This window comes from Achromobacter sp. (assembly GCF_050285565.1).
Taxonomy (GTDB): Bacteria; Pseudomonadota; Gammaproteobacteria; order Burkholderiales; family Burkholderiaceae_B; genus Achromobacter.
The window spans coordinates 115344-570136 of sequence record NZ_JBLZXG010000003.1 but is presented as its reverse complement, the minus strand read 5'-3'; the positions used below and the strand labels follow the sequence as shown (position 1 = coordinate 570136).

Below are 454793 nucleotides of genomic sequence, written 5' to 3'. Positions count from 1 at the left end.
CGTGGTCCAGGCGCTGCGCCAGGGCCTTGATGGTGGCGGCATCCATGGGGTTTCCTTGGGGTGTCATGGGATTTTCCGGCAGGGTTTCGGGCGTGTCATTGGGGCTTGTCATTCCGGCGGCAGATGGCGCCGGCTGCGCTTTTCCGCCAGCAGCCACTGCTGGCCGCTGGCGACCAGCCGGTCCTGGCAGTCGCGGATGGCGACCAGGCGCGGCGCCCCGCCCTGCGTCTGGGGATCGCTGTCGTAGGCGGTCAGGAAGTAGCCCACCGTGGCCTGATCCGCGCGGTGTTCGAGCAGCCGCAGGTTGGTGATGACGTGGCAGGTGGTGCGCTGCGGCGGCCGCGCCTCCAGCGCCGCCAGCACGTCGCGCGGGCCGGTCAGCAAGCGGCCCTGACGCAGCCAGGTGCCATCCGGCGCCATGAGCGCGGCGGCAGCTGCGTGGCGCCGGGTATCCAGCGCGTGAAAGAAGGCCAGGACGACCGCCTCGCAGGCGGCCTTGACGGTTTCGGTCTGCATTGGGTGCTCCATCGTGGGTTCAGCCGATCCGGGCGCTGGACAGCGGCGCGTCGGCACGCGCCAGCCGGCCGGGGTCCACCCGGGCGCCCTGGGCGATCCATTGGCGCAACGGGCGCAGTTCGCGCGCCGCGTTCACCGCCACGGCGCCGACGACGCGGTCGCCCTCGTCCAGCGCCACCGACAGCAGCGCCCGTGCGTCCGCCTGCGGCCGCAGCACTTCGCGCCTGGCCCGCGCCGGAAATCCGGCGATCTGCACCATGGCATCGTATTGCTCCGACCAGACCGCGCCGCTGGGCACATAGGGCTGGCCCGCATCGAGCGCCGCACAGGCCGCGGCCGCGCCCTGATCCTGCGCGTTCTGCCAGGATTCCAGGCGCAGGGGGCCGGCAGCGGATGCGGCCACCGCCACGTCGCCGGCCGCCAGCACGTCGGGCGCCGAGGTGCGGCAGTATTCATCGACCAGCACGCCGCGGTCGCAGGCGATGCCGGCCGCGCGCGCCAGCGTGTCGTTGGCTTGCATGCCGACCCCGAGCACCACGGCGTCGGCCTCCAGATGGCCGCCGTCCGCCAGCTCGGCCACGCAGCTTCCATCCGGCCGCGCTTGCACCGCCCGCAGACCGGTGTCGAAACGCAGCGTCACGCCCTGGGCGCTGTGCAGCGCCGCCAGGTGGGCCGAGACGCCAGGCGGCACGCTGCGGGCGCACAGGCGCGGTGCCTGCTCCAGCACCGTAGTGGCACAGCCCGCCTGGCGCGCGGTGGCGGCCACTTCCAGGCCGATCCAGCCGCCGCCGGCGATCACGACGCGGCGCCCGGGGCCCAGGCGGGTCCGCAGGCGCAAGGCATCGTCGCGGGTGCGCAGCACATGCACGGCCGGGCCGTCGACGCCAGGCAAGGCCGGCACGATGGGACGGCCGCCAGTGCACAGGATCAGCTTGTCGTAGTCGAGTACGGCGCCCTCGGAGGTCTCGACCTGGTGGCGCTCGGGCCACAGCCGCGTCGCCGCCACGCCGGGCCGGAAAGTGATGTCCAGTTCGGCCAGGCGTTCGCGGGAAAACAGTTCGGTGCTGTCGGGCGCGGCCTGGCCGCCCAGCACCGCCTTGCTCAAGGGCGGCCGCTCGTACGGCGCATGCGGCTCGTCACCCAGCAGCACGATGCGGCCGCGGTAGCCACGCCCGCGCAGCGTGGCCGCGGCCCAGCCGCCCGCCTGCCCCGCGCCGACGATGACGATGGCGCCGGCGCTCACGCGGCCTCCGGGCTCAGGTAGATCGTGCCGCCCTCGACCCGCACCGCGTAGCGCCGCAGGTCGGTGGTGACGGGCGGACATTGCGGCTTGCCGCTGCGGATGTCGAACACGCCCTGGTGCAAGGGGCATTCGATGGTGCCGTTTTCCAGATAGCCATCGGCCAGGCTGGCGTTGCCGTGCGGGCAGCGGTCCTGGGTGGCGCAGATCTCGCCCTGCAGGTCGTACAGGCACACGGCCTCGCCGTCGAGCGCGACGCGCAGCGTGCCGGTGTCGGGGGAAATGTCGCCCACCTGGGCGACCGGAGTCCAGGTCGTCATGGTCACAGCCCCATCGCTTTGCGGTAGTAGTCGTAGAACGAGCGGATCAGCACTTCGGTCACCATGTAGTCGGCCGGCTCGGTGTCGCGCCCGCCCATCTCGACGATGCCGCGCGCCTCGGGATAGCCGGTGACGCCGATCTGCACCTGGTTCAGCATTTCGCTGTCGTCCATCGAGACGAAGCCGGCCGGGCCGAGCAGGTTGGCGTGCTTCAGGCGCAGGCGGGTCATTTCCTCGTCGTCGTCCTCGTAGCCGTAGTAGGTGAACACCAGTTCGTGCTCGGTCGGGCTGCGCGGAATCACGTGGCGGGTCTTGAGCGAATTGGCCTGGATGCCGAACTGCGCGGCGGGAAAGACCCAGGCGCCGCCGACCCGGCCGCGGTTGAATTCGGCGCGCGGGGTCACGGTTTCCAGATCGAGCAGCTCCAGGTCGTCGCGAAAGCGGCTCATTTCGCTGGTGGCCTCGGTCTTCTTCTTGCCTTCGTTGTGCGACACCATCACGCTGTGCGCGCCGCCGCCAGTGGGAATGCACTCGGACTTGGAGTCCGCGCGCCACAGGCCGAAGGTGATGTAGAAGGTGTGCAGCAGCGTCGCGTGGTACGGGTCCTTCAGGTTTTCCAGGTACATCTTCCAGTTGCTGGGGATCAGTTGGCGGCTGTAGCCCAGCAGCTTGAGCTTCTTGCCCGGCAGCATGTGGTCGATCTCGGCCAGCACCTCGGGGCCGCAGTATTCCTCGAAACTGGGCGCATCGTCGGCGAACGTGGCCCAGATCGAGCCGCCGCGGTTGACGCTGCGCAGTTTGCGGATGCCGTTCTGCTTCGGATCGAAGTCGCGCGGCATGCCGCCCTTGCCCATCGCGCCACGGCGAAACGGCACGCCCTGCAGGTTGCCGTCCAGGTCGTAGTTCCACTGGTGGTATGGGCAGGTGAAGTCGGCCACCTTGCCGGTGTTCTGCCAGCAGATCTGGGCGCCGCGGTGGGCGCAGCGGTTCTCCAGCACGTTGATCTCGCCGCTTTCGGTGCGCACCATGATGACCGGGCGGTTGCCGATCCAGTTGCGCTTGTAGCAGCCGGTCTCGGGCACTTCGCACTCCAGGCCCACGTAGTTCCAGGTGCGGCCGCCGAAGAACACGTCCATTTCCTTCTGGAAGATGGCCGGATCGGTGTAGACCCAGTTGGGAATGCGCGTGTAGCCCTCCTTGGGCCAGCGGCGCTCGAGATGGATGGGGGCCGCGGCGGGAGCGTCCAGCACGGCGGAATCGGAACAGGTCATGGCGGGTTTCCTGGCAGCGGGATCAGAGGGGAACGATGAGCGAGGTGCGCACGCGGTAGTTGTCGTAGACGCAGTCGCGGCGGGTCAGCAGCGGACCCTGCGGCGTCAGGCGCAGTTCGTCCAGGTAGCGGCCCACCATGTTCAGCGTGGGCTCGCGGTCGGACAGCGACTCCATCACGGCGAAATTGGCCTGGGCCACGATGCGTTCGCCCTGCGCCTCGATGACGCGCACGCCGCTGATGAAGTGGCGCAGCGAACGCGGCTCGAACATGGTGGTTTCGCGCAGCGCGGTGACGCGGTCGCGCAGCATGTTCTTGTTCATGCAATAGATCAGGCCGAGCGGCAGGCCGGCGTCATGGTTCTCGCGCGACAGCACGCGGTAGTGGCAGTCCTCGGTGAAGAAGTCGGGCCATTCCTCCAGCCGGTCTTCGTCCAGGCAGTAGGCGTAGTCGTCGTAGAAGTCGCGCAGCCGCGCGCGCAGCGAGGTGTCGTCGGGCAATGGGATCTGGGTCATGGGAATTTCCGGGATGCGAGGGGCGCGCTCAGGACGCGGCGGCCAGTTGCGCCAAGTTGCTTTCGAAGCCGCTCTGGCTGCCGAGCGCCAGGATCGGTTCCTGCATGCGCTCCTGCCAGATCAGCGATTCCATGGCGATCTGCAAGGGATGGTCCTGCACCGTCAGGGCCGAGGTGGTTTCGGTGCCCGAATGGTGCGAGTGCATCGCCCAGCCGGGCGCCGACAGGATCAGGTCGCCGGCCTTCCAGTCCAGCCGCACGCCGTTGACCTTGCTGTAGCCGTTGCCGCGCAGGTAGTAGTTGATGGCCGACGAACTGTGGCGGTGCGGCACGTGGTGGTTGTCCGGCGGCGACGACGAGATGGTGGCGAAGAAGCTGTGGGTGGTGCCGATGCGGCGTTCGGTGGCCGGGTTGTACAGCACGAACAGGCGGCGGCCGTTGTAGCCGCGCGCCATCTCCTCGACGCTGGGCAGGTGCCGCGAGACGGCCGCCCAGGGCCAGTGCAGCGCCTTCGATTCCACCACGTCGATGTCGATCAGCCATTCGTAGCCCATCAGCCAGGCGCCTTCCGGGGTGATCTGTTCGCGCAGCGCCAGGTCGCGGGCGCGCGCCGCCTCGGGCGAGCGGGCGGGCGCCGGGCGGGTGTTGGCGTCGGCCGGCGGCACGTCGCCCTCGAATTCCTCGACGTAGTGGATCTCCAGCTTTTCCAGCAGCGGCGCATTGGAGTACGACAGCCGCACCCAAGGCGTCTTGCCGTCATTGCGGTACGAATGCACCTGCATCGCCGGCGTGTTCCACACGTCCCAGCGGCCCACCGCGATGTCGCGGCCGGCCACCGTGGCCACGCCCTCTCCGCTGATACAGATCTCCAGCATGTTGGAGTTCTTGCGCAGGTTGAAAGTGCGCTCGCCAGGGTTGACGACGTTGATGGTGACGTCCGTGCCGGGCGCCAGGCCCAGTCCCGGCGCGGTGGCCTGCGGATGCACGATGAGCGCGGCGCGGCGGCCGTTGGCGGGGCGCGGCGCGTCGATCAGGCGGGCGATTTCCTGGTCGATCTCCTCCTTGGGGATCACGATCGATGGCCATTTGTTCTGTTCGCGGGGCGCGGCCCCGCTGACGTCGACGAACATGTCTGTCTCCTGTGGCCGGCGGCGGTGGGCGCCGCCAGCGTGGTGATTGAAAGTGGGAAAAACGGGGGTGCGAAGGGATGGATCGGACTCAGGCTTGCGCCAGCAGCAGGTTTTCGCGGGTCTGGGGCGGCAAGGCGACACCCAGCCCGTGCTCACGGGCGTGTTCATACGCCACCTGCGCCATCGCCAGATCCGACAGGCCCATGCCCATGCCCTTGAACAGCGTCAGGCGCGCGTCGGGCGCGCGGGTCTCGCCGCGCGCCAGCAGCTCGCCCAGCACCGCCACGCCGTCCCACGCCGCGCCGTCCGCGCCGTAGCGTTCGCGCAGTTCGCGCGAGCCGCGCCGGGCGTTCTCCAGGTCGTCCACCACCACGCGGTCGGCGCGCTCGAACACGTCCTGGGCGAACTCGGCCTTGGCCGGCAGGATGGCGCCCACGGCATTCAGGTGGCGGCAATCGGCCAGCAGCGCCGCGTCGACAAAGGGCTCGACCGCCCGGGTGATCAGCGTGACGATCTCGGCGCCGGCCAGCGCGTGCTCCAGCGTCGGCGCCGCTTCGACCGCGAAGGCGTACTTGCCGGCCACCGCGTCGACGAAGGCGCGGCGCTTTTCCGGCGTCGGGCTGTAGATCCGTACCCGTTGCAGCGGGCGCACCGCCGCCAGCGCCGCCAGTTGCGTCACCGCCTGCGGCCCGGTGCCGATCAGCGCGGCCTGCGTGGCGGCCGCGGGCGCCAGGGCGCGGGTGGCCACGCCGCTGATGGCGGCCGTGCGCAGCATGCCCAGCGCGCGCGCCTCGATCACGGCCCGCAGCAGGCCGGTATCGGCATCGAACAGGCTGTACAGCGAACCGCCGCCCGCCTTGGTGTGAACCCAGGTCTTGAAGCCGGCATAGCCGCCGGGACCGGGCCGCACGGAACCCAAGGCATGCATCGAGCTGCCGTCGCCCCAGGTGGTCAGCGCCTTGGGCACGTTGCGCGCGCCGCCGCGCGCCTGCGCCACCAGCATCTGTTGCAACGCGTCGATGGCGCGCGGGATGGTCAATGCCGCCACCACGTCTTTTTCGGTGAGATACCGCAATGCCTCAGTCATGCTTGTGTCCTTGGTTGACCTGGCCGTGGACCGGTTCGTCCACCACCGTATTGCGCAGCGTCCCGACGCCCGGGACTTCGACCTCCAGCGTGTCGCCAGCCGCCAGGAAGCGCGGCGGCTGGCGGCTGGAACCGACCCCCTCGGGGGTGCCGGTGGCGATCACGTCGCCGGGAGCCAGCGGAGTGAAGCTGCTGATGTAGGCGATCAGTTCGGGAATCGGGAAGATCAGGTCGGCCAGTGCGCCCTGCTGCACGGTCTCGCCGTTCAGGCGCGTTTCGATCCGCAGCCGCGCCGGATCGCCGATCTCGTCGGCGGTCACCAGCCAGGGGCCGATCGCGCCGCTGCGCTCGAAGTTCTTGCCCGGGGTCACCTGGGCGTTGTGCTTCTGGAAGTCGCGCACCGAGTTCTCGGCCAGGCAGGTGTAGCCGGCGACGTGGTCCAGAGCATCGCGCGCCGCGATGTGGCGTCCCGCCCGGCCGATCACCACCGCCAGTTCGCCCTCGTAGTCGAAACGGTCGGAGGCGCGCGGCTTCCAGACCGGTGCGTCGTGACCGACGAAACTATCGGGATAGCGGGCGAACAGCGAAGGATGGCGCGGTAGTTCGCGGCCGGCCTCGGCCACGTGGCGGCCATAGTTCAGGCCGACGCAAAGGATCTTGCGCGGCGCGGGCACCGGCGCCAGCCATTGCAGGCCGGCCAGGGCAATGCCGGGGCCGTCCAGGCCCGCGGCCGCCCGCGCAATCGCCTCGACCCCGGCGGCCAGGGCCGTGGCCAGGTCGGGCCAGTGCCGCGTCAACGGCATCACTTCGGCGCCGCGCAGCACGCCCCAGGCCGGCTGGCCCGCATGTTCGAAGCTGATCAGCTTCATTTTGTCTCCTGTCCTGTGAACGGTCTGCCTGGCATGCAATTGAGTGACGGATTGCATGCATTCGGTGGCTTTTATTGGCCTTGACCGCTGTTTTTCCGAATTATTGCATGCAATTTTGATTAATCGCAAGGCTCAATCGATTTTTTCTTGAGCGATTGCATGCAATTTTGTAGGTACACTGGAGACCCTTTCAGATACGTTCCCGCCGACGCTCCGCTATGGCCGCTCAGATCGACAAAGTGATTTCCGAACTCCGGGACATGGTGCTTTCGGGCGCCCTGCAACCCGGCGAACGCGTGGTGGAGTTGCAGTTCTCGGCGCGCCTGGGCGTGTCGCGCACGCCGCTGCGCATTGCGTTGACCGAGCTGGAAAAAGAAGGCCTGCTGGAGCGGCTGCCGTCGCGCGGCTTTCGCGTGCGCGCCTTCACCGTCGACGAGATCGGCGACGCGGTGGAAGTGCGCGGCGTGCTGGAAGGCATGGCGGCGCGGCTGCTGGCCGAGCGCGGCGCCAGCGCCGAGGTGCTGGAACAGTTGTCGCAGGCCGTCGAGGAAGGCCGCGCCCTGCTGGCGCCGGCGCGGCGCGATCCCAAGGTCACGGTGGATGCGCGCGCCTGGGGGCAGATCAACCGCCGCTTTCACGAGATCCTGTGCGAAGCGGCCGGCAATCGTGCGCTGCTGTCAGCGCTGGAACACAACAACAAGACGCCGCTGGCCGGCCCGGCCGCGCTGACGCTGCCGTCCACCCCTTCCCTGCTGGAGACGCCCTTCGTATTGCGGGCGCAGGCGGATCATGAAGACCTGCTGCGCGCCATCACGCGGCGCGAGGCGGTCCGGGCCGAGAACCTGATGCGCGAACACGCCTATCGCAGCCGCGAGAACAAGCGAGTGCTGCTGGAGTCGCTGCGCGGGGGCGTGGCGGGGCCGGCGGATGGCGCGTGACCGCCTGATGGGCGCTGCCCCCAGGCATGGCGGCTGTCAGAACAACCGGCGCACGCGTTCGCGGATGGCGCCGGCATAGGCCCAGCACCACACCGCCAGCGCCAGCATCGCCACCGTGAAATAGGCGCGCGCTTGCAGCGGCACGGGATTCAGGCGCGACAGCGTGGGGAACGGCTCGTAGCCGATGAAGTCGCTGGCGGCCAGCGCGCTGAACAGCAGCGCCAGCACCGGGCCGGTGAAACGCGGCCGCTCGCCGCGGGTGCGCGGGTCGGCCCGGAAATACCAATGGAACAGGCGCAGCAACTGGATCACGACGGCGGCCAGCGGAACGACCAGGGCAAGCTGCAGCACGAGCAGCGCAACGATGACTTGAGTGGGAAGCATGGCCGCGATTTTACGCGGCTCCGGGACAACCCCTATTACCCGCCCCATTCCAAACAACTATCGTATTCGAGAATTATCAAATAAGAGAATTCTCGCTTCCGACAAGACATGGCCGCAGACCCGATTTACGATTACGCCGTCATCGGCGCCGGCATCGCCGGTGCCTCCGTGGCCTACCGCCTGAGCGCGACCGCCTCCGTGGTGGTGCTGGAGCGCGAAGCGCAGCCCGGCTACCACTCCACCGGCCGTTCGGCCGCCATGTTCATGGAGACCTACGGCACCGAACAGATCAAGGCGCTGACGCGCGCCAGCCGCGATTTCTACGAACATCCGCCGCAAGGGTTCTGCGAGCATCCCCTGCTCAGCCCGCGCGGCGTGCTGTATATCGCCGCGCCGGACCAGCAGGACCTGCTGCGCGAGGTCTACGACGAATTCCGCAGCCAGTCGCCCAACGTCACGCTGATCGACGCCGCGCAAGCCTTGGCGCGGGTGCCGTGCCTGCGGCCGGAGCAGTTGTGCGGCGCGATCGAGGAACCGGACGCCCGTGACATCGACGTGCATGCGCTGCACCAGGGCTTCCTGCGCGGCATGACGCGCCAGGGCGCGGTGCTGCGCAATCGCGCCGAACTGGTGGCGGCCTCTTACGCGGACGGCGCCTGGACGCTGACGCTGGCCGATGGCGCCAGCTTGCGGGCGCGGGTGCTGGTGAACGCGGCCGGCGCCTGGGCCGATCACGCCGCAGAACGCTGCGGCGTGCGGCCGGTGGGCCTGCAACCGTGCCGCCGCACGGCGTTCACCTTCAGCGGGCCCGAGGATGTCGATTTCTCGCATTGGCCAGCCGTGGTCGGGGTCGACGAGAGTTTCTACTTCAAGCCCGACGCCGGCCAATTGCTGGGCTCGCCCGCCAATGCCGATCCGGTGCCGGCGCACGACGTGGTGCCCGAGGAGCTGGACGTGGCCACCGGCATCTACCGCATCGAAGCGGCCACCTGTCTGACCATCCGCCGCCCGCGTCACACCTGGGCCGGGCTGCGTTCGTTCGTGCCCGACGGCGACTTCGTCATCGGCTGGGACAGCGCCAGCCCCGCTTTCTTCTGGCTGGCAGCGCAGGGCGGCTACGGCATCCAGTCCGCCGCCGGCGTCTCGCGCCTGGCGGCCGACCTGTTGCAGGGCCTGCCGCTGGACGCCAGCCTGGCGGCCCAGGGCGTCGACCCCGCGCGCCTGGCGCCGTCCCGTTTCACCCGATCCTGAAAGGAGCATTGCCATGAGCCACGCCATCGAACGCCTGCCGAGCAGCCTGCCATTCCCGTTTTCGCGGGCGGTGCGAGCCGGCGGCTTCCTGTTCCTGTCGGGCCAGGTGCCGATGAGCGCCACCGGCGAGGTGGTGCGCGGCGACATCCAGACCCAGACGCGCGCGGCCTGCGAGCGCATCGCCGAAAGCCTGGCGGCCGGCGGCGCGCGGCTGGACCAGGTGGTCAAGGCCACCGTGTGGCTGTCCGACATGGGCCATTTCGCCGGCTTCAACGAGGTCTACAAGGAATTCTTCGGCGCGGCGCTGCCGGTGCGTTCGACGGTGGCGTCGGCGCTGGCGTTGAACGTCGACGTGGAGATCGAAGTGCAGGCGTACATCGGGCAGGACTGAGCTGCGCCGCGCGCGGACATCCACACAGAACGGAGCGATCGCATGAAGATTTTTTCCGGGTCCCTGGCGACCGAGACCAACACCTTCTCACCCATCCCGACCGGCCTGTCGGCCTATCGGTCGCGCGGCTACTATCCGGCCGGCCAGCACCCGGACCGCATGCAGATGTTCTCCGGCCCGCTGTGGGCCGCGCGCCAGCGCGCCCAGGGCAAGGACTGGACGCTGATCGAGGGCATGACGGCGGGCGCGACCCCGGCCGGCCCGACCACCCGCCACGCCTACGAAACCCTGCGCGATGAATTGCTGGACGACCTGCGCCGCGCCGGCAAGGTCGATATCGCGCTGTTCGGCCTGCATGGCGCCATGGTGGCCGATGGCTACGACGATTGCGAGGGCGACCTGCTGCGGCGGGCCCGCGAGATCGTCGGCCCGGACACCGTGATCGGCGCCGAGCTGGATCCGCACTGCCACCTGACCGACGCCATGGTCAATAGCGCCGATTTCCTGGTGTGCTTCAAAGAATACCCGCACACCGACATCCTGGAGCGCGCCTACGACCTGGTCGACCTGTGCGTGGCGCGCGCCGAGGGCCGCATCCAGCCGGCGCGCGCGGTCTTCGACTGCGAAATGATCTCCATCATGCACACCAGCCGCGAGCCGATGCGCGGCTTCGTCGACCGCCTGCTGGCGCTGGAAGGCAAGCAAGGCGTGCTGTCGGTGTCGATCGCGCACGGCTTTCCGTGGGGCGACACGCCCGACATGGGCTCCAAGGTGCTGGTCTACACCGACGGCGACGCCGCCCAGGCCGAACGGCTGGCGCGCGCGCTGGGCGAAGAGATCATTGGTTTCCGCGACCAGTTGGCGCCGCCCTACCCCGGCGCCGACGCGGCGCTGGACCAGGCGCTGGCGCTGGCCGACTTCCCGGTGGTGCTGGCCGACTCGGCCGACAATGCCGGCGGCGGCGCACCCAGCGACGCCACCTTCATCCTGGCGCGGGTGCTGGCGCGCGGCATCCAGGACGTGGCGACCGGCCCGTTCTGGGATCCGGTGGCGGTGCAGCTGTGTTTCGAGGCCGGCGCGGGCGCGCGGATCAAGCTGCGCATCGGCGGCAAGGTGGCGCCGGTGTCGGGCCAGCCGCTGGACCTGGACTGTGAGATCGTCGCGCTCAAGCGCGACGCCATCATGACCGGCCTGGCCGGCACGCCCGCGTTGCTGGGCGACGCGGCCGTGGTGCGCAGCCAGGGCGTGACCATCGTCATGACCACCCACCGCACCCAGGCCATGGACACCGACCTGTTCACGCAATTCGGCGTGGACCTGGGCGCGATGAAGCTGGTCATCCCGAAGTCGTCGCAGCACTTCTACGCCTCGTACGCGAAGATCGGCCGCCACGTCATCTACGTCGAGACGCCCGGCGCGATCACGCAAGACTACAACGCGCTGCCGTTCACCAAGCGCAAGTTGCCGAAATGGCCCTTCAAGGGCTGATATCCAACCCATTGCCCACGCCGGCAATGGGAAAAAACAAGGGGATGACCATGATGAAACGATTCAGCCTGCTGGGCGCCGCGGCCCTGCTGGCCTGTGGCCTGGCCGTGGGCCAGCCGGCCCAGGCCCAGGGCAAGACCTTGCGGATGGTGCCGCACGCCGACCTGAAGACCCTGGACCCGCTGTTCAACACCGCCTATATCACCCGCAATCACGGCTACATGGTGTTCGATACGCTGTTCGCGCAGGACAGCCACGGCCAGCCCAAGCCGCAGATGGTGGAAAGCTGGACCACGTCGGCCGATGGCAAGGCCTGGACCTTCAAGCTGCGCCCGGGGCTGAAGTTCAACGACGGCACGCCCGTCACCGCCGAGGACTGCATCGCCTCGCTGCAACGCTGGGCCAAGAAGGACACCATGGGCCAGGCGCTGATGGCGGCCGGCGCCGAACTGGCCGCCACCGGGCCCGACAGCTTCTCGCTGACGCTCAAGCAGCCCTTCGGCCTGGTGCTGGACGCGCTCGCCAAGCCGTCCGGCATGCCGCCCTTCATCATGCCCAAGCGCCTGGCGCAGACCGACGCCAACACGCCCGTGACGGAAATGGTCGGCTCCGGCCCGTTCCTGTTCAAGCGCGACGAGTGGGTGCCGGGCAACAAGGTCGTGTACGTCAAGAACCCGGCCTACGTGCCGCGCGGCGAACCGGCCGACGGCCTGGCGGGCGGCAAGGTCGCCAAGGTCGACCGGGTCGAATGGATCTACATCCCCGACGGCAACACCGCCACCGCCGCGCTGATGAACGGCGAAGTCGACATGATCGAGCAGACCACCCCGGACTTCCTGCCGGTGCTGGAAAGCAATCCGGACATCACCCTGAACCCCTCGGTCGCCACCCAGGGCATGGCCATCGTCAACGCGCTGCATCCGCCGTTCGACAAGCCGCAAGCACGCCAGGCCCTGTATTACCTGATCAGCCAGAAGGAAATGCTGGCGGCTATCGGCTACCCCGAGAAGTACCGCGTCGATTATTGCGCCACCCTGTACATCTGCGGTTCGCCGCTGGCCACCGATGCCGGCGCCGCGCCCTACGCCAAGCCCGACCTGGCGCGCGCCAAGCAGTTGCTGCAGGAGGCCGGCTACCAGGGCGAGAAAGTCGTGATGCTCTACCCCACCGACCACATCAGCGCACCGGCCGTCATGGTGCTGGCGCAGAACATGAAGAAGGCCGGCATCAAGGTCGACCTGCAGACCATGGACTGGGCTTCGCTGGCGGCGCGCCGCCTGAAGAAGGATCCGCCCGAACAAGGCGGCTGGAACCTGTTCCTGACCTGGGGCGGCTATTACGACGCCAGCACGCCGCTGACCAACCCGTGGCTGTCGGCCGCCTGCGGCAACAGCCTGCCGGGCTGGCCCTGCGACAAGGAACTGGACGCGCTGCGCACGCAGTGGATCCAGGAGCCTGACGCCGCCAAGCGCAAGGAAATCGCGGCGCAATTGCAGGCGCGGGCGTACCAGACGGTGCCTTACGTGATGTGGGGCGAATTCAAGCCGGTGTCGGCCATTCGCGGGCTGACGCACACCGAACTGATGAAGACCGGCATCCCGGTGATGTGGAACGTCGAAAAACCATGATGCGGCGCGGGGCCGCGAGTGATCGGCACGCGCGCCCCGGCCCCGGACAATCAGGCCGCCGCCAAGCGCCCCGCGCGCGCCGCGTCAGGCCGGGGGGAAACCCAGCGTGAAATTCATCCTGCGCCGCATCGCGGCCGTCATACCCGTCATGGCCGTGGTCGCGGTCGTGGTGTTCCTCTTGATCCACCTGTCGCCGGGCGATCCGGCGGCGGTGATCGCGGGCGACAACGCCACCACCGAAGACGTCGAGAAGATCCGCCAGAACCTGGGCCTGGACAAGCCGCTGCTGACGCAGTTCGGCATCTGGGTCGGGCACCTGGCCACCGGCGACCTGGGCACCTCGATCGCCACCCAGATGCCGGTGGCGCAACTGATCGGCCAGCGCATGGGGCCGACCCTGTCGATCGCCGCCTTCACCATGCTGTTCGCGGTGCTGGCGGCCGTGCCGCTGGGCGTGCTGGCGGCCTGGAACGCCGGGCGGCTGCTGGACCGGCTGGTGATGATCGGCGCGGTCTGCGCGTTCTCGGTGCCGGTGTTCCTGATCGGCTACAGCCTGGTGTACGGCTTTTCCATCAAGCTCGGCTGGCTGCCGGTGCAGGGCTACAAGCCGCTGGCCGACGGCCTGGTGCCGTACCTGCGGCATCTGGTGCTGCCCTGTCTGTCGCTGGGGCTGGTGTACATGGCTCTGCTGACCCGCATGACCCGCGCCACCATGCTGGAGGCGCTGTCGGAAGACTACATCCGCACCGCCCGCGCCAAGGGCCTGGCGGCCGGCCCGATCGTCTGGCACGCGCTCAAGAACGCCGCCAACCCCATCGTCACCACCATTGGCGTGGGCGTGGCGCTGTTGATCGGCGGCGTGGTGGTCACGGAAACCGTGTTCGCCATCCCCGGGCTGGGCCGCCTGACCATCGACGCCGTGCTGCGCCACGACTACCCCGTGATCCAGGGCGTGCTGCTGGTGGCCTCGGGCATCTACGTGCTGATCAACCTGCTGGTCGACCTGAGCTACCGCCTGTTCGACCCGCGCATCCGCTATTGAAGAGGGGCTCACCATGACCACCACCACCCTGCCCCTGGCCGTGCCGCGCCCGCGCTGGCGCCGCGCGGCCCGCTCGCTGCGGCGCCATCCGATGCTGTATGTGGGCGGCGCGATTCTGCTGGCGCTGGCCGTGATCGCGCTGGCCGCGCCCTGGCTGACCGCGATCGACCCGCAGGACATCAATCCGATGGCGCGCATGAAGCCTCCCTCGGCCGAACACTTCTTCGGCACCGACGCGCTGGGCCGCGACGTGTACGCGCGCACCCTGTGGGGCGCGCGGGTGTCGCTGCTGGTCGGCGTGGTGGTTGCATTGGTGTCGACCGCGGGCGGCGTCCTGCTGGGCATGCTGGCAGGCTACTTCCGCCGCCTGGATGCCGTGATCATGCGCATCATGGACGGCCTGATGGCGATTCCCGGCGTGCTGCTGGCCATTGCGTTGATGGCCACGCTCAAGGGCGGCCTGGGCACCGTGATCGTGGCCATCGTGGTGCCCGAGGTGCCGCGCGTGGTGCGGCTGGTGCGCGCGCTGGTGCTGACCATCCGCGAGCAGCCGTACATCGAGGCGGCGGTGGCCGCCGGCACCCGCGTGCCGGCCATCCTGCTGCGCCACATCCTGCCCAACCTGTTCGCGCCGCTGATGGTGCAGGCCACCTTCATCGCCGCCTCGGCGATCCTGACCGAGGCCGTGCTGAGCTTCCTGGGCGTGGGCATCCCGCCACAGACCCCGAGCTGGGGCAACATCATGGCCGAGGGCCGCAACTTCGTCGCGGTGGCATTCCACATCATCCTGTATCCGGGCCTGTGCCTGGGCGTGGCCGTGCTGGCCGTCAATCTGGTGGGCGACGGGCTGCGCGACATGCTCGATCCGCGCCTGGCGAAAAAGCTGTAGGAGCGCGCATGCCATCCCAACCTGTCCTGCGAGTGCATGACCTGACCACTTGTTTCGACGGCGACGAGACCACGGTGCTGGCCGTGGACGGCCTGTCGTTCGACCTGATGCCGGGCGAGACCCTCGGCCTGGTGGGTGAATCCGGCTGCGGCAAGAGCGTCACGTCGCTGTCCATCATGCGGCTGCTGCGCTCGCCCGGGCGCGTGGCGCGCGGCAGCATCGAATTCGACGGCCGCGACCTGCTGGCCCTGCCCGAGAAAGCCATGCGGGCGGTGCGCGGCAACCAGTTGTCGATGATCTTCCAGGAACCGATGACCTCGCTCAATCCGGTGTTCACGATCGGCCGCCAGATCCGCGAACCGCTGATGCTGCACCAGGGCCTGTCGCGGCGACAGGCCATGAAGCAGGCCGAGGCGCTGCTGGAGCTGGTGCAGATCTCCGACCCGGCGCGGCGCGTGCATGAATACCCCTATCAGTTGTCCGGCGGCATGCGCCAGCGCGCCATGATCGCCATGGCGCTGGCCTGTCAGCCCAAGGTGCTGATCGCCGACGAGCCGACCACCGCGCTGGACGTCACCATCCAGGCGCAGATCCTGCACCTGCTGCGCGACATCCAGGCGCGGCTGGGCACGGCGATCGTGCTGATCACCCATGACCTGGGCGTGGTGGCGCAGATGTGCCAGCGCGTCATCGTCATGTACGCGGGCCGCAAGGTCGAGGAAGGCAGCGTCGATGACGTGCTGGATCGCGCCGCCCACCCGTACACCCAGGCGCTGATCCGCTCACTGCCCGATTTCGTTGACGGCCAGGACCATGGCGCCCGCCTGGCCGAGCTGCCCGGCATCGTGCCGGTGGTGACGCCCGAATCACGCGGCTGCGCCTTCGCGGCGCGCTGTCCGCAGGCCCTGCCGCGCTGCGCCGACCAGGCGCCGCCCGAAGTCGCCGCCGGCGACCGCCACCGCGTCTGGTGCTGGGCGCGCCAGGCCGCGCCGGCCGCCATGATGGAGCAAGACTCGCGATGAACCCGCACGATGCCCCCCTCCCTGCCACCGTCGCCGCTCCCATGCTGCAGGTGATCGACCTGAAAAAGCACTTTCCACTGGAGGGCGGCAGGATGCTGCGCGCGGTGGACGGCGTGTCGCTGTCGGTGGCGCGCGGCCAGACCCTGAGCCTGGTGGGCGAGTCCGGCTGCGGCAAATCGACCACCGGCAAGTGCCTGATCCGCCTGGCCGATCCCACCGCGGGCCGCATCCTGCTCGAAGGCGCCGACCTGGCGGCCATGAACAGCGGCCAGTTGCGCGCCATGCGGCGGCGCATGCAGTTCATCTTCCAGGACCCGTTTTCGTCGATGAACCCGCGCATGCGGGTGCGCGACATCATCGGCGAGCCGCTGCGCAACTTCGGCTACGGCCGCGAGGCCATCCGCGAGCGCGTGGCGCAACTGCTGGCCCGCGTCAGCCTGCGGCCGGACGCCGCCGACCGTTATCCGCATGAATTCTCCGGCGGCCAGCGCCAGCGCATCGTCATCGCCCGCGCCCTGGCGCCGGAACCGGGCCTGATCGTCTGCGACGAGCCGGTGTCGGCGCTGGACGTGTCGGTGCAGGCCCAGGTCATCAACCTGCTGATGGACCTGCAACGCGACCTGGGGCTGACCTACGTGTTCATTTCGCACGACCTGAGCGTGGTGCGGCACATCAGTCATCAGGTGGCGGTGATGTACCTGGGCAAGATCGTCGAGAGCGGCAGCCGCGAGGCGGTCTTCGACCGCCCGGCGCACCCCTACACCCGCGCCCTGCTGGCGGCGGTGCCCTCGGCCCGCCGCGGCGAACGCGCGCCCGTGGCAGTGCTCAAGGGCGAGATCCCCAGCCCCCTGGCGCCGCCGTCCGGCTGCGCCTTCCGTACCCGTTGTCCGCTGGCCCAGGCGCGCTGCGCCCAGGAAACCCCCATCGCGCGTCCCGTCGGCGGCGGCCAGACGGTCGCCTGTCATTTCGCCGCTTGATCGCCTAGCCGGAGATTGCCATGTCCCAATCCGATTCCCAGCCTTTCGACCTGCTGCTTACTGGCGGCACCGTCATCGACGGCAGCAACGCCCCCGGCCGGCGCGCCGACGTCGGCGTGCGCGGCGACCGCATCGCCGCCATCGGCGACCTGGCCGGCGCCGCCGCCCTTACACGCATCGACGTGTCCGGCCTGGTGGTGGCGCCCGGGTTCATCGATTCGCATACCCACGACGACAACTACCTGCTGCGGCGCCGCGACATGACGCCCAAGATCTCGCAGGGCGTGACCACCGTGGTCACGGGCAACTGCGGCATCAGCCTGGCGCCGCTGGCGCATCCGAACCCGCCCGCCCCGCTGGATCTGCTGGACGAAGGCGGCTCGTACCATTTCACGCGCTTTGCCGACTACCTGGACGCGCTGCGCGCCACCCCGGCGGCGGTCAATGCCGCCTGCATGGTGGGCCATTCGACGCTGCGCGCCGCCGTCATGCCCGACCTGCAACGCGAAGCCACCGGCGACGAAATCGCCGCCATGCGCGCGCTGGCCGAGGAGGCCATGGCCAGCGGCGCCATCGGCATCTCCACCGGCGCCTTCTACCCGCCGGCGGCGCGCGCCACCACCGAAGAGATCATCGAAGTGTGCCGGCCGCTGAGCACGCATGGCGGCATCTACGCCACCCATATGCGCGACGAGGGCGAGCACATCGTGGCGGCGCTGGAGGAAACCTTCCGCATCGGCCGCGAACTGGACGTGCCGGTGGTGATCTCGCACCACAAGGTCATGGGCCAGCCCAATTTCGGCCGCTCGCGCGAGACGCTGGCGCTGATCGAGGCCGCCATGGCGCGCCAGGCTGTGTCACTGGATGCCTACCCCTACGTGGCCGGCTCCACCATGCTCAAGCAGGACCGCGTGCTGCTGGCCGGGCGCACCATCATCACCTGGTGCAAGCCGTTCCCCGAGCTGAGCGGGCGGGAGCTGGACGAGGTCGCGGCCGAACGTGGCAAGTCCAAGTACGACGTGGTGCCCGAGCTGCAACCGGCCGGCGCCATCTACTTCATGATGGACGAGCCCGACGTGCAGCGCATCCTGGCGTTCGGCCCCACCATGATCGGTTCCGACGGCCTGCCGCATGACGAGCGCCCGCATCCGCGCCTGTGGGGCACCTTTGCGCGGGTGCTGGGCCACTATGCGCGCGACCTGGGCCTGTTCCCGCTGGAGACGGCGGTCTGGAAGATGACCGGGCTGACCGCCGCGCGCTTCGGCCTGGCCGGGCGCGGCCAGGTGCAGACCGGCTACTTCGCCGACCTGGTGGTGTTCGACCCGGCCACCGTGGCCGACACCGCCACCTTCGACCTCCCCACCGAGCGCGCCGCCGGCATCCATTCGGTATACGTCAACGGCGCGCCGGTCTGGCGTGAGCAGGCCTTCACCGGCCGCCATGCCGGCCGGGTGCTGGCGCGCACGTCCGCCTGAGTCGCGCCACCCCTTACAATCCGGCGTGAACGGGGCGGTTTGCCGCCCTTCTCCGCCAACCCTGGACGCAGACCGGTACATGGCCCCTCCCTCCGCGCGCAAGACGGCCCCACCCGACATCGTGGGCAAGGAAGTCATGGGCGCGCGCCTGCGCGCCGAGCGCAAGGCCCGGAAAATGACGCTGCAAGCCCTATCGCAGGCCAGCGGCATCGCGGTCTCGACCCTGTCCAAGGCCGAGCTGGGCCAGATCGCCCTGAGCTACGAGAAGTTCGCCGCGCTGGCACGAGCCCTGGGCATCGACATGACGCGCATGTTCATGCTGGGCGACGCGGCCCAGGCCGAGGTCGCGCCCACCTACGTCAAGAACAAGCTCAGCGACGCGCGCGACTACGCCACCGACAACTACCACTACCGCCTGCTGATGGGCGAGTATCCGGGCAAGAAGATGATGCCGATGCTGGCATTGATCGATTCGCGCAAGGTGGTGGAGTTCGAGGACTACATCCGCCATCCTGGTCAGGAATTCGCCCTGGTGCTGTCCGGCAAGGTGCGCATCCAGTTCGAGAATGGCGACAGCGTGGTGCTGAACCGGCTGGAATCGGCCTATTTCGACAGCGGCATCGGCCACGTCTACCTGTCGCTGAGCAAGAAACCGGCCGAAGTGCTGGCGGTCTGCAGCGACCTGGACGAGGTGCCGTCGCGCCTCAAGCCCGCCTCCCGCAAGCCCTGAGGGGCAAGCGCCCCGCCGCCACGGGCAGTCTGGTTGGTGCGAGCGCCGTCTGTGCCGGCGCCGCGGCAGCGCGCGCCGGGCCGCCGTCAGCGCGCCGCGTCGCGGATCACCCGGTGCACGAATTGCAGCTTGGCGACCACCGCGCCCGGCAGCACAAACGGGTAGAAATCGGGCTGGCCCATGCTGCGCGACAGTTCGTTGAGCACGCCGGTCAGCGCGACCCAGGCGTTGACCAGATAGAGAAAGCCCTGCCCTTCGGGATCGTCCGGGTCATACAGCGACGCCCGGGTGAAGGGCGTATAGGCCGGCTCCACCGCCAGACGGGTGAGCCCGAAGCTGATGGCGGTGTCGAGGGTGTCCATCATGTGCAGGTAGTGGGCCCAGGTCTCGGCCCAGTCCTCCCACGGATGGCAGGCGGCATAGGTGCTGATGAAGCGCTGCGCCCAGCCGGCCGGCGGGCCTGCCTCGTAGTTGCGCCGCAGCGCTTGCGCGTAGTCGGCGCGTTCGTCGCCGAACACGGCGCGGAACGGCGCCAGCCAGGGGCCGCCGGCCACCCGTTGATCCCAGTAGAAATGGCCGATCTCGTGGCGGAAGTGCCCGAGCAAGGTGCGGTACGGCTCGCGCATCGCCTCGCGCACCTGCACTCGGTAGGCATCATCGGCCTCGCGGATGTTCAGGGTGATCAGTCCACGATTGTGTCCGGTCAGTAGCGGCGTGCCATCGGCCGCGGGGGCCAGCAGGTCGAACGCCAGGCCTGCATCGCCCGGCGCCTGTGATCGCCGGAGCGGCAGGCCCAGGGTCAGCAATTGCGCGATCAACTGGCGCTTGGCGGCCTCGACCTTGCCCCACAACCTGCCGTTCTCCGGTTGCGACAGGTCGGGAATGGTGCGGTTCAGGCCGCAGGCCAGGCACAGCAGCGAGCCGGCGGCGGCCGGCAGCAGCCAATTGCAGGCCGCCGCGCTGGCGAAGTTGGCGCAACGCTTGAAGGTGCGGCCGCGCGCGCGCCCGGCTTCGATCCAGGCGCCTTCGGCCGGGCCCGGCTCCAGCGCCAGGACGTGGCCGCGCTTGGGGTCAAAGCCCAGTTGCCGGTGGCAATTCAGGCATTCGCTGTTGTTGAAGAAGATCCGCTGGCCGCAGACACACTGGAACGCCTTGGCGCGCGCATGGCGCTGGCCGGCGCGCAAGCGCTGCGGCGACTTCAATTGGCGGCCCAGGGCCTGGAAGAAACTGTTCATGGGGCGAGCTCCCGGCATGGCGGCGGCGCGCGCCTACACCGCCACCGCCTGTTCCAGCCGCAGGCCGCGGCGCTGGGTGTCCAGCGTCACCTTCGCGCCCAGCGGCAGCGTCAGGTTGGGATCGCCGTGGCCGCTGGGCCAGGCCGCCAGTACCGGAATGCCGCGGGTGCCGAACTGTTCCTGCAACAGCACAAACAGTTGGCTCTGCCCGAGCGCATCGCCCGCCGGCAGGCCCAAGCGGGTGAAGTTGCCCGCCAGCACACCCTTGATGTGGTCGAACTTGCCCGCCGCGCGCAACTGCCACAGCAGCCGGTCGATGCGCGGCAGCGCCTCGTTGACGTCTTCGATGAACAGGATCGCGTCGCGCGTGGCGATCTCATGGCGCGACCCGATCATGGCGGCGATCAGCGCCAGGTTGCCGCCCACCAGCCGGCCGCTGGCCGTGCCGGGCGCCAGCACCACCGGGTTGGACCCGGGCGGCGCGTCGATCCACGCGCCCGGGCCGAGCTGCCCGCCGACCATGGCCAGCACGTGGCTGGCGGTGGGTTCCTGTTTGCCGGCCAGCAGGTCCTGCGCCAGCATCGGCCCGTGGAAGGTGACAAAGCCCGCGTGGCGCTGGATCGCCAGGTGCAGTGCGGTGATGTCGCTGTAGCCGATGAAGGGCTTGGGGTGCTGGCGCAGCAGGTTGAAATCGAGCCGGTCGGCCAGCCGCCATGAGCCGAAGCCGCCCTGCAGGCACCAGATGGCGTCAATGGCGGGATCGGCGAACGCCGTGTGCAGGTCGTTCAGGCGCGCGCTGTCGTCGCCGGCCAGGTAATCGTAGGGAGCATCGCTGCGCATCAGCGCGGCCGGCATGATGCGCGGGTCGTAGCCGCGTGCCTGGAGCCATTCGGCCGCGTCGAAGGCGGCGCCGTCGGCGGCCGAGGCCGGTGCGACGATGGCGATGCGACCGCCCGGGCGCAAGGCCGCAACGGCCGTGTCGCGGCCCGGCGCGGCACCCGCCGCCGCGCCACTAGCGGCCGGCGCTTCGCCCGCCCCGCCGGGCGCCGCGCCCCGGCTGGCGCAGCCCGCCAAGGCCAGGCCAGACAGGCCCAACGCGCCCGCCGACCGCAACAGGCCGCGCCGGGTGGAGTCGATCGATGCAGGCCGTTCGCGCGGCGCTCTTGCCATATTTCATCCTGGGTTGGATTCTTTATTGCTCTTATTTATCAGTGGCTTACAAGGACATTCAAAGAATTGGCTTGAACGGCGCCGCCGCCTCCCCGTCTTGCATGCATGGCGCGCGGCCATCCTCGAAATCACTTCAAGTCCTGCCGCGGCGCCGAGCATTCACTGCACGTTATTCCAGAAATCACTTTAAATCTTCAGAAGCGCTCGTAGTCCAGCCGGTAGCGCCACTGTCCGGCCGCCAGGCCGGCCAGCGGCAGCCGGCCGATGCGGATGCGGCGCAAGGCCTGCAGTTGCAGGCCGGCCGTGTCGCAGGCGTATTCGATGAAGCCCAGCGCCGGGGTCTTGAGCGCAAACCGCAGGTGGGTCTCGTTCTGCCAACTGACCTTCATCGGCGTGGCCGGCCGGCCCTCGTAGGCCAGGCCGTGTTGCAGCCGCGCCAGACCGGCCGCGTCCAACGTGCCGCGCACCTGGGCGATGTATTCCTGTTCGACGTGGCGGCCCTCTTGCACCAGCTTGCGCCTTACCGCGTACTCCTGGGTGTACACCACCAGCCCGCTGGCCGCGCGTTCCAGCGGCGTGGCCAGCTCCAGGCCATTGAACATGCGTTTCAGATAGCGCCGGCCCGAGCGGTCGCCCGGCATCAGGTTGTCGGGCACGATCAGGGACAGCGCCGAATGCGCCGGGTCCGAGGCCGACAGGCCGGCCGGCTTGTGCACCAGCACGGTCACGGGCCGGATCTCCTCCAGGCGCGCGCCCGGTAGCAAGGACACCGTCTGGCCCGGGCCGACGCGGCAGCCCGGTTCCTCCACGACCTTGCCGTCCACGGCGACCCAGCCGCCCTCGATATAGCGTTCGGCGTCGCCACGGGAACAGGATTGCTCGGCGGCCAACCGCTTGGCCAGGCGGACGCTGTCGCTCATGGCCGCCCCGCCGGCAAGGGGAAGGCGGAAGATCGGGCGGGCGGGGCAATCGGCGGCAACATCGTCATCTCGGGTACGGCGTGAAAGGCGGAAAAAAGTCCGGCCCCGCGCGGCGCCTCGGGCGCGGGCATGGGGCCTGGGCGGGATGTTACGCCGATTCCGGCGGCCTTGCGGGCGGCCGCCGCGCCGGATCGCGCGCCACATTCAGAGATCGGTGGGTTGCCTGACGGCGACCGGCGCCTCGGCCGCGGGCGCCGGCACCTCGTCGACCCAGGCCTTGAGCAGCGTGGACGTCACCGCCAGGATCACCGGCCCGATGAACAGACCGACGATGCCGAACGCGAACATGCCGCCCAACACCCCGGCCAGGATCAGCAGCATCGACAGGTTCACGCCGCGCTTGATCAGCAGCGGCCGCAGCAGATTGTCGAGCATGGTGACCAGCACCGCCCACACCAGCAGCAGGATCGCCGCCACCTTCATGTCGTTCTGGAACAGCCACACCACCCCGCCCAGCAAGGGCAGGAACGGCCCCAACTGGGCCAGGCACAGCATCAGCATCAAGGCGGTGATGATGCCGGCCGCCGGCACCCCGGCGATCCACAGGCCCAGCCCGCCCAGTGCCGACTGCACCACGGCCGTGACCACGATGCCCAGCGCCACCGCGCGGATCGACAGCCCCGCCAGGCGGATGGCCGCCACGCCGCGATGCCCGGCCAGCCGGTTGGCGAAGCGCTGCACGAAATCGGCCGCGGTATCGCCCTGGCTGTACAGAATGCCGGCGATCACGATCGTGATCAGCATGTGCATCACAAAGCCGCCGACGATGGCGGCATTGCTCAGCAGCCACTTGGCCGCCATGGTGATGTACGGTTCGAGCCGCGCCAGCAGGCCGCCGGCCCCGGCATCGGCCAGCGCCTGCCATTCCCGCGCGATGCGCTCGCCGCCCAGCGGAATGCCGCGCACCCAGCCCGGCGGCGCCATCAGGGCGTAATCCGGCAAGCCCTTGATCGCGGTCATGATGGTGCCGCCATGCAGCGCCAGCGTCGAGATCGCCTGATACAGCGGCAGCACAATCACCACCAGCAACACAATCAGCATGGCCACGGTGGCAAGCCAGCGGCGCCCGCCGCAACGCCGCTGCACCGCCAGCATCACGGGCCAGGTCGCCACCACGATGGTGGTGGCCCAGATCAATCCGAACAGGAACGGCTTGAGCACATAGAGGCTGCCGATCGTCAGCGCCGACAGGATGACGACGACGAGCAGATTGCGGGCGAGATCCGCGGGCGGGTGTGGGTTCGGGTTCAAGCAAGGCTCCAGGCGACGGCGGTTTGGCCGTGTACGAATTTATCCGAACTTCGGCGGCCGTGCCGCGCCAACCGCCTCAGGCGCCCGCGGCGGGCGTGTCGCCGCCCGGCGCCGCGATCAGGTGGCGGGTCAGCTCCAGCAATTGCGCGTCGCGGGTTCTCTGTTGCGCCAGCAATTCAGCCTGCTGCGCCTCGGCGGCGGCCAGGCGCCGCGCCAGATCCTGTTCGCGGCCGTGCGCAGCCTGCAGCGCGGCCTGCGCCGTGGCCAGGTCGGCCAGGCGCCTGCCCTGCTCCGCCTGGGCTTCGGCCTGCACTGCCCGCAACTGCGCGGCGGCCTCGGTCTCGGCGGCGCGCAGCCGCTCGGCGGCTTGCGCCAGCGCCTGGCGTGAGGCGTCGGCCTGCTGCTGCAAGGCGGCCTGGATATCGTCCAGGCGCGCCTGCAGGCGCTTGGTGGTGCCGCGTTCGGCGTCCAGTTCATTGAGCCAGCGGCGTTCATGGGCGGCATGGCGCGCGTGCGCGGCGGCCAGGGCCTCGGCCTGTTCCTGGCGCGCGCGTTCGGCGTCGGCCACCTGCGCCAGCAGGGCGGCGCGGGCATCGGCCAGTTGCTGCTGGCCGAACGCCAGCGCCTCGTCACGCTGGCGCAACTGGCTTTCGGCCGCGCGCAGACGCGCCTCGGTGGCGGCCAATTGGCTGGTCATGACCTTGAGGCTTTGCTCCAGGTCGCGTTCGCGGCTGGCCAGCAGCGCCTCGCGCTGGCGCGCGTGGTCGGCCTGGGCGGCCAGGCGTTCGGCCTCCTGCCGCAGTTCGTCCGCACGCGCGCGGTGGGCCTCGGCCTGCTCGGCCCGGGCCGCGGCCAGCGCGGTTTCCCAGAAATGCGCGGCGGCCTGGGCGATGGGCTCGGGCACGGCCGCGGGCGCGGCAAAGGCGCCGGGATCCTGGATGCGGGCGCCGAGGGCGCGGAACCAGGTTTCCAGATGCGGGCTGACGGTATTGGGCGAACCGCGCCCGATCTTCTGGCGCACCCGTTCGATGGTGGGCCGCGCGCCTTCCAGCAGCAGCGCGTCGGCGGCGCGCCAGACATCGTCTTCGGTGATTCCCGTGGCCATGGCTCGATTTCCTGGTTCGATATCCCGGAATTACTCACGATAATGGAATCTTATCGTGAGTAATTCAGAATTAATGTTTTATATCATACAGCATATGTATGTTTTAATATTAAGCGAGTCCATCAGGCCATCCCGCAACCCATATGAGGCGTGGCTACCGGTTTAGCCGAGGGCGCCGCGCAGGCTGCGCCAATTGCCGAATACCTGAGCCCACAGTGGTTGGGCGGCCGAGTGCGGCGTCCCAGAGGCAGGTCGCGCCCTCGGCCCGCCAGGCTGGCGCGGGGCGCGGATACGCCAATCCGCCCAAGGGGAGTCAGCGATTATGATTGGCGCGATTGCGCCCTTCGATCCACGCCGCTGGACAGGCCTGCCGGGGGACGCATCGCACCGCCTCCCGTGCCAGACGCCCATGCCCCTTCCTTCCCCGCTCCGAGCCATCCTGGACGCCGTGCCGCGTCGCTATCGCCTGACAGGCGCCAGCGCCACCAGCGCCGCTGGCAGCCAGGCGGCGGCGCTGGCGTGGGCGATCGAGCGCCTGCAGGTCACGCTGGCCGGCGGCGATAGGCCTGGCTTACCGTTGCGCGATGCCTTCGTCGCCGCGCTTGACGGGCTCATCCGCGAGGCCCTGCGCCCGCGGGACGGCGACCCGGCGTTCCAGGCGGCCGTACTGGCCTACCGCCTGCCCGTGGTGCGCGAGTACCTGGCGCTCGATGGCGGCGCGACGGCCGACCGGCGCAAGGTGCAGGCCGTGGTCGACGCGCTGGCGCATCCCGCCAAGCCCGCGCGCCTGGCGCCCGGCCCGGCGCGGACCCGGCTGGCGCGACTGCATGCCGCGACGATGGCGGGAGACTGGCTGCAAGTGGCGCATCTGGCGCAGGCGTTGCCGGTGCAGCCGGAGGTGGCCGGGGTCGACAAGCTGGCCTCGGCCTTGCGCGCCCTGGTCGACGATCCCGCCCTGACCCGCCTGTGCCGGATCGAAGTATTGACGCGCGATCCGGCGGTATGCCGCTATCGGGCGATGCGGGCCCGACTCGGGCCGCGCGCGGGCAGTGCCGAGGCCTGCGCCCAGGCCCGGCTCGCCCGGCAACGCGGTATCGCGGTCGAAACGCAGGCGGCGCACGCGCTGCGGGCCGTCGCACACTACCTGGACCGCGTTGACGCGGCCGCGACGGCGGGCTCCTGCCCGCGCTATCAGGTCGTGACCTCACTACGGGTGCCGGCCAGCCTGGCGGCCGCTGCGGATCGGGCCAAGACCGAATGGGATGCGGTACTGCTCAGGCGCGCCGATCCCACGCCCGCCGATGCGATGCCGCTCTGGGATATCTGCCTGGTGATCGAGGCCAAGGCCTCGGTGGAGGCCGCTACCACCGACCTGCCACGGCTGTTGCGCGGGCTGCGCCTGCTGGCCGGCGCGCAGCCGGACCAGGCGTACGCATTCTCCACCCAGCAAGGCATGATCCAGGTGCGCGGGACATCGTTGGCGGCATTGCCGGTAACGGAAGCGGCACTGGCGCACCAGGTGCTGTACTGCTGCGACGCGCCAGCCGACATCCCCCAGGCGGGACTGCACGCGGCCAGCCGGATGCAGTTGCTGTCCGCGCCCACCTGCCTGGCCTATGCCGCCGCCCTGAGCGAGGGCCAGGCCGTGGATCAGGGGGCGCTGGCGCCGCTCTGGCAGGCGTTGCAGCGCGAGGCCCGCTGGCAGCCGGTGCTGAACCTGGCCGCCATGCGCCAGTTGGCGCGGTCCCTGATGGTGCATCCGCACGATCTGCAGGCGACCGTGGCGCAACTGTCGACGCCGGCGGGCGCGTCAGCGTGAACGTGGCCGGAACGACCCGTTGGCGGGATCGGGCACAATGCTGCTTTTGCCCCGCCGTCGCATGCGCCCGCCCGTCCCGCCCTCCTCCATCGCGCCGTCTGCCTTGCCGGCAAGACCGGTAGCGCCGCTGGACCCTTCCGCCCTGGACGCGGCGACCGAGGCCGCCGTGCGCGCCCTGCTGCGCGAAGGCAGCTCGGCCAACACCGAGGCCGCCTACCGCGCCGCCATGCGCTATTGGGCGGCCTGGTATGCCCTGCGTTTCGGCCAGCCGCTGGCGCTGCCGCTGGCGGTGCCCGCCGTGGTGCAATTCGTGGTCGACCACCTGCAGGTCCAGGGCCCCGACGGCCTGTGCCACGGCCTGCCGGCGCAGATCGACCAGCGGCTGGTGGCGCAAGGCGTCAAGGCCCGTGCCGGCCCGCTGTCCCTGAATACGGTGCTGCACCGGGTCGCGGTGCTGTCCAAGGCGCACGCCTTGCAGGAACTGATCAACCCCTGTCGCCACGAACAGGTGGCGACGCTGCTGTCGCGGGCCCGGCGCGCCTATGCCCGGCGCGGCGAGCTGCCCGCGCGCAAGCCGGCGCTGACCAAGGCGCCGTTGCAGGCGCTGCTGGACACCTGCGACGCGTCCCTCGAAGGCTTGCGCGACCGCGCCTTGCTGCTGTTCGCCTGGGCCAGCGGCGGGCGGCGGCGCTCGGAGGTGGTGCGCGCCACCACGGCCAATACGCTGCGCACGCCGCAGGGCTACCTGTATGCGCTGGCGCATTCCAAGACCAACCAGGACGGCGCCGCCCGCGCCGACAACATCAAACCGATTGTCGGCCCCGCCGCCGAGGCCCTGGATGCCTGGCTGGCCGCCGCGCGGATCACCGAGGGCCCCCTGTTCCGCCGGGTGCGGCGCGGCGGCGTGATCGGCGAACCGCTGGCCGCCGCCGCGGTGCGCGATATCGTCGTCAAGCGCAGCCGGCTGGCCGGGCTGGAGCAGCCGTTCTCGGCGCACAGCCTGCGTTCCGGCTTCGTCACGGAGGCCGGACGCCAGAATGTGCCGCTGGCCGAGACCATGGCCATGACCGGGCACGCCAGCGTGGCCACGGTGATGGGCTATCACCGCGCCGGAGCGGCAACGCAGTCGCGCGCGGCGCGGTTGCTCGACGACGTGGATCCTCCGCCCCGGCCCGCCTGAGCCGGTTGTCGTTTCGGCGCGCCGCGCAGTTGAATACAATGGCGCCTGCCGGCGCCGGGGCGCGCCGCGTGCCCGAGGTCCAAGCCTGCTGTGTTTTCCCTGCGAATCAATCTGCGCGGCCTGGTGCTCGCGCTCACGGTGCTCAGCGCTGTCGCTGCCACCGCCAACGCCTTGTATGCCAGTTACCGCCTGCAACGCGAACAACTCATTGCCAACACCCTGGAGGCCAATCGCGTCTATGCGGCCAAGCTGGCCGAAAGCGCCGGCAACTTCCTCAAGGCGGCGCAGCGCCAGTTGACCTACAGCGCGCGCCAGCTCGCCGGCCACATGGGCGAGCCCGCGCTGCTGGCGGCCGAAGTGCTGCGGGTGCAGGGACAAAGCGAGAGCTTCAATTCGGTCGGCGTGGTCGGGGCCGACGGGCTGCTGCTGGCCACCACGGAGAGTTTCCGCGGCTTCATCGGCACGCGGGTCGACAGCCCGGGCAGCCGCGTCGCGTTGCAGTCGCGCCATGCGGAGATCAGCAAGCCCTACGTGTCGATCGCGGGCAACCTGCTGATCAACCTGTCCCAACCGATCTTCGCGGCCGATGGCCGCTTCCTCGGGTACGTGAGCGGCACGCTGCATCTGCGCAAGGAAAGCGCGCTGGAGGATCTGCTGGGCCGCCATCCCTACACTGACGGTTCGTACCTGTACGTGGTGGACGGCGATGGCCGGCTGATCTATCACGTCGACCCCGATCGGATCGGCGAGCTGGTGACGGGCAATCCGGTGATCGACGCGGTGGTCGAGGGCCAGGCGGGCGCCCGGCGGCTGGTCAATTCGCGCGGCGTGGACATGCTGACCGGCTACGCGCCGGTGCCCAGCAGCGGCTGGGGCGTGGTGGCGCAGCGCCCCACCACCGCCACGCTGACCCCGCTCGACGGCCTGCTGTGGGCGCTGCTCGGCTATGCCGCGCCGCTGGCGGTGGTGTTCCTGCTGGCGATCTGGTGGTGCGCGCGGCAAATCTCGCTGCCGCTGTCGCAGTTGGCCACCAATGTCGAGCACCACGACGTGGCGGTGGCGATGCAGCGCGTCAAGTCCGTCAAGGCATGGTATTTCGAGGCCGAGCGTCTCAAGCGCGCGGTGATCTGGAGCTTCACCAGCCTGCAGGAGAAGATCGGCAAGCTGAACCAGGCCAGCATCACGGATCCGCTGACCGGCCTGCGCAATCGCCGCGGCACGCAGGACGCGGTGGATCATCTGCAGGACAGCGGCACCGCGTTTTCGGTGGTGGCGCTGGACATCGATCACTTCAAGCGCGTCAACGACACCTACGGCCACACCGTGGGCGACAAGGTGATCCAGGACGTGGCCCAATTGATGCGCGACGGATCGCGCCCCGGCGATATCCTGTGCCGCAATGGCGGCGAGGAATTCCTGATCCTGCTGCCCGGCGTCACGCCGAGCGACGCCATGATCGTGGCCGAGCGGCTGCGCCAGCGCATCGCCGAGCGCGATATCCACCTGGTGGGCGGCGTGACCGTGTCGGCCGGGGTGGCGCAGTGGCCCACCTCCGGACCGGAGGTGACGCAGGCATTCCATGCCGCCGACGCCGCGCTTTACAGCGCCAAGCAGCAAGGGCGCAACCGGGTGGTGCTGCACGCCGCGCCGTAGCGGATCACCGGCCGCGCGCTTTTCCCCATGCTGTGTCGGGCGGCGCGGACAAGGTTGCCAAATTCGGCCCGCCGGACTATAAGACCTCAGCTTAACTTGAGGTCAATGCCATGGCGGCCGACAAGCCGATCGACATCACGCGCGTCATGACCGTGGGCGAAGTCGCCCGCCGCAGCGGCGTGCCCGTCTCCACGATTCACTTCTATGAATCCAAGGGGCTGATCCAGAGCTCGCGCAGCGACGGCAACCAGCGCCGCTTTCCCGGCATCGTGCTGCGCTACATCGCCATCATCAAGGTGGCGCAGCGCACCGGCATTCCGTTGGACGAGATCCGCGCAGCCATGGCGCGCTTTCCGCAGGACGGCAACAAACTCACCCCGGCGCAATGGAAGGAACTGTCGTCGCAGTGGCGCGCCAACCTGGACGAACGCATCCGCAAGCTGACGCGGCTGCGCGACGAACTGGACAGTTGCATCGGCTGCGGCTGTCTGTCGCTGCGGGATTGTCCGCTGCGCAACCCCGACGATGTGCTGGGGCGCGACGGTCCCGGGCCGCGCATCCTGGAGCGTCCGTAAACCGGCGCTGCCGTGGCCGCGGCGCATCCGTCCGCCGCATCATCATCGGCAATAAATCGCATCAATTTCAGCAAGTTACGCAATCGCTTGTGTTCGATTGCAAGAGTGTTGCGAGGCTGGCGCGGATAATCGCAATGCGGCGGTCCGGCCGGGCCCGGCGCCCTGCATTTACAGTATCCTGCGCGCACAGAGACATCGCATCAGGCCGGCTTATCCGTATGTTGCGCAGTAGATTTTCGATCAAGTCGCTTGAACGCTATTTCCTGATACTGGCGGCGGGGGTGTTGTTGCCCATGTCGGTCTTGACGGCGATCCTGCTGATCCAGAGCCGCGCGGCCTTCCTCGCCACCGCCGATGCGTTGCGCGCGTTCAATGTGGTGCGGGCCACGGTCACGGCCATGGAGATGGTCTCGGCCGAGCGGGGGCCCATGAATGCCGCGCTGGGTGCGAGCCGCCCGGTCGCCCCACGCCTGCTCGACACGCTGCAGGCGGCGCGCGAGCGCAGCGACCGCTGCATCGCCGAACTGCTGGCGTTGTACCGTGCCCCGCTCAGTCCGGACAGCGCCAAGGAATTCACCAATATCCAGCGCATCCGCTACGCCCTGCTCCACGCGCGCGCGCAAGCCGACGCGCTGATCGCCGCGCCGCGCGCCGAGGTCTCGGGCGAGCGCGTGCTGGCCGTGCTCGACGGCATGGTGGCGCTGATCCCCGAGTTGCGCATGGCCATGGCCGACAGTGTCGGCGTGGTGATGCGCACCGAGCTCGACGCGCCCCCACTGCTGACGCCGGCACTGCTGGCCACCGAGCTGCGTGAACAGGCCGGCCTGCTCGGTTCCACCTTCACCCCGGCCCTGGCCGGGCAGCGCCGCCTGACCGAGGCGGAGCAGTTCCGCATGGAGCGGGTGCTGGGGCGCATCGCCCAACTGCGCGACCTGCTCGAAGCCCAGTTGGCCACCCGCCCGGATCTGCGCGCCTCGCTGGTCTACGCCGACATGCGCACGCGGTATTTCGGCGCGGCGCTGCGCTACCTGGAACAGGTGCGCCACAGCGCCGCGCTGCGGCCGCAGGGCGCCGCTGTGACCACGGCCGAACTGGCCGCCGAGTATGTGCCGCTGATGCAGTCCATCACCCAGTTCCGGGACCTGATGCTCGACGAGATGCAGCAGAGCATGCGCCAACACCGCGCCGAATCGATCCGCCTGCTGGCCATCACCCTGGTCGCGGCCGCGGCGCTGGCGGCCGCCCTGATGCTGGCGCTGCGCCAGTTCCGGCGGCGCGTGATCCGTCCTTTCGTGCAGGCCACCCGCATCATCGGCGCCATCGCCGAGGGTGCGCCGGCCGCGGACATTCCCGTGGGCAAATACCGGGGCGAGGTCGACAGCATGTTCGCGGCATTGAGCGTGCTCAAGGACAACGCCGCGGCGCGCCGGCGGGTGGAACGGGAACGCGACCGGCTGATCGTCGACCTGGCGGTCATGGCCGAAACCGATTTCCTGACCGGGCTGCTCAACCGCCGCGCGTTCGAGAGCCGCTTCGAACGGACGCTGGCGCAATGGGACGGCGCGCAGGACATGCTGGCGTTCATCCTGTTCGACATCGATGATTTCAAGGCCATCAACGATACCTACGGCCATGCCAGCGGCGACCAGGCGCTCAAGGCCGTGGCCGATCTGTGCCGCCAGACCTGGCGCCATAGCGACGTGGTGGCCCGCGTCGGCGGCGAAGAGTTCGCGGTGCTCTGCCACACCGCCAACGCCGCCCAGGCGGTCGAGATGGCCGAACGCATGCGCCTGCGCATTGCCCAGGCCAGCGTGCGCGCCGAGGGCGGCGCGGTGTTCGCCTTGACGGCCAGTTTCGGCGTCGCCTGTGTGGCCTGGCGCCATGCCGCGGCGGCCAGCACCCTGTTCCGGCGCGCCGATGAGTTGCTGTATCGCGCCAAAACCGGTGGCAAGAACCGCGTGGTGGCCGGCGACATTGGCGCCGACGGGCACTGACGCGGACAAAAAAAACGCCGCATCGATCATCGATGCGGCGCTTGGGTAGCGGGCGTGTCAGGCGGGAACGCGCGCGGCGCTGCGTTCCTGTGCCGGCTCGGCGGGCGCCGGGCGGGATGTGGTTTCAGGATCCGGACGGGTGTCGGGTGCCTTCCAGTTCAGCGGCGGAATCTCGAAGCGCGTCTTCTTGCTGATCGGTTGGGACATGTGCGTACTCCTGTGTGCGGTGTCGGCCTGCCCCGCGCAGGGCACGACTCGGGTATCCAGCGCGCCCGGGATGCTGGTGGAAATGCGGGAAGGCATCAGGAACGGGCGCCAGGGCGTGGCCCTGGGGGAGGACGTCGGCGCCTTGGCATGGGGTTGGCCACAAACGGCATGGCGAACGGCAATGCAAAACCTTTGCGCGACAATAAAGCTATTTTAGCATTAATTGCCTACTGATGCAAGCAAATTGACGCCGGATGACGCCAACAGCGCCACGCCGGCATCATTCGCCTGCCGCGCCGGGAACGCGAACGCTGGCGCCGCTGGCCGCTGCGACGCCGGCTGGCAACCCTCCCGGCCTGTCCGGGTTGGGCCCGCAGGGCGCCGTCCTCCTTAGGGATTTCCCGCGCTTTGGCTCGGTGCGCCGCAGGGCGCGCTTTTTTTTCCCGTTTCATGAAAGGTGATCGGAAGTTTGGATTTTTAGACTCCCGCATTCATTGGAATGTCAGGTTTTATTCAGACCGAAGTCAGGTCGAAGACGAGCCACAACAAAGGGAGGAAGAAATCCAATGCAATCCAAACGCAGCGTCATCAAGCGCGAGGCGTGGGCCGCGGGCACGATGATCGTGCTCGGCCTGGGCGCCATCGCGCAGGCATCCACCTACACACTGGGCAGCCTGGCCCGCATGGGGCCGGGCCTGTTTCCGGCCATTCTCGGCGTGCTGCTGGTTCTCCTGGGCCTGATCATCGCCCGCATGGCGTATTCGCCGCTGGCGGCCGAAGAAGACGCCGAAGACATCCCCCCGCCCGAATGGCGCGGCTGGGGCTGCATCCTCGGCGGCCTGCTGGCCTTCATCCTGATCGGCCAGTTCGGCGGCCTGGTGCCCGCCACTTTCGCGCTGGTCTTCATCTCGGCCATGGGCGATCGCCAGCACACCGTGCGCAGCGCCGCGCTGCTGGCCGCGGGCGTGACCATCCTGGGCGTCGCCGTTTTCTCCTGGGGGCTGCAGCTGCAGTTTCCGCTGTTCCGCTGGGGCTGATCGATGGACATTCTCAATAACCTGATGCATGGCTTCTCGGTCGCCTTCGCGCTCGACAACCTGCTGTGGGCCGTGTTCGGCGTGTTCATGGGCAACCTGATCGGCGTGCTGCCGGGCATGGGCGTGCTGGCCGCCATCTCGATCCTGCTGCCGCTGACCTACACCATGACCCCGACCGCGGCGCTGGTGATGCTGTCCGGCATCTACTACGGCTCGCAATACGGCGGCGGCATCACGTCGATCATGCTGAACCTGCCCGGCACCGCCTCGCACGCGGTGGCCTGCCTGGACGGCAACCCGCTGGCGCGCAACGGCAAGGCCGGCTCGGCCCTGTTCATGCTGATGTTCTCGTCGTTTTGCGGCGCGTCCGTCGGCATCCTGGCGATGATCCTGTTCTCGCCGCTGTTGGTGGACGTGGCCTTCAAGTTCGGGCCGGCCGAGTACTTCTCGATGATGATGCTGGGCCTGCTGGCGGGCGCCACGCTGGCCAAGGGCTCGGCAATCAAGGGCGTGGCGATGGTGGTGGTCGGCCTGCTGCTGGGCGTGGTCGGCACCGACGTCAACACCGGCACCATGCGCTTTCACTTCGGCATCCTCGAACTGAGCGACGGCCTGCAGATCGTGGCGCTGGCGATGGGCCTGTTCGGCGTGGCCGACTTTCTCAAGAACATCAACCAGATCGGCGGCGACACCAAGGTCACCAGCACCAAGGTCAGCATGAAGTCGATGCGGCCCGAAGCGGGCGACATCAAGCAGTCGCGCGGCGCGCTGGTGCGCGGTACCGCCATCGGCGCGGCCTTCGGCATCCTGCCGGGCACCGGCCCGACCATCGCCTCGTTCATCTCGTACGCGGTGGAAAAGAAGGTGGCGCGCGAGCCGCGCCGTTTCGGCCGCGGCGCCATCGAAGGCATCGCCGGCCCCGAGGCCGCCACCAGCGCCTCGACCCAGACCAGCTTCATCCCCACCATGAGCCTGGGCATCCCGGGCGACCCGGTGATGGCGCTGATGCTGGGCGCGCTCATCATCCATGGCATTCAGCCGGGGCCGCAGATGATGGTCGAGCACGCCGACATGTTCTGGGGGCTGATCGCCAGCTTCTGGGTCGGCAACGTGCTGCTGCTGTTGCTGAACCTGCCGCTGATCGGCATGTGGGTGCGCCTGTTGACGGTGCCATTTCGCTACCTGTTCCCGGCGGCGCTGTTCTTCGTCTGCGTCGGGGTCTACAGCACCAACAACAACCTGTTCGACGTCGGCATGGTGACGCTGTTCGGCGCGGCGGGCTATGCGCTGATCCGGTTGCGCTTCGAGCCGGCGCCGCTGCTGCTGGGCTTCGTGCTCGGGCCGATGGTGGAAGAGAACTTCCGCCGCGCCCTGCTGCTGTCGCGCGGCGACCTGTCGATCTTCGTGACGCGGCCGATCAGCCTGGGCTTCGTGCTGGCCTGCGTGATGCTGATCGCGCTGCTGCTGGTGTCGGCCTTGCGTCACAAGCACAAGGCGCAAGCGGCCTTGCAGCAATCCCGTTCGGCGGCTTGATCGGCGCCGCGCGCGATCCCCGGCCGCCCTCGGGCGGCTGTCACTTCGTGGGACGCGCGGCCCCGCTTAGGGGCCGGCGCGATCGCCGGGCGCCGCGCGATGGCCGTCGATGTGGCCCAGCGGCCGCCCCGGATCGAGCCGGTCGCGCACGCGCTGCTTGAGCACCTTGGCCTCGGGAAAGCCGCCGTCGCGCTTGCGGTCCCAGATCAACTCGCCCTCGTAGGTGATCTGGAACACGCCGCCGGTGCCGGGCCGCAGCGCCACCTCGCCCAGGTCGGTGGCGAACGTCGACAGCAGTTCCTGCGCCATCCAGCCGGCGCGCAGCAGCCACTGGCATTGCGTGCAGTAAAGGATGACGATGCGCGGGCGGAGCGTGGCGGAGGTCATGGCGCGGAGCATTCCTGGGCCGCCGGGGCGCAGCGGCGGCGGCCGAGAGTGGTGGATAATGTCAGGTTTTTCCGGGCGCGCACGCGCCCTGGACCTGCCAATGAAGTCTGCATTATCGCTCCAAGGCCAGCGCTGGCTGATCGGCCTTTTGATGGGCCTGGTCACGTTGACGCCGATGGCCATCGACATCTACCTGCCTTCCCTGCCCGCCATGGCCAGCGGTTTTGGGCGGCCGATCAGCGCGCTGCAGGCCAGCATCACCCTCTTCATCTTCACGGTCGGCATTGGCCAGATCCTGATCGGCCCGCTGGCCGACCGCTACGGCCGCCGGCCGGTGGCGCTGGGCGGCGCGCTGGCCTATCTGGCCGGCTCGGCGCTGGGCGCGGCGGCCGGTTCGCTGGAGGTGTTCTATGTGGCGCGCGTGATCCAGGGCCTGGGCGCGTGCTCGGCGTCGCTGGTGGCCTTCGCGGCGGTGCGCGACCGCTTCAGCCCCGCCGTCGGCGCGCGCGTGTATAGCTATCTGAACGGCGCGCTGTGCACGGTGCCGGCGCTGGCGCCGATGCTGGGCGGCGCGCTGGCGCTGCACGCGGGCTGGCGCAGCACGTTCGTCTTCATGGTGTTGTTCGCCCTGGCGCTGACCGCCCTGCTCGCCGGGCGCTTCGCCGAGACCCGCATGGCGGCGCCCGTCGCGGGCACGCCCCTGTACAGCCCGCGCCGCTACGCGCCCATCGTCGCCAGCGGCCGCTTTCTGTATTTCGCCGTGTTCGGCCTGGCCGGCATGGCCATGATCCTGGTGTTCGTGTCCGCCGCGCCGGTGGTGCTGGTGCAGCAGCTCGGCTATGGCGAGCTGGGCTTTTCCGCCTGGTTCGGCGGCAACGCCGCCATCAACATCGCGGCGTTCTTCCTGGCCCCGGTGTTCATCGCCCGCTTCGGCCGCCACGCCATGCTGCGGGTCGGCATGGCGGCCCTGCTGCTGGCCGCCCTGATGCACCTGGCCGCCTGGCGCTGGGCCCCGCTGGCCGCCTGGATCTTCATGCTGCCGGTGGCGGTGCTGACGGTCGGCTTCTCGCTGGCGCTGGGTTCGGCGTTGAGCCTGGCGCTGGAGCCCTTTGCCGAGCGCGCCGGCACCGCCGCCGCGGTCTACGGCCTGTTCCAGATGAGCGGCTCGGCCGTCGTCGCCACCGCGCTGCTGGACCAGGGGATGGCGCCGCAGGTGGCGATGGGCCTGATCGGCGTGCTGATCGTGGCGCCCCTGCTATGCCTGTCGGGCACGATGGCGCGGCGGGCGGCCGCGGCCGGGCGCTGAGGCCGGGGCGGCTTGCCGAGCCAGGGGCAGGCGTGACCGATGCCGCCCGTGCCGGCCGCAGCCGGCCCGCGCGCGGCCGCGCCTTTGGCCTACTATCGAGGCATCGCCCCCTTTTCCGGAGATGTCATGGCCCTCGATTCCTCGGCGCACGACCCCCTGCTGGCGCGTACCCTGAGCGACGGTGTCGCCACGCTGCGGCTGAACCGTCCGGCCCAATTCAATGCCCTGTCCGAAGGCCTGCTGGACGCGTTGCGCGCCGAGATCGACGCGCTGGCGCGCGAGCCGTCCCTGCGTTGCGTGGTGCTGGAGGCCGCCGGCCGCGCCTTCTGCGCCGGCCACGACCTGCGCGAAATGCGCGGCCAGCCGTCCTTCGACTATTACCTGGCGCTGTTCCGCAAGTGCAGTGGCGTGATGCAGGGGTTGCAGGCGCTGCCGGTGCCGGTCATCGCCAAGGTGCGCGGCATCGCCACCGCGGCGGGCTGCCAATTGGTGGCCAGTTGCGATCTGGCGGTGGCCGCCGACGATGCGCGCTTTGCCGTGTCGGGCATCAACGCCGGCCTGTTCTGCTCGACGCCGGCCGTGGCGCTCAGCCGCAACATCTCGACCAAGCGCGCCTTCGAAATGCTGGTGACCGCCCGTTTCATCGACGCGCCGCGGGCACTGGACTGGGGGCTGCTGAACGACGTTGCGCCCGCCGACGAACTGGACACGCGCGTGCGGGCCCTGGTCGATGTCATCGTGGCCAAGAGCCCGGCCGCGATCCGCTACGGCAAACGCATGTTCTACGCTCAGCGCCAGATGCCGCAGGCCGAGGCCTACGACTACGCCGCCGAGGTCATGGCGCGCAACATGATGGAAGACGACGCCGCCGAAGGCATCGACGCCTTCCTGCAAAAGCGCGCGCCGCGTTGGCGCCAGTGACGCGGCGCGACCCGCGCCAGGCGCTGGGCCGGCTCAGGTCAGCCAGCCCAGCGCCCAGCCGCCGCCGGCGGCGGCCAGCACCACCCACAGCGGCGACCAACGCGCATAGACCAGCAGGCCGAACAGCGCCAGCGCCAGCGCGAAGTCCGCCTTGCCCAGGATCGCCTGGGTCCAGACCGGGTCGTACAACGCCGCCAGCAGGATGCCGACCACGGCGGCGTTCACGCCCGCCACCATGTTGCGCACGCCGGGGCGCCGTCGCAGGCTTTCCCAGAACGGCAGGGCCCCCGCCACCAGCAGCGCGCCCGGCAGGAAGATGGCCAGCAGCATGAGCAGGCCGCCAGCCCAGCCCGACAGCGGGCCCGACGAGGCCGCGCCAAGGAACGCGGCAAAGGTGAACAGGGGCCCGGGCATCGCCTGGGCGACGCCGTAGCCGGCCAGGAAATCCGCCCCGGACAGCATGCCGCCGCCGACCGCGGCCGTTTCCAGCAGCGGCAGCACCACGTGGCCGCCGCCGAACACCAGCGCGCCGGCCCGGTAAAAGCCCGCCAGTTGCGCCGCCAGCGGCATGCCCGACAGGTGGGCCCAAAGCGGCAGCGCCGCCAGCAGCAGTCCGAACAGCGCCAGGCAGGCATAGCCGGCGTCGCGTGACATGCCCGGCGTCCGATTCGCCAGCAGGGGCCGCGGCGGCACCTGCAGCAGTGCCGCGCCGGCCACCGCGCCCAGCAGGATGGCGGCCACCTGCCCCACGCTGGTGGGCAGCGCCACCGTGATCAAGGCCGCGACGATCGCCAGCCCGGCGCGCGGCCGGTCCGGACAGAGCGAGCGGCCCATGCCCCACACCGCCTGGGCGATGACCGCCACGGCCGCTACCTTCAGGCCATGTACCGCCGGCGCGGCCGCCAGCCCGCCAAACCGCGCCAGCCCCAGGCCCAGCAGGATCATCGCCAGCGCCGAAGGCAGCGTGAACGCCAGCCAGGCGGCCAGCATGCCGGGCCACCCCGCCCGTCTCAGCCCCAGGGCCATGCCGACCTGGCTGCTGGCCGGCCCGGGCAGGAATTGGCATAGCGCGACCAGGTCGGAAAAGGCGTAGTCGTCGAGCCAGCGGCGGCGGTCGACGAACTCCACGCGGAAATAGGCCAGGTGGGCCACCGGCCCGCCAAAGGCGGTCAACCCCAGGCGCAGGAAGGCCAGGAATACCTCCAGACACGTGCCGCGCGCGGCCGGCGCGGCCTCGCTGGCGGCGGCAGTACTGGCGACGCGTTCATCATGGAAAGGCGGTTGCTGCGGCATGGGGAAGAGACATTGGAATCGGCTGGCGTCCGGCGAATCGCGGCACGCCATCAGTCAAGCTTATAGCCGGGCGACGCCGCCGTTTCAATCGTCCGGCGGCATGGGCGCGGACCCGCCAGTGCATGAATTTTCACAATTTCCATACAAATCCCGTCGGATCGCTGCCACCGGGCTCTGTAGCCTACCGCAGCCGGCCGCGATGGAGCGGCGCGCCCGGACGGCAGCTGTGCGGCCCCCGCGCCCACAGGAATGCCCGCATGCTCAAGTTCACGATCCGAATTTTCGTGGTCGCCGCCATTGCCTATATTGCCGCCTCGCAGCTGGTCAACCGCAGCCTGGGCTATCTGCTCGACTCCGTCAGCGCCGACCTGTCCTATCAAGCCGTGCGCGGCCAGATGTACGCCCTGCACAAGGAGCTGGATCCGATCGCGCCGGAATCCCGCGCGGCCTTCATCCGCGACGCCCTGCGGCCCCATTACGGCTTGGAGCTGAAGCTGGTGACGCCCGAGCGCATCGAGGCCACCGAGCAGGAAAAAGAGGATCTGGCCGCGCGCGGCTTCATTATGCGCGACGAGTACAACACCTATCTGGCGCCCTTGCCCGGCGAGCCGCGGCAATGGCTGGAAATGCGCCTGCCCGGCGAGCCGATGCTGGAAAAATGGATTACCTGGGGCGCCTGGCTGGCGCTCAGCATGGTGCTGGCGGTGGTGCTGCTGCTGTTGTGGGCGCTGCCCGTCTGGCGCGACCTGGATGCCCTGCGCAACGCCACGCTGCGGATGGGCCAGGGAGACCTCGGCGTGCGCGCGCGGCTGTCGCATTTCTCCGGTATCCGCCATGTCGGCGAGAGCTTCAACCAGATGGCCGAGCGCATCTCGGCGCTGGTCGAAAACCAGCGCAGCCTGACCAACGCCGTCTCGCACGAACTGCGCACGCCCCTGGCGCGGCTGTCATTCGAGGTCGACCTGCTGGGCCAGGAGAAATTCCAGGCCAGGCGCGACCAGATCCTGCACGACATGCGCGCCGACATCGGCGAGCTGGAGGCCATGGTCGACGAGCTGCTGGTCTATGCGCGGCTGGAACGGCCGACCGACGACATCGTCAAACAGGAAACGGTCGATGTGCGCGACTGGCTGGGCGAGGCGCTGGCGCAGGTGGCCCACCAGGCCGATGCGCGCGGCGTGCTTTGCCAGGTGCGCGACGGCCTGCCGGCCCACGTGCAACTGCATCCGCGCTACATGAGCCGCGCCCTGCTCAACCTGGTGCAGAATGCGGTGCGTTATGCCGCCGGACGCATCGAGATCTCGCTGCGCGGCTGCCCAGCCGGCTACGAGCTGATCGTCGACGACGACGGCCCCGGTGTCGCGCCGGCCGATCGCGAGCGCATCTTTGAACCGTTCATCCGCCTGGACGAAAGCCGCGATCGCGGCACCGGCGGCGCCGGCCTCGGCCTGGCCATCGTCAAGCGCGTCGCCGCCGGCCACCAAGGCACGATCGAAGTGTGCGATAGCCCGTTGGGCGGCGCCCGCTTCATACTGCGCTGGCGGTCGGCGCCGGTCGCGGTGGATTGATTGCCGGCGCCGCCCTGTCATTGCGCGGCCGTTTCGCCCATGACCTCGGCTGTCCTGCGCGCGTGGATCTGGTCGATGCGCCGGCCGTCGCGACGGGTGATTTCGAAGCGCCAGTCACGCCACGCAATCACATCGCCGGTGTCGGGAATGCGGCCTTCGGCGCGCAGCAGCCGGCCGGCCAGCGTAGCGTCGTCGGCGCCATCGGCCAGCTCCGCCGCGTCCAGCACGCGCGCCGCCTCGGCCAGCGCCAGGCGGCCGTCCAGCAGCCACGAGCCATCCGACAACTGCAATGCCTCGGGCGGCGCGCCGCTGTGCTCGGGCAGCTCACCGGCCACCGCGGTCAGCACGTCCAGCGGCGTCACCAGCCCTTCGCAGACACCGTGCTCGTCCACCACGATCAGCATGTGGTCGCGCGAGGCGCGCAGTTCCTCCAGTACCTTGAGCACCGGCGTGGTTTCCATCACATAGCGCGGCTGGCGCGCCCGTTCCACCAGGTCGATCGGGCCGGGATTGCGCAGCAACGGCAGCACGTCCTTGAAGTGCAGCACGCCCAGCACGTTGGCCGGATCGCCGGCGCACAACGGCAGGCGCGAGTGGCCCGAGGCGAACTTGCGCACGATCTGCTCGGGCGTGTCGGTCACGTCCAGCCAGACCATGTCGCCGCGCGCCACCATGATGGCGCGCACGTCGTGCGCGCCGATCGCCAGCACGCGCTCGATCATCGAGCTTTCCTCGGGCGCGAACGCCGGCTCGTCACCGGCGCTGTCCACCAGCGCCACCACGTCGTCGGCCTGCGGCGACGCCGGGCCGCCACGGCCGGCGCGCAACAGCCGCAGCACCGCCTGCGCGGTCCGCTGGCGGCGGCCCAGGGCATGCGTGCCCTTGGCCCGATTGCGGCGCGCGAGCTGGTTGCACAGCTCGATCAGGATCGAGAAGCCGATCGCGGCATACAGGTAGCCCTTGGGCACGTGAAAACCCAGGCCCTCGGCCACCAGGCTGAAGCCGATCATCAGCAGCAGGCCCAGGCACAGGATCACCACGGTCGGATGGCGCGCCACGAAGCCCATCAGCGGGCGGCTGGCCAGCATCATCACGGCCATCGCCACGACCACCGCGATCATCATAATGCTCAGGTCCTGCACCATGCCGACCGCCGTGATCACCGAGTCCAGCGAGAACACCGCGTCCAGCACCACGATCTGCAGGATCACCTGCCAGAACACCGCGTGCTGCACCTTCTGGCCAGCCTCGTGGCCACTGCTGCCCTCGACCCGCTCGTGCAGTTCCATGGTGCCCTTGAACAACAGGAACAGACCGCCCAGGATCAGGATCAGGTCGCGCCCCGAGATTTCGGCGCCCAGCACCGTGAACAGCGGCGCGGTCAGCGTCACTACCCAGGCGATACTGGCCAGCAGCCCCAGGCGCATCACCATGGCCAGCGTCAGGCCGATCATGCGGGCGCGGTTGCGCTGCGTCGGCGGCAGCTTGTCGGCCAGGATGGCGATGAACACCAGGTTGTCGATACCCAGCACGATTTCAAGAATGACCAGCGTCGCCAGGCCTAGCCAGGCGGTCGGGTCGGACATCCACTCGAAGATCATCAACGTTCCACTAGAAGGTTCGGACGCGGACGCGCGCACGCGTGCGGCAGCCCGGGGGCTGTCGCGGGGGACAGACAGGAAAAGAACGGTTCAGCGCCGCCGTCCCGAAGAACCGGGGCGCGGGCCAGGCAACGTGCCGGCGGCGCGCGTCCGCCGATGGGGGGGTGGGCGCGGCGGTGAGATCGTGGGGAACCGGCCAGGAAAGGCCGCACGCCGGAAGCCGGCTGGGAGGGGGGATCGGGCGCCGCTGCGGCAGCGGCGCCCGACTAGGAGGCGGGTCGTCGGTCATAGATGGCGAAACCGTCGGCGCTTGCCGGGCAAGCGCTGGCGGCGAGTTCCGCCGTGCTCTCATTCTTTCAGGAAGCTGAATATTAGCTGAAAGGAAAAAAAGAGAAAACACCGGCCGCCGATCCTGCCGCATCGGCCAATTTGTTCTTGGTGTTTTCCCTGATGCCTTTCTATAATTGCGGCACTTTCAACCACCCCGAGATCATTGTGGACAACGACGGATGTAGTCGATACACGACTGCTTGCGCCGCTTGACGCAGGATCCGCAGAGTTTTCTGCCGAGTCCTGCGTAAAGCCAGGACACGGCCATCCGGCTCCGGCAGCCCCGCTGCCCCGGCCCGGGCCCTTCCCGAAACCGCTTTGCCGACGCGAACCGCGCGCTTTGTTGCGCCCGTACCGTGCCGGATCGGCGGCGCATGCATGTGGACTTTTCCACCGTACTCCCCCTGGAGACGATCATGCGCATCAAGAAATTCCTGCCCTTCCTGGATGGCGCGGCCCCCCTGCGCGGCGCCGCCACCCGCCCTGCCCGCCCGACCTACCAGATCACCATCGTCGGCATGGCCGACACCCTCAACGCGCTGCGCAAACAGCTCTATCAGGAGCTGCAGGCCCTCGATCTGCCCGTGCTGAATGTGCGCGTCTCGCGCCCGGACGCCGCCCGGCTGGCCAGCGCCACGGTCACGCTGCAATGCCCGCCGCAGGCGCGCGCCCTGCTCAGCGCCATCGCGCTGCGGCTGGGCCAGCGCCCCGACGTGCGCCGGGTGCACTGGGAAACCGAAGACGGCGCCCGCATCGCGGTACTGCCGGCCTGAGCGGCGGCAAGGAGACTGTCATGAAAGACCCGTACAAATGCCTGCTCGTCGCGCGGGTGGCGGCCTTGCTGCTGCTCTGGGTGCTGGCGTTCATCCTGACCGCCGCTTCCGTCTGGCAACTGCCCTGACCCCTGCGCTCGGGCGCGCATGCCGGCCGCCGCGGCGGCGCGCCGCCGCCTCCCACACAACACGCTGACCCCGGGAATAACAAGATGAAGAACTTCGAGAACATCCAACTGCTGACGCTGGCCAACACCCTGATCAGCCTGGCCACCGCCTTCGTGCTCGGCTCGGTCGTGGGCTTCGAGCGCCAGTACCGCCAGCGCACCGCGGGCCTGCGCACCAATGCGCTGGTGGCGGTGGGCGCGGCCATCTTCGTGGACATGGCGTTCCGCGTCGGCGGCCCCGATGGCGGCGCGCGCGTGATCTCCTACGTCGTGTCGGGCGTCGGCTTCCTGGGGGCCGGCGCCATCATGCGCGAAGGCGGTAGCATTCGCGGCCTGAACACCGCCGCCACGCTGTGGGGCTCGGCCGCCATCGGCGCCTGCGCTGGCGCCTCGCTGATCCTCGAAGCCCTGGCGGCGACGGCCTTCGTGCTGGCGGCCAACACGCTGCTGCGGCCGGTGGTCAGCTACATCAACCGCCAGCCGGTCGACGCGCAGACCACCGAAGTCACCACCGTGATCCACGTCATTGCCCGGCTCGACCAGCGCCAGGCCGCCATGACCGTGCTCGAAGACGTGCTGGAAGCGGAGCAGTTGCCGCTGTCTGAGCTGAAGATCGACCAGTTCGGCGAAAACGAGGTCGAGATCGAGGCGGCCCTGAGCGAGGCCTCGGTGGACGAACTCGACCTGGACCGCGTAACCGCGCGCATTGCCGCCGCGCCCGGCGTGCGCACCGCATTCTGGGCAGCGCGCACGGTGTAGCCCGGCGCGCGCCCGCCGGCCTGATGGCAGGTGTGAGTTTTCTTTCAGGGCGGCAGGCCCTAGAATGGGCGCCGATCATGCGCCGCCGCCCGCTCCTTGTCCGCAACGCCGCCAGCCTCTGGCTGGTGCTGGCGTTGTTCGCGCTCAAGGCGCTGGTGCCGCCGGGCTTCATGCCCGCGACTCAGCAGCGCGGCACGCTGATCCAGTTGTGTTCGGCCGCCGGCCCTGTCTGGGTGGCCGGCCCCGCCCGGCATGACGAGGCCCCGGACGAGCGCCATGCGGCCCAGGCCGCGACCTGCCCCATGGGGGCCCTGCTGGCCGTGGTGGCGTTGCCGCCGTCGCTCGCACTGCTACTGGCCGTGGGCGCGGTCATGGCCCATCCGCTGGCCGCGCGCGCCCCGCCGGCTGTCGCCGACGGCTTCCCGCCCGGCCCGCCGCTGGGTGCGCGCGCCCCGCCCGCCCTCCCGGTATCCCGCTGATCGCTGTGCCGCGCCCGCGCGCGGCTCCCTTGGCTTACCGAGAATTTCCATGTTTCTTTCCTACCCCAGGACGCGCCGCGTCCTGCCCCGGCGCGCGGCCGTCTGGACCGCGCTCGCGTTCGCGCCCGCCCTGCACGCCCAGTCCTCTCTCGCCGCCGTGGCGCCGGATGGCGTCGCCACCCTGCCGGCCATCGCCGTCGCCGGTGAAACCACCCCGGCCACCCTGCTGGAGCAAGCCAGCACCGGCACGCTGTTGGGACTCACGCCGCTGGAGACGCCGGCCAGCCTCGACATCCTGAGCAACGAACAACTGCGCGAGCGCGGCGCTGTCACCGTCACCGACGCCATCACGCAGGCGGCCGGCATCAGTACGCTGCGCCATCCCGGCAACGGCGGTTCGTCGCTGTCCTCGCGCGGCTTCACCGATTCGAATTCGGTGGCGATGCTGTATGACGGCGTGCGCCAGTTCGGTGGCGTCGGCCAGACCTTCATCTACGATCCCTGGGCCGTCGACCGCATCGAAGTCCTGCGCGGCCCGGCCTCGGTGCTGTACGGCGAGGGCGCCATCGGCGGCGTGGTCAACGTGATTCCCAAGAAGCCCACCCGCGGCCCGGTCGAGAACGAGCTGCAGGCCACCGTCGGCAGCCACGACACCCAGCGGCTGGGCTTGGGCAGCGGCGGCGCGCTGGACGAAAAATGGTCGTACCGGCTCGACCTCAGCGGCAACCACAGCGACTCGGGCATCAGCCTGGGCGACTCGCGCGACCTGGCCGTCACGGCGGCGCTGCGCCTGGACGTGTCGCCCGAGCTGAACTTCACGCTGACCCAGGCCTATGCCTGGCAGGCGCCGACGCGCTACTTCGGCACGCCGCTGGTCGATGGCGACATCGACTACCGCCTGCGCGGCAAGAACTACAACGTGGCCGACAGCAAGATCATCTACCGCGACAGCCGCACCGAGCTGAAGGCGGAATGGACGCCCAATCCCGCCACGCGCGTGCGCAGCCGCGTCTACTACATCGGCAGCGACCGCGACTACCGCGATGCCGAGAACTACACCTGGCAAGCCGCCACCGGCCTGATCCAGCGCAGTGCCTACACCGACATCCGCCACGACCAGCAACAGGTCGGCGCCATCACCGACGCCAGCTTCGACGGCCACCTGTTCGGCCTGGCCAACAAGGTGGCCGTGGGCGTCGAACTGAACCGCGCCTCGCTCAAGCACACCAATAACTCGCCCTACGCGGGCACCTCGCTGGTCGATCCCTACGATGTCGACCATGGCCGCTTCATCAACGTGGCGGGCACCACGCCGCGCTACCGCAACACTGCCGGACAGTACGCGCTGTTCGCCGAAAACCGGCTGATGCTGACTCGCCGCTGGTCGGTGCTGGGCGGGGTGCGCTACGACCACATCGACCTGAAGCGGCGCGACCTGGTGGCCGGCCGGACCGCGTTCGACACCACCTTCAACAATGTCGGCTGGCGCATCGGCACGGTCTACGAACTGCTGCCGACCCTGTCCGTCTACGGCCAGTACGCCGAGGCCGCCGACCCCATCGGCAGCCTGTTGCTGCTGTCGCCCGCCAACAAGGACTTCGAGCTGTCCAAGGGGCGCCAGATCGAGGTCGGCGTCAAGCAGGCGTTCTGGGACAACAAGGGCCAATGGACGCTGGCGGCCTATCACATCCGCAAGAACAACCTGGTGACGCGCGACCCGAACGATCCGGCGCTGCGCATCCAGGTGGGCGAGCAATCGTCGCGCGGCCTGGAGGCGACGCTGGCGGTGGCGCTGACGCCGGCCTGGCGCGTGGATCTGAACGCCGCCGTGCTGCGAGCGCGCTATGACGACTTCAGCGAATCGGTCAACGGCGCGGCCGTGTCGCGCGCCGGCAATGTGCCAACCGACGTGCCGCAACGCGTCGCCAACGCCTGGGTCAGCTGGAAGTTCGCGCCGCAATGGACGGCCAGCGCCGGGCTGCGCTATGTCGGCAAACGCTACGCGGACGCGGCCAACCGGCTGGAAATGGCGGGCTACACCACCACCAACCTGGCCCTGCAATGGGAACCGCGCCGCGATCTGACGCTGGCGTTGCGGGCATTCAATCTGTTCGACCGCAAGTACGCCGAAACCGCCTACTACAACCAGACCCAATGGTTGCTGGGTGAAGGCCGGCGGGTGGAACTGGGCGCCAACTACCGCTTCTGACTCATGGGTTGAACAGATCGGAAATCGCGTCGCCCAGGTCTTTCACCGCGCCGGCCACCCCGCCGGCCGCGCCTTCGGCCCCCACGCCGATGGCGTGGCCGAAACCGCGCGCGATCTGGGCGGCGAATCCGCGCGAGGCCGAGAACTTGGGGTTGTCGAGGCTGCCGGCCAACGTGAAGTCCATGCGCAGCGTGCCATGGCGGTCTTGCAGCGCGGCCAGCACGGCCTTGCGCGGCAGCGAGAACAACGAGCCGTCGCCGCTGAACTTCAGATCGCGCAGGGCCACCGTGCCCGAGGCGTGCAACTGCCGCTTGGCGATGGTGGTGCGCATGTCCAGATCCATGGCGCCGCCCGTGAGCGAGCCGGCGCCGTTCTCGGCCAGGTAGGGCGCGGCGTAGCGGATGTCCATATTGCGCACCGCCACCGTCATGTCGGCGTCGCTGCCGCCGACCTCGACCGCGCCGCTGGCCCGCACCGTGGCCGCGCCGACCCGGTTCTCGCGCACCGAGCCCTGGAATTCCATGTCGCTGCGCTGGCCGTTGGCCGGCAGCGCCAGCGGCCGCAGGCTTGCCGTGACCTTGTCGAAGGGAATCCGGTGCGGCGGCCTGGCGATGGCGGCATCGATGAATTCGAGCCGGCCGCCGTCCAGGATGATTTCGTCGGCGCGAATAGGAGAACGCGGCTGCGTGGCCGCGTCACCGCCATGAGCCTCGCGCAAGGCCGCCCGCAACGCGGGCGCGATCTGCATATCGCCCTCATCGCCGCGCACCACCGCGAAATCGAAGTCCTGCACCGTGATCCGGCGGAACACGGTTTCCCGGCCGAACAACGAGCCCCATTCGGGTTCGGCCACCACGCGCCCGGCGCGGGCCGGCTGCGCGCCGTCGGCGCCGGCGATCCTCACATCGGTCAAGACCACATCGCGCCATCCCAGGCTGACCTGGCCCACCAGGGCGCGCGGGCCCAACAGGGCGGCGATGCGCTGTTCGGCCGCCTGCTTGCCCGCGACCCCCAGCACCGCCAACAGCACGGCGGCCAGCGCGAGGATCGCCGGCAGCCGGCCCGCGAATGACCGGCGGCGCGGTGGGGGGGAAGGGTCGAGCATGGCGTATCCCGTTTGACGATGGCCGGCGCGCGGTCACGCACCGGGAGCCGGCCGCCGGGGCGATGGCGGCCGGCCCAGCCCTGCACCTTAGCGAGCGTCCCGCGCCGGCGCAAGCCGGACGGCCTGACCGGTGCGCAGCCACCCCGGCGGGATCCGCCCCGCCGGCCGGCGTGCGAACACGGCGCGTGCGGATGCGACAGTGCCCGCGCGGAGCGATCCACGCGGGCACTGTCGCCCCTCACCCTGCCCCGAACGCTGGCAAAGCCGCCACGTGGGCCGGGCGCCGGGCCGTCAGCGCCTCAGCGCTGCGGTTGCGAGCGTTGGCCCTGACCGGGCTGCTGGCCCGGATTGCGGTTCTTGTCCACCTGTTGGCCACCCTGGCCGGGTTGCTGCTGCTCCGGCGGGTTGCGATCCGGCGGGGGCTCCTGGGATTGCTGTTTCTGCGGCTGCTTGTGCTGGTCGGGCTGATTCGGGTTTGCCATGGCAAGTCTCCTATTCGGCGGAACCATTCCGCCAACGATGGCTCAGCAATCGCCGTGCCTGCAGCGGCTGCGCTGGACGCGCGGGCCGCGGGCCGTCCCGTCACCGGTAAATTCAGGATCTGCCGGCCAGAAAGGCGCCGCCATGCCGTGACGCCTGACCCGCCCTCACTGCGTGGTGACGTGCGCCGGCAGGCCGGTCTCGGCGTCCTGCGGGTCAAACGCATCCAGCCAGGCCGAGGCGTAACTGGCGGGCGCCGCCAGCGGTTCGCCACGGTCGCGCTGAACCCGCAGGCGCATCAGCAGGTCGTCCAGCAGCATCGGCCGGCCCAAGGCGTAGCCCTGACCGTAGCGGCAGCCGGCGGCACGCAGGGCGGGAACGTCCGCCACGTTCTCGACCCCTTCGGCCACCACCCGCCACCCCATCCGCGTGGCCAGTTCGGCCGCGGTGCGCAGGATCTCGAAGGCCACCGCGCTGCGGCGCATGCGGGTGACGAAATACTGGTCGATCTTGACCTCGGACAAGGGAATCGCCGACAGCAATTTCAGCGACGCATGGCCGGTGCCGAAATCGTCCAGGCTGACCTCGCAGCCCGCCTCTTCCAGTTTCGCCAACCTGGCGCGCAACACGTCCAGTTCGCGGATCGGCTGGTCTTCGGTCAGTTCGACCCGCAGCAGCGAGGCCGGCAGTTCGGCGGCATGGATGCGCGCCAGCAGGAAATCGACCGCGCGCTCGTCCGACAGCGTCGAGGCCGGCGCATTGATCGCCACCGGAATCGCCATGCCGGCGCGCCGCATGGTCTGCAGCATGTCGATGACGCGTTGCGCGACGCGTTCGAACAGGGTGCGATCCAGCCCGAGCCGGTTGACGGCGGGAATGAATTCGGCCGGCATGACGATGCCCAGCCGCGGATGTTGCCAGCGCGCGAGCGCCTCGGCCGACACGATGCGGCCGGTCAGCAGATCCACCTGGGGTTGCAGCAGCACCCGCAGGCCGTCTTTGCCGGTAATCATGGCGGCGACTTCATCGTCGCTCACCACCGAGCTCGTGGAAGCCTCGTGGGTTGGCGTCATGTGTTCGCTCCTGGCGTGCCTCGATCTACGGCCTGCGCTGTCCGGGCGCAGTGCGAGGCACAATGGACATGAGTATTCACATACGGCGGCGTCTAGGCTTGCCGCGCCGGTGCACTCCCCAGCTTTTGATCGCCTCTGTTTTTTTAGGCGATTTTGGCCATTTACTCCAGGCAATTGTGCGCGCTTGCGGCGTCAAAGTCACACATATGTAACCAGTGGTATTCATCGACGTGAATTCATTAAAACCGCAATATTCGGACGTTCCAACGAATCGCCGGAGTGTTGCCTTGTCGACATGGTAGCGTTGCGACTTTTCCGTCCCTCGCCTGACCCACATTCGCGTGACTACCCTGCTATCGCGCTGGCGCCTTGCGCTGCGCCACGTCCTCTGGCTGGACGCCCTGCAAGCCGCCGCCATCAGCGCCGCGCCCGTTATTCTGGCTGTGCTGGCGCACGAACCCCGGCTGGGCTGGACCGCCATCGCCGCCTTCTGGGCCTGTTTCGGCGACCCCGGCGGGCCCTTGCGCCAGCGCGCCGGCTCGATGCTCGCGCTGGGGCTGATCGGCGCGCTGTTCTGCCTGCTGGCCAGCGCCAGCGCCAACCACCTGTGGCTGCTGTTGCCGCTGACCTTTGTGTGCTGCACGTTCGGCGGCCTGTTGCGCGTGCTCGGCCCGGCCGCCGCCATCGTCGGCACCCTGCTGTCGGCCGGCTTCGTGGTGGCGGCGGAGCTGCCGGCGCCGACGCTGGCGGCCAGCCTGTCGTACACGCTGTTCTTCGTGGCCGGCGCGCTGTGGGCCATCCTGATGACCGCGCTGGTCTGGCGCCGCCGCCCCTGGAAGGACGCGACGCATGCGGTGGCCCATTGCTATCGCGGCCTGGCCGATTTCGCCGATGCGCTGGCGCGCATGTATTCCGGCCTGGCCCCGGCCGCCGGGCCGCAGGCCTGGAGCGCCGTCACCCGGCCCCAGCGCAGCGGCGTGCGCGCCGCGCTGGAAGCGGCCCGGATCCGCATCGGCGAGGTCCAGGATGCGCGGCCATCGCGGCGCGCGCGCGCCCAGCAATTGTTCTATCTGCTCGACAGCGCCGAAGACAGCTTCATCGCCCTGGTGGCGGCGGCCGATCTGCTGGAGTCGAATGCGCCACGCTGGCTCGGCCGCGCCGCCGGCGCCAACCTGTCGCACGCCTTCCACCGCTACGCCAGCGTCGCCAACGCCATCGCCAGCACGTCGGACGTCAGCGATCCGCGCCAGGCCGAATGCCTGCGCGAACGCCTGGCGCATTTCGCCGCCGGCCTGCACGAACTGCGTGGCGCCGCCATGGCCCATGCGCCCGACCTGGCCACCATGGTGCCGGTGCTGGACAGGCTGCAGCAGACCGCCCAGGCGGTCAGGCACGCGCTGTTCGACGACGCCGGCGCACCGGCCGCGCCGGCCCTGGCCCGGCGCGTGGATTCGCCCGCGCGGATGGCCTGGCGCAGCCTGCGGCAGAATCTGCGGTTCGAGTCCGATGCCTTTCGCCACGCCCTGCGCGTGGGCATTGGCGCCACCATCGCCGTGGCCCTGTCAAAGACCTTCGCGGTCAACCACGGCTACTGGATGTCGCTGACCCTGGTGTTCATCCTGCAGCCGTATTTCTCGACCACCTGGCAACGCACCATCGAGCGCGTGGTCGGCAGCGTGGCCGGCGCCATTGGCGCCTCGCTGCTCGGGCTGCTGCTGAGCACACCGCTATCGGTGGCCCTGGCCGTGCTGCCGATCGCCCTGGGCACCTTTGCCGCCCGCACCATCCACTACGCGCTGTTCACCTTTTTCCTGACCTCGCAGTTCGTGCTGGTCAGTCACATCCAGCAGCCGGACATCTACGAGCCCATGCTGGCGGCATTGCGCGCCTTCAATAGCGTACTGGGCGGCGTGCTGGCCTTGCTGGTGGGGTTCCTGGTCTGGCCCGAGAAGGAGCCGCGCCAACTGGCCGGCGCGCTCAGCCGCGCCCTTGAGCGGCACGCCGCCTACGTCCGGGCGCTGGCGGGCGCCAAGAGCGGCGCCGGCGCCGCGCAGGACATCGTCGGCCTGCGCCGCCAGGCCTGCCTGTCGGCCGACAATGCCGAAGCCTCGCTGCAACGCCTGCAGCAGAATCCCGTGCATCGGGACCGCAAGGTCGACACCGCGGTCAACCTGCTGAACGCGATGCGGCGTGTCACGGCGGCCGGCACGGTGCTGGAAATCCAGCCCGCCCTGCCGCCGGACAGCACGGCGGCATCGGCCCTGCGCGACTATGGCCAGACGCTGGCGCACGCGCTGCATCCGCAGGAACCCACGCCCGCGGCCGACATCCGCCACCTGGGAATGCCGGCGGCGCTCGCCGCCGCCGCGCCCGCGCTGGCCGGGCCGCTGGAGCGCATCGCGCAACAGGCGCGCCAGGTGCGGCAGTTGCGCGACCGAGTGCAACAGTCCTGACCCGGCCCCGCGCTTGCGGCGACCCCGCCTAACTGCGGGGCGCTTGACGCGCATCAAGGGGCCACGGCCGGGAACGCGCAACGATGGAGGCCTGTCGCGCACAAAAGGAGGCCGCCATGTATCGCCGCATTTCCGTCCACCTGGATCACGGATTCGATTGCCCCCGCCGCACCCGCGTGGCGCTGGCCCTGGCCAAGCGCCATCAGGCCGAACTGGTCGGCATCTACGCCAGCTCGGCGCCGCCGCAGTATTACTATGGCGAATCGGTGTTGCTCTCGCGCACGCTCAGTGTCATCCGCGACCTGCAGACGCAGAATCGCAGCTCGGTGCAGAACGCCTTCCTGGAGGCGGCCGCCGCGCTCGACGTGCCGGCCACGGTGCGCGCCGCCGACGGAACGCCCAGCGCCTGCGTGGCGCTGATCGGCCGTACCAGCGATCTGGTGGTCGTGAGCCAGGAAAACCGCGACGACGTCGAAGCCGCGCACGAGGTCGAGTTCGTCGAACAGACGTTGCTGAGCGCTGGCCGGCCGGTGCTGGTGGTGCCCTCCAGCGGCGAATTCCCGGTCATCGGCGAACGCGTGCTGTATTGCTGGGACGGCAGCCGCGAAGCCGCCCGCGCGCTGGCCGACGCGGCCCCGCTGCTACGCACGGCCTCGCACCTGGTGGTGCTGACCATGGACGAAGGCGCCGCCTCCCGCAAGGAGGCCTCGGTGCCGTTCGAAGACCTGTCCACCTATTGCATCGCCCAGGGCATGCCGGCGCCCGACCACGTGCGGCGCGACATCAAGGGCGTGGGCGTGGGCAGCACCATCTTGAACGCCGCGGCCGACCACAGCGCCGACCTGATCGTCATGGGCGCCTATGGCCACAGCAAGCTGCGCGAATGGGCGATGGGCGGCGCCACCGCCTCGATCCTCCAGAGCATGACCGTGCCGATCATGTTCTCGCACTGAGGCCGGCCTTTCCCGGGCTTCAGCCTGGCGGCACTGGCGTCAACAGCGGCCTGCCGGCGAAATGCGCGCTGGCGTTGTCCAGGAACAACGCCACCGTCGCCGCAACGGCCTCCGGCGAGCGGCCCGCGCTGTGCGGCGTCAGCACCACGTTGTCCAGGCCGAACAGCGCCGGCGGCAACTCCGGCTCGCCCTCGACCACGTCCAGGCCGGCGCCGGCGATGCGGCGGCCGGCCAGGGCGGCGATCAGCGCCTCGGTATCGACCACGCTGCCTCGGGCGATGTTCACCAGATAGCCTTGCGGCCCGAGCGCATCGAGCACCGCCGCGTCCACCAGATGGCGCGTGCCGGCGCCGCCCGGTGTCGCCACCACCAGGAAGTCGCTGGCCTCGGCCAGGGCGCGCGGACTGTCGTGATACGCGTAGCCACAGTCGGGACGCACCCGCCGGTTGTAGTAGCCGACCGTCATGCCAAAGCCCAGAGCGCCGCGCCGCGCGATCTCCCGCCCGATGGTGCCCAAGCCCAGGATGCCCAGGCGCTTGCCCGAGACCTGCGGCCCCATGAAACCGCTCCAGTGTCCCTGCCGCACCCAGGCATCGGCCTGCGGCAGGCGGCGCGCCGCGCCCAGCAGCAGCGCCATGGCGTGATCCGCCACCGATGTGGCGTTGGCGCCGGGCCCGTGCGTCACGTGCACGCCGCGCGCGCGGGCGGCGGCCACGTCGATATTCTCGTAGCCCACGCCCAGTGAACAGATCAGCTCCAGCTTCGGCAACGCGGCCATCTCGTGCGCGTGAAAACCGGTGGCGCCGCGCGTGAGCACCACGCGGATCTCGTCGGCGTGGTCGCGGATCGCCTGGGCGCGGGCGGCGGCGGTGGCGGCAAGAATGCAGCGAAAACCGCGCGCTTCGATCGCGGGCACGAAATCGTGCACGCTGTCTATCAGTATCAGGAGGGGGATGGACATGTTGCTGCGGATTGGAAGCGGAAAGTGACGCATGGCGCCAAAAAAGATGCCGCCAGATCTTACGCCTCGCTACCACCGCGCGCCACCCGCCGCTACAAGCGTCCGGTCAACAGCAGCACGATCAACACGATCAGCACGATTCCCAGCAGACCGCTGGGGTAATAGCCCCACCCCCGGCTGTAGGGCCAGGCGGGCACCGCGCCGACAAGCAGCAGGATGAGGACGATCAACAGGATGGTAGACATGATGGCTCCGGTTTTTCTTGATGCGGGGACTGGCGCGGCCCCAGTCAATGGGCCGGGGACAGCGTTTCCTTGGTGGACGGGTCGAGCGGCGGCAGATCCACTTCCGGCTCATCGGTATCCGGATCGACCGGCAGGTCGCCCGGTGGCGAACCCGGCGGTATCGGCTCCGGCTTGGGCGGGACATGCAAATACAGAGGTTCAGACATGGCGTTCTCCTGTAAAACTACCTATTGCGCGGCCGGCACATTCCGGCTTCGCGCTCCGCTACACCATGGCGGCGTCCTGGGGGCTGGCAAGCAGACCCTAGGGACGCGCCGGCGCCAACCCACGCTACAGCTCGCGGTCGAAGGCGGGAATGTCGTCCCGCTTGCGGCGGCTGATCCCGCGGCCGTCCAGCACCACTTCCTCGTCCACCCATTCCGCGCCGGCATTGCGCAGATCGTCCTGCAGCGAGGGCCAGCTTGTCAGTCAGTACCACCTGCTCGAAGCCATCCACCACCAGGAGGCGACAGTCAAGTCCCGTAGTGTCTTGGTCATGCGCAACTCCCGGGTTGCGTCGAAATCCCTCTCAGCAAGCGGCGTGCCCGGGCGCGTTTGCGGTGTGCGGGCGCGGCGCTTGCCGGGGGCCGGCCAACCCGCAAGCAATGAACATGGCGCCCCAAATTGCAAGCGGATGTGCCAAGGCGCGCAGGGATGCGGGTTCCTGGGTAAAACGAACATTCACAACGCGATGCAATGCAAGACCCTGGCCCAGGCCGATACGTGCCAGCCTTTTCCCATGTGCCGCGCCCCAAGCGGAGCGCGGCCATGTTTTCGCCAACGCAGACTCCAGGAGGTACCCACATGGCCAACAACCAGACTCCCCTGCCCTCGGACTTCCCCGAAAACGGCGCCGATGAGCGCGGCGCGCGCCGCCGCCGGCGCCATCCGGAAATCTGGATCGACGAGTTGGAAGCAACCCTGAGCGACACCGCCGCCACCGACCTGGAAACCCTCAAGGCGCGCCTGGCCGAGCAGTTGCGCGACACCCGCCACAGCCTGCGCGAAGCCTCCGACAGCGCGCAGGACATGGTGCGCGAGACCATCGACTGCACCGAGCAGTACATCCATGCCCGTCCGTGGCAGGCCATCGGCCTGGTCGCCGGCGCCGCCTTCCTGTTCGGCGTGGTGGTCGGCCGCCAGTAGGCCCGGCGCGCGAGCCGGCCCCGCGCCGGGCCGCGCCCGCGGCCGGGGCACGCGGCTTGCTGAGGGGCTCCCCGTCTCGGCTCACGGGCAGGAAAAACATGCACACCTACGACAAAGAAGACATCGCCGTCGCGAACGCCAGCGCCACGCGCGCGCGCGACGGCCTGGAGCAACATCCTGGCCTGCGGCCGCTGGACTGGATGGCGCTGATCGTGCTGGTGACCGGCGGCCTGAATTGCGGCCTCATCGCCGCCGTGAACCTCGACGTGTTCAGCCGGATGCTGCCCTGGCCGGCGGCGGCACGCGTTGCCTACGGGCTCGTGGGCCTGGCGGCGCTGCATTGCGTCGTGCTGCTGTGCCGGCTGGCGGCCGACGACGCCTGAACCGTCAGGCCTGGCCTGAATTCCCGGGCGCGCGGGTGCCGGGATACTGGCCGCCCTCTTCATATTCCGGGCCTTGCGGATGCGCACGCTTATCGGCGCCGCGCCGCGGCGTGGGCGCCTGCTCCTGGCCCGGCTGGTCCGCGCCGAACTTGCCGCTCCGGTGGGCGGCGTCGCTATCGCTGCGGGGCGTATCGGCCTTGCCCGCCGGCGGCGCAGCGGCGGGACGTCGCCCGGCGTCGGCGGCGGATGCGGGGGTGTCGGATTTACTCATGTCGTCGGATCTCCAGATATGCGCTGCCCTCGGCAACGTCGTGACGGCCTGGCACGCCGCAATTGCCGTGCCTGGCGCGACGGGCACGGCAATTGCTCAGCGCCGGTGCGTGGCCACTCTCGGGCCATGCCTATCCAAGGAGCCATCCATGAATCTGTCCAAGATCCGCCTGTCCACCACGCTCGTGCCTGCCGCCGCCCTGTGCCTGGCGACGCTCGCCCTGCCCGCTGCCGCGCAAACGTCCGCGGGCGCCGCGCCGGTGCGCAGCAACGAGCAGATCGATAACCAGTACAAAATGGACAAGCAGCAGTGCGACGCCATGAAAGGCAACCAGAAGGACGTCTGTCTGAAGCAGGCCGAAGCCACGCGCGACAAGGCGAAGGCCGACGCCAAGGCCGGCAAGGAAAAGGCCGAGGCCAATCATGACGCGGCCAAGGCGCGCAACGATGCCGACTACAAGGTCGGCAAGGAGAAATGCGATGCCCTGTCGGGCAACGCCAAGGATGCGTGCATGGCCGACCTGAAGACGCGCCACGGCAAGTAAACCCGCGGGCGGCGGCCGCCCGTCAGGGCGCGCCGTCCGGCCGTGCCTCGCCAGGCAGCGCATAGCCCGCCGCCGCGTATTCCTCCAGGCGGTTGTATAGCGTCTTGGGGCTGATGCCGAGGATGGCGGCGGCCTGCTTCTTGACGCCCTTGCAACGCTGCAGCGTTGCAAGGATCAGGCGGCGATCGGCCTGCGCCAGGGTTTCGCCGACGGGCAGGCTGACCTGTCCGCCCGCGAGGTCGCCGCTGGGCGAGACCTGCGGCGCCAACAGGTCGGCGTCCAGCTCGTCGCCCTCGGCCATGATGAAGGCGCGGCGCACGAAATTCTTCAGTTCGCGCACGTTGCCGGGCCATTCGTATTGCGCCAGCGTCGCCGCCGCGTTGGCCGAAAACACCTTCGCGCGGCCGGCTTCCTCGTTCTGCGCCTGCAGAAAACGGTCGGCCAGGAACAGGATATCCTCGCCCCGTTCGCGCAGGGGCGGCAATTGCAGCGGAAACACATTGAGGCGGTAGTACAGGTCTTCGCGCAGCTTGCCTTCCTGCACCGCCTGCTCGGGGTTGCGGTTGGTGGCGGCAATGATGCGGATGTCGCAACCGATCTCGCGATTGGTGCCGACCCGCATGAAGTGGCCCGTTTCCAGCACCCGCAGCAGTTTCACTTGCAGATCCAGCGGCATCTCGGTGACTTCGTCCAGAAACAGCGTGCCGCCATCGGCACGCTCGAAGTAGCCCTTGTGCTGGCGGTCGGCGCCGGTGAAACTGCCACGCTCGTGCCCGAACATCTCGCTTTCGATCAGGTGCGGCGAAATCGCGCCGCAGTTGACGGCGATGAACGGCCGCTGGCGCCGCGCGCTCAGCTCATGCACGGCATGCGCCGCCAGCTCCTTGCCGGTGCCGCTTTCACCGATCAGCAGCACGGTGACGTCGGTGGGCGCGACGCGCCCGATCTGGCGGTACAACTCGCGCATCGGCGCCGACGAGCCGTACATCTTGCCAAAGCGCCCGGGTCCCTCGAACGGCATGCCCGCCGGCTCCGCGCCGGAATTGGACAGGATGCGCGCCATGATCTCGTTCAGGCGCTCCATGCAGATCGGCTTGACCAGGTAGTCGGTGGCCCCGAGCCGCAACGCCTGCACCGCATTGTCCACGGTGCCGTGGCCGGTCATCACCACGACCTCGGCGCTGGCCACGGCAACGTTCTTGAAAATGTCCATGCCGCTGCCCTCGGGCAGGCGCACATCCGTCAAGACCAGGTCGGGCGCCTGACGCTCGGCCTGGATCATGGCATCCTTCACACTGGCGGCCAGCGCCACCGAGAAGCCGCTGTCGCGTCCGATCTCGGCCAGTGTCTCGCGGATGGCATCGTCGTCATCGACGATCAACAGATGAGGCATGGAATCTCCTGGGGCCGTGAGCCGGGCAAGGGGCCCCGCTACCTGTGCGGCCACGCTTGAGCATAGCGAAGCTGGCGCGATTTGGCGTAAACATTCGATACGATGCACTAAAGTTTGCGATTACTTGCAACTCGTCGCATTCCCGGCCTGCCCAGCCCTCTACGATGGCAGCACTATGAATGTCTCCGGCCTGTCTCCCGTGATGCAAAAGCTGGCCACCCAGGTGCGCCTGGCCGCCGACACCGATGCCAGCGTGTTCATCGTCGGCGAAAGCGGCGCGGGCAAGGAAGTGGTGGCGCGCGCCATCCACGAGGCCAGCGACCGCGCCGCCAAGCCGTTCATTGCCGTCAACTGCGGCGCCATCAGCGGCTCATTGGCCCACGCCGAACTGTTCGGTCACGAGAAAGGCAGTTTCACCGGCGCGGTGGCGCAGAATGCGGGCTACTTCGAATCGGCCAGCGGCGGCACCCTGTTCCTGGACGAAGTCACCGAAATGTCGCCCGACATGCAGGTGCATTTCCTGCGGGTGCTCGAAACCGGGACTTACCAGCGCGTGGGCGGCACCGACCTGCTGCGCGCCAACGTCCGCATCGTATGCGCCAGCAACCGCGATCCGGCCGCGTCGGTGGCCGATGGCCGGCTGCGCCAGGACTTCCTGCACCGGCTGCTGGTGATTCCCCTGCGCGTGCCGCCCTTGCGCGAACGCGAGGGCGACGCCGTCATTCTGGCGCGGCACTTCCTGGAGGCGTTGAACCAACGCCACGGCACCCGCAAGACCTTTGCGGCGCGCATGCTGCAGGCCATCGCCCGGCATGACTGGCCGGGCAATGTGCGCGAACTGCGCAACGCGGTGCAGCGCGCCTACATCCTCTGCGACGACGCGCTCGATGTGGAGCTGCCGCGCGCCCGCGCCACGGCACGCGCCGAGTTCAAGGACGGCGCGCTGAATTTTCCGGTGGGAACCGCGCTGGGCAACGCGCAGCGCGACTTCATCCTGGCGACGCTGGCCCACCATGGCGGCGACAAGCGCCTGGCGGCGCAAACCCTGGGCGTCAGCCTGAAAACGCTTTACAACCGATTGGACGTCTACGAGAAGGACGCGGGCGGCTCAGCCGCCGCCTGACCCCCCGCGCGGCCGCCAGACCAGCCGCCGGCCGCTGTCTGCGCCACCCTGCCGGCCGGGCAATATTTACCGTTCCCTTGTAATCCCGCCCGCTCTGGCGCGCGGGCCCGCCGCGCCGGCGCCCCGCATGGCGGGCAGGCATGGATTTTGCGTCGTACAAGAAATATGCCGCCATTCCGGCGGCTCCCATTGCGGGAGAGTTTCTTGGGACACCCGATGCAGGAATTGCGCTTGCGCCAGCAGATGACGCTGGCGCCCCGGCTGCAGCAATCGGTCAAGCTGCTGCAGATGTCGGCGCTGGAATTCACCACGGCGGTGGAGCTGGCGCTGGCCAGCAACCCCTTCCTGGAAGAAGTCCAGGAGCAAGCAGCGGACCCGGCCGATCGCCCCGATAGCGGCCCCCACCCGGCCGCCGGCCCCGCTGCGGCGCAGGCGCCGGCCACGACCTCCAGCGCCGCGGCCGAAGATGCCCCGCCCGCCACGCCGGAATACGCCGGCGACTACCCGGCGCCCGCCCGTCACGACGGTGATGACCGCGACCTGAGCCAATGGGTCAGCGCCCCGGTCTCGATGCGCGAAAAGCTGTCATTGGACTTGGGCAACTATCGCCTCGGCCCGCGCGACCGGCTGCTGGCGGAGTTCATCATCGACGCGCTCGACGAGGACGGCTATTTGCGCACGCCGCTGGCCAGCCTGTGCGACACCCTTAGCCCGGACTTCGTGCCGCCGCCCGCCGACAGCGAATGGCTGGCGGCGCTGCGCCTGGTACAGCAACTGGATGCGCCCGGACTGGGCGCGCGCGACTTGCAGGAATGCCTGGCCTTGCAATTGGAGGCGGCGCCTGGCCTGAGCAGTTCCTTGCGGACGCTGGCCTTGCGCATCGTGCGCGAGCAGCTCGACCGGCTCGCCAAGAACGACAGCGCCGGCCTGCGGCGCGTGCTCGATTGCGCCGAGGATGCGCTGCGCGACGCCTGCGCGCTGATCCGGGGTCTCGATCCCAAGCCGGGCCGGCGCTACGACGCCCAGGCGCCGGCCTATGTGGTGCCCGACGTGTTCGTCGACAAATGGCGCTCGCGCTGGCGCGTGCTGCCGAACCGCGGCGCCATGCCGCAGGCGCGCCTGCACCAGCTCTACGCCGACCTGTTCCGGCGCGCGCGGCTGGACGACCGCAGCCCCATGGCGCAAGAGCTGCAGGAGGCGCGCTGGCTGGTGCGCAATGTGGAGCAGCGCTACAGCACCATCCAGCGCGTGGCCGAAGCCATCGTCAAGCGCCAGCAGACGTTTTTCGAATACGGCGAGGTGGCGCTGCGGCCGCTCATGCTCAAGGAAGTCGCCGACGATCTGGATATGCACGAATCGACCGTGTCCCGCGCCACCGTCGGCAAGTACATGGTGACCCCGCGCGGCGTGTTCGAATTCCGCCATTTCTTCTCGCGCGAACTGCCGACCGATTCCGGCGGCACCTGTTCGGCGGCCGCGGTGCGCGCCTTGATCAAGGAATTGATCGAGGCCGAGGATCCCGCCATGCCGTTGTCCGACGTGGCGCTGGCGCAGCAACTCGCCGCCAATGGCATCGTGCTGGCGCGCCGCACGGTGTCGAAGTACCGCGGCCAGTTGCGCCTGCCGCCTGCCGAACTGCGGCGCGAACACTGATACGGCCCAATAAGACACTGCCGGCGGACCTGGCATGTGCGCCGGCAGTGCTAGGGCGGGCCTCAGGCCGTCAGGCTCACTTGCTGCCGCCGCTATTCGGATAGCCCGGAGGCGGCGTGGCGCCGGCCGCCGGGGTGCGCGGCACGTTGTCATTGGCTTCCTTATGCCGGTTGGGCATCTCGCCGCCACGCTTGTCGGATGACGGCGGGTTGTGCTTGTCCAGGCTCGGCGGCGTGCTCGGCGTATTGGGCGCGGCGTTCGGCGCCGGCGCGGCCTGGCCCGGCGGCACCGGCCGGTTGGGCTGCACCGCGGTGCCGTCGTTCGGCGTGGTGGATGGCGCCGTGGGGCTGGCGGATTGGGCCCAGGCGGCACTTCCGCCCAGGCTGGCGGCGATGGCGATGGCATAGGTCAAGGCACGGATTTTCATGGGTCACTCTCCTTGTTGGGGTTGCCCTGTTCCCACAGCAACCCCCGTGCCTGCAGGCCTCTGCCGCGCGCGCCGCGCCGCGGTCGGCAATTTTTACAGCCTCTGGCAACGGCGCCACGCGGCATTCAGCGCCGCCCTGCGCCGAGCCGCGCCGCGTCCACGTCCAGCCCTTCCGGCTCCAGCATCCGCTGCACGCGTTCGGCCAAGGCGTCGAGCGCAAATGGCTTGACGATCAGTTCCATGCCGCTGCCCAGAAAGCCCGAGCCGCGCGCCGCGCTTTCGGCGTAGCCGGTCATCAGCAGCACGTTCAGGCCGGGGTGGATGGCGCGCGCGGCATCGGCCAGTTGGCGGCCATTCAGGCCCGGCAGGCCGACGTCGGTGACCAGCAGGTCGAGGCTGGCGATGGCTCGCAACCGTTCCAGGCCGGCATCGCCATCGCCGGCCGTGACGACCTGCATACCCAGTTCGGCCAGGCATTCGCACACCATCTCGCGCACATTGGCGTCGTCCTCCACCACCAGCACCACCGCCTGGCGCGCCGGCTCCGCCCGTGACCCGGACGGCGGCGCGGGCATGGCCACGCGGGCGGGCACGCCGTCATAACGCGGCAGGAAGATCCTGACCGATGTGCCCTTGCCCACCTTGCTGTCCAGCGTCACGATGCCGCCGGCCTGCTTGGCAAAGCCATAGATCATCGACAGGCCCAGTCCGGTGCCTTCGCCCAGCGGCTTGGTGGTGAAGAATGGATCGAAGGCGTGGATGAGCACGTCGGGAGTCATGCCGCAGCCCTCGTCCGTCACGCGCACTTCCACGAAGCCGCCCGGCTGCACGCCGGGATAGGGCCGCAGGAATGCCGGATCCAGGCGCGTGTTCAGCGCCGCCACCGTCAGGCGGCCGCCATCGGGCATGGCATCGCAGGCATTGATCACCAGGTTCAACAGGGCGTTCTCGAACTGATTGCGGTCGCAGCGCACCGGCCACAAGTCCGGGTCCAGGTCGAACACCAAGGACACGCCTTCACCGGTGTAGCGATGGAACAGATCGACCATGGATTGCAGCGTGGTCGCGACGGAAAACGGCTGCGGGTCGATCGGCTGGCGGCGCGAGAACGTCAGCAGGCGCTGGGTCAGATGCGCCGCGCGATTGGCCGAGTCCATGGCCACGCTGACAAAGCGCACGGCCTGCTCCGGCACGCCCGCGGCCAGCTTGCGCTGGATCAGATAGAGCGCCCCGGTGATGCCCTGCAGCATGTTGTTGAAGTCGTGCGCGATGCCGCCCGTCAGGCGTCCGACCGCCTCCATCTTCTGCGCTTGCCGCAAGGCGTGCTCGGTTTCCAGCAACGTCTCGGCCTGCGACTTCAGATCGGTGTCATCGCGCCCGGCCAGGTACAGGCTGTCTTGCGCCCACGACATGCTCCAGGTGATCCACGCGTAGCTGCCGTCGCGCTTGAGCACGCGGTTTTCCAGATGCCGCACGCTCTGCGGCGTATCGGCGCGCCGTGCTTGCGCCAAGGCCTCGCGGGTGACCTCGTAGTCGTCCGGATGGATCTGTTGGCGCAGCCCCATCGCCAGGAATTGCTCCTGTGTCCAGCCCAGGATCGAGCGCACCGCCGGATTGACGCTGGCATAGCGGCCCTGCGCATCGACCACCGCCAGCAACTCGGGCGACAGGCGCCAGATGCGGTCGCGCTCGGCGATGGCGTGTTCCACCCGCTGCTCCAGCATGCGGGCATACTGCGAACGCTCGACCGCGCCGCACAGGCGCTCGGCCACTTCCTCGATGCAGGCCACGTCACCGCGCTTGAGCCGCGTGCCGGGCGCCGGCCGCACCACCAGCGCGCCGCCCTGGCGGCCCCAACGGGCCATCGGCACCATGATCGCCGAGGGCAGAATGTCGCCGTTGGCCTGCCCCAGCAGCGGCTCCAGGAAGGCCGTGCGCGCCTCGCCCAGCGCATCGTGGATGCGCGCCAGCAGGTCGCCGCCCAGGCCCTCGCTGGCGCCCTCGCCCGGCGGTTGCCACAGGCAGGAGACCACCGGCCCGGCCTGCTCGTCCGGCCAGTCCACCACCGCCACCTGGCCCAGCGCCAGGTGCTGACCCAGGCTCTCGCACGCCAGTTGTTCGATCGCCGCCTGCTGCTGCAATTCGCGCATGCGGTCGCCCAGCCCCAGCACGAAGTTCTTGCGGTACTGCCCTTCCCACAGTTCCGCCTCCGCGGCCTTGCGCGCCGTGACATCCAGGAACAACGCCATCATCTGGTTATCGCCTTCGCGGCGCGCGCGCGCTTCGTACCAGGCCGCCCGCGGCGCCGGCACCGCGAACTCGAACTGCGCCGGTTCGCCGGTCTCGACCACCTGCGCGAACGTATCCAGGATCTGGTCGGGCACGCCGGGGATCATCTCGCGCAAGGTGTGGCCCAGCGTATCGCCTTCCTTTCTGCCGCTCTGGCGCTCGAACGCCGGGTTGACCTCGATGAAGCGAAAATCGACGATGCGGCCCTGCGCGTCGCGCAAGGCGTCGCTCAGGAAGAAGGCTTCCTGCATGCCGTCGAACATGGTGCGCCAGCGCTCGCCGCTGCGCCGCAGCGCAGTCTCGGTCAGGTGGCGTTCGATCGCCAGCGCGGCGCTGCGCGTGACCACCGCGATGGCGTTGATATCATCGGCCGAGGGCGTGCGCGGCGTCGCGTAGTAGTTGGAGAACACGCCCAGCAGGCGCCCATCGGGCGCCTTGATCGGTGTCGACCAGCAGGCCCGCAGGCGGTGCGACAACGCCTGGTCGCGCCATGCGGCCCAGGCGGGATGGGTGGCGATGTCTTCGACGTAGACAGGACAGCCCGACGCCGCCGCCATGCCAAACGAAGCCATGTCAGGGCGGATCGGCGCATGATCGACGGCGGCGTTGAATTCACGCGGCAGGCTGGGCGCTGCGCCATGCCGCAGGAATTTGCCGCTGTCATCGACCAGCGCGATCGAGGCGCGCAGGTCGACGCTGGATTGGGCCTCGATGGCGTGCAGCATGTGGCCCAGGACTTCGGCCAGCGGCACGCCGGCGGCGATGCGCTGCAGCATCACGCGCTCGTCCTCGAGCCGCGCGAGCGTATCGGTCCAGGGGTGGGGTACGCGGTCTCGCTGGGTCAGCATGGAATCTCCGGGAGGGTTTCCAGACTGTATTGCGAGCGCGGCGCGACAGCCGCAACCCTACGTAACGCGGCATTACGCCTTGCCGCCGGCCGTCACTCGATCTATATCCGCGCTGGCGGCCGATATGCTGGCACCACGCGCGGGCGGCGCCATTGCGCGTCTGCTCCTGGAAAGCCGCGCCCCGGGCATGCTGGCGCGGGGCCTGCCAAGCCTGGACGCCGAGGCCGCCACCATCGGTGATACCCGCCTGCATCCGCAAGACCGCCGCCACATGTTGCAGGCGCGCGACCGCCTGAGCGCGGATCCGTCATTCACGTTGACATGGTCTGATTGGCCGCCCTGCCGCGTCAGCGTTGCAATTCGACGCTTTCGCGCGCCAGCCCCAGCGCCGTCAACGCCTCGGGCTTGTCGACCAGCACGCACTGCTTGCCGGTGCGGGTGCAGTGATCCTTGACGCGCCAATAGGCGCCATGGCTGACGCAGCCGGTCTGGCAGATGACCAGGTCGGCTGCCACCAGGCTGGCTTCGAGCGTGTCGCCGTCGCTGCTTTCGCCGCCGCAATGGCCGAGATAGCGGCCGCCGGCCATTTCCACCACCTTGCGCGTGAGCATCAGGGCGATGGCGTCTTCGCCGACGCACAGCACCGATTTTTCGCGCAGCGTGGCGGCGGCAATGACCGCCGGCGGCACGGGCGGTTCGGCTGCGGAATCGAGCGGCCGGGTGCGCGCCTGGGCGGCGCGATCCTGCCACGCGAGGCGCTCGCGCATCAGGTTTTGCACCCGCTCCACCAGTTGGCTCACGCGCCGCGCCAGCGCCACCCGCTTGGGCAGGCCGGGGAGCGCGCCTTCGAACGCAGCGCGGTCTTCGCGCGCCCAGGCCAATGCCGTGTCGCGCTGAACCACCGCCGCGCGCAGCATGAAGACCTCCGCTTCCAGGCATTGGATACGCTGCGCCTGCGCGCTCAGCAGGCGGCTGCAACGCGCCTGGGCCTGGCCGTAGGCGGCAAGCAAGGCCGCGTGTTCGCGGTGCAGCGAATTGGGCGCCTGGAAAGCTAGGGTCATCGTGGGCCTCTCGGGGGATTGACGGGCAACACGGCATCCGCGTGGGCGGGTACCGTTCGGCATGCAGGGCATTATAAATGAGAATGCGTCTGTTTAATGATACGAGAGGGCCTGACCAGGGCCGCGGGAAATCCATTACTGGCGGTCCCACCAGGTTGAGACCGCCCCCTTGTTCAGACCGATCTGCACGCGGCGGCGCGGCGCTCTGCATCCAGTCGAGTGCGAGCCGCGTGCGCGCGATGCGCCCCAGCTCGCGCCGGGCCGCTAGACCCAAGCCGTTCTGGCTTGGATAGCCACTTCCATGAAGGTGTTAGGTAGACTTCCCGGAGGGCGGCGTCCAATTTATTTCACGTTCGCAATCTTTGGGGGTGAACTCGAACTTCTCGTCGCCCGTGCTGTATGGTATTGCAGCGCATTCTGAAGTCTTGTCATCAACATAATGGGTACACAAGTATCTCGAGCCGGAAGGCCGTAAAGGCTGCATCACGATTGTCTGGCGCTTCCATATTGGATGAACATTTCCCCAAGTATCCGTTGCCCCAGAAAAATAATCAAACGTGAGGCCCAAAACGTTATCCGCATCATCGCGCATTAGCAAAACAGCAGGGTCTCCCAATTCTGCCGGATAAGCGTCCTTGACCCATACCTGAACACCTTTATGTAAAGCAGCTTTATCATTGCGCGAAAAGAACAGGTAGACTCCCTTGTTCGCATCCGTTGCCTCTACTTGGTCTCGCCCGCGCAGGAACCACCATGGCTTCTTGACACTCGCTGGAACCCATCTTTCGGCACAGACATATTGAGGCTGGCTAGCATTGTTGCGATGAAAGTTACCCATCAGCGTAGCCGACCAAGGGGGGAGCCCGTAGGGTAGATCTTCATCGAGTTGCATGTCGGAGGCGAGACGGGGCGAATTTGAAAGCCGCGCCGACCAATCGCCTTGCATTGGCTTCCATGCATTGAATTCGGCATATTTTGAGGGCATGCCCTCTGTGGAAACATGGAAATCCCCCGAATTGCCGTACTGATCATATAGCGTTATGTTTACCCTAGTACTCCGCCGGCGATTCTTGTCGTACCAGTATCCAAAATAGCCATATATGGTTAGCGCGATACCTTGAAAATCCTTATCGAAGCGCGCCATGCCGGGCACATAAGAGTAGACTTCGTATTCGCCCATAGGGAATTGGCGTGCGCCTGAGCCATCGATCGGATTACCATCAAGATCCTTCAAATTCATCGGCCAGAAGTAGGCCGCGTGGGTATACAGGTGCTCGCCGTTGTAGCCCGCACAATACCCATCGAGCGCGGAATATTGATTTTTGTCCACTCGCACTTCGTATATTTTTGCGCCATACTTAGCTACCGTCGCCCCGGTCAAGCGGCAGGTGTAATCAATCTGGCGCGAGCAGTTCCCTTCCGGCGCGGGCGCACTCGGATCCGTAATGCCCTCATCGTTCGTGTCTGCATTGGCCAGCAGCGTCGCCTGCCAATCCAAATCCTGGGGCGTATAGGTTATTGCGGATAATAGAGTGAGCGTGGCCCTCTCCGATAGTCCACCCTGCTCATCGGCTCCATCCGCGTTGTAAATGTCGTGGTTGTCGGGGGGGGCGACATTGACGCCACAGCCTGCGGTCGGCCGAAACCGTTGGCCAATATCCACCGCGGAAGCTGGCCGCTCCGCGCAAGAGACGTAGTAGGTCAGTCTTACTACACCATTTTCGATGCCATGCGAACCAGGCGGCGGCGGATCGATAGCCGCCCCAGCCGCACGGCCGCTATTCAATTGCGCGGAAAACTGGTTTTTCACCGCAGAGAACGTGAGCCAGCTCAGCTCTTCACGGCTATAGTAATCGGTAAACCAGACATTATTCAGAAATTGGGAGAATTCCGGCGAGTTGTCGTCGGTCAATTGTCGGCTGGTAGCATCGATCAGTGTAATGATTAATACCAAGGCGGCTTGATGCCGTCCGTTTTTGAAAATTGTAGCGGATCCGACCCCTCCAAACGTCGCGGTAATCTTCGATATACCCGCCCAGGCGTTGTTAAAGGTGTAGTGGGCCTCGCGCGCGTATGTCTGCGGATCGCCTCCGGTGACCACCACCGAAACCTTTGAAGCGTCGTCGGCCGCCGTATTCTTTTTCAGGCTCACGAACGGGGCGCGCGCCTCGCCTTTTGCGTCCGTCACTACCGGCTTGTTCTCGGTGTCCAAAAACTTCGCAGCCCCTGTCAGGGCAAACTGCACTTCGACACCCGCCATCGGTTCGCCGGTCTGCGAATCTTTAGCGACAAACACCGCAACGATCTGCGAATTGCCATCGGCGGGCGCGCCATCTTGCTCCAGCACCAGCGACACGGTGGGCTTGGCGAGAAAGCGATACGACACACGTTCACGTACTCGCGGGTCCTCTTCGAGCGAAACCACCAGATAGTCGAATTCGGGTTTCGCGGACTGCAACACCGCTTGCGCAACCCCGTTGACCGCCTGCCGCACCACCTCGTTCTGGCCTGGCTCGCCGGAAAACGTTGCGGCATGGCCGTCGTTGCGAAACTTGACTTCGGCCTCATCGATGAGTTCGCCGTCCTCCTCTACGATAGCTCGCACCTTCACGCGTGGCGTGTCGTCAGCGAAGGCGTTCACAGCGCTCACCTCTACGCTGCGGAACTTCGGGTTAGGCCCGACAAACTCAAAGGACTCCTCGTCCGACGCCTGCTTATCCAAAGGACTGAACGTCAGCACGGCCTGCATATACCCCGTTTCCGGCGTCTCACAGATCAAGGCCGCCGTCGCCGTGCCGCTAACGTCGGTCGTTTCAGTGCAGTTCTGCTCTGTTTGTCCCGGCGCCACCCCTTCAGCGTAGAAAAAGGCGTCGCCCTCTGTCACCTCAAATGCCACCGTCAAGCCGTCCACTTTCAGGCCCGGCGTCTTAGGTGTGATGGTCGCCTTCGCGTAGATTATCTCCGCGGGCGTCGGGTGCAAACCAGACGGGTCATCTTCATTCTTACGATGCACCTTGGCCTTTGCCGGCTCAAATCGTAGCGTCACGCTGTAATTGTCCGACTCGTAGAATCCCGCTTCTCGCACGGCCACCATGCTCCCTCCGCATAAGTCTTCTCGCACCGACATCTATCCGCCACAATGGTGTACGTCCTGGGTGTGCTGAACTTCTGATTTCGATTCCGCCATTTTTGAATTGGGAGCATTCAGAGGCATTTCTCAAACGGCAGGGCCAGCGCATGGCAACGGTTCACGGTGGCGCGAACCGCGGTCAGGAACGCCGTCATCGAAAGTGCCAACGCCAAGGCAAACATGCGAAAGCATTAGCGACCTCCGCGGTGCATGGCGGGCGCGATTATGACGCGCCCCGCTCCACCGCGGGCGCCCGCAGCGGACGCGCCGTGCGCCAATAGAGCGCCGCGCTGATCGCCAGCGCCAATGCCAGCAGGCTGCCGGCCATCGCCGCCACGCCGGGCCAACCGCCGTCAGTCCAGAAGCGGCCGCCCAGCGAGCCCAGCACGCTGGAGCCGACGTAGTACACCAGCAGATAGAGCGAGGCCGCCAAGGCCTTGTAGCCGCGCGACATCTGCCCGACCCAGCCGCTGGCCACCGCGTGCGCGGCGAAAAAGCCGAAGGTGAACACCACGATGCCGCCGATCAGCACGGGCAAGGCGGCCGACAGCGTCAGCAGCAGCCCCGCCAGCGCCAGGCCGGTGGCCGCCGCCAGCATTGCGCCGCGCCCGTGCCGGTCGGCCAGGCGTCCGAAATAGGTGGAGGCAAAGATGCCCACCAGGTAAACCACGAAGATGAAGCCGATGAAGGTCTGGCTCAGCGAAAACGGCGGCGCCAGCAGGCGGAAGCCGACGTAGTTGTAGACCGTGACGAAGGCGCCCATCAGCAGGCCGCCCATGGCGAACAGGCCGCACAGCGGGCCGTTGCGCAGGTGCGCGCCGATGCCGGCGCGCACATCGCCAGCCACTCCGGCCCAGCCACGCGAACGTTGCGGCGTGAAGCGGCGCGAGGCGGGCAGCAGCCACACGAACAGCAGCGCCGCGATAATGCCCATCAGGCCCAGCGTGCCAAGCGCCGCGCGCCAACCGAAATGATCGGACACCAGGCCGGTGATCACCCGTCCCGACAGGCCGCCGAAGGCGCTGCCGCTGATGTAGAGCCCCATGGCCAGGCCGAGCGTGTCGGGTTCGACCTCTTCGGCCAGATAGGCCATGGCCACCGCCGGCACCCCGCCCATCGCCACGCCCTGCAGGGCCCGCAGCACCAACAGGCTGTGCCAGTCGGGAGCCACCGCCGCCGCCGTCCCCAGCACGGCCGAGGCGAACAAGGACAACGCCATGATGCGCTTGCGCGGCAGCGCCTGCGAGAACAGGCCCACCAGGAAGATCGCCACCGCCAGCAGGCCGGTGCAGAGCGACAGCACCAGGCTGCTCTGGGCCGGCGACACCCCGAAGCCATGGGTGAACAGCGGCATCAGCGGTTGCACGCAATACAGCAGCGAAAAGGTGGAAAAGCCTGCCGCGAACAAGGCCCATTGGGCGCGCCGCAACGCCGGCGTGCCGCGCGCCAGGTAATCGGCCGGCGGCGCGACGGTGGTGGGGGAAATGGCTGAGGGGGAAGACATCGGGATTCTCGAAAAACGCCGGGCAATGGCCCGTGCGATCAAGGTAGACTTTTGTCCTGCATATGTCCAATATATGAAACCGGCACTCGCTATATTTAATAACGATGGAACTGAGACACCTGCGCTACTTCACCGTGGTCGCCGACGAGCTGCATTTCACCCGCGCCGCCGCGCGTCTGGGCATCGGCCAGCCGCCGCTGAGCCAGCAGATCCAGCAGTTGGAGCGCGAGATCGGCACGCCGCTGTTTCTGCGCCTGCCGCGCGGCGTCGAATTGACGGAAGCCGGCGCCCAGTTCCTGGAAGACGCCCGCGCCATCCTGGCCAGCGCCGACCGCGCCATCGACACCGCGCGCCGCCTCGGGCGCGGTGAACATGGCGCCATCACCGTGGGATTCACTGCCTCGGCCGTGTTTCACCCCTATCTGCCGCGCGCCATCCGCGCCTTCCGCGATCGCTATCCCGACGTGCGCATCAGTCTGACCGAAAGCAACACCGTCAGCCTGCTGCGCGGCCTGCGCGAGAACGCCGTGGACGTGGCGTTCGTGCGGCCCCCCTACGTACTGGACCCGGAGTTCGCGGCCGAAAGCGTGCTGGACGAACCGATGCTGATCGCCCTGCCCCCCGACCACCCGCTCAGCCGCAAGCGCAGCGTGGCCATCGCGTCGCTGGCCGACCAGGATTTCGTGCTGTATCCCCGCCCCATCGGCGCCGGCCTGTATGACGCGATCCAGAACGCCTGCCTGCGCGCCGGTTTCGCGCCCCGCGTAATCCAGGAAGCGCCGCAAATGGCGTCCATCGTCAGCCTGGTGGCGGCGGGCGTCGGCATCTCGATCGTGCCGGCGGCCATGCGCCACATGGGCGCCCAAGGCATCGAGTACCGCCCGATCAAGGGCGACGCGCCGCATGCCTTGCTGGACATGGCCTACCGGCGCCACGACCGTTCGGTCGCCGCGCGCAACGCCGTTCAGATGCTGCGCGCGCTGGCGCATCCCGGGCAGGCGGCATGACGGGCGGCCGCGCCCGATCCGGAAGATGAAAACGGGGCGGTATCGGCCTGTCGCGTTTGTCACCTTCTGTAAACCCGCCGGCGGCGGCCGCCTGTAAATTGTCGCGCTATCGCCTCCCCGGCCCCCGGCAAAAGGGGCCGCCGGCGCAACCCGCCCAAAGGTGCACACGTGCAACGTACTCTCCTGGCTGTGGCCATCGCCACGCTTCCCGGTCTGGCCGCGGCGGCCGGACTGGCCTCCTCCATCAACGCCGTCACGGTCTACCAGGATCGCGCCGTGGTCACCCGCGCCGCCAGCAGCGAACTGGCGGCCGGCGAACACGAGCTGGTGCTGGAAAAGCTGCCCGCCAGCCTGCAGGAAAACTCGCTGCAGGTGGCGGCCAAGAGCACCGGCCAGGCCACCCTGCTGGACGTACGCGTGCGCGACGCCTTCCAGGCCGATACCGCCAACGAGCGCGTCAAGCAGTTGGAAGAACGAATCCGCAAGATCGAGAGCCAGCAAGCCGCGCTCGATGACGAGGCGGCGGTGCTGGACAACCAGCGCGACCTGGTGACGCTGATGCAGCGCGGCGCCACCGAACCGGCCAAGGACGGCCCGCGCCCGACGCTGGAGGAATTGAAGGCGATCCAGTCGCTCAGCGCCGACACGCTCAGCCGCGTGCTGGCCGGGCTGCGCCGGGTCGCCGAGCAACGCGAGGACCTGGAACGGCAGTTGTCCGCCGCGCAAGGCGAACTGGGCCAATTGCAGGGCCAGCTCAATCGCCGCACCAAGACCGTCACGCTGCGCGTCAACCTGGCGCGCGCCGGCAAGCTGGATCTGAACGTTTCCTACGCGGTGGCCGGCGCGCGCTGGACGCCGTCGTATGACGCGCGCCTGCGTCCCGCGGACCGCAGCGTCGAGCTGGGCTATTTCGGCGTCATCCGCCAGAACAGCGGCGAGGACTGGAACAACGTCAAGCTCACCCTGTCGACCGCGCGGCCGGCGCTGGGCGGCGGCGCGCCCAAGCTGAGTCCGTGGATCATCGACGTGGCCGCCCCGCCGCAGCCCCTCGCGCCGCTGCCGGCCGCGGCCCCGGCGCCGACCGTGCGCAACGACTCGCGCACGCGCATGAGCCCCAAGGCCAACGCCGAGAAGGTGGCAGGCGAAATGGCGTATGCGCTGGAAGACGCCGCGGTCGCGACCGCCGAGGTGCAGGCCGAGGCCACCAGCGCCTCGTTCCAGATCCGCGCGCCGGCCACGCTGGCGTCGGACAACAGTACCCAGCGCGTGGCCATCACCTCCGCCAAGCTGCCGGCCACGCTGCAATACCAGTCCACGCCGGCGCTGCGCGAGGCCGCGTTCCTGACGGCCCTGGCCAGCAACAGCACCGAATACCCGTTCCTGGCGGGCACGCTCAACACCTTCCTCGATGACGCCTTCGTCGCCGCGTCCGCGATGAAGACGGTGATGCCGGGCGAAAAACTCGAACTGGCGCTGGGCGCGGACGACGGCATCTCGATCAAGCGCCAACTGGTGAATCGCTTTACCGAAAGCACCGGCTTTTCCGGCAACGGCAAGCGCGTGACTTACGAATACAAGATCACCGTCAAGAACAACAAGACCACCAAGGAACAGGTCACGTTCAAGGACCGCCTGCCGGTCTCGCGCAACGAGAAGATCGAGGTCAAGCTGCTGTCGCCCGCCGAACGCGACATCAAGCGCGAGGACAACGGCGTGCTGGTCTGGAACTGGGACCTGGAGCCGGGCAAATCGCGTGACGCGGTGCTGAAGTTCTCGATCGACTATCCGGGCGATATCGACGTGGCCGGGATCTGAAACACCGCCTGGCGGCCGCCGGCGCGGGTCAATGCTGGCGGCAGAAGGCGATGAATTCGTCCGGCGGTAATGGCATCGAAATGCCATAGCCTTGCGCCACGGTGCAGCCCAGCTCGCGCAGCAACTGGATATCGCGCGCCTGTTCGACCCCTTCGGCCACCACCCGCCGGCCCAGCGCGCGGCCCATTTCGATGGCCGCCGCCACGACCGCGCGCGAAGCCGGCTCGCGGTGCATGTGGACGATGAAGTCGCGGTCGATCTTCAGCTCGGTGAACGGCATCGCCGAGAACAGGCGCATCGACGCGATGCCCGCGCCGAAGTCGTCCATGGCCAGCTCGAAGCCGCGCACCCGCAACAGGTTCAGCGCCGATGACAGGGCCAGCCAGTCCGTCACTGGCTCGTCTTCGGTCAGTTCCACCTTGACCAGCCGCGCCGGCAGGCCGGCCTGGGCCACCCGCTGTTCCAGTTCGCCGGGCAGGCCCGGCGCGCAAAGCGTCGAGGCCGACGCGTTGATCGCGATCGGCACCGCGATGCCCTCGGCATGCATGCGCACCAGGACTGCCACCACGCAGGCCGCGACGCGGTCGAACAGCATCTGGTCCAGGCCCAGCCGGTGCGCCGCCGGCACGAAGTCGATGGCGGGGATGGCGCCCAGCGTCGCATGCTGCCAGCGCGACAGCGCCTCGGCCGCGACCGCGCGCCCCGAATTCAGGTCCACTTGCGGTTGCAGGACCACGCTCAGGCCCTCCCCCGAGGTCAGGGCGCGGCCCAGCTCCGCCTCGATCACCTCGCGCCGCACCGCCGTCGGACGCGGTGAAACCGTGTCGTCGTCCAGGCTATGCAGGGCCGTCTTGATGGCATTCTGCATGGCGGTGCGCGACACCGGCTTGGCCAGGGCCTGGGCCGACGGGCACCCGCCTTGCAAGGCCAGCCGCACATGCGATTGCAGCAGCTCGTCGGAAAGACTGCTGATCCAGATGATGGGGGGCATGCGCTTGAGTCCGCCGGCATCCACCATCTGGCGCAGTTCGTTGGGCAGCCGGGTGCCGTCGCCCTCGCCCATGACGATGTCGCTGATCACCACGTCATAGAACTGCCGGGCCAGCGCGCCCATCGCCTCGGTGCTGCTGCCCACGCCCGCCACCCGGCGATAGCCCAGCGCCAGCAACTGGTTCTGCAGATAGGCCCGCTCCACGGGGTGGTCTTCCACGAGAAGGATCCGTCGATTGGCACCAGTATCGGTTTTGGGCATCGCGCACGTCCTCGGGATGTCGGCATGTCCGTCAATGCTACGGCATGTTCCCCGACTGTACGCCACCCAGGACGGGTTAGGCCCGATTCCGGCGGGGCTGGCGCCGATCGACCTAGGCCGTGGGGGACATCGCCCGGACGGACGAGCCCGCCGGTGCGATAATGACGCCCTTTCCCGCATCTATGGCACGGAGCTTCCCTTGACCCGCATTGACGATCCCCTGCACGACCGCGAGGTCGGCGCGGCCGACGCCACCCAGGACAACACCCGCACCGACGACACCCGCATCAGCGCCGTGCGCCCGTTGATTTCGCCCGCGCTGCTGCAGGACGAACTACCGGTTTCGGCCGGGATCCAGACGCTGGTCGAAGACAGCCGCGCCCGCATCGCCGACGTGCTGCACGGCCGCGACGACCGCCTGGTGCTGGTGGTGGGGCCCTGCTCCATCCACGACCACGGCCAGGCCATGGAATACGCGCGCCTGCTGCGCGCCGCCGCCGACCAATACCGCGACGACCTGCTGGTCGTCATGCGCGTGTACTTCGAAAAGCCGCGCACCACGGTCGGCTGGAAGGGCTACATCAACGATCCGCGCCTGGATGGTAGCTTCCGCATCAACGAAGGCCTGCGCCGCGCCCGCGAATTGCTACTGGACATCAGCGCCCTGGGCCTGCCGATCGCCACCGAATTCCTCGACCTGCTCAGCCCGCAGTACATCGCCGACCTGATCGCCTGGGGCGCCATCGGCGCGCGCACCACCGAGAGCCCCAGCCACCGGCAGTTGAGCTCGGGCCTGAGCTGCCCGCTGGGCTTCAAGAACGGCACCGACGGCGGTGTGCAGATCGCGGCCGACGCCATCGTCGCGGCCAGCGCCAAGCACGCCTTCATGGGCATGACCAAGATGGGCATGGCCGCCATCTTCGAAACCCGCGGCAATATGGACACCCATGTGATCCTGCGCGGCGGCAAACAGGGGCCGAACTACGACGCGGCCAGCGTCGACGCCTGTTGCGCCGTGCTGCGCGCGGCCGGGCAGCGCGAACAGGTCATGATCGACTGCTCGCACGCCAACTCCAACAAGTCGCACCTGCGCCAGGTCGACGTGGCCCGCGACATCGCCGCCCAGCTGTCGCAGGGCGACCACCGCATCACCGGCGTGATGATCGAAAGTCATCTCGAGGAAGGCCGCCAGGATCTCAAGCCGGGCCAGCCGCTGCGCCACGGCGTGTCCATCACCGACGCCTGCCTCGGCTGGACACAGACGCTGCCGGTGCTCGACATGCTGGCCCAGGCGGTGCGCGCGCGCCGCGCCAAGGCCGGCGCCTGACGCCGCCGCCCGCGCCAGCCGTTACCCGGCTGGCGCGGCGTCCTAGCGGTTCAACGCATACGGCGCCGGATCCATCGGCGGCGCCTCTCCCGTCATCAGACAGGCCAGCAGCCGGCCCGTCACCGGCCCCAGCGTGAAGCCGTGATGCGCATGGCCGAAGGCCAGCCACAGCCCGGGATGACGCGGCGCCGGCCCGATCACCGGACGCATATCCGGCAGGCATGGCCGGCAACCCATCCACGGCGTGGCCTCGACCGCCGCGCCCAGCGGCAGCAATTGCGCGGCCAGGGCGCGGGTGCGCGCGATCTGCACTGGCGATGGCGGCGCGTCGCGCGGCGCGAACTCGGCGCCGGTGGTCAGGCGCAGGCCCAGCGTCATCGGCGACACCACGAACCCGCTGTCGACATCGGCCACCGGCCGCGTCAACGCGGCGCCGTCGCGCAGCGCGAAATGCTGGTGATAGCCGCGCTTGACGGCCATCGGCACGCGATAGCCGAGCGGCCGCAACACGTCGGGCGACCACGGCCCCAGCGCCACCACCACCTCGCGCGCCTGCACCGGCCCCGTCACGCCACGCACGCGCCAGCCCCCGGCCACCGCCTCCAGGCTGCGCGCATCGCCACGCGCCAGCGTGCCGCCGCGCCGCTGGAACAGCGCCGCGTAGCCGCGCGCTACCGCGCCCGGATCCGACACATTGACCGGATCGCGCCAATGGATCGCGCCCGCCAGCCGCGGCGACAGCGACGGCTCCAGCGCCGCCAGGCCCTGGCGATCGAGCACCTGATAGTCCAACCCGTACGCCGCCAGCGCGGCGGCCTCGGCGGCGGCGGCATCCAGGCTGGCCTGGGTGCGCAGGCCATCGATCCAGCCAGTGCGCCGGAACAGGTGGCCGATGCCGGCGGCGTCCTTGAGCGCGTCATGCTCGGCGACACTGCGCTCGATCAGCGGCAACATGGCGGCCGCCGCGCGCGCCAGCCGGGCAGGCGCCGAATGCCACCAATAGCGCACCAGCCATGGCGCGATGCGCGGCAGAAAGCGCGGGTGGTAGCGCACGTCGGGCCTGCGGTTGCCGGCATAGCGCAGCAGGCTGCGCCAGTCGCGCGGGAAAGCATAGGGAATGACGCTGGCGCGTTCGATCAGCCCGGCGTTGCCATAGCTGGTTTCCTCGCCCGGGCCGCGCCGGTCCAGCAGTGTCACCGAGCGCCCGCGCGCCTGCAGGTGCAGCGCCGCGCTGACGCCGATGATGCCCGCGCCCAGGACGATCACGTCTGTTTTCATGCGCCGCATTCTGCGCCCGCGCACCGGCTTCGGCAAGCGTCCGCGGCGGGCGTAGAATCTGCCGGCGCCCCGGGGCCGAGCCATGACGGTCCGCGCCTGGCGGCGGCGCTTTTCGGAGCCCTGCGCCATGCCTGCCCTCGCCGCCCTGCAACCCGTCACCCTGGAAGGCGAGATCGTGCGCCTGGAGCCCCTGACCGCGGCGCATGCCGGCCCGCTGGCGCAGGTCGGGCTGCACCCCGAATTGTGGCGGCTGCAACCCGAGCCGGTCGACAGCGCCGACGACATGCGCCGCTACGTCGACCGCGCGCTGGCCGGCCAGGCCGCGGGCACCTGCCTGCCCTTCGCCATCGTGCGCCGCGACAGCGGCCAGGTCATCGGCACCACGCGTTACATGGATATCGCCCTGGCGCACAAGCGCCTGGAGATCGGCGCCACCTGGCTCACGCCCGCCAGCCAGCGCAGCGGCGCCAACACCGAGGCCAAATATCTTTTATTGCAGCACGCCTTTGAAACAATTGGTATCATGCGGGTCGTGTTCAAGACGGAGGCGGCCAACGTGCAATCGCGCCAGGCCATTCTCCGCATCGGCGGCGTCGAGGAAGGGGTGTTCCGCAAGCACCTGATCGCGCAGTCCGGACGCACCCGCGACATGGTCTATTTCGCCATCCTCGACGAGGATTGGCCGGCCGCCAAGGCACGCCTGCTGGCGCGGCTGCGACGCACGGCCTGACCCTGGCGCGGGCCTGCTCTTTGTTTTTCATGATGGCCGGCGCTCAAGTTCCCGCGACTGGAGGCCGTTAAGGCGGTACCCGGGGCAAGTCGCCATCCACCCGCCCCGCTCATTTCAAGTCAGGTATGGATCGTTCTCCGCTCGCCCCCCCCGCCCCGGCCGGGCACAATCGCCCCACCATCTTCATCTACACCGAAGAGCAACGGGGCAACCAGTTGGTCGAATCGCCGGTCATCGGCATGCTCTCGGACGTCTCGGGTTCGGACAAGCTCATCGTGGCGCAGGATCCGTTCAGCGGCATCAAGTTCATCTATCGCGTCGACCACGAAAGCAGCAACCTCGATGCCGCGGCGATCACCGAGCAGGATGAGTCCGCTTTCAACGGCAAGAACTCGGTGCAGATCAACGCCATCTCCTACAAACTGGGAACCGCCGACAACGCCATGAAGTTGCTGCGCGGCAAAAACCAATGGATCCAGGACAAAGGCGCGGTGCTTTCGGTGCTGCTGCAGAACGCGGCTGCCCGCAAGACGCGCTTCGCCCCGCCCCGCATCGAGCGCGACCGCGTGCGCAAGGTGCCGCCGGGCGTGCCGGTGGAGTACCTGGAGGCGGCGTCCGCGCCCTGACACCGGCCAAGCGGTGTACAACTTTCGCAGGGCTTTCTTATCCACAGAAACTGTGGATAAGAAAGCGGCGCGCGTAAGACTGCCGGCCTTCTCGGCGGCCCCACAGGGGATGCTCAATTTTTGAGCAAAAACGAACCCATCACACCGCGCCGCGCGCGCCGCTTTCGCTGCGCCGCAATATACCGCGCCGCCGCAACGGCGATAATGATATTCTCCGCGAAAGCGCCGCGCGGGGAGCCGATCGCGGGCGCGCCACCCGGCGCCGCGCCCGCGCCGGGCGGACTCAACCACACCAATAAGAAGCCGTCGCATGAAAGGAGCGGAAAGCGTGTTTGCCCCAGGATCGTCTCGCGCACAACCGCTAGTTCGTCCGGCGCCGTGACCATCATCATCGTCGACGATCACGGCGACTGGCGCGACACCATTGCCGAATTCATCCATGACCTCGGCCTGGGCGAAGCCATCCTCACCGCGGGCTCGCTGTCCGAGCTGGATCAACTGTTGCTGAACGTCACGCCCGGCATCCTGGTGCTGGACGCGATGCTGCCCGACGGCGACGGCCTGGCACGGGTCGCGCACCTGCGCACCACCTATCCCTCGATGGGCATCATCATGCTCACCGGCCGGCTGTTGAGCGAGGACAAGGTATCGGGCCTGAGCCTGGGGGCCGACCACTACCTGACCAAGCCGGTCAACCTGGCCGAACTGGGCGCGACCCTGGTGGCGTTGTCGCGGCGCCTGCGCGTGGTGCCCGCGGCCGATCCCGAGGCGACCACCGCTGAAATCTGGCGTTTCGATCCCGCGCGCCGCCTGCTGGTGTCGCCCAAACGCATCCACGTCGACATCACCGACACCGAAAGCCGCCTGATCGGCGCGCTGATCCAGGCCGCGCCGCTGCCGCTGTCGCGCGGCCGGCTGGTCGAGGCGCTGGGCGCCAGCGCCGAGGCCTACGATACCCATCGCCTGGATGCCCACATGCACCGGCTGCGCCGCAAGCTGCGCGCGCAGGCCGGCGGCGACATGGGCATCCGCACCGTCTACGGGGTCGGCTATGTCTGCACCATGCCCGTGCAGATCGTCGGCAACCCCAAGCATTGAACCGATTGCCATGACGCCCACCGTTGCCCGTCCGCGCCGTTCCGTCCTCTACATGCCCGGCGCCAACGCGCGCGCGCTCGAGAAGGCCCGCGGCCTCGATGCCGACACACTGATCCTCGACCTGGAAGACGCCGTCGCGCCCGACGCCAAGACGCTGGCGCGCGACCAGGTGGCCGCGGCCCTGCGCGCCGGCGGCTATGGCCGGCGCGAATGCGTGGTGCGCATCAATGCGCTGAACACGCCCTGGGGCCTGGACGATGTGCGCGCCATCGCGCGGGCCGGCGCCGACGCCGTGCTCCTGCCCAAAGTGCAGTCGGCCGCCGAGCTGGAGGCGCTGGCACGGGCATTGGACGCGGCCGGCGCGCCCGCCGCGCTGCCGCTGTGGGCCATGGCGGAAACACCGTTGGGCATTCTGCGGCTGGACGCGATCGCTGGCGGCCACGCGCGGCTCGCGGCCATCGTCGTGGGAACCTCCGACCTGGTCAAGGATCTGCATGCGCGTCATACCCCCGAGCGCCACGAGACGCTGCTGGCGCGCTCGCTGGCGGTGCTGGCGGCGCGCGCCCACGGCCTGGCGGTACTGGACGGCGTGCACCTGGACCTGGACGATGATGCCGGTCTCGCGGCCGCCTGCCGCCAGGGACGCGACCAGGGTTTTGACGGCAAGACGCTGATCCACCCGCGGCAGATCGCCGCGGCCAACGCCGCCTTCGCGCCCACCGCGAGCGAGCTGGCCAGCGCCCGCCAGCGCCTGGACGCCTGGCGCGCGGCGCAGGCCGCGGGCCAGGGGGTGGCCGTGGTGGACGGCGCGCTGGTCGAGAACCTGCATGCGCGCGAAGCCGAACGCCTGTTGGCGCTGGCGGCCGCCATCGCGGCGCGGACGGCCCCCGGCTGAACGGCGCCCGGCCGCGCGGGGCGCGCGGCCAGCTACAATGTCGTCCGCGACCGGATGGCCCCCGACCCATCCGCCCGCCGCGCCCGGCGCGGCCCGCACTATGCGCGCCAACGGCGCGATGTTTCTCCGGTTCCCTTTTTTGCGCCGCAGCCTGTGGCGGGAGCCTTGCCGCGCGCACGCCGCGCCACCCCAGCCACACGATTCATGATCCGTTTCCAACAAGTTTCACTCATGCGCGGCGTCAAGCCCTTGTTCGACAAGGTCGACCTGCTGCTGAACCCCGGTGACAAGATTGGCCTGATCGGCGCCAACGGCGCCGGCAAGTCGAGCCTGTTCGGCCTGCTGCGCGGCACGCTGCACGCCGACCAGGGCGACCTGGACTACCCCGCCAGCTGGCGCATGGCCTACGTGGCGCAGGAAACGCCCGCGCTCGACCGCCCCGCCATCGAGTACGCCATTGACGGCGACGTCACGCTGCGCAAACTGGAAGCCGAGCTGGCCGCGCTCGAAGCCGAGCCGGAAAGCGCCGAGAACGGCCTGCGCATGGCCGACATCTACGCCGCGCTGGCCGATGCCGACGCCTACACCGTGCATTCGCGCGCCGAGCAACTGCTGACGGGCCTGGGCTTCACGCAAGCGCAGATGCAACTGCCGCTGACCAGCTTCTCCGGCGGCTGGCGCATGCGCCTGAACCTGGCGCAGGCGCTGATGTGCCCGTCCGACCTGCTGCTGCTGGACGAGCCCACCAATCACCTGGATCTGGACGCCATCATCTGGCTGGAAGACTGGCTCAAGCGCTATCCGGGCACGCTCATCGTCATCTCGCACGATCGCGACTTCCTGGACGGCGTGGTCAACGTCATCGTCCACATCGACGAGCGCAAGCTCAAGCGCTACTCGGGCAACTACTCGTCGTTCGAGCGCCAGCGCGCCGCCCAGTTGGAACTGGCGCAAGGCATGATGGAAAAGCAGATGCGCCAGCGCGCGCACCTGCAATCCTTCATCGACCGCTTCAAGGCCCAGGCCAGCAAGGCGCGCCAGGCGCAGAGCCGCATCAAGGCGCTGGCACGGATGGAAGAAGTGGCGCCGCTGCGCGCCGCCGCCGAATTCTCGTTCGAGTTCCGCGAGCCGCTGCGCGCGCCCAATCCGCTGCTGACGATGGACAAGGTCAGCGCCGGCTACCGCAACACCGACGCGGACAGCGGCGTCACATCGGACAAGATCATCGTCTCGGGCATCGACTTCTCGCTGCAGGCGGGCCAGCGCCTGGGCCTGCTGGGCATCAACGGCGCCGGCAAGTCGACCTTCATCAAGACCATCGCCGGCGAGCTGCAATCGCTGGCGGGCGAGACCCAGTTCAACAAGGGCCTGTCGATCGGCTACTTCGCCCAGCACCAGGTCGAAATGCTGCGCCACGATGAATCGCCGCTGTGGCACATGACCAAGATCGCCCCGACCGTGCGCGAGCAGGAGCTGCGCAACTTCCTGGGCAGCTTCAATTTCAACGGCGCCATGGCCACCAGCTCGATCGCGCCGTTCTCCGGCGGTGAGAAGGCGCGCCTGGCGCTGGCGCTGATCGTCTGGCAGCGCCCCAACCTGCTGCTGCTGGACGAACCCACCAACCACCTGGATCTGGAAACGCGCGAGGCCCTGACCACCGCGCTGGCGCAATTCGAGGGTACGCTGGTGCTGGTATCGCACGACCGCCACCTGCTGCGCGCCACCACCGATCAGTTCATCATCGTCGCCGACGGCCGCTTCAGTCCCTTTGACGGCGACCTGGACGACTACAAGGACTGGCTCTACAAGACCAAGCTGTCGGCCAAGGCCGCCGCCTGATCGCGCCCCGAACCGGCTTAGAATCGCAGCATGCCCCGCCGCGCCCGCGCCGGGTCCTTCCGCCTTCTCATGCCTTGAACCCATGGACAGCCTCAGCCAGCTCCTGTCGACGGTCGAGCCCGCGGGCACGGTGGATCTGCTGTGCCGCTACGGCGGCCGCTGGCGCGCCGACCATCCCCAGGCGCCGGCCGGCCACGTGCCGTACCACGTCATCCTGCAGGGCGAAGGCGTGGCCCGCGTCGGGCACGACGAACTGGCGCTGCGCGCCGGCGACATCCTGTTGCTGCCGCACGGCGCCTCGCATCTGCTGCGCGGCGTCGACGCGCGCGCGCCGGCCGCCACGGCGCCGCCCGACATCCGCCACAACGGCGTTCTGACCGAGCTGACGCAGGACGGCGCCGGGCCGCGCCTGGAAATGCTGTGCGGCGTGTTCACGCTGGGCCGCGCCGGCGGCCTGCTGCTGATGGCGCTGCCGCAGGCCATGGTGGTGCGCGCCGCGACCATCACCGACAACAGCGCGCTGGCCACGCTGCTCGGACTGATGCGTACCGAGGCCAGCCGGCCCCGGCTGGGCGCCGCGGCCATCGTCAACCAACTGTCCACCGCCCTTTTCACGCTGGTGTTGCGCGCCTTGATCCACGATGGCCAGCAGACCCGGGGCCTGCTGGCGTTGATGGCCGATCCGCGCCTGGCGCCCGCCGTGCAATCGATGCTGCAAACCCCGACCGAACCGTGGACCCTGGTGACGCTGGCGCAGCGCTGCCACCTGTCGCGGGCGACTTTCGCGCGCCAGTTCGTCCGTGCCAGCGGCCTGACGCCGCTGCGCCTGCTGACCGCGATCCGCATGGAACACGCGGCGCGCCAGCTCGAGCGGCCGAAGGATTCGGTGGCGCGCGTCGCCGCCGGCATCGGCTATCAATCGGAAGCCGCGTTCGCGCGCGCTTTCAAGCTGCACTTCGGGATCGGGCCGGGAACGTATCGGCGCCAGGCCGCGACGCCGGAGGGCGTGATGGCCGGCGGCAGACCGCCGCGCCAGGCACAGGGCTAGCCCGCGCGGCAGGCCGTGCGCCCCATGGCCCATGGGCGCGCGCGGACGCGTTACAATCCCGCGCATTGCACGCCCTGGCTCGCGCTCGCATGCAGACTGCGGCCCCACCTCGCGCGCGACCGCCTCCAACCACGTCCCGCTGTACGCGGGACGCGTTTTTTAACGCTCCTAGATGACGATCAAAGACCAACTCTTCCTCGCCAGCCAGTACCTTGCGCCGCATCACCTGGTATCGCGTTTCTTCGGATACGCCTCGGATTGCCGGGAACCCGCGGTCAAGAACTGGATGATCTCGCGCTTCGTGCGCAAGTACGGCGTGGACATGCGCGAAGCCGTGCAGGAAGACGCGCTGGCCTACGATTGCTTCAACGACTTCTTCACCCGCGCCCTCAAGCCGGACGCCCGTCCGCTGGACGACGAACCGGGCGGCGTGCTGTGCCCGGCGGACGGCGCCATCAGCCAGATGGGCGCCATCGAGCACGGCCGCATCTTTCAGGCCAAGGGCCACAGCTATGGCCTGACCGACCTGCTGGGCGGCGACGCCGAGCGCGCCGCGCCGTTCCAGGGCGGCGAATTCGCCACCATCTACCTGTCGCCCAAGGACTATCACCGCGTCCACATGCCGGTGGCCGGCACGCTGCGCGAGATGGTTCACGTCCCCGGCCGGCTGTTCTCGGTCAATCCGCTGACCGCGCGCAACGTGCCGCGCCTGTTCGCGCGCAACGAACGGGTGGTCTGTCTGTTCGACACCGAGCATGGGCCCATGGCCGTAGTGCTGGTCGGCGCCATGATTGTCGCCTCGATCGAAACCGTCTGGGCCGGCCTGGTGACGCCGCACAAGCGCCGCGTCAAGGCAGTGCGCTACGACGACGCCGCGCGCGCGCCGATCCAACTGGCCAAGGGCGCCGAAATGGGCCGCTTCAAGCTGGGCTCGACCGCCATCGTGCTGTTCGGGCCGGGCAAGGTGCGCTGGGCCGACACGCCGTCGGTGCGCGGCCCGGTGCGCATGGGCGAATTGCTGGCGCTGCCGCGAGGCTAACGCGGCAACGCCGCTCCGACCCGCCGCACTGGCGACAGCCGCGGGCCGCGCAAGACGCGTCCAATTTTCAATAAAGCGAACATAATTCTAGGAATTTATTCGCTTTATACGATGAATTGCCGTCGGTAAATTGGCGCTTTTTCGCGCCCGTCATGACCCCGACCGCCCTGCCCGCCACCCGCCCCGCCGCCCATCCCGCCAGCCGCCCGTCCCGCGCCCTGGCGCGCATGCTGTCGCTGGACGACTTCGAAGCCGCCGCCCGCCGGCGCCTGCCGCGTCCGATCTTCGGCTATGTGGCCGGCGCCGCCGAGGACAACCAGTCGTTGCGCGCCAATCGCGACGCCTTCGGCCGCTACGCCTTCCAGCCACGCGTGCTGGTCGACGTGTCGCGCCGCAGCCAGCATGTGGAGCTGTTCGGCCGCCGTTACGAATCGCCCTTCGGCATCGCCCCCATGGGCATCAGCGCCCTGTCCGCCTACCGTGGCGACATCGTGCTGGCGCGGGCCGCGCGTGAACAGGGCATTCCCGCGATCCTCAGCGGCACGGCGCTGATCGCGCTCGAAGACGTCATCAAGGAAGCGCCGGGCACCTGGTTCCAGGCCTACCTGCCCGGCGACCCGGCACGCATCGACGCGCTGGTGGCGCGCGCCGCGCGCGCCGGCTACGACACCCTGGTGCTGACGGTGGACATTCCGGTGTCCGCCAACCGCGAAAACAACGTGCGCACCGGCTTCTCGACGCCGCTCAAGCCCAGCCTGCGGCTGGCATGGGACGGCCTGACGCGGCCGCGCTGGCTGGCCGGCACCTTCCTGCGCACGCTGCTGGCCCATGGCATGCCGCATTTCGAAAACTCGTTCGCCACCCGCGGCGCGCCGATCGTGTCGGCCTCGGTGCTGCGCGACTTCAGCGCGCGCGATCACCTGAATTGGGAACACGTGGCGCGCATCCGCCGCCAGTGGCCGGGCACGCTCATCATCAAGGGCATCCTGCATCCGCAGGACGCGCGGCTGGCGCGCGAACACGGCGCCGACGGCGTCATCGTGTCGAACCATGGCGGCCGCCAGTTGGACGGCGCCATTTCGCCGCTGCGGGCCCTGCCCGGCGTGGTGGCCGAGGCCGGCGCCATGCCCGTCATGATGGACAGCGGCGTGCGCCGTGGCGGCGACGTATTGAAGGCGCTGGCGCTGGGCGCGCGCTTCGTGTTCGTGGGCCGGCCCTTCAACTATGCCGCCGCCGTCGGTGGCCAGGCGGGCGTGACGCACGCCATCAGTCTGTTGCGGGCCGAGGTCGACCGCAACATGGCCATGCTGGGCATCAACGGCCTCGACCAATTGGACGCGAGCCTGCTGGCGCCGGTCTGAGATCGCCGACGTTGTCCCTGGCCGGCCAGGACGGCCGGACGCCGCCCCGCAGGGCATAGAATGGCGGTTCCACCGCTCTCGCCGGTCCGGCCTCGCGCCGGCCCCCGCCCCTACCGCCCGTGTCCCTGCGCCAATCCTCGTTTTTCCTGCGTTTCCTGACCCTGGGCGCGCTCGCCCATGTCTACGTCGGCGCCCGCCTGATCGCCGACGCCGGACTCTCCGGTCCGGGCAGCGCCACCGCCATTTTGCTGCTGATCCTGTCGTGCGTCCTGATCCCGCTGGGCATGCTGGCGCGCTCGTCGGTGCATCCGCCGTGGGGCGACCGCATCGCCTGGATCGGCCTGATCGCGATGGGCCTGTTCTCGTCGCTGTTCGTGCTGACGGTATTGCGCGACGCGCTGCTGTTGATCCTCTGGCTGGTCGACCTGGCCACGGGTCTGGCGCCGCCCTGGATCGCGCTGCGCCGCGCCACCGCGCTGGGGGTGGCGGGGCTGGCGCTGGCGGCCACGCTGGTGGGGTTTCATAACGCCCGCCGCCGCGCCCGCGTGGTCACGGTGGACGTGCCCGTGCGCGGCCTGCCGGCGGAACTGGACGGTTTCACCATCGCGCAGATCAGCGACATCCATGTCGGCCCCACCATCAAGCGCCGCTACGTGCAGGCCATCGTCGACGCGGTCAACGGGCTGTCGCCGGACGTGATCGCCATCACCGGCGACGTGGTCGACGGCAGCGTCGAGCAACTGGCGGCGCAGGCCAGTCCGCTGGGCGCCCTGCGCGCGCCCTTCGGCGTGTACCTGGTGACGGGCAACCATGAATATTATTCGGGCGCCGCGCCCTGGGTGGAGGAGTTCCGCCGCCTGGGCCTGCGAGTGCTGATGAACGAGCACGCGGTGGTGCATCCGGCCGGCCTGCCGCTGGTGGTGGCTGGTGTCACCGACTACAGCGCCGGCGCCTTCGATCCGCGCCAGCGCAGCAACCCGGCGGCGGCGCTGGCGGGCGCCCCGCCCGACGCGGTGGCGCGGATCCTGCTGGCGCACCAGCCACGCAGCGCGGCCGCCGCCGCCCCGCTGGGCTACACGTTGCAGTTGTCCGGCCATACCCACGGTGGGCAGTTTTTCCCGTGGGGGTTTTTCGTGCGTTTCCAGCAGCCCTATACGGCGGGCCTGCACCGGCTCGGCCAGATGTGGATCTACGTCAGCCGCGGCACCGGTTACTGGGGACCGCCCAAGCGTCTGGGCGCGCCTTCGGAAATCACCCGCCTGCGGCTGCGGCCGGCGCGCTGAGGCGGCCGCCCGCCGGGGCGCGCGGGGCCGCTTAGTCGGCCTGCGGCAGCGGGCCGCGCTCCAGGTAGCTGGTCAAGGCGATGTCGCTGGTGGTGTTGGTGATGCCCTCGATCTGGTGGATGCGCGCCAGCAGCGCCTCCAGCGCCTGGGTATCGCGCACCCGCACCTTGAGCAGCATCGCGCTCTTGCCGGTGATGGTGTGGATTTCCTCGACCTCGGTCAGCTCGGCCAGTCCCAACACCTGCTGGGTGATGCTCCAATTGTTGGTGTCCACGTGCACGAACGCCAGCAGCGGCCGGCCGATGCGGGCCCCATCGAGCCTGGCGGCGATGCCTTTGATCAGCCCATCGCGCTTGAGGCGCTTGACCCGCTCGTGCACGGCGGGGGCCGACAGGTTGAGCAATTTGCCCAGCTCGGCGTAGCTAGGCGTGGCGTCGTCCGCCAGCAGCGTTAACAGTTTTCGGTCGCGGTCGTCGAGGTCTGGCATTGGAATGAGGTTCTGCCTAACGGCATTCGAACTTTTACGGGATAAGGGAATATCGGTGTTAACCCTTATTTTATTCCAATAAAATTGCGCGAATGCAGAACCGCAACACCCCGCAGGACCCGCCGCGCAGCCAGCGCCTGCCGGCCGCCGTTCCCGCCCTCATGTTCGCCGTCAGCGTGGTCGGCTCCAACGGCCTGGCGCTCAGTCCCATCCTGGCCGACGTGGCGCGCACCTTCGCCAGCACGCCCCTTACCGTCAGCACCGCGATTTCCGCCTACGGCGCCGCCACGGCGGCCAGCGCCTTCCTGCTGGCCGCCCGCATCGACCGCTGGGGCATCCGCCGCGCGCTGCTCACGGCGATGACCGTGCTGATCGCCGCGCTGTTGCTGTCGGCGGTCGCGCCGCACTGGAGCGTGCTGACCGTGGCCCAGGCGCTGGCCGGTGGCGCCGCCGGCGTGATCCTGCCGGCCGCCTATGGCTCGGCCTCGCTGGTGGCCGCCGCGGGCCAGGAAACGCGGGCGCTGGGCCGGGTGATCTCGGGCTGGTCGGTGTCGTTGGTGGCCGGCGTGCCGCTGTCGGCGCTGATTTCCGACGCCGTCGGGTGGCGCGCCACCTATGGCGTGCTGGCGTTGTGCGCGGCGCTGGCCCTGGCCGCCCTGCGGGCACTGCCGGAACGCCGCAACACCGATGCCGCGCCGCCACGGCTGTCGCGCCTGCTGGCGCCGCTGTCTTACCGCGACGTGCCGGCGCTGCTGCTGGGCTGCCTGGCGTTCTCGGCGGCGTTCTATGGCGTCTACGCCTTCCTGGCCGACCACGTGCGCACCCTGCTGGCGCTGACGGCGGGTCAGGTGGGCTTCATTGCCTTCGCCTATGGCGCCGGCTTCCTGCTGGCCGGCCTGGCGGGCGCGCCGCTGATCGAGCGGCTGGGGCCGCGGCGGGCCTTGCCGCTGGCGCTGGCCGCTATCGCCCTGGTCTACCTGGCGTTGCTGCCTGCCGCGCATGCGCTGGCGGCGGTGCTGGCGCTCGCCGTGCTATGGGGGGCCGCCTCGCAACTGAGCCTGAACCTGCTGGTGCTGCTGCTGTCGCGCGCCCGGCCGGACGCACGGGGCGCCGTGCTGGGCCTGAACACCTGCACCACTTACCTGGGCGCCAGTGTCGGCACGGCGGTGGCCGGCACCCTCTACACCCATGCCGGCTTCGCGCGCCTTGCGCTGGCCGCGGCCGCCGTGGTGGCGTTGGCGGCGTTGATGCTGCATTGGCGCCTGAATGGCCGCCACGCCGGCGAGCGCCGCGCCGCCGCCTGAGCCGTTTCAGGCCGGCAGCACCACGGCGCAGTCGCGCCCCGCGCGCTTGGCCCGGTACAACGCCTGGTCGGCGCGCCGCAGCACGTCCGACATGCTGGCATCGGTCTCCAGAAAGCGCGTGATGCCGCCACTGGCCGAGAGCACCAGCGCGTGGCCGTCGATGTTCGCCGGATGCTGCCGCAGACAGGCGCGTAAGCGGTCGCACACCGCCAGCGCCACCTCCGCGTCGGCGTCGGCCAGCAGCACCACGAACTCCTCGCCGCCGAGTCGCCCGACCGAATCGTCGTCGCGCAGGCAGCCGCGCAACTGGTCGCAGAAGTGACGCAGCGCCGCATCGCCGCCCAGGTGTCCGTAGCGGTCGTTGACTTGCTTGAAATAGTCCAGATCAAGCATCAGCGCGGTATGGCAGGCGCCGCGCTTGGCCGCTTCCAGCAGGCCCTTCATGCGTTGCAGGATCTCGGCGCGGGTCCAACAGCCGGTCAGGCCATCGACCTTGGCCATGCGGGCCAGCGCGGCCTCATTGCGGCGGTTCTCGGTCATGTCCATGCCGATGTTGACGACGCTGCCGTCCGGCAGGCGCACGTTCGACCACATCACCGACAGGCGCTCGCCGTTGCGGGCCAGCGGCTGCCATTCGCGGAACGAAGGGTGCGGCGCCGGCCCGACGCTGTCGAGCACGCGCGCGCGGATCTCCGGGTCGGGATAGAACAATGCCAGCGGTTCGGCGTGGCGGTTGATTTCGTCCCGGGTCCAGCCGAAACGGCGCACACAGGCGTCGTTCCAGAGCCGGCACTTGCCCTGCCCGTCGAAGGCGTTGATCAGCACGGGCGCGTTCTGGAACAGCGCCTCGTACTGCGCCACGACCTCGCGCAGGCGCGCCAGTTCTTCGTCGCGCGGATCAGCGGCGGCGGCACGGCCGCAGGCAGCTTCCCGCGGCGGCGCGGCAATCAGGGCGTCATTCGGGGAGACGAGTCGCATGGTTGACAGGCGGCAAAGGCGGCGCGGCCCGGCCAAGTCCGGGCCCAGGGCGTGAAAAGCGGGGCCAGTATACGTTCAACCCCGCCCGGCGAATGCCAAGAATCGTCAATTCGCGCCGGCCGTCGCCGGCGCGCGGGCGCTACCAGGGAAAGGTGATCAGATCGCCATACAGGCTGCGCAGCTTGGCCTTGACCTCGGGCGACTGCTGGTAGATGGAAATGAACTTCAACAGCCGCGGATCCTGCGCGCGATCGGGCCGCGTGACCCAGCGGATGGCGTAGCGGCGCACGTTGGCCGGATCGGTGTTGTCGAACGCCAGGCCATCCTTTTCGTCCAGCCCGGCCTGCTTGGCGAAGGTGGTGTAGGTGACCGAGGCGGTCACGTCATCGAACGCGCGCGCCGACTGCGAGCCTTCGATCTGCACGAATTTCAGGCGCTTGGGATTGTCGGTCACGTCTTCGATCGTGGCCTGGTGCGCCACGCCGGGCTTGAGCTTGATCAGGCCGATGGATTCCAGCAGCAGCAAGGCGCGGCCGGTGTTGACGGGGTCGTTGGGCACGGCCACGGTGGCGCCGTCCGGCAGCGGCTGGCCGCGCTTGAGCTTCTTGGAGAACAGGCCGATGGTGGTCGAATAGCCGTAGGCGATGGGCGTGAGGTTGGCGCCGCGCCGGGCATTGAACAGTTGCAGGAACGGTTCGTGCTGGAAGAAGTTGGCGTCGACCGAGCCGTCGGCCACGGCGATGTTGGGCAGAACCCAGTCGTTGAATTCGACCAGCTCGACTTCGAGGCCGGCTTTGCGCGCCTCGGCCACGGCCACCTCGGTGGCCGCGTTGGCGAGCGCGGGAATCAGCCCGATGCGCAGCGGCTTGTCGGCCGCCTGGGCGGACGCCGCGCCAACCAGCCCAAGGGCGGCCACGGCGGCGGCACGCGCCAGCTTCAGAAACAGGGAGTGCAAAGACATGGAATCATCCGGTGGAAAACGCGCGATACGCGTATTGTGCCGCAGCCGCGCGCCGGGGCGGCCAAAGGCCTTGGCCGCGTAATGGCGATCCTGCCATGCCGGGGCGCTACACTCGACCCGGACTGAAACCCTGCATCACGGAGGCCGACCTTGCAAAACCCCGCCACCCTGCCCCGGCACGTCACGTTGATCGGCGCCCCCACGGATATCGGCGCGGGCGCGCGCGGCGCCTCCATGGGCCCGGAAGCCCTGCGCGTGGCCGGCATCGGCCCGGTCATCGAAGCCCAGGGCTTCACCGTCACCGACCGGGGCAATCTGTATGGGCCGGCCAATCCCTGGCAACCGCCGGTGGACGGCTACCGTCACCTGGACGAGGTGGCCGCCTGGAACCAGGCCGTGCACGACGCGATGTACGAGGCCCTGTCGCAAGGATCGCTGCCGATCCTGCTGGGCGGCGACCACTGCCTGGGCATCGGCTCGATCAGCGCGGTGGCGCGCCATTGCCGCGCCAGCGGCAGGAAACTGCGGGTGCTGTGGCTGGACGCGCACACCGATTTCAACACCAACACGCTCACCCCCACCGGCAACATCCACGGCATGCCGGTGGCCTGCCTGTGCGGGCATGGCCCCGCGCAGATCACCGGCATGTCGGGCCGGACGCCCGACATCGATCCGTCCTGGGTGCGCCAGATCGGCATCCGCAGTGTCGACGAGGGCGAGAAACGCCTGGTGCACCAGGCCGGCCTGGAAGTCTTCGACATGCGCTACCTGGACGAAATGGGCATGCGCGCGACCATGCAAGCCGCGTTGGCCGGGCTGGACGCCGACACGCACCTGCACGTCAGCTTCGATGTCGATTTTCTCGACCCCGAGATCGCGCCCGGGGTCGGCACCACCGTGATGGGCGGGCCGACCTACCGCGAGGCGCAACTGTGCATGGAAATGATTGCCGATACCGGGCTGATGCGCTCGCTGGACGTGGTCGAACTGAATCCGGCCTTCGACGTGCGCAACAAGACCGCCGACCTGGCGGTGGACCTGATCGAGAGCCTGTTCGGCAAGTCGACGCTGGTGCGGCGCGGCGCCTGAGCGCTCAGTCCCGGGCCGCCTGCCGCGGCAGCGCGGCGCGCGTGGGGCGGGTCTGGCCGGTGTAGCGGCGCAAGCCGGCCGCCGGCACCTTCGAGGGCGCGCTGGTCAACCAGAAGGTGCGCGTGTTGCCCATCGCCACTAAACTGATCAAGCGAGAAGCTGTCCGTCTCGCAGGCCGACAGCGAATGCCCCCTTGGTCAAGAAATAAATCCATCCCGCAGGAGACATCCCATGAAGTGCTATTGCGTCGTCAATTTCCGCGAACCGTTGCAGGAAATGGAGCAGGCCACCCCCGCGCCGCAAGGGTCGCAGGTGCTGTTGAAGGTGCGCGCGGCGGGAGTCTGTCACAGCGACATCCACTTGTGGGAAGGCGGCTACGACCTGGGCCAGGGCCGCACCCTGTCGCTCAAGGAGCGCGGCGTCTCGCTGCCGCTGACGATGGGCCATGAAACGGTCGGCAGCGTGGTCGCGGCGGGCCCGGACGCGCAGGGAGTGCAGGCCGGCCGCAACTACCTGGTCTACCCGTGGATCGGCTGCGGCGCCTGCCCGACCTGCCTGTCGGGCCAGGAGAACCACTGCACCGCGCCCGCCTGCCTGGGCGTGCACCGGGCCGGCGGCTATGCCGACCACATCCTGGTGCCGCACCCGCGCTACCTGATCGACATCGGCGACCTCGATCCGGCCCGCATCGCGCCCTACGCGTGTTCGGGGCTGACCACCTATTCGGCGCTGCGCAAGATCGGCGAGGCCGTCTACCGTGAGCATCCAGTGGTTATCTTCGGCGCTGGCGGCCTGGGCCTGATGAGCCTGACCCTGATCAAGGCGCTCGGCGGCAAGGGCGCCATCGTGGTCGACATCGATCCTGCCAAGCGCCAGGCCGCGCTGGAGGCCGGCGCCCTGGCCGCCATCGACGGCGCCGCGCCCGATGCCGCGCAGCAAATCATCCAGGCCGCCGGCGGCAAGCCGCTGCAGGCCGCCATCGACCTGGTGGGCGCGCCGTCGACGACCTCGCTGGCGTTCGACTTTCTGACCAAGGGCGGCAAGCTCATCATCGTCGGCCTGTTCGGCGGCGCCGCGTCGTGGCCGATCGCGCTGATACCGATGAAGGCCATGTCCATCATGGGCAGCTACGTCGGCAACCTGGCCGAACTACGCGAACTGATGGAACTGGTGCGCGCCGGCAAGGTGCCGCCGATGCCGGTGCACCGCTATCCGCTGGACGCGGCCGACAGCGTGCTGGCGTCGCTGCGCGCCGGCAAGGTGCTGGGCCGCGCGGTGCTGACCGTGGACTGACCCGGGAGCAGGCGGCGCGGGCCGCGGTGTCCGGCGGCGCGATTCGATTGGGCCTATCATAGACCCCGACGCTTCTTCCCACGCCTGCACAAAGGACCTCGCATGACCGACCGCCAGCTCACCCTCCTCGCGGCCATCAACCTGCTGATCGCCGTCGGCGCCGGCGCCTTCGGCGCGCATGGACTCAAGCGCCTGGTCTCGCCCGAGCTGCTGTCGGTCTGGCAGACCGGCGTCATGTACCATCTGGTTCATGGGCTGGGCCTGTTCATCATCGCGCTGCTCGGCGCGCGCTACGGCTCGCCGCTGCTGTCGGCCGCCGGGCTGGTGATGTTCATCGGCATCGTCCTGTTCTCGGGCAGCCTGTACGTCCTGACCCTGACCGGCACCCATTGGCTGGGCGCGATCACGCCGGTGGGCGGCGCGGCTTTCCTGGCCGCCTGGGCGATGGTGGCGCTGGCCGCCTACCGCGCCCAGGGCTGAACCCTGGCCGGGCCTGCCCCGGCGACCCCGCTTTACCCTCCAGGCGGCCGCGGCCGCCTTTCCTGCTGAACCCCGATGTCTTCCTCTCCTGTTTTTCCCGCCGCGCGTGACCGCTCGGCCTTCGCCGGCATCGCCTGTGTCGCCGGCGGCATCTTCTTCCTGACGCTCAGCGACGCCAACGCCAAGTGGCTGGGCAGCACCTACAACCCGCTGCAGATCCTGTTCCTGCGCGCGCTGATCGCGCTGCCGTTCGTGACCGCGCTGGCCGTCTGGCTGGGCGGACGCCGCGTGTTGCGCACGGCCCATCCCGGGCTGCACCTGACCCGCGGCGCCATCAACGTGGTCTCGGCCTGTTGTTTCTACCTGGGATTGCGCGCGCTGCCGCTGGCCGAAGCCACCGCCATCGCCTTCGCCGCGCCGCTATTCGTGACGGCGCTGTCGGTGCTGATCCTGAAAGAGCGCGTCGATGGCCGGCGCTGGCTGGCGGTGCTGGCCGGGTTCGCGGGCGTGCTGATCATCGTGCGGCCCGGCACCGACGCCTTCCAGGCCGCCACCCTGCTGCCGCTGACCACCGCCTTCCTCTACGCGGTGATGATGATCACGGCGCGCGGCATCAGCCGTGGCGAAGGCATGCTGACCACCACGTTCTACATCGTCGCCGGCCAACTGGTGTGCAGCGCGCTGGCCCTGCCGTGGATCTGGCACGCGCCGGCCATGGCCGACCTGCCCTATTTCGCCGCGGTGGCGCTGTTCAGCACGCTGGGGTTGGCGCTGATCACCCAGGGCTTTCGCATCGCGCCGGCTTCGGTGGTGGCGCCGTTCGACTACACCGGCCTGATCTGGGCCACGCTGCTGGGCTGGATCTTCTGGCGCGAGGCGCCCGACGCCTATGCCTACCTGGGCGCCTTGTTCATCGCCGGCAGCGGCGTCTACATCGCGCTGCGCGAGGCGCGCGGCGCACACAAGCGGCGCGCCAAAGCCTAGCCGCGCGGCCTACTCGGTCGGCGGCGGGAAGTTGCGCTGCAGCACCCGCGCCACGGTCGGCTCGCGCGCCGCCTGGCGCGCCACCGCGGTCAGCGCCGGGCAGTTGGCCTCGAACCAGGCCTGGCCCGGGCGCCAGCGCGTCATCACGGTCACGTACAGATCCAGCGCCGAGAAGCGGCGGCCCAGCATGTGCGGGGCGCCCGCCTGGCGTTCCAGTTCCAGCCACAGCTCGGCGCGGCGCATGTGCACCCGCTCGCGCAACAGCTCGGCCGGCGCGCCCGGCGTGGTCCATTGCGGCGGATCGTCGCCGTAGGTGAAGGTGGGATAGATCGCCGCCACCAGGCGCAGCAGCAGGTTCAGGAACCGAGCCCGCTCGGGCCGCGCGGGCTCGGGCGCCAGCCCCGCCTGCGGCGCGACATCGTGCAGGTGCAGCACCATGGCCGCGCTTTCGGTCATCACCTCGCCGTCCGGCGTGATCAGCGTCGGGACCTGCCCCAGCGGGTTCAGGCGCAGCAGTCGGTCGCGCTCGGGGCCGGGCTTGAGGTATGGCACGTCGGTCAGCGTGTGCGGCACATTGGCCAGCGCCAGCGCCATTTCGACGATGGCCGAGCCGCAGCCCGGCGAACCGATCAACTCATAGGTCTTCATCACGGTCACCCTCCCGATTGCATCGGCGCCAGCCGCAGCAGCTCGCCCGGCGAGGCGTCGGTCAACACGTACACATAGCCATCCAACCCCTGCCGCACGTCGCGGATGCGGGCCTTGCGCTCGCCCAGCAGCCGCTCCTCGGCCACCACCTTGTCGCCATCCAGCGTCAGCCGGATCAGGTTCTGGTCGGCCAGCGCGCCGATGAACAGCGAATGGCGCCAGGCCGGAAAGCGATCGGCGTCATAGAACGCCATGCCGCTGACGGCCGGCGACCTGCCCCACCAGTACAACGGCGGCTCCATGCCGGGCAGGGTCGCGCCCTGGGCCTCCGGTATCGGCTGGCCCGAATAGTTGATGCCGTGGGTCGCCAGCGGCCAACCGTAGTTCCTGCCGGCCTGCACCAGGTTGATTTCGTCGCCGCCGCGCGGGCCATGCTCGTTCTCCCACAACGCGCCGGTCCAGGGATTGCGCGCCATGCCCTGCGGATTGCGATGCCCGTACGACCAGATCTCGGGCCGCGCGCCGGCCTTGCCGACGAAGGGATTGTCGGCCGGCACCGAGCCGTCGGCCTGCAGGCGCACCACCTTGCCCTGCAGCTTGTCCAGGTCCTGCGCGGTCGGGCGCTGGTTGTTCTCGCCCAGGGAGATGAACAGGTGGCCCTTGCCGTCGAACACCAGACGCGAGCCGAAGTGCAGCCCCTGCGACAGCTTGGGCGCCTGGCGGAACAGCACCTGGAAATCCTCCAACGCGCTGGCGTCGGCCGACAGGCGCCCGCGACCGACCGCGGTGCCGCTGCGCGAACCGTCGGATTCGGCATACGAAAGATAGACGTAGCGATCCTGCGCGAAACCCGGCGACAGCGCCACGTCGAGCAGGCCGCCCTGCCCCTGCGCCGCCACCTTGGGCACGCCGGCCAGCGGTTCGGACAGGCCGCCGGGCGTGCGCAGCAGGCGCAGGTTGCCCGGCCGCTCGGTAATCAGCACGCCGCCTTCGGGCAGGAAGGCCATCGACCAGGGATGATCCAGGCCGCCGACCACCACCGTCACCTGGGCGGGCGCGGCGGGCGGCTGGTCGGGGCTTTTCTGCGGCGCGGCCCAGGCCGCGGCCGCGCACAGGGCGGCGCCGGCGAAGACGATCAGGGAGGAGGCGCGACGGCTCGCGGACGGGCGTGACGGCATGGACATCTCCGGCGGCGGGTGAGGCGGCAGCGCACGCTCGGCGGCGCCTCGCGGGTGGCGTACCATAGGAGTCAGCGACGGGTGGCTTCCCGTCCATTCCTCTCAGGAGACTCTCTTACATGAAACTGTACTACATGCCCGGCGCGTGCTCGCTCGCTTCCCACATTGTGCTGGAGTGGATCGGCAAGCCGTACGAAACGCACAAGCTCAGCCGCGACGAACTCAAAGGGCCGGCGTTCCTCAAGGTCAACCCGCTGGGCGCCGTGCCCGCCCTGGACGACGACGGTTTCACGCTGACCCAGAACGTCGCGATTCTCGAATACCTGGCCGAGCAGGCGCCGCAGGCCAAGCTGCTGGGCGACGGCTCGGCCCGCTCGCGCGCCGACGTACGCCGCTGGCTCGGCTTCATCAACTCCGACATCCACAAGACCTTTTCGATGATCTTCGGCGCCGGCCGCTTCCTGGCCGAGCAAGCCCCGCAGCAGGAGCTGGCGGCCTCCGCGTCCAAGCTGCTGACGCGCCTGTTCGCGCTGCTGGACGCCCAGTTGATCAACCAGCCTTACCTGGGCGGCGAGCAACCGTCGATCGCCGACGCGTACCTGTACGTGGTGCTGCGCTGGGCCCATGCCAAGCAGATCGACCTGTCGGGCCAGGAGCACCTGGCCGCGTTCTTCAAGCGCATGCAGGACAATGCCGGCGTCAAGGCCGCGCTCAAGGCCGAAGGCCTGGAATAAGGGCCGCCGGGCCGGCGGCACGCCGGCCCCGAACGCCCTGCCGCCCTTGGCCGTCGGGGCGTTTTTTCTTGTGCGCGGGCGCGTTTCCCTTCAGCCGCCCGCCGGCGCCGCGCTGTCCAGGGTCTTCTTGACCGCCGCCAGGAAACGCCGCGCCAGCAGCGGCGGCGCGCTCAGGTTCGAATGCGTGGCCCAGATCTCCACACTCGCGCCTGGCGCGATCGGCCGCAGCACCATGCTTTCGGTCTGGTCGGGCGACACGCACCAGGCATCCACCAGCGCCGGCCCCAGGCCGTGCTGCACGAACGAACAGGCCGTCACCGGCGAATGCACCTCCACCGCCGCCGGACACGCGGGCGCGCCGCCGAAGAACGATTGCAGCGCGCGTCCCAGCGGCGTATCGCGCGGGTAACCGATCCAGGCGGCGGACGCGAAGTCCTCCGGATGCACCACCGCGTGCGCGGCCAGCGGATGGCCCTTGGGCAGCACACACACTACCGGTACGGTCGCCAGCTTGATCGAAGTCAGATTGGGATGATCGGGCGGCCGCATCGAGATGCCGATATCGGCCTGGCCCGACAGGAAATACGCCGCCAGCTCATCGAAGGTGACGCTGCGGTAATCGACCCGCGCCGCGCCGTTGCGGTCGCGAAAGCGCGCCAGCGCCATCGGCACCAGCCGCTGGCCATAGCTGGCGCTGGCCACGATCCTGAGCATGCCGGCGCCGGACTGCCCCAGGCTGGCGGCCAGGTCGTTGACGCGCTGGATGCCGCCGTAGACCTGCTCGACCTCGGCGTACAGGCGCCGCGCCTCGGCGGTGGGCGACAGCCGGCTCCTGACCCGCTCGAACAGGTGGTAGCCGAGCCGGTCCTCGGTCAGCGCCAGCACCCGGCTCACCGCCGGCTGCGACACATGCAGCATGCGGCCGGCGCCGCTGATCGAACCGGCCATCATGATGGCGCGGAACACCTCGATCTGGCGCAGGTTCAACGGCCGGCCGGCGCTGGGCGCGAGCGCGTCGGCATCGTCGTGCGCATCCATTCTCTTCCCCTTGATCAATAACGGCGGATTATAGGTTTTCGACATTTTTCGATGACGCGGTGCCGCAACCCCGGTGCTAATCTGCCCGCCTCCACACAACAAAACAAGGGGAATCCAGCATGCAACGCACCTTTTTCCGCCGCCTCGCCGCCCTGGCGCTGGCCGCCACCTTCAGCGCCGGCGCCCAAGCGGCCGGCGCCTATCCCGACAAGCCGATCACCTTCATCGTGCCCTCGGCCGCCGGCGGTTCGCCCGACGTGCTGTCGCGCCTGATCACCACGCAACTGGCCAAGGACACCGGCGCCACCCTGGTGGTGGAAAACCGCCCCGGCGCGGCCGGCAACATCGGCATTGCCCTGGTCAAGCGCGCCGCGCCGGACGGCTACACCGTCGGCTACGGCAACATCAACACGCTGGCGGTCAACCGCTCGCTGTTCAAGCGCCTGCCCTACGACGTGGACCAGGACCTGACGCCCGTGGCGCACCTGTTCGACCTGTACAACGCGCTGATCGTGCCGGCCGACTCGCCCGTCAAGAGCGTGCAGGACCTGATCGACCGCGCCCGCAAGGAGCCGGGCCGCCTGTCGTACGGCGCCTCCGGCGTCGGCACCACCGGCCACATGGGCGGCGAACTGTTCAAGAGCATGGCCAAGGTCGAGGTCATGTTCATTCCCTACAACGGCGGCCCCGCCGCCATCCAGGACCTGCTGGGCGGACGCCTGGACTACCTGTTCGTCAACACCTCCGAGGCCGTGCCCCTGGTCAAGAGCGGCAAGGTGCGCGCCATCGGCGTCAGCAGCCTCAAGCGCCTGGCGCTGATGCCCGACGTGCCCACCCTGGACGAGTCCGGCCTGAAGGGCTACGAAACCGTGGCCTGGGGCGGCGTCGTCGCCCCCAAGGGCACGCCGCCGGAAATCGTGAACCAGCTCAATGCCGCCATCCAGAAGGCATTGCAGGCGCCGCAGGTGCGCACCGGCCTGGCCACGCTGGGCGCCGAACCGGCCAGCGGCAGCCCCGCCGAGTTCAAGCAACTGATCGATCGCGAAACCGCCAAGTGGAAGCAGATCATCGACAACGCCGGCATCGAGAAACTGGACTGAGCCGCGCCATGACGGACCGCAGCACCGCGCCCGCCGTCGCCCCCGATGCGGACTTCATCGTGGCCGGCGCCACCCTCATCGACGGCAGCGGCGGGCCGTCGCGCCAGGGCGACCTGGCGGTGCGCGCCGGGCGCATCGTGGCGCTGGGGGACTTGCCCCATGCGCCCGGCGCGACGGTCATCGACGCCCGCGGCCTGGCCCTGGCGCCCGGCTTCATCGACTCGCACACCCACGACGACGGCTACCTGTTGGCGCATCCCGAGATGCTGCCCAAGGTCTCGCAAGGCATCACCACCGTGGTCACCGGCAACTGCGGCATCAGCCTGGCGCCGCTGTCGCGCCGCGAGATCCCGCAGCCGCTGGACCTGCTGGGACCGCCCGCCCTGTTCCGCTTCAGCACCTTCCGCGACTGGCTGCGGGCGCTGGCCGAGACGCCCGCAGCCGTCAACGTGATCCCGCTGGTCGGCCACACCACGCTGCGCGTGGCGGTCATGGACGACACCGGCCGCGCCGCCACGCAGGCCGAACGCCAGGCCATGCGCGCATTGCTCGAAGAGGCCTTGGCGGCCGGCGCCTTCGGCGTCTCCACCGGCACCTTCTACCCGCCCGCCAGCGCCGCGCCCACCGACGAGATCATCGACGTCTGCCAGCCGCTGCGCGGCCGCGCCGGCGCGATCTACGCCACCCACCTGCGCGACGAGGCCGACCACATCGTGCCCGCCATGGAAGAAGCGCTGCGGATCGGCCGCGAACTGGACTGCCGCGTGGTGTTCTCGCACCACAAGCTGGCCGGCGAACGCAACCACGGCCGCAGCCGCGAAACGCTGGACATGATCAGCCGCGCCGCCGCCACGCAGCGCGTCTGCCTCGACTGCCATCCGTATCCCGCCACCTCGACCATGCTGCGGCTGGATCGCGCCCGCCTGGCCAGCCGCACCATGATCACCTGGTCCAAAGGCTACCCCGAGGCCACCGGCCGCGACTTCGCCGAGGTCATGGCCGAACTGGGCCTGGACGACGAAGCCGTCATCGCCCGCCTGGCGCCCGCCGGCGCCATCTACTTCCTGATGGATCCGGCCGACGTCAACCGCATCTTCAGCCATCCGCTGACCATGGTCGGCTCGGATGGCCTGCCGTTCGATCCGCACCCGCACCCGCGCCAATGGGGCACTTTCACCAACGTGCTGCGCACCCTGGTGCGCGAGCAACAGTTGCTGTCGCTGGAAGCCGCCATCCACAAGATGACCGGCCTGGCGGCCGCCCAATACGGCCTTTCCGAGCGCGGCCTGCTGCGGCAGGGGTATCATGCTGACCTGGTGCTGTTCGATCCCGCCAACGTCACAGACAAGGCCACTTTTTCAGCTCCCGTTCAGGTCAGCCAGGGCATCCACGCCGTATGGGTCAATGGCAGGCAGGTCTGGGATGGGGAACGGACCGGCGCCGAACGCCCGGGCCAGGTACTGGCACCCGGTGATGCAATACCTTGGAGTCAACAAAGTGAATAGCTATTCCCAGGGCTGTTACCTGGGTGTTTTGGGCGGCATGGGCCCCATGGCCGGCGCCGCTTTCGCCCTGCGCCTGGCGGCGCTCACGCCCGCCGACGCGGACCAGCAGCACATCCCCACCCTGCTGCGCAACGATCCGCGCATCCCCGACCGTTCCAGCGCCTATATGGCCGGCGGCGAGAATCCCCTGCCCTACATGGTCGAAGGCGTGCGCTTCCTGGAACGCGCCGGCGCCCAGCTCATCGCCATTCCCTGCAACACCGCGCACCTCTGGTACGACGACATCGCCGCCGCCACGCGGCTGCCCGTGCTGCACATCATCCAGGCGGTCATCGACGACCTGCGCCGCCTCGGCCTGCACCAGGGCCGCATCGGCCTGATGGGCACCGCCGCCACGCTCAAGCTGGGCCTCTACCAGCGCCACCTCGAAGCCCAGGGCTACGAATGCATCGTCCCCGACGACGATGAGGTCGAACGCTACTGCATGGCCTCGATCCGCGCCGTCAAGGGCAACCAGCTCGAAGCCGCCTTCGCCCCCGCCGCCGACGGCATCGCGCGTCTCAAGGCCCGCGGCGCCGACGCCGTCGTCCTGGGCTGCACCGAGCTGCCCCTGGCCGTGCCCCACGCCCTGCGCTCCAGCCTGGGCGTCACCCTGACCGACTCCATCGACGCCCTGGCCCGCGCCGCCATCGCCCACTACCTGGCCGACCAGCCCGAGCAACGCATCGCGGCGTAAGCAAGGCCAGCGGCAGCGCCATCAAGCGCAAAGCAAACCAAGATGGCAACGACCAAGCGATCGTTGCCATCTTCACCGCTCCCCGCGGCAAAGCAGTTCCCCCACCTCTCTCCCCCTCCCCGGGCGGGCCACGAAGCACACCCGCTCCGCGCCACAAAAGCACAAGACAAAAAAAGGGCGCCCTTCGCAGTAGCGCCCAAATTTCCCTTCGCGGGGAATAAACAATCAAGCGGATCACCCGCCCAGATAAGCCTTACGCACCTGATCATTGACCAGCAGATTCGCCCCCGTATCCTGCAGCACGACCCGCCCGTTCTCCAGCACGTAACCGCGATCGGCCACCTGCAGCGCCTTGTTGGCATTCTGCTCGACCAGGAACACCGTCACGCCCTGCTCGCGGATCTCGCGGATGATGTCGAAGATCTGCGCGATCACCAGCGGCGCCAGCCCCAGCGTCGGCTCGTCCAGCAGCAGCAGGCGCGGCCGCGTCATCAGCGCCCGCCCGATCGCCAGCATCTGCTGCTCGCCGCCCGACATCAGCCCCGCCCGCTGGCTGGCCCGCTCCTTCAGGCGCGGGAACAGGCCATAGACGTGCTCGATGCCCGCCTGGATCTCCTCGCGCTTGGAGAAAAAGCCCCCCATCATCAGGTTCTCGGCCACCGTCAGGTCCTTGAACACGCGCCGCCCTTCCGGCGAAATGGCGATGCCATTGCGCATGATGTGGTGCGTGTCCTTGTGGGTGATGTCCTCGCCCTCGAAGGTGATCTTGCCTTCCCTGGCGCGCGGATTGCCGCAGACCGTCATCAGCAGCGTGGTCTTGCCGGCGCCGTTGGCGCCGATCAGGGTCACGATCTCGCCCTTGTTGACGTCCACCGACACGCCGTTCAGCGCCTGGATGGCGCCATAGAACGTGTGAATGTTTTCCAGCTTCAGCATTTATTCCTCCCCCAGGTACGCCTTGATGACGCGCTCGTCGTTGCGCACCTGCTCGGGGGTGCCGGTAGTGATGGGCTTGCCGTGCTCCATGACCAGGATGCGGTCGGAAATGCCCATGATCAGGCTCATGTCGTGCTCGATCAGCAGCACCGCCACGCCGAACTCGCGGCGCAACTGGTCGATCAACGATTGCAGATCGCGCTTTTCCTGCGGGTTCAGGCCGGCGGCCGGTTCGTCCAGCATCAGCAGGCGCGGCTTGGTGATCATGCAGCGCGCGATCTCCAGCCGGCGCTGGTGACCATAGGCCAGGTTGCCAGCCTCGCGGTTGGCATACTCGCGCAGCCCCATGAAATCCAGCCACTGCGCCGCGCGCGACAGCGCGTCGGCTTCCGACTGGCGGTAGGACTTGAGCTTGAGCAGGCCCGGCAGCAGGCGCGACTCCACTTGCGTGTGCTGCGCCACCAGCAGGTTCTCCAGCACCGTCAACTGCTTGAACAACCGCACGTTCTGGAACGTGCGCACCAGGCCGTGGCGCGCCACCTTGTGGCTGGGCAGGCCGGTGATGGACTTGCCGTCCATCACGATATCGCCGGCCGTCGGTGCATAGAAACCGCCGACGCAGTTGAACACGGTGGTCTTGCCGGCCCCGTTCGGGCCGATGATGGCGAACACCTCGTCGGATTTGACTTCGAACGCCACGCTATCGACGGCCAGCAGGCCGCCGAAGCGCATGGTCAGTCCGGATACTTTCAGCAATGCCTCGCTCATTTAGCCAGCTCCACGTGGGGACGCTTCATGGGCAACAACCCCTGCGGACGCCACATCATCATCAACACCATCACCAGACCGAACATCAGCATCCGGTATTCGGCGAACTCGCGCGCCAGCTCGGGCAGCACGGTCAGCAGCATGGCAGCGAGGATCACGCCTACCTGAGAACCCATGCCGCCCAGCACCACGATCGCCAGGATCAGCGCGGATTCGATGAACGTGAAGGACTCCGGATTCACCATGCCCTGGCGCGCCGCGAAGAACGCGCCGCCAAAGCCGGCAAACATGGCGCCCAGCGTGAACGCGGACAGCTTGATGCGCGTGGGGTTCAGGCCCAGCGAACGGCAGGCGATCTCGTCCTCGCGCAGCGCCTCCCAGGCGCGGCCGACCGGCATGCGGATCAGGCGCGTGGACACGAACAGCGTGATCAGCGCCAGCAACAGCGCCATCATGTACAGGTAGATCACCATGTGCTGGTTCTGGAACGTCAGCCCGAAGAAGTCGTGGAACGTCGTCGCGCCCTCCTCGCTGGCGCGGCGCGTCATTTCCAGGCCGAACACCGACGGCTTGGGAATGCCCGAAATGCCGTCCGGGCCGCCGGTGAGCGTGTTCAGGTTGATCAGCAACAGGCGGATCATCTCGCCGAAGCCCAGCGTCACGATGGCCAGGTAGTCGCCGCGCAGGCGCAGCACCGGAAAGCCCAGGACGAAGCCGAACAGCGCGGCCATCGCGCCCGAGAACGGCAGCGCCTCCCAGAAGCTCCAGCCGCCCCAGTGGTACAGCAAGGCATAGGTGTAGGCGCCGACGGCGTAGAAGCCGACGAAACCCAGATCCAGCAGCCCGGCGAAACCGACCACGATGTTCAGGCCCAGGCCCAGCATCACGTAGATCAGCACCAGCGTGGCGATGTCCACCGAACTGCGGCCGGCGAAGAACGGCCAGGTCACCGCCACCGCCAGGATCAGCAGCATCAGCAGCTTGTGGTTCTTGGCCGGCGCCGACGGCAGCGTCGGCAGGTCTTTCTTGAGCTTCTGGAACGGCTTGGCGATCCACGGCCGCAGCAACTGGAACACGAACACGACCGCGGCGGCGATGGCCACCAGCGACCAGTGCGATTCCATCGAGGTGCGCGCGCCCTGGCGGATCAGTTGCAGGCCGAAGACGGGGGTGACGATGACGGCGGTCAGCACCGCCGCCATGGTGGCGTTTTTCAGGTTGTTGTTCGACATCAGACTTTTTCCACCTCAGGTTTGCCCAACAGCCCGGTGGGACGGAACAGCAGAATCAGAACCAGCAGCGAGAACGCCACGATGTCCTTGTACTGCGACGAGATATAGGCTGCCGCGAACGTTTCGGCCAGGCCCAGCAACACGCCGCCCAGCATGGCGCCGGGGATGCTGCCGATGCCGCCCAGCACCGCCGCCGTGAAGGCCTTGATGCCGGCCAGAAAGCCGATGAAGGGATTGAGCTTGCCGATGGTGATGGCGATCAGCACGCCGCCCACCGCCGCCAGGATCGCGCCCATCACGAAGGTGAACGAGATCACGCGGTTGGTGTCGATACCCAGCAGGTTGGCCATGTGCATGTCCTGCGAGCAGGCGCGCGAAGCGCGGCCCATGCGGGAATACTTGATGAACAGCGTCAGCGCCACCATCAGCACCACGGTCACCAGGATGATCATGATGCGCGAATACGGCACCGTGACATCGAAATCGGAACCCATGTGGAACTGCACCGCGCCGGACACCAGCGACGGCACCGCCATGTCGCGCGCGCCCTGGCCCAGGGCGACCCAGTTCTGCAAGAAGATCGACATGCCGATGGCCGAGATCAGCGCCACCAGGCGGGGACTGCCACGCACCGGGCGATACGCGACCCGCTCGACGCTGAAACCGTAGATGCCGGTGACGACAATGGCCACCAGCAGCATCGCGGCGATGATGAACGGCACCGGCAGGCCGCTGCCCGTGCCGATGGCCGTCAGGGTGACCAGGCCGACATAGGCGCCAATCATGTAGATTTCGCCGTGAGCGAAGTTGATCATACCGATGATGCCGTAGACCATTGTGTAGCCGATGGCAATCAACGCATAGATCGCGCCCAGAGACAATCCGTTGAAGAATTGCTGGGTAAGTTGGGGTATGAGGTCGGACATTATTTCTCTTGCTCCAAATAGTTCCGGCTCCGGTAGAGAGACCCGGAGCCGGAAACCTGGGCGTATTTTAAGGGCCTGTGGTCAGCGCATGCCGGCCGCACAGCGCTTTTGGCGCATCGCTACGCGGATTACGGCACAACGACGACGACAGGCCCTTCGCGCCGGCACCACGCCGGCGGAATCGCGGGAGTTTACAGCTGGGTCTTCTTGCCGTTCTTGTCCCATTTGTACACGGCGAACTCGAAGTTCTTCAGATCGCCCTTGGCGTCGTACTCGACCTTGCCGATGCCGGTGTTGAAGGTGGTCTTGTGCATATAGTCGGCGACCTTGGCCGGATCCTCGCCCACCGCGTTGATGCTGTCGGCCAGGATCTGCACCGCGGCGTAGGCCGGCATCTGGAAGGCGCCGTCCGGATCGCGCTTGGCGTCCTTGAAGGCCTTGACGATGCTTTCGTTGCCGGGCAGCTTGGTGAAGTCGGCCGGCAGCGTGACCAGCAGGCCGTCGATGGCCGGGCCGGCGATCGCCACCAGATCCTGGTTGGCGGTGCCTTCCGGCCCCATGAACTGCACCTTCAGGCCCTGCTCGCGCGACTGGCGCAGCAGCAGGCCCAGTTCGGGGTGGTAGCCGCCGAAGTAGACCAGGTCGACGCCAGCCGACTTGAGCTTGGTGATGATGGCCGAGTAATCGCTGTCGCCGACGTTGATGCCTTCGAACAGCGCCACGTTCACGCCTTCCTTGGCCAGGGTGTCCTTGACCTGGGTGGCCACGCCCGAGCCGTAGGTCTGCTTGTCGTGCAGCACGGCGACTTTCTTGGGCTTGAGGGTGTTGGCGATGTAGCGCGCGGCATACGGGCCTTGCTGGTCGTCGCGGCCGATGGTGCGGAAGAAGAAATGCGGCTTGATGGTGTCGGTCACCAGCGGCGAGGTGGCGCCCGGGGTGATGCCGACGATGCCTTCCTGTTCGTAGACGTTGACGGCGGCCACGGTCACGCCCGAGCAGGCATGGGCCACGGCGAACTTGGCGCCGGAGTTGACCACGCGGTTGGCGGCCGGCACGGCCTGCTTCGGTTCGCAGCCGTCGTCGATCAGAATCGGTTCGAGCTTCTTGCCCTTCACGCCGCCCTTGGCGTTGATGGTCTCGATGGCAGTCAGCGCGCCAGCCTGGATCTGGTCGCCGTACTGGGTGTTGGGGCCCGTCATGGGCTGCGGAATGCCGATCTTGATCGTATCGGCGGCGTGCACGGAACCTGCCAGGGCAAGCGCCCCGAATGCCATAGCTACCGGGGTAAGGCGATGCAGAAACTTCATGCGGAGTTCTCCAGCGAGGTTTTGAGCGGCTCTGTTCGATCCGGTTTATCGGGTGGATACCCCTTGAACCCGTATCGCCCGTCGCCGGCTTCTTGGGCAAAAACACTTGGTGGGCGGTATTCTGGAAGCAAGCCGGGATACTGTCACTGCGTGTAATCCCCAATATTTGAGGACAAACCTTTAATCGTGACGGATTAGTGCGACAAGTGCGTGAAAACGCAGGAGAAATCCGCGCGGCGCCTGGGATTGGCCATGGCGCCGGGGCGCGATGAATGGCAGGTGATTTATATGAATAATCATTAATACATCGTTTGACCGCGCATTTTCATACAGTACTTACGCGAGTCTTACGAATAATGATTATCCCGTTAAATAATAATCGCCCGATTTTCCGGAAAGTCAGGCGTTGGCCGGTTTGGCCAGATTCCACATCAACGCCCGGAACGGCGCCAGCATGCTGATATTGACCACCAGCTTGACCGCCAGGTCGCCCAGCATCCAGGTCAGCCACGGCGCGCCGGTGGCGACAAACGCCACGCTGAAGAACACCGCCGTGTCGAGCGTGGCGCCCAGCAGGCCCGAGACCAGCGGCGCGCGCCACCAGCGCTGGTCGCGCAGGCGGTCGAACACCTGGATATCGACCAGTTGCGCGCAGATATAGGCCAGGCCCGACGCCAGCGCGATGCGCGGCGACGCCACCCATACCGAAACCGCCAGCGCCGCGGCGAAACCGAACCACGCCACCCGGCGCGCGGCCGCCGGGCCGAAGCGGCGGTTCAACACGTCGGTCACCAGAAAGGCCACCGGGTACGACAGGCCGCCCCAGGTCAGCCAGTCGTTCAGCGGCACCTGCACCAGGATGTTCGAGCCCACCACCACCAGCACCATGCACAGCACGGCGATGCCGAACTGCGCCCGGCGCATGGGGGCGAAGCGCGCGGCGTGGTTCACTTGCCGAACTCCTCGGCCAGCTCGCGCGAACGGCGCGCGGCGGCGGCCATGGCGTCCTCGACGATGCCGGCAAAGCCGGCGGCATTGAACGCGGCCAGCGCCGCGGCGGTGGTGCCGCCCTTGGAGGTGACACGCTCGCGCAGCACCGACGGCGGCTCCGAAGACTCGGCCGCCAGCTTGGTGGCGCCCGCGAAGGTGCCCAGCGCCAACTGGCGCGCCTGCTCGGCCGTCAGGCCGACCTTCTGGCCGCCGGCGATCAGGGCTTCCAGGAACAGGAAGACATACGCCGGGCCGCTGCCCGACAGCGCCGTGACCGCGTCCAGCGCCGCATCGTCGGCCACCCAGACCACCTCGCCGACGCTGGCCAGCATGCTGGCGGCCAGGTCGCGGTCGGCCTGCCCCACGCCGTCGAGCGCGGCCAGGCCGGTGATGCCGGCGCCGACCAGCGCCGGCGTGTTGGGCATGCAGCGCACCAACCGGCGCCATGGGGCCTCGGGCGTGCCCAGCCAGCCGGCCAGCGTGTCGGCGCGGATGCCGGCGGCAACGCTTACCACCAAAGTGTCGTCGCGCAGCCACTGACGCGTGGAAGCCACAACGTCTTTCATGTTCTGTGGCTTGACCGCGAACACCCAGACGCGGCAGCGTGCCAGGGCCTCGTCCGGGGCGGTCGCGGTGCTCATGCCGCGGGCCTGCCAGGCGGCGTGCGAATCCTGGTTAATGTCAATGACATGAATGCTCCCGGCGGGGCATACTTTGCCCGCAAGACCGGAAGCCAGCGCGGCGGCCATGTTGCCGCCGCCGATGAACGCAATCGAAAGTTCGTTTTTCATAGGGTGCGATTGTAAACCGGCCGGCTCCGGCGGAAAAAAAAGAAAAATGTTCGTTCGCGCCTGAAACGCGCAATTTGACAGGCGTTTTAAGTGATGTGAAAGTCACGGTTTTGTCACAAACAATTCATAAGGTGACGTGTTTTCCGCGCCCGGACAACCCGGTCGCGACACGACCAACTGGAGGAAACCTCTCATGCGATCCCACCGAATTGCCCTCACCTTCGCCGCCGTCATGGCGGCCTTCGCCGGCGCCTCCGCGCACGCGGCCACCGAGATCACGTTCTGGCACTCGATGGAAGGCGCGCTGGGCGACCGCGTCAACGGTCTGGTCGACGAGTTCAACAAGAAGAACCCCGACTACCAGGTCAAGGCCGTCTACAAGGGCAACTACGGTGAATCGATGAACGCCGGCATCGCCGCGTTCCGCGCCGGCAACGCCCCGGACATCCTGCAGGTGTTCGAAGTCGGCACCGCCACCATGATGTACGCCAAGGGCGCCATCAAGCCGGTGCAGCAGATGTCGGAAGAAGCCGGCAACCCGATCGATCCGAAGGAATTCATCGGCGCCGTGGCCGGCTACTACTCGTCGGCCGACGGCAAGCTGGTGTCGATGCCCTTCAACAGCTCGACCGTGGTGTTCTACTACAACAAGGACGCCTTCAAGAAAGCCGGCCTGGACGCCGACAAGCCGCCCAAGACCTGGGAAGAACTGGCCGCCGCCGGCCAGAAGCTCAAGGCCGCCGGCCAGGAATGCGGCTACACCACCTCGTGGCCGTCGTGGGTTCAGCTGGAAACGTTCTCGGCCTGGCACAACGTGCCCTACGCCACCAAGGACAACGGCTTCGGCGGCCTGGACGCCCGCATCGCCATCAACACCCCGCTGCACGTGCGCCACCTGGAAAACCTGGCCAAGCTGGGCAAGGAAGGCATCTTCATGTATGGCGGCCGCGGCGACGAGCCGAACTCGCTGTTCATCAGCGGCAAGTGCGCCATGATCACGGGTTCGTCGGGCCTGCGCGCCAACATCGCCAAGAACGCCAAGTTCGAATTCGGCACCTCGACCCTGCCCTACTACGCCGACGTGCAAGGCGCGCCGCAGAACACCATCATCGGTGGCGCTTCGCTGTGGGTCTTCGCCAACAAGAAGCCGGAAACCTACAAGGGCGTGACCGCCTTCTTCAAGTTCCTGGCCAGCCCGGAAATCGCCGCCCGCTGGCACCAGCAGACCGGCTACGTGCCCGTCACCAAGGCCGCCTACGAGCTGACCAAGAAGGAAGGCTTCTACGACAAGAACCCCGGCACCGAAGTGGGCGTCAAGCAGTTGAACGTCGAAACCACCGCGCAGTCGCGCGGCCTGCGCCTGGGCTTCCTGCCGCAGATCCGTGAAATCGAGGACGCTGAAATCGAACGTATCGTTTCCGGCAAGGTTTCGGCCAAGGACGGCGCCGAGAACATCGTCAAGCGCGGCAACGAATTGCTGGAAAAGTTCGAGAAGAGTGTAAAGTAACGGCCGTTCAACGGCTGGCGGGCAAGCCCCCGGCACGCGCGATTTTCGTTTCGTGACAGGGGTTTGCGTCGTCCCAGAGAGGCTTAAAGCCCTGGTTTTTTTAGGGCTTTAAGCCTATCGTGTTTTTGTGCGTATCGGCGCGTTCCCCGCGCCAAAGGCTGGCCGGCCCACCCCGGCGGCTGCTTCACCAGGCGGCGGTTAATCCAACCGCCGCTTTTCGTACCTTGGGTTCCCCCTATGGAAAAACGTGTTGTCTTCGGGCATAAGACTCTGCCCTATCTGCTGCTCCTGCCGCAGATCATCATTACCGTGGTCTTCTTCTTCCTTCCCGCCGGCCAGGCCATGTGGCAGTCGATGCGGCTGGAAGATGCGTTCGGCCTGTCCTCCGAGTTCGTCGGTCTCGACAACTTCATGGAGCTGTTCTCGCAACAGGCCTACCTTGATTCCTTCCGGGTCACGGCGGTGTTCTCGATCCTGGTCGCGGTGGTCGGCCTGGGCGTGTCGCTGCTGCTGGCCGTCATGGCCGACCGCGTGATCCGCGGCGCCGGGCTCTACAAGACCCTGCTGATCTGGCCCTACGCCGTGGCGCCCGCCGTGGTCGGCGTGCTGTGGCTGTTCCTGTTCTCGCCCTCGGTCGGCATCCTGGCCGTGGCCCTGCGCCAGGCCGGCGTCGACTGGAACCCGCGCCTGGACGGCAACCAGGCCATGATCCTGGTACTGATCGCGGCCGTCTGGAAGCAGGTCTCGTACAACTTCCTGTTCTTCCTGGCCGGCCTGCAGTCGATTCCGCGTTCGCTGATCGAGGCCGCCGCGATCGACGGCGCCAGCCCGTCGCGCCGCTTCTGGAGCATCGTGTTCCCGCTGCTCTCGCCCACCACCTTCTTCCTGCTGGTGGTCAACATCATCTACGCCTTCTTCGACACCTTCGCGGTGGTCGACACCACCACGCAGGGCGGCCCGGGCACGTCCACGTCGATCCTGGTCTACAAGGTGTACAGCGACGGCTTCCGTGGCCTGGATCTGGGCTCGTCCGCGGCCCAGTCGGTGGTGCTGATGTTCATTGTGATTGCCCTGACGGTCGTGCAGTTCCGCTACGTCGACCGCAAAGTGCAGTATTGATTTTCGAGGCAGATAACAATGGTTGAACGCCGTCCCTGGCTGGATATTCTGGCCCACGTCATCCTGCTGTGCGGGGTGGCCATGGTGGCCTTTCCGCTCTATGTCACTTTCGTCGCGTCGACCCAGACCGCGCAGGAAGTGGCATCCGCGCCGATGTCGCTGATCCCCGGTCCGCACTTCGTCGACAACTACATGCAGGCGCTGTTCGGCGGCTCGTCCGGCGGCTCGGCCGGCGCGCCGGTGGGCCGCATGATGTACGTCAGCCTGATCATGGCGCTGGCGATTTCCATCGGCAAGATCGCGATCTCGCTGCTGTCGGCCTTCGCGGTGGTGTACTTCCGCTTCCCCGGCCGCATGTTCTTTTTCTGGATGATCTTCGTCACGCTGATGCTGCCGGTGGAAGTGCGGATCGCGCCCACCTACAAGGTGGTGGCCGACCTGGGCCTGCTCAACAGCTACGCCGGCCTGACGCTGCCGCTGATCGCCTCGGCCACGGCCACGTTCCTGTTCCGCCAGTTCTTCCTGACCGTGCCGGACGAGCTGATCGAGGCCGCCCGCATCGACGGCGCCGGCCCGGTGCGTTTCTTCCGCGACGTGCTGCTGCCGCTGTCCAAGACCAGCATCGCCGCGCTGTTCGTGATCCAGTTCATCTACGGCTGGAACCAATACCTGTGGCCGCTGCTGGTGACCACGCAGGAAGACATGTACCCCGTCGTCATCGGCATCAAGCGCATGATCAGCGGCGGCGATAGCGTGACCGAATGGAACATCACCATGGCCACCGCCATGCTGGCGATGATCCCGCCGGCGCTGGTCGTCATCCTGATGCAGAAATGGTTCGTCAAGGGGCTGGTCGACACTGAAAAGTGACAAGTGACGCACGCCCACGATCGCAGCCCCGACAACGACTCCGAATACGAATAACTCATGGCTACTCTCAGCTTTCGCAACGTCAAGAAAACCTATGCCGGCAACGTGCCGGTGATCCATGGCATCGACATGGACGTCAAGGACGGTGAATTCATCGTCATCGTCGGCCCCTCCGGCTGCGGCAAGTCCACGCTGATGCGCATGGTCGCCGGCCTGGAAACCGTGACCAGCGGCGAGATCGTGATCGACGACAAGGTCGTCAACAACCTCGAGCCGGCCGAGCGCGACATCGCGATGGTGTTCCAGAACTACGCGCTCTACCCGCACATGACCGTGTTCGAGAACATGGCCTACGGCTTGAAGATCCGCAAGTTCTCCAAGGACGAGATCAAAAAACGCGTCGACGTCGCCGCGCAGATCCTGGAACTGAGCCACCTGCTCGACCGCCGCCCGCGCGCGCTGTCGGGCGGCCAGCGCCAGCGCGTGGCCATGGGCCGCGCCATCGTGCGCGAACCCAAGGTGTTCCTGTTCGACGAACCGCTGTCGAACCTGGACGCCAAGCTGCGCGTGGCGATGCGCCTGGAGATCATGAAGCTGCACCGCCGCCTGGGCACCACCAGCCTGTACGTGACCCACGACCAGGTCGAGGCCATGACGCTGGCGCACCGCATGATCGTCATGTACCAGGGCGTGCCCGAGCAGATCGGCACGCCGATGGAAGTGTTCGAGAAGCCCGCCTCCACCTTCGTGGCCGGCTTCATCGGCTCGCCGCCGATGAACCTGATGGAAGTCAACGTGGCCGGCGACGGCACGGTGCAGAGCGGCGACGGCCTGGCGCTGGATATCTCGCCGCTGCAGGTGCCCTCGCCGGTGCGCGGCCGCAAGGTCATCATGGGCATGCGCCCCGAGCACATGCTGCTGAATACGCAGGGCGTGCCGGCCGAAGTCGAAATGGTCGAAACCCTGGGTTCCGAGCAACTGGTGCACTGCCGCTGCGGCAAGTCGACGCTGGTGGTGCGTTGCACCACGCGCCAGTTGTCCGAGGCGTCCGCCAAGGTCGGCGACCGCGTCAATGTCGGCCCCGACGGCCGTCATCCGCTGCACTGGTTCGAGGCCGACACCGGCCGCCGCGTCCAGGGCCTGTAAGCCTGCCGAAGGGCGGCGGTCTCGGCCGGCAGGCCCGCCCCCTTCCCGCCCCGCTTCTGAGGCGGGTCTTTCCCGGCCGGCTCAGTACGTATACGTGATCATCGTGCCGATCGAGTACTGATTGCGATCCTTCACGATCGGGCTGTCGGCCGCGTCGCCATACAGCCGGCGCGCCTCGGCCGCCACCGACCACGACCATTCCTTGCTCAATGGCAGCGCCCAGGTCGCGCCCAGTCCCAGGCTCTCCAGGCCGCCCTTGGGGCGGTAGCGGCGGTAGCCCGACCGGGCCGACTGCCGATCGCTCACGCCATACCAGGTGCGCATATAGTTGCCGTCGCCGAACGTGCCGGTCAGTCCCAGCGACAGCGATCCCGCCGTCCCTTCGTAGACCGTGGCGCTGGCCCCCAGGTTGAACAGCGTGTAGGCGCTGCCCACATCGCGGTCGTCGCCCTTCTTGAAAGCGTGCGCCACCGTGGCCGACAACGTCACCGGGCCGAGCTGGGTTTCGGCGTCCATGCCGATCTGCGCGCGGCTCTTGATGTCGCCCATGCCACGCAGCTGGTTCGAGCCCTCGCTACCCTTCTTGTGATCCTTGCGCGAGGCGCTCGGCGCCAGGTAGAAGCGGAAGGTGCTGCTCAGCGCCTCGGTCTCCCAGCCCAGGCCATGCGCCGTGTCCAGGAAGAAGCCGCCCGGGCTGCGGATGCCGAGCCCGAAGATCGGCAACGCCGAGCTTTCGTCGCTGCCGCTGTAGCGCGGCGCGTAGCCCACGCCCAGCGTGCCGTAGAACTTCCACTGGTCGGCGGGTTTTTCGGCGCCGGTGGACACCTCGATACCGCGGCCACTGGCGCCGCGCGAACCGTAGACCGAGTTGTCGGCGACCTGCAGGCCGCCCGCGGCGCAAGACAGCGTCGGCAGGCTCGCCAGCAGATACGCGGCGCCGACGCGGCGCCGCATCGAGGAGATAGAGGGATATCGCTTCATAAATACATCCGGGAAACGAGGTTGGAGGGGAAACAGTGCCGCGCCGCGCGCGGCGCGGCATTACTCTTGCGGCACGCCCTTGGCCTGGCGCATCAGGGTCATCGCCAGGGCCGCGACCGAGGCCACCAGCGGCTCGGCGCTATCGGCATTGCTCATCACCAGCACCGCCAGCTTCTCGCGCGGCGCCAACAGCCAGCGCGCGTGGAACGCCTCGGTGGCGCCGCTGTGCTGGCGCACGACGTCACCGGCGAGATAGTCCTGGTCACAGGGCGCGGCCAGCCACGACAGCGCCAGGCGGCACTCCAGTTCCAGGCCGTTGGCCACGGTTTCGAGGTTGAGCAAGGCGTGCGCGGATTCGTCGTTCAGGATGCGGCGCCCGTGGTAGGTGCCGCCGCCGAACAGCATGCTGGAAAAGCGCGCCATCTCGGCCGAGCTGGCCCACAGGCCCTCGGCCGGCTCATTGGGCCGCGGCTGCTCGGTCCACGGCTGGCCGCGCCGGTAGCCGGCCGCGCGCAGCTCGCGCGCGGCGTCGCTGGCGCTGGCGACGCGAAAACCGGCGCGGGAGATGTTCAGCGGTTGCAACAGCGTGCGCCGCACGTAGGCGTCGAAGGGTTCGTCGGCCGCGTGCGTCACCATCTCGCCCAACAGCGCATACCCCATGTCGGCGCGGGCGCGGCCCATGGTGTCCTCCAGCGTGTCGGGGCGCAGCGCCAACAGGCGGCGGGCGGTGAAGGGATCGGTGCCCATCCAGTGCATCGCGGCGCGCCGGGGCTCGGCTGGCCACGCCGGCAGCGCCAGCGCGGCCGGCTGATCCAGCGACAGCCGGCCATCGTCGGCGGCGCGCAGCACGCCCGCCGCGGTCACGATCTTGGAGATGGCGCCGACCCGGTACAGCGTGTCGCCCGTGGCGGGGCGGTGACGCGCCCGATCGGCGTAGCCGAAGCCGCCGCTCCAGACTGTGCGCTGATCATCGACGATGGCGATTGACAGGCCCGGCACGCGCTGCGCGTCCAGATCGTAGGCGATGCGCTGCTTCAGGTACGCCACCACCGCCGGGTAATCGCCCTTGGCGATGGCGGGCGGGGCGGCAGGGGCCACGCCCTGGCAACCGCCGGCGGCGATCAGGAGCATGGCGATGGCAGCCAGGCGGGTGAATCGGAACATGACGGACGCGGCTTCCTCTGCGAAGAACTGCCGTCATGCTAGTCAGGGGCGGCGCGCCGATCTTTCCCGCTTTGTAGGGAGTTTGTGAAGATTCGGGGGGGCGTTTGTGAAGTTTGTTAAAGGCGTGCCGGCAGGCCTCGCCGCGCCGCGACGGCGCACCTCAGGCCGCCTTCCAGGTGATGATGAAGCGGGCCCCGCCCAGCGGGCTATCGGCGGCTTCAGCGGTGCCGTTGTGCCAGCGCGCCACGCGGCTGACGATGGCCAGGCCCAGGCCGGCGCCGCCGGTGCCGCGGTCGCGGCTTTCGTCCAGGCGGATGAAGGGCTCGAAGATGCGCTCGCGGTCGGCCGCCGCAATGCCGGGGCCATCGTCATCGACCATCAGCACGTACTCGCGCGCGGCCGGCGACACCAGGCTGACCTGCACCCGACGGCCAGCGTAGCGGATGGCGTTCTGCAACAGGTTGAGCAAGGCCCGCGTCATGTAACGCTGGTGCAGGTGCACTTCGCGCACCTGGCACAACACCACTTCGCAGCAAACGCCGGACTGCCCCGCCTGGAACGCGGCATGCTGCACCACCGAATCCAGCCAGGCGCGCGCGTCCTGCGGTTGCAGCGCGACACCATCGCCCTTGTGCTCCAGACGCGCGTACATCAGCAGCTCGGAGGCCATGCTGTCGAGCTCGGCCACGTCGCTCTTCATGTCTTCGATCAGGCGCTGGCGCTCGGCCGGATCCTCGGCGCGGCCGATCATGTCCAGCTCGAACGACAGCCGCGCGATGGGCGTGCGCAGCTCGTGCGAGACGGCATTGGTGAGCTCGCGCTGGTTGCCGATCAAGGCGCCGATGCGTTCGGACATCTGGTTGAAGGTGTCGCCCAGATTGCCGATGCTGGAATGGCGCGACAGCCGCGCCCGCGCCAGCAGGTCGCCCTGCCCCATGCGCAACGCCGCCGTTTTCAGGGCCTCCAGGTCGCGCCAGATCGGCAGCGCCCATACCAGCATGAAGGCGCACAGCAGCAGTCCCAGCGCCGAATAGACCGCGGCCACCACCCACGGGCCGAACGACGGCTCCGGGGGCAGCTTGACCTCCAGCCACTGGTTGCCGGGGCCGGGTATGGCGGCCACGAAGGTCTGCATCTTGTCGCGGATGAAGAAATCGCCGCTGGCGGCGATGCGGCGTTCCTTGTCGCTGGCGTTGTAGTCCGAGGCGCTGACGACCCGCAGGCCCAGGCCGTAGTAAGGCGCCAGTTGCTGCTCGATGTGGGCGGCACGCGCGCCCGGCTCGACCTTCGAGAGCTCCTGTACCAGGCTGTGGATCTGCCCGCGCACCGACTCGCGGGTATAAGCGTCGCTGACCGGCTCGAACAGGTAGTTGGCCGAGCGGTCCACGACTTCATTGGAAATCACGAACCCCACCGCCAGCACCACGAACAGCCGCAGGACGAATCTAATCATCGCTGCCCTCGTGCGCCTTGGGCGAGAACAGATAGCCCTTGCCCCACACGGTCTTGATGCGCGCCGGATCGCGCGGGTCATCGTCCAGCTTGCGCCGCAGCTTGCTGACGCAGACGTCGACACTGCGGTCCAGGCCGTTGAATTCGATGCCGCGCACCGCGTTGAGCAGGTCGTCGCGGGTCAGCACCTGGCCGGCCTGGCTGGCCAGCGCCCACAGCATTTCGAATTCCATGGTGGTCAGGTCGACCTCGACGCCGCCGTGCACCACGGCCCGGGTGCGCCGGTCGATCACCAGCGGGCCGAACTCCAGGCGCTCGGGCGGTTCCTCGAGCTGGCTGTGGCGCCGCAGCAGCGCGCGGACGCGGGCCAGCAGCACGCGCGGCTCGACCGGCTTGATGACGTAGTCGTCCGCGCCCGACTCCAATCCCAGGATCTGGTCCAGGTCGTCTTCGCGCGCGGTCAGCATCAGGATCGGCGCCGACGAGAAGGCGCGCAGGTCGCGGCAGACCTGCAGGCCGTCGCGCCCGGGCAGCATCAGGTCGAGAATGGTGATGGCCGGGTCGTGGCGGCGGAACGCTTCCACCGCGTGGTCGCCGCGGTACGCCTGGGCGACCTGGAACCCGTGTTGCTCCAGGAACTGCGCGATCAGACGCGACAGCTTGGGATCGTCTTCGACTAGCAAGGCCTTGGTCATGGGAGGTCCGGACAGGAAAGGATAAAGTCAATGTCGCCGCATTCTACGCAAAAGCGCGCAAGCGGCGCTCGACCGGGCAGCCCGCGGCCCGCTTGCCGGCGGGCGCCGCCCAACGAAAAGCCGGGCGGGAAGACGCTGCTTCCGGCCCGGCCGAAGGGGGTAGCGGCTGGGCGCGCCGGCGGCCGCAAGGCCCGCTGGCGCGCCCCAGGCGCTTATTTGTAAACGGACTTGGAGCCGTCCTTGTGCCACACGAACACGTCGAACTGGAAGTTCGTCAGGTCGCCCTGCTTGTTCCAGCTGACCTTGCCGATCGGGGTGTCGAACGAATTGGCGTGCAGGTACTTGGCGACCTTGGCCGGATCTTCGCTGCCGGCGCCCTTGATGCCGTCGGCGATGACCTGAGTGGCGGTGTAGGCCGTCATCTGGAACGCGCCCGAGGCATTGCGCTTCTTGGCCGCGAAGGCCTTGACGATCTCGGCATTGGCGGCGTTCTGGGTGAAGTCGGCCGGCAGCGTCAGCAGCATGCCTTCGACGGCGTCGCCGGCGATGGCGTTGATGTCGGGATTGCCCGTGCCTTCCGGCCCCATCCACTTGGCCTTCACGCCCTGCTCGGCCGCCTGGCGCAGCAGCAGGCCCATTTCGGGGTGGTAGCCGCCGTAGTAGACGAAGTCCACGCCCTGGCTCTTGAGCTTGGTGATGACGGCCGAGTAGTCGCTGTCGCCGGCATTGATGCCTTCGAAAATCGCCACGGGCACGCCGCCCTTTTCGAGGTCGTTCTTGACGGCGGTGGCGATGCCCTGGCCATACGACTGCTTATCGTGCAGCACGGCGGCCTTCTTGGGCTTGAGCTTTTCCAGGATGAACTTGGCGGCGGCGGGGCCCTGCTGGTCGTCGCGGCCGATGGTGCGGAAGATGAACTCGTAGTTCTTGCCGTCGGTCAGGGCCGGCGAGGTGGCCGAGGGCGTGACCATGACCACGCCTTCATTGTTGTAGATGTCGGCGGCGGCGATGGTGGCGCCCGAGCAGACGTGGCCGACGACGAAGCCGATCTTGCTGTTGACCACGCGGTTGGCGGCGACCGGTCCCTGCTTGGGCTCGCAGCCGTCGTCGATGACCACGGTTTCCAGCTTCTTGCCGTTGATGCCGCCGGCGGCGTTGATACGTTCCACCGCGGTGTCGACGCCTTCACGCACCATGTCGCCGTATTGAGTGACCGCGCCGGTGGTGGGGCCCACCACGCCGATCTTGATGGTCTGCGCCTGCGCGCCGGCGCCGAACGCCAGTCCCGCGGCGACGCCCAGGGCCGCCAGGACCGGGGTCAGACGAAATGCTTGCTTCATGGGTGCACTCCTTCAATGGCTTGTAATCGTTGGTTTAGGTACCGGGCGGACGGCCGGAAAACTCTACAGGTCACGCCCCGTTACGTTGCATTCGCACGGCAAGCATACACTGAAAAATAGCGGCTTTCGCAGGGGTTGCGGCCCGGGTTGGAGGCGGTTTCGATATTGCGGTGCCGCATCCCGCGAGCGCCGCCCCGGGTGCAGCCCAGAGGCAGCCCTTATGCCCCGCACGGTATATGCAAAAGCGCATTTATTCGTTTGCGTTACTAAGGCGGCGCGGCATCATGGCCGCCATGAGACTCCAACCGATCATCGTCCCCGGATGGAAAAACTCCGGACCCGAACACTGGCAATCGCGCTGGGAAGCCCTGTTGCCGCACGCGCAGCGGGTGCAGCAGCGCGACTGGGAGAATCCGGTCAGCGCCGAATGGATCGCGACCCTGGCGGCGCGGGTCGACCAGGCCCGCAGTCCGGTGCTGCTGGTGGCCCACAGCCTGGGCTGCCTGATCAGCGCGGCGCTGCCGGTGCCGCTGCGCGCCAAGGTCGCCGGCGCCCTGCTGGTGGCGCCCGCCGATGTCGAACGGCCCGACGCGCCGGCCTGCCTGCGCGGATTCGCACCGGTGCCGCGCCACTCGCTGCCCTTTCAGAGCGTGGTGGTGGCCAGCGACAACGACCCCTATTGCCGGCTGGAACGGGCGCGCGCCTTCGCCGAAAGCTGGGGCAGCCGCGTGGTCGTGATCCCGGGCGCCGGCCACCTCAACGCCGACAGCGGCCTGGCGGACTGGCCGCAAGGCCTCAAGCTGTTCGGCGCCCTGCGCCGGCGCGCCTCCTGGCGGGTGTCGCCACCGCCCGAACGGATCGCGCCGATTCCCGAGCGGCCGTTGTCGCACCAGGCCTGAGGCCGCCTTCCGTCCTCATCCCGCCCGCCGCGCGCGGCGACGACGGGGATCAAGCGGCGCTCATCCGGGGCAGCCCGCCCCGATCCGCGACGCCGGCAACGGCGTCTCGCCGCTCGTATTGCCGGCATGCTGGCGGATCCTGTCCGCCAGTGCCGCCGAAGGTGTCTCGTACCCGTAGCAATAAGGCGGCGCCGGCGCCGCCTCGGGGCGGTAGTCCTGCAGCACGGGCTTGGCGTCGCCCAGGTAGAGGTTGTCTTTCAGGCGCAGGAACGCCTTGAAGTCGCGCGTATAGCCGTGCACGGCCTTCAAGTCCTGGTAGGCGCCCTCGTCGGACGCCCCGTTGTCCAGCGCGCTGCGCTTGGCGGCCGTGGGGATATAGCGGCAGTAGTTCACCTTCACCCCTTCCACCGTGGGGAAGAACGCTGGCTCCGCGCATTGGCGCCTGGCGTCGTTGTTGAAGATATTGCCTTCGACCAGCGCCTTGGCTTCCAGACTGAAACTCATGCCGTAGAAGTCCCAGTTCTCCAGCAGGTTGTTGAACAGGTGGAACGTGCCGAACTGGCCGCGGGGATTGCGCTGCACGGTGTTGAAGAAATAATTGTGGTGCAGCGTCACGCGCGCGATCGAATCACGTTCGTAGTTCTCGAACAGATTCTTCGAGGTGATGTTGTTGAGCAGCATGACCTTGTTCGAGTTGTGGAACTTCGTCCACGAGATCGTGACATCGGTCGAGCCGTTCTTCACATTGAGCAGGCGATCGGACATGCGCGACAGATCCAGGTGGTCCACCCACACGTCGCGGCTGTTGTTGGCGATGTTCACGGCCTGCGTCAGCCGGTTCAGGCGGCCGTCGATGGTCAGGTGCGTGAGGATGACGTTCCTGCTGCCATACACGCCCAGCCCGTCGTCGATCAAGGCCACATGCCTGCCTCGGCCATCGATCGTCGTATTGGACGGCACGCGCAATTGCGAATCCAGCACGATCGTCATGTCGGCGGCGAAGCGGATCCAGGTGGGGCCCTGCTTGGCTTGCGCCAGCGCCGCGCGCAGCGTGCCCGGCCCGGAATCCTGGTCGGACGTGACCTCGATGAAGCGCCCGCCCAGACCGCCGGTGGCCTGGGCGCCATAGCCCTCGCGCTGCTGCAGCAGCGCCGCGACAAACGGGCAGCGCGCGTCGGGGCTGGCGCAGGTGTCAGCGGCGGCGGCCGCGCCGCCGTACAGCATGCCCAGGGCCGCCAGCCGGGCGAGCGCGCGCAGCCATCCGCGCCGGCTCGCTGCGGCCCGGGCCGGCTGCCGCCCGGCGCCCCGGGGCGCGGCGCTCGAAACCATTGCTGTCTGCATCGAAATCCCCTCCCTAACGCTGCGCGGACCGATCCGCGGGTTGCACGTGACGCCAGATGCCGCCGCTCAGGCGCAGGTTCTCGGGCGGACCGGCCACGTGCGCCCGCAGGTGTTTGAAATACGCCGCCTGCCAGCGCCGCGCATACGCGTCGGCGTCCTCGCCGGGCGCCACGGCGGGCAGCATCTCCAGCGTATAGGCCACGCGGCCGTCTTCCCAGCGCGGCGCGTAGAACACCGACGGCACGCCCTGGCGATGCGCCAGGTGGGCCGCGAAGCCGGAGTATGTCACCGCCTGTCCTTCGAACTCGGTGCGCGGCGCGGCCGGGTTGGCGGCGCCGTCCACGGCCAGGCACAGCACATTGCCCGCCGCCAGCGCGCGCATGCAGGCCTTGGCCACCTGCGCCTCGGTCTGCTCGGCGGTCGAGATCAGGGCGGCGGCATAGCTGCTGCGGGCGATGCTGGGCGCGGTCGCCAGCCAGCGGGACGGGATCCCCAGCAGTTCCAGCGCCATCAGCCCGGCATACATGGGCCCCACATGCGCCGTGGCGACCACCACGCCGCGCCCGGCCGCCAGCAACGGCGCGAAGAAGCGCTCGCCGCTGTCCAGTTCGCCCAGCATCCGCATGGCCTCTTCGACGCTGTCCTCGCGGCATTCGAGCCAGTCGAACAGCAGGTGGTCCACCAGGTGGCCCCAGCGCGCGCGCCGCTCCCATTGCGCCCGGTCGGCCGTGGTGTCGCCGCGCAGCGACCAGGCCCAGTCCAGGCGGGCCTGCGGAATCGGCGCGCTATCGAGCTTCTGCTCCAATTGATCCAGGGCCTGCTGGAACGTCGGCGGCAGGGCTTGCCCGCGTTGCGCCACGTAGCGCTCGAACAGGGCCTCGGCCTCCTGCTTGCGCCCGGCTTGCGACAGCGCGCCGATAGCGGCGCGCTGCCAGAGCGGCTTGTCGGGCGATTTGTCGACCAGTCGCAGCAGTTGCTCGGCGGCCTGCCCGTACTGCTGGGTGTAGCGCAGCGCGCGCGCATACAGGGCGCGGGTCTGATCCAGATCCGGCGCCAGCTCCATGGCCTGCCGCAGCGGCGCCACGGCCTCCTGGTAGCGGCCGGCGCGCAGCAGCGTTTCCCCGTGCAGCGTCAACAGCCGGACGTCGGCCGGCGCGGCCTGCAACCCCGCCGCGAAATGCGCCAGGGCATGCCGCTTGCGGTCGTCATCGCCAGCGCGCCGCAAGTGCGCCAGGCCCAGCGAGGCGCGCAAGGCCGGGGCATCGTGCCCCGCTTGCAACGCCGCCGTGCCCAACCGGATCGCGGCCTCGACCCGGTCGTCGTCCAGCAGCGCGCGCACGGCCACCGTCGCCACGCGCGCGTTCGGCAGGTCATCCGCCCGCAAGGCCATCGCAATGGCGGCCGCGTCGCGGCTGTCGCCGCTGCGCGCATGGGCCAGCATCCACCAGTGCGCCTGGCCGGGGTCGGCGAGCGCCAGCGCGGCGGTCTGGCGCGCGAGGTCGGCAGCCTGCGCGATGCGGCCGGCCTGGAGCCGCAGTTGTATCCGGGCCGCTTGCAGCGCCGCCGTCTCGGGCGCGAGGGCGGCGGCCGCATCGGCCTGGGCAATGGCACGGTCCCATTGTTCGGTGCGTCCCAGCAGGCTGGCGAGCAGGCGGCGGTCGTCGGTGCGTGCCGGATAGGCGTCGACCAGCCGCTCCAGCACCGCGATCGCCAGTGCCAGGCGGCCCTGGCGGATCAGCGGCGACACCAGCAGGCGGCGCGCCTCGCGCCAGCCCTGCGCCACCTGCCCCAGCGCCGTGGCGAGCCCGGCCAGGGCAGGCGCCGGCGCATCCGCCTCCAGGATCTGCTTGAGAAGCGCGCGCAAGCGGCCGGTGGCATCGAGCGTGGTGGCTTCGGGGCGTTCTATCGTCGTATCAACCATGGCGCAATCCTCTCAACAAGGCCAGCGCCGCCCGCAGGACGAACATGAGCACGAAGCCCAGTGCCAGCGCCTGCAGCAGCAGCACGCCGGTGCGCGGGCTGCTGGGCCGGTCGGTGGATACCGGCTGCGCGATGATGGACAAATAGCGCTGCAGGCGCAGCGCGTCGGTCACGGCCTGCTGGTATGACTGCTGCGCCAGGGTCAGGTTGGAATCGGCAAAAGCCTGGGTATTGCGCAGCGCCTCGTACGACTTGAGCTGCTTGGCTTCGGTGTTGCCTTCGCCGCTCAGGCGCTGGCGCACGCTGGCAAGCCGTTTCTTCAGGGCCGTGACCTGGGTTTCGGCGGGCTTGAGCATGAAGTGGTCCTTGTTGCCCAACGCGCGGATCTTGTCCAGATTGATCTGGGCGCTGCTCAGCTCGGCCTCGAGCTGGCTGGACAGGTTCAACAGCATGGCTACCGTGGCGGTCGGATCGATATTGCCATGCGTGGTGCGCCATGCCGTCAAGGCTTCGCGCGCGGCCAGCGCCTTCTGTTCGGCCTGCCTGACCGATTCCTCGCTCACTTTCAGTTTGTCCGCCACGCCCTTTTCGTTCATGGAACTGACAAACTCCTCGGCCAGGCCGATCAAGGCTTTGGACAGGGTTTCCGCGTCCTCGGGCGAATAGGCCCGCACGCGCAGCACGTCGATCTGTTCCAGCGCGTTGAACGACACCTGGACCGCGGCCCGATAGGCGCGATACAGATCGTCCTCGCTCGACGCTTCCGACAGATGGTTCGCGGGGTCCAGGCCGGCATTGAGCAAGTACTGGCGCAGGCCGACCTTCTTGTCCAGTTGCCGCATGCAGTCGCGCGACTTGAGGAAATCGCTGACCGCCCAGCCGTCGACGAAGCCGCCCAGCATGCCCCCCGAGTTCCCCGTGGTGAGCAGGCTGGCCGCCATGGCGCCGCCGCCCTGCTGGCCGGACCCGGACTGCACGAAGAAGCGCGACTCCGCTTCGTAACGGGGCGTGGCGATGCAGAGCACGTAGACCAGGGCCAGCGCCACCGGCGCGACCACGATGAATGCCTTGATCCAGCGGCGGCGGCGGCGCTCGTCCAGCGCCGCCTGCCGTTCGCGGCGCCGGCGTTCGATCTCGGAGCCGCTCTCAGAAGCCGAGCTGGCCCTCGTCGAAGCCGCCGAAGACGTCGTCGCCTGTTCCGGATTCGCTTCTTGAGCGTCGCGCGGGGAACTTCTGGATGCACTGGTCGAGGTCGTCTTCGATGCGGAGTGCGCTGCGTTCATAAATCAGGCCCTTCAGGCAATAGTCCGCCAATTGATTCTGGCGGTAACTGGAAAGAATGAGCGTCCTGCCGACCAGCCGCTCTTCGAAGAGCGCCAGCCAGAGACGGGTGAAGCGGCAGGGTTCGAAGGGAATGGCGCCTTCGATCACGTAGACGTCGAACGCCGGCGCCAAGGCCAGCGCGAACGAAAACTCCTGCCGCGCATACAGCGGCCAATGTTCCATCGGCCGGCTCAGGATCCTGGGATCGCTGATCAGATCCGCCACCAGTTCGTAGGTGGCGTCGGCGTCGATCTCGTACATCTGGCTCACCAGCTCGATCATGCTCAGCCCGTTGGCCTTGCCCCGGATGAAGCCCTGCCGGCCGATGGCCCAGGACACGTTGCCGTCGTGGTGCACAAACCCCTGGCGCGGCGGACGCAGTCCGCACAACAGGTCGATGATCTGCCGGTGCAGCTCCGGGGCGGGCGACAGCAAGGCGTAGCGTCCCACCGGGATGTCGAGATCAACCTCGGCCAGCAGCGCCTGGCGGCTGCCGAAGGCCTTGGGATCGTCCGTCACGCCATTGAGATGAATCATCGTCGGGCCTCACATCGGCTGGATGTTGGGACGCGCCAGCCGTTCGGCCGCCAGGGCCACCACCATCAGGAAAACCAGGCTAGTCAGGAAGTAACCCAGGCTCGCGTCCTGCGACGCATAGGCATCGAAGTAGGCGGAACGCAGCAACTGCATGCCATGGGCGAACGGCAACCACAGCATCCAGGGCCGCAGGTGCTCGGGCAACTGCTCCGAGACGAAGAACACGCCCGAGAAGATCTGCAGGAAGCGCTCGATCACCGGGGCCAGCCGCAGGAAGAAGTGCCAGAAGGTCGCGATCGCCCCAAACAGCAGCCCCATCGCCGCGGCGCAGCACGCCATCAGCACCACATACAGCATGAAGCCCGGCCAGCTCTTGGGCAGCGTGATGAGATCCAGCGCGTGGCCGGCGCCGATCAGCACCACGAACACCACCAGGTACACCGACACATATAGCAGCGCCTGCACCAGCGCGCACATCAAGGGCGACACGCCCTGGAGATTCAGCAGGCCGCGCGCCGACACGTAGGCCGTGCTGCTGCGGAAGATGATCTGCCGGAACATGATCCAGGTCGTCGCGCCCAGCAGCGAGAAGGTCTGCACGTCCATTCCCAGGATGTAGTGCGTGCCCATCAGGATGTAGAGCGACGAGATCAGCGTCAGCAGCACCACCGGCCCCACCAGCGCCCACAGCAGGGCGATCCGGCTCTCGCCATGCATCACGTGCAATTGGTAGGCGAACAGCGCCAGCAGCGTGCGTCCGCCCGGCCAGCCGCGGCCGGCGATGCGCGGATGATGCCCGGCATGCAGCCCGCGCAGGCGATCGCGCAGGATCGCCAGATCGCCGGCCTCGCCCGGCGGCAACGCCATCTCCAGCGCGACGTCGTTGCGCGAGGCCTGGCGGCGCGCCTCGCGCGCCGTCTCCTGCCTGCGCCGCTCCTCGCGCCGGGCATGCGCCTCGGCCAGGCGCCGATCCTCGGCCGCCAGCCGAACGGGCATGTAGCCCGGCGCGAACACCTCGATGCCCGCGCGAATGTCCTGCTCCAGCAGGCGCACGATCAGGCGCAGGCGCCGCCGCGAGAAGTCCGCCAACGTCTCATCGACCTTGGCGCGCGCGATCTCCGCGTCCAGCTCGGCCTGCACGGCCTCGTAAACCGCCCGGCGGGCGGCCACGGAGTCATGCGGTTCGCCCTGCAGGCGCGCCAGCAGGGGCTTGAACAGCACAGCCGGCTCGGCGTTGGCCTCGAACAGCGCGGCGGGGTCCAGGCGCCAGGCGGCCACGCCCGCTCCCACCGCGTAGCTGCTGTCCTTTCTGCGCGCGCGCCACCCCTTGATCCGATCCTCGTTACTCATCGACACGCTACTGACTGACGCCGCTGGACGAGCCGGAGTCGGAGTCGATGGCCCGGGTCGCGCTGAAGCCGGCGCTCATGGTCACGCGGAATGCGGACAGCACCTTCTGCACCTGGGTGAACGGCGCGTCCGAGATGTAGATCGCCTGGCCCTCATGCACGCTGAATTCGCGCGCCAGCGCCACCTGTTCCGGACGCGTGAGATCGAACTGGTAGACCACCGGCAGCAGGTCCGGCTTGCCGTCCACGCCGGCCTGCGCGGGCGTGAACAGGAACACCGAGCGTGGGTCCGCCGTCTTGTCGTCCAGGCCCCGGGCGTCGGCCAGCGCGTCCAGCACGCTGTAGTTGCGCTTGCTGATGGCCACGCGGCCCTGGTTGCCGGCCGCGCCCAGCACGGTCAGGAATTCGCGCGCTTCATACGCGGTGATGACGTCGCCGGCGCGCAGCAGGACATCGTTATTCTGGTTGCGATAGATGTCCGACAGGCGCACCGAGGCGACCTGGTTGTCGCGCCGCAGACTGATGACGAGCTGTTCGGGATTGGTCTGCACCGGCGCCGCCTGCGCCAGCGCGCTGCTCAGCCGCTGGGCGGTCTGCGTGATCGGATACATGCCTGGCTTGGTCAGATTGCCCTGCACCGTCACCATCTGTCCGCGCGCGTCGGTCACGCGCGTCACGCTGACGTCGGCGCCGGCGACCAGCCGGCTCAGGCGCGCCACGATGGCGTCATGCAGTTGCCCCAGCGTCATGCCGCCGGCCTGGAACTTGCCCAGAATGGGAAAGGAGACGTTGCCGTCGCGGTCCAGCTCCTGGTTGCCCAGATCGCTCACGCCGGACGGATCCGCCGCGAACACGCCCAGTCCGCCGCGTTCCCACACTTTCACGTTGACGCCGTCGCCCGGCACCAGGCGGTCGAAGCCGGCCTGGGTCAGGTCGCGGTAGCGCACGGGAAAGTCGGCGACCGCCGGCATCCGGCTCGCGCGGGCGAGCTCGCGCGACGCGGGCATCACGATCACATCCTTATCGTCGTGGGCGCCGGTCATCTCGCTCAACATGGGACCGGAGCGCGGCAACTGGCAGGCGCTGAGCATGAGCGCGGTAATCAGCAGCAGGGCCGGCGCCGCGAGGCGGCGCGGGCCCGCGGCCGGGACATTCATTTGCATACTTTCCTTTATCTTCTAGACCGGGGTGAGACACGCGCGGCCGCTCAGGCCTGCATCAGGCGCATCGGCGGCAGATCCATGCGCTCGTCGTTCTCCGACTCCGGCATGAGCGGCACGCACAGGCTCAGAAACTTGGCCAGCATGGCCTCGAGCGAAAACAGGGTCTGCGCCCGCTGGCGGCTTTGCGCGCGCAAGCCCTGATCGGCGCGCACCCGGTCGACGATCGAGATGACCTTGTCGCAGGCTTCGTGCAGATCCGGATGCTCGACATCGCCCAGCAGGTGGCCCGTCTGGTCTTCCTCGAAGCACTCCCCTGCCCCGCCCGCCGGCGTCGAGACAACCGGCACGCCCAGCAGTTGGGCCTCGATCAGCACGTTGGGCAGCCCCTCGTAGCGCGACAGCAGAACCTTGGCGTCCATTTGCGAATACCAATAGCCCACATGGTTCGACAGCCCCACCAGCAGCAGGCGGTCGGCCACGGACAGTTCCTGCGCCAGCGTCACGATGTTGTCATGCAGCCGGCCGTCGCCAACAATGACAAAACGCGCCCGCGGCCGCCGCTTCAGGTAAAGCGCCGCGAGCTTGATCCACAATTGCGGCCGCTTGTCCGGTTCCAGGCGGAACACGCCGCCGATGGTTTCGGTGGCGTCGGCCGTGCTTTCCTGGAAGGCCCGCCACTTTGCTTCATCCGTCGCGGCCGCGTCGGTGGTCAGGTCCGGCACGCCGTTGTACAGCACATGGAAGCGCACGATGGGAATGCCCAGCCACTGCGCGTAGGCCTCGGCCGCCTTGCGGCTGTTGCTGACGAAGTGCACGCCCGGCACCTGGGCCAGGGCCTGGTACAGCTCGGGATACTCTTCGCGGAAGCGGTCCTTGCGGATGTTCGGCGGCAATCCGCGAAACACCAGGTGGATGGTCGGCGCGCCGGCCAGCAGCGCCGCCAGGGCGCCGAACAGGCAGGTGCCGTCCTGCCACAGGCTCACCACGTCGAACGTGTTCGCGCGCAAGACCGGCGCCAGCCGCGTCACGCCATAGTGGACCGGCGGCGGCAACTGCTCCAGCAGGCGGCCCAGGGTGCCGTCCGGCACCGCCTGGTGGGCCACCGAGATCGCCGGCAGCTTGTTGATTTCCGTGACCGGAATGCGCGCCTCGACCAGCACCGACAGGAAGAAGTCCAGCCCCTGCTTCTTGGTGGAGCCGGCCGGCTCGGTGTGCTGTTTGACCAGCACTTCGACCTTCTCCGGCTTCATCGGCGTAGCGACCTGACGCGGGCAGGGCGTCTGCGCCATGCGGGCCAGCTCACCGGCCAGCCGCGTCAGTTGGCGCTCGGCGCCGCCGGGGCCCAGGCTGCCCGTCACCAGCGCCACCGAAACCGGCTTTTCGGGCGCGTATTCCGGAATCTGCCGGTCGCGGAAATGCAGGATGGCATGCTTCATCGACACGATCCTGATGTCCTTGCCGGCCAGCGCGGAGTCGGGCTCCAGGCGTTGGTAGAAGGCAAAGTCCCGGGCCAGGCCGTTGGCCAGTTCCGCCGCCTTGCTGCCCGGCGCCAGATGCCTGGCCACCGGCGCGATGACTTCAAACGCGTCCGCCAGCAGGCCGCGCTTGCGCAGCCGCTTGGCGAACTCGACGCGGATGTTGCGGTCAGTGTGCTGCAGGATCAGCCGGCGAAACAGCTCGTCCGATTGCTCGTACGCGCGGATGTCGCTGAGCAGCTTGGCGCGCGCGAACAGCCGCGACGGATTATCCGTCGACTCCGGCAAGTGCCGCTCGACCAGCGCAAGCGCGTCCTCGACGCGGCGCTCCTTGACCAGGCGGGTCGCGCAATAGCGCACGATCTCCAGGTCGTCGGGGCATTCCCGCAACAGCGTGGCCCACTGCTCGGCCATGCCTTCGTTCAGACCCGCCGCCTCTTTCAGACGCAGCAGCAGGAAGCGTACCTTGGAGTCGGCCAGATGGCCGCGCGCCAGTGCTTGCGCCTCGGCCAGGTTGGCCTGCGCCACTTGCACCCGCCCCGACGCCGCCACGATTTCCTCCAACCGCGCCTGCACCTCCTGCAGCTCGGACACGGCGTTGTTTCGCTCGGTAGTCAGTGGCGGATTCATGCGGCCTTCCTGCGGTTGGCCTTGTCGATCCACACCAGGCAGCGCTGGATGTAGTGATCATACTGAGCCGGGTTGTCGGAACGTTCCTTGAGCGCGCGCCAGTACGGCAACGCCTGTTCGAAGCGGCGCAGGCGCATGGCGCCCACCGCCGCCAGCCGCAGGCCGATGGGATCATCGGGCACCAGTTGCAGGATCCGCTCGCCCAATGCCAGGCGCTCGCTGGTGCTGGATGAATCCAGCGCCCGTGCCTCGGCGTACAGCACGGCGAGAATGCGCCGCTTCTCGTGGTCGACTTCCGTCATCTGCGGCCAGGATTGCGCGACGCGCTCCAGCAGATCCCAGGCCGCCTTGGGATTGCCGGCCGACAGGATTTCGCGGGCGCCGCGGATGGCGCGCGGCCCGAGCCTGCCGAGCTGGCGTTCGGCCTCTTCCTTGGCGCTCTGGTCGGCCGACGCATGGGCCAGGACCATCTTGTAGGCGTCGATGGCCTCGCCGAACCAGCCGCCATTGAACGCCACCCGCGCGAAGTGCAGTTGCGTGCTGAACGGCGCGGACTCGTTGGCGGCCGCCTGCTCCAGGTGCCGCATCGCGGTCTGCTTGTCGCCCAGCGCATCCGCCGCGCGGCCGCGCATGGCGTGCAGCTCCGGAAAATCGATCTGGGTGTCGAGCGCGATGTCGGTCAGGTCGATCACTTCCTTGTGGTTGCCCGCCACCAGCGCGGCGCGCACGCCCAGGCGCATGGCGCGCTCGAGGGCGCGCTGCGCGCGCAGGCCGGCCAGGGCATCGGGGTTGAGCAGGCGGTGCGCGCAGATGCGCTCGGCGGCATCGCGCAGGCGGCCTTCCTCCAGCGCCTGCGCGCCCTCCTCGGCCCACGCCGACGACTGCGCGCTCAGCCAGGCGCAGATGTCCTCCTGCTCGCTGTCGGCCAGTCTGCAGGACACGGCCAGCGCGGCCGCGGCCATGATGCAGCCGCGCCACGTGGCCTCCTTGACCAGCTCCAGCGCCTCGACATCCTGCAGCGCGGGCGACTCGGACGCCAGCGCCCGCAGGCCCGCGCGGTCGCCGGCGATCAGCCGGTCGCGCCACAGCATGGCAAAACTGCGGCCGTGCGACGGCAGCGCCGCGCGCACTTCTTGGGCCCAGCGCAAAGTGGCTTCCATGTCGCTGCCGGCCTGCAACAGCGAGAGCACGGTGTCGGCCGCCTCGGTGGCGGTCGCGTCCTGCGGCGCGCAAATGCGGAACAGTTGCTTCCAGTTGCCCAGGGCTTCGTCCACGTAGCCCAGGTGGCCGGCGGAAATCGCCGCGATGCGCACGATTTCCGGGGTCTCGATCTCGTCGCCCAGCAGGCCGGCGGCCAGCGAATGCGCCAGCTCATGGTGGCCCAGCTTGAAATGGTTGCGCATCAGGATCTGCTCGGCCTTGCTGCCGGTGGCCAGCGTGCCGTCCGCGCCGTCCAGCAGCGCCAGCGAGCCTTCGTAGTCGCCCAGCTCTTCCTGGATGCGCGCGAACAGCAGCGTGTGGTCGGGCAGGCCGGGATGACGGCGCAGCACCTCGCGCAGGCGGCGCGAGGCCTCGCGCAGCTCGCCGGCATCCCACAGCTTCTCGATGCGCTCGGCGCTTTCGTCGGCGCCCAGCTTGGGCGCCACCGGCTGCGGCGTCGAGGCGCTCATGCGCGGACGCACGAAGATCTTGAACCACTCGGTGTACAGGCGTTCGGCGAACAGCGGGGTGTAATGCGTCAGGTCCAGCCCGCCGTCCTCCATCGCGTCGGCCTGGCCGATCTTGTTCATCAGCGGCGTCGGGTCATAGCACGGCACGCCGATGCGCTGCGCGCTGGCGGCCACCGCCGCGATCAGTTGCGCGCGCTGCTCGATCGGCACATTGTCAGGCGTCACCGCATTGACGTGCGTGACGAACACCACCTTGTCGCGGCCCAGCAAACCGACCAGCTCCTGCATCTGCTGCTCGATCTCGTCGTCGGTCTGTTCCCGCTTGACAATGCGCGCGAGCAACTCGCGATTGTCGGGCGACAGGCTTTTGAAGACGGGATCCTGATCGAGCCAGGCGCGCCGTTCGGCGAGCCGTTCGTCGCTGGCCTGCGACCAGAACATGCGGGTGCGGGCGCGATCGGCGAAGAACTCGCTGAAGTAGCGCACCAGGTAGTTGGACTGGATGGGATAGCCGTCAATGGTCAGCAGCTTGCGCGAGGACAGCTCGACCATGTACAGATCGGCCGGCTTGTGCACGCCGCGGCGGGCCTGCTCGCCGTTCGACGGACGGAAGATCACCCGCTGCACGTCGACGGGAATCTCGGCCTGGCCGAACATGAAGCGGGCCTGCTGCAGCGCCTCGGCGCTGGTGTGGACGAAACCGTAATTGCGGCCGAGCTGCTGCTTGATCGGGTAGCGTCCCACCGCATCGCGCAGCGGGGTATGGATGCGGCAGGTGCCGATCGGAGCAATGGTAAAGGCGGTCATTCCTGGCCTCTCCTGTGTTGATGGGTTGCGGACCTGGACTCAGAGCGTCCAGTACAAGAGATCGGACTGAAGCCGGCGGCTGTCCAGCACGGACTTCAGATCGCACACCATGCCGCCGGCCTTGACCAGCTGCGGCAGGTCGTCCCAGAGGGTTTCCATGGTTTGGCGGTGCGGCACCGCCAGGATCAGCACGTCCATGTCGCGGAACTGGTCTCGGCTTACGAGGGTGATGCCGTACTCGTGCCGCATCTGTTCGGCGTCGACCATCGGGTCGCAGGCCACCGGCGTGATGCCGTAGTCGCCGAGCGCGCGATACAGGTCGACCACCTTCGAATTGCGGATGTCCGGCACGTTTTCCTTGAACGTCATGCCGAGGATGCCGACCCGCGTCGAGGCGCTCAGGCGGCCATTGCGGGCCAGGGTCTGCACCACGCGCGCAGCCACATGGCTGGCCATGCCGTCGTTGATGCGGCGGCCCGAGAGGATGACTTCCGGGTGATAGCCCAGTTCCTGCGCCTTGGACGTCAGGTAGTAAGGATCGACGCCGATGCAGTGGCCGCCCACCAGGCCCGGGGTGAACTTCAGGAAGTTCCACTTGGTGCCCGCCGCCGCCAGCACTTCGGCGGTGCGGATGCCGACCAGATCGCAGATCTTCGACATCTCGTTCATCAGCGCGATGTTGATGTCGCGTTGCGTGTTTTCGAGCACCTTGGCGGCTTCGGCCACCTTGATCGAGGAAGCGCGATGCACGCCGGCCTCGATGATCTGCTCGTACACGCCGGCGATGACCTCCAGCGATTCCGCGTCCTGGCCTGACACGATCTTGACGATCTTCTCCAGCGGATGCTCGCGGTCGCCCGGATTGATCCGTTCGGGGCTGTAGCCGAGCTTGAAGTCGATGCCGCAGCGCAGGCCCGAGGCCTTTTCCAGCTCCGGCCCGCAGATTTCCTCGGTGGCGCCGGGATGCACCGTGGATTCGAAAACCACGATGCAGCCGGGGCGCAGCACCGGCCCGATCGATCGGCATGCCCGCAGCAGCAGGGAAAAATCGGGATTATTCTTTTCATCCACCGGCGTCGGCACCGCCACCACGAAAAAATCGCAACCTGCCAGTTCGCTGACCTGGTCGGTGAATAGCATGGGAGAAGCCAGCAAGGCCTCGCGTTCGATCTCGCCGGTCCAGTCCTCGCCCTGCTTCAGGCTGCCGATCCGGCGCTTGTCCACATCGAAGCCGACGACATCAAAGCGCCTGGAAAACGCCACGGCCACGGGCAGGCCGACATATCCCAGACCGCACACTGCGATTCTCTTTACCACGGGGACCTCACTGTTTTCGTCGTGTCGAAGACACTTGAAACCGACACCCAGGAACCAAGAATCGATGCCGCGATCAAATGGCTTATTCCCGCCTGGGGTGGACGCGTTGCTCAGAATTAATTACAACTCGATACCCCGTCATACGTATGGGCAGCGAGCCAACGAATCGTAGGCCGCGCGCACGGCAAATTTTTTTCTAAAAGTTTTCGTTGCTGTGGAAATAAGTCGGCGTGCTCGTAATAAACGTGGGTAAATCCCTCGAATAATCTCTTTTTCCATACAACTGGAAATAACTGAGATTGTTTGTCTTGTTAGCAAATATATAAAGTCGTTTTCTTATCTTGGATTAATCAAACCGCAAGAAATGAGTATCCGCCCGGGGGATCTTTGGACGCCCCGGGGAAAATGTCTTTATTGCAACTTCAAGTCACGGATAGCGTCCGAAATACCTGAAAATATCGTGCTAGGCGCAATGCGGGAAAATCCCGCGCCGTTCGGCACATGGCAGGCGAATACGGGCAGGCGAATACGGGCAGGTGAATACGGGCAGGTGAATACGGGCAGGTAATGACGCCTTGGCGCAGTGCGGCCCCGGGCGGCCCGCATGCGGTTGATAATCCGCACGCGAATCGTCCGGGGCCGACGTCATGCTCCCAGCAAAAGGGGCTCAGAAGCGCAATTTCACATTCAGCGAGCCCTGCGTATCCTGGAACCCCTGGCTGCCCTGCTGCCGCGTCACGTTCGCCGATACGCTCAGGCGTTCGCTCAGATTGCCTTCGACGCCCGCCTTCAGTTCCACCACGTTCTTGCCCCCCTGGATCAAGGCTTGGGTGTCGTCCATGGTCACGCCATACGCCTTGGGCGTGTGCAGCCAGTTCACCTCCAGGAAACCCTCGGCGCCGCCCACGCGCTGCGATGCAGGGCTGCTGACCAGCGAGAACCGCGCGCCCAGACGGGTCTGAACGTTGTTACCGCCCACGCCTTGCACTTTCGTGCCGCCCCTTTCCGTGTGGCCGTCGGCTTTGACCCCGGACCACAGCACCTGCGCCTGGGGTCGGATGTAAAAGCGGTTTTCCCTGCCGCCGTCTGTCGTGTACGAGCCGACCTCGAACAGGAAACCCGACTCCACGGACGCGGTGATGCCCTGGCTCTTGTACGTCTCCTTCGCCAACCCATCGCCCTTGACCGTGTTGTCGAACCGGTTATAGAGCGCCCAGCCGTCCACGTACAAGCCGCTGCGCGTTTGCGCATCCTGGCGCCAGGAGCCATACAGGCCCGCGCTATAGCCCTGCACGTCGCCGCGGGACTGATAGCCCGACAAGGCGCTGCGGGTCTTGCTGCGCTGGCTGCCGTAGCCGCCCATCACCCCCAGGCGCCAGGTGTCAGTACCGCTGAAGCTGCCACCCGCCACGGAACCGCCCAACTGGAGCACGCTGCGGTCGGCCACGTACCCATTCTGCCCGTCCGCCATCTTTCCGTGACTGCGCCCGCCCGCCGCTCTGGCCCAAGTCTGGCTGCGCGCGCCCGTCACCGGGTCGACGGATTCAGCGCTTTCACGATCGCTCAGGCTGGTGTTGAACAACGTGCTCGCCGCCGCCAGATTGGTCGCGTAGCTGCCGATTTCCGGACGGTAGACATGCACCGCGCCTGGGCTGCCGCCACCGGCAACCGGCGCGCCGCCGGTCGCAGGCATGTCGCCTTCAGGCTTGGGGGTATCGCCGGCATCAGGCTGGGCAACATCGCCGCCCGTGCCTTCGCCAACAACCGGGGCATCGCCGGTCGCCGGGATATCGCCGTCAGGCTTGGCGGTATCGCCGCCATCAGGCCTGGCAACTTCCCCGCCCGTGCCGCCAACAACCGGGGCATCGCCAGTCGCCGGGATATCGCCACCGGGTTGGGCGGTATCACCAGCATCAGGCTTGGCAACTTCGCCACCCGTGCCGCCGCCGACAACCGGGGCGTCGCCAGTCGCCGGGCTATTGCCACCAGATTGGGCGGTATCGCCAACATCAGGCTTGGCAACATCGCCACCCGTACCGCCGTCCACAACGGGGGTGCCGCCAGTCGCGGGGCTATCACCACCAGGTTGGGCCGTCTCACCGGCATCAGGCTTGGCAACATCGCCACCCGTACCGCCGTCCACAACGGGGGTGCCGCCAGCCGTGGGGATATCGCCACCAGGTTGGGCGGTATCGCCAACATCAGGCTTGGCAACATCGCCACCTGTGCCGCCGTCCACAACGGGGGTGCCGCCAGCCGTGGGGATATCGCCACCAGGTTGGGCGGTATCGCCAACATCAGGCTTGGCAACATCGCCACCTGTGCCGCCGTCCACAACGGGGGTGCCGCCAGCCGTGGGGATATCGCCACCAGGTTGGGCGGTATCGCCAACATCAGGCTTGGCAACATCGCCACCTGTGCCGCCGTCCACAACGGGGGTGCCGCCAGTCGCGGGGATATCGCCACCGGGTTGGGCCGTCTCACCGGCATCAGGCTTGGCAGCATCGCCACCTGTGCCGCCGTCCACAACGGGGGTGCCGCCAGTCGCGGGGATATCGCCACCAGGTTGGGCGGTATCGCCAACATCAGGCTTGGCAACATCGCTACCTGTGCCGCCTTCCACAACGGGGGTGCCGCCAGTCGCGGGGCTATCGCCACCAGATTGGGCGGTATCGCCAACATCAGGCTTGGCAACATCACCACCCGTGCCACCGCCGACAACCGGGGCGTCGCCGGTCGCGGGGATGTCCCCATCAGGCTTGGCGGTGTCGCCGGCATCAGGCTTCGCCGCATCGCCACCTGTGCCGCCGTCCACAACGGAGGTGCCGCCAGTCGCGGGGATATCGCCACCGGGTTGGGCGGTATCACCGGCATCAGGCTTGGCAACATCGCCACCTGTGCCGCCGTCCACAACGGGGGTGCCGCCAGCCGTGGGGATATCGCCACCAGGTTGGGCGGTATCGCCAACATCAGGCTTGGCAACATCGCCACCTGTGCCGCCGTCCACAACGGGGGTGCCGCCAGTCGCGGGGATATCGCCACCGGGTTGGGCCGTCTCACCGGCATCAGGCTTGGCAGCATCGCCACCTGTGCCGCCTTCCACAACGGGGGTGCCGCCAGTCGCGGGGCTATCGCCACCAGATTGGGCGGTATCGCCAACATCAGGCTTGGCAACATCACCACCCGTGCCACCGCCGACAACCGGGGCGTCGCCGGTCGCGGGGATGTCCCCATCAGGCTTGGCGGTGTCGCCGGCATCAGGCTTCGCCGCATCGCCACCTGTGCCGCCGTCCACAACGGGGGTGCCGCCAGTCGCGGGGATATCGCCACCGGGTTGGGCGGTATCACCGGCATCAGGCTTGGCAACATCGCCACTTGTGCCGCCGCCCACATCGGAGGTGCCGCCAGTCGTGGGGATATCACTATCGGGCTTGGCAGTATCGCCGACATCAGGCCTGGCAACTTCGCCGCCCGTGCCGCCAACAACCGGGGCATCGCCAGTCGCGGGGCTATCGCCACCAGGTTGGGTGGTATCACCAGCATCAGGCTTGGCAACATCGCCACCCGTGCCGCCACCCACATCGGAGGTGCCGCCAGTCGCGGGGGCATCACCATCAGGCTTGACGGTATCGCCGCCCACTTCCGGCGTGTTGCCCGCGCCACCGTCTACCGTGGTGTCCGGAACGCCGTCGGGGCCTTCCGGCTTGAGGGTATCGCCACCCACTACTGGCGTGTCGCCCGCGCCGCCGCCGACCGGGGTGTCGGGAACGTCATCCGCGCCTTCCGGCTTGGGGGTCTCGCCAGCATCAGGCGCGGCTTCGCCGTCGCCGGCCGAGGGAGCCGTGCTGCCGGGCACGTCTGGCACGGGGTCTACCTTGGGAATCTCGGGCACCGCGATCAAACTGGTCAGATACCAGTAGTTTTCATTGTTTCCGGCGGCACTGCCTTTCTGCAGGTGATATTCATAGGCGCCGGCCACGATGCGGTCTTGCTGCACGAAGGCATCGTCCGTGGAGCCGGCCGTGCGGATCAGTTCGATCCCCTCCACCGTTTGCGCGCCGGAGCCGCCCTCGTTGGTCACCGCAACGTAGGTGGTGCCGCTCGCCGCGCCGCCGATGACCAGTCTGTCGGCCTTGCTGTCATCGCCTCCCAGCACCACGCCGAAGCCCAGGGTTCCGCCGTCGCCGACCCAGTCGCCGCTCAGGGTAAGGACCTGGCCGGCGCAGTCGGCGCAGGTGTTCAGCACCAGCATGCCGCTGTGCTTCATGCTGCCGGTCACGGTCAGGCCGCCGAGCTTCGCGGGCGCGCCCAGATCGTTGAACAGAATGACGCCGCGATTGTCCAGTTGGGCGATGGTCTGGTTGAAGCCGCCCAGGTTCAGGCGCGCGCCGCTGGCGATCGTCAGGCCGGAGGCCTTCGCGAACGCATCGGCCACGCCGGTCTTGAGCGTGCCGGCTTCGATGCGGGTGTCGCCGCTGTAGGTATTGGCGCGGGTCAGGGTCAGGGTGTTACTGCCTCGCTTGATGAGCGAGCCCGTGCCGGAAATCAGGTTCCCGTACGTCACGTTATCGCTGCGGTTGAAGGCCAGCGCGCCGTTGTTGACGATATCTCCCGTCACGGAGCCGGTGACGCCGCCGTCGCCCAACTGGAGCGTGCCGCCCGCGATCCGGGTGCCGCCGGTATGGCGGTTGTCGCCCGACAGCACCAGCGTGCCGGCGCCGTTCTTGGCGAGCCTGGCCGCGCCGGAAATCGCGCCCGCGTACTGCGACGCATCGCTGCGGTCGAAGATCAGGTCGCCAGCGCCGGTGAAGGCGATGTTGCCGGCCAGGGCGCCGCTCGCGCCGCCCGTGCCCACGCGCAGCGCGCCGCCTTCGATGGTGGTCAGGCCGGTGTAGGTATTGTCGCCGGTCAGGGTCAGCGTGTTGCTTCCCCTCTTGGTGACCGTGCCCGCGCCAGAGATCGCGCCCGGCAGCGTCATCTCGTCGCTGCGGTTCAAGACCAGCGCGCCGCGGTTGACGATGTTGCCCCTTATCGAACCGGTGGTGCCGCCATCGCCCAGCGCGAGCGCGCCAGCGGCGATTGTGGTGTCACCGGTGTAGACGTGATCGCCGGTCAGTATCAGCGTGCCCGCCCCTTGCTTGGTCAGGCTCCGGCCATCCCAGCGGCCGACGGCGTTCACGTTCATCAGCGTCACGCCGACGGTATCCTGCTGGCCGTCGCCGATTGTGAAGGTGCCGTGCGCCTGACCGTTATCGACCAGCCAGGTCAGGCCGTAGTTCGCCAGGTAGCGCTTTTGGTCGGCGGACTTCCTGGCGCTCAGCGTCAGGTAATCGACCGGCTTTTCGTATCCGTCCGACACCAGACGGGCAAAGTCGCCCTCGATGCCGCCATCCGCGCTGAACAGCACCTTGCTCTGGTTGGGTCTGTCGGCGATGCCGGACAGATTGAGGGTGACGTTCTTGCCGATAACCATTTTGGCGGCCGTTATGTTGCCAAACGGCGCCCCGCTTCTGAGCGGATCCCGCATGGACAGCGCCGAGCCATCCCTGAAGGTGGCCGTGCCAGCCAGGTTGACGACGGCTGGCGCGTGGACGTCCAGCGTGGCCGCGCCGGCCACGGTCAAGCCGCCGCCCAGCGTGTTGGCCGCCGGCTTGCCGTCACCGAATCTCAGGGTTCCGGCGGCGACCGTGGTGTCGCCGCCATAGGCATTGGCGCCGGTCAGCGTCAGCACGCCGGCGCCGTTCTTGGCCACCGTGCCCGCGCCGTAAATCACGCCCGCGTACGCCGCCGCATCGCTGCGGTCGAAGACCAGCGCGGCGTTGTTGAGGATATCGCCCGTCACGGAGCCGCTGACGCCGCCGTCGCCCACCTGGAGCGTGCCGCCCGCGATCCGGGTGCCGCCGGTATGAAGGTTGTCGCCGGACAGCACCAGCGTGCCGGCGCCGTGCTTGGCAAGCCTGGCCGCGCCGGAAATCGCGCCCGCGTACCGCGACGCATCGCTGCGGTCGAAGATCAGGTCGCCGGCGCCGGTGAAGGCAATGTTGCCGGCCAGGGCGCCGCTCGCGCCGCCCGTGCCCACGCGCAGCGCGCCGCCTTCGATGGTGGTCAGGCCGGTGTAGGTATTGTCGCCGGTCAGGGTCAGCGTGTTGCTTCCCTTCTTGGTGACCGTGCCCGCGCCAGAGATCGCGCCCGGCAGCGTCATCTCGTCGCTGCGGTTCAAGACCAGCGCGGCCTGGTTGTCGATCGCGCCCGTCACGGCGCCGCGCATGCCGCCGTCGCCGATCTGAAGCGTGCCGGCGGCAATCGTGGTGCCGCCGGTGTAGGCGTTCTCGCCGGTCAGGATCAGCGCGCCCGCGCCTTGCTTGGTCAGGCTCCGGCCGTCCCAGCCGGTGGCGGCGTTGGCGGCCACGTCTTGCAGCGCGGCGGCAATGGTGTCCGTCAAGCCGCTGACAATCGTGAAAACACCGTGCGCCCGACCGTCATCGTCCAGCCAGGTCAGGTCATAATCGGCCAAATAGCGCGTCTGATCCGCGGACTTCCTGGCGCTCAGCGTCAGGTAATCGACCGGTCTTTCGTAGCCGTCCGAGACCAGACGGGCAAAGTCGCCCTCGATGCCGCCGTCCGCGCTGAGCAGCGCCACCTCATGCTGGATCTGGTGGGCAATGCCGGACAGCCTGAGCGCCACGTCCTTGCCAATGGTCAGCTTGCCCGCCGCCGTCAGGCCGGCCGAAGCGGTGTTGCCTCGCAGCGTCTCCCGCAGCCGCAGCGCCGACTCGTCCTGCAGTACCGCCGCCCCGGCCAGGCTGACGCTGGCCGGCGCATGGACGTCCAGCGTGGCTCCGCCCGCCACGGTCAAGCCGCCGCCCAGCGTGTTGGCCGCCAGCTTGCCGTCACCGAATCTCAAGGTTCCGGCGGCGACCGTGGTGTCGCCGCCATAGGCGTTGGCGCCGCTCAGCGTCAGCGCGCCGGCGCCGTTCTTGGCCACCGTGCCGGTGCCGGAAATCACGCCCGCGTAGGTCGCCGCATCGCTGCGGTCGAAGACCAGCGCGGCGTTGTTGAGGATATCGCCCGTCACGGAGCCGGTGACGCCGCCGTCGCCCACCTGGAGCGTGCCGCCCGCGATCCGGGTGCCGCCGGTATGAAGGTTGTCGCCGGACAGCACCAGCGTGCCGGCGCCGTGCTTGGCAAGCCTGGCCGCGCCGGAAATCGCGCCCGCGTACCGCGACGCATCGCTGCGGTCGAAGATCAGGTCGCCGGCGCCGGTGAAGGCAATGTCGCCGGCCAGCGCCCCGCTCGTGGCGCCCGCGCCCACGCGCAGCGCGCCGCCCGCGATGGTGGTCAGGCCGGTGTAGGTATTGTCGCCGGTCAGCGTCAGCGTGTTGCTTGCCGTCTTGGTGACCGTGCCCGCGCCGGAGATTCTGTCCGCATAGACGATGTCGTCGCTACGGTCGAAGACCAGCGCGGCCTGGTTGTCGATCGCGCCCGTCACGGCGCCGCGCGTGCCGCCGTCGCCGATCTGAAGCGTGCCGGCGGCAATCGTGGTGCCGCCGGTGTAGGCGTTCTCGCCGGTCAGGATCAGCGCGCCCGCGCCTTGCTTGGTCAGGCTCCGGCCGTCCCAGCCGGTGGCGGCGTTGGCGGCCACGTCTTGCAGCGCGGCGGCAATGGTGTCCGTCAAGCCGCTGACAATCGTGAAAACACCGTGCGCCCGACCGTCATCGTCCAGCCAGGTCAGGTCATAATCGGCCAAATAGCGCGTCTGATCCGCGGACTTCCTGGCGCTCAGCGTCAGGTAATCGACCGGTCTTTCGTAGCCGTCCGAGACCAGACGGGCAAAGTCGCCCTCGATGCCGCCGTCCGCGCTGAGCAGCGCCACCTCATGCTGGATCTGGTGGGCAATGCCGGACAGCCTGAGCGCCACGTCCTTGCCAATGGTCAGCTTGCCCGCCGCCGTCAGGCCGGCCGAAGCGGTGTTGCCTCGCAGCGTCTCCCGCAGCCGCAGCGCCGACTCGTCCTGCAGTACCGCCGCCCCGGCCAGGCTGACGCTGGCCGGCGCATGGACGTCCAGCGTGGCTCCGCCCGCCACGGTCAAGCCGCCGCCCAGCGTGTTGGCGGCGGCCGACGTGCCATCGCCGAATTTCAAGGTTCCGGCGGCGGCCGTGGTGTCGCCGCCGTAGGTGTTGGCGCCGCTCAGCGTCAGCACGCCGGCGCCGTTCTTGGCCACTGTGCCCGCGCCGGAAATCACGCCCGCGTAGGTCGCCGCATCGCTACGGTCGAAGACCAGCGCGGCGTTGTTGACGATGTTTCCGGCCACGGAACCGGTGACCCCGCCGTCGCCCAGCCGCAACGTGCCGGCGGCGATGGTGGTGACGCCGGTGTAACCGGTGTTATTGGCAGCCAGGGTCAGCGTATTGGCTCCTTGCTGGGTGACCGCGCCTTGACCGTAAATCAAGCCTTGGAACATCACATCATCGCTGCGGTCGAAGATCAGCGCGGCATTGACGTCCTGGAGATAGATGTTCCCGGCCACGGAACCGGTCGTGCCGCCGTCGCCCAGCCGCAGCGTGCCGCCCCGGATGAAGGTCCCGCCGGTGTAGGTATGATCGCCGGTCAGTGTCAACATGCCGGCCCCTTGTTGCTGGAACTCCCCCTTGAACAGTGCTCCCGCGCCGGAAATCACGCCATCATGGGTGACGTCATCGGTACGCAAGAACGCCAACAGACCGCCATTGCCCGTATCGATATCCCCGACCACCGAGCCGGTCGTGCCGTTGTCGCCGATCTGAAGCACACTGCCGGAGATAAGCGTGGTGCCGCCGGTATAGGTATTCTCACCGGTCAGGATCAGCCTGCCGCCCTCATGCCGCAGCGAGCCCGAGCCGGAAATCACGTCCCCGTATGTCTGCCGCCAATTGCCGATGTGCCGAAAGACCAGCGCGCCTTCATTGACGATATCGCCCGCCAACATGCCGTTGCTGTAGCCTTGGTCGCCCACCACCAACTGGCCGCCCTCGATGGTGGTGACGCCGCGGTACGCCTTGCTATCGCCCCGCAAGGTCAGCGTGTTGCTTCCCTTCTTGGCGACCGTGCCCGCGCCGGAGATCGCGCCGTCATAGGTCACCGCATCACTGCGGTCGAAGATCAGCGCGGCGTTTTCGGCCAGCGAGATCGGCCCATTCACGGCGCCGGTGACGCCGCCATCGCCCAGCCGCAGCGTGCCGGCGGCGATCGTGGTCCCTCCGCTGTAGGTGTTCGCGCCGATCAGCGTCAACATGCTGGCCCCATGCGACGACACCGTTCCCAAGCCGGAGATCACGCCGTCATAGGTCACCGCATCACTGCGGTCGAAGACCAGCGCGGCATTGTTGACGATATTCCCGGCCACGGAGCCGGTGACGCCGCCGTCGCCCAGCCGCAGGGTGCCGCCCTGGATGACGGTCCCGCCGGTGTAGGTGTTCGCGCCGGTCAGGGTCAACATACCGGTTCCTTGCGAACCCCACCCCTTGTACACCGTTCCCGCGCCGGAAATCGCGCCGTCATGGGTCACGTCATCGTTCCGGACAAACGACAACCGGCCATCCCTGGCGATATCGATATCCCCGGCCACGGAGCCCCTCGCGCCGTTGTCGCCGATCTGAAGCGCGCCGGCGGCAATCGTGGTGCCGCCGGTGTAGGTATTTTCGCCGGCCAAAATCAGCGTGCCCGCGCCTTGCTTGGTCAGGCTCCGGCCGTCCCAGCCGGTGGCGGCGTTGGCGGCCACGTCTTGCAGCGCGGCGACAAGGGTGTCCGTCAGGCCGCTGGCAATCGTGAAAACGCCGTGCGCCCGGCCACCGTCGTCCAGCCAGGTCAGGCCGTAATCGGCCAGGTAGCGCGTCTGATCCTCGGACTTCCGGGCCGTCAGCGTCAGGTAATCGACCGGCCTTTCGTATCCGTCCAGAGCCAGCCTGGCGAAATCTCCTTCGATGCCGCCTTGCGCGCTGAACAGCGGCACGTCATGCTGGATCTGGTGGCCAATGCCGGACAGCGTGAGCGCCACGTCTTTGCCAATGGTCACTTTGCCCGCCGCCAAGCTGGCGGCGGCCGGTGTGGAGGTGGCGTTGCCTCGCAGCGCCTCCCGCAGTCTCACCGCCGCCCCGTCTTGCAAGACCGCCGTCCCGGCCAGGCTGACGTTGGCCGGCGCATGGATATCCAACGTTGTCCCGCCCGCCACGGTCAACCCGCCGCCCAGCGTGTTGGCGGCTGCCGTGCCATTACCGAATTTCAAGGTTCCGGCGGCGACCGTGGTGTCGCCGCCGTAGGTGTTGGCGCCGCTCAGCGTCAGCACGCCGGCGCCGTTCTTGGCCACCGTGCCCGCGCCGGAAATCACGCCCGCGTAGGTCGCCGCATCGCTACGGTCGAAGACCAGCGCGGCATTGTTGACGATGTTTCCGGCCACGGAACCGGTGACCCCGCCATCGCCCAGCCGCAACGTGCCGGCGGCGATGGTGGTGACGCCGGTGTAACCGGTGTTATTGGCAGCCAGGGTCAGCGTATTGGCTCCTTGCTGGGTGACCGCGCCTTGACCGTAAATCAAGCCTTGGAACATCACATCATCGCTGCGGTCGAAGATCAGCGCGGCATTGACGTCCTGGAGATAGATGTTCCCGGCCACGGAACCGGTCGTGCCGCCGTCACCCAGCCGCAGCGCGCCGGCATAGATGTAGGTCCCGCCGGTGTAGGTATGATCGCCGGTCAGCGTCAACATGCCGGTCCCTTGCTCCGGCCCCAGCCCCTTGTACACCACTCCCGCGCCGGAAATCACGCCGTCATAGGTGGCGTCATCGTTACGCACGAATGACAACAGCGTGCGCGTGGAGATATCGATATCCCCGGCCACCGAACCCGTCGTGCCGTTGTTGCCGATCCGAAGCTCGCTGTTGCCGCTAAAGGGCCCGGTGGGGCCGGTAAGCCTGGTGCCGCCGGTGTAGGTATTCTCGCCGGTCAGGATCAGTGTGCCGCCCTCATGAAGCAGCGAGCCCGAGCCGGAAATCACGTCCCCGTATATCTGCCGCCAATTGCCGATGTGCCGAAAGACCAGCGCGCCTTCATTGACGATATCGCCCGTCAACATGCCGTAGTAGCTTCCGCCGCCCACCACCAACTGGCCGCCCTCGATGGTGGTGACGCCGTGGTACGCCACGCTATCGCCCTGCAGGGTCAGCGTGTTGGTACCCTTCTTGGCCACCGTGCCCGCGCCGGCGATCACGCCCGCGTAGGTCACCGCATCGCTGCGGTCGAAGACCAGCGCGGCGTTGTCGGCCAACGAGATCGGCCCGTTCACGGCGCCGCTGACGCCGCCATCGCCCAGCCGCAGCGTGCCGCCCTCGACGGCGGTCTGGCCGCTGTAGGTGTTCGCGCCGGTCAGCGTCAGCGCGCCCGCCCCTTTCTTGGTCAGGGCGTTGCCCGTCCACCGCTGCCCCCCCAACGCCTGGCTGATGGTGTCTGCCTGCCCCTGTCCGAGCGTGAACGTGCCGTGCGCCAAGGCCGGGCTGGCATTCCAGCTCAAGCCATAGCTGGTCAGGTAGCTGTTGTTGTCCGCCGACTTCCGGGCCTCCAGCGTCCAGTAATCCCGGTAATCCGCCGGGTGGGGTGCGTCCATGACGACCTCGACGAAGTCGCCCACGATGCCGCCGGTCGTGCTGAAGATCACTTTACTGGCGGTGGAGGTATCAACCAGATTCGGCAGGCGTAAGGTGACCCCGCGGCCGATGGTCACTTTGGCCGCCGTCAGGCCGGCGCCGGCGGCATCGCCTGGCAGCGTATCGTGACGCAGCAGCAGCGTTGACCCGTCCGATAGCGTGATTTCGCCGCCAACGCGCAGCGAGGCCGATGGATCGACGGCCAGCGTGGCATCTTTCGCCACCGAGACGGAACCGGTCAGCGCGTTCAGGGAAGGCTTGGCGTCTTGGGCGCCGAATTGCAGGATACCGGCCTGGATCGCGGTCGCGCCGCCGTAGGTGTTGGTGCCGGTCAGGAATGTCGCGCCGGTTCCGGCCTGGATCACGCCACCGGTGCCGGAGATTCTGCCCGCGTAGGTCAGCCTATCGCTGCGGTCAAAAACCAGCGTGCCCTGATTGACGATGCTTGCGGCCATGGAACCGGCCGTACCGCCGTCGCCGATGCGCAGCGTGCCGGCTTCGACGAGGGTCTTGCCGGTATACGTATTCGCGCCGGTCAGCGTCAGGGTGTTGGCGCCCTTTTTGGTCACCGAGCCCACCCCGGAAATGGCGCCGCCGAAGGCCACCGCGCCCGTGCGGTCGAACACCAGCTCGGCGTCGTTGACGATGTCGCCCGTCACCGACCCCGCCGCGCCGCCCTTGCCCAGTTGCAGCGTGCCGTCTTCGATGCGCGTGCCGCCGCTGTAGGGGTTGTCGGCGCTGAGAATCAAGACGCCGCCGCCCTGCTTGGTCAGGCGCGTGCCGTCCCAGCCGGGATTGGTCTGCGCCGTGTTGTCGGCCAGCGCCACCGCCACCTCCAGCGTCTGGCCGCCGGGCACGCGGAAGGTGCCGCTGGCCGCGTCGTCCAGCCCATCCCAGCGCAGCGAATACTGCATGTTGCGGCCGTCGGCGCTGATGTAGGCGTGCGGCGGCGTGGGCGCGCCCTCCAGCAGCACCTGGCCGGACCGCCACGGGCCGGTCAGGCCCGCCGCGTCGGTCGTGGTGATCAGCCGCACTGGCCGCTGGTCCCAGTCCTTGATAAGGGCGGACACCGTGCTGCCCTCGCCAAAGGACACGCTCTGGGCCGTCAGGCTCAGACCCGGCGCGATAGTCAGGGCATGGCCCTGGCCGAACCCGGCCGCGCCCGTGAACGCGATCGGCGAGCCATCCAGAGCGAGGCCGGTGTGCGCGCCTGCCGTCAGCGCGCCGGCCACCGTCGTCGCGACATGGCTGAGGATGCGCAGGCTGACGGGATGCTCCGCATCCGCGCCGGCCGCCAGCGTCACGCCGCCGGTCATGGCCGCGCCGCGCTCGAACGTCAACGTGTTCTCGCCGCCGGTCAGCACCAGCGCGCCATCACCCGCTTCGATGCCGCCGCTGTTGGTGACCGTCAGGGCGCTGCCGCGCAGATCCGCCCCGCCCGTCCGGATGACGCCGCGGCTCTTGAGCGTGGCGCCATCGGCCAGGGTTTGCGCATGCCCGGCCAGGTCCCACACGGCGTCCCGCGACAGCGTCAGCCCGGCGCTGTGCGCCAGCGCGTCGTCCACCCCGGTGATCAACGTGCCGGCTTCGAGGGTGGTGATGCCGGTGTAGGTGTTCGCGCCGGTCAGGGTCAGCGCGCCGGAGCCGGCCAGCGTGAGCCTGCCGCCGCCGGAGATCACCCCCGCGTAGGTCAGCGCATTGCTACGGTCGAAAATCACGTGGCCCTGGTTGACGATGTCGCCGGCCACCGAGCCGGTGTCGCCGTTGAGCCCCACGCGCAGCGTGCCTGCCTCGACGCGGGTCAGCCCGGTGTAGGTGTTGTCGCCGGTCAGGATCAGCGTGCCGGCCCCTTGCTTGGTCAGGCTGTTGCCATCCCAGTCGCCGCTGGCGCCCACTGGCGTCAGGGCCGTGCCGACGGTGAACGTCTCGCCCTCGCCCAGCAGAAACCCGCCATGCGCCTTGGGCGGCGTATCGAACCAGCTCAGTTGGTAGCTCGCCAGGTACCCGGCGCCGTCGTCGGACTTGCGGGTGCGCAGCAGCGTCAGGTAGTTTGCGCTGCGCAGGTTCGCATCCGCGGCATCGCGCTCCGCGATCTTGCCGCCGATGGCGATGTCGGCGAAATCGCCAGCGATCTTGCCCTGCGTAACGCTGAACAGCGCCACATCCGTGGCGCTGGCGGCTGAAACGCCGGACAGATTGAAGGTGGCGTTGGCGCCGATGGTCACGCCCGTGGCCCGCACGGTTTCCGAGGGCTCTCCCGGCTGCGCGCGCGTGGCCGCGACGGACAGCGTCGCGCCGTCCTCCAGCGTCAGATCGCCGCGCAGGGTGAGCGGTCTGCCCGCGAACCCCGCGTCCGCCCCGGCGCCGACGATCACGTCGCCCGTCACCCGGGCGGCGGCCCCGCCCCGGTTGAGGATGGACAGCTGCGGGGCGCCGAACGCCTTGTCGTCATGCGACAGCACGATATCGCCATCGATGCTCGACCTGGCTTCGAGCGTGAGAAAGTTCACGCCGCCGGTCAGGCGGATGGCGGCGCCATCACCGCCCGCCGCCCCGGCCTCGGCGCGTACATTGGGGCCCAGCCTGGTCCATGAATTTTCCCCGCTCCCCCCGGCCCCGCCGGCACTCCCAGCCGCTCCCGTGCCCTTGATGATGTCGCCACCGTTGGTAATGGCGATATCCGCGCCGGTTATGGCGTCACCACCCTCCCCGCCGGCCCCGCCGGTCCCGCCCTTCGTGTAAGTGTTGACCCAGACATGCACGCCATCGCCGCCGGCCCCGCCCATGCCACCCGCGCCGCCCTCAATCGTGGCGTCGCTGGCGTTGAGAACGCGCAAGCCGTTGCCCCGGACGCCGGCCCCGCCCGCTCCCCCGGCGTAGCCAGCGCCGCCGTGGGTGGCGTTGAAAAACCTCTCATAGACACTGTTTTCACCCGCCAGGGGCAAACCCACTCTACCCGCGCTGCCGGCGCCGCCCGCGCTGCCGGCGCCGCCCTGCAGGATTTCATTGTTCGTAATGATCAGGCGTTCCCCGGACACGCCGGCCCCGCCAGCGGAGGGAAACGCGCCCGTGCCGGAGCCGCCGCGCACGATGCCATCGTTGGTCAGGCTCAGCCGGGCCCCTTGGATCGCATCCCCGGCCTTGGGCTGCCTGCCGGCGCCGCCCGAAAGCATCGTGCGGCCGCCGACAGACACCTGGTTTTCCTCGGGATCCGCGTCCTTGGGTGTGCTGAACAGATACGCGGGGTCTCCTGTTTCGCCCAGGCCGCCGACCGCTTCCACCGGATAAGGGTTCTGCTGCGCGGGCAGATCGACCTGCTGCGGCCCCGTGGCGGCCATGGCGCCGGCAACCGGCGCCGAAAGCGCCAAGGCGGCGCAAAGCGCGGCAGCCGTGTCGTTCAAGCGGAACGGGCCCGGCGGCGCAATCGGACGCGCTGGCGGCGCGGCCCGATCGCTTGCCTTGTCTGGCGCCACCGCGGCGGATGTTGTCTTTCCGTTCTTTTTCTTGTTGTTCGAAACGAGATGAGGCAAGGGCCGCTGGTGGAGTAAGGTCATGACTGCCTATACGTGCACCGGCCGCCGCAGTCCACGACGGCCGACAAGTTCGTCCGGGAATGAGAAAACAGATGCGGTAGCCATGGGCCAGCGCATCAGAAATTCTAGGCAGGGGGGTGGGGGAAAAACGGAAGCAGGCAGTGCTGAACTATACGTCCGCGGGGATTGCGGACGCATGCATGCATCGATTCAGCAACTAATAACTACAGAAAAAAAGACACCCGGACGGCAACGCGCCGCTGGCGTGGCGGGTCGCGCCAGCGGCACTGCGCCGATTGCCGGCGCAGTGTCGGCGGCGCTTACTGCAACAGGCTGCGCAGCATCCAGGCGTTCTTTTCGTGCACGTCCAGGCGCTGCGTCAGCAGGTCGGCGGTGGGCTGGTCATTGGCGGCGTCGGCCTTCTCGAAGGCGGCCCGGGCGGTCTTGGCGACCGACTCATTAGCGCTGACCAGCAGGCGCACCATTTCAAGCGCTTCCGGCACGGTGTCCGGCTCGGCGATGGACGACAGCTTGGCGTACTCGCGGTACGTGCCCGGCGCGTAGTGGCCCAGGGCGCGGATACGCTCGGCGATGCTGTCCAGGGCGTTCCACGATTCCGTGTACTGGGTCATGAACATCAGGTGCAACGTGTTGAACATCGGCCCGGTCACGTTCCAGTGGAAGTTGTGCGTCATCAGGTACAAGGTGTACGAATCGGCCAGCAGCTTGGACAGCTCGCCGGCGACGGCGGCGCGGTCCTTGTCCGAAATGCCGATGTTGATGCGCGGAACGCTGGGGGTCTTCTTGGAGGACTTTGCCATTGCTAGCTCCCTGTGGGGTTGTGGGTAGACAAAACGAGGATAACACCGCGGTCACGCCAAACCGGCGCAGGCGCCGGCGCGCGCGCCGCGGCTTGATCGGGCGCAAACGCGCCCGCATTTTCAGTCCTGCACGGCCGCCGCTTCGTCCGACAGCATCCGCACGCCCGGCAGGTCGCATTCGTACACTGCCTGGGCCAGCGCCTCGATTGCCGCCAGGCGTGGAAAGCTGCGGCGCCAGGCCAGCACCACGCGGCGCTCCGGCACATGGCCTTCGAACGGCAGATAGCGCAGCAGGCTGTTGGCGGGCGGCTGCTCCGGCACCGCCGTCACCGGCAGCACCGTCACGCCGATGCCGGCCGCCACCATGTGGCGGATGGTTTCCAGCGAAGAACCCTCGAACGTGCGCTGGATGCCGTCGCTGGCCGCCGAGAAACGCGACAGCTCCGGGCACACCTCCAGCACCTGGTCGCGGAAACAGTGGCCACTGCCCAGCAGCAGCATGGTCTGCTGCTTCAGATCCTGCGCGTCGATCGACTCGCGCTGCGCCAGTTCATGATCCTGCGGCACCGCCACCACGAACGGCTCGTCGTACAGCGGCTGCATCACCAGCCCCGCTTCCGGCAGCGGCAGCGCCATGATGGCACAGTCGATCTCGCCCTGGCGCAGCAGTTCCACCAGGCGCACGGTGAAATTCTCCTGCAACAGCAACGGCATCTGCGGCGTGCGGCCGATCTGCACCGGCACCAGGCGCGGCAGCAGGTACGGGCCGATGGTGTGGATCACGCCGACCCGCAACGGCCCGGCCAGCGGATCATGCCCCTGGCGCGCGATCTCCTTGATGCTGGCGCTTTCCTCCAGCACCTTCTGGGCCTGGGCCACAATGCGCTGGCCGATGGGCGTCACGCCGACCTCGGCGCCGCCGCGCTCGAACAACGTCACGCCGAGCTCGTCCTCGAGCTTGCGGATCGCCACCGACAACGTGGGCTGGCTGACGAAACAGGCCTCCGCCGCCCGGCCGAAATGGCGCTCGCGGGCCACGGCCACGATGTATTTGAGTTCGGTCAGAGTCATGGTGGACTACGCCCCCGGGAGTTGCGCGCCGGCCCGGCGGGCGGCGCAGGAAATTGGGAAAGTCATGAGAAAGCCCATCCGCTAGGTTCGCAGGAAGTCTTCCCGGCCCCGCATCCAGCGGTCCAGGTGCGCCTGGACGGCGGCGGGATGTTCGGCGCGCAGCCAGACCGCGGCATCGCGCGCCTGCTCGGCGATCTCGGCATCGGTTTCCAGGTCGGCAAAGCGCAGCAGCGCCATGCCGGACTGGCGCGTGCCCAGGAATTCGCCCGGGCCGCGCAGTTCCAGGTCGCGCCGCGCGATCTCGAAGCCGTCCGAGGTTTCGAACATGGCGCGCAGCCGCTCGCGCGCCACCTGCGACAACGGCGTCTGGTAAAGCAGCACGCAGACCGATTCGGCGGTGCCGCGTCCCACCCGGCCGCGCAGCTGGTGCAGTTGCGCCAGGCCGAAACGTTCGGCGTGTTCAATGACCATCAGCGAGGCATTGGGCACGTCCACCCCGACCTCGATCACGGTGGTGGCTACCAGCAGGTCGATCTCGCCGTCGCGGAAAGCCTGCATCACCGCGGCCTTCTCGGCCTGCGGCAGGCGGCCGTGCACCAGGCCGATGCGCAGATCCGGCAGATCGACGCGCATGCCTTCGTAGGTATCGACCGCCGTCTGCAACTCCAGCGCCTCGCTTTCCTCGACCAGCGGACAGACCCAATAGGCCTGTTGGCCGCCGCGCGCGGCCTGCGCGATATGCGCGATGACTTCCTCGCGGCGCGCGTCCGACACCAACTTGGTCAGCACCGGCGTGCGGCCGGGCGGCAGTTCGTCGATCACCGACACGTCCAGGTCGGCGAAGAAGGTCATGGCCAGCGTGCGCGGGATCGGCGTGGCGCTCATGTTGAGCTGGTGCGGCACGATGCGGCCGCGCACGGTTTCGCCCTTGCGCGTCAGCGCCAGCCGCTGGCCGACGCCGAAACGGTGCTGCTCGTCGACGATGGACAGGCCCAGGCGGCGGAATTCGACGTGATCCTGGATCAGCGCCTGCGTGCCCACCACCAGTTGCACGCTGCCATCGGCGGCCGCGGCGGCGGCCGCGCGCCGCGCCTTGGCCGTCAGGCTGCCGCTCAACCAGGCGACGTTCACGCCCAGCGGCTGCAGCCACGACACCAGTTTGCGGAAATGCTGTTCGGCCAGGATTTCGGTGGGCGCCATCAGCGCCACCTGGGCGCCACCGGCGATGGCCTGGGCCGCGGCAATGGCGGCGACCACGGTCTTGCCGCTGCCGACGTCGCCCTGCAGCAAACGGTGCATCGGATACGGCCGCGCCAGGTCGGCCGAGATCTCGGCCACCACCCGCTGCTGCGCGCCGGTCAGCTTGAAGGGCAATGCCTGATACAGCCGCTCCACCAGGCCGCCCGGTTCGTCGCGCGGCGGCAGCGGCTCGGCCTGCTTGACGCGGCGCGCGGCGCGCGCGGCCGCCAGCGACAACTGCTGCGCCAGCAGCTCATCGAACTTGATGCGGCGCCAGGCCGGGTGCACCCGCTCCAGCAGCGCCGCCTCCGATTCTCCCTGCGCGGGCGTGTGCAACGCGCGGATGGCCGGCGCGAACGGCGGCAGGTCATAGCGCGCCAGCGCTTGCGGGGGCAAGGTGTCGGACAGGTCGGCGCGATCGAGCGCCTGGGCGATGGCACGCCGCAAGGTCAGTTGCGGCAGGCCCTCGGTACTGGGATAGACGGGCGTCAGGGCGGTGGGCAGCGGCGCATCGGCGTTGGTCAGGCGCGGATGCACCATCTCGCGCCCGAACAGTCCGCCGCGCACTTCGCCGCGCGCGCGCAGCCGCCGGCCGACGCTGACCTGCTTTTGCTGGCTGGGATAGAAATTGAGCCAACGCAATTGCAGTTCGCCGCTGTCGTCCGCCAACGTCGCGGTGAGCTGGCGGCGCGGCCGGTACAGCACTTCGGATTTGGTGATCTCGCCTTCGACCTGGCCGGCAAAGCCGGGCCGCAACTGGCTGATAGGGATGACCCGGGTTTCGTCCTCGTAGCGCAGCGGCAGGTGCAGCACGAAATCCTCGGGCAGCACCAGCCCCAGATTACGCAGCTTGCGCTCCGTATCCGTCATGGCTTTGCCGGCGCCTTTGGGATCGGCGCCGGATCGCTTGGTAGCCACGGCCGCGGCCGGCATGTGGGATCAACCCCGGGGGAAAGACGCGTGGCGGCCTTACAGAACCAGGACCGCCTCGACTTCGAACTGCGCGCCCTTGGGCAGGCTGGCCACGCCGACCGTCGAACGGGCCGGGAACGGCTGCGGAATCAGCTCGGCCATGATGGCGTTGGCGGCGGTGAACTTGCCCAGGTCGGTCAGGAACAGCGTCAGTTTGACGACGTTGTCCAGCGTGCCGCCGGCGGCCTCGACCACCGCCGTCATGTTGGCGAATGCCTGGCGCACCTGGGCATCGAAATTCTCGGAAACCAGGTCGCCGGTGCCGGGCTCCAGGCCGATCTGGCCCGACAGGTAGACGGTCTTGGTGCCGCTGACGGCAACCGCTTGCGAGTAAGGGCCGACGGCGGCGGGCGCGGCGTCGGTATGGATGATTTGCTTGCTCATGAGCGGAATCCTTCTGGTGACGGATAGCTACAACTATCGGATTTTAATCGGCAATAGGGTTTTGCGAAAGACTCCCGCGAACCCACCCGAGTCTTCAATGTTACCCACACTTCATCGCCCGGCAATGCGCCCGGTCATGAAACGGTCGCGCCGATCTCGGCGCGGCGGGCCCATAGCAGGTCGTACAGCGCCTGCGCCGCCAGCGGCAGGCTGCGCCCCTGGCGCCACACCAGGTAGAGCGGCCGCAACAGCGCCTTGCCCGCCAGCGGCACGATGCGCAGATCGGGGCCGCCAAAATGGAACAGCGTCATCGCCGGCACCACGGCCACGCCCAGCCCGGCCCGCACCAGTCCGGTGACGGTGGCCAGGTGCTCGACTTCGAACACCGGCGCCGGCGCATCCGGGCCAAAGGCCGCGTCCAGGTGCTTGCGCACGCTGCTGTTGCGCGCCAACTGAATCACCGGATGCCGCGCCACGTCGCGCAGACGCACCCGCGCCATCGCCGCCAGCGGGTGGTCGGCGCGGCACACCAGGAAATAACGGTCGGCGTGCAGGAATTCGCTGTCCAGGTCGCTCATGTCGGGCCGCCGCGAAGCCACCGCGAAGTCCACCTGGCCGTCGCGCACCAGGTCCAGGCAGGGATCGAGCAAGGCGTCGCGCAGGTCCACCGCGATGCCCGGGTGCGCGGCGCGGAAACGCGCCAGCAAGGGCGGCAGCCAGCCCGCCGCCAGCGATGGCAGCGCGGCCAGCGCCACCCGGCCGCGGCGCCGCGCGGCGTGGTCGCGCAGGTCCTCCATCACCAGATCCATGTCGGCCAGCAGGCGGCGCGCCGAGGCGTCCAGCACCCGCCCTTCGGCGGTCAATTCGACGTTGCGGGTATTGCGGTCGAACAGCCGCAGGCCGGCGCTGTCTTCCAGTTGACGGATCAGCGCGCTGAAGGCCGGCTGCGTCAGGTGGCAGCGCTGGGCAGCGCGGGTGAAGTGCCGTTCGTCGGCCAGGGCCACGAAAGCGCGCAATTGCCGGGCGGATAGATTCATGGCTTTTCTGGATTAATTGATCCGATATTTCTATTTTACGGATGATCGGACGCTGCCTATAGTGGGCGCCAGCTTCCCCCAACGCGACACTTATGCCTTCCTCTCCCCTGCTCATCGGTTGCGCCTCCGGCTTTTCCGGCGACCGCAGTGACGGCGCCGCCGCCGTGGTGCGTACGCTGGCCGCCCGGGGCGGCGGCACGCTGATCTTCGAAACCCTGGCCGAACGCACCCTGGCGCTGGCGCAGTTGGCGCGCAATGCCGACCCGCGCCAGGGCTACGAGCCGCTGTTGGACGAACTGGTGGCGCCGGTGCTGGCGGACTGCCTGCGCCACGGCATCGCCATCGTCAGCAACTTCGGCGCCGCCAACCCGGTGGGCGCCGCGCGCCGCATCGCCGAGCTGGCCGCGCAACAGGGTCTGCCGGCGCCGCGCATCGCCGTGATCCATGGCGACGCGCTCGACACGCCGGCCCAGCGCGACCTGCTGCGCCAGCGCCTGGGCGCGGCGCTGGACGGGGTCGAGGTGGTCAGCGCCACGGCCTACCTGGGCGCCGGGGAAATCGCGCAAGCCCTGGCCGCGGGCGCGCAGATCGTCGTGGCCGGCCGTGTCGCCGACCCGTCACTGACGCTGGGCCCGGCGCTGGCCCACTTCGGCTGGGAGCCGGATGACTGGCCGCGCCTGGGCCGCGCCACCATGGCCGGCCACATGCTCGAATGCGGCCTGCAGGTCACCGGCGGCTATTTCTGCGTGCCCGGCCTGAAAGAGGTGCCGGACGTGCACGCGGCCGGCTTCCCCATCGCCGAGATCGACGCCGAGGGCGAGTTCGTCATCGGCAAGGCCGCCGGCACCGGCGGCGCGGTGGACGCCCGTACGATCAAGGAACAGTTGCTGTACGAAGTGCACGACCCGGCCCGCTACCTGACGCCGGACGTGATCGCCGACCTGAGCCAGGCGCGCGTCGAGCAACTGGGACGCGACCGCGTGGCCGTGCGCGGCATCACCGGCCACGCGCGCCCGGCGGAACTGAAGGTCAACGTCTGCCACCACGGCGGCTGGCTGGCCGAGGCCGAGATCTCCTACGCTGGCGTGCAGGCCGAGGCCCGCGCCCGCCTGGCCGCCGACATCGTGCGCAAGCGGCTCGGATCGGCGCTGCGCCTGCGCGCCGACCTGATCGGCGCCGTCAGCATCCTCGATAACGACACCGGCGCCTTGTCCCTGGGGCTGCCCGACGGACACGCCCGCGACGTGCGCCTGCGCCTGGCCGGCGAGCACGCCGACCGCGCCGTGGCCGAACGCGTGCTGCGCGAGGTCACCGCCCTCTATACCTGCGGCCCGGCCGGCGGCGGCGGCGTGCGCACCGCGCTGCGCCCGCGCCTGAACATGGTGTCCTGCACCCTCCCCCGCGACGCCGTGAACAGCGGCTGGCGTTTCCTGGACGAGATCGCGCAATGAACCTGTCATTGACTTCCGTGCCCCTGTACCGCCTGGGCCACAGCCGTTCCGGCGACAAGGGCGATATTTCCAATCTCAGCCTCATCGCCTGGGACCCCGAATGCTATGCGGTGCTGGCCGCGCAAGTCACCGAGGCGCGCGTGGCCGCCTGGTTCGCCTACCGCCGCCCGGCCCGCGTGACACGCTACCTGCTGCCGACCCTGCATGCCATGAACTTCGTGCTCGACGGCGTGCTCGATGGCGGCGTCAACGACGCGCTCAACCTCGACGCGCACGGCAAGAGCCTGTCTTTCCGCTTGCTCGACATGACGGTATCGGTCAGCCCCGCGCTGGCCGCCCGCCTGCCCGACATCCCGGGCGACCGCCCCGCCCCGGCCTGACCCCGCAGCCCCACCACAAAACAACACGTACAACCCAGGAGACACACCATGCGCTTTCCCCTCAAGGGCCGGCTGGCCCTGCTGCTGGCGGCCTTGCCGCTGACCGCCCTGGCCCAGAACGCCGCCAGCGGCTTTCCGGCCAAGCCCGTCACCTTCATCGTGCCGTTTGCCGCCGGCAGCGCCACCGACCAGATCGGCCGCGCCATCGGTCAGGGCGTCACGGAACAGACCGGCCAGGCCGTCGTGATCGAGAACAAGCCCGGCGCCAGCGCCATGATCGGCGCCGCCACCGCGGCCCGCGCGGCGCCCGACGGCTACACCGTGCTGATCACCACCAACACCACCCACGCCGCCAACGAGCACCTGTACAAGACGCTGACCTATCAGCCGGTCAAGGACTACGCGCCCGTCACGCTGCTCGGCAAGGGCGGGCAGATCATGGTGGTCAATCCCAATTCAACCGCCAAGTCCGTCGGCGACTTCCTGGCGCAGGCGCGCCAGGCCCCGGGCAAGCTGAGCTTTGGCAGCGGCAGCTCCAGCAGCCGCATCGCCGGTGAATTGCTGCAACAGATGGCCGGCGTGCAACTGCTGCACGTACCCTACAAGAGCAACCCGCTGGCCGTCACCGACCTGCTCGGCGGCCAGATCGACATGATGATCACCGATACCGCCACCGGTCTGCCGCAAGTCAAGTCGGGCAAACTGCGGGCGCTGGGGGTGACCGGGACGGCGCGCTCGCCGCTGGCGCCGGACGTGCCCACCATCGCCGAGTCCGGCGTGCCGGGCTACGAGATGGGCTACTGGTTCGCCGCCTACGCGCCCGCCGGCACGCCGCCGGAGGTGGTCAAGCGCCTGAACGAGCTGCTGGTCAAGGCCACGCAGAGCGCCCCGGCCAAGCAGTTCTATGCGCAGACCGGCACCGACCCGGCCACCTCCACCCCCGATGAGCTGGCGCGGTTCCAGCAAGCCGAGTCGAAGAAGTGGGGCGACATCATCAAGAAGGCCGGCATCCAGCCCGAGTGACGATCCGCCGGCCGAGCGATCCTGCGCGCGCCCCGCCCCGCCGCCCTAGCGGGACGCCAGAAACAAAAAGCCCCGTCGCTGTGAGCGGCGGGGCTTTTTGCAGCGGCGGATCGACCGCGAGATTTATTTGTCGACGAAGGCGCGCTCGACTACGTAGTCGCCCGGTTGGCCGACTCCCGGGGACACCACGAAACCGCGTTTGTCCAGCATGGCGCTGATATCGGCCAGCATATGCGGACTGCCGCAGATCATGGCGCGGTCGGTTTCCGGGTTGATCTGGGGGATGCCGATGTCATCGCACAGCTTGCCGCTTTCCATCAGCTCGGTAATGCGGCCCTGGTTGCGGAACGGCTCGCGCGTGACGGTCGGGTAGTACACCAGCTTCTCGCGCACCACGTCGCCGAAGAACTCGTTGTTGGGCAATTGGTTTTCGATGAAATCGGCGTAGGCCAGCTCGCTGACCCAGCGCACGCCGTGCACCAGGATGACCTTGTCGAAGCGCTCGTAGACGTCGGGATCCTTGATGATGCTCATGAAGGGCGCCAGGCCGGTGCCGGTGCCGAACAGGAACAGGTGCTTGCCCGGCTTGAGGTCGTCGACCACCAGGGTGCCCACCGGCTTGCGGCTGACCAGGATGGTGTCGCCTTCCTTCAGGTGCTGCAGGCGCGAGGTCAGCGGGCCATTCTGCACCTTGATGCTGAGGAATTCGAGGTTTTCTTCGTAGTTGGCGCTGGCGATGCTGTAGGCCCGCAGCAGCGGCTTGCCTTCGACTTCCAGGCCGATCATGACGAAGTGGCCGTTGTGGAACCGCAGGGCCGCGTCACGCGTGGTGGTGAAGGAAAACAGGGTGTCGTTCCAGTGGTGCACGCTCAGCACGCGCTCGGTATTGAAAGCAGCCATGTCGTATCTAGTAAGGGCGGGACAAGGGGACGACAGGGAATCCGCATCGGCCTCGGCTCGTTCCGCGAGGGGTTCGCCACGGCGCACGAAAGACGCGCCCGGCATTAGGGTTGTCCCTATTCTACAGGGACTTGATGATAACTGCTCTCATTATTCCGTAATACGCTTATGCCGTATTGATGGGGATCAACGGTCTTATCTCAAGTCTTACATCTGGTTGAATACGAGAAAACTTCCTGTTATCGTGCCGCTCTGACTTGATAATCATTTTCGTTAGCAGACCGCTTTGCCGGAGTCCCTATGTCCATGCGTCCCCAAATGACCACCCTGCTGCGCGCCCTGGCCCTGGCCGGCGCCGCCGCCTTCGCCGTTCCCGCCCACGCGGCCGAGGAAGTCAGCCTCTACACCACCCGCGAACCGAAGCTGATCCAGCCGCTGCTGGACGCCTTCACCAAGGAAAGCGGCATCAAGGTCAACACCGTATTCGTCAAGGATGGCCTGCTCGAGCGCGTCAAGGCCGAAGGCGCCAAGTCGCCCGCCGACGTCCTCATGACCGTCGACATCGGCAACCTGCTCGATCTGGTGGACGGCGGCGTGACGCAGTCGATCAAGTCGCAGACGCTGGAATCGGTGATCCCCGCCAACCTGCGCGGCGCCGACGGCAAATGGTACGCCCTGTCGCTGCGCGACCGCGTGCTGTACGTCGAAAAGGATCTGAAGCTGGCGTCCTTCCGCTACGAAGACCTGGCCGATCCGAAATGGAAGGGCAAGGTCTGCATCCGCTCGGGCCAGCACCCCTACAACACCGCCATGATCGCCTCCATGATCGCCCATGACGGCGCCGAGGCCACCGAAAAATGGCTGCGCGGCGTCAAGGCCAACCTGGCCCGCAAGGCCGCCGGCGGCGACCGCGACGTGGCCCGCGACATCCTGGGCGGCATCTGCGACATCGGCCTGGCCAACGCCTACTACGTCGGCCACATGAAGAACGCCGAACCCGGCACCGATGCCCGCAAGTGGGGCGACGCCATCAAGGTGATCCGGCCGACCTTCGCCAACGAAAAGAGCGGCGGCACCCACGTCAACGTCAGCGGCGCGGCCGTCGCGGCGCACGCCCCGAACAAGGCCAACGCGGTCAAGCTGCTCGACTTCCTGGTTTCCGAACCGGCCCAGGCGCTGTACGCCCAGGCCAACTACGAATACCCGGTACGCAAGGGCGTCAAGCTCGACCCCGTCATCGCCAGCTTCGGCGAACTGAAGGTCGATCCCCTGCCCCTGACCGAAATCGCCAAGTACCGCAAGCAAGCCAGCGAGCTGGTGGACAAGGTCGGATTCGACAACTAGAAACCACCTAAAATGCGGCAGGGCGGCGCCCATGGGCGTCGTCTCGCGGCATTCAGGCCTGCCCTCGCCCGCCGGGCTACCTCCGGCAAGCGCGACGGCAGGCCTTGACGCTAGTACAGGCGCCGCCCGCGTGGCGTCCTTCCCGCAGTAATCCTTCTGAAGCATGCATACAGATTCCCCGTCCCGGCCGCTGCGTTTGCGCTGGGCTGAACGCGGCACCGGCTGGCTGACCGGCGCCGCCCTGATCGGCCTGGCGGTGCTGGCGCCGGTGCTGACCCTGGTCTGGTGGGCGCTGGGCGGCGATCTGTCGCACTGGCGCCATCTGGCCACCTACGTCCTGCCCCAGGCCCTGGCCAACACCGCCGCGCTACTGGCCGGCGTGGGCGTGCTGGTGACCTTGCTCGGCACCGGCTCGGCCTGGCTGGTGACGGCCTACGAATTCCCGTCGCGGCGCGCGCTGACCTGGGCGCTGCTGCTGCCGCTGGCGGTGCCCACCTACATCATCGCCTTCGCCTACCTCGATCTGCTGCACCCGATCGGCCCGATCCAGAGCGGCATCCGCGCGCTGCTGGGCTACGACAGCCCGCGCCAGTTCCGCCTGCCGGATCTGCGTTCGATCCAGGGCGCGATCTTCGTGCTGGGCTTCGTGCTCTATCCCTACGTGTACCTGAGCACCCGCGTCATGTTCATGACGCAGGCCGCCAGCCTCCTGGAAGCCGCGCGCACATTGGGCGCGGGCCGCTACGCCGTGTTCTTCCGCGTGGCGCTGCCGCTGGCCCGTCCGGCCATCGTGGTGGGCGTCAGCCTGGCGCTGCTGGAAACCCTGAACGATATCGGCGCCTCGGAATTCCTGGGCGTGCAGACGCTGACCGTCTCCGTCTACACCACCTGGGTGACGCGCTCGGACCTGGCCGGCGCCGCACAGATCGCGCTGACCATGCTGGCCATCGTGATCGGCCTGATCCTGCTCGAACGCCACGGCCGCAAGCGCCAGCGCTACGCCAACACCCAGCGCATGCGGCCGATGCAACCGCGGCGGCTGCGCGGCGCGGCCGCGCTGCTGGCGGCGGTGCTGGGCTGGATTCCGGTGATCGTCGGCTTCGCCGCGCCAGCGCTGTATCTGGTGGTCGAAACCTACAAGCGCCTGCATCTGGTGGGCGGGGTCTCCGACCAGTTGCTCAACGGACTCGGCAACACCCTGATCGTCGCCCTCAGCGCCACCGTCGTCACCCTGCTGTGCGGCCTGATCGTGGCCTGGGCCGGCCGCACGCTGCGCGAGAGCGCCGGCTTCAACCCGGGCCGCGCCTGCGCCCGCGTCGCCAGCCTGGGCTATGCCGTGCCCGGCACCGTGCTGGCCATCGGCCTGCTCACTCCCTTCGTCTGGATCGACACCGCCGTGGCCAAGGTCTTTGGCGGCACCGGACTGTTCCTGATGGGGTCGATGGCAGCCCTGGTGTGCGCCTACGCCATCCGCTTTCTGGCCATCTCCACCGGCGCGCTCGAAGCGGGCCTGGCCCGCATTCCGCCGTCGTTGGAACAGGCCTCGCGGCTGTTGGGCGAAAACTCGGCCGGCACGCTGCGGCGAGTCCACCTGCCGCTGCTGCGCCCGGCGCTGGCGGCCAGCGCCCTGCTGGTGTTCGTCGACGCCATGAAGGAACTGCCGGCCACGCTGCTGCTGCGGCCCATGAACTTCGATACGCTCGCCACCTGGCTCTATGCCGAAGCGGCCCGCGGCACCTACGAAGAAGGCGCGGTGGCCGCGCTGGCGATCGTGCTGGCCGGCCTGCTGCCCGTCATCCTGCTGGCCCGCACCAATCTGAAAATGGGACATTGAACATCGTGCCCGATCTGCTTGAACTCGATCATCTCTCGCTGGGCTACGACACGCCCAAGGGGCTGCGCCCCGTGGTGCAGGACCTGACGCTGGGCCTGCCGGCCGGCCACATCGGCTGCCTGCTGGGCGAATCCGGCTGCGGCAAGACCACGGTGCTGCGCGCCATCGCCGGTTTCGAACCGGTGCGCGCCGGCCGCATCCTGCTCGATGGCGCCGTCATCTCCTCGCCCACCGAACAGGTGGCGCCGGAAAAGCGCCGCGTCGGCATGATGTTCCAGGACTACGCGCTGTTTCCGCATCTGTCGGTGGCGCAGAACGTGGCCTTCGGCCTGCGCCGCCTGGAACGCGCCGAGCGCGCCCGCCGCGTCGAGGAAATGCTGACGCTGGTCGGCCTGGCGCACGCCGCCAACAGCTATCCGCACGAGATCTCGGGGGGCCAGCAGCAGCGCGTGGCGCTGGCGCGCGCCCTGGCGCCCTCGCCCGACCTGCTGCTGCTGGACGAACCGTTTTCCAACCTGGACGTGGACACCCGCGAACGCCTCGCCTTCGAAGTACGGGAGATCCTGAAAACCACCGGCCACACGGCGATCCTGGTGACCCACAACCAGGCCGAGGCCTTCGCCATTGCCGACCGCATCGGCGTGATGGCATGCGGGCGCATCGCCCAATGGGACACGCCCTACAACCTGCACCACCACCCGGCCGACGATTTCGTGCGCGACTTCATCCGCCGTGAAGCGCTGGTGGAGCAGCGCGAACAGGTCTTCGCCCGCGGCCGCTGACGCGCTCGGCGCCGCGCCGGCGGGCGGACGCGGCGCGCGGGCCTGGCGCCCGCGCTGGCGCGAAGGCGCCCCAGCCTGCCGGACGCGCGCTACGCCTACAGCCCGTTGGCGCTTGTCGGCGCTTTGTTGGCGCTTAATCGGCCGACAGTTTGACCTTCTGCGACAGCGCCTTGAACGACTCATGCTGGCTGCGCGTCAGGCGCTCGACCTCGGCGGGCGTCGAGCCATACGGCATGAAGCCGGCCTGCTCCAGCTTGTCCTTGACGTCCGGCATCGCCAGCGCGGCCTGGAACGCTTCGCTCAGCGCGGCCGTGACCTCCGGCGGCAGCTTGGCCGGGCCATAGACCGCGAACCACGGATCGACCACCGCCGCGCCGTAGCCCAGCTCGGCCAGCGTGGGCACATCGGGCAGCGCCGGCGCGCGCTTGCTGCCGGTGACGGCCAGGGCCTGAACCTTGCCCGACTTGATGTGCGGCAGCGAGGCCGGCAGGTTGTCGAACATGAGCGGCAGATGGCCGCCGAGCAGGTCGTTCAGCGCCTGCGCGCTGCCCTTGTAGGGAATGTGCTGCATGCCGGCGCCGGTGAGCTGGTCGAACATCACGCCGGCCAGATGCATCGAGGTGCCCGTGCCGGGCGTGCCGAAGGCGGTGCCCGGATGCTGCTTGGCGTAGGCCACCAGATCCTTGACGCTGCCGACCTTGAGCGCCGGGCCGGTTTCCAGCACCACCGAGGATGCGCCCAGCATGCTGATGCCGGTGAAGTCCTTGGTGGGATCGAACGGCATCGACGGATAGACGAAGGGGTTGAGCGCGTTGGTGGAGATGGCGCCGAAGCCGATGGTGTAGCCGTCCGGCGCGGCCTTGGCCACGGCGTCCATGCCGATGTTGCCGCCGGCGCCCGGGCGGTTTTCGACGATGACGGGCTGGCCCAGCTTCTCGGCGACCTTGGCGCCGGCGGTGCGCGCCACCAGGTCGGTGGTGCCACCGGCGGTGTACGGCACGATGAATACGATGGGCTTGGCCGGATAGCCGGCGGCCTGCGCGGCGGCGGCGCCATGGACCAGCGCCAGCGCGGCCAGGCCTCGCAGCGCGTTCAGGGTAAAGCGTTGCATGATGTCTCCATCCCGATTGTTATCAAGTTAGGGATGCGCATCATACTGTGTGGCGCAATTCGGATGCCATCACGAACGCAAACGCGATTCTTCGCGCGCGGCCGGATCGACCCGCCGCCATCGGTGATACCGCGCGGACTTCCCGGCAAGCGGCGCCTTGCGTTGCGACCCGGCCGCGTCATGCCCGCGGCGGCGGCAGCGGAATGAACTCAGTCTCGTCGCCCGGCACGGTCTGGCCGAAACGGTTGCGCTGCCAGTCTTGTTTGGCCTGCTCGATGCGGTCCTTGCTGCTGGAGACAAAGTTCCACCAGATGAAGCGCGGGCCTTCCAGCGGCTCGCCACCCAGCACGGCGAAGCGCGCGTCGGTACAGGCGCGGATCTGCACCGGCCGGCCCGGCGCGAACACGATCAGGCGGCCGCTCTCGAACACCTGGCCGTCCACCTCGACCGAGCCGATCGCCAGATAGGCGGCGCGTTCTTCGTGTTCGGCCGGCAGCACGGTGACGGCGCCGGCGCGCAACTGCATGTCGCCATAGAACAGCGGCGAATGGGTCTTGACGGCCGAGGTCTTGCCGAACAGCGAGCCGGCCACCACCTGCGCGCGCACGCCCTCGCCCTCGACCACGGGCTGGGCGTCCAGGCCGTAGTGCGTGAAGCCAGGATCGGTTTCCTCGTGGGCCTTGGGCAGGCCAACCCAGATCTGCAACCCGGCCAGGCGTTGCGGGGCCTGGCGACTCTCGGGCGAGGAACGTTCGGAGTGGACAATGCCGCGTCCGGCCGTCATCCAGTTCACCTCGCCGGGCAGGATGGTCTGGGTGTTGCCGGCGCCGTCGCGATGCACCATCGAGCCTTCGTAGAGGTAGGTCACGGTGGACAGGCCGATGTGCGGATGCGGGCGCACGTCGATGCCCGCACCGGCCGCGAATTCGACCGGGCCCATGTGATCCAGGAACACGAACGGGCCGACGGTGCGGCGCTGCGCCGAAGGCAGCGCGCGGCGCACTTCGAAGCCGCCCAGGTCGCTGCTGCGCGGCACCACCACGGTTTCGATCTGGCTGTCGCCGGGTTGGGACAAGGTGGACATGGGAATGCTCCTGTAGGTTGGCCGACTCGGGCCCATGTTAAGGCCCCTTGGGGCTTGGCTGAATCGCCTGCCGCGCCGCCGCCCGGCGGCGGGCCGGCCTCGCGTATCGAAAACAAGGCCGGGCGGATCCTCGATCCGCCCGGCCGCTGGCCGTCAGGCCAGATCAAACACCAGTACCTCGGCGTTGTCGCCGCCAGAGAGCGCCACCCGCGTTTCATCGCTGAGGGCGACCGCGTCGCCGGCCGCCAATTCGACACCGTTGACCGTCACGCTGCCGCGCGCCACGTGCACCCAGGCGCGGCGGCCGGGGGCCAGTTCCAGCGTGGCCGACTCGTCGCCATCGAACAGGCCGGCATACAGGCGCGCGTCCTGATGGATTGTCATCGAGCCATCGATGCCGTCGCCCGACACCAGGGCTTGCAGGCGGCCGCGCTTTTGCGCGTCGGTGAACGCCTTTTCCTCATATTCCGGCGCAATGCCGGTGACGTTCGGCTCGATCCAGATCTGCAACATGTGCGTTTCCTTGTCGGCGCGCGGGTTGAACTCGGAGTGCATCACGCCGCGGCCGGCGCTCATCCGCTGCACGTTGCCGGGCTGGATGGTGGAGCCGCTGCCCATGCTGTCCTTGTGCGCGATGGCGCCGTCCAGCACGTAGGTGATGATCTCCATGTCGCGGTGGCCGTGGGTACCGAAACCGCGGCCGGCGGCGATGCGGTCATCGTTGATCACGCGCAACGCGCCAAAGCCCATGTGGGCGGGATCGTAGTAGTTGGCGAACGAGAAGGTGTGGAACGAGTCGAGCCAGCCGTGGTTGGCGTGACCGCGTTCGGCGCTACGGCGAAGGGTAAGCATGGTGGACTCCTGTTTCAAATAAATGAATGGTTGCGCGCTGGCGGGCTTTCTTGACGTTGTTGCTGAACGCCCCGCTACTCAACCGGCATGAGTGAATTGTGCGCGTACTAAGGGACTGGTTTGACGCTATGATTTGAAGAAACCATTCAAATTATTTGAACGATATTTCCGGAAGCCCGCCCATGCAGCCGATCACCCCCGAATTGCTCATCCTGGTGGACGCGATCGCGCGCCACGGCAGCTTCGCCAAGGCGGCGCGCGAGCTGGACAAGGTGCCCTCCGCCGTGACCTACGCGATCCGCAAGCTGGAGGACGGGCTGGATGTGCTGCTGTTCGACCGCTCCGGCCACCGGGCGCTGCTGACGCCGGCCGGCGAAGCGCTGCTCAAGGACGGCCGCCACGTCTTGCAGTCGCTGGACGACCTGGCGTGCCGGGTCAAGCGCATCGCGACCGGCTGGGAGGTGGAGCTGCGCATCGCGGTCAGCGCGGTGCTGCCGTGGCGGCCGCTTTACGACCTGGTCGAGGAGTTCCAGGCGCTGGGCAGCGCGACCACATTGCGCTTTTCGACCGAAGTGCTGAGCGGCAATTGGGATGCGTTGACCTCGAACCGCGCCGATCTGGTGATCGGCGCGGGCGCGGCGGGCGAACCGACCGGGCCTTATCGGTCGCAGACCATGGGACAGGCGCAGTTCGGCTTCTGCGTGGCGGCGCATCATCCGCTGGCATCGCTGCCGCAACCGTTGAGCCGGGCCGATATCACGCGCTATTGCGCGGTGGTGGTGGCCGACACCTCGCGCAATCTGCCGCCGCAGTCACGCGGCATTCTGGCGGAGCAGCCGACCCTGGTGATGCCGACCATGCAAGCCAAGATCGAGGCGCAGATCCGAGGGTTGGGATGCGGGTATCTGCCGTTGACCCTGGCGGCGCCTTATCTGGCGCAGGGGCTGCTGGTGGTCTGCGACACGGACGAAGGGATGTCGCTGACCGAGCATGTGGCTTATGCGTGGCGCGCCGAGGCGCCGGGGGAGGCGCTCAAATGGTGGTTGCAGAAGCTTAAGTCACCACGGCTTTGCGAGGGGCTGCTAGGGCTGGGCTGAGGGCGCCCTCGTCTCCCGGGAACCGAGGCGGCCCGGTGCGCGCCAGGGGCTGGGTCGGCCGCCCGGCGCGCGCCCTACTCGTCTTCGATGCCGAGTTCGCGCAGTTTGCGGGTGATGGTGTTGCGGCCGATGCCCAGACGCGAGGCGGCTTCGACACGGCGGCCGCGGCTGGCGTCGAGGGCGCTTTGCAGCAGGATCTTCTCGAACTGGCGCGTCAGGGTCGCCATGACGGCGGGTTCGCCGCGTTCGAGGCGGTACTGGGCGTCGCGCAGCAGCGAGTCCTGCCAGTTGCGCGGAGCGCCTTCGTCGACCGCCGTGGCGTTGGCCGGCGCGTGATGCGGAACCACGGTGCCGATGGCGGCAACGCTGGCGCCGGCCGGCGGGCGCGGCGAGGCCGCGCCGGCGGCGGATGCGTGCTCCATGGCGCGGATCTCGGGCGGCAGATCGGCGCGTTCGACGGTCTGGCCCGGGGCCATGACGGTGAGCCAGTGGCAGAAGTTCTCCAGTTGGCGCACGTTGCCGGGGAAGTCGAACTTGGTCAGAACCGCCAGCGCTTCCGGGGTCAGGCGCTTGACCGGCACACCGAGCGCGCGGGCGCTGGCGGTAAGAAAGTGGTTGGCCAGCGCGGGAATGTCCTCCACCCGTTCGCGCAGCGGCGGCAGGCGCAGGCGGATGACGTTCAGGCGGTGGAACAGGTCTTCGCGGAACAGGCCTTGTTCGACCCGTTGCTCCAGCGGCTGATGGGTGGCGGCGACGATGCGCACGTCGACCCGCACGGGCTGCGCGCCGCCGACGCGATAGAAGCTGCCTTCGGCCAGCACGCGCAGCAGGCGGGTCTGCAGCTCGATCGGCATGTCGCCGATTTCGTCCAGGAACAGCGTGCCGCCATGGGCTTCCTCGAAGCGGCCGCGCCGCAGCGTGTTGGCGCCGGTGAAGGCGCCGCGCTCGTGGCCGAACAGTTCGGCTTCGAGCAGGTCGCGCGGAATGGCCGCTGCGTTCAGGGCCACGAACGGCCCGCTGGCACGCACGCCATGGCCGTGCAGCGCCCGCGCCACCAGTTCCTTGCCGGTGCCGGATTCGCCGGTGATCAGCACGGTGACCTTAGACTGCGCCAGCCGGCCGATGGCGCGGAACACTTCCTGCATGGCGGTGGACGACGATTGCGTCATCATCCAGCGCTCGTTGTTCTGGGCCTCGCCCTGCCCTTCGGGGCTTTCGGGCTGGGCCGATTCCTGCATGGCGCGCTGGATCAGCGCCACCGCCTCGTTCACGTCGAAGGGTTTGGCCAGGTAGTCGAACGCGCCGCCCTGGAAGGCGGACACGGTGCTGTCCAGATCGGCGAAGGCGGTCATGACGATGACCGGCAGGCCGGGATGGCGTTCCTTCAACTGGCGCAACAGTTCCAGGCCGTTGCCGCCGGGCATGCGGATATCGGACACCAGGGCGACGGGTGTGTCGTGCGCCAGCGCGTCGAGCACGTCGGCGGCCTGGGAGAAACTACGGGTGGGGACACCGGCGCGGGCCAGGGCCTTTTCGAGGACCCAGCGGATGGCCTGGTCGTCGTCGACGATCCATACGGGTTTCATCAGAGTGCGGGCTCCATCGGTAGGACCAGGCGGAACTCGGTGCGCCCGGGTCGGGATTCAAATTCGATGATGCCGCCGTGCTGCTGCACGAAATCCTGGGCCAGGCTCAGGCCCAGGCCGGTCCCGCCCGCGCGGGCGGTGACCAGCGGGTGGAAAATGCGGTCGCGGATGTGATCCGGCACGCCGGGGCCGTTGTCGATGATGGACAACTCCAGCGCCAACCGGTGCTGGCGGTGCGCCAGCATCACCTGCCGCGCCACGCGGGTGCGCAGCGTAACGACGCCGGGCTCCAGGCCGGGCGTCTGCGGCCGCGCCACCAGTTCCTGCGCGGCGTTGCGGGCCACGTTGAGCACCGCCTGCATCAGGCGGGCGGCGTCGCCCTTCAGGTCGGGCATGGAGGCGTCGTAGTCGCGCACCAGCGTGACGTCGTTGCGGAATTCGGCCTGGATCAGGGCGCAGACGCGCTCGCAGATCTCGTGGATGTTCACCGGCCGCGCATTCAGCGGCACGCGCTGCGGGCCGCTCAGGCGGTCCACCAGCGCCTGCAGGCGGTCGGCTTCGGAAATGATGACCTGGGTGTACTCGGCCAGCGCCGCGCTCGGCAGCTCGGCTTCCAGCAACTGCGCCGCGCCGCGCAGCCCGCCCAGCGGATTCTTGACCTCGTGCGCGAGGTTGCGCAACAGCTCGCGGTGCGCCTCGATCTCGTCGACCAGGCGATGGTTACGGTCGGCCAGCACGCGCTGCTCGATCTCGCGGGTCTCGATCAGGGCGGGCCAGCGTTGGCCGCTCAGTCCCACCGTGGTCACGGCCACCTCCACCGATTCGGTGGCGCGGCGCAATGAGGCCAGCTGCCTGACGTCGGCATACCTGCCGGCCGCGGCGCGGTCGATGGACGACTGGATGTTCTCAGGGTTGTCGAACAGCGTGGCGGCGGAATGGCCGCACAGCTGCTTGCGCGAACGGCCGAACAGATCCTCGGCGGCCGCATTGGCGTATTCGATGTGACCGCGTTCGTTGACCAGGAAAACGGACGTGGCAAGCAGATCGAGAGCTTCTACATTCATTTTTCAACGTACCCGAATGACTACAGGGGGAAAATCGGCACGCCGGTCCGGCGGCGCCTGCGTGCGAGGCGCCCTGCCCGCCGGCACGGGGCCGGACGGGCAAGTCTTCGGTCGGCGACCTGGCGGTGCGCGTGGTGTCGGCCCTGGTTTCTGCCTACATCATCGCGCTCCCCCAGCCACGGCCTCTGCGATCAGAGGCTGTAGTACATGTCGAATTCGACCGGGTGCGTGGTCATGCGCAGGCGGTTCACGTCGGCCATCTTCAGGTCGATGTAGGCGTTGAGCATGTCGTTGCTGAACACGCCGCCGCGGGTCAGGAACTCGCGGTCGTTGTCCAGCGCTTCCAGCGCCTGCTCCAGCGAGGAGCACACGGTCGGGATCTTGGCGTCTTCTTCCGGCGGCAGGTCGTACAGATTCTTGTCGGCCGGATCGCCGGGGTGAATCTTGTTCTGCACGCCGTCCAGGCCCGCCATCATCAGGGCCGAGAACGCCAGGTACGGGTTGGCCAGGGGATCCGGGAAGCGCGCCTCGACGCGGCGGCCCTTCGGGTTGCCCACGTACGGAATGCGGATCGAGGCCGAGCGGTTGCGGGCCGAGTAGGCCAGCTTGACCGGGGCTTCGTAGTGCGGAACCAGGCGCTTGTACGAGTTGGTGCCAGGGTTGGTGATGGCGTTCAGCGCGCGGGCGTGCTTGATGATGCCGCCGATGTAGTACAGCGCGAATTCCGACAGGCCGGCGTAGCCGTTGCCCGCGAACAGGTTCTGGCCATCCTTCCAGATGGACTGGTGCACGTGCATGCCGGAGCCGTTGTCGCCGACGATGGGCTTGGGCATGAAGGTGGCGGTCTTGCCGTAGGCATGGGCCACGTTGTGCACGATGTACTTGACGATCTGGGTCCAGTCGGCGCGTTGCACCAGGGTGCTGAACTTGGTGCCGATTTCCAGCTGGCCGGCGCCGGCCACTTCATGGTGGTGCACTTCGACCGGCACGCCCATCTGTTCCATCAACAGGCACATTTCCGAGCGCATGTCCTGGAACGAGTCGACCGGGGGAACCGGGAAGTAGCCGCCCTTGACGGCGGGACGGTGGCCGGTGTTGCCGCCTTCGAATTCCAGGCCGGTGGACCAGGAGGCCTCTTCCGACTTGATCTTGACGAAGGTGCCCGACATATCGGTGTTCCAGGTCACGCCGTCGAACACGAAGAATTCGGGTTCCGGACCGAAGTAGGCGGTGTCGCCCAGGCCCGAGGCCTTCAGGTAGGCTTCGGCGCGCTTGGCCAGCGAACGCGGGTCGCGGTCATAGCCCTTCAGGTCGGACGGTTCGACCACGTCGCACGACAGGATCAGGGTCGGCTCTTCGCGGAACGGATCCAGGTTGGCGGTCGCCAGGTCGGGGATGAGCAGCATGTCGGAGGCTTCGATGCCCTTCCAGCCCGGGATCGAAGAGCCGTCGAAGGCCTGCCCGCTTTCCAGCTTGTCTTCATCGATCGCGGTCGTGGGCACGGACACGTGGTGCTCGCGGCCGACCGTGTCGGTAAAGCGGAAATCCACGAATTTGACTTCGTTGTCGGCGATCTGTTTCAGGACGTCTTTCGGGCTTGCCATGTCATCTCCATTAGATAAAAGGGTCGAGGGCTGTGCCGCTCGACTGGCATAAAACAGGAAAGCAATAAGCGTGCCAGGTTTCACCCCCGGGATTGCCCGGGGAAGGCGACAAGGCAAGCGGAAAATGTAGCACCATTCTGGTGCAAAAGATGGGGCATGAACGCCCCATTCTGGTGCTTTATTGCGACAGGAACATTTCCTGCAGATCGTTCAGGAAGCGCCAGCCCAGCGGCGTGGCCCGCAGGCGGGTGGGATCGGCGTCGAGCAGCCCCTTGGCGGTGGCTGCCTCCAATTGGTGCGCAATGGCGGCCAGCGACAGGCCGGTGCGCTCGCTGAACAAGGTGGCGGCCACCCCGTCCTTCAGGCGCAGCGCATTGAGCATGAACTCGAACGGCAGTTCCTCCGGGCCGACCTGGCGGCTTTCCGCCAGGTGGCTGCCATCGCGGGCGGCGGCGGCCCGCATCCAGGATTCCGGGCTGCGCAGCCGCGCCTCGCGCACGATGCGGTCGTGGAACGACAGCTTGCCGTGCGCGCCCGGCCCCAGGCCGAGGTAGTCGCCGAATTCCCAGTAATTCAGATTGTGGCGGCAGCGCGCGCCGGGCCTGGCGTAGGCCGAAACCTCGTAGCGCGCCAGGCCGGCCTCGGCCAGCTCGGCCTCGACGGCGTCCTGCATGGCGGCGCTGGTATCGTCGTCCGGCAGGTCCTGCGGCGGGAACTTGGCGAAAACCGTGTTGGGCTCCATCGTCAGGTGATAGAGCGACAAGTGCTCGGTGCCAAAGTCGATGGCCTGGCGCAGGTCGCCCACGCACGCGTCCAGGGTCTGGCCCGGCAACGCGAACATCATGTCCAGGTTGACGCGCGGCGCGGCGCGCTGGGCCATCTCGATGGCGGCGCGGGCCTGGGCCGAGTCATGGATGCGGCCAAGCTTCTTCAACTGGGCGTCGTCGAAACTCTGGATGCCCAGTGAAAAGCGAGTCACGCCACTGGCGGCATAGTCGCGGAAACGGTCGGCCTCGGCGGTGCCGGGGTTGGCCTCCATGGTGATTTCCGCGTCGGGCCACAGGTTCAGACAGGCGCGCAGCATCGCCAGCAGCTCGTCCAGGCCGGCGGCCGACAGCAGGCTGGGGGTGCCGCCGCCGATGAACACCGAGACCACCTGGCGGCCCCAGATCGACGGCAGCGCCTGCTCCAGATCGCTGCGCAACGCGTCCAGGTAGGCGCGCTCGGGAATCTCGTCGCCCGGCGCCGCGTGCGAATTGAAGTCACAGTATGGGCATTTGCGCACGCACCACGGCACGTGCACATAGACCGACAGCGGCGGCAGACTGGTCAGGGTGGCGCCGGCCGGGGCGACCCGGCGCGAACCGGCCGCGCCGAGTTCGGAGCGGATGGGGATGGTGATGGACATTCGGTGTTCCTGGCGGCGGCGCGCACGCGCCCCGGGTCAAGCCTGGTTCAGCTTGCTCAGCAATTCGCGCAGGGCGCGGGCGCGATGGCTGACGCGGTTCTTTTCTTCCGGCTCGAGCGCGGCGGCCGTCAGGCCCTGGTCGGGCAGGTAGAAGTGCGGATCGTAGCCGAAACCGTTGGCGCCTTCCGGCTGGTCGATGATCTCGCCCTGCCACAGGCCTTCGCCGAGCAGAGGCCGGGGGTCGTTTTCGCTGCGCACCAGCGCCAGCACCGCCACGTAACAGGCGCTGCGGTCGGTGGCCTGGGCCAGTTTCTCAACCAGCAGCGCGTTGTTGGCCTGGTCGGATTTGTCGCCGCCGTGCATCTTGGCGTAGCGCGCCGAGTACACGCCGGGCGCGCCGTCCAGCGCGGCCACGCACAGGCCGGAGTCATCGGCCAGCGCCGGCAGACCGGTCAGGCGACTGGCGTGGCGCGCCTTGGCCAGCGCGTTTTCGACGAAGGTGACGTGCGGCTCCTCGGCCTCGGGCACGCCGAGCTCGCCCTGCGGCACCAGCTCGATGCCGAGCGGCGCGAACAACGCGGAGAATTCGCGCAGCTTGCCGGGGTTGTTGGAAGCCAGCACGACGCGGCGCAGGGAATCGGGGATCTTGGGGGAAGTCATGGGCCAAATTGTATAGGGCGCGCCGCCGGTTCCGACGCGTAACCGCCGCCGCGACGAAACAACACCGACATATTTGATGGTCAATATGGTCAATCTTGTCACTGATCGTATCTGAACGCCCCGGCGATGAACCCTCTTCACGCTTTGCACCGGCCGGTCGCGGCCCGCGCGCCTGCTCATGCCACCGGCGCCGCCGCGCCCGCCCCGGTCAGTCTGGCGGGCATCTTGCGCGAACGACTGTTGCGCCCCCGTTTCCAGCCGGTGATCGACCTGACGCACAGCCGCATCTACGGACATGAAAGCCTGATCCGTGGCCCGGTCGACACCCCCCTGCACTTTCCCGACGCCCTGTTCGCCGAAGCCCGCCGCCAGGGCTTGCACCCGCAACTGGAACTGGCGAGCTTTCGCGCGGGCGCCCAGGGCTTCAACCAGAACGCCGCGCCCGGCAAACTGTTCCTGAATCTGTCGGGCTCGGCCTTGATCCACTACTGGACGCTGTGGGGCGACGAAATGCCGCTGCGCCTGCTCAAGGATTGCACCCTGGCGCCGTCCAATATCATCGTCGAACTGACCGAACAGGATCCGCTGTCCGAGTACATGTCCACGCTCGGCAGCGCCTTCGCCTGCCTGCGCGAATACGGCATGCGGATCGCGCTGGACGACTACGGCGTCGGCAATTCGAACCTGCAACTGTGGGCCGAGATGCAGCCTGACCTGGTCAAGATCGACCGCTATTTCTTTCATGGCATCGGTCACGACGACCGCAAGCAGAACATGGTGCGCGCCATTCTCAAGGTGGCGCAATACCTGGGGACGGCCATCGTCGCCGAGGGCATCGAGACCGCCGAGGATCTGGCGGTGGTGCGCGACCTGGAGATCCGCTACGCCCAGGGCTGGCTGCTGGGCCGCCCCGACGAAGCGCTGCTGACCGAGCTGACTCCGCCGCTGCGCGATTCGCTGCGGGTGCGCACGCCCGCCCCGCTGTCGCAGCGCTCGGCCGGCGGCACCGCCGCCAGCCTGCGGGTCGAGGCGCCGGCCGCGCTGCTGAACCAGCACACCAACGACGACGTGCACCGCCTTTTCATCGAACACAAGAACCTGCACGCGGTGGCGGTGGTCGATGGCGACAACCGGCCGGTGGGCATCATCAACCGCCGTGATTTCTCCGAACACTACGCGCAGCGCTATACCCGCGAACTGTTCGGCCGCGACGCCTGCTCGACATTCATGAACGCCGAGCCGGTACTGGTCGACCTGGACGTGTCGATCGACCAGCTCAGCCACGTGCTGATCTCGGAAGACCAGCGTTACCTGATGGACGGCCTGATCATCACCCGCGACGGCCGCTACGACGGCCTGGCCACCGGCGAGACGCTGGTGCGGTCGGTGACCGAGATGCGCATCGAAGCCGCGCGCTACGCCAATCCGCTGACCTCGCTGCCCGGCAACATCCCCATCAGCCGGCACATCGCCACGCTGCTGGAGGACGCCGCCGATTTCACCATCTGCTATGGCGACCTGAACAATTTCAAGCCGTTCAACGACGTCTATGGCTACTGGCGCGGCGACGACATGATCATGCTGACCGCCGAGGTCATCAAGCGTCACTGCGATCCGCTGCGCGATTTCGTCGGCCACGTGGGCGGCGACGATTTCGTGGTGCTGCTGCGCAGTCCCGACTGGAACGCGCGCATCCAGCGCGTCATCGCCGAGTTCAACGAGCGCGCCATCGATCTGTACGACGACGCGGGCCGCCGCAACGGCGGCATCGAGGCCGAGGACCGCTACGGCGTGCCGCGCTTCTTTCCGTTCGTGACGCTGGGGGTCGGCGCCCTCACCGTCACCCCTTCCCTATGCGAGCGCATCCGCCCGGAGGACATCGCTTCGGCCGCCGCCCAGGTCAAGCACAAGGTCAAGCATGGCAACCTGTCGCTGGTGAGCGAGCGCTACAGCGGCGCCAGCCTGCCGCAGATCGCTCCCTGACGCCTGCCCGGCGATGGCCGGCGCGATCTGGAAGACAGCGACCGCGCGCTGCAGCCCCTGGGCCTGCTGTTCCAGCGCGGCCGCGGCGGCGGCGGTCTGCTCGACCATCGCGGCGTTTTCCTGGGTGGCGCGCTCGATATCGGCCACGGCGTCATTGACCGAGGCAATACCGGCGGCCTGCTCGGCGCTGGCGCTGGAGATTTCCGCCACGATCCGGGTCACCTCGTCGACCGAGGCCAGCATGTCGCGCATGGTGTCGCCGGCCAGGTGCACCTGGCGCACGCCGGCCTCGACGCGGCTGGCCGAATCCTCGATCAAGCCCTTGATTTCCTTGGCCGCCTGGGCGCTGCGCTGGGCCAGCGAGCGCACCTCGCCCGCCACCACCGCGAAGCCCTTGCCCTGCTCGCCGGCGCGGGCCGCCTCGACCGCGGCGTTCAGCGCCAGGATGTTGGTCTGAAAGGCGATGCTGTCCACCACCCCGACGATCTCGCCGATGCGGCGCGCGCTGTCGGCAATGCCCTGCATGATGGCCACCACCTGCTGCACCGCGTCCCCGCCGCGCTGGGCCAGGCGGGTGGCGCTGAGGGCCTGGCGGCTGGCCAGGTCGGCGTTGCCCGCCGTCATCCGCACCGTATGCGCCAGTTGCGTCATATTGGCCGCCGCTTCCTGCAGCGAGCCGGCCTGGCGCGCGGTGCGATCCGACATGTCGGCGCCGCCGGCGGCGATCTCGCCCGAGCCGGTGTGGATCTCTTCGACCCCATGGCGCACCGATGCCACCGCCGCCGACAGGCCGCTCTGCATGCGCCGCATGGCCGAATACAGCACGCCGATCTCGTTGTCGCCATGAACCGCGATGTGGCCGGTCAGGTCGCCGTCGGCGATGCGGTCGAAGTGGGCGCCGGCCTCGTTCAGCGGCCGCAGGATGCGGCGGCGGAAGGCCAGCCGGATCAGCACCGCCAGCACCAGCACCAAGCCCAGCACGGCCGCGGCCGCCAGCGTCACGCGCTGCATGGTCTGGCTGGCGCCGGCCACCGCGGCCTGGCCCTGCTGGCGGGCGTAGGCCTGGTAGGCATCGGCCTGCTTGACGTAGGCCGCGCCCGACAGCGGCAACACCTTGTCGGCCAGCCGGTTGACCTCGATGCCGTTCCAGCCCTTGATGGCCTTGAACATGGGCGCCAGCGTCTGGTCGGCGAAGGCGCCGTAGGCCGCCAGAACCTGGTCGAACAGCGGCGCGCCCTGCGCGCTAGTGTCGGGGTTGGCGCGCAGCCGCGCCAGGCTGGCGGCGGCCTGCCTGAGCAGCGCGTCGGCGTGGTTCAGCGACTCGTCGCGGGCTTGCTCCAGCCCGCCCTCCATGGCGGTCTTGGCGTCGGTCAGCGCGGCGCGCGCCTGGAACAAGCGGCTGGTCATGTCCGCCAGATCGCTGGCGCGCTCGATGCTGCCGCGCCCCAGCGCCTCAATGTCGGCGCGATTCTCGCGCAGCACGAAGATCCCGGCCGCCGCGGCCAGCGCGAACAACACCACAAACACCGCCAGAATGGCGGAAACCGCCGTCGTCACCCTGAGATTTTTCCGCATAGCCGTCCGTCTGTTGCAGCGCCGCATGGGCGTATTCGGGCGATTATGGGCATGCAGTTTGGCAATTTCTTGACACAACCTAGGCCCGTCCATGACGAACGGCCGTCACATCAATGCGCTTTTGCGAACAGGAACCCCGTATTAATGAATTGTGAATTGGCAGGCGCGGCCCCTTGCGGCACAGTCAATCCTGTCCCGTACCCCATTTCATTTTCGACATCGCAGCCCATCTCATGCCTCAAGCCTCCCACGCCTACCAGGACATCCGCGAAGCCGTCCGCGCCCTGTGCGCCCAGTTCCCCGCCGAGTACTTCCGCAAGGTCGATGAAGAACGCGGCTACCCCGACGCCTTCGTGCGCGCCCTGACCGAGGCCGGCTGGCTGGCGGCGCTGATTCCGCAGGAATACGGCGGCTCGGGCCTGGGCCTGACCGAAGCCTCGGTCATCATGGAAGAGATCAACCGCAGCGGCGGCAATTCCGGCGCCTGCCACGGCCAGATGTACAACATGGGCACCCTGCTGCGGCACGGCTCCGAGGCCCAGAAGCGCGAGTACCTGCCGCGCATCGCCGCCGGCGAGCTGCGGCTGCAGTCCATGGGCGTGACCGAGCCCACCACCGGCACCGACACCACCAAGATCAAGACCACCGCCGTGCGCCGCGGCGACCGCTACGTCATCAACGGCCAGAAGGTCTGGATCTCGCGGGTGCAGCATTCCGACCTGATGATCTTGCTGGCGCGCACCACGCCGCTCGATCAGGTCACGCGCAAGTCTGAAGGCATGTCGATCTTCCTGGTCGACCTGCACGAGGCGGTCAAGCACGGCATGTCGATCCGCCCGATCCCCAACATGGTCAACCACGAGACCAACGAGCTGTTCTTCGACAATCTCGAAATCCCGGCCGACAACCTGATCGGCGAGGAAGGCAAGGGTTTCAAGTACATCCTGGACGGCCTGAACGCCGAACGCACCCTGATCGCCGCCGAATGCATCGGCGACGGCTACTGGTTCGTCGACAAGGTCACCGCCTATGCCAAGGAACGCATGGTGTTCGGCCGCCCCATCGGCCAGAACCAGGGCGTGCAATTCCCCATCGCCCGCGCCCACATCAACGTCGAGGCCGCCAGCCTGATGCGCTACGAGGCCTGCCGCCTGTTCGACGCCCACGAACCGTGCGGCGCGCAGGCCAACATGGCCAAGCTGCTGGCCGCCGACGCCTCCTGGGAGGCCGCCAACGCCTGCCTGCAGTTCCATGGCGGCTTCGGCTTCGCCACCGAATACGACGTCGAGCGCAAGTTCCGCGAGACCCGCCTGTACCAGGTCGCGCCGATCTCGACCAACCTGATCCTGTCCTACGTCGCCGAACACATCCTGGGCCTGCCGCGCTCCTTCTGACCATGACCTCCGACACCTCCCACCCCAGCGCCACCCTCGCCGCCTTCGCCGCCACCCTGCGCTTGGAGGACATCCCCGCGCCGGTGCTGCGCCGCGCCGAAGACCTGCTGCTGGACTGTCTGGCCTCGATCCTGGCGGGCGCCGCGTCGCGCCCGGTGCTGGCCATCGACCGCTACGCCGCGCTCATGGGGCCGGCCGACGGCCCCAGCGAAATCCTGATCAACCGGCGCCGCACCTCGCCGGTGTTCGCCGCCATGGTCAACGCCGCCGCCGCCCACGTGGTCGAGCAGGACGACGTGCACAATGGCTCCGTGTTCCACCCGGCCGCCGTGGTGTTCCCGCCGGTGTTGGCGGTGGCCCAGGCGCTGGGCCGCTCCGGCCGCGAGCTGCTGGTGGCGGCCGTGGCCGGCTACGAGGTCGGCATCCGCGTCGGCGAATTCCTGGGCCGCTCGCATTACAAGATCTTCCACACCACCGGCACCGCCGGCACCCTGGCCGCCGCCGCGGCCACCGGCCGCCTGCTGGGCCTGTCGCCCGCGGCCATGCTGGACGCCTTTGGCTCGGCCGGCACCCAGGCCGCCGGCCTGTGGGAATTCCTGCGCGACGCGGCCGATTCCAAGCAGTTGCATACCGCCCGCGCCGCCGCCAACGGCATCGCCGCGGCCTACCTGGCGCAGGCCGGCTTCACCGGCGCGCGCCACATCCTCGAAGGCCCGCAGGGCATGGCCGCCGGCATGTCGAGCGACGCCGACCCAGCGCGCCTGACCGATGGCCTCGGCACGCGCTGGGCGCTGGCCGAGACCTCGTTCAAATTCCATGCGTCGTGCCGCCACACCCATCCGGCGGCGGATGCGCTGCAACAGGTGCTGCGCGAGCATAAGCTGGCCGAAAACGATATTGAACGGGTGATCGCGCACGTGCACCAGGGCGCCATCGACGTGCTGGGGCCGGTGGTCGATCCGCGTACCGTGCACCAGTCCAAGTTCTCGATGGGCACAGTGCTGGGCCTGATCGCCCGCCGGGGCCGCGCCGGCCTGCCTGAATTCGACGCCGCGCTGGACGATCCGGCGGTGGCCGAGTTCCGCGGGCGGGTCACGATGGAACTGGATCCGGAGGTCGACAGCGCCTATCCGCGGCGCTGGATCGGCAAGGTCACGGTGCATACCCGCGATGGCCGCGTGCTGCATGGCCGCGTCGACGAGCCCAAGGGCGACCCCGGCAATACGCTGTCGCGCGACGAGATCGAGGCCAAGACGCTCAGCCTGGGCCGCTATGCCGACGCCGCCACCGAGGCCGAACTGCGCGGCCTGATCGGCGCGGTCTGGAACCTGGAGCGGGCCGAGCGGATCGGCGCCCTGCTGGGCTGACAACCGGCCGCGGGCCGGCGGCGCCCGCTTCTGGTGTCTTACGCCAGCGCTGCGCGCTGCGCCCGCACCAGGCCGGCGATGCCGCTTTCGGCCAGGCCCAGCATCGCGTCCAGCTGGGCGCGCGTGAAGGTTGCGCCCTCGCCCGTGCCCTGCACTTCCACAAACGCGCCGCCGCCCGTCATGATGACGTTGACGTCGGCGTCGCAGGCCGAGTCTTCCTCGTAGTCCAGGTCCAGCACCGCACGGCCCTGCACCAGCCCGACCGACACCGCCGCGACCGCGTCGCGGATCGGGTTGACCGCCAGGTCGCCGCGCTGCATCAGCAACGCGACCGCGTCGGCGGCCGCTACCCAGGCGCCGGTGATGCTGGCGCAACGCGTGCCGCCGTCGGCCTGCAGCACGTCGCAATCCAGGTGCAGCGTGCGCTCGCCCAGCGCGCGCATGTCGAACACCGCGCGCAGGCTGCGGCCGATCAGGCGCTGGATCTCCTGGGTGCGGCCGCTCTGCTTGCCGCGCGCGGCCTCGCGGTCGCCACGGGTGTGAGTGGCGCGCGGCAGCATGCCGTATTCGGCGGTGACCCAACCTTCGCCCTTGCCCTTGAGGAAGGGCGGCACCTTTTCCAGCACGCTGGCGGTGCACAGCACGTGGGTGTTGCCGGCCTTGACCAGCACCGAACCTTCAGCGTAGCGCGTGAACCCGCGCTCCAGGCTGAACGGCCGCAGTTGGTCGACGGCGCGGCCCGACGGGCGGGCGATGGTGGTGGCAGATGTCATGGCAAGGCTCCAATCAGATTCGGTTGGCGGCATTGTACGGGCTGCGGTCGCGGCCCCGCCCGGGTTTGGAGTATCCTGCCGCGATACACGGGTTGCATGTACCCGCTCGCGTCCGCGCGTGACGGACGGGCGGAACCGGCGCGGCCCGATCCAAAACAAGCAACAGGATAGGTACACCATGATTCGCAGCATGACCGCCTTCGGCAACGCCCGGGCAGACCTGGAACAAGGCACGCTCGCGCTGGAACTGCGCAGCGTCAACAGCCGCTTCCTCGACCTCTATTTCCGCCTGCCCGACGAGCTGCGCCACGTCGAGACGCCGCTGCGCGAACTGCTGACGGCGCAACTGGCGCGCGGCAAGGTCGAAATCCGGGTGTCCTACACGCGCAACGTCAGCACCGACCTGTCCAAACTGGAACCGGCCTGGCTTGAAACGCTGGCCGAGCAGTTGCAGGCCGCGCGCCGCGTCCTGCCCGACATCGCCGCGCCGCGCCTGGTCGAGCTGTTCAACTGGCCCGGACAGCGCGCCAACGACGCCCTCGACCCGCAGGTGTGGGGGGCGGCCTGCATGCAGGCCGCCCAGGAAGCGCTCAAGCAATTGCAGGATGGCCGCGCGCGCGAAGGCGAACGCCTGGCCGGCATGATGCGCGAGTGCGCCGATGGCGTGGCGGCCATCGTCGATCAGGTGCAGAACCATCTGCCGCAACTGCTCGCCGACCACCGCGACAAGCTTGCCGCCAAGCTGCGCGAGAGTGTTGAAGCGGCCTTCCCTGGCGGCTTCACGCATATCTCCGGCGCCGAGCTGTCCGAGCGGCTGTCGCAGGAAGCCAATCTGTTCGCGTTGCGCATCGACGTCGCCGAAGAACTGTCGCGGCTGCGCTCGCACCTGGAGGAACTGCGCCATCTGTTGACCGACGGCGGCGGCAAGGCGACGGGCAAGAAGAATGCCGGCAGCGCCGGCAAGCGCCTGGACTTCCTGTTCCAGGAAATGAACCGCGAAGCCAATACGCTGGGCTCCAAGGCTGGCAGCATGGAAGTGACCCGCGCCGCCATGGATCTGAAACTGTTGATCGAACAGATGCGCGAGCAGGCGCAGAACATCGAGTGAGCGCAATGCGCCAGGCCGCCGCATTGCCGCGACGGCCTGGTGTGCCGGCCGACAGCCGCGCCAGACCGCGGCTTTTTTATCGTCCGCCGCCACCCGGCGCGGGCGCGGCGGCCGTCTCCGCGCCGACCGTGGCGTGTTCCCCGCGCAGGGCCGAATCCAGGTAGGCGCTGCGCGCCCGCGCATCGGGGAAGGTCATGTCCTTGTAGCTGACGAAGCGCGAACCCTTGACCAGGCGGTAGCCCAGCCAGATCAGCAGGAACAGCGGAATGCCGATATAGGTGGCGGCCACGCCGCCCCAATCGATGCGCTGCTCCAGGAAGGCCTGGTAGTTCTGGCCCAGCGTGATGATCAGGCACAGCACGAAAGCGAAGATCGGCCCGAACGGGAAGAACGGCGACACATAGGGCAGATCCGCCAGATTGCGGCCCTGCTTGACGTAGCCGCGGCGGAAGCGGTAGTGGCTGATGGCGATGCCCAGCCAGGCGATGAAGCCGGTCATGCCCGAGGTGTTCAGCAGCCAGATGTAGACCGCCTTGGGACTGAAGATGAACGAGAAGAAGCACAGCGCCGCCACCACCGTGGTGGCCAGCAGCGCCCACAGCGGCACGCCGTTGCGCGCCACCCGGCCGAAAATACGCGGCGCCTTGCCATCGCGCGCCAGGCTGTAGAGCATGCGCGTGGCCGCGTACATGCCCGAGTTGCCGGCCGACAATACCGAGGTCAGCACCACCGCGTTCATGATCGAGGCCGCCGCCAGCAGGCCGGCGCGCTCGAAAATCAGCGCGAACGGGCTGACGCTGACGTCGGTGACATCGTTGCGCAGCAGGTGCGGATCGGTATAGGGAATCAGCAGGCCGATCACCAGGATCGCCATCACGTAGAACAGCAGGATGCGCCAGAACACCTGGCGCACGGCGCGCGGCAGGTTGCGCGCGGGGTCCTTGGATTCGCCGGCGGCGATGCCGATGAGTTCGGTGCCCTGGAACGAGAAGCCCACCACCATGGCCACCCCGATCAGTGCCGCGAAACCGCCGGCGAACGGCGCGTCGCCCACCGTCCAGTTGGCCACGCCGCCGCCCTCGCCGCCGCGGATGATGCCCAACAGCATCATCACGCCCATGGCGACAAAGGCCAGCACGGCAACCACCTTGATCAGCGCGAACCAGAACTCGGCTTCGCCGAAGCCGCGCGCCGACAGCGCGTTCAGGCCGACGGTGATGGCCAGGAACAAGGCGCTCCAGTACACGCCCGGCACGTCGGGAAACCAGTACGCCATCACCAATTGCGCGGCCACCAGGTCCACCGCCACCGTGACGGCCCAGTTGTACCAGTAGTTCCAGCCCAGCGCGAAACCGAATCCGTCTTCGACGTAGCGCGCGCCGTAGGTCGAGAACGAGCCCGACACCGGCATGGCGGCGGCCAGCTCGCCCAGGCTGGTCATGAGGAAATAGACCATCACGCCGATCAGCACATAACCCAGCAGCGCGCCGCCCGGGCCGGCCTGGGCGATGGTGGCGCCGGAGGCCACGAACAAGCCGGTGCCGATGGAGCCGCCCACCGCGATCATCGTCAGGTGGCGCGCCGACAGGGCGCGGCGCAATTCGGACGGTTCTGCCATCTCCTTCTTGCCGCCGCCGCGGTGCTGGTCGTGTTCCGTCAATGCCAAAGTCGTGTTCCTTCAGAGCGAAAAAGCCCCCGCGGATTGTGCCCCCGGGCGCCATGGGATTTCCAGGCAACGCGCGAGCATAGCGCAACTGCCCCCGGCCGTGGGGCCGGCGAGGATCCGTCCCCGCCCGCGTGAGCCCCGCTCTGGGCCTATTGGAACGCCGTTTCCATGAAGGTGCGCAACTTGCGCGAATGCAGCCGCTCGGGCGGCATGCCGCGCAGGCGCTCCAGGGCCCGGATGCCGATCTCCAGGTGCTGGTTGACCTGGCGGCGATAGAACGCGCTGGCCATGCCCGGCAGCTTCAGTTCGCCGTGTAGCGGCTTGTCCGACACGCACAGCAAGGTGCCGTACGGCACGCGGAAACGGAAGCCATTGGCGGCAATGGTGGCCGATTCCATGTCGAGCGCGATGGCGCGCGACTGCGCGAAGCGCTCGACCAGCTCGACGTGGTCGCGCAATTCCCAGTTGCGGTTGTCGATCGTGGCCACGGTGCCGGTGCGCATGATGCGCTTCAGATCCCAGCCCGACAACCCGGCGACCTCTTCCACCGCCTGTTCCAGCGCCACCTGCACTTCGGCCAGGGCCGGCACCGGCACCCAGGTGGGCAGGTCGTCGTCGAGCACGTGGTCCTCGCGCACGTAGCCATGAGCCAGCACGTAGTCGCCCAGCCGTTGCGAATCGCGCAGGCCGGCGCAATGGCCCAGCATCAGCCAGGCGTGCGGACGCAGCACGGCGATGTGGTCGGTGATGGTCTTGGCATTGGACGGGCCCACGCCGATGTTGACCAGCGTGATGCCGGAATGGTCGCCGCGCACCAGATGGTAAGCCGGCATCTGCGGCAGGCGCTGGGCGTGGCCCTCTTCGGCCGGGCCGGACTCGCCGCGGCGCGTGATGCGGTTGCCCGGCTCCACCAGCATCTCATAATCCTCGTTGCCGCTGGCCATCAGCGCGCGGGCGCGGGCACAGAACTCGTCAACGTAGAACTGGTAATTGGTGAACAGCACGAAATTCTGGAAATGCGCCGGCGCCGTCGCGGTGTAGTGCTGCAGGCGGTGCAGCGAATAATCCACCCGCTGCGCCGTGAAGGGGGCCAGCGGCTTGGGCTCGCCGTCCTTGCCGCGCCACGTACCGTTGACGATGGCATCGTCGGTCACGGCCAGGTCCGGCACATCGAACAGGTCGCGCAGGGGACGCTTCAACGCCTCCAGGTGCTCGCCTTCGACATACGCGCCCTCGGGGAAAGCGAAGTGCAGCGGAATCGGCGAATCCGATTCGCCCACTTCCACCGCCACGCGATGGTTCTGCAGCAACTGGCCGACCTGCTCGATCAGGTAGTCACGGAACAGCGTAGGCTGGGTGATGGTGGTCTGGTAGACGCCGGGCTCGGCCACGTGGCCGTAGGACAGGCGGGTATCGATCGGGTCGTAGGTCTCGACCCGCATGCGGATGGCGGGATAGTAGGCGCGGGCGCGCTCGCGGCCGCTGCCGGCGCCTTTCAGGACCTCGCGGAAGGCGGCGCGCAGGAAGGCCGTGTTGCGCGCGTAGATCTCGACCAGCCGGTCAACCGCCGCCACCGCGTCGTGGCAGGGCTCGAAAGGAATCGCCTCGGGCCGGTTCATCGAGGACAGGGGGTGTACTGCATTCATCATTGCGCTTGACTCCGCATTCTTCTGGTCCTGCTTTCTTATGGTCTTGTTTTCAGCGGCCGCTCCCGGCGTACGGGTTGGGGCCGCCGATGCCGACGATTATGCCCGAGCGTCGGACTTGATGAAGTGTCATCTTCCCCCGCGGGTGCCCGCGGCTGGGCGCGAACCCGCATCGCCATCGATATAGAAACAATATATCATTCCGTTTTTTCGCATTTTCCCGTTGCCTCATGCCGCCGGCCCAACGCCTCCGCCCTGCTCCCCGCCTCGCCCGATGGGCGGCGCTGGGCTGGCTGTGCGCCTGCCTGCTCTGGGCGCCGCCGGGCGGCCTGCGCCACGCGCTGTCGCACCTGCCGGGCGCGCCCGTCTCCAGCCAGGACGACGCCCACCCGCAGGACAAGCTGGGACACTGCGACCTGTGCCACCTCTGGGATCTGCTGGACGCCACGCTCCCGGCCTCCTTCGTCCCGCCGACCGGCCACGCGCCGCGCCTCGCGCCGCCCGCGCCGGCCCCGCGCGGCACCGCCATCGCCGTCCTGCCCTGGTTCCAATCGCGCGCCCCGCCTGCCACGGCCTGAAATCCCGCCCCCCGATTTCAACCGCCGCCGCCCGCCGGCCGGCAACCAGGACTGTCGCCATGTCTTTTGCCTCTTCCCACGCGGGGACGCGTTCGTCCTCGCGCGCTTTCTGCCTGAGCCCGCTCGCTCTTGCCTGCCTGCTCGCCGTGCCGCAAGCGGCCCGCGCCCAGGCCGCCCCCGACGCGCCGACGCTGTCGCCCGTCATCATCACCGCCAATCCGCTGGGCAGCGAGGCGCTGGCCTCGCCGTCGACCGTGGTGCAAGGCACCGGCCTGGATCTGCGACGCGCCTCGAACCTGGGCGAAACGCTCAACGGCCTGCCCGGCGTGTCCACCACCACCTACGGCCCGATGGTCGGCCGCCCCATCATCCGTGGCATGGACGGCGACCGCATCCGCCTGCTGAACAACGGCGTCGGCGCGCTCGACGCCTCTGCGCTGTCGTTCGACCACGCCGTGCCGCAGGATCCACTCGCCACCAACCGGGTCGAAATCCTGCGCGGCCCGGCCGCCCTGCTGTATGGCGGCAGCGCCATAGGCGGCGTGGTCAACACCATCGACAACCGCATCCCCACCGAAGCCATCGACGGCATCCACGGCGACGTCGCCGGCAGCTATGGCGGCGCCAACAACGACCGCAACGGCGCCATCCAGCTTGAGGGCGGCGACGGCACCTTCGCCATCCACGCCGACGCCTTCAGCCGCAAGACCGGCGACCTGCGCATTCCCGGCTACGCCCGCACCGCGCAGCAACGCGCGGCCGACGGCCCCGACCGGGCCCAGCCGCGCGGCACCCTGCCCAACAGCGATGGCCAGGCCAGCGGCGGCGCGCTCGGCATGTCCTGGACGGGCGACCGCGGCTATGCCGGCCTGTCCTACAGCGGCTACGACTCGAACTATGGTTCGGTGGCCGAGCCGGACGTGCGCATCAAGATGCGCCAGGAACGCTTCGGCTTCGCCAGCGAGCTGCGCGAGCTGGACGGCCTGTTCACCAGCGTCAAACTGAACTTCGCCTATACCGACTACCAACACAAGGAAATCGAGGACGGCGAGACCGGCACGATCTTCAAGAACCGCGGCTACGAGGCCCGTATCGAGGCGCGCCACGCCGACATCGGCCCGCTGCGCGGCGTGGTCGGCCTGCAACTGGGCCAGACGCGTTTCTCGGCGCTCGGCGAGGAAGCCCTGGTGCCCACCACCGACACCGATGCCGCCGCGCTGTTCGCGCTGGAGGAGTGGAAAATCAACGACCGCCTCACGCTGAGCGCGGGCGCGCGCGCCGATCACACCCGCCTGACCCCGGGCGGCGGCGGCAACGAACGCTTCGACGGTTCCAAGCGCCGCGCCTTCACCGCCGGCAGCTTCTCGCTGGGCGGCATCTACAAGCTGGACAGCGCCTGGTCGGTGGCCGCCAACACCGCCTACACCGAGCGCGCGCCCACCTTCTACGAGCTGTACGCCAACGGCCCGCACGCCGCCACCGGCCAATACCTGGTGGGCGACCAGAATCTGGCCAAGGAACGCGCCTGGTCCGGCGACCTGTCGCTGCGCTACAAGCAGGGCGCCGACAGCGCCAGCGTCGGCGTGTTCTACAGCCGCTTCTCCAACTACCTGGCCGAAATGAACACCGGCCGATTCCGCAATGACGACGGCGACCTGATCGCGGCCGGCGACGACGGCGCCCTGCCGGAGGCCCGCTACCAGGGCGTGTCCGCGCGCCTGTACGGCGTGGAAGCGGAAAGCAGCACGCGCTTGCTGCAAGCGGGCGGCCACAAGCTCGACTTGGGCCTGTCGGGCGACTACACCGTGGCCCGCAACAGCGACACCGGCCGCTCGCTGCCGCGCATCCCGCCGCTGCGCCTGCGCCTGGCGCTGGACTACGGCTACGGCCCCTACAGCGCCGGCATCAGCGTGTCCAAGGCCTTCGCCCAGCACAGCCGGCCGGACAACGACACCGCCACCCCCGGCTACTACAGCCTGGACGCCAACGCCGGCTACCGCTTCAAAGTCGCGGCCGTGCAATGGCAGGCCTATGTGCGCGGCATCAACCTGACCAACCAGGACATCCGCTACGCCACTTCGGTGCTGCGCGACGTCGCCCCCGAAGGCGGCCGCGCCGCGATGGTCGGCCTGCGCGGCAGTTTCTGAGCCTGACGCCCGGCGCCCGTTACCTTTTCCCGACCGGACGAGGTAACGGGCGGGCCGCCAGAATGCTGCATAGCACTACAAATGTAATGAAACTTTATTCCATTACAATGCGATGGCAGTTTGTGAAGCTCAAGCCTCCCCTGCCCCCTTTCCGCCGGCTTGTTCCCCCGGGACAAAGCCATGCCGCCCACTCCGATTCCTGAAGTGACGTAATGACGCCGCCTACGCGAAAAGCCCGCTTTGCCTTTTTCCGCCTTCCCGCTTTGCTGTCAGCGCCCCTGCTGGCCCTGACCTTCTCCTGGTTACCCGGCGCCGCTCAGGCGTCGATCCCCGCCGAGCAAGCCCGCGCCTCGCTGTCGGGCCTGCGCCTGGCGCAGGAACCCACCGTGCCCACCCTGCGCGAACGCGTGGTGCAAGCCGGCCTGGCCGCCATCGGCACGCCCTACAGCTGGGGCGGCGACGACGCCGCCGATGGCTTCGATTGCAGCGGCCTGGTGCTGTACGTGTACCGCGAGATCGCCGGCCTGGAGTTGCCGCGCACCGCGCGCCAGCAGCGCACCCAGGGCGACACCGTGAGCAACAAAAAACAGCTCAAGCCCGGCGACCTGGTGTTCTTCGCCACGCGCGGCCGCGGCATCACCTCGCACGTGGGTATCTACATCGGCCAGGACAAGTTCGTGCACGCGCCGCGCCGTGGCGCCAAGGTACGCGTGGACGAAATGAAGAACCCGTATTGGGCCAAGCGCTACCTCGGCGCGCGCAGCTACATCGATACGCCGAAGGGCCAGATGCTGGCGCAAAAGTAGATAGGCCCCCACGCCGCGCGCTACGCGCTTGCTGCCCCCCGAGGGGGCGGCCCCGCCTTGGGACGGCCCGGCGGCGGCGCGGCAGCCGCTGCGGACGGAATGCCACTTCAAAACGAAAAAGCGCCCTTGGGCGCTTTTTCGTTGCCTGCGAATAGCCCGTTCAGCCGCGTCCGACGAACGGCATGTTGGTGGCCATGATCGTCATGAACTGGACGTTGGCTTCGAGCGGCAAACGCGCCATGGCGGCGACCGCCTGGGCGACGTGGGCCACATCCATGCGCGGCTCCACCTTGGTGCTGCCGTCGGCCTGCAGGATGCCGGCAGCCATGCGCTCGGTCATCTCGGTGGCGGCATTGCCGATGTCGATCTGGCCGCAGGCGATATGGTACGGACGGCAATCGAGCGAAATCGATTTGGTCAACCCGGTGACGGCGTGTTTGGTGGCGGTATAGGCGATCGAGAACGGCCGCGGCGCGTGGGCCGAAATCGAGCCATTGTTAATGATGCGGCCGCCTTGCGGAGTTTGCGCCTTCATGACGCGGATCGCGGCCTGCGCGCACAGGAACATGCCCGTCAGGTTGGTATCGACCACGTCGCGCCAGACCGCCACCGGCAGTTCCTCGATCGGCATCGCCGGCGCGCCGCGGCCGGCGTTGTTGAACAGCACATCGAGCCGGCCGTATTCACGTTGGGTGGTGTCAAACAGCTCACGCACCGCCTGTTCGTCGCAGACATCGGTGGGCACCACCAGCGCCCGCACACCATCCTCGCCCGCCGCCGTGCGCGTGGCTTCTAGCGGCTCGCGCCGGCGGCCGGCCAGCACCACGCGATAGCCTTGCGCCAGGAACTCCAGCGCCACCGCGCGGCCAATGCCGGTGCCGGCGCCGGTGACCAGCGCAACGCGTGGAGGGTCGATCTCGTTCGTGTGCATCGGATGCTCCTTGTTATCTGTCGGCGAAATGCTACCCGAATCATTCTGGGCGTGCTGCAAGCGAACGTTCCATTCGCGACTTGCGGCTTACCGTCACGGCGCCCATCGTGCGGTCGCGGCCTGTTTCCGCGCAAATCCGTCACGCACGCTTTGACCTGAAACAAATTTCCATATAATTTTAGAAAGTTAACTTATTACCAAAATCCATAACCCGGAGCTCAACCATGGCTTCACGGCCCTTTTCCGCTACCCGCTGGGCGAATGCGCTGGCGTTGGGCGCCGGCGTGCTGGCCGCCGCGGCCGGCCCCGTCCAGGCCGCGCCCGACGGCCGCCAGATCAGCACCCAGGGCGCCAACGGCGCGCCCGCCTGCGTCACCTGTCATGGCGCCCAGGGCGAGGGCAACCCCGCCGCTGGCTTTCCGCGGTTGGCGGGCATCGGCGCCACCTACCTGGCCGAGCAACTGGAAGCCATGGCCAACGGCTCGCGCGTGAGCCCGGTCATGGCGGCGACCGCCAAGGCCCTGGATCCAGCGCAACGCCAGGCGGTCGCCGCCTACTACGCCGGCCTGCCGTCGCCGCTGAACACCGACCGGCTGGCCGCCACGGCGCTGCATCCGGTCAAGCCCGACGACACCGGCGCCTGGCTCGCCACCCGTGGTGCCTGGGACAAGAACGTGCCGGCCTGTAATCAGTGCCATGGCCCCGGCGGCATCGGCGTGGGCGCCAATTTTCCCAGCCTGGCCGGCCAGCCCGCCGCCTACATCGCCGGTCAGTTGCGCGCCTGGCGCCAGGGCCAGCGTCCGCCCGGACCGCTCGGCCTGATGCCAGCGGTCGCCACCCGTCTGACCGACGCCGAGATCGACGCCGTGTCCGCCTACTACGCCGGCCTGCCCAAGGCCGCCGATCAGCTTGCGGCACAGGCCAGCGCCGCCGCGGGAGCCAAGCCATGACCCCGATCCGCCACCGACTCGCCCACGCGCTGTTGCCCGCCACCCTGGCCACCGGCGCGCTGCTGTCGACCGCCACGGCCATCGCCGCCGATGCGCGCCCCGCGTTCACGCCGCCCAGCGCCGCGTCGCTGCCCGACACGGAATTCGGCAAGGTCGTGCGCCAGGGCGAGCAGATCTTCCTGCACACCCCGCAGAACGCCGCCAAGTTCGTCGGTAATGACCTGAACTGCGCCAGTTGCCACCTGGACGCCGGCCGCCGCCCCGATTCGGCGCCGATGTGGGCGGCGTATGTGCTGTACCCGGCCTACCGCGCCAAGAATGGCCACGTCAACACGCTGGCCGAGCGCCTGCAGGGCTGTTTCCGCTTCAGCATGAACGGCAAGCCGCCCGCGGCGGACGATCCGGTGCTGACCGCCTTGCAGACCTACATGTTCTGGCTGGCCAGCGAGGCGCCCACGGGCGTTCCGCTCAAGGGTCAGGGCTATCTCAAGCTGCCCAAGCCGGCGCAAAAGGCCGATTACGTGCGCGGCAGCGAGGTCTACGCCCAGTACTGCGCCGTCTGCCACGGCGCCGAGGGCAAGGGGCAGAAGAACGGCCAGCACTGGGTCTTCCCCGCGCTGTGGGGGCCGGATTCGTTCAACTGGGGCGCCGGCATGCACCAGATCGGCAACGCCGCCGGCTTCATCAAGGCCAACATGCCGCTGGGCCAGGCCGGCATGCTGAGCGACCAGGAAGCCTGGGACGTGGCCTATTTCATGAACGCCCACGAGCGGCCGCAGGACCCGCGCTACAGCGGGTCGGTGGCCGAGACCCGCGCCAAGTACCACGATTCCGACGATTCGCTGTATGGCATCGAGGTCAACGGCCACCTGCTCGGCAGCGATTCGCCGGCGCCCGGCGGCAAGCTGGCGCAGGCGGCCGCGCGCTGACACGAGCGCGCGCCGCCGCCCCGCAACCAGGTTGGCGCACGCCGCCAGCGCACCGGCGCGGCGGCCGCAGCGGGGTTTTCCCCCTGCCGCGTCGCGCGATTTGCTATTCTTCGGGTCTCGGCATCACACGCTCGTCATATTTCATGCACGCCACTTCCGGCAATGTCTTCATGGTCGTCGCCCCCAGCGGCGCCGGCAAATCCAGCCTGGTCAAGGCCTTGCTGCAGCAAGACCCGTCCATCCTGCTGTCCGTCTCCTGCACCACCCGCGCGCCGCGCCCCGGCGAACAAGACGGCCGCGAATACCGCTTCATCGGCACCGAGGAGTTCAAGCAGATGCGCGACGAGCAGCGTCTGCTGGAATGGGCCGAAGTGCACGGCAACTTCTATGGCACGCCGCGTGACCGCATCGACGAAGCCACCCGCGAGGGCCGCGACGTCCTGCTGGAAATCGACTGGCAAGGCGCCCGCCAGGTGCGCCAACGCTTTCCCGCCGCGATCGGCATCTTCGTGCTGCCGCCGTCCATCGAGGAACTCGAAAGCCGCCTGAAGGCGCGCGGCCAGGACGCACCGCAAGTGATCGCGCGCCGCCTGATGGCGGCCGGCGGCGAAATCGCGCACGCGCCGGAATGCGAATATGTTATTATTAATCAAGAATTTAGCGTAGCCTTGTCGGAATTGACTCAAATCGTCAGCGCCGCACGGCTGCGTTTTTCGTCTCAGGCCGCCCGCCATGCCGAATTGTTCGCGCAACTCGGCATCCCGGCGGCGCACTGAAACGAAACCGCATTCTCCTTATCCTCCATCAGCACCAGGTGTCCTAATGGCTCGCATTACCGTCGAAGACTGTCTGAATCAGATCCCCAACCGTTTCAAGCTCACGCTGGCCGCCACCTACCGCGCCCGCGAGCTGGCGCAAGGCCATGCCCCGCGCCTGGACAGCAAAGACAAGCCCACGGTCACTGCCCTGCGCGAAATCGCGGGCGGCCTCACCGGCGTGGAAATGCTGCGTAAAGTTCCCACCTGATCTTTTCCGGGGGGCGGCAAGCAATGGCTTTTCCCGGGCTGAAATACGCTTCATCAGGTCTGCTTGCCGCGCTACGTGCCGGCTCCCGTCTCGGGCGCCGCACGGGCAAGAAAGACAAGCACTCCCCCACGCCACCGTCCGTCGCCGCGCAAGAAGCGGCGGACGCGACCGCCTCGCCGGTCGCCTCGCTGGCACCGCTGACCGAGATCATCGGCAGTTATCTCGACAAGAAAGATGTAGAACGCGTGCGCGAAGCCTATCGCTTCGCCGACCAGGCGCACCTGGGCCAGTTCCGCGCCAGCGGCTCGCCCTACATCTCGCATCCCATCGCCGTCACGGAAATCTGCGCGGGCTGGAAGCTCGACGCCAACGCGCTGTCCGCCGCCCTGCTGCACGACGTGATGGAAGACCAGGGCATCGCCAAGCACGAGCTGGCCGAAAAGTTCGGCCCTGAAGTCGCCGAGCTGGTCGATGGCCTGTCCAAGCTGGACCGGCTCGACTTCGCCACCAAGGCCGAACAGCAGGCCGAAAGTTTCCGCAAGATGCTGCTGGCGATGGCGCGCGACGTGCGCGTCATCCTCATCAAGCTGGCCGACCGCCTGCACAACATGCGCACGCTGGATGCGGTCAACCCCGAAAAGCGCCGCCGCATCGCCCGCGAAACCCTCGACATCTATGCGCCCATCGCCCACCGGCTGGGCCTGAACCTGCTGTTCCGCGAGTTGCAGGACCTGTGCTTCGCGGCCATGTTCCCGAACCGCTACCAGGTTCTGTACAAGGCGGTGCTGGCCGCGCGCGGCAACCGCCGCGAAGTGATCGGCAAGATCGCCGACTCGGTGCGCGCCGCCCTGCCGGCCGCCGGCATCGAGGCCGAGGTCACCGGCCGCGAGAAGACTCTGTACGGCATCTACCGCAAGATGGTCGACCAGAAGAAGTCGTTCTCCGACGTGCTCGACATCTATGGCTTCCGGGTCATCGTGCACACGCTGCCCGAGTGCTACCTGGCGCTGGGCACGCTGCACCAGTTGTACCGGCCGGTGCCTGGCAAGTTCAAGGACTACATCGCGATTCCCAAGGTCAATGGCTACCAGTCGCTGCACACGACGCTGGTGGGCCCCTACGGCACGCCGGTGGAATTCCAGTTCCGCACCCGCGACATGCACCACGTGGCCGAGGAAGGCGTGGCCTCGCACTGGCTGTACAAGGGCGCCGACCTGACGCTCAACGACCTGCAGAAGCGCACCCATCAGTGGCTGCAATCGCTGCTGGACATCCAGAGCCAGACCGGCGACTCGGGCGAATTCCTCGAACACGTCAAGGTCGACCTGTTCCCGGACGCCGTCTACGTCTTCACCCCGCGCGGCAAGATCATCTCGCTGCCGCGCGGCGCGACGCCAGTGGACTTCGCCTACGCCATCCATACGGACATCGGCAACCAGGCGGTGGCGGCCAAGGTCAACGGCGAGTTCGTGCCGCTGCGCACCGAACTGAACAGCGGCGACACGGTGGAAATCGTCACCTCGCCGGCCTCAAGGCCCAACGCGCAATGGCTCAACTACGTGCGCACCGGCCGCGCCCGCTCCGAGATCCGCCACTACCTGCGCACCGTCAAGTACGAGGAATCCGTCGCCTTCGGCGAGCGCCTGCTGGGCCAGGCCTTGCAGGAACTGCGCATGCCGCTGCCGGCCACCGACGATCCGGCCTGGCAGAAGCTGGCGCGCAGCACCGGCGCCAGTTCGCGCGAGGAAATCCTGGCCGACATCGGCCTGGGCAAGCGCCTGGCCGCCGTCGTGGCGCGCCGCTTCGCGCCCGAGCACCAACTGGTGGCCACCACCGCCGCGGCGGTCGACGAGCTGACCTCGGCGCGCAGCGCCCCGATCCTGATCCAGGGCAACGAAGGCCAGGCGGTGCAGTTGGCGCCCTGCTGCGGTCCGCTGCCCGGCGACCCGATCATCGCCGGCATGCGCATGGGCCACGGCCTGGTGGTGCATACCGCCGACTGCCCGGTGGCCATGCGCCAGCGCCTGCGCGAGCCGGAACGCTGGATCAACGTGGCCTGGGACACCCACACCGCCAAGCACCTGGCCACGCGCCTGGACATCGTCACGCGCAACGAACGCGGCGTGCTGGGCCGGCTGGCGGCGGAAGTCACCGCGGCCGATGCCAACATCATGCACGTCACCATGCACGACGACGCGGTCGCGACGGTGTCGTTGCACCTGACCATCCAGGTCGACAGCCGCAAGCACCTGGCGCAGGTGATCCGCGCCATCCGCCACGTGCCGCAGGTGCAGAAGATCGTGCGCGTGAAGGGCTGAGGGGAGGCCCACCCTCGAGGGGGGCCCACCCCCGAAGCGCTGCGCGCTTCCCCCTCAAGGGGGCATGTCTACGGACCGGCGGAGCCGGATCCGTGACATCCCGCTTGTGTCGCGGTTCAGGAGCGGATACGCGCTCAGGCCACGTGCTGCAGGAAGTCCTTCAGGCGCTGGCTGGGCGGGTTGTCCAGCAGCTCGGCCGGCGGGCCGTCATGGGCGATCTTGCCGCCGTCAATGAAAATCAGGCGGCTGCCGACCTTGCGCGCGAACTCCATTTCGTGCGTGACCACCACCATGGTCATGCCCTCTTCGGCCAGGTCGCGCATCACCTTCAGCACTTCATGGCGCAGTTCCGGGTCGAGCGCCGAGGTCGGCTCGTCGAACAGCATCAGCTTGGGCTTGATCGCCAGCGCGCGGGCAATCGCCACGCGCTGCTGCTGGCCGCCGGACAACTCCGACGGATAGTGGTTCATGCGCTCGGCCAGCCCGACCTTGCGCAGCAACTGTTCGGCCAGTTCGCGCGCCTCGTCGCGGCTTTGCCCGCGCGTGTGGACCGGCCCGAACATGACGTTCTGCAGCGCGGTCATCTGCGGGAACAGGTTGAACTGCTGGAACACCATGCCGGCCTCGCGGCGGATCTCGCGGATCTGCGCGGCCGGGCCATTGACGCTCAGGCCGTCGACCAGCAGATCGCCACCGTTGATGGTCTCGAGCACGTTGATGCAGCGCAGGAAGGTGGACTTGCCGGAGCCGGACGGCCCCACCACCACGACCACCTCGCCGGCGTCGATATTGAGCGAGATACCGTCCAGCACCGTGGACTCACCGAACGTCTTGGTGACGTCATGAAATTCAACCATGCTCATAGTATGCGCATCCTTTTTTCCACCAGGTGCAGAACCAGCGCCATCGTGCCCGTCAGGATCAGGTAGACGATGGCGATCGCCGACCAGATCTCGACCGCGCGGAAGTTGCTGGCCATGATTTCCTGGCCCTGGCGGGTCAGTTCCGCGACGCCGATCACGATGAACAGCGACGAATCCTTCAGGCTGATGATGCACTGGTTGCCCAGCGGCGGAATCATGCGGCGAAACGCCACCGGCCCGATGATGTGGAACAGGATTTTGTGAAACGGCAGGCCCATGGCCTGCCCGGCTTCCTTCAGGCCCTTGTGCACCGACAGCAGCGACCCGCGCACGATCTCGGAAATGTAGGCGCCCGAATTGATGATGAGTGTGACGATGGCCGCCCATTCGGCGTCCACCCGGATGTTTGCCAGCAGCGGCAAGGCGAAGTAAATGAACATCACCTGCACCACGATCGGCGTGCCGCGGATCACCGCAACGTACACCTGCGCGATACCCGACAGGATCGGGTGCCCGTAGGCCCGCGTCACGCCGGACAGCGCGCCCAGCAGGAAGCCGCCGAACAGCCCCCAGAAGGTGATCTTGATGGTCATCTGCGTGCCCACCCACAGGTTGGGCAACGCAGCCATCACTACATTCCAGTCAAAATCCACGATTACCCCTCAATGGCGCGCCTGCGCGCCGCATCATGGCGGCAACGCCCGGCGCCGCAAGCGACTCGGGGCCGCCCCGTCCCGGGCCCGGCGTCGCTGGAGCGAAGCGCCGGGGCCCCCGGACTGCCGGGCGGCCCCGAAATGCAACATCAATCCGACGCAGGAGCTCAGGGCTTCTTGCCGAACCACTTCTCGTAGATGGCGTCGTACTGGCCGTTGGACTTGAGCGTGGCCAGCGCCTTGTTGACCTGCGGCACCAGTTCGCTGCCCTTGGGGAAGGCGATGCCGTAGAAGTCGCCGCTCTTGACCGAGCCGACCACCTTGACGCGGCCCTTGCCGGCCGTGTTGGCGTAGTACTGGACGTTGGGCGTGTCGTGCACGGCGGCGTCGACGCGGCCGGTGGCCAGTTCGAGGTAGGCGTTGTCGATGTTGGGGAACAGCTTGAGCTTGGCGTCCGGCACCTGGGCCTTGAGGAAGTCCACCGTGGCCGTGCCAGTCTTGACCGCGACGGTCTTGCCGGCCAGGGACTTGGCGTCCTTGATGTCGGTGTTCTTGTCGCCGACCAGGATGGCCAGGCCGCTTTCGTAGTAGGGATCGGAGAAGTCGATCACCTTCTTGCGGTCATCGCGGATGGTGATGCCGGCCAGCGCGACGTCGATGTTTTTGGTCTGCAGGCCGGGGATGATGCCGTTGAAGTCCATCGGCTGCAGCTTGTACTTGACGTTCAGTTCCTTGGCGATGGCGGCCCACAGGTCGACGTCGAAGCCGGTATAGGTGTTGCCCTGCTTGAACTCGAACGGCACGAACGCCGTGTCGGTGGCCACCACCAATTCCTTGCCCTGGGCATAAGCGCCCGAGGCGGCGCCGAACATGGCCACGGACAGGCCGACCAAGGCGGCGGCGACTTTACGTTTAATCATGGAACTCTCCTCTTGGGGCCGATAGCACCCGGGGTTGTAGTTGGAACATGATGCACGGGCCACACCGGGATCGCCGGCGCAACTTACCGGGAATCTTAACGCATCCGTCCCCACCCGGGAGAGCTTAGAAAAATTACAATCCGCATGACACCCCGGAGAATCCCCATGCCCTACAAGTATGTTCGCATCGCCGGCAACCGGCGCCAGGCCGGCGTGGCACTGGGCAAGCTGGCCCGTCCGCTGATGGCGACCTATCTGGATCAGAGCGCCACCTGGAAGGCGCTGCGCCCGTGGCGCGGCCACCCCTATGTGACGGAACTGGGCGAGCAGGCGCGCGCCGCGCTGCCGGCGGTCTGGGAGGAACTGGAGGGGCTGGCCGAAGGGCTGGGCATGCCGCTGGCCGACGTGCTGCTGTGGAATTGCCGCGGCGACCTGCTGCACAGCAGCGGCAGCGGCGACGGCTGCACCTCGGTGGCGCTGAAGGCGGCCGATGGCACCCGCTGGATTGGCCATAACGAGGACGGCGATCCATTCCTGTACGGCCGTTGCCACCTGGTCGACGTGGCGCTGCAGGACGCGCCCGGCTACCTGAGCTTCTATTACCCCGGCTCCCTGCCCGGCCACACCTTCGGCGCCAACCGCGCCGGCCTGGTGCAGACCATCAACAATCTGCGCACCCGCCAGCGCCAGCCCGGCGTGCCGCGCATGCTGCTGGCGCGCGCGGTGCTCGACTGCGCCACGCTGGACGAGGCCGTGGCGCTGCTGCGCGACGCCTCGCGCGCCGGCGGCTTCCACCATACGCTGGGCTCGGCCGCCGATGCGCGCATCTTCAGCGTCGAGGCCACGCCCGGCGCCGCCTCGGCGCAGGAAATCGGCACCCGCTATGGCCACGCCAATCATATGGTGCACCAGGCCAGCCGCGACCAGGCGCAGGTCATCACCGATTCGTCACGCGAACGGCAGCGCCGCATCGAGGGCATCGTCGATACCTGGTCCCCCGCCACCACGGGCGCCGACCTGCTGAAGGCGCTGCATGATACCGAAGGCGAGCTGCCGATCCTGCGCACCGACCGCAACGATCCGGACGGCGAAAACACCCTCGCCACCGCGATCTTCGAGATCGGCGATGGCGCGGTGACGCTGCGGGTCTACGACCGCAGGCCGAAGGCGGACATCGTGCTGGATGTGATGAACGATCCGGAGTAGGGATACTTGCGCGCAGCACCGCGCGCAAGTATTAGCAATGCACTCAGGCGCTAGCCAATGAATTTCAGGGCGCCCCTCTCCCTCGCAACGGTTCTTGGCGTGCAAGGCATGCAGGTGACCTCTCGCAATTCCGGCAAATCTCGGATCAAACCCAATCGGAAAATACTGCAATAAAAAATAGAATGAGACTCAATGTTATTTGAGGGTCTCATGCGTATCTCGCGCCTTTGTGCCAGCCTAATTCTAGCTACCCCCCTCGCAGCGTGGGCTGAATTGCCTCTTACGGTGGAGAACCTGATCACCGACGCGGGGAAGCTCAGGATGGAATTGTCGTTGGCTTACGCCAACACGGACCGCACTGGCATATCAATCGGCGAACCGATTATTGTCCAGACGGGGCCGACGTCATTCATCACCGTTCCCACCTCGCTCGGAGAGAGTCTCGGTAATAGCGACACCTTGGTAGGCACACTCGGCCTACGATACGGCCTGACAACAGACACCGAGTTATACGCCCGAATTAGCGGCCTCTCGTCAAACCAACGCAATAGCGGTGTCGGCGGCACAACCACCAGCAGCGAGTCGAAATTCGTCGATGCTTGGGTAGGCATCAACTATCAATTCAAGCAAGACGACGACGGTCCTGCCGTACTCGGATTCGGGGAAATCGCTTTACGGGAAAAGCACCGGCAAGACAGCGCCAGTCTCAAATCGGCCATGCTAGGCGTCACCGCCTATCACGCGATCGATCCAATCGTATTTTCATTGACGGCCGCCTACCAGTTCAACCAAGCCCGCGCTGATGGTTCTTACCAATACCGGCCTGGCAACTTGCTACTGCTCAACCCGTCGGTAGGCTTCGCCGTCAACGACCGCGTGACACTCACCACAGGCGCGCAATGGACACACCGGCAGGCCGATCGGCTGGACGGTCATAGCCAAGGCATCAACCGCACCTCGACTGATCTATTACTCGGCGCCGGTTATGGCCTCACAAGCGATAGCACACTGACCACCGCCCTAAAAGCCAATGTATCGGGCCGTAGCGGTTCGGAGCTGCGAGCCAACTGGCTGTACACATTTTGATTTTGGGTGTGATTGTAAGAAAAAGGGCGGCAAGCCGTCCAAAAAAATTGCCGGTGACGCAAGCACCGTCAATAGGTACCTTGGGAGTCTATTTCAAGGCTGGTTGTAGTTCCTTAGAGAGTCTATATGAAACAGTTGACACGCTTAGCGCTAATGCTGGCAACCGCCAGCCTGCTGTCCTCACAGGTATACGCCAGCGAAGCGCGAATACCCGATCTTCGTCTTGATCGACCGGTGGCCGTTTTTAGTGAGACAGACATTAATGCAATGTTCGAACCTTCGAATCGATCGATGCAGTTGGCGGTCTTGTCACAGCAACAAATGAAGGAGACTGAGGGTGCGTGGTGGCCCCTTCTCTATTACGCTCCCATGGCAACCAGCGCCCTTTATGCGGCCTATCAAACTTCAGCCTACATGCCACTCTATCACTTCTTCCATCCTATTCGCCACTGGAACGGATGGCGATAACCTGACCGCAATCTAGGAGAAGTCGCCAGACGACCTTGACAGTTGTTCTGGCGGCTCAAATCATTCCGGCAACCCGAATCAACATGCGCGACAAGATACTCAATTACCTGCGCTCCATAAAATGGAATGATCCTGGAACAGGCTCATTTATATTTTGGTTTTTGCATATTTTGGCGATCGCGATCGCTGTCGTTCTGTGGATAGCCATGACGATTCTTGATTGGCTATTCCATTGAAAATTCTAGTCGAAACACGACGCCATCACAGCCATTGAATTGTTTCTCTCCAACGGCCCGGACCATAACGTTGCCACTACGCAGCTTCAATGTCCTGATGGACGTTGTTAATCACGTTGCTTTTAAGCAAACCGGCTCAATGATCGCATCTTCCCTCTCCCTCTTTTTCCTGAACGGACTGCCTTTCTCGCGGTTCAATTTCCCTCGCTGGCGATCCGCATCAGTCATCACGATCATCGGTTTGGCAGCCGGCTTGATTTCCGGCGTGCCCTCAGAATCGGATTTGCCCGCCGTCCCCGCGTGGCTAACGCTGTGCGGGACAGTCATCACGACCTGGGCTGCCTTTCTTATCATCGTCTGCGTACTGCGAGCCTGGATGAAACGCGGTGGCCGATGGGATGGCCAAGGCGATCTGTTCAACCTGGTGGCGGCCTCTTGGCTGGTGGCAGACCTGCTCGGTATCGGCCTGACTGCCATGGGCGCTCCCCAACTCCTTACGCTGCTGTTATGGCTATATTCGGTGTGGGTCGGGGCCAATGCCCTCTCGAGCGCGATCCCCAAAGCCAGTCTGGGCTACAGCATCGGCGGCATTGCGATAGGGCTGATTCCGGCCATGTTGGTCACAATGATCGTGTTCGTGGCGCTTGGCGCCGTCCTGGTCATGCTGGGAGTCGCTTTGCCGCCCCCGCCTATTATCATCCCAGCGCAATGAACCAGAAGCATTTCATCATGCTGCGGCTCATCGCCGTTGCCGTGCTGGCCACAGCCAGCGCCATTGCGGCGGGTGGGTCGAGCACTGCTAGGTTGCCTCGCCCCGCAGGCGTCCTGCTCTTGACACACTCCAGCCATGGAATCGTTCCGGTAAGAAGCTGGAAGCTTCTGCGCGACGACCGGATAGTCAAGCAGAATTTGGACTACTCTTGCGGCGCCGCATCTCTTGCCACGCTACTCGACAGCCACTATGGCCAGGAAGTCACCGAAGAACAACTTCTCAAGGCCATGAACAAGGCCGATGGGAGAGCCAGCTTCGAGGACATGGCCAGTGCACTCGCCCGGTTCGGCTTCAAGGCGCAAGGTTTTGCCGCGAGCTTTGATCAATTGGCCCGCCTCAGAATGCCAGTCATCGTTTACATGAAACACCGCAAGGACGACCACTTCAGCGTTTTGCGAGGCATCAATGGAGACACCGTATGGCTGGCGGACCCATCCTTGGGCAATCGCACCTTCAGCCGTACACAGTTTGAATCCATGTGGAACGTGAGGGAAGAAGCGCTTTCAGGGAAATTCTTGGCGGTGTTGCCGATTGACCTCGAGACGACTGCTGCGAACACTTTCTTTTCCAAGGCGCCTCGCCGTCAAACCGCCAATACGGTCAAACAACTGACGATTCGCTCGATCCCCTAAGCAGTTTTCATAACAATAAAATCCTGCCGATCCTGCGCACCGACCACGCCGATCCGGACGGCGAAAACACGCTCGCCACCGCGATCTTCGAGATTGGCGATGGCGAGGTGACGCTGCGGGTCTATGACCGCAAGCCCAAGGCGGGCATCGTTCTGGATGTGATGAACGATCCGGATGACGCCGCGTCCGCCCCCGCCTGAGCGGGGCCGGACCGCGGCGGCAGCGGCTTACGCCGCGCCGTAGCCCCCGCCTCCCGGCGTTTCCACCACGAACACGTCGCCCGGATGCAGCTGGGCGCTGTCCTGCGGACCGAGTTCCTCGACCGAGCCATCTGCGCGCTCGACGTAGTTGCGGCCCATGGCGCCCGGTCCGCCGCCAGCCAGGCCAAACGGCGCGTGCAGGCGGTTGTTGGACAGGATCGCGGCGGTCATGTCTTCCAGGAAGCGGATGCGGCGGATGCCGCCATTGCCGCCCGGATAGCGCCCCGCCCCGCCCGAACCGTGGCGGATCTCGTACGACTCCAGCCGTACCGGAAAGCGGAACTCCAGCACTTCGGGATCGGTCAGGCGCGAGTTGGTCATGTGCGCCTGCACCACCGAGGTGCCGGCAAAGCCCTCGTCGTGCGGGCCGGCGGCGTCGATGCGCACGGGACCGGCGCCGGTGCCGCCCGAGATGGTCTCGTAATACTGGTGGCGCGCATTGCCGAACGTGAAATTGTTCATGGTGCCCTGGCTGGCGGCCAGCACGCCGAGCGCGCCGTACAGCGCGTTGACGATGCACATGGACGTCTCGACGTTGCCCGCCACCACCGAGGCCGGCGGGTTCGGGCGCAGCATCGAGCCTTCCGGCAGGATGATCGACAGCGGCACCAGGCAGCCATCGTTGAGCGGGATGTCGTCGTTGACCAGGGTGCGGAACACGTACAGCACCGCGGCCACGGCGATGGCGCCCGGGGCGTTGAAGTTGTTGTCCAACTGGTCGGAGGTGCCGGTGAAGTCGACCACGGCGCTGCGCGCCTGCTGGTCGACCCGCACCGCGACGCGGATGACCGCGCCGTTGTCCAGCGGATACTCGTAGCTGCCATCCTTGAGCACCGAGATCACGCGGCGCACCGCCTCTTCGGCGTTGTCCTGCACGTGGCCCATGTAGGCGCGCACCACATCCAGGCCGAAGTGATCGCACATGCGCAGCAGTTCCTGCACGCCCTTTTCGTTGGCGGCGATCTGCGCGTGCATGTCGGCGATGTTCTGGTCCGGGTTGCGCGCCGGCCAACGGCCGGAGCCCAGAATGTCACGCGCGGCCTGCTCGCGGAACTCGCCGCCCTTGACCAACTGGAAGTTGGTGAACAGCACGCCTTCGTCTTCGACCGTCTTGGAATCCGGCGGCATCGAACCCGGGGTGGTACCGCCGATGTCGGCATGGTGGCCGCGCGAGCCGACGTAGAACAGGATCTCGCTGCCCTTGCGGTCGAATACCGGCGTGATCACCGTGACATCCGGCAGGTGGGTGCCGCCGTGGTACGGGTCATTGACCACGTAGGCGTCGCCCGGCTGCATGCGGCCGGCGTTGGCATTCATGACGGTGCGCACCGACTCGCCCATGGAGCCCAGGTGCACCGGCATGTGCGGCGCGTTGGCGATCAGGCGCGCCTGGGCGTCGAAGATCGCGCAGGAGAAGTCCAGGCGTTCCTTGATGTTGACCGAGTACGCCGTGTTCTGCAGGCGGTAGCCCATCTGCTCGGCGATCGACATGAACAGATTGTTGAATACCTCCAGCATCACCGGGTCGGCCTGCGTGCCGACCGCGCGGCGCTGCGGGCGGGCCTCGACGCGGCGGATCACGAAGTGATCCTGCTGCGTCAGCTCGGCCTGCCAGCCGGGCTCGACCACGGTGGTCTGGTTCGGCTCGGAGATGATGGCGGGGCCGGCCACGCGGTCACCGCCGGCCATGTCCTCGCGCACATACAACGGCGTGTCGCGCCAGGCGCCGCCGCTGTACATGCGCACCGTGCGGCGCGGCGCCAGCGCGCCGTCGCGGCTGCGCGAAGCCGGCGTCTCGGTGACGCGTTCGCCGCCGCCGGTGGCTTCCACCGAGATGGTTTCGACCACCAGTTCGCGGTTGGGCATCAGGAAGGAATAGCGCTGGCGGTAGGCCGCCTCGAAGTCCTTGCGCACCTGCGCCAGGTCGGAATACGGCACTTCCAGCGCAGTGTCGGTGCCGCGGTACTTCAGGTGCAGGCGGCGCTGCACGCGGATGTCCCTGTCGGCGACGTGCTGGCGGCGCAATTCGCCCACGGCCTGTTCGGCCAGCGCGTCCAGCTCGCCTTGCAGTTCGGCCATCAGCGCGGCATCGAGCACCTTCTCGACGGTCTTCTGGCGCATATCGGTCTGGTCCGCCAGGCCCATGCCGTAGGCCGATAGCACGCCGCCCAGCGGGTGCGCGAACACGGTGGTCATGCCGAGCGCGTCGGCCACCAGGCAGGCGTGCTGCCCGCCGGCGCCGCCGAACACCGTCAGCGCGTACTCGGTGACGTCATGGCCGCGCTGCACGGATATGCGCTTGATGGCTTCGGCCATGTTGCCGACGGCGATTTCCAGGAAGCCCTCGGCCAGTTGTTCCGGCGTCATGTCGCGACCGGTGGCGGCGCGGACCTCGTCGGCCATGGCCTGGAAGCGCTGCGCCACCGCATCGCGGTCCAGCGGCTCATTGGCGTCGGGGCCGAACACCTTGGGGAAGAAGTCGGGCTGGATCTTGCCGAGCAGCACGTTGCAGTCGGTCACGGCCAGCGGGCCGCCCCGGCGGTAGCAGGCGGGGCCGGGGTTGGCGCCGGCCGAATCCGGGCCGACGCGCAGGCGCGCGCCGTCGAAATGCAGGATCGAGCCGCCGCCGGCCGCGACCGTATGGATGCTCATCATGGGCGCGCGCATGCGCACGCCGGCCACTTGGGTCTCGAATTCGCGTTCGAATTCGCCGGCATAGTGCGACACGTCGGTCGAGGTGCCGCCCATGTCGAAGCCGATGACCTTGTCGAAACCGGCCTGCTCGCTGGTGCGCACCATGCCGACGATGCCGCCAGCCGGGCCGGACAGGATGGCATCCTTGCCGCGGAAGCGGTGGGCGTCGGTCAGGCCGCCGCTCGATTGCATGAACATCAGGCGGATGCCGGGCAGTTCGCCGGCCACCTGGTCGACGTAGCGCTTGAGGATGGGCGACAGGTAGGCGTCGACCACCGTGGTGTCGCCGCGCGAGACGTACTTGATCAGCGGGCTGACCTCGTGCGAGGCCGACACCTGGGTGAAGCCGATGTCGCGCGCGATGCGGGCGGCGCGCTGCTCATGCCCCGGGGCGTGCCAGGCGTGCAGGAAGACGATGGCCACGGTGCGGATGCCGCTGTCGTAGGCGGCCTGCATATCGCGGCGCAGCGCCGCTTCGTCCAGGTCGCGGATCACTTCGCCGTCGGCGGCCACGCGTTCGTCGGCCTCGACCACGGCCTCGTAGAGCATTTCCGGCAGCACCACGTTGCGGTCGAACAGGCGCGGACGGTTCTGGTAGGCGATGCGCAGGCCGTCGCGGAAACCGCGCGTGGTCACCAGCAGCGTGCGCTCGCCCTTGCGTTCGAGCAGCGCGTTGGTGGCGACCGTGGTGCCCATCTTGACGCATTCGACCTGCTCGGCCGGCACCGGCTGGCCGGGCGCGATGCCCAGCAGCTTGCGGATGCCCGCCACCGCCGCGTCGCGGTATTGCTCCGGGTTCTCCGACAGCATCTTCGCGGTGGTGGTGGTGCCATCGGGGCGGCGCGCCACGATGTCGGTGAAGGTGCCCCCACGATCAATCCAGAATTGCCACTTCATAACTATCCTCGGGTACAAGAAGCCGCTACGGCGCTGCCGGCCGCGGCGTGCGGGTGGTGTCGCGGCAACGAGGCCGCGTAAGGGTTAGAGCGAGGTCGCGGCGCGCGCGGCCTGGTCGTACAGACCGGACAGGGCGCGCAGCGTGTGCGCGAGCTGTCGGCTGAATTCCAGGCCGCCCCCGCCCGGCGCGTCGAGGCCGGCGGTCAGGCATTGCTCGCGGATTTCGCCGTAGCGCTTGATGATGGCCGCGCCCTCGGGCGTGACGCTGTAGAACACTTCCTTGCTGGCGCGTTCGCCCTTGACCACGCCGAGGCGGTCGAGCTTCTTCAGCGCGTAGTTGACGATGTGCGTGTCCTCGACATTCAGCGTGAAGCAGATATCAGCCAGCTTCTTCGGCCGCTGGCGGTGGTACACGTGATGGAACACCATGACGTCGGTGGGCGTCAGGTCGGGCAGCCCGGCGGCGGCCATGCAGCGCACGGTCCAGCGGTCGAAGGCATGGCTGGCGATCATCAGGCCGAATTCGACTTCGGACAGATCCGGCGCACTGCCGCCGGCCAGATGGGCCGATGAGGCGATCAACGTGGAGGTCATAAGGCCTGCGCAACAAGTTTATCTGCGCGAAATACTAATAATTTATCTATATTTCATCAATAAAAAACAAATCAGGGACGGAAAAAAACCCTCGTTTCGAGGGAATACCCTAGGCTCCGCCCGCCCGACCGGCCCGTCTGCGGGGCCACGCGAACGCGTGGGCGCCAGGCGCCCCAGGCCGGCGCCTGCCCATTCCAGGCCGTTATGACGGATCCCAGCCCGCCGGCAGATGCGCGCGGATCAGCGAACCGGCGATGGAGATGCGCGCCGCGATCTCGGGCATCGGGTCGCCCGGGCCGAACCAGCGCGCATCGGCGATCTCGTCTTCCTGCACGCGGATGTCGCCCGACACGTATTCGGCGGTGTAGGCCACCATCAGCGAATGCGGAAACGGCCAGGACTGACTGCCGAAATATTTCAGGTTGCCGACCTTCAGGCCGACCTCTTCCAGCACCTCGCGATGCACCGTCTGCTCAAGGCTTTCGCCCGGTTCGACAAAACCGGCCAGCGCCGTGTAGCGCCCGCTGGCATTGGCGGTGTGACGCGCCAGCAGGATGCTGTCGCCCTTGCGGATCAGCACCATCATGGCTGGCGAGATGCGCGGATAGGCCGAGAAGCCGCAGGCCGGGCAGCGCTGGCAGAACTCGCCGGCCACGCGCGTGGTGGCCGTGCCGCAGGCGCCGCAGAAGCGGTGGGTGCGGGCCCATTCGGCGATCTGGTAGGCGCGCCCGGCCAGCGCCATGCGTTCCTCGTCCAGCACCCCGAACAAGGCGCGCAGCTTCTTGAACGCGTAGCCCTGGGGCGCCTCGATGTCCGGTTCGACGTGCGCGGCGCGGGCCGGCGATTCCGGCGCGGCCCACACCGGTTGCAAGGCTTCGGCCGCGAGCCCGGCACGCGCACAGGCGTCCAGGTCGGGCAATACGCTGGTGGCTTCCTCGACCAGCAACTCGTCACGACGAAATACGAAATTCACACGACCCTCTGCGACACGACTGCGATGGCAAGATGTTAGAAGAAAACGCCACTGCCGCAAGCCAACGTCCGGCCCGTGGGCACCCTATTTCAATCTTCAAGCATGTGGCGTGCGTCAGCCTAGGAATTACCCGTAAACAGGCCTTTACAGGCACTTTGTGACCGATGGGCAACATAGAATGGCACGGCTTTTGCGCTGTGCGTCATGTCGCGCCGCGCGCGTTTTCGCCATGCCTACCGGGGCCGCGGCCCCCGCACTCATCATTCGCAAAGAAGGACATCATGATCAAGAAGCTCTCGCTGTTGACCGGCTCCATCGTCCTGGCGTTCAGCGCCGGCGCCCAGGCCCAGACCAAGTGGGACCTGCCCAGCGCCTATCCGGCCAGCAACTTCCACGTCGAAAACCTGACCACCTTCATCAAGGACGTCGACACGCTGTCCGAAGGCAAGCTCAAGATCACGCTGCACAACAACGCCTCGCTTTACAAGGCGCCGGAAATCAAGCGCGCGGTGCAAGGCAACCAGGCCCAGATCGGCGAGATCCTGCTGACCAACTTCGCCAACGAAGACCCGATCTACGAACTGGACGGCCTGCCCTTCCTGGCCACCGGCTACGAGGCCTCGTTCAAGCTCTACCAGGCGCAAAAGCCGTTCCTGGAAAAGAAGCTGAATTCGCAGGGCATGACGCTGCTGTACGCGGTGGCCTGGCCGCCCCAGGGCATCTTCGCCAACAAGGACATCAAGCAGATCAGCGACATGAAGGGCCTGAAGTGGCGCGCCTACAGCCCGGTGACGGCCAAGATCGCCGAACTGGTCGGCGCCCAGCCGGTGACGGTGCAGCAGGCCGAGCTGTCGCAGGCGCTGGCCACCGGCGTGATCGACTCGTACATGTCGTCGGCTTCCACCGGCTACGACACCAAGACCTACGAATACATCAAGAAGTTCTACGACACCCAGGCCTGGCTGCCCAAGAACGCCGTCATCGTCAACAGGAAGGCGTTCGACGCGCTCGACCCGGCAACGCAGGAAGCCCTGAAGAAGGCCGGCGCGCAGGCCGAGGAACGCGGCTGGAAGCTGTCGCAGGAAAAGAACAAGTGGTACCAGGAAGAGCTGGCCAAGAACGGCATGGAGACCATCAAGCCGACGGTCGAGCTCAAGGAAGGCCTGTCGGTGATCGGCAAGCGCATGCTGGACGACTGGCTCAAGAAGGCCGGCGCCGATGGCCAGGCCATGATCGACGCCTACCGCAAGCAGTGATATCGCCATGCGCCGCTTTCTGGATGGACTTTACGGCGCGGCCGGCCTGCTGGCCGGCCTGTGCACGATCGGCGTACTGGTGGCCGTGCTGGCGGCGATCGTCGCGCGCCAGCTCGGCCTGAACATTCCCGGCACGGACGCCTATGCCGGGTATTTCATGGCCGCCGCCGGCTTCCTGGCGCTGGCCAGCACCTTCAAGCACGGTGAACACATCCGGGTGACGCTGGTGCTGAACGCGCTGTCGCCGGCCGGCAGCCGCCGCCTGGATATCTTCGCGCTGGCGGCGGGCACCCTGATGGCCGCCGCCTTTGCCTTCTTCAGCGTCAAGTTGACCTTCGACTCCTGGCAGTTCAACGACATCTCCACGTCCAACGACGCCACGCCGCTGTGGATTCCGCAGCTCAGCATGGCCGTGGGCACGGTCCTGTTCCTGGTCGCCCTGCTCGATGAGCTGGTTCGCCGTTCACGCGGCCTGGCCGCCGCCACCTCGCAGCAAACCCATGAATGAACTTCTCGTCATCACCCTGCTGGTCGTCTCGATCTTCGCGCTGCTTGGCTGCGGCGTCTGGGTCGGCCTGACGCTGGCGGGCACCGCCTGGATCGGCATGGAGATCTTCTCCAGCCGGCCCGCCGGCGATGCCATGGCCGTCACCATCTGGGGCGCCTCGTCCAGTTGGACGCTGACCGCCCTGCCCCTGTTCCTGTGGATGGGCGAAATCCTGTTTCGCACCCGCCTGTCGGAAGACCTGTTCAAGGGCCTGGCGCCCTGGCTCAACCGCCTGCCGGGCCGATTGCTGCACACCAACGTGATCGGCTGCGCCATCTTCGCGGCGGTGTCGGGTTCGTCCGCGGCCACCTGCGCCACGGTCGGCAAGATGACCATCCCGGAGCTGACGCGCCGTGGCTACCCCGAGTCCAAGATCCTGGGCACGCTGTCGGGCGCCGGCACGCTGGGGCTGCTGATTCCGCCGTCGATCATCATGATCGTCTACGGCGTGGCCGCCGACGTGTCGATCGCCAAGCTGTTCATCGCCGGCATCGTGCCGGGGATCCTGCTGGCGTTGCTGTTCATGGGCTATATCGCCTGGTGGGCGATCCGCAATCCGGACGAGGTGCCGTCGGCCGATCCCGGCCTGACGTTCAAGGAAAAGCTGTCGCGTTCGCGCCACCTGATTCCGGTGATGCTGCTGATCGGCGCGGTGCTGGGATCGATCTACACCGGCCTGGCCACGGCCACCGAGGCCGCCGCGGTCGGCGTGGTCGGGGCCTTGATCCTGTCGGGACTGCAAGGCTCCCTGTCGCGCTCGACCTTCATGCAGTCGCTGCTGGGCGCGACCCGGCTGTACTGCATGATCGCCCTGATCCTGGCGGGCGCGCAGTTCCTGACGCTGGCGATGGGCTACATCGGCCTGCCGCGGGCGCTGGCCGAATGGATCGGCGGCTTGGGCCTGTCGCAGTTCGGGCTGATCATGGCGCTGATGGTGTTCTTCATCGTGCTGGGCTGCTTCCTGGACGGCATTTCCATCGTGGTGCTGACCATGGGCGTGCTGCTACCGACGGTGCAGGCGGCTGGCATCGACCTGATCTGGTTCGGCATCTTCATCGTTTTCGTTGTGGAAATGGCACAGATCACGCCGCCGGTGGGCTTCAATCTGTTCGTGCTGTCGGGCATGAGCGGGCGCGAACTGCCCTATATCGCGCGCGCGTCGCTGCCGATGTTCTTCCTGATGATCCTGGCGGTGCTGCTGCTGTACCTGATCCCCGGGATCGCCACATGGCTGCCCCTGCACATGACGCTCTGACCCGGCCAGGGCCGACCCGAAACCCCGTTCTTGCAACGGGGTTTTTTTTGGAGCAATCCTGGCATTGTTTCAACCATCGCCTTTTTTGCCATTCTGTAAACCCAGGGAAAACGCGAAAAAGATAAACGCACTACACGCGCCGCAACTTTTTTAGAATCCACGTGGCGTTCCCGGCACCACTTTGGCGCATGGAATGCACATCGGGCCTACGCTCCGGACCCGCGCCAACCCTGGCGTCGGTGCCACGGCCCAGCTCCAGGCGAACCGCCAGGCGCGTCCCGTCGAGCCACAAGCGCGACGCACGCTAAAAACAGAAACATAAGGAGAAGCCTTCGTGAAACGCATCACTCTCTCGCTCGCTGTCGCCGGCCTCGGCCTGGCCGGCGCCGCCTCGGCGGAAACCAGCGTCACCCTGTACGGCATCGCCGACGTCAGCATGCGCTACGTCAACACCAGTTCCGGCTCGACCGGCGTGGACGGCAGCCGCATCTCGATGGAAAACGGCGCCATCTCCAACAGCCGCTGGGGCTTGCGCGGCTCGGAAGACCTGGGCGACGGCAACCGCGCCTTCTTCCGCCTGGAGCAAGGCTTCAACGTGCAAAACGGCCAGTCGTCCAGCTCCGGCAAAACGTTCAACCGCCTGGCCTACGTCGGCTTGGACGGCGGCAGCATCGGTGCGCTGACCCTGGGCCTGCAGAACACCGTGATCCAGGACCTGATGGCGGACTATTTCGATCCGCTGACCGTCGGTAACTACAACGAAAACTCGTGGCTGCCCGCCGCCATGGGCCGCGTGCGCAACAACAACACCGTGCGCTACTCGAACACGATCGGCGACCTGGCCGTGATCGCGTCGTGGGCCAACGGCGACAAGTGGTCGGATCGCGCCGCCGGCCAGCAGATGGGCATCAGCCTGCGCTACACCGTCGGCCAACTGGGCCTGGGTGGCGCCTTCATGCGGACCTACGAGGGCAACGACTCCGACCTGCGCCAGCAAGTATGGAACTTCAGCGCCTCGTACCAGTTCGAAAGCGCCAAGGTCTTTGCCGGCTACTTCAACGGCCGCGACCAGACCGGCTGGGTCAACGCCGTCATGGGCGGCACCACCACCGCCCAGCTCGACCGCAAGGACAACGGCTACTTCGCCGGCGTGACCTGGCAGGCCACCCCGCGCTGGGCCATCACCGGCGCCGCCTACTACGACCAAAGCAAGAACATCGTGGAAGACGGCGACAAGGGCAAGCGCTACGCCCTGGTGGCCGTGGCCGAATACGCGCTGTCCAAGCGTACCCAGGTGTACGGCACCGTGGACTACAACAAGGTTCGCGACGCCGCCACGGGTGAAATTGCCGGCCGTACCAGCCAGTTGGGCGCCGGCGTGGGCATCCGCCACATCTTCTAAGTCCTTCGCGACTTACGGCCCCACCCCCCGGCCGCATATCAAAATGCCCGTCGCGCGAGCGACGGGCATTTTTCATCTGACGATCCGGTTTGGCTACATCCCGAGATACGCCTTGCGCACCTCGTCCGACGCCGCCAGCTCGGCCGCCGCGCCCGACAGCGCCACCTGCCCGCTCTGCATCACATACGCGCGCGCCGCCACCTCCAGCGCCTGCGCCATGTTCTGTTCGACCAGCAGCACCGACAGGCCGTCATCGCGGTTCAGCGCGGCCAGCGCGTCGAACACCTGCTCGACCAGCAGCGGCGACAGGCCCAGACTGGGCTCGTCGATCAACAGCAGGCGCGGTCCGCTCATCAGCGCGCGGCCGATCGCCAGCATCTGCCGCTCGCCGCCGGACATGGTGCCCGCCAACTGTTCACGGCGCTCTTTCAGGCGCGGAAACAGCGCATAGACCTTGTCCAGGCGCTCCTGGTAGACGCGTTCGTCGCGCACGGTGTAGGCCCCCAGGCGCAGGTTCTGCTCGACCGGCTGGCGCGCAAACACCCGCGCGCCTTCCGGAATCATGGCGATGCCCTGCTTGACCAATTGGTCTGGCGGCGTTCCGGTGATGTCGCGCCCCTCGAAGACCACGCGGCCCGCCTTGGGCTTGACCGAGCCGATGATGGCCAGCAGGGTGCTGGACTTGCCTGCCCCGTTGGCGCCCAGCAGCGCCGCGATTTCACCCGGGCGCACTTCGAGCGACAGATCGCGCACGGCCTGCACGCCGCCATAGGCCACGCTCAGGTTGTCCACCTTCAACATCACGTCAGGCACGGTGCTTCCTCCCCAGATAGGCTTCGATCACGGCAGGGTTGCGCACAATGTCCTGCGGCGCGCCTTCGGCGATCATCTGGCCGAAGTTCAGCACCAGCACCCGCTGCGCCAGCCGCATCACCACTTCCAGCACGTGCTCGACGATGATCAGCGTCACGCCGGCGGCGTGGATGCCGCGCAGGATCTCGGCAAGCGCGATGGCTTCGGCCGGGTTCAGGCCGCCGGCCACTTCGTCCAGCAGCAGCATGCGCGGTTCGGTCGCCAGCGCGCGCGCCAGTTCCACCCGCTTCTGCCCGGCCACGTTCAATTCCGCCGCCAGCGTGTTGGCGCGGTCGGCCAGTCCCACCAGCTCCAGCACCCGCGCCGAGGCGCGGCGCGCGTCGGGCAGGCGCGGATGGCGCAGCAGCGCGCCGACCATGGCGTTCTCCAGCACCGTCATCTGGCCGAAGCTGCGCGGGATCTGGTAGGTGCGCACCAGCCCCATCGCCGCGACCTGTTCCGGCCGCCGGCCGATCATGGACTGGCCGGCGAACGCCACCGTGCCCGAGGTCGGCTCGTGATGGCCGACCAGGCCGTTGAACAGCGTGCTCTTGCCGGCGCCGTTGGGGCCGATGATGGCAACGATCTCGCCCGCGTCCACCGACAGCGAGATGTCCTTGTTGGCGACCAGGCCGCCGAAGCGCTTGGTCAGGTTTTTAACGTCGAGCAGAGCCACGGCGCCTCCCCAATGTCACCAGACCGCCTGGCAGGAACAGGGTGACGAGCAGGATCGCCAACCCGAAAATCAGCAGGTCCAGGCCCAACCCCGAACTGCCCCACAGCACCCGCGTGCCTTCCGACAGCGGCAGTAGCACCGCCGCGCCCAGCCAGGGCCCGACCAGGGTGCCTACGCCGCCCAGGATGGCCACCAGCACCACCTGCACGGACATCGTCAGGCTGAACATCGATTCGGGATCGATGAAGCCCACGTACATGGCGAAAAAGCCGCCCCAAACACCGGTCATGCCGGCCGACAGCACGAACGCCAGCATCTTGTAGCGATCCGCCGGCACGCCCAGGCTGCGCGAGGCCGCTTCGTCGCCGTTGATGGCGCGCCAGTAGAAGCCGGTCCTGGAGTGCACCAGGAAGTACGTGGCGCAGAACGTCAGGAACGCCAGCCCCACCGCGATCCAGTAATACGGCACCTTGCTGCGGAACAGCAGCATCCAGGCGGCGTCGCCGATCGGCGCCTCCAGCCCGACCGCGCCGCCGGCCCAGTCCCAGTTGATCATCAGCAGCAGCCCGATCTGCAGCAGCGCGATAGTGGCCATGGCGAAATAATGGCCCGACAGGCGCAGCGTCGGCCCGCCCACCAGCCACGCCAGCGCCGCGCTGATCAGGCCGCCCAGCGGAATGCCGAGCAGCGGCGTCAGCTTCAGGTGATGCAGCAGCAGCAAGGTGGTGTAGCCGCCCACGCCCACGAACACCGCGTGGCCGAAGGAAATGCGCCCGAGAAAGCCGCCCACCAGGTTCCAGCAGGCGCCCAGCGCGCCGAACATGATGGCCAGCAGCAGCACCTGCAGGGTGAACGAGTCGGTCACCACCAGCGGCACCAGCGCAAGCAGCACCGCCGCCGCCAGCGCCACGGCCACCGGCCATTTCGGCACGCCCGATGAGGCGCTGTCTATTTTCCGTGTCGTCGTCATGTCACCACCGCCCGAACAGGCCGCGCGGCCGATACCAGAGAACCAGGATGAAAAGGATGAAGACGCTGACCGTCTTGAGCGCCGGCGCCACGAAGTAGCCCGTCATGGCCTCGATGATGCCGATCAGGATGCCGGCGATGAAGGCGCCCGGCAGCGAACCGAACCCGCCCATGCAGACCGCCACGAAGGCCAGCAGGCCGAACACCGTGCCCACCGAAGGGAACACGTAGAAGAACGTGGTCAGCAACGCGCCGGCCAGGCCGACCGCGGCGCTGCCCAGCATCCAGACCTGGGCATTGACGCGGTCCGGCGAAATGCCGACCAGCGCGGCCACCTGGCGGTCTTCGGCCACCGCCTGCAGCGCGTGGCCCCAGCGCGTGCGGTACACCAGCACGAACAGCGCCACTACCACCACCAGCGCGACCAGGCCGGTCACCACCTGCGGGCGGCCCAGCGAAATGCCGGCCACCGTGACGCTGCCAGACACCAGCGTGTCGGGCAGGCTGCGGTAGTCCGGGCTGAAGGCGATGAACGCCAGTTGGCGCAGCACCAGGCCCAGGCCGAAAGTGGCCAGGATCACCGCCATGGCGGGGCCTTTCTGCAGGCGCCTGATGATCAGTGCGTAAGTGAGGAAACCGACGAAGGCCAGCACGATGGCCACCAAGGGCGCCGACAGCGTGGGGTCGATATGACCCAGGGTGTAGAGCCAATAGGCGGCATACATGCCAAGCATCAGGAATTCGCCATGGGCGAAGTTGATGACGTCGGTGATGCCCCAGATCAGCGCCAGCCCCACCGCCACCGCGGCATAGATCAGGCCATTGAACAGGCCCGCCGAGAGAGCTTCGAACATGGAGTGCTCCTGTGGCGGGCCCCCGCGGCCCGCCACGGCTGGTGATTACTTCCAGGAGAACGGCAGCGTGGGCAGCGTCTTGTCGGTGCGGTACTTTTCCGGCCAGACCGTCTGGTAGGACGAGCCCTTGAGCTCCAGGATCAGGCCGGAACCCTTGGTGTTCTGGCCCTTGTCATCGAACTTCACGCCGGCCCAGGGCATGGCCACTTGCGACTCGCCCAGGTCGGTGGCCGCCAGCGCCTTGCGAATGGCTTCCGGGTCGGTGGAACCGGCGCGGTTGATGGCGTCGGCCAGCACCAGCACGCCTTGCATCGAGCGGGCGTTGTTGCCGTTCAAGTCCTTGCCGGTCTTGGCCTTGTACATGTCGTTGATCTTCTTCAGGCCGGCCTTGGCGGCGGCGACATCGTTGCCCCACACGTCGCGCGTCAGCACGCCCTGCACCTGCGGGCCCACCTCCTGCACGAAGCGCGAGTCGATGAAACCGGCGTCGTTGGCCAGCAGCACCGGCGGCGCGTACTTGCTTTCACGCATGGTGCGCACGAACAGCATGGCGTCCGAGGTGTAGCTGGCGAAAATCGCCACATCGGGCTTGGCCGCCGCCAATTTCTGCACTTCGGCCGTCACCGAGGCCGAGCCGGCGCTGTAGGCGATATTGGCCACCACCTGACGCTTGTACTGCTTGGCGAACTTCTCGACCGCCTTGTAGGTGTTGACGCCAAAGTCGGTGTTCTCGTACACCACCGCGATCTTGGCGGTGGGGGTGCCCTTCACGCCGTCCAGGAACTGCATCATGTTCTCGACGAAGGTGTCGTCGTTGGGCGAGGTGCGGAAGAACCACTTGTAGCCGCGCTCGGTCAGGTCGGGGCTGCTGGACTCGCCATTCAGATAGGGGATGCCGCGCTGCTCGGCGATGCGGCTGGCGGTCTTGGTGACGGCCGACTGGTAGGCGCCGGTCAGGGCCACCACTTTCTCCTGGTCGATCAGGCGCTGCGCGTCGGCCAGGCCCACTTCGGGCTTGCCCTGCGAATCGCCGAACACCACTTCGATCCTGGCCCCGCCCAGCGCCGGCAGACCGGCGCCCGCGGCCAGCGGAATCCCTTCGAGTTCGGGATGCGGATTGTTGATGATGTCCACGGCCAGCTCCACCGCGGCCTTGATCTCGGCGCCGGTGGACGCCAGCGCGCCGGACAAGGGATAGATCGCGCCGATCTTGACGGTCTTGACCTGCGCCTGCGTCGGCGCGGCCGCCAACAGCGCCAGACTCGCGGCGACACCCGCAATGAGCTTCATCTTCATTACCAGACTCCTGGAAAAATCCCACTGTGAAAGCAATGCAAAACGCGGGGCGCACGGCCCCGGGCCCGGGCCCGGTGGATCCGGGCCTGCGGCGAGCCGCCACCCGCCGATGATCCGGCGAGCGGTTGGCCCTGAACTTTTGTCGCCTTTTCCCCTTGTCCTTTCATGGATCGTTTTGGAGGCAAAACCAAAGCTGCTGACGCGCCCTGACGCGGGCGTTTTGTAACGATTACGGCTACTGCATGAAGAATGTGATTTCTAGCGCTTATCCGCTGACGGATGACTGAGAATGCGAAGCCAGGATTACAGGATGGCCATGCGGCTGTTGACGAGATCCGTGACCAGCATGTGCCCGGGCGCGTGGGTGATGCAGAAATCCGGGCGCACCGCCGCCACCACCGACTGCGGCGTCACGCCGCAAGCCCAGAACACCGGCATTTCGCCGGGGCGGATTTCCACCGGATCACCATAATCCGGCTGGTGGATGTCGGCAATCCCGATCAACGCCGGATCGCCGATGTGCACCGGCGCGCCATGCACCGAGGGAAAACGCGAAGTCACCTGGATCGCGCGAATGGCATCGGCGGCCTTGAGCGGCCGCATCGACACCACCAGCGGACCGCCGAACACGCCGGCCGCATGCGTGGGGATATTGGTGCGGTACATCGGCACATTGCAGCCCTGCTCGATATGGCGCACCGGCAGGCCGTTGTCCAGCATCGCTTCCTCGAACGAGAACGAGCACCCGATCAGGAACGACACCAGGTCGTCGCGCCACAGGTCGCGCACGTCGGTGGGCTCGGACACCAGCTCGCCGTTGTGCCAGACGCGGTAGCGCGGGATGTCGGTGCGGATGTCGATGTCATGCCCCAGTTCGGGCAGCGCCGGGTCGCCCGGCTCGGACATGGCCAGCAAGGGGCACGGCTTGGGATTGCGTTGGCAGAAGTGCAGGAAATCGGCCGCCAGCGCGCGCGGCAGGATCGCCAGATTGGCCTGCACGTGGCCCGGGGCCAGGTTGGCGGTGGGCCCGGTCAGCTTGCCGCTGCGCGCATCGAGCCGCGCGCGGCGCGCCAATTCCACGCTGCCGCGGCTCGCCGATTCCAATGCCATGTCCATTCCCCTTGCGTCAAAGTTGGTATGGGGACATTGCACCGGAACTCGCCCGCCGCGTCTAATCACATGTTGCGATAGACCCCGATCAGAATTCCTTATCAGGGTTATGCCGGATGGCGCTGCGCCTCTTCACGGGCGATCTGCTGCGCGGCCTCGGCCACGGTGCGCGGCACCTGGCTGTCCGGCCCCTGCATCCAGCAGGCGGTGTAGTGCAGCGGCGGCAGCGGCGGCGCCTTGACATCGAGCAGCCGCAATTCGCCCTGCGCCAGCTCCTTATGCAGGATGACGGGCGCGATCACCGCCGTGCCGATGCCGTCCAGCGCCATCCGCACGATCACGCTCAGGGCCGAACTGCCATACATGCGCGGCGCGTCGACGCCGGCCTGCTGCAGCACCTGCCGCACCGCGCGGTGCGGATCGGTGGTGGACGAATAAGTGATCACCGGCCACTGCCCCAGCCGCTTCAGGCTGATCGGCTGGCGCCCCACCTTCAGCTTGGGGCTGGCGACCCAGCTGAGCGGGTAATTGCACAGATACAGGTTCTCGATGCGCGGTTCTTCCATCGGCCCCAGCAGGAATGCCAGGTCGATCTGGCGCGAGGCAAGCTGGGTCTTGAGCATGGTGGTGGTGTCGACCTGGATCTCCACCATCAACGCCGGATAGGCGTCGTGCAGATACTCCATGAGCGTGGGCAGCCAGGTATGGACGATGGTCTCGGACACGCCCAGCCGCAAGGTGCCGCTCATCACGCTCTTGGCGCGCGCCGCCTCCTGCATGTCGCGCCGCAATTGCAACATGCGCTCGGCGTGCGACAGCAGCTCGCGGCCCTTGCCGGTCAGCTTGATGCCGCGCGCGTCGCGGTCGAACAGGCGGATGCCCAGGTCGGCCTCCAGCGACGCGATGCGCTGAGAGATCGCCGGCTGGGTGGCATTGAGCTTTTCGGCCGCGGCGCGAAAACCGCCCAGCGTGGCCACCCAGAAGAACGTCTCGATATTGCGCAGATCTATCATGGCGCCCGAATCCTGCCCCGTTGCGCGGCCTGTCCAGCCGCCATGTTAGCGGCGGACAGCGAAGGCCGATATGGCGGAAAACACCGCCCTGCCCGTTCGCAGCGCTCGGCCCGGGACAGGCCGCCCGCGCCGCCGAACCGCCGGCCGACGCCGACCGGCTGGAACGCGGCCCCGGCGTGCGCTCAGCCGGCGAGCAATTCCTCGACCGCCAGGCCGATGGCCAGCACGCGGCGATCGGCGCCGTTGCTGGCGGCGATCATCAGGCCCACCGGCGCGGTGCCGGCCGCGTGGCACGGCAGCGACAGCGCGCAGCCATCCAGGAAGTTGATCAGCGTCGGGTTGCGCAGGATCAGGCCGTTGGCGGCGTAGTAAGCCTCGTCGGAAGCCTCCAGATCGGCCACCGCCGGCGCCACGATCGGCGTGGTCGGCAGGATCAGGGCGTCGTAGCCGGCGATGCGGCGGTCGACCGCGGCCACCCAGGCTTCGCGTGCGTCCAGCAGGTCAAGGTAGTCGGCGGCGCTCATGTCCTTGCCGCGCAGGATGCGCGACACCACGCGCGGGTCGTAGCGCTTGCCGGCGCGGGCGATCAGGTCGCGGTGCCAGGCCCAGGCCTCGGCCGCCGTGAACCCGCCCTTGGCATTGATGTTGGCCAGTTCGGCGAATTCCGGAATGGCGATCTCGTCGACCAGGGCGCCGGCTTGCTTCAGACGCGCCAGGGCGCGCGCGAAGGTGTCGGAGACGTGCTTGTCCATGCCGTCCAGCGCCAGCGTCCTGGGCACCGCCAGGCGCAGCCCGCGCAGCGGCAGCGCCTCGGGCACCGGGCCGCCCTCGCCCGACAGAATGGCGTCCAGTTCGGCGCAGCAGCGCACGCTGGCGGCGATCGGGCCGATGGAGTCCAGGTTGGCCGACAGCGGCAGCACGCCTTCCATCGACACGCGCCAGGCGCTGGGCTTGAAGCCGGTCAGGCCGCACAGCGCGGCCGGAATGCGCACCGAGCCGCCGGTGTCCGAGCCGATGGCGGCCACGGCCATGCCGTCGGCCACCGACACCGCCGCGCCCGACGAAGAGCCGCCGGGGATGCGGCCAGTGGCGCGGTCCCAGGGGTTCAGCGGCGTGCCGTAGTGCGGGTTGATGCCCAGCCCCGAGTAGGCGAATTCGGTCATGTTGGTGCGGCCGATAATGACCGCGCCAGCCGCGATCAGGCGCTGCACCACTTCGGCATTGGCGTCGGCGGCGGGCTCGCCCTCGCGCGCCACCGAGCCGGCCATGGTGGTCTCGCCTTCGATGTCGAACAGGTCCTTGATGCTGATGGGCAGGCCCTCGATGGCCGAGCGCACGATGCCCGCGGCGCGCAGCGTGTCCGAGGCGCGAGCCTGGGCCAGGGCCGATTCGGCGTACAGGCGGGTGAAAGCGCGCGCGCCCTCGCCGGCCGGATCGCCGGCACGCGCCAGGGCGGCTTCGGTCAGTTCAAGGGAAGTGGTGCGGCCGTCGTTCAGGGCAGCGGTCAGGTCATTCAGGGTCGAAGGCATACGGTTCCAGGGGCCGTGTCACCGGCGTAAGAAAAGAGATGGGCCGGCGCGCCCCGCCGGGGCGCGTCGTGGCAATCAGGTCACCTGCCGGGGATCAGGCCACCACCGGCAGAATCTCGACATGATACCGGTGGCGCAGGCTGCGTTGGCGGCGCGGATCGTACAATTCCATGGTGAACTCGGCCGCCGGCCGGATGCCGCCGATGGCGCCGACGGTGCCGCAGGTCATGCCCGCGCCTTCGGGCAGCATCGGCGCGCCGCCGGTGTAGCCAGCGATCAGGTCTTGCGGCGTGCGCAGCGAGGCCAGCGGGCCTTCCTGGTACAGCACCTGGGCGCCGTTCTCGACGATGTACGAGCGGATCACCAGCTCGTCCCAATAATCGGCCACGTCGGCCAGGCGCCACGCCGAGGTCGCCACCGGCTTGACGCACACCTGTTTGGACATGGCCACGCTGACCGTCTCCAGCTTGCGGTCGGTATGGTCGGAGGCGATGCTCACGTACATTTCGCCACCCGCCGTGAAGACGAAGGTTTCGACCTCGCCGGACGAATCAGCGCCCACCGCCTGCACCCGTTCGGCCTGGGTCAGTTGGTTGTCGGCGATGCGGTAGTACAGCGGCACGCTGGTCGGACGCGGCACGCCGATGGCGGCCAGTTCCTCGATGTGATGCTCGATGGCGGCCATGTCGCGGCCGGCCCAGCCCGCCACGATAAGGGTGTTGAAATCCACCTCGACCTGGCGGGGCGAATCGGCTTCGATCTGGAATACGGCTTTCATGAAAAGTCCTGCGAAGGAAACGGAGAAAAATGGGGCGCGGCCCGGCGCCGCGCCCGCGTTGAACAGGCGGGCCGGCGCGTCAGCCGAACACCCGTGGCAACCACAAGGCCAGGTCGGGCCACCATGCCAGCAGCGCCAGCATCACGAACATGGCCCCCACGAACGGCAGGCTGCCGGTGATCACGGCGCTCATCGAGCCGCTTTTGCGCAGGCTCTGCACCACGAACAGGTTCAGGCCCACCGGCGGCGTGATGAGCGCGGCCTCGACCAGGATGATGATGACGATGCCCAGCCAGATCGGGTCGTAGCCCAGGGCGATCATGATGGGCGCGACGATGGGAATGGTCGTGATCATCATCGACAGGGTTTCCATGAAGCAGCCCAGCACCAGGTAGAACACGATCACGATCAGCAGCATCCAGCCCGGCGACAGGCCCAGCCCGGTGATGGACTGGGTCAGCGCGTCGGTCAGGCCGGTGGCCGACATGACGAAGTTCAGGAAACTCGCGGCCACCACGATCAGCATGATCATGGCGGTCGAGCGCATGGTGCCCTCCATCGCCTCGCGCAGCATGGTCCAGCTCAGGCGGCGGAACCAGGCGGCCAGGATCAACGCGCCCAGCACGCCCAGCGCGGCGGCCTCTGTCGGCGTGGCCAGGCCGGCGTAGATCGAGCCCACCACCAGCAGGAAGATGCCCATCGGCGGCGCCAGGTGCACCAGGCTGGCCAGGCGCTGGCCCCAGGTGGCCTGGATCTTCTTGCCGCCCCAGGACGGCTTGACCACGCAGGCGGCGACCACCGTCAGCATGAACAGCGCCGCCATGGCGAAGCCCGGAATGATGCCGGCCAGGTACAGCTTGGGCACCGACGAATTGGTCAGCACGCCGTAGATCACCAGGTTGATCGACGGCGGGATCAGAATGCCGAGCGTTCCGCCGGCGGCCAGGCTGCCCAGGAACAGCGGTTCGTTGTAGCCGTACTTGCGGATCTGCGGAATCGCCACCGTGCCCACCGTGGCGGCGGTGGCCACGCTGGAGCCGGACGTGGCCGAGAACAGCGTCGAGGCGCCGATGTTGGCGTGCATCAGGCCGCCCGGCAGCCACGACAGCCACAGGCTCATGGCCCCGTACATGCGCTCGGCGAAACCGGCGCGCAACAGCACCTCGCCCAGCATGATGAACAGCGGAATGGCGACCAGCAGGAATTCGTTGTTGGTGCTCCAGGAAATCTCGCCGATGGCGCGCGACAGCGGCAGCATCGAGAACATCGGGTCCAGGATCAGGCCCAGCACCCCCAGGGCCGCGCCCACGGGGATCGACAGGCCGATCAGGACCAGCAACAGGGTCAGTGCGGTGGCGATCATGCGGCGGCTCCCTTGACCATGCGCTCGCCGGCGGCGGCTTCCTCGTCGGCTTCTTCCTGCGCGGAACGAACGCCGCAGATTTCCTTGACCAGTTCGATGTCGCCGGTCACCAGCGCGGCCGAGGCGCGCGCCAGCATCAACGCCACGGTGACGCACATCCAGGCCAGGCCCAGCAGCCACAGCCCCTGCGGGATCCACAGCGGCGTGGCCAGCGGCGTGTTGGCGGTGGATTTCTGCGCCCAGGACATCTGCACCACTTCATAGGCGTAGTAGGTCAGGAACACCATGAAGACCGCCAGCGCCACCATGGAAATCCAGTCGAGCACTGCCGACACGCGCACCGGCAGTTTTTGGTAGAGCACGTCCACCCGCACATTGGCGCGCTGCAAAGTGGCGAACGCCAGCGCCCACGAAGTGCTGATGGCGAAGGCGTAACTGGACAGCTCGTCGGCGCCGCCGGTGTTGAAGCCCAGGAATTTGCGGGCCAGGACGTCGAAGGAAATGAGCAGCACGCTGGCGATGGTCAGCGCGCCGCCCGCCCACACCGCGACGCGCGAGAAGGTCTCGGCGCGCCGCAGCAGCCCGCCCAGCAGGCGGAAGTGTTCGGATCGGGTCATTGGGAAAACCTCACGGGCCGGCGTGGCGGCCTGGATGATGAATCGCGAACGCGCCGCCACGGCGGGCGGCGCGCCGTCATGCTTACTTGCTGGCGGTCACGCCCAGGGTCTTGCCGACGGTGGCGTTGAAGTCCTTGACGCACTGCGCCGAGCAACGCGCGGCCCACTTGGGCAGCACCGCTTCCTGCGTGACCTTCTTGAGCAGTTCGCGGTCGGCGTCAGACGGCTGCACCAGCACCATCTTGCCCTTGACCGGGAACGGGCACGCGGCCGCGCCGGTGTTGCAGTCGTAGCCTTCCTGGGTCTGGCGCGCCGCCGCGTCCCAGATGTTGTCGACCAGCGTCTTCACATTGGCCTGCAGGAAGGTGCGCACGTTGGGATCGAGCTTGTCCCAGGCCTTCTGGTTGACGGCGTGGATCTGCTGGTTCCAGTTGATCGGCAGCGCCACCAGGTGGGTCGACACCTCGTACCACTTGGCCGAATAGCCCGACAGCGAACCCGTGATGGCGCAATCGACCACCTTGTTCTGCAGCGCCGGCACCACTTCGCCGAACGCCATGGTGACGCTGGAGCCGCCCAGCGCTTCGACGAACTCGGCCGTGGTGCGGCTGCTGGTGCGGACCTTCTTGCCCTTGATGTCGGCCAGGCCCTTGATGTCGGCATTGCAGAACAGCACCTGCGCCGGATAGGTGGAAATGCCCAGCAGCTTGACGTTGTTGCCCTCGCCGTACAGACGCGCATAGACCGGCTCGAAGGCGTTGGTCACTTCGCGCGCCGTCTTCACGTCAGGCGCCAGGCCGGCCAGGTCGATGGCTTCGTTGATCGGGTTGTCGCTGGCGAAGTACGACAGCGTGGCGGTGCCGAACTCGACCACGCCCGTGGACATCAGGCGCAGCAGTTCGGGGCCCTTCAGGCCCATTTCATTGAAGCCCTTGATGTCCGCCGTGACCTGGCCCTTGGACAGTTCCGGAATCGTCTTGGTCCAGAACGGCTTTTCGTAATCGTTGTAGGCGGTCAGGTTGGACAGGCCGCCCACCACCTTCAGGTGGGTCTTGGGCAGGTCTTGGGCCTGGGCGGCGCCGGCCAACAGACTGGCGGCGACGGCGGCGAGAGCGAGCGACTTCTTCATGGACAAAACTCCTGGCTGGCGGGATGGTCTGGCGCGCGCGGGTTCCCGTTACCATGAGCGCGCGGGTGAAAATCGGAACGTCAGAGGAGCGGACATTTCCCCCGGGCCTGTCTATCCAGGCAATCTTCTTGATGTGCCGCCATTGCAGCGTCAGGGGCGTCCAGCGTCCAATCGTATGTTGCGATGTGGGGGTATAAATAATTCTTGGGTCTGGTCGGCGTGTCCCGGCCCGCGGGCGGCAAAGCCAGCAACCACGCGGCTTGGCGCCATGCGCGCCGGTCGCGGCCGGGCGCGCGCCACGGCCGGCCCGGCTGCGCCGTCGGGGCCGCTTTCGGGAAAACACCTAGACGCGACGAGCCTAGGACGGCACGCCGTCACCCGCCTGGGCCGCCACTTTCTGCGCCATCTGCGCGATCAGGCGCGCGGCATGGCTGTCCGGCCCCTGCACCCAGGTGGCGGTGAAACTCAGCTCGGGCAACGGGTCGGCGTCGACCCGCAGAATGCGCAGCTCGCCGCGCGCCAGTTCCTTGCCCAGGAACACCGGCGCGATCACACTGGTGCCGATGCAGTCCTGCGTCATCCGCACCACCATCGACATCGAGGCGCTGCCGTACATGCGCGGCGACGCCACGCCGGCGCGCGTCAGCATGTCGCGCACCACGCGGTACGGCGCGCTGTTGGAGGGATAGGTGACGATCGGCAGCCGGCCGATGCGCTCCAGTGTCAACGGCTCCGGCCCCAGCTCCAGCAGCGGACTGGCGACCCACGCCAGTGGATAGGTGCACAGCGGCAGGTTCTCGACCCGCGCTTCCAGGACCGGGCCCATCAGGAAGGCCAGGTCGATCTGGCGCGACATCAGGTGCGAGCGCAGCACGTGGGTGGTATCCACCTCGATCTCCAGCACCAGCGCCGGATACGAGGCGTGCACCAGCTCGATCAGCGTCGGCAGCCAGGTCTGCACGATGGTCTCGGCCACGCCGATGCGCACAGTGCCGGTCATGACATTCTGCTCGCGCGCCGCCTCGAACATGTCGCGCCGCACCTGCAACATGCGTTCGGCGTGCGACAGCAGTTCGTGGCCCTTGGCGGTGAGCTTGACGCCACGCGCATCACGCTCGAACAGCCGCACGCCCAGATCGGCCTCGAGCGAGGCGATGCGCTGCGATACCGCCGGCTGCGTGGTGTTGAGCTTGTCGGACGCCGCGCGGAAGCTGCCCAGCGTGGCGACCCAGAAAAATGTTTCTATGTTGCGTAGTTCGATCATGAACCTTTCCCCCTGCCGCGATGAGCGTATCATGTCAGCGCCCCGGCGGCCCCGCCCGGGATTGATCGCGCACAAGGAGTCTGTCAATGTCCCCGGCCGATACCGGTCGCCCGCGCTCCGGCGCGCCCGCCGCCAGCGGCCCGCTCGTCGGCATCCTGCTGCTGGTGCTGTCGATGTGGACGCTGTCCTGCCTGGACGCCAGCGGCAAGTGGGTCATGAACGCGGGGGTGCCGCTGCTGGTGCTGTCGTGGTTCCGCTACGCGGTGCACCTGCTGCTGGTGCTGGCGCTGGTGCTGCCCACCCGCGGGACCGGCATCCTGCGCAGCAAGAAGCCGCGCGAACAGCTCCTGCGCGGCGGCTCGATGTTCCTGGCCACGCTGATGTTCTTCACCACGCTCAGCTACATTCCCCAGGCCGAAGCCACCGCCATCAACTTCCTGGCGCCCTTGCTGGTGTTGTCGCTGGCGCCGTGGATCCTGAAGGAACCGGCGCGCATGTCGCGCTTCGTCGCGGCGGGCATCGCCTTTGTCGGCGTCATCATCGTCATCCGCCCCGGAGGCGGACTGCACCCGGTCGGCACCATTTTCGGCCTGCTCACGGCCTGTTGCTTCGCGGCCCAGTTCATCGCCACCCGCCGCGTCGCGGGCGACGACCCGTTCACCTCGCTGATCTGGAGCGGCGCGGTCGGCACCGGCTGCCTGACGCTGGCGCTGCCCTTCATCCTGCCGCCCGCCCTGCCCGTCTTGCAGGCACTGACGCCGCTGGACTGGACGCTGCTGATTTCCACCGGCCTGACCGGCGGCCTGGGCCATCTGTTCCAGATCGCCGCCTACCGGCGCGCGCCGGCCTCGACCCTGGCGCCCTTCATCTACCTGCAGATCATCAGCGCCACCACGGTCGGCTGGCTGGTGTGGGGCCACTTCCCGGATCCCCTGACCTGGCTGGGCATTGCCATCATTTGCGCCAGCGGCATCGGCATCGGGCTGGTGGAGTGGCGCCGCGGCCGCGGCCGGTCCGCCACGCCGGCCTGATCCGCATCACAAGACGGGCCCGGCCGCGCGGCGGCTCCCGTACAATGCCGGGCGTCTTGCGCCTGCGCGCGGCCCCCTCCCGGCTTTCCAGAACGAGGTCCCCATGATCATCAAACCCCGCGTGCGCGGCTTCATCTGCGTCACCACCCACCCCGTCGGCTGCGAGGCCAACGTCAGACAGCAGATCGATTATGTCCGCGCCCAGGGCCCGATCGCGGGCGGGCCGAAGCGCGTGCTGGTGATCGGCGCCTCCACCGGCTACGGCCTGGCCGCCCGCATCAGCGCCGCCTTCGGCTGTGGCGCGCAGACCCTGGGCGTGTTCTTCGAGCGCCCGGGCGAGGCCGCCAAGGCCGGCACCCCGGGCTGGTACAACAGCGCCGCCTTCGACAAGTTCGCCAGCGCCGAGGGCCTGTACGCCAGGAGCATCAACGGCGACGCCTTCTCCGACGCCATCAAGGCGCGGACCATCGCCGCCATCAAGCAGGATCTGGGCCAGGTCGACCAGGTGATCTACAGCCTGGCGGCGCCGCGCCGCACCCATCCGGTCAGCGGCACGGTGTTCAATTCGACCCTCAAGCCGGTCGGCCGGGCGGTCACGCTGCGCGGCCTGGACACCGACAAGGAAGTGATCAAGGAATCGGTGCTGGAACCCGCCACCCGGGAAGAGATCGACGCCACCGTCGCCGTCATGGGCGGCGAGGACTGGCAGATGTGGATCGACGCCCTGCTCGAAGCCGGCGTGCTGGCCGAGGGCGCCACCACCACCGCCTTCACTTACCTGGGCGAGAAGATCACCCACGACATCTACTGGAACGGCTCGATCGGCGCCGCCAAGAAAGATCTGGACCAGAAGGTGCTGGACATCCGCGCCAAGCTGGCCGCGCGCGGCGGCGACGCCCGCGTCTCGGTGCTCAAGGCGGTGGTGACCCAGGCCAGCTCGGCGATTCCGATGATGCCGCTGTACCTGTCGCTGCTGTTCAAGGTCATGAAGGCACGCGGCACGCACGAAGGCTGTATCGAACAGGTGTACGGCCTGTACCGCGACAGCCTGTGCGGCTCGGCGCCGATCCTGGACGCCGAAGGCCGCCTGCGCGCCGACTATCCGGAACTGGAGCCTGCCGTGCAGGCGCAGGTGCAGGCGCTATGGCACCAGGTAACCGACGCCAATCTGTATGAACTGACCGACTTCGCCGGCTACAAGCAGGAATTCCTGCGCCTGTTCGGCTTCGAGATCGACGGCGTGGATTACGACGCCGATGTCGATCCGGACGTGAAGATCCCCGGGCTGATCAGCGCCTGAGGCGGGACCGCGACGGCGTGGCCGGCGGCGTCAGCGCGCCGGCCGGTCGAACAGACGCAGCAACTGATCCAGCCCGCCCTGGTCGATCGCCACCTTGGCCTCGCGCCGCACGGCCGGCTTGGCGTGATACGCCACCGAAAGGCCGGCGACGCGCAGCATCGGCAGGTCATTGGCACCGTCGCCAACCGCGATGGCGCGCGCCGGCCCCACCCCCAGGGCCGCGCACACTTCCAGCAGCTTGCGCCGCTTTTCCTCGCCATCGCACAAGTCGCCCCAGGGCTGCGGCAGCAGGCGGCCGGTGAGGCGGCCGTCCTCGATCTCCAGCACGTTGGCGCGCACATCGTCCAGCCCCAGGCGCGCGCGCAGCCGGTCGGTAAAGCAGGTGAAGCCGCCCGTCACCAGCAGGCAGAACAGGCCGGCGGCCTTGCAGGCCGCGATCAGCCGTTCCACGCCCGGGTTGAGCGTCAGGCGCCGTTCATAGACCTCGTCCAACGCCGCGGCCGGCATGCCGGCCAGCAACGCCACGCGCTGGCGCAGGCTCTGCTTGTAATCGACGATCTCTCCCCGCATCGCCGCTTCCGTCAGCGCGGCCACCTCGGCCTTCTTGCCCATCAGGTCGGCCATCTCGTCCAGGGTCTCGATGGCGATCAGCGTCGAATCCATGTCGAAGGCGATGACCTTGTAGTCCGACAGCGCCAGCGGCGGCGCGATACCGCGCCAGTGCAGGCCGGCGTCGCTCTGGAAATCTTGCATGGTCGATCCTTTTCTATTGCTCGGGTGGCGGATGGCCGGCCTCGCGGCCCAGCCAGTCGATGAATTGGCGCGCCGCCGCGGCCGCCGGCCCGTACGGGCGGAACAGCGCGTGGACGCCGGCATTGGGCAGGCGCGGTTGCAGGAACAACGGCCGCAACCGGTCGGCGCGCAGGTCGTCCTGCAGCAGGCACCACGGCGCCAGGGCGATGCCCAGGTCGTTCATGGCGGCCTGCATGCACAGGAACTGGTGGTCGAACACCGGCCCGGGCAACTGCGCCGGCACGTCCACCCGGGCCAGCGCGAACCAGCGCGGCCAGTGGTCCATGCCGCCGGCCACCTTCAGCAGCGGGTGGCCCAGACAGTCGGCCAGCGTGGCCAGCCGGTTGCGCTCGATGAAGCGCGGCGAGGCCACCGGCACGTGAAAATCGTCCAGGCAATGCACGCAGCTCATCTCGGCGTGTGCCACAAAGCCATGGCGGATCAGTACGTCGCTGCCGGTCTCGTCGCCACGGTCAGGGAACGAGCGCCCCTGCGTGGTGAGCTGCACATCGATGCCGGGGTGCCGCGCCTGGAAGGCGGACAGGCGCGGAATCAGCCATTTCATGGTCAGCGACGGCGTGGCGCTCACGCGCAGCACCCCGCCATAACCGGGCGAGCGCAGCTTGGCGGTGGCCGCCGCGATGCGCTCCAGGCTGGCCTGGACCTCGGGAAAATACGCCTGCGCGCACGGCAACAGCGTGACGCCCCGGGCCTCGCGCGCGAACAGCGGCTGCCCGACGTAATCCTCGAGGATACGGATCTGCTGACTGACCGCGCTGTGCGTGATGCTCAGTTCGTCGGCCGCCGCGGTGAAGCTGCGCAGCCGCGCCGCGGCCTCGAACACCCGCAGGGCTTTCAGCGGCGGCAGGCTCGGAGCCGCCATCTCAGGCGACGCCCGCCCGTGCGCCACCCCGGCGCGAGGCTTTGCTGCTTGTTGCCACGATTTCCCCTGTCATCTCTGTTCTTGCCGGCGCCGCGCGGGGCGGCGCCGTTGCTATGAGCCGCATTCTAGGGGATTGCGGCGGCGCCGACCTCTTAGAAAAACTAACGCCAGCTCTTAAAAAACAGCGCTGGTCGTCACCGGCCCGCCTTCCTATGATGCGCTCAACCCCAAGCAGGAACCTTTCATGGCATCGATCACCGTAGACGGCATCATCAAGACATTCGGCGGCCAGCAGGTGCTGCGCGACCTGTCGCTGCACATCCCCGACGGCGCGTTCTACACGTTGCTCGGGCCCAGCGGCTGCGGCAAGACCACCCTGCTGCGCTGCATTGCCGGCTTCTACGCGCCCGACGGCGGCCGCCTGCTGTTCGATCAGGACGACGTCACGCACGTCTCGGCGCACCGCCGCGACATCGGCATGGTGTTCCAGGACTACGCGCTGTTTCCCGACAAGACCGCCTTCGACAACGTCGCCTACGGCCTGCGCGCCCGCGGCGTGGCGCGCGCCGAAATCAAGCGGCGCGCCGGCGAAGCCTTGGACAAGGTCGGCCTGGCGGCGCTGGCCGACCGCTACCCGGCGCAGATGAGCGGCGGCCAACGCCAGCGCGTGGCGCTGGCGCGCGCCCTGGTGATCCGGCCGCGCGTGCTGCTGATGGACGAACCGCTGTCGAACCTGGACGCCAAAATGCGCCTGCAGATGCGCGACGTCATCCTCGACCTGGTGCGCGAAGCCGGCATCACCACCGTATTCGTGACCCATGACCAGGAAGAGGCCCTGGCCATGTCCGACCGCATCGCCATCATGGATCACGGCAGCATCGCCCAGTTGGGCACGCCCGAGGAACTGTACGGCACCCCGGTCAACGCCTACGTGGCCGACTTCATCGGCTCGGCCAACGTGATCCCGGTGCCGGCGCACGCCGGGCTGGCGGGCGCGCCGGCCGGCCACGTGCGCTACGAACTGTGCGGACTGGGGTTCGACGGCACCCTCGGCAGCGACACGCTGGCCGAACGCGCGGTGCTGATCGCCCGCCCCGAGGAACTGGCCCTGATGGCGCCCGCGCCCTACGTGCCCAACACCCTGCCCGGCAAGGTGCTGCGGCGCCAGTACCTGGGCTTCAAGACCGCCTACCGCATTGCGCTGCAGGACGGCTCGGAGATCCGCGTGGAGCTGCACGCGGGCAACATGGTGGCGCAGTTCCAGCCCGGCGAGGCCGTGCAGGTGCTGATTCCCGCCGACAGCCGCGTCGTCAACGCCTGAGGACCGCCACGCCATGAAAATCAAATGGTGGCCCTGGGGCATCCTGACGGCAATCAGCCTGGCGCTGCTGCTGTTCTTCGTGCTGTATCCGCTGGCGGTGCTGTTCGGCAACAGCGTCACCGGCCAGGACGGCGGCTTCTCGCTGGAGGGTTTTCGCGCCCTGCTGGCCGACTCGCAATACCTGGAGGCCTTCGGCAACACGCTGGTGCTGGGGCTGGTGGTGACGACCTGCACCATCCTGGTGGGCGTGCCGTTCGCCTACATGGTGGCGCGCTACGACTTTCCGCTCAAGAACCTGGTGGCGATCCTGCCGGTGCTGACCATCGTCATTCCCGAGATCATCGTTGGCCAGTCGTGGCTGCTGGTGCTGGGCAACAACGGCATCCTGACCAACCTGCTGGGCGACGCGGGCATCTCGCTGCCGTCGTTCTACGGCTGGACCGGCATGGTGTTCTCGATGACGCTGGTCTACTACACCTACATCTACCTGGGCGTGCTGGCCGCGCTGCGCGGTTTCGACGGGCAGTTGGAAGAAGCCGGGCTGAGCCTGGGCACGCCGCCGCTGATGACGCAGTTGCGGGTGCTGGTGCCGGTGCTGCTGCCGGCGGTGCTGGTGAACGCGCTGGTGGTGTTCACGCTGGTGGTCGGCAATTTCGCGCTGGCGATGCTGCTGGGCAGCCGCGTGCCGCTGTTGTCGGTGATGACCTACAACACCTTCGTCAGCGAAATGGGCGGCAGCCCGACGCTGCAAAGCGCCATGTCGGTGGTGTCGATCGCCATCGTCGCCATCGTGCTGTTCGTGCAGAAGCGCGTGGTCGAGCGCAAGGTCTACACCATGACGCAGGGCCGCGCGCCCGCCGCGCGGCGCGTGCGCTCCTGGCAGGCGGTGCTGTACACCGGCGGGGTCGGCCTGGTGATCCTGCTGTCGCTGCTGCCCTTGATCGTGGTGTTCATCGCCGCCTTCACCAAGACCAGCGGGCCGGTGATGCAATGGGGCACGTGGTCGCTGGCCAGCATGCAGCGGGCCCTGCACGGCGCGCCCGAACCGATCCTGAACTCGCTCAAGTTCGCCTCGCTGGCAACGGTGACGGGCGTGGCCTTCGCGGTGCTGGTGAGCTACCTGACCATCAAGAAGCGCAGCGCCGCCACTCAGGTGCTGGACTACATCGTGGTGCTGCCGCTGACCATCTCGGGCACGGTGCTGGGCATCGCGCTGGTGCAAACGTTCAACACCGGCTGGCTGGTGCTGGCCGGCACCTCGGGCATCATGGTGCTGTGCTATGCGGTGCGGCGCCTGCCGTTCGCGGTGCGCAACGCCTCGTCGGTACTGTTCAACATTCCCGACTCGATCGAGGAAGCGTCGATCAGCCTGGGCGTGTCGCCGCTGATGACCTTTTTCAAGGTGATCCTGCCGGCCATGAAGGCCTCGATCATCTCGGCCGCCATCCTGATGTGGCTGACCACCATTTCCGAGCTGTCGGCCTCCATCGTGGCCTACAGCGGCGGCCTGGAAACCATGCCGATCGCCATTTTCCGCCAGGTCGACGGCGGCCGCCTCGGCATGGCCTCGGCCTACGGCGCGGCGCTGGTGACGGTGATCGTGCTGCCCATCATCGTGTCGGTCAAGGCATTCCGCATCAAGCTGTTCTCCGGCAAATAACCCGCATCCACAAAGGCTCTCCATGCATCTCAAACACCTCCTGCACACCGGCCTGCTGGCCGCCACCCTGGCCGCGGGCGCCGCGCACGCGCAGAACGTGGTGCTGTACTCGTCCAACAATACCGAGACCATCGAGACCGCGCTCGACGCGGTCAAAAAGCAGTCGCCCAAGCTGAACGTGCAGCCGGTCACCGGCGGCACCGGCACGATGATGAAGCGCATCGAGGCCGAGGCCCAGAACCCGCGCGGCGACCTGTTCTGGAGCGGCGGCTTCGGCACCCTGGGCGCTTACCGCCAGCACCTGCAGCCGTACCGTCCGGCCGACATCGACAAGATCCCGGCCGAGTTCCGCGGACCCGACGACCTGTGGGTCGGCACCAACGTGCACATCATGGTACTGATGGTCAACGAACGCCAGCTCAAGGGCCTGCCCGCGCCGGCCACCTGGTCCGACCTGATGCAGCCGCAGTGGAAGGGCAAGTTCGCCATCACCGACCCGTCAAAGAGCGGCACCGCCTACATGCTGGTCTACGGCCTGTACAAGCAGTTTGGCCAGGAAGGCCTGGACAAGATCGCCGCCAACGCCGTCGTCACCGCCTCGTCCGGCACCACCTACAAGGGCGTGGCGGCCGGCGAATACGCGGCCGGCATGACGCTGGAATACGCCGCCCAGGAGTACGTGGCCGGCGGCCAGAAGGAAATCAAGCTGGTCTACCCGACCGAGGGCAGCTACTTGGCGCCCGAGGGCATGTTCATCATCAAGGGCGCCAAGAACCTGGAGGCCGCCAAGGTGCTGTACGACGGCCTGCTCAGCAAGCAAGCGCAGGAGGCGCAACTGGTCAAGAATTTCCGCCGCCCGACCCGCAGCGACATCGCCGTGGCCAGCCTGACCACCCTGCCCGACTTCAACAGCATCAAGATCTTCCCGCTCAGCCAAGATGCGGCCGCCAAGGAATACGAGGCCGTCGTGGCCGCCTGGAACCAGGCCGTGGCCAAGGCCAAGTAAGGCCAAGCGCCATGCAAAAACGCCACCTTCGGGTGGCGTTCTCGTTTCAGGTTTGTTTCCCGGGGCAGGCGCAATTGGCCCCGCCCTGTCCCCGCGTCAGGCCACCATGCGCCCCGCCGCCAGCACCACCTGGCGACCGCAACGCGCCGCCAATTGCGGGTCGTGCGTCACCAGCACCAGCGTGGTGCCGTGCTCGCGATGCAGGTCGAACATCAGGTCGATGACCGTCACGCCGGTGGCGGCGTCCAGGCTGCCGGTGGGCTCGTCGGCAAACAGCAGGTCGGGACGCACCACGAAGGCGCGCGCCAGCGACACGCGCTGCTGTTCGCCGCCGGACAGCGTGCGCGGATAGTGATGCAGGCGCGCCCCCAGCCCGACACGCTGCAGCATGGCCTGGGCCGCCTCGCGCGCCGGCTGGCCGGCCAGTTCCAGCGGCAGCATGACGTTTTCCAGCGCCGTCAGGTTCGGCAAAAGCTGGAACGACTGGAACACGAAGCCCACATGGTTGGCCCGCAGGCGCGCGCGGCCGTCTTCGTCCAGGGCGAACAGATCCTGGCCCGCCAGGCGCACGCTGCCCGCGCTGGGAACATCCAGCCCGGCCAGCAGTCCCAACAAGGTGGACTTGCCCGAGCCGGAACTGCCGGTGATGGCCACGGCGCTGCCCGCCGCCACCGTAAAATCGATGTCTTCCAGGATCGACAGCGTCCCGCCGGCATCGGCCACCCGCTTGCCCAGCCCTTTCACCTCGATCGAATTCTTGCTATCCATGCGCCTGATTCCCCTGATTCGCCGCTCGCTACTGATATCCACGCTGGCCGCGGCCGCCCTGGTGGCGCCCGCCCACGCTCAGACCGCCGCGGCGGCCCAGGGTTCCGCGCAACGCACCGTGCTGGTGGTGGGCGACAGCCTGGCCGCCGAATACGGCATCAAGCGCGGCACCGGCTGGGTGCCGCTGCTGTCCGCGCGGCTTTCCGAACAATACCCGAAGTACAAGGTGGTCAACGCCAGCATCAGCGGCGACACCACCAGCGGCGGCGTCGCCCGTCTGCCGGCCCTGCTGCGCCAGCATGAACCGGCGGTGGTGGTGCTGGAACTGGGCTCGAACGACGCCCTGCGCGGGCTGCCGCTGAACATGACGGAACAGAATCTGCGCACCATGGCGCAGGCGGCGCGCAAAGCCGAGGCCGAGGTGGTCATCGTCGGCATGCAGATCCCGCCGAACTACGGCCGCGACTACACCCAGCGCTTCGCCCAGGTGTTCGCCACCGTCGCCAAAGACGAAAACGCCCGGCTCGTGCCCTTCCTGATGGAAGGAATCGCAACGAACCGGGCGCTGTTCCAGGCCGACGGCATCCATCCCAATGAGGATGCCCAGCCGCAATTGCTGGACAATGTGTGGCCGGCGCTGCGGCCCTTGCTGCAATGACGCGGGCCTGAGCGGCCCGCGACCGGCCGCGCGACGGATCAGCCCGCGGCCTGCTGCGAGGCGTCGCCGCCGCGAATGACGTCCGCGGCCGCCGGCAGCACCTGCACCTTGTATTCCTCGCGCAGCATGCGCACCAGCGCTTCGCTCTCTGCCTGGCCCCAGGCGCCCGACAATTGCTGCGCCAGGCGTTCCTTGTCGGCGGCCTCGACCGTACCGGCCTCGACCTTCTCCAGGCGCACCAGCGTGTAATCGGCGCCCGACTGCACGCCCGTGTATGCCGGCAGCTTGGCGGCCGGCAGACGCATCACGGCGTCCAGCACCGCGCGCGGCAGGTTCTTGGGATCCTGGCGCGACACCACCAGCGGGCCGCCAAAACCTTCCGGCGCCGCGGCCGGATTGGCCTGGTCGGCCGCCAGCGCGGCCTCGCCGGCCTTCTTGGCGGCCTCGGCCGAACGCTCGTCCAGCAGCTTGGCGCGGATCGAATCGCTGACCTTGTCCAGCGCTGGCACGTGGGCCGGTTCGACCGCGGCCACGCGCACCGCCAGCATGGTGTCGGGCGACAGCTCGATCACGCCGGAATTCTGCTTTTCACGCAGCACGTCGGGCGAGAACAGCACCTGGCGCACGCGCGGGTTGTCCAGCAGCGCGGCATCCGGGCTGTCCACGGCGGAGCCCGGGCCTGCCTGGTCGGCGGGCAGCAGGCCTTCGCGCGTCACGCCCGAGGCGCTGCGCAGCTTCAGGCCGACCGCGTCGGCGGCCGGTTGCAGGCTGTCGCGCTGGTCGTAGACCTGCTTGTTCAACTGGCTGGCCATTTCCGAGAAACGCACGGCGGCCAGTTGCTTGCGCACTTCGGCGGTGATCTGGTCCTTGACCTCGGCCAGCGGCTTGATCGAAGCCGGCTGGATATCGGTGACCTTGATCACATGGAAACCCGACGGGCTTTCGACCACGCCCGACACCTCATCCTTGGACTGGCTGAAGATCGCCTTTTCCAGCGGGCCGGACAGCATGCCCGGCGCCAGCCAGCCCAGGTCGCCGCCGTTGGCGGCCGAACCGGCGTCCTGCGAGTTCTTGCGGGCCAGCTCGGCGAACTGGGCCGGGTCGGCGGCGGCCTGCCTGGCCAGGTCCTCGGCCTTGGCGCGGGCGGCCTTGCGCGCGTCTTCCGAAGCGCCAGCGGGCACTTCGATCATGATGTGGCTGGCGCGGCGGCGCTCGGGCTGGCCGAAGCGGTTCTTGTTCTGTTCGTAGTACGAGGCCAGATCCTCTTGCTTGACCTGCACGCCCTCGGTGGCGGCGGCCTCGTTCAGCACCAGGTATTGCACCTGGACCTGTTCGGGAATCTGCAATTGCTGCTTGTTGGCGTCGTACCAAGCCTGGATGTCGGCCGGAGTGACGGTCACTTGCGAGCGGAAATCAGCCGCGGCGAAGCGGCGCAGTTGCACCGTGCGCTGCTGTGTCAGGGCGGTTTCGAGCGTCGCCACCACGTCGGCGGGCGCGCTCGCCGACTGGCCGACCGGCTCGAGCACGCGGGCCACGGCCAGGTCGCGGCGCAGTCCGGCCTCGAACGAGGTGGGCGACATGCCCTGCGCCGCCAGCACCTGGCGGTAGCGCTCGGGCGAGAAGCGGCCGTTGTCCTGCACTTCCGGGATCGCGGCGATGGTGTTGCGCAGCGTTTCATCGGACACCGAGAAGCGGTTGTCCACGGCCACGTTCGCCAGCAGGCGCTGATTGATCAACTGGTTCAGCAGCGCTTCGCGCAACTGCGGCGTGTCGATCACGGCCGGATCGAACTGCGCGCCCAGGCGTTGGCGGTACTGTTCCAGCTGGTTGCGGTGCGCCTGATCGAACTCCGCGCGGGAAATCGGCTGGCCGGCGACCGTCGCCAGTTCCGGCTCCTTGCGCATGAAACTCTCATAGCCCTGGATCCCGACAAGGAAGAAGGACGGCACAATCAGAAGCAGCAGGATGAACTGCATCCAGCGCCGGTGGCTGCGAATAAATTCGAACATGGAATCCCTGTTGCCGCACTCGGGAGGAGACTTCCGCCCGGGGCGCACGAAAACGCATAAAAAAAGGCGAACCTCATTCGCCCTATTCCCATACCGGTCAAACCGGGTCAGCGGGCGGATTTTAGCATTTCTCATTCGTCCCGCAGCGTCTGCTCACCGCCAGCGGCCCGGCCCGCGCCGCGAGGCCTTTCCACCCCCATGCAAGCAGGCCCCGGCCAACCCGGCCCCCCGTTTCCGCCTTCCGTCCCCGATCGTATCGTGAACCTCGAACCCGACGCCCCATCGCCGGTTGCTTCCACCCCCCATTTCAACAATGCAGAGATGACTTTCGATGCCGTTCCCGCTCTCACGTCCGCGGGTACTGCGTGCCGCGCTCGCCCCGCGAGCAACCCCCACGTATGTCCGGCAAAGCCGCCAGCAGACCTTTCGAGCGCCCCCTTTCTTCCCACGAAGCCCAAGCACGCCCCCCCCTTCCCAGCGGCATCCCGACCATTCACCACCGCGAGCGACGGCGGGGCCGTGGCGCCCAAAAGAACCAAAGCCCCCAATAATCAGGAAAGCAGGCAAGCCCCCCGCCAAAGGGAAAGAACCCCCAGAACAGAGTATCCTTCCACCCTGTCCCAAAGAACCCAAAAAGCATCAAAAGAAATGTCCGCATCCCTCCCCACCTGGCCCTATTCCCGCCACATCGCCCACCGCGGCGGCGGCCGCCTGGCCCCGGAGAACACCCTCGCCGCCATGCGCGTCGGCGCCGAACACGGCTTCACCATGTTCGAATACGACGTCAAGCTCAGCCGCGACAACGTCCTGGTGCTGATGCACGACGACGACGTCGACCGCACCTCCAACGGCCACGGCCCTGCCGCCGCCAAGAGCTTCAGCGAACTGGCGCAACTGGATTTCGGCAGCTGGCACTCGGCCGCCTACGCCGGCGAGCCGCTGCCCACCTTTGCCGCCGTGGCCCGCTACACCCTCGCCAACGGCATCGCCAGCAACGTCGAGATCAAGCCCTGTCCCGACCGCGAAGCCGAAACCGGCACCGCCGTTGCCCTGGCCGCCCGCGAACTGTGGCAAGGCGCCGCCGTGGCCCCGCTGCTGTCCTCCTTCGCCGAGGAAGCGCTGCAGGCCGCCAAGGACGCCGCGCCCGAGCTGCCGCGCGCCCTGCTGGTCGAAAAGGTGCCGGCCGACTGGCTCGACCGCCTGGTCAAGTACGACTGCGTCGCCCTGAACATCAACCAGAAGGACGCCACGCGCGAACTGATCGACGCCGTGCACGCCGCCGGCTACCGCATCGCCGCCTGGACCGTCAACGACCCCGAGCGCGCGCGCCTGCTGCTCGACTGGGGCATCGACGGCATCTTCACCGACGAACTGGCCGCCATCCGGCCGGCCGCCTGAGGCCCCCGCCCCGTGTTCAGCTATCGCCACGCCTTCCACGCCGGCAACCACGCCGACGTGCTCAAGCACGCCATCCTGGTCCACACCCTGGACTACTTCAACCGCAAGGACGCGCCCTACTGGGTCATCGACACCCACGCCGGCGCCGGACTCTACAGCCTGGACAGCGACTGGGCCGCCAAGACCTCGGAGTTCGCCGACGGCATCGGCCGCCTGTGGGAACGCGACGATCTGCCGCCCCTGCTGGCCGACTACGTCGCCCGCATCCGCGCCTTCAACACCAACGGCCGCCTCAAGCGCTACCCCGGCTCGCCCTGGCTGGCGCTGGACGCGCTGCGTCCGTCCGACCGCCTGCGCCTGTTCGAGATGCACCCGACCGAGATCGACACCCTGGTCGGCAACCTCGAACACATGGATCGCACCGCGCAGCGCCAGACCACCATCTACGGCGATGACGGCTTCGAGGGCGTCAAGGCCCTGCTGCCGCCGCCGACGCGCCGCGGCATGGTGCTGATCGACCCGTCCTATGAAGACAAGAACGACTACCGCCGCACGCTGATCACCGTCAAGGAATGCGTCAAGCGCTTCGCCACCGGCACCATCGCCGTCTGGTATCCGCTGGTGCAGCGGCGCGAGGCCAGCGAAATGGCGCGCCACTTCGAGAACCTGAAGGTCAAGAGCTGGTTGCACGCCACGCTGACGGTCAAGAAGGCCACCATCGACGGTTACGGCCTGCACGGCAGCGGCATGTTCCTGATCAACCCGCCCTGGACGCTGCACGACGCCCTCAAGCAAGCGATGCCCTACCTGGCGCGTGAGCTGGGCCAGGACGAGCGCGCCGGCTTCACCCTGCAATTGCGCGAAAATCCGTTCCCCGCGCCCAAGAAGCAGTCGGACGACTGATTCCCGGCCTGGACGAAAAAAGGGCTGCCCCCAGGGGCAGCCCTTCTGCATGGCGGCGAGGTTCACGCCGCGGCGTCTTCCGCCTCCACCTGACGCAGCGCTTCCCGCGCCCGCGCCAGCTTGGCGGCCGCGTCGCGCAGCGCGGTGCGCAGGCCTTCCTCGATGACCGGATGGTAGAACGGCATTTCCAGCATGCGCGCCACGGTCAGCTCCTGCTGCACGGCCCACGCCAGCAAGTGGCCGATGTGCTCGGCGCTGGGGCCGACCATTTCCGCGCCCAGGAAGCGGCCGCTGGCGATGTCGGCATACACGTGCAGCAGGCCGCGGTTCTTCAACATCACCCGCGAACGGCCCTGGTCGCCGAAATCGACCTCGCCCGTCACGAAGGTGCCCGGTGTCAGGCGGGCATGGCCCTGCCCCGCCAGCGCAATCTGCGGGTCCGAGAACACCACCGCCAGCGGCGCGCGGCGCAGGCCCTGGCGCACCTCGGGATAGCGCGCCGCGTTCTCGCCGGCGATGCGGCCTTCGTCGGCGGCCTCGTGCAACAGCGGCGCGTCGGCATTGGCATCACCGGCGATGAAGATGGCCGACTCGCCCGCCTGCATGGTGTCGCGGTCGAACAGCGGCACGCCCTGCGCGTTCAGTTGCAGCGAGGTGTTCTCCAGGCCCAGGCCGTCCACGTTGGGACGGCGGCCGGTGGCCACCAGCGCGTAGTCGAAACGCTCGGTGCGTTCGCTGTTGTCCAGCGCCACGTAGCGCACCTCGACCTCGTCGCCGACGCGCTGGGTTTCCAGCACGCGCGCATCCGGATCCAGGTAGAACTCTCGCTGGAAGATCTTGCGGGCGCTGTGGCGCACCTGCGGGTCGCTGATGCCGCCCAGGCTGCCGCTGACGCCGAACACGCGCACCTGGACGCCCAGCCGCGCCAGCGCCTGGCCCAGCTCCAGCCCGATCACGCCGGGGCCGAACACCGCCACGCGGCGCGGCAGGTCGTCCCAGGCGAACACGTCGTCATTGAGCACCAGGCGATCGCCCAGCGCCCGGAACGGCGGCGGCACCGAGGGCCGCGAACCGGTGGCGATGACCACGCGCGACGCATGGATCTCGGTATGGTCATCGACCCGCAGCACCGTATCCGACTCGAAGCGGGCGTAGCCCCGGATCTTGTCTTCGGCCGGGATGCTCTCCACGCCTTCGAGCACGAAACCGACGAAGCGGTCGCGCTCACGCTTGACGCGATCCATCACTTCCGCGCCATTGACCGTGACCTCGCCCTCGACGTGAACGCCGAAGGGCGCGGTGTGCGCCGCCTGGTGGGCGGCCTCGGCGGCCGCGATCAGCAGCTTGGACGGCATGCAGCCGACCCGGGCGCAGGTGGTGCCGTAGGGGCCGCCTTCGATCAGCAGCGCGCGCTTGCCCGCGGCCTTGGCGGCGCGATAGGCGGCCAGGCCGGCGGTGCCGGCGCCGAGGACGGCGATGTCGGTGTGCAGAGTCTTCATGATTGGGATCCCCCGGTGTGGCATGGAGCAAACGTTGTCAAAGGCGGATTCCGCCTTGTTGCGCACCCTCTTGGACGAACCCGTCCCGCGGCGCCCGCCCGGGGGCCGCGCGAAGATGCGGAAAAAGGGAAACCGGCGCGCCGGACCGCGCGCTGCTGGCGCGGCCGCGGCAAGGGAAAGAGGCGCCGCCCCTTCCCCGGCCAGCATCAGGCGAAGTGCGCCTTCAGCTCGTCCAGGCCGCCGATCAGCGCACCATTGATGAACACCTGCGGGGCGGTGCCCTTGCCGGACACGGCGCCGATCACGCGGCCGCGCACCTTGTTCTCCAGCGGGATCTCGATCGGGGCATAGCCCTTGTCTTCGAGCAGCGCCTTGGCTTGCACGCAGAACGGGCAGCCGGGCTTGGAGAACACCACCACCTGGTCGGGCTTCTTGGCCGACGGGGCGACATGGGCCAGCATGGTATCGGCGTCCGACACTTCAAACGGGTCGCCTTCCTTTTCGGGTTCGATGAACATCTTCTGCACCACGCCGTCCTTGACCAGCATGGAGTAGCGCCAGCTGCGCTTGCCGAAGCCCAGGTCGCGCTTGTCGACCAGCATGCCCATGCCATCGGTGAATTCGCCGTTGCCGTCGGGCAGCAGCGTGATGTTGGCCGATTCCTGGTCCTTGGCCCATTCGTTCATGACGAAGGTGTCGTTGACCGACACGCAGACGATGCTGTCGACACCAGCGGCAAAGAAGGCCGGGGCCAGCTCGTTGTAGCGCGGCAGGTGGGTCGACGAGCAGGTCGGCGTGAAAGCGCCGGGAAGCGAAAAGACCACCACGGTCTTGTTCTTGAACAGGTCGTCGGTCGTGACCTGCTTCCAGGTGTTGCCCTCGCGGACGGGGAACGTTACGTTGGGAACACGTTGGCCTTCACGGTTTTGCAGCATGCAATCTCTCCTTGGGTAGCGGGGTCTTGTTTAACCACCATGGAAAGAATGATAAATCGCCACTATCAATTATTCAAATTTAATTAATTTAATTGATTGATAGATTTTCACAATACCTGAACAGCCGCCGCCAGATGCTTTCTATCGCATGCCCGGCGGCGGTCCGCTTCAGACCCGCTGCGGCTCGTAGCCGGCCTCGCGAATCGCGGCCTCGACCTTTTCGGCCTGATCAGTCCCGCTGACCGTGACCCGATGCGCGGGCAGATCCACCGCCACGGTCGCGCCCGGCGCCGCCGCCGTCACCGCGCCGGTGATGGTTTTGACGCAGTGGCCGCAGGTCATGTCGGGGACTTGGAATTCGATGCTCATGGTGATTCTCCGGTTGATCAAGGATCGCCGCGCCGCCGTCGGCGCGAACTCGAACCCAGCTTAGACCTTCCCATTATAGGAAGGTCAAGCATAGAATGCCCCTTGACCTTCCCACGATGGGAAGGATCAAACTGGGGACTTCCCAATCAGACCGAGACTGCCATGAGCGTAGCCAACCCTCCCGTCGAGCTCGAACTCGCCATCGAAGGCATGACCTGCGCGTCTTGCGTGAAGCGCGTGGAAAAAGCGCTGACCCGGGTGCCGGGCGTGGCCCAGGCCCAGGTCAATCTGGCCACCGAGCGCGCCCTGGTGGCCTACGACCCGGCCACGGCCCAGCCCGACGCGCTGGTGCAGGCCGTGGTCAAGGTCGGCTACGAAGCCCACCCCATCGCCGCCCAGGACGATCACGCCGAACGCCAGTCCGAGGCGCGCGACGCCGAGGCCCGGCGCCTTCAACGGGCCTTCGTCGTCGCCCTGGCGCTGACCTTGCCGGTGTTCGCGCTGGAAATGGGTTCGCACCTGATACCCGCCATGCATCATTGGGTGTTGGCCCACATCGGCCAGCAGAACAGTTGGCTGCTGCAATTCGTGCTGACCACGGCGGTGCTGGCCTGGCCCGGCCGCCACTTCTTCAGCAAGGGCCTGGTCGCGCTGTGGCGCCGCGCCCCGGAAATGAACTCGCTGGTGGCGCTGGGCGCCGGCGCCGCCTGGAGCTATTCGGTAGTGGCGACTTTTGCCCCGCAATGGCTGCCGCAAGCCGCCCGCAATGTCTACTTCGAGGCGGCGGCGGTGATCGTCACGCTGATCCTGCTGGGCCGCACGCTGGAAGCACGCGCCAAGGGCAAGACCGGCGCGGCCATCAAGCGCCTGATCGGCCTGCAGCCGCGCACCGCGCGCGTGCTGCGCGACGGCCAGCCCCGGGACATCGCCATCGAACAGGTGCGCAAGGGCGACATCGTGATGGTGCGCCCCGGCGAGAAAATCCCGCTGGACGGCGAGATCATCGAAGGCAGTTCGTATGTCGACGAGTCGATGCTGACCGGCGAACCGGTGCCGGTCGAGAAGCAGCCCGGCATGCAGGCCACCGGCGGCACGCTCAACACCGCAGGCAGCTTCACGCTGCGCGTCACCCACACCGGCGCCGACACCATGCTGGCGCGCATCATCCGCATGGTCGAAGCGGCCCAGGGCGCGCGCCTGCCGATCCAGGCGCTGGTGGATCAAGTCACTGCCTGGTTCGTGCCGGCGGTGATGGGCATGGCGCTGTTGACCTTCCTGGCCTGGTTCTTCCTGGGGCCCACGCCGGCGCTGTCGCACGCGCTGGTCAATGCGGTGGCGGTGCTGATCATCGCCTGCCCTTGCGCCATGGGCCTGGCCACGCCGACCTCGATCATGGTCGGCACCGGCCGCGCCGCCGAGATGGGTGTGCTGTTCCGCCAGGGCGACGCCTTGCAGACGCTGCGCGACGTGCAGGTGGTGGCGTTCGACAAGACCGGCACGCTGACGCTGGGCAAGCCAACGCTGACCGAGCTGGAACCAGCCGCGGGCTATCGCGCGGAAGACGTGCTGCAATGGGTCGCCTCGGTGCAGGCGCGCTCCGAGCATCCGATCGCCCAGGCCATCGTGGCGGCCGCCGCCGGCCGCCAGATTGGCCTGCTGCCGGCCGAAGGTTTCGCCGCCATCACTGGCGCGGGCGTGCAGGCCAGCGTGGCCGGCAAGCAGGTCCTGGCCGGCGCCGACCGCCTGATGGCCGAGCGCGGCGTCGATGTCAGCGCCTTCGGCCAGCGCGCCGAGCAATGGGGCAATGAAGGCAAGACGCCGATCTACGTCGCCATCGATGGCCGGGCCGCCGCCATGATGGCGGTGACCGACCCGGTCAAGCCGTCGGCGGGGGCCGCGATCGCGGCGTTGCATGCGCAGGGTCTGAAAACCGCCATGATCACTGGCGACAACCGCCATACGGCACAGGCCGTGGCACGGCAATTGGGCATCGACGAAGTGCGCGCCGAAGTGCTGCCCGACGGCAAGGTTCAGGCCATCGCCGCGCTGCGTGCCGGCGGCCGCAAGCTGGCCTTTGTGGGCGACGGCATCAACGACGCGCCGGCGCTGGCCGCGGCCGACACCGGCATCGCCATCGGCACCGGCACCGACGTCGCCATCGAGGCCGCCTCGGTGGTGCTGATGGCCGACGACCTGCACGGCGTGCCCAACGCCATCGCCCTCAGCCGCGCCACGCTGGCCAACATCCGCCAGAACCTGTTCTGGGCCTTCGCCTACAACGCCGCGCTGATCCCGCTGGCGGCCGGCGCGCTGTATCCGGCCTACGGCCTGTCGCTCTCGCCCATCTTCGCGGCCGGCGCCATGGCGCTGTCCAGCGTGTTCGTGCTGGGCAACGCGCTGCGCCTGAAGACCTTCCGCCCGCGCGCCGCGCACTGACGCGCCGCCTCACCAGGAGACCTGTCATGAACATCGGACAAGCGGCCCGGGAATCGGGCATCTCGGCCAAGATGATCCGCTACTACGAGAGCATCGGGCTGATCGGCCCGGCGCTGCGCAAGGATTCGGGCTACCGCGTCTACAGCGAACACGACCTGCACACGCTGCGTTTCGTGCGGCGCGCGCGCGACCTGGGCTTTTCGGTGGAGCAGATGAACGAGCTGCTGGCGCTGTGGCGCGACCGCAGCCGCGCCAGCGCCGACGTCAAGCGCATCGCGCTCGAACACGTGACCGAACTGGAACGCAAGGCCTGCGCCCTGCGCGACATGGCGGCCACGCTCAAGCATCTGGCCCACAACTGCCACGGCGACGACCGCCCCGACTGCCCCATCCTGGAAAACCTGGGGGGCGTCCAGTAAGAAAAAGGGCAAGCCCGCTGGCTTGCCCTTCTTGCCCGTGGCCGGATCCGCGCCGGCCGCAAGGCTCACGCCTGGCCTTGCGCCGACGCTTCGCCTTCGGCCGCGACACGGGCGTGGTAGGCGTCGGTCGCCGCCTGCTTGGCCGCGGCCTTCTCGGCGGCCGCGGCCGCCTTTTCCGCCTCCGCCGCCAAGGCGTCGGCCGCCTGCTGCAAGGCGCGCTGGCGGGCGCGCTCCTGCACTTCGCGCACGCCCTCGGCGTCCAGCGATTCGAACACCGCGATCGACTCCACGTGGCCGGTATGCGGGAACATGTTGATCACGCCGGCGCTCTTGAGCAGGTAGCCGCCCTCGTGCACCATGATGGCCGCGTCGCGCGCCAGCGTGGCGGGATTACAGGACACGTAGACGATGCGGCGCGGGCGCTCTTCGACCTTCAGTTGCGACAGCGCCTGCGCCACGGCCTGCGCGCCTTCGCGCGGCGGATCGATCAGCATGCGGTCGAAAAAGCCCAGGCCGCGCAGCCATTCGACGTCGACCTCGAACAGGTTCAGGGTGGCGAAGCTCGTGCGCTCGCCCAGCCCATGGCGCGCGGCGGCCTCGTAAGCGCGGTCGGTCAGCGCCTTGCTGCCCTCCACGCCCACGGCCTCGCGGCCCTGGGTCGCCAGCGGCAACGTGAAATTGCCCAGGCCGCAGAACAGGTCGGCGACGCGGTCGGTGGGCTGCACTTCCAGCAGCTTGAGCGCGCGCGACACCATCGAGCGGTTGATGGCGTGGTTGACCTGGGTGAAGTCGGTCGGCCGGTACGGCATGCGCAGGCCGAACTCGGGCATGGTGTAGGTCAGCGTATCGCGGTGCTCGGGCACCAGCGGATGCACGGTGTCCGGGCCCTTGGGCTGCAGCCACCATTGCACGTCGTGCTTGTCGGCGAACGCGCGCAGCACGGCGATGTCGTGGTCGGTCAGCGGCAGCAGGTGGCGCAGCACCAGCGCGGTCACGCCATCGCCCAGCGACACTTCCACCTGCGGCAGGCGGTCGGGCGCGGACATCGACGCGATCATGGCGCGCAGCGGCATCAGCAGGTCGCTGACGTGGCGCGGCAGCACATGGCATTCGCGCATGTCGGCCACGTAGCTGCTCTTGCGCTCGTGAAAGCCCACCAGCACCCCGCCCTTCTTGGGCACCACGCGCACCGACAGGCGGGCGCGGTAGCGGTAACCCCAGGTCGGGCCATGCAGCGGCGCCAGGATGCGCGCCGGACGCAGCTTGCCGACGTGCCAGAAGGTGTCTTCGAGCGAGCGTTGTTTGATCGCCACCTGGGTGGACGGCTCCAGGTGCTGCATGGCACAGCCGCCACAGACGCCGAAATGCGGACAGCGCGGCACCACGCGCTGCGACGACGGACGCAGCACCTGCTCGACCCGCGCGATTTCGTAGGACGGCTTGCGGCGCACGGTGGTCGCGGTGACCCGCTCGCCCGGCAAGGCGCCTTCCACGAACACGACCTTGCCATCGCGGCGGGCGATACCCCGGGCTTCCAGGTCCAGGGATTCGATACTCAAAACGTCAGACATCTCACGCAGTCCAGAAAATTCACGCAACCCGGCATTGTAAGAGGATTCGGCGGCGGCCCGCGCGCGCCCGAAAAAAGGGGGACTTGCCGGAGACGGCCCACCGGGCAGTCTCCATCAAGCCCCCCAACGCCGGCGCCGGTCAGGACGCCGCCACGGATGGATATCAGAACGAACGCGACACCGAGAACACCGCGCCCAGGCGGCCCGACGGATGGCCGTACTTGGTCGGCAGCCAGTTGTCCTTGGTGGCGCCGACGGCGGCCAGGCCCAGCACCCAGCCCTTCAGATCCTTGGTCACGCCGACCTTGTAATCGACATAATGGCCGATGGAATCGCCATCCATGTTGACCTGGTTCTTGAGCTTCTGGTAACCGAGGTGGCCCACCAGGCCCCAGCCGTCGCCCAGGTCGAAGTTGGCCGTGCCGTCCAGGTACCAGGTGCCCTTGCTGTCGGGCGTGCTGAAGAAATCGCTCGGCGTGTACGAGTACTTGAGGGTGTAGTTGCCGTAGGTCGCGGCCAGGTACAGGTCGGTATTGTTGTAGTTGCCGCCCTTGGGCGAGCTGGAGCCCGGATAGTAGTAATGCAGCACGCCGGCATCGAGCGTGAAGCCGCCGCCCACGTCGCCCTTCCAGCCGCCATAGAAGTCCATTTCCAGGTTGCCGTCGGTGTAGACGAAGCTGGACACGTTGGAGTTCCAGTTGCCCAGGTAGAAGCCGGAGCTGTGGTTCAGGTCGAAACCCAGTTGGGCGGCCGGCCGGAAGTCGGTCTGCGAATAGCCGCGAAAGCGGTAGTCGCTGGCGATCGTGGCATTGCCGCTGAGCGAAAAACCACCGCCCAGGTCGGTGGGTTCGGCCTGTGCCGTTGCAACGAAACAAGCGGCAAGCGCAAGGGGCAAGGCTAGCAACGTCTTCTTCATGGTGCGGTGTCCTGATCGGATTTAACGAGGAGGAGGAAGGCCGTGGGCGCATCCGTCGGGCCGGCGGTGCAACGGCAGGTAACCGGCTCCCCTTCCCTGAAGCAATGTCCGTGCCAGGTTTCACTTGCGTGTCAGCCCACTGGCGTTGCGCTGAAAGCGCGCAGCCCGCCGCACCAACGCGGTGCGCGCCGCCACGGACGCAGGCGGCGGCGCCTCAAAATGGGGCTTGCGCGCCATGGCGGTTCACGGCGCGCAAAGAAAAAACCCGCCCCGCGAGCGCGGGACGGGGCGGGTCGGAGCGGCCCGGGCGCCAGCGGCGGACGGCGCGCGGCCGTCCGGCGGGGGCGCCCGCCGTGTCGGGGGCGTCAGTTGGCGGCGGGCGCGGCCGGCGGCGGCACGGCGCCCGGCGCGTTGCCCGGCCCCTTGCCATGGCGGCCTTCCATGCGCGCGGCGTGGCGTTCCTGCATCTTGGCCTGGCGCTCCTTGAGCATCTGCGTCACCTGGGTGCGCTGGGCGTCGTTCAGGCTGTCCCACACGGCCAGCCACTGATCGCGCACCTGCCTGGCCTGCGCGCTGAACTGGTCGCGCGACTTGTCGGATTGTTCGAGCAGCGCGCGCGGGTCGAGCTTGCCGCTGTCCAGTTGCGCCTTGAGCAAGTCGTGGCGCTGGCCGCCCGACGCGCGCATGGCTTCATGCAGATTGCGCTGGCCGTCCTGCGCGGTCTTGACCAGGGCCTGCTGCTTGTCGTCCAGCTTGAGCTGGTCCAGTTGCGCCTTGGACACGGGGCCCAGGCCCGGGATCCACAAGCCGTCGCGCATGCTCTTGTGGAAGCCAGCGCCATGGTGGCCTTCGTGCATCGCGGCGGGCCCCCCGTCGGCGGGCGCGGCCGCCACGACGGAACCGGCCAGCAAGCCGCCGGTGGCGGCGACCATGGCCAGGGCAGCCAGGTTGGAGCGGAGTGCGAATCGGGACATGTAGGTCTCCTGAAAGTGAAGAAAGCGAGACCATTGTGCGATTGCCCTGGTTTCATCCAGGTTTCGTCCCCGCAAGCTATGTTTCAGTCGATTGCGCCTTCACAGGGCATAAAAACGAGGCCTCGTGGGCCCCGTGTTTTGCGCGTGTCGCGGCGATGCGCGCGGCGCTCAGTTGGCGTCCCAGGCCGCCAGATATTCCTTCCAGTGCGCCGCATCGCTGGCCGCGAGCGTATCGCGCACCAGCGCGATCTCGGCATCGTAGGCGGTGCGGTCGAGTTCGCCACGCAGGAAGCGGAAGCGGCAATACACCAGCCAGGTGTTGACCACGTCGGTCTCGCAATAGGCGCGCACCTCGTCGGCGCGGCCTTGACTCCAGGCCTCCCAGACCTTGCTGCCGTCCATGCCGAGCTTGCCCGGAAAGCCGCACAGCTTGGCCAGCTCGTCCAGCGGCGCGTTGGCGCGGCCGTTGTACTTGGCCAGCAGATCCATCAGATCGATGTGGCGGTTGTGGTAGCGCGAGATGTAGTTGTTGAACTTGAAATCGCGGTCTTCCTCGCCCATGTCCCAGTAGCGCGGCGCCGGCACGCCGTGGATCAGGCTGCGGTAGTGCAGCACCGGCAGGTCGAAGCCGGAGCCGTTCCAGCTGACCAGCCTGGGCGTGTAACGCTCGATGGTCTTGAAGAAGCCGGCCAGCAAGGCGGCTTCCGGGTCGTCCGGCTGGCCCAGCGTCTTGACGCGAAAGCCCTGATCGTCGCGGAACACGCAGCCGACCACGGCGACCTTGTGCAGGTGCAGCGGCAGGAAGTCGTGGCCCACGGCCTCGCGGCGCGCGGTCAGGGCACGCTCGACGACCTCGGCGTCGGGGACGTCGGCGCCCCAGCCATTGAGCTTGCGCAGGCCGTCGGCGTCGGGAATGGTCTCGAGGTCGAATACCAGGGTGGGCGTCATTTGGCGGGCAGGTATTGCATCGGGTCCACGGGGGTACCCTGGCGGCGGATCTCGAAATGCAGGCGCGGCGAGGTGGTGTCGCTCTGGCCGATCTCGGCGATCTTGGCGCCGCGCTTGACGTCCTGACCGGTCTTCACGAGCAGGGTGCGGTTGTGCGCATACGCCGTGATGAAGCCGTTCTGGTGGTTGACGATGATCAGGTTGCCCAGGCCGCGCACGCCGTTGCCGCTGTACATGACCTTGCCATCCGCCGCGGCGGTGACCGGGTCGCCCAGCGCGCCGGCGATATCGATGCCCTTGCTGTTGTTGTTGAAGCCCTGCATGATCTGGCCGCCGGCCGGCCAGGCCCAGTTGATCACGCCGGCATCGGCCGCGCGCGTGGCGGGCTTGGTTTCAGCCGGCGTGGGCGCGGGCGGCGGCAGCGAAGCCGTGGCGGTGGCCGAGGTATCGGCGGGCTGGTCCAGCGGACGCGGTTGCGCCTTGTTGCTGGCGATGGGCGCCGGTTGCGCGACACCGCCGGCGCCGCCGGACATCTTCAACACCTGTCCCACCGAAATCTGGTTGGGATCACTGAGGTTGTTCCAGCGCTTGATGTTCTCGACATCGACGTTGTTGGCACGGGCGATCTTGTAGAGCGTGTCGCCCGGCTTGACGACATAGCTGCCACCCGGCTGGGCGGCGGCCGACGGCTGGCCACCGGTCAGGTCGACGACCGGCGCGCGCGTGCCTTTGGAAGCGCAGCCGGCCAGGATGGCCAGGCTGAGGACGCCGGCCACAAAAACCGGGCGGCGCAGGCGCGTCATGGACACGCCGAGGGTCATATCGGTCAGTTGCAACTGCCCGTTGAGCATACGTTTCTCCTGTTTGCTCAAGATTGTATTCCGGCACGCAGCGGCACAAAGCGCACGGCCTCTAGTTCAGTACGGTTCCAGCTGGCGGCGCCGGTGCGTTCGATCAGCACCAGGCGTTGGTTGGCGCCCCCTTCGGGAGCGATCAGGCGTCCGCCCGGCGCGAGCTGCATCAGCAGCGCCTGCGGGATGGCCAGGCCGGCGGCAGCCACAACGATAGCATCGAACGGCGCCACGCCGGGCAGGCCCAGCATGCCGTCACCGTAGATCAAGCGGATGCGCGTGGTCAGCCGCAAGGCGCGCAGGTGTTCGCGCGCCAGCTCGTACAGGCCGCGGATGCGCTCGATCGAATGCACCTCGCGCACGAACTGCGCCAGCACCGCGGCCTGGTAGCCGCAACCGGCGCCGACCTCGAGCACGCGAGTCGGCGTGCGGTCTTCGCAAACGGCGGCGATCATGCGCGCCACCACCCACGGCTGCGAGATGGTCTGCGAATGACCGATGGGCAAGGCCGCGTCTTCGTAGGCCCGGCTGGCCAGCGCCTCGTCGACGAACAGGTGGCGCGGCACCGTCGCCATGGCGTTGAGCACGCGTTCGTCGCTGACGCCCTGGCCGCGCAGGCGCTGCACCATGGCCTGGCGCAGGCGGTCGGAGTTGAGCCCGAGATTGCCCCCGGCCGCGGGCGCGGGCGCCTTGGCCTGGCTTTGCAGCGTGGCGGCCGAGACGCGGGTGTTGCTGTTGGCCGGCGTGACGCCGGGGCTGAGCCGGCCGGAATCGTAGCGCACCGGGCTGGGGCGCCCGGGCACCGCCTGGGACACGTCCGGCTGGCTTACGCGTCGGCGCATAGCGGCTCCGCCCAGGTCCGGATTTCGTCGAGCTGGCTGTGCTGGGTCAGATCCAGCCGCAGCGGCGTGACCGACACCATGCCTTGCGCCACCGCGTGGAAGTCGGTGCCGGGGGTGGCATCCGCCGCCTGCCCGACCGGGCCGATCCAGTAGACCTCGTCGCCGTAGGGAGTGGTGGTGCGCACCACCGGCTGCGAGGGATGGCGCTTGCCCAGGCGCGTGACCTGGAAGCCGTGCATGTCCTCGAAGCGGCGGTTGGGGATGTTGACGTTCAGCAGCACCGGCGCGGCCAGCGGCTGCGCCAGATGGCGTTCGACCACCAGGCGGGCGGCGCGCGCGGCCGACTCGATATGCTCCCAGCCTTTCTCGGCCAGCGAGAAGGCGATGGCCGGGATGCCGAACAGGTAGCCTTCGCTGGCGGCGGCCACCGTGCCCGAATAGAGCGTGTCGTCGCCCATGTTGGCGCCGTTGTTGATGCCCGACACCACCAGGTCGGGACGCGCATCCATCAGCCCGGTCAAGGCCACGTGAACGCAGTCGGACGGCGTGCCGTTGACCGCGATGAAGCCATTGGAGGCGGTGCGCACCGACAGCGGGCGGTTCAGCGTCAGGGAATTGGACGCGCCGCTGTGGTTGGTCTCGGGCGCGACGACAGTCAGATCGCCCAGGCCTTGCAGCGCCTTGACCAGCGCTTCGAGCCCGGGGGCCGAGTAACCATCATCGTTCGAAACCAGAATTCGCATTGTGCATCCGAAAGAAAATAAAACACCGGTGAACCGGCTGGATTGTACCGTCCGCGGCGGGCGCCGGGATGTCTGCCCGGGGCCATCCGCTCGCTAACCCGCACCCGGGCCGGGCGAGGACCGGGGTAGAATCCGCAGCCACCGAGACCATTGCACTCATAACAACGGACATTCTTACCCATGGCGATCACCGAACCTTCCCTGGCGTTCTCCGCGGCACTCATCCTGCTGGCCTACCTGATCGGCTCCGTGCCCTTCGCGGTGGTCGTCAGCAAGCTCATGGGGTTGCAGGATCCCCGCAGCTACGGTTCGAAGAACCCCGGCGCCACCAATGTGCTGCGCACCGGCAACAAAACCGCCGCCGCGCTGACCTTGCTGGGTGATGCCGCCAAGGGCTGGTTCGCGGTCTGGCTGGCGCAGCGGCTGGCGCCCGGTATCGCCCCGGGCCCGCTGGCCGCGGTGGCCGTGGCGGCCTTCCTGGGGCATCTGTACCCGATTTTCCTGGGATTCAAGGGCGGCAAGGGCGTGGCCACCGCGCTCGGCGTGCTGGTCGCCATCCAGCCCTGGCTGGCGCTCGCCACGGCGGCCACCTGGCTGATCATCGCCGTGTTCTTCCGCTATTCCTCGCTGGCCTCGCTGGTGGCCGCCTTCTTCGCCCCGGTCTACTACGTTTTCGGCTCCGGCCTGGCCTGGCGCGCCCAACCGGCCATGGGGATCGCCCTGGCCATCATCGGCGTGCTGCTGTTCTACCGCCACCGCGCCAACATCACGCGCCTGGTACAGGGCACGGAAAGCCGCATCGGCGGCGGCAAGAAGCCGTGACGCGGGGCTGAGCGCGGGGCGCGCGCCGAGACGAACGAGGGGGCTTCGGCCCCCTTTTTCATTGCCCGTCCGGGGCGAGTTCCGCCAGATCCCAGCGCGGCCGCACGGTGAAGCCGTGCGCGTCCGGATCCAACGTCGCCAGGCCGGCCTTGACGCGTTCGGCCGCCGCGAAAGCGATCATGGCGCCGTTGTCGGTGCACAACGACAGCGGCGGGAAATAGGCCTGGGCCTTGAGCGGCTTGAGCGCGGCGGCCAGCTTGGCGCGCAGCAACTGGTTGGCGCCGACCCCGCCGGCCACCACCAGGCGCCGCAGTCCGGTCTGTTTCAGGGCGCGGATCGACTTGGCCGCCAGCACCTCGACGATGGCGGCCTGGGTGGCCGCCGCCAGATCGGCGCGGGTCTGTTCGTCCAGCCCGCCCGCCTGCTCGGCCGCCTTGACCCGGGTCAGCACGGCGGTCTTCAGGCCGCTGAAGCTGAAATCCAGGTCGCCGCTGTGCAGCATGGGGCGCGGCAGGTCGAAACGCACGGCATCGCCCAGGTCCGCCAGGCGCGCCAGCGCGGGGCCGCCCGGGTAGCCCAGCCCCATCAGCTTGGCCGACTTGTCGAACGCTTCGCCGGCGGCATCGTCCAGGGTTTCGCCCAGCAATGCGTAGCGCCCCACCCCGTCGACCCGCATCAATTGTGTGTGACCGCCTGACACCAGCAAGGCCACGAACGGAAAGTCCGGCCGCGGATCGGCCAGCATCGGCGACAGCAGGTGGCCTTCCAGGTGATGGATGGCGATGGCGGGCAGGTGGCGTGACCAGGCAAACGACTGCGCCACGCTGGCGCCCACCAGCAGCGCGCCGGCCAGCCCGGGCCCGGCGGTGTAGGCCACCGCGCCAATGTCCGACATTTGCAGGCCGGCCTCTTGCAGCACCTGGCGGGTCAGCGGCACCACGCGCCGGATATGGTCGCGCGAGGCGAGTTCGGGCACCACGCCCCCGTATTCCTGGTGCATGGCGATCTGGGTATGCAGCGCGTGCGCGAGCAGGCCGCGTTCCGTGCAGACGGCGGCGACGCCCGTTTCGTCGCAGGAGCTTTCAAAGCCGAGAATAATCATGGCGGCAGAGTTTACAACTGATGCGAAAATACGCCCGTTTACAAAATGACGGAGGGCGCCCGCGCCCTCTTCCGACAACCCGAGCCTGCAAGCACCCTGGGGATAAGAATGCTGGAGAAGCTATTCAACCTGCGTGAACACGGCACGACCGCGAGAACCGAAATCGTGGCCGGCCTGACGACATTCCTGACCATGTCGTACATCATCTTCGTGAACCCGGACATCCTCTCGTCCACCGGCATGGACCGCAGCGCCGTGTTCGTTGCCACCTGCCTGGCGGCCGCGCTGGGCTCGCTGGTGATGGCGCTGATCGCCAACTGGCCGATCGGCATGGCGCCGGGCATGGGGCTGAACGCCTTCTTCGCCTTCACCGTGGTCAAGACCATGGGCTACACCTGGGAGCAGGCGCTGGGCGCCGTGTTCATCTCGGGCGTGATCTTCCTGATCCTGACCATCTCGGGCATCCGGGTCTGGCTGGTCAAGGGCATCCCGCATTCGCTGCGCAGCGCCATCGCCGCCGGCATCGGCCTGTTCCTGGCCATTATCGCGCTCTCCAGCGCGGGCATCGTGGCGGCGCATCCGGCCACCAAGGTGACGCTGGGCAACCTGACCGCGCCGGGGCCGCTGTTCGCCATCCTGGGCTTTTTCATCATCGCCTCGCTGGACGCGCTGCGCGTGCGCGGCGCCATCCTGATCGGCATCCTGGTGGTCACGGTGTTGTCGATGGCGCTGGGCTACAACGAATTCAAGGGCGTGTTCGCCGCGCCGCCGAGCCTGGCGCCGACGCTGCTCAAGCTGGACATCCTGGGCGCGCTGCATACCGGTTTCGTGCATGTCATCCTGGTGTTCGTGCTGGTCGAGGTGTTCGACGCCACCGGCACGCTGGTGGGCGTGGCCAAGCGCGCCGGCCTGGTGCCGGAGAACCGTCCCAACCGCCTGGGCCGCGCCCTGTTCGCCGACAGCACCGCCATCGTCGCCGGTTCGATGCTGGGCACCAGCAGCACCACCGCCTACGTCGAAAGCGCCTCGGGCGTGCAGGCCGGCGGCCGCACCGGCCTGACCGCGCTGGTGGTGGCCGTGCTGTTCCTGGCCGCGCTGTTCATCTCGCCGCTGGCCGGCGCCGTGCCCGCCTACGCCACCGCGCCCGCCCTGCTCTACGTGGCCGGCCTGATGATGCGCGAACTGATCGACATCGACTGGAACGACGTCTGCGAAGCCACCCCGGCCGCGCTGACGGCGCTGGTGATGCCGTTCACCTACTCCATCGCCAACGGCATCGCCTTCGGCTTCATCAGCTATGTGGTGCTCAAGACCGCCACGGGCCGCGTGCGGGACGTGCATCCGGCCACCTGGTTGGTGGCGATCCTGTTCGTGATCCGCTACGCGTTCTTCCCGGAATAACGCCCGCGAAGCCTTGCATTTCCACCAAACCGCCGCGCTTCCCATCCGGAAGGCGGCGGTCTTTTCATCGTTGGGCCGCCGTCAGGGCACGGCGGTCCAGACCGCCAGCTCGTAGCCGTCCAGGTCGGTGAAATGGAAGCGGCGGCCGCCGGGGAAATCGAAGGCTTCACGGCTGATGCGGCCGCCCGCCGCGATTACGCGGCGCTGCGCGTCGGCCAGGTCGTCGGCATACAGGATCACCAGCGGCCCGCCCGGGCGCACCGGCTCGCCGGTGGTGAAGCCGCCCTTCAGGCGTCCATCCGAGAATTCGGTGTAGGTCGGCCCATAATCGGTGCAAGACCAGCCAAATGCCTCGCCATAAAAGCGCTTGCTGCGCGCGATGTCGGCGACGTTGAATTCGATGTTGTCGATCTGGTGGTTATTGCCGGTGGTGCCCATGCGTGTCTCCCGCGGATATCGAAGAAAACCGCATCATCTCCGATTCGCACGGCCGCGTCTTGAACGAAACGGCCAAACGCCAGCCACGCCGCTAGCCGCGCGCCGCTAGCCGCGCGCCTGCTCACGCAGCGCCGAGGGGGTCATGCCGCACAGCGCCCGCACTTCGCGGCTCAGGTGCGCCTGGTCGGCATAGCCGGCCAGCGCGGCCAGCATGGCCAGCGGAGGGTCCGCCGGGCCGCGCAGCAGTCCGATGAAGCGCTGCAACCGCAGGATGCGTTCGAGCATCTTGGGACCATAGCCGAAATGCTCATGGCTGAATCGACGCACGCTGCGCTCGCTCATCGCCAAACGGTCTTCGAGACTGGGCCCGCCGGTTTGCGGCGCGGCCGCGAGCCAGCGGAACAAGGCCGCGGCCCGCGATGCGGGCGCCTCCTGGCGCGGCGCGTCGTCCGCCAGCGCCTGCTGCAGGGCCAGCATCTGGGCTTCGGGTGTGGCGGCGTCGCGCACCCGCCGCGCGACGCGCTCGGCGCAGCCGTCGCCCCAGAGCGCGCCCAGTTCGACCCGGCGCCCCACCAGCTCGGACAGCGACACGCCCAGCCAGCCACGCGCGGCGCCCGGCTGGAAGCGCAGGCCCAGCACCCGCGCGCCCGGCGCCAGTTGCGGACGCGCGGCGACGACGTCGGGACCGACCACGCTCAGGCGATCCCCGGTCCACAGGATGTCCGCGCAACCGTCAGGCAGCACCGCCACATCGGCGGCCTGGTCCGGCGCCAGCTCGCTGCGCCAGGCGCACAGGAAATGCGGGCGCAAGGACGTCACCGGCGAGGTCTCGTGATAGCTGCCGGTCATGCCCGCGACGGCGGGCGCGGCGGAATCGGGGGTCGAGCCAGAGGTCATGGGAACGGGGTTTGCAAGGCCGAAATGACCACTATACCGGTACGCCTGCCACGGTTCGCCGGCCGTCCGGCCAATCGCCGCGATTGAGGGCCGCTATCAACCCGCCAGCCCTCATGGTTGCTGTCGGAGACGGTTGAATTCGCCGATACACTCCCCATGTATATAAGACCATGGAGCCGACCTTGTCTCGTCACACCCCGCATTCCGCCTGGCTGCGCCGCCATATCGAGCGCCGCCCATGAGCGACCTTGCCCGCATCCCCTTCTCGGTGCTGGATCTGGCCCCGATCGTACAGGGCCGCGACGCCGCCGACGCCTTCCGCAACAGCGTGGCGGTGGCGCAGCACGTCGAACGCCTGGGCTACCAGCGCTTCTGGCTGGCCGAACATCACAACATCAACGGCGTGGCCAGCAGTGCCACGGCGGTGCTGATCGGCCATGTCGCCGCGCACACCACGACCCTGCGCGTGGGCTCGGGCGGCGTGATGCTGCCCAACCATGCGCCGCTGATCATCGCCGAACAGTTCGGCACGCTCGAAACCCTGTACCCCGGCCGCATCGACCTGGGGCTGGGGCGCGCTCCGGGCAGCGACGGCGCCACCCAGCACGCGCTGCGGCGCGGGCCGCGCAGCGGCCTGGAATTCCCGGCGCTGCTCGAGGAGCTGCGCGGCTTTTTCGCGCCCTCGCGCCCGGGGCAACCGGTGCGGGCGATTCCCGGCGAGGGCCTGGATATCCCCATCTGGCTGCTGGGGTCGAGCGACTTCAGCGCGCGGCTGGCGGCCGAACTGGGCCTGCCATTCTCGTTCGCCGGCCACTTCTCGCCCGAGGGTATGGCGGCGATGCGCCTGTATCGCCACCTGTTCAAGCCGTCCGCCACACTGGCCCGGCCGTACGCCATGATCGGTGTGCCGGTGGTGGCCGCCCCGACCGACGACGAGGCACAGCGCCTGTCCACCACGCAGCAGCTCAAGTTCCTGTCGCTGGTACGGGGCAACCGCCTGCAATTACAGCCGCCGGTCGACAGCATGGACGGGCTGTGGAACGAATGGGAACGCGAGGCCGTGAACCAACGCCTGGGTGCCGCCATCGTGGGCGGCCCCGAGACCGTCAAGCGCCGGTTGGAGGCCCTGGTGGCGGAAACCGAAGCGGACGAAGTCATGATCGTGTCCGATTTCTACGCGATCGCCGACCGCCTGCGCTCCTTCGAAATCGTCGCTGCGCTCAAGCAAGGCACGGGCGTGCCCACGACAACCGCGGCCTGAAGCCGGCGCCGCCGCCGCCCGCCCCGCTCCAGCCGCAGACTGCGCTCATCACAGCGCCAACCATTGCGACGTGGCCGGTCCCCGCTCTACTATGGACTGGCAATGCCGCGTCGCCGAATCCGGCCCGCGCCTTCCCTTCCGGGCCGCCGATACCGACCCTTTGCGCCGCGCGAGCGGCAAGGATACAAAATGAGTATTGTTGAACTCACCAAAGACAGCTTCCAGGACGCCATCACGCCGGACGGCACCCTGATCGTGGACTTCTGGGCTCCCTGGTGTGGCCCCTGCCGTGGCTTCGCTCCGGTATTCGAGCAGGCAGCCGCCGAGCACCCCGACGTCACCTTTGCCAAGGTCAACACCGACGTCGAACAGGAACTGGCCGGCGCGCTGGGCATCCGCTCGATTCCCACGCTGATGGTGTTCCGCGAAAAAGTGCTGCTGTTCTCGCAGCCGGGCGCCCTGTCTGGCGGCCAGCTCAACGAGCTGCTCACCAAGATCAAGGAAGTGGACATGGAAAAAGTCCACCAGGAAATCGCGGCGGCCCAGAACGGCCAGGACGCGTAAATCGCAAGGGCCCCGCGGGGCCCTTGCCCTTTGTCACGCCAATTGTTCCCAGGCCGCGCGCCCGCGCGTGATGTTGGCCGCCGTCATTTCCAGATCGGCGAGCGCGCCGCGCGGCACGGTAAAGCGCAGCGCCACGCCGTCGGCGCCAAATTCCTCCTGCACGATCGCCGCCCCGGCCTGCGCCAGCCGCGACTTGAGCAGCGGCAGCTCGGCAAACCCGCAGGCGCACGCCACCGTGGCCAGGTCCACGATCTCGGTGCGCGGGCCGTTGCGCAGGCAGTTGGCGGCGCAGCCCCCATAGGCCCGCACCAGGCCGCCGGCGCCCAACTTGACGCCGCCGAACCAGCGCACCACCAGCACCGCCACGCGATCCATGCCCTGCCCTTCGATGGCCTGCAGGATGGGGCGCCCGGCGGTGCCGCCGGGCTCGCCGTCGTCATTGAAGCGGTATTCCTGGCCGATACGGTAGGCCCAGCAATTGTGGGTGGCCTCGGGGTCGCTGCGCGCGGCGAAGAACGCCATGGCCTCGTCGACGGTGGCGACGGGCGCGGCATGCGCGACGAAGCGGCTTTTCTTGATGTCTTCCTCGTGCGAGCAGACAGCGGTCAAGGTGGTGGTCATAGCCCGGCATTGTAAGGGCCGGGCCCGCCGCAACGGGCCGCAACACGCCGGACGCAGCCAAAACCGGTGAATCCGGCGCCGGGCGAGCCTCAGCCGTGGCAGTCGGGCACTTCCTGATCCAGGTAGACGTCGAAGGCCACGTCGCGCGCCCATTTGGCTGGCAAGGCCTTCCAGGCGCCGATCCGGGCCCAATCGCGCATGCGCTCGGCCAGCCAGGCAGACGTTGCCGTATCGGCCGCCGGCAGCAGCCAGACCCGTTCATGGCGGGCGCCATCGGCGCGCAGTGTCGCCGAGAACTTGTTCCATTCGGGAAAGCGCATCAGCGGCTCCCAGACCGTGTCATCGATCAGGCCGATGTCGCAACTGCCCTCGCGCACGGCTACCAGCGCGTCGGACGGCACCCGGTAGGTGCGCACCACCGCGCCCCAGCTTTGCGCCAGCGCCTGCGCGCCGACGGCGGCCTCGGCCATGCAGACGCTGCGGCCGCGCGCATCGGCGCCCTGGCGCATGCGGGTATCGCTGCGGATCACGGCCTTGGGCCGCGTGGCGTAGCCGCTGGCCACCGCCGCCAGCTCGGCCGGCAGCCCCTGTGCCGGCTGCGCGCGGTCCGCCAGCACCACGTCGACCTCGCCCGCGGCCAGCAGCCGGGCCGCGTCGGCGGCCGCCACCTGTCGCAGGCTGAACGGCAGCCCCAGCTCCTGCGCCAGCTTCTCGGCCATGGCGATATCCAACCCTTCCGGGGTGCGGATCTTGGCGCCAGCCAGCGGCGCGGGCGCCAGGTACGGCACGCCCACCACCAGTTCGCCACGCTGGCGCGCGACCGCCAGGCCGTCGGCCAGGGCCGCGCCGCTGGCGGTGGCCGACAGGGCCGCCAGCACGGCCAGAAGACGAAGAGCGCGTCGCATCATGGGCCTCACACGTACTGATAGCGCAGCAGCCGGTGCTTGAGGTTCTCGAGCACGAACTGGTCGATCAGCGCGGCCAGCACCGCGATGACCAGGATGTTGGTCATGACGCCGGTCATGTCGGCGATTTCGCCCGAATAGGCCAGCGAACGGCCCAGGCCCTTGCCGAAGCCGATCAGCATCTCGGCCGAGATCAGCGCGCGCCAGGCGTTGCCGAACGCCAATTGGGCGCCGGTGATCAATTCAGGCATGACGGCCGGCAGGTACACGCGCTTGACCAGGCCCCAGGGCGTGGCGCCCATCACGCGGGCGGCCGACACGTGCACGCGCTGCACCGACTCGGTGGCGTTCATCACGCTCAGCGCGGCCGGGAAGAACGCCGACAGCGCCACCACCACGATGATCGGCGTGCTGCCGAAGCCCATCACGATCAGGAACAGCGGCACCCACGCAATCGACGGGATCGACTGCAGGATGACGATGGCGCTGCGCAACACTTCACGGAAGAAGAACAGCACCGCCGCCACCAGCCCGAAGCCGATGCCGGCGGCCAGCGCCAGGCCGTAGCCCGCGCCCAGGCGGCCCAGCGTGCCCATCAGGCTCTGATGAAACGATTGCTTGCCCAGGTCTTCGAACAGGCGCTCGAGCACCGCGGGCACGCCCGGCATCAGGAAGTCCGGCAAGGCGAAGGCGGCCGTCTGCCACAGCGCCAGGATGAACAGGACGCCCAGCACGCCCGCCAGATGCTTGCGGGCGCCGGTCACACGGGTCGATGCGCTCAAAGCTTGCGCGCCTCTTGCCAGGACAGGTCGACGATGCTGGAGACGTCGTACGGCTTGCCGTCACGGGTCTTGAGCGAGCCCTGGGCCTGCAGGATATCGGCGATCTCCTGCATGCGCTTGGTGTCCTTCTCGGTCAGCTTGGGCGTGAACACTTGCGTTTTGATGGCTTCGGTGATGACGGTCTCGCGCGGCAGTTCGCCGCGGTTCAGGGTCTTGAGCGTGGGCTCGGCGATGAAGTACGAGGCGATCAGCTTGGAAGCCTGGGCCGGTTCCTTCTGCAGCAGCGCAATGGCCTGGTTCTGCGCGTCCAGCGCCTTCCAGACGTCGTCCTTGCGCTTGGCCAGCGTCTCGCCCGAGGTGATCACCACCATGCACGGGAACGGCCAGGCCTGGCCCACTTCGTAGATCTGCTTGACCGGCGCCACCAGTTGCGCGATGCGGTCATACGGTTCGAACAGGAAGGCCGCGTCCACGCGCTTGCCCACCAGCGACTGCACCGCGACCGCCGGGCTCACGCCCATCACGTTGACGTCGTCGGCCGCCAGGTTGCCCTGCTTGAGCACCACGCCCTTGAGCACCACGTCGGCGGTGCTGCCCTCGGCCTGCGAGGCCAGCGTCTTGCCCTTCAGGCCGGCAATGTCCTTGATGCCCGAATCGTCGCGCACGATCAGCGAGTGGTAGCCCTGCTGCGCGCCGCCCACCACCTTCAGGTCCGCGCCCTTGGAGGCCCAGGCCACGGCGTTGGTGAAGCCCAGCACGCCGATGTCCAATTGGCCGCCGACGATGGCCTTGATCAGATCGGTGCCCGACTTGAACTCGATCAGCTCGGAATCCAGGCCGGCCTTCTTGTAGTAGCCGCCTTCCTGCGCCACGATGGCCTGCGCATCGTCCATCACGCGCAGGTAGCCGACGCGGAATTTCTCGGCGGCCATGGCGGGGGCCGCGGCCAGGAGCGCCGCGGCCAGCGGCAGGGACAGCCATTGCTTGAATTTCATGGGAAAGGCTCCAGGGAATCGGGGGAATCAGGCCGCCAGGGCCAGGTCGGCGTGCGCCGAAGAACCGTCCACGGCAATGCCAAGCAGGCGCAGGATCTCGCGCTTCTCGGCGGCCAGGTCGGACAGGTCGTGGCTCTTGGCGCGGTGCGCCAGGTTGAATTCGCGCAGCACGCGCGCCGGACGCGGGCTGAACACCACGATGCGGTCGGCCAGGAAGAGCGCCTCGTCGACGTCGTGGGTCACCAGCAATACGGTGGGTTTTTCCTGCGCGATCAACTGGCGCAGCACATCCTGCAGCGCCAGACGCGTCAACGCGTCGAGCGCGCCGAAGGGTTCGTCCATCAGCATGGTCTGCGGCTGCGCGATGAAAGCGCGGGCCAACGCGGCGCGCTGGCGCATGCCGCCGGACACCTGGTGCGGGTAATAGTGTTCGAAGCCCGCCAGGCTGACGCGCGCCAGCCATTCGCGCGCCGCTTCGCGCGCGCGCTTTTTCGGGGTCTTCTGGAATTCCAGCGCCAGCGCCACATTGGCTTCCAGGGTCAGCCAGGGATACAGCGCGTGCTCCTGGAACACCAGCGTGCGGCTGGGATGCGGGCCGGTGACGGCCTTGCCGTCCGCCCGCACCTGCCCTTGCGTGGGCTGCTCCAGGCCGGCCGCCAGATGCAGCAGGGTCGATTTGCCGCAGCCCGACGGGCCCACCAGCGCGACCAGCTCGCCGGTCTTGAATTCACTGCTGAAGCCAGCGACGACCGGCAGGTCGCCGAAGTGCTTGTGGACGTGATCGAAGGTCAGGTTCATGGAAACGAATCGTCGGCGCGCGTGGGCAACGGGCCTAATCTAACAATTCGTTATATGAATCCAAACGATAAATATCGCATGTCCTTAATGCCCGAGGTAATAACCGGATGGCTCAGGCAGCCGCCCGCGCCCGGTCGGCGTGCCGCTGCAGGCCGAGCGCGATCAGGAAGCCGAACAGCACCGCCACCGCCGCCGACAGGAAGATCGCCGGGTAGCCGAAGCCGCCCGAGATATAGCCCGCCACCGGCCCGGTGGCGCCCAGCGCCAGGTCCAGGAATGCCGAATACGCCCCCAGCGCCGCGCCGCGGCTGCCGGCCGGCACGCGCGCCACCGCCTCGACGCCGATGGCCGGGAACACCAGCGCGAAGCCGCATCCTGTCAGGGCCGCGCCCACCAGCGCGGCGCCGGGATTGGGCGCCAGCCACAGCAGCGCCAGGCCGGCCGCTTCCACCAGGAACGACACCTGCGCCACCTTGAAGCCGCCGTAGCGCGTGATGGTGCCCGCGAACAGCAGGCGCACGCCGATGAAGGCGCAACCGAAGGCGCTGAGTGCGTGCGCCGCGCCCTCCCACGAAAAGCTGGCGTAATACAGCGCCACGAAGGCCGCCAGCGTGCCGAAGCCGACCGACCCCAACCCCAGCGCCATGCCATGCGGAAACACCCGCAGCACCACACTCTTGAACGCCATGCGATGCCCGCCGACGATGGCCACCGCGGGCCGTGCCAGCGCCAGCCCCAGGCCAGCCAGGCCCAGCAGCAGCACGGCGCCTCCCAGCGCGCCCATGCTCCACTCGGTTTCCAGGTAAACCCCCAGCGGCGCGCCCAGCGCCAGCCCGCCGTAGGTGCAGATGCCGTTCCAGGAGATCACCCGCGCGGTGTGCAGCGGGCCGACCCGGGCGATGGCCCAGGTGGCCGAGCCGGTGCCGACCCAGCTTTCGCCGAAGCCCAGCGCCAGGCGGCTGACGATGATGGCGCCCAGGCTGAGCCAGGCGCTGCGCTCGAAGGCATACGCCAGCAGCAGAAACACGCCGCTGGCGGCGCAGGCGGCCATGCCGATCACCACGGTCTGCTTGGGGCCCACGGTGTCGGCCATGCGCCCGGCGTGCGAACGGCTCAGCAGCGTCGCCACGTACTGCACGCTGATGGCCAGCCCCGCCAGCACCGAGCCGTAGCCGAGCTGGCCGTGCACGTAGCCTGGCAGCACCGCCAATGGCAGGCCGATGGCCAAATAGCAGATGAAAGTGAAAAACGCGATCGCGACGATGCGCGCGGTCAATGCGAACGTCCCGATGGGCGCGCCATCGGGCGTGGTATGAGGAGTGGGAGGCATGGCAGACTGGGAGGAACCTGGCGCAACGGGCCAAGGTTTACCCGGATGATAGCCCAGCAGGATTGCGGCTGGCTGAACGCCGTCCAGCCAGCCGCCCCGGCCCGGGAACCAGGCCCGCCATCAGGCCCGGACATCCGGCCCGTGGCATCGGGCTTCGAGTATCAGGCTTCGATGCCGCGCGAGGCCAGGTAGTCTTCGTAGCCGCCGCGGTAGTCGACGATCTCGCCCGAGGGCAGGATTTCGATCACGCGGGTGGCCAGGCCGGACACGAATTCGCGGTCGTGCGAAACGAAGAACAGCGTGCCTTCGTACTTTTCCAGCGCGAACTGCAGCGATTCGATCGATTCCATGTCCAGGTGGTTGGTCGGCTCGTCGAGCAGCATGACGTTGTGCCGGCCAAGCATCAGGCGGCCGAAGGTCATGCGGTTCTTTTCGCCGCCGGACAGCACCTTGGGCGCCTTGGGCAGATCGTCGGCCGAGAACAGCAGGCGGCCCAGCACCGAACGGATCGACTGGTCATCGTCGCCCGGCTGGCGATGCTCGCCCATCCAGTCCAGCAGGTTGATGTCGGTCTGCAGGAACTGATCCGACACATCCTGGGCCATGTAGCCCAGGTCGGCGTTTTCCGACCACTTGACGCTGCCCGCATCCGGCGCCAGGTCGGTGGCCAAGAGGCGCAGCAAGGTCGTCTTGCCGACGCCGTTGGCGCCGATGATGGCGATCTTCTCGCCGGCATCGACCATGGCCGAGAAGTTGCGGATCACGGGCGCGTCGTAGGACTTGGACAGGTTCTCGACCGTGACCGCCAGGCGGTGCATGACCTTGTTCTGCTCGAAGCGGATGTACGGGTTCTGGCGCGACGACGGCTTGACCACGACCTGCTCGGCCTTGATGCGGTCGATCTGCTTCAGGCGCGAAGTGGCCTGGCGCGACTTGGACTTGTTGGCGGCGAAGCGGCGCACGAAGTCCTGCAGTTCGGCCACGCGTTCCTTGGCCTTGGCGTTGTTGGCCACCAGGCGCTCGCGCGCCTGGGTCGAGGCCAGCATGTAATCGTCGTAGTTGCCCGGGTAGATGCGGATCTCGCCATAGTCCAGGTCGGCCATGTGGGTGCAGACCTGATTCAGGAAGTGGCGATCGTGGCTGATGATGATCATCGTGCTCTGGTAGCTGTTGAGCACGTTTTCCAGCCAGCGGATGGTGTTGATGTCCAGGTTGTTGGTCGGCTCGTCCAGCAGCAGCACGTCCGGGTTCGAGAACAGCGCCTGCGCCAGCAGCACGCGCAGCTTCCAGCCCGGCGCCACTTCGCGCATCGGCAGGTTGTGCTGGTCGACGGCGATTTCCAGGCCCAGCAGCAGCTCGCCGGCACGCGCTTCGGCGGTATAGCCGTCATATTCGGCGAACTTGGCCTCCAGATCGGCCGCGCGCATGTAGTCGTCTTCGGTCGCTTCCGGGTTGGCGTAGATCGCGTCGCGCTCGGACATCGCGGCCCACATCTCGGTGTGGCCCATCATCACCACATCCAGCACGCGCAGATCCTCGAAGGCGAACTGGTCCTGGCGCAGCTTGCCCAGGCGCACGCCCGGCTCCAGCGAGACGTTGCCGGCCGACGACTCCAGGTCGCCGCCGATAATCTTCATGAACGTCGACTTGCCGGACCCGTTGGCCCCGATCAGCCCGTAGCGGTTGCCTTCCCCGAACTTGACGCTGACGTTCTCGAAAAGGGGCTTGGGACCGAACTGGATGGTGAGATTGGCGGTGGATATCACGGTGTTTTAGCAGCGGGAAAATGGATGCGGCGCCAGGATGGCGCGACAACGCCGGCATGCGGCGAAACCCGATAGTGTACCAAGCCCGGATGGCATACCGCCCGGCTCGGGCCGGGCGGTCGGAAAAACCAGGTGCGCAACGGCCTCAGTGCTGGTGCTCGTCCAGCACCAGGTGGGCCAGGCCCTTCTCGGTGGCGATGCCGACCTTCTGGCCGATCGGCAGCGTCGCCTTGGTGGCCACATGGCCATACGGCAAGCCGGTCACCACCGGCACCTTGACCGTCCTGCGCAGCCACGCCACCACTTCGGGCAGGTCGTAGCCCTTGTCGTGCGGCGCCAGTTTGTAGTCGGAGAAGCGGCCCAGCACGATGGCCTTCTGCTTGCCCAGGATCCCGGCCTGCCAAAGCTGGATCAGCATGCGCTCGATGCGGTAGGGATGCTCGGCCACGTCTTCCAGGAACAGGATGCCGCCGCGCACCTTGGGCAGGTACGGCGTGCCCACCAGCGAGGTCAGCATGGCCAGGTTGCCGCCCCACAGGATGCCGCGGCAATCGACCGGGTCGGCGTCCTGGGTCTCGAAGCTGAGGATTTCCAGTTCGCCGCGCATGACTTCGCCGAACAAGGCTTCGGTCAGGTCGTCGACCTTCTTGCCGCCGAAGTCGGCCACCGCGGTGGCGCCGGTGTAGCTGACCGCGCCGGTCTGCGCCAGCAGCGCCAGATTGAAGGCGGTGAAATCGCTCATGCCGACAAAGCGCTTGCCGCTGTCGGCCATGGCCTTCCAGTCGATTGCGTGCAGCAGCCGGCCCATGCCATAGCCGCCGCGCGTCACCATGACGATCGGCAGCTTCTGCTTGATGGCGCGCGTCAGGCTGGCCAGACGCTGCGCGTCGGTGCCGGCGAAGCGCTGGTGCTCGGCCAGCGCGGTGCGATCCAGCGCGGTCTTGAAGCCCTGCGCGGCCAGGCGCTCGCGCGCCCGTTCGACGGTCTGCGGATCGCGCACCGCCGACGACGGCGAGATCAGGTAGATGCCGCGCGCGTCCGGCAAGCTGTGGACATGGCCCGGCTCGTGGCCGTGGTCATGGCCGCAGGCCTCGCCGCATTCGTGATCGGGGTCGTGCGCGCCGCTGGCGCGCGGGTGGGCCGGGGCGGCGGCCGCTTTGGCGCCGCGCGCCTTGGCGCCTCGGGTGTTGCTCATGCGATGGATTCCTTGGCGCGGCGTTCACGGAAGAACCGGCGCAGCAGCTCGCCGCAAGGTTCCGCCAGCACGCCGCCGGTGACTGAAGTGTGATGATTGAGCCTGGGCACCGAGCCCACGTCGAGCACGCTACCGCAAGCGCCGGTCTTGGGGTCGTACGCGCCGAACACCACCCGCGCCAGCCGCGCGTGCAGCATGGCGCCGATGCACATGACGCAGGGTTCCAGGGTGACGTACACGCTGATGCCCGGCAGGCGGTAGTTTTCGAGCGCGCGGGCGGCCCCCCGCAGGGCCACGATCTCGGCATGCGCGGTGGGATCGTGGTCGATGATGGTGCGATTGTAGCCGCGCCCCAGGATATCGCCCTGGGCCGAGACCACCAGCGCGCCCACCGGCACCTCGCCGATGGCGTAGGCCGCCTGCGCCTGTTCCAGCGCCAGCGTCATGAATTCGGCATCCTGCGCGGTCCAGGGCGGCAACGCCGCCATGGCGGCCGGCTCAACCACGGTACACCCGCGACTTGAGCGCGATGCGGCCGGCCAGGCTGGTGACGGCCTCTTCCAGCCATTGGTAGAGTTCGGCGTTTTCGTCGTAGCGGGCCTGGTTCAGGTTCGACACCCGCCCTTCCTCGATGAAGCCCCAGGCGCGGCTGCGCTTGTCGCGGTGCTTGGGATCCCAGACGCCGAAGGCGTAGCCGCCGGCGCGGCGGATCAGCGAAAAGCACGGGATGTCGGTGTAGCCGTCGCCGACGAACACCATCTGGTCGAACGGCACCCGCAGTCGGTCCTCGGGCACCTTGCGGTTGACCTCGAACGGCTTGTTGCGGAAATCGCGGCCGATGATGCCCTTCTGGATGTGGAACAGGTAGCGCGTCTTATCGGTGAAGCTGACGATGCGGCGCGGGAACTCGATGCCGCCGTCGGCGCCATAGGTGAATTCGGAAGCCCAGATCTCGGTGAATTCGTGGGCAATGGGCGTGGAACGCACTACGTCGCCGATGCCGCTGGAGATCAGATAGAACTCCAACTGCACCTGCGGCTGCGCGGCCCGCACCGCCGCGCGCAGGCGCGGGAACAGCGTGGCCACGCCATCATGCAGTTCAAGCCGCGCGCCCCAGTCGCGCAGCCGTTGCTGCGTGATGAGGCCGTGCTTGCCCTCGCGCGAGAGCTGGATCATCTGGTAGAGATAGGCGGGAACAGGGTCCCAGTCCTGGTTGGACAGCAGCGGGTCGACCTGGTCTTTCCAGAAGGACGCCGTGTCCACCCCGATGCTGTCCAGGAAACCGGACGTGCTGTCCGAGGCCAGCGTGTCGTCGAAGTCGAAAATCAGGGCGATGACGTCGGACATGGATATGCGTAAGTAAGGGCGACAGCCGCCATTTTGCCTGATTGTGGCGGCGGCCGCGCCGCCGGCGCACGGGGAAAGGGCGCGCGACGCCCTCCCCTGGCCGGTCGAGCGCCGTTACGGGCGCATCGGCGCGGGCGGCGGCGCCATGCCCGGGGCGGGCGCCATGCCGGGCGCGGCGGCCGGGGGCGGAGGCGGCGGCACCGCGCCGGCGGTGCCGGCCGGCACCTGGATCACCGTCTCGCGCAGCACGCCACCGCCCTGCACGCTGCCGCGCACCTGGGTGGGCGAGGTCATCTGCGTGATGCAGTCCTGGCGCGAATCGGCAGGCAGGCGGTTGCAGCGATCCAGCATGTTCTGCTGGTGCTGGTCGGAGGAACCGTCGCTCAGCTGTTGGCGCATGGCTTCCTGGCGGGCGGCGCCGGCCTCGCGCATGCAGGCGGTGAGTTCCTGTCCGGTGCTGCCGTTCTTGCAAGCCGCCACATCCTGTTCGTACTGCGCCTGGATGCCGGCGCGGCCGATCGGATCGGCCGCCTGGGCCGCTCCCGCGGCCAGCATCAGGCCCGCCGCGCAAAGGGATGCCGCAAGGCGTTTGGTGTGCATGGGACGTACATTCATGGCCAGCTCCTTGGAGAAAGAGGATTGAACCCGGACGGCGCGGCCTGGTGGGCCGGCGCCGTCTGCTTGGTATCACTATCCCACGATGAGGCGCGGGGGACATGTCCAGCAACGTGCAATCGTAAGCTGAAGTTTCCAATACTGCGGCGCAATATTCATTGCGCCCGCGCAAGGCACCCGCGCAAAAGGGGTCGATGCGTCCCCCCGTGCGCGGTTCCCTCCCCCGGCTGCCTAACGCGCATCCAGGTCGGCGTCGGCCTTGGTCAAACGGTTACGGTACACCGCCGCGCGCATCAGCAGCATCGCCGTCACCGGCGACGACACCACCAGCAGCAAGGTGATGATCACTTCGTGAAACACCGGCCGCGCCGACAGCACCGAGAACACCAGGATCGAGGCGGCCAGCACGCAGCCGCAGCCCAGCGTGTTGCCCAGTGTCGGGGCGTGGATGCGGGCGTAGAAGGAACGAAAGCGCAGCAGGCCGGCCGAGCCGGTCAGCGCCAGCAGACCGCCCAGCACCAGCAGGATGCTGGCCGGGATGCTGGCCCACAGGGGCAGATTCTCGATCATGGCTCGATCACCTCGCCGCGCAGCAGGAAGCGGGCCATGGCCGTGGAGCCCACGAAACCGAACAGCGCGATCAGCAACGCAATGTCGAAATACACCGGCGTCCCCGAGCGGATGCCGAACACCAGCATGGTCAACATGCCATTGATGTAGAGCGTGTCCAGCGCCAGCACGCGATCCTGCGCGGTGGGGCCGCGCAGCAGACGGACGGTGGCGAACACCATGCCCAGCGCGAAGCAGACCAGGGCAAAGGAAGCCGCCCAATACAGTATGGCGTTCATTCGAAAATCTCCATCAAGGGGCGCTCGTAGCGGTCTTGCACCAGGCGCACCCAGTCATCCTCGTTCTGCAGATCGAGTACGTGCAGCTTGAGGCGGTGGTCATCGCCCAACTCGACCCAGACGGTGCCGGGCGTGTAGGTGACGATGCAGGCCAGCATGGCCAGGCCGTGCGGGTCGCGCATGGTCAGCGGGATCTTGATGAACCCGGGCGAGAAATCGTTGGGCCGCGGGTTCAGGATCAGCCGGGCGACGGCGACGTTGGACTTGATGATGTCCACGGTCACGTGCAGAAACAGCGGAATCACTTTCCACAGGCGCCGCGGCTTGGCATGCAACGGCCGCAGGCGCGAGGCGGCCCAGGTGAACCACAGCGCCAGCGCCACGCCCAGCGCGATCTGGCCGGACGACAGGCTTTCGTTCAGCACCAGCCACAGCACGAACAGGAACACGGGCAGGAAGAGGAAATACAGGCGGCGCATCAGCTTCCTCCTTGCGCGGCGCGCACCGTCTGCGCGGACATGACGGCGTCGATATAGCTCGTGGGCTGATCCAGCGAGCGCGCGGCGTCGTCCAGGTAGGCCGACACCGGGCCCGCGCCGGCCGCCAGGCCCACGCACAGCAGCAGCAGAACCGCCACCGGCCCCGCCTCGATCACCCGCAGGCGCGGCGTGCTGCGCTCGTCGCTGGCCCAGAACACGCGGATGCCGGTGCGGCCCAGGCCGATCAGGCCCGCCAGGCCGGACACCAGCACCGCGGCCACCAGGATCCAGGCATCCATCGGCGGCGCCGATTCATTGGCCGCCGAAACGGCGGCTGACAACAACGAGAACTTGGCGACGAAGCCCGACAACGGCGGCAACCCCGTCACCAGCAAGGCGCAGCAGATGAACGCCAGGCCGAGGAACGCCATGGCCGCCGGGATGGCGACGCCGACCACGTCGTCGGAGCGGTTCACCGAGGCCGGGTCGTCCAGGTCGAAGGCGTCCAGCGTCACCGCCAGCACGTTGGCGCCGAAGCTGCGCGTGCGCTCGATGAGTTCGGCCAGCAGGAAGAAGGCGCCCGTGGTCAGCACCGAACTGATCAGGTAGAACAGCGCCGGGCCGGTCAGCGTCACGCCCGGCATGCCCAGCGCCGTCAACAGCGTGCCGGCCGAGACGATGACGCAATACCCCACCATCTTTTCGAGCTGCTGCGTGGCCAACAGGCCCAGGCCGCCGAACAGCAGCGTGGCCAGGCCGGCGGCGAACATCCAATCCAGGCTGAAAGCGGCCGGCGCGCCGGTCGGCAGCAGCAGCGAACCGATGCGCAGCAGCGCGTAGATGCCGACCTTGGTCATGATCGAGAACATGGCCGCGATTGGCGCGCCGGCCGAGCCGTACCCCTTGACCAGCCAGAAGTTCAGCGGCCAGGCCCCCGCCTTCACCAGGAAGGCCACGCCAAGGATGGCGGCGCCGGCCTCGAACAGCATGCGGTCCGAACCGGTCAGGTTGCCGGCACGCAGCGCCAGGTCGGCCATGTTGAGCGTGCCGGTCACGCCGTAGATCAGCGCGATGCTGATCAGCAGCAGGAACGAGGCCACCAGGTTGACCGCGATGTACTGCAGGCCGGCGCTGACGCGCGCCACGCCCGAGCCATGCAGCAACAGGCCATAGGACGCGGCCAGCAGCACCTCGAAGAACACGAACAGGTTGAACAGGTCGCCGGTCAGGAAGGCGCCATTCAGGCCCATCAGCAGGAACTGGAACAGCGAATGGAAATGCACCCCGGCACGGTCCCAGCGCGCCAGCGCGTAGGTCAGCGTGGCCAGGCCCAGCACCGCCGTCAGGGTCAGCATGACGGCGGCCAGGCGGTCCACCACCAACACGATGCCGAAGGGCGCGGGCCAGTCGCCCACTAGGTAGACGCCGACGCCCTCGGGCCAGACACCCGGCACCGCGCCGCCGGCCACCGCCAGCAGGGCAATGGCGGCGGCCAGCTGGGCCGCCGTGGACACCATGGCGATGGCGCCGCGCGTGTAGCGGCGCGTGTCGCCCAGCAGCAGCATCGCGGCGCCGGCCAGCAGCGGCGCGATGATGGGCAGGATGGGAAGATGTTGCAGCCAGAAACTCAAGATTGGGACTCCCGTCCATCGACGTGGTCGGTGCCCGTCAAACCGCGTGAAGCCAGCAGCACCACCAGGAACAGCGCGGTGGTGGCAAAGCCGATCACGATGGCCGTCAGCACCAGGGCCTGCGGCAGCGGATCGGCGTACCAGGAAGGATCATGGGCCGTGGCCGGGTCCACCACCGGCGGCCGGCCCGAGGTCAGCCGGCCCATGCCGAAGATGAACAGGTTGACCGCGTAGGACACCAGCGACAGGCCCATGATGAACTGGAAGGTGCGCGGCCGCAGCAGCAGCCAGACCCCCGAGCCCGCCAGCACGCCGATCGCGACGGCGTAAATCAATTCCATCAGGCTTCCCCCGTTTGTGCGGCGGCCGCCTGGCTTTCGGCGGCTGCCTTGCGTTGCGCGCGCAGCGATTGGTGAGCCAGCGCCACCAGCACCAGCACCGTGGATCCGACCACCAGCATGTAGACGCCCAGGTCGAACAGCAACACGCTGGACAGGTGCACGTGGCCCACCAGCGGCAAGGCGATGTCCCAGGCCAACGCGGCCAGGAACGGCTTGTAGGCGAGCCAGGCCGCCAATGCCGCCGAGCCCGCGAACAGCAGGCCGATGCCGATCCAGTTCTGCGGATTCAGGCGGCTGCGCGACTCGACCCAGTAGACCCCGCCCACCATGTATTGCAGGATCACGGCGGTGGCAAAGACCAGGCCGCCGACGAACCCGCCGCCGGGCTGATTGTGGCCGCGCAGCAGGAAATACACCGAGATCAGCGCCGCGGTCGGCAGCAGCAGGCGCACCAGCACCGTGGGCACCATCATGGGACCGGCCGGCACCCGCGCCTTGATGTCGGGCGCGGCCGGCACCGGGCCGTCCTGGTCGATCTGCTGGCGCGGCAGGTCGGCGCTTTCGGGCGCCGGACGGAAGCGGCGCAGCAGCGCGTAGACCGTCAGCGCCACGATGCCCAACACGGTGATTTCGCCGAAGGTGTCGAAACCGCGGAAGTCCACCAGGATCACGTTGACCACATTGGTGCCGCCGCCGTCAGGCAGCGCGCGGTCGACGAAGTATGAGGAAATGGTGTCGGTCCGCGGCCGCACCAGCACCGCGTAGGCCAGCGCCGCCATGCCGGTGCCGGCGGCAGTGGCCAGCAACAGGTCGCGCAGGCGGCGGCCGCGCGCGCGCAGCGTGGCGCCCAGGCCTTCGTCCTCGTCCTGCGCGATACGCCGCGGCAGCCAGCGCAGGCCCAGCAGCAACAGCACCACGGTCACCACCTCGACCGAGAGCTGCGTCAGCGCCAGGTCGGGCGCGGAGAACCACACGAACGTGAGGCAGGTCACCAGCCCGGCGCCGCCGGCCAGCGCCAGCGACGCCAGGCGGTGGTACTTGGCCTGATAGGCGGCCGCCACGGCGCAGACGCAGCCCACCAGCCACAGCAGCGCGAACGCCGGGTCGACGCTGGTGGCGCGGCCGCTGCCCGCCAGCCAGCCCCCCGCGCGCAGCGGCAGCCAGGCCACGAACAGCGTGCCCAGCACGATCAATACCATCTGCACCTGCAGGCGCGACGAGGCCAGCCAGCGCAGCAACCAGGAGGCGGCCACACTGGAGCCGTCCAGCAGCGCCTCGAACGAACGGCGGCCGTCCAGGTGGTAGATGAACGGCACCCGGCCCGGATTGGCGCGCTGATGCGCGCGCAGCGCCAGGTACAGGAAGACGCCCGAGGTCATGGCCACGAAGCTCATCACCAGCGGCAGGTTGACGCCGTGCCAGACCGCCAGGCTGTATTCGGGCATGTCGGCGCCCAGGATGCTCCGCGCCGCCGTGGCCAGGAACGGCCCCAGGGTCACACCCGGCAGGATGCCCACTACCAGGCACATCAGCACCAGCAGGCCGCTGGGCAGCAGCATCCAGCCCGGCGGCTCGTGCGGCGCGCGCGGCAGGTCGGTAGCCGGCGGGCCGAAGAACACCTGCAAGATGAAACGCAGCGAATAGGCCACGCTGAAGGCGCCCGCCACGGTGGCCGCCAACGGCAGCCCCACCTTCGTCACCACATCGCCACTGACGAAGGTGGTCTCGGCGAAGAACATTTCCTTGGAGATGAAGCCGTTGAGCAGCGGCACCCCGGCCATCGAGGCCGCCGCCACCATGGCCAGCGTGGCGGTGATCGGCATGGCCTTGTACAGGCCGGACAGGCGGCTCAGGTCGCGCGTGCCGGTTTCATGGTCGACGATGCCGGCCGCCATGAACAGCGACGCCTTGAAGGTGGCGTGGTTGACCATGTGGAACACCGCCGCCACCAGCGCCAGCGAGCTGTTCAGTCCCAGCAGCAATGTGATCAGGCCCAGGTGGCTGATGGTCGAATACGCCAGCACCCCCTTCATGTCCTGCTGGAAGATGGCGGCATAGCCGCCCAGTACCAGGGTGATGAGGCCAGCGCCGCCGATGATCCAGAACCATTCGTCGGTGCCGGCCAGCACCGGCCAGAAGCGCGCCAGCAGGAACACGCCGGCCTTGACCATCGTGGCCGAGTGCAGGTACGCCGACACCGGCGTGGGCGCGGCCATGGCGTTGGGCAGCCAGAAATGAAACGGAAACTGCGCGCTCTTGGTCAGCGCGCCCAGGGCCACCAGCACCAGCACGGCCGGATACCAGGGGTCGGCGCGCACCAGGTCGCCAGCGGCCAGCACCCGGTCCATGTCGTAACTGCCGACGATGTGGCCCAGGATCAGCACCCCGGCCAGCAGGCACAGGCCGCCGGCGCCGGTCACCGTCAGCGCCATGCGCGCGCCACGACGGGCATCCAGGCGGTGATGCCAGTAGGCGATCAGCATGAACGAGGCCAGGCTGGTCATTTCCCAGAACATGACCAGTTGGATCAGGTTGCCCGACAGCACCACGCCGAGCATGGCGGCCATGAAGGCCTGGAAGAACGAGAAAAAGCGCGGCACCGGGTCTTCCGGCGACATGTAATAGCGCGCATACAGCACCACCAGCGCGCCCATGCCCGAGACGATCAAGGCGAACAGCCAGGCATAGCCGTCCATGCGCAGGGTGAATTGCAGCCCCAGCGCGGGCGCCCAGGGCATGTCGGCGCGGATCACGCCGCCGTTGGCGACGTCGGGATAGAGGCTCGCCACCAGCACCACGCAGACCAGGGCGATGATGCCCGCCAACCAGGCCTCGGCATTGCGGGCGTTGGAAGGCAACAGCGCGGCGCACAGGCTGCCGGCAAACGGCAGAGCGAGGATCAGTATCAGCGACATGGCGTTCCGAGAATGTCCGGGCCCCTCCCGCCAGCGCGGCAGCGAGAGACGAAACGAACCGGGGATTGAAAAACGGACGGAACCCTGGCCTGGTGCGTCGCTGCGCTACATGTTGCCCCGCGGGGACATCGACCAACGCCCCATTGAACGGCGCAGACAGAAACAAACGCAATAGCTTTCTTGCAGGACCGGCCAGGAATCTCATCCGAAAAATATCAGATTCTTGTAAGTTATGCAGAGATTTATGCACGTACCCTGCGGATGACGGCATGATCGCTGCGCAATGATTACGCAGCAAGGATGACCCCATTTTCATTCAAGTTCTTGTCAGCATACGTTTTTTTGCGACAACGGCGCCGATCGCACGGCTTGCTGCGACCGCGCGAATACCCCCATGCGATGCAGGGGGAATCCCGATTGACCCCGCATCGGTAACTGTGTGCAATGGCGCCCACGAAGCCTCGACCGGCCCGGCATCCGCACCCGGCACGCTTCCCCGACGCCGGCCAACGAAGCCGGCCGGCTCGGATTCAATAATATGGAGAAGACTTTGACCGTGCTGTCCCACGCCAAGGCCATCCTGGCCACCGCCCTTGCCGGCGTCTGTCTTAGCGGCGCCGCGCACGCCGCCGACCCCTACCCCAACAAACCCATCCGCCTGATCGTGCCGTTCGCGGCCGGCGGCACCACCGACATCGTCGCCCGCATCGTGGCCGAGGGGCTGGGCCGCGAGCTCGGCCAGGCCGTGGTGGTGGAAAACCGTGGCGGCGGCGGCGGCTCGATCGGCGCCGACGCGCTGGTCCGTTCGGCCCCGGACGGTTACACCCTGGGCGTGGCCACCGTCAGCACCATGGCCACCAACCCGGCCACCAACCCCAAAACGCCCTACAACCCGCTCAAGGACTTCGCGCCGATCACCAATATGGTCAACGTGCCCAACGTGTTGACGGTGAATCCGTCGGTGCCGGCCAAATCGGTGGCCGAGTTCGTCGCCCTGCTCAAGGCCAATCCCGGCAAATACAGCTACGCCTCGTCCGGCGCCGGCGGCATCGGCCACCTGGACGGCGAACTGTTCAAGTCGCTGAGCAAGACCGACATGGTGCACGTGCCCTACCGCGGCTCGGGCCCGGCGCTGAACGACGTGATCGCCGGCCAGGTCAATGCCCAGTTCGACAACCTGCCTTCGTCCATGCCGCACATCCAGGCCGGCAAGCTGCGCGCCCTGGCCGTGGCCGCGCCCAAGCGCCTGCCCACCCTGCCCGACGTACCCACGTTCGCCGAAGGCGGCATGCCGGAAATGGACAACATGGCGTGGTACGGCCTGGTCGCCCCCGCCGGCACCCCCCAGGCGGTGATCGACCGCATCCACGACGCCACCGTCAAGACGCTGAAGGATCCCAAGATCGTGCAGCGCCTGGCCGACGGCGGCTCGCTGGTCGATGGCAACACGCCGGCCGAGTACGCCGCGCAGATCAAGCGTGAGCTGGAGCTGCGCCAGCGCATCGCCAAGGAACGCAACATCCAGTCGACCAACTGAGGCACGCCGCGCGGCCCCGCCGCATGGCCGGCGGGCAGGCGCGCTGCCCGCCGCCGGTCGCCCTGCCCGAGCACGGTTCGTCACGGCGCCAGATTCGGACGGTTCACGTGATGTATCCGCGACACATCCGAGGAAGACGCGCTCGCGCTCTGCTACCATTTCGCCCGTGCGAACCGATTTTTCCCGCCTCTCCGACGCCGCCTGCGTCCTTTGCGCCCTGCGCTCGACCCTGTTGAGCTCGCAGGAAGTCGCCGCGCGCCGCGCCTACGCGCGTTCCAAGCCCGGCTAAGCGCCCGCTTCCCCCTCCTCCTTCGCTTTTGCGTACCGGCCCGCTGCCGGCCGCCGGCACGTCCGTGCATTCCGATGCTGTACGCGTGCGCTGGCGCCAGAACGGCCGGCACTACCGCCTTGCCCTGTGGCCGGGCGGTTTTCGCCCCTTGTTTCGACCGCGCGCCGGCCCTGTCCGGCGGGCGGCGCCACGCCTTGATTGCACCCGAATGCCATGCAACTCACCAAGAAATTCGTCAAAGCCAAGAATCCCTGCGCGGGCGGCTACAAATGGTTCCTGCGCGACCACAACGGCCAGGGGGACTACCAGGCGGTCCTGGATGCCCTGGTGGCCGACGGGCGCGTGGGTGACGCCTGCTGGCTGCTGGACCAGTTCGGCCCGACCGACGCGGTGCTGAAGCTCGATACGCTGGATGCCCACGCCATCGTCTTCGCCGGCACGCTGGAAGTGCGCATGGGCATCAACGTCGACAGCGTGGTGCGCGCCGGGCGCAGCATCATCACTGGCGGCGGCATCCGCGCCGGGGAATCGATCGTGGCCGGCGAGAACATCACCGCCGGTGCCAACATCGCCAGCGCTGGCGACCTGCGCGCCGGTGGCGACATCGCCGCCGAATGGGGCATCGAGGTCGCCACGACGCTGGATTGCCGCGGCAACGTGCGGGCCAAGTGGGACATCTGCGCCGGGCAGGACCTGGCCGTGACCGGCCACCTGCGGGCCGGGCAGGACGTGCAGGTGCAAGGCGCCCTTAAATGCGGCCAGGGAATCAAGGCGGGTGGCGCGGTCCAGGCCGCCAAGGACATCGATGCCGCCTGCGGCATCCAGGCGGGCGCCACCATCGCTTGCGGCGGCCATCTGGCCGCCGGCTGGGGGCTGATCGCGGGCGAGGACATCCGCGCCGACGGCTCGATCCGCGCCGGCGAAGGCGTACAGGCCGACGGCCGGATCGAGGCCGGCGACGGCCACGGCGTCTACGCCGGCCTGAACGTGCGCCTGGACGCCTGGGCGGTCTGCGCCCGGGTCCAGGCGTGCGAACGGCCGGCGCAACTGGTCAGCGGGCACTGGGCCGGCCAGGAAGAAGCCGCGCACGCGTAGCGCGGACGACGCAGCAGGACAGGCGTAGCATGGATGGCGCCGTCGCAATGCCCTCCCAATGCGCCCCCCGCGATGCTCCGACCCGCGCGCGCCGCGCGGCGAGAGATCTCGCTGCGCGGGGGCAACCGTCGTCAGCCGCCCGAGCGCGCCGCCGGCGTGCGCAGCACCAGCATCAGGCCCAGCAGAATCCCCGCCATGCCGCCCAGGCTCAGCAACGACAGCCGGTTGCCCAGCACCAGGTAATCCAGCGCCGCGGTGCCGGCCGGCACCAGGTAGAACAGGCTGGTGACGTTGACCAGGTTGCCGGCCTGGATCATGCGGTAGAACAGCAGCGTCGCCGCCACCGAGATCACCAGGCCCATCCACAGCAGCGGCAGGATGAAGCCCAGGCTCCAATCCGCGCGCAGCGGCTGGAACGGCGCGAACAGCAGACCCAGCGCCAGGCTCACCGCGTACTGCAGCGGCATCACGTCCAGCGGCGCCTGGCGCACGCGCTTTTGCAGAATGGCGCCGGCCGTCATGCTGGCCAGCGCCGCGAAGGCGCAGGCCATGCCGGCCAGCGAGAAGCGCGCCATGCCGATGCTCTGGAACATCACCAGGCCCAATCCGCACAGGGCCAGCAGCAGGCCCGCCAGCCGCAACGGCGGAAAGCGGCGTTCGAGCAGCGCCAGGGTCAGGATGGGTTGCGCGCCCAGCAGCGTGGCCAGCACGCCCGGCGTGATGCCGTGGTCCAGCGCCAGCAGGTAGCAGATGGCGTAGCTGCCGATCAGCAGCAGCCCGGTCAACGCGACAATGCCGCGCGTGCCCGGCGCCGGCAGCCAGCGCCGCCGCCGCGCGCAGATCAGCGCCAGCACGGCCAGGGCCAGAACGAAGCGCAGCAGCAGGAAGCCGAAGGCCGAGGCGTGCGCCAGGCCCCATTTGGCGAAGATCGCGCCGCCGCTCCACAGCAGCACGAACAACGTGGTGGAGCCATGGGCGGCCCAAGTATGGCGATTGGAAGACATGAGAATTTCTACCTGTCGGGTATGGAACAGGCTCCCGCGGCGCCGCGCGCCTTGCAGCGCGCGGACGGATCAGGCCAGGACGCGCGGCGGGCGGACGCGAACGCAAACGCGTCGACGCATCGGCGCGGCGGATCCAGGCGATAAAGCGGGAGCGGGAAGTGTGCGGCGGTCAGCCGAGGACGGCGACCACGGGCGGATAAGCGCCCGCGACACCGGCGACGACATCGCGCGGCGGCGCGGCCGGCGGCGACACGACCGCCGAGACGACAGGAGAAACCACGGGAGACGACACGCCCTGCCGCCGGCTTGCGCGCAGGCCGACGCCGGCTGCGCGGGCAGCGAAGGCGGATTCGGCGGAAGGCGTGAAGTCGGGCATGTGAAACGCGTCGGGTTCGGTGATGAACCGACGTAGGCTACCGGCGCGCCGCGGCGGCGTCAAGCGCCGATGCGGCGCTGCGCGACGCCCAGGTCGCGCCAGGCCTCGCCATGGCAGGTGAACATCAGGATCTGGTGGCGCGTGGCGGCGTCGAACAGCGCGCGCTTCATCAAGTCGCGGCGGCCGTCGTCGGTATGCACCAGCGCATCGTCCAGCAGCAGCAGCGTCGGCCGTCCGGCCTCGCGCAGCAGGTCGGCGTAGGCAAACCGCGCCAGGATGCCCAGTTGCTCGCGCGTACCGAAGCTGAGCGCATCCAGCGGGTCCTCGCCCTCGGCGCGTTGCAGCGCGGCGGGCCGCAGCGCCTCGTCCAGGCGCAGCGCGGAATCGGGGAACAGCAGTGCCAGATAGTGACTCAGGCGGCGCGCCAGCGGCGCCTGCAGGCGCTGCGTGGCCGCATCGCGCTTGTCGGCCAGCAAGGTGGACAGCAGCTCCAGCGCCTGGGCGCGGCGCTGGAATTCGTCGCGGCGCCGCCGCAGGCGTTCGCAGGCGGCCTCGGCCTCGGACAGGCGTTCGCCCAGGCCTTGCGCGCCGGCCTGCTCCAGCTTGCCCAGCAACTGCTGGATCTCGCTGTGGCGCTTGTGCTGGGCGTCGCGTTCGATGGTGGCGGATTTCTCGTAGCGCTGCGCGTCCTGTTCCAGCAGTTCCGGACGCAGCGCTTCCAGCGCGGCCTGCGCCTGGCGCAGCCGCTGTTCGAGCAGGTCATGGCCGCTGCGCGCTTCGGCCAGCCGGCCGGCGCGGGCCTGGCGCTGCGCCGCGCGTTCGGGCGATTGCAGGTCGGCGCCGCGCGCGGCCGCCTGGGTTTCGAGCAGTTGGGCACGGGCGCTGTCGGCATCCAGCGCGCGCTGGGCCGCCGCCAGGGCCTGCTCGGCCTGGGCCACGCTGGCTTCGGCGTCGCGCAGCGCCTGGCGCACGGCGGGCAGGTCGACATCGTCCGCCGCCTCCGCCGGCGGCAGCAGCGCCAGCCGCTCGGCCAATTGCGCGCGCCGCGCTTGCGCTTCGTTGCGTTGCCCTCGCAACGCGTCCATGCCCTTGGGCGCGTGAATCGCCAGCGTCTTGCGCATGGCTTCCAGTTCGCGCTGCAACACGATGCCGCGCGCGTGGCGTTCCTCGGCCTCGGCCGCGCGCGCCACGCCCAGGCGTGACAACAGCGCGGCGTTGGCTGCCTGCGTCTCGGCCAATTCGCGCTTGAGCGCCGGCAGGTCCTGGCCGCCCGGCTCGATGCGCAGGCGGCCCAGGCCGGGCAATTCCAGTTCGGCCGCGGCGGTCAGCAGCAGCTCGCCGCTGCCGGCCAGGGCCGCGCCGTCCAGCCGCGCCGCGCGGCCCGCGTCCAATGTGTACGACAGGCGCGTGGCGATAGCCTGCTGGCGCAGTTGCAGATCGCTCAGGGCGCGTTCGCTCTTGCGCACGGCCTGGATGTCGGCGTCGGCGATCTCGATGCGCACCGCCTCGGCCTTCAAGGTCGAGCCTTGTTCGATCAGGCGGGTGGCTTCCTCGAGCGCGCCGTCCAGGCGCTCGATGTCGCGCGCCAACTGCTCGAGCTGGTGTTCGATATCGCGGCGATCCGCCACGGCCTGCACCGCCGCGACCCGCTCACGCGCCTGCCCGGCGGCGGCGACGTGCGTGTCGCGCAGCTTGCGGGCGCGCGCCAGCGGCTCCTGCGCCTCCTGGACCGCGGCGCGGGCGGCCTGTGCCTGCGCCACCAGGGCCTGCAAATCGGTTTCGTCCTGCTGGTCGCGGCGCACCTGTTCCTGCAGCACCGAGAGCGTCTGCGCCGCCTGGCGCTGCTCGCGTTGCAGGGCTTCAAACGCCTCGCGTTCCTTGGCCACGGCCGCCAACCGGGCGCGCGCCTCGGCGGCGCGGGTCTCGAAGTCCTTCCAGGGCTGCCCGGCCTCGGCGCGCGCGTGTTCGGCGCGCAGCGCCGCCAGCCGGTCGACGTCGGCATCGAGCTGGGCCTTGGCCTGGGCGCAGCGGTCGCGCTCGGCCAGGGCGGCCGCGAGCGCGTCCTCGGCGTCCTTGTAGATGCCCTTGGGGCGGCCGTTGCGCGCATCCAGCAAGGTGGCGCGCTCGGCGGCCACGCGTTCGTAGAGCCGGTCGCCGTCGCCGCCGGCCAGCTCGCCCGACAATTGCGTCAGGGCCTCGCGCAGATACCCGCCGGCATGGCCGGCGGCGGTTTGCAGGTTCTGGCCGTCGCCCTGCTGGATCCACAGCAGGCCCGGCACGCCGGCCAGGTCGGGCTTGCTCTGGCCGCGCGCGGCCAGTTCGAAGCCCAGCAGCGCGGCCAAAGCGTTCTCGGCTTCCTCGCCTTCAAGGCGCTGCGCGCCGCCGTCGATCAGCAGCTCGCAGCGGGCGCGCGACAGGAAGTGCTTCTTCAACTGGTAATCGTGGCCGGCATGGCTGAATGCCAGCTCGACGCCGGGCCGGGCGCCGCTCTCGCCGCGCGGCGCGAGGTCGGACACCGTGCGGGTGCTGTAGCGTTCCAGGAATGCGGCGCGGATGGCCGCGGCCACGGTGCTCTTGCCCGCTTCATTGGGGCCGACGAACAGGTTCAGGCCATCCTGCAGGCCATCCAGCACCAAGGGCTGGCGGAACTTGCGGAATTCTTCCAGGGCGATGCGCGTGAGCTTCATTGCGCGCCTCCCGCGGCCGCGCCTTCGCGCTGGAACCGCAGCAGCAGCCGCAAGGCCTCGCCGGCCACCGCCGCCTGTTCCGGGTCGGCCTGCATGGCCTGCAATTGCGCGGCCACTTCGCCGACATAGCCGCTGGCGCCCAGTTGCGCCAAGTCGGCTTCGTCCGGTTCGAGCAGCAAGCCAGAGAAGTCCGGCAGCACCGCCCTCGCCTGCGCCGCCGCCTGATCCACGGCGCGTTGCAGCGCCTCCCAGGTCGGCACATTGACGTGGCCATGGAGTTCCAGCCGCAGCACGTCTTCGGCCCGCAGCGTCGCCAGGCGCTCGGCCAGCGCCTGGGCGTCGGTCGGCAGGCTCAGGGTTTCGGCCCAGGCCGACCAGCGGTACTTGCCGGTGGCGACGCGTTCGACCTGCGGCGTGGCGCCCGGCGCGGCGATGCGCACGTGCAGCGCGTAGCCGGGTTCGTTGCCGCGAAAGCGGTCTTGCTCGGGCGTGCCGGCGTACCAGGTGCGTTCGTCGATGGCCAGGCAGCCATGCCAGTCGCCCAGCGCCAGATAGTCCAGCCGCGCACGGGCGGCGCGGTCGGGCGCGATGGGGTTGGTGGCATCGATGGTGTCAGGCAGGCGGCCGGCCACGCTGCCATGGGCCAGGCCGATGCGGATGCGGCCGGGTTGGGATTCCATGGCGTCGAAGGCCTGGGTGACGTCGTCGTAGGTATGGCGCTGGGTCAGCGGCGCGGCCAGCACCGCGAGGTTCTGCGCCGCCAGGTCGACCACGCCGGGGCGCAGCGGCACCTGCACATTGGGCGGGATGCAGCCCAGTTGCGCGGCGCGGGTCCAGACGCTGTCGGCCAGCGCCGCGTCGTGGTTGCCGGCGATCATGACCCAGGGGCCGGTGTAGGCGCCCAGCGCGGCGAACAGGCGCCGGATGGTGCGGTCGGACACGGCCTGGGTGTCGAATACGTCACCGGCCACCAGCACCGCGTCCACGCCGCGCTCGGCCGCCAGCGCGGCGATGCGCGCGACGGCATCGAAGCGGGCCTCGGCCAGCAAGGCGGCGTCATCCGTGTCGAACTGGCCGTACTGACGGCCGATCTGCCAATCGGCGGTATGCAGGAAATGGGTCATGCCCGGATTGTAGAGGTCGGCGCCGGCCGCCAGGGACATCCCCAGGCGGGAAGCCGTCGCAAAAACATCCGCCGCCGCGCGCGCGGAACAACGGCCCGGCCGGCATTGTGCGCCGGGCGGGCCGTCGGGGCGCCGGCTTGTGGCCGGCGCCGGGGGAAAAACCGGATTGGGCGGCGGGACTCAGGCGCCCTTGCCGCCCAGCACCAGCGGCCGCTCGGCCGACGCATGGCGGTCGTAGCGCGACAGCGCCAGGCCGTCGGTGCGGATCTGCGGACGCTGGCCCAGCACCTGGTCGGCCACCAGCTTGCCCGAGCCGCAGGCCATGGTCCAACCGAGCGTGCCGTGGCCGGTGTTCAGGAACAGGTTGCCGTAGCGGGTCGGGCCCACCACCGGGGTGCTGTCCGGCGTCATCGGGCGCAGGCCGGTCCAGAACTCGGCGCGGGCCACGTCGCCGCTGCCGGGGAACAGGTCGTTGACCACCAGTTCCAGCGTCTTGCGGCGCGCGTCCTTCAGGCGCAGGTCGAAGCCCGACAGCTCGGCCATGCCGCCGACGCGGATGCGGTCGTCGAAGCGGGTGACGGCGATCTTGTAGGTTTCGTCCAGGATCGTCGAGACCGGCGCGGCGGCCTCGTCCTTCATGGGAATGGTCAACGAGTAGCCCTTGACCGGATACACCGGCAGGTCCAGGCCGAGCGGTTCCAGGAAGCCGCGGGTGTAGCTGCCGAAGGCGGCGACGTAGCGGTCGGCCGTCAGGACTTCGTTGCCGACGCGCACGCCGGTGACCTGACCGCCGGCGGTGTTCAGGCCGCTGACGGACTGGTTGTAGCGGAACTCCACGCCCAGGGCCGCGGCCATCTCGGCCAGGTGGGTGGTGAACAGGCGGCAGTCGCCGGTTTCGTCGTTGGGCAGGCGCAGGCCGCCGGCCAGCTTGTGCAGCGAACGCGCCAGCGCCGGCTCGGCGGTCACCAGGCGGTTGCGGTCCAGCAGCTCGTAGGGAACGCCCACTTCTTCCAGCACCGCGATGTCGCGGCGCGCGGCTTCCATCTGCGCCTCGGTGCGGAACAGTTGCAGCGTGCCGCGGGTGCGTTCTTCATAATGGATGCCGGTGTCGGCGCGCAGCTCGCGCAGGCAGTCGCGGCTGTATTCGGCCAGGCGCAGCATGCGTTCCTTGTTGACCGCGTAGCGCTCGGCCGAACAGTTGGCCAGCATCGCCGCCATCCATTTCAACTGGTACAGGCTGCCGTCCAGGCGGATCGCCAGCGGCGCGTGTTTCTTGAACAGCCACTTGATGGCCTTGAGCGGGATGCCGGGCGCGGCCCAGGGCGTGGAGTAGCCCGGCGATACCTGGCCGGCGTTGGCGTAGCTGGTCTCCTGGGCGGCGCCGGGCTGGCGGTCCAGCACCGTCACTTTGGCCCCCTGGCGCGCCAGGTAATAAGCGGTGGTGGTACCGATGACGCCGCTGCCGAGGACGATCACATGCATGATTCTTTCCGAAGTTTGGATTTAGTCAGGAATTTCGGTAGTCTATGAGCCTCATCACAGGGAAAATCACTGAAGATTTTTGTTTGGCAGTGCTTTTTCCCGGCCAACCGCCCTTTTTCGACCGCCAGAAGTGAAATGCGCGATCTCGACCGCATCGACCTGAAAATCCTCGATATTCTGCAGCGCGAGGGCCGGATTTCCGTCACCGAACTGGCCGAGCGCGTCAACCTGTCGGCCACGCCCTGCTCCGACCGGATCAAGCGCATGGAACGCGAAGGCGTGATCTCCGGTTACCATGCGCGCGTCAACCCGGCGGCGCTGGGCAAGAACCTGCTGGTGTTCCTGGAGATCAAGCTTTCGGCCAAGTCGGGCGACGTGTTCGACAAGGTCAAGAAAGAGCTGCTGTACGTGCCCGAGGTCATGGAGTGTCACCTGGTGTCGGGCGATTTCGACTACCTGGTCAAGGCCCGCCTGACCGAGATGAATGAGTACCGCCGTCTGCTTGGCGAAATCCTCAAGCGCCTGCCCGCCTCGGCCGAATCGCGCAGCTACGTGGTGATGGAAGAGATCAAGGAAACGCTGTACCTGCCCGTCGACCGGTAGCATTTCCCGCGTCTTGTTACCAGGTCTTGCGCCGGCTGCTGCTATGCTGGCGGCCCTTCCGGTCCGCGCGGCGCGCTCGACCCGACCCCGATTTCCTGGCTTCACGACTATGACCCGTCTTTACAAATACTTCTTCCGCGGCCTGATCACGGTATTGCCGCTGGCGTTGACGATCTACCTGCTCTACATCTTCCTGGCCTGGACCGAGGCGGTGGCGCTGACCTTCCTGCGCCCCTTCATCGGCGGCTTCTACTTTCCCGGCCTGGGCCTGCTGCTGGGCATCCTGGGCATCCTGGCGATCGGCTACCTGGTATCCAAGGAGCGCGTCAAGCGCGTGATGGTGCTGCTGGAAATGCCGTTCACCAACCTGCCGGTGGTCAAGAGCATCTATTCGTCGCTCAAGAGCTTCGCCGACTATTTCTCGCCCAGCTCCAAGGCCACCGCCCAGCAGGTCGTGATCCTGCGCATCCCGGGCCAGCAACTGGAGCTGGTCGGCCTGGTGACACGCCGCAATCTGGACGGCCTGCCCGAGGGCTTCAGCCAGGGCGACCGGGTGGCCGTGTACCTGCCCATGGGTTATATGATCGGGGGTTACACCGTGTTCGTGCCGCAGGAATGGGTGCAGCCGATCCAGATGTCGGTCGAGGAAGCCATGCGCTCGTCGCTGATCGCCTGGATGGCGCGCACCGAGTCCGGCAACGGCCGTCCGGTGGCGCCCGCCGACGTCCCGCCCGCGCCCCCGGCCCCGCCGACGCCGCCCGCCCCTCCCGCCGGCGGCAATGTGCCCGGCGGCCAGGCCTGACCTACCTCCCGTTTTTCCCCATGCCCATCATCGAATTCACGCTTGCCGCAGGCAGCCCCTTTATTGAAGTCAACCAGTTGCTCAAGGCCACCGGCGTCTGCGACAGCGGCGGCGCCGGCAAGATGCTGGTGGCCGAAGGCCACGTGAGCGTGGGCGGCGTGGTCGAAAGCCGCAAGACCGCCAAGATCCGTCCCGGCCAGATCGTCACCTGTGGCGACGTGCGTATCGTGGTGCGCGCGCCATGAAGTTCAAGATGTCGCAGAACTCCATCTTCGCGGTGCTGTTGCGCTCGCCGTGGTGGATGAGCGCCGGCGTGGCGCTGCTGCTGTCGGTGGGCGGGTTCGCCGCGCTGCCGCTGGAGTACGCGGCCATGGGCGTGTTCGCGGCGGTGCCGTTCGCGGTGATCGCCATCATGGCGGCCTACAAACAATTGCGCGCGCCTTCCGGCGCCCGGGTCGAGGCCGTGGCGCAGGCCGCCGCGGCCATGTCGTGGCAGCAATTCGCCGCCACGGTCGAAGCGGGCTTTCGCCGCGACGGCTGCGAGGTCGAGCGGCTGCCAGGGCCCGGCGCCGATTTCGCGTTGACCAAAGACGGCCACGTCGCCCTGGTCGGCGCCAAGCGCTGGAAGGCCGCCCGCGTCGGCGTCGAGCCGCTGCGCGACCTGCAAACCGCGCGCGAAAAGCGCGGCGCGCGCGAAGCCATCTATATTGCCCTGGGCGACGTGTCCGACAACGCGCGGCAATACGCCCGCGCCCAGGGTGTGGCGCTGATGACGGCGCCGGAACTGGCCAAGCTGCTGCGCGACCTGAAACCCTGAGCGCAGGCGCCTGGCCTGGCGCCTGCGCCGATCCCCGCCGCCGCGCATGCCTCGAATGCCGCGCCCGCGCGCTCGGCGCCTGACCCCTGGGAAACGACACCCCATGAGCTTCCTGAAGAAACTGCTCGGCAAGCAAGCCGCCCCCGCCGATGACGGCGCCTCGCCCGCGGCCGACGCCGCGCCGGTCGCCACGCCGGACAGCGAAGCCGACATGATCCGCGCCTACGACGCCTACGGCCGCGAGATCCTCGTGCCGCGCGACCAGTGGCGCGACAACGTGCTGGCCGGCGCCATCGAGCGCCACTGGGACGACGCCGACGCCCTGTCCGGCCTGATCATCCAGTCGCTCGGCGACGGCTTCGTCGACGAAATGGTCAGGCCCGCCGACCGCCTGGTCGCGCTGCAGCCCGGCGCCGAGCGCGGCGTGGTGCTGCAGGCCATCGTCTACATGAAGACCGGCCGCCTGGATCAGGCCGAGCGCGCGCTGCGCGGCTTCATCGGCCAGCATGGCGAAACCGGCGTCGTCCTGACCAACCTGGCCAAGATCCAGGACCAGCGCGGCGACGAGGGCGCCGCCCTGGAAACGCTGTGGCGCGCGCTGCAACTGGATCCGAACCAGGAGAATGGCCTGGGCTGGTACGAAGCCATCCACCGCGAGCATGGCGGCGACGCGGCCGGCGTGGCCGCCATGCGCAAGATCGCCGCGCTGCCCGGCAGTTGGCGCGCGCAGTTGTGGCTGGCGCACGGCGAATTGGGCTCGCACAACCTGGCAGGCGCGCTCGCGATGTACCAGGAAGCGCTGGCGCGCGCCGGCACGCCCGCGCCCGCCGACCTGCTGGCGCAGATGAGCGGCGACCTGGGCAATGCCGGCGCGATCGAGCCGATCGTGCAACTGGCCGGGCCGCGCTTCGATGCCGCGTTGCACGGTATCCAGGTCGGCAACAACCTGATCCGCGCCTACGTCGAACTGGGCCGGCCCGGCGAGGCCCGCGCCATCCTCGACCAGCTCTACGCGGAGCAACGCCCCGACTGGAAGGACAACCTGGCCTATTGGGACACCGAACTGGCGCGCGCCGCGCTGGGCGACGGCGCGGCCGAGCCGGCGCAGATGCGGCTGGCCATGCTGCTGGGCCGCGGCCCGGTGTGGCTGACGCCCGATTCGCCCGCGGCGGCGCTATTCACGCCGGTGACGCCCGATCGACCGCTGGTGTCGTTCCTGGGCGGCTCGGCCGAGATCGGCGCGGCGCCCGAGCGCGCCGCGCGGCAACTGGCCGACGCCACCGGCCGCCTGAGCCGCGCGCTGCCGCTGTACTTCAACGAACAACTGGCGCTGCGCTGCGGCCTGCGCACGCAGACGCTGGTGCCTTGGCTGACCGAACCGCATCCCGGGTTCCTGTTGAGCGGCGCGGCCTGGGACGACACCGATGCCATCGGCTATGCGCAGCAATGCGAGGCGCAAAGCGATTACGTGGTGATCTCCCACCTGGTCACCACCGCCGAGCCGTGGCGCGCCGAAGTGCGAGTGGTGCGCACCGAAGACGCCGAGTGCCTTGGCGCCCTGTCGGCCGAATTCCCGTTGGCCGACCCGACCGCGGCGATCCAGCGCCTGACCGAGGAACTGGTGGCGCTGCTGGGCCGGGCCAGCGCGCAGCCGCCGCTGGCGGCGCCGGCCCACTACACGGTGCCGGACGGCGCGGCCTTCCCGTACTACCTGCTGCGCCTGGAACAGTTGCTGGCGGTGCGCTGCAACGGCGCCGACCCGGACCAACCCGGCCAGCTCAATGGCGAACGCGAGATCCTCGATGGCAACCTGCGCCAGTGCCTGGACTTCCCGCACAGCGTCAACGCGCGCCTGCTGCTGGCGCAGACGGTACGCGCCATGAAGAAGCTGCGGCCCGACGTGGCGGGCGAGTTCGAGGAAAAGATCGCGCGGCTGCAACGCGAACAGCCACTGGCGGCTCCGGCCCAGGCCGCGGTGCAGGCCTTGCTGGACTGAGCCTGCCGGCCGGCGCCCGCCTACAGGGCGCGCGCGATCACCAGCCGCTGGATGTCGCTGGTGCCCTCGTAGATCTGGCAGACGCGCACGTCGCGGTAGATGCGTTCCACCGGGAAGTCGGCCAGGTAGCCATAGCCGCCCAGCGTCTGGATGGCGGCCGAGCAGACCTTCTCGGCCATTTCGGAGGCAAACAGCTTGGCCATCGAGGCCTCGGTCAGCGCCGGCCTGCCGGCCTCGCGCAACGCGGCCGCGTGCAGCACCATCTGCCGCGCCGCGTGGATCTGCGTGGCCATGTCGGCCAGCCGGAACGACACCGCCTGGTGCTCCATGATCGGCTTGCCGAAAGCCTGGCGGTCGCGCGCATAGTCGCGCGCGCATTCGAACGCCGCGCGCGCCATGCCGACCGCTTGGGCGGCGATGCCGATGCGGCCGCCCTCCAGGTTCGACAGCGCGATCTTGTAGCCCTCGCCCTCCTCGCCCAAGCGCCATGCGGCGGGGATGCGCATGTCCTCGAAGGCGATCTGGCAGGTGTCCGACAGGTGCTGGCCGAGCTTGTCCTCGACCCGCACCACCTGGTAGCCCGGGGTGTCGGTCGGCACGATGAAGGCCGAGATGCCGCGCTTGCCGGCCTGCGGATCGGTCACCGCGAACACGATCACCACCTGCCCGGTACGGCCCGAGGTAATGAACTGCTTGGCGCCATTGAGCACGTAGTGGTCGCCGTCGCGCACGGCGCGGGTGCGCAGGCTGCTGGCATCGGAACCGGCTTGCGGTTCCGTCAGCGCGAAACCGCCAATGTGCTGGCCGCTGGCCAGCGGCCGCAGGAACTGCTCTTTCTGCGCGTCGGTGCCGTACTTCAGGATCGGCATGCAGGCGACCGAGTTGTGCACGCTCATGATGGTCGAGCAGGCGCCATTGCCCGCCGCGATCTCTTCCAGCGCCACGGCATACGAGAGGTAGCCGCTGGCGTTGCCGTCCCATTCCTCCGGCACCAGCATGCCGAAAAAGCCGAGGCCGGCCATCTCGCGGATGGCGTCGGCCGGATAGTGGTGCTCGCGGTCCCAGCGTTCGGAATTGGGCGCCAGCCGTTCCTGCGCGAAACGGCGCGCCATGTCCTGGACGCTGAGCTGTTCTTCGGTCAATAGCATGTTCGATGTCTCCTGGTCGGGCAGTGCCGGACTGGCGCGGGTGGCGGCCGTCCGTGTTCTCTTGCGCGGGCCGCCGCCCGGGATGCGGGCGCGGCACGCTTGCGAGGATACACCGGCGCAGCGCCGGCTAGCGCTCCGCGCAGGGCGGATGCAGTTTGAGCCGCCGGTGGAAGTCCTGCGCCAGCTTATCCATGCGGATCGTGGCGAAGCGGTCCAGCAGCAGGCGGCGCGACTCGGCCATCGCCCCCTCCAGTCCGGCATTGACGGCCTGCTCCACCAGGCATTTCGGTTCGCTCTGGTCCAGCCCGAGCGCGAAGATCGGCGGCTCGCCCAGCGCCTGATAGACGTCCAGCAAGGTCAACTCGGACAACGGCCGCGTCAGCACCCAGCCGCCGCCGTGGCCTTTTTCCGATTGCACGTAGCCGCGCTGGCGCAGGCCGGACATCATGCGCCGCACCACCACGGGATTGGTGTTGAGCATCTTGCCGATGGTCTCGGAGGTCAGCGGCGCGTCCTGCTCCGCCATGTGCAACAGCACGTGCAGCATGCGGGACAGGCGGTTATCGCTGCGCATGGGAAGACTCCTGGTTCATGGTATGAAACATTATAAGTTGCGTGATTTGGCGCGCACGCCGTATCATGCAACTTTTAAAGTATCGAGAAAATCATGAAGCCCGAGAAACTGCCCCCCTGCTACGACGCCATCATCATCGGCGGCAGCTTTGCCGGCCTGTCGGCGGCCATGCAGTTGGCCCGCGCGCGCCGCCGCATCGCGCTGGTGGACGCGGGATTGCCGCGCAACCGATTCGCGGCGCACGCACATGGTTTCCTGGGCCAGGACGGCAAGACCCCGGCCGAGATCAGGGCCGTGGGCCGCGCCCAGCTTGCCGCCTACCGCACCGTGGACTTCATTGACGCCGTAGCCGCCAGGGCCGCCGGCGAATCAGGCCGCTTCCTGGTCACCCTGGAAGATGGCCGCGAGCTGCGCGGCGCCCGCCTGATCCTGGCCATCGGCGTGCGCGACGAACTGCCCGCCCTGCCCGGCCTCGCCGAACGCTGGGGCCGGACGGTGCTGCATTGTCCCTACTGCCACGGCTATGAAGTCGCCGACCAGCCGCTTGGCGTGCTGGCCGCCCACCCGATGTCGTCGCACCAGGCGGTGCTGCTGCCCGACTGGGGGCCGACCACCTACTTCACCCAGGGCGAGTTCGAGCCGGATGCCGAACAGGCCGCGCTGCTGGCTGCGCGCGGCGTGCGCATCGAGCGTACCCCGGTGACGCAGTTGCTGGGCCCGGCGCCGCGTATCGACGCGGTGCAGTTGGCCGACGGCCGCCGCCTGCTGGTCAATGCGTTGTTTGTCGCCAGCCGCGTGCACCTGGCCAGTCCGCTGGCCGAACAGTTGGGCTGCGGCGTCGACGAGGGGCCGCTGGGGCCGTATCTGCGCGTCGATGATTTCAAGCAGACCACGGTGCCCGGGGTGTATGCGGCGGGCGACGCCAGCCTGCAGATGGGCAACGCCACCCTGGCCAGCGCCTCGGGAGTCATGGCCGGCGTCGGCGTGCATCAATCGCTGGCGCGCGAGGATCCCGTCAAATGCTGGCGCGCACAGGCCAGCCGGCCGCTATGATCATGCCGGCCCCTTTCATGCCGGCCCCTTGCGGCCGGCGCTGGCGAATTTCTTCCAGTCCTCGTTGTCCACCAGGGTCGAGCGGAACACGCGCAGTTTCTGGCAGCCCTCGATCGACTTGAGCACCTTCTTGACCTGGTCGCAGACCGTGGCCGGCAGCCAGGGACTGAGGGTGACGCGCTTGATGGTCGCCGGATCGACCGCGATGCGCAGCACCGGCGTGTCACGCGTCTTGCGGCAGACGAACAGGCGGAATTCCTTTTCGTCGCGGAAGGCATGGCGCTTGAGGAACGGCAGGTCGGCCTCGGCCGGCGGCTGCTCGCGCAGCGATTTGATGGTGCGGTACTGCACCGTCTCGGCCCGCAGGTCGGGCACGCCGCTCACTTGCTCCACCAGCTTTTCCTTGTCGAACTCGATGCAGACTCCGCCGCTGCCGTGCGAGAACACGCGCCAGTGGTGATAGGTCTCGGAAGCCTCGGCCAGGCACAACGCATAGATGCCGAGCAGGCGCTTGGCGCGCGCGTACTCCTCGATGTAGAACGAGTCGTTGCGATCGTCCCACGCCTTCGGGTTGAGCAGCGCCAGCTCGCCCGTCTTCAAGTAGTCGATCAGGTAGGGAAGCTCGGTGTATCTGCGCAACGAGGTGGCCAAGGCGGTGCTCCGGTGTGTGCCCAGCCGCCAGTCTACCTGCAACGCCGCCGGCACGACGTTACACTGGCCGCTTGCCAAAAGGAGACCCCATGCAGCAGAACAATGGTGAAGAAAGACCGGCTCCCCGACGCCACGCGCCCACCAGCCGGCGGTTCTGGTTCATCGTCCTGGCAGGCACGCTGGCCGCCCTCGGCTATGACCTGCTACCGCTATTGCAGGGTGACCTGTCGGCCTTGAAGAAGCTGCTGATCCCCGGGGCGCTGCTGGCCTGGCTGTATCGCGGCAGCGACAGCGCGCGCTGGTTGCTGATGGCCCTGTTGCTGGGCTTTGGCGCGTGGAACATGTACATGGCCTCCTCGCTGATCGGCTATTCCGCGCGAATCTGGCTGCACGTCTACGTGTTCAGCGGATTCATGGTGGCCACGGGGCTGTATCTGGCGCTGGCTGGCAAGGACTTCGAGCGCTACCGCAACTACGTTCATCTGCGCGATGCGCCCAAGGCGGCCGCCAGGCGGCGGGCGGCCGGAAAGGCGGGTCGCTAGCCGCGCCCACGCCCGCCGCGCGGCGGCCCGCCTTGACAGCCGCTGCGCCGGCAAGCGGTCAGCGCAATGCCGTCTTGAAGAACGCGGCCAGCGCCGCGTTGAAATCGCGGTGCCACGCCGCCCGGTCGAAACCGGGCGCATCCTGGCAGATCGCCGGCACGGCCTCGGCCTGCGCGGCGGAACACGGCGCCAGGAAGGCGAAATGCCCGGCGCCCGCGACCCGGTGGAACTCGGCCGCCGCCAATCCCTGGCGCAGCGCATCGACACTGGCCGGCGTCACGCCATCGCCGCCTTGCGCCGAGGCCCACAACTGCACCGGTATCGACACCGCCTTGAGCGCCTGCGCACTGAACGCGTTGAGCGGATCGGCGATGACCAGCGCCTTGATGCGCGCATCTTTCACGTAGGGTTGCGCCGGCACCTTGCCATCGCGGATGTCGCGACACATCGGCAGCGCGGGCTGGTCGGCGCAGATGCCCAGCCCCGGCCCGAAGTCCGGCACCGCGCCCGCCAGCACCAGCCCGGTGTAGCCCCCGCGCGAAAAACCGAACATTCCCACCGCGCCATCCAGTTGCGCCCGTTGCGGCCACGCGCCGGTCAGGTAGTCGATCAGCCGCCGAATCTCGCGCGGGCGGGTCGAGAAGATCGACAGGTAGCCCTGCCGCGAACGGTCGACGGCGTTGTCGCCGACATGATTGATCGCCGCCACCACGAAGCCCGCGTCGGCCAACGCCGCGGCGGTGTCATGGTGGCTCAGGTACGACCCGCCCGAGCCATGCGAGATGACGATGAGCGGCTTGGCGCCTTCGGTCATCGGGCAATCCGGGATCGCCTTGAGGGTGACGCGGCCGATCGCCATCTCCTGCGTCGGTGTGGCGCACGGATACCAGACGCCGCCCTGCAACGCGGGGCCGTTCATGTCCATGGGCAGGTTCAGACGCTGGAACCCGGCGGCCTGGGCGGCGCTGGCGATGACGAATGACAGGGCAAGACAGGAACGCAGAAAGGTCTTGAACATGGAATCGCAGAAGAATGGCGCGGCCCAGCCGCCGGGGCCAAGCAGAAAAAAATGACAGCATCGCGATGGCGGCGCGATCGAAATTGTCATTCTAATGTTCGCGAACTGTCGGTTGCGCCCGCGCAGACTTTGAATCGCCCTGCAACGGAAGGCCCAGCCTCCGACCGCACGGCGCCATTCGAGTTTCCCTGACTACGGAGTCATCCATGAAAAAACAATTCGCCACCGCGGCCGCCCTGGCGCTGTCCGGCGCGGCGTCCGCACAGACCTCGGTCAAGCTCTAAGGCATCATCGACACGGGTATCGGCTACGCCAACGTCGACGGCAACTATACCGATCCGGCCACCGGCCGCCGCAGCAGCATCGACAGCAGTCGCATCGGCACGACCAACGGCACCACGGCAGGCTCGCGCTGGGGCCTGCGCGGCAAGGAAGACCTGGGCGATGGGCAGTACGCCGCGTTCAAGCTGGAGTCGGGTTTTGACAGCCGCAACGGCAATTCGCTGCAAAGCGGTCGCCTGTTCGGCGGCGAGGCCACCATCGCATGGTTGCTCCCTGAATACGTTGATCGGGTGATGCGCGACCCGACGCGGATCGATCACCGCGCTTTATCCTTTGCCTGGCGGCAGCGCTTCTCCAAAACTGCGATATTCAGGTCGGGGCGCAGCGCAGCCTTGACCACACAGGCTGGCATGAGGCCCAGCCCCTCCAGGCCGGCCCGGGCCCGCGCGCGCATGGCGCCGGGGCTGCCCCCCCGTGACGTCGCGAAAAATGCGACCGAAGGTTCCCAGGCTTTGCCAGCCGGTGGCGTACGCGATATCGGTAATGGGCAGTTCGGTGTCGCGCAACAAGGCGATGGCCTGCTCGACGCGCCGCGTCAGCAGGTAGCGATGCGGAGGGAGGCCGAAGGCGCGCTTGAAGCCGCGGGCGAGATAGGCAACGGACACGCCGCTGACCTGGGCCAGGCGTTCCACCGGCCAGGCCTCGTGCGAGGCGGCGTCCATACGGTCCCTGGCGCGCGGCAGGCGGCGCAGCGGCGCCGGATCCAGCAACGGGGCCTCGACGGCGGCCACGGGATCGCGCAGACGCGCTCGCGGCATGCCAGACCTCCTCGACATAGGCGGCCACCTCCACTTGGTCGCCTTTGGCCAGGAACGGCAACACGTCGCCGAAGTTCTCGGCAACATACAAGATGAAGCGGCGCGCGCCGACATGGCAACGGTAGATGCCATAGCTCGGCGTCGCGCGGGTCGATGGCCTGGCCTCGAGCGTCAATGAGGCCAACGCGCCGCGTATCAACAGGATTTCGGGCGCCGCGTCGATGAGCAGCGCTCGCCCTCGCCCGACGGATGCGCGGCGGGCGCTTGCCGACGTAGTAGCGCGGCGGCACGCCCCGGCCCCGGCCGGCGCTCAACCTCGAAAAATGGCGCAGCCCGTGCGGACCGCCCTCGAGCACGCCGACGCGCACCGGCATGGCCTGCGCTTGCAGCCCGCGCAGCGTGCGGCCGATGCTGGAAAAGCGCCAGCATACTGCAGCGCCTGATGCGGGCGCGCTTGTGCGATTGCGCAATTGTGCGATCATCGATGCGCAGCCCGCCCGCGAATCACCATGACTCCCCGCGGCATGCCACCAGGATCTCCATGAAAAATCACTTCGAAAGCCCCTTCAAGGGCAAGCTGCTGTCCGACGACGTCACCAACAGGAATATCAAGGTCGGCCGCTACAGCTACTACTCCGGCTATTACCATGGCCATTCGTTCGACGACTGCGCGCGCTACCTCATGCCGGACCGCGACGACGTCGACCAGTTGATCATCGGCAGCTTCTGTTCCATCGGCTCCGGCGCCGCCTTCATCATGGCGGGCAACCAGGGCCACCGGTACGACTGGGCGTCATCGTTCCCATTCTTCTACATGAGTGAAGTGCCGGCGTTCGCGCAAGCGCGCGACGCCTTCCAGAAAGCCGGCGACACCGTCATCGGCAACGACGTCTGGATCGGCTCCGAAGCCATGATCATGCCCGGCATCACCATCGGACATGGCGCCGTGATCGGCAGCCGCGCACTCATCACCAAGGACGTGGAGCCCTACACGATCGTCGGCGGCAATCCCGCCAAACCGATCAAGAAGCGCTTTGCCGACGACGACATCGCCCTGCTGCTCGAAATGCAATGGTGGGACTGGCCCGAAGACAGACTGGCCGGCGCCATGCCGTTGCTGTGCTCTGGCGACATCAAGGGCCTGTACCGTTACTGGCGCGACAGCGTCACAGGGGCCCGGCGGCCAGCATGAAACTGCCGCCGCGGATCACATGCAGCAATCGCGGGCGGCTGCCGCCGTCCACTTTCCTGCGCAGGCGCCGCATGGCGATCGCGACAGCCTGGCACTTTACGTGCCGGGCGCCGGCGATCGGCGCATTGGCCTTCCAGACCGATTCGGCCAATTGCCAACTGGTGAACACCGCGCCCGGGCTGCCCATCAGCATCGCGAGCAGCCCGAACTCCTTCGGCGTCAACAGCAACGGCTCGCCATCCCGGTAGGCCCGGCAGCGCAGCAAGTCCAGCTCCAGGTCCGCGAAGTGCAGTCTGTCGCCGGACTCGGGAATGCAAGTCAACAAGACGTGACCCATGACCGCGAATGCCCCGAAGCCTCGGGCGCGGCTATCGGCGGCTCTCGTTCTGGCGCCGCACTTCGGCCTGGTAGTCCGGGCCCGAGCGCAGGCGCACATATTCCGAGAACGCGGCCTTGTACTCCGGGCTGTAGATGTCCGGCGTGGCCTCGCCGCGCCAGAACCGATCCACGCCCGCGCGCTTCCACAGCGCCAGGTCGGCCAGCACCTCGGCGCGCGTCAGCGACGCGCCGTAGGGGCTGGTCAGCGCCGCGGACGGCGCCTGCTGGGCCAGCGCGGCGCCCGAAACGCCCGCCGCCAGGGCCAGGATCAGTGCGGTTTTACGAAGAATCTGCATGCTTCACTCCTATGAATCGTGGGGGGTACTGCTCGGAATTCATTCTAGGAAGGCGATGCAGACAGAATGCGGATAAGGGGATTACGTTTCTGCAATGAAAAAGCGCCACGGCAACCGTGGCGCTTCGAGATCGCGAAGGTATCGCGCGGTGCTTACCGCACCTTCCCTTCCTTCCAGGCTTCCAGCAGCTTCTCGTACGCCACCGTCTCGCCCTTGGGCTTCTCATTGGCCAGCTTCTTCCACGGCGCGTGCTGATCCGACAGCCACTTGCTCGGATCGCTCTTGGCGTTCAGCTTGGGCGCGCATTGCGCCATGCCGGCCCGCTCCAGCCGCGCCATGACCTGGTCCATTTCGTTGGCCAGGTTGTCCATCGCGGCCTGCGGCGTCTTTTCGCCGGTGACGGCGGTGGCGACGTTCTTCCACCACAACTGCGCCAGCTTGGGGTAGTCGGGCACGTTGTTGCCGGTCGGCGTCCAGGCCACGCGCGCGGGGCTGCGGTAGAACTCGATCAGGCCGCCGTAGTTGGCCGCGTTCTTGCTGAAGTAGTCGCTGTGGATGTCGCTGTCGCGGATGAAGGTCAGACCGGTGATCGACTTCTTCAGCGACACCGTCTTGGCCGTGACGAACTGGGCGTACAGCCAGGCGGCGGCCATCTTGTCGGGGTTGGTGGACTTGAAGAAGGTCCACGAGCCGACGTCCTGGTAGCCGTTCTGCATGCCGTCCTTCCAGTACGGGCCGTACGGCGACGGCGCCATGCGCCACTTGGGCGTGCCGTCCTCGTTGACCACCGGCAGGCCCTTCTTGGTCATGTCGGCGGTGAAGGCCGTGTACCAGAAGATCTGCTGGGCGATCTGGCCCTGCGCCGGCACCGGGCCGGATTCCGAGAAGGTCATGCCCATGGCCTGCTGCGGCGCGTACTTCTTCATCCAGTCAACGTACTTGGTCAGGGCGTAGACGGCCGCCGGGCTGTTGGTGGCGCCGCCGCGCGCCACCGAGGCGCCCACCGGCGTGCACTTGTCGTCGGCCACGCGGATGCCCCACTCGTCCACCGGCATGCCGTTGGGCAGGCCCTTGTCGGCGGCGCCGGCCATCGACAGCCACGCGTCGGTGAAGCGCCAGCCCAGCGACGGGTCTTTCTTGCCGTAGTCCATGTGGCCATAGACCTTTTTGCCATCGATTTCCTTGACGTCGTTGGTGAAGAAGTCGGCGATGTCCTCGTAGGCCGACCAATTGGTCGGCACGCCCAGCTCGTAGCCGTACTTGGCCTTGAACTTGTCTTTCAGGTCCTGGCGCGCGAACCAGTCAGCGCGGAACCAGTAGACGTTGGCGAACTGCTGGTCGGGCAACTGGTACAGCTTGCCGTCCGGCGCGGTGGTGAACTTGGTGCCGATGAAGTCCTTCAGGTCCAGGCCCGGGTTGGTCCATTCCTTGCCGGCGCCGGCCATGTAGTCGGACAGCGGCAGGATGGCGCCATAGCGGTAGTGGGTGCCGATCAGGTCGGAATCGGAGATCCAGCCGTCGTAGATCGACTTGCCCGACTGCATCGAGGTCTGCAGCTTCTCGACCACGTCGCCTTCCTGGATCAGGTCGTGGTTGACCTTGATGCCGGTGATCTCGGTGAAGGCCTTGGCCAGCACCTTGGACTCGTACTCGTGGGTGGTGATGGTTTCCGACACCACGTTGATTTCATTGACGCCCTTGGCCTTGAGCTTGGCGGCGGTTTCGATGAACCACTTCATCTCGGCCATCTGCTGGTCCTTGGACAGCGTCGACGGCTGGAACTCCGAATCGACCCACTTCTTCGCTTCCGGCTCGCCGGCCCAGGCGCCTGACGTACCGATCAGGGCGATGGCGGCCGCCATGGCGTGCATGCGCAATTTCATGACCTGTCTCCTCGATAAGTCCTCCCCATGGGTGCTGCGGACTTCTGGCCGGGGAAGACACTGGCCGATCGTCCTTCCAAACCGCTGATATCGCGCGGGGTCTGACGCCCCTTCAGCCTTTTCTCATGATGAAGGCCAGCAGCAGCATGGACAGCACGAAGCTGATCCATACCGATGGCGGCTCGTCCAGCGAAAACCATTCCACCGCCTTCTGCCCCAACCCCAGGAACGCCAGGTTGAGCCAGGCCGCGGCCATCAGGCCGATGAAAAGGCGGTCGCCGCGGGTCGTGCGCAATGGCAGGAAGCCCTTGCGCTCGACCGTGGGCGATTTCAGTTCCCAGATCGTCATGCCGACCAGCATCAGCACGATGCAGGAGAAGAACACGGCGACGGGGGTGGTCCATACCATCCAACTGAACATGCGCGGCCCTCCCTTCAGACCCGGCCCATCGCGAAGCCCTTCGCGATGTAGTGCCGCACGAACCAGATGACGATGCCGCCGGGCACGATGGTCAGCACCCCGGCCGCCGCCAGCACGCCCCAGTCCATGCCCGAGGCCGACACCGTGCGCGTCATGGTGGCGACGATGGGCTTGGCGTTGACCGAGGTCAGCGTACGCGCCAGCAGCAGCTCGACCCAACTGAACATGAAGCAGAAGAACGCCGCCACGCCCACCCCGGACTTGATCAGCGGCAGGAAAATCGTCAGGAAGAAGCGCGGGAACGAATAGCCGTCCACATAGGCGGTTTCGTCGATCTCGCGCGGCACGCCGGACATGAAGCCTTCCAGGATCCACACCGCCAGCGGCACGTTGAACACCAGGTGCGCCAGCGCCACCGCCAGGTGCGTGTCCATCAGCCCGAACGAGCTGTAGAGCTGGAAGAACGGCAGCAGGAACACCGCCGGCGGCGTCATGCGGTTGGTCAGCAGCCAGAAGAACACGTGCTTGTCGCCGATGAAGCGGTAGCGCGAGAACGCGTAGGCCGCCGGCAACGCCACGGCCAGCGAGATGACCGTGTTGATGACCACGTAGATCAGCGAGTTGATGTAGCCCGAATACCAGGCCGGATCGGTGAAGATGGTGCGGTAGTGCTCCAGCGTGAAATCGCGCGGCCACAGCGTCAGGGTGCTGACGATCTCCGTATTGGTCTTGAACGACATGTTCAGCATCCAGTACAGCGGCAGGATGGCGAACACCAGGTACAGCGCCAGGAAGGCGCCGCGCCACCAGGTCGATTGCTCACGCATTGGCGCGCTCCTCGTCGAAACCGCCGGTGGTGCCGGCGCGCTGCATCCAGTTGTACAGAATGAAGCACAGCAACAGGATGATCAGGAAGTAGATGATGGAGAACGCCGCCGCCGGGCCCAGGTCGAACTGGCCCACGGCCTTCTGCGTCAGGTACTGCGACAGGAAGGTGGTGGCGTTGCCAGGCCCGCCGCCGGTCAGAACGAAGGGCTCGGTGTAGATCATGAAGCTGTCCATGAAGCGCAGCAGCACCGCGATCATCAGCACGCCGCGCATCTTGGGCAACTGGATGTAGCGGAACACCGCCAGGCGCGAGGCGCCGTCGATGCGCGCCGCCTGGTAGTAGGCGTCGGGAATGGCGCGCAGGCCGGCATAGCACAGCAGCGCCACCAGCGGCGTCCAGTGCCAGACGTCCATCACCAGCACCGTGACCCAGGCGTCGAGGTCGTTGCCGGTGTAGTTGTAGTCCACCCCCAGCCACGACAGCGTCGCGCCCAGCAGGCCGATGTCGGTGCGGCCGAACACCTGCCAGATGGTGCCCACCACGTTCCACGGGATCAGCAGCGACAGCGCAATGACGACCAGCACCGCCGAGGCGCGCCAGCCGCTGGCCGGCATCGACAGCGCCAGCAGGATGCCCAGCGGGATCTCGATGGCCAGCACCGCCAGCGAGAAGCCGATCTGGCGCAGCAGCGCGCCATGCAGTTCCTCGTCCTGCAGCACCGCCGCGAACCATTCGGTGCCGACGAACACGCGGCGCTCGGGCGAGATGATGTCCTGCACCGAATAGTTGACGATGGTCATCAGCGGCAGAATGGCCGAGAACGCCACGCACAGCACCACCGGCAGAACCAGGAACCAGGCCCGGTGATCGATCGGTTTCATCGGATCAGCTCCTCGTCGCGGTAAAAGCAGGTGTGCGTATTGAGTACAGACAGCCACACCGTGGCGCCGGGCGCGATCGCGGTGGCGTCGGTGCCCAGCCGGGCGCGCAGCGGCGTGCCCTCGAAGTCGGCCAGCAGCAAGGTGTAGGTGCCCACGTCCTGCACCCGCTGGACCGTGGCTGGGATGGCGCCGGGCGCGTTGGCGTCGGCCAGGCGCAGGTATTCCGGCCGCACGCCCAGCTTGACCGGGCCGGCGTCGGCCAGCCTGGCCGCCATCGCGGCGGGCACGCCGTCGACGCGGCGCTGCCCCACCATCAGGCCGCCGTCGCGCCATTGCGCCGGCAGGAAGTTCATGCCGGGCGAGCCGATGAAATGGCCGACGAAGGTGTGGGCCGGCCGCTCGAACAGGTCATCGGCGCTGCCCACCTGCACCGCGCGGCCGCGCGCCATCACCATCACCTGGTCGGCGAAGGTCAGCGCCTCGGTCTGGTCGTGCGTCACGTAGATCAGCGTCAGCTTGAACTCGTGGTGGATTTCCTTGAGCTTGCGGCGCAGCTCCCACTTCAGTTGCGGGTCGATCACGGTCAGGGGTTCGTCGAACAGCACCGCCGACACGTCGTTGCGCACCAGGCCGCGGCCCAGCGAGATCTTCTGCTTGGCGTCGGCCGTCAGGCCGCTAGCGCGGCGGTCCAGCACCTGCGACATCTCCAGCATCTCGGCGATGCGGCCGACGCGTTCGCGTATCTGCTTGGCCGGCACGCCGCGGTTGCGCAGCGGGAACGCCAGGTTCTCGGCCACGGTCATGGTGTCGTACACCACCGGGAACTGGAACACCTGGGCGATGTTGCGCGCCTGCGGCGTCTTGTGGGTGACGTCCTGGCCGTCGAACAGGATGCGGCCATGCGAGGGCCGCAGCAGGCCCGAGACGCAGTTGAGCAAGGTGGTCTTGCCGCAGCCCGAGGGGCCCAGCAAGGCGTAGGCGCCGCCGTCGCGGAAGGTGAACTTCAGCGGCAGCAGCGCGTAATCCTCGTCGGCCTGGGGATGGGCGACGTAGGAATGGGACAGGTCCAGCTCGATCTGCGCCATCAGGCGATCCCCCCGCTGGCGTGGGGCCGCGCGGGCGCGGCCAGCAAGGCGCCGTCGCCGCCAAAGGCGTAGGTCTGGGCCGGATCGAAGTACAGCGTCAAGCGCTGCTCCAGCGTGTAGCGGTGCACGCCCGGCAGTTGCGCGACCACGTCGCCGGCGGCCGTTGCCGCATGCACGAAGGTGTCGGACCCGGAAATCTCGGCCAGCTTGACCACACCGTCAATGCCGATGTGACCGGGGCGTGGCGCCACATCCAGCGCGCCGGCGCGCAGGCCGGCGGTGAGCACGCCGTCCCCGCCTGGCGGCAGGGGCCGTTCGACCGCGATGCCGCCTTGCAGCGTGAAGCCGCTGGCGCCGCGCCGCGCGCTGAACAGGTTCATGGGCGGGTCGCTGAAGGCGCGCGCCACGCGGATCGAATTGGGGCGGTGGAAGACCTCGGCGGTCGGGCCGTACTGCAGCAGCTCGCCGGCATCCAGCACCGCCGTGTGGCCGCCCAGCAACAGCGCCTCGCCCGGCTCGGTGGTGGCGTAGACCACGGTCGAGCGGCCTTCGGCGAACAAGGCCGACAGCTCGTCGCGCAGTTCCTCGCGCAGCTTGTAGTCCAGGTTGACCAGCGGCTCGTCCAGCAGGATCAGCGGCGCGTCCTTGACCAGCGCCCGCGCCAGCGCCACCCGCTGCTGCTGGCCGCCCGACAGTTCCGACGGATGGCGCGTCAGCAGATGGTCGATGTGCAGGCGCGCGGCCATGGCCCCGACCTTGTCGGCGATGCCCGGCGCGCCGCGCAGCTTGAGCGGCGAGGCGATGTTGTCGAACACCGTCATCGACGGATAGTTGATGAATTGCTGATAGACCATGGCGACGTTGCGCTGGCGCACCGGCACGCCGGTCACATCCGCGCCGTCGACCCGCACGTGGCCTTCGGTGGGCCGGTCGAGCCCGGCCATGATGCGCATCAGCGAGGTCTTGCCCGCCAGGGTCGCGCCCAGCAATACGGTCATGGCGCCCGGCACCGGGGCCAGGCTCATGGGATACAGGTGCGTCTGCGAGCCGGCTCGCAATGCAATCCTGTCCAGGGTCAGCTGCATCTGGTCTCCTCTACCTCTAATACGTCCCCGGTTTTCAACCGGACATCGGTACATCGGTACAGCGGCCCTGGCGACGCATGGGAACGCGTCGGCACGGGGTTCTTCTTTCAGATCGCTTTCGTTTTTTTTGCGTTTTACCGAAGAATCGAACAAAAAACAATCTTGCAGTGCGTCATTATTTTTCGCTTTTGTTGTTTTATGATGCGAACGTGACACTGAAAATGCCAACATGACACTCAATCCCAGACAAAGCGCCTTGATCGAAATGGTTCGAGCCCAAGGCTCGGCCACGATCGAAGAGCTGGCCAAACGTTTCGACGTCACGCTGCAGACCGTGCGGCGCGACGTCAACATCCTGTCCGAAGCCGGCCTGCTGTCGCGCTTTCATGGCGGCGTGCGCATCGAGGCCTCGACCATCGAGAACATCGCCTACCGCAAGCGCCAGGGGCTGCACGCGGCCGGCAAGCAACGCATCGCCGAGGCCGTGGCCCGCGCCGTGCCCGACGGCTGCTCGCTGATCCTGAACATCGGCACCACCACCGAGGCCATCGCCCGCGCCCTGCTGCGCCATCGCGGCCTGCGCGTCATCACCAACAACCTGCACGTGGCCGACATCCTGTCGGACAACCCGGACTGCGAAGTCATCGTCGCCGGCGGCGTGGTGCGCTCGCGCGACCGCGGCATCGTCGGCGAAGCCACCATGGACTTCATCCGCCAGTTCAAGGTCGATATCGGCCTGATCGGCATTTCCGGCATCGAGGCCGACGGCACGCTGCGCGACTACGACTTTCGCGAAGTGCGCGTGGCCCGCACCATCATCGAACAGTCGCGCGAGGTGTGGCTGGCCGCCGACAGCAGCAAATTCAAGCGCCAGGCCATGGTGGAACTGGCCCACATCTCGCAGATCGACCGCTTCTTCACCGACGCGCATCCGCAGGAACCGCTGGCGCAAGTGCTGCTGGACGCCGGCGTGCGCTGCGAAGTGGCCGCCGCGCCGAACGCGGCCAAGGTACCCGCCTGACCGGCTTGACCCGGCCCACGGGCACGGCGCTTGCGCCCCGCCCGGCCGGCACGAACAGAAACGAACAACGCACCGAACTCCTCGCGGCGCCGCCGCCCAAGCCTATGAACCAACCGCTCGCCACCGTCACCCCGCCCGACCGCAACCGCCTGCTGGCGCAACTGGACAACACGCCTGCCTGGGACGTAATCGTCATCGGCGGCGGCGCAACCGGCCTGGGCACCGCCGTGGATGCCGCCAGCCGCGGCTACCGCACCCTGCTGATCGAAGCCGCCGACTTCGCCAAGGGCACCTCCAGCAAGGCCACCAAGCTGGTGCACGGCGGCGTGCGCTACCTGGCCCAGGGCAACATCAGCCTGGTGCGCGAAGCGCTGCACGAGCGCGGCCTGCTCAACCGCAACGCGCCGCACCTGGTGTGGCCGCTGGGCTTCGTGGTGCCGGCCTACAACCTGCTGGACCAGCCCTTCTACGGCGTCGGCCTGAAGATGTACGACATGCTGGCCGGCAAGCTCAACCTGTCGCCCAGCCGCTGGCTGTCGCGCCGCGAAACGCTGGCCAACGCGCCCACGCTGGCCGAAAACGTCAACGGCCGCGGCCTGAAGGGCGGCGTGCTGTACTACGACGGCCAGTTCGATGACGCGCGCCTGGCCGTGAGCCTGATGCGCACCCTCTTCGACCTGGGCGGCACGGCGGTGAACTACGTGCGCGCCACCGGCCTGACCATGACCGGCGGCAAGGTCGACGGCGTCACCGCGCAGGACGCGCTGGGCGGCGCCAGCTTCACGCTGCGGGCGCGTTGCGTCATCAACGCCACCGGCGTCTGGGTCGACAGCGTACGGCGCATGGAAGACAAGAACGCGCCGACCATGGTGGCGCCCAGCCAGGGCGTGCACCTGACGCTGCCGCGCGACTTCCTGCCGGGCAAGCGCGCCATCCTGATTCCCAAGACCGACGACGGCCGCGTGCTGTTCGTGGTGCCATGGAACGGCCACACCATCGTCGGCACCACCGATTCGCCGCGCAACGACCTGCCGCTGGATCCGGAAGCCGGCGCCCAGGACGTGGACTTCATCCTCAACACGGCCGCCCGCTACCTCAGCCGCAAGCCGACCCGCGACGACGTCACCAGCGTCTGGGCCGGCCTGCGCCCGCTGGTCAAGGCCACCGGCGACGCCTCCACCAAGTCGCTGTCGCGCGAGCACACCATCCTGGTGTCGCAGGCCGGCCTGGTGACGGTCACGGGCGGAAAATGGACCACCTATCGGCGCATGGCGCAGGACGTGGTCGACACGGCGATCCAGCACCAGTTGCTGACACAGGCCCGTTGCCGCACCGAGTCGCTGGCGCTGCATGGCGCCAACGGCCTGGCGCCGTCGCAGGAACACGCCGGCACGCCGGACAGCTACTACGGCAGCGACCTGCCCACGCTGCAAGCCCTGCCCGGCGCCGGGCGCATGCTGGTCAAGAGCAGCGGCCTGTCGGAAGCGCACGTGCGCTTCGCCGCGCGCTTCGAACTGGCGCGCAGCGCCGAGGACGTGCTGGCGCGCCGCAACCGCGCGCTGTTCCTGGACGCCGAAGCGGCCATGCTGGCCGCGCCGGAAGTGGCGCGCATCCTGGCCGAGGAACTGGGCCACGACGCCGCCTGGCAGCAGCGCACGCTGCAGGAACTGGCCACGGTGGCGGCGCATTACCGCCTGAAGTGAAGCACTGAAGTCAAGCACTAAAGCGGCGCGCCGTCGCGCGCCGTGACCGCGACAAGCAACGGGCCACGACGCCGCGCCGGCATGGCGCGGCGTCTTCGCATGGCGCTAAGGCACGCGCAGCGGACTGGACTGGATCATCGTTTCGAACACGCGCAGCAGGTCGGGATCGCACTTGGCTCCCGCCTCGACGTTGAGGATGCGCATGATCTCGGCGTGCGTGCGCGCCGGATGGTAGGGACGCGCGTCACCCAGCGCGTCGTAGGAATCGGCCAGCGAAATGATGCGCGACGCCAGCGGGATGTCGTGTCCGGCCAGGCCGTCGGGATAGCCCGAGCCATCGAAATGTTCGTGGTGGTGGCGCACCGCCTGGGCGATCCGCTCGCGCTGCGGCATGTCGCTGTGCAGGATGATGTCAGCGCCCACCGCGGCGTGGGTTTTCATGATTTCCCAATCGTCTTTTTCGAGCCGCTTGGGCGACAACAGCACGCGATCCGGCGTGCCGATCTTGCCCACGTCGTGCAGGCGGGCGGCCACCGCCACCGCGTGTTGCTCTTCTTCGTTCAGGCCGCAGGCGCCGGCCAGCGCCACGCTCAGGGCGACCACGCGGTGGCAATGGCGCCCGGTGGCGGCGTCGCGGGCCCGCATCGCGGCGAACAGCGCCGCTTCGCAGGAGCCGGGTGGAAGCGCGCAGGCCGCGCTTGGGGGAACATCTGGAGGCATCGGTCTTGGCGCGCGCGGTTGCAACGGAACCGCGCGCCTGTGTCAGAAAGTATCAATTCTGACACAAGCGCGTCGCGTTTCGGCGTGCCGCCGGTCTGTCCAATGGCCCGCGCGGCCTTGCGCTCAGGCCTTCAGGCGGGCCAGCAACGCCTCCGCCACCCCGACCGACGACGCCGGATTCTGGCCCGTGATCAGCAAGCCGTCGGCGACCACGTGCGGTTGCCAGTCGGCGCCCTTGCGGTAAAGGCCGCCCAACCCCGCCAGTTCGTCCTCGACCAGGAACGGCACCACGGTGGTCAGTTGCACCGCCGCCTCTTCGGTGTTGGAAAATCCGGTGACCTGGCGGCCCTGCACCAGCGGCTTGCCGTCGGCGGTCTTAGCATGCCGCAGCACGCCCGGCGCATGGCACACGGCGGCCACGGGCTTGCCGGCGGCCAGCATGGTCTCGATCAGCGCCACCGACTTCGGATCCTCGGCCAGGTCCCACAAGGGGCCGTGGCCGCCGGGATAGAACACCGCGTCGTAGTCGGCCGCCTGCACCTCGGCCAGGCGGCGCGTGTGCGCCAGGCGCCGCTGCGCCTCGGCGTCCTGGCGAAAACGCCGGGTGTCGTCGGTCTGCGCGTCGGGATCGTCGCTCTTGGGGTCGAGCGGCGGCTGGCCGCCCTGCGGCGAAGCCAGGGTCAGGGTCGCGCCCGCGTCCAGGAAGGCATAGTACGGGGCCGCGAACTCCTCCAGCCAGAAGCCGGTCTTGCGGCCGGTGTCGCCCAGTGTGTCGTGGGAAGTCAGCACGATCAGGATATTCATGTTGCGCTCCTATGCATCCGGGCCGACGCGCACGATGCGCTTGCCGGCGTTCTCGCCCTTGAGCAGGCCGATCAGGCCGCGCGGCGCGTTCTCCAGGCCGTCGACCACGTCTTCGCGGTACTTGATGCGGCCGTCGCGCAGCAGATCCTGCATGGCGGCGCGGAACTCGCCGAAACGCGGCGCGTATTCGTTGAAGATGATGAAACCCTGCATCTTGATGCGCTTGGTCAGAATGGTGCGCATCAAGAGCGGCAGGCGGTCCGGGCCGTCCGGCAGGCGGGTGGCGTTGTAGGCCGAGATCAGGCCGCAGACCGGCACCCGCGCGCGCGCATTGAGCAGCGGCAACACTGCGTCGAACACCGCGCCGCCGACGTTTTCGAAGTACACGTCGATGCCTTGCGGCACGGCCTTGGCGAGCCGGTCGGCCATGGCCGGGTCGCGGTGGTCGATGCAGGCGTCAAAGCCCAGTTCCTCGACCACGTAGCGGCACTTGTCGGGGCCGCCGGCAATGCCGACCGCCCTGCAGCCGTGGATCTTGGCCAGTTGGCCCACCACCGCGCCGACCGCGCCGCTGGCGGCGGCCACCACCACGGTTTCGCCGGCCTTGGGCTGGCCGATGTCGAGCAGGCCCATGTAGCCGGTGAAGCCCGGCATGCCCAGCACGCCCAGCGAATACGAGGGGTGTTCGGGCGCCGGCCCCAGCTTGAGCAGGCCGCTGCCGTCCGAGACGGCATAGTCCTGCCAGCCGGACTGCGACAGCACCCACTCGCCCACTGGATAGTCGGCGTGGCGCGAGGCCACCACCCGGGCCACGGTGCCGCCCACCATGGGCTGGCCGACCTGCACCGGCTCGGCGTACGAGGGCGCGTCGCTCATGCGCCCGCGCATGTAGGGATCGAGAGAAAGGTAAACCGTGCGCAGCAGCAGCTCGCCCGGGCCGGGCTCGGGCACCGCGCCGGTTTCCAGGCGGAAATCGCTGTCGGCGGGTTCGCCGCGCGGCCGCGCGGCCAGGACGATGCGGCGGTTGAGGGAGGACGATTGCGGCATGGCGTGTTGACTCCTTCTGTTCCGATTTGCCCATTACACCATCCTCGCCCGCCGGTTCGGCGGCCAACCCTGCCGTGCACCCCGCTTTTAATTAATTAAATACTTAATTAGAATCTGCTCCATGCCTGCCAAGCCTGCCCTCTCCCGCCGCCCCGGCCGTCCCGCCCGCCCCGACAGCGCCGCCGTGCGTGACCAACTGCTGGATATTGCCACCGACCTATTCGCCTCCCAAGGGGTGGCCGCGACCCGCCTGGCCCACATCGCCGAACGCGCCGGCGTGACCTCGGCCATGCTGCACTACTACTTCAAGAGCCGCGATCAATTGCTCGACGCAGTGGTGCTCGAACGCGTGGTGCCCGTCATCGGCTACGTCTGGAGCCCGGTGCCGCAGCACGCGCGGCGCCTGGACGGCTCGACCGACGGCGCGCGCGCGGTCATCACCGAAATCGTCTCGCGCATCGTGCGCTGCGGCGCCGACCGCCCCTGGCTGCCGGCCCTGTGGATACACGAAGTCGTCAACGAAGGCGGCCAATTGCGTGAGCGCGTGCTGCGCCACCTGCCGGCCCGGCGCTTGCAGGTGTTCGCCAGCCTGATCGCCGACAGCCAGCGCGCCGGCGCCATCACGCCGGGCGTGGAGCCACGGCTGGTGTTCCTGTCGATCCTGGGCCTGACGCTGCTGCCGCTGGCCACCTCCAGCCTGTGGCGCCGCTTGTGGCAGGACGACCCGCGCATCCACGCCATCGATCACGAAGCCATTGCCGCCCATGCCATCGCCATGCTGACCGGCGGCCTGTTTGCCCCGGCGGCCGCGTTGTCGCCAGCCCCCGCCAACCGGATCCAGCGCGCCCGGTCGGCGACCGCCAGCGCCGCACCGCCCGCCACAGGACGCTGACCATGCGCCTTCCCGCCCTCCCGCGTTTCGCGCGGCCCGCCGCCGCGCTGGCCCTGATGCTGCTGGCCGCCTGCGGCAAGCAGGACGGCGCCGTCTATCAGGGCTACGTTGAAGGCGAATACCTCTACATCGCCTCGCCCGAGGCCGGCCGGCTCGACACGCTGTCCGTGCAACGCGGCCAACAGGTCGCCGCCGCCGCGCCGTTGTTCGCCCTGGAGGCCGCGCGCGAAATCGCGGCGCGCGACCAGGCCAACGCGCAACTGGCGGCGGCCAGCGCGCAACTGGAGGACAGCGCCACCGGCAAGCGCCCGCCCGAGGTCGACGTCAGCCGCGCCCAGTTGACCCAGGCCGAGGCCGCCAGCCGCCGCTCGGCGGCCCAACTGGCGCGCGACACCGCCCAGTTCCGCGCCGGTGGCGTGGCGCGGGCGCAATTGGATGACAGCCGCGAGCAGGCCCAGGCCGACGCCGCCCGCGTGCGGGAACTGCGCGCCCAACTGGAAGTGGCCAACCTGCCCGGCCGCCAAGACCTGCGCCGCGCCCAGGCCGCCCAGGTCGACGCCGCGCGCGCCGCGCTGGCGCAGGCCGACTGGGCCCTGGCGCAGAAACGCCTGACCGCGCCCGCCGCCGCCCTGGTGTTCGACACGCTGTACCGCGTGGGCGAATGGGTACCGGCCGGCAGCCCGGTGGTCAGCCTGCTGCCGCCGGGCAACATCAAGGTGCGCTTCTTCGTACCGGAAAGCGTGGTCGGCACGCTCACGCCCGGCCGGCAGGCCACGGTGCGCTGCGACGGCTGCGGCGAGCCGGTGCCGGTGCGCATCGACTACATCTCGCCGCAGGCCGAGTACACGCCGCCGGTGATCTACAGCCGCGAAACCCGGGGCAAGCTGGTCTACATGGTCGAGGCGCGGCCGGCGCCGCAGGCGGCCACGCGCCTGCATCCGGGCCAGCCGGTCGAGGCGGCGCTGCAATGAATGGCGCCGTCTCGCGTCCACCGGCCGAGACCGGCTACGTCATCGACGTGCACGGCCTGAACAAGCATTTCGGCGACAAGCACGTGGTCAACGACGTCTCGCTGCGGGTGCGCGAGGGCGAGATCTTCGGCTTTCTCGGCCCCAACGGCAGCGGCAAGACCACCAGCATCCGCCTGATGTGCGGCCTGCTCACGCCCGATTCGGGCAGCGGCACCTGCCTGGGCTACGACATCCTCAAGGACAGCGCCCAGATCAAGCGCCAGGTCGGCTACATGACGCAGAAGTTCTCGTACTGGGACGACCTGACCATCCGCGAGAACCTGGATTTCGTGGCCCGCATGTACGGCATGCCGGACCGCCGCGAAACCGTCGACCGCGCGCTCGAGGACCTGGGCCTGCAAGCCCGCGCCAACCAGCTCACCGGCGCCTTGTCGGGCGGCTGGAAACAACGCCTGGCGCTGGCCGCCTGTCTGCTGCACGCGCCGCGCCTGCTGCTGCTGGACGAGCCCACCGCCGGGGTCGACCCGACCGCCCGGCGCGACTTCTGGGAACAGTTGCACGAACTGGCGGCGCGCGGCATCTCCGTGCTGGTCAGCACCCACTACATGGACGAGGCCGAGCGCTGCCACAAGCTGGCCTACATCTCGTACGGCAAGCTGCTGATCCAGGGCACCGCCGACGAGGTCATCGCGCAGCAACGCCTGAGCACCTGGGCCATCCACGGCCATGACCTGGTGCCGCTGGCGCGGCGGCTGCGCGGCGCGCCGGGGGTGGATCAGACCGTGGCCTTCGGCAGCGCGTTGCACATCAGCGGCCGCGACGCGGCCCTGCTCGAACGCACCCTGCGCCAAGCCGTGGCCGGCCAGGACCTGCGCCTGGCACGCATCGACACCAGCCTGGAGGACGTCTTCATCTACCTGATGAACCGTTCCGCCGACAACTACGCGAGTCCGGCATGAGGCGCGAGCACGACGGCTTCTCGTGGTCGCGCTGGTGGAGCATGGTGCTCAAGGAGTTCCTGCAACTGCGGCGCGACCGCATCACCTTCGGCATGATCGTGGGCATTCCGATCATGCAGTTGGCGCTGTTCGGCTACGCCATCAACACCAACCCCAGGCAGTTGCCGACCGCCGTGATCGTGGCCGACCACAGCCCGTTCACGCGCAGCTTCGTGGCGGCCATGACGGCGTCCGACTACTTCGACATCGTCGAGACCCTGCCCGACGAAGAGGCCGGCCGCGCCGCGCTGGCGCAAGGCCGGGTGCTGTTCGTGCTGACCATTCCGCCCGATTTCTCGCGCCGGCTGCTGCGCGGCGAACGCCCGGCGCTGCTGATCGAGGCCGACGCCACCGACCCGATGGCGACCGGACTGGCGATCGGCGCGGCCACGCAACTGGCCCAGGCGGTGGCGCAAAAGGACCTGACCGGCCCGCTGGCGCCCCTGGCCGGCGGCCGGCCGCCGTTCGATGTGCGCGTGCACCAGCTCTACAACGAAGAGCAGATCTCGCAATACAACACCGTGCCCGGGCTGATGGGCGTGATCCTGACCATGACGCTGGTGATGATGACCGGCCTGGCGATGACGCGCGAACGCGAACGCGGCACCATGGAGAACCTGCTGGCCATGCCGGTGCGGCCGCTGGAGGTGATGACCGGCAAGATCGTGCCCTACATCGCCATCGGCCTGATCCAGGCCACCATCATCCTGCTGGCGGCGTATTTCGTGTTCCATGTGCCGTTCCTGGGCAGCCTGGTGACGGTGTATCTGGGTGCGCTGATCTTCGTGGCCGCCAACCTGACCGTCGGCATCACGCTGTCGTCGCTGGCGCAGAACCAGTTGCAGGCGATGCAACTGACGATGTTCTATTTCCTGCCCAACATGCTGCTGTCGGGCTTTATGTTCCCGTTCCTGGGCATGCCCAAGTGGGCCCAATACCTCGGCAACCTGCTGCCCTTGACCCACTTCAACCGGCTCATCCGCGGCATCCTGCTCAAGGGCAACGGCTGGTGGGATCTGTGGCCGGCCATCTGGCCCATGCTGCTGTTCACGGTGGTGGTGATGGCCGCCGCCGTGAAGTTCTACCGCCGCACCCTGGATTGAAGGCCGCCATGCCCCGCCCCCACCTGCCCTTGCCCCACCGCGCCGCGCTGGTGGCCGCCTGCGCCCTGTTGCCCGGCTGCGCCGCCGGACCGGATTTCCAGCGCCCCGCCGCCCCGCCGGTCGCCGCCTACGCCGCCGCGCAAGACGGTGCCGCGAGCCCCGCGCAACCGCGCCTGACCGACGCCGACATCCCGGCGCAGTGGTGGCGCCTGTTCCACTCCGACACCCTGGACACGCTGGTGCGCCAGGCGCTGGCCGCCAGCCCGACGCTGGAACAGGCCCGCGCCCGCCTGCGCCAGGCCGGCGAGGACCTGAACGCCGAGACCGGCGGCCGCCTGCTGCCGGCGGTGAACGCAAACCTGTCGGCCACGCGGCAGAAGGTCGATCCCTCCGCGTTCGGCGTGCCGCTGGCCGAGCAGCCGGCGCCGTTCACGCTGCACCACGCGTCGATCGACGTGTCCTATGCCTTGGACGTGTTCGGCGGCAACCGCCGCGCGCTGGAGGGGCTGGCGGCCCAGTTGGATTATCAGTCGCACCAGTTGCAGGCCGCGCGCATGACACTGGCCGCCAATGTGGTCACCACCGCCATCCGCCAGGCCGACCTGGCCGCACGCCTGGCCGACACCCAAGCGCTGTTGCGCGCGCAGCAGCGCCAGCGCGACATCATGGCGCAGCGCCTGCGGGCCGGCGGCATCGCCGAGGCCGATCTGCGCAACCAGGAGCTGCTGCTGGCGCAGACCGAGGCCGGCATGCCGCCGCTGGAATACCAGTTGGCCCAGGCCACCCACCAACTGGCCACCTACCTGGGACAGCCGCCAGCCGCCTGGCAGGCGCCGCCGCTGCGCCTGGCCGACCTGACGCTGCCGGCCGAGATTCCCACCGGCGTGCCATCGGCGCTGACGCGCCAGCGGCCCGACATCCTGGCCGCCGAGGCGCTGCTGCACCGGGCCTCGGCCGATGTCGGCGTGGCCACCGCCAACCAATATCCCCGCTTCACCCTGACCGCCAGCTTCGGCTCGCAGCGCACCCGGGCCGGCGATCTCACCGACGGCGTCAATGTCTGGAACCTGGGCCTGGGGCTGGCGCAACCGCTGTTCCACGGCGGCGAACTGCGCGCCCGCACGCGGTCGGCCCAGGCGGCCTACGAGGCTGCCGCGGCGGGCTACCGCCAGACCGTGCTCGACGGGTTCCGCCAGGTGGCCGACGCGCTGCGCGCGCTGCGGGCCGACGCCCGGGCCTACGAGGCCTGCGACACCGCCTGGCGGCGCGCCGACGACGCCGCGCGCATCGCCGACGCCCGCTACCAGGCCGGCGGCATCAGCCACCTGGCCTTGCTGGACAGCCAGCGCCAGCTTTTGCAGACGCGCATTGCGCGCAGCGCGGCCGACGCGGCGCGCTACGCCGACACCGCCGCCCTGCTGCAGGCGCTGGGCGGCGGCTGGTGGAACGCGCCGCCAGCGGCCCCCGCCGCGCCCACCCCATAGCCTGAAAACCCGCGCCGATACAGGCGTCGCCAGATCATGTCCGAGAATTCGGGTCAGAAAATGGCGTTGTGCGGCGTTTAGGAATCCGTTGTATCCGATGCATCATGCATGCGCTGAAGCTGCACTGATCTCGACAACGATTCATGAATGACCTACTAGACCTGATCGTCTTCTCGCCCGACTCCCGCCAACGCGCGCACCGTAGCGACGCGCTGGCCGGAATGGGTTTCTCGCCCCGTGGTTGCGAAGACTCCAACGGTCTGTTCCGGCTGTTCCAGGCGCGGCGCACGCCGCTGCTGGTGATGGAGGCCGAACTGACCGACCTGTGCATGGCCGTCGCCGGCCTGCGCGCCATGGACACCACCGCCGGCATCGTCGCGGTCTCCACCTTCGATTCCCCCGAAAACCGCATCCTCGGCCTGCACTGCGGCGCCGACGCCTGCTTCCCGCCCGAGGTCGCCACCGCCGAGATCGCCGCCGCGCTGCAAGCCCTGGTGCGCCGTGTGCCCGTGAACGGCCGGCGGGCGGCCGATGCCGACCCCCGCGCCAGCGCCGCCGCGCCGGCCGAGGCCAACGGCAAATGGCAGTTCCAGGACGCCGCCTGGACCCTGGTCAGCCCGCGCGGCACGCGCCTGGCCCTGACGCAGGCCGAGCGCGATTTCCTGCTCAAGCTGACCGCCAGCCCCGACAAGCGCATGCCGCGCGGCGACGTGCCGTCCAGCGATCCGCAAGCCAGCCGCGATTCGCTGCGGCGCACCGATGTGGTGGTCAGCCGGCTGCGGCGCAAGGCGCAGGAAACCAATATGGAACTGCCGATCCGCACCGTCTGGGGCTGGGGCTACGCCTTTACCGGCGACATCTAGCGCGACGCGGCCGGCGTATCATGCGGCATGGCCCGCCGGATCCCCGGCGCCGGCCCCGCCACAACCCACTGCCTCCCGCCATGGAAGTCTACGACCGCCTGCAGGCTCTGCTGACCGAACACCAGGCCCGCTACCGCCTCATTTCCCACCCCGCCGCCGGCCGCTCGGTGGAAGTCGCCGCCGTGCGCGGCACCGCCGTCAGCCAGGGCGCCAAGGCGCTGGTCTGCCGCGTCAAGATCTCATCCAACCAGCGCAAGAACGTGCTGGCGGTGTTTCCCGCCGACCAGCAGGCCGACCTCGAAGCCATCGCCCGTGCCGCCGGCGGCAAGAAGGCTTCGCTGGCCTCGCAGGACCTGGCGCGCGAACTGACCGGCTGCGAAATCGGCGCGATCCCGCCCTTCAGCTTCAATCCCGACCTGCATCTGCTGGTGGATCCCACCCTGCGCCAGCGGCACGATGAAATCGTGTTCAACGCCGGGCGGCTGGACGCCTCCATCCTGATGGCCACCGCCGATTACTTCCGCCTGGCCGCGCCGCAGGAAGCGCCGCTGATCAAAGGCTAGCCGCCAACGAGGCCCCCTGTGCCGGACACGCCCGCCGCGCCCCGCGCCCGCACCTCCAACATGCGCTGGCTCATGAGCCTGGCGCACATGGAGCCAGCGCCCGTCAGCCGCTGGGCAGCGCTGCGCGCCGCGCTGGCCATCGGCCTGCCGACCGCCGCCGGCCTGGCGCTGGGCCAGAGCGCGGCGGCCGCGCTGGTGGCGCTCGGCGCCCTGCCCGCCATCACGGGCGACAACGGCGGCCCCTACCGCAACCGCGCGCTGTCGATCGGCAGCACCGTGTTCGGCGGCGCGCTGGGCTACTTCCTGGGCACGCTGCTGTCCGGCCACGGCCTGCTCAGCGCCGCCGGCATGACACTGCTGGTGCTGGCCGCCAGCCTGATCGGCACCTTCAACAACATCGCCGCCGTGGCCACGCTGCAATTCGCCACTTACGTGATCGTCGGCGCCAGCCTGACGTCGCCCTTGCCGCCCTGGCTGCCGCCGGTGCTGGTGGGCGCGGGCGGCCTGTTCGGCCTGGCGCTGACCCTGCTGGGCTGGGTGGTCAACCCGATCGCGCCCGAACGGGCCGCGGTGGCGCTGGCCTATCGCAAGCTGGCGGCCATGTTCGCCGCCATCGGCACCTCGCGCATCATGGCGGCGCGGCGCGACATGGAGGCCGCCATGGCCGGCGCCTACGAGACGGTGCTGGCGGCCCGCCGCCGCGCCGCCGGCCCCTCGCCGCGGCTGGCGCGGCTGGCCGCGCAGTTGCAGGCCTGCACGCCGCTGTCGGACGCCGCGCTGGCGCTGGCGCGGGCCGGCCGGGTGCTGCCGCCGGGTTGCGCGCGGGCCCTGAACCGGCTGGCCGACCACGTCGAGAACGCCACGCCGCTGGCGCCCGCCGACGACATCGCCGCCTTGCGCGCGGCCGGCGTGCCGGCACTGGCCGACGCGCTGGAGCAGACACGGCCGCTGCTCGAAGGCAGCGGCCCGGCGCAGCCCGACGCCTTCCCGGCCCTGCCGCCGGCCCGCCCGCGCACGCCCTGGCGGGTGCTGGCGCGCACCTACCGGCCCGGTCCGGCCGCGCTGCGCTACCTGGTGCGGCTGGGCCTGTGCCTGATCGTGGCCGAAGCCATGGCGCGCACGTTGGCATTGCCGCGTTCTTACTGGGTGCCGCTGATCGTGGTGGTGGTGTTCAAGCCCAACTTCGGCTCGGTTTTCGCCCGCGCGCTGCAAAGCTGTGCCGGCAGCCTGGTGGGCGTGGCGATCAGCGCCACCGTGCTGGCGCTGGATCGCAGCGGCGTCGTCAGCGTGCTCACCGTGACCGCCCTGGCGGCCTTGCTGCCCTGGTCGATCCGCCGCAACTACGGCCTGTTCTCGGCGATCCTGCTGCCCATCCTGATGCTGCTGATCGGCGCGCTGCAACCGGGCAGTTGGCCGATCGCGCTGGCGCGGCTGGAAGACGTGGCGGTGGCCGCGGCCATCGTGCTGGCAGTGGGCTACCTGCCCTGGATGCGGATCGAACGCCATAACCTGGATCAGGCCGTCGCCACCGCCATCGACACCCTGGCCGCCTATCTCAATACCGTGTTCCAGGCCGATCCGGCGGCTCGCCACGACCTGCGCGCCCAGGCCTACGCGCGCCTGTCCGACCTGCGCATCGCCTTGCAACGCGGCCTGTCCGAACCGCGCCTGGTAAGCCGCCGCGCGCTGGCCTGGTGGCCGGTCGAAGTGGCCCTGGAACGCGTGGCCAACGCGGTGTCCGACTGCGCCGGGTCGCTGCCGGCGGACCGGCCGCCCGCCACACCCGCCACGGCGGCCCGGCTGGCCGACGCGCTGCACGCGTTGGCCCGGGCCGTGACGCAGGGCGAGGCGGTCAGCGCCACCCCGGTGGCCACGGACACGCCCGCGCTGCGCGAAGCCGCCAGCGCGATCGAAGCCTTGCGCGCGACACTGGCCGGCCCCGGCTTTGCCGCCGAACCCGGCCGCGCCCGCCCGCCTTCCGCCCAAACCCAACCGGACTGAATCATGTGCCTTGCCGTTCTCGCCCTGCATACCGTGCCGGGCATTCCCGTCCTGATCGCCGCCAACCGCGACGAATTCCACGCCCGGCCGACGCTCCCGGCGGCGCAGTGGATCGACGCCGCCCACGTGTACGGCGGACGCGATGCCCTGGCCGGCGGCACCTGGATGGGCGCGACCACTGGCGGCCGCTATGCGCTGGTCACCAACTTCCGCGAGCCCGGCCGCGTGCTCGCTGGCGCGCCCTCGCGCGGCGCCTTGGTCGAGGACTTCCTGCGCGGCCGCGCGGCGCCGGCCGACTACCTCGCCGCCGTCCACGCCACGGGCCAGGCCTACAACGGCTTCAACCTGATCGTCGGCGACGCCCGCGGCGCCTGGTACGCCAGCAATCGCGATGGCGTACCCCGCCCGCTGGCCGCCGGTGTCTACGCCCTGTCAAACCATTTGCTGGACACGCCCTGGCCCAAGCTGGCGCGCACCAAGGCCGCCTTCGAGCAGGTGCTGGCCCACGCTCCCCAACCCGACCTGCCGGCCCTGTTCTCGGCCCTGGCCGACCGCAGCCCCGCCGACGACGCCGACCTGCCCGCCACCGGCCTGGCGCCGGATCGGGAAAAGCTATTGAGCAGCCCATTCATCGTCAGTCCGAACTATGGCACCCGCAGCGCCACCGTGCTGGCGCTACGCGCTGACGGCACCGGCCAACTGGTCGAAAAACGCTTCGCCCCCGACGGCGGCGTGACCGGCGAAAGCGCCCTGGCGTTCGCCTGGCGCGATCGCGGCGCGGGCGATACGCCGGCATAGTCCGCGTGGCGGTCGGCGGGCGGCCGGCCGCGAACTTGCCTCGGCGTAGCCGGTCGAACCCCGTGTTATTGCTCGTCATCCCTTCAAGGAGAATTGCATGAACAAGCGCATCGAACGTTGCACCATGGCCGCCGCCATGGCCTTGGGCACCCTGGCCTTCGCCGGTGTCCTGTCCACCGCCCAGGCCGGCCTGCCGCCCGTGCAGCAGCAAGGCAGCGTGCAGTATGTCAGCGGCGGTATCGGCCTGGACGAATCCGAGGCCATGAAGGCCGCCGCCAAGGACTATCCGCTGGCGCTGACCTTCGCCGCCCAGCGCGACGGCAAGGCCGACTACGTCGCCAACGTCACTGTCACCATCAATGACGGCCAGGGCAAGCAGGTGCTGCACGCCGAATCCGGCGGCCCCTACATGCTGGTCAAGCTGCCGGCCGGCCACTACAAGGTTTCCGCCACCTACGACGGCAAGGCGCAGCAGCGCGACGTGAACGTGCAGAACAGCGGCACCGCGCGCGCCGTGTTCGAATGGAAGTGAATTCGAAGTAGCCGCCCGGCGGCCGGGCGAGGCGCGCGGGGCGCCTCGATCGGTGCCGCAAGCGTCCGCCGGGCCTACACGCCCGAGAACAGGATGGCGATGATGAAGCCCACGCTGATCGCCCAGACCAGCGAACGCAGCGCGCCCCAACCGGCCAGATACATCGCCAGATAGCCCAGGCGCACGCCCAGCCAGCACGCCATCAGGGTGGCCACGTGCGCCGGCGGCGCCTGGTTGTACAGCGCGAACAGCACCGCCCCATAGAAGAACGGCAAGGCCTCGAAAGTGTTGGCCTGGGCCGCGTTGGCGCGGGCCCGCCAACCTTCCTGGCGCGCCAGCCAGGCGCGCGGATCGTTATTGTCGAACTGCCGGCCACCGGCCTTGGCCACGAGCGTGCACACGAACGGCAGGATCGCCGCCGCCAACATCAACCACGCGATCATTTTCATTGTTGCTCCTTGCGCGGGCGCGCCGCTTGCCCGCCACCGGGCGGAAGGCGCCACCGCTGCGGCATGGTCGCCCGAAAGCGCCGAAATGAAAAGCCACCCGTGGCAAACGGCAAATGCGTGGCGGCCGCCGGCAAACGGCCAATGCGCTGTCCCACGCTTACACTTGCGGGTTTGGGCGTCGCGGACCGGCCGCAACCGATGCGCCGGTCACGCGCCGCCCGCGGTCTCGCAGGAACATACATGCCCCTCGCCTCCCCCGGATCCCTGATGTTTCTGGCCGCCGCCCTGTTGTGGCCGCCGGCCACCCGCCGCTGGGCGTTACTGCCCTTGGCGATGGCCTACGGCTGGGCCTGGACGCAAGGCGGCATCGAGCCTGCGGCGCTGGCCTGGCCCGCCTTGCTGGTGCTGGCCGCGGTGCTGGCGCGCCCCGCCCTGGCGCCGGCCGCGCGCGGCGCGGGGCACACGCTGTTCCTGATCCTGGCGGTGCTGCTGTTCCTGCATTGGCTGCCCGGTTTCCACAATACCCTGGTGATCCCGCGCGCCGCGCTCACGCCCGACGCCGTGCCGTTCGCCATGTACCTGAACCTGGACAAGCCGCTGGTGGCGTTCTGGGTGGTGCTGATGGCCGCGCCGGCCATGGCCGGCGCCAGCGCGCGCGCCACGCTCATGGCGGCGCTGGCCGCCTGCGCGGGCGCGATCGTGGTCTGCCTGGGAGGGGGACTGGCCTTGGGCGTGGTGGGATGGGCGCCCAAATGGCCTGACTCGGGCTGGCTCTGGCTGCTCAACAATGCCTTGCTGGTGACGCTGGCCGAGGAAGCCCTGTTCCGCGGCTACGTGCAGGAACGGCTGGCGCGCTGCTGGCGCGACCGCGCCTGGGGCGCCACCGCCGCGCTGCTGATCGCGGCGGTGCTGTTCGGGCTGGCGCACTACGCCGGCGGCTGGCAATGGATGCTGCTGGCCGGCGTTGCCGGCGTGGCGTACGGCCTGGCCTACCGCCATGGCGGCCTGGCGGCGGCCGTGCTGGCCCACCTGGGCCTGAACGCGGCGCACTACGCGTTGTTCACCTACCCGATGCGCGCCGCGCTGCAGTGATGCGTCAACGCCGTGGCCGCGCCGTGGCGGCCGGCCGCGGCGTCAGGCCTCAGGCCACCGCCAGCGCCGGATAGTCGGTGTAGCCGGCCGCGCCCGAGGCGTAGAAGGTGGACGTATCCGGCGTGTTCAAGGGCGCGTTCAGGGCAAAGCGCCGCACCAGGTCCGGATTGGCGATGTACGGCACGCCGAACGCCACCGCGTCGGCGCGGCCCGCCGCGATCGCGGCCTCGGCCGATTCGCGCGTGAAGCCTTCGTTGGCGATATACACGCCGCCAAACGATTCCTTGAGCTGCGGATCCAGGCTGTCGGCGCCCTCGTGCTCACGCGCGCACAGGAAAGCCAACCCGCGCCGGCGCGCCGCCCGCGCCACATAATTGAAGGTCGTGGCCGGATCCGAATCGCCCATTGTGTGCGCGTCGCCCCGCGGCGACAGATGCAGGCCGACCCGCCCCCCGCCCCAGACGCCGACGCAGGCGTCCACCACCTCCAGCATCAGGCGCGCGCGCGCTTCGAGCGAGCCACCGTAGCCATCGGTGCGATGGTTGGTGCTGTCCTGCAGGAACTGGTCCAGCAGATAGCCGTTGGCGCCGTGCACTTCGACGCCGTCGAAGCCGGCCTCCTGCGCCAACTGCGCGGCACGGCGATAGGCCTCGACGATGCCCGGGATCTCATCGGTCTCGAGCGCGCGCGGCACCACATAGGCGCGCTTGGGCCGCACATGGCTGACGTGGCCGCCCGCCGCGATCGCGCTCGGCGCCACCGGCAGTTCGCCGTTCAGGAAGATCGGATCGGAAATCCGGCCCACGTGCCACAACTGCGCGAAGATGCGGCCGCCGGCCTCATGCACCGCCGTCGTCACCTTGCGCCAGCCCTTGACCTGTTCCTGCGACCACAGCCCCGGCGTATTCGCATAGCCCACGCCCTGCGGCGTCACCGAGGTGGCTTCGGTCAGGATCAGCCCGGCAGTCGCGCGCTGCACGTAATACTCGACCATCAGGTCGCTCGGCACACGGCCCTCGGCGGCGCGCTGGCGCGTCAACGGGGCCATGATGATGCGGTTGGGCAGGGTCAACTCCCCCACTTGCAAGGGTTCGAACAGCAGGCTCATACAAAAGTCCTCGTGCCCGGCGGGCAGGCTTGGGTAGCGGCGGCAGGCTACATGTCTTGGTTCAATTGCCGCAGGAACGCGGCAATCACGGGTTCATTGCGACGAAAGAACACCCACTGCCCCACCTTGGTGGCCGAAATCAGCCCCGCGCGCTGCAACACCGCCAGGTGCGAAGACACAGTGGACTGCGACAGCCCGCAACGCCCGTCGATATGGCCCGCGCACACCCCGTGTTCGAAGGTGTGCCCCGGCCGCTCCTCGAAGTGCGCCTGCGGCGTCTTCAACCACCCCAGGATCTCGCGGCGCACGGGATTGGCCAACGCCTTGATGATGGCGTCGACATCGATCTGCGTGGTGGCCTCGACGGCGGTGGAAGCAGTGGTCGTCATATTGAAATATCGCAATTTATCGAATTTTATATCGAGACATCCCGATATATCGTTATACCCCTGCCGGCCGAGGGGCCTTCCCGGAAATTCGCGCTCCGTCCCCCAGGTCCCGCTCCAGCAAGTCGGCCGCCCACGGCAGGTCACCCCCACCCGCCAGCAGCCCGCCCAGCGCGACCGTCACTCCCCCTGCACCCGCCCCCGCAGCCGCTTGACCTCGCCATGCAGCACCTTGCGCTGCACCCGCCGCCGCTGCGACGCCCGCGTCGGCTTGGTCGCGCGCCGCGGCTTGTCCACCTTCGCCGCCGCCCGCACCATCGCCACCAGCCGCTCGATCGCCTCCGCCCGGTTCTTGTCCTGGCTGCGGAACGACTGCGACTTGATGACGATCACCCCGTCCTTGGAGATGCGATGGTCGCTCATCGCGCACAACGCCTCCTTGATCTCGGGCGGCAACGACGACGCCCGCACATCGAACCGCAGATGCACCGCGCTCGACACCTTATTGACGTTCTGCCCGCCCGCGCCCTGCGCCCGGATCATCGAGAACTCAATCTCGCGCTCGTCGATATAGAGAGAATCTTGAACATGAAACATAGCGCGAGAGTATATAAGCCTCACGCCACATGCGCGCCAGCGGACACCGCCCCCACGACCGATTCGCGCATGCCTTGAAAGGCCGCGCCCAGGGCGACCTACGACGCTCCCTGCCCCGGCCTCCGAATTCCCCAAAGAGCGAAAAAGCCCACGACATCAAGGACATCCCAGACCCAGGCTGCCAAGACCGACTAAAATAATGCGCTTTTGCCCCTCCCCGGCGCGCGACCAAGCGCCTCCCCCCATGACCTACACCGCCAAAGAAATCTTCAAAACCCTGCAAGGCGAAGGCGCCCACGCAGGCCGCGCGGCGGTCTTCTGCCGGTTCGCGGGCTGTAATCTCTGGACCGGCCGCGAAAGCGACCGGGCCAGCGCCGCCTGCACCTTCTGCGACACCGACTTCATCGGCACCGACGGCGACGGCGGCGGCAAATTCGCCACCCCCGAGCTGCTCGCCGACGCCATCGAAGCCGCCTGGGGCCCCGACAGCGCCAACCGCTACATCGTCTTCACTGGCGGCGAACCCCTGCTGCAACTGGACGAAGCGTTGCTGGCCGCCGTCCACGCCCGCGGCTTCACCGTCGCCATCGAAACCAACGGCACCGTCCAGCCGCCCCCCGGCATCGACTGGATCTGCGTCAGCCCCAAAGGCACCGCCCCCGTCGTCATCGAACGCGGCAACGAACTCAAGCTGGTCTACCCCCAGCCCAACGCCCTGCCCCCGCGCTTCGAACACCTGGACTTCCAACACTTCTTCCTGCAACCCATGGACGGCCCCGCCCGCCTGGCCAACACCGAACAGGCCGTTCAATACTGCATGCAGCACCCGCAATGGCGCCTGAGCCTGCAGACCCATAAATACATAGGCATTCCATGATTTCCGTGACCCGCAGGCTTGAATTCGACGCCGGCCACCGCATCCCCGACCACCGCAGCCAGTGCCGCAACCTGCACGGCCACCGCTACGTGCTCGAAATCACCCTGACCGGCGACATCGTCCAGGCCCCCGGCGAATCCGACAACGGCATGCTGATGGACTTCGCCGACATCAAGCGCATCGCCAAGACGCATATCGTCGACGTCTGGGACCATGCCTTCCTGGTGTTCGAGGGCGACACCGCCGTGCGCGGCTTCCTGGACTCGATGCCCGGCCACAAGACGGTGGTGCTGGACCGCATCCCCACCGCCGAGAACCTGGCCGCCATCATCTTCGAGATCCTGGCGCCGCACTATCACGGCCACTACGGCGCCGACCTGCGCCTGACCCGCGTGCGCCTGTACGAAACGCCCAATTGCTGGGCCGACTGCAACGGCTGACCCCCAGGGTACGCGGCGGCGCATCCGCGGCCCGCCGCGCGCAACGCCCGCGCCCGCCACGGCGGCCCCCCGGGGCCTGGCGCCCCCCCCAAGCCCATGCTTGCGGCCGCCCGCCTTTCCATTCACGCAAAGCCCGCCCCCGATTGTCCCAATTGAAAAAATCAATGGAGATCTTCGCCATTTTCAATTAATAGTAAGCTAATAGATAGGATACAATCGATTTCCATGAAAACCCCCACCGACTCCCAACTCATGGCCACCACCGCCAACCTGATGGTGCTGTCGCGCGCCTATCGTGGCGCGGCCGACAAGGCCCTGGCCGACTACGGCCTGTCGCAAGCCACCGCCTGGCCCGTGATCCTGGCCGGCCGGCTCGGTGACGGCGTGCGCCAGGGCGCGCTGGCCGAGGCGCTGGGGGTCGAAGGCCCGTCCCTGGTGCGGGTGCTCGACCAACTGGTCGCCGCCGGCCTGATGGAGCGGCGCGAAGACCCGCACGACCGTCGCGCCAAAACCCTGCACCTGACCGACGCCGGCCACGCCCTGCGCAAGCAGGTCGAGGACGTGCTGGTGGAACTGCGCCGGCGCCTGTTCGACGGCGTCAGCGACACCGACCTGCAAGCCTGTCTGCGCGTGTTCGAAACACTCAAGGCGGCGCTGGGCCGCAGCGCCGCCGGCGCGCAAGGGGACCCGCGCCCATGACCCTGCCCAACGTCCGCGAGACGATCTTTTCCCTCAAGAGTTACCTGAGCGCCATCATGGCGCTCTATCTTTCGTACAGCATCGGCCTGCCGCGCCCGTTCTGGGCCATGACCACCGCCTACATCGTGGCCCAGCCCTGGTCCGGCGCGGTGCGCTCCAAGGCGCTGTACCGCCTGATCGGCACCTTCTGCGGCTCGGCCATGACCGTCTACATGGTGCCGCGCCTGTCCAATTCGCCGGTCGTCATGACCGCCGCCATGGTGGCCTGGGTCGGCTTCTGCCTGTACCTGTCGGTGCTGGACCGCACCCCGCGCTCGTACCTGTTCATGCTGGCCGGCTACACCGCCGCCATGATCGGCTTTCCCAGCGTCAGCGACCCCTCGCAAGTGTTCGACACCGCGCTGGCGCGGGTCGAGGAAATCAGCCTGGGCATCGTCTGCGCCACGCTCATCCACAGCGTCGTGCTGCCGCGCGGCCTGGCGCCCGCCCTGACGCTGCAACTGGACAAGGCGGTGCGCGACGCCAAGCTCTGGATCCACGACACCTTGAGCGGCCAGACCGCCGAACAGAAAGACCGCGACCGCCGCGTGCTGGCCAACGACATCACCCAGCTGCGCCTGCTGTCGACCCATGTGCCGTTCGACACCGGCAACCTGCGCTGGACCGCCGGCGCCGTGCGCGCCATGCAGGACCAGATCGCCGCGCTCACCCCGGCCGTGTCGGCGGTCGAGGATCGCATGCGCGCACTCCAGGCCGATGGCCGGGCGCTGCCCGCACCCGTCTCGCAGGTGCTGGCCGACATCTCCGAATGGATCAACGCCGGCGCCAAGGCCACCCACGAAGCCGCCGTGCAATTGCGCGCCGCCGTGGCGCGCCTGACGCCCGCCATCGACAGCCATTCGAGCTGGCGCGACGCGCTGCTGGCCAGCCTGATGACCCGCCTGCGCGAACTGATCGACACCTATGACGAATGCCTGGCGCTGCGCCGCGAGATCCGCGCCGGACTGGCCGGCGCTCCGCTGCGGCCATCGCGCGGCGGCGCCAGCCGGCCCAGCCACGTGCTGCACCGCGACCGCGGCATGGCGCTGCTGTCGGCCGCCGCCGCCGGCGTCGCCATCTCGGCCTGCTGCGCCTTCTGGATCGGCACGGCCTGGAGCAATGGCGCCACCGCCGCCCTGATGGCCGCCATCTTCAGTTGCTTCTTCGCCTCGCAGGACAACCCCGTGCCGGGCATCATGCAGTTCCTGACCTACACGGTCTATTCGATCCCGCTGTCGGCGCTGTACCTGCTGGGCATCATGCCGGCGATCCATTCGTTCGAGATGCTGGCGCTGGCGATGCTGCCGACCGCCTTCGTGCTCGGCATCTTCATCGCGCGGCCCGCCTCCACCGGCAAGGCCATGGCGGTGCTGTTCGGCTTCCTGGGCACCATGGCGTTGCAGGACACCCATGCCGCCGATCTGGTCTCGTTCATCGACACGCAGGTGGCGCAATGCCTGGGCGTGGCCACCGCCGCCATCATCGCCGCCATCTTCCGCACCGTCAGCGCCGACTGGAGCGCGCGCCGCATCCAGGCCGCCAACTGGAACGAACTGGCGACGCTGGCCAGCTCGCCGCGCGCCCCGGCCCGCCACACCTATGCCGCCCGCATGCTCGACCGCATCGGCCTGCTGCAACCGCGCCTGGCGCTGGCCAAGCGGCCCGACGACCTGGTCGCCGCCGACGCGCTCAAAGACCTGCGCGTGGGCCGCGACATCGCCGAACTGCAACGCGCACGCCGCCACCTGCCGATGGCCGACGCCAGCATCGCGCCAGTGCTCGACAGCCTGGCGCAGTTTTTCCGCGCCCGCTCGGCCTGGCGCGGCGGCGACAAGACGCCACAACTGCTGGCGCAGATCGACCGCGCCCTGGCCAGCGTCAGCGCCACGCCCGGCACCGTGGCCGCGCGCGACCGCGCGGTGGTGGCCCTGGTGGGCCTGCGCCGCGCCTTCTTCCCCGAGGCGGCCGATTACCAACCGGCCCATCCGACACTGGAGACCCCATGATCGGCGAATTCAACCTCTACGGCATCTATTTCCCCTGGCTGCTGGTGCTGGGCGTGGTCACCCTGGGCGTGGCCTGGGCCGTGCGCCGCGTGCTGGCGCGCGCCGGGCTGTATCGCCTGGTGTGGCACCCGGCGCTGTTCGACCTGGCGCTGTTCATCGTGCTGCTGTACGGCGTCTCCCTGATTTCCCCTTATTTTCTGCAGAGATAGGTATGAAGCTTCCCAATGCCCTGCGCCCCGCCGCCCTTGGCAAATTCGCGCTGACCGCCGCCGTGGTCGCGGCCGCCGTCTACGCCGGCTGGCAGTTGTGGGTGCACTATGAAGTCGAACCCTGGACCCGCGACGGCCGCGTCAAGGCCTACGTGGTGCAGGTGGCGCCGGACGTGTCCGGGCTGGTCACGGCCGTGCCGGTGCACGACAACCAGGACGTGAAGGCCGGCGACGTGCTGTTCGAGATCGACCGCGCCCGCTTCCAACTGGCCTACGACCAGGCCGAAGCGTCGGTGCGCTCGCAACAGGTGGCGCGTGAGCAGGCGTTGCGCGACGCCAAGCGCAACCGTTCGCTGGGCCAGCTGGTGGCCGCCGAGGCGCTGGAACAGAGCCAGACCCGGCTGCAACAGGCCGAGGCCGCGCTGGCCCAGGCCCAGGTGCAACTGAACACCGCGCGCCTGAACCTGGAACGCAGCCGCGTGCTGGCCGTGACCGACGGCCGCGTCACCAACCTCGACCTGCGCGCCGGCTCGTACGCCAGCGCCGGCCGCGGCGTGATGGCGCTGGTCGACGCCAGTTCGTTCTACGTCGAAGGCTATTTCGAGGAAACCAAGCTGCCCGGCATCCACGAAGGCGACCCCGTCACCGTGACGCTGATGGGCGACAACCGCCAGATCCGCGGCCACGTCGAAAGCATTGCGCTGGGCATCGCCGACCGCGACCGCAGCACCGGCGCCAATCTGCTGCCCAACGTCAACCCGACCTTCAACTGGGTGCGCCTGGCGCAACGCATCCCGGTGCGCGTGAAGATCGACCAGGTGCCCGCCGGCGTGCGCCTGGTGGCCGGCCAGACCGCCACCGTCGCCGTCGGCAGCGCCGCCGCGCCGGCGCAAACGGACACCGGCGCGCGCCAGCCGACCTGAGCGCGGCCCTTGCCGTCCCCCGCAACCTCCCAGACAACGCCAAGCCGTAACCGCCATGAACACCAGATTCTTCCTGCCGCTGATGCTGTCCGCCGCGCTGGCCGGATGCGCTGCCGTGGGCCCTGACTACCAGGTGCCCGCCGGCGCGGCCGCCACCCGGCCCGACGCGCAGGCGCCGTTCGCCGAGGCGCGGGAAGGCGTGTTCCAGCGCGACCAGGTGCCGGGCCGCTGGTGGCGCCTGTACAACGACCCTGTGCTCGACGCCCTGGTGGAAAAGGCCCTGGCGGCCAACACCGACCTGCGCGTGGCCAGCGCCAACCTCGAACGGGCCCAGGCCGCCGTGCGCGAAACCCAGGCCCAGCAACAGCCCAGCCTGGGCGTGAACGCCTCGCCCACCTTCGGCCATGTGTCCGGCATCCAGGAACTGGCGCCGGGGATCGACCCGCCCAACCGCTGGTCGTACTCGGCCGGCGCCAGCATGTCGTACCAGGTGGATCTGTTCGGGCAGATCCGGCGCGCCGTGGAAGCGGCCGGCGCCGACGCGCAGGCGGCGCAGGCCGCCTATGACGCCACCCGCGTCACCGTGGCGGCCGAAACCGCGCGCGCCTACGCCAACCTGTGCTCGGCCGGCATGCAACTGGCCTCGGCCGAACACTCGGTCAAGGTGCAGCAGGAATCGCTGGACGCCGTGAGCCGGTTGCAACGCGCCGGCCGCGGCACCGCGCTGGACGTGACCCGCGCGCGCAGCCAGTTGGAGCAATTGCGCGCCAGCCTGCCGCCGTTCCAGGCGCAGCAGCGCACCGCGCTGTACCGGCTGGCGGCGCTGACCGGCCAGCCCCCGCGCGAGATTCCCACCACGCTGCTGCAATGCGCCGCCGCGCCGCAGTTGCGCGAAACGATTCCGGTCGGCGACGGCGCCGCGCTGCTGCGCCGCCGGCCCGACATCCGCCAGGCCGAACGCGCGCTGGCCGCCGCCACCGCGCGCATCGGCGTGGCCACGGCCGACCTCTATCCGAAGATCACGCTGGGCCTGTCGGGCGCCTCGGGCGGCCCGGCCGCCATGTTCGGCGACCGCGGCACCTTCAGCTGGAGCGTCGGTCCGCTGATCTCCTGGACCCTGCCCAACACCGGCGCGGTGCAGGCACGCATCGCCGAGGCCGAGGCCAACACCAAGGCCGCCGTGGCGCGCTTTGACGCCTCGGTGCTGAACGCGCTGCGCGAAACCGAAAGCGCGCTGGTGGTGTATGCGCGCCAGCTCGACCGCCAGGCCGCGCTGCGGGCCGCGCGCGACCAGGCGGCCCAGGCCGCCGCGCAGGCGCGCCAACTGTTCCAGTACGGCAAGACCGACTACCTGACGGTGCTGGACGCCGAACGCACCCTGGCCAGCAATGAAAGCGCGCTGGCCGCCGGCCAGGCCGAACTGAGCAACGACCAGATCGCCGTGTTCCTGGCGCTGGGCGGCGGCTGGGAGCAGTAAGACTCGCGGGCGCCCGGCCGAGGCGCGTCGGCCAGCCCGGAGGGGCTCGGCAAATACCGGCGCCGCGCGCCGTCAATGCACCGTGGTGCCGTCGGGCGGCGACTGGTTCAGACCCAGCGCCGCTTCCCAACTGCGCAACGGCACGCAGGTCTGCAGGCGCACGATGGCGCGCTGGATCAGGGCCGGGTGCAATTCGTGGCCGACGTGCGTGGCCACGTCGATGGTGGAATCGCCGTGCAGTTCGTCCAGCCGCGCCTGCGCCGCCTGAATCAGCGCCACCGGCATGACCGGATCGTCGGCGCCATGCAGCAGATGCAGCGTGGTGTACTGCGGCGCGGCCTTGGGCAACTGCGCATAGCGGCCCGCAAACGCGATCACGCGGCCGGCCATGCCGTCGTGCGCCTGCACCAGTTCCAGCGCCATGATGGCGCCCTGCGAGAAACCGGCCAGCGCGGTGTCGGACTGCAACAGGCCAAAGCGGGCCTGGGCCGCCTTCACGTAAGCCTCCAGCGGCGGCAACGCCTGGGCCACGCGCTCGGGCCGGTTGTCGTCGGAAACGCCGCGCACCGAGAACCACTGGCGCCCGGCGCCGCCGCCGTCGAAGGGTTCGAAGCCCTCGGGGATCAGCACCGCCGCGGCCGGAAACGCGGCGCGCACCGCCTCGGCCAGCGGCACCAGGTTGTCGGGCGAGCCGCCGACGCCGTGCAGCAGGATGAACAATTGGCGCACGTCGGTGCCCGGGTTGGGCAGGAATTCGATCGCGCGGGAAGATGCGGGGGAAGAAGTGGCCATGCTACGGCTCCGGACAGGCACTGGGTGGCCCATTGTAAAATGCCGGTCACACGCAATCCTAGGCAAGGCGCCCACCGGGCTGGCTACTGCCCCCGGTGTCCACCAGGCGCTGACGGGCGATCGTGGCCGGCGCAGCGTTTTGCATCAACCTGTGCATTCCATGAAAACACCGACGACAGATTCGGGAACCCCGCCGGCCGGCAAGAACCAGTTGCATCGCGTGCTCAAGGCGCGCCACCTGACCATGATCGCCCTGGGCGGGGCCATCGGCACCGGCCTGTTCATCGCCTCGGGCGCGGCCATCGCCCAGGCCGGCCCGGGCGGCGCGCTCACGGTCTACCTGCTGATCGGCCTGATGGTCTATTTCATCATGACCAGCCTGGGCGAACTGGCCACCTTCATGCCCGTCTCGGGCTCCTTCTGCACCTACGCCTCGCGCTACGTGGACGGCGGCTTCGGCTTCGCGCTGGGTTGGAACTTCTGGCTCAGCTGGGCCACGGTGGTGGCGGTGGACGTGGTGGCCGCCCAACTGGTAATGGCGTACTGGTTCCCCGATACCCCCGGCTGGATCTGGAGCGTCGCCTTCCTGGCGCTGACCTTCGGCCTGAACGCCTTCTCGGCGCGCAGCTTCGGCGAGGCCGAATACTGGTTCGCCATCATCAAGGTGGTGGCGGTGCTGTGCTTCATCGTGCTGGGCCTGGCCATGCTGGTCGGCATCATCCACAGCGACGCGCCGGTCGGCCTGCGCAACTGGCGCGTGGGCGAGGCGCCGTTCGTGGGCAATGTCGCCACCTGGGTCGGGGTGGCGATGGTGGTGGCCTATTCGTTCCAGGGCACCGAACTGGTGGGCGTGGCCGCCGGCGAATCCGAGAACCCGCGCCGCAACGTGCCGCGCGCCATCAACCACGTGTTCTGGCGCATCCTGCTGTTCTACGTGCTGGCGATCCTGATCATCGGCCTGCTGATTCCCTATACCGACCCGCAACTGCTGCGCAACGAGGTCGAAGACATCGCCGTCAGCCCGTTCACGCTAGTGTTCCAGCACGCCGGGCTGCTGTCGGCGGCCACCATCATGAACGCGGTGATCCTGACCTCGGTGCTGTCGGCCGGCAACTCGGGCATGTACGCCGCCACGCGGATGCTGTTCAACATGGCGGTCGAGGGCCAGGCGCCCAAGCTGTTCAAGCGCCTGACGCGCGGCGGCGTGCCGCTGTACGCGCTGCTGGCCACCACCGCGCTGGCCTGCCTGTGCATGTTCAGCGTGGTCTACAGCCCCAAGGCGGTCTACATCTGGCTGCTGAATTTCGCCGGCATGACCGAGTTCATCGTGTGGCTGAGCATCGCGGTCAGCCACTACCGCTTCCGCCAGGGCTACGTGAAGCACGGCTACGACACCGCCGACCTGCCCTACAAGGCCGGCCTGTTCCCGTTCGGCCCGCTGCTGGCCTTCGTGCTGTGCCTGCTGGTCACGCTGGGCCAGAACTACCAGGCCTTCCTGGACGAGCGCATCGACTGGATCGGCGTGATCTCGACCTACCTGGCGATCCCGCTGTTCCTGGCGTTCTGGATCGGCCACCGGCTGGTGAAGAAGTCGCGCTGGATCCGCTACGAGGACATGCGGTTCTACGGCTTCGAGGCCGACCGCGCGGCCGGCGTCGGCCAGGACGCGCCGGCCGCCGCCAGCGCCGCAGCGCGCCCCTGACGCGGCACCGGGCCACCCCCTGCGGCGGCCCGGCCTTCCGGCGCGGGATCCCTCTCCACGGCAGTGCAATCCCGGGATACATCCTGACCCTTTCGGGTCGGGTAAAATACTGTATATTCATACAGCATTCATTGATTTCCCAGGGCGGCCCGACTGCCCTCCACCCCAGGAGAACCGGGTCGTCCAGCCGCCATGCCGTCCCCAGAACAGATCCATCCCGCGTTGTGGCGCGCCACCCAGTTGGCGCGCGGCGCCGCCCGCAGCCTGCCCACCGGCCATGCCGCCCTGTCGGCCGAGTTGCCGGACGGCGGCTGGCCGCTGGGTTCGCTGATCGAGCTGCTGGCGCCGCAACCCGGCATCGGCGAAATCCGCCTGCTGCGCCCGGCGCTGGCGCAACTGGAAACGCGCCGCGCCATCGCCCTGGTGCAGCCGCCGCACGCGCCGCACATTGCCAGTTGGATGAGCTGGCGGCTCGACCCGCGCCAATTGCTTTGGGTCGCCCCCGAAAAACCGCTGGACGCCCTGTGGGCCGCCGAGCAGATCCTGAAAAACGGTAGCTGCGGCGCCCTGCTCTGCTGGCTGCCCCACGTGCGCCCCGAATCGCTGCGCCGGCTGCACCTGGCGGCCCAGGCCAGCGACCTGCTGTTCGTCGCCCTGCGCCCGGCCAGCGCGGCCCAGCACGCCACCCCCGCCCCGTTGCGCCTGGCGCTCGCGCCCGCGCCGGGCGGGCTATCCGTCCATATCCTCAAGCGCCGCGGACCGGTCTGCGAGGCCCCGCTGTACGTGGGCCTGGAGCCCGGCGTCCTCGCGCCCACCCGCCATGCGCCTCTGGATCGCCGCCTGCCTGCGCTGCCTGCCGCTGGACGCCCTGCGCCCGCACTGGCCGCATGAGGCCCAGGCCTACGCGGTCCTCGACCAGGAACGCGTCGCCGCCCTCACGCCCGCCGCGCGCCAGGCCGGCGTGCGGCCGGGCATGCGCCGTGGCGGCGCGGCCGCCATCGCCCCCGAGGTCGAACTGCTGACGCGAGACCCGTCGGCCGAGGCCGACGCCCTGCAAGGCGCGGCGCTGGCGCTGCTGCAATACACCCCCGAGGTCGCGCTGGCGGGCGAGGACACCGTGCTGCTCAGCGTCGGCGCCAGCCTGCTGTTCTTTGGCGGCCCGCGCGCGCTACACCGGCGCGTGGCCGCCACCCTGGCCGCGCTGGACCTGCGCGTGTCATTGGGCATGGCGCCCACCGCTGCCGGCGCCTGGCTGCTGGCGCATCGCGGCGGCCGCCGCGCGCCGCGCCGGGTGCTCACCGCGCGCACGCTGGCGCGCCGGCTCGACGCCCTGCCCGTGGCCCTGCTGCCGCAGGCTCAACCTCGCCTGGACTGGCTCAACGACATCGGCTGTCACACGCTGGCCGACCTGCGCGCCCTGCCCCGCGCCGGCCTGCAACGGCGCAGCGCGCCCGAGCTGCTGCAGGCGCTGGACGCCGCTTATGGCCAGGCGCCCGAACTGCATCGCTGGATCGAGCCGCCGCCACGTTTCGAGCGCCGCATCGAGCTGATGGAATACCTCGAACACACCGACGCGGTGCTGGCCGTGGCGCGGCGCCTGGCCGAACAACTGGGCGGCTGGCTGACGGCGCGGCAACTGGCGGTGCGGCGCGTGCTGCTGCGCCTGGACCACGAGCGCGGCCGCCATGCGCGCCCGCCCACCGAACTGGAACTGGCGCTGGCCCAGCCCGTCTGGCAGGCGCCGCAGATCCTCAACCTGCTGCGCGAGAAGCTCGGCCGCCTCACCCTGGACGCGCCGGTGATCGCGGTGACGCTGCTGGCGCCCGACACCACCGAACAGCCCGCCGCCAGCACCACCCTGTTTCCCGAACCCGGCGGCACCGCCGCCGACCACGCCCGGCTGCTGGACCTGCTGACCGCGCGGCTGGGCCGCGACCAGGTGCGCCACGCCTGTCCCATCCCCGACCACCGGCCCGAGGCCGCCAACGCCTGGGGCGACGCGCTCGATACGCCGCCGCGCCCCGCGCCGCTGCCCGAACCGCTGGACCGTCCCTTCTGGCTGCTGGACCCGCCGCTGCCGCTGAAGCTGGCCGGCCACCGGCCGCAATACGCCGGCCAGGCGCTGCGGCTGATGCGCGGCCCCGAACGCATCGAAAGCGGCTGGTGGGATCCCGCCCTGACCGTGCGCGACTACTTCGTCGCCGAGGACGCCGCCAGCGCGCGCTACTGGATCTACCGCGAACGCGACGACGAGCACGCGCGCTGGTACCTGCACGGGCTATACGCCTGACCCCGCCATGCAAACGCCCGACGATCCCCATGACGACGCCCCCGGTCCCCCGGCCGGGCTGCCCGGCTACGCCGAACTGCAATGCCAGTCGAACTTCTCGTTCCTGCGGGGCGCCTCGCACCCCGAGGAACTGGTCGCCCGCGCCGCCGAACTGGGCTACGCCGCGCTGGCCATCACCGACGAATGCAGCCTGGCCGGCGTGGTGCGCGCCCACGTCGAGGCCAAGACCCAGAAGCTGCCGCTGATCATCGGCGCCACCTTCCGGCTGCGCGCCGGCCCCGACGCCGCCCCGCTCGACCTGACCCTGCTGGCGCAGACCCGCGAGGGTTACGGCAACCTGTCCGAACTCATCACCCTGGCCCGCACCCGCGCCCCCAAGGGCGAATACCGGCTCGCGCCCGAGGACTTCACCGCCCCGCCGCCGGGCCACGAACACCTGCGCCACCTGCCCGAATGCCTGGCGATCCTGTCGCCCGTCTACGGCGACGACCCCGACCGCATGGCGCAGCAGGCGCGCTGGCTGGCCGCCACCTTCCCGCGCCGCGCCTGGGTCGGCCTGACGCTGCTGTACCGCTCGCGCGACGACCTGCACCGCGCCGCCGTCGACCACGCCGCGCGCGCCGCCGAGCTGCCGGTGGTGGCGCTGGGCCAGGTGCAGATGCACGTGCGTTCGCGCAAGCCGCTGCACGACACCCTGACCGGCATCCGCACCCACCAGTGCGTGTCGCAATGCGGCTACGCGCTGTCCGGCAACGCCGAGCAGCACCTGCGCACCCGCATGCGGCTGGCCAATCTGTATCCGCCCGAGGCGCTGGCGCAGACCCTGGTGGTGGCGCGCCGCTGCGCCTTCTCGCTGGACGAACTGCGCTACGAATATCCCGACGAGATCATCCCGCGCGGCCACACGCCCGCCACCTACCTGCGCCAGGAAACCCTGGCCGGCGCCGCGCGGCGCTTTCCGGCCGGGGTGCCGGCGCACGTCAGCGAGCAGATCGAAAAGGAACTGGCGCTGATCGCCGACCTGCAATACGAGGCCTATTTCCTCACGGTCTACGACATCGTGCGCCACGCCCGCGACAACGGCATCCTGTGCCAGGGACGCGGGTCCGCCGCCAACTCGGCAGTGTGCTACTGCCTGGGCATCACCGAGGTCGACCCGCGCCGCGGCAACAACCTGTTCGAGCGCTTCATCAGCAAGGAACGCAACGAACCGCCCGACATCGACGTCGACTTCGAGCACCAGCGGCGCGAGGAAGTGATCCAGTACATCTACGGCAAGTACGGCCGCCAGCGCGCCGCCCTGACCGCCGTGGTGATCTCCTACCGCCCGCGCAGCGTACTGCGCGACACCGGCCGCGCGCTGGGGGTGGATCCGGGCGTGATCGACGCGGTGGCGCGCGCCCACCAGTGGTGGGACGGCAAGAAGGAAATGCTGCGCACCCTGGGCGCCTGCGGGCTGGACCCGGAATCGCGGGTGGCGCGGCAATGGGCCGCGCTGGCCCAGACCCTGATGGGCTTTCCGCGCCACCTGTCGCAGCACCCGGGCGGCTTCGTCATCTCGCGCGGCAAGCTGTCGCGGCTGGTGCCGATCGAGAACGCCGCCATGGCCGACCGCAGCGTGGTGCAGTGGGACAAGGACGACCTGGACGCGCTCAAGCTGCTCAAGGTCGACGTGCTGGCCCTGGGCATGCTGTCGGCGCTGCGCCGCACCCTGGAACTGGCCGGCCAGCGCCGTGGCCAGCCGCTGCGCCTGCAGGACATCCCCGAAGGCGACGAACCCACCTACGACATGATCTGCGAAGCCGACACCATCGGCGTGTTCCAGATCGAATCGCGCGCCCAGATGACCATGCTGCCGCGCCTGCGGCCGCGCGAATACTACGACCTGGTGGTGCAGGTGGCGATCGTGCGGCCCGGCCCGATCCAGGGCGGCATGGTGCATCCCTACCTGCGGCGCCGCCAGGGCAAGGAAAAGGCAAGCTATCCCAGCGAAAAAGTGCGCGGCGTGCTCAGCCGCACCATGGGCGTGCCCATCTTCCAGGAACAGGTGATGCAGATCGCCGTGGTCGCGGCCGGCTTCTCGCCAGGAGACGCCGACCAGTTGCGCCGCTCCATGGCCGCCTGGAAGCGCAAGGGCGGCGTCGACAAATACCGCGCCCAACTGGTCGGCGGCCTGCTGGCCCACGGCTACACCCTGGAATTCGCCGAGGCGCTGTTCCGCCAGGTCGAAGGCTTTGGCGAGTACGGCTTCCCCGAAAGCCACGCCGCCAGCTTCGCGCTGCTGGCCTACGCCAGCTCCTGGCTCAAGCGCCACGAGCCCGAGGCCTTCCTGGCGGCCCTGCTCAACTCCCAGCCCATGGGCTTTTACGCGCCGGCGCAACTGGTGCAGGACGCGCGCCGCCACGGCGTGCGGGTGCTGCCGGTGGACGTGACCGTCAGCGGCAGGGACGCGGCGCTGGAAACCCCGCCCGCCGACGCGCCGCCGCGCCGGGCCCACCCCCACGCCCCCGCGCCGGACGAAACCCGCCCCGCCGTGCGTCTGGGCCTGAACCTGATCCAGGGCCTGCACCAAGACAGCGCCCGCCGCATCGAGGCGGCCCGCGCCCAGGCGCCCTTCACCAGCACCGGCGACCTGGCCCGCCGCGCCGCCCTGACGCGCCACGACCTGAACGCCCTGGCCGCTGGCGACGCCCTGCGCACCCTGGCCGGCCACCGCCGCCAGGCCAGTTGGGAAGCCGCCGCCAGCGTCCACAGCCGCGACCTGCTGCGCGACGCCGCCATCCACGAGACCGAGGCGCCGCGACTGGCCGCGCCCACCGAGAGCCAGACCGTGGCGGCCGACTACCGCAGCGTCGGCCTGACCCTGCGGCGCCACCCCGTCGAACTGCTGCGCCCGCAATTGGCGGCGCGCAATTTCCAGCCCGCCAGCGTGCTCAACGGCTACCCCGACAAGCGCGTGGCCCGCGCCTGTGGCATCGTCACCGTGCGCCAGCGGCCGCAGACCTCCAAGGGCGTGATCTTCGTCACCCTGGAAGACGAAACCGGCCCGGTCAACGTGGTGGTGCGCCCCGAGCTGATCGAACGCCAGCGGCGCGAACTGCTCGGCGCCACCCTGCTGGGCGTGTATGGCAGTTGGCAGAGCGTGGACGGCGTGCGTCACCTGATCGCGCAGCGGCTGGTGGACCTGTCCGAGTTGCTGGGCGGCCTGAGCATGCCCAGCCGCAATTTCCACTGACGGCGGGAGACGGCGCCGCCGAACGCGCTGGCCGCCAGCCACGCCCGGACGTACAGCCCCGGCACGCCCGCCGAGCGCGCGGCCGGCGGCTGGTCTATGATGGATTTTCCGCGACGCCCGCCAGCCCGCGCGATGGCCGTGCCGCGGAAACGTTTTATTTTTCAGGAGTGATCATGATCCGCAAGCTGATTCCCGTTCTGCTGGTAGCCACGCTGAGCGCCTGCGCCAACACCGGAGCCCCGCGTTCCTCCTCGTCCGCCTCCGCCAGCAGCGCCAGCTCGCCCGCCGTGTCCGACAGCGCCTCCGGCGCGTCGTACGGATCGTCCTCCGCCCCGTCCGGCAGCGCCCGCAAGACCTGCGACGCCAGCACCCTGCAATCCCAGATCGGTCAGAAAGCCACCCAGTCCGTCACGGAAGACCTGCGCAGCCGCAGCGGCGCCGCCACGGCCCGCATCCTGCGTCCGGGCCAATTGGTCACCATGGAATACAACGACACCCGCTTGAACCTGATCGTCGACGACAAGGATGTGATGACGGCGATCCGCTGCGGCTGATCCCGCCACTCCCGGCACGACGGGCGCAGCGGGCGCAATCGCCCCGCGCCCGCTTGTTCCGGGCGGCGCGGTTGCCCGCGCCATCCCGGGACGATCCGGCAAGCCGACCGCGTCCAGGGACAGCCCCGCCCCGGCCCCAAGCGCCGCCGGGCCGGCAGGCCACGATCTGCCCGCCGCCGCGCCCCTTCGCGGCGCCCGCGCCCCCCACGCTTGACCCTCACGCAACGTCATGCCCAAAAGTTCCGTCTGCGCCATCAACGGAGGACCCCCGTGCGACTGAAAGTAGGAGAACTGGCCAAGCGCAGCGGACTGACCGTCCGCACGCTGCACCACTATCACGCGATCGGCCTGCTGACACCTTCGGCGCGCGCCGACAACGGCTACCGGCTCTACGGCCGCGACGACATCGCCCGACTGCACCAGATCCAGGCATTGCGTCGCTTCGGACTGCCGCTGGCCGAGATCGGCGCCTACCTGGACCAACCCGGCACGCCGCTGGACGAGATCATCGCCAGGCAAATCGCGATGCTCGACCGCCAGATCCAACAGGCCGCCCGGCTGCGCGAACGCCTCGCGCAGTTGCAAGGCCAGTTGGCGACGGGCGCGGAGCCGGAGCTGGCCGATTGGCTGACCACTCTGGAACTGATGAACATGTACGACAAATATTTTTCCCAGGAAGAACTGGCGCGCCTGCCCATGTATGGCCGTAGCCGCGACGACGATACCGACTGGCTCGCGCTGATCCAGGAGGTGCGCCAGCAGATGGACAGCGGCGCCCCGCCCGAGGACGCGCGCTCGCAGGCCCTGGCCCTGCGCTGGATGACGCTGCTGCTGCGCGACACCAACGGCGATCCGCGCCTGCTGGTAAAACTGAACCGGATGCACGAACAGGAGCCGGCCATGCAGGAACACATCGGCATTTCCCCCGCCATGCGTGACTACGTGGTGCGCGCCTTCTCCGAAAGCAAGCTGCGTCTGTACGAAAAGCACCTGACACCGGACGAGGCGCGCTTCATGCGGGCGCACTATCACGACCGCGTCGGCGAATGGCCGGCCCTGATCGCCCGGGTGCGCGATGCGATCGACGCCGGCCAGAGGCCCGACTCGGCCGCTGGCCGCGAACTGGCGCGGCAATGGCTGGAACTGTTTTGCACCTATGCGGGCAAGGACCCCGCCACCCACGCGAAATTCCGCCACGCGCTGATGACCGAGCCCGAACTGACCGCCGGCACCTGGGCCGACGACGCCACGCTGGCCTTCATGCGCCAGGCGATGGGGGCATTGACGGCGGCGCGCTGAACCGCGGACGCGGCCACGGCCTTAGTCGCGGTCGCGCTACCAGCGCGCCGCCTGCACAAAATCCACGAACGCGCGCAACGGCGCCGGCAGATAATGCCGGCCCGGAAAATACAGCAAGGGGCCGGTGAAGCCTGGCCACCAATCCGCCAGCACCGGCTCCAGCTCGCCGCGGTCCAGGTAAGGCCGCAGCCAATCCTCGAACAAATAGACCACCCCGGCCCCGGCCACCGCCGCATCGACCGCCAGGTCCGCCGCCGCCCCCAGGCTGACGATCAGCGGACCGTCCACCTCCACCGTGACGGACTCGCCGTCGCGTTCAAACGTCCACGCCGGCATGGCGCCGCTGGCAAAGCGCCCGCGCAGGCACAAGTGCTGGCGCAGGTCCTGCGGGTGCCGCGGCCGCCCATGCCGGGCCAGGTACGCCGGCGCGGCGGCCACCGCCATCCGCTGGCGCCGTGGGCCGATCGGGATGGCCACCATGTCCTGGTCCATGCTCTCCTCGTACCGGATGCCCGCGTCACAACCGGATTGCAGCAGCTCGACGAAGCGGTCATCGACGATCACCTCCAGCCGGATCTCCGGGTACTGGGCCAGAAACGGCGGCACAATGCGCGGCAGCACCAGCCGCGACGCCGCCAGCGGCACATTCAGACGCAGCCTGCCCGCTGGCCGGTCGCGGAAACTGTTGGCCACGTCCAGCGCCGACTCGACCGCGTCCAGCGCCGGCGTCAGTTGCTCCAGCAGGCGCTGTCCGGCCGCCGTGGTCGCCACGCTGCGCGTGGTGCGATTCAACAGCCGCACGCCCAGCCGCGCCTCCAGCCGGCGCACCGCTTCACTCAACTGCGACGCGCTGGTTCCCGTCTGCCGCGCCGCGCCGCGAAAGCCCCCATGCGTCGCCACCGCGACAAAGGCACTGATGTCTTGAAGGTTGGACACGGCGGCCCCTATTGTTCGTCATTCCGCACAAGCTGTGCGATTACCAGGGATTGTCGCACGCAGCACGCCGCCCTAGACTCGCTTTCATTCACCCCCCCGGAGCAAGTCATGACCTCGATTCAACACGCCGGCGCCTATTCGCTGGGCAACCTGTCCGTCAACCGCCTGGGCTACGGCGCCATGCAACTGGCCGGCCCCCACGTGTTCGGCCCGCCCAAGGACAAGGCGCAGGCCCTGGCCGTCCTGCGCGAAGCGGTGGCGCTGGGCATCAACCACCTGGACACCAGCGATTTCTACGGCCCGCACATCACCAACCAACTGATCCGCGAGGCGCTGCACCCCTACCGCGACGACCTGGTCATCGTCACCAAAGTGGGCGCGCGCCGCGGCGCGGACGCCTCGTGGCTGCTGGCCAATTCGCCGGCCGAACTGGAAACGGCGGTGCACGACAACCTGCGCAACCTGGGCCTGGACGTGCTGGACGTGGTCAACCTGCGGCTCATGTTCGACGTGACCGGCCCGGCCGAAGGCGACATCGAACCGGCCATGAGCACCCTGGCCGAATTGCAGCGCAAGGGCCTGATCCGCCACCTGGGCCTGAGCAACGCCACCGCGCGCCAAGTGGCGCAGGCGCGCGGCATCGCCGACATCGTCTGCGTGCAGAACCAGTACAACATCGCGCACCGCGCCGACGACGCGTTGATCGGGCAGCTGGCGCAAGACGGCATCGCCTACGTGCCGTTCTTCCCGCTGGGCGGCTTCTCGCCGCTGCAATCGGCCACGCTGGAGCGCGTGGCCGCAGACTGCCAGGCCACGCCGATGCAGACCGCGCTGGCCTGGCTGCTGCAACGCTCGCCCAACATCCTGCTGATCCCGGGCACCTCGTCGATCGAGCACCTGCGGCAGAACGCCGCCGCGGCCAGCCTGGCGCTGCCGCCGCGGGCGGTGGCCGAGCTTGACGGCATTGGCGCCGCCAGCCAGGGCGGCGGGCGCGGTTGACCAATCCGGCGCATAGTGGCACCTTACCCCGAAGTGCCACGCCCGGGACCACCCTTGGACCACCCCCAACCCCTCGTCACCGTCGACGCCGTCCTGCTCACCTTGCGCCAGACCGGCCTGGAAATCGCCCTGCATCCGCGCGACCGCGCGCCGTTCAAGGGCGCCATGGCCTTGCCCGGCGGCATGGTGCACGTGGATGAAGACGCCAGCACCGAGGCCAGCATCCGCCGCGTGCTGCGCGCCAAGACCGGCTTCGAGCCGCGCTACCTGGAGCAGTTGCAGGTGTTCTCCGGACCGCATCGCGACCCGCGCAAGTGGTCGCTGTCCGTCTCCTACGTGGCGTTGGTGCCGGCGGCTGAATTGGAAGCCGCGCCCGCCGGCTTTCGCTTCGTCAGCGTGGACGCGCTGCCGCCGCTGGCCTTCGACCACGCCGACATCGTCGCCGCCGCCGTGGCCCGCGTGCGCGGCAAATCCAGCTACTCGACCCTGCCGTTCTTCCTGCTGCCCGAACGCTTCACGCTGACCGAACTGCAACGCACCTACGAAGCCATCCTGCAAACCACGCTCGAAAAATCCAACTTCCGCCGCAAGATGGAAGCCTGGGACGTGCTGGAGGCCACCGACGACTACGTGCTGGGCGCCCAGCGCCCCGCGCGCCTGTACCGCCTGAAAGACTTCACCCTGTTCGACCGCAGCGTCGGATAAGCGCGCGCCTGCGCCACCCTTAGTTGCATACAAACAATAAGTAGGCTTATACTTGCCTCACTTAGTTTTAATTTGCCACTAAGGCCTGATCATGTTCACCCTCACCGCGCTCGTAGAAGGACAACGCCAAACCGACACGCCCCGCGCGTTCGTGTTCCCCGGCGGCGAAAGCCAGGTCACCGTGCCCGCCACCTTGCAGGCCTGCGCCGACGCGGCCAGCGAATTCCGCATCCACGCCCTGCTGAAGTCGGCCGACGATGTCATGCAATTGCTGCTGCTGACCGACGCCCTGCGCCGCCTGAACCCGGCCGCGCCGGTGCACCTGGACATGCCCTACGTGCCCTATGCCCGCCAGGACCGCGTCTGCAACCCCGGCGAAGCGCTGGGCGCGGCCGTGTTCTGCAAACTCATCAACGACCAGCAATACGCCACCGTCACCGTGGTCGAGCCGCACAGCGACGTCACCCCCGCCCTGCTGCAACGCGTTCGCGTGATCGACGCCAGCGCCTTCCTGAAGAACGCCCTGGCCAACCCCGTCTTCGCCAACGGCGTGACCCTGATGGCGCCCGACGCCGGCGCCCGCAAGCGCGTCCAGGCCCTGGCCAAAAAGCTCGGCGTGGCCGCCGTGCGCTACGCCGAAAAAGTGCGCGACCCGCAGACCGGCCGCATCACCGAAACCCGCGTGCCCGACGACATCCCGGCGCAACCCGTGCTGGTGGTCGACGACATCTGCGACGGCGGCCGCACCTTCCTGGAACTGGCCTCGGCCTTGCGCGAGAAGACCGGCCAGCCGCTCTACCTGTACGTGACCCACGGCCTCTTCAGCAAAGGCCTGGCCGAACTGAACGCCCGCTACGCCGGCCTCTACGCCGCCTATGACTGGACGGGCGCCGAAGGCCCGGGCGCGCCCGTCATCGTCAACTGAACATCAAGCAGGAGTCCACACCATGAACGCCCCCGCCTCTACCAAGAACGGCATCAACCCCTTGCTGCAAGCCGACTTCTACAAGACCGGCCACCCCTTCCAGTACCCCCAAGGCACCAACAGGATCCTGGCCAACTTCACGCCGCGCTCGGCCCGGCTGGCGCCCGTGCTGCCGGAACTGTTCGACAACAAGATCGTCTGGTTCGGCCTGCAAGGCTTCATCAAGGAAATCCTGATCGACCTGTTCAACCGCGAATTCTTCGGCAAGCCCGCCGGGGCGGCCGTGCGCCAATATCAGCGTCGCGTCGACAACGCGCTAGGCAAGGGCGCGGTCACCGTCGACCACCTGCAAGCGTTGTACGAACTGGGCTACCTGCCGCTGGAAATCCGCTCCCTGCCCGAAGGCGCCCGCGTCGACATCCGCGTGCCGCCCGTCACTTTCGTCAATACGAAGCCGGAATTCGCCTGGCTGGTCACCTACATCGAAACGCTGTTCAGTTGCGAATCGTGGAAGCCGTCCACCGTGGCCACCATCGCCTTCGAGTACCGCAAGCTCTTGACCTACTTCGCCCGCCTGACCGGCAGCCCGATGGACTTCGTCAACTGGCAGGGCCACGACTTCTCGATGCGCGGCATGGCCGGCCTGTACGACGCCCGCAAGAGCGGCGCCGGCCACCTGCTGTCGTTCACCGGCACCGACACCATTCCCGCCATCGACTACCTGGAAGACCTGTACGGCGCCGATTCGGACCGCGAACTGGTCGGCGGCTCGGTGCCCGCCACCGAACACTCGGTCATGTGCCTGGGCAGCAAGGAAGGCGAAATCGAAACCATCCGCCGCCTGGTCACGCAGGTCTACCCGGCCGGCATCGTGTCGGTGGTGTCGGACACCTGGGACTTCTGGCAAGTGGTCACGGACTTCGCCGCCGCATTGAAGTCGGCAATCCTGGCGCGCCAGCCCGATCCCTTCGGCAACGCCAAGGTGGTGTTCCGCCCGGACTCCGGCGATCCCGTGAAAATCCTGACCGGCTACTTCTGCACCGACGTGGCGAGCCTCGAAGACACCACCGCCCTGGCCGCCGCCCGCCGCGACGGCTTCGAGGCGGTGCGCGACGCCGCGACGGGCGCCTGGTGGCGACTGGACGACGACGCACGCCCCAGCCAGGCGCTGCGCGAAGCCGAAGTCAAAGGCGCCGTGCAATGCCTGTGGGACATCTTCGGCGGCGTCGTGACCGAGCGCGGCTACAAGCTGCTGGATCCGCACGTCGGCCTGATCTACGGCGATTCCATCACGCTGGCGCGCGGCCGCGATATCCTGGTGCGGCTGGAAAGAAAGGGCTTTGCCTCCGGCAACGTGGTCCTGGGCATCGGCTCCTACACCTACCAATACTTGACCCGCGACAGCTTCGGCTGGGCGCTCAAGGCGACGCATGCCGAGGTCAACGGCGAACCGCAGGAACTGGTGAAGGACCCCGTGACGGACTCCGGCGTGAAGCGGTCGGCCAAGGGGTTGCTGCGGGTGGATGAAACGGCGACGGGGTACGTGTTGCGTGACCAGCAAACGCCGGAACAGGCGGCGGGCGGCGCGTTGGTGCCGGTGTTTCGCGATGGGCAACTGCTGGTGGAACAGAGCCTGGCGCAGATCCGGGAGCGGTTGCAAGGGTCGTGGGTGTGCCCGGAGCCGGGGAGTCTTGATTGGGGAGGCTGCTGAACGGATAGCCGTCGGCGCGCCCGCCGGGGTCAATTCCAAACGGTTGTTGTGGCGGATGAACAGCGGCTGGCCGCCGCTTGCCTCCAGCGCCCGCACCTGCTCCGTGACGCAGGGCTGGGACAGGTGGACCCGCTTGGCGGCCTGCGTGAAGCTCAATGTTTCGACTGCCGCCAGGAAGATCTTCAGTTGCCGTAGTTGGAACATGGGGTGTCCGAAGGGAGATTGCCGGGCGGCATACGGCAGGAAATCCACGCCACCTCGGACGCGCATTCCCTGCGCGCAGTATCCATGGCCACTGACGGATTCGGATTCAGATAGCGCCGTTACATGCGGATTTTATTGGCAGTGTATATTTACGTTTCATTCTCCACTCGGCCATTCAACCTTTCCGATAAAAAACATCGCGAAAATCTGAAGAAGCGGCTCCCTTCCGGAATAACCGAATGGCAGATTCGAGATCGCATTTCAATATCACCTCACAATAAAACTGGATATGAAAAAGACGATAGCGCGCGCATGCATCTCCCTTATCACTCTTGCAACCCTTGGCACGACTTCCGCCTGGGCTCAAGAACTGACCATTCCTCAAAAGAATGCCGTGCGCTCGGCCAAGCAATACCTCAGTTTTGCCGGATTTTCACGCAGTGGATTGATTCAGCAGCTTTCGTCGGACGCGGGTGACGGATACAAGGTTGCGGATGCCACAATCGCGGTGGACAGCCTCAAGGTGGATTGGAACAAGCAGGCCGCCAGATCCGCACAGAATTATGTGGATATGACGGGTTTTTCGTGCAAAGGCCTGATCCAGCAGTTGTCGTCGAGCGCGGGCGACCGCTACACCAAGAGCGAAGCAACCTACGGCGCCAAGGCCGTGGGCGTGTGCGAATAGAAGCATATTCGAGGGGCGTTGAAACCAAAGCGCGCTAAATAGCGCCGATCCGTTGCAGCGCCCGTCCCCTGCTACTCCCCGCGCCCCCGCACCGCCGGTGGCACATGCGGCAGAAAATCCCCCGCCACTTCAAACGCGCATTCCTCGCGCGCAATATCGATCACCCGCGACACCACCGGATTGACGATGCTCTTCTTGTGCACCGCGTAGTAATTGATCGTGGGCAAATCCGGCTGCACATCCAGCCGGCACAACGCCCCGCGCTCGACCAGCGGCGCGAAATACGCCCCCGGCAGGTAGCTGATGCCCAGCCCCAGCATGGTCAACTGCGCCATCATGCCCAGGCTGTTACAGGTCAGCACCCGCTTGACCGACAGGCCCTGCTCGGCGAACCAGGCATCGTACAGATGCGACAGCGCCGAATTGGTCGGCTGCGAGATCACCGGATACGGCGCCAGGTCCTGCGGCGCCAGCCGCGCCGCAAAGTCGATGTCCAGCGACGGGCTGGCCATCCACACGTTGGTCACCGCGCCCAGGTGGACGCAGTCGTACTGGTAGCTCCAGAACGGCCCCGGCATGATCGCCAGGTCCAGCTGGTCCTGCTCCAGTCGTTCGTACAGCGTGATGCCGCCGTCGATCTCCGGCATAAGCTGCACCTTGGGATAGCGCAGGCTGATCTGGCTGACCAGCCGCGCCAGCCAGGTCATGCCGACCAGCTCGGTCACGCCCAGCCGCACCACGCCCTCGAAGCTGGCCGGGTCGGCCATGTTCCGCACGATGCGGCTGTTCAGGTCCAGCATCTCGCGCGCCAGCTCGAACAGCTTGCGGCCCTGCGCCGTCAGCACCAGCTTCTTGGCGCGGCGCTCGAACAGCGGCGCGCCGGCAAAGGCCTCCAGCTCGCCCACCCGCTTGGCGACCGCCGACTGGGTGGTGTGCAGCTTGCGCGAAGACGCGCTGAAGCTGCCCAGTTGCGAGCTCCAGTAGAACGCCTCCAACTGTTTGAGGGTGTACATCGCGGCGGTGGATGTGAAATGCATGAAGAACCCTCACATTATCGTCGACAGGCGCGCGGCTGCCATCCGGTCCGCAATCGGAACGTTGCACGGGCGGCAGGCTCCGCGCCCCGCCCTACCCGCGCGGATGCAAGATATCCGCCAGGAACCGCTGCGCCCGCGGATGCCGCGGCGCGCTGAAAAAGCGCTCCGGCGTGTCCATCTCCAGGATCTCGCCCGCGTCCATGAACACCACCCGGTCGCACACGTCCCGCGCGAAACCCATCTCGTGCGTCACGCAGACCATGGTCATGCCGTCCTTGGCCAGGCCCTTCATCACCTGCAGCACCTCGCCCACCATCTCCGGGTCGAGCGCGCTGGTGGGCTCGTCGAACAGCATCACCGGCGGTTGCAGCGCCAGCGCCCGGGCGATCGCCACGCGCTACTGCTGGCCGCCCGACAGCGAACCGGGATAGGCGTCGATCTTGTGCTCCAGCCCCACCCGCGCCAGCAGTTGGCGCGCCAGCTCGGTGGCCTGCTTGCGCGGCTGCTTGCGGATGTTGACCGGCGCGAACACCACGTTGTCCAGCACGCTCATGTGCGGAAACAGGTTGAACTGCTGGAACACGAAACCGATCTTCTGGCGCAGCGCGTTCAGGTTGACGCCCTTGGCGTAGATGTCGGCGTCGTCGATCAGGATGCGGCCCTTCTCGATCGGCTCCAGCCGGTTGATGGTGCGGATCATGGTGGACTTGCCCGAGCCCGACGGCCCGCACACCACCAGCACCTCGCCGCGCGCCACCGACAGATCCACGTCCTTCAGGACGTGGTGCGCGCCGTACCATTTATTGACTTTCTCAAGCTTGATCATGATGAATTCCGATAAGCGCCGGCCCTAGGCCATGGCGCGCTGGCGGCGGATGCGCAGGTCCAGCCACGACAGGCCGCGGCTCAGGCTGAAGCACACCAGGAAGTAGATGATGGCCAGGATGCCGAACACCTGCAGCGGCTGGGTCAGCACCAGGTTGTTGACCTGGTTGGCGGCAAACGTCAGTTCGTTCACGCTGATCACATAGCCCAGCGAGGTCTCCTTGATGGTCGAGACGAACTGGCTGGTCATGCTGGGCAGCACGTTGAACAGCGCCTGAGGCAGCACCACCCGGCGCATCGTGGTCCAGTAGCCCACGCCCAGCGAGCGCGAGGCCTCGATCTGGCCGCGCGGCACCGCCTCGATGCCCGAGCGGATCACCTCCGACAGATAGGCGCTCTCGTACACCACCAGCGCCGCGATCAGCGTCCAGAAGCCGCTGATGACCTGCCCCGTCAGCTTCGGAATGACGAAATAGGCCCAGAAGATCAGCATCAGCAGCGGCATGCCGCGCACCACGTTGACCAGCGTCTTGCTGGCCACGCGCAGCCAGCCAAACGGACTGACCCGCGCCAGCGCGATCGCCAGCGCCAGCGGCAACGACAGCGCCAGGCCGCACAACGCCAGGATCAGCGTCAGCGCCAGCCCGCCCAGCGGGCCATTGGGGTATTGGCCGACCAGCAGCGTCGGCCAGTATTGCGACAAAAGATCAAGCACCGTGGCCTCCCTGGTTCAGGCGGTAGCGCGCATAGATGCGCGAGCCGATCAGCATGATCAGGAAAGATCCCAGCAGGTACATGATGGTCGCGGCGCCAAACGTGGCGAAGGTTCGATAGGTTTCGTTCTCGATCTCGCGCGCCTGGTAGGTCAGCTCCATCACGCCGATGGCCATGGCCACGCTGGTGTTCTTGAACAGCAGCAAGGCGCGCCCCACCAGCGGCGGAATGGAAATCCGCACCGCCTGCGGCACGATCACGAAGCGCATGCATTGCAGGTAGCTGGCGCCCAGCGCCCGCGCCGCCTCGAACTGCGTGCCGGGAATGGCGCGCAGCCCGCTGCGGATGTCCTCCGCGATATAGGCGGCCGACCCCAGCGCCAGCGCGATCGCCGCCAGCGACATCTCGGCGTTGTGCTGGTACAGCCACAGCCGGAAACCTTCCGGCAGCAGCTCGGGCATGCCGAAGTACCAGAACAGCACCTGCACCAGCAGCGGCACGTTGCGGTGGTATTCCACATAGGCGTCGACCAGCCAGCGGCACGGCGCCAGGTTGGTGGCGCGCACCACCACCAGCGTCACCGCGATGGTGAACGCCATCACCCAGGACACCAGGAACAGCTGCAGCGTCACCCCCATGCCGCTTAACAGCAGCTGGTATTGCGAAGCGTCAAGTAAGCTCATTGCGCGGGCACCGGCACTCAGCCCGCGATGGGGCCGATCTTGAAGCCGCGTTCGAGCTTGTACGGCGTCTGCGGGCCGAACCACTTGTCGAACAGCTGCGCGGCCACGCCCGAGCTTTCGGCCTCATCCAGCGCCTGGTTCACCACATTCAGCATACCCGGCTCGGACTTGCGCACGCCCAGGCCCCACGGTTCGTCAAACACCGACTTGGCGATCACGCTGACCGGCGCCGTCGGCGGGCTTTGCAGCACCAGGCGCACCAGCACCAGTTCCGACGCGAACTGCGCGTCCACCTTCTTCTGTTGCAGCGCCAGGTACGTGGCCGAGCTGTCGCCGTAGCCAATCACCTGCGACTTGTCCAGAATGCGCTTGATCTCGCGTTCCGAACTGGAACCCTTGGTCGCGCCGACGCGGCGGCCGTTCAGCGATTCGATCGTGTCCAGCCCCGAATCCTTGCGCACCAGCAGCTTCTGCGGGCTGACGTAGTACGCATGGCTGAAGGCGATCTGCTGGGCGCGGTCCGGCGAATACCCCAGGTTCGCCGCCAGGATATCGACGCGGCCCTCGTTCAGCTCCGGCACGCGCGCCGCCACCGACAGCAGCTTGTAGCTGACCTTCACGCCCAGCTTGTCGGCCACCAGCTTGCACACGTCGACGTCATAGCCCACCAACTGGCGCGTCGTCGCATCCTGGAAGCTGAACGGCTGCGACGTGCCCAGCGTGCCGCAGATCAATTCGCCGCGGGCCTTGATGTCGGCCACCTGATCGGCACGGGCGCCGGCGCCCAGCGACAGCGCGGCCAAACCCAGGCAGACGGCGATAAGTGAATGGCGTTTCATGGTGATTCCCCTTGTGTTGTGGTTTGAACAAAAAACAGAACCGGCCCGCTCGTTGGCGGGCCGGGGAACAATCAGGCGAGCTTGGCGCAGGCCTCGCGGATCGCCGCGCAGCCCTGCCGGATATCGTCCAGCGACGCCGCGAACGACAGGCGGAACGTGCCCGGCGCGCCATAGGCATGGCCGTCGATCACCGCCGCCCCCGCCTCGCGCAGCAGGTAATGCGTCAGGTCGGTATCGCTGCGGATCTCGTCACCGGCCGGCGTGCGCCTGCCCAGCAGCCCCGAGCAATCCGGAAACACGTAGAACGCGCCCTGCGGCACCACGATCTCCAGCCCCGGCGTGCCCGACAGCTCCGCCACCGCCAGATCACGGCGCTCGCGGAACACCCGCGCGAACTCCGTCACGCAATCCTGCGGCCCCGACAGCGCCTCCAGCGCCGCCGCCTGGCTCACCGACGACGCGCCCGACGTACTCTGCGACTGCAGAATCGCCATGGCCTTGATCAGTTCGTCCGGCCCGGCGCCGTAACCGATGCGCCAGCCCGTCATCGCATAGGCCTTGGACACGCCATTGATCACCAGCGTGCGCGCCGCCAGCGCCGGCGCCACCTGCAACGGATGCACCGTGGGCTCGCCGGTGAAGTTCAGGCGCGCATAGATATCGTCCGTCATCAGCCAGACGTGCGGATGGCGTTCCAGCACCGCGGTCAGCCCGCGCAGCTCGTCGGCAGTGTAGACCGAGCCGGTCGGATTGCTGGGCGCGTTCATCATCAGCCACTTGGTGCGCGGCGTGATGGCGCGCTCCAGCGCCTCGGGCGTCAGCTTGTAATCCGTGGCCGGCGTGGTCGGCACCGCCACCGGCACGCCGCCATTGACCAGCACCATGTCCGGATACGACACCCAGAACGGCGCCGGAATCAGCACCTCGTCGCCGTCGTTCAGCGTCGCCGCCAGCCCGTTGAAAATCACCTGCTTGGCGCCCGTGCTGACAATGATGCGCGCCGCCGGGTAATCGACGCCGGTCGCTTCCAGCAGATGCGCCCGCGCCGCCTTGCGCAGCGCCACCGTGCCCTGGGCCGGCGGATACTTGGTCTCGCCCCGGTTCATCGCCGCCGTGGCCGCCTGGCGGATATGCTCCGGCGTCGAGAAATCCGGCTCGCCAATCGTCAGGTCGATGATGCGCCGGCCCTGCTCGCGCAGTTCGGCGATGATGGCGCGCGCCGCCACGCTGGGTGACAGCTTGATGCGCTTGATGCGGTCGGCGACGATGCTGGTGGCTTGCGCGGGCTGGGTCTGGGTTTGCGCCGGGGTCTGGGCTTGGATCGGGGTTTGCGTCATTTCGCGGCTCCCGTCTTCTCGGCCAGCGTCTTTTCCAGCCAGGGCTTGGTGTAGGTGCCGGCGCGCAGCTTTTCCTTGGCCACCGCCTCGTCGGCTTCCTTCTTGGTCGCCAGCGCCAGCACCGCCGCGGCATGCTCGGCGGGAATCACCACCACGCCGTCGGCATCGCCGACCACCACGTCGCCCGGGTTGACCACCTGCCCGCCCACCGACACCGGCACATTGATCTCGCCCGGGCCGTCCTTGTACGGCCCCTTGTGCGACACGGCGCGCGCAAAGCAGCCGAACTGCCCCTGCGCGAACACGTCCAGGTCTCGCACCGCGCCGTCGATCACGAACCCGGCAATGCCGCGCCCCTGCGCGTCCATCATCATCAATTCGCCGACCAGCGCATTGCTGGTATCGCCCGCGCCATCGACCACGATCACATCGCCCGCGCCTCCCAGCGAAATCGCCTTGTGGATCATCAGGTTATCGCCCGGCCGCGTCTTCACGGTCAGCGCCAGGCCAACCGTGCGCTGGTTGCCGGCGTGCAGCGGACGCAGCCCGCTGACGCCGTACAGGCGGTTCATGCAATCGCTGATCTGGGCCGAGCCAATGGCGGCAAAACCGGCCAGCACGTCAGCGGCGACGGCCGGCGCGGTCCGGGGAAGAATGCGGTATCCGATGGGATTCATAGCGAGGAATTTTCTTGAAGGCGTGAACGGCAATAAGCGAACACGCATTACAAGGCCTCGCGGGGCGATCCTCAAAACGATATAAATTCCCGGTTATGTAGGAATTATTTTCGTGGATGTTATTGGATCAAGGGGGGAGCGTTGTGGGTGGGGTTGGGGGCTTCCCTGTCGCCGTCGGCTTGCAGGGCCTGGTCGAGCATGGCTTCGGTCAGGGTGCCGAGGTGTTCGCAGAGGCTTTCGACGCCGCCCATCAGGGCGGTGATTGCCCAGGGGTCTAGCGGTGGGGAGCCGGTGGCGTCAGGTTCGGCGGCGCTGTTGCCGACCATGCGGGCGATGGTCTGGATCGCGTAGCGGGTGCGGTCTAGTTGGTGGAGGTGGGATAGGGAGACGCGGCCGGATTCGCGGTCGGTGTCGATTAGCCAGGGGTTTTGGGTGAGGGGGTGCAGCATGGGGCTGCCTCCTATAGCGAGTGGAGACCCGCCTCCTCGCTTCCAAACGGGGCGGGCGGGCACAAGACAGGGTTGGAAGACCGGAGCTATAGGACCCGGCGTGCGCAAGCGCACCCCCGTCCAGGCCCGCCCATAGGGACGCGCGTAGACGCTGGACATGAAAACGCCGCCTGAGCGGCGGCTGTCCCGCCTATAGCTTACCCGGCTTCCATTCCGGGACTACCGTTGGTGCGGTAGTGGGGGGAGTATACGGGAAGGAGTGGTGTGGGGTGGAGAAAGGGATGGACAATTTGGCTACTTATGCCGGCAAGCAGGTAGCGGGATAAATGACAGCTTTTGGCCAGAAGTAGCCGGTCGGAAAGCACAGCTGTCGGCGAGAGGTTCTCCGCCACGCATACTCCAATCTGGGGCAGAGACCGTAGTTAACGGGCCCATCAACTCGGGGCGTTCAACACGGCAATCAATACCACCCCGCCATACGAATATTCATTAATCTGAAAGAATGTATCTAGCAACACAACAGGGATTTCGAGCGAATTACAGCCCTTAGTGCAATCGAACTAGCATAGGGATTTAATACACGCACAGAACACCAGATATTGGACCGAGAAGACACATTGACGATCTATATTCTTATGATAAGCTCTCATGTCGTTAGTTATTGCCGAGTAAATAATGGAACCCCAAGCCGAAAGTGAACTTATGCAGGAGTTAGGAGTTGTGGCAAGGAACCACCAATTTCCGATAGCGACGAAGGTCCGCGGATCTTTCGAGATCCAGGGAACCTGCGTAGCGATTGGCGATGGCAAAAACCACTTCCTAGTCACTGCATCGCACGTCACGAACCTGAGGCACGACGCAGCCGATCATGAGCTTTACCTCTTCAACTGGCTCGACAACAAATTTATACGAATAGAAGAGGACATTGTTGGATATGACGAAGTCGAAATTCCAAGGGAACTCGATGTTTCTATCATAAAAATACAGAGGGATAGGTTTCAAGCCATTCCTGACGAAAATTTCTTAAAGCCGGAAGCAATATTCGTCGATCGAGGCGCATCACTCAAGAGCTTATACGCATTAAGTGGATTTCCAGCCTCGAAAAATCGCGCATTTCCTAAATATAAGCCCGCCCCCCACTTTCTCTGCTTTTTCACAGATAAACTTACAGAGAAGCGTGGAACTAATGCGTTAAATTCAAATAACTCATTTACATTGGCATTGAGATATGACCATCCGGATGGGCCCGATGCATATGGAATGAGTGGCGGAGCGCTTTGGATTCTCACAACTGAACTTCCGCACAATCCTGCTTTAGCAGGAATTTTGGTTTCGTGGCATCGCAGTGAGAATACAATTTTTGCGGTAAAAATGGACTTCATCATTTCCATGATTAAAGGATTTTTTCCAGGAAGTAGATTTGACGACATCCCTACATCGATGCTAATGATTGAAAATGGAGAAAAGGCCTACCTTTGTATTCCAACCAAGGCCTTGGCGAGCGACGAAGTTCCTGAGTCTGACGTTTAGAACTCTACAGCGACGGAAGAGGAAGATTGGATGTTGACCCTAATTTGGCATCGATTAAAGGAGGTGTACGTGACCGGGCAGGTAGCCTCCGTGTGTCGCACCGACTCTAAATCCACCGGATCGACAATCTAGGTCGCAAGCGAGCATGAGTCGATGACAATTGCTGCCCATTAGCGGTTATCACTTCCCCGATGATCGCCAAGGAGTACCTGCGCGATAGGCTGACAGGTTTCGAGCATGAAGTGTTTGCGGTGCTGTTTCTGGATACGCACCATCGGCTCATCGAGTCCCGGGAAATATTCCACGGCACTGTCGACAATGCCTCGGTGCATCCGCGCGAGGTGATCACGGAGGCGCTGCGGCTCAATGCAGCGGCGGTGATCCTCTCGCACAATCATCCGAGCCGGCATCCTAAGCCGTCGCGAGGTGATAGAGGTGAGCACGCTGGATCATGTCATTGTCGCCGGTAACGACCCTACGTCCTTCGCTGAACGTGGCCTGATCTCAGCCTGGGTTCAGCCCCTTTTTGCTCCGATAAAGGGAGGTGAAGGAAGGGGCCCCACTGAGTGTGTGGATGCACAAGCCATCGAAGTGACTTGTGCACCGCTCAAGCACCGCCCCGTATTTCCTGCCATTACTGGCCATACGCACGAGTCGGTACTGAATGGCTCCCTTGCGAAAACCGGCTTCATCTACCGGTGAACCGGTAGATGATGAGGGGACACCCTTCCTTCGATGCGAAGTGTAACCTAATACGCCTGTTTCAGCTCCTTCTTCTCTAAAGAATTGAGCAGATCAATGTCCTTCCAATCCACCTGCGCATGGCTCGTACTAATGCCCGTCAGAAATGACTGCAAATCAGCTTTACTGGGCTGGGAAAATTGAAGAATTTTAAAGAGGCTTTTTATCCAAACGGTCTTTTGCTTATCCGGAACATAGGGGCACGAAAGAAGGTCGAGTAGGAGATGGGCCTTTTCGCTATTCATCAAGACATCAGAGAGATCAGATAATTTCCCCACCGCTGCATCCAAAAGCTTAGCCCTCAATTCTTGGTAAACTTTGGAATCTCGCACATAGAACAGAGAGGCAACAATGGTGAAGTATGTTAATTTTCCCGCACTTACAAAGAGCTCATCAATAATCTCCGGTGGCAACAGATGATTATCGCCTAGCTCCCGCGTTGCTAGTGCGACGTTGAAAGATTCAAGGTGAACAAATCCTTCAATATCGCCGGCGTGTTTCATGCCACACTGGTCATGCAGCAATGCACAGGTCAGATCAAAAATCTTTTGATGTACGGTTGGATATCCGGTGGGTAAATGCTTCTTGCTAAATCGTGCAGCCAGAACTAAGGACGTACTAAGTTTGTACGACGCACCAACAGAGGGAGCAACGCCGTAAAGAAAGAACAATACGTCGAGCAACACAATAAATGCATCAACATATTCGCCATCTTGTACGATGCTCGAAGAGTCGTCATGATTAACCAACCTCTTGACTCGCTCAGCAATTACTGAAATTAAGAAAGATGCAATCTCATCATAGGTTGACCCATTTGAATGACATAGAGCCTTCACCGAGTCAATGTAGCTTTTGGTCAACTTCCATTTGTTATAAATACCTTTAGGACTGAGCACGCCCGTACCGGTTTGCTCAAGGAATTTTTCAAAAAAAGAATTGGCTTGCTGTCCTGCATCATAGACAAGCCTTGCCTTCGATGAGGAAAATGGCCTTCCTATGCATGTGGACTTCGCAGTGTTTGTATGAAGATTAAAATCAATTAAAACGTCTACATACTTATCATGAATTCTATTGGCAATAGACTCATCTCGAGCAAATATAAAAACGTCATCTACGTAGCGTCGAAATTCATAGTCTTGACGAAATTTCAAGTCCGCTAACTCTTGTATTACCCGTCGATCAATTTCCTGAAATAGTATTTCAGCGAATATCCTACTCACCTCAGGGCCTATCGGAATTCCATTTGTCTCATTGTGATTGCCGTGGCGGATGACGCCGTCAAACTCCTGCGCAAAAGTCGAGGAGACAGCAACGTGCGATTTTGTAAAAGGCTTGTCTTTAACTGCCCAGGAAAGGCAGTGAGTATAGATGCTGTCAAAGCATTTTGTAACGTCAAGCGTCTTTAGAAAAGAAAACCTTTTTTCCAACGAAAGATAATCCCTGGAATTGAAGAATTTATACAGGCGATCGTATCCTCTGTACGAAAAAAAAGAGGGTGCATGCTTGACATACCTGTCGAGTCCGTCGAGGGCAATAGAGCCAGTTTTATACTTATTAATATTCTCCCAAGAGCTTTTTGAATAAAAGCTACTCGCGACTGTTTTGGGTGCACGGATAGATGCTGGGCTTATCGAGCAATAGTGAACTATTAGTTGTTCATATTTTTCATAGAAAACTCTTGCTTTCCATTGGGAGGCCGGATGCAATAGAGCAAGACGCCGAAAACTCTTCGAATCTTTCTTGATTTTATATGTATACGGTATGGTCGAACTTGGTGGTTTGCTGATGCCAGCATGCAAGACCAGAGATTTGATGACGGTACTTTGCACATGACCGGCACTATCTAGGGCGGCAATCTGGTCATAGAGCCCATCATTCGAGAAGATGATTGGAGTTTCGAATGGAGTGGTCTCCGTAATGAGAACTCTGTTGTAGTCGCTGCGGCGAATTCGGTTTTTCTTCATTTTATCGCCCTAATAAATCCAGCAACTCTGGATCTCAGATATTCTGGTTGCGGAGAAGTGGATAAAACTACGGTTCGCGTGCCCTCTTGCAAAGCTGTATGCGAGCAATTGGCGCTTTTGATGGGCAGAAATCATTGTGTTTGTTATCGAAAAAACCCGACCTTTTTTCGATAGAACTGCATTTCTAAGAAATCCATCCAGATCTTTTAGGCCTGCAGCACCCTCTGAAATCAATGGGTAGCTATGGTATATTCCAGCGACTTTCTTTCCGCCAGCTTTTGGGTTATATACACTGAAGTTCTGCGTCAAGAATGCGATGCGATCACGGAGTAATCCCCAGTCATTCGAATTGGCATAGCTCAGGAGTGATCGAACAATCCTTGTTTTAATTCGTTTGATTTTTTTCCTTGCAATATCCACGTGGACTTTCCGGTGTAAATCTCCGTCCTTAGCTTTTCCCGCTTCCTGCCTTGTAGGATTTTTGACTAAGAATTGATAACCAAGATAGTCAAACTGAAGGAGGTTCGGTGCGATTGTGGAGCCTTCTTTTGCCACCCTGGCGGTCGCTGCGACAATGTTTTTCTTATCAGGATTCAGTTCAAGCCCAGGTGGAAGGCATGAGCGCAATTTCCGTAGAAAATCTATTTCATTCTCCCTTGCTGACGAGACAATAATGATGTCATCGACATAACGAGAATAGTAAAATATATCGCTGGCCCAGCGCATCTTCTGATCGAAGTCCTGCATTAGAATTTCTGATAGCGCAGCGCTAATAGACAGCCCCCTCGGTACACCACTACCTCCAATCGCAGTATGGGCGTCAAGCAACGCCTCGATTAACTTTCTGCTATGCGGGCTCAAATTTTTGACACGGGAAACGGTATCAAGAATATGACTCTTCTGGAAAGACTCGAAAAATGATCGAATATCGAGGCGATAAATTCGATAAGGAACCCCTTCTTCCAAGAGAAGCTTAAGATTTTTGACGATTTGAGATCGCCCATCTGCAGCCAGTGAAGTACACCTTTTTAAGTTCAGTCGAAGTTTTCGCTCCACCAACTCGTCTTGATGCCTGACCAAACGATAAACATTTTTTCCCTTAAGAAGGAACCCTGCCAAGGGTAGGGATGGAGGGTCGAAATGGGAAATGGCAGATGCAAGCGCTTGACTGAGAAGTTGGTCTCGCAGGGCCGCTTGACCAGCAGCGGGGACTCCAAGGAAATCTCTCTTCCATAGCACGCGCTCAAGCGTCTTTATACAAAAAGACTGATCGAATGAAGATGCCCGCGACATTAGTCCCCTCCCTTGCCTTAAATTTCCCGCTCAGATAATTCAGAAAACTTCGGGTGCACGCTTTCCATAAGCTGGTGGCACTTCTTCGTGAAATCCAAATAGCGCGTACACATAGATATTAAACGAAACATCTGCTTGCGCCTCCGCTTCGCGGACCGCGCCTTCGCTCATCCGTGACGGGACTGGCATTGGCCACCCTCGGGTCTTGAGTTCGTTGAAGACCTTGAGCCAGAACTTGGCCCCCTCGGTCTGCTCGACACACAGGCCCAGCACGTCGCGCTGGCCGTCGACCTGCACGCCCAGCGCTAGGTACACCGCCCTGTTGCTGACCCCGCCGTCGTCGCGGATCTTGACCCGCAGCGCATCGAAGAACACCACTGGGTACATCGCCTCCAGCGGCCGGTTCTGCCAGGCAATCGTCTCGGCCATGACCTCATCGGTGACCGAGCTGATGAAGTCCGGCGAGACCTCGGTGCCATACCCGCCGCGAAAGCCCGTTGGCGCACCGCGGCACGACTAGTCTGCATTTGGTTCAAGGCGGCTACAGAGAGAATTAGAGGTGGAGTTAGTTAGCTAAATGCTGCCGCAGGCCAATGGCAGCTTATGGCCGACTGCGGACTTCCGTGGCCGTCTGCATAAGCAAGCTCGACATCATTCTGTGGAGCCGCCGGCTTTTTTTGCAGCCAACAGCTTGAGTTAGTTAGAAGGTGCGGCAACCTCCCCTGCCGCCCTAGTAATACCCCCCTGCAGTCGGAGATTGTGAACCAGTCCGAATAGCGCTAGCTCGGGCGACTTGGGTCAGAGCAACCACCAGAATAAAACTATCCGCCCAACCGCTCCCGCACGGTTGCCAAAATTTCTTCGGAAAGCCCCGGGTTGCCCGCCGCCGTGGCCCGGGCGAGGGTCAATGCTCCAACCATGCTGCTCAGTGTCACGATGGCCTGCGCGCGCCTGGCCGGGTCATCCCCCTGAAGCTCGCCCATGAAGCGTTGAAAGTTGCGTTCCACGCCCTGCGCAAAGACCTCTGACATTTCCGGCCCTGCCCTGGCAACGTCTGCCGCCAATGCCGCAACAGGGCAACCTTCGCCGGGGTGATCGCGGTGGAACGTGGAAAGATAGCCGTGCACCAGTGCGCGGAGTCCGCCCGCGGATGCGCCATCCGCCTCAGGAGACTCCGATCCCTCTCGCGGCGTAATCGTCCACTCAAACGCGCGCGTGCAGGCCTCGCGAGCGAGGGCATCCCGGGACTCGAAGTGCCGGTACAGCCCGCCATGGGTCAACCCTGCATCGCGGGTGATCTCGGCCAGGCCCACGCCATCCAGGCCCTTTTCTCGATAGAGGCGCGCGGCGGCGTCCACGATTCCTTCGCGGTTCTTGGCGGCCTGTGCTTTGCTGACTTTCATAGGTTAGATGATACCCCTCATCAAAATTGATTTATGATTATGCTCATCATCAATAACATCACACTCAGCCCATCGCAAGGGCTGGGTTCAATTGCGGAAGGTGCGGCATGGAACGTCGGGTAGTCATCACCGGTTTGGGCTTGGTGTCCCCTCTCGGATGCGATGTGGAGCTGGCCTGGCAACGCTTGCTGGCGGGCCAGTCCGGAATACGCGCCTTGGATGCGGCGGTTGGCGAAGGCACCGGCGTTTCCATCGCGGGCCGGGTGCCGAGCCAGGAGGAGGATCCGCAAGCCGGATGGCGCGCCGAAGCCGTCATCCCGGCGAAAGAGCTACGCCGCATGGACCGCTTCATCGCATTTGCATTGGGCGCGGCGGATCAGGCCCTGGCGCACGCACAGTGGCGCCATCCGACCGCCGAGCAGCAGGAGCGCGCGGCGACCATCATCGGTTCCGGTGTGGGCGGTTTCAGCACCATTGTCGAAGCTGTGCGAACCACGGATGGCAAGGGGCCGCAGCGCTTGTCGCCTTTCACCGTGCCGGCTTTCCTGGCCAATCTGGCGGCGGGACAGGTGTCGATCAGGCACCAGCTAAAGGGTCCGTTGGGAGCGCCGGTGACGGCCTGTGCCGCCAGCATCCAGGCCATTGGCGATGCGGCGCGCCTGATTCGGAATGACGAGGCCGACATGGCGCTCTGCGGCGGCAGCGAAGCCACCATCGACAGAGTGGCGTTAGGCAGCTTTGCGGCGGCCAAGGCGGTGAAGACCCATTGCGACAGCGAGCCCGCGAAGGCTTCCCGCCCGTTTGACCTGGCCCGGGACGGCTTTGTCATGGCCGAAGGCGCGGGACTCTTGGTGCTGGAGGCGCTGGATCATGCGTTGGCTCGCGGCGCCAGGCCGCTGGCGGAAGTCGTAGGCTACGGCACTTCCGCCGATGCCTATCATGTCACTTCCGGGCCGGAAGATGGTTCCGGCGCCGCCCGATCGATGCGCGCGGCGTTGCGGCAGGCACGGTTGCAACCCCATGACATTCAACACCTGAATGCGCACGCGACCTCCACGCTTGTCGGTGACCGAGGAGAGCTGGCGGCCATTCGCCAAGTGTTTGGAGCAGGCTCCGGCCCCTCCATTACGGCCACGAAATCCGCCATCGGCCACATGCTGGGAGCCGCTGGCGCCGCCGCCGCGATTTTCACGATATTGGCCTTGCGTGACCAGATTGCGCCGCACGTGCTCAACCTGGAACATCCGGATCCGTTGGCCGACGGCCTGGACCTGATCGCTGGACGTGCGCGCGCTCATGCCATGGAGCATGCCATGCTCAACGGATTTGGCTTCGGTGGCGTCAATGCGTCGCTGGTTCTCAAGCGATTTTCAGCCTGAGCCCTGTCTCGCGGGCAGGCTCCCCTGCCCTGGATCACGCCCGCCTCGCCCCTACCCCAAGACAGTTCAGCGCCGCCCCGGCAGCATCCGCACCAGCGTGTTGTCCCGAAAGACGTAATGGTGCAACAGCGCCGCGGCGGCATGCAGCCCCACCAGGAAATAGCCCACCGTGGCCAAGGTTTCATGCAGCTCCTTGACCTGGTCCGCCAGAGCCTTGTCCGGGCTGACCAGCGCGGGAACCTCCAAGCCGAACAACGGAATCGGCTTGTGGCCTTCCTCGACAGTCAGCCCGGTGCCGATTTCCAAGTGCGCGTCGGCGACGATCATGTCCCCCGTCTTGCGGGTGCGAAGATCGTGTATGCCTTGAACGCCTGAGGTGTCCAGCAAGGTGCCCTGGATGGCGGCGGCTTCGTCCTCGGCAATGGCCCGGTTCTGCAGGTCGTGCAAGGCAGCCCAGCGCGGGGCATTGTGCCCCGCTCATGGCCGGCCTGGCCTGTGGTGAGACGTAAGATCAGGTCAACACCAGCGCGCCGCGGTCGCGCTGCTGGGCGCCAACATTCGCGCGCCGTGCGGCATCCTCGGCCAGGCGGAACACGCCGACCGCTCTGACCAAGGCATGGGCCTGATCCTGCATCGAGCCCGCCGCGGCCGCGGCTTCTTCGACCAGCGCGGCATTCTGCTGGGTCACTTCGTCCATCTGCGACACCGCTCGGTTGACTTGCTCGATGCCGGAGGCCTGTTCGTGCGATGCCGCGGCGATCTCGCCCATGATATCCGTCACGCGCTGCACCGAGGCGACCACCTCCTGCATCGTGGTGCCCGCGTTTTCCGCGTGGGTGGCGCCTTCGGCCACTTTGCTCACGGACGCTTCGATCAGCGTCTTGACCTCACGCGCGGCCTGCGCGCTGCGTTGCGCCAACGATCGCACCTCGCCCGCCACCACCGCAAAGCCCTTGCCCTGCTCGCCCGCCCTGGCCGCTTCCACGGCGGCGTTCAGCGCCAGGATGTTGGTCTGGAACGCAATCCCGTCGATGACCGAAACGATCTCGGAAATCTTGCGCGAGCTGGCGGAAATGTCCCCCATCGTGCTTACCACCGCCGACACGACCGTGCCGCCGCGCTGGGCGATGCTGGAAGCGCTTGCCACCAATTGATTGGCCTGGCGCGCGTTGTCGGCGTTCTGTTTGACGGTCGAGGCCAGTTCTTCCATCGAGGCGGCGGTTTCTTCGAGCGACGCGGCCTGCTCTTCGGTGCGGCTGGACAAGTCCGTGTTGCCGGCCGCAATTTGCCCCGCGGCGCTGGATATGGTTTCAGCCCCCGCGCGAATCGTCCGAACCGCGCCGGCCAGCTTATCCTGCATATCGTGCAGCGCGAGCAGCAGTCGGCCGGTCTCGTCCCGGGAGTCAGCGTGGATGGGTTGCCCGAGGTCGCCCCGCGCCACGGTCTCCGCCACCGTCACTGCCAGGGCAAGCGGCGCCGTGATCGACCTGGCCACCCTCCACGCGAACAGGCCGCCCAGCACGATAGCCACGCCCGACAGGATCAGGTTCATATTGCCCGCGCCGTCGATAACCCGCTGGCTGGCGGCGCTGGCGTCCACCATCTCGTCAGATTGAATCCGGGAAACTTCGCTGACGCGGTCTTGCAGGTTGTCCAGAAGCGGAAGGGTCTCCTCCAGCAAGCGTTGGCGAGCAGCATCGCGCTCACCACGCTTGAGGAGCGCGCCCACGCCCTGGAACGACTGCACATAGCGACCGCGCACGTCTTCCAACAACCGCAACTTCTGGCGTTCATCTTCGGTGCGGAACAACGGCCGCAGGGTCTCCAGCGCCTGGTCGATCGCCTTTCGGTTGGTGTCGATGCGAGCGAACAGCATTTCGGCCGCCCGGGGGTCTGTGTTGACGATCAGTTCTAGATTCGCGCGCGCATTGGCGCGCGTCGTCACGTCAATAATGTTGATGGCGTTCGCCTTGGCCCACGTCTGCTCTGTAATCGCCTGGTTGATGCCGCCGATGTGGGTCAGTTCATACTGCGACAGGCCAGTAAGCGCCAATAACAGCGCAAGTACGGTGCCGAAACCCAGCGTCAGCCGAGTGCCAATGGATAAGTTGCGGAATAAGTTGCTGATAGTTAAACGGGAGCGCATGAATTTGTACTATGACAAAGGGAAAACCCTAGTATAAATTTCATGACACATATAGCAACGAATCTGTAATGAGAATTTGCGATTTCGCATGGCGGGCCGGAATTTTATCTGGCAGACGCCTCTGTCGAAATTCCAAGGAAGTCAAATGACGCCCCGTTCTCCCAAGCTCCAGTTGGCTTGGAGTCGTATGACCATGCCCCAACGTGGTCAGCTGTCAGGTGAATACTGTCTCAGTACAGGCTGTCCCACTTGCCAATTTCGAAATCGCCCAGCGGCGCGCGCCAGGATTCGCCGTCAGCAGTAAAAGCTGAAGGGAGGCAGCAACCCCATCAATCGTCCCCTCCCCCCGCCCCCGCATTCCTGGCCTCGGCCAGCGCCACCGTCAAATGCATCACCTTCTTCTTCAACTGATCCCGCTCATCCGTCAACCGCGCCAGCAACTCGCGTAGCCGCGCCACCTCCGCCGGCAGATCCGCGATATTCTCGATCGGAATATCCGGCACCGCCTCTTTCGGCGGCGGCGCCTTGGCCTGGCGCACTTCCCGCGCCGCCTGCTGCAATTCCTTCCTGCCGCCCGCCACCGCCGCGGCCTGCCGCTCGGGCGGCAAGGTCGCCACCGCCGCCGCGGCGTTGATGGAGATCGCCCCCTCCTTCACCGCCCGCACCAGTTCCGGCGCGGCGGCTTTCTGGATCTTCTCGATCTGCCCCAGCGTATTGCTGCTGATACGCGCCTCGCGCGCCAGCGCCTGACGGCTCAACGCAGCCGCGGGCGGGATGGGCGGCGGCTCGGGCGGCGGCGTGCTGCCGTCGTCTTCCCATGGCGGCACGCTGCGCGATTGCAATATCTCTTTCTTGCGCAGCGCCAGCACGCCGCGCTGGAAATCCGACACGCTGCGCCGGCCCAGGTGGTTCTCGATCATCCACAGGTGCACGTCGTCCATGGATTTGAACGAGGTGTTCTGGCGCGTTTCGAAGGGAATGCCGTGCTTCATGCACAGCGCGTAGCGGTTGTGGCCGTCGATCAGCAGGTCGCCCCATAGCACCAGCGCGTCGCGGCAGCCCTCGGCCAGCAGACTGCGTTCGAGCGCCTCGCGTTCGTCGTCGGTCAAGGGGTCAATATAAGCGCGCAGGCCTTCGTCTATCCTGATATCCATGGTGTCCAAAAACAGTTCAAGTCCGCGTCGCACCGCCCCGCACCGCCAACGCAGCGCCGCCTGTCGCTGGCTAGGCTCGCGGCCCTTCCAGCGCGATGCGCACCGCTTCGAGACGGGCGCGCGGGTCCGTCAGGCCCAGCAGGCGCGCTTTGTCGGCGGCCGGCAGCGGCAACAGCTCGCACCAGCGGTCAGCCACCCAGGCGCATTCATCCAGCCGGTAAGGCGGCGCCACCGGCATGCGGTCGACGGGCACGCCTTCCTGCTGCCATTGCGCCACCAGCCGCCCCAGCGCGTCGGCGCAGGGTTGCAGCGGCGCCGGCACGGGTAGCGGCGGGTCGTCGGCGATGGGCTCGGTTTCGCCCATCCAAAGACCGTATTTTGCCAGTTGGCTGGAAACCAGCCGGAAACGACTGGTGCCGATGCAGCGCACTTGCAGCAAGGCGGGCATGGGCGCCTCCCAGGCCTCGACGCGGGCCAGGGTGCCGACGCCGGCCAGGGTTTCCTGGCCTTCGGGCGAGCGGACTTCGTTGCCGGCCAGCAGCGCGACCACGCCGAACTCGCTGCCGTCGGCGATGCAGCGGCGGATCATGTCCAGGTAGCGCACTTCGAAGATGCGCAGGTGCAGGACGCCGGCGGGAAACAGCGCGTTGGACAGGGGGAACAGCGGAATGGTCGCCATGGCGCCGCCCTATTTCACGGTGAAGGCGTCGTCCACCGGCACCTGCATGGCGGTGACCAGGGCGTTGGTCTGGGCGGCCATGCCGATGACGGCGAGCAACTCGGCGTGCTGGCCGTCGGTCATGCCCTTGGCGCGGGCGGCGGCGGTGTGGGAATGGATGCAGTAGGTACAGCCGTTGGCGGTGGAGACGGCGATGTAGATCATCTCGCGCACCAGGGGCGGGATTTCGCCGTCGGCCATCATGACCTGTTTCAACTGTTCCCAGACGCGCTTGAGCTGGGGCGGGTCGTTGGCCAGGGCGCGCCAGAAGTTGTTGACGAAGTCCGACTTGCGGGTGGCGCGGATGTCTTCGAATACCGCCCACGCCTCGGGGATCTTGCGCGCTTCTTCGTCCGACAGCAGATGCACCGTAGCCATACGCCACTCCAACAGGTAAGGGCCGGGCGGCGGCGTGCCGCCCGCGCAACCTCCCATTGAACCGGAAAGCTAGTAATAAGTCACTTTGACCAGCACCTGCGTCGAGTACTTGCCAAGCTTCAATTCCTTGCCGGCGTCCGGCGTCAGCGATGCCGTGTAGGTGTGGACGGCGGCGGCGGGATTGTTGCCTATCAATTGGCCGAAACTGCCGACATCGTCACGTAATGGCGGGACGGGGGCAGGCAGGATCGGGACGGGTTGGTTGGCGTTTTCGGTATCCAGGATCTGCATTCTCAGGCCGTTCTCCACGCCATCCTCATTGCGCAGGATGATGGAGGTGCCATCGCCGTCGATGCGCCCGGGTCCTTGCAGGATGAACTGGGCCGATAGCAGCATCAGGAATTGCGTCCGCTCGTTATCCGGGGTCGCGGGCGTCAGGAGGGAACCAATATTGCAGGATGGGTCGATGCGGGTGGTGACTTTGAAGGGGTATTGCTGTGGCAGGGTACCCATGTAGCCCTTCATGGCGATGATTCTGCCGAATTGCACCAGGCTGTCCACGCTGACGTCGCCGATGCATCGCGGGACGAATTGCATGCGCGTGGGGCTATTGGTGATGAAGGGTCCCGGCGACAGCACCGCCCCGACCCCAGCGATCAGCTTGAAGATGGTTCCCGAGGGAACCGGGTAGCGTGCCGCCGGGGGGGTGTTGTTCACCACCTTCAATCGCGCGATCAGGGTCAGGACTCTTGGTCCCGACTCCCCTGTGTAGGGCAGGCCGGCATCATGGTTTTCCGAGATAGGAAGGCCCGGTTCCCGGTTCGGCCTCCAGGGGTTGCTTTCGTCGCCGTTGACGATGATTTCCAGTACCAATCCCGCCCTATTCACGGCCTGGTTCAGGGAGGTGTAGTCGCTCAGTACCTGGAGTTGCGGGGCGGCGGTAACGGGCCTGCCCAGCCTGTCATAGTTGGTGCATTCATAGTTGATGAAGTAGGTCTGGGTTCGATAGATTTCGGTGCCTGGCGGCGGTATCGCGCCCAGGTCGAAATTCACGGAAGGGATCAAGTCAATCTGGAAGCCGCCGGGGGACGTGCAGCCTCGTCTTACTGCCTGTGCTTTTGCCACGCCGGGAAATGCCATCACGGCCGCGCAGAGGAGGATCAGCGCGCCTGCCATCCGCATGCGATAGCCGGCCCAGAGGCCGCCGCCATTGCGACGGGTTGCCGCCGTGATTGTCGTGTTGCTCATTAACGCATTCCATTGCCCGGGGTGAGCGGCCGGCGGCCTGCTTCATGTGACAGTGACGGCCGTTCTGTCGGCGGCGCCATGGCGGCGCGCCAACGGAACCGGGCGGTGCCTTTATGCGTTTCGATTCTGCATGAAGGGGATTATCCGAACGTTAACGTTACGTCGGCGCCCTCTTGCGCATGGCCCGTGTTTGAGCGGGCGCGTGTTCGAGCCGGCGGGCGTCAGCGCTGCCCCCGCGCCATCCTCACGGCGATACGTGCGCCGGCTTGAACGGCTCCAGCGGATAGCGCGGCCGGTTGCGGCGCTGGTACGGGAACAATGAGAAGTCCGAGCTGGTGACGCCCGGGCTGTCGCATTCGACCAGGGCGCACGAGATCGGCACGAACACCGGGCGGCAGTACATGCGCGATTTGACCAGGATGTAGCGAGCCGCGCGCGGGTCGATGCCCAGGCTTTGGAAGACGCCCAGGTCCCAGGGTTCGTGGGTGCGCTCGGTGATGACCAGTTGCGCGGCGCCGATGTCGAGCACGGCGCTGCGGCCCATGCAGGCGGTCTGGCCGGTGTAGGTGGGGCCGGTGATGACGTAGCTGCCGTCGGTGATGGCGCGCACGGTGCCCGTCAGCGTCACCGGCGCGGCGGGGCGGCCGATGGCGGGGATGGGGCGTTTGTTGCCCACGGGCAGTTGCACTTGGGCGCCCTGCCCGGCTTCGATCATGGCGGCCACGGCCTCGGGATCGCAGTACAGGCCGGCGACGATGCCGGTCAGGCCCGCGTCGACGGCGGCCATCAGCACGTCCATGGTGTCGCAGGTGCCGCCGGACATGCAGTTATCGCCGTGGTCCAGCAGCAGCACGGGGCGGTCGGCGCCGCGCGCCAGGGCGAGGGCGCGGTCCAGCGAGGCAGCCAGCGGCTCGGCCTCGTAGACGAAGCCGTCGCGGTCGTCCCAGATGGCGGCGGCCAGGCCCGCGGCGACGCGCTCGGCGGCGTCGGCGTCGCCGGCGGCGACCACGATGACGCTCAGGCAGGGGTCGGGAATGTCGGCCAGGGCGAAGCCGGCCAGCACCGAGACGCCCAGCATGCCGCCGGCTTCGGCGCCGCGCGCGGCCTGCACGGCGCGGCGCATGGCGCCTTCGGCGGTGTTGCTGCGCAGGGTGTGGGTCATGAGCGGCAGGCGGCGCCAGGCCATGCGCGGGCGCGGGCCGCCGTCCAGCCAGTCGAACAGAATGCGGCCGGCGTGCTCGCCGGTTTCGTACATGTCGACGTGCGGGTAGGTCTTGAAGCTGATGATGACGTCGGCGTTGTCGATCATCTTCTGGGTGACGTTGCCGTGCAGGTCCAGGGCCACGGCGATGGGCACGCCGGGGGCCTGCTGGCGCAGGCGTTCGAGCAGGTCGCCTTCGCCGTCGTCGGTGGTTTCGACGGCCATGGCGCCGTGCAGGTCGAGCAGCAGCGCGTCGCAGCCGGCGGCGGCGGCGACGATGCGGTCGCACAGCGCGCGGTAGGCCGCGCCGTCGACCCGGCCGCTGGGATAGGCGGTGGCGGACACGGGCGTGATCAGGGTGGCGCCCCGGGCGTCGGCCAGGTCGATGAAGGCGGACATGGCGGTGCGCTTGCCGTGGTTTTCCTCATAGGCGGCGCGGCCGTAGGTGGGGCCGTCGTTGCCGAAGGCGGACAGCGGCGTGGGCACCGGCGAAAAAGTGTTGGTCTCGTGGTTCATGCGGGCGATCATGACTTTCATGCCTTGCCTCCGTTGTTGGCGTTGTTCTGCGGGTCGGGGCGCGCGCCGCCCAGGCCCAGTTTTTCCATGGCTTCGCTGGCCTCGACGATCATGGCGGCGACTTCGGCCACGCTGACCCGCAGGCCGGTGGCGCGGGTTCGCATGTGTTCGTAGGCGCCGCGTTCGTCCAGGCGCTGGTGGTCCATCAGCACGCGGATCGCCTTTTCGATCACGCGGCGCGCCTTGATGGTGCTTTCGAGTTTGTCGATCTTGTTCTGCTGACGGTTCTGGAACTGCTTGGCCGAGCGCGCCAGCACCAGGGTGCTGAGGATGCCGGCCGAGCGGAACGGCCGCGTCAGCACGCCGTGGGCGTTGGTCTTGAGCAGTTGCTTCAAGGTGGTGGGGGTTTCGTATTCGGATAGCGCGATCAGGGTGGCGTCGACCTCGCTGGCGGACCAGGCGAAGGAGTTCTGGCCGCATTGCGACACCTGGAAGAACACCACGTCGGCGCCGGCCGGCGGTTTGTCGGGGAACGGCCAGACCAGGTGGATGCGGCAGCCGATGCGCTGGAGCTGTTCGACCAGCAGGTCGCGGTCTTCGCCGGGCGGATAGGCCACGGCCACGGCCACGCTGCGCAGGTCTTCGTAGAGGCGGCGGAGGCTATGGTCCATGGTCACAACCAGAATTCGTCCAGGCCGAAGGCCGTCAGGTACGGATCCGGTTTTACCGGTTCGCCGCTGGACCAGACGATGTCGAAGCGGCCGTCGGCGCGGCACACGCCGATGCGCGGGGTCAGGACGCTGTGATTGTTCTCGGCCAGGATGGTCAGGCGGCCGCCGGGCGCGTCAAAGCCCACCTGGTGCACCGCCTGCGCCAGCTTGCGGGTGTCCAAGCTGCCGGCGCGTTGCAGCGCCCGCGCGAACAGGTGAACTTGGCTGTAGCAGGCTTCGGCGTAGACGCTGGCGGGCCGGTCGCCGAAGCGGGCGCGCCACAGCGCCAGGAAATGGGCGTTGGCGGGCGTATCGACCGTGTTGAAGTAGGTGGCGGCGGTGATGTGGCCGGCGCACAGGGCGGGGTCGATCTCGGCCACTTCGGATTCGGCCATGGTGAGGCTGGCGATGGGGATGTGCGGCGCGCCGCGGTCGGCCTCGCAGGCGGCGTGGTAGCGGCGGTAGAAGCGTTGCGCGTCGTCGCCGATCAGGGTCGAGAACACCACGTCGGGCTTGATGCGGCGGATGTCGCGCACCACCTCGACGATGTCGCTGTCGTCGCAGCCGAGCGGCAGGTAGGTTTCGTCGAGGATCTCGCCGCCGTGTTCCTCGACGGTGTCGCGCATGATGCGGTTGGTTTCGCGCGGGTAGATGTAGTCGGCGCCCACCAGGAAGATGCGCTTGCCGCAGTGCTGGATCAGGTAGGCGGCCAGTTGCATGCTGCCCTGGTTGGGCGCGGCGCCGGTGTAGATGATGTTGGGCGAGTATTCGAAGCCTTCGTAGACCGAGGCGTACCACAGCAGCGCGTTGTTGCGCTCGATCACCGGCAGCATGGCCTTGCGGCAGTGCGAGGTGCAGCCGCCGAAGATCACGTTGACCTCGTCGTCCAGCAGCAGCCGCGCGGCCAGGCGGCGGTATTCCTCGGCGTCGCTGCGCGGGTCGTACACCACGGGTTCCAGCGGGCGGCCGAGCACGCCGCCGAGGGCGTTGATTTCCTCGACCGCCAGCACGGTGCCGAAGAAATGCTGCGATTCGGTGGTGCCGGTCACGCCGCTGCGCGAGTACAGCACGCCGATGCGCCATCCCGGCGTGGCGGCGTCCGTGTCAGTGCGGGGGGTCATAGGGGCATCCTTCTGCTCGAACTCGAACGGGGCTCATACAGGGGTCATACTTTCAGGTGGCCCATGATATGGCCGGCGGCACCGGGCGCGCCAGCCTCGCCCTGGTCGACGATGGCGCCCTGCTTGAGCACCAGGTAGCGGTCGGCCACGTCCAGGGCGAAGGCCACGTTCTGCTCGACGATGAACATGGACGTGCCGCGCCGCTCGCGTTCCCAGTTCAGGGCGCGGCCGAGCCGCTCGATGACGGAGGGTTGCAGGCCTTCGGTGATTTCGTCCAGCAGCAGCAAGGCGGGCCGCTGCATCAGGCCGCGCGCCACCAGCAGCATTTTCTGCTCGCCGCCGGACAGGGTGCCGGCGTGCTGCCGCAGGCGGCTGGCGAACACGGGGAACAGCTCGGCGATTTCGCCGAAGCGCTCATCGAACAGGCTGTCGTTGGCCAGGCCCAGGCGCAGGTTGTCGCGGATGTTCAGGTCGGGAAACAGCGGCTGTTCCTGGGCGGCGTAGGCCACGCCATGGCGCGCCACTTCGTGCGGGCGCAGCCGGGTGGCGTCGACGCCGCCCAGGCTGACCGTGCCGCGCAGCTTGGGCAGATAGCCCATGACCGTCTTGAGCAGCGTGCTCTTGCCCATGCCGTTCTTGCCCAGCAGCGCCACGCAGGCGCCGCCGGCCACCGACAGCGAGATATCGTTCAGCACCACGGCGCCTTTGTAGCCGCTGGCGACGCGGTCCAGGCGCAAGGCCGGGGCGGCTTGGCTCATGCCGGGGCTCCTTGGGGCGGGGCGGGTTGGGGGCCGGGCGGGTTGCCACGGGCGTTTTCGCCCGGGTTGTCGGCCGGGGCGCCCTGCCCGGCCGGCGCGCTGCCGGCGTAGATGGTGCGCACCAGTTCCGATTCGGTCACCTCGCGGAAGCTGCCGTCCATGACGATGCGGCCCTGGTGCAGCACGATGATGCGGGTGGCCACCTCGGCCACGAAGTCCAGGTCGTGCTCGACCAGCAGGCAGCACAGGCCATGGGTGTGGGCCAGCGCCGACAGCACCTGGCCGATGCGGACGCGCTCGTCCTTGCTCAGACCGGCGGTGGGTTCGTCCAGCAGCACCACGCGCGGCTCCAGCGCCAGCACCATGGCCAATTCCAACGCCTGCTGCTGGCCGTGCGACAGGTCGCGCGCGACGCGGTCCAGTTGCTGATCCAGGCCGGTCATGCGCAACACGTCCAGCGCGTAGCCCGGCAGCGCCAGGCGCGCCGAGCGCCGGCGCCACGAGGGGCGCTCGCGCAGCGTGGTGGCCAGACGCAGGCTTTCGGCCACGGTCAGGGTGTCGAAGATGTTGGCGTTCTGGAACTTGCGGCCCAGGCCGTGGCGCACGCAGTGCTCAGGCCCTTCGCGCTTGATGGCCTGGCCGCACAGTTCGACCGTGCCGTCGCTGCGCTCGGCGCCGTCGGCGATGCAGCGCATCAGCGTGGTCTTGCCGGCGCCGTTGGGGCCGATCAGGCCCAGCAGTTCGCCGCCGCGCGCGCGCAGGTCGATGCCTTCCAGCACCTTGAGGCTGCCGAAGCGCTTGGCCACGCCGGCCAGCGCCAGGGCGTCCTGGCCGGCGCCCTGCCCTGGCGCGGCGGCGGCCGGGCGCGCGACCAGTTCCGGCGCCGGCGCGGGACGCCGCCGGCGCCACGGCGCCAGCAACAGCGGCAGCAGCCCGCGCGGCAGCAGCAGGATCACCAGGATGAAGGTCACGCCCAGCACCAACTGGTAGAGGAACGGCATGTTGCCGCTGAGGTACGAGCCGGCCACGTTGATCAGCACGGCGCCCAGCACCGGGCCCCACACCGTGCCACGCCCGCCCAGCGCCACCCAGATGATGAGTTCGGTGCCGAAGACGAAGCCGGTCAGTTCCGGCGCCACCACGCCGCTGAAGGCGCCATAGCCGAAGCCCGCCAGGCTGGCCACCGCGCCGCACACCACCAGCAGCGCGATGCGCCAGTGCGCGGTGTTCAGCCCCAGGTAGCTGCAGCGGCCTTCGTTGTCGCGCAGCGCGGCCAGGATGCGGCCGCCGTCGCTGCGCACCGCGACCCAGGCCAGCAGCGCCACGATCGACAGGCCGCCAGCGGCGATCACGTACCAGGCCTGCAGCGACAGGTCGAAGGTGTCGTAGCCGGTCAGGCCGGAAGATGAGCCGGTGTAGGTGCCGCCGGACAGCGCCACCTGGGTCAGCACGATGGGCAGCACCAGCGAAATCACCGTGGCGAAGAACGGCGAGGCGCCGCGGTAGAACGACAGCCAGCCGGTCAGCAGCGCCAGCAGCATCGCCGCGGCCACCGCGACCAGCGCGGCCAGCAGCGCGATGCCGGGTGAAAAGCCGTAATGGGTGAAGGCCAGCCCGGCGGCATAGGCGCCCACGCCGAAGAAGGCCGACTGGCCGAAGGTCAGGTAGCCGGTGTAGCCCCACAGGATGTCCACCGTGACCGCCGCCACGGCGAAGAACAGCGCCTTGATCAGCACGTTCAGCAGGTAGGTGTCGAACAGCCAGGGGCCGGCCACGGTCAATACCAGGCAGGCGATGGCCAGCCACAGCAGGTCGCGGCCGCGGGCGGCGCGGCGGGCGTCGGCGCGCGCCGCCTGCGCCGCCTGCGCCGGTTGCGCCGGTTGCATGAGGGAGGTATCAGTCATGGGCGAATCCTTTGGGACGCAGGCGCAGGGTCAGGGCCGCCAGTACCGCGATGGTGACGCCGCCCAGGATCGGGCTGATGTACACGCCCACCAGCACCTGGCAGGCGCCATAGACCAGGCAGGTCAGCAGCAACGCGCTGATCGAGTTGCCCGACACCATCACCAGCATGAAGGCGCTGACCAGCCACGGCAGCCCCATGTTCGGGTCGACGCTGGACAGCGGCGTGATCAGCGCGCCGGCCAGCGCGCCCAGCCCCGCGCCCAGGGCGAAGGTGGTGAAGCGGATGCGTTCGGCGTTGATGCCCAGGCCGCGCGCCAGGTCTTCGTTCATAATCACGGCGCGGGTGCGCACGCCGAAGCGGGTGCCGTTGAGCAGCAGCGTCAACGCCGCGTACAGCAGCAGCGCGCCCGGCACCAGGAACAGCCGGTAGGCCGAGTACTCGGTGCCCAGGAACGGCACCGCGCCCTGGATCGGCGCGTCGGCGAACTGCACTTCGCGGCCGAAGGCCATGGTGATGAGCTGGCCGATGACGATGCCCAGCCCCCAGGTGGCCAGGATGGCGTCCAGCGGCCGCTTGTACAGCGGCTGCACGATCAGGCGTTCGACCAGCATGCCGACCAGCACGCCCGCCAGCAGCGCGCACGGCAGCGCCAGCCACGGGTCCAGCCCCAGCCGCGTCACCACCAGGGCGGCGTAGCTGCCCAGCGTGATGATGGCGCCGTGGGCGAAATTGACGATCTTCATCACGCCAAAGATGATCATCAGCCCGGCCGTCACGATGAACAGCATGGCGGCCGTGCTCAGGATGTCCAGCATCAAACCCATTGTGTTCTCCAGCGCCGCCGGGGGGCCGGCGGCGCGCATGGTGTTGCCTGCCGCGTTACTTCAGGTCGGGGCATTGCGCGCCCGGGTCCACCTGGTTGAAGGTCTGCAGAATCTTGATGGAGCCGTCCGGCTGCACCTGGCCCAGCCGCATGGTCAGGGCGGCGTGACGCTGGCGATCCATCTTGACCGGGCCGCGCGGGCCGTCGAAGGACACTTCGCTCAGGGCCTGCACCACCTTCTGCGGATCGAGGCTGCCGGCCTTCTCGACCGCCGCCTTGTAGAGGAAGAAGGCTTCGTACTGCGGGCCGGAGAATTCATTGGCGGTCTTGGCGTCGGCGCCGAACTTGGCCTTCAGGCCTTCCAGGAACTTGTGGTTCTGCGGCGTATCGATGCTGGTCAGGTACGAGGCCGACAGGTACATGCCCACCGCCGTGTCGCCCATGGTCTTGGCGGTGGCCTCGTCGATGGCCAGGTTGCCGTAGGGCATGGTCAGGCCGGCCGCCTTGACCTGCTTGGCCAGGCTGACGTTGGGGCCGCCGCCGGCGGTCGAGCTGATCAGCGCGTCCGGATTGGCCGAGCGGATCTTGGACACCACGGGCGTCCAGTCGGAGCCGTCGATCGGCAGGTATTCCTCGCCGACCACGCGGCCGCCCTGCTTCTCGATGTATTCGCGGGTGAACTTGAGCATGCCGCGGCCGAAGGCGTAGTCGCTGCCGACCAGGAAGAAGGTCTTGGCGCCGCGTTCCTTCATGAAGTGATCCATCACCGGCGCCACCTGCTGCTCGGGCACCCAGCCGTTGACGTGCATCCAGCGGTTGCACGAGCGGCCCTCGTAGAACGAGGTGTAGATGTACGGCACCTTGCCGCGCGAGACGATGGGCAGCGCGGCGTTGCGGGCCGCGCTGGTTTCCATGGCGATGATGGCGTTGACTTTCTTCTGGAACACCAGCGTGTCGTAGGCCTTCTGCGCGCCGACCGCGCCCGAGGCGTCGTCGGCGATCTCCAGCACCACCTGGCGGCCGAGGATGCCGCCGGCCGCGTTGATCTCGTCGGCGGCCAGTTGCGAGGCCTGCACCACGCCGGGCGCGACCACGCTATTGGCGCCGGACAGGCCCACCGGCACGCCGATGCGCAAGGGCTCGGCGGCCTGGGCGCCGGCCGCGCCAGTCAGCGCGGCAAGCAGGGAAAGTTGGATGAGGATGCTGCGATGGGGGGTTTTCATGGGGATTTCTCCTTGGGGGCCGGCTGTCCGCCGTTGTCGTCAACGCTGGCGCGGCGCATCGGTCGCGCCCAGCAGTTCGTCGTAAAGGTCGCGGCGCCGATCGCGCAGCACGTGGTTGAAGTCGTTCAGTTGGCGGGCGCGGCGCGAGGCCATCACGTCCACCGGCGCCAGCAGCACTTCTTCGCGGTCGTGGCTGGCGGGGCCGGCGCGGGTCCAGCCCTGCGAGCCGACGATCAGGCTGCGGCCGACGAAGGGCTGGCCGCGTTCGACGCCGACGCGGTCGGCGCACACCAGCGTCAGGCCGTTGCTGTGGGCGCCGGCAATCGCCAGCGCGTGCGCCATGGCCGGGCCGTCGGGCGTCTGCCCGGGCATCGGCACCCAGTTGGTCGGCACCGCCACGATGTCGGCGCCGCGCAGCGCCAGCAGGCGATAGACCTCGGGGAACCAGCCGTCGTAGCAGATCGCCACGCCCAGCGTGCCCAGTTCGGTATGGAACACCGGCAGGCCCAGGTCGCCCGGCTCGAAGAACAGGTTCTCGTCGCCCCACAGGTGCAGCTTGCGGTAGGTGCCCAGGTAGCCGTCGGGTCCGGCGATGACGGCGGCGTTGTAGAGCTTGCCGCCGCTGCGCTCGGCGATGCCGGCCACTAGATAGATGCCCAGGCGCTGGGCCAGCGCGATCCAGGCCCGCGAGCTGGGGCCGTCCGGCACGGCTTCGGCCAGCGCGTGGGCTTCGGCGCGGCTGGCGAACATGTAACCGGTGTTGGCCAGCTCAGGCAGCACCACCAGCCGCGCGCCCTGCGCGGCGGCCTGTTCGACCAGTTCGATGGATCGGGCCACGTTGGCGGCGACGTCCCCCATGACGGGGGCCGTCTGCACGCTGGCCACGAGGGTCGCGGACGCGGCGGCGTCCGGCGGCGGTGATACTTGCATGCGATCTCCCTGCGACGTTTCAGAAAACAAAAAAGCCCCCGACCACGCATCGCGTGTGAGTCGGGGGCTTCTATAGCCAGACGAAGGTTCGGGCAGCAATCATTGCTGCGGGGCACTGCCGCGCCAGGCAGTGCCGGCGCGTTTGGATCAGTCCTGATCCTGTGGCGCATCATAGGGAGGCGCGCGGACCGCCGGCAATAAGAGGTTTCCCGGACAACGCCGGGGATGCGAGAATCGGGATCGGCCATCAAGAGGAGCCCGCCATGCCCCAACTTTCCGCCTACCTCAGTTTCGACGGCAACTGCGCCGAGGCCATGCGTTTCTACGAACGCGTGCTCGGCGGCCGCGTCGAGGCCATGGTGCGCTACGCGGATGCGCCCGCCGACGCCGCCATGCCGGCGTTGTCCGACGCCGAAGCCGAACGCATCATGTACGCCCGGCTGGCGCTGGACGAACAGGTGCTGATGGCCAGCGACGCCACCGCCGGCCATCCCTATCCCGGCAAGCAGGGCATGGCGTTGTCGCTGGCCTACCCCACCGTCTCGGACGCGCAACGCGTGTTCGATATGCTGGCCGACGGCGGCAGCGTGACCATGCCGCTGCAGAAAACCTTCTGGGCCGAAGCCTACGGCGCGTTGATCGACCGCTACGACACGCGGTGGATGATCAGCGGCGGGCGGCTCAGCCACTGACCCTGACGATCCGCCGCGCGCGGATGGAGCAACCACTCATGACGCATGGCATACAAGGCAGGCAACGCTGGTGGGCACTGATGGTGCTGTGCCTGGGCGTATTGATGATCGTGCTGGACACCACCATCGTCAACGTCGCCTTGCCTTCCATCCGCGAAGACCTGCATTTCACCGAGACCTCGCTGGTGTGGGTAGTGAACGCCTACATGCTGACCTTTGGCGGCTTTTTGCTGCTGGGCGGGCGGCTGGGCGACCTGCTCGGCCAGCGCCGCATGTTCCTGGCCGGGTTGAGCCTGTTCACCCTGGCCTCGCTGGCCTGTGGCCTGGCGCGCGGCCAGGAACTGCTGATCGCCGCGCGGGCGGCGCAGGGCCTGGGCGGCGCGGTGGTGTCGGCGGTATCGCTGTCGCTCATCATGAATCTGTTCACCGAGGCCGGCGAGCGCGCCCGCGCCATGGGCGTGTACGGCTTCGTCTGTGCCGGCGGCGGCAGCCTGGGCGTGCTGCTGGGCGGACTGCTGACCAGCACCTTGTCATGGCACTGGATCTTCCTGGTCAACATTCCGATCGGCGCGGCGGTCTATGCGCTGTGCCTGCGGCTGTTGCCGGCGGCGCGCGGCGCGGACGGCGGCGGCAGGCTCGACGTGGCCGGGGCGCTGACGGTCACGGCGTCGCTGATGCTGGCGGTGTATGCGGTGGTCAACGGCAACGAGGCCGGCTGGACCTCGGCGCAGTCGCTCGGCCTGCTGGGCGCGGCCGCGCTGCTGATGGCGCTGTTCCTGCTGATCGAGGCGCGCGTGGCCGCGCCGCTGATGCCGCTGGCGCTGTTTCGCCTGCGCAACGTCGCCACCGCCAACGTGGTCGGCGTGCTGTGGGCCGCGGCCATGTTCGCGTGGTTCTTCGTGTCGGCTCTGTACATGCAGCGGGTGCTGGGCTATGACGCCATGAAGGTGGGGCTGGCGTTCCTGCCGGCCAACCTGATCATGGCGGCGTTTTCGCTGGGACTGTCGGCCAAGCTGGTGATGCGCTTCGGCATCCGTGGGCCGCTGGCCATCGGGCTGCTGCTGGCGGCGCTGGGGCTGGCGCTGTTCGCGCGCGCGCCGGTCGATGGCGGGTTCGCGGCGGACGTGCTGCCGGGCATGCTGCTGCTGGGCCTGGGCGCGGGCATCGCCTTCAATCCGATGCTGCTGGCCGCCATGAGCGACGTCGAGCCGGGCCAGTCCGGGCTGGCCTCGGGCGTGGTCAACACGGCCTTCATGATGGGCGGCGCGCTGGGCCTGGCGGTGCTGGCCAGCCTGGCCGCCGCGCGCACCGCGGCCCTGGCCACGGCGGGCGCGGCGCCGGTGGCGGCGCTGGCCGGCGGCTACCAACTGACCTTCCTGGCCGGCGCCGCGATCGCGGCCGTGGCGGCGGCGTTGAGCGCGGCGCTGGTGCGCTCGCGCAACCGCGAGCTGGGCGGCCACGGCGAGACGCCCGCGGGCCACTGAAGCGGGTCACCGGGGCCGGCCACTAGCGCCTGCCATGGCCCCCCCGGGCGCGCCGCGTCAGCGCCGCTTGCCGAACACCGACTTGGGCGCGCGGCCATGGAAGCGGGTGAAGGCCGCGCTGAAGTTGGCGGGATGGCGGTAGCCCACCTGATACGCCGCCTGCGCCACCTGGCAGCCGCCCTCCAGCAATTCCCAGGCGCGCCGCATGCGCATCGCGGTCAGCAGCCGCATGGGGCTGTCGCCATATAGCGCGCGAAAACCCTGCTTGAGCTTGAATTCGTTCAGCCCGGTCGCCAGGCACAGGTATTGCACCGTCAGTTCGCGGTCCATCTGCGCTTGCATCAGCGCATGGGCGCGTTCCAGCCGCGCGATGTCGGCCTGGCTGAGCCGGCCCGGGGCCGGTGGCGGCGCCAGCGCGCGCAACTGGCGCGACAGCAGCGTCAGCGCCTTGATGTGGGTGTCCAGCGGGTCGGTGGTCCGCGCCAGTTCGGCGGCGACGGCGGCCAGGTCGGCGCGGGTGCGTCCCTGCGCCAGGCGCCGCAGGCCGCCGGCGCCGAACAGCGCCTCGGCCTGGGCCTGGCCGGCATAGCGGCGCAGCGCCGGCTCGCCCACCAAGAGACGCAGTTGCGAGACGGTGCCGCCACCCAGGTAGCGGCGCTCGCCCGGATGGCGGCGAAACGCGGTCACCGTCGTGTGGCCGCCGAGGAAATCCAACTGGGCGCCGTCCGTGCCGCGATAGGACGAGACCCCGCCCAAGGCCAGCGTGATGACCAGCGCGCGCCCGTCCTGAGCGGCGGCGTTCTCTTCGATCAGGTCGCGGGTGGGCGTGTACTGCGAATGCACCAGCGCCAGGCCGTCGCCCAGGTCGAGGCGGTCGGCGTGGCAATCGCCCAGGTCGGCGGGCAGGGCCAGCCGCGTCCAACCGGGACGGGAACCGGGGCGGGGCCGGGCAAGCGTGGCGGAAATGCGCAGGGACATGGCGGCGACGGTCGGCGGCGCGGGAGCGCCGGGGTGAAAGAAGGCAGGCGCCGGATCGCATACGAATGGATCCGGTTCGCATATGAATGCTAATGATAGGCGTTCGCATAAAGAAATACCATCTTCGGGACGGCGCCGCACGTTGGCGCCGCCGTGACTGCCCGTACAGGAATCCCGATGATCCGCCCTCTTTCCCACCCACGCGCCGCCTGGGTCCTGCTGTGGCTGTGCGCCACCTCCGCCGCGCAGGCGCAACCGGCCGCGCCCGCCTCACCGCCATCTTCCGCGTCGGCGGCCGCGCCGCCCGCCGCCGCCGCCGCGCAACTGCCCGCCATCACCGTCACCGCCAACAAGCAGGAACGCGCGCTCGAATCCCTGCCCGGCAGCCTGTCGGTGTTCGACGGCGACAGCCTGGAAAGCCAGGGCGTCCTCGATATCGACGGACTGCAGCGCGTCACCCCGGGCCTGACGTTCCAGCCGTTCGGCCAGGCCGGCGTCAACGCGGCGGTGATGCGCGGTCTGTCGGCCAACTTCTTTTCATTTTCGACCTCGACCCTGCTGGTGGTCGATGGCGTGCCCACGCTGATGGCGCAGGGTTTCGACGACCCGTTGCTGGATATCGACCGCGTCGAGATCCTGCGCGGCCCGCAATCGACCCTGTACGGCCGCAACGCCGAGGCCGGCGTCATCAACGTCCATACCCGCGCGCCCGGCGATAGCGTGCGCGGCAGCGTCTCCACCACCGTCGGCAGCCGCGACCTGCGCATGCTGCGCTTGGATCTGAGCGGGCCGATCGTCGACGACACCCTCTACGCCAGCGTGGCCGGCGCCTGGCGCAGCCAAGACGGCTTCATCGACAACACCGACACCGGCCGGCGCGAGGACGACCGCGCGCTGCGCAACGCCAAGCTGGCCCTGCGCTGGACGCCGTCGGCGCGCACCGACGCCACCCTACGCTATGCGCAGATCAACTACCGGGACGGCGCCGCGCTGTGGGGCTCGCCCACCGCCGCCCGCGCCACCGTGGCCTCCGGCACGCCCGGCTGGAACCGTTCCATCGGCCGCAGCGCGTCGCTGGCGCTGCGCCACGAACTGGACAGCGGCCTGCGCCTGACCTCGGTCACGGCCTGGAACGACCTGCGCGACCGAGTGCAGCAGGACACCGACTTCCAGCCCGCCGACCTGCTGCACATCGCGCGCGACCACCATTTCCGCACCCTGTCGCAGGAGCTGCGCCTGGAGGGCGCGCTGGGCCGCGCGCAATGGCTGGCCGGCCTGTACGCCGATGGCGACGACCATGACCTGCGCAACACCCAGAAGATGCCGCGCGGCCTGACCGAAAGCGCGGTGCGGCTGCGCGGCCAATCCGGCGCGGCCTTCACCCATTGGCGCGTGCCGCTGGCCGCGCGCTGGACGCTGGAGGCCGGCGCCCGGGTCGAGCGCGACACGCTGCGCTTCACCCCGCGCGGCGACAGCGCGCGCCGCGCCGGCTGGACCCGCGTCACGCCCAAGCTGGCGCTGCAATACGCGTTCGCGCCGCGCCAGCAGGTCTATGCCTCGGTGGCCGATGGTTTCCGCGCCGGCGGCTTCAACGTGTTTTCGCCAGCGGCCGACTACGCCGCCTACCAACCGGAGACGCTGCGCGCGTACGAGATCGGCGCCAAGGGCTGGCTGCCGGGCAAGCGCCTGCGCTACGGCGCCGCGCTGTACCTGATGACGGTCGACAAGATGCAGGTGCAGCAGATGCCGCTGCCCGGGCTGGTGTACGTCACCAACGCCGCTTCGGCGCGTTCGCTCGGTGCCGAGTTCGAGCTCGAATACCTGCTGGGCCAGGGCTGGTCGCTGCAGGCCGGGCTGGGGCTGAACCGCACCCGCTTCAGCCGTTTCCGCGATGGCGCCAACGACTACGGCGGCAACCAGAACCCGTTCGCGCCGCGCGTCAACGGCCACCTGACGGCGCGCTACGACGCGCCGGCCGGCTGGTACGCCCAGGCCTCGCTCAGCGGCACCGGCCCGGTGTACCTGGACGCCGCCAACCGCTACCGCCGCAACGGCTATGCGCTGGTCAACCTGGCCGCCGGCGTCACGGTGCGGCAGGTCGAGATCTCGGCCTACGTCAACAACCTGGCCGACCGCCGCTACGACGCCGTGGGCTACCAGAACGGCATCGTCACCGTCTACAGCCCGCCGCGCGAACTGGGCCTGCGCCTGACCTGGCGCCTGTGAACCGCTTACCAAGGAACCCCTATGCCGACTTCTCCCCTGCCCCTGCAACGTTACTGGGACCTGGCCGCCGCGCCGGTCGAAACCGCCGCGCTCGACGCCGCGCTGGAACTGGACCTGTTCGCGCACCTGGTGACGCCAGCCAGCGCGGCGCAGGTGGCCCAGGCGCTGGCGCTGCGCCCGGCCGCCGCCGGGCACCTGCTGGACCTGCTGTGGGGCCTGCGTCTGCTGCATCGCATCGCCGGCGAACCCACGCTGTACCGCTGCGGCGCCACGGCCCGCGCCCATTTCCTGGCGGGCCGGCCGGGCTACTGCGGCGACGCCTGGCGCTACCGGCGCCGCGCGCTGGCGCAATCCGGCGATCAGTTGATGCAGCGGCTGCGCCAGGATCCGGCCGCCGCGCGCGCCACGCCGCCCGGGGCTGGATCCGAGGCCAGCGGCTGGGCCCAGGCGGCGCGGGCGCAGATCGGCCAGGAACAGCGCGTGCTGGCCGTGGCCGCCGCGCGCGAAGCGGTCGCCTGCGTGCCCGGCGCCGACGCGGCGCGGCGCATCCTGGACCTGGGCGGCGGCCCGGGCCTGATCGGCATCGCGCTGGTGCAGGACCGGCCGGGCGCCAGCGGCGTGGTGTTCGACTGGCCCGAGAGCGCCGCGGTGGCGCGCGAGCACATCGCCGCCGCCGGGCTGGCCGAGCGCATGGTGGCCGTGGGCGGCGACCTGGCCACGGCCGACATTGGCGCCGGCTACGACCTGGTGTGGTGCTCGTCGGTGCTGCATTTCGTGCCCGACGCCGCCGCCGCGCTGCGCAAGATGCACGATGCGCTGGCGCCGGGCGGGCTGCTGGTGATGGCGCATGCCGAGATCCCGGACGACGCCGACGCCGCCGCGCGCGTGCTGCGCTATTACCTGCCGATGCTGCTGCTGGGGCGGCGCGTGACGCGCCAGGGCCAGTTGGCCCAGGCGCTGCGCGACACCGGCTTCACCGAGGTGCGCGGCTTCGATTCCGACCGTTTTCCGCTGGCGCCGCTGCACGTGTTGTCGGCGCGGCGGAGCGCGCCATGAGGCCGGCCCTGCGCCACGGCCTGGCCCAGGCGCTGTTCGGCTGGCTCAACCTGGCGCTGACCGCGCCCGGCGTCTATCTCTGGCTGGGCCTGCCGCTGGTGCTGCGCCAGCACGGCTGGTCGGGCACCGCGATCGGCCTGTTCCAATTGGCCAGCCTGCCGACGGTGTTCAAGTTCCTGCTGGCGATGCCGCTGGACCGCCGGGGCGCCGGCCGTGGCGGCTACCGGCGCTGGACGGTGGCGCTGCTGCTGGCCTACGCCGCCGTGCTGCTCGCGCTGGGCTGGCGCGACCTGTTGAATGATGGCGCCATGCTGTTCGCGCTGGCGGCGGCCGCCGCCCTGGCCGGCACCTGGGCCGACGTGCCCGTCAACGCGCTGGCGATCCGCGTGCTGCCGGCCGCCAGCCGCGCCTGGGCCGGCGGCATCCGCTCGATGGCGCTGTGCCTGGGCGCGATCGCCGGCGGCGGCCTGATGCTGCTGGCGCAGGCGCGCTGGGGCTGGCAGGCGCCGTTCCTGATCATGGCCGCCGCGCTGGCGCTGGGCGCGGCGCTGACGTTGTTGCTGCGCGAAACCACGAATGCCTTGCATGCGGGGCGCGCGGACGACGCGGCCACGCGCGATGCGTCCATCGACACGGCGCCCGCGCCGGCGCTGGACGGCTCAAGGCGGCAGCCTGCCGCGCGCGGGTCGAGCGCCGCCTCGACCAGCCGCCAGGCCATTGCCTACCTGCGCCTGCCCGCCAGCCGCCGCTGGCTGCCGCTGCTGGCCCTGCTGTTTCCCTTCATCGGCACCGGCTGGTTCTATTTGAAACCGCTGCTGCTGGATCACGGGCTGGCGCCCGCACGCGTGGCGTGGCTGGCAGGGGTGGCCGGCGGCGCAGTCGGCGCCGTTGGCAGCGTGGCCGGCGCGCGCGCGCTCAAGCGCCTGGGGCCGGCCCGCGCGGTGCCGCTGCACGCCGGCGCGGGGGCTGCCGTGCTGGCGGCGCTGGCCCTGGCGGTCGGCCTGGACGCGGCGCCCGCCGTGCTGGTGGCCTGCGCCATGGCGGTGGCGGCGGCCATGGGCGCCACCGCGGCGCTGGTGTTCGGACTGATGATGTCGCACGCGCGGCCGGGCCTGCAGGCGCTGGACTATGGCATCCAAGCCAGCGTCTTCGCGCTCACGCGCATCGTCGCGCCGCTGGCGGCGGGGGTGCTGCTCGATGTCGCGGGCGCGGGCGTCATGCTGGCGCTACTTGCGCTCGGCGCCAGCGGCGTGCTGGCGCTGGCCTGGCGCCAGGGCCGCGCGCCGCGCGGGTAGCCGCCCGGGCCGCCCGTCCCGGAGCTCCGGGCGGTGCCGGCCACCCTGCTGACGTTCAGCCGCCCGGCCGGTGCTCGGCCAGCACCGCGCGCATCGACTGCGCCGCGCCCTGCAGTACCGGCACCGCGCGCAGCAGGTCGTCGAGCATCAGCCGCGCCGTCGGCGCATGGCACGCCACCGCGGCCACCACGCGATCCTGCGCGTCGCGCACCGGCACCGCCACCGCGCTCATGCCGCGCACGAATTCCTCGTTGTCGATGCCGATGCCGCGCGCGGCCAGGCGTTCCAGTTCGTCCTCCAGGCGCGCCGGATCGGTCAGCGTGCGCGGCGTATTGCGCGTGAGCGGCAGGCGCGCCAGCACCCGGCCGCGTTCGAGCCGGTTCATCGAGGCCAGGAACAGCTTGCCGCTGGCGGTGCAGTGCATCGGCACATGGCTGCCGACCGCGAAGAACAGCCGCAGCGGCTCGGCGGTTTCGACCCGCTCCATGTAGATCACCTGGTCGCCGTCGGGCGCGGTCAGGTTGCAGGTTTCGCCCAGTTTGCCGGCCAATTGCGCCAGCACGGCGCGGCAGGCGCGCGTGAAGGCCGAGGCGCGCAACGTGGCCAGCGCCAGCGCGGTGGACTGCGGCCCCGGCACGTAGCCGTTCTCGGTGGGCGTGGCGGCGACGAAGCCGGCGCGCTGCATCGCCGCCAGCAGCCGCATCAGCGTGGTCTTGGGCATGTCCAGGCGCTGCGCCAGTTGCGCCAGCGTGGGCGGATGCTGGGCGCGGGCCAGGTGGTCCAGCACCAGCAGCGCGCGCAGCGAGCGGGCGGCCTCTTGCGGCTCGCCGGCGTCGGCGCTGAGCGCCGATGCTGCACTGCGATTTTGAAACCGAAGATCCAGGTTGTGTTCCATTTCCCCGTTCCCGCGCTTGTCGCGCTTTCTTTCCCGTGAGCGCTTCCTAGAATCGCCACAGATACGGAACCTTCGCGCGTCGCCGCGCTCCCCTCGCTTCGGGCCAGTATATAAGCGCCCGGCGTTGCGACAAGCAGGGTAAACGCGCCGTCCGAACGCAGGAGTTGCCGCGCGCCGGCATGGCCACACCAAGGAGGAAAGCAGACATGTCCGAAGCCGTGGACTACATCGTGGTAGGCGCCGGATCGGCCGGCTGCGTGCTGGCGAACCGCCTGAGCGCCAATGGCCAGCACGCGGTCTGCCTGCTGGAGGCGGGGCCGCCAGACCGTTCGCCGTGGATCCACATCCCGATCGGCTACGGCAAGACCATGTTCCACAAGGTGTTGAACTGGGGCTACTACACCGACCCCGATCCCAACATGCTGAACCGCCGCATCTACTGGCCGCGCGGGCGCACGCTGGGCGGCTCCAGCGCCATCAACGGCCTGATCTACATCCGCGGCCAGCGGCGCGATTACGACGCCTGGGCGGCCGCCGGCAACCCCGGCTGGGGCTGGGACGACTGCCTGCCCTACTTCCGCAAGCTGGAGAACAACGACCTGGGACCCGGCCCCACCCATGGCACCGCGGGGCCGCTGAACGCCACCTCGATCAAGACGCCGCATCCGCTGGTCGAGGGCCTGATCGGCGCGGCCGGCGCGCTCGGCCTGCCGCATGTGCGCGACTTCAACAGCGGCGACCAGGAAGGCGTGGGCTACTACCAGCTCACCACCCGCAACGGCCGCCGCTGCTCCACCGCCGTGGCTTACCTGCGCCCGGCGCGCGGCCGCGCCAATCTGCGGGTGGAAACCGGCGCGCACGCCATGGCGGTGCTGTTCGAAGGCAGCCGCGCCTGCGGCGTGCGCTACCGCCAGGACGGCCAGGTGCGCACCCTGCGCGCCCGGCGCGAGGTGATCCTGTGCGCCGGCGCGCTGCAATCGCCACAACTGCTGCAACTGTCGGGCGTCGGCCCGGCCGCGCTGCTGCGCCGCTTTGGCATCGGCGTGGTGCGCGACCTGCCGGGCGTGGGCGAAAACCTGCAGGATCACTTGCAGATCCGCCTGATCTACGAGACGCGCCAGCCCATCACCACCAACGACCAGTTGCGCACGCTGCATGGCCGCGCCGCGATGGGCTTGCAATGGCTGCTGTTTCGCGGCGGGCCGCTGGCGGTGGGCATCAACCAGGGCGGCCTGTTCTGCCGCGTCGATCCGGCCAGCGCCACGCCCGACACGCAGTTCCACTTCGCCACGCTGTCGGCCGACATGGCCGGCGGCAAGGTGCATCCGTTCTCGGGCTGCACGTACTCGGTGTGCCAGTTGCGGCCGTCCTCGCGCGGCACGGTGCAGTTGCGCAGCGCCGATCCGTTCGAGGCTCCGGCGATGCAGCCCAATTACCTGTCCACCGAGCTTGACCGCCGCATGACGGTGGCGGCGGTCAAGTACGCGCGCCGGCTGGCCGCCACCGAGCCGCTGGCCGGGCTGATGAAGCGCGAGGTGCGGCCCGGGCCCGAGGTGCGCGGCGACGACGAGATCCTGCATTTCTGCCGCGAGTACGGCGCCACCATCTTCCACCCCTCGGGCACCGCCAAGATGGGCCCGCGCCAGGACCCGCTGGCGGTGGTCGACGAACGCCTGCGGGTGCATGGCGTGAGCGGGCTGCGGGTGGTGGATTGTTCCATCATGCCGACGCTGGTGTCGGGCAACACCAATGTGCCGGTGGTGATGCTGGCCGAGCGCGCGGCCGATTTCATCCTGCAGGATCTGCACGCGGCGCGGCCAAGCGCCCAGGCGCAGCCGGTATTGCAACAGGCGGCATGACATGCGTTGAACGCAACCCGCGGCGCGGCGCCGCAGAGTGCCGCCCGCCCCACCAAAGGAGACAGGCATGGCCAAGCAGAACGAAACCGCGGTGCGCAGAGTCGTCGCCGCCTCGCTGATCGGCGCCACCATCGAGTGGTACGACTTCTTCCTGTACGGCGTGGTCGCCGGCATCGTCTTCAATAAGCTTTACTTCCCCACCGGCGACCCGCTCGTCTCCACCATGCTGGCCTATACCACCTTCGCGGTGGGCTTTATCACGCGGCCGCTGGGCGGGCTGGTGTTCGGCCACTTCGGCGACCGCATCGGCAGAAAGAGCATGCTGGTGATGACGCTGATGATCATGGGCGTGTCGACCTTCCTGATCGGGCTGGTGCCCACTTACGACAGCATCGGTCTGTGGGCGCCCATCCTGCTGTTGCTGCTGCGGGTGTTCCAGGGCATCGGCCTGGGCGGCGAATGGGGCGGCGCGGTGCTGATGGCGTATGAATACGCGCCGCCCGGCAAGAAGGGTTACTACGCCTCGCTGCCGCAGATCGGGCTGGCCATCGGCCTGTGCCTGGCCTCGGGCACGGTGGCGCTGCTGTCGACGCTGCTGACGGACGAGCAGTTCATGGCGTGGGGCTGGCGCCTGGCGTTCCTGGCGTCGGCCGCGATGGTCGGGGTCGGCATGTACATCCGCCTGAACATCAAGGAAACGCCCGAGTTCGCCGCGGTCAAGCGCGACAATGCCGAGAGCCGCATTCCGTTCATGGACATGATCCGCCGCTATCCCGGCAACGTCGCCAAGGGCATGGGCGCGCGCTACATCGACGGCGTGTTCTTCAACGTGTTCGGCGTGTTCTCGATTTCGTACCTGACCCAGACGCTGCAGATCACGCGCACCGAGGCATTGACCGGCGTGATGGCGGCGGCGCTGGTGATGTGCTTCACGATCCCCTACTTCGGCCGGCTGTCGGATCGCATCGGGCGCGCGCGGGTGTATTTCTGGGGCTCGCTGATCACGGCGGTGGCGGCGTTTCCCGGCTTCTGGCTGATGCTCAACAGCCAAGGCAGCGTGATGCTGGTGTGGCTGGCCATCATCATTCCGTTCGGCATCTTCTACGCCGCCGTCTATGGGCCGGAGGCCGCGCTGTTCTGCGAGCTGTTCGACGCCAAGGTGCGCTACACCGGCATCTCGTTCGTCTACCAGTTCTCGGGCATCTTTGCCTCGGGCATCACGCCGATCATCGCCACCGCCCTGCTCAAGACCGGCAATGGCCAGCCGTGGCTGATCTGCCTGTATGTGCTGTTCTCGGGCGTGGTGTCGGCGTTGTGCGCGTGGCGGATCGGACGCGGCGGCCGCCCCCTGGCGCAGGACGCGCCGGTGGCGCCCGCCAACGCCACCTTGCGCAAGGCCTAGGGCGCGCGCGGCCTGCGGGGCGCCGCAACGCGCGCCCCGAGCCGCCCTGGCCCGCGCCTCAGGCCACCGCCACCGGGCGGCCGAAAAACGGATAGTTGGGATCGTTGTAGCCGTGGGTCGAGGCGTGGCCGGGCGTGACCCAGCCGTCCACGATGGCTTCGTCCTCGGGCGTGATCTTCACTTCCAGCGCGGCGTAGTAGTCGTCCATCTGCGCCAGTGTGCGCGGGCCGGCGATAACGCCGGTGACGATCGGATTGGCCAGTACCCAGGCGGTGGCGAAGTGGCCCGGCTGCACGCCGCGGGCGGCGCTGTGCTTGACCAGTTGCTGCGCGATCCGCAGCGATTCCTCGCGGAACTCGGTGGCCAGGATGCGGCGGTCGCCGCGCCCGGCGCGGGTGTCCGCCGCCGGCGCCTGGCCCGGCAGGTACTTGCCGGTGAGCACGCCGCGCGCGATCGGACTGTACGGCACCACGCCCAGGCCGTAGTGCTTGCAGGCCGGCAGGATCTCGACCTCGGGGCCGCGGTTGAGCATGTTGTAGTACGGCTGGCACACCACCGGCTGTGGCACGCCCAGCTTTTCGCACAGACGCAGGGTCTCGGCGATGCGCCAGCCGCGGAAGTTCGACAGGCCGAAGCCGCGCAGCTTGCCGGCGCGGATCAGGTCGCCCAGCGTCCACAGCGCTTCTTCCAGGTTTTCCTCGTGGTAGTCGCGGTGCAGGTAGAGGATGTCGAGGAAATCGGTGCCCAGGCGCGCCAGGCTCTGCTCGACGCCACGGATCAGCCACTGGCGCGAATAGTGCGACTGGTTCGGCCCCTGGCCCACCACGTTGCCGATCTTGCTGGCCAGCACCCAGTCGTGGCGCTGCCCTTGCAGCAGCTTGCCCACCACTTCCTCGGAGCGGCCGTCGTTGTAGACGTCGGCGGTGTCGATGAAGTTCAGGCCGTGGTCGCGCGCCGAGGCGACGATGCGCGCGGCCTCGTCATCGGGCGTCTGCTCGCCGAACATCATGGTGCCCAGGCACAGGGGCGATACGCGAAGATTGCTGGTTCCGAGACGGCGGTAATTCATGGCGAAAATCCTTGGTCGGCGAGAAAGTGGCCGGCGTGAAAAGCGCGCGCGAAACGCGGGGCGGTGACGGGCGCGCCGGCAACGCGGCGGGCAAAGGGCCATGTTGCCAGAAGAATGCCGGCGGGCCGCTGAAAATCCCTGCGCCGGGCAGGGATTCCAGACCGGCGCGGCCTGCGCGCGGCGCGCGCTCAGGCCGGCTGCGCGTCCACCGCCGCCAGGATGCGGCCAAACAACGCGTCGGCGTGCGCCGAATCGAGCCAGCGCACGATCACCACCAGCTTGCGCTCGGGCTCGACCCAGGTGAACGAACTGCCCGCGCCCACGCCGAAGAAGCTGGAGGCCGGCACGCTGGGAAACACGCGGCCTTCGTGGTTGAGCCAGATCAGGTAGCCGTAGTACGGCGCGATGGCGCAAGGCTGGCGCATCTGCGCGATCCATTCGCGCGACAGCACCTGGCGGCCATCGGCGGCGCGGCCCTGATCCAGCAGCATCTGCCCGATCCGGGCCTGGTCGCGCGCGCTGATCGACATGCCGCCGCCCCAGTGCGAACCGCCCGGCACCGACGGCATGCGACGGCCGTCGATCTCGACCCAGGCGTTGTCGTAGCCGACCCACTGCCAGTTTTCGCTGACGCCCAGCGGCCGCGTGACGGCTTCGCGGAACACCTCGGGCAAGGGCTGGCGGAACAGGTGCAGCAGCGCATACGACAGCTGGTTGATGCGCACGTCGTTGTATTCCCAGTACGTGCCGGGCGCTTGCAACGGACGGGCCTCGCCCTTCCTGCCATCGGGCGGCGCGCCGAAGGTGACGGCGCGATAGCGGTCGGCCTGGTCGGAAACACCGAAGCGCTCGCCTTCCCATTCGCTGGTCTGCTGCAACAGATGGCGCCAGGTGATGCCAGCGTTGCGGCCCTGGTCGAAGCCGATGCCCGGCACGCGCTTGCCGACCGGCTCGTCGACGTCCGGCAGCAGGCCGCGGTCATGCGCCAGTCCAGCCAGGATCGCCAGGTACAGCTTGGCCACGCTGAAGGTCAGGTCGGCGCGGTCGGGCTCGCCCCAGGCGGCGATCTCGCGGCCGTCGCGCAGCACCACGCCCGACACCGGCCCACGATCGTGGAGCGGGCCCAGCAGGCGGTTCCAGGGCGGCGGATCGTTCTGGTGCACCCCGAACACCCCGTCGACGCTGCGGTCCCAGGCGGTTTCGTGGTCGTTGGCGAACTGGATCGCCTGCTGCATGAGCGCGTTCATCGATTTCCCTTGTGTTGTCGTTGGCCGGTGGCGCCTGCGAGTATATCCAGGCGCGCGCGGCGCGATATCGCCAGGGGCAATAAGCAAGGCGGGAATCAATCGTTGGCGCGGCGGCGCGCCGCCGGTAGAGTCCAACGCCCCGCATCATTGAATCCAACGCTGAATCCATGTCGATCCGCCTTCCGGCCACGCGCCCCCTCTTGCGCCATCTCCCCGCCCTGCTTCTGGCCGTTGCCGCCGCCTGTGGCGGCGCCGCCCATGCCGAGCAACGCGTCATCCGCATCGTCGTGCCGTACGGCACCGGCGCGGTGCAGGACACCATCGCCCGCGCCATCAGCGACGAGTTGGGCCGGGCGCTGAACGCCTCGATCGTGGTCGAGAACCGCGCGGGCGCCGGCGGCACGGTCGGCACCGCCCAGGTGGCGCGCGCCACGCCCGACGGCAACACGCTGGTGCTGGCCGCGGCCAGCCACCACATCGCCGGCTACCTCTACAAAAACCTGGCCTACGACCCCTACAAGGACTTCACCGGCGTGGCCTACGTGGGCAACACCGGCTACGTCATTCTGGCCTCGTCCAGCCTGAAGGCGGCCAACACGGCCGAATTCATCCAGGCGGTCAAGGCCAAGCCGGGCGCCTACGATTACGCCTCGGCCGGCAACGGCAGCGCCTCGCACCTGGGCATGGCCGCGTTCCTGACCGCGGCCGGCGCGCAGATGCAGCACATTCCCATGAAGTCCACCGGGGACGCGGTGACCGAGCTGCTGGCCGGCCGGGTCCAGGCCGTCACCGCCGCCACCATCGGCGTGACCGGCTACCGCAACGACCCGCGCGTGACGTTCCTGGCCTACACCGGCAAGCAGCGTTCGCGCTTCGCCCCCGACCTGCCGACCGTGGCCGAGAGCGGCCTGCCCGGCTATGCCTTCGATTCCTGGCTGGGTCTGCTGGCGCCGGCCGGCATCGCGCCGGCCGAACGCGACAGGATCAACGCCGCCGTCAACGGCGTGCTGGCCGAGCCCAAGGTACAGGCGCGGCTGGCGGCGCTGGGCGTGGAGGCCGAGGCCAAGTCGCCGGCGCAGTTCCAGGATCTGCTGAAGGCGGATTGGGACGCGGCCGGCAAGCTGGTGGCGGCCTCGGGCGCGCGGGTGGAGTAGGCGTTGACCCGGATGCCGTGACCCGGATGCCGTGACCCGGATGCCGTGACCCGGATGCTGTGACCCGGACGCGCTGAACCGGCCCTGGCGCGCCGGACGCGGCGGCGGCCGGCCTGCGCGTGGCGTCAACGCTGGCGCACGCCTTCCAGGAACAGGGTGGTGATGAAGTCGGCCAGCGCCTCGCGCTCCTGGGTGTTGGGCTCGCGCCGCGTGAAACGCTCAATCACGCCCATGAAGGCATGCGACAGCCATTCCGGTGCAATATCCTTGCGGAATACGCCGGCGCGCTGGTCGATGCGGATGTTCTCGGAGATCATCGCGACCAGCTCGTCCTTGAGCGCCTCGGCCGCGTCGACCTGGAAAAAGCCGATGCGGGTCAGGTTGGGATCTTCCTGCAGGATGCCCAGCCAGTTGCTCACGCCCCGCCGCACGCGCTCCTGGATCGGCAGGCTCCGCTGGTCTTCATAGAGGCGCGCCTGGCAGACTTCCCGCCGCAGGCGCTGGGCGAACATGCCCACGAGTTCGTCGTAGGCCGCCTGCTTGCCCGCGAAATACTGATAGAACACCGGTTGCGTCACGCCCGCCCGGGCGACAATGTCGCTGATCCGGGTGTGCTGGAAGCCGCGCTCGGCGAACTCCGCTGCCGCGACTTCCAGAAGTTGCAACCGGGTGCGCTCACCTTTCGTCAAACGCTTGTCTTGCGGTACAGATGGGGGTGTTGCCGTCGTCATCGCGTGAAAATACTATCCTTCCGGCCTTTTTGCCATACATCCCCGCATACATAGAAACCCTGATGTCGCCGCCAAGCCCCTGAAATCACTTGAAATCTTCATAACTCTTGACACAACTCTTGCGCGACCGCGGCGTTACATTACGGTATCGCCAGTGTCCGCAGTGCGCGGACACCCGGCGGCTCAGGAGCAAGATCATGAAGCGGTTCACAGGTCGTATGGTCGGCGTCGCGCTGGCCCTGGCCTTGGCAAGTTCCCCCGCGCTGGCCGGCGGGTACCACGGTGGTGGCTATCACCATCATCACGGCGGTGGTGGCGGCGGCAGCGGTTGGTGGGTGGGCGGCGCGCTGGCGTTGGCGGCCACCGGCCTGATCCTGGCGGCCAATTCCGGCCCCTCGTACGTGCAGACGGGCGTCTATGCGCCCGGCGTGGCCTACTACAGTCCGCCGGTGTACGCGGCGCCCGTGTATGAAGCGGCGCCGGTGTACAGCGCGCCCCCGGTCTACCAGGCGCCGACGCAATACGCCCCGGTGCAGTACGAACCGGCGCCGCCGGTCAACCAGGCGCAGGTCAGCGCCTCGACCGACTGCCAGCGCTGGGCCATGAACCAGAGCGGCTACGATCCGGCCACCCTCTCGCAATGGACCACACAGGTCATGGTGGACAGCTACAACCGCGCCATGGATTCCTGCATGAACAGCCGCGGCTACCGCGCCAACTGAAGCCTGCCGGCCCTGGCACCACGAGCGCCCCACGGGGCGCTCGTTGCATTGGCGCGGGCGCCACTGCCCGTCAGGCGCGCCGGCGGCCCCAGCCAGTCGCCGACGTTAAAGCCCATCGCCGGCCTCCAGGCGTGCCAGACAGGCGGCGGCCTCGGCCCATTGGTGTTCGCTGAAGACGCGCACCCCGGCGTCGGCCAGCAGGCGCGCGGCGACGCCGGCCCCGGGCTGGCGCTGGCCGGAAAAACTGCCATCGTAGACATAACCGCTGCCACAGGAAGGACTGCCCTCCTTGAGCACCGCGATGCGGATGCCGCGCCGCCGCGCCACGTCCAATGCCTGTTGCGCGCCCTCGACGAATGGCCGGGTGGCGTCCTGGCCCGAGACCGTCATCACCCGGGCGCGGCCGGTCAGTACCGCGACGGCGTCGGCGCCCGGTTCGATCTCGGCTGGCGGACGCGGAATCGGCAGGCCGCCGGCCACCTCGGGACAGACCGACACCACCCGGCCGGCGTCGAGCCAGCGCGCCAGCACGTCGTGATCGCCCGGCACCGAGCGTCCGTCGTAACGTACGGGGTGGCCGAGCAGACAGGCGCTGACGAGAACGTATTGCATGGAGATTGCGGGCTGGCGGGGTGGGATGGACGCATGCGGCCGCGTTCGGCGCAAGCCTCATCATAGAACAGGCCGCCGCAACGCCGCGCCCGCCCCGCTTGGGTCGAACGGGCTGCGCGCCGGCCCGCGCGCGACGGCCCGGTCACCGGGCTATGCCGCCTCCAGCCACTGCCGCAGCGCCGGGTCGCGCACCTGCAGCACCTCGAACAATCCCAGCGCGCGCAGGGCCGGCAGCGCCTCGCGCAGATCGGCGCCGGCCTGTTCGCGGGCCCGCGGCGCGGCGCCGGCGTCGCACCAGAGGCGGGCGTTGGCCAGGAACGCGCCGACCGTGCCTTTGCGCACGGTCACGCCCTGGAAATCCGCGCTGTCGCGGTCGTCCGGCAACACATCCTGAGCTTTCATGGTTTTCTCCAATGGGTGAGCACGCAAACCAGCTTAGTCGTCCGTGGCCGGCAAATCTGCGGTATTTTGGTCAATTCGTACCGTGATTCTGCCAACCCGCCTGCCGATCGATCCCTCGCATGACGCTTCCCGCCGATGCCGCCTCGCCCCTGATCGCGCCCGCCCTGGCCGCCGCGCGCGACGGGCCGCGCCTGCTGGCGGTGCGCCGGCAGGACAAGGCCGTGCGCCATACCGCCGCCCACCGGCACGCGCGCGGGCAGTTGTTCGGCGCCTACGAAGGCTTACTGACGGTATGGGCCGGCGACCATCAGTGGGTCGCGCCGGCCGCGCACGCCGTGTGGATTCCGCCCGATTGGCCGCACGGGCTGCGCTCGCATGGCCCCTATGCCGGCTATAGCGCCTACCTGAGCCCGGCGGCGTGCGCCGGCCTGCCGGATACGCCTTGCGCCTTGCAGGCGTCGGCCCTGCTGCTGGCGGCGGTGGCACGCGCCGCCGGCTGGCGCGATGACGCCTGGGACGCCGCGCGCCTGCGCATCGTCGAGCTGGTGCGCGACGAGATCCGCACCCTGCCGCGCGCCAATGATGGCCTGACGCTGCCGCAAGATGCCCGGCTGCGGCGGCTGGCGCAGGCCTGGTCCGATGCGCCCGCCGACACCCGGCCGCTGGCGGCGTGGGCCGATACGATCGGCATGGCGCCGCGCACGCTGGCGCGGCGCTTTCTGGCCGAGACCGGTTTGACGCCGGGCGACTGGCGCCAGCGCGCCCGGCTGATGCGGGCGCGGCAAATGCTGGCGGCCGGCCACGGCGTCACCGCCGCCGCGCTGGAGACGGGCTACGACAACCTCAGCGCCTTCATCGCCGCGTTCAAGCGGGAATACGGGGTGACGCCCGGCCGCTATGACGGCCGGGATCCGTTGAGCGCCTGAGGCGCGCGCCGCGCGGTCGCGGCCGCGCTCATTCGGCGTCGGCGGCCTTGCGCGGACGACGCGCGCGCGGCGCGGTCTTGGCCGCCGTCTTGCGCGCGGTCTTGCGGGCCGGCTTGGCCGGCTCGCCATCCGCCGGCGCGGCAACAGGTTCGGACGCGAAGGCCTCTGCCGGCGGCTGAGCGGGCGGCGCCTCGCTGGCCGTGTCCTGCGCCGGCGCGGGCGCCGCTTTGGCGGCGCGCGCCGTCTTGGCCGCGCCACGGCCGCCGCGCGTTGCGCGCCGGCCCTTGGCGGCGGCCGGTTCAGCCGTGTCGGGCGCCTCCTGGGCGGGCGGCGCCTGGACCGGGCTCCCCCCCGCGTGCGGCGCGCCGGCGGGCGCCGCAGCGTCGAACGCCTGGGGCGGCAAGCCGGCGCCGGTCTGATCCTGATGCGCCGGACGTTCCAGGTGAGCCTGGCGGTCCTGATGCGCCTGGCGGTCCTGGTGATCCTGCCGCTCCGGTCGCGCCTGCGGCGCAGGCGAATCCTCGCCCGCCTCGCGCTCCGTGTCCGTCGGCGCCCGGCCGTCGGCCGGGCCCGCGCCCTGGCGGCCGCCGCGCCCAGCGCCTTGGTTCTTGCGACCGCCACGCGTACCGCGCCCGGAGCGCGGCTCGTTTTCGGCGCTGGCGCCGTCCGCCACGCCTTCGGCGGCCGGCGCCGCGCGCGGCGCCGGGCGGCCCGCTGCCCCGGCCGGCGCGCCCCCGGCATTGTCGCGATAGACGTAGGTGCCGGATTTTTCCTCGCGCCCGACCTCCAGGAAGCCGCGCGACTGCGCCTCGTCCAGCAGGTTGCCGAAGGCGCGGAAGCCGTAGTACGACTCGTTGAAGTCCGGCCGGCGGCGCTTGAGCGCGTCCTTCAGGGCCGAGGCCCAGATCTTGCCGCTGTCGCCGCGTTCGGCCATCAGCGCCTCGAAGGTCTCGACCACCATGTCGACCGCCTGGGTCTTGCGGGCCTCCAGTTCTTCCTTGCGGCGGCGCTCCTCGTCGGGCGAGCGGCGCTGGCCCGCGTTGCCGCCGCCGCGGTTGTCGCGGCGGGCGTCGGCGGCGCGCTGGCCTTCGCGGGCCAGGTCGTCATAGAAGATGAATTCGTCGCAGTTGGCGATCAAGAGGTCCGAGGTGGATTGCTTGACCCCCACCCCGATCACTTTCTTGTTGTTCTCGCGCAGCTTGGACACCAGCGGCGAAAAATCGGAATCGCCGCTGATGATCACAAAGGTATTGACGTGCGACTTGGTGTAGCAGAAGTCCAGCGCGTCCACCACCAGCCGGATGTCGGCGGAATTCTTGCCCGACTGGCGCACGTGCGGAATCTCGATCAGCTCGAAGTTGGCCTCGTGCATCGGCGCCTTGAATTCCTTGTAGCGCTCCCAGTCGCAATAGGCCTTCTTGACCACGATGCTGCCCTTGAGCAGCAGGCGCTCCAGCACCGGGCGGATGTCGAACTTCTGGTATTTGGTGTCGCGCACGCCAAGCGCCACGTTCTCGAAGTCGCAAAACAGCGCCATGCTGACGTTTTCGTTGGCTGCATTCATGTATTTCTCCGTTGCCGCGGCAGCCCGGGGGCCCGTCTGGCCGAGGGGCGATTGGCCGCGTTTCGCCGCCCATGATATACATTTCCGCTCGCCCCCCGCCTTGACCGCCATGTCCGACGTACCCGCCCCGCCCGCCCTGGATACCGAACGCCTGCTGCTGCGACCGCTCTGCCCGGACGACGCGCCCGCCATCCAGCGCGTCTTTCCGCAATGGGAAGTGGTGCGCTATCTGGCCGAACAGGTGCCCTGGCCGTATCCGGAGGATGGCGCGCGCACCTACGTGGAACAGGTGGCGTTGCCGGCCATGCGGCGCGGCGCGCAGTGGCATTGGTCGCTGCGCCCACGCGCCGAGCCCGGCCGCCTGATCGGGCTGATCAGCCTGATGCGCGATGACCCGGGCAACCACCGGGGCTTCTGGCTCGACCCGGACTATCGCGGCCAGGGCTACATGACCGAGGCCAGCGAGGCGGTCACGGCTTTCTGGTTCGAGGTGCTGGATCAGCCGGTGCTGCGCGCGCCCAAGGCGGCGGCCAACGACGGCTCGCGCCGCTTGTCCGAACGCACCGGCATGCGGCTGGTGGCCACCGAGGAGCGCGGTTTCGTCTCGGGACGGCAACTGGCCGAGATCTGGGAGATCACGCGGGAGCAATGGCGGGCGCGCCGCCGGGGCTGAACCCGGCCCCGTTTATTTCCCGGGGCGCCGCGCCCGGGCGCCGGCCCAAGCCGGCGCTTACCGCCCCTTTCGCCCCGTTTTCCGACGGATTGGCCGGGCGCTCGCGTGGCTAGAATTTGCCACCCTCCCGCATTCCGTGCACGGGATGCCCCTCGCAATCGAGCAAGATCCATGAATCCGTCTACCGTCATCGGCGCCGTTGTCGGCCTGCTCACCCTGGTCATCGTCATCGCCCTGGCCGCCACCAACCCCGGCCTGTATTTCAACCTGCCTGGCCTGGCCATCGTGCTGGGCGGCACCTGCGCCGCGCTGTTCATCGCCTACCCGCTGTCCGAGGTGATGCGGGTGTTCAAGCTGGTGGTCACGGTGTTCCGCAGCGACCAGCACGACCAGCAGCGCGACATCGAAGAACTGGTGAACATGGCGCAGCTGTGGATGAACACCGACGTCCACAAGGTCGAGCAGGAGCTCAAGAAGGTCACCAACCCCTTCCTGCGCACGGGCGTGCAACTGATCATCGACAACACCCCCGAAGACCAGATCATCGAACTGCTGCAATGGCGCGTGGCGCGGCTCAAGGCGCGTGAAATGGCCGAGGCGCAGATGTTCCGCGTGATGGCGACCTTCGCCCCGGCCTTCGGCATGCTGGGCACGCTGGTCGGGCTGATCAACCTGATGGCGGTGCTGGGCGACGGCAGCATGACCACCATCGGCCAGCAACTGGCCATCGGCCTGATGACCACGTTCTACGGCATCCTCTTGGCCAACCTGGTGTGCAAGCCGATCGCCGTCAAGCTCGAACGCCGCACCGCGCGCCGCGTCGAGTCCATGAACATGGTGCTGCAAGGCATCTCCATGATGTGCGAGAAGCGCGGCCCGGCGATGGTGCGCGAAACCCTGAACTCGTTCGTCATGCACGTCGAGGACGAAATCTACGACGGCGGCGCCGCCGCCGCGCCGCGCGGCAAGACCGAGGGCCAGGTGCCCGCCGCCGGCAAACCCGTGTCCATCACCCGCCCCGCCGCCGCGCGCCAATGAGCCTGATTTCCCCCTCCCTGGCGCAGCGGATCGAGCAGGCCCGCCAGGCCCAGTTGCGCGCGCAGAAGGCGGCCGCCAACAGCGGCTGGCGCCCCAGCAAGAGCGACCGCAAGGACCGCTATGCCCGCTGGCACGTCGACGAGACGGTCGAAAGCGACGCCGAGAACTGGTTGCTCAGCTACCTCGATTTGATCACCCTGTTGCTGGCCCTGCTGGTGGTGATGCTGGCCGTGTCGCGCCTGCACGGCGGCTTCTATGAGGCCGGCGAGCGGCAGGTCGACATCGTCGGCAGCGTGGCGGCCAAGGGCCTGCCCGCCTATGACGGCGAGTACGCCGAATTCGACACGCCCGCCATCCCCGCCAGTTGGGCCGAGCCGGCGGCGCCGGCCGCCGTGGCCAGCGCCGCCGCCGACGCCCCGCCCGAGGCCGGCGAGGTGGTGGCGCAAGCCGCGCCGCCGCTGAAGGCGCCGTCCAAGGAATCGCTGGGCCTGGGCGACCTGGGCAAGTCGGTCGACGTCATCATCAACGAGCAGTCGGTCAGCTTTCGCATCAGCAACGAATTGCTGTTCCCGTCCGGCCAGGCCACGCTCAGCCCGTCGGGCCTGGACGTGATCAAGCGCCTGGCCGCCATTCTGAACAAGAACGACTACCAGGTGTCGGTCGAGGGCCACAGCGACCCGGTGCCGATCCAGACCCGGCAATTCGCTTCCAACTGGGAACTGTCCAGCAGCCGCGCCACCAGCGTGCTGCGCGAACTGGTGCGCGATGGCGTGGCCGGCAGCCGCCTGCGCGCGGTGGGCTATGCCGAAACCCGCCCGATCGAATCCAACGACACCCCGGCCGGCCGCGCGGCCAACCGGCGCGTGGAACTGATCATGGACATCACCGCGCCGGCCAAGCCGGGCCCGGGCGACACCAAGGGCGAGGCGGCCAAGCCGGCCGCGGCCCCGGGCAAGACGGCGACGCTCAAGGACGGCGCCGGGGCGGCGCCCGCCAAGGCCGCCGCCAGCACCGCCCAGTCTCCCCGGCCCGCGCGCGACGCCGCCCCCGGCAATTCCTGAGCCGTCCGCGCCTCGCCCCAGACCGGCTTCGGCCGGTTTTGTTTTGCGCGTCGATTCTTGCCTGGGGATGCGCGGAAAACGCCGAGGCGAGCCTGTGCGGCGCGCCGCAAACGGCGTAATCTGGCGGCTGCCGGCGGACGCGAGACGCGCCTGGGCCGGCGCTTTCACCGACCTTGCCACCAGGAACCGTCCATGCCGTACATGCTTCTTATCGTCGAGCCCGCCGGCCAGCGCGCCGAGCGCACGCCCGAGGAAGGCCGCGAGGTCTACGCCCAGATGGTGCGCTACGCCGAGGGACTGCAAGCGCGCGGCCTGCTGGCGCGCGCCGAATCCCTCAAGTCCGATGCCGACGGCGTGCGGCTGCGCGTGCGCGACGGCCAGCGCACGCTGGTTGACGGCCCCTTCGCCGAGGCCAAGGAAATGATCGGCGGCTTCTTCCTGCTCAACTGCGAGGACCGGGCGCAAGCATTGGCGCTGGCCGCCGAGTGCCCGGCGGCGCGCTGGGCCACCGTCGAAGTGCGCGAACTGGGCCCCTGCTTCATGTAGCGCCGCGGCTTGGCCGCCGGCGGGCGGACCAGGTGTTTACCCTGAGCCACGCGTTCTGGTGTCGATCCGCGCGCCGCTCATGCGTCGTGCCAGTACCGACCCTGCCGCGCGGTGCGGCCGGGCCCATCGATACCCGGAGATTCCCGATGCGATTCATGATCATCGTCCGCGCCAACGCCGACAGCGAAACCGGCAGGCTGCCCGAGCCCGCCCTGCTCGACGCCATGGCGACCTACCATGAAGGCCTGGCCAAGGCCGGCGTGCTGCTCGACGCCAACGGCCTGCAACCGTCGTCCAAGGGCTGGCGCGTGCAGTACGACGCGCAGGGCCAACGCAAGGTGATCGACGGCCCCTTTGCCGACACCAAGGAACTGATCGCCGGCTACACCATGATCCAGGTGCGCTCGCGCGAGGAAGCGATGCAATGGACGCTGCGCTTTCCCGACCCTTTCCCGGGCCGGCCCTGCGACATCGAAGTGCGCCAGGTGTACGAACTGGATGACTTCGACCCGGGCAAGGAGATCGACCGCTTCCGCCAACTGCCTGGCAACGGCCAGTGAACCGCGCCCCGCGCGCAACCACGCCCGCTCCGAGACCCATCATGCACAAACAGATCTTCGTCAACCTGCCCATTGCCGACATGGCGAAATCGCAGGCCTTCTTCAAAAGCCTGGGCTTGAGCTTCAACCCGCAATTCACCAACGACCAGGGCGCCTGCATGGTCGTCGGCGACAACATCCACGTCATGCTGCTGGTGAAGGATTTCTTCAAGGGCTTCACCGGCAAGCCCATCGTCGATGCCGCCGGCGCCACCGAGGTGCTGATCGCGCTGTCGTGCGAAAGCCGCGCCGAAGTCGACGACCTGGTGGCGCGCGCCAAGGCGGCCGGCGGCACGGCGCCGCGCGCCCCGCAGGACCATGGCTTCATGTACGCGCACGGCTTCGATGACCTGGACGGCCACATCTGGGAACTGTTCTACATGGAACCCGGCCAGACGCCGCAGGCATGACCGCGCCAGCCGGATCCACGGCCACCCACCGCGCCATCGAAGCCGTCTGGCGCATCGAGGCCGCCCGCGTCATCGCCGGCGTCGCGCGCCTGGTGCGCGATGTCGGCCTGGCCGAGGAACTGGCCCAGGACGCCCTGGTGGCCGCGCTGGAGCGCTGGCCGGCCGCCGGCGTGCCGGACAACCCGGGAGCCTGGCTCATGACCACCGCGAAAAACCGCGCCCGCGACCACTTGCGGCTGGATGCCATCCACCGCCGCAAGCACGAGCAGATCGGCCACGAACTGGAGGCGCTGCAGGCCGACGTCGAGCCCGATTTCGTCGAGGCGCTGGACGCGGCGCGCCAGGACGACATCGGCGACGACCTGCTGCGCCTGGTGTTCACCGCCTGCCATCCGCTGCTGTCGACCGAGGCGCGCGTGGCGCTGACGCTGCGGCTGCTGGGCGGGCTGTCGACCGCCGAGATCGCGCGCGCCTTCCTGGCCTCGGAATCGACCATCGCCCAGCGCATCGTGCGGGCCAAGCGCAGCCTGAGCGCCGCGCGCGTACCGTTCGAGGTGCCCGGGCCGCAGGAACGGGCGCAGCGGCTGGCCTCGGTGCTGGAGGTGATTTACCTGATCTTCAACGAAGGCTATGCCGCCACCTCGGGCGCGGACTGGATGCGGCCGGCGCTGTGCGACGAAGCGCTGCGGCTGGGCCGCATCCTGGCCGAATTGACGCCGGACGACAGCGAGGTGCATGGCCTGGTGGCGTTGATGGAATTGCAGGCTTCGCGGCTGCACGCCCGCAGCGACGCGCAGGGCCGGCCGGTGCTGCTGCTGGAGCAGGACCGCGGCCGCTGGGACACCCTGCTGATCCGCCGGGGCCTGGCCGCGCTGGACCGCGCCGAACGCCTGGGCGGGGCCAGCGGGCCGTATGCGCTGCAGGCGGGGCTGGCGGCCTGCCACGCGCGCGCGCGGCGGCCGCAAGACACCGACTGGGCGCGCATCGTGGCGCTGTACGATGCCCTGGCGCAGGCGATGCCGTCCCCGGTGGTGGCGCTGAACCGCGCCGTCGCCGTGGGCATGGCCTTCGGCCCGCGGGCGGGGCTAGACCTGGCCGACGAACTGGCGCGGGACCCGGCGCTGGCCAACTACCACTGGCTGCCCAGCGTGCGCGGCGACCTGCTGGCCAAGCTCGGCCGCCACGCCGAAGCGCGGGCCGAGCTGGAACGCGCCGCCGGCATGACGCGCAACGCGCGCGAACGCGAGATGCTGCTGGCCCGGGCGCGGGCGCTGCCGGCGACGCCCTGAGCGCGCCAGGCCGCGCCTGGATCCGGCAGCCCGCCGCGCCCAGGCGGACGGGCCGCCGGCCACGCCCGGCGGCGCGGCGCCGCCGAACGTGCTTAAATTCCGCCATGGCCCGCACCCAGCCCTGCGCCAGCGGCGTTCCTGCCGCTCCCGAGGCGCGCCCCGAGCCGCCGCTCGCGGGCGTGCCGCAGGCCTTCGACCATCCCAACGACCGCGCCGAATTCCGGCGCCCGGCGCAGCGGCCCGGCATCGAACTGTATCGCGCCCACATCATCCGCCACGCTTTCGAGCCGCACACGCACGAAGCCTACGGACTGGGCGCCATCGAAACCGGCGTGGAACGGTTCCGCTACCGCGGCGCCGACCACCTGGCGCCGCCCGGCTCGGTGGTGCTGATGAACCCCGACGAACTGCACACCGGCCGCGCCGAGACCGAAGGCGGCTGGCGCTACCGCATGGCCTACATCGACCCGGACGTGGTCGCCGAAGTGGCCGGCGAGGCCGGCTGGTGGTTCGATTGCGCGGTGGGCCACGACGCCGCCAGCGCGCGGCGCGTCACCGCCCTGCTGGACGCCTTGTGGCAGGCGCGCGAGCCGCTGGCGTTCGACAGCGCCCTGCACGCGCTGCTGGCCGAGTTCCGCCGCCATGCCCGCGCGCCGCGCGCGCCCCGCCCCGAAGGCGCGCCGCGCTTCGCTCCGGTCATCGACTACCTGCGCGCCAATCTGGCACGCCGCCTGACGCTGGAAGAACTGGCCGCCGTCGCCGGCCTCAGCCCGTTCCACTTCCTGCGCAGCTTCCAGGCGCACACCCACGCCACGCCGCAGCAGATGCTGATGGCGCTGCGCCTGTTCGAAGCCAAGCGGCTGCTGGCGGCCGGCCAGGCGCCAGCCCAGGTCGCGCTGGCCGCCGGCCTGACCGACCAGGCCCACCTGACCCGCGCTTTTGCCCGCCGCTACGGCGTCACCCCCGCGCGCTACCAGAAGCAAGTGCGCGCCTGAGCCGAGCGAGGCCGCCTGGCGCCGCCCTGCCGGCCGACAGCAATCTGGTACAAGACCGGCCAGCGCCCTCCTGGATAGACTGGCTGCCTGTTGAATACGTATCGGACATCCCATGTGGGCAGGAACCCTGTACGCCCTGGCGGCCGGACTGATGTGGGGGCTGGTGTTCGTCGGCCCGCTGCTGCTGCCGGAATACCCCGCCGCGCTGCAATCGGTGGCGCGCTACCTGGCCTTCGGCCTGATCGCCATCCCGCTGGCCTGGCTCGACCGCAAGGCCCTGCGCCAGCTCGGCCGCGCCGACTGGATCGAAGCCCTGAAGCTGGCCGCCATCGGCAACCTGCTGTACTACCTGTGCCTGGCCAGCGCCATCCAGCGGGCCGGCGGCCCCGTTCCCACCATGATCATCGGCACGCTGCCGGTGGTGATTGCCATCTGCGCCAACTTGCGCAACGCGCGCCGCGACGGACGGCTGCCGTGGAAGCGGCTGGCGCCTTCGCTGGCGTTGATCGCGCTGGGCATCGCCTGCGTCAACCAGGTCGAGTTGCAGGCGCTGCGCCAGGAGGCCGACGCCGACCTGTCGCGTTACGCGATCGGCGCCGTGCTGGCGCTGGGCGCGGTGGCGTGCTGGACCTGGTATCCGCTGCGCAACGCGGACTGGCTGCGCAACCACCCCGGCCGCAGTCCGCGCACCTGGGCCACCGCCCAGGGCGTGGCCACCCTGCCGCTGGCGCTGGCCGGCTACGGCCTCCTGTGGGGCGGCATGGCCCTCACCGGCAACGACTTCGCCATGCCGCTGGGGCCGCGTCCCGAGGTGTTCCTGGGGCTGATGATCAGCATCGGCCTGTTCGCCTCCTGGCTCGGCACGCTGTGCTGGAACGAAGCCAGCCAGCGCCTGCCAACCGCGCTGGCCGGGCAACTGATCGTGTTCGAAACGCTGGCCGCGCTGGCCTATGCCTTCATGCTGCGCGGCAACCTGCCGCAGCCGCTGACCCTGGCCGGCATCGCCCTGTTGATGATCGGCGTGTTGCGCGCGGTGCGGGTCAAACCCGAACCGCTGCCCGCCTAGGGCGGATCGGCATTGCACCGGCCGCTGCCCGGCTCATGCGCGAGGCTCGCCCTGGATGATCTGCGGCAGGCGCCGCAGATCGTCGATGACCTCGAAGGCGCCTTCGTCCAGCAGGCGCGCGCGCTGGTCCGGGCCGTTGTGCGAGGCGCCGATGTAGCCCACCGCGCGCATGCGCGCGGCGCGGGCGGCGCGCACACCGGGCACGCTGTCCTCGACCACCACGCATTCCAGGACCGCGGCGCGCATCTGGCGCGCGGCGAACAGGAACACGTCCGGCGCCGGCTTGCCGCGCGCCACCTGCGCCGTGCTGAATACATGGGGCGCGAACTCGTCCCACAACCCAACCAGTTTGAGCGCCGCCTCCAGCTTGGGCGGCGTGCTGCTGGAAGCCACGCAGACCGCCAGGCCGCGCTCGCGCAAGGCCGCCAGCGTCTCGCGCACGCCGGGCAAGGCGCGCAGTTCCTGGCGGAAGGTGTCCTGCAGCCGGTCGGCGTAGCGGCGCGGAAAATCCTCCGGCAGGGCGCGCGCGTTCTCGTCCTGCAAGGTCTGCCACATGTCGGCATCCGGAATGCCGGCAAAGCGCCGCGCCGCTTCCTGCGGCGTGATGGCGATGCCGTGCTCGGCCAGCGCGCGCGACTGGGCGCGGGCCGCGATGATTTCGCTGTCGATGAGGACGCCATCGCAATCGAAGATGACCAGGCGCGGGGCAGGCGTAAGCATGGGGACTCCAGCAGGGACGATGCCCCATGATAGGCCGTCCGCGTGACAACCGCACCGGCGCGGCGCCTGCAACCCCGCGGCCGCGAGCCGGCGCCTACAACCTGGCGCCGTTCAATCGCCGCAAGCGCCAGGCGATGGCCAGGCCGCCCAGCGCCGCGGCCGCCACGATCAGTGACGCCTGGGGCCAGCCGTAGCGATCGATCACGCCGCCCACCGTCACCGGGCCGATCACCTGCCCCAGGTTGCTGCCCATCATCACCAGGCCGACCGTGGCCGCCGTCAGCGCCGGCCGCGGCGCCACCCGCGGCGCGGTGCCCAGCAGCGTCGCCGGGATCAGGCCGCCCACGGCCGAGAACAGCACGCACAGCAGGAAGGTCGGCATCGCCGGGAACACCGAACGGAAGATCAGCAGCGCCACCGCGCCCATCGCCACGCTGGCGCAGGCGATCAGGGTCGAACGGCGCCAGCCGCGCGACAACAGCACGCCGGCCCCCAGGTTGCCGATGATATTGGCGGCGCTGGCCACCGCGCTGTAGAGCCCGGCCGTGGCCAGCGGCAGGCCGAGTTTGTCCATCAGCAGCACCGGCAGGAACGTGAACAGCGCGAAGAACATCAGGCTGTAGAGCGTGAACGCGGCCGCCAGCAACACCGGCCCGGCCGCGCCCAGGGTGTCGGCCGTGTCCCGCCGCAGCCCGCGCCAGGACAGGCCGGCGCCGGCGGGCGTGGGCGGCGCCAGCGCGGCGACGCAGCCCAGCGCGATCACGGCGGCCGCGCCGGCGCACCACCAGTAGGCGTGCCAGTCGCCGAAGGCCTGCGAGGCCAGCATGGCGATCGCCATGCCGGCCGGCATATAGCAGCTCCACAACGCGAACGCCAGGTCGCGGCTGGACGGCAGCACCAGACGCTGCAAGGCCGCCGGCCCGGCCACCGTGATCAACAGGAACCCCAGGCCCTCGACCACGCGCGAGGCCAGCAGCACGCCATAGCCCGGCGCCAGCGCGCCCGCCGCCGTGCCCACGGCCACCGTCGCCAGGCCGCCCAGCAGCATGCGGCGCGCACCGAAACGCGCGATCACGCCGCCCGCGGCGATGCCGCCCAGCACGCCCAGGATCGAAAACACTGCCGTCAGCGTGCCGATCGACGCCAGATCCAGTCCCAGGTCGCGCCGCAACAGCGGTGCCGCGATGATCACCTTGCCCACCTGCAACGCGGCCACCACCCCGGCGCCCACGATCGCCAGCACCGCCGCCCAATGCGTCGCCGCCGGCTGGCCGGCCCGCGCCGCGCCTTCCCCCTTGTCCATCCCTGCCTCTCCTCGCTTGCGATGCCGCCAGCATGCCGGCCGGAACCGATTCTGATAAGTGATAATCTTTTGATGGAACCGATCTTGAAAATAGATCAGGACGCACGATGATAGACGCCCTCACCCTGGATCAGCTCCGTGTGTTCGCCGCCGTGGCCGACACCGGCAGTTTCCGCGCCGCCGCCAGGCAGCTTGCGCGAGTGCAATCGGCTATCAGCCACGCCATCGCCAACATGGAAACGCAGTTGGGCGTGAAGCTGTTCGACCGCAGCGGCCACCGCCCCGTCATGACGCCGGCAGGCCAGGCGCTGCTGGCCAATGCGCGCGACATCCTGCTGCGGGTCGACGCCATGCGGGCCCGCGCCCAGGGGCTGGGCGAAGGGGTCGAGCTGGAACTGTCGCTGGTGGTGGACACCCTGTATCCGCTGGCCCAGGTCGGCGCCGCGCTGAACCGCCTGCGGGCGGCCTATCCATCGGTCGCCACGCGCGTCGCCGTGCTGCCGCTGGGCGGGCCGATCGCCGCGTTGCTCGATGGCAGCCACCAACTGGGCATCATCGCCGGCGAACACTTCCGCCATCCGCGCATCGCCATGCAGGCACTGTCGTCGGTGCAGATGGTGGCGGTGGTCGGCGCCGCCCATCCGCTGGCCGCGCGCGTGGCCGACGGCGCGCCGCTGACGGCGCCCGACCTGGCCGACCACCTGCAGGTGGTGCAGATCGATCCGTCCACGCTCAGCGCCGGCCGCGACTTCGCGGTGCTGTCGCCGCAGACCTGCCGCGTCAGCGGCCAGGACACCAAGCATGCGCTGATCCTGGCCGGCGTCGGCTGGGGCCGGCTGCCATTGTGGCTGGTCGAGCGCGACCTGGCCGCAGGCCGGCTGCTGCGCCTGCCCACCGGCAGCCTGGGGCGCGGCAGCCAGGTGACCACCGAGGTCTACCTGGCGCACCGCATCGACCAGCCGCTAGGGCCGGCCGCGCGCACGCTGGCGGCGGCGCTCGCCAGCGCCTGAGCGGCCGGGCGCCGTCGCCGGCTGCTTGCCGGCGCCCGGGCCCGGCAACCCAGCCGACGCCTGGGCGCCGCGTCCTCCCGCGCCCCCGCGCCCTGCCCGCCTCACGCCCGCGGCGGCTGCGCGTAGCTCACGCCCATGCCGGCGCGCACGTCGTTCTGGATGCCGTATGGCGGGATTGGATAGCGCAGGCCGTTGGCCGACAGTGCCTTCATCCCTTCGATCGCGATGGGCAGGTAGCGCGGCGGCAGCGCCATCAGCATTTCCTCGTCCGGCACGCCGCCGTAGCGGCGCTCGGCATAACAGGGCAAGGACAGGCTGGGCTCGCCGCTGGCCAGCGCCCGTCCCCAGGAGTCGGCACAGGCGGTCTCGCCCACCACGCTCCAGTCGAAGCGCCGGTAGTTCTTCCATTGCAGGCCGTTGATCAGGATGATCATCTGCCCGGGCGTCGCGTACACCAGGCAGATGTCGGGCGGATCGAGCCGGCCCGAGGCCAGCGGCGACACCGCCATGGCGCGGTATCTGCCCGCCGGCACACAGGACAGGGCCTGCTGGCGCGCGCGGGCATCGGCCTCGGTGGCGTGCCACACGCCGACATACTCCTTGCCGCTGCGCCAGGTCTCGTCCCGCGGCCCCAGCCCGATCACCGCGCGGCATTGCGCGCCGACCAGGTCGTCGCCGGCAATGCCCACCGTCCACCCCAGCCGCGCCGCCATGCCGACGATCTGGTCGGTGGTATGGGTAGCCTTGGGCCGGCGCAGCCCCTTGATGCCGGCCAGCGCCGCCTCGTCCTCGTAGAGCTTCATGCCGATGACCGTGGTCTTGAGCCGCAGCAGGCGGTTCAGGTCATCGACCAGCGCCGCCCAATCGCGCGGCGGATCTTGCGTGGTCGCTTGCGTTGTCTCTTCCATGCCCGTCCTTTGGACTTGTCGTTGGAACGGGCAAGACTACACGAGAGCGGCACGCGCGCGCCAACCGGCGTGGACGCCGCGGGAGGGGACGCGGACGGCCTGGCGGCGTCTCAGGCCCGGCTGTCATCCGGCCGCAACATCTCGAACAGGGCCAGCACGGCGGCCGAACCGGAGGCCGCCGCCGAGGCCGCCAACGCGAAGCGGCGCCGCAGCGGCGCCGCCAGCGGCAACACGCGCAGGCCGCGCCGGTTTTCCGGCAAGGTCAGCTCGGGCACCAGCGCCACGCCGACGTTGTCGCGCACCAGCGCGTAGGCGCTGGACCATTCCATCACCGTGGCGCGCACATCGGCCAGCGCCAGGCCGGCATCCGCCGCCAGGCTGCCGGCATGCACGCTGCAGCCGCCGGTTGCCAGCACGAAAGGCTGCGCCACCAGTTGCGCCAGCGCCACCGACGCGCCGCGCGCCAGCGGATGCGCCGCCGGCAGCACCGCGACCCAGTCGTCCTCGCCCAGCGGACAGGTGGCGCGGCCGGGGGGAGGATTCAACACCACGCCCACGTCCACGGTATCCGCCGCCAGCAGGTCCTCGATCTCGCTGTCGCTGGCTTCCAGCGGCACCACCTCGATGGCGGGATGCAATTGGCGAAAGCGCCGCAACACCGGTGGCAGGATGGTCGAGAACACCATCGGGAAACTGGCCAGCCGCAACACCCCGGACGGCGCGCCGGACGCCTCGCGCCCCAGCGCCTGGATGCGGCCGTGCGCGGCCAGCATGGCGCGCGCCTCGTGCGCCACCCGCAACCCCAGTGCGGTAGGCACGCTCTGGCGCCGTTCGCGGGTGAACAGCGGCGCGCCCAGTTGGTGTTCCAACTGCGCGATGGCCTGGCTGGCGCCCGATTGCGTCATGCCCACCTGTTTCGCGGCGTGGGTGATGTTGCCGGCGTCCACCACCGCCAACAGCAGCCGCCAATGGATCAGGTTCATCATGACATCAGCTCAGCTTATTTCATATTTATGAAGAAGTAATTTTACGGATACTTCGGCGAAAGGCATCCTGGCGCTTCCCCCTTTCCTGGAATGCCTTGCATGAAGCTCTACTACGCCCCCGGCACCTGCTCGCTGTCGCCCCATATCGTGCTGCGCGAACTCGATCTGCCGTTCGACCTGGTGCGGGTCGACAACCACGGCAAACGCACCGCCGACGGCGACGACTTCCTGGCCATCAATCCCAAGGGCTACGTGGCCGCGCTGGCAACCGACGACGGCCACGTGCTGACCGAAGGTCCCGCCATCAGCCAATACCTGGCCGACCTGCGGCCCGACGCCGGCCTGGTTCCGCCCGCCGGCAGCTGGGCCCGCAGCCAACTGCACGAATGGCTGAATTTCATCTCGGCGGAAATCCACGGCGGCTTCGGGCCGCTGTTCCATCGCGACTTGCCCGAAGCGGCGCGCGCGTGGTGGCAAGCGCGGCTGGAAAAGCGCCTGGATTACGTCGCCGCCGCCTTGCACGAGCGGCAGGCCCTGGTGCGGAACCGCTACGGCGTGGCCGACATCTATCTGTACGCGGTGCTGCGCTGGGCGCCGCGCCTTGGCGTGGACCTGGCGCGCTGGCCCGCCCTGACGGCATTCCAGCGCCGCATCGAACCCCGCCCCGCCGTACAGGCCGCGCTGGCGGCCGAGGCGCAGGACTGAGCGGCAAACCGGCGGCTGCCGCGCGGCCCACGCGGCCAGCGGACGCTAGGCCCCGATGGTGCGCAGCGCCCGCTGGCAGATGCGCTGCGTTGCCGCGACCGGGCTATGCGTCAGCCAGCGCGCGCACACCCGCCGGACCCAGTCCGGCTGATCCTTGCTGGCGTCGTTCAACCAGTTGGCCACCGAATCCTGCACATAGACCGCCGGATCGGCGCGCAGCGGCTCAAGCAGCGGCAACGCCAGCCCCGGATCCGCCTTGAGCGCGCCGATGTGCGCGCACCAGACGCCGCGTGGCCGCAGCGCCTCGCTGGCGAAGCGGCGCAGGCGTTCGGACGGCAATGCCGTCCATGCCTGCAGTTGCGCGATGGCCGCTTGCAAGTCCGCCGCCAGCGCCGGCCGCACGGCCAGCCAGGCCCATTCGCGCACGCCGAAATGCGCGTCGTCGGCCAGCGGCCGGATGCGCGCCAGGCGCTGCGCCAGCGGCAGGTCCGGCGCCGCGCCGATCATGAAGCAGGCCCAGCCGCGCGCGGTGTCCGACGCCTGCGCCGCCATCCGCGCCGTGCCCGCCGGGCCCAGGCTGTCATGCAGGATGCGCGCCGCCAGCGCCATGCGCTTGGAGATGCCCAGCGCCGCCGCGGCCCGCATCGCGGCGATGCCATCGGCCCCGACCTCCGGCGCCAACGCCTGCATCAGCAGGGCGAAGTCCACCGCCAGGCACTCGGTCAGGTGGGTGGCGGGCGCGCCCGCGTGCAACTGCGCCAGGCGCTCGGCGCCGATGTCCTTGACGCCCCGGCCGGCGGCGCTCATGGCGCGTCCCCGGCCAACGCCGCGCGCCCGCTGTCGGTGCCGCGCCACACCTTCGCCAGCAGGTCGCCGAGCTGGCGCCGCTCGGCCTGCGACAAGGCATCGAACAGCGAGCCGATCCACTGCGCGTGATCCTTGAACAGCCGCGCCGCCGCCGTCCGCCCCTTGGGGGTGAGCGTCACCGTGACGCGGCGCCGGTCGTCCTGACCCGGCTGGCGCAGCGCGAACCCGTCGCGTTCCAGCCCGTCGAGCAGGCCGGTGACGGTGGCGCGGGTCACGCCCGCGCGCGCCGCCAGTTCGTGCGGCGACAGGCCGCCGGCCTGCCCGTGCAGCAGGAACAGCAGCACGAACTTGCCTTCCGACAACTGCCGCGGCGCCAGGCGCGCGGCGCAGTCGCGGTCGATGGCGCCGGCCAGGGCCAGCACCTGCAGGCACAACTGAATGCCCCCGGACGACGCCAGCCCGCGACGGGCGGCTTCGTCCAGTAACGCATGGTGCTTGGGTTCCAGCATGGCGGCAATGGCGGGGGGCATGGCGTGTCCGGTAATTGATATGGAGGCATATGATAAGGCTGCTAATCATAATCGGCAAGCGCGCCGTCAACGGCAAGGCGCCAAGCATTCGCTCCCCCACGCCGCCGCCTGGCGAAGTGCTAGCATCCGAAGCATGACCTCGATCCTGCACGCCCACCCCATCGATCCGGCCATCCGCGAGCGCGTCATGGCCACCCTGGAACACATCGAACAGCGTCACGACGTGCGCGTCCTGCTCGCCTGTGAATCCGGCAGTCGCGGCTGGGGCTTCGCCTCGCCCGACAGCGACTACGACGTGCGCTTCCTGTACGTGCACAAGCTGGACTGGTACCTGCGGGTGGCGCCCCAGCGCGACGTGATCGAACTGCCCATCGACGACGAGCTGGACGTGTCCGGCTGGGAGTTGCGCAAGGCGCTGCAACTCCTGCGCGGCTCCAACCCCACCCTGTTCGAGTGGCTGGATTCGCCCGTGCTGTACCGCCAGGACGACGCCACCAGCGCCTGGTTGCGGCACTTCCGCAGCGAGTATTTCTCGCACATCAAGGGCCGTTGGCATTACGTGGCCATGGCCGGCCGCAACTTCCGCGAATCGCTGCAGGGCGACACGGTGCGGCTCAAGAAATACCTGTACGTGCTGCGTCCCGTGCTGGCCGCGCAATGGATCGACAGCGGCCGCGGCATCCCGCCGATGCGTTTCGCCGACCTGGCCGATGCCATGGTCACCGACCCCGCGCTGCGCGACGAGATCAATGCGCTGCTGGCCATCAAGATGCAGGCGGGCGAGGCCGAGCACGGCCCGCGCTTCCCGTTGATCCACGCCTATCTGGAAACAACGCTGCCGACCCTGGAAAAAGCGCCCTTCTTCGAGCGGCCCGACGGCCAGACCGAACGGCTGGACCGGTTCCTGTACGAGGTCGTGACCGGCGCGCCGCTGACGTATTGAGCGCCGCGTTCACGCATGCGGCCCGGTCTTTGCGGGTACCCTATCGGTTTTCCATCACCCGCAAAGCCGCGCATGTCCGACACCACGCAGCCCTTCGACGTTTCCGCCTACATCGCCCAGAGCCTGGAAGGCATGCGGGCCGCCACCTCGGCGCATTGCGCCACCTGGCACCTGGACCAGGCCGAACAATGGTCGGTGGACATGGACAGCGGCCTGATCGTGTTCCAGTTGCCCGGCGGCATCAGCGCCCAGGCGCCGGTGCAGATCATCGGCACCTCCAACAGCGAGGACGGCAGCTTCCTGTGGGGCTGGGATCACCCGTCGGTGCCGGCCGAGCTGGCCGACCACGCCCAACTGGCGCGGGCCTTCGGCAAGGCCCATGGCCTGCAGGCCTACACCCACCGCAAGGTGCCGTGCGACGACGCCCTGGCCTGGGAATTCACCGCCGTCGCCATGCGGCTGGGCGAAGCCAGCGGCTCGTACCGCGCGCAAGCCTCGGACACCGCCCACGTCTGGATGACGTTTGGCCAGGTGAGCTTGGCCCAGGCCTGAGGCGCCGCAGGCGGCGCGCGCCACGGCGCCGACCTTACGCCGCCTCCGGGCGAATTCCGGTATAGGCCGCGCGCGGCCGGATCACATCGGAGCTGGCGCGCTGCTCCAGCCCATGCGCCAGCCAGCCGATCGAGCGGCCCAGCGCGAACAGGCCGAAGGCCGCGCCCGGTGGCAGGCCCAGATGGCGCCGCACCGCCACCAGCGAGAAATCCACCGAGGGCCGTTGCCCCGCCAGGTCGAAGGCCTGTTCGATCAATGTCTCCCACTCGGGGTGCCGCGGCAGGATCCGCGCCAGCAAGGCGCTGGCGCGCGGATCACCGGCGGGGTAAAGGTGATGGCCAAAACCCGGCAGGTCCTCGCCCCGCGCCAGCCGCTCGCGCAAGCCCCGCGCCAGCCGCTGACCGGCGTCCATCCCGCCAGCGCCACGTTCCAGTTCATCCCACATCGCCTCGACGCGCGCCGTGGTGGCGCCATGCCGGCCGCCCGTCAACGCGGCCAGCCCGCCGACGATGCCGGCGCGCAGGCTGGCGCCCGTGGACGCGATGCAGCGCGCGGTGAAACTGGAGGCGTTCAGTTCGTGGTCGGCGCACAGCACCAGCGCCATCCGGATGAGATCGGCGCCGGCCGCGTCCACGCCCCAGGCGCGGGCGCACTGCGCGTGGATCGGCGCGTCGTCCGGCGCGGTCTGCAGCAGGCAGGCCGCCAGCGTGCGCACCAGCGCGCCGCAGCCCTGCGCCTGGCGTTCGCGCGAGCGCTGCCACAACGCGGTCGCATCGTCATCGCTGGCCGCCGTGAACAGGGGCAACAGCGCGGCCTCGGCGCGCTGGCCGCGATGGCGCGCGAACAGCGCCGCCAAGTCCTGCGGCAACAGCGGCGCGGGCGCGTCGAACGCCATCGCCTCGCCGCATTGCCACAAGTGCGCCGCCACCGCCTCCACCGAGCGCGACGCGGCCAGCGCCACGGCGTTTTCGCCGCGATAGAACAACTGGCCGTTCTCGATCAAGGTGATGGCCGACTCCAGCACCGGCAGGCCCCAGTTCAGCGTCGCCTTGGCCACTTCTTTCGGCTTGCGGCCCCGAGTGCGCTGCGCCGCCAGCCGTTCGACGTCCTCGGCCAGGTAGCGGCTTTCGCGCGGCGTGGCGCCGGCCTCGGCGTGCAGCAACCCGCGGCTGACGTAGGCATACAGAGTCTGGCGCGACACGCCCAGGCGGGCGGCCGCGGCGGCGGAGGTCAGGTAATCGGGCATGGCGTTGAGAGACTGGGAGCGGATGGTAATGAGTTGATTATATTAATCAATATTGACAATTAATTGGCGAAGAATAATCCTGGCGCCATTCCCCAACGACCCGGAAGTCCCATGTCCGCTATCGATCCCCCCCTCCCGCCCTCGCCCGCCACCGCCGACTACCTGCGCCAGTTCTGGCTCGCCACGGGCGGCGATCCGGCCCTGTTGAGCCGTGTCGCCATCAGCGGCCACGGCGCCTTGCCCTCGGCCTTCGCCGTCACGGAATTCGCCACCGCCGCGATCGGCGCCGCCGGCCTGGCGATGGCGGAATTCGTCGCGGCCGCAGCGGGCGCGGCAGGCTCCGGCGCGGCCGGCGCGCAGGCCGTGCCGGCCGTCGAGGTCGACCAACGCCTGGCCTCCTTCTGGTTCTGCACCACCCTGAGGCCCATCGGCTGGAGCATGCCGCCGCTGTGGGACGCCGTCGCTGGCGACTACCGCGCCGCGGACGGCTGGATTCGGCTGCACACCAACGCGCCCCATCACCGCGACGCCGCCCTGGCCGTGCTCGGCGTAGCCGCCGACCGCGCCGCCGTCGCCCGCGCCGTGGCGCGCTGGCGCGCCGACGAACTGGAAGCGGCGGTGGTCGAACGCAACGGCTGCGCCGCCACCATGCGCGGCCTGGACGCCTGGCGCCGGCACCCGCAAGGCCAAAGCGTCGCCGCCGAACCCCTTTTGCACCGCGCCGCCAGCGCCGCCGGCGCCCGACCCGACTGGCGCATCTCGCGCCAGCGGCCGTTGCAGGGCCTGCGCGTGCTGGATCTGACCCGCATCCTGGCCGGCCCGGTGGCGACGCGTTTCCTGGCGGGCTTCGGCGCCGACGTATTGCGCATCGACCCGCCCGGCTGGGATGAACCCGGCACCGTGCCCGAGGTGGTGCTGGGCAAGCGCTGCGCGCGCCTGGACTTGAAGTCCGCCGGCGGCCTGGCCACGCTGGAACGCCTGTTGTCCCAGGCCGACGTGCTGATCCACGGCTATCGCGCCGACGCCCTGGCCCGCCTGGGCCTGGACGCCGACCGCCGCCGCCAGCTCAACCCGACGCTGGTCGATGTATCGCTCGATGCCTATGGCTGGAGCGGCGCATGGCGGGAACGGCGCGGTTTCGACAGCCTGGTGCAGATGAGCACCGGCATCGCCGAGGCCGGCATGCGCGCCAACGGCGGCGACCGCCCGGTGCCGTTGCCGTGCCAGGCGCTGGATCACGGCACCGGCTACCTGATGGCGGCCGCGGCGATCCGGGGCCTGACCGAACGGCTGGCCACCGGCGCGGGCAGCACGACGCGCGCGTCGCTGGCCCGCAGCGCGCAGTTGCTGGTCGCGCATGGCGGCGTGCAGAAACGGGGCCCGGCATTGGCGCCGGAAAGCGAAGCGGACTGGTCCGCGCAGGTCGAGGAAACCTCGTGGGGGCCCGCCCGGCGCGTCAAGCCGCCGCTGCGGATCGCGGGCACGCCGCAATCGTGGGATGACCCGGCAAGCGCCTTGGGGTCATCCGAAGCCGCCTGGCCGGACGGCTCGCGCTAGCGGGCGGCGGCGGCCGCCGCCGCGCCTCAAAGCACGAACGCGCGCAAGTTGGCGACTCGTTCGGCCAGGCCGTCAGCGCCCAGGTAATGCCCCAGCTTGCCCGCCCGCACGCGGCGCAGGTCTTCCTCGTAGCGGGCCGCCATCGCGTCGCGCGCCTCGGCATAGGCGGCCGCGATGCCCTCGCCCGCGGCGGCGGCGATCGCGCGCGCGGCCTCGGGCGAGCCGCAGGCCACGCAGCGCGCCACGCCCAGGCCGTCGGCCCGCGCCCCGCGCGCCAGCAACTGCGCCACCAGGTCCGCGGGCGGCGGGCGATCGAACCGATGGATCGCGTCCGCGCTGACCGGCGTGCCGGCCCGCAACAGCGCCCGCGCCGCCGCCCAGGCATGCTGCGTCAGCGCCACGTCCAGCGCCATCGCGCTGCCACGCAACGGCCGGTCAAAGCCCACGCCCTGCGCCGCCAATTGCGCCACCAGCGCGCCATCGTCATGGGCCAACGCATGCCGCAGGGCCAGCCGGGCCAGCCAGGGCGCCTGCCCCAGCGCGCCGGCCGCCAACGGGCCGCGCCAGTCCACCAACGCGCGCCGGTAGAACGCCACCAGCTTATCGGCCAAGGCTTGCGGCATGCCGTGATCGGTCACGCGCTCGTCCAGGTATTCCAGCACCCGTATGCCCGCGCTGTCGGGATCCTCGGGATCTTGCTCCAGGTAGAGCGCGGCGAAGGCCCCGCGCAGGTCTGTCGCCACCGTCGCGATGGCGTCCTGCTGCAACGCATGCGTCCAGCCCGGCAGCCCCTGCTTCCAGGCCACGATGCTGCCGGCCTGCGGGCCCGGTTCCACGCACACATAAATGCGGTCGCAGTATTCGAATCCGCCGATCGGCAGATAGCGCAGCTTGCCGTCCCAGGCCTCGCCGCGTTCCCCGGCGGCCTCGTCGGCGCATTCCTGCTCGTGCTCGATCCAGCCGGCCAGGTCGCGGTACTGGTCGCTGCCGTCATAGAACAACTCGGACCAGCTGAGCGCCTCTTCGTTGCCGTCCATCTGGGCATGCAGGTCATAGGCCAATTCCCCGCCGGCGGTCAGGCGCCACAAGTCGCGCAGCGCATCGGGCAAGGGGCCGGCGCAGGCCGCTTCGATCTCGGCGATGCGCGCCTCGCTCAGGGGCGGTTGAACCGCGATCAGGACACGCTCGGCGAACAGGGCAATGCCATGTTGTCGAAGCGACTGGATTTCCTCGGCGGAAAAAGGCTCGCTCATCTTGAAGGCTTCCTGGATATGGCGGTTCGGATTCTACCCGCGGGTGGGCGACGCGCGCGGCCGCAACGGATCGGTGCTCCGCGCACGCGTCCGTGTTGCGCCCCGGCAGCGCGGTGGTAGATTGGCGGCATCCACGAACGGATGCGACAACGGGGAGCGGCAACGATGGCGGGATCGTCATGGACGGGCTGATCAGGGCCGCGGCGCAGGCGCTGGCCAGCGGCGACCCGCTGGGCGCGCTGGGCCGGGTGGCATTGCGCGAGGATGCGCCGGCCCTGGCGCTGCGCGGCATCGCGCTGGCGCAATTGGGCGACGTCGAGCGCGCCCGCGTGCTGGTGCGGCGCGCCGCCCGCGCCTTCGGCGCCCGGAACCCGGTGGCGCGGGCGCGCTGCGTGGTGGCCGAAGCCGAGATTGCGCTGGCCGCGCGCGACCTGGGCTGGCCCACCGCGCCGCTGGACGCGGCGCGCGCGACGCTGGCGCGCCATGGCGATGCGCGCAACGCGGCGTACGCGGCCTATCTGGCGGGCCGTCGCCTGGTGCTGATCGGACGCCTGGAGCAAGCGGAGCAGATCCTGGCGCAACTGGATCCCGCGTCCTTCCCCGCGGCACTGCGCGCGATTCACGAATTGACGCTGGCCGGCATCGCCTTGCGCCGGGTGCAGGCCGGGGCCGCGCGCAACGCGCTGGCGCGGGCCGCGCGGGCCGCCGCGCAAGCCGGCATTCCCGCCCTGCAAGCCGAAGTGCGGCAGGCCCACGACCAACTGGAGGCCCCGGCCGCGCACCTGGACATGGACGGCCAGAGGCGCGAATTGCGCTTGGCGCAGGTCGAGGCGCTGCTGGCGTCGGACCTGCTGGTGATCGACGCCTGCCGCTACGCGGTGCACGGCGCGGGCGCGGCCGTGTCCCTGGCCAGCCGGCCACTGCTGTTCACCCTGGCGCAGGCCCTGGGGCAGGCCTGGCCCGGCGATGCCCCGCGCGCGGCGCTGATCGCGCTGGCCTTCCGCACCCGCCATCCGGATGAAACGCACCGCGCCCGCCTGCGCGTGGAGATCGGCCGGCTGCGGGCGGCGCTGGGCCCGCTGGCGGGCATCCGCGCCACCCGGCAGGGATTCGCGCTAGTGCCGCCGCCGGATCGCGCGGTGGCGGTGCTGGCGCCGCCCGTGCGGGACCGGCATGCCGCCGTGCTGGCGCTGCTGGCCGACGGCCAGGCGTGGTCGAGCTCGGCGCTGGCGCTGGCCACGGGCGCCTGCCAGCGCCAGGTGCAGCGGGCGCTGGAGGCGCTGGCCGCCAGCGGCCGCGCGCAGTCGTTCGGCCAGGGCCGTGCGCGGCGCTGGATCACGCCGCCGCTGCCGGGTTTCACGACGACATTGTTACTCCCGGTGCCGCTGCCGAATGCCTAGGATGGAGACGTCTGCCTTTTTTGAACAGGACATCGACATGAAAGCCAAACCCGCAGAAATCCTCCGTGAATACGGCCCCTTCCCCGGCGTCAGCGATGTGCATGGCGTCTCCTATGACGGCAAGCAGGTGTGGATCGCCGTGGGCGAAAAACTGCACGCGCTGGACCCGGCCAGCGGCGCGGTGGTGCGTAGCATCGACGTGGCCGCCCGCGCCGGCACCGCCTTCGACGGCACGCATCTGTACCAGATCGCCGACGACGTCATCCAGAAGATCGATCCGGCCTCGGGCCGGGTGTTGTCCACGGTGCCGGCGCCCGAAGGCGGCTGCAATTCCGGCATGGCCTGGGCCGAAGGCATGCTGTGGATCGGCCGCTACCAGGACCGCAAGATCCACCAGGTCGACCCGGCCACCGGCGCCATCCTGCGCACGCTCGAATCCGACCGCTACGTGACCGGCGTCACCTGGGTCGACGGCGGCCTGTGGCACGCCACCTGGGAAGACGACGCCAGCGAATTACGGCGGGTCGATCCGGCCAACGGCGAGGTGCTGGAGCGCCTGGAAATGCCATCGGGCGTCGGCATTTCCGGACTGGAATCGGACGGTGCCGACGTGTTCTATTGCGGCGGCGGCAAGAGCGGCCGGCTGCGGGCGGTGCGGCGGCCCCGGGCCGCGTCCTGATCCGATCCTATTTTTCCAAGCGTGACCGCCGCGCCGCCTGACAAATTGTTGCGGGCACCGGCGCGGCGGCCCTTTCCGGCCCCAGCGCGCCCCCGCCAGCGTGTAAACTCCCCCCTTTTTGACTCTGGTGGTATGTTGCAAGCCCCACAGCGCACAGGTTTAAGCGGCCCGACGCTCATTCGCTTGCTGACTCGCCTGACGGATGTCGACGTGCCGCAATCACGGCAACCGTTGTCGGATCATCTGAGCCAATGGCTCGGCTGGACCGACGCGATTGCCCTGTCCGCCGCCCTGAACAACCGCCCGCCGGCGATCGCGCCGGGCGCGCGCACGTTCAGCAGCGCCGAGGAGCGCGAGTGCGAGCGCGTCCGCGCCACGCTGGCCGATGCCATCGCCAGCGACACCGCGGCCACGGCCGCCAAGCGGCTGATGCCGGGGCAGGTGCCCGCCAAGGTGGCGGCGCTGCAGGCCGACGATGCCGATTACTCGAATTTTCGTCAGCGCTATCTGTCGTTGCAGCACACGATGGAGACCAGCATCGGCAACCTGCGCAGCCGCCTGCGCGGCATGGTCGCGGCCAAGACGCCCGAGATGACGCGGCTGGCGGTGGTGGACGCCATCATGGATCGCGCCCTGCTGCCGCGCGAGCGCAGCCTGCTGGGCGCCATTCCGAAGCTGCTGCAAGGCCATTTCGACCGGCTGCGGCTGGCCGAGCAGGCGGCGCTGGACGCGGCCGCGGCCCAGGCGCCGGCCGATACCGGCGCGACCGCCGGGACGGACGCCGCCGAACCGGCCGGCGCGGCGCCGCAACCCGCTGTACCCGCGCCCAAGCCGGGCGCGTGGCTGGAGACGTTCCGCAAGGATATGCGCAGCGTGCTGCTGGCCGAACTGGATATTCGTTTACAACCGGTGGAAGGGCTGCTTGCCACCCTTCGCGCCAGCTAACCGGGACACTATGTCCAAGTATCTGATCAATATTGTTGTTTTCCTCAGCGGCCTGGCCGTGGCCGGCTGGATCGGCGCGGGCTACGCGGGCACCAATCCGCTGGCGCTGGCCGTCACGCTGCTGATCGGCGCCTGCTACGTGGCGGGCGCGCTGGAATTGCTGCGCTACCAGCAGGCCACCGCGTCGCTGAGACGCGCGGTCGGCAAGCTGTCGGAAGCGCCCGCCAGCCTCGGCGGCTGGCTCGATCAACTGCCCGCCGCGCTGCGCAACCCGGCGCGGCTGCGCATCGAAGGCGAACGCGTCGGCCTGCCCGGCCCGGCGCTGGCGCCCTACCTGGTCGGCCTGCTGGTGCTGCTGGGCATGCTGGGTACCTTCCTGGGCATGGTGGTGACGCTGCGCGGCACCGGCACGGCGCTGGAAAGCGCCACCGACCTGGCCGCCATCCGCGCCTCGCTGGCCGCGCCGGTCAAGGGCCTGGGTTTCGCCTTCGGCACCTCGATCGCCGGCGTCGCCACCTCGGCCATGCTGGGCCTGCTGGCCGCCCTGTGCCGGCGCGACCGCATCCAGGCCGCGCAATTGCTGGACGCCAAGGCCGCCACCACGCTGCGCCTGTACAGCCAGGCGCACCAGCGCGAAGAGAGCTTCAAGCTGCTGCAGCGCCAGGCCGAAGTGCTGCAACGCCAGGCCGAGGCCATGCCCGCGCTGGTCGACCGCCTGGACGCCATGATGCGCAACCTGGAACAGCAGAACCAGACGCTGAACGAGCGCCAGCTCGCCAGCCAGGACGCGTTCCAGGGCAAGGCCGAGGCGGCCTACGCCCGCCTGGCCGCCGTGATGGAACAGTCGATGAAGGAAAGCGTGGCCGAAAGCGCCCGCTCGGCCGGCGCGGCGCTGCAGCCGGCGGTCGAGGCCACCATGGCCGGCCTGTCGCGCGAGACCGCCTCGCTGCACGCAAGCGTGACGCAGGCGGTGCAGCGCCAACTGGACGGCATGACCGCCGGCCTGCAGGCCGCCACCAGCAACGTCGCCGGCATCTGGAACCAGGCCCTGGCCGGCCAGCAGCGCGCCAGCGAGACCTTGGCGCAGGATCTGCGCGATTCGCTGGAGCGCTTCGCCCAGACCTTCGAACAGCGCTCGGCCGCCCTGCTGGACAGCGTCTCCGAACGCCTGGCGGCGTCCTCGGGCAGCATGTCCGAAGCCTGGCACGCGGCGCTGAACCGCCAGGAACGCGCCAGCGAGAAACTGGCCGGCGACAACCTGCAGGCGCTGACGGCCGCCGCCGCCAGCTTCGAACAGCATTCGGCGTCGCTGCTGCGCACGCTGAACCAGTCGCATACCGCCCTGCAATCCGAGCTGGCCTCGCGCGACCAGCAACGCCTGGCCGCGTGGACCGAAACCCTGGGCGCGCTATCCGCCACCCTGCGCCAGGAATGGCAGCAGGCCGGCGCGCAGGCAACTGAACGGCAGTTGGAGATCAATCAGGCGCTGGCCCGCAGCGCCGCCGACCTGACCGCCCACGCGCAAACCCAGGCCGGCCTGCTGGAGAACGTCGCGGCCCGCCTGGAAAGCGCCGCCGGCAACGTCTCGGCGCAATGGCACGAGGCGCTCGAACGCCAGTCCCAGGTCAGCGACAAGCTGGCCGGCGACAACCGCCAGGCCCTGGCCGCCGCCGCCGCCACCTTTGAGCAACACGCGTCGACGCTGCTGCGCACGCTGGACCAGTCGCACGCCGACCTGCAGGCCGCCCTGGCGTCCCGCGACGAGCAGCGCCTGGCCGCCTGGGCCGGCACGCTCGGCGCCCTCACCGACAAGCTCGGCCGCGAATGGGAACAGGCTGGCGCGCAGGCCGCCGCCCGCCAACAGGAAATCAGCCAGACGCTGGCGCAGACGGCCCAGGATCTGGCGGCCCGTTCCGCGGCCCAGGCCACCCTGCTCGACAATGTCGCGGCACGCATGGAAAGCGCCGCCACCGGCGTGACCCAGGCCTGGACCGAGGCGCAGGTGCGCCAGGAACTGACCAGCGAAAAGCTGGCCGGCGACACACAACAGGCCCTGGCCACCGCGGCCGCCGCGTTCGAACAACATTCCGCGTCGCTGCTGCGCACGCTGGACCAGTCGCATGCCGACCTGCAGGCCGCCCTGGCCTCGCGCGACGAAGCGCGCCTGGCCGCCTGGCACGCCTCGCTGGGCGCCATGGCCACCGAACTGGGCCGCGAATGGCGCCAGGCCGGCGAGCAGACTGCCGCCCGCCACCAGGAACTGGAACAGTTGCTGGCGCGCACCGCGCAGGACCTCACCACCCAGACCCAGGCGCAGGCCGCGCTGCTGGAGAACCTGTCGGCGCGTCTGGAAACCGCGGCCGGCGGGGTGACGCAGGCCTGGACCGAGGCGCAGGCGCGCCAGGAGCTGGCCAACGAAAAGCTAGCCAGCGACAACCAGCAGGCCCTGACCACGGCAGCGTCCGCCTTCGAGCAGCATTCGACATCGCTGCTGCAGACCCTGGGCCAATCGCAGGCCGGCCTGCAGGCCGAGCTGGCCGCGCGCGACCAGGAACGCCTGGCCGCCTGGACCGGCGAGCTGGGCCGCATGGCCGAGGCGCTGCGCCAGGAATGGGAACAGGCCGGCGCCCGCAGCGCCGCCCTGCAGCAGGAAATCTGCGCCACCCTGGCCCAGACCGCGCAGGACATCGCCACCCAGACCGAGGCCCACGCCAGCGGCACCATCGCCGAGATCGGCCAACTGGTGCAGGCCGCTTCTGAGGCGCCGCGCGCGGCCGCCGAAGTCATCGGCGAACTGCGCCAGAAACTGTCGGACAGCCTGGCCTACGACAACGCCATGCTGGAAGAACGCAACCGCCTGCTGGACACGCTGGCGACGTTGCTGGACGCGGTCAACCACGCCTCCAGCGAACAGCGCAGCGCGGTCGATGCGCTGGTGTCGTCGTCGACCGACCTGCTGGACCGGGTCGGCGCGCAATTCACCGAGCAGGTCGAATCCGAGACCGCCCGCCTGGACGACGTGGCCGCGCAAGTGACCAGCGGCGCGGCCGAAGTGGCCAGCCTGGGCGAAGCCTTCGGCGCCGCGGTGCGCCTGTTCGGCGAGTCCAACGACAAGCTGGTGGCGCACCTGGAACGCATCGAGGCGGCGCTGGACAAGTCCATCGCCCGTGGCGACGAACAGTTGGCCTACTACGTGGCGCAGGCCCGTGAAGTGGTCGACCTGAGCACCATGTCGCAAAAGCAGATCGTCGAGAACCTGCGCGAGCTGGCCAGCCAGCGCGCCGCCACCGCCGGAGCGCAGGCGGCATGAGCGCGGGCGAGGACATCGACGGCGGCGTGGAACCCGCGGTGCCGACCTGGGCCGTCTTCGGCGACCTGATGTCGGTCCTGCTGGGCGCCTTCGTGCTGATCCTGGTGAGCGTGGTGGCCGTGCAGCTGGAGCTGTCGACCCAGCTGGAACGCGAGGTCAAGCAACGCCAGGAAGAGACCCAGCGCCGCCAGACGCTGGAACAGGCCCTGGCCGCGCCGCTGGCGGCAGGTCGCGTGACGCTCATCAACGGCCGCATCGGCATCAGCGGCAGCGTGCTGTTCGCGCTCAATTCCGACCAGTTGCAGCCCGAAGGCCGCGAGGTGCTGAAAAGCCTGATCGAACCGCTGTCGACCTACCTGAAGGCCAATGACGAGATCCTGATGGTCAGCGGCTTCACCGACGATCAGCAGGTGCGCGAAGGCAATCGGCGCTTTGCCGACAACTGGGACCTGTCGGCGCAGCGCGCGCTGACCGTGACCCGCGCCCTGATCGACGAGGGCGTGCCGTCGGCCCTGGTGTTCGCCGCCGCGTTCGGCGCCGAGCAGCCGGTGGCCTCGAACGCCGATGAAGACGGCCGCGCGAAGAACCGCCGGGTCGAGATCACCCCCATTCCCAAGCCGTCCAACGGCACGGAGCCAGCGCGTGGCCAGTGATGGCGGCCTGGGTCCGGCGCTGACGGCCGGCGCCGATGGCGCGCCCGACGCCGCCCCGCCCGCCGACGCCATGCTCGCCACCTTGCAGGCGTGGCGCGAGCGCGGCGACGACCGGCTCGATCCGGTCGGCTTCCATTTCATCGAGGCGCTGGCCCGGCGCGCGGCCGCCCACGCCGGCGCGGCCCGCGCCCGGCTGAACGAGCGGCTGGCGCAATTGCTCCAGGCGTATGCGGCGCGCATCGCCGCGGCCAACGCCGAGACCGAAGGACTGGACGATGCCGCCGCGCCCGACGCCAGCCCCGCGCCGGCCACGCCGGCCCCCAAGCCCGCGCGCGGGCCGCTGGCGGAGTTGGCAGCGTATCTCGCCTACCCCGGCGCGCCCGGCGAAGACCCCGACGCCATCGCCGCGCAGGCGCGCCGCGATGCCTATCCGGATCTGCCGGTGCTGGATGGCCTGCGCGAGATCTGGTCCGGCCTGAGCGCCGACCGTCAGGTGCGCCAGTCGCAGGAGCAGGTGCACAAGAACGCCGGCCCGCTCAATTCCAACCAGCTGGTGCACCGCGCCCTGTCACTGATGCGCGAGCTGTCGCCGGGCTATCTGCAGCAGTTCGTGACCTACACCGAAACGCTGGCCTGGATGGAACAGGTGACGGCGGCCGCCGCGCCGCCGGCCAAGGAAGCGCCGCGCGCGCCCGCCAAGAAAAACACGCGCGCCAAGAGGCGCTAGGGCACTGCCGCCCGAAAGCGGCACGGGCGGCAGTGACCATGCCGCGCCCATACCCTGCCGCGCGCGTCATCGAGCCGCCCCTCGCCCAGCTTCAGCCTGCCGCCCGTGGCAACCACGCGCCATGGAAACCCGCCGGTATCCGCCGTGGCAGGCGCACCGTGGCCAGCGGCCCGGCCGCCAGGTCGCGGGCATCCAGCACCACCACGTCGCTGCGGTCGCCGTCCTGTCGATAGACACACACCAGCACCCAGCCGTCATCCTCCGCCCGCGCGCCGGGGCGCGGCACGAACACCGGTTCGCTGTTCTGGTCGCCCGGCGGCACCTCGAACCTCTGCCGCGCGCCCGTCTCCAGGTCGTAGCGCACCACCCCGCGCATCTCGCGATTGTTGGGTTGATGCACCGCATAGGCGTAGCGGTAGGCGTGGCCGGTACGGCCCTCGTTGATGCGCGGCAGTTCGATGCCGGTGTCGTCCAGCTGGCGTTCGTCGACGCCACCGCCGGCCAGGTCGATCACGTAGCGCCACAACACGCCCAACGGGCTGTCTTCAAAGCCGGCGCCGTCGCGCGACAGCCGCAGGTAATGCGGATAGCGCACCACGTCCAGCACCAGCGTGGCATGGTCGGCCTCGTAGGCGTTGACCACGTGCTGGATGAAACACGGCGCCACCTCGAACCAGCGCACCGCCCCGCCGTGGCGCGGGATCACGCCCAGCCGCGATTGCCGCTCGTCGTGCCAGCGCAGCGGCATGCGGTGGCCGCGCGACAGCATCGAGAAGTCGTACGCCACGTTCAGGTCGAGCAGGATGCTGTGGCGGGCGGTGATGGCCATGTCGTGCATCATCGACGGCCCGGGCACCTCGATCAACTGGTCCAGCAGCGGCTGGCCGTCGGCGCCCGTCACGCCATAGCGCAGCCAGGGGCGCTCCCAATGGGCGCGAAAGCGCATCAGCTCGCCTGTGATGGGATCGATCTTGGGATGCGCGGTCATGCCGCCCGCCAGGCCGGAATGGCGACGGCTGGCGCCCAGGAAGTCCAGCCCTGCCGTCATCGCCAGCGGCGCGCCGCCTTCGGCCAGCGCCAGGGTCTCGCCGGCATGGCGCAGCACGTTGACGTTGGGATTGGTGTCGGGCAAATCGGCGGCCAGCGCCGGCGCGTATTCGCGCGCCCAGAGCCGGGTGCGGGCCCAGCGGTTGCGGTAACCGGTGGCACGGCCATCGCGCAAGGTGATGGCGTGCAGCATTGCCGGCTGCGGCCACCAGGACAGCACGTCGTTGCCCTCGAAACGGCCCCGCAGGGGATTGGGACCGTTGCGCACCAGCGCGCCGTCCAGCTCAGGCGGCAACGTGCCCGTCACGGGCAGGTCGGTGAGGTCGATTTCATCGGCCAGCGGCGCGGTCGCGCCAGTGTTCAGGTCGAATGGGGTCATGCCTTGCATCCTTCAGGGTGGAGAAGGATGCAATTTTTACCCGGGTTAAATTAACTTGTCAATATTACCCGGATTTAATTAACGCAGATCTTCCGGATTCATCGAGGCATCACGGACATACGGATCGCCCGGGTCCGGCCGCAGCGTCGCCTCGATCTCGGGCGGAAACGCCGGGATTCCGCTGGTGTGCATGACGGCCCAGCGCATGATCGCGTGCAGATAGTTGAAAGGCGCCATGACCAGATAGGCCAGGCCGGAATTCTGCGCGTCGTTGGCGAAGATGCGTTCCTTGCTGAAGGCAAAGCTCTCGCGCTTGCCATCGACCGGCATGCAATACAGCACCGCGTCCTGCACGGCCCGCGGCCCTTCTTCCATGTAGCGGCGCAGGAATTCCCAATGCGAGTAGGCGTTTTCGATGCGGCTGGTGGCGATGCAGAACGCAAAGGTCTCTTTGACCGTGACCCCATCCTGCTCCAGGATCAGCCCGCGGATGTCCCAGTTGAGCCCGCCGAAGGTGCCCTTGCCCCGGCCCAGCGTGAAATAGATCTTGTCCCAGGGCGCGGTCAGTACCGTGCCATCCAGCCGGAACACATGCACCAGGCGCTGCTTGCGGTCCAGCGCGATGGGGTAGTAGGTCCAGCGGAACATCTCCTTGCGGGCGACCCAGGCGCCCGCGGCGCCCAGCGCCGCGAACATCGCCATGCCGATGAAGATGGCTTCCCACAGGCCGTTCTCGTTGGGCAGGTCGCCCGCCACCAGGATCCAGGCCAGCATCAGGATGCCGCCGAGGGCGAAGGCCACGCCGATCGCCCCCAGCAGCGCCACGAAGCCGCGCCACGCGTACCAGCGGTCCACCGACAGCAGGCAGTTGGAATTCATCTTCACCACGCACAGTTGCGCCAGCAGCGGCACGTCCAGCCGCTTTTTCTGCGGCAACCGGTGTTCGCGCTCGAATTCCGTCAGCGGACGGTCGTTGGGAAACCTGGAGGTCAGCCCCGTGAAATCCATCAAGACCCTCCCAGGGCCACGCGCAGGCTGTTCACTTCCTGCTGCACGCCATAGTAATAATCGGCCCCGGATACGCCCTGCAGCTTGCCCCACAGGCAGCGCTTGAGCCATTCATCGATCTTGTTGCCTTTGAATTTCTCGATCAGCACCGCCACGATGATGAGGAACACGGCCGCGATCAGGCCCACCACCGTATACGACAACGCGAACGCGCCGATGACCACCAGGCTGAGGATGCCGGAGGCCAGGTACAGGCCGCCCATCAGGCCGTTCTTTTCGATCGTGAACTGATCCTTGCTGGACTTCAGATCGAACACCGCCATGATAATGCCGGTCACCACGCCGATCCGGCCGCCCCAACGCACCAACAGCGTGCTGGTGGTTTCGATCCCCAAGCCCATGCCCAGCCGCATGCCGGCGGCCTGCCGGCCCTTGAGCGCCACGCCCAGCACATCGGCCACCGAGCCGCCGGCCGCCGCGATGCCGACCACGAACTTCCAGCTCGCGTCGCCGCGCTCGTGCGGCATGGCCGATTCCAGGTCGCTCCAGAGTTTGTACACGGCCACGGTCTGAAACAGGCAGCCGACCACACCGACCCGCACATCCGTGGTGATCGCCGTGCGCCAGCGCGACAATTCCTTGGCCTCGTATTCCTCGATCGTCATGGTGGTCTGCGCCAGCGCGCGGGCCCGCTCGCCCGCTGGCAGATTGGCGGGGACCTTGCCGGCGGCGTCTTTATCGACCAGCATGAACCAGCGCTTCTTGTCGGAACCTTCCAGTTGCTCGCCGCGCACCTCCAGCCGCCGCAGCTCCTCGGACACCGCCCGCTCCATCTGGCGCATGTCGACCTTGCCGCCGTGCTGGCGCATGAGCTCGCGGATCAGCGCCGCGCGGAACGTCTTCTTGCCGCCCTCGACCTCCACGATCGCCACATTCTGCCGCGACAACAGCCCCAGGTACATGGCCAGCTTGCGCGCGATGGCGCTGTCCACGCCCAGCCTGAGCACATGCACCACCGGGCCCATGATCTGCTCGAGCAGGCGCGCGGTCTTGTCCATCTGCCCTTCGCTGAGCACCTTGAGCCCGGTTTTATAGGCCTCGTGCAGATTGTTCCAGGGGATGCCCTTCCAGTCGATGGCCGCCTGGTGCGCCTCGACCACCTTCTGCACCACGAAATCCTGATTGTGGAACATGGCGCGCAGCAACAGATTGCGCGTGTCGTTCGGATCGCCTTGCAGCCACTCGGCATACTGCTTGAAGCAGACCCGCTTGTCCTGGGTGCCGTCGATGCACAGCGAGAAAACCGTCTGGTAGACCTCGCCGCTATCGGCGTTCTTGACATCGTAATTGCACTGGAACGTCTCGCCCGTCTTGTCGCAGGTGAGCCAGGCCACGTGCGCCTTGGCCATCGGCACGATGGTGGTCGCGTCGAACTTCGTCAGGCGTTCGTCGAAGCCCTTCTGCCAGGCCCGGCGCGCGTTTTCGTCGTAGTTGTCAAAGTACTTCTTCCACGCGTCCCAGCGTACCGTCTGGCGCTCCTGCTCGGTCGGGTGGCGGTAGTTTTCCGCCTCGGCCATGCGTTCCTTCTGGTTGTCCGGGCGGATCCAATCCAACAGCAACTGGCCTATCGCCAGGCCGCCGGCGCCGGAGCCGCCGGCAGCGGCGCCCATGTGCGGCGTGGTCGTGCCGTAGACGGAATAGTTGGATGCATCGTCGGCCCGTTGCCGCAGGAAGTCGCTCTCGGCGGACTGCATGATGATTTCGCTGAGCGACTCGATCGACTTGGACACGGTCAACGGCCGCAAGTCTTGCGGGTTGGAGACGAAATCGTCAAAACGCATGCGCATCAGCCGCGCGATGTCCTGCAGGATGCCGGTGCTGTCCGGCAGCGCCAGCAGCAGGCCCTTGCCGGGCTGGAACGCCTGCGCCGCATCCTGGATCATGCCGCCCATCCAGTGGTTCGAGTCGTAGTAGCCGACGGTGCTCCAGCCCAGGAACTTCTTCTTCTCGAACTCCTCCACGTCCTTGCGGCGATGCATGACGTAGTCGGCGACCGTTTCGTTGAGCGTCTTGATGGGCTTGGCATTGGCATGCTTGCCGGCGCCGAGCCACGCCTGCACATCGAACTTGAACATGTGCCGCTCGCGCATCGCGGCGCCCTTCCTGCCCTTGTGCGCCTTGCAGATGTCCTTGGTCCACTGCACGTCGGAGAACGCGAGCCAGACGAAGGTCGCCTTGCGCGCATCGGGAATGGTCAGCAGTGAAGCCTGGGCCTGGTGGTCCATGGTGCAGGTGAACGTGCGGTCGCAGGCATCGACCGGCTTGTCCAGGTCGAAGTTGTACAGCGTGCTGTTCTCATTGACGTAGTAGCCCTTCAACTCGGCGCGCGCCTCGTCGTAGACGTACAGATAGCCCGGACGCAGCAGGCGCACGCCGTAGCGCGCGCTGTCGCCCAGCGGCCGCTCGGCCAGCTCGGGCATCAGCATGTCGCCCTCGAGCGCGGGCGAGGTATCGTCGTTGGTCAGCACCGCATAGCGCAACGGCATGATGGGCAGGCCGATCCGGTGAAACGGGCAATCTTCTTCGCAATCGATCGACGAGCGCTTCTTTCCGCAGCTCTTCACATCATCGGCCATCGGGCTCTCCAGTTCGTTCCAAGTCCGCGCGCACGCCGGCCCAGTCTTCATCCGACAGGTCCTGCGTCGCGGCAAGATAGGGATAGTCATCATCCGGCCGCATCGCGGCCAGGCACTCGCGCACCCGCGCGTGGCGATGGAAGGCGGGATGCACCTGCAGGCCATGACAGGCAAAGGCCTTGCGTTCCCGCGCCGTCGCCAGGCCCAGGTCGCGGGCCGTGCGGAAATGGCCCATCACGGTCTTGCCGAAGGCGACGCGGCCGCCAGGCGCCAGGCTGTCCAGTCCGGCCAGCACTTCATTCAAGGCTTGCAATTGCGTCAGCGCGAACGATTGCTCCGCGCTGAGGTGCGCGCGCGGCGCGGCCTGCACCTCCGGCCGGTCGAGCGCCTGCCATTGGCCATCCAGATGAAACAGCAAACGCCGCACCGGGCCGCACAACCAGGCCAACTGGTCGGGCTCCAGGATCCAGCCGAGCTGGACCAGCACGCGCGGGTCGAAAAACCGGAAAAAGCACGGCCCCTGCCCAGCGATATCGATGATCATGCGCGCGCGGCAATGCGCCGCCACGGCATCGGCGGGCCGGTCGGACTGAAGCAACAGCGCCAGCCACAGGTCGTCGCCGTCCTGCGCGGCCTGGTTCAGGCTGGCCAGCACCCGTGCCTTGGCGGCCGCGTCCAGGGCCGACAGATCCACCAGCCGCGGCATCAGCGCGGGCATTTTGCGCAGGGCCGGCGGCACCAGCGGCCGGGGCGCCGCGAACGCCGGCACGCCGCGCGTGCGCTCGTCCTGGACCAGGCCGAAACCGTAGGCGCCGAAGGTTTGGTAATCGAGCATGCCGCCGTCCATGGGAGCCGCCCTAGCCCAACGGCACGACCGCGCCGCCGCGCTGCGCCGCGCCGCGCACCCGCGCTTCGCACAGGGGGCTGGCTTCGTTGAAGGCCAGGTTCGCGCGGGTGGTCTGCGGCCCGACCCAGCTATGCGCGCCCGCCTTCAGTTCGACCTTGCCCGGCGCGTGCAACTGGATGCCGCCGCCTTCCAGCCGCAGGTAGGCGCCGCCGGCGGTGGCCAGCACGCGCTGCTTGGCCTGCACCAGCACGGCGGCGCTGGCCGAGGCGAAGGTCACGGCCCTCTCGGCCGTCAACGTCATCTTGGCATCCTGGCTGTGCAGGCGCAGCTTGCCGCCCGCCGCGTGCAGCCGCAGGCCGCGATCCTGCACGGCGCGGCCGCCGCCCGCCTCGTGGCCGAGCGTGAACAGCACCACGCCGGCCGCCACGCCCATGGCCAGGTTGGCGCTGCTGGCCCAGTTCACGTCCGGCGCCACCTGCGTCAGGGTGCCCCCGGCCACCAGGAAGGCGTTGCCCGGCGTGTATTGGCCGATGCCGCTGGGCGCGCTGACCTGGATGTGCGGTTCGCGGTAGGCCGCCACCTTGGCCCCGCCGCCGCGCGCGCCGGGGTCGTCCAGGGTGGCCTCGACCACGTCGCGCACGTGCTCGAGCGCCTCATGCGCCGGCAGCGCCTGCGGGTCGCCATCCAGTATCGCCTTCTGCTTGACCGCGATATCGCCCAATTCCTTGGCCGATTCCAGGGCGGCGTCGATCTGCTTGGCGGCCTCGGCGCTATCGAGCAGCGCGCCCTCGGCGTTCTCGCGCACGTCCGCGCTGATCAGCAGGCCCAGCCCGCCGCGCAACGCTACGGCCTCCTTGGTCGACAGCTCGGCGCCGTGGCCCAGGTCATCCAGGCGCTCGTTGTCGCGCTGCTGCTTGACGTGGCCCAGGTTCAGGCGCGAATCGGCCTGCGTGGTCGAGGCGGTCAGGCGCGACTGGCCCGGCGTGTCGTCCTGCACCAACTGGTTGTAGCCGCCCGTGCCCGCGCCGCTGGTGGCCAGCGCCTGGGTCTTGAAGCCCGACATCACCGCGTTATGGGCGTGGCCGCCGCTGCCGCCCGCGAACCAGGCCGGCGCGTTGCCGGTGGCGTTGGCGCCGCCGGCCTGCACCTGGTTGTGCGGCGCATCCTCGGCCCCCTCGCCGTTGTACAGCGCGCCCACCACTACCGGGCGGTCGATATCGCCGTGCAGGAATTCCACCAGCACTTCCTGGCCGACGCGCGGCACGAAGTGGCCGCCCCAGTCGCCGCCAGCCACCGGTTCGGCCACCCGCACCCAGGTGCCCAGTTCGTCCTTGGCCGGCGCGTTCTCGTCACCCGACGGATGCGCCAGCCGGCTGCTGGAGGCCTTGCCGCGCTGCCAGTGAAATTGCACTTTGATGCGGTGGTCGCGGTCGGTGTGCACCGGTTCCTCGGCCCCCACCACCAGCGCCGTCTGGGCGCCGAACACGGTGGGACGCGGGTGCAGGCGCGCGCCATGGCCGTCCCGCGTCGCGGGGCGGAATTCGGTATCGCTGCCGATGCAGGTGAAGGTATTGCGGTAGAACTCGGTTTCTTCGCCTTGGCCGCCCAAGGCCTCGCTCACGGCGCGGCCGAGGTCGGCGTCGAAGTTGTTGCGGGCCTGGTGCGTGATCGCGATCACCACGAACGTGGACGGGCCGCCCTGCTGGTAATGGCCGGTCAGCGCGAAGCGCTGGCCCGGGGCCAGCGTGCGCACGGTGCCGGCGCCCTCGACGCTTTGCTGGCGCACGCGCAGCGCGGCCAGGGCGTTGTGCGCCAGGCGTTCGCCCTGCGCGCTGTCTTCGTAGGCGTACTGGCCCGGGTAGTCGTCGCAGGTCAGCTCCAGCGTGTTGGCCAGCTTGCCGGCGTCCGCCTGCGCCGACACCGGCCGCGACTGGGTACTGCGGTAATCCCAACTGGCCAGGCGCACAGCGTTGGTCTGCCAGCGCTGGCGCGGGCTCCAGCGCTGGATGCTGTCTTCGGTCTCGGTCACGTCGGCGCGCGCGAACCGCACGCTGGCCTGCGGGCCGGCCTTGAAGGCGCCGTTGTGGTCGGCGATGACCAGGGTATGGCCGTCGTCGGCCGGCTCGACCCAATAGAACAGGCCTTCTTCGGCCAGCAGCCGTTCGACGAAGGCGTAATCGGTTTCGCGGTACTGGATGGTCAGGCTGCGCTTGGCGTAGGCGGCGCGGTCCTTCACGTCCCAGCGCCATTGCGGCACCAGCGTGCCCTGGCCCTTGTAGTCGCCGAAGATGCTGTCCACGATGTCGAACACCGTCTTGTCCTGGTAGGCGAAGCTGTCGCGGCGCGCCCGCAGGAAGGCCAGCCACGGCTCCACGGTCAGGCCATAGCGCGCCAGGCCGCCATTGGCGCCCAGGAACCGCGCGGCGGTGGCGTGGCCGTGCCACAGGCGCGGCCGTTCGCGGTCCAGCGCGGTCTGCAGGCGCAACGTCACGGGCTGGCCCAGCAAGGCCTGCAGCGGAATGTGCGCGTCGTCGGAGAGCGCGGTGAGCTCCAGCCGGAAAGCGCCGTCGCTGAGCTGTTCGGTGGCCGACAAGGTCTCGGCCACCAGACGGTTCTCGCCCAGCGGCGTGCGCAGATCCAACAGGCGGTTGGCCTGCGCGATGCCGGCGCGGGCCAGGCGGGACAATCCAGAAGCATCCTGGGGCATGGTCTCGGCTCCGGGCTCAGGTCAGACGGTAACGGAAGTCGCCGTTCTTGCCGGCGGTGACGCGGATGCGCGCGATCGCCTCGCCCTGCGCCATACGGCCCAGCACTTGCTCGGCGATCTGCGGCAGCAGCGTGCCGTTCAAGATGTGGTCGACGTTGCGCGCGCCGGTGTCGACCTCGGTGCAGCGCGCCAGCACGGCCTCGACCAGCGCCTCGTCCCACTCGAACAGCGCGCGGTGGTTGGCCTGCACGCGCTCGGCGATGCGGGCCAGCTTCAGGCCGATGATGCGCGCCAGCGCGTCGTCATCCACCGGGTAGTAGGCGATGGTCTTCATGCGTCCCAGGAAGGCCGGCTTGAACGCCTTGTACAACTGCGGCGCCAGCAATTCCTGCAATGCCTGCGGATCCGGCCGTTCCTGGGCGGCCTTGTTCAGGCAGGCCTGCATGATGGTCGACGAGCCGACGTTGGAAGTCAGGATGATGAGCGTATTGCGGAAGTCGATCTCGCGCCCTTCGGCGTCGTCCATCACGCCCTTGTCGAACACCTGGAAGAACAGCTCCAGCACGTCGGGATGGGCCTTTTCGATTTCGTCCAGCAGCACCACGCTGTACGGCTGGCGGCGCACGGCTTCGGTCAGCACGCCGCCTTCGCCGTAGCCGACGTAGCCCGGCGGCGAGCCTTTCAGGCCCGAGACGCTGTGGGCCTCCTGGTATTCGCTCATGTTGATGGTGACCAGCTTGCGTTCGCCGCCGTACAGGATGTCGGCCACCGCCAGCGCGGTCTCGGTCTTGCCCACGCCCGAGGGGCCGACAAACAGGAACACGCCCTTGGGCTTGTTGGGGTCTTCCAGACCGGCGCGCGCGGTGCGCACGCGCTGGGCGATGGCATGCAGCGCGTGGTCCTGGCCGATCACGCGCTCGGCCAGCAGCGGCTGCAGTTGCAGCACGGTGCGGATCTCGTCATTGACCATGCGGCCCAGCGGGATGCCGGTCCAGGCCGAGACGATCTCGGCGATCACCTGCGCATCGACGTAGGCCGGCACCAGCGGCGCCTCGCCCTGCAGGGCGCGCAACTGCTGCTGCAGTTCGGCCAATTGCGCCTGCGCGGGCGTCGGCTCGGCGGCCTTGGCGCCGCGGCGCTTGCTGGCGGCTTCGGGCTCCGGCTCCTGGCCCGCGGCCTCCAGTTCCTCGCGCAGCGCGTGAATCTGCCGCACCAGCTCGCTCTCCTGGGCCAGGCGCGCTTCGGCGGCGGCCAGTTGCTGGCCGATCGCGTCCATTTCCTCGTCCAGCTCGCGCAGGCGGGCCGGCTGCGCGGCGCCGGCGGCGGCCTCGCGGCGCAGCGCCGCGCGTTCGGTTTCCAGGCGCGCCAGCCGGTGGCGGGCGTCATCGATCAGGGCCGGCGTGGCGCTGCGGCCCAGCGCCACCCGGGCGCAGGCGGTATCCAGCACGCCGACCGCCTTGTCAGGCAGTTGGCGGCCGCTGATGTAGCGGTGCGACAGGCGCGCCGCCGCGACGATGGCTTCGTCCAGGATGCGCACGCCGAAATGCTGCTCCATCAGCGGCGCCATGCCGCGCAGCATGCTGGCGGCCAGCGTCTCGCTGGGCTCCTCCACCTTGACCACCTGGAAGCGCCGCGCCAGCGCGGCGTCCTTCTCGAAGTACTTCTTGTATTCGCTCCAGGTGGTGGCGGCGATGGTGCGCAGTTCGCCGCGCGCCAGCGCCGGCTTGAGCAGGTTGGCGGCATCGTTCTGACCGGCCTGGCCGCCCGCGCCGATCATGGTGTGGGCTTCGTCGATGAACAGGATGATGGGCGTGGGGCTCTGCTTGACTTCGTCGATCACGCTTTTCAGGCGGTTCTCGAATTCGCCCTTGACGCTGGCGCCGGCCTGCAACAGGCCCATGTCCAGCGTGCGCAGCGCCACGCCGGCCAACGCCGGCGGCACATCGCCGGCCACGATGCGCAGCGCCAGCCCCTCGACCACCGCGGTCTTGCCAACGCCGGCCTCGCCGGTCAGGATGGGGTTGTTCTGGCGCCGCCGCGTCAGGATGTCGATCATCTGCCGGATCTCGGCATCGCGGCCGATCACCGGATCGATCTTGCCCTCGCGGGCGCGTTCGGTCAGGTTGGTGGTGTATTGATCCAGCGCCGGCGTCTTGGACAGCGCCGCCGCCGGCGACGCGGCCTCGTCCTGCGCCGCGCCGTCACCCAGCGCCACCGACTGGCCGGCCTCTTCCGAGCCGGCCGTCAGCGCCGCGAAATCGTGCTTCAGCTCGTCCAGCCGGAACGATTCGAACAGGTGCGAACCGCGCCGCGCCAGCGCCGCCAGATCGGGTTCGGTCAGCAGCGCCAGCAGCAGATGGCCGGAACGGATGCGGGTGGTCTGGGTATCCAGCGACGCGATCAGCCAGGCATGCTCGAACAGGCGCGGCAGGTGCGGCGAGAACACCGGCGTGCGGGTGTTGCCGTTCTTGAAGCCGCGGATCTCGGCGTTCAGGTCGGCTTCCAGCACCGAGGCCTCGATGCCGCTGCGGCGCGCCACGATGCTGAAGTCGCTGGCGGGCTTTTCCAGCAGCGCCAGGAACAGGTGTTCCAGGTCCACCTCGTAGTGGCCTTGCGCCATGCACAGGCTGGCGGCGCGTTCGGCGGCCTGGCGGCAGGTCTGGTTCAGTTTCCCGATCAGGGTTTTCAGGGGAGTGGCCATGTTCTGGATTGTCTTGTTCTTAGTGGATGGTGTGCAGTTCGTAGCTGGCGTCGTCGCGGTCCGACGCCGCCGGTTCGGTGCAGAGAAAGGAGTTCCAGCCCAGGCGCGCGCCGCCGCCCTCGGCGTCGCCGCCCAGCGCGCTGCCGGCGACGTCTTCCTTGGCCATGACCAGGCGCACCTCGTATTCGAAGCTCAGTCCGCCAAACATCGTCAGCAGCTTTTCCAGCGCCTGCGCGCGCGCGCCGCCGGGCAGGAAGTCGGCGAACGCCGACTTCGACAGCGGGCCGATCCACAGGCGGATGCGCAGGTCGCGCTGCCAGATGCGTTCGCCGGCCATGGCGGACACGCCCAGCACCGCGCCGGGCCGGCCGAGCTGGGTGCGGTTCTCGGGCGGCACGTGGTACCAGCGGCCGACGAACTGCTCGACCCGCAGCGCCACCCGGAAGTAGTCGGCCAACACCCGCTGCAGATACGCAGCCGACACCGGTCGCTGCCGCGCCGCCGCCGCGTAGTGCGCCAGCGATTCGTCGAACACGCGGCCTTCGCCGGCATGCAGGCGGTCGCGCAGCGCCGGATGGCCGACCCCGCCCAGCGCCAGCAGCAACGGCAGGTAGTGGTGATCCTGCTCGGTTTCGTGCCGCAGCGGCATGCGGTACTTCTTCCAGGCCGCATAGAACAGGGCCGCGGCCCGGTTCGAGAAAATATCGAAGAAGGCCCGCGCGCCGCGGTCGCGCGTGGCGCTTTCGCGCTGGCTCAGGATCTCGGAATAATGCAGCGGCAGAGCGCCCTGCCCGCCCAGCAGGCCGAAAAACGCCGGTTCGATTTCCACCCGGCCCAACGTGCCGGCGGCCAGCGCCGCCAGGCGCGCCTCGGCGTCGTGCAGGGCCTGGCCGTTCTTGTCGAAAGCCGTCAGCCCGGCGATCTCGCTGGCGGGAAACCCCAGCGACGACGAGTTGACAAAGCGCAGGTGCGCCGGCACGGCGTTCCTGGCGCGCGTGCCTTCCTGGCGCGCGAACCACAGCTCCAGCACCCGCACGGCCTGGAAGAACTTGAAGCGCTGCGGCTCGGCCAGCAGCGCTTCGATTACGCTAGGATCGCGTCGCCGTTGCATGGGGGACACCGCAGGATTTCTTCCGCGCCACGGCGCGACAGCACCACCAACTGCACGAAGCTGTTGGCGTGCACGTAAAGGCCGAAGAAGCGATTGATCACCGCCACGAAGGCATGCAGGCTGGTGCCCACGAAATTGTCTTCGTTGATCGTCAGCCGGATCTCGATGCCGCGCACGAAGGTGGCGAATGGCTGGCCCGGCATCCAGTGGGTGGCCGGCTTGTAGTCCAGCCCCACCAGCCCCTCGATCTGGCGCGCCGCCACCGCCGCGTGCGACAGGTCGTACAGGCGCAGCGTTTCCTTCAGCGCCGGCAGGCCGCTGTGCACCAGCGACAGGTGGTTCAGCGCCAGATGCGAGATCAGCCGCCAGTGCGCCGCGCGGCCCTGCTGGAAACGATGCGAGTGGGTCGGACGGCGCAGCATGCGGATCTCGCGCGCCACCGAACCGCCTTCCAGGAACAGGTCGCCGCCCGGCTGGCCCACCGCCAGATGCGCGGGCAGATCACGGTTGGTGCAGGTCAGTTCCAGGCTCAGCGTTTCGGTCTGCGGCAGGGCGGGGTTGAAATCGATGTCGACGATGGACATCTCCATCTCGTAGCCCGGACTGCGCTCGGCCACCATCGGATCGCGCCGCGCGGTCCAGTAATGGCTGGCGCCTTCGGGGGTCTCGCCGTGATGCAGCGAATAGAACGGCCGGAACTCCACCACCGAATCGCCCTGCGCGTTCTGCCGCACCAGCCGCACGCGGTCGATGGAATAGACCTCGTAGCCGTAGGCGCGGCGCGCATCGGCCACCACCGGATACGAGGCCGCCGCGTGCGTGACGCGGATGGGATCGGCGCGCTGTTCGAACAGATTGATCACCGGCGTGCAGCCCAGCCGGAAGTTGTCGACCGACGCCGATTCCAGCAGGCGCGCGGTGTTCGAGTCGGCGCGCAGCCCCTTGACCGGCAGGTGCAGCGTGAATTCGCGCACCGGCCCCACCGCGCGCCGCAGCGCCGCCAGGTCGATGTCGACGAAGTTGAATTTCTCGGAAAAAACAAAGTATTCGGCCAGCAGCCGGTAGGCCGGATGCGAGCTGGCCGGAAAATCGATCAAGGCGTCTTCCTCGGCCAGCCCCACCTGCGCCAGCGGCACCTCGGGCAGCCGGTGCCAGCGGCCGGGCTGGGTCTCGACGTAAGCCGCGGCGGTGCGCAGGAACAGGCAATCGCGCAGCGCCGCCACGAACGACGGCTCGCCGTGCAGGTAAACCCGCAGGCGGTCGCTCGCCAGCGTGGCGAAGCTCTGGGTTTCGGCCAGGCAAGCCAGCGTCAGCGACAGGCGGCCGGTGACGCCCGGCGGCAACTGCGTGGACGAGGGCGCATTGGCGGTGGACGCGAACGTGGCCTGGCGGATGGCCACGGGCGCCAGCGTCACGTCGTAGGCCGTGCGAAAGCGGCAGGCCACCCCGCGCACGGCGTGCGACTTCAATTCGGTGCCCCGCGCCAGGCGCACCGGCGCGGTCAGTTGGGCCGCCATCCCGCCCATGTCGAACTGCGCGATCGAACACGACGGAAACGGCCGCAGGTAATGCGGGTACATCACCTCGAACAACGCTTCGGTGAATTCCGGGTAGTCGTCGTCCAGCTTCTTGTTGATGCGCGCCCCCAGCAGGGCGAACGATTCGATCATCCGCTCGACGTGCGGATCCTCGCAGGTTTCCCCCGACAATCCCAGGCGCGCCGCGATCTTCGGATAGCGCTGGGCGAAATCGCGCGACGAGCCGCGCAGGAACCCCAACTCGCGTTCGTAATACGGCAGCAGTTCTTCCATCTTTCCCTTCCTCGCCGGCGGCTGGCCACCGGCGCCCGCGTGCGTTTATGTTTTCAGGCGGCCGCCGCGGCCTTGGCCCAGCCCTTGCTGACCGAATACTGCAGCGTCGAGGGCTGCAGGGTCGCGTCGAACGTCACCGGTTCATGGGCCGGGCCGACGTCCAGCATCGCCGTGATCGCGAAATACAGCACCGACGTGGCGCGGCTGTCGACCTGCAACACCACCCGCACGTGTGTCAAGCGCGGCTCGTGGCGGGCGATGGCCTGCTCCAGCGACCGGCAGATGAATTCCCGATCGTAGTGGCTGGCCAGGCTCAGCCCCGAGAAATCCGACAGGCCGTAGGTCAGGATCGAGCGCTGGCAATTCGGATAGCGCTTGAGCGACGCCTCGGTGAAGACCATGCGGGTATTGAGCAGGGCCTCAATGTCGCGCGCGACGGTTTCCTTGATTTCCTCGACGGACAGGCGGCGCAGCGCGTGCGGCACCGCGCCGTCGGCATCGAACAACTTGTCGAACAGGCTGGGCTCGAATCCCTTCATCACGGACCTCTTTCCGGAAAACCGCGGCCCGCCGTGGGGCCGCGGCCTTCGCCTTGGCGCGCGGTCGGGGTCAGACCGAGTAGGTCTTGTCGTTCTTGGTCAGGCTCCAGGCGCCCTGGGAATTGCCGCCCTGGTTGCCGCCGACCTTCTGCTGCGTGTACTTCCACTGCACCGCGGCGTACTTCAGCGAGAACGATTCGTGCGGCAGGCCTTCGCTGACCACTTCCGGCGCCACGCGCGAGATGATCACGTACTTGAGCTTGATTTCCAGGTACTTGACGCGGTTGCCCTCGCCGTCGGCGCGCAGGAAATCGATGGTCACTTCGTCAAAGGTGGTGCCGCCCGAGGCGTGCTGGTACAGCAGCGGGCTGACCACGTCCAAGTCCTTGGTGAAGACCATTTCGCCGTGCTCGGTGCGCTCGGCGGTGTGGCCGCCCGAAGTCGAGGCGGTGGCCGAACGCGGCTGGATAATCTCGTGGCGCCAGGAACCGACTTCGATCCAGTCCGGGTGATCCTTGTCCTGGGACTCGCCCTTGAGGGCGGGATTGCCGAATTTGACGTAGATGTCCTTCATTAAAGTACTCTCCGGTTAAAAGCTTTGGATCAGACGGTCATCACGATTTCTGGGCCTGGGCGGGCAGTTCCGCCACCAGGCGCAGGGAAATCGACAGCTCGTCGAGTTGGAAATGCGGCCGCAGGAACGCCACGGCCCGGAACACGCCGGGACGCCCCGGCACTTCGGCTACCTGCACCGATGCTTCCCGCAGCGGGAATTGCGCTTTCTGCTCCTGGTTGGCGTTGTCGTCCAACAGCACGTACTGCGAGACCCAGCGGTTCAGGAAGCTCTCGACCGATTGCGCGGACGCAAAACTGCCGATCTTGTCGCGCATCATGGCCTTCAGGTAGTGAGCCACGCGCGACACCGAAAAGATGTACTGCAACTGCGCCGACAGCACCGCGTTGGCGTTGGCGCTGTCGGTGTTGTATTTCTTGGCCTTCTGCACCGATTGGGCGCCGAAGAACGCCGCGTAGTCGGAGTTCTTGCAATGCACCAGCGGGATCAGGCCGAGGTCGCTCAGCTCCTTCTCGCGCCGGTCGGTGATGGCGATTTCGGTCGGGCATTTCAGCGCGATCTCGCCGTCGTCGGTCTTGAAGGTGTGGGTCGGCAGGTTCTCGACCAGACCGCCGCCTTCGACGCCGCGGATCGCCGCGCACCAGCCGAAGTCGGCGAAGGCCGCCGTCAGGCGCGCGCCGAAGGCCCAGGCGGCGTTGCACCACAGGTACTTGGAATGGTCGGTGCCGTCGACATCCTCGACGAAGTTGAAGCCTTCCACCGAGGTGCCCTCTTTCGGGTCGTACGGCAGGCGGCCCAGGAAACGCGGCATGGTCAGGCCGACATAGCGCGAGTCCTCGGAATCGCGGAAGCTGCGCCACTTGGTGTATTCGACCGTGTCGAACACCTTGGCCAGGTCGCGCGGGCGGCCCAGGTCGGCGAAGCTGTCCAGGCCCAGCAGCTCGGGCGAGGCCGAGGCGATGAACGGCGCGTGCGAGGCCGCGGCCACATGCGACATCTGCTCGATGAAGTACATGTCCTCGGGCTGGCGGGTGATCTCGAAATTGCCCAGCAGCGCGCCAAAGGGCGAACCGCCGAAGGTGCCGAATTCCTCTTCGTAGACCTTCTTGAACATCAAGCTCTGGTCGAAGTCGATGGCGGTCTGGAAGTCGCGCACCAGGTCGCGCTTGGTGACGTTGAGCACCTTGATCTTGAGCATCGGCCCGGTGTTGCTTTCCTGGCACAGGTAATGCAGGCCGCGCCAGGTGCTTTCGAGCTTCTGGAACTCGGCGCCGTGCATGACTTCGCTGAGCTGCGCGGAGATCAGACGGTCGAGCTCGGCCACGCGGGCATCGAGCATGGCCGACAGGTTGTCCGACACCACCACGGTGCCCTTCATGACTTCGCGCGCCAGTTCGCCGATCAGGTCCTTGGCGCGATCGTGCTCGGCGCTGGACTTGGCCACCCGGCTCTGCTCGACGATCTGGTCGAGCAGGCCCGAATCGGCGGCGGCGGCCGGAGTGGACGCGTTCTGCGCGGCGGCGGAATTACTCATTGCTGCCTCCCTTGCCGTCCTTGCCGGCTTCGCTGGTCAGTTGCTGCAGTTTTTCCGTGCTGCTGAGCACTTCGCCCAGCAGGTCTTCCAGCTTGTCGTTGCCGGCCAGCTTGTTGCGCAGGTCGGCCAGCTTGGTGCGGATCTCCAGCAATTCCTTGAGCGGCTCGATCTGCTGCACCACGGCCTCGGGGCGGAAGTCTTCGATCGAGCGGAACTTCAGGTCGACGCCGAAGGTGCCGCCCTCGTCGGTCAGGCGGTTCTTGACGCGGTAGGCGGCGCGCGGTTCGAGGCCGCGCATCACGTCGTCGAAGTTGTCGACATCGATGTTGACGAACTTGCGGTCCTTCAGGCGCGGCAGCTCGGCTTCCGACTGCGCGCTGAAGTCGCCCACCACGCCCACGACAAAGGGCAGTTCCTTCTGCTCGATCGCGTCGCCCTTCTCGACGTCATAGGTCAACTGAACGCGCGGCGGGCGTACTTTCTGGAGTCTTTTCTGAACGCTTTCTTTCTTAGCCATGGAGGGCTCCAAGCGGATGCGTATTGACGAAGGCAAGCGGGCCCGGCCAGCCGGGCCCGGCGGGCCGATCAGGGTTTATTGAGGAGATTGCCGAACGGATCCGGCGCGCGGCCCGAGGCAGGCGGCGCCGTCTGGGTCGACGGCGTGGCGCCGCTGGTGGATGCCGGCCGGGCCGCGGGCGCCGCGCTGGCGCCGCTGCTGCTGGCGGCAGCCGGCGTAGCGGACGCGGGCGTGGCGCTGGCAGGCGCACCAGCCGCCGGCGTCGCCGTGGCGGCACTGTCATTGCGCGGCTTGGGCGGACGCGTGCCGCCACTGCGCGGCGGCTTGCGGCCCTCGGGGAACAACACATCCTGGCCCAGCGTTTCGCGCATGGCGGCGGCCAGGGCCACCGCGTCGTTGCGCGCATTGCCCGCCAGCAGCGTGTCGGCGCGCAGGTCGGCCAGCGATTGCATGGCGACCCGCAAACCGCCGACAGCGCGCACCGTCTTGGCGGTGAAGTCATTGGCGTCGCGGTTCAGCGCTTCGTCGGCGGCGACGATGGCTTCCCCGTACTTCTGCTCGTCGAAACGGATCTTGGCGATGTACGACCAGGGCTCGCCACGCGAGGGATTGCGTTGCGCGATTTCCTGGAATTGCGCAACGGCCTCGTCTCCCCCCTTGTTGGCCAGCGTCTCGGTGGCCTGGGCGATCGACTGCTTGTATTCAGCGTCCGACTGAGGCTTGCTGGTGGTGGCGCAACCGGCCATTAACACCACCATGCCACCTATGAGGAAATACCGGGAAAGTTGCATTTTTTGGGCACGTGTCTGATGTAACCAAGGGCCGCGTATTTCAACAACTTTTTGTTAGTACACCACTACAGTGCATTACGTCATGTAACGCGCCGCGAAATGTCGCTCAACACGCCGTCATCTGTATGTTGTCGCAATCATCCGGTATAAAGAGCCATGTCAAAACATCTCAATTTATCGCGATGCCTGGCGGCCACGATGCTCATCGCGGCAGTGCCCGTCATTAATGGTTGTGCGGCGGTTTCCGCCCTTGGCGCCGTCGCCGGAATCACCGGCACCGCACTCGATGCGGCCGGCCTGAAAAAGGATCCGAATGCGCCCACGGACGTGAAATTGGCGATACACGCCGGAGAAAATTTGAATGCGAGCAGCGGCCAGCCAACCGCCGTCGTTACGAAAGCATACTATTTGAAGAACGCCGAGGCATTTCAGCGCGCACCGCTCACGCAATTGGTTGATACTGCGCAGGAGAAGGCGGCACTGGGCGATAGTCTCATCGCTTCGCGCGAAATCACCCTGACGCCAGGCCAGCGTTTCGAGAACGTCGAGAAGGTGCCCAAGGGCGCCGCGTATATCGCCGTTGCCGCCTTGTTTTACGCGCCCGCGCCGCAGCGCTGGAAATATGTGTTCGAGGTCAAAGCGGTCGAAGACACCGGCATCGTGCTGGGCGCGCATGCCTGCGCCATGACGGTCGCCACCGGCAAGATCGTGCTGCCGCCGGGCATGCCCGCGTTCGATCCGTCGCGGCTCGGTTCGTTGCCATGTCCGAACTGAGCGCGGCGCGAGCCGGATGCGGTTACCGAAACGTCCTCTTTATATAGCTAGCCATAACGAGAGCCCGCCAACGTGAGTTATTCAGCGAAGATTTTGTGGGGAGAGGGGCTGTTCCTGCGGCCCCAGCATTTTCAGCGCCAGGACGCCTATCATGAAGCCCGCTTGGCGGAGATGAGCCGCGCGCTGCATCCGTATTCGTGGGGCCTGCGCGCCGCGCGCTTTGACGCCGCCGCGCTGGCCAACGGCATGCTGCGCGCCACCGAGCTGTCGGCGATCTTTCCCGACGGCGAAATCTACAACGCGCCGCACAACGACGACCTGCCGCCCGCCGTGGCGCTGGACGGGCTCGATGGCGCCAGCGAGGCCGTGTTCTACCTGGCCCTGCATCCGATGAAGGACATCGGCGGCAACTACCGCGACGCGCGGCAAGGCCAGGGCTTCGACGCCCGCTACGCGCACCAGGACAGCCCCGCCCCCGACCTCTACACCAACGCCAGCACCGCCGAACTGGCATTCCTGCGCAAGAACGTGCGGCTGCTGTCGGAACACGAACCGCGCGATGCGCTGCTGACGATTCCGGTGGCGCGTGTGCGCCGCACCGCCAGCGCCGGTTACGAGCTGGACACCAGCTTCATCGCGCCCAGCCTCACGGTGCAGGCCTGCGGCGCGCTGTTCGAGCAGTTGCGCCGCCTGCTCGACGCATTGCAGGCCAAGGTCAACGCGCTCTACGGCTTTCATCGCGAACCCAACAAGAACATCATCGAGTTCCGCTCGGGCGACGTGGCCTCGTTCTGGCTGCTGCACACCGCCAACGAAGCCTATGCGGCGCTGTCGCACCTGTTCCACAACCCGCAACTGCATCCGGAACGCCTGTTCCAGGAAATGCTGCGCCTGGCCGGGGCGCTGATGACCTTCTCGAAGGTGCACACGCTGGCCGACCTGCCGGTGTACCGCCACGAACAGCCGGGCGCCGCCTTTGCGCAGCTCGACACGATTCTGCGCGACCTGCTCGACACCGTCATCTCGACCCGCTACTTCTCGATCGTGCTCGAAGAGCTGCGGCCTTCGTTCCACGTCGGCCGGCTCGATTCCGACAAGCTCGACGAAACCACCGCGCTGTACCTGTCGGTGTCGGCCGCCACGCCGGCCAGCGAACTGGCCGAGACCGTGCCGCTGCGCTTCAAGGTCGGCGCGCCCGACGATGTCGAGAAGCTGGTGCTGTCGGCCATGCCCGGCGTGCAGTTGGCCTATACGCCCCAGGTGCCGCCGGCCGTGCCGGTCAAGCCCGGCGCCTGCTACTTCGCCCTGCAGACGCGCGGTTCGCTGTACGACCGCATGCTGCAGGCCCGCAGCATCGCCATCTACGCGCCATCCGGCATTCCCGAACTGAAACTGGATCTGATCGCCGTCACCCGCTGACCCGCGCCCGCCCCACCCGACGCCCCCCCGACGCTTACTGAAAGAGCCCGCCATGACCACCGCCGCGCCCTCTCTGATGCCCGGAGCCTCGCTCCCTCCCCGTGCCGCCGATTTCTACGGATCGCGTCCCGCCAAGTCGCTGCTGGACCTGCTGTACGACGGTTTCCTGATGCTGTTCCTGCTCAAGAGCGGCCAGGAGCCGGCCAGCGCAGCCTCGTTCTCGGCGCGGGTGCAGCAGTTCCTGGCGGACTTCGAACGCAGCGCCAAGAAGCTCGACATCCCGGCCGAGGACGTCTACGCCACCAAATACGCGTTCTGCGCCGCGGTCGACGAGACCGTGCTGAATTCGGGCTTCTCGATCCGCGACGCGTGGATGCTGCAACCGCTGCAACTGACGCTGTTCGGCGAGCAACTGGCCGGCGAAAACTTCTTCGCGCGCCTGGAAGACCTGCGCGCCCAGGGCGCGCCCCGGCTGCAATCGCTGGAGGTGTTCTACATGTGCCTGCTGCTGGGCTTCCAGGGCAAGTACATGATCGAAGGCCAGGAGAAACTCGGCTACCTGACCGCGCGGCTGGGCGACGAGATCGCGCTGCTGCGCGGCAAGCGCGCCGGCTTCGCGCCGCACTGGCCGCTGCCCGACAAGATCGCCCACACGCTCAAGCGCGACGTGCCGCTGTGGAGCGTCGGCGCGCTGTTCGCGCTGCTGGGCCTGCTGGCCTACCTGGGCATGGCCCACTTCCTGAACGGCGACATGCAGACCGCCATGGCGCCCTACCACGACATCGTCAAGCTCGGGCCGCGCGCCGCCCACCTGACCATCTCGCTGCCTTGAAGGTTCACGCATCCCGCCACGCACCATGATCGATCGTTCCTCCCCATCCGCGGGCTATCGCAGCCTGGATGTCGCCGCGCTGTCGCAGAACGCCCGCCTGCTGCAAGTCGAAACGCCGCTGGGCGAGGCGCTGGCCGTCGAACGCATGCACCTGCGTGAAGGCGTTTCCGAGCTGTTCGCGCTGACGCTGGACTGCCTTTGCGCATCCGCCGAACTGGATATCGAACCCCTGCTGGGCAAGGAGATCAGCGTCAGCCTGCTGCTGGCCGACGGCGGGCGGCGGCGTTGGCACGCGGTGGTCGAAGGCGTCGACGCGCTGGGCGCGGACGGCGGCCTGGCGCGCTACCGCCTGCACGCCGCGCCCTGGCTGGCGACGCTGCGGCTGCGCCGCGACAGCTTCATATTCCAGGACAAGTCGGTCACCGACATCCTCACCGAAGTGTTCGCCGACTACCCGCAGGCCGCGTTCGCCTTCGACATCCGCGAACCGCTGACGCCGCGCCCGGTGCGCACCCAATACCGGGAAACCGACCTGGAATTCGTGCTGCGGCTGATGGCCGAGGCCGGCCTGAGTTTTCGCTTCGACCACCAACAGACCGACGGCCAGGCCGAAGGCGGCGGCGCGCGCCACCGCCTGGTGGTGTTCGACGCGCGCGCCGCGCAGCCCGCCAACCCCGCCGCCACCTTGCGCTTTCATCGCAGTGACGCCACCGAAACCGAAGACAGCGTCACGCGCTTCGGAGCGGCGCGCGCGGTCCGCGCCAACGCCGTCACCCGCGTCGCCTGGAACGACCGCGCGCTGCTGGCGCACGGCGCCCACGCCGAGTCGGCCCTGGACGCCAGCGCGCTGCCGCGGCTGGAAGACTACGACTACGATGGTCATGGCCGCCATCCGGACGACGCCACGGCCGAACAGCTCGCCCACCGCAGCCTGCAGGCCCACGAGGCGCGCGCGCTGCGCTTCGAAGGCGGCGGCAGCGCCCGCCAGATGATGCCAGGCCATGTCTTCACGCTGACCCAGCACGACCGTTACACGCCGGGCGAAGGCGCGGCCGGCGACGAACTGGGCGGCAACCACTACACCCTGTTGTGGGTGGAGCACGAAGCCGCCAACAACCTGGGCAGCCAGGCGGCCCAGGCGCTGGACGCGCCCGACCTGGAGCACGGCGCCTACCGCAACGGCTTCGGCGCCCAGCCGGCCACGGCCGCGCTGCTGCCGGCCTGGCGCGCGCGGCCGACCGCCCCCGAGGGCGTGACCGCGCTGGTGGTAACAGCGCAGGACGCCAACGTCACCACCGGCCGCGACCTGCGCGTCAAGGTGCAATTTCCGTGGCAGCGGGGCGAGCGGCCGCTGCCCGGCGGGCTGCGCCACCGCAGCCACGGCGATGACGCCGGCAACGCCCCCGGCGACGACCGCTCCGGCACCTGGCTGCGCGTGACCGGCGCGCAGGCCGGCCCCAACTGGGGCGCCCATCACCTGCCGCGCCAGGGCACCGAAGTGGTGGTGGAATTCCTCGACGGCGACATCGACCAGCCCGTGGTGGTGGCGCAGCTCTACAACGACAGCGACCTGCCGCCCTGGAGCGCCGGCGTGGATGGCGACGCCAACCATCCCGGCACGCTCAGCGGCTGGCACAGCCAGGGCCTGGACGGCCAGGGGCACAGCCAGTGGCTGTTCGACGACACCGCCGGCCAGGTGCGCACGCGCTTGTCCAGTTCCATCGCCGCCTCGCAGTTGGGGCTGGGCTACCTGGTGCAGCAAGGCGCGAACGACTCCTCGCGCGGCCAATGGCGCGGCACCGGCTTCGAACTGCGTTCGGACGCCTGGATCGTGGTGCGCTCGGGCCAGGGCATGTTGCTGTCGGCCAACGCCCGCGAAAGCGCCCGCTCGACCCAGGCCGATGCGCAGGAAGCCTTGCTGTTGCTGCGTGGCGCGCAGCATTCGGCGCAGCGTATCGACACCCTGGCCACGCAAAGCCAGGCGCGCCCGCTGGCGGCCAACGAACAGTTCAATCCCTTGATCCAGGCGCTGGACCCCAAAGCGGACGGCCGCTACGCCGGCAGCGTCGGCGGCCAGCAGGCGGTGAAGGCCAGCGCCAACGAGCGCGGCGGCACCGAGCCGGTCGAACGCATCGACGGCGCCCGGATGCTGATCGACGCGCCGACCTCGCTGAACCTGGCGACCCCGGCCACCGCGATCCTGCACGCCAGCGAAAACCTGCACGCGACGACGCAGGCCGACGGCCACGTCGCGGCGCGCCAGACCTTCGCCAGCGCCTCGGGCCGCGCCACCAGCCTGTTCGTGCAGGACGGCGGCCTGCGCGCCATCGCCGCCAATGCGCCGGTGTCGATCCACGCGCACACCGACATGCTGGAAATGCTGGCGGGCCAGGACATCACCGTCACCTCCACCACCGACAGCATCGAGATCCTGGCGAACACCCGCATCACCCTGCAGGCGGCCGGCGGGGCCATCGTCATGGACGGAGCAGACATCGTCTTCAAGGGCCCCGGCATGTTTTCCGTCAAGGGCGCCTCGCACAACCTGATCGGGCCGGCCAGCGACGCCGCCGCCCTGCCCGCGCTGCCATCCAGCCAGGTCGGCGACCCGATGCTGGTGACGGCCGAACTGGTGCACCGGCCGGCCGCCATGAAGGCGGTGCAGAACGCATCGGCGCAGGCCCTGGACGCGGCCGGCGCGGCCGACGCCGCTGGCGGCGCCGCATCGGCGGACGGCATCGGCTCGGCCCTGGCCAGCGGCGCCACCGCCGTCTCCAAAGGGCTTGCCAGCGCCACCAACACCGCGTCGGGCATGCTGGATCAGGCCAAGTCCATGGCCAATGCCGCGCTCAAGCCGGTGCAGGACGTGGGCGCCATGGCGCGCAATACCATGAGCACGGTGGCCCAAGCCGGCTCCAACCTGGTGTCCGGCGCCGCCGCCAAGGCCGGCGGCATGGCGCGGTCGGCGCTCGGGCCGGCCACGCCGTCCTTGATGGGCGGCGCCCCCCCTTCGCTGACGGGCGGCGCGCCGTCGATGGCCGGCAACGCGGCCCAGTCCCTGATCGACGACGGCGCCACGTCCCTGACACAGGGCGCTGGCGACGCGCTTGCCAGCGCCCTGCCGATGCCCGCCGGACTGACCAACGCGGCCGGCTCTGTCGCGCAGGCCGGCGAAATGGCGAACCAGGCCACCGCGATGGCCTCGCAGGCGGCCGGCGCGATGGGCAATGCCTCGGCCGCCTCGGCGCTGTCGGCAGCCTCGGGGCTGACGGCGGCGGGCGGCGGCGGCGTCGGCGCGGCCATCGGCCCGGTGATGACCCAGGCCATGGGCGCCCTGGGCGACCGCGGCGCCGCGCTCGGTTCGGCGGTCAACACTCTGCTGTCGATGCCCGACGTCAACCAGGGCAACCTGCCGGCGGTGGCCGGCGCCATCCTCGGCACGCCCGGCCTGACCGACTCGGCGGTGCCCGCGGTGGTGGGCGCCATCCTGCAATCGCCCAGTATCTCCAGCGTCACCTTGCCCAAGGTGGCCGAGACCATCATGAACATCCCGGCGGTGGCCAACTCGCCCTATCCGGGCCTGGCCCGCCGCGTAATGGAAGCGGCCGGCATCAGCCTGCCCGGCGGCGCCACGCGGCCGGCCGGGCAGGACGCTGGCGCGGGTCCGGAACCGGCCGCCTCGACGGCCACGCCGTCGGCGTATCAGGCGCGCAACGGCGCCAAACTGCAATACGTCAACCTGGCCGAAGCCTCCGAACGCTGGAACGACGGCCAGGCGCTCAACAGCCTGGACCGCCAGACCAACAAGCCCAAGATCCATGTGAAGTTCAACAAGGCCGGCCAGCACCGCTTCACGGTCAAGGTCAGCCCGCGTCCCGGCAACGCCGTGTATTCGGCGCGTGAACAGAACCGCCAGCCCCTCTACCGCGAACCCGGTCAACGTTCCTACAGCTATGTCACGGATCCCGACGGCACCAAGACCGTCGACGACATCGCGCTGCCGGCCGCCGGCCTGAACACCTATCTGTTCGAAGTGGTCAACGACAAGAACCAGATCATCTCGACCGAAGTGGTGGAAACCGTCAGGCGCCTGTATCTGCAGGAGATCATGTTGCCCGGCCCGGAAACGATGCCGCGCCCGCACGGTTTTCAGCCGACCGCCACCGAGTACGCCCGCCATGGCGTGGACGTGCTGCAATTGCCGCCCGTCAGCACTCGCGGCGATGCCAACACCGACGTCTTCACCGACGGCGGCGAGGCGCGCCTGCGGCAACTGGCCGGATCGGTCTATCCCCGTTCGCAGGGGCCCTCGCACGCGCCGTACACCATCGCGGTCTGCCACGTCGACCGGCTGGCAACCATGCTGCCCGTGCAACCGATCTACGTGCAGGCCAGCGCCGGCCCCGGCGCCGGCGACAAGGAGGTTCAGTTCGTCAGCGCCGATGGCACCGTCAACTTTCTCTGGCACCATATCGAGCCGGACGTCGACTGGTTCCTGGAATGCCTGTTCGAGTACACCGACCCGGCGGCCGGCGTGCGGCGCGTGCCGGTTCCGCGCGAGCGCTTGACCCCGGTGCCTTACGATCCGGCCGAGCCCAAGGCCTGCCATGCGTTGAACATCCGCCTGGCGGGGCTGCTGCCCATCCCCGCCACCGGCAGGTTGATCCTGCGCGTGCGGCTGATGGAAAGCGCCGCCGCCGGGGTCGCGTTCTACAACACCAACCTGCTGTGCGTGGCGGCCCTGTCGCCGTGGGATCCGGTCACGATGAACTACCAGCAGGAAACGCTGGTCCACGAAATCGGCCATTTGATCGGCATGGTTCCGAGCGGCCCGGAATGGGTTCAGGCCAACCCCGACGAAGCCGACATGGATTCGTCCAAGCTCGACAAGGGGCCCTACTTCTATTCCCAGGCCGGCAACCACTGCCACTTCGGCCTGCCCGCCAGCCAGGCCGACCCGTCTCATACCGGCGCCTGCGTCATGTTCGGCGGCGATTGCCAGAGCATCCGTTATTGCGTGCACTGCGCCAAGGCAGTGCGCAAAGTGGATATGTCCCGTGGCTGGCCGTCGTTCTGACAACTGGCGCCGCCTGGCGCCGGCCCTGGCCCTGCTGCTCGCGGCCACGCTGGCCGCCGCGCCCGTCGCGGCGCGGACCGTCGGCGGTTCGCGCGCGCCTTTCCCATCCGCTACCCAGACCGCTTCCATGAATATCGACTGGATCGACCCGCCCGCCTTCGCCACCGCGCCCATCGGCACCGTGCAAGACCACGCCTGCATCCCGCCCAACCACGGCAGCGAGGACCAGCTCAACATCGCCGCGCCCGTGCGCGTGCGGCCGCAAGCCACGGGCGCGCTGGTGATCCCGGTCTGCGCCCAGGGCATTATCCCGGTGTCGCAAAACCAGCAACTGCCGCGCTTCGTCGCGGTGGACACGCAGACCGGCAAGACCTACGAAGGCGTGGCCTACGAATACCCGCGCCGCGCCCCGCGACCGGGCGTCGAGGTCGACGAGATCGCCAGCTCGCGGCCGCCCAAGGGCATTCCGATCAGCCCGGGCATCAGTGTCGGCACGCAGTTCAGCACCGACCTGGCGGCGCAGGTGGGGTTGCCGAAGGAACCGGCGAAGTACGAGGTGTATATCGAGTCCAACGGCGTGCGGTCCAATACCGTCACGATCGAAGTGCAGGCCCGGTAAGCGTGGCGGGGGTCAGCCGCGCTTGTCGCCCGGCGGCGTGCCCCGGGCCTTCAACCGCGCGATGCTCGCCTCGGGCAGCGCGGCGACGGCCTTGGCGAAGTCGCCCGGCTGGCGGCCGGGTTGCGCCAGCAGCGCGGCGATTTGCGGGTCGGTGTCGAAGTTTGACGCGACGGTGAAGTACAGGCGCATGTATTGGCGCATGTCTTGCTCCTCCACGATGCGATACTTGACCCACGCCGTCCGGGCGACTTTGCCAAGCACGCGCAGGACCTCATTGCCATCCCGGTAATCTTCGAACGCGCCGCGGTATTCCCGGTACAACCAATCAGCCGTATCGACGAGCGGGAACCGCGTCTGTCCGAGCAGCTTGCGGCTCAGGGCCAATTCCACATGCTCATCCGGATAGATGTGCAGTTCGAGGTACAACGGCCCGTCGCCAGGGGGGATGGGCGTCGGGTCAAAATGCACCGTGGTTTCCCTGCGGAGCATCAAGCTGTCCAGCGAACCGTCGTAGAGGTGCTTGATCGCCACCTCGCCGTCGATACCCGTCCATTCGACCTTGAACTCCGTGCCTTTCAAGGTATAGCAACACGTCACCGATCCCTCGCCCCCGCCGACACCCATGCCACCGGAGCCGGCCGTGCGCCCCGCGCTATCCGCAATACGGATCATATCGATGTCCCAAGGCGTGTAGTTATAAGCGATCAAATTCAGCCCCCGGTACTCGGGCTCCCCGCCGCACGCGGCCAAACCCGCCAGCAACGTGATCGCCAGAGCCCGACTCAGGCGTCGTCTGGTCATGGCCGGGCCGGCGCCATCGCGTCCAGATTCGCCCGCATCTGGTCCACGCGCGCCGCGGCGGCGGTGTCGGTCTTCATCTTGGCCTCTTCGGCCTTGAAATCGGTCTTGCCGAAAATGTCCTTGTCGCGCGTGCGGAAATACAGGGTCGTGCTGGCCAGCAGGTGATCCGGCCAGCTGCTCAGCATGGCGTCGTGCACCAGGAAGTCGAACAGCGCCATGACCTTGGGCGGCAACGGGTTCTTGCCGGCGCTGGCCTCGCGCCAGACGTTCAGCAGGCGCTGCTCGGTGGCGCGCCTGGCCTTCATATCGGCGAACGGATCCTTGGGCTGGTCTTCCTCGGTCAGTTTGCCGCCATGGCGCACGATCATGTCATTGCGCATCTTTTGCATATCGCGCGGCCCTTGGTTCACCTGTTCGATGCGGCGCACCAGCTCCGGGTTGGTGCGGCGGATTTCCTCCCGGCGGCGCTCCGCTTCGGCGTCCTTGCGCTCGGCATCTTCCAGCGCCCGGTATTCTTCCTCCAGCCGCTGCCACAACGGCTTGAACCGCTTGGGCGGCAACTCGCCGCGACTGGCCGCCGCGCGCTCCCAGCGTTCGTTCTTCAGGGCCTCCAGCTCTTTCAGGCGGGCCGTGTTTTCGGGCTTTGCCCGTTCTTCGCGGGACAGCCCCGACACGCGGCGCAATTCTTCGTTGTATTCCTGTTCCGGCGTAAAGAAGTCACGATCCTTGATCCATTTCTCCGCGGGATCGGCCAGCTCGCTCTTGAAGACGGGATCCTGGTAACGCACCGCCAGCCAGCGCAGGAAGACTTCCATGTGGGGTACGAAATCGACACCGGGCTCATACTTGACGACGCCGCGATAGGCCTCGACCAGTTCCATCGCGTTGTATGTCTGATTGCCCTCTTTGACGCCAGCCGCGAGTGAGAATTTGCCATAAGTGCGGGGCCTGGCAACAGCCAGCTTTTCCATGCTGTACAGCGCCGCCCCATTCGCCAAGGCCAGGTTCAGCATATCGCGCAAGGGGACGCGCGAAAGCTCGGTTCTGGCGCCCAACGAGCCCTCGGGACTGACGCCGGTCACATCACCGCTGGAACCCGGATACAGATACTGTTCGCCGCGCGTCTTTTCCAGGCTATCCAGCCGTTGATTCGAACGCAACTCGTGTCCGGCGGCAAAGTGGACGCACTTTTCCACCGCGGCGGGGACGGTCAACGTGCGATCCTTGTACGTTTGCTTGAGCAGATCGGTAAACGGCAGGAAATTCAGGAACGCGTTTTCGTCCATGATCGATGCCACCGAATCGAACAGGCCCAGGAACCGGATGCGGATCGCGGCGTCCGGCGCGCCTTTTTCCCCCAGGATCGCCAGATCACGATCGTGCCGGCGCCGGTATTTCTTGACGACGTCATTGACGAACTGGCGCGCGATGACACCGCCTCGATCAGCGCCAAAAACCGAAATCTCAATATGCCGAACGCTGGTTTCGGCCCTGATGACGTCGTACGCCTTTTTCAACTGCGCCAAGGCCGCGTCGACACGCACGTCGACGCCGGTTCCCATCAGATAGGCAACCGTCTCGTTGTCGCGAATGACGGGTACGCCTTCAAGAACGGTGGTCTTGACGGTCTCCTTGCCCGCGGTCCATGCCACTTTCAGCGGATTCTTCTTGAATCCTGCCCAAAATCCCCGCACGGTTCCCTTTGCGCGATTGACCATCCGCTCCGGATCCCAGGCGTTCCAGATGCGAACCACTTTGTCAGGCAGCGTCTTGACGTCCTTGACCACGTCCTTGTATGCCTTGACCATAGGCTGGAAGGAGCCTTCCTTGATCATCTTCTGCGTCGCGCTGCTAAGACGCTTGACCACATCATGCTCGGGGATCTCATCCAGGCGGGTGATGTTCTTTCCCGCGGATTTCAGATTCTTTGCCGCCTCGCTCAGCATCTTGTTGCCAGCGACTGTCACGCCATAGAACAGGCTGTCGTCCGTGGCATCCTCATTCAACTCGGTACCCAGACCGGAGCAATAGAATCGAAACCAGTATTGCTTTTCCGGGCGTCCGCCATCCTTCGGCGCATAGTGTGCTTCCCACAGCCTGCTGATATTTGAGTACAGCGTCGGATGCGGTAAGTCCGCATCCCGGTTGCGACCAAAACCATCGAAGAAAAAGCCAATGCGAATCACCGCGCCGCACTCAAGGCAATCGTCTTTGGGATAGGCGGCGTCCTGCTCCACCATCGCCTTCAATACGGAAGCCGGTGTTCGGTCAACCGCCGGCAGTTGTACAGCCTGATCAACCATTCTTATCTCCAGGCGGCGTTCCGGTTTTCTTCAACTGCGCAATCTTTTCTTTTGGCAGTTCGGCCAACGCCTTGCCCAAATCGCCAGGCTTTCGTCCCGGCGCCGACAGCAGGGCCGCGATCTGCGGATCGGAATCGAAATTCGACGCTACGGTGAAATAGAAAAGCATGTACTGCTGAAAATCGCGCTTTTCTTCGATCCTGTACTTGATCCAGGCCGTTTTCGTGACTCTCCCCACGACCCGGATCACCTCGTAGATATCGCGATAACCGCCGAACGCCTCCCGATGGTTCTTGTACAGCCAGTCAGCGGTATCGGCGATCGGAATACGGGTCTGCCCGACGAGCTCACGGCTCAAAGCCATTTCCATGTGTTCATCCGGGTAAATGTGCAGCTCCAGATACAAAGGGCCTTCCCCCGCCGGGATTCCCTTCGGATCGAAGTGCACGTTGCCTTCCCTGTTGAACGCCAACTCGTCCATTTTTCCGTCGGTGAGATGCTTGATCGCCTCTTCGCCGTCGATGCCAGACCATGAAACGATGAAGTCCGTCCCTTTGAGGGTATAGCAGCACGTCACCGAACCCTCGCCGCCGCCCGATCCGATTGCCCCGGAAGCCGCCTTCCTGCCTTCGCTGTCCTTGATCTGCACCCAATCCACGTCCCAGGGCGTGTAGTTGTAGGTGACGACATTCAAGCCCTTGTAGACCGGTTCGCCATTGCATCCGGCCAATAATCCGAGACTCAGCAATACACTCACAAACCAATGCTTCATACCGCACTCCCCTCTTGCTCCTGTTCCGCCCGCAGCAACGCATCCCACACCGCGTCAGGCACATGTGCCAACGCCTGCGACAGCCCCTCGCCCTGAAAGGCCCGCAACGCCGGCGCGATCGCCTCGTGTTCGTCAAAGCGCGGGGAAATCGTGATGCCCCACGCCACGTAGTCCAGCATGTCGCGCTCGCTCGCGATACCGTATGAGCGCGCCCGCGCCATCTGTTCGGTCACGCGCGCAACCAGTTCGTCCTGCCGTAGTTCGCCCAGCACGCCCAGGTAGATACGGCGGATCTGCACCGCCAGTTTGTCCGGGTAGTCCAGGTCCAGCAGCGCCTGGTGCTGCGCCAGCGTGAACGGCTGCTGCCGCGGCGCGTCGGCGGCCGGCCGCTGGCCCGGGCCGGTCCACTGCGCCATGGTGCCGTCGCGACGCGGGTAGCGCAGCAGGTTGAACGGCGCCAGAAAGCGCGCGCGCTCGGCCGGCGTCCAGACCTGGAAGGCGCGATCCAGGATGCGGCTGTCGTACAGGTGCAGGTAGTACTCGCGGCCATCGGGCAGGCCATACTCCCCGTAATAGGCGAAGTGGGCCATCAGTTCGGCCAGCGGCAAGGGCGACACGAGATGCGTCAGCGCATAGACGCCGCTGTCGTTCTGATGCAGCCGCGTCAGCAGGCGCAGCAGTGCCGAGGTACGCGGCTCGCCAGCGCCCCGCCATAGTTCGAAACGGGTCAGGTCATCGACCTCGATCAACAGCGGCGCGATGTCTTCGTAGATCGCCAGTTCGGTGCCCACCCAGATCGAGCCATGGCTCAGATCCGCACAGCCCCGGATCGGCCCGGCCAGTTCGGCGTGGCCGCGAAAATCCACCAGCAGGAAAGTATTCAATGTGGCGCCGCTGTCGGCAGCCAGTTCGCCGGCCTGTGCCAGCGTGTCGTTGAGGCGGGACTCCCAATCCATCATGCCGCCCCTCACGCTTTGTCAGTGATCGACTGCACGCCATCCTGCGCATCCAGCACGCACTGCTTGCAGACGGTGAATTGCGGGAAGGCGTAGGGCAGGCGGTCCGGCCCGGCGAACTGCTTGTTGCCGGTCTTGACGTCGATGCGGCCCGGCGCGGTGACGGTGATGTTGCCGCCTTCGAGCACGATGCTGGCGCCGGCCGCCGTGGCGATGCGGATGCGCTTGGGCGCGGCATACTCCACCGCCGTCTGGGCGCTGCCGATGGTGAGGTCCTGTTGCGCCTGCACCCGCAGGATGTCGTGCTGGGCCTGCACGTCGACATTGCCCTTGGCCGAGATCAGATCCAGCCCCGACTCCGCTCCGCCCTGCTGCAAGCCGGCCACGATGCCCAGACCCTGGCCCGTGTGCAGGCGCAGCGCGCCCATCACGGCCAGGTTCTGATCCTTGCCGGCCGACCAGTGCAGCGCCTCGCCGGCCGTGTATTGCAGATGCTGGCCAGCCACCTGCGCCAAGCCGGCCCGGGCCGCCATCAGCACCACCGGATCGGTGGGGTGCGGCACTTTGCCTTGCGCGGCCTGCGTGTGCTTGGCGCTGGCATCGCCGCGCGCCCCTTCCAGGCTGTCGCCCGCCACCGTGCCCGAGACGGTGCGGTGCATGGCCGCCAAAGGCGCTTTCTCCGCGTCCAGGACGCTGGCGCCGGGGCCCTTGGTACCCTGCACCGTCGCCAGCCGCAGGCCCTGGTGGGCGCCCGCCACGCCGTCCAGCGAACGCGCCATCTGGTCGGTCTGGCCCGCCAGCGCCAGCACGCCCGCCGCATCGCCGACGGCGCTGGCGCCTGTCGCCGCGTAGGTGCTCAGCAGTACGCCCGCGCCGCCGCGCACCGCGCCGTAGCCGTCGGTGCGCAGCTCGGCGCCCACGCCACGCAGGCCGCCGCGATAGTTGCCGGCCTGGTGGATCAGGTGGCCCAGGTTCAATTCCGAGGCCGCCTGGCTGCTCTTGATCTGCATGCGCAATTGGCCGTCGGTGTCGTCGAACACGATCTGGTTGTAGCCGGCGCCGCCGAACTCCTTGCTCTTGAATCCGCTCAGCGCGGCCGCGTTGCGGTGGTTGTCCTCGCCCGCGGCCGCACCATGCCAGGCCGGGGCGTTGCCCGAGGCCAGGTTGGCCTGGGCGCTGGGCGCGTGGTCGCGCGCGGCGGCGTAGACCTGCGTGTCGGCCTTGGCCCCCGGGCGGCCGCCCGGCGTGGCCGGCGTGCCGCCCTCGCCACGGCCGTTGTACAGCGCGCCCACCACGATGGGTTGGTCGATGTCGTCATCCAGAAAGCGCACCAGCACCTCCTGGCCGATGCGCGGCACGAAGCTGATGCCCATGCCCGCGCCCGACTGGCGCTGCGCCACGCGCGCCCAGCGGCTGGCCGCCAGGCCTTCGCCAGCGGCCTGCCACGGGAACTTGATGCGCACGTCGCCGCGCTTGTTGCGCAGGATCTCGTCCTGCTCCTTGGGCTGAGTGCCGCCCTCGGCGTCGGTCACCACTGCCGTGTGCACGCCATGCACCGACGGCGCGCCGCTCAGGCGCGCGCCGCGTGCCCGCGGCAACCGCGGCCGCCACGGGCGGTCGCAGCGCACCGCCTCGAAGCGGTTGGCGTAGCCGACCTCGCGCGCCTTGGCCAACACGAAAGCATCGGGGCGCAGGCCAGCCGCGTCGTCCGGCTCCGCGCCCGGCTCGGGCAAGGCGTCGATATCCAAGGCCAGATGCGCGTCCAGGCCGCCGAGCCGCTGGGCCAACGAGGCCCGGGTCGCGGGCGGCAGGTTGTTGATGCCGACGTGCTCGACGCGATCCAGCGCGAACTCGGGTTCGAAGCCGGGCTCGTTCGCCGGCCCCAGCGCCGACAGATCCCGCAAGGTGAAGCGCGTGCCCGAGCGGAAGGTCCGCACCACGCCCAGGCCAACGAAGGTCTCGGCGCGCGCCCGCAGCGCTTCGCCGGCCAGCCCGGCCTGGCGCCGCGCCTGCGCCTCGTCGGCAAAGCCGCCATGGCCGGCCACTTCGTACCAGTCCAGCGCGGCCGCCTCATTCTGGCCGTCGGCCGCGCTGACCCGCGCCTGTGCCGCCACCGCGCGCTTGCCGCTGTCGTGCCAGCCCAGGAGCGTGATGCTGTCCGGCACGCGGCGGCGCCGGCGCGCCAGCCGCTGCACCGTGTCGCGCGATTCGGTGGCCCCGGCGCGCTGGAAGCGGATGCCGCCGCCCGCCGACTCGGCATCCTCGGCCAGATGGCGGCTGTCGGCGAACAGTTGCACCACATGGCGCGCCGGCACGCTTTCCTCCTCCAGCACGGTCCAGCCCAGGCCGGCCTCGGCCAGCAGGCGCGTCAAAAAGTCGTAGTCGGTTTCGCGGTATTGGGTGGTGTAGGGACGCGGCGCCAGCCCGGCCAGCGCCGGCTCGACGTCGGCGGCAACGCGGTAGACAAAGCCTTCATAGCCATCGAGCACCTGGCGCACAATGTCCAGCACCGGCTTGCCCTCGAACACGCGGCTGGTGCGCCGCTGCGTCGCCAGCCACAGCCACGGCACCACCGTCAGGCGGTAGCGCGCCAGGCCGGCGTCGCCCGCCAGCAGTTCGGCTTCGCGCACCACGCCGCTGCGCGCGGCCTGGCTGCCGTCGGCGCGCGTGGTCCACAGGGTCACGGGCCGCGAGATCATGTCCTGCAATGGCAGGCCGGCATTGTCCGACAACGCCACCACGCGCAACTGGCCCAGGCCGCAGAGCGCTTCGCGCGCGATCCAGGCCTCGACATGCAGCGACGCCAACGCGCCCTCGCCCTGCAGGCGATAGAGGCGGGAATCGGAATTGAACAGGCCGGCGGAAACGCTCGAATCCATCACTTGAAAACCTTGTTCAGACAGGCTCACGGTTCGACGTGAGATTGCGCATTGGGACATTCGGGCGCGGTGCCCCAGTGGCCCGCGCAGACGCGCAGGCGGCATTGTTCGCTTTCCAGAAAGCCCAGCTTGCGGCATTGCGCCAAACGCGTGGACAGCGATGACCCCGGCAGTTCGCGCACGAACACGCCATCGGTCTTGTAGACCTTGGTGCCGGGCGGCGATGCCGGCGGCAGGCCATACGACATCAACGCGGCCAGCAACGCCGCATCGCTGTCGCCACGGGGCGGCGTCTTGCCGCGCGCCGGCGCGGTTTTGCTGGTGGCCGGCGCGGCCGCGGCGCTG

Annotated in this window: 399 protein-coding genes and 9 pseudogenes (2 of these 408 cut by a window edge); 182 read left to right on the top strand and 226 right to left on the bottom strand. The window is 68.3% G+C overall.

Annotation, left to right across the window (positions count from 1 at the left end; translation table 11 throughout):
• The 9 genes from hpaH to ACN6O8_RS08485 form a co-directional block, all read right to left on the bottom strand.
• Positions 1 to 46: the 5' end (the start) of a 2-oxo-hept-4-ene-1,7-dioate hydratase gene (hpaH, locus tag ACN6O8_RS08525; protein WP_427990690.1), read on the bottom strand. The gene continues 755 nt to the left of window position 1, outside the view; only the first 46 of its 801 coding nucleotides appear in the window; its start codon is at positions 44 to 46; its stop codon lies beyond the left edge, outside the window.
• Positions 47 to 108: 62 nt separating this feature from the next.
• The gene (locus ACN6O8_RS08520) at positions 109 to 516 is read right to left on the bottom strand and encodes a nuclear transport factor 2 family protein (protein ID WP_427990619.1); all 408 of its coding nucleotides are present in this window, start codon (positions 514 to 516) and stop codon (positions 109 to 111) included.
• 19 nt (positions 517 to 535) lie between these two features.
• On the bottom strand, positions 536 to 1759 hold the full coding sequence (locus tag ACN6O8_RS08515; RefSeq protein ID WP_427990618.1) for an NAD(P)/FAD-dependent oxidoreductase: 1224 nt from the start codon (positions 1757 to 1759) through the stop codon (positions 536 to 538).
• Positions 1756 to 2076, bottom strand: coding sequence for a non-heme iron oxygenase ferredoxin subunit (locus ACN6O8_RS08510; RefSeq protein ID WP_427990617.1), 321 nt, complete (start codon positions 2074 to 2076; stop codon positions 1756 to 1758). Before ACN6O8_RS08510 ends, ACN6O8_RS08515 begins: the two co-directional genes overlap by 4 nt.
• A 2-nt stretch (positions 2077 to 2078) precedes the next feature.
• Complete coding sequence (locus ACN6O8_RS08505) at positions 2079 to 3347, bottom strand: aromatic ring-hydroxylating dioxygenase subunit alpha (RefSeq protein WP_427990616.1); 1269 nt, start codon at positions 3345 to 3347, stop codon at positions 2079 to 2081.
• Between the two features lie 22 nt (positions 3348 to 3369).
• Entirely contained in the window at positions 3370 to 3861 is a 492-nt protein-coding gene (locus tag ACN6O8_RS08500; protein ID WP_427990615.1) for an aromatic-ring-hydroxylating dioxygenase subunit beta, read from the bottom strand.
• A gap of 28 nt (positions 3862 to 3889) precedes the next feature.
• Positions 3890 to 4990 carry a cupin domain-containing protein gene (locus ACN6O8_RS08495; protein WP_427990614.1) on the bottom strand — a complete coding sequence of 367 codons (1101 nt, stop codon included), beginning with the start codon at positions 4988 to 4990 and terminating at the stop codon, positions 3890 to 3892.
• Positions 4991 to 5078: 88 nt separating this feature from the next.
• Positions 5079 to 6077 carry an ornithine cyclodeaminase family protein gene (locus ACN6O8_RS08490; protein ID WP_427990613.1) on the bottom strand — a complete coding sequence of 333 codons (999 nt, stop codon included), beginning with the start codon at positions 6075 to 6077 and terminating at the stop codon, positions 5079 to 5081.
• Complete coding sequence (locus tag ACN6O8_RS08485; protein ID WP_427990612.1) at positions 6070 to 6945, bottom strand: fumarylacetoacetate hydrolase family protein; 876 nt, start codon at positions 6943 to 6945, stop codon at positions 6070 to 6072. Before ACN6O8_RS08485 ends, ACN6O8_RS08490 begins: the two co-directional genes overlap by 8 nt.
• A gap of 218 nt (positions 6946 to 7163) precedes the next feature.
• On the opposite strand from ACN6O8_RS08485, the gene ACN6O8_RS08480 reads away from it, so the two are divergent.
• Positions 7164 to 7883 carry a GntR family transcriptional regulator gene (locus tag ACN6O8_RS08480; RefSeq protein WP_427990611.1) on the top strand — a complete coding sequence of 240 codons (720 nt, stop codon included), beginning with the start codon at positions 7164 to 7166 and terminating at the stop codon, positions 7881 to 7883.
• Between the two features lie 36 nt (positions 7884 to 7919).
• Here the strand turns inward: ACN6O8_RS08480 and ACN6O8_RS08475 are convergent, their stop codons facing one another.
• Positions 7920 to 8267, bottom strand: coding sequence for a hypothetical protein (locus tag ACN6O8_RS08475; protein ID WP_427990610.1), 348 nt, complete (start codon positions 8265 to 8267; stop codon positions 7920 to 7922).
• A 108-nt stretch (positions 8268 to 8375) separates the two neighbouring features.
• Between ACN6O8_RS08475 and ACN6O8_RS08470 the strand changes: the two genes are divergently transcribed.
• The 10 genes from ACN6O8_RS08470 to ACN6O8_RS08425 all read left to right on the top strand — a co-directional run bounded on the left by ACN6O8_RS08470 (position 8376) and on the right by ACN6O8_RS08425 (position 19160).
• On the top strand, positions 8376 to 9518 hold the full coding sequence (locus ACN6O8_RS08470) for an NAD(P)/FAD-dependent oxidoreductase (RefSeq protein WP_427990609.1): 1143 nt from the start codon (positions 8376 to 8378) through the stop codon (positions 9516 to 9518).
• Between the two features lie 13 nt (positions 9519 to 9531).
• Complete coding sequence (locus ACN6O8_RS08465; RefSeq protein WP_427990608.1) at positions 9532 to 9909, top strand: RidA family protein; 378 nt, start codon at positions 9532 to 9534, stop codon at positions 9907 to 9909.
• 42 nt (positions 9910 to 9951) lie between these two features.
• The gene (locus ACN6O8_RS08460; RefSeq protein ID WP_427990607.1) at positions 9952 to 11397 is read left to right on the top strand and encodes a M81 family metallopeptidase; all 1446 of its coding nucleotides are present in this window, start codon (positions 9952 to 9954) and stop codon (positions 11395 to 11397) included.
• A gap of 50 nt (positions 11398 to 11447) precedes the next feature.
• Positions 11448 to 13025: an ABC transporter substrate-binding protein gene (locus tag ACN6O8_RS08455; protein WP_427990606.1), complete on the top strand. Its 1578-nt coding sequence runs from the start codon at positions 11448 to 11450 to the stop codon at positions 13023 to 13025.
• A gap of 106 nt (positions 13026 to 13131) precedes the next feature.
• The gene (locus ACN6O8_RS08450; RefSeq protein WP_427990605.1) at positions 13132 to 14067 is read left to right on the top strand and encodes an ABC transporter permease; all 936 of its coding nucleotides are present in this window, start codon (positions 13132 to 13134) and stop codon (positions 14065 to 14067) included.
• A gap of 13 nt (positions 14068 to 14080) precedes the next feature.
• Positions 14081 to 14956 (top strand): ABC transporter permease, encoded by an 876-nt coding sequence (locus tag ACN6O8_RS08445; RefSeq protein ID WP_427990604.1) that lies wholly within the window; start codon positions 14081 to 14083, stop codon positions 14954 to 14956.
• An 8-nt stretch (positions 14957 to 14964) separates the two neighbouring features.
• On the top strand, positions 14965 to 15978 hold the full coding sequence (locus tag ACN6O8_RS08440) for an ABC transporter ATP-binding protein (RefSeq protein ID WP_427990603.1): 1014 nt from the start codon (positions 14965 to 14967) through the stop codon (positions 15976 to 15978).
• Entirely contained in the window at positions 15975 to 16955 is a 981-nt protein-coding gene (locus ACN6O8_RS08435) for an ABC transporter ATP-binding protein (protein WP_427990602.1), read from the top strand. Before ACN6O8_RS08440 ends, ACN6O8_RS08435 begins: the two co-directional genes overlap by 4 nt.
• Before the next feature lie 20 nt (positions 16956 to 16975).
• Complete coding sequence (locus tag ACN6O8_RS08430) at positions 16976 to 18430, top strand: N-acyl-D-amino-acid deacylase family protein (protein ID WP_427990601.1); 1455 nt, start codon at positions 16976 to 16978, stop codon at positions 18428 to 18430.
• A 79-nt stretch (positions 18431 to 18509) separates the two neighbouring features.
• Positions 18510 to 19160 carry a helix-turn-helix domain-containing protein gene (locus ACN6O8_RS08425; RefSeq protein ID WP_427990600.1) on the top strand — a complete coding sequence of 217 codons (651 nt, stop codon included), beginning with the start codon at positions 18510 to 18512 and terminating at the stop codon, positions 19158 to 19160.
• An 86-nt stretch (positions 19161 to 19246) separates the two neighbouring features.
• Here the strand turns inward: ACN6O8_RS08425 and ACN6O8_RS08420 are convergent, their stop codons facing one another.
• From ACN6O8_RS08420 to ACN6O8_RS08400, 5 genes are all read right to left on the bottom strand, one after another.
• On the bottom strand, positions 19247 to 20395 hold the full coding sequence (locus tag ACN6O8_RS08420; protein WP_427990599.1) for a zinc-binding metallopeptidase family protein: 1149 nt from the start codon (positions 20393 to 20395) through the stop codon (positions 19247 to 19249).
• A 33-nt stretch (positions 20396 to 20428) separates the two neighbouring features.
• Positions 20429 to 21565, bottom strand: a complete 1137-nt coding sequence (locus ACN6O8_RS08415; protein WP_427990598.1) for a S66 peptidase family protein — start codon at positions 21563 to 21565, stop codon at positions 20429 to 20431.
• Positions 21566 to 21759: 194 nt separating this feature from the next.
• Positions 21760 to 22485, bottom strand: coding sequence for an RNA pseudouridine synthase (locus ACN6O8_RS08410; protein WP_427990597.1), 726 nt, complete (start codon positions 22483 to 22485; stop codon positions 21760 to 21762).
• A 204-nt stretch (positions 22486 to 22689) separates the two neighbouring features.
• Positions 22690 to 23796 (bottom strand): AI-2E family transporter YdiK, encoded by a 1107-nt coding sequence (gene ydiK, locus ACN6O8_RS08405; RefSeq protein ID WP_427990596.1) that lies wholly within the window; start codon positions 23794 to 23796, stop codon positions 22690 to 22692.
• A gap of 76 nt (positions 23797 to 23872) precedes the next feature.
• Positions 23873 to 24901: a DNA-binding protein gene (locus ACN6O8_RS08400; protein ID WP_427990595.1), complete on the bottom strand. Its 1029-nt coding sequence runs from the start codon at positions 24899 to 24901 to the stop codon at positions 23873 to 23875.
• Positions 24902 to 25310: 409 nt separating this feature from the next.
• On the opposite strand from ACN6O8_RS08400, the gene ACN6O8_RS08395 reads away from it, so the two are divergent.
• The 5 genes from ACN6O8_RS08395 to ACN6O8_RS08375 all read left to right on the top strand — a co-directional run bounded on the left by ACN6O8_RS08395 (position 25311) and on the right by ACN6O8_RS08375 (position 32122).
• A complete protein-coding gene (locus ACN6O8_RS08395; RefSeq protein ID WP_427990594.1) occupies positions 25311 to 26720 on the top strand; it encodes a 3-deoxy-D-arabino-heptulosonate 7-phosphate synthase in 1410 nt (469 codons plus the stop codon).
• 175 nt (positions 26721 to 26895) lie between these two features.
• Positions 26896 to 27900 carry a site-specific integrase gene (locus tag ACN6O8_RS08390; protein ID WP_427990689.1) on the top strand — a complete coding sequence of 335 codons (1005 nt, stop codon included), beginning with the start codon at positions 26896 to 26898 and terminating at the stop codon, positions 27898 to 27900.
• A 90-nt stretch (positions 27901 to 27990) separates the two neighbouring features.
• A complete protein-coding gene (locus ACN6O8_RS08385; RefSeq protein WP_427990593.1) occupies positions 27991 to 29553 on the top strand; it encodes a sensor domain-containing diguanylate cyclase in 1563 nt (520 codons plus the stop codon).
• A 110-nt stretch (positions 29554 to 29663) separates the two neighbouring features.
• Complete coding sequence (gene soxR / locus ACN6O8_RS08380) at positions 29664 to 30128, top strand: redox-sensitive transcriptional activator SoxR (RefSeq protein WP_427990592.1); 465 nt, start codon at positions 29664 to 29666, stop codon at positions 30126 to 30128.
• A 218-nt stretch (positions 30129 to 30346) separates the two neighbouring features.
• Positions 30347 to 32122: a diguanylate cyclase gene (locus ACN6O8_RS08375; protein WP_427990591.1), complete on the top strand. Its 1776-nt coding sequence runs from the start codon at positions 30347 to 30349 to the stop codon at positions 32120 to 32122.
• A gap of 57 nt (positions 32123 to 32179) precedes the next feature.
• Here the strand turns inward: ACN6O8_RS08375 and ACN6O8_RS08370 are convergent, their stop codons facing one another.
• Positions 32180 to 32329, bottom strand: coding sequence for a hypothetical protein (locus ACN6O8_RS08370; RefSeq protein ID WP_427990590.1), 150 nt, complete (start codon positions 32327 to 32329; stop codon positions 32180 to 32182).
• 566 nt (positions 32330 to 32895) lie between these two features.
• On the opposite strand from ACN6O8_RS08370, the gene ACN6O8_RS08365 reads away from it, so the two are divergent.
• Positions 32896 to 33366, top strand: a complete 471-nt coding sequence (locus ACN6O8_RS08365; RefSeq protein ID WP_427990589.1) for a tripartite tricarboxylate transporter TctB family protein — start codon at positions 32896 to 32898, stop codon at positions 33364 to 33366.
• A gap of 3 nt (positions 33367 to 33369) precedes the next feature.
• Positions 33370 to 34899 carry a tripartite tricarboxylate transporter permease gene (locus tag ACN6O8_RS08360; RefSeq protein WP_427990588.1) on the top strand — a complete coding sequence of 510 codons (1530 nt, stop codon included), beginning with the start codon at positions 33370 to 33372 and terminating at the stop codon, positions 34897 to 34899.
• 66 nt (positions 34900 to 34965) lie between these two features.
• Here the strand turns inward: ACN6O8_RS08360 and ACN6O8_RS08355 are convergent, their stop codons facing one another.
• Complete coding sequence (locus ACN6O8_RS08355) at positions 34966 to 35286, bottom strand: SelT/SelW/SelH family protein (protein ID WP_427990587.1); 321 nt, start codon at positions 35284 to 35286, stop codon at positions 34966 to 34968.
• 100 nt (positions 35287 to 35386) lie between these two features.
• Between ACN6O8_RS08355 and ACN6O8_RS08350 the strand changes: the two genes are divergently transcribed.
• Together ACN6O8_RS08350 and ACN6O8_RS08345 are read left to right on the top strand one after the other, a co-directional pair.
• Positions 35387 to 36592, top strand: coding sequence for a multidrug effflux MFS transporter (locus tag ACN6O8_RS08350; protein WP_427990586.1), 1206 nt, complete (start codon positions 35387 to 35389; stop codon positions 36590 to 36592).
• A 126-nt stretch (positions 36593 to 36718) separates the two neighbouring features.
• On the top strand, positions 36719 to 37513 hold the full coding sequence (locus ACN6O8_RS08345) for an enoyl-CoA hydratase (RefSeq protein WP_427990585.1): 795 nt from the start codon (positions 36719 to 36721) through the stop codon (positions 37511 to 37513).
• Positions 37514 to 37546: 33 nt separating this feature from the next.
• Here the strand turns inward: ACN6O8_RS08345 and chrA are convergent, their stop codons facing one another.
• The gene (gene chrA, locus ACN6O8_RS08340) at positions 37547 to 38806 is read right to left on the bottom strand and encodes a chromate efflux transporter (RefSeq protein ID WP_427990584.1); all 1260 of its coding nucleotides are present in this window, start codon (positions 38804 to 38806) and stop codon (positions 37547 to 37549) included.
• A 257-nt stretch (positions 38807 to 39063) separates the two neighbouring features.
• Between chrA and ACN6O8_RS08335 the strand changes: the two genes are divergently transcribed.
• Complete coding sequence (locus tag ACN6O8_RS08335; RefSeq protein ID WP_427990583.1) at positions 39064 to 40374, top strand: ATP-binding protein; 1311 nt, start codon at positions 39064 to 39066, stop codon at positions 40372 to 40374.
• Between the two features lie 17 nt (positions 40375 to 40391).
• Here the strand turns inward: ACN6O8_RS08335 and ACN6O8_RS08330 are convergent, their stop codons facing one another.
• Complete coding sequence (locus ACN6O8_RS08330; protein WP_427990582.1) at positions 40392 to 41975, bottom strand: TerC family protein; 1584 nt, start codon at positions 41973 to 41975, stop codon at positions 40392 to 40394.
• Between the two features lie 746 nt (positions 41976 to 42721).
• Here ACN6O8_RS08330 and ACN6O8_RS08325 point away from each other — a divergent pair.
• From ACN6O8_RS08325 to ACN6O8_RS08310, 4 genes are all read left to right on the top strand, one after another.
• Positions 42722 to 43078, top strand: a complete 357-nt coding sequence (locus ACN6O8_RS08325; RefSeq protein WP_427990581.1) for a hypothetical protein — start codon at positions 42722 to 42724, stop codon at positions 43076 to 43078.
• A 212-nt stretch (positions 43079 to 43290) separates the two neighbouring features.
• Positions 43291 to 44004, top strand: a complete 714-nt coding sequence (locus ACN6O8_RS08320) for an MgtC/SapB family protein (protein ID WP_427990580.1) — start codon at positions 43291 to 43293, stop codon at positions 44002 to 44004.
• Positions 44005 to 44081: 77 nt separating this feature from the next.
• Complete coding sequence (locus tag ACN6O8_RS08315; protein ID WP_427990579.1) at positions 44082 to 44483, top strand: DUF2946 family protein; 402 nt, start codon at positions 44082 to 44084, stop codon at positions 44481 to 44483.
• Positions 44484 to 44532: 49 nt separating this feature from the next.
• On the top strand, positions 44533 to 46692 hold the full coding sequence (locus ACN6O8_RS08310) for a TonB-dependent receptor (RefSeq protein WP_427990578.1): 2160 nt from the start codon (positions 44533 to 44535) through the stop codon (positions 46690 to 46692).
• Between the two features lies 1 nt (position 46693).
• On the opposite strand, the gene ACN6O8_RS08305 is transcribed toward ACN6O8_RS08310, so the two are convergent.
• The 3 genes from ACN6O8_RS08305 to ACN6O8_RS08295 all read right to left on the bottom strand — a co-directional run bounded on the left by ACN6O8_RS08305 (position 46694) and on the right by ACN6O8_RS08295 (position 49350).
• Positions 46694 to 47797 (bottom strand): DUF748 domain-containing protein, encoded by a 1104-nt coding sequence (locus ACN6O8_RS08305; RefSeq protein ID WP_427990577.1) that lies wholly within the window; start codon positions 47795 to 47797, stop codon positions 46694 to 46696.
• 299 nt (positions 47798 to 48096) lie between these two features.
• Positions 48097 to 48279 carry a hypothetical protein gene (locus ACN6O8_RS08300; RefSeq protein ID WP_427990576.1) on the bottom strand — a complete coding sequence of 61 codons (183 nt, stop codon included), beginning with the start codon at positions 48277 to 48279 and terminating at the stop codon, positions 48097 to 48099.
• A 165-nt stretch (positions 48280 to 48444) separates the two neighbouring features.
• On the bottom strand, positions 48445 to 49350 hold the full coding sequence (locus ACN6O8_RS08295; protein ID WP_427990575.1) for an EAL domain-containing protein: 906 nt from the start codon (positions 49348 to 49350) through the stop codon (positions 48445 to 48447).
• Positions 49351 to 49691: 341 nt separating this feature from the next.
• Between ACN6O8_RS08295 and ACN6O8_RS08290 the strand changes: the two genes are divergently transcribed.
• Both ACN6O8_RS08290 and ACN6O8_RS08285 read left to right on the top strand, forming a co-directional pair.
• Positions 49692 to 51803 (top strand): FUSC family protein, encoded by a 2112-nt coding sequence (locus tag ACN6O8_RS08290; RefSeq protein ID WP_427990574.1) that lies wholly within the window; start codon positions 49692 to 49694, stop codon positions 51801 to 51803.
• 116 nt (positions 51804 to 51919) lie between these two features.
• Positions 51920 to 52756 carry a universal stress protein gene (locus ACN6O8_RS08285; protein WP_427990573.1) on the top strand — a complete coding sequence of 279 codons (837 nt, stop codon included), beginning with the start codon at positions 51920 to 51922 and terminating at the stop codon, positions 52754 to 52756.
• 19 nt (positions 52757 to 52775) lie between these two features.
• Here ACN6O8_RS08285 and ACN6O8_RS08280 read toward each other — a convergent pair whose 3' ends face one another.
• The 4 genes and pseudogenes from ACN6O8_RS08280 to ACN6O8_RS08265 all read right to left on the bottom strand — a co-directional run.
• Entirely contained in the window at positions 52776 to 53717 is a 942-nt protein-coding gene (locus ACN6O8_RS08280) for a 2-hydroxyacid dehydrogenase (RefSeq protein ID WP_427990572.1), read from the bottom strand.
• Positions 53718 to 53809: 92 nt separating this feature from the next.
• Positions 53810 to 53962, bottom strand: coding sequence for a DUF3309 family protein (locus ACN6O8_RS08275; protein WP_427990571.1), 153 nt, complete (start codon positions 53960 to 53962; stop codon positions 53810 to 53812).
• Positions 53963 to 54006: 44 nt separating this feature from the next.
• Positions 54007 to 54168, bottom strand: coding sequence for a hypothetical protein (locus ACN6O8_RS08270; RefSeq protein WP_427990570.1), 162 nt, complete (start codon positions 54166 to 54168; stop codon positions 54007 to 54009).
• A gap of 124 nt (positions 54169 to 54292) precedes the next feature.
• A pseudogene (locus ACN6O8_RS08265) lies at positions 54293 to 54430 on the bottom strand (DJ-1/PfpI family protein); the annotation flags it as partial.
• 375 nt (positions 54431 to 54805) lie between these two features.
• Here ACN6O8_RS08265 and ACN6O8_RS08260 point away from each other — a divergent pair.
• Positions 54806 to 55147 (top strand): DUF883 family protein, encoded by a 342-nt coding sequence (locus ACN6O8_RS08260; protein WP_427990569.1) that lies wholly within the window; start codon positions 54806 to 54808, stop codon positions 55145 to 55147.
• 98 nt (positions 55148 to 55245) lie between these two features.
• Complete coding sequence (locus tag ACN6O8_RS08255) at positions 55246 to 55530, top strand: DUF378 domain-containing protein (protein WP_427990568.1); 285 nt, start codon at positions 55246 to 55248, stop codon at positions 55528 to 55530.
• Between the two features lie 4 nt (positions 55531 to 55534).
• Here the strand turns inward: ACN6O8_RS08255 and ACN6O8_RS08250 are convergent, their stop codons facing one another.
• Positions 55535 to 55801, bottom strand: a complete 267-nt coding sequence (locus ACN6O8_RS08250; protein WP_427990567.1) for a hypothetical protein — start codon at positions 55799 to 55801, stop codon at positions 55535 to 55537.
• A gap of 148 nt (positions 55802 to 55949) precedes the next feature.
• On the opposite strand from ACN6O8_RS08250, the gene ACN6O8_RS08245 reads away from it, so the two are divergent.
• Positions 55950 to 56345, top strand: coding sequence for a hypothetical protein (locus tag ACN6O8_RS08245; RefSeq protein ID WP_427990566.1), 396 nt, complete (start codon positions 55950 to 55952; stop codon positions 56343 to 56345).
• Positions 56346 to 56367: 22 nt separating this feature from the next.
• Here the strand turns inward: ACN6O8_RS08245 and ACN6O8_RS08240 are convergent, their stop codons facing one another.
• Positions 56368 to 57738 carry a sigma-54-dependent transcriptional regulator gene (locus tag ACN6O8_RS08240; RefSeq protein ID WP_427990565.1) on the bottom strand — a complete coding sequence of 457 codons (1371 nt, stop codon included), beginning with the start codon at positions 57736 to 57738 and terminating at the stop codon, positions 56368 to 56370.
• A gap of 175 nt (positions 57739 to 57913) precedes the next feature.
• Between ACN6O8_RS08240 and ACN6O8_RS08235 the strand changes: the two genes are divergently transcribed.
• Together ACN6O8_RS08235 and ACN6O8_RS08230 are read left to right on the top strand one after the other, a co-directional pair.
• Positions 57914 to 58861 carry a sigma-54 interaction domain-containing protein gene (locus tag ACN6O8_RS08235; protein ID WP_427990564.1) on the top strand — a complete coding sequence of 316 codons (948 nt, stop codon included), beginning with the start codon at positions 57914 to 57916 and terminating at the stop codon, positions 58859 to 58861.
• A gap of 216 nt (positions 58862 to 59077) precedes the next feature.
• On the top strand, positions 59078 to 60514 hold the full coding sequence (locus tag ACN6O8_RS08230; protein WP_427990688.1) for an RNA polymerase factor sigma-54: 1437 nt from the start codon (positions 59078 to 59080) through the stop codon (positions 60512 to 60514).
• A gap of 76 nt (positions 60515 to 60590) precedes the next feature.
• On the opposite strand, the gene ACN6O8_RS08225 is transcribed toward ACN6O8_RS08230, so the two are convergent.
• The 5 genes from ACN6O8_RS08225 to ACN6O8_RS08205 form a co-directional block, all read right to left on the bottom strand.
• Positions 60591 to 60941, bottom strand: coding sequence for a hypothetical protein (locus ACN6O8_RS08225; RefSeq protein ID WP_427990563.1), 351 nt, complete (start codon positions 60939 to 60941; stop codon positions 60591 to 60593).
• A gap of 125 nt (positions 60942 to 61066) precedes the next feature.
• Positions 61067 to 64078 (bottom strand): PAS domain S-box protein, encoded by a 3012-nt coding sequence (locus ACN6O8_RS08220; protein ID WP_427990562.1) that lies wholly within the window; start codon positions 64076 to 64078, stop codon positions 61067 to 61069.
• A 347-nt stretch (positions 64079 to 64425) separates the two neighbouring features.
• Positions 64426 to 65139 carry a DUF2325 domain-containing protein gene (locus ACN6O8_RS08215; RefSeq protein ID WP_427990561.1) on the bottom strand — a complete coding sequence of 238 codons (714 nt, stop codon included), beginning with the start codon at positions 65137 to 65139 and terminating at the stop codon, positions 64426 to 64428.
• A 310-nt stretch (positions 65140 to 65449) separates the two neighbouring features.
• Entirely contained in the window at positions 65450 to 68233 is a 2784-nt protein-coding gene (locus ACN6O8_RS08210) for an Ig-like domain-containing protein (protein ID WP_427990560.1), read from the bottom strand.
• A 259-nt stretch (positions 68234 to 68492) separates the two neighbouring features.
• A complete protein-coding gene (locus ACN6O8_RS08205) occupies positions 68493 to 69773 on the bottom strand; it encodes an MFS transporter (protein ID WP_427990559.1) in 1281 nt (426 codons plus the stop codon).
• Positions 69774 to 69877: 104 nt separating this feature from the next.
• Between ACN6O8_RS08205 and ACN6O8_RS08200 the strand changes: the two genes are divergently transcribed.
• The gene (locus tag ACN6O8_RS08200) at positions 69878 to 70780 is read left to right on the top strand and encodes a LysR family transcriptional regulator (protein WP_427990558.1); all 903 of its coding nucleotides are present in this window, start codon (positions 69878 to 69880) and stop codon (positions 70778 to 70780) included.
• A gap of 168 nt (positions 70781 to 70948) precedes the next feature.
• Positions 70949 to 72595, top strand: coding sequence for a mucoidy inhibitor MuiA family protein (locus tag ACN6O8_RS08195; RefSeq protein WP_427990557.1), 1647 nt, complete (start codon positions 70949 to 70951; stop codon positions 72593 to 72595).
• Positions 72596 to 72623: 28 nt separating this feature from the next.
• Here the strand turns inward: ACN6O8_RS08195 and ACN6O8_RS08190 are convergent, their stop codons facing one another.
• Complete coding sequence (locus ACN6O8_RS08190; protein ID WP_427990556.1) at positions 72624 to 73847, bottom strand: EAL domain-containing response regulator; 1224 nt, start codon at positions 73845 to 73847, stop codon at positions 72624 to 72626.
• A gap of 199 nt (positions 73848 to 74046) precedes the next feature.
• Here ACN6O8_RS08190 and ACN6O8_RS08185 point away from each other — a divergent pair, with 199 nt between their 5' ends.
• Positions 74047 to 75174 (top strand): 3-deoxy-7-phosphoheptulonate synthase, encoded by a 1128-nt coding sequence (locus tag ACN6O8_RS08185; protein WP_427990555.1) that lies wholly within the window; start codon positions 74047 to 74049, stop codon positions 75172 to 75174.
• 42 nt (positions 75175 to 75216) lie between these two features.
• Here the strand turns inward: ACN6O8_RS08185 and ACN6O8_RS08180 are convergent, their stop codons facing one another.
• Positions 75217 to 76452 carry an NAD(P)/FAD-dependent oxidoreductase gene (locus ACN6O8_RS08180; protein WP_427990554.1) on the bottom strand — a complete coding sequence of 412 codons (1236 nt, stop codon included), beginning with the start codon at positions 76450 to 76452 and terminating at the stop codon, positions 75217 to 75219.
• A 127-nt stretch (positions 76453 to 76579) separates the two neighbouring features.
• Here ACN6O8_RS08180 and ACN6O8_RS08175 point away from each other — a divergent pair, with 127 nt between their 5' ends.
• A complete protein-coding gene (locus ACN6O8_RS08175; protein WP_427990553.1) occupies positions 76580 to 77182 on the top strand; it encodes a GNAT family N-acetyltransferase in 603 nt (200 codons plus the stop codon).
• Between the two features lie 125 nt (positions 77183 to 77307).
• Positions 77308 to 77808 carry a hypothetical protein gene (locus ACN6O8_RS08170; RefSeq protein WP_427990552.1) on the top strand — a complete coding sequence of 167 codons (501 nt, stop codon included), beginning with the start codon at positions 77308 to 77310 and terminating at the stop codon, positions 77806 to 77808.
• A 113-nt stretch (positions 77809 to 77921) separates the two neighbouring features.
• On the opposite strand, the gene ACN6O8_RS08165 is transcribed toward ACN6O8_RS08170, so the two are convergent.
• Positions 77922 to 78200 (bottom strand): hypothetical protein, encoded by a 279-nt coding sequence (locus ACN6O8_RS08165; protein WP_427990551.1) that lies wholly within the window; start codon positions 78198 to 78200, stop codon positions 77922 to 77924.
• Between ACN6O8_RS08165 and ACN6O8_RS08160 the strand changes: the two genes are divergently transcribed.
• The 7 genes from ACN6O8_RS08160 to ACN6O8_RS08130 all read left to right on the top strand — a co-directional run bounded on the left by ACN6O8_RS08160 (position 78187) and on the right by ACN6O8_RS08130 (position 86371).
• Entirely contained in the window at positions 78187 to 78906 is a 720-nt protein-coding gene (locus ACN6O8_RS08160; protein WP_427990550.1) for a response regulator transcription factor, read from the top strand. The two genes, ACN6O8_RS08165 and ACN6O8_RS08160, sit on opposite strands and share 14 nt — an antisense overlap.
• 10 nt (positions 78907 to 78916) lie before the next feature.
• Positions 78917 to 79801: an HpcH/HpaI aldolase/citrate lyase family protein gene (locus ACN6O8_RS08155; RefSeq protein ID WP_427990548.1), complete on the top strand. Its 885-nt coding sequence runs from the start codon at positions 78917 to 78919 to the stop codon at positions 79799 to 79801.
• Between the two features lie 204 nt (positions 79802 to 80005).
• Positions 80006 to 81640, top strand: a complete 1635-nt coding sequence (locus tag ACN6O8_RS08150) for an ATP-binding cassette domain-containing protein (RefSeq protein WP_427990546.1) — start codon at positions 80006 to 80008, stop codon at positions 81638 to 81640.
• Positions 81641 to 81722: 82 nt separating this feature from the next.
• The gene (locus ACN6O8_RS08145; RefSeq protein ID WP_427990545.1) at positions 81723 to 82688 is read left to right on the top strand and encodes a cupin domain-containing protein; all 966 of its coding nucleotides are present in this window, start codon (positions 81723 to 81725) and stop codon (positions 82686 to 82688) included.
• Positions 82689 to 82860: 172 nt separating this feature from the next.
• A complete protein-coding gene (gene asd, locus ACN6O8_RS08140; RefSeq protein WP_427990544.1) occupies positions 82861 to 83727 on the top strand; it encodes an archaetidylserine decarboxylase in 867 nt (288 codons plus the stop codon).
• Positions 83728 to 83879: 152 nt separating this feature from the next.
• Positions 83880 to 85088: an alpha-hydroxy acid oxidase gene (locus tag ACN6O8_RS08135; RefSeq protein WP_427990543.1), complete on the top strand. Its 1209-nt coding sequence runs from the start codon at positions 83880 to 83882 to the stop codon at positions 85086 to 85088.
• A 119-nt stretch (positions 85089 to 85207) separates the two neighbouring features.
• Positions 85208 to 86371, top strand: coding sequence for a metallophosphoesterase (locus ACN6O8_RS08130; RefSeq protein WP_427990542.1), 1164 nt, complete (start codon positions 85208 to 85210; stop codon positions 86369 to 86371).
• A gap of 31 nt (positions 86372 to 86402) precedes the next feature.
• Here the strand turns inward: ACN6O8_RS08130 and ACN6O8_RS08125 are convergent, their stop codons facing one another.
• Positions 86403 to 86858 (bottom strand): Lrp/AsnC family transcriptional regulator, encoded by a 456-nt coding sequence (locus tag ACN6O8_RS08125; protein ID WP_427990541.1) that lies wholly within the window; start codon positions 86856 to 86858, stop codon positions 86403 to 86405.
• A gap of 92 nt (positions 86859 to 86950) precedes the next feature.
• Here ACN6O8_RS08125 and ACN6O8_RS08120 point away from each other — a divergent pair, with 92 nt between their 5' ends.
• Positions 86951 to 88162, top strand: coding sequence for an MFS transporter (locus ACN6O8_RS08120; RefSeq protein ID WP_427990540.1), 1212 nt, complete (start codon positions 86951 to 86953; stop codon positions 88160 to 88162).
• Between the two features lie 6 nt (positions 88163 to 88168).
• On the opposite strand, the gene ACN6O8_RS08115 is transcribed toward ACN6O8_RS08120, so the two are convergent.
• Both ACN6O8_RS08115 and ACN6O8_RS08110 read right to left on the bottom strand, forming a co-directional pair.
• Complete coding sequence (locus tag ACN6O8_RS08115) at positions 88169 to 89140, bottom strand: GGDEF domain-containing protein (protein ID WP_427990539.1); 972 nt, start codon at positions 89138 to 89140, stop codon at positions 88169 to 88171.
• A gap of 139 nt (positions 89141 to 89279) precedes the next feature.
• A complete protein-coding gene (locus tag ACN6O8_RS08110) occupies positions 89280 to 90101 on the bottom strand; it encodes a MetQ/NlpA family ABC transporter substrate-binding protein (RefSeq protein ID WP_427990538.1) in 822 nt (273 codons plus the stop codon).
• 150 nt (positions 90102 to 90251) lie between these two features.
• On the opposite strand from ACN6O8_RS08110, the gene rocF reads away from it, so the two are divergent.
• A complete protein-coding gene (gene rocF / locus ACN6O8_RS08105) occupies positions 90252 to 91190 on the top strand; it encodes an arginase (protein ID WP_427990537.1) in 939 nt (312 codons plus the stop codon).
• A 4-nt stretch (positions 91191 to 91194) separates the two neighbouring features.
• Here rocF and ACN6O8_RS08100 read toward each other — a convergent pair whose 3' ends face one another.
• On the bottom strand, positions 91195 to 91341 hold the full coding sequence (locus ACN6O8_RS08100; RefSeq protein ID WP_427990536.1) for a hypothetical protein: 147 nt from the start codon (positions 91339 to 91341) through the stop codon (positions 91195 to 91197).
• A gap of 80 nt (positions 91342 to 91421) precedes the next feature.
• On the opposite strand from ACN6O8_RS08100, the gene ACN6O8_RS08095 reads away from it, so the two are divergent.
• From ACN6O8_RS08095 to ACN6O8_RS08085, 3 genes are all read left to right on the top strand, one after another.
• Positions 91422 to 92483 (top strand): alcohol dehydrogenase, encoded by a 1062-nt coding sequence (locus ACN6O8_RS08095; RefSeq protein WP_427990535.1) that lies wholly within the window; start codon positions 91422 to 91424, stop codon positions 92481 to 92483.
• Between the two features lie 102 nt (positions 92484 to 92585).
• Positions 92586 to 92963: a DUF423 domain-containing protein gene (locus ACN6O8_RS08090; RefSeq protein WP_427990534.1), complete on the top strand. Its 378-nt coding sequence runs from the start codon at positions 92586 to 92588 to the stop codon at positions 92961 to 92963.
• Positions 92964 to 93038: 75 nt separating this feature from the next.
• Positions 93039 to 93947: a DMT family transporter gene (locus tag ACN6O8_RS08085; RefSeq protein ID WP_427990533.1), complete on the top strand. Its 909-nt coding sequence runs from the start codon at positions 93039 to 93041 to the stop codon at positions 93945 to 93947.
• Between the two features lie 9 nt (positions 93948 to 93956).
• Here ACN6O8_RS08085 and ACN6O8_RS08080 read toward each other — a convergent pair whose 3' ends face one another.
• Positions 93957 to 94595 carry a glutathione S-transferase family protein gene (locus tag ACN6O8_RS08080; RefSeq protein ID WP_427990687.1) on the bottom strand — a complete coding sequence of 213 codons (639 nt, stop codon included), beginning with the start codon at positions 94593 to 94595 and terminating at the stop codon, positions 93957 to 93959.
• A 5-nt stretch (positions 94596 to 94600) separates the two neighbouring features.
• Entirely contained in the window at positions 94601 to 95773 is a 1173-nt protein-coding gene (locus ACN6O8_RS08075) for a PQQ-dependent sugar dehydrogenase (protein WP_427990532.1), read from the bottom strand.
• 119 nt (positions 95774 to 95892) lie between these two features.
• Here ACN6O8_RS08075 and ACN6O8_RS08070 point away from each other — a divergent pair, with 119 nt between their 5' ends.
• Positions 95893 to 96507, top strand: coding sequence for a glutathione S-transferase family protein (locus ACN6O8_RS08070; RefSeq protein WP_427990531.1), 615 nt, complete (start codon positions 95893 to 95895; stop codon positions 96505 to 96507).
• A gap of 90 nt (positions 96508 to 96597) precedes the next feature.
• Here ACN6O8_RS08070 and ACN6O8_RS08065 read toward each other — a convergent pair whose 3' ends face one another.
• Positions 96598 to 97545: a LysR family transcriptional regulator gene (locus ACN6O8_RS08065; protein WP_427990530.1), complete on the bottom strand. Its 948-nt coding sequence runs from the start codon at positions 97543 to 97545 to the stop codon at positions 96598 to 96600.
• Positions 97546 to 97664: 119 nt separating this feature from the next.
• Here ACN6O8_RS08065 and ACN6O8_RS08060 point away from each other — a divergent pair, with 119 nt between their 5' ends.
• The 3 genes from ACN6O8_RS08060 to ACN6O8_RS08050 are packed head-to-tail and all read left to right on the top strand — an operon-like array spanning position 97665 to position 100886.
• Positions 97665 to 98645, top strand: coding sequence for a Bug family tripartite tricarboxylate transporter substrate binding protein (locus tag ACN6O8_RS08060; RefSeq protein ID WP_427990529.1), 981 nt, complete (start codon positions 97665 to 97667; stop codon positions 98643 to 98645).
• An 8-nt stretch (positions 98646 to 98653) separates the two neighbouring features.
• A complete protein-coding gene (locus ACN6O8_RS08055) occupies positions 98654 to 100150 on the top strand; it encodes an N-acyl-D-amino-acid deacylase family protein (RefSeq protein ID WP_427990528.1) in 1497 nt (498 codons plus the stop codon).
• Positions 100143 to 100886 (top strand): aspartate/glutamate racemase family protein, encoded by a 744-nt coding sequence (locus ACN6O8_RS08050; RefSeq protein ID WP_427990527.1) that lies wholly within the window; start codon positions 100143 to 100145, stop codon positions 100884 to 100886. Before ACN6O8_RS08055 ends, ACN6O8_RS08050 begins: the two co-directional genes overlap by 8 nt.
• Before the next feature lie 234 nt (positions 100887 to 101120).
• Here the strand turns inward: ACN6O8_RS08050 and ACN6O8_RS08045 are convergent, their stop codons facing one another.
• The 7 genes from ACN6O8_RS08045 to proC all read right to left on the bottom strand — a co-directional run bounded on the left by ACN6O8_RS08045 (position 101121) and on the right by proC (position 107836).
• Complete coding sequence (locus tag ACN6O8_RS08045) at positions 101121 to 101822, bottom strand: ABC transporter ATP-binding protein (protein WP_427990526.1); 702 nt, start codon at positions 101820 to 101822, stop codon at positions 101121 to 101123.
• Positions 101823 to 102590 (bottom strand): high-affinity branched-chain amino acid ABC transporter ATP-binding protein LivG, encoded by a 768-nt coding sequence (gene livG / locus ACN6O8_RS08040; RefSeq protein WP_049073551.1) that lies wholly within the window; start codon positions 102588 to 102590, stop codon positions 101823 to 101825.
• A complete protein-coding gene (locus tag ACN6O8_RS08035) occupies positions 102587 to 103822 on the bottom strand; it encodes a high-affinity branched-chain amino acid ABC transporter permease LivM (protein WP_427990525.1) in 1236 nt (411 codons plus the stop codon). Before ACN6O8_RS08035 ends, livG begins: the two co-directional genes overlap by 4 nt.
• Complete coding sequence (gene livH / locus ACN6O8_RS08030) at positions 103822 to 104748, bottom strand: high-affinity branched-chain amino acid ABC transporter permease LivH (protein ID WP_427990524.1); 927 nt, start codon at positions 104746 to 104748, stop codon at positions 103822 to 103824. Before livH ends, ACN6O8_RS08035 begins: the two co-directional genes overlap by 1 nt.
• 191 nt (positions 104749 to 104939) lie before the next feature.
• Entirely contained in the window at positions 104940 to 106055 is a 1116-nt protein-coding gene (locus tag ACN6O8_RS08025) for a branched-chain amino acid ABC transporter substrate-binding protein (RefSeq protein ID WP_049073548.1), read from the bottom strand.
• Between the two features lie 399 nt (positions 106056 to 106454).
• Entirely contained in the window at positions 106455 to 106979 is a 525-nt protein-coding gene (locus tag ACN6O8_RS08020) for a queuosine precursor transporter (protein ID WP_427990686.1), read from the bottom strand.
• Between the two features lie 23 nt (positions 106980 to 107002).
• On the bottom strand, positions 107003 to 107836 hold the full coding sequence (proC, locus tag ACN6O8_RS08015; RefSeq protein ID WP_427990523.1) for a pyrroline-5-carboxylate reductase: 834 nt from the start codon (positions 107834 to 107836) through the stop codon (positions 107003 to 107005).
• Between the two features lie 193 nt (positions 107837 to 108029).
• Here proC and ugpB point away from each other — a divergent pair, with 193 nt between their 5' ends.
• From ugpB to ACN6O8_RS07995, 4 genes are all read left to right on the top strand, one after another.
• Positions 108030 to 109343 carry a sn-glycerol-3-phosphate ABC transporter substrate-binding protein UgpB gene (gene ugpB / locus ACN6O8_RS08010; RefSeq protein ID WP_049073546.1) on the top strand — a complete coding sequence of 438 codons (1314 nt, stop codon included), beginning with the start codon at positions 108030 to 108032 and terminating at the stop codon, positions 109341 to 109343.
• 237 nt (positions 109344 to 109580) lie between these two features.
• A complete protein-coding gene (gene ugpA, locus ACN6O8_RS08005; protein WP_427990522.1) occupies positions 109581 to 110462 on the top strand; it encodes a sn-glycerol-3-phosphate ABC transporter permease UgpA in 882 nt (293 codons plus the stop codon).
• Between the two features lie 18 nt (positions 110463 to 110480).
• The gene (gene ugpE, locus ACN6O8_RS08000; RefSeq protein ID WP_427990521.1) at positions 110481 to 111332 is read left to right on the top strand and encodes a sn-glycerol-3-phosphate ABC transporter permease UgpE; all 852 of its coding nucleotides are present in this window, start codon (positions 110481 to 110483) and stop codon (positions 111330 to 111332) included.
• Positions 111333 to 111389: 57 nt separating this feature from the next.
• Positions 111390 to 112478 (top strand): sn-glycerol-3-phosphate import ATP-binding protein UgpC, encoded by a 1089-nt coding sequence (locus ACN6O8_RS07995; RefSeq protein ID WP_427990520.1) that lies wholly within the window; start codon positions 111390 to 111392, stop codon positions 112476 to 112478.
• A gap of 81 nt (positions 112479 to 112559) precedes the next feature.
• Here ACN6O8_RS07995 and ACN6O8_RS07990 read toward each other — a convergent pair whose 3' ends face one another.
• The 5 genes from ACN6O8_RS07990 to ACN6O8_RS07970 all read right to left on the bottom strand — a co-directional run bounded on the left by ACN6O8_RS07990 (position 112560) and on the right by ACN6O8_RS07970 (position 118110).
• A complete protein-coding gene (locus ACN6O8_RS07990) occupies positions 112560 to 113459 on the bottom strand; it encodes a MipA/OmpV family protein (protein WP_427990519.1) in 900 nt (299 codons plus the stop codon).
• 60 nt (positions 113460 to 113519) lie between these two features.
• Entirely contained in the window at positions 113520 to 114623 is a 1104-nt protein-coding gene (locus ACN6O8_RS07985) for a serine hydrolase domain-containing protein (RefSeq protein ID WP_427990518.1), read from the bottom strand.
• Positions 114624 to 114783: 160 nt separating this feature from the next.
• Positions 114784 to 116076 (bottom strand): ATP-binding protein, encoded by a 1293-nt coding sequence (locus tag ACN6O8_RS07980; protein WP_427990517.1) that lies wholly within the window; start codon positions 116074 to 116076, stop codon positions 114784 to 114786.
• Entirely contained in the window at positions 116069 to 116770 is a 702-nt protein-coding gene (locus ACN6O8_RS07975; protein WP_427990516.1) for a response regulator, read from the bottom strand. Before ACN6O8_RS07975 ends, ACN6O8_RS07980 begins: the two co-directional genes overlap by 8 nt.
• A gap of 212 nt (positions 116771 to 116982) precedes the next feature.
• On the bottom strand, positions 116983 to 118110 hold the full coding sequence (locus ACN6O8_RS07970) for a branched-chain amino acid ABC transporter substrate-binding protein (RefSeq protein WP_427990515.1): 1128 nt from the start codon (positions 118108 to 118110) through the stop codon (positions 116983 to 116985).
• A 293-nt stretch (positions 118111 to 118403) separates the two neighbouring features.
• On the opposite strand from ACN6O8_RS07970, the gene ACN6O8_RS07965 reads away from it, so the two are divergent.
• Positions 118404 to 119009, top strand: a complete 606-nt coding sequence (locus ACN6O8_RS07965; RefSeq protein ID WP_427990514.1) for an RBBP9/YdeN family alpha/beta hydrolase — start codon at positions 118404 to 118406, stop codon at positions 119007 to 119009.
• Between the two features lie 60 nt (positions 119010 to 119069).
• Here the strand turns inward: ACN6O8_RS07965 and ACN6O8_RS07960 are convergent, their stop codons facing one another.
• The 15 genes from ACN6O8_RS07960 to ACN6O8_RS07890 all read right to left on the bottom strand — a co-directional run bounded on the left by ACN6O8_RS07960 (position 119070) and on the right by ACN6O8_RS07890 (position 153273).
• Complete coding sequence (locus ACN6O8_RS07960; protein WP_427990685.1) at positions 119070 to 120233, bottom strand: pectate lyase family protein; 1164 nt, start codon at positions 120231 to 120233, stop codon at positions 119070 to 119072.
• 130 nt (positions 120234 to 120363) lie between these two features.
• Complete coding sequence (locus ACN6O8_RS07955; RefSeq protein WP_427990513.1) at positions 120364 to 122271, bottom strand: tetratricopeptide repeat protein; 1908 nt, start codon at positions 122269 to 122271, stop codon at positions 120364 to 120366.
• Positions 122264 to 123295, bottom strand: coding sequence for a sugar ABC transporter (locus ACN6O8_RS07950; protein WP_427990684.1), 1032 nt, complete (start codon positions 123293 to 123295; stop codon positions 122264 to 122266). The genes ACN6O8_RS07955 and ACN6O8_RS07950 overlap by 8 nt, the downstream gene beginning before the upstream one ends.
• Positions 123296 to 123416: 121 nt before the next feature.
• Complete coding sequence (locus ACN6O8_RS07945; RefSeq protein WP_427990512.1) at positions 123417 to 124130, bottom strand: ATPase; 714 nt, start codon at positions 124128 to 124130, stop codon at positions 123417 to 123419.
• A 9-nt stretch (positions 124131 to 124139) separates the two neighbouring features.
• Entirely contained in the window at positions 124140 to 125480 is a 1341-nt protein-coding gene (locus ACN6O8_RS07940; protein WP_427990511.1) for an ABC transporter permease, read from the bottom strand.
• A 7-nt stretch (positions 125481 to 125487) separates the two neighbouring features.
• Entirely contained in the window at positions 125488 to 126642 is a 1155-nt protein-coding gene (locus tag ACN6O8_RS07935; protein WP_427990510.1) for a polysaccharide biosynthesis/export family protein, read from the bottom strand.
• Positions 126643 to 126686: 44 nt separating this feature from the next.
• The gene (locus ACN6O8_RS07930) at positions 126687 to 128747 is read right to left on the bottom strand and encodes a glycosyltransferase (protein ID WP_427990509.1); all 2061 of its coding nucleotides are present in this window, start codon (positions 128745 to 128747) and stop codon (positions 126687 to 126689) included.
• A complete protein-coding gene (locus tag ACN6O8_RS07925; protein WP_427990508.1) occupies positions 128744 to 131224 on the bottom strand; it encodes a hypothetical protein in 2481 nt (826 codons plus the stop codon). Before ACN6O8_RS07925 ends, ACN6O8_RS07930 begins: the two co-directional genes overlap by 4 nt.
• Positions 131225 to 131263: 39 nt before the next feature.
• Entirely contained in the window at positions 131264 to 132523 is a 1260-nt protein-coding gene (locus tag ACN6O8_RS07920) for a nucleotide sugar dehydrogenase (protein ID WP_427990507.1), read from the bottom strand.
• A gap of 685 nt (positions 132524 to 133208) precedes the next feature.
• A complete protein-coding gene (locus ACN6O8_RS07915; protein ID WP_427990506.1) occupies positions 133209 to 147617 on the bottom strand; it encodes an autotransporter-associated beta strand repeat-containing protein in 14409 nt (4802 codons plus the stop codon).
• Between the two features lie 452 nt (positions 147618 to 148069).
• On the bottom strand, positions 148070 to 148570 hold the full coding sequence (locus ACN6O8_RS07910; protein WP_427990505.1) for a Dps family protein: 501 nt from the start codon (positions 148568 to 148570) through the stop codon (positions 148070 to 148072).
• 120 nt (positions 148571 to 148690) lie between these two features.
• Complete coding sequence (locus tag ACN6O8_RS07905) at positions 148691 to 149641, bottom strand: LysR substrate-binding domain-containing protein (protein ID WP_427990504.1); 951 nt, start codon at positions 149639 to 149641, stop codon at positions 148691 to 148693.
• A gap of 81 nt (positions 149642 to 149722) precedes the next feature.
• The gene (gene recG, locus ACN6O8_RS07900) at positions 149723 to 151813 is read right to left on the bottom strand and encodes an ATP-dependent DNA helicase RecG (RefSeq protein WP_427990503.1); all 2091 of its coding nucleotides are present in this window, start codon (positions 151811 to 151813) and stop codon (positions 149723 to 149725) included.
• 36 nt (positions 151814 to 151849) lie between these two features.
• Positions 151850 to 152236 (bottom strand): Rid family detoxifying hydrolase, encoded by a 387-nt coding sequence (locus ACN6O8_RS07895; protein WP_427990502.1) that lies wholly within the window; start codon positions 152234 to 152236, stop codon positions 151850 to 151852.
• Positions 152237 to 152370: 134 nt separating this feature from the next.
• Complete coding sequence (locus ACN6O8_RS07890) at positions 152371 to 153273, bottom strand: LysR family transcriptional regulator (RefSeq protein WP_427990501.1); 903 nt, start codon at positions 153271 to 153273, stop codon at positions 152371 to 152373.
• Between the two features lie 92 nt (positions 153274 to 153365).
• On the opposite strand from ACN6O8_RS07890, the gene ACN6O8_RS07885 reads away from it, so the two are divergent.
• From ACN6O8_RS07885 to ACN6O8_RS07875, 3 genes are read left to right on the top strand one after another with little or no spacing between them, the layout of a single operon-like run.
• Positions 153366 to 154724, top strand: coding sequence for an acyclic terpene utilization AtuA family protein (locus ACN6O8_RS07885; protein ID WP_427990500.1), 1359 nt, complete (start codon positions 153366 to 153368; stop codon positions 154722 to 154724).
• Positions 154721 to 155104: an AtuA-related protein gene (locus ACN6O8_RS07880; protein WP_427990499.1), complete on the top strand. Its 384-nt coding sequence runs from the start codon at positions 154721 to 154723 to the stop codon at positions 155102 to 155104. The genes ACN6O8_RS07885 and ACN6O8_RS07880 overlap by 4 nt, the downstream gene beginning before the upstream one ends.
• A gap of 48 nt (positions 155105 to 155152) precedes the next feature.
• Entirely contained in the window at positions 155153 to 156127 is a 975-nt protein-coding gene (locus ACN6O8_RS07875) for a Bug family tripartite tricarboxylate transporter substrate binding protein (RefSeq protein WP_427990498.1), read from the top strand.
• A gap of 123 nt (positions 156128 to 156250) precedes the next feature.
• Here the strand turns inward: ACN6O8_RS07875 and ACN6O8_RS07870 are convergent, their stop codons facing one another.
• Complete coding sequence (locus tag ACN6O8_RS07870; protein ID WP_427990497.1) at positions 156251 to 157027, bottom strand: ferredoxin--NADP reductase; 777 nt, start codon at positions 157025 to 157027, stop codon at positions 156251 to 156253.
• A gap of 300 nt (positions 157028 to 157327) precedes the next feature.
• Between ACN6O8_RS07870 and ACN6O8_RS07865 the strand changes: the two genes are divergently transcribed.
• The 3 genes from ACN6O8_RS07865 to ACN6O8_RS07855 all read left to right on the top strand — a co-directional run bounded on the left by ACN6O8_RS07865 (position 157328) and on the right by ACN6O8_RS07855 (position 160987).
• On the top strand, positions 157328 to 158371 hold the full coding sequence (locus ACN6O8_RS07865; RefSeq protein WP_427990496.1) for a Fe(3+) ABC transporter substrate-binding protein: 1044 nt from the start codon (positions 157328 to 157330) through the stop codon (positions 158369 to 158371).
• 163 nt (positions 158372 to 158534) lie between these two features.
• The gene (locus ACN6O8_RS07860; RefSeq protein ID WP_427990495.1) at positions 158535 to 160205 is read left to right on the top strand and encodes an ABC transporter permease; all 1671 of its coding nucleotides are present in this window, start codon (positions 158535 to 158537) and stop codon (positions 160203 to 160205) included.
• Between the two features lie 5 nt (positions 160206 to 160210).
• A complete protein-coding gene (locus ACN6O8_RS07855) occupies positions 160211 to 160987 on the top strand; it encodes an ABC transporter ATP-binding protein (protein WP_427990494.1) in 777 nt (258 codons plus the stop codon).
• Positions 160988 to 161120: 133 nt separating this feature from the next.
• On the opposite strand, the gene ACN6O8_RS07850 is transcribed toward ACN6O8_RS07855, so the two are convergent.
• From ACN6O8_RS07850 to ACN6O8_RS07840, 3 genes are all read right to left on the bottom strand, one after another.
• Positions 161121 to 162098 (bottom strand): Bug family tripartite tricarboxylate transporter substrate binding protein, encoded by a 978-nt coding sequence (locus ACN6O8_RS07850; protein ID WP_427990493.1) that lies wholly within the window; start codon positions 162096 to 162098, stop codon positions 161121 to 161123.
• A 178-nt stretch (positions 162099 to 162276) separates the two neighbouring features.
• Positions 162277 to 163182: a pirin family protein gene (locus ACN6O8_RS07845; protein ID WP_427990492.1), complete on the bottom strand. Its 906-nt coding sequence runs from the start codon at positions 163180 to 163182 to the stop codon at positions 162277 to 162279.
• Positions 163183 to 163335: 153 nt separating this feature from the next.
• Positions 163336 to 164034: a pirin family protein gene (locus ACN6O8_RS07840; RefSeq protein ID WP_427990491.1), complete on the bottom strand. Its 699-nt coding sequence runs from the start codon at positions 164032 to 164034 to the stop codon at positions 163336 to 163338.
• Positions 164035 to 164216: 182 nt separating this feature from the next.
• On the opposite strand from ACN6O8_RS07840, the gene ACN6O8_RS07835 reads away from it, so the two are divergent.
• Positions 164217 to 165131 (top strand): LysR family transcriptional regulator, encoded by a 915-nt coding sequence (locus tag ACN6O8_RS07835; RefSeq protein ID WP_427990490.1) that lies wholly within the window; start codon positions 164217 to 164219, stop codon positions 165129 to 165131.
• 74 nt (positions 165132 to 165205) lie between these two features.
• Here ACN6O8_RS07835 and ntrC read toward each other — a convergent pair whose 3' ends face one another.
• The 5 genes from ntrC to rdgB all read right to left on the bottom strand — a co-directional run bounded on the left by ntrC (position 165206) and on the right by rdgB (position 171453).
• Positions 165206 to 166717, bottom strand: a complete 1512-nt coding sequence (gene ntrC / locus ACN6O8_RS07830; protein ID WP_427990489.1) for a nitrogen regulation protein NR(I) — start codon at positions 166715 to 166717, stop codon at positions 165206 to 165208.
• Positions 166717 to 167781 carry a nitrogen regulation protein NR(II) gene (gene glnL, locus ACN6O8_RS07825; RefSeq protein WP_427990488.1) on the bottom strand — a complete coding sequence of 355 codons (1065 nt, stop codon included), beginning with the start codon at positions 167779 to 167781 and terminating at the stop codon, positions 166717 to 166719. The genes ntrC and glnL overlap by 1 nt, the downstream gene beginning before the upstream one ends.
• A gap of 191 nt (positions 167782 to 167972) precedes the next feature.
• The gene (gene glnA / locus ACN6O8_RS07820) at positions 167973 to 169385 is read right to left on the bottom strand and encodes a type I glutamate--ammonia ligase (protein ID WP_427990487.1); all 1413 of its coding nucleotides are present in this window, start codon (positions 169383 to 169385) and stop codon (positions 167973 to 167975) included.
• 178 nt (positions 169386 to 169563) lie between these two features.
• The gene (gene hemW / locus ACN6O8_RS07815; RefSeq protein ID WP_427990486.1) at positions 169564 to 170793 is read right to left on the bottom strand and encodes a radical SAM family heme chaperone HemW; all 1230 of its coding nucleotides are present in this window, start codon (positions 170791 to 170793) and stop codon (positions 169564 to 169566) included.
• 36 nt (positions 170794 to 170829) lie between these two features.
• Entirely contained in the window at positions 170830 to 171453 is a 624-nt protein-coding gene (rdgB, locus tag ACN6O8_RS07810; protein WP_427990485.1) for an RdgB/HAM1 family non-canonical purine NTP pyrophosphatase, read from the bottom strand.
• A 126-nt stretch (positions 171454 to 171579) separates the two neighbouring features.
• Between rdgB and ACN6O8_RS07805 the strand changes: the two genes are divergently transcribed.
• Positions 171580 to 173436: an EAL domain-containing protein gene (locus ACN6O8_RS07805; RefSeq protein ID WP_427990484.1), complete on the top strand. Its 1857-nt coding sequence runs from the start codon at positions 171580 to 171582 to the stop codon at positions 173434 to 173436.
• A 141-nt stretch (positions 173437 to 173577) separates the two neighbouring features.
• On the opposite strand, the pseudogene ACN6O8_RS07800 reads toward ACN6O8_RS07805, so the two are convergent.
• Positions 173578 to 175011 (bottom strand): annotated as a pseudogene (locus tag ACN6O8_RS07800) (methyl-accepting chemotaxis protein); the annotation flags it as partial.
• A 233-nt stretch (positions 175012 to 175244) separates the two neighbouring features.
• On the opposite strand from ACN6O8_RS07800, the gene ACN6O8_RS07795 reads away from it, so the two are divergent.
• Both ACN6O8_RS07795 and ACN6O8_RS07790 read left to right on the top strand, forming a co-directional pair.
• Positions 175245 to 176405 carry an acyl-CoA dehydrogenase family protein gene (locus ACN6O8_RS07795; RefSeq protein WP_427990483.1) on the top strand — a complete coding sequence of 387 codons (1161 nt, stop codon included), beginning with the start codon at positions 175245 to 175247 and terminating at the stop codon, positions 176403 to 176405.
• Between the two features lie 2 nt (positions 176406 to 176407).
• Positions 176408 to 177772 (top strand): MmgE/PrpD family protein, encoded by a 1365-nt coding sequence (locus tag ACN6O8_RS07790; RefSeq protein WP_427990482.1) that lies wholly within the window; start codon positions 176408 to 176410, stop codon positions 177770 to 177772.
• Positions 177773 to 177810: 38 nt separating this feature from the next.
• Here the strand turns inward: ACN6O8_RS07790 and rph are convergent, their stop codons facing one another.
• Entirely contained in the window at positions 177811 to 178545 is a 735-nt protein-coding gene (gene rph, locus ACN6O8_RS07785; protein ID WP_427990481.1) for a ribonuclease PH, read from the bottom strand.
• Between the two features lie 178 nt (positions 178546 to 178723).
• Between rph and ACN6O8_RS07780 the strand changes: the two genes are divergently transcribed.
• Positions 178724 to 179653 carry a YicC/YloC family endoribonuclease gene (locus ACN6O8_RS07780; RefSeq protein WP_427990480.1) on the top strand — a complete coding sequence of 310 codons (930 nt, stop codon included), beginning with the start codon at positions 178724 to 178726 and terminating at the stop codon, positions 179651 to 179653.
• A 76-nt stretch (positions 179654 to 179729) separates the two neighbouring features.
• Here the strand turns inward: ACN6O8_RS07780 and ACN6O8_RS07775 are convergent, their stop codons facing one another.
• Positions 179730 to 181271: an amino acid permease gene (locus ACN6O8_RS07775; RefSeq protein ID WP_427990683.1), complete on the bottom strand. Its 1542-nt coding sequence runs from the start codon at positions 181269 to 181271 to the stop codon at positions 179730 to 179732.
• Positions 181272 to 181468: 197 nt separating this feature from the next.
• A complete protein-coding gene (locus tag ACN6O8_RS07770; RefSeq protein ID WP_427990479.1) occupies positions 181469 to 182968 on the bottom strand; it encodes an AMP nucleosidase in 1500 nt (499 codons plus the stop codon).
• A 227-nt stretch (positions 182969 to 183195) separates the two neighbouring features.
• Here ACN6O8_RS07770 and ACN6O8_RS07765 point away from each other — a divergent pair, with 227 nt between their 5' ends.
• The 3 genes from ACN6O8_RS07765 (at position 183196) to ACN6O8_RS07755 (ending at position 186496) form a co-directional block, all read left to right on the top strand.
• The gene (locus tag ACN6O8_RS07765) at positions 183196 to 183543 is read left to right on the top strand and encodes a hypothetical protein (RefSeq protein ID WP_427990478.1); all 348 of its coding nucleotides are present in this window, start codon (positions 183196 to 183198) and stop codon (positions 183541 to 183543) included.
• 59 nt (positions 183544 to 183602) lie between these two features.
• Positions 183603 to 185690: a TonB-dependent receptor gene (locus tag ACN6O8_RS07760; RefSeq protein WP_427990477.1), complete on the top strand. Its 2088-nt coding sequence runs from the start codon at positions 183603 to 183605 to the stop codon at positions 185688 to 185690.
• Positions 185691 to 185902: 212 nt separating this feature from the next.
• Positions 185903 to 186496, top strand: a complete 594-nt coding sequence (locus ACN6O8_RS07755) for a C40 family peptidase (RefSeq protein ID WP_427990476.1) — start codon at positions 185903 to 185905, stop codon at positions 186494 to 186496.
• Between the two features lie 160 nt (positions 186497 to 186656).
• Here the strand turns inward: ACN6O8_RS07755 and ACN6O8_RS07750 are convergent, their stop codons facing one another.
• On the bottom strand, positions 186657 to 187427 hold the full coding sequence (locus ACN6O8_RS07750; RefSeq protein ID WP_427990475.1) for an SDR family oxidoreductase: 771 nt from the start codon (positions 187425 to 187427) through the stop codon (positions 186657 to 186659).
• A 224-nt stretch (positions 187428 to 187651) separates the two neighbouring features.
• Between ACN6O8_RS07750 and ACN6O8_RS07745 the strand changes: the two genes are divergently transcribed.
• The 5 genes from ACN6O8_RS07745 (at position 187652) to ACN6O8_RS07725 (ending at position 192650) form a co-directional block, all read left to right on the top strand.
• Positions 187652 to 188377 carry a c-type cytochrome gene (locus ACN6O8_RS07745; protein ID WP_427990474.1) on the top strand — a complete coding sequence of 242 codons (726 nt, stop codon included), beginning with the start codon at positions 187652 to 187654 and terminating at the stop codon, positions 188375 to 188377.
• A 5-nt stretch (positions 188378 to 188382) separates the two neighbouring features.
• Positions 188383 to 189306, top strand: coding sequence for a c-type cytochrome (locus ACN6O8_RS07740; protein ID WP_427990682.1), 924 nt, complete (start codon positions 188383 to 188385; stop codon positions 189304 to 189306).
• Between the two features lie 143 nt (positions 189307 to 189449).
• Positions 189450 to 190082, top strand: a complete 633-nt coding sequence (gmk, locus tag ACN6O8_RS07735; RefSeq protein WP_427990473.1) for a guanylate kinase — start codon at positions 189450 to 189452, stop codon at positions 190080 to 190082.
• 46 nt (positions 190083 to 190128) lie between these two features.
• Complete coding sequence (gene rpoZ, locus ACN6O8_RS07730; RefSeq protein WP_006219679.1) at positions 190129 to 190332, top strand: DNA-directed RNA polymerase subunit omega; 204 nt, start codon at positions 190129 to 190131, stop codon at positions 190330 to 190332.
• A 23-nt stretch (positions 190333 to 190355) separates the two neighbouring features.
• Positions 190356 to 192650 carry a RelA/SpoT family protein gene (locus tag ACN6O8_RS07725; protein WP_427990472.1) on the top strand — a complete coding sequence of 765 codons (2295 nt, stop codon included), beginning with the start codon at positions 190356 to 190358 and terminating at the stop codon, positions 192648 to 192650.
• A gap of 134 nt (positions 192651 to 192784) precedes the next feature.
• Here the strand turns inward: ACN6O8_RS07725 and glnQ are convergent, their stop codons facing one another.
• The 3 genes from glnQ to glnH all read right to left on the bottom strand — a co-directional run bounded on the left by glnQ (position 192785) and on the right by glnH (position 195086).
• Positions 192785 to 193513 carry a glutamine ABC transporter ATP-binding protein GlnQ gene (gene glnQ / locus ACN6O8_RS07720; protein ID WP_427990471.1) on the bottom strand — a complete coding sequence of 243 codons (729 nt, stop codon included), beginning with the start codon at positions 193511 to 193513 and terminating at the stop codon, positions 192785 to 192787.
• On the bottom strand, positions 193510 to 194166 hold the full coding sequence (glnP, locus tag ACN6O8_RS07715) for a glutamine ABC transporter permease GlnP (protein ID WP_427990470.1): 657 nt from the start codon (positions 194164 to 194166) through the stop codon (positions 193510 to 193512). The genes glnQ and glnP overlap by 4 nt, the downstream gene beginning before the upstream one ends.
• Before the next feature lie 167 nt (positions 194167 to 194333).
• On the bottom strand, positions 194334 to 195086 hold the full coding sequence (glnH, locus tag ACN6O8_RS07710) for a glutamine ABC transporter substrate-binding protein GlnH (RefSeq protein ID WP_054431400.1): 753 nt from the start codon (positions 195084 to 195086) through the stop codon (positions 194334 to 194336).
• 165 nt (positions 195087 to 195251) lie between these two features.
• Here glnH and ACN6O8_RS07705 point away from each other — a divergent pair, with 165 nt between their 5' ends.
• The 7 genes and pseudogenes from ACN6O8_RS07705 to ACN6O8_RS07675 all read left to right on the top strand — a co-directional run.
• Positions 195252 to 196292, top strand: coding sequence for a C45 family autoproteolytic acyltransferase/hydolase (locus ACN6O8_RS07705; RefSeq protein ID WP_427990469.1), 1041 nt, complete (start codon positions 195252 to 195254; stop codon positions 196290 to 196292).
• Positions 196293 to 196502: 210 nt separating this feature from the next.
• Positions 196503 to 197378, top strand: coding sequence for a hypothetical protein (locus ACN6O8_RS07700; RefSeq protein ID WP_427990468.1), 876 nt, complete (start codon positions 196503 to 196505; stop codon positions 197376 to 197378).
• Between the two features lie 126 nt (positions 197379 to 197504).
• On the top strand, positions 197505 to 197846 hold the full coding sequence (locus ACN6O8_RS07695; RefSeq protein WP_427990467.1) for a hypothetical protein: 342 nt from the start codon (positions 197505 to 197507) through the stop codon (positions 197844 to 197846).
• Between the two features lie 35 nt (positions 197847 to 197881).
• Positions 197882 to 198082, top strand: coding sequence for a hypothetical protein (locus tag ACN6O8_RS07690; RefSeq protein ID WP_427990466.1), 201 nt, complete (start codon positions 197882 to 197884; stop codon positions 198080 to 198082).
• Between the two features lie 139 nt (positions 198083 to 198221).
• Positions 198222 to 198794, top strand: a complete 573-nt coding sequence (locus ACN6O8_RS07685; RefSeq protein ID WP_427990465.1) for a hypothetical protein — start codon at positions 198222 to 198224, stop codon at positions 198792 to 198794.
• Positions 198791 to 199486 (top strand): C39 family peptidase, encoded by a 696-nt coding sequence (locus tag ACN6O8_RS07680; RefSeq protein WP_427990464.1) that lies wholly within the window; start codon positions 198791 to 198793, stop codon positions 199484 to 199486. Before ACN6O8_RS07685 ends, ACN6O8_RS07680 begins: the two co-directional genes overlap by 4 nt.
• Positions 199487 to 199506: 20 nt before the next feature.
• Positions 199507 to 199686 (top strand): annotated as a pseudogene (locus ACN6O8_RS07675) (C45 family autoproteolytic acyltransferase/hydolase); the annotation flags it as partial.
• Positions 199687 to 199713: 27 nt separating this feature from the next.
• Here the strand turns inward: ACN6O8_RS07675 and ACN6O8_RS07670 are convergent.
• From ACN6O8_RS07670 to nudC, 3 genes are all read right to left on the bottom strand, one after another.
• Entirely contained in the window at positions 199714 to 203337 is a 3624-nt protein-coding gene (locus ACN6O8_RS07670; RefSeq protein WP_427990463.1) for a hydantoinase B/oxoprolinase family protein, read from the bottom strand.
• Positions 203338 to 203421: 84 nt separating this feature from the next.
• Positions 203422 to 203931 (bottom strand): winged helix DNA-binding protein, encoded by a 510-nt coding sequence (locus tag ACN6O8_RS07665; RefSeq protein WP_427990462.1) that lies wholly within the window; start codon positions 203929 to 203931, stop codon positions 203422 to 203424.
• A 202-nt stretch (positions 203932 to 204133) separates the two neighbouring features.
• Positions 204134 to 204904 (bottom strand): NAD(+) diphosphatase, encoded by a 771-nt coding sequence (gene nudC, locus ACN6O8_RS07660; RefSeq protein ID WP_427990461.1) that lies wholly within the window; start codon positions 204902 to 204904, stop codon positions 204134 to 204136.
• A 281-nt stretch (positions 204905 to 205185) separates the two neighbouring features.
• On the opposite strand from nudC, the gene ACN6O8_RS07655 reads away from it, so the two are divergent.
• From ACN6O8_RS07655 to ACN6O8_RS07640, 4 genes are all read left to right on the top strand, one after another.
• Positions 205186 to 206160: a TRAP transporter substrate-binding protein gene (locus ACN6O8_RS07655; RefSeq protein WP_427990460.1), complete on the top strand. Its 975-nt coding sequence runs from the start codon at positions 205186 to 205188 to the stop codon at positions 206158 to 206160.
• Positions 206161 to 206167: 7 nt separating this feature from the next.
• Positions 206168 to 206668, top strand: a complete 501-nt coding sequence (locus ACN6O8_RS07650; RefSeq protein ID WP_427990459.1) for a TRAP transporter small permease — start codon at positions 206168 to 206170, stop codon at positions 206666 to 206668.
• Positions 206661 to 207962, top strand: a complete 1302-nt coding sequence (locus ACN6O8_RS07645; RefSeq protein WP_427990458.1) for a TRAP transporter large permease — start codon at positions 206661 to 206663, stop codon at positions 207960 to 207962. Before ACN6O8_RS07650 ends, ACN6O8_RS07645 begins: the two co-directional genes overlap by 8 nt.
• Before the next feature lie 334 nt (positions 207963 to 208296).
• On the top strand, positions 208297 to 209364 hold the full coding sequence (locus ACN6O8_RS07640) for a porin (protein WP_427990457.1): 1068 nt from the start codon (positions 208297 to 208299) through the stop codon (positions 209362 to 209364).
• A gap of 93 nt (positions 209365 to 209457) precedes the next feature.
• Here ACN6O8_RS07640 and ACN6O8_RS07635 read toward each other — a convergent pair whose 3' ends face one another.
• The 13 genes from ACN6O8_RS07635 to ACN6O8_RS07575 form a co-directional block, all read right to left on the bottom strand.
• The gene (locus ACN6O8_RS07635) at positions 209458 to 210165 is read right to left on the bottom strand and encodes an ABC transporter ATP-binding protein (protein ID WP_427990681.1); all 708 of its coding nucleotides are present in this window, start codon (positions 210163 to 210165) and stop codon (positions 209458 to 209460) included.
• A gap of 4 nt (positions 210166 to 210169) precedes the next feature.
• Positions 210170 to 210892, bottom strand: coding sequence for an ABC transporter ATP-binding protein (locus ACN6O8_RS07630; RefSeq protein WP_427990456.1), 723 nt, complete (start codon positions 210890 to 210892; stop codon positions 210170 to 210172).
• Positions 210873 to 211862, bottom strand: a complete 990-nt coding sequence (locus ACN6O8_RS07625) for a branched-chain amino acid ABC transporter permease (RefSeq protein ID WP_427990455.1) — start codon at positions 211860 to 211862, stop codon at positions 210873 to 210875. The genes ACN6O8_RS07630 and ACN6O8_RS07625 overlap by 20 nt, the downstream gene beginning before the upstream one ends.
• A 1-nt stretch (position 211863) precedes the next feature.
• Positions 211864 to 212715, bottom strand: a complete 852-nt coding sequence (locus ACN6O8_RS07620) for a branched-chain amino acid ABC transporter permease (protein ID WP_427990454.1) — start codon at positions 212713 to 212715, stop codon at positions 211864 to 211866.
• A 45-nt stretch (positions 212716 to 212760) separates the two neighbouring features.
• Positions 212761 to 214011: an ABC transporter substrate-binding protein gene (locus tag ACN6O8_RS07615; protein ID WP_427990453.1), complete on the bottom strand. Its 1251-nt coding sequence runs from the start codon at positions 214009 to 214011 to the stop codon at positions 212761 to 212763.
• 303 nt (positions 214012 to 214314) lie between these two features.
• Positions 214315 to 215121 (bottom strand): putative hydro-lyase, encoded by an 807-nt coding sequence (locus tag ACN6O8_RS07610; protein WP_427990452.1) that lies wholly within the window; start codon positions 215119 to 215121, stop codon positions 214315 to 214317.
• Positions 215122 to 215228: 107 nt separating this feature from the next.
• Positions 215229 to 216134: a LysR family transcriptional regulator gene (locus ACN6O8_RS07605; protein ID WP_427990451.1), complete on the bottom strand. Its 906-nt coding sequence runs from the start codon at positions 216132 to 216134 to the stop codon at positions 215229 to 215231.
• Positions 216135 to 216316: 182 nt separating this feature from the next.
• Positions 216317 to 217663 (bottom strand): amidase, encoded by a 1347-nt coding sequence (locus tag ACN6O8_RS07600; RefSeq protein WP_427990450.1) that lies wholly within the window; start codon positions 217661 to 217663, stop codon positions 216317 to 216319.
• Between the two features lie 94 nt (positions 217664 to 217757).
• Positions 217758 to 218441, bottom strand: coding sequence for a DUF2848 domain-containing protein (locus ACN6O8_RS07595; RefSeq protein WP_427990449.1), 684 nt, complete (start codon positions 218439 to 218441; stop codon positions 217758 to 217760).
• Between the two features lie 79 nt (positions 218442 to 218520).
• Positions 218521 to 219804 (bottom strand): TRAP transporter large permease, encoded by a 1284-nt coding sequence (locus tag ACN6O8_RS07590; protein ID WP_427990448.1) that lies wholly within the window; start codon positions 219802 to 219804, stop codon positions 218521 to 218523.
• Positions 219801 to 220421 (bottom strand): TRAP transporter small permease subunit, encoded by a 621-nt coding sequence (locus tag ACN6O8_RS07585; RefSeq protein ID WP_427990447.1) that lies wholly within the window; start codon positions 220419 to 220421, stop codon positions 219801 to 219803. The genes ACN6O8_RS07590 and ACN6O8_RS07585 overlap by 4 nt, the downstream gene beginning before the upstream one ends.
• Positions 220422 to 220503: 82 nt before the next feature.
• The gene (locus ACN6O8_RS07580) at positions 220504 to 221550 is read right to left on the bottom strand and encodes a TRAP transporter substrate-binding protein (RefSeq protein ID WP_427990446.1); all 1047 of its coding nucleotides are present in this window, start codon (positions 221548 to 221550) and stop codon (positions 220504 to 220506) included.
• 358 nt (positions 221551 to 221908) lie between these two features.
• On the bottom strand, positions 221909 to 222814 hold the full coding sequence (locus ACN6O8_RS07575) for a LysR family transcriptional regulator (protein WP_427990445.1): 906 nt from the start codon (positions 222812 to 222814) through the stop codon (positions 221909 to 221911).
• An 86-nt stretch (positions 222815 to 222900) separates the two neighbouring features.
• On the opposite strand from ACN6O8_RS07575, the gene ACN6O8_RS07570 reads away from it, so the two are divergent.
• Positions 222901 to 223845 (top strand): DMT family transporter, encoded by a 945-nt coding sequence (locus ACN6O8_RS07570; RefSeq protein WP_427990444.1) that lies wholly within the window; start codon positions 222901 to 222903, stop codon positions 223843 to 223845.
• Between the two features lie 103 nt (positions 223846 to 223948).
• On the top strand, positions 223949 to 225145 hold the full coding sequence (gene fabV, locus ACN6O8_RS07565) for an enoyl-ACP reductase FabV (protein WP_427990443.1): 1197 nt from the start codon (positions 223949 to 223951) through the stop codon (positions 225143 to 225145).
• Between the two features lie 30 nt (positions 225146 to 225175).
• Here fabV and serB read toward each other — a convergent pair whose 3' ends face one another.
• Positions 225176 to 225898, bottom strand: coding sequence for a phosphoserine phosphatase SerB (serB, locus tag ACN6O8_RS07560; protein WP_427990442.1), 723 nt, complete (start codon positions 225896 to 225898; stop codon positions 225176 to 225178).
• Positions 225899 to 225911: 13 nt separating this feature from the next.
• Entirely contained in the window at positions 225912 to 226820 is a 909-nt protein-coding gene (locus tag ACN6O8_RS07555; RefSeq protein ID WP_427990441.1) for a LysR substrate-binding domain-containing protein, read from the bottom strand.
• 244 nt (positions 226821 to 227064) lie between these two features.
• On the opposite strand from ACN6O8_RS07555, the gene ACN6O8_RS07550 reads away from it, so the two are divergent.
• Genes ACN6O8_RS07550 through ACN6O8_RS07540 form a run of 3 tightly spaced genes read left to right on the top strand, consistent with a single transcriptional unit; the run spans position 227065 to position 230807 of the window.
• The gene (locus ACN6O8_RS07550) at positions 227065 to 228141 is read left to right on the top strand and encodes an ABC transporter ATP-binding protein (RefSeq protein ID WP_427990440.1); all 1077 of its coding nucleotides are present in this window, start codon (positions 227065 to 227067) and stop codon (positions 228139 to 228141) included.
• 13 nt (positions 228142 to 228154) lie between these two features.
• Positions 228155 to 229801, top strand: coding sequence for an ABC transporter permease (locus ACN6O8_RS07545; protein WP_427990439.1), 1647 nt, complete (start codon positions 228155 to 228157; stop codon positions 229799 to 229801).
• 22 nt (positions 229802 to 229823) lie between these two features.
• Entirely contained in the window at positions 229824 to 230807 is a 984-nt protein-coding gene (locus ACN6O8_RS07540) for an ABC transporter substrate-binding protein (protein ID WP_427990438.1), read from the top strand.
• A gap of 96 nt (positions 230808 to 230903) precedes the next feature.
• Here the strand turns inward: ACN6O8_RS07540 and ACN6O8_RS07535 are convergent, their stop codons facing one another.
• Complete coding sequence (locus ACN6O8_RS07535; protein WP_427990437.1) at positions 230904 to 231575, bottom strand: ABC transporter ATP-binding protein; 672 nt, start codon at positions 231573 to 231575, stop codon at positions 230904 to 230906.
• On the opposite strand from ACN6O8_RS07535, the gene ACN6O8_RS07530 reads away from it, so the two are divergent.
• Positions 231574 to 232233: an arylesterase gene (locus ACN6O8_RS07530; RefSeq protein ID WP_427990436.1), complete on the top strand. Its 660-nt coding sequence runs from the start codon at positions 231574 to 231576 to the stop codon at positions 232231 to 232233. The genes ACN6O8_RS07535 and ACN6O8_RS07530 overlap by 2 nt on opposite strands.
• 38 nt (positions 232234 to 232271) lie before the next feature.
• Here ACN6O8_RS07530 and ACN6O8_RS07525 read toward each other — a convergent pair whose 3' ends face one another.
• A complete protein-coding gene (locus ACN6O8_RS07525) occupies positions 232272 to 234242 on the bottom strand; it encodes a SurA N-terminal domain-containing protein (RefSeq protein ID WP_427990435.1) in 1971 nt (656 codons plus the stop codon).
• Positions 234243 to 234890: 648 nt separating this feature from the next.
• Here ACN6O8_RS07525 and ugpQ point away from each other — a divergent pair.
• Together ugpQ and ACN6O8_RS07515 are read left to right on the top strand one after the other, a co-directional pair.
• Entirely contained in the window at positions 234891 to 235640 is a 750-nt protein-coding gene (gene ugpQ, locus ACN6O8_RS07520; protein WP_427990434.1) for a glycerophosphodiester phosphodiesterase, read from the top strand.
• 12 nt (positions 235641 to 235652) lie between these two features.
• Complete coding sequence (locus ACN6O8_RS07515; RefSeq protein WP_427990433.1) at positions 235653 to 236543, top strand: 23S rRNA (adenine(2030)-N(6))-methyltransferase RlmJ; 891 nt, start codon at positions 235653 to 235655, stop codon at positions 236541 to 236543.
• A gap of 62 nt (positions 236544 to 236605) precedes the next feature.
• Here the strand turns inward: ACN6O8_RS07515 and ACN6O8_RS07510 are convergent, their stop codons facing one another.
• From ACN6O8_RS07510 to ACN6O8_RS07500, 3 genes are all read right to left on the bottom strand, one after another.
• Positions 236606 to 238042 carry a dihydrolipoyl dehydrogenase gene (locus ACN6O8_RS07510; RefSeq protein WP_427990432.1) on the bottom strand — a complete coding sequence of 479 codons (1437 nt, stop codon included), beginning with the start codon at positions 238040 to 238042 and terminating at the stop codon, positions 236606 to 236608.
• A gap of 206 nt (positions 238043 to 238248) precedes the next feature.
• Complete coding sequence (locus ACN6O8_RS07505; RefSeq protein ID WP_427990431.1) at positions 238249 to 238977, bottom strand: glutathione peroxidase; 729 nt, start codon at positions 238975 to 238977, stop codon at positions 238249 to 238251.
• Between the two features lie 168 nt (positions 238978 to 239145).
• On the bottom strand, positions 239146 to 239346 hold the full coding sequence (locus ACN6O8_RS07500) for a heavy-metal-associated domain-containing protein (RefSeq protein ID WP_427990430.1): 201 nt from the start codon (positions 239344 to 239346) through the stop codon (positions 239146 to 239148).
• 162 nt (positions 239347 to 239508) lie between these two features.
• On the opposite strand from ACN6O8_RS07500, the gene ACN6O8_RS07495 reads away from it, so the two are divergent.
• Together ACN6O8_RS07495 and cueR are read left to right on the top strand one after the other, a co-directional pair.
• Positions 239509 to 241782 (top strand): heavy metal translocating P-type ATPase, encoded by a 2274-nt coding sequence (locus tag ACN6O8_RS07495; protein WP_427990429.1) that lies wholly within the window; start codon positions 239509 to 239511, stop codon positions 241780 to 241782.
• A gap of 26 nt (positions 241783 to 241808) precedes the next feature.
• Positions 241809 to 242201: a Cu(I)-responsive transcriptional regulator gene (cueR, locus tag ACN6O8_RS07490; protein WP_427990428.1), complete on the top strand. Its 393-nt coding sequence runs from the start codon at positions 241809 to 241811 to the stop codon at positions 242199 to 242201.
• Between the two features lie 65 nt (positions 242202 to 242266).
• On the opposite strand, the gene rlmD is transcribed toward cueR, so the two are convergent.
• From rlmD to surE, 7 genes are all read right to left on the bottom strand, one after another.
• Positions 242267 to 243772: a 23S rRNA (uracil(1939)-C(5))-methyltransferase RlmD gene (gene rlmD, locus ACN6O8_RS07485; protein ID WP_427990427.1), complete on the bottom strand. Its 1506-nt coding sequence runs from the start codon at positions 243770 to 243772 to the stop codon at positions 242267 to 242269.
• A 163-nt stretch (positions 243773 to 243935) separates the two neighbouring features.
• Positions 243936 to 244688, bottom strand: coding sequence for a TorF family putative porin (locus ACN6O8_RS07480; protein ID WP_427990426.1), 753 nt, complete (start codon positions 244686 to 244688; stop codon positions 243936 to 243938).
• A gap of 365 nt (positions 244689 to 245053) precedes the next feature.
• Positions 245054 to 245662, bottom strand: a complete 609-nt coding sequence (locus ACN6O8_RS07475) for a hypothetical protein (protein ID WP_427990425.1) — start codon at positions 245660 to 245662, stop codon at positions 245054 to 245056.
• 168 nt (positions 245663 to 245830) lie between these two features.
• Positions 245831 to 246610 carry a 3'-5' exonuclease gene (locus ACN6O8_RS07470; RefSeq protein ID WP_427990424.1) on the bottom strand — a complete coding sequence of 260 codons (780 nt, stop codon included), beginning with the start codon at positions 246608 to 246610 and terminating at the stop codon, positions 245831 to 245833.
• The gene (locus tag ACN6O8_RS07465; RefSeq protein WP_427990423.1) at positions 246607 to 247461 is read right to left on the bottom strand and encodes a peptidoglycan DD-metalloendopeptidase family protein; all 855 of its coding nucleotides are present in this window, start codon (positions 247459 to 247461) and stop codon (positions 246607 to 246609) included. Before ACN6O8_RS07465 ends, ACN6O8_RS07470 begins: the two co-directional genes overlap by 4 nt.
• 17 nt (positions 247462 to 247478) lie before the next feature.
• Positions 247479 to 248303 carry a protein-L-isoaspartate(D-aspartate) O-methyltransferase gene (locus tag ACN6O8_RS07460; RefSeq protein WP_427990422.1) on the bottom strand — a complete coding sequence of 275 codons (825 nt, stop codon included), beginning with the start codon at positions 248301 to 248303 and terminating at the stop codon, positions 247479 to 247481.
• Entirely contained in the window at positions 248288 to 249046 is a 759-nt protein-coding gene (surE, locus tag ACN6O8_RS07455; RefSeq protein ID WP_427990421.1) for a 5'/3'-nucleotidase SurE, read from the bottom strand. Before surE ends, ACN6O8_RS07460 begins: the two co-directional genes overlap by 16 nt.
• Before the next feature lie 180 nt (positions 249047 to 249226).
• Between surE and plsY the strand changes: the two genes are divergently transcribed.
• Complete coding sequence (gene plsY / locus ACN6O8_RS07450; protein WP_427990420.1) at positions 249227 to 249868, top strand: glycerol-3-phosphate 1-O-acyltransferase PlsY; 642 nt, start codon at positions 249227 to 249229, stop codon at positions 249866 to 249868.
• A 58-nt stretch (positions 249869 to 249926) separates the two neighbouring features.
• Here plsY and tsaD read toward each other — a convergent pair whose 3' ends face one another.
• Entirely contained in the window at positions 249927 to 250970 is a 1044-nt protein-coding gene (gene tsaD / locus ACN6O8_RS07445) for a tRNA (adenosine(37)-N6)-threonylcarbamoyltransferase complex transferase subunit TsaD (RefSeq protein WP_427990419.1), read from the bottom strand.
• Between the two features lie 108 nt (positions 250971 to 251078).
• Between tsaD and ACN6O8_RS07440 the strand changes: the two genes are divergently transcribed.
• Positions 251079 to 252371, top strand: coding sequence for an NCS2 family permease (locus tag ACN6O8_RS07440; RefSeq protein ID WP_427990418.1), 1293 nt, complete (start codon positions 251079 to 251081; stop codon positions 252369 to 252371).
• Between the two features lie 81 nt (positions 252372 to 252452).
• Here the strand turns inward: ACN6O8_RS07440 and ACN6O8_RS07435 are convergent, their stop codons facing one another.
• Together ACN6O8_RS07435 and ACN6O8_RS07430 are read right to left on the bottom strand one after the other, a co-directional pair.
• Positions 252453 to 252809 (bottom strand): VOC family protein, encoded by a 357-nt coding sequence (locus ACN6O8_RS07435; RefSeq protein WP_427990417.1) that lies wholly within the window; start codon positions 252807 to 252809, stop codon positions 252453 to 252455.
• Between the two features lie 105 nt (positions 252810 to 252914).
• Positions 252915 to 253706: a helix-turn-helix domain-containing protein gene (locus ACN6O8_RS07430; protein ID WP_427990416.1), complete on the bottom strand. Its 792-nt coding sequence runs from the start codon at positions 253704 to 253706 to the stop codon at positions 252915 to 252917.
• A gap of 238 nt (positions 253707 to 253944) precedes the next feature.
• Between ACN6O8_RS07430 and ACN6O8_RS07425 the strand changes: the two genes are divergently transcribed.
• The gene (locus ACN6O8_RS07425) at positions 253945 to 254967 is read left to right on the top strand and encodes an LLM class flavin-dependent oxidoreductase (RefSeq protein WP_427990415.1); all 1023 of its coding nucleotides are present in this window, start codon (positions 253945 to 253947) and stop codon (positions 254965 to 254967) included.
• Positions 254968 to 255156: 189 nt separating this feature from the next.
• Positions 255157 to 255531, top strand: coding sequence for a thioredoxin family protein (locus ACN6O8_RS07420; protein WP_427990414.1), 375 nt, complete (start codon positions 255157 to 255159; stop codon positions 255529 to 255531).
• Between the two features lie 33 nt (positions 255532 to 255564).
• Here ACN6O8_RS07420 and ACN6O8_RS07415 read toward each other — a convergent pair whose 3' ends face one another.
• From ACN6O8_RS07415 to ACN6O8_RS07335, 17 genes are all read right to left on the bottom strand, one after another.
• Positions 255565 to 256152 carry an IMPACT family protein gene (locus tag ACN6O8_RS07415; protein ID WP_427990413.1) on the bottom strand — a complete coding sequence of 196 codons (588 nt, stop codon included), beginning with the start codon at positions 256150 to 256152 and terminating at the stop codon, positions 255565 to 255567.
• 89 nt (positions 256153 to 256241) lie between these two features.
• On the bottom strand, positions 256242 to 257060 hold the full coding sequence (locus ACN6O8_RS07410; RefSeq protein WP_427990412.1) for a transporter substrate-binding domain-containing protein: 819 nt from the start codon (positions 257058 to 257060) through the stop codon (positions 256242 to 256244).
• A gap of 5 nt (positions 257061 to 257065) precedes the next feature.
• On the bottom strand, positions 257066 to 257839 hold the full coding sequence (locus ACN6O8_RS07405) for an ABC transporter permease (protein ID WP_241047505.1): 774 nt from the start codon (positions 257837 to 257839) through the stop codon (positions 257066 to 257068).
• Positions 257836 to 258834, bottom strand: coding sequence for an ABC transporter substrate-binding protein (locus ACN6O8_RS07400; protein ID WP_427990411.1), 999 nt, complete (start codon positions 258832 to 258834; stop codon positions 257836 to 257838). Before ACN6O8_RS07400 ends, ACN6O8_RS07405 begins: the two co-directional genes overlap by 4 nt.
• A 27-nt stretch (positions 258835 to 258861) precedes the next feature.
• The gene (locus tag ACN6O8_RS07395) at positions 258862 to 259632 is read right to left on the bottom strand and encodes an ABC transporter ATP-binding protein (RefSeq protein WP_427990410.1); all 771 of its coding nucleotides are present in this window, start codon (positions 259630 to 259632) and stop codon (positions 258862 to 258864) included.
• A gap of 112 nt (positions 259633 to 259744) precedes the next feature.
• On the bottom strand, positions 259745 to 260962 hold the full coding sequence (locus ACN6O8_RS07390; protein WP_427990409.1) for an MFS transporter: 1218 nt from the start codon (positions 260960 to 260962) through the stop codon (positions 259745 to 259747).
• 161 nt (positions 260963 to 261123) lie between these two features.
• Positions 261124 to 262728, bottom strand: coding sequence for an ABC-F family ATPase (locus tag ACN6O8_RS07385; protein ID WP_427990408.1), 1605 nt, complete (start codon positions 262726 to 262728; stop codon positions 261124 to 261126).
• Between the two features lie 145 nt (positions 262729 to 262873).
• Positions 262874 to 263923 carry an LD-carboxypeptidase gene (locus tag ACN6O8_RS07380; RefSeq protein WP_427990407.1) on the bottom strand — a complete coding sequence of 350 codons (1050 nt, stop codon included), beginning with the start codon at positions 263921 to 263923 and terminating at the stop codon, positions 262874 to 262876.
• Positions 263920 to 264411 carry a tRNA adenosine(34) deaminase TadA gene (gene tadA / locus ACN6O8_RS07375; RefSeq protein ID WP_427990680.1) on the bottom strand — a complete coding sequence of 164 codons (492 nt, stop codon included), beginning with the start codon at positions 264409 to 264411 and terminating at the stop codon, positions 263920 to 263922. The genes ACN6O8_RS07380 and tadA overlap by 4 nt, the downstream gene beginning before the upstream one ends.
• A 10-nt stretch (positions 264412 to 264421) precedes the next feature.
• Complete coding sequence (locus tag ACN6O8_RS07370; protein ID WP_427990406.1) at positions 264422 to 265270, bottom strand: haloacid dehalogenase-like hydrolase; 849 nt, start codon at positions 265268 to 265270, stop codon at positions 264422 to 264424.
• Positions 265271 to 265384: 114 nt separating this feature from the next.
• Positions 265385 to 265885, bottom strand: coding sequence for a hypothetical protein (locus tag ACN6O8_RS07365; RefSeq protein WP_427990405.1), 501 nt, complete (start codon positions 265883 to 265885; stop codon positions 265385 to 265387).
• Positions 265886 to 266116: 231 nt separating this feature from the next.
• Complete coding sequence (gene mnhG, locus ACN6O8_RS07360; RefSeq protein ID WP_427990404.1) at positions 266117 to 266455, bottom strand: monovalent cation/H(+) antiporter subunit G; 339 nt, start codon at positions 266453 to 266455, stop codon at positions 266117 to 266119.
• On the bottom strand, positions 266452 to 266733 hold the full coding sequence (locus ACN6O8_RS07355) for a K+/H+ antiporter subunit F (protein ID WP_020927460.1): 282 nt from the start codon (positions 266731 to 266733) through the stop codon (positions 266452 to 266454). The genes mnhG and ACN6O8_RS07355 overlap by 4 nt, the downstream gene beginning before the upstream one ends.
• The gene (locus ACN6O8_RS07350; RefSeq protein WP_427990403.1) at positions 266730 to 267212 is read right to left on the bottom strand and encodes a Na+/H+ antiporter subunit E; all 483 of its coding nucleotides are present in this window, start codon (positions 267210 to 267212) and stop codon (positions 266730 to 266732) included. Before ACN6O8_RS07350 ends, ACN6O8_RS07355 begins: the two co-directional genes overlap by 4 nt.
• Complete coding sequence (locus ACN6O8_RS07345; protein ID WP_427990402.1) at positions 267212 to 268843, bottom strand: monovalent cation/H+ antiporter subunit D; 1632 nt, start codon at positions 268841 to 268843, stop codon at positions 267212 to 267214. Before ACN6O8_RS07345 ends, ACN6O8_RS07350 begins: the two co-directional genes overlap by 1 nt.
• Positions 268840 to 269184 (bottom strand): Na+/H+ antiporter subunit C, encoded by a 345-nt coding sequence (locus ACN6O8_RS07340; protein ID WP_183013342.1) that lies wholly within the window; start codon positions 269182 to 269184, stop codon positions 268840 to 268842. Before ACN6O8_RS07340 ends, ACN6O8_RS07345 begins: the two co-directional genes overlap by 4 nt.
• Entirely contained in the window at positions 269184 to 272099 is a 2916-nt protein-coding gene (locus tag ACN6O8_RS07335) for a monovalent cation/H+ antiporter subunit A (protein ID WP_427990401.1), read from the bottom strand. Before ACN6O8_RS07335 ends, ACN6O8_RS07340 begins: the two co-directional genes overlap by 1 nt.
• A 538-nt stretch (positions 272100 to 272637) precedes the next feature.
• Between ACN6O8_RS07335 and ACN6O8_RS07330 the strand changes: the two genes are divergently transcribed.
• Positions 272638 to 273636 (top strand): Bug family tripartite tricarboxylate transporter substrate binding protein, encoded by a 999-nt coding sequence (locus ACN6O8_RS07330; RefSeq protein WP_427990400.1) that lies wholly within the window; start codon positions 272638 to 272640, stop codon positions 273634 to 273636.
• Positions 273637 to 274138: 502 nt separating this feature from the next.
• Positions 274139 to 275020, top strand: coding sequence for a hypothetical protein (locus ACN6O8_RS07325; protein WP_427990399.1), 882 nt, complete (start codon positions 274139 to 274141; stop codon positions 275018 to 275020).
• A gap of 131 nt (positions 275021 to 275151) precedes the next feature.
• Here the strand turns inward: ACN6O8_RS07325 and ACN6O8_RS07320 are convergent, their stop codons facing one another.
• The 5 genes from ACN6O8_RS07320 to ACN6O8_RS07300 all read right to left on the bottom strand — a co-directional run bounded on the left by ACN6O8_RS07320 (position 275152) and on the right by ACN6O8_RS07300 (position 281693).
• Positions 275152 to 276024 (bottom strand): DMT family transporter, encoded by an 873-nt coding sequence (locus ACN6O8_RS07320; RefSeq protein WP_427990398.1) that lies wholly within the window; start codon positions 276022 to 276024, stop codon positions 275152 to 275154.
• 169 nt (positions 276025 to 276193) lie between these two features.
• Entirely contained in the window at positions 276194 to 276400 is a 207-nt protein-coding gene (locus tag ACN6O8_RS07315) for a hypothetical protein (protein ID WP_427990397.1), read from the bottom strand.
• 59 nt (positions 276401 to 276459) lie between these two features.
• Positions 276460 to 279087, bottom strand: coding sequence for an AAA family ATPase (locus tag ACN6O8_RS07310; RefSeq protein ID WP_427990396.1), 2628 nt, complete (start codon positions 279085 to 279087; stop codon positions 276460 to 276462).
• Positions 279084 to 280211, bottom strand: coding sequence for a metallophosphoesterase family protein (locus tag ACN6O8_RS07305; protein WP_427990395.1), 1128 nt, complete (start codon positions 280209 to 280211; stop codon positions 279084 to 279086). Before ACN6O8_RS07305 ends, ACN6O8_RS07310 begins: the two co-directional genes overlap by 4 nt.
• A 180-nt stretch (positions 280212 to 280391) precedes the next feature.
• The gene (locus ACN6O8_RS07300; RefSeq protein WP_427990394.1) at positions 280392 to 281693 is read right to left on the bottom strand and encodes a D-amino acid dehydrogenase; all 1302 of its coding nucleotides are present in this window, start codon (positions 281691 to 281693) and stop codon (positions 280392 to 280394) included.
• 135 nt (positions 281694 to 281828) lie between these two features.
• On the opposite strand from ACN6O8_RS07300, the gene ACN6O8_RS07295 reads away from it, so the two are divergent.
• The 5 genes from ACN6O8_RS07295 to ACN6O8_RS07275 all read left to right on the top strand — a co-directional run bounded on the left by ACN6O8_RS07295 (position 281829) and on the right by ACN6O8_RS07275 (position 285911).
• A complete protein-coding gene (locus tag ACN6O8_RS07295; protein ID WP_049073431.1) occupies positions 281829 to 282296 on the top strand; it encodes a winged helix-turn-helix transcriptional regulator in 468 nt (155 codons plus the stop codon).
• A 109-nt stretch (positions 282297 to 282405) separates the two neighbouring features.
• Positions 282406 to 283098, top strand: coding sequence for a DUF502 domain-containing protein (locus ACN6O8_RS07290; RefSeq protein WP_427990393.1), 693 nt, complete (start codon positions 282406 to 282408; stop codon positions 283096 to 283098).
• Positions 283099 to 283118: 20 nt separating this feature from the next.
• A complete protein-coding gene (locus ACN6O8_RS07285; RefSeq protein WP_427990392.1) occupies positions 283119 to 283343 on the top strand; it encodes an RNA-binding S4 domain-containing protein in 225 nt (74 codons plus the stop codon).
• Positions 283340 to 283915 carry a restriction endonuclease gene (locus ACN6O8_RS07280; protein ID WP_427990391.1) on the top strand — a complete coding sequence of 192 codons (576 nt, stop codon included), beginning with the start codon at positions 283340 to 283342 and terminating at the stop codon, positions 283913 to 283915. The genes ACN6O8_RS07285 and ACN6O8_RS07280 overlap by 4 nt, the downstream gene beginning before the upstream one ends.
• 103 nt (positions 283916 to 284018) lie before the next feature.
• Complete coding sequence (locus tag ACN6O8_RS07275) at positions 284019 to 285911, top strand: tetratricopeptide repeat protein (protein WP_427990390.1); 1893 nt, start codon at positions 284019 to 284021, stop codon at positions 285909 to 285911.
• A gap of 20 nt (positions 285912 to 285931) precedes the next feature.
• Here the strand turns inward: ACN6O8_RS07275 and ACN6O8_RS07270 are convergent, their stop codons facing one another.
• Together ACN6O8_RS07270 and ACN6O8_RS07265 are read right to left on the bottom strand one after the other, a co-directional pair.
• Positions 285932 to 287059 (bottom strand): acyl-CoA dehydrogenase family protein, encoded by a 1128-nt coding sequence (locus ACN6O8_RS07270; RefSeq protein ID WP_427990389.1) that lies wholly within the window; start codon positions 287057 to 287059, stop codon positions 285932 to 285934.
• Positions 287060 to 287186: 127 nt separating this feature from the next.
• On the bottom strand, positions 287187 to 287633 hold the full coding sequence (locus ACN6O8_RS07265; protein WP_427990388.1) for an Rrf2 family transcriptional regulator: 447 nt from the start codon (positions 287631 to 287633) through the stop codon (positions 287187 to 287189).
• Positions 287634 to 287726: 93 nt separating this feature from the next.
• Between ACN6O8_RS07265 and ACN6O8_RS07260 the strand changes: the two genes are divergently transcribed.
• Complete coding sequence (locus tag ACN6O8_RS07260; protein WP_427990387.1) at positions 287727 to 288686, top strand: NAD(P)/FAD-dependent oxidoreductase; 960 nt, start codon at positions 287727 to 287729, stop codon at positions 288684 to 288686.
• Between the two features lie 15 nt (positions 288687 to 288701).
• On the opposite strand, the gene ACN6O8_RS07255 is transcribed toward ACN6O8_RS07260, so the two are convergent.
• Positions 288702 to 289337 (bottom strand): DUF2971 domain-containing protein, encoded by a 636-nt coding sequence (locus ACN6O8_RS07255; protein ID WP_427990386.1) that lies wholly within the window; start codon positions 289335 to 289337, stop codon positions 288702 to 288704.
• 89 nt (positions 289338 to 289426) lie between these two features.
• On the opposite strand from ACN6O8_RS07255, the gene ACN6O8_RS07250 reads away from it, so the two are divergent.
• Positions 289427 to 289879, top strand: coding sequence for a hypothetical protein (locus ACN6O8_RS07250; protein ID WP_427990385.1), 453 nt, complete (start codon positions 289427 to 289429; stop codon positions 289877 to 289879).
• A gap of 58 nt (positions 289880 to 289937) precedes the next feature.
• Here ACN6O8_RS07250 and ACN6O8_RS07245 read toward each other — a convergent pair whose 3' ends face one another.
• Positions 289938 to 290897, bottom strand: a complete 960-nt coding sequence (locus ACN6O8_RS07245; RefSeq protein ID WP_427990384.1) for an alpha/beta hydrolase family protein — start codon at positions 290895 to 290897, stop codon at positions 289938 to 289940.
• A 206-nt stretch (positions 290898 to 291103) separates the two neighbouring features.
• Between ACN6O8_RS07245 and ACN6O8_RS07240 the strand changes: the two are divergent.
• Positions 291104 to 291439: pseudogene (locus tag ACN6O8_RS07240) on the top strand (porin); the annotation flags it as partial.
• A 56-nt stretch (positions 291440 to 291495) separates the two neighbouring features.
• On the opposite strand, the pseudogene ACN6O8_RS07235 reads toward ACN6O8_RS07240, so the two are convergent.
• Positions 291496 to 291997: pseudogene (locus tag ACN6O8_RS07235) on the bottom strand (helix-turn-helix transcriptional regulator).
• 541 nt (positions 291998 to 292538) lie between these two features.
• Here ACN6O8_RS07235 and catB point away from each other — a divergent pair.
• A complete protein-coding gene (gene catB, locus ACN6O8_RS07230) occupies positions 292539 to 293189 on the top strand; it encodes a type B chloramphenicol O-acetyltransferase (protein WP_427990383.1) in 651 nt (216 codons plus the stop codon).
• On the opposite strand, the gene ACN6O8_RS07225 is transcribed toward catB, so the two are convergent.
• The 8 genes from ACN6O8_RS07225 to ACN6O8_RS07190 form a co-directional block, all read right to left on the bottom strand.
• Positions 293164 to 293526, bottom strand: coding sequence for a winged helix-turn-helix domain-containing protein (locus ACN6O8_RS07225; RefSeq protein WP_427990382.1), 363 nt, complete (start codon positions 293524 to 293526; stop codon positions 293164 to 293166). The two genes, catB and ACN6O8_RS07225, sit on opposite strands and share 26 nt — an antisense overlap.
• Positions 293527 to 293557: 31 nt before the next feature.
• Positions 293558 to 293863 carry a DUF4148 domain-containing protein gene (locus ACN6O8_RS07220; protein WP_427990381.1) on the bottom strand — a complete coding sequence of 102 codons (306 nt, stop codon included), beginning with the start codon at positions 293861 to 293863 and terminating at the stop codon, positions 293558 to 293560.
• A gap of 152 nt (positions 293864 to 294015) precedes the next feature.
• The gene (locus tag ACN6O8_RS07215; protein WP_427990380.1) at positions 294016 to 295746 is read right to left on the bottom strand and encodes an ABC transporter substrate-binding protein; all 1731 of its coding nucleotides are present in this window, start codon (positions 295744 to 295746) and stop codon (positions 294016 to 294018) included.
• 112 nt (positions 295747 to 295858) lie between these two features.
• Positions 295859 to 296167, bottom strand: a complete 309-nt coding sequence (locus ACN6O8_RS07210; protein WP_054447643.1) for a DUF2160 domain-containing protein — start codon at positions 296165 to 296167, stop codon at positions 295859 to 295861.
• A 14-nt stretch (positions 296168 to 296181) separates the two neighbouring features.
• Positions 296182 to 296994 (bottom strand): carbohydrate ABC transporter permease, encoded by an 813-nt coding sequence (locus ACN6O8_RS07205; RefSeq protein ID WP_006385279.1) that lies wholly within the window; start codon positions 296992 to 296994, stop codon positions 296182 to 296184.
• Positions 296987 to 297877: a carbohydrate ABC transporter permease gene (locus tag ACN6O8_RS07200; RefSeq protein WP_427990379.1), complete on the bottom strand. Its 891-nt coding sequence runs from the start codon at positions 297875 to 297877 to the stop codon at positions 296987 to 296989. The genes ACN6O8_RS07205 and ACN6O8_RS07200 overlap by 8 nt, the downstream gene beginning before the upstream one ends.
• Positions 297874 to 298962, bottom strand: coding sequence for an ABC transporter ATP-binding protein (locus tag ACN6O8_RS07195; RefSeq protein WP_427990378.1), 1089 nt, complete (start codon positions 298960 to 298962; stop codon positions 297874 to 297876). Before ACN6O8_RS07195 ends, ACN6O8_RS07200 begins: the two co-directional genes overlap by 4 nt.
• Positions 298962 to 300047: an ABC transporter ATP-binding protein gene (locus tag ACN6O8_RS07190; RefSeq protein ID WP_427990377.1), complete on the bottom strand. Its 1086-nt coding sequence runs from the start codon at positions 300045 to 300047 to the stop codon at positions 298962 to 298964. Before ACN6O8_RS07190 ends, ACN6O8_RS07195 begins: the two co-directional genes overlap by 1 nt.
• A 229-nt stretch (positions 300048 to 300276) precedes the next feature.
• Here ACN6O8_RS07190 and ACN6O8_RS07185 point away from each other — a divergent pair, with 229 nt between their 5' ends.
• On the top strand, positions 300277 to 301068 hold the full coding sequence (locus ACN6O8_RS07185) for a DeoR/GlpR family DNA-binding transcription regulator (protein ID WP_006385275.1): 792 nt from the start codon (positions 300277 to 300279) through the stop codon (positions 301066 to 301068).
• A 104-nt stretch (positions 301069 to 301172) separates the two neighbouring features.
• Positions 301173 to 302771, top strand: a complete 1599-nt coding sequence (locus ACN6O8_RS07180; RefSeq protein WP_427990376.1) for a glycerol-3-phosphate dehydrogenase/oxidase — start codon at positions 301173 to 301175, stop codon at positions 302769 to 302771.
• Between the two features lie 105 nt (positions 302772 to 302876).
• On the opposite strand, the gene ACN6O8_RS07175 is transcribed toward ACN6O8_RS07180, so the two are convergent.
• From ACN6O8_RS07175 to ACN6O8_RS07165, 3 genes are all read right to left on the bottom strand, one after another.
• Positions 302877 to 303491 (bottom strand): HD-GYP domain-containing protein, encoded by a 615-nt coding sequence (locus ACN6O8_RS07175; RefSeq protein WP_427990375.1) that lies wholly within the window; start codon positions 303489 to 303491, stop codon positions 302877 to 302879.
• A gap of 123 nt (positions 303492 to 303614) precedes the next feature.
• Positions 303615 to 304295 (bottom strand): type 1 glutamine amidotransferase domain-containing protein, encoded by a 681-nt coding sequence (locus ACN6O8_RS07170; RefSeq protein ID WP_427990374.1) that lies wholly within the window; start codon positions 304293 to 304295, stop codon positions 303615 to 303617.
• A gap of 9 nt (positions 304296 to 304304) precedes the next feature.
• Positions 304305 to 305342 carry an NADP-dependent oxidoreductase gene (locus tag ACN6O8_RS07165; RefSeq protein WP_427990373.1) on the bottom strand — a complete coding sequence of 346 codons (1038 nt, stop codon included), beginning with the start codon at positions 305340 to 305342 and terminating at the stop codon, positions 304305 to 304307.
• Between the two features lie 121 nt (positions 305343 to 305463).
• Between ACN6O8_RS07165 and ACN6O8_RS07160 the strand changes: the two genes are divergently transcribed.
• The 10 genes from ACN6O8_RS07160 (at position 305464) to ACN6O8_RS07115 (ending at position 315547) form a co-directional block, all read left to right on the top strand.
• Positions 305464 to 306234, top strand: coding sequence for a TetR/AcrR family transcriptional regulator (locus ACN6O8_RS07160; RefSeq protein ID WP_427990372.1), 771 nt, complete (start codon positions 305464 to 305466; stop codon positions 306232 to 306234).
• Between the two features lie 2 nt (positions 306235 to 306236).
• Positions 306237 to 307205 carry an HlyD family secretion protein gene (locus ACN6O8_RS07155; RefSeq protein WP_427990371.1) on the top strand — a complete coding sequence of 323 codons (969 nt, stop codon included), beginning with the start codon at positions 306237 to 306239 and terminating at the stop codon, positions 307203 to 307205.
• Positions 307202 to 308164: an ABC transporter ATP-binding protein gene (locus ACN6O8_RS07150; protein ID WP_427990370.1), complete on the top strand. Its 963-nt coding sequence runs from the start codon at positions 307202 to 307204 to the stop codon at positions 308162 to 308164. Before ACN6O8_RS07155 ends, ACN6O8_RS07150 begins: the two co-directional genes overlap by 4 nt.
• Entirely contained in the window at positions 308161 to 309306 is a 1146-nt protein-coding gene (locus tag ACN6O8_RS07145; protein ID WP_427990369.1) for an ABC transporter permease, read from the top strand. The genes ACN6O8_RS07150 and ACN6O8_RS07145 overlap by 4 nt, the downstream gene beginning before the upstream one ends.
• An 8-nt stretch (positions 309307 to 309314) precedes the next feature.
• On the top strand, positions 309315 to 310790 hold the full coding sequence (locus tag ACN6O8_RS07140) for an efflux transporter outer membrane subunit (protein ID WP_427990368.1): 1476 nt from the start codon (positions 309315 to 309317) through the stop codon (positions 310788 to 310790).
• Positions 310791 to 310933: 143 nt separating this feature from the next.
• Positions 310934 to 311653 carry a DNA-binding response regulator gene (locus ACN6O8_RS07135; protein WP_427990367.1) on the top strand — a complete coding sequence of 240 codons (720 nt, stop codon included), beginning with the start codon at positions 310934 to 310936 and terminating at the stop codon, positions 311651 to 311653.
• 80 nt (positions 311654 to 311733) lie between these two features.
• Complete coding sequence (locus ACN6O8_RS07130; protein ID WP_427990366.1) at positions 311734 to 312216, top strand: YbaK/prolyl-tRNA synthetase associated domain-containing protein; 483 nt, start codon at positions 311734 to 311736, stop codon at positions 312214 to 312216.
• A gap of 18 nt (positions 312217 to 312234) precedes the next feature.
• Complete coding sequence (locus tag ACN6O8_RS07125; RefSeq protein WP_427990365.1) at positions 312235 to 314217, top strand: FUSC family protein; 1983 nt, start codon at positions 312235 to 312237, stop codon at positions 314215 to 314217.
• Between the two features lie 3 nt (positions 314218 to 314220).
• Positions 314221 to 315015, top strand: a complete 795-nt coding sequence (locus ACN6O8_RS07120; protein ID WP_427990364.1) for an NRDE family protein — start codon at positions 314221 to 314223, stop codon at positions 315013 to 315015.
• A 97-nt stretch (positions 315016 to 315112) separates the two neighbouring features.
• Positions 315113 to 315547 (top strand): carboxypeptidase-like regulatory domain-containing protein, encoded by a 435-nt coding sequence (locus ACN6O8_RS07115; RefSeq protein ID WP_427990363.1) that lies wholly within the window; start codon positions 315113 to 315115, stop codon positions 315545 to 315547.
• A 74-nt stretch (positions 315548 to 315621) separates the two neighbouring features.
• Here ACN6O8_RS07115 and ACN6O8_RS07110 read toward each other — a convergent pair whose 3' ends face one another.
• Positions 315622 to 315996: an MAPEG family protein gene (locus ACN6O8_RS07110; RefSeq protein WP_427990362.1), complete on the bottom strand. Its 375-nt coding sequence runs from the start codon at positions 315994 to 315996 to the stop codon at positions 315622 to 315624.
• A 240-nt stretch (positions 315997 to 316236) separates the two neighbouring features.
• Between ACN6O8_RS07110 and ACN6O8_RS07105 the strand changes: the two genes are divergently transcribed.
• Positions 316237 to 317088, top strand: coding sequence for a lysostaphin resistance A-like protein (locus ACN6O8_RS07105; RefSeq protein ID WP_427990361.1), 852 nt, complete (start codon positions 316237 to 316239; stop codon positions 317086 to 317088).
• A gap of 49 nt (positions 317089 to 317137) precedes the next feature.
• Here the strand turns inward: ACN6O8_RS07105 and ACN6O8_RS07100 are convergent, their stop codons facing one another.
• The 3 genes from ACN6O8_RS07100 to arfB all read right to left on the bottom strand — a co-directional run bounded on the left by ACN6O8_RS07100 (position 317138) and on the right by arfB (position 319179).
• Positions 317138 to 318196, bottom strand: a complete 1059-nt coding sequence (locus ACN6O8_RS07100; RefSeq protein WP_427990360.1) for an alkene reductase — start codon at positions 318194 to 318196, stop codon at positions 317138 to 317140.
• A gap of 47 nt (positions 318197 to 318243) precedes the next feature.
• Positions 318244 to 318585: an ArsR/SmtB family transcription factor gene (locus tag ACN6O8_RS07095; RefSeq protein WP_427990359.1), complete on the bottom strand. Its 342-nt coding sequence runs from the start codon at positions 318583 to 318585 to the stop codon at positions 318244 to 318246.
• 177 nt (positions 318586 to 318762) lie between these two features.
• Positions 318763 to 319179, bottom strand: coding sequence for an alternative ribosome rescue aminoacyl-tRNA hydrolase ArfB (gene arfB / locus ACN6O8_RS07090; RefSeq protein ID WP_427990358.1), 417 nt, complete (start codon positions 319177 to 319179; stop codon positions 318763 to 318765).
• Between the two features lie 244 nt (positions 319180 to 319423).
• On the opposite strand from arfB, the gene queE reads away from it, so the two are divergent.
• The 7 genes from queE (at position 319424) to ACN6O8_RS07055 (ending at position 325849) form a co-directional block, all read left to right on the top strand.
• Positions 319424 to 320056, top strand: coding sequence for a 7-carboxy-7-deazaguanine synthase (gene queE / locus ACN6O8_RS07085; RefSeq protein ID WP_427990357.1), 633 nt, complete (start codon positions 319424 to 319426; stop codon positions 320054 to 320056).
• Complete coding sequence (gene queD, locus ACN6O8_RS07080; RefSeq protein ID WP_427990356.1) at positions 320053 to 320496, top strand: 6-carboxytetrahydropterin synthase QueD; 444 nt, start codon at positions 320053 to 320055, stop codon at positions 320494 to 320496. The genes queE and queD overlap by 4 nt, the downstream gene beginning before the upstream one ends.
• Before the next feature lie 225 nt (positions 320497 to 320721).
• On the top strand, positions 320722 to 321195 hold the full coding sequence (locus tag ACN6O8_RS07075; RefSeq protein ID WP_427990355.1) for a MarR family winged helix-turn-helix transcriptional regulator: 474 nt from the start codon (positions 320722 to 320724) through the stop codon (positions 321193 to 321195).
• Entirely contained in the window at positions 321192 to 323240 is a 2049-nt protein-coding gene (locus tag ACN6O8_RS07070) for an FUSC family protein (protein WP_427990354.1), read from the top strand. Before ACN6O8_RS07075 ends, ACN6O8_RS07070 begins: the two co-directional genes overlap by 4 nt.
• Positions 323237 to 323449: a DUF1656 domain-containing protein gene (locus ACN6O8_RS07065; protein WP_020927916.1), complete on the top strand. Its 213-nt coding sequence runs from the start codon at positions 323237 to 323239 to the stop codon at positions 323447 to 323449. The genes ACN6O8_RS07070 and ACN6O8_RS07065 overlap by 4 nt, the downstream gene beginning before the upstream one ends.
• Before the next feature lie 2 nt (positions 323450 to 323451).
• Positions 323452 to 324372: an efflux RND transporter periplasmic adaptor subunit gene (locus tag ACN6O8_RS07060; RefSeq protein ID WP_427990353.1), complete on the top strand. Its 921-nt coding sequence runs from the start codon at positions 323452 to 323454 to the stop codon at positions 324370 to 324372.
• 55 nt (positions 324373 to 324427) lie between these two features.
• Positions 324428 to 325849, top strand: a complete 1422-nt coding sequence (locus ACN6O8_RS07055; protein WP_427990352.1) for an efflux transporter outer membrane subunit — start codon at positions 324428 to 324430, stop codon at positions 325847 to 325849.
• 72 nt (positions 325850 to 325921) lie between these two features.
• Here the strand turns inward: ACN6O8_RS07055 and ypfH are convergent, their stop codons facing one another.
• Positions 325922 to 326641, bottom strand: coding sequence for an esterase (ypfH, locus tag ACN6O8_RS07050; protein ID WP_427990351.1), 720 nt, complete (start codon positions 326639 to 326641; stop codon positions 325922 to 325924).
• Between the two features lie 160 nt (positions 326642 to 326801).
• Here ypfH and ACN6O8_RS07045 point away from each other — a divergent pair, with 160 nt between their 5' ends.
• The 6 genes from ACN6O8_RS07045 (at position 326802) to ACN6O8_RS07020 (ending at position 335721) form a co-directional block, all read left to right on the top strand.
• Positions 326802 to 328343 (top strand): amino acid permease, encoded by a 1542-nt coding sequence (locus tag ACN6O8_RS07045; RefSeq protein ID WP_427990350.1) that lies wholly within the window; start codon positions 326802 to 326804, stop codon positions 328341 to 328343.
• 192 nt (positions 328344 to 328535) lie between these two features.
• Positions 328536 to 329234: a translesion DNA synthesis-associated protein ImuA gene (gene imuA, locus ACN6O8_RS07040; RefSeq protein WP_054447474.1), complete on the top strand. Its 699-nt coding sequence runs from the start codon at positions 328536 to 328538 to the stop codon at positions 329232 to 329234.
• Positions 329164 to 330633, top strand: a complete 1470-nt coding sequence (locus ACN6O8_RS07035; protein ID WP_427990349.1) for a DNA polymerase Y family protein — start codon at positions 329164 to 329166, stop codon at positions 330631 to 330633. Before imuA ends, ACN6O8_RS07035 begins: the two co-directional genes overlap by 71 nt.
• Positions 330634 to 330640: 7 nt before the next feature.
• Positions 330641 to 333868: an error-prone DNA polymerase gene (locus ACN6O8_RS07030; RefSeq protein ID WP_427990348.1), complete on the top strand. Its 3228-nt coding sequence runs from the start codon at positions 330641 to 330643 to the stop codon at positions 333866 to 333868.
• Positions 333869 to 334041: 173 nt separating this feature from the next.
• Positions 334042 to 334422: an I78 family peptidase inhibitor gene (locus tag ACN6O8_RS07025; protein WP_427990347.1), complete on the top strand. Its 381-nt coding sequence runs from the start codon at positions 334042 to 334044 to the stop codon at positions 334420 to 334422.
• 270 nt (positions 334423 to 334692) lie between these two features.
• Positions 334693 to 335721: a MerR family transcriptional regulator gene (locus ACN6O8_RS07020; RefSeq protein ID WP_427990346.1), complete on the top strand. Its 1029-nt coding sequence runs from the start codon at positions 334693 to 334695 to the stop codon at positions 335719 to 335721.
• Positions 335722 to 335757: 36 nt separating this feature from the next.
• On the opposite strand, the gene ACN6O8_RS07015 is transcribed toward ACN6O8_RS07020, so the two are convergent.
• Positions 335758 to 336657 carry a LysR family transcriptional regulator gene (locus ACN6O8_RS07015; protein ID WP_427990345.1) on the bottom strand — a complete coding sequence of 300 codons (900 nt, stop codon included), beginning with the start codon at positions 336655 to 336657 and terminating at the stop codon, positions 335758 to 335760.
• 108 nt (positions 336658 to 336765) lie between these two features.
• Here ACN6O8_RS07015 and ACN6O8_RS07010 point away from each other — a divergent pair, with 108 nt between their 5' ends.
• The 4 genes from ACN6O8_RS07010 to ACN6O8_RS06995 all read left to right on the top strand — a co-directional run bounded on the left by ACN6O8_RS07010 (position 336766) and on the right by ACN6O8_RS06995 (position 340997).
• Positions 336766 to 337656: an aldo/keto reductase family oxidoreductase gene (locus ACN6O8_RS07010; RefSeq protein ID WP_427990344.1), complete on the top strand. Its 891-nt coding sequence runs from the start codon at positions 336766 to 336768 to the stop codon at positions 337654 to 337656.
• Between the two features lie 54 nt (positions 337657 to 337710).
• On the top strand, positions 337711 to 338361 hold the full coding sequence (locus ACN6O8_RS07005; protein WP_427990343.1) for an NUDIX hydrolase: 651 nt from the start codon (positions 337711 to 337713) through the stop codon (positions 338359 to 338361).
• A 91-nt stretch (positions 338362 to 338452) separates the two neighbouring features.
• Complete coding sequence (gene prs / locus ACN6O8_RS07000) at positions 338453 to 339286, top strand: ribose-phosphate diphosphokinase (RefSeq protein WP_427990342.1); 834 nt, start codon at positions 338453 to 338455, stop codon at positions 339284 to 339286.
• Between the two features lie 22 nt (positions 339287 to 339308).
• Positions 339309 to 340997 carry a nicotinate phosphoribosyltransferase gene (locus ACN6O8_RS06995; protein WP_427990341.1) on the top strand — a complete coding sequence of 563 codons (1689 nt, stop codon included), beginning with the start codon at positions 339309 to 339311 and terminating at the stop codon, positions 340995 to 340997.
• Positions 340998 to 341027: 30 nt separating this feature from the next.
• Here the strand turns inward: ACN6O8_RS06995 and ACN6O8_RS06990 are convergent.
• Positions 341028 to 341201: pseudogene (locus ACN6O8_RS06990) on the bottom strand (helix-turn-helix domain-containing protein); the annotation flags it as partial.
• Between the two features lie 289 nt (positions 341202 to 341490).
• Between ACN6O8_RS06990 and ACN6O8_RS06985 the strand changes: the two are divergent.
• On the top strand, positions 341491 to 341886 hold the full coding sequence (locus tag ACN6O8_RS06985) for an Ltp family lipoprotein (RefSeq protein ID WP_427990340.1): 396 nt from the start codon (positions 341491 to 341493) through the stop codon (positions 341884 to 341886).
• A 71-nt stretch (positions 341887 to 341957) separates the two neighbouring features.
• Here the strand turns inward: ACN6O8_RS06985 and ACN6O8_RS06980 are convergent, their stop codons facing one another.
• From ACN6O8_RS06980 to ACN6O8_RS06945, 8 genes and pseudogenes are all read right to left on the bottom strand, one after another.
• Positions 341958 to 342899 (bottom strand): LysR family transcriptional regulator, encoded by a 942-nt coding sequence (locus tag ACN6O8_RS06980; protein ID WP_427990679.1) that lies wholly within the window; start codon positions 342897 to 342899, stop codon positions 341958 to 341960.
• A gap of 115 nt (positions 342900 to 343014) precedes the next feature.
• Positions 343015 to 343749: pseudogene (locus tag ACN6O8_RS06975) on the bottom strand (amino acid ABC transporter ATP-binding protein).
• Positions 343750 to 343773: 24 nt separating this feature from the next.
• Positions 343774 to 344463 carry an amino acid ABC transporter permease gene (locus ACN6O8_RS06970; protein WP_059270862.1) on the bottom strand — a complete coding sequence of 230 codons (690 nt, stop codon included), beginning with the start codon at positions 344461 to 344463 and terminating at the stop codon, positions 343774 to 343776.
• Complete coding sequence (locus ACN6O8_RS06965) at positions 344456 to 345145, bottom strand: amino acid ABC transporter permease (RefSeq protein ID WP_054417453.1); 690 nt, start codon at positions 345143 to 345145, stop codon at positions 344456 to 344458. The genes ACN6O8_RS06970 and ACN6O8_RS06965 overlap by 8 nt, the downstream gene beginning before the upstream one ends.
• 17 nt (positions 345146 to 345162) lie before the next feature.
• A complete protein-coding gene (locus tag ACN6O8_RS06960; protein WP_427990339.1) occupies positions 345163 to 345984 on the bottom strand; it encodes an ABC transporter substrate-binding protein in 822 nt (273 codons plus the stop codon).
• A gap of 71 nt (positions 345985 to 346055) precedes the next feature.
• Complete coding sequence (locus tag ACN6O8_RS06955; RefSeq protein WP_427990338.1) at positions 346056 to 347321, bottom strand: aminotransferase class I/II-fold pyridoxal phosphate-dependent enzyme; 1266 nt, start codon at positions 347319 to 347321, stop codon at positions 346056 to 346058.
• Positions 347318 to 347998, bottom strand: coding sequence for an RraA family protein (locus tag ACN6O8_RS06950; protein WP_427990337.1), 681 nt, complete (start codon positions 347996 to 347998; stop codon positions 347318 to 347320). Before ACN6O8_RS06950 ends, ACN6O8_RS06955 begins: the two co-directional genes overlap by 4 nt.
• A gap of 119 nt (positions 347999 to 348117) precedes the next feature.
• Complete coding sequence (locus ACN6O8_RS06945) at positions 348118 to 348447, bottom strand: hypothetical protein (RefSeq protein WP_427990336.1); 330 nt, start codon at positions 348445 to 348447, stop codon at positions 348118 to 348120.
• A 675-nt stretch (positions 348448 to 349122) separates the two neighbouring features.
• On the opposite strand from ACN6O8_RS06945, the gene ACN6O8_RS06940 reads away from it, so the two are divergent.
• Together ACN6O8_RS06940 and ACN6O8_RS06935 are read left to right on the top strand one after the other, a co-directional pair.
• Positions 349123 to 349977, top strand: coding sequence for a hypothetical protein (locus ACN6O8_RS06940; RefSeq protein ID WP_427990335.1), 855 nt, complete (start codon positions 349123 to 349125; stop codon positions 349975 to 349977).
• A gap of 173 nt (positions 349978 to 350150) precedes the next feature.
• Positions 350151 to 350481 (top strand): annotated as a pseudogene (locus ACN6O8_RS06935) (JAB domain-containing protein); the annotation flags it as partial.
• 245 nt (positions 350482 to 350726) lie between these two features.
• Here ACN6O8_RS06935 and drt3b read toward each other — a convergent pair.
• The 4 genes and pseudogenes from drt3b to ACN6O8_RS06915 form a co-directional block, all read right to left on the bottom strand.
• Entirely contained in the window at positions 350727 to 352682 is a 1956-nt protein-coding gene (drt3b, locus tag ACN6O8_RS06930) for an antiviral reverse transcriptase Drt3b (RefSeq protein ID WP_427990334.1), read from the bottom strand.
• A 9-nt stretch (positions 352683 to 352691) separates the two neighbouring features.
• Positions 352692 to 353975, bottom strand: a complete 1284-nt coding sequence (gene drt3a, locus ACN6O8_RS06925) for an antiviral reverse transcriptase Drt3a (protein WP_427990333.1) — start codon at positions 353973 to 353975, stop codon at positions 352692 to 352694.
• Positions 353976 to 354170: 195 nt separating this feature from the next.
• Positions 354171 to 354455, bottom strand: a pseudogene (locus ACN6O8_RS06920) (transposase); the annotation flags it as partial.
• Positions 354456 to 354796: 341 nt separating this feature from the next.
• Positions 354797 to 355378, bottom strand: coding sequence for a TetR/AcrR family transcriptional regulator (locus tag ACN6O8_RS06915; RefSeq protein ID WP_427990332.1), 582 nt, complete (start codon positions 355376 to 355378; stop codon positions 354797 to 354799).
• A gap of 107 nt (positions 355379 to 355485) precedes the next feature.
• Here ACN6O8_RS06915 and fabF point away from each other — a divergent pair, with 107 nt between their 5' ends.
• A complete protein-coding gene (gene fabF / locus ACN6O8_RS06910) occupies positions 355486 to 356757 on the top strand; it encodes a beta-ketoacyl-ACP synthase II (protein ID WP_427990331.1) in 1272 nt (423 codons plus the stop codon).
• A gap of 66 nt (positions 356758 to 356823) precedes the next feature.
• On the opposite strand, the gene ACN6O8_RS06905 is transcribed toward fabF, so the two are convergent.
• The 14 genes from ACN6O8_RS06905 to ACN6O8_RS06840 form a co-directional block, all read right to left on the bottom strand.
• Complete coding sequence (locus ACN6O8_RS06905) at positions 356824 to 357204, bottom strand: cation transporter dimerization domain-containing protein (protein ID WP_427990330.1); 381 nt, start codon at positions 357202 to 357204, stop codon at positions 356824 to 356826.
• A 64-nt stretch (positions 357205 to 357268) separates the two neighbouring features.
• Positions 357269 to 358903, bottom strand: a complete 1635-nt coding sequence (locus ACN6O8_RS06900) for a methyl-accepting chemotaxis protein (RefSeq protein WP_427990329.1) — start codon at positions 358901 to 358903, stop codon at positions 357269 to 357271.
• 329 nt (positions 358904 to 359232) lie between these two features.
• A complete protein-coding gene (locus ACN6O8_RS06895) occupies positions 359233 to 360057 on the bottom strand; it encodes a hypothetical protein (RefSeq protein ID WP_427990328.1) in 825 nt (274 codons plus the stop codon).
• 70 nt (positions 360058 to 360127) lie between these two features.
• Entirely contained in the window at positions 360128 to 360736 is a 609-nt protein-coding gene (locus ACN6O8_RS06890; protein WP_427990327.1) for an LON peptidase substrate-binding domain-containing protein, read from the bottom strand.
• Between the two features lie 9 nt (positions 360737 to 360745).
• On the bottom strand, positions 360746 to 361153 hold the full coding sequence (locus ACN6O8_RS06885) for a carboxymuconolactone decarboxylase family protein (RefSeq protein ID WP_421442264.1): 408 nt from the start codon (positions 361151 to 361153) through the stop codon (positions 360746 to 360748).
• A 69-nt stretch (positions 361154 to 361222) separates the two neighbouring features.
• The gene (locus ACN6O8_RS06880; protein WP_427990326.1) at positions 361223 to 362401 is read right to left on the bottom strand and encodes a hypothetical protein; all 1179 of its coding nucleotides are present in this window, start codon (positions 362399 to 362401) and stop codon (positions 361223 to 361225) included.
• 244 nt (positions 362402 to 362645) lie between these two features.
• A complete protein-coding gene (locus tag ACN6O8_RS06875; protein ID WP_427990325.1) occupies positions 362646 to 364139 on the bottom strand; it encodes a M81 family metallopeptidase in 1494 nt (497 codons plus the stop codon).
• A complete protein-coding gene (locus tag ACN6O8_RS06870; protein ID WP_427990324.1) occupies positions 364136 to 364789 on the bottom strand; it encodes an ANTAR domain-containing response regulator in 654 nt (217 codons plus the stop codon). The genes ACN6O8_RS06875 and ACN6O8_RS06870 overlap by 4 nt, the downstream gene beginning before the upstream one ends.
• A gap of 2 nt (positions 364790 to 364791) precedes the next feature.
• Positions 364792 to 365949, bottom strand: a complete 1158-nt coding sequence (locus ACN6O8_RS06865; protein WP_427990323.1) for a transporter substrate-binding domain-containing protein — start codon at positions 365947 to 365949, stop codon at positions 364792 to 364794.
• 44 nt (positions 365950 to 365993) lie between these two features.
• The gene (locus tag ACN6O8_RS06860) at positions 365994 to 366707 is read right to left on the bottom strand and encodes an ABC transporter ATP-binding protein (RefSeq protein ID WP_427990322.1); all 714 of its coding nucleotides are present in this window, start codon (positions 366705 to 366707) and stop codon (positions 365994 to 365996) included.
• Positions 366704 to 368611, bottom strand: a complete 1908-nt coding sequence (locus ACN6O8_RS06855; protein ID WP_427990321.1) for an ABC transporter permease subunit — start codon at positions 368609 to 368611, stop codon at positions 366704 to 366706. Before ACN6O8_RS06855 ends, ACN6O8_RS06860 begins: the two co-directional genes overlap by 4 nt.
• On the bottom strand, positions 368604 to 369437 hold the full coding sequence (locus ACN6O8_RS06850; protein ID WP_427990320.1) for a branched-chain amino acid ABC transporter permease: 834 nt from the start codon (positions 369435 to 369437) through the stop codon (positions 368604 to 368606). Before ACN6O8_RS06850 ends, ACN6O8_RS06855 begins: the two co-directional genes overlap by 8 nt.
• 55 nt (positions 369438 to 369492) lie before the next feature.
• Positions 369493 to 370659 carry a substrate-binding protein gene (locus ACN6O8_RS06845; protein WP_427990319.1) on the bottom strand — a complete coding sequence of 389 codons (1167 nt, stop codon included), beginning with the start codon at positions 370657 to 370659 and terminating at the stop codon, positions 369493 to 369495.
• A gap of 39 nt (positions 370660 to 370698) precedes the next feature.
• Positions 370699 to 371589 carry a nitrilase family protein gene (locus ACN6O8_RS06840; protein WP_427990318.1) on the bottom strand — a complete coding sequence of 297 codons (891 nt, stop codon included), beginning with the start codon at positions 371587 to 371589 and terminating at the stop codon, positions 370699 to 370701.
• 263 nt (positions 371590 to 371852) lie between these two features.
• Here ACN6O8_RS06840 and ACN6O8_RS06835 point away from each other — a divergent pair, with 263 nt between their 5' ends.
• On the top strand, positions 371853 to 372281 hold the full coding sequence (locus ACN6O8_RS06835) for a VOC family protein (RefSeq protein ID WP_427990317.1): 429 nt from the start codon (positions 371853 to 371855) through the stop codon (positions 372279 to 372281).
• Positions 372282 to 372319: 38 nt separating this feature from the next.
• The gene (locus tag ACN6O8_RS06830) at positions 372320 to 373765 is read left to right on the top strand and encodes an MFS transporter (RefSeq protein ID WP_427990316.1); all 1446 of its coding nucleotides are present in this window, start codon (positions 372320 to 372322) and stop codon (positions 373763 to 373765) included.
• 57 nt (positions 373766 to 373822) lie between these two features.
• On the opposite strand, the gene ACN6O8_RS06825 is transcribed toward ACN6O8_RS06830, so the two are convergent.
• Positions 373823 to 374743, bottom strand: a complete 921-nt coding sequence (locus ACN6O8_RS06825; protein ID WP_427990315.1) for a helix-turn-helix transcriptional regulator — start codon at positions 374741 to 374743, stop codon at positions 373823 to 373825.
• 177 nt (positions 374744 to 374920) lie between these two features.
• Here ACN6O8_RS06825 and ACN6O8_RS06820 point away from each other — a divergent pair, with 177 nt between their 5' ends.
• The 3 genes from ACN6O8_RS06820 to ACN6O8_RS06810 are packed head-to-tail and all read left to right on the top strand — an operon-like array spanning position 374921 to position 379320.
• A complete protein-coding gene (locus ACN6O8_RS06820) occupies positions 374921 to 376969 on the top strand; it encodes a TonB-dependent receptor (protein ID WP_427990314.1) in 2049 nt (682 codons plus the stop codon).
• A 21-nt stretch (positions 376970 to 376990) separates the two neighbouring features.
• Positions 376991 to 378025, top strand: a complete 1035-nt coding sequence (locus ACN6O8_RS06815; protein WP_427990313.1) for a class I SAM-dependent methyltransferase — start codon at positions 376991 to 376993, stop codon at positions 378023 to 378025.
• On the top strand, positions 378022 to 379320 hold the full coding sequence (locus ACN6O8_RS06810; RefSeq protein ID WP_427990312.1) for an MFS transporter: 1299 nt from the start codon (positions 378022 to 378024) through the stop codon (positions 379318 to 379320). The genes ACN6O8_RS06815 and ACN6O8_RS06810 overlap by 4 nt, the downstream gene beginning before the upstream one ends.
• A 55-nt stretch (positions 379321 to 379375) precedes the next feature.
• Here the strand turns inward: ACN6O8_RS06810 and ACN6O8_RS06805 are convergent, their stop codons facing one another.
• Positions 379376 to 380215, bottom strand: a complete 840-nt coding sequence (locus tag ACN6O8_RS06805) for an IclR family transcriptional regulator (protein ID WP_427990311.1) — start codon at positions 380213 to 380215, stop codon at positions 379376 to 379378.
• A gap of 206 nt (positions 380216 to 380421) precedes the next feature.
• On the opposite strand from ACN6O8_RS06805, the gene ACN6O8_RS06800 reads away from it, so the two are divergent.
• Positions 380422 to 382074: a GMC family oxidoreductase gene (locus ACN6O8_RS06800; protein WP_427990310.1), complete on the top strand. Its 1653-nt coding sequence runs from the start codon at positions 380422 to 380424 to the stop codon at positions 382072 to 382074.
• Between the two features lie 67 nt (positions 382075 to 382141).
• Entirely contained in the window at positions 382142 to 383476 is a 1335-nt protein-coding gene (locus ACN6O8_RS06795) for an MFS transporter (protein ID WP_427990309.1), read from the top strand.
• A gap of 58 nt (positions 383477 to 383534) precedes the next feature.
• Here ACN6O8_RS06795 and ACN6O8_RS06790 read toward each other — a convergent pair whose 3' ends face one another.
• Together ACN6O8_RS06790 and ACN6O8_RS06785 are read right to left on the bottom strand one after the other, a co-directional pair.
• A complete protein-coding gene (locus ACN6O8_RS06790; protein ID WP_427990308.1) occupies positions 383535 to 384545 on the bottom strand; it encodes an aldo/keto reductase in 1011 nt (336 codons plus the stop codon).
• Between the two features lie 188 nt (positions 384546 to 384733).
• The gene (locus ACN6O8_RS06785; RefSeq protein WP_427990307.1) at positions 384734 to 385792 is read right to left on the bottom strand and encodes a serine hydrolase domain-containing protein; all 1059 of its coding nucleotides are present in this window, start codon (positions 385790 to 385792) and stop codon (positions 384734 to 384736) included.
• Positions 385793 to 385959: 167 nt separating this feature from the next.
• Here ACN6O8_RS06785 and ACN6O8_RS06780 point away from each other — a divergent pair, with 167 nt between their 5' ends.
• Positions 385960 to 386946, top strand: a complete 987-nt coding sequence (locus ACN6O8_RS06780) for a tripartite tricarboxylate transporter substrate-binding protein (protein WP_427990306.1) — start codon at positions 385960 to 385962, stop codon at positions 386944 to 386946.
• Positions 386947 to 387071: 125 nt separating this feature from the next.
• Here the strand turns inward: ACN6O8_RS06780 and ACN6O8_RS06775 are convergent, their stop codons facing one another.
• Positions 387072 to 387611 carry a TetR/AcrR family transcriptional regulator gene (locus ACN6O8_RS06775; RefSeq protein WP_427990305.1) on the bottom strand — a complete coding sequence of 180 codons (540 nt, stop codon included), beginning with the start codon at positions 387609 to 387611 and terminating at the stop codon, positions 387072 to 387074.
• 263 nt (positions 387612 to 387874) lie between these two features.
• On the opposite strand from ACN6O8_RS06775, the gene ACN6O8_RS06770 reads away from it, so the two are divergent.
• Positions 387875 to 388399: a hypothetical protein gene (locus ACN6O8_RS06770; protein ID WP_427990304.1), complete on the top strand. Its 525-nt coding sequence runs from the start codon at positions 387875 to 387877 to the stop codon at positions 388397 to 388399.
• Positions 388400 to 388504: 105 nt separating this feature from the next.
• Here the strand turns inward: ACN6O8_RS06770 and ACN6O8_RS06765 are convergent, their stop codons facing one another.
• Together ACN6O8_RS06765 and ACN6O8_RS06760 are read right to left on the bottom strand one after the other, a co-directional pair.
• Positions 388505 to 389011 (bottom strand): DUF523 domain-containing protein, encoded by a 507-nt coding sequence (locus tag ACN6O8_RS06765; protein ID WP_427990303.1) that lies wholly within the window; start codon positions 389009 to 389011, stop codon positions 388505 to 388507.
• 150 nt (positions 389012 to 389161) lie between these two features.
• Positions 389162 to 389413: a hypothetical protein gene (locus tag ACN6O8_RS06760; RefSeq protein ID WP_427990302.1), complete on the bottom strand. Its 252-nt coding sequence runs from the start codon at positions 389411 to 389413 to the stop codon at positions 389162 to 389164.
• A 119-nt stretch (positions 389414 to 389532) separates the two neighbouring features.
• Here ACN6O8_RS06760 and ACN6O8_RS06755 point away from each other — a divergent pair, with 119 nt between their 5' ends.
• On the top strand, positions 389533 to 390339 hold the full coding sequence (locus tag ACN6O8_RS06755; RefSeq protein ID WP_427990301.1) for an AraC family transcriptional regulator: 807 nt from the start codon (positions 389533 to 389535) through the stop codon (positions 390337 to 390339).
• Between the two features lie 28 nt (positions 390340 to 390367).
• On the opposite strand, the gene ACN6O8_RS06750 is transcribed toward ACN6O8_RS06755, so the two are convergent.
• Positions 390368 to 391903, bottom strand: coding sequence for an NYN domain-containing protein (locus ACN6O8_RS06750; RefSeq protein ID WP_427990300.1), 1536 nt, complete (start codon positions 391901 to 391903; stop codon positions 390368 to 390370).
• 109 nt (positions 391904 to 392012) lie between these two features.
• On the opposite strand from ACN6O8_RS06750, the gene ACN6O8_RS06745 reads away from it, so the two are divergent.
• The 9 genes from ACN6O8_RS06745 (at position 392013) to ACN6O8_RS06705 (ending at position 399580) form a co-directional block, all read left to right on the top strand.
• Positions 392013 to 392576, top strand: coding sequence for a GNAT family N-acetyltransferase (locus ACN6O8_RS06745; RefSeq protein WP_427990299.1), 564 nt, complete (start codon positions 392013 to 392015; stop codon positions 392574 to 392576).
• A gap of 171 nt (positions 392577 to 392747) precedes the next feature.
• A complete protein-coding gene (locus tag ACN6O8_RS06740) occupies positions 392748 to 393614 on the top strand; it encodes a motility protein A (protein WP_427990298.1) in 867 nt (288 codons plus the stop codon).
• A complete protein-coding gene (locus tag ACN6O8_RS06735; RefSeq protein ID WP_427990297.1) occupies positions 393611 to 394675 on the top strand; it encodes an OmpA/MotB family protein in 1065 nt (354 codons plus the stop codon). The genes ACN6O8_RS06740 and ACN6O8_RS06735 overlap by 4 nt, the downstream gene beginning before the upstream one ends.
• Before the next feature lie 192 nt (positions 394676 to 394867).
• Entirely contained in the window at positions 394868 to 395221 is a 354-nt protein-coding gene (locus ACN6O8_RS06730; protein WP_427990296.1) for a YciI family protein, read from the top strand.
• A gap of 146 nt (positions 395222 to 395367) precedes the next feature.
• Entirely contained in the window at positions 395368 to 395781 is a 414-nt protein-coding gene (locus ACN6O8_RS06725; RefSeq protein WP_427990295.1) for a YciI family protein, read from the top strand.
• A gap of 41 nt (positions 395782 to 395822) precedes the next feature.
• Positions 395823 to 396230 carry a VOC family protein gene (locus ACN6O8_RS06720; RefSeq protein WP_427990294.1) on the top strand — a complete coding sequence of 136 codons (408 nt, stop codon included), beginning with the start codon at positions 395823 to 395825 and terminating at the stop codon, positions 396228 to 396230.
• Positions 396227 to 397519, top strand: a complete 1293-nt coding sequence (locus ACN6O8_RS06715) for an RNA polymerase sigma factor (RefSeq protein ID WP_427990293.1) — start codon at positions 396227 to 396229, stop codon at positions 397517 to 397519. Before ACN6O8_RS06720 ends, ACN6O8_RS06715 begins: the two co-directional genes overlap by 4 nt.
• 104 nt (positions 397520 to 397623) lie before the next feature.
• Positions 397624 to 398514: an AraC family ligand binding domain-containing protein gene (locus ACN6O8_RS06710; RefSeq protein WP_427990292.1), complete on the top strand. Its 891-nt coding sequence runs from the start codon at positions 397624 to 397626 to the stop codon at positions 398512 to 398514.
• Between the two features lie 112 nt (positions 398515 to 398626).
• Entirely contained in the window at positions 398627 to 399580 is a 954-nt protein-coding gene (locus ACN6O8_RS06705; protein ID WP_427990291.1) for a DMT family transporter, read from the top strand.
• A gap of 33 nt (positions 399581 to 399613) precedes the next feature.
• Here the strand turns inward: ACN6O8_RS06705 and ACN6O8_RS06700 are convergent, their stop codons facing one another.
• A complete protein-coding gene (locus tag ACN6O8_RS06700) occupies positions 399614 to 400300 on the bottom strand; it encodes an HAD family hydrolase (RefSeq protein WP_427990290.1) in 687 nt (228 codons plus the stop codon).
• A gap of 94 nt (positions 400301 to 400394) precedes the next feature.
• On the bottom strand, positions 400395 to 401603 hold the full coding sequence (locus ACN6O8_RS06695) for a CynX/NimT family MFS transporter (RefSeq protein ID WP_427990289.1): 1209 nt from the start codon (positions 401601 to 401603) through the stop codon (positions 400395 to 400397).
• 107 nt (positions 401604 to 401710) lie between these two features.
• Here ACN6O8_RS06695 and ACN6O8_RS06690 point away from each other — a divergent pair, with 107 nt between their 5' ends.
• Complete coding sequence (locus ACN6O8_RS06690; RefSeq protein WP_427990288.1) at positions 401711 to 402613, top strand: LysR family transcriptional regulator; 903 nt, start codon at positions 401711 to 401713, stop codon at positions 402611 to 402613.
• Between the two features lie 101 nt (positions 402614 to 402714).
• Here the strand turns inward: ACN6O8_RS06690 and ACN6O8_RS06685 are convergent, their stop codons facing one another.
• Entirely contained in the window at positions 402715 to 403521 is an 807-nt protein-coding gene (locus ACN6O8_RS06685) for a DUF169 domain-containing protein (protein ID WP_427990287.1), read from the bottom strand.
• A 110-nt stretch (positions 403522 to 403631) separates the two neighbouring features.
• Positions 403632 to 404507, bottom strand: a complete 876-nt coding sequence (locus ACN6O8_RS06680; protein ID WP_427990286.1) for a LysR family transcriptional regulator — start codon at positions 404505 to 404507, stop codon at positions 403632 to 403634.
• 99 nt (positions 404508 to 404606) lie between these two features.
• Here ACN6O8_RS06680 and gstA point away from each other — a divergent pair, with 99 nt between their 5' ends.
• Positions 404607 to 405212 carry a glutathione transferase GstA gene (gstA, locus tag ACN6O8_RS06675; RefSeq protein WP_427990285.1) on the top strand — a complete coding sequence of 202 codons (606 nt, stop codon included), beginning with the start codon at positions 404607 to 404609 and terminating at the stop codon, positions 405210 to 405212.
• Positions 405213 to 405257: 45 nt separating this feature from the next.
• Here gstA and ACN6O8_RS06670 read toward each other — a convergent pair whose 3' ends face one another.
• A complete protein-coding gene (locus ACN6O8_RS06670) occupies positions 405258 to 406019 on the bottom strand; it encodes a DNA alkylation repair protein (RefSeq protein WP_427990284.1) in 762 nt (253 codons plus the stop codon).
• Positions 406016 to 406549, bottom strand: a complete 534-nt coding sequence (locus tag ACN6O8_RS06665; protein WP_427990283.1) for a MarR family winged helix-turn-helix transcriptional regulator — start codon at positions 406547 to 406549, stop codon at positions 406016 to 406018. The genes ACN6O8_RS06670 and ACN6O8_RS06665 overlap by 4 nt, the downstream gene beginning before the upstream one ends.
• 133 nt (positions 406550 to 406682) lie before the next feature.
• Between ACN6O8_RS06665 and ACN6O8_RS06660 the strand changes: the two genes are divergently transcribed.
• Positions 406683 to 407492 (top strand): nucleotidyltransferase domain-containing protein, encoded by an 810-nt coding sequence (locus tag ACN6O8_RS06660; RefSeq protein ID WP_427990282.1) that lies wholly within the window; start codon positions 406683 to 406685, stop codon positions 407490 to 407492.
• A gap of 72 nt (positions 407493 to 407564) precedes the next feature.
• Positions 407565 to 408044, top strand: coding sequence for a DUF6882 domain-containing protein (locus tag ACN6O8_RS06655; protein ID WP_427990281.1), 480 nt, complete (start codon positions 407565 to 407567; stop codon positions 408042 to 408044).
• 34 nt (positions 408045 to 408078) lie between these two features.
• Here the strand turns inward: ACN6O8_RS06655 and ACN6O8_RS06650 are convergent, their stop codons facing one another.
• Positions 408079 to 409290, bottom strand: a complete 1212-nt coding sequence (locus tag ACN6O8_RS06650) for a citrate/2-methylcitrate synthase (RefSeq protein ID WP_427990280.1) — start codon at positions 409288 to 409290, stop codon at positions 408079 to 408081.
• Positions 409291 to 409401: 111 nt separating this feature from the next.
• Between ACN6O8_RS06650 and ACN6O8_RS06645 the strand changes: the two genes are divergently transcribed.
• A complete protein-coding gene (locus ACN6O8_RS06645) occupies positions 409402 to 410847 on the top strand; it encodes a CoA transferase (protein WP_427990279.1) in 1446 nt (481 codons plus the stop codon).
• Positions 410848 to 410873: 26 nt separating this feature from the next.
• Here the strand turns inward: ACN6O8_RS06645 and ACN6O8_RS06640 are convergent, their stop codons facing one another.
• Complete coding sequence (locus tag ACN6O8_RS06640) at positions 410874 to 412100, bottom strand: SMI1/KNR4 family protein (RefSeq protein ID WP_427990278.1); 1227 nt, start codon at positions 412098 to 412100, stop codon at positions 410874 to 410876.
• Between the two features lie 179 nt (positions 412101 to 412279).
• On the opposite strand from ACN6O8_RS06640, the gene ACN6O8_RS06635 reads away from it, so the two are divergent.
• The 6 genes from ACN6O8_RS06635 (at position 412280) to ACN6O8_RS06610 (ending at position 419814) form a co-directional block, all read left to right on the top strand.
• A complete protein-coding gene (locus ACN6O8_RS06635) occupies positions 412280 to 413500 on the top strand; it encodes a helix-turn-helix domain-containing protein (protein ID WP_427990277.1) in 1221 nt (406 codons plus the stop codon).
• 37 nt (positions 413501 to 413537) lie between these two features.
• On the top strand, positions 413538 to 414179 hold the full coding sequence (locus tag ACN6O8_RS06630; RefSeq protein ID WP_427990276.1) for a PQQ-binding-like beta-propeller repeat protein: 642 nt from the start codon (positions 413538 to 413540) through the stop codon (positions 414177 to 414179).
• 132 nt (positions 414180 to 414311) lie between these two features.
• Positions 414312 to 415124, top strand: a complete 813-nt coding sequence (locus ACN6O8_RS06625) for a DUF3348 domain-containing protein (protein WP_427990275.1) — start codon at positions 414312 to 414314, stop codon at positions 415122 to 415124.
• Between the two features lie 10 nt (positions 415125 to 415134).
• Positions 415135 to 418434: a DUF802 domain-containing protein gene (locus ACN6O8_RS06620; RefSeq protein ID WP_427990274.1), complete on the top strand. Its 3300-nt coding sequence runs from the start codon at positions 415135 to 415137 to the stop codon at positions 418432 to 418434.
• Positions 418431 to 419087 carry an OmpA family protein gene (locus ACN6O8_RS06615; RefSeq protein ID WP_427990273.1) on the top strand — a complete coding sequence of 219 codons (657 nt, stop codon included), beginning with the start codon at positions 418431 to 418433 and terminating at the stop codon, positions 419085 to 419087. The genes ACN6O8_RS06620 and ACN6O8_RS06615 overlap by 4 nt, the downstream gene beginning before the upstream one ends.
• Before the next feature lie 70 nt (positions 419088 to 419157).
• Positions 419158 to 419814, top strand: coding sequence for a DUF2894 domain-containing protein (locus ACN6O8_RS06610; protein WP_427990678.1), 657 nt, complete (start codon positions 419158 to 419160; stop codon positions 419812 to 419814).
• 91 nt (positions 419815 to 419905) lie between these two features.
• Here the strand turns inward: ACN6O8_RS06610 and ACN6O8_RS06605 are convergent, their stop codons facing one another.
• The 13 genes from ACN6O8_RS06605 to ACN6O8_RS06545 all read right to left on the bottom strand — a co-directional run bounded on the left by ACN6O8_RS06605 (position 419906) and on the right by ACN6O8_RS06545 (position 438016).
• Entirely contained in the window at positions 419906 to 421240 is a 1335-nt protein-coding gene (locus ACN6O8_RS06605) for a carotenoid oxygenase family protein (RefSeq protein WP_427990272.1), read from the bottom strand.
• Positions 421241 to 421318: 78 nt separating this feature from the next.
• A complete protein-coding gene (locus ACN6O8_RS06600) occupies positions 421319 to 422248 on the bottom strand; it encodes a DUF6708 domain-containing protein (RefSeq protein ID WP_427990271.1) in 930 nt (309 codons plus the stop codon).
• A complete protein-coding gene (locus tag ACN6O8_RS06595; RefSeq protein ID WP_427990270.1) occupies positions 422248 to 424884 on the bottom strand; it encodes a T6SS effector BTH_I2691 family protein in 2637 nt (878 codons plus the stop codon). The genes ACN6O8_RS06600 and ACN6O8_RS06595 overlap by 1 nt, the downstream gene beginning before the upstream one ends.
• Complete coding sequence (locus ACN6O8_RS06590) at positions 424874 to 425719, bottom strand: DUF4123 domain-containing protein (protein WP_427990269.1); 846 nt, start codon at positions 425717 to 425719, stop codon at positions 424874 to 424876. Before ACN6O8_RS06590 ends, ACN6O8_RS06595 begins: the two co-directional genes overlap by 11 nt.
• Positions 425720 to 425741: 22 nt before the next feature.
• On the bottom strand, positions 425742 to 428438 hold the full coding sequence (locus ACN6O8_RS06585; RefSeq protein WP_427990268.1) for a type VI secretion system Vgr family protein: 2697 nt from the start codon (positions 428436 to 428438) through the stop codon (positions 425742 to 425744).
• 16 nt (positions 428439 to 428454) lie between these two features.
• A complete protein-coding gene (gene tssH / locus ACN6O8_RS06580) occupies positions 428455 to 431139 on the bottom strand; it encodes a type VI secretion system ATPase TssH (RefSeq protein ID WP_427990267.1) in 2685 nt (894 codons plus the stop codon).
• Between the two features lie 19 nt (positions 431140 to 431158).
• Positions 431159 to 432259, bottom strand: a complete 1101-nt coding sequence (gene tssG, locus ACN6O8_RS06575; RefSeq protein WP_427990266.1) for a type VI secretion system baseplate subunit TssG — start codon at positions 432257 to 432259, stop codon at positions 431159 to 431161.
• Complete coding sequence (gene tssF, locus ACN6O8_RS06570; RefSeq protein WP_427990265.1) at positions 432223 to 434061, bottom strand: type VI secretion system baseplate subunit TssF; 1839 nt, start codon at positions 434059 to 434061, stop codon at positions 432223 to 432225. Before tssF ends, tssG begins: the two co-directional genes overlap by 37 nt.
• A 53-nt stretch (positions 434062 to 434114) precedes the next feature.
• Complete coding sequence (tssE, locus tag ACN6O8_RS06565) at positions 434115 to 434600, bottom strand: type VI secretion system baseplate subunit TssE (protein ID WP_427990677.1); 486 nt, start codon at positions 434598 to 434600, stop codon at positions 434115 to 434117.
• Between the two features lie 70 nt (positions 434601 to 434670).
• Positions 434671 to 435174, bottom strand: a complete 504-nt coding sequence (locus ACN6O8_RS06560; protein ID WP_006384074.1) for an Hcp family type VI secretion system effector — start codon at positions 435172 to 435174, stop codon at positions 434671 to 434673.
• A gap of 40 nt (positions 435175 to 435214) precedes the next feature.
• Positions 435215 to 436708, bottom strand: a complete 1494-nt coding sequence (gene tssC, locus ACN6O8_RS06555; RefSeq protein WP_427990264.1) for a type VI secretion system contractile sheath large subunit — start codon at positions 436706 to 436708, stop codon at positions 435215 to 435217.
• Positions 436701 to 437225: a type VI secretion system contractile sheath small subunit gene (tssB, locus tag ACN6O8_RS06550; RefSeq protein WP_006384072.1), complete on the bottom strand. Its 525-nt coding sequence runs from the start codon at positions 437223 to 437225 to the stop codon at positions 436701 to 436703. Before tssB ends, tssC begins: the two co-directional genes overlap by 8 nt.
• A gap of 68 nt (positions 437226 to 437293) precedes the next feature.
• Positions 437294 to 438016 (bottom strand): hypothetical protein, encoded by a 723-nt coding sequence (locus ACN6O8_RS06545; protein WP_427990263.1) that lies wholly within the window; start codon positions 438014 to 438016, stop codon positions 437294 to 437296.
• Positions 438017 to 438172: 156 nt separating this feature from the next.
• On the opposite strand from ACN6O8_RS06545, the gene tssJ reads away from it, so the two are divergent.
• From tssJ to ACN6O8_RS06520, 5 genes are all read left to right on the top strand, one after another.
• Positions 438173 to 438790: a type VI secretion system lipoprotein TssJ gene (gene tssJ / locus ACN6O8_RS06540; RefSeq protein ID WP_427990262.1), complete on the top strand. Its 618-nt coding sequence runs from the start codon at positions 438173 to 438175 to the stop codon at positions 438788 to 438790.
• 72 nt (positions 438791 to 438862) lie between these two features.
• Positions 438863 to 440209 (top strand): type VI secretion system baseplate subunit TssK, encoded by a 1347-nt coding sequence (tssK, locus tag ACN6O8_RS06535; RefSeq protein ID WP_427990261.1) that lies wholly within the window; start codon positions 438863 to 438865, stop codon positions 440207 to 440209.
• A gap of 52 nt (positions 440210 to 440261) precedes the next feature.
• Positions 440262 to 441041, top strand: coding sequence for a type IVB secretion system protein IcmH/DotU (gene icmH, locus ACN6O8_RS06530; RefSeq protein ID WP_427990260.1), 780 nt, complete (start codon positions 440262 to 440264; stop codon positions 441039 to 441041).
• A 25-nt stretch (positions 441042 to 441066) separates the two neighbouring features.
• Positions 441067 to 446118 (top strand): type VI secretion system Vgr family protein, encoded by a 5052-nt coding sequence (locus ACN6O8_RS06525; RefSeq protein ID WP_427990259.1) that lies wholly within the window; start codon positions 441067 to 441069, stop codon positions 446116 to 446118.
• Positions 446099 to 446737, top strand: a complete 639-nt coding sequence (locus ACN6O8_RS06520; RefSeq protein ID WP_427990258.1) for a hypothetical protein — start codon at positions 446099 to 446101, stop codon at positions 446735 to 446737. The genes ACN6O8_RS06525 and ACN6O8_RS06520 overlap by 20 nt, the downstream gene beginning before the upstream one ends.
• A 12-nt stretch (positions 446738 to 446749) precedes the next feature.
• On the opposite strand, the gene ACN6O8_RS06515 is transcribed toward ACN6O8_RS06520, so the two are convergent.
• The 6 genes in view from ACN6O8_RS06515 to ACN6O8_RS06490 are tightly spaced (at most 26 nt apart) and all read right to left on the bottom strand, a layout consistent with a single transcriptional unit that may run on beyond the window.
• A complete protein-coding gene (locus tag ACN6O8_RS06515; RefSeq protein ID WP_427990257.1) occupies positions 446750 to 447538 on the bottom strand; it encodes a hypothetical protein in 789 nt (262 codons plus the stop codon).
• Complete coding sequence (locus ACN6O8_RS06510) at positions 447535 to 449841, bottom strand: hypothetical protein (protein WP_427990256.1); 2307 nt, start codon at positions 449839 to 449841, stop codon at positions 447535 to 447537. The genes ACN6O8_RS06515 and ACN6O8_RS06510 overlap by 4 nt, the downstream gene beginning before the upstream one ends.
• Positions 449834 to 450613 (bottom strand): hypothetical protein, encoded by a 780-nt coding sequence (locus tag ACN6O8_RS06505; RefSeq protein WP_427990255.1) that lies wholly within the window; start codon positions 450611 to 450613, stop codon positions 449834 to 449836. The genes ACN6O8_RS06510 and ACN6O8_RS06505 overlap by 8 nt, the downstream gene beginning before the upstream one ends.
• Positions 450610 to 451572: a DUF4123 domain-containing protein gene (locus tag ACN6O8_RS06500; protein WP_427990254.1), complete on the bottom strand. Its 963-nt coding sequence runs from the start codon at positions 451570 to 451572 to the stop codon at positions 450610 to 450612. Before ACN6O8_RS06500 ends, ACN6O8_RS06505 begins: the two co-directional genes overlap by 4 nt.
• Before the next feature lie 8 nt (positions 451573 to 451580).
• Positions 451581 to 454448, bottom strand: coding sequence for a type VI secretion system Vgr family protein (locus tag ACN6O8_RS06495; RefSeq protein WP_427990253.1), 2868 nt, complete (start codon positions 454446 to 454448; stop codon positions 451581 to 451583).
• A gap of 26 nt (positions 454449 to 454474) precedes the next feature.
• On the bottom strand, positions 454475 to 454793 hold the end of the coding sequence (locus tag ACN6O8_RS06490) for a hypothetical protein (RefSeq protein ID WP_427990252.1). It continues 569 nt past the right edge of the window; the window shows 319 of its 888 coding nt (coding positions 570-888); the start codon falls outside the window, past its right edge — the gene reads right to left on this strand; its stop codon occupies positions 454475 to 454477.

Bases quoted from the DNA above. Each gene is read 5' to 3' on its own strand.
- ACN6O8_RS08520 (WP_427990619.1), bottom strand. From the start codon at position 516: ATGCAGACCGAAACCGTCAAGGCCGCCTGCGAGGCGGTCGTCCTGGCC.
- ACN6O8_RS08510 (WP_427990617.1), bottom strand. From the start codon at position 2,076: ATGACGACCTGGACTCCGGTCGCCCAGGTGGGCGACATTTCCCCCGAC.
- ACN6O8_RS08505 (WP_427990616.1), bottom strand. From the start codon at position 3,347: ATGACCTGTTCCGATTCCGCCGTGCTGGACGCTCCCGCCGCGGCCCCC.
- ACN6O8_RS08500 (WP_427990615.1), bottom strand. From the start codon at position 3,861: ATGACCCAGATCCCATTGCCCGACGACACCTCGCTGCGCGCGCGGCTG.
- ACN6O8_RS08495 (WP_427990614.1), bottom strand. From the start codon at position 4,990: ATGTTCGTCGACGTCAGCGGGGCCGCGCCCCGCGAACAGAACAAATGG.
- ACN6O8_RS08490 (WP_427990613.1), bottom strand. From the start codon at position 6,077: ATGACTGAGGCATTGCGGTATCTCACCGAAAAAGACGTGGTGGCGGCA.
- ACN6O8_RS08485 (WP_427990612.1), bottom strand. From the start codon at position 6,945: ATGAAGCTGATCAGCTTCGAACATGCGGGCCAGCCGGCCTGGGGCGTG.
- ACN6O8_RS08480 (WP_427990611.1), top strand. From the start codon at position 7,164: ATGGCCGCTCAGATCGACAAAGTGATTTCCGAACTCCGGGACATGGTG.
- ACN6O8_RS08475 (WP_427990610.1), bottom strand. From the start codon at position 8,267: ATGCTTCCCACTCAAGTCATCGTTGCGCTGCTCGTGCTGCAGCTTGCC.
- ACN6O8_RS08470 (WP_427990609.1), top strand. From the start codon at position 8,376: ATGGCCGCAGACCCGATTTACGATTACGCCGTCATCGGCGCCGGCATC.
- ACN6O8_RS08465 (WP_427990608.1), top strand. From the start codon at position 9,532: ATGAGCCACGCCATCGAACGCCTGCCGAGCAGCCTGCCATTCCCGTTT.
- ACN6O8_RS08460 (WP_427990607.1), top strand. From the start codon at position 9,952: ATGAAGATTTTTTCCGGGTCCCTGGCGACCGAGACCAACACCTTCTCA.
- ACN6O8_RS08455 (WP_427990606.1), top strand. From the start codon at position 11,448: ATGATGAAACGATTCAGCCTGCTGGGCGCCGCGGCCCTGCTGGCCTGT.
- ACN6O8_RS08445 (WP_427990604.1), top strand. From the start codon at position 14,081: ATGACCACCACCACCCTGCCCCTGGCCGTGCCGCGCCCGCGCTGGCGC.
- ACN6O8_RS08440 (WP_427990603.1), top strand. From the start codon at position 14,965: ATGCCATCCCAACCTGTCCTGCGAGTGCATGACCTGACCACTTGTTTC.
- ACN6O8_RS08435 (WP_427990602.1), top strand. From the start codon at position 15,975: ATGAACCCGCACGATGCCCCCCTCCCTGCCACCGTCGCCGCTCCCATG.
- ACN6O8_RS08430 (WP_427990601.1), top strand. From the start codon at position 16,976: ATGTCCCAATCCGATTCCCAGCCTTTCGACCTGCTGCTTACTGGCGGC.
- ACN6O8_RS08425 (WP_427990600.1), top strand. From the start codon at position 18,510: ATGGCCCCTCCCTCCGCGCGCAAGACGGCCCCACCCGACATCGTGGGC.
- ACN6O8_RS08420 (WP_427990599.1), bottom strand. From the start codon at position 20,395: ATGAACAGTTTCTTCCAGGCCCTGGGCCGCCAATTGAAGTCGCCGCAG.
- ACN6O8_RS08415 (WP_427990598.1), bottom strand. From the start codon at position 21,565: ATGGCAAGAGCGCCGCGCGAACGGCCTGCATCGATCGACTCCACCCGG.
- ACN6O8_RS08410 (WP_427990597.1), bottom strand. From the start codon at position 22,485: ATGAGCGACAGCGTCCGCCTGGCCAAGCGGTTGGCCGCCGAGCAATCC.
- ACN6O8_RS08400 (WP_427990595.1), bottom strand. From the start codon at position 24,901: ATGGCCACGGGAATCACCGAAGACGATGTCTGGCGCGCCGCCGACGCG.
- ACN6O8_RS08395 (WP_427990594.1), top strand. From the start codon at position 25,311: ATGCCCCTTCCTTCCCCGCTCCGAGCCATCCTGGACGCCGTGCCGCGT.
- soxR (WP_427990592.1), top strand. From the start codon at position 29,664: ATGGCGGCCGACAAGCCGATCGACATCACGCGCGTCATGACCGTGGGC.
- ACN6O8_RS08375 (WP_427990591.1), top strand. From the start codon at position 30,347: ATGTTGCGCAGTAGATTTTCGATCAAGTCGCTTGAACGCTATTTCCTG.
- ACN6O8_RS08370 (WP_427990590.1), bottom strand. From the start codon at position 32,329: ATGTCCCAACCGATCAGCAAGAAGACGCGCTTCGAGATTCCGCCGCTG.
- ACN6O8_RS08365 (WP_427990589.1), top strand. From the start codon at position 32,896: ATGCAATCCAAACGCAGCGTCATCAAGCGCGAGGCGTGGGCCGCGGGC.
- ACN6O8_RS08360 (WP_427990588.1), top strand. From the start codon at position 33,370: ATGGACATTCTCAATAACCTGATGCATGGCTTCTCGGTCGCCTTCGCG.
- ACN6O8_RS08355 (WP_427990587.1), bottom strand. From the start codon at position 35,286: ATGACCTCCGCCACGCTCCGCCCGCGCATCGTCATCCTTTACTGCACG.
- ACN6O8_RS08350 (WP_427990586.1), top strand. From the start codon at position 35,387: ATGAAGTCTGCATTATCGCTCCAAGGCCAGCGCTGGCTGATCGGCCTT.
- ACN6O8_RS08345 (WP_427990585.1), top strand. From the start codon at position 36,719: ATGGCCCTCGATTCCTCGGCGCACGACCCCCTGCTGGCGCGTACCCTG.
- chrA (WP_427990584.1), bottom strand. From the start codon at position 38,806: ATGCCGCAGCAACCGCCTTTCCATGATGAACGCGTCGCCAGTACTGCC.
- ACN6O8_RS08335 (WP_427990583.1), top strand. From the start codon at position 39,064: ATGCTCAAGTTCACGATCCGAATTTTCGTGGTCGCCGCCATTGCCTAT.
- ACN6O8_RS08330 (WP_427990582.1), bottom strand. From the start codon at position 41,975: ATGATCTTCGAGTGGATGTCCGACCCGACCGCCTGGCTAGGCCTGGCG.
- ACN6O8_RS08325 (WP_427990581.1), top strand. From the start codon at position 42,722: ATGCGCATCAAGAAATTCCTGCCCTTCCTGGATGGCGCGGCCCCCCTG.
- ACN6O8_RS08320 (WP_427990580.1), top strand. From the start codon at position 43,291: ATGAAGAACTTCGAGAACATCCAACTGCTGACGCTGGCCAACACCCTG.
- ACN6O8_RS08315 (WP_427990579.1), top strand. From the start codon at position 44,082: ATGCGCCGCCGCCCGCTCCTTGTCCGCAACGCCGCCAGCCTCTGGCTG.
- ACN6O8_RS08310 (WP_427990578.1), top strand. From the start codon at position 44,533: ATGTTTCTTTCCTACCCCAGGACGCGCCGCGTCCTGCCCCGGCGCGCG.
- ACN6O8_RS08305 (WP_427990577.1), bottom strand. From the start codon at position 47,797: ATGCTCGACCCTTCCCCCCCACCGCGCCGCCGGTCATTCGCGGGCCGG.
- ACN6O8_RS08300 (WP_427990576.1), bottom strand. From the start codon at position 48,279: ATGGCAAACCCGAATCAGCCCGACCAGCACAAGCAGCCGCAGAAACAG.
- ACN6O8_RS08295 (WP_427990575.1), bottom strand. From the start codon at position 49,350: ATGACGCCAACCCACGAGGCTTCCACGAGCTCGGTGGTGAGCGACGAT.
- ACN6O8_RS08285 (WP_427990573.1), top strand. From the start codon at position 51,920: ATGTATCGCCGCATTTCCGTCCACCTGGATCACGGATTCGATTGCCCC.
- ACN6O8_RS08280 (WP_427990572.1), bottom strand. From the start codon at position 53,717: ATGTCCATCCCCCTCCTGATACTGATAGACAGCGTGCACGATTTCGTG.
- ACN6O8_RS08275 (WP_427990571.1), bottom strand. From the start codon at position 53,962: ATGTCTACCATCCTGTTGATCGTCCTCATCCTGCTGCTTGTCGGCGCG.
- ACN6O8_RS08270 (WP_427990570.1), bottom strand. From the start codon at position 54,168: ATGTCTGAACCTCTGTATTTGCATGTCCCGCCCAAGCCGGAGCCGATA.
- ACN6O8_RS08260 (WP_427990569.1), top strand. From the start codon at position 54,806: ATGGCCAACAACCAGACTCCCCTGCCCTCGGACTTCCCCGAAAACGGC.
- ACN6O8_RS08255 (WP_427990568.1), top strand. From the start codon at position 55,246: ATGCACACCTACGACAAAGAAGACATCGCCGTCGCGAACGCCAGCGCC.
- ACN6O8_RS08250 (WP_427990567.1), bottom strand. From the start codon at position 55,801: ATGAGTAAATCCGACACCCCCGCATCCGCCGCCGACGCCGGGCGACGT.
- ACN6O8_RS08245 (WP_427990566.1), top strand. From the start codon at position 55,950: ATGAATCTGTCCAAGATCCGCCTGTCCACCACGCTCGTGCCTGCCGCC.
- ACN6O8_RS08240 (WP_427990565.1), bottom strand. From the start codon at position 57,738: ATGCCTCATCTGTTGATCGTCGATGACGACGATGCCATCCGCGAGACA.
- ACN6O8_RS08235 (WP_427990564.1), top strand. From the start codon at position 57,914: ATGAATGTCTCCGGCCTGTCTCCCGTGATGCAAAAGCTGGCCACCCAG.
- ACN6O8_RS08230 (WP_427990688.1), top strand. From the start codon at position 59,078: ATGCAGGAATTGCGCTTGCGCCAGCAGATGACGCTGGCGCCCCGGCTG.
- ACN6O8_RS08225 (WP_427990563.1), bottom strand. From the start codon at position 60,941: ATGAAAATCCGTGCCTTGACCTATGCCATCGCCATCGCCGCCAGCCTG.
- ACN6O8_RS08220 (WP_427990562.1), bottom strand. From the start codon at position 64,078: ATGCTGACCCAGCGAGACCGCGTACCCCACCCCTGGACCGATACGCTC.
- ACN6O8_RS08215 (WP_427990561.1), bottom strand. From the start codon at position 65,139: ATGACCCTAGCTTTCCAGGCGCCCAATTCGCTGCACCGCGAACACGCG.
- ACN6O8_RS08210 (WP_427990560.1), bottom strand. From the start codon at position 68,233: ATGGTGGCCGTGCGAGAAGCGGGATTCTACGAGTCGGACAATTACAGC.
- ACN6O8_RS08205 (WP_427990559.1), bottom strand. From the start codon at position 69,773: ATGTCTTCCCCCTCAGCCATTTCCCCCACCACCGTCGCGCCGCCGGCC.
- ACN6O8_RS08200 (WP_427990558.1), top strand. From the start codon at position 69,878: ATGGAACTGAGACACCTGCGCTACTTCACCGTGGTCGCCGACGAGCTG.
- ACN6O8_RS08190 (WP_427990556.1), bottom strand. From the start codon at position 73,847: ATGCCCAAAACCGATACTGGTGCCAATCGACGGATCCTTCTCGTGGAA.
- ACN6O8_RS08180 (WP_427990554.1), bottom strand. From the start codon at position 76,452: ATGAAAACAGACGTGATCGTCCTGGGCGCGGGCATCATCGGCGTCAGC.
- ACN6O8_RS08175 (WP_427990553.1), top strand. From the start codon at position 76,580: ATGCCTGCCCTCGCCGCCCTGCAACCCGTCACCCTGGAAGGCGAGATC.
- ACN6O8_RS08170 (WP_427990552.1), top strand. From the start codon at position 77,308: ATGGATCGTTCTCCGCTCGCCCCCCCCGCCCCGGCCGGGCACAATCGC.
- ACN6O8_RS08165 (WP_427990551.1), bottom strand. From the start codon at position 78,200: ATGATGATGGTCACGGCGCCGGACGAACTAGCGGTTGTGCGCGAGACG.
- ACN6O8_RS08155 (WP_427990548.1), top strand. From the start codon at position 78,917: ATGACGCCCACCGTTGCCCGTCCGCGCCGTTCCGTCCTCTACATGCCC.
- ACN6O8_RS08150 (WP_427990546.1), top strand. From the start codon at position 80,006: ATGATCCGTTTCCAACAAGTTTCACTCATGCGCGGCGTCAAGCCCTTG.
- ACN6O8_RS08145 (WP_427990545.1), top strand. From the start codon at position 81,723: ATGGACAGCCTCAGCCAGCTCCTGTCGACGGTCGAGCCCGCGGGCACG.
- asd (WP_427990544.1), top strand. From the start codon at position 82,861: ATGACGATCAAAGACCAACTCTTCCTCGCCAGCCAGTACCTTGCGCCG.
- ACN6O8_RS08135 (WP_427990543.1), top strand. From the start codon at position 83,880: ATGACCCCGACCGCCCTGCCCGCCACCCGCCCCGCCGCCCATCCCGCC.
- ACN6O8_RS08125 (WP_427990541.1), bottom strand. From the start codon at position 86,858: ATGCCAGACCTCGACGACCGCGACCGAAAACTGTTAACGCTGCTGGCG.
- ACN6O8_RS08120 (WP_427990540.1), top strand. From the start codon at position 86,951: ATGCAGAACCGCAACACCCCGCAGGACCCGCCGCGCAGCCAGCGCCTG.
- ACN6O8_RS08115 (WP_427990539.1), bottom strand. From the start codon at position 89,140: ATGCGACTCGTCTCCCCGAATGACGCCCTGATTGCCGCGCCGCCGCGG.
- ACN6O8_RS08110 (WP_427990538.1), bottom strand. From the start codon at position 90,101: ATGTCTTTGCACTCCCTGTTTCTGAAGCTGGCGCGTGCCGCCGCCGTG.
- ACN6O8_RS08095 (WP_427990535.1), top strand. From the start codon at position 91,422: ATGAAGTGCTATTGCGTCGTCAATTTCCGCGAACCGTTGCAGGAAATG.
- ACN6O8_RS08090 (WP_427990534.1), top strand. From the start codon at position 92,586: ATGACCGACCGCCAGCTCACCCTCCTCGCGGCCATCAACCTGCTGATC.
- ACN6O8_RS08085 (WP_427990533.1), top strand. From the start codon at position 93,039: ATGTCTTCCTCTCCTGTTTTTCCCGCCGCGCGTGACCGCTCGGCCTTC.
- ACN6O8_RS08080 (WP_427990687.1), bottom strand. From the start codon at position 94,595: ATGAAGACCTATGAGTTGATCGGTTCGCCGGGCTGCGGCTCGGCCATC.
- ACN6O8_RS08075 (WP_427990532.1), bottom strand. From the start codon at position 95,773: ATGCCGTCACGCCCGTCCGCGAGCCGTCGCGCCTCCTCCCTGATCGTC.
- ACN6O8_RS08070 (WP_427990531.1), top strand. From the start codon at position 95,893: ATGAAACTGTACTACATGCCCGGCGCGTGCTCGCTCGCTTCCCACATT.
- ACN6O8_RS08065 (WP_427990530.1), bottom strand. From the start codon at position 97,545: ATGGATGCGCACGACGATGCCGACGCGCTCGCGCCCAGCGCCGGCCGG.
- ACN6O8_RS08060 (WP_427990529.1), top strand. From the start codon at position 97,665: ATGCAACGCACCTTTTTCCGCCGCCTCGCCGCCCTGGCGCTGGCCGCC.
- ACN6O8_RS08055 (WP_427990528.1), top strand. From the start codon at position 98,654: ATGACGGACCGCAGCACCGCGCCCGCCGTCGCCCCCGATGCGGACTTC.
- ACN6O8_RS08045 (WP_427990526.1), bottom strand. From the start codon at position 101,822: ATGCTGAAGCTGGAAAACATTCACACGTTCTATGGCGCCATCCAGGCG.
- livG (WP_049073551.1), bottom strand. From the start codon at position 102,590: ATGAGCGAGGCATTGCTGAAAGTATCCGGACTGACCATGCGCTTCGGC.
- ACN6O8_RS08035 (WP_427990525.1), bottom strand. From the start codon at position 103,822: ATGTCGAACAACAACCTGAAAAACGCCACCATGGCGGCGGTGCTGACC.
- livH (WP_427990524.1), bottom strand. From the start codon at position 104,748: ATGTCCGACCTCATACCCCAACTTACCCAGCAATTCTTCAACGGATTG.
- ACN6O8_RS08025 (WP_049073548.1), bottom strand. From the start codon at position 106,055: ATGAAGTTTCTGCATCGCCTTACCCCGGTAGCTATGGCATTCGGGGCG.
- ACN6O8_RS08020 (WP_427990686.1), bottom strand. From the start codon at position 106,979: ATGCGCCGGGCGCAGTTCGGCATCGCCGTGCTGTGCATGGTGCTGGTG.
- proC (WP_427990523.1), bottom strand. From the start codon at position 107,836: ATGAAAAACGAACTTTCGATTGCGTTCATCGGCGGCGGCAACATGGCC.
- ugpB (WP_049073546.1), top strand. From the start codon at position 108,030: ATGCGATCCCACCGAATTGCCCTCACCTTCGCCGCCGTCATGGCGGCC.
- ugpA (WP_427990522.1), top strand. From the start codon at position 109,581: ATGGAAAAACGTGTTGTCTTCGGGCATAAGACTCTGCCCTATCTGCTG.
- ugpE (WP_427990521.1), top strand. From the start codon at position 110,481: ATGGTTGAACGCCGTCCCTGGCTGGATATTCTGGCCCACGTCATCCTG.
- ACN6O8_RS07995 (WP_427990520.1), top strand. From the start codon at position 111,390: ATGGCTACTCTCAGCTTTCGCAACGTCAAGAAAACCTATGCCGGCAAC.
- ACN6O8_RS07990 (WP_427990519.1), bottom strand. From the start codon at position 113,459: ATGAAGCGATATCCCTCTATCTCCTCGATGCGGCGCCGCGTCGGCGCC.
- ACN6O8_RS07985 (WP_427990518.1), bottom strand. From the start codon at position 114,623: ATGTTCCGATTCACCCGCCTGGCTGCCATCGCCATGCTCCTGATCGCC.
- ACN6O8_RS07980 (WP_427990517.1), bottom strand. From the start codon at position 116,076: ATGATTAGATTCGTCCTGCGGCTGTTCGTGGTGCTGGCGGTGGGGTTC.
- ACN6O8_RS07975 (WP_427990516.1), bottom strand. From the start codon at position 116,770: ATGACCAAGGCCTTGCTAGTCGAAGACGATCCCAAGCTGTCGCGTCTG.
- ACN6O8_RS07970 (WP_427990515.1), bottom strand. From the start codon at position 118,110: ATGAAGCAAGCATTTCGTCTGACCCCGGTCCTGGCGGCCCTGGGCGTC.
- ACN6O8_RS07965 (WP_427990514.1), top strand. From the start codon at position 118,404: ATGAGACTCCAACCGATCATCGTCCCCGGATGGAAAAACTCCGGACCC.
- ACN6O8_RS07960 (WP_427990685.1), bottom strand. From the start codon at position 120,233: ATGCTGTACGGCGGCGCGGCCGCCGCCGCTGACACCTGCGCCAGCCCC.
- ACN6O8_RS07955 (WP_427990513.1), bottom strand. From the start codon at position 122,271: ATGGTTGATACGACGATAGAACGCCCCGAAGCCACCACGCTCGATGCC.
- ACN6O8_RS07945 (WP_427990512.1), bottom strand. From the start codon at position 124,130: ATGATTCATCTCAATGGCGTGACGGACGATCCCAAGGCCTTCGGCAGC.
- ACN6O8_RS07940 (WP_427990511.1), bottom strand. From the start codon at position 125,480: ATGAGTAACGAGGATCGGATCAAGGGGTGGCGCGCGCGCAGAAAGGAC.
- ACN6O8_RS07935 (WP_427990510.1), bottom strand. From the start codon at position 126,642: ATGCAAATGAATGTCCCGGCCGCGGGCCCGCGCCGCCTCGCGGCGCCG.
- ACN6O8_RS07930 (WP_427990509.1), bottom strand. From the start codon at position 128,747: ATGAATCCGCCACTGACTACCGAGCGAAACAACGCCGTGTCCGAGCTG.
- ACN6O8_RS07925 (WP_427990508.1), bottom strand. From the start codon at position 131,224: ATGACCGCCTTTACCATTGCTCCGATCGGCACCTGCCGCATCCATACC.
- ACN6O8_RS07910 (WP_427990505.1), bottom strand. From the start codon at position 148,570: ATGGCAAAGTCCTCCAAGAAGACCCCCAGCGTTCCGCGCATCAACATC.
- ACN6O8_RS07905 (WP_427990504.1), bottom strand. From the start codon at position 149,641: ATGACTCTGACCGAACTCAAATACATCGTGGCCGTGGCCCGCGAGCGC.
- recG (WP_427990503.1), bottom strand. From the start codon at position 151,813: ATGCCGGCCGCGGCCGTGGCTACCAAGCGATCCGGCGCCGATCCCAAA.
- ACN6O8_RS07895 (WP_427990502.1), bottom strand. From the start codon at position 152,236: ATGAGCAAGCAAATCATCCATACCGACGCCGCGCCCGCCGCCGTCGGC.
- ACN6O8_RS07890 (WP_427990501.1), bottom strand. From the start codon at position 153,273: ATGAATCTATCCGCCCGGCAATTGCGCGCTTTCGTGGCCCTGGCCGAC.
- ACN6O8_RS07885 (WP_427990500.1), top strand. From the start codon at position 153,366: ATGCCTTCCTCTCCCCTGCTCATCGGTTGCGCCTCCGGCTTTTCCGGC.
- ACN6O8_RS07880 (WP_427990499.1), top strand. From the start codon at position 154,721: ATGAACCTGTCATTGACTTCCGTGCCCCTGTACCGCCTGGGCCACAGC.
- ACN6O8_RS07875 (WP_427990498.1), top strand. From the start codon at position 155,153: ATGCGCTTTCCCCTCAAGGGCCGGCTGGCCCTGCTGCTGGCGGCCTTG.
- ACN6O8_RS07870 (WP_427990497.1), bottom strand. From the start codon at position 157,027: ATGGCTGCTTTCAATACCGAGCGCGTGCTGAGCGTGCACCACTGGAAC.
- ACN6O8_RS07865 (WP_427990496.1), top strand. From the start codon at position 157,328: ATGTCCATGCGTCCCCAAATGACCACCCTGCTGCGCGCCCTGGCCCTG.
- ACN6O8_RS07860 (WP_427990495.1), top strand. From the start codon at position 158,535: ATGCATACAGATTCCCCGTCCCGGCCGCTGCGTTTGCGCTGGGCTGAA.
- ACN6O8_RS07850 (WP_427990493.1), bottom strand. From the start codon at position 162,098: ATGCAACGCTTTACCCTGAACGCGCTGCGAGGCCTGGCCGCGCTGGCG.
- ACN6O8_RS07845 (WP_427990492.1), bottom strand. From the start codon at position 163,182: ATGTCCACCTTGTCCCAACCCGGCGACAGCCAGATCGAAACCGTGGTG.
- ACN6O8_RS07840 (WP_427990491.1), bottom strand. From the start codon at position 164,034: ATGCTTACCCTTCGCCGTAGCGCCGAACGCGGTCACGCCAACCACGGC.
- ACN6O8_RS07835 (WP_427990490.1), top strand. From the start codon at position 164,217: ATGCAGCCGATCACCCCCGAATTGCTCATCCTGGTGGACGCGATCGCG.
- ntrC (WP_427990489.1), bottom strand. From the start codon at position 166,717: ATGAAACCCGTATGGATCGTCGACGACGACCAGGCCATCCGCTGGGTC.
- glnL (WP_427990488.1), bottom strand. From the start codon at position 167,781: ATGAATGTAGAAGCTCTCGATCTGCTTGCCACGTCCGTTTTCCTGGTC.
- glnA (WP_427990487.1), bottom strand. From the start codon at position 169,385: ATGGCAAGCCCGAAAGACGTCCTGAAACAGATCGCCGACAACGAAGTC.
- hemW (WP_427990486.1), bottom strand. From the start codon at position 170,793: ATGTCCATCACCATCCCCATCCGCTCCGAACTCGGCGCGGCCGGTTCG.
- rdgB (WP_427990485.1), bottom strand. From the start codon at position 171,453: ATGACTTCCCCCAAGATCCCCGATTCCCTGCGCCGCGTCGTGCTGGCT.
- ACN6O8_RS07805 (WP_427990484.1), top strand. From the start codon at position 171,580: ATGAACCCTCTTCACGCTTTGCACCGGCCGGTCGCGGCCCGCGCGCCT.
- ACN6O8_RS07795 (WP_427990483.1), top strand. From the start codon at position 175,245: ATGCCTCAAGCCTCCCACGCCTACCAGGACATCCGCGAAGCCGTCCGC.
- ACN6O8_RS07790 (WP_427990482.1), top strand. From the start codon at position 176,408: ATGACCTCCGACACCTCCCACCCCAGCGCCACCCTCGCCGCCTTCGCC.
- rph (WP_427990481.1), bottom strand. From the start codon at position 178,545: ATGACATCTGCCACCACCATCGCCCGCCCGTCGGGCCGCGCCGTCGAC.
- ACN6O8_RS07780 (WP_427990480.1), top strand. From the start codon at position 178,724: ATGATTCGCAGCATGACCGCCTTCGGCAACGCCCGGGCAGACCTGGAA.
- ACN6O8_RS07775 (WP_427990683.1), bottom strand. From the start codon at position 181,271: ATGGCAGAACCGTCCGAATTGCGCCGCGCCCTGTCGGCGCGCCACCTG.
- ACN6O8_RS07770 (WP_427990479.1), bottom strand. From the start codon at position 182,968: ATGATGAATGCAGTACACCCCCTGTCCTCGATGAACCGGCCCGAGGCG.
- ACN6O8_RS07765 (WP_427990478.1), top strand. From the start codon at position 183,196: ATGCCGCCGGCCCAACGCCTCCGCCCTGCTCCCCGCCTCGCCCGATGG.
- ACN6O8_RS07760 (WP_427990477.1), top strand. From the start codon at position 183,603: ATGTCTTTTGCCTCTTCCCACGCGGGGACGCGTTCGTCCTCGCGCGCT.
- ACN6O8_RS07755 (WP_427990476.1), top strand. From the start codon at position 185,903: ATGACGCCGCCTACGCGAAAAGCCCGCTTTGCCTTTTTCCGCCTTCCC.
- ACN6O8_RS07750 (WP_427990475.1), bottom strand. From the start codon at position 187,427: ATGCACACGAACGAGATCGACCCTCCACGCGTTGCGCTGGTCACCGGC.
- ACN6O8_RS07745 (WP_427990474.1), top strand. From the start codon at position 187,652: ATGGCTTCACGGCCCTTTTCCGCTACCCGCTGGGCGAATGCGCTGGCG.
- gmk (WP_427990473.1), top strand. From the start codon at position 189,450: ATGCACGCCACTTCCGGCAATGTCTTCATGGTCGTCGCCCCCAGCGGC.
- rpoZ (WP_006219679.1), top strand. From the start codon at position 190,129: ATGGCTCGCATTACCGTCGAAGACTGTCTGAATCAGATCCCCAACCGT.
- ACN6O8_RS07725 (WP_427990472.1), top strand. From the start codon at position 190,356: ATGGCTTTTCCCGGGCTGAAATACGCTTCATCAGGTCTGCTTGCCGCG.
- glnQ (WP_427990471.1), bottom strand. From the start codon at position 193,513: ATGAGCATGGTTGAATTTCATGACGTCACCAAGACGTTCGGTGAGTCC.
- glnH (WP_054431400.1), bottom strand. From the start codon at position 195,086: ATGATTAAACGTAAAGTCGCCGCCGCCTTGGTCGGCCTGTCCGTGGCC.
- ACN6O8_RS07705 (WP_427990469.1), top strand. From the start codon at position 195,252: ATGCCCTACAAGTATGTTCGCATCGCCGGCAACCGGCGCCAGGCCGGC.
- ACN6O8_RS07700 (WP_427990468.1), top strand. From the start codon at position 196,503: ATGCGTATCTCGCGCCTTTGTGCCAGCCTAATTCTAGCTACCCCCCTC.
- ACN6O8_RS07695 (WP_427990467.1), top strand. From the start codon at position 197,505: ATGAAACAGTTGACACGCTTAGCGCTAATGCTGGCAACCGCCAGCCTG.
- ACN6O8_RS07685 (WP_427990465.1), top strand. From the start codon at position 198,222: ATGATCGCATCTTCCCTCTCCCTCTTTTTCCTGAACGGACTGCCTTTC.
- ACN6O8_RS07680 (WP_427990464.1), top strand. From the start codon at position 198,791: ATGAACCAGAAGCATTTCATCATGCTGCGGCTCATCGCCGTTGCCGTG.
- ACN6O8_RS07670 (WP_427990463.1), bottom strand. From the start codon at position 203,337: ATGAAGTGGCAATTCTGGATTGATCGTGGGGGCACCTTCACCGACATC.
- ACN6O8_RS07665 (WP_427990462.1), bottom strand. From the start codon at position 203,931: ATGACCTCCACGTTGATCGCCTCATCGGCCCATCTGGCCGGCGGCAGT.
- ACN6O8_RS07655 (WP_427990460.1), top strand. From the start codon at position 205,186: ATGATCAAGAAGCTCTCGCTGTTGACCGGCTCCATCGTCCTGGCGTTC.
- ACN6O8_RS07650 (WP_427990459.1), top strand. From the start codon at position 206,168: ATGCGCCGCTTTCTGGATGGACTTTACGGCGCGGCCGGCCTGCTGGCC.
- ACN6O8_RS07645 (WP_427990458.1), top strand. From the start codon at position 206,661: ATGAATGAACTTCTCGTCATCACCCTGCTGGTCGTCTCGATCTTCGCG.
- ACN6O8_RS07635 (WP_427990681.1), bottom strand. From the start codon at position 210,165: ATGTTGAAGGTGGACAACCTGAGCGTGGCCTATGGCGGCGTGCAGGCC.
- ACN6O8_RS07625 (WP_427990455.1), bottom strand. From the start codon at position 211,862: ATGACGACGACACGGAAAATAGACAGCGCCTCATCGGGCGTGCCGAAA.
- ACN6O8_RS07620 (WP_427990454.1), bottom strand. From the start codon at position 212,715: ATGTTCGAAGCTCTCTCGGCGGGCCTGTTCAATGGCCTGATCTATGCC.
- ACN6O8_RS07615 (WP_427990453.1), bottom strand. From the start codon at position 214,011: ATGAAGATGAAGCTCATTGCGGGTGTCGCCGCGAGTCTGGCGCTGTTG.
- ACN6O8_RS07610 (WP_427990452.1), bottom strand. From the start codon at position 215,121: ATGGCATTGGAATCGGCGAGCCGCGGCAGCGTGGAATTGGCGCGCCGC.
- ACN6O8_RS07605 (WP_427990451.1), bottom strand. From the start codon at position 216,134: ATGATAGATCTGCGCAATATCGAGACGTTCTTCTGGGTGGCCACGCTG.
- ACN6O8_RS07600 (WP_427990450.1), bottom strand. From the start codon at position 217,663: ATGCCTTCGACCCTGAATGACCTGACCGCTGCCCTGAACGACGGCCGC.
- ACN6O8_RS07595 (WP_427990449.1), bottom strand. From the start codon at position 218,441: ATGAAAGCCGTATTCCAGATCGAAGCCGATTCGCCCCGCCAGGTCGAG.
- ACN6O8_RS07590 (WP_427990448.1), bottom strand. From the start codon at position 219,804: ATGATCGCCACCGCACTGACCCTGTTGCTGGTCCTGATCGGCCTGTCG.
- ACN6O8_RS07585 (WP_427990447.1), bottom strand. From the start codon at position 220,421: ATGACCCGATCCGAACACTTCCGCCTGCTGGGCGGGCTGCTGCGGCGC.
- ACN6O8_RS07580 (WP_427990446.1), bottom strand. From the start codon at position 221,550: ATGAAGAAGTCGCTCGCTCTCGCCGCCGTCGCCGCCAGTCTGTTGGCC.
- ACN6O8_RS07575 (WP_427990445.1), bottom strand. From the start codon at position 222,814: ATGATCGAACTACGCAACATAGAAACATTTTTCTGGGTCGCCACGCTG.
- ACN6O8_RS07570 (WP_427990444.1), top strand. From the start codon at position 222,901: ATGTCCCCGGCCGATACCGGTCGCCCGCGCTCCGGCGCGCCCGCCGCC.
- fabV (WP_427990443.1), top strand. From the start codon at position 223,949: ATGATCATCAAACCCCGCGTGCGCGGCTTCATCTGCGTCACCACCCAC.
- serB (WP_427990442.1), bottom strand. From the start codon at position 225,898: ATGCAAGATTTCCAGAGCGACGCCGGCCTGCACTGGCGCGGTATCGCG.
- ACN6O8_RS07555 (WP_427990441.1), bottom strand. From the start codon at position 226,820: ATGGCGGCTCCGAGCCTGCCGCCGCTGAAAGCCCTGCGGGTGTTCGAG.
- ACN6O8_RS07550 (WP_427990440.1), top strand. From the start codon at position 227,065: ATGGCATCGATCACCGTAGACGGCATCATCAAGACATTCGGCGGCCAG.
- ACN6O8_RS07545 (WP_427990439.1), top strand. From the start codon at position 228,155: ATGAAAATCAAATGGTGGCCCTGGGGCATCCTGACGGCAATCAGCCTG.
- ACN6O8_RS07540 (WP_427990438.1), top strand. From the start codon at position 229,824: ATGCATCTCAAACACCTCCTGCACACCGGCCTGCTGGCCGCCACCCTG.
- ACN6O8_RS07530 (WP_427990436.1), top strand. From the start codon at position 231,574: ATGCGCCTGATTCCCCTGATTCGCCGCTCGCTACTGATATCCACGCTG.
- ACN6O8_RS07535 (WP_427990437.1), bottom strand. From the start codon at position 231,575: ATGGATAGCAAGAATTCGATCGAGGTGAAAGGGCTGGGCAAGCGGGTG.
- ACN6O8_RS07525 (WP_427990435.1), bottom strand. From the start codon at position 234,242: ATGTTCGAATTTATTCGCAGCCACCGGCGCTGGATGCAGTTCATCCTG.
- ugpQ (WP_427990434.1), top strand. From the start codon at position 234,891: ATGTCCGCATCCCTCCCCACCTGGCCCTATTCCCGCCACATCGCCCAC.
- ACN6O8_RS07510 (WP_427990432.1), bottom strand. From the start codon at position 238,042: ATGAAGACTCTGCACACCGACATCGCCGTCCTCGGCGCCGGCACCGCC.
- ACN6O8_RS07505 (WP_427990431.1), bottom strand. From the start codon at position 238,977: ATGCTGCAAAACCGTGAAGGCCAACGTGTTCCCAACGTAACGTTCCCC.
- ACN6O8_RS07500 (WP_427990430.1), bottom strand. From the start codon at position 239,346: ATGAGCATCGAATTCCAAGTCCCCGACATGACCTGCGGCCACTGCGTC.
- ACN6O8_RS07495 (WP_427990429.1), top strand. From the start codon at position 239,509: ATGAGCGTAGCCAACCCTCCCGTCGAGCTCGAACTCGCCATCGAAGGC.
- cueR (WP_427990428.1), top strand. From the start codon at position 241,809: ATGAACATCGGACAAGCGGCCCGGGAATCGGGCATCTCGGCCAAGATG.
- rlmD (WP_427990427.1), bottom strand. From the start codon at position 243,772: ATGTCTGACGTTTTGAGTATCGAATCCCTGGACCTGGAAGCCCGGGGT.
- ACN6O8_RS07480 (WP_427990426.1), bottom strand. From the start codon at position 244,688: ATGAAGAAGACGTTGCTAGCCTTGCCCCTTGCGCTTGCCGCTTGTTTC.
- ACN6O8_RS07475 (WP_427990425.1), bottom strand. From the start codon at position 245,662: ATGTCCCGATTCGCACTCCGCTCCAACCTGGCTGCCCTGGCCATGGTC.
- ACN6O8_RS07470 (WP_427990424.1), bottom strand. From the start codon at position 246,610: ATGACGCCCACCCTGGTATTCGACCTCGAGACCATTCCCGACGCCGAC.
- ACN6O8_RS07465 (WP_427990423.1), bottom strand. From the start codon at position 247,461: ATGCTCAACGGGCAGTTGCAACTGACCGATATGACCCTCGGCGTGTCC.
- ACN6O8_RS07460 (WP_427990422.1), bottom strand. From the start codon at position 248,303: ATGCGCCGACGCGTAAGCCAGCCGGACGTGTCCCAGGCGGTGCCCGGG.
- surE (WP_427990421.1), bottom strand. From the start codon at position 249,046: ATGCGAATTCTGGTTTCGAACGATGATGGTTACTCGGCCCCCGGGCTC.
- plsY (WP_427990420.1), top strand. From the start codon at position 249,227: ATGGCGATCACCGAACCTTCCCTGGCGTTCTCCGCGGCACTCATCCTG.
- tsaD (WP_427990419.1), bottom strand. From the start codon at position 250,970: ATGATTATTCTCGGCTTTGAAAGCTCCTGCGACGAAACGGGCGTCGCC.
- ACN6O8_RS07440 (WP_427990418.1), top strand. From the start codon at position 251,079: ATGCTGGAGAAGCTATTCAACCTGCGTGAACACGGCACGACCGCGAGA.
- ACN6O8_RS07435 (WP_427990417.1), bottom strand. From the start codon at position 252,809: ATGGGCACCACCGGCAATAACCACCAGATCGACAACATCGAATTCAAC.
- ACN6O8_RS07430 (WP_427990416.1), bottom strand. From the start codon at position 253,706: ATGACCTCTGGCTCGACCCCCGATTCCGCCGCGCCCGCCGTCGCGGGC.
- ACN6O8_RS07425 (WP_427990415.1), top strand. From the start codon at position 253,945: ATGAGCGACCTTGCCCGCATCCCCTTCTCGGTGCTGGATCTGGCCCCG.
- ACN6O8_RS07420 (WP_427990414.1), top strand. From the start codon at position 255,157: ATGAGTATTGTTGAACTCACCAAAGACAGCTTCCAGGACGCCATCACG.
- ACN6O8_RS07415 (WP_427990413.1), bottom strand. From the start codon at position 256,152: ATGACCACCACCTTGACCGCTGTCTGCTCGCACGAGGAAGACATCAAG.
- ACN6O8_RS07410 (WP_427990412.1), bottom strand. From the start codon at position 257,060: ATGATGCGACGCGCTCTTCGTCTTCTGGCCGTGCTGGCGGCCCTGTCG.
- ACN6O8_RS07400 (WP_427990411.1), bottom strand. From the start codon at position 258,834: ATGAAATTCAAGCAATGGCTGTCCCTGCCGCTGGCCGCGGCGCTCCTG.
- ACN6O8_RS07395 (WP_427990410.1), bottom strand. From the start codon at position 259,632: ATGAACCTGACCTTCGATCACGTCCACAAGCACTTCGGCGACCTGCCG.
- ACN6O8_RS07390 (WP_427990409.1), bottom strand. From the start codon at position 260,962: ATGCCTCCCACTCCTCATACCACGCCCGATGGCGCGCCCATCGGGACG.
- ACN6O8_RS07380 (WP_427990407.1), bottom strand. From the start codon at position 263,923: ATGAGCAACACCCGAGGCGCCAAGGCGCGCGGCGCCAAAGCGGCCGCC.
- tadA (WP_427990680.1), bottom strand. From the start codon at position 264,411: ATGGCGGCGTTGCCGCCCTGGACCGCGCAGGATGCCGAATTCATGACG.
- ACN6O8_RS07370 (WP_427990406.1), bottom strand. From the start codon at position 265,270: ATGTCCGACGTCATCGCCCTGATTTTCGACTTCGACGACACGCTGGCC.
- ACN6O8_RS07365 (WP_427990405.1), bottom strand. From the start codon at position 265,885: ATGAATGTACGTCCCATGCACACCAAACGCCTTGCGGCATCCCTTTGC.
- mnhG (WP_427990404.1), bottom strand. From the start codon at position 266,455: ATGATCGAGAATCTGCCCCTGTGGGCCAGCATCCCGGCCAGCATCCTG.
- ACN6O8_RS07355 (WP_020927460.1), bottom strand. From the start codon at position 266,733: ATGAACGCCATACTGTATTGGGCGGCTTCCTTTGCCCTGGTCTGCTTC.
- ACN6O8_RS07350 (WP_427990403.1), bottom strand. From the start codon at position 267,212: ATGCGCCGCCTGTATTTCCTCTTCCTGCCCGTGTTCCTGTTCGTGCTG.
- ACN6O8_RS07340 (WP_183013342.1), bottom strand. From the start codon at position 269,184: ATGGAATTGATTTACGCCGTCGCGATCGGCGTGCTGGCGGGCTCGGGG.
- ACN6O8_RS07335 (WP_427990401.1), bottom strand. From the start codon at position 272,099: ATGTCGCTGATACTGATCCTCGCTCTGCCGTTTGCCGGCAGCCTGTGC.
- ACN6O8_RS07330 (WP_427990400.1), top strand. From the start codon at position 272,638: ATGGAGAAGACTTTGACCGTGCTGTCCCACGCCAAGGCCATCCTGGCC.
- ACN6O8_RS07325 (WP_427990399.1), top strand. From the start codon at position 274,139: ATGCAACTCACCAAGAAATTCGTCAAAGCCAAGAATCCCTGCGCGGGC.
- ACN6O8_RS07320 (WP_427990398.1), bottom strand. From the start codon at position 276,024: ATGTCTTCCAATCGCCATACTTGGGCCGCCCATGGCTCCACCACGTTG.
- ACN6O8_RS07315 (WP_427990397.1), bottom strand. From the start codon at position 276,400: ATGCCCGACTTCACGCCTTCCGCCGAATCCGCCTTCGCTGCCCGCGCA.
- ACN6O8_RS07310 (WP_427990396.1), bottom strand. From the start codon at position 279,087: ATGAAGCTCACGCGCATCGCCCTGGAAGAATTCCGCAAGTTCCGCCAG.
- ACN6O8_RS07305 (WP_427990395.1), bottom strand. From the start codon at position 280,211: ATGACCCATTTCCTGCATACCGCCGATTGGCAGATCGGCCGTCAGTAC.
- ACN6O8_RS07300 (WP_427990394.1), bottom strand. From the start codon at position 281,693: ATGCATGTGATCGTCCTCGGCAGCGGCGTCATCGGTACCACCACCGCT.
- ACN6O8_RS07295 (WP_049073431.1), top strand. From the start codon at position 281,829: ATGCGCGATCTCGACCGCATCGACCTGAAAATCCTCGATATTCTGCAG.
- ACN6O8_RS07290 (WP_427990393.1), top strand. From the start codon at position 282,406: ATGACCCGTCTTTACAAATACTTCTTCCGCGGCCTGATCACGGTATTG.
- ACN6O8_RS07285 (WP_427990392.1), top strand. From the start codon at position 283,119: ATGCCCATCATCGAATTCACGCTTGCCGCAGGCAGCCCCTTTATTGAA.
- ACN6O8_RS07280 (WP_427990391.1), top strand. From the start codon at position 283,340: ATGAAGTTCAAGATGTCGCAGAACTCCATCTTCGCGGTGCTGTTGCGC.
- ACN6O8_RS07275 (WP_427990390.1), top strand. From the start codon at position 284,019: ATGAGCTTCCTGAAGAAACTGCTCGGCAAGCAAGCCGCCCCCGCCGAT.
- ACN6O8_RS07270 (WP_427990389.1), bottom strand. From the start codon at position 287,059: ATGCTATTGACCGAAGAACAGCTCAGCGTCCAGGACATGGCGCGCCGT.
- ACN6O8_RS07265 (WP_427990388.1), bottom strand. From the start codon at position 287,633: ATGCGCAGCGATAACCGCCTGTCCCGCATGCTGCACGTGCTGTTGCAC.
- ACN6O8_RS07260 (WP_427990387.1), top strand. From the start codon at position 287,727: ATGAAGCCCGAGAAACTGCCCCCCTGCTACGACGCCATCATCATCGGC.
- ACN6O8_RS07250 (WP_427990385.1), top strand. From the start codon at position 289,427: ATGCAGCAGAACAATGGTGAAGAAAGACCGGCTCCCCGACGCCACGCG.
- ACN6O8_RS07245 (WP_427990384.1), bottom strand. From the start codon at position 290,897: ATGTTCAAGACCTTTCTGCGTTCCTGTCTTGCCCTGTCATTCGTCATC.
- catB (WP_427990383.1), top strand. From the start codon at position 292,539: ATGAAAAATCACTTCGAAAGCCCCTTCAAGGGCAAGCTGCTGTCCGAC.
- ACN6O8_RS07225 (WP_427990382.1), bottom strand. From the start codon at position 293,526: ATGGGTCACGTCTTGTTGACTTGCATTCCCGAGTCCGGCGACAGACTG.
- ACN6O8_RS07220 (WP_427990381.1), bottom strand. From the start codon at position 293,863: ATGCAGATTCTTCGTAAAACCGCACTGATCCTGGCCCTGGCGGCGGGC.
- ACN6O8_RS07215 (WP_427990380.1), bottom strand. From the start codon at position 295,746: ATGAAATTGCGCATGCACGCCATGGCGGCCGCCATCGCCCTGATCGGT.
- ACN6O8_RS07210 (WP_054447643.1), bottom strand. From the start codon at position 296,167: ATGTTCAGTTGGATGGTATGGACCACCCCCGTCGCCGTGTTCTTCTCC.
- ACN6O8_RS07205 (WP_006385279.1), bottom strand. From the start codon at position 296,994: ATGCGTGAGCAATCGACCTGGTGGCGCGGCGCCTTCCTGGCGCTGTAC.
- ACN6O8_RS07200 (WP_427990379.1), bottom strand. From the start codon at position 297,877: ATGAAACCGATCGATCACCGGGCCTGGTTCCTGGTTCTGCCGGTGGTG.
- ACN6O8_RS07195 (WP_427990378.1), bottom strand. From the start codon at position 298,962: ATGGCGCAGATCGAGCTGGACCTGTCCCATTCCTACGTCGCCCATCCC.
- ACN6O8_RS07190 (WP_427990377.1), bottom strand. From the start codon at position 300,047: ATGCAGCTGACCCTGGACAGGATTGCATTGCGAGCCGGCTCGCAGACG.
- ACN6O8_RS07185 (WP_006385275.1), top strand. From the start codon at position 300,277: ATGACACTCAATCCCAGACAAAGCGCCTTGATCGAAATGGTTCGAGCC.
- ACN6O8_RS07180 (WP_427990376.1), top strand. From the start codon at position 301,173: ATGAACCAACCGCTCGCCACCGTCACCCCGCCCGACCGCAACCGCCTG.
- ACN6O8_RS07175 (WP_427990375.1), bottom strand. From the start codon at position 303,491: ATGCCTCCAGATGTTCCCCCAAGCGCGGCCTGCGCGCTTCCACCCGGC.
- ACN6O8_RS07170 (WP_427990374.1), bottom strand. From the start codon at position 304,295: ATGAATATCCTGATCGTGCTGACTTCCCACGACACACTGGGCGACACC.
- ACN6O8_RS07165 (WP_427990373.1), bottom strand. From the start codon at position 305,342: ATGCCGCAATCGTCCTCCCTCAACCGCCGCATCGTCCTGGCCGCGCGG.
- ACN6O8_RS07160 (WP_427990372.1), top strand. From the start codon at position 305,464: ATGCCTGCCAAGCCTGCCCTCTCCCGCCGCCCCGGCCGTCCCGCCCGC.
- ACN6O8_RS07155 (WP_427990371.1), top strand. From the start codon at position 306,237: ATGCGCCTTCCCGCCCTCCCGCGTTTCGCGCGGCCCGCCGCCGCGCTG.
- ACN6O8_RS07150 (WP_427990370.1), top strand. From the start codon at position 307,202: ATGAATGGCGCCGTCTCGCGTCCACCGGCCGAGACCGGCTACGTCATC.
- ACN6O8_RS07145 (WP_427990369.1), top strand. From the start codon at position 308,161: ATGAGGCGCGAGCACGACGGCTTCTCGTGGTCGCGCTGGTGGAGCATG.
- ACN6O8_RS07140 (WP_427990368.1), top strand. From the start codon at position 309,315: ATGCCCCGCCCCCACCTGCCCTTGCCCCACCGCGCCGCGCTGGTGGCC.
- ACN6O8_RS07135 (WP_427990367.1), top strand. From the start codon at position 310,934: ATGAATGACCTACTAGACCTGATCGTCTTCTCGCCCGACTCCCGCCAA.
- ACN6O8_RS07130 (WP_427990366.1), top strand. From the start codon at position 311,734: ATGGAAGTCTACGACCGCCTGCAGGCTCTGCTGACCGAACACCAGGCC.
- ACN6O8_RS07120 (WP_427990364.1), top strand. From the start codon at position 314,221: ATGTGCCTTGCCGTTCTCGCCCTGCATACCGTGCCGGGCATTCCCGTC.
- ACN6O8_RS07115 (WP_427990363.1), top strand. From the start codon at position 315,113: ATGAACAAGCGCATCGAACGTTGCACCATGGCCGCCGCCATGGCCTTG.
- ACN6O8_RS07110 (WP_427990362.1), bottom strand. From the start codon at position 315,996: ATGAAAATGATCGCGTGGTTGATGTTGGCGGCGGCGATCCTGCCGTTC.
- ACN6O8_RS07105 (WP_427990361.1), top strand. From the start codon at position 316,237: ATGCCCCTCGCCTCCCCCGGATCCCTGATGTTTCTGGCCGCCGCCCTG.
- ACN6O8_RS07100 (WP_427990360.1), bottom strand. From the start codon at position 318,196: ATGAGCCTGCTGTTCGAACCCTTGCAAGTGGGGGAGTTGACCCTGCCC.
- ACN6O8_RS07095 (WP_427990359.1), bottom strand. From the start codon at position 318,585: ATGACGACCACTGCTTCCACCGCCGTCGAGGCCACCACGCAGATCGAT.
- arfB (WP_427990358.1), bottom strand. From the start codon at position 319,179: ATGTTTCATGTTCAAGATTCTCTCTATATCGACGAGCGCGAGATTGAG.
- queE (WP_427990357.1), top strand. From the start codon at position 319,424: ATGACCTACACCGCCAAAGAAATCTTCAAAACCCTGCAAGGCGAAGGC.
- queD (WP_427990356.1), top strand. From the start codon at position 320,053: ATGATTTCCGTGACCCGCAGGCTTGAATTCGACGCCGGCCACCGCATC.
- ACN6O8_RS07075 (WP_427990355.1), top strand. From the start codon at position 320,722: ATGAAAACCCCCACCGACTCCCAACTCATGGCCACCACCGCCAACCTG.
- ACN6O8_RS07070 (WP_427990354.1), top strand. From the start codon at position 321,192: ATGACCCTGCCCAACGTCCGCGAGACGATCTTTTCCCTCAAGAGTTAC.
- ACN6O8_RS07065 (WP_020927916.1), top strand. From the start codon at position 323,237: ATGATCGGCGAATTCAACCTCTACGGCATCTATTTCCCCTGGCTGCTG.
- ACN6O8_RS07060 (WP_427990353.1), top strand. From the start codon at position 323,452: ATGAAGCTTCCCAATGCCCTGCGCCCCGCCGCCCTTGGCAAATTCGCG.
- ACN6O8_RS07055 (WP_427990352.1), top strand. From the start codon at position 324,428: ATGAACACCAGATTCTTCCTGCCGCTGATGCTGTCCGCCGCGCTGGCC.
- ypfH (WP_427990351.1), bottom strand. From the start codon at position 326,641: ATGGCCACTTCTTCCCCCGCATCTTCCCGCGCGATCGAATTCCTGCCC.
- ACN6O8_RS07045 (WP_427990350.1), top strand. From the start codon at position 326,802: ATGAAAACACCGACGACAGATTCGGGAACCCCGCCGGCCGGCAAGAAC.
- imuA (WP_054447474.1), top strand. From the start codon at position 328,536: ATGCCGTCCCCAGAACAGATCCATCCCGCGTTGTGGCGCGCCACCCAG.
- ACN6O8_RS07035 (WP_427990349.1), top strand. From the start codon at position 329,164: ATGCGCCTCTGGATCGCCGCCTGCCTGCGCTGCCTGCCGCTGGACGCC.
- ACN6O8_RS07030 (WP_427990348.1), top strand. From the start codon at position 330,641: ATGCAAACGCCCGACGATCCCCATGACGACGCCCCCGGTCCCCCGGCC.
- ACN6O8_RS07025 (WP_427990347.1), top strand. From the start codon at position 334,042: ATGATCCGCAAGCTGATTCCCGTTCTGCTGGTAGCCACGCTGAGCGCC.
- ACN6O8_RS07010 (WP_427990344.1), top strand. From the start codon at position 336,766: ATGACCTCGATTCAACACGCCGGCGCCTATTCGCTGGGCAACCTGTCC.
- prs (WP_427990342.1), top strand. From the start codon at position 338,453: ATGTTCACCCTCACCGCGCTCGTAGAAGGACAACGCCAAACCGACACG.
- ACN6O8_RS06995 (WP_427990341.1), top strand. From the start codon at position 339,309: ATGAACGCCCCCGCCTCTACCAAGAACGGCATCAACCCCTTGCTGCAA.
- ACN6O8_RS06985 (WP_427990340.1), top strand. From the start codon at position 341,491: ATGAAAAAGACGATAGCGCGCGCATGCATCTCCCTTATCACTCTTGCA.
- ACN6O8_RS06980 (WP_427990679.1), bottom strand. From the start codon at position 342,899: ATGTACACCCTCAAACAGTTGGAGGCGTTCTACTGGAGCTCGCAACTG.
- ACN6O8_RS06965 (WP_054417453.1), bottom strand. From the start codon at position 345,145: ATGAGCTTACTTGACGCTTCGCAATACCAGCTGCTGTTAAGCGGCATG.
- ACN6O8_RS06960 (WP_427990339.1), bottom strand. From the start codon at position 345,984: ATGAAACGCCATTCACTTATCGCCGTCTGCCTGGGTTTGGCCGCGCTG.
- ACN6O8_RS06955 (WP_427990338.1), bottom strand. From the start codon at position 347,321: ATGACGCAAACCCCGATCCAAGCCCAGACCCCGGCGCAAACCCAGACC.
- ACN6O8_RS06950 (WP_427990337.1), bottom strand. From the start codon at position 347,998: ATGAATCCCATCGGATACCGCATTCTTCCCCGGACCGCGCCGGCCGTC.
- ACN6O8_RS06945 (WP_427990336.1), bottom strand. From the start codon at position 348,447: ATGCTGCACCCCCTCACCCAAAACCCCTGGCTAATCGACACCGACCGC.
- ACN6O8_RS06940 (WP_427990335.1), top strand. From the start codon at position 349,123: ATGGAACCCCAAGCCGAAAGTGAACTTATGCAGGAGTTAGGAGTTGTG.
- drt3b (WP_427990334.1), bottom strand. From the start codon at position 352,682: ATGAAGAAAAACCGAATTCGCCGCAGCGACTACAACAGAGTTCTCATT.
- drt3a (WP_427990333.1), bottom strand. From the start codon at position 353,975: ATGTCGCGGGCATCTTCATTCGATCAGTCTTTTTGTATAAAGACGCTT.
- ACN6O8_RS06915 (WP_427990332.1), bottom strand. From the start codon at position 355,378: ATGAAAGTCAGCAAAGCACAGGCCGCCAAGAACCGCGAAGGAATCGTG.
- fabF (WP_427990331.1), top strand. From the start codon at position 355,486: ATGGAACGTCGGGTAGTCATCACCGGTTTGGGCTTGGTGTCCCCTCTC.
- ACN6O8_RS06900 (WP_427990329.1), bottom strand. From the start codon at position 358,903: ATGCGCTCCCGTTTAACTATCAGCAACTTATTCCGCAACTTATCCATT.
- ACN6O8_RS06895 (WP_427990328.1), bottom strand. From the start codon at position 360,057: ATGGATATCAGGATAGACGAAGGCCTGCGCGCTTATATTGACCCCTTG.
- ACN6O8_RS06890 (WP_427990327.1), bottom strand. From the start codon at position 360,736: ATGGCGACCATTCCGCTGTTCCCCCTGTCCAACGCGCTGTTTCCCGCC.
- ACN6O8_RS06885 (WP_421442264.1), bottom strand. From the start codon at position 361,153: ATGGCTACGGTGCATCTGCTGTCGGACGAAGAAGCGCGCAAGATCCCC.
- ACN6O8_RS06880 (WP_427990326.1), bottom strand. From the start codon at position 362,401: ATGAGCAACACGACAATCACGGCGGCAACCCGTCGCAATGGCGGCGGC.
- ACN6O8_RS06875 (WP_427990325.1), bottom strand. From the start codon at position 364,139: ATGAAAGTCATGATCGCCCGCATGAACCACGAGACCAACACTTTTTCG.
- ACN6O8_RS06870 (WP_427990324.1), bottom strand. From the start codon at position 364,789: ATGGACCATAGCCTCCGCCGCCTCTACGAAGACCTGCGCAGCGTGGCC.
- ACN6O8_RS06865 (WP_427990323.1), bottom strand. From the start codon at position 365,949: ATGACCCCCCGCACTGACACGGACGCCGCCACGCCGGGATGGCGCATC.
- ACN6O8_RS06860 (WP_427990322.1), bottom strand. From the start codon at position 366,707: ATGAGCCAAGCCGCCCCGGCCTTGCGCCTGGACCGCGTCGCCAGCGGC.
- ACN6O8_RS06855 (WP_427990321.1), bottom strand. From the start codon at position 368,611: ATGACTGATACCTCCCTCATGCAACCGGCGCAACCGGCGCAGGCGGCG.
- ACN6O8_RS06850 (WP_427990320.1), bottom strand. From the start codon at position 369,437: ATGGGTTTGATGCTGGACATCCTGAGCACGGCCGCCATGCTGTTCATC.
- ACN6O8_RS06845 (WP_427990319.1), bottom strand. From the start codon at position 370,659: ATGAAAACCCCCCATCGCAGCATCCTCATCCAACTTTCCCTGCTTGCC.
- ACN6O8_RS06840 (WP_427990318.1), bottom strand. From the start codon at position 371,589: ATGCAAGTATCACCGCCGCCGGACGCCGCCGCGTCCGCGACCCTCGTG.
- ACN6O8_RS06835 (WP_427990317.1), top strand. From the start codon at position 371,853: ATGCCCCAACTTTCCGCCTACCTCAGTTTCGACGGCAACTGCGCCGAG.
- ACN6O8_RS06830 (WP_427990316.1), top strand. From the start codon at position 372,320: ATGACGCATGGCATACAAGGCAGGCAACGCTGGTGGGCACTGATGGTG.
- ACN6O8_RS06825 (WP_427990315.1), bottom strand. From the start codon at position 374,743: ATGTCCCTGCGCATTTCCGCCACGCTTGCCCGGCCCCGCCCCGGTTCC.
- ACN6O8_RS06820 (WP_427990314.1), top strand. From the start codon at position 374,921: ATGATCCGCCCTCTTTCCCACCCACGCGCCGCCTGGGTCCTGCTGTGG.
- ACN6O8_RS06815 (WP_427990313.1), top strand. From the start codon at position 376,991: ATGCCGACTTCTCCCCTGCCCCTGCAACGTTACTGGGACCTGGCCGCC.
- ACN6O8_RS06810 (WP_427990312.1), top strand. From the start codon at position 378,022: ATGAGGCCGGCCCTGCGCCACGGCCTGGCCCAGGCGCTGTTCGGCTGG.
- ACN6O8_RS06805 (WP_427990311.1), bottom strand. From the start codon at position 380,215: ATGGAACACAACCTGGATCTTCGGTTTCAAAATCGCAGTGCAGCATCG.
- ACN6O8_RS06800 (WP_427990310.1), top strand. From the start codon at position 380,422: ATGTCCGAAGCCGTGGACTACATCGTGGTAGGCGCCGGATCGGCCGGC.
- ACN6O8_RS06795 (WP_427990309.1), top strand. From the start codon at position 382,142: ATGGCCAAGCAGAACGAAACCGCGGTGCGCAGAGTCGTCGCCGCCTCG.
- ACN6O8_RS06790 (WP_427990308.1), bottom strand. From the start codon at position 384,545: ATGAATTACCGCCGTCTCGGAACCAGCAATCTTCGCGTATCGCCCCTG.
- ACN6O8_RS06785 (WP_427990307.1), bottom strand. From the start codon at position 385,792: ATGAACGCGCTCATGCAGCAGGCGATCCAGTTCGCCAACGACCACGAA.
- ACN6O8_RS06780 (WP_427990306.1), top strand. From the start codon at position 385,960: ATGTCGATCCGCCTTCCGGCCACGCGCCCCCTCTTGCGCCATCTCCCC.
- ACN6O8_RS06770 (WP_427990304.1), top strand. From the start codon at position 387,875: ATGAAGCGGTTCACAGGTCGTATGGTCGGCGTCGCGCTGGCCCTGGCC.
- ACN6O8_RS06765 (WP_427990303.1), bottom strand. From the start codon at position 389,011: ATGCAATACGTTCTCGTCAGCGCCTGTCTGCTCGGCCACCCCGTACGT.
- ACN6O8_RS06760 (WP_427990302.1), bottom strand. From the start codon at position 389,413: ATGAAAGCTCAGGATGTGTTGCCGGACGACCGCGACAGCGCGGATTTC.
- ACN6O8_RS06755 (WP_427990301.1), top strand. From the start codon at position 389,533: ATGACGCTTCCCGCCGATGCCGCCTCGCCCCTGATCGCGCCCGCCCTG.
- ACN6O8_RS06750 (WP_427990300.1), bottom strand. From the start codon at position 391,903: ATGAATGCAGCCAACGAAAACGTCAGCATGGCGCTGTTTTGCGACTTC.
- ACN6O8_RS06745 (WP_427990299.1), top strand. From the start codon at position 392,013: ATGTCCGACGTACCCGCCCCGCCCGCCCTGGATACCGAACGCCTGCTG.
- ACN6O8_RS06740 (WP_427990298.1), top strand. From the start codon at position 392,748: ATGAATCCGTCTACCGTCATCGGCGCCGTTGTCGGCCTGCTCACCCTG.
- ACN6O8_RS06735 (WP_427990297.1), top strand. From the start codon at position 393,611: ATGAGCCTGATTTCCCCCTCCCTGGCGCAGCGGATCGAGCAGGCCCGC.
- ACN6O8_RS06730 (WP_427990296.1), top strand. From the start codon at position 394,868: ATGCCGTACATGCTTCTTATCGTCGAGCCCGCCGGCCAGCGCGCCGAG.
- ACN6O8_RS06725 (WP_427990295.1), top strand. From the start codon at position 395,368: ATGCGATTCATGATCATCGTCCGCGCCAACGCCGACAGCGAAACCGGC.
- ACN6O8_RS06720 (WP_427990294.1), top strand. From the start codon at position 395,823: ATGCACAAACAGATCTTCGTCAACCTGCCCATTGCCGACATGGCGAAA.
- ACN6O8_RS06715 (WP_427990293.1), top strand. From the start codon at position 396,227: ATGACCGCGCCAGCCGGATCCACGGCCACCCACCGCGCCATCGAAGCC.
- ACN6O8_RS06710 (WP_427990292.1), top strand. From the start codon at position 397,624: ATGGCCCGCACCCAGCCCTGCGCCAGCGGCGTTCCTGCCGCTCCCGAG.
- ACN6O8_RS06705 (WP_427990291.1), top strand. From the start codon at position 398,627: ATGTGGGCAGGAACCCTGTACGCCCTGGCGGCCGGACTGATGTGGGGG.
- ACN6O8_RS06700 (WP_427990290.1), bottom strand. From the start codon at position 400,300: ATGCTTACGCCTGCCCCGCGCCTGGTCATCTTCGATTGCGATGGCGTC.
- ACN6O8_RS06695 (WP_427990289.1), bottom strand. From the start codon at position 401,603: ATGGACAAGGGGGAAGGCGCGGCGCGGGCCGGCCAGCCGGCGGCGACG.
- ACN6O8_RS06690 (WP_427990288.1), top strand. From the start codon at position 401,711: ATGATAGACGCCCTCACCCTGGATCAGCTCCGTGTGTTCGCCGCCGTG.
- ACN6O8_RS06685 (WP_427990287.1), bottom strand. From the start codon at position 403,521: ATGGAAGAGACAACGCAAGCGACCACGCAAGATCCGCCGCGCGATTGG.
- ACN6O8_RS06680 (WP_427990286.1), bottom strand. From the start codon at position 404,507: ATGATGAACCTGATCCATTGGCGGCTGCTGTTGGCGGTGGTGGACGCC.
- gstA (WP_427990285.1), top strand. From the start codon at position 404,607: ATGAAGCTCTACTACGCCCCCGGCACCTGCTCGCTGTCGCCCCATATC.
- ACN6O8_RS06670 (WP_427990284.1), bottom strand. From the start codon at position 406,019: ATGAGCGCCGCCGGCCGGGGCGTCAAGGACATCGGCGCCGAGCGCCTG.
- ACN6O8_RS06665 (WP_427990283.1), bottom strand. From the start codon at position 406,549: ATGCCCCCCGCCATTGCCGCCATGCTGGAACCCAAGCACCATGCGTTA.
- ACN6O8_RS06660 (WP_427990282.1), top strand. From the start codon at position 406,683: ATGACCTCGATCCTGCACGCCCACCCCATCGATCCGGCCATCCGCGAG.
- ACN6O8_RS06655 (WP_427990281.1), top strand. From the start codon at position 407,565: ATGTCCGACACCACGCAGCCCTTCGACGTTTCCGCCTACATCGCCCAG.
- ACN6O8_RS06650 (WP_427990280.1), bottom strand. From the start codon at position 409,290: ATGCCCGATTACCTGACCTCCGCCGCCGCGGCCGCCCGCCTGGGCGTG.
- ACN6O8_RS06645 (WP_427990279.1), top strand. From the start codon at position 409,402: ATGTCCGCTATCGATCCCCCCCTCCCGCCCTCGCCCGCCACCGCCGAC.
- ACN6O8_RS06640 (WP_427990278.1), bottom strand. From the start codon at position 412,100: ATGAGCGAGCCTTTTTCCGCCGAGGAAATCCAGTCGCTTCGACAACAT.
- ACN6O8_RS06635 (WP_427990277.1), top strand. From the start codon at position 412,280: ATGGACGGGCTGATCAGGGCCGCGGCGCAGGCGCTGGCCAGCGGCGAC.
- ACN6O8_RS06630 (WP_427990276.1), top strand. From the start codon at position 413,538: ATGAAAGCCAAACCCGCAGAAATCCTCCGTGAATACGGCCCCTTCCCC.
- ACN6O8_RS06625 (WP_427990275.1), top strand. From the start codon at position 414,312: ATGTTGCAAGCCCCACAGCGCACAGGTTTAAGCGGCCCGACGCTCATT.
- ACN6O8_RS06620 (WP_427990274.1), top strand. From the start codon at position 415,135: ATGTCCAAGTATCTGATCAATATTGTTGTTTTCCTCAGCGGCCTGGCC.
- ACN6O8_RS06615 (WP_427990273.1), top strand. From the start codon at position 418,431: ATGAGCGCGGGCGAGGACATCGACGGCGGCGTGGAACCCGCGGTGCCG.
- ACN6O8_RS06610 (WP_427990678.1), top strand. From the start codon at position 419,158: ATGCTCGCCACCTTGCAGGCGTGGCGCGAGCGCGGCGACGACCGGCTC.
- ACN6O8_RS06605 (WP_427990272.1), bottom strand. From the start codon at position 421,240: ATGACCCCATTCGACCTGAACACTGGCGCGACCGCGCCGCTGGCCGAT.
- ACN6O8_RS06600 (WP_427990271.1), bottom strand. From the start codon at position 422,248: ATGGATTTCACGGGGCTGACCTCCAGGTTTCCCAACGACCGTCCGCTG.
- ACN6O8_RS06595 (WP_427990270.1), bottom strand. From the start codon at position 424,884: ATGGCCGATGATGTGAAGAGCTGCGGAAAGAAGCGCTCGTCGATCGAT.
- ACN6O8_RS06590 (WP_427990269.1), bottom strand. From the start codon at position 425,719: ATGCTCGATTACCAAACCTTCGGCGCCTACGGTTTCGGCCTGGTCCAG.
- ACN6O8_RS06585 (WP_427990268.1), bottom strand. From the start codon at position 428,438: ATGCCCCAGGATGCTTCTGGATTGTCCCGCCTGGCCCGCGCCGGCATC.
- tssH (WP_427990267.1), bottom strand. From the start codon at position 431,139: ATGGCCACTCCCCTGAAAACCCTGATCGGGAAACTGAACCAGACCTGC.
- tssF (WP_427990265.1), bottom strand. From the start codon at position 434,061: ATGGAAGAACTGCTGCCGTATTACGAACGCGAGTTGGGGTTCCTGCGC.
- tssE (WP_427990677.1), bottom strand. From the start codon at position 434,600: ATGAAGGGATTCGAGCCCAGCCTGTTCGACAAGTTGTTCGATGCCGAC.
- ACN6O8_RS06560 (WP_006384074.1), bottom strand. From the start codon at position 435,174: ATGAAGGACATCTACGTCAAATTCGGCAATCCCGCCCTCAAGGGCGAG.
- tssC (WP_427990264.1), bottom strand. From the start codon at position 436,708: ATGAGTAATTCCGCCGCCGCGCAGAACGCGTCCACTCCGGCCGCCGCC.
- tssB (WP_006384072.1), bottom strand. From the start codon at position 437,225: ATGGCTAAGAAAGAAAGCGTTCAGAAAAGACTCCAGAAAGTACGCCCG.
- ACN6O8_RS06545 (WP_427990263.1), bottom strand. From the start codon at position 438,016: ATGCAACTTTCCCGGTATTTCCTCATAGGTGGCATGGTGGTGTTAATG.
- tssJ (WP_427990262.1), top strand. From the start codon at position 438,173: ATGTCAAAACATCTCAATTTATCGCGATGCCTGGCGGCCACGATGCTC.
- icmH (WP_427990260.1), top strand. From the start codon at position 440,262: ATGACCACCGCCGCGCCCTCTCTGATGCCCGGAGCCTCGCTCCCTCCC.
- ACN6O8_RS06525 (WP_427990259.1), top strand. From the start codon at position 441,067: ATGATCGATCGTTCCTCCCCATCCGCGGGCTATCGCAGCCTGGATGTC.
- ACN6O8_RS06515 (WP_427990257.1), bottom strand. From the start codon at position 447,538: ATGACCAGACGACGCCTGAGTCGGGCTCTGGCGATCACGTTGCTGGCG.
- ACN6O8_RS06510 (WP_427990256.1), bottom strand. From the start codon at position 449,841: ATGGTTGATCAGGCTGTACAACTGCCGGCGGTTGACCGAACACCGGCT.
- ACN6O8_RS06505 (WP_427990255.1), bottom strand. From the start codon at position 450,613: ATGAAGCATTGGTTTGTGAGTGTATTGCTGAGTCTCGGATTATTGGCC.
- ACN6O8_RS06500 (WP_427990254.1), bottom strand. From the start codon at position 451,572: ATGATGGATTGGGAGTCCCGCCTCAACGACACGCTGGCACAGGCCGGC.
- ACN6O8_RS06495 (WP_427990253.1), bottom strand. From the start codon at position 454,448: ATGGATTCGAGCGTTTCCGCCGGCCTGTTCAATTCCGATTCCCGCCTC.